The organism is Phyllobacterium bourgognense (genome assembly GCF_003337575.1).
Taxonomy (GTDB): domain Bacteria; phylum Pseudomonadota; class Alphaproteobacteria; order Rhizobiales; family Rhizobiaceae; genus Phyllobacterium; species Phyllobacterium bourgognense.
This window is the reverse complement of the sequence record NZ_QPJM01000001.1, coordinates 1-461,373: the sequence shown is the minus strand read 5'-3', so window position 1 is coordinate 461,373 and position 461,373 is coordinate 1. Positions and strand designations below refer to the sequence as shown.

Genomic DNA, 461,373 nt, shown 5'->3' with positions numbered 1-461,373 from the left:
CGTGAAGCGGCGAAGCGGGCGCTTGCGATCACGGCGCTTGGCAATGAATACACGCCGGTCGGGGAAATGATCGATGAGCGCAGTATCGTCAATGGCGTTGTTGGTCTGCACGCCACGGGTGGCTCGACCAATCATACGATGCATCTCGTCGCCATGGCCGCCGCTGCCGGCATCAAGCTGACCTGGCAGGACATTTCTGATCTTTCCGACGTCGTGCCGTTGCTGGCGCGCGTTTACCCCAATGGTCTTGCCGATGTGAACCATTTCCACGCTGCCGGTGGCATGGGTTACATCATACGCGAGTTGCTCGACGGCGGCCTCCTGCACGAGGACGTCAAGACCGTCTGGGGCGGTTCGGAAGGTTTGCGCGCCTATACGATCGAGCCGAAGCTCGGTGAAAACGGCACGGTCGTGCGCGAGCCGGTCGCTGCAGAAAGCGCCGACAAAAAAGTTCTATCGACCTGCAAGCAGCCATTCCAGGTGACGGGTGGTCTCAAGATGCTCAAGGGCAACCTCGGCACGGCGGTGATCAAGACCTCGGCCGTAAAGGCCGACCGGCACATCATCGAAGCGCCTGCTATCGTCTTTGACAGCCAGGCAGCGCTGCAGGATGCCTTCAAGGCCGGGAAACTCGACCGCGATTTCGTCGCGATCGTGCGGTTCCAGGGGCCTCGTGCCAATGGCATGCCCGAACTGCACAAGCTCACCCCTGCCCTAGGCGTGTTGCAGGATCGCGGCCATATGGTTGCCCTGGTCACGGACGGACGCATGTCCGGCGCATCCGGCAAGGTACCTGCGGCTATTCACGTGACGCCGGAAGCACTCGATGGCGGTATTATCGGCAAGATCCGGGATGGCGATGTGGTTCGGCTCGATGCCGAAATCGGCACGCTCGACGTGCTTGAAGATCCTGAGGTCCTCGCAGCGCGCCCGACGCCGGACGTTGATATCAGCCACAACAGCTACGGCATGGGACGCGAGCTCTTCGCAGCCTTCCGCAATGTTGTTGGAAAGGCGGAAAACGGCGCATCGGTGTTTGGCCTTTAGTCGCATTGCGCTCGTGTGTAGACACTCCTATATTGATGTCTACACACGAGGTTTGTCATGCCATTGAATATTCGCAATGAGGAAGTGAACCAGCTCGCGGCAAAGCTTGCGGCTCGCAAACATATTACCAAAACCGAGGCCGTGAAGCTCGCGCTGGAAAGGGAATTGCGGCTGACCGACAAGGAAGTCCCGCTTTTAGAGCGTATAAAAATGATACAGGATAAGATAGCAGCCTATCCTGACAGGGAGGGTGTTGTCATCGACAAGGCATTTTTTGACGAACTCAGCGGCGATTATTAATGTTTGTTGATGCATCGGTTATGGTGGCTATCCTGCTGAAAGAGCCGGAGGCGGAAACGTATGCGGGGCACCTTGAAGATACAGACTCCCAGCTCATCACATCGGTTATAGCGGTATGGGAAACCACTGCTGCGCTTTTCGGCAAGAAGGGCATCGCCATGTCGCAAGCTCAATCGCTGGTAACAGTATTTATCAATGAAACGAACATCGAGGTAGTTGCCATCTCAAATGACGACCTGTCATTCGCGTTACAAGCATTCGAGCGTTATGGGAAACACCAGTACCCAGCCAACAATCGCAATAGCGCGCTGAACCTTGCGGATTGCTTCCACTATGCCTCGGCAAAATCCCATCGAGCACCGATCCTGACCAAGGATGCCGGCTTTGCCCTCACCGATCTCGAAGCCATCGACCCTGTCAAAGATCAGTAAGTCGTGCGGCGCTCGTCGGAGGGTGAGCGGCCGAACTGTGCCCGGTAGCTCTGGGCAAAATAGGAATGCGACGTGAAGCCTGTTGCCAGCGCGACGTCCAGAATGGGGGAATGGGTTTGCCGTAGCAGTTCGCGCGCACGCTCGAGGCGCAGGCTCATATAGTAGCGCCCCGGCGTCATGTTGAGATGACGCAGGAACAATCGCTCCACCTGCCGCACCGACAGGCCAACGGCCTTGGCAAGACGCACAGCCGATTTCGGTTGTTCGAGATTGTCCGCCATGAGCTCGACGATCTTTCGCAGCTTTTCCGACTTGCCGGTGAGATCACGTTCGGGGCCGACACGCTGGCGGTCGGTCTGCGAGCGAATGCGTTCATGATGGAACTGGTTCGCCACTTCATTGGCAAGCGCCGGGCTGAAGTCCTGCTTGATGATTTCCAGCATCAAATCGATCGAAGTCGTACCTCCGGCGCAGGTATAGCGCTTTCGGTCGATTTCAAAGACATTGCCGGTGCACTCGATCTGCGGAAACCGCTCCTGAAACCCGGCACGATTTTCCCAGTGTATGGTGCAGCGATGCCCTTCCAGCTGGCCCGCCTCCGCCAGAATGTAACTGCCTACATTCAGTCCGCCGAGCACGGCGCCTCGGCGTCCCAGGGTGCGCAGGGTTGCGATGACCTTAGCCTTGTCGTCAAACTCAGTCGTCAACCCGGCGCAAATGAAGGTGATGTCGGCGCTGGGCAAATCCGCCAGCGCATATTGAACGTTGATTTCGAGCCCGTTTGAAGCGGTCACCGCTGCGCCATTGGCGGAAACGGTAGTCCAGGAATAGAACGCCTCCTCCGACATGCGGTTGGCCGTGCGCATGGTATCGATAGCCGCCGCGAGGCTGAACATCGGGAATCTGTCGACGAGCAGAAAGGCAAAGGTTCTGGTGATCTTAAGTGCTTCTGGCATTATGCTCTTCTAGGGTCTGTTGATATTCACGCCATGACGGCCTGCAAATGGCACTTTTCTGCGATCCGGTGCTCATGAACAAGAATGTTCACTGCGCTCCGGTTCTCAATAAGCGCCATTTTCGGCTCGCCCTGACCTGAATCTCAGCAGACCCTAACCGGATTCCCTGATTGAGCAAGCCGTCAGAAGCGCGGCGGCACTTCGCCGACCGAGCGATAGGCGGCGACGAGCGTATTGGCCATCAACATAGCGATGGTCATGGGCCCGACACCACCCGGGACAGGCGTAACAGCGCCAGCGACCGTTGACACGTCAGCGAAGTCCACATCACCGACGAGGCGGGTCTTTTCCTCACCTTTTTCGGGAGCTGGAATGCGGTTGATACCGACGTCGATAACCGTTGCGCCGGGCTTGACCCAATCGGCCTTGACCATTTGCGGTCTGCCGACGGCAGCAACCAGAATATCGGCTGTCCGGCAAAGGGCGGCGAGATCCTTGGTCTTGCTATGCGCAATGGTAACTGTGGCATTGTGGGCGAGCAAAAGGTTGAACATCGGCTTGCCGACGATATTGGAACGGCCAATGACCACTGCATTGAGGCCCGAGAGATCCCGTCCCAGGATGCGCTCGATCAACAGCATCGACCCGGCTGGGGTGCAGGGAACGAAAGCCGTCTCGATTTCGCCGGTGCCCAGCTTGCCGACATTGACGAAATGGAAGCCGTCAACGTCCTTGTCCGGCGAGATCGTCTGGATGATGCGGCCGGAATCGATGTGTTTCGGCAAAGGAAGCTGGACGAGGATGCCATGGATCAGCTGATCGGCATTGAGCTTTTCAACCAGCGCGACGAGCTCGTCCTCTGAAGTATCTTCCGGCAAAGTATATTGGACTGAGTGAAAGCCGCATTCTCGCGCCTTCCTGCCCTTTGACGCAACATAGACCTGACTGGCCGGATCTTCGCCAACGATAACAACGGCGATGCCGGGTGTGATCCCGCTGGTTTCGATCAGATCGGCGGCAGAAGCTTTGACCTTCGAAACCACGTCCTCGGCAATTTCCCTGCCATTGATCGTCACTGCCATGTGCTGCTCCTGGAAGTTCACGGTTTTGAGCGCCATTCTGTTGATTTTACGCGCCAACAATACCGCCATAACGGCGTTCACTGACGCAATAGCGAAAGCGGGTGCGGATCGCAATGCGGCAATATCCCGGCTGCGGGCTGTAATCGTTGCATTGCCATTGTGCGTGGTTCGACGGGGCTCACCATGAGGGAGATTTTTGGGCTGCAAGGTTCGTCATTGTCGTCCCTGCAATCAACCTAATTCCCTCATGGTGAGCCCCGTCGAACCACGCACAATGGCAATGCAAAATGAGCGTCTTGGCTAAGCCGATGAATGCAAGCATGATCGCGATAAAACGAATCCGGGAACTCCTATGCGCTATTCAGCCTTCAGCCTTTTGAAAAACGCCCTCAACGGCAACAAGGACTGGAGACCCGCCTGGCGCAAGCCCGATCCGAAACCAGCATATGACGTGGTGATCATCGGCGGCGGCCATGGTCTTGCCACCGCCTACTATCTGGCCAAGGAGCACGGCATGCGCAATATCGCTGTCGTGGAAAAGGGCTGGCTCGGATCCGGAAATATAGGCCGTAACACCACGGCCATTCGCTCCAACTATCTTCTTTCAGAGAACCAGCATTTCTATGAAGCGTCGATGAAACTATGGGAAACCATGTCCCACGACCTCAACTACAATGTGATGTTCTCGCAACGCGGCGTGGTGAATCTGGCCCACACGCTGCCGCAGCTCGATATCTATGCGCGACGCGGCAACCAGATGCGGCTCAACGGTATCGACTGCGAACTGATGAATCCGCAGCAAATCAAGAAACTTATCCCCGGGCTGGACATCGGCAGTAACGCGCGCTTTCCCATTCTTGGCGGGTTGATGCAGCGTAGTGCGGGGACTGCACGGCACGATGCGGTCGTATGGGGTTACGCGCGCGCCGCTGACCAGCTCGGCGTCGATATCATCGAGAATTGCGAGGTCACAAGCTTCCTGAAGGACGGCGACACCGTCACAGGCGTCATGACTACACGCGGGCCTATCAATGCCAAAAAGGTTGGCTGTGCTGTAGCCGGGCACACCAGTGAGCTCATGCGGCGCGCCGGTATCGACCGCCTGCCACTTGAATCGCATGTGCTGCAGGCGTTCGTCTCGGAAGCGCTGAAGCCTGTGGTCGATACAGTGGCGACTTTCGGCGGCGGTCACCTCTATTTCAGCCAGTCCGACAAGGGCGGCCTTGTTTTTGGCGGCGACATCGACGGCTATAATTCCTATGCGCAACGCGGCAACCTGCCGGTGGTTGAGGATGTGATGAGCGAATTCGTTGCGCTCATCCCGGCACTGGCGCGCGTCAAGCTGCTGCGCTCGTGGGGCGGGATCATGGACATGACCATGGATGGCTCGCCGATCATCACCACGGGTCCACTGCCGGGCATGTATCTCAACACCGGCTGGTGCTACGGCGGCTTCAAGGCGACGCCGATCTCAGGAAAATGCTTCGCCTGGACAATCGCCAAGGATGAGCCGCATCCGCTGTCTGCACCCTTTACACTGGACCGGTTTTATCGCGGCTACGTTATTGACGACAAAGGGCAAGGCCCGACGCCAAGATTGCATTAAGTAATGCGCAACGGCTGATGCCGATTATCTCTCCCCTTGTGGGAGAGAAAGGATTTTCTTGAATTTGGCCTCTTTGCTAAATTCTTAGAAAATCGAAGTGAGGGGTAATCCAGTGAAGCAAATCCCCCTCTCTTGCGATTTCTAGCACTTAGCTAGCGCTAAGATACTGAAATCGCTTTCTCCCCCACAAGGGGGGAGATAAAAACTCAGCCGGCGCGTAGACGCAGGACTTCGCGCAACGCCGCGATCTCGGCCAGCATTTCCTCGATGTTCGAATTGTCATGGTGGCGTGGCCCGACCAGCGCGTCAGCATGCTCGTATAGAAACTCGGCAATCGCGGCCTCGTCATCAGCAGAATGCGGTGAGTCCTCAAATTCAGCTGTGTCAGACGCCATGGCCCGCGTTTGCGCACGCCGTATTGCTGCGCCAAGTCGAGATTCAGAAGATACTGCGGAGGCAGAGCCAGCACGTTCGGGCGAAACGGTGCGCTTCGTACCGGATGGCGGCACCGGATCGACTGGCGGTTCATCCTCGGCATAAACAGGAGCGCGATTGCCAGCACGGAAGCTTTCGATCATGCCAAGCAACACGGCGATTCCGAGACCGGCCAAGAGCCCGCCGAGCAGGCCGCCAATTGCAACGAGTTTGCGCGAACCGCCTGTGCTTTCAAGTGCGGGTCGCGCCGGGGAAATGACGCGGATATTCGTTGTGTTCATGCCTTCGAGTTCGCCAGTCTCCTTTGCGCGCAACAGGAAGGCTTCATAGACTTCGCGCTTGGCGGTGACTTCCCGTTCGAGCTCGCGCAGCTTGACCATGTCCTCGTTGTTGTTGGCGGTACGCGCTTTCAGCTGCGCCAGCCGTGATGACAGGTCCTGTTCCTGCTGGGTGGCACGCTGTAGTTCGACCTGCACCGAAGACGCAATACGGCCAAGCTCGTTGCGGATTTCGTTGCGAACTCCAACAACCTGGGACTGGGCTTGAATAAGTTGCGGATGACGTGGCCCAAGCTTGGTGGCGAGGCCGTCCGCCTGTTGCTTCAGCGCACCATATTGCGAGCGAAGGGCGACTATGACACCGGAGCGGAATTCTTCCGGCAGTGTGTTGCCGAGCACGCCTTCGACGGAAGTATTGCGGATGGAGTCAGCCTGCGCCTTGAGCCGGATCGATTGGTTGCGCGCCTGAGTGAGTTCGTCATTCGTGCGCGTGATCTCATCATCGCTGATCAACCTGCCCTGTACGTCGACAAGGTCATTTTCCGCCTTGAATTTCTGCACGGCATTCTCTGCATCCTGGACGCCTGCGCGCAGATCATTGAGCCGTGCGGTCAGAGACTCCGTGGCCTGCCGGGCCGTGTCGGACTGGATATTGCCCTGCTCCTCACGGAAGACGTCGGACACTGTGTTGGCAATCAAGGCCGCCTTCTGCGGATCCCTTGATTTCACAGTTATATTGAAGATGAAATTCTTGGTGCTTCGCTCTACCTCAAGATGATCATAGAGATTGCGCAGGAGAACGGTTTCACGCGTTGTCTCATCCGGCGTGCTATCGGTGGAAAACAGGTCCTGTATCGATGCAAGAAGGCCTCGCTCCTTGAGGTCCCCATTGAATTCCGGATCCTTGGCGAGTCCCGTGCGATCGATCACCTTCGTCAACACACTGCTCGACTGAATGACGCGCAATTGGCTTTCGGCGATGGCCAGCGATGCATCGACTGGCAGCTGGCTCGACGAAATCTCCTTGTCGACGATCTTGAGATCGCGCGGATCGACAAGCACTTCAACAGTCGAGGCGTAGAGCTTCGGCAAGGTCATCGCATAGCCAACGCCAAGAAGCGTACCGATGATCGTTGTTGCGATAATCAGACCCTTGGAACGGCCAACGCGATTGATCACGATACGCGGGTCAACGAGCGGCCGCCATTCATCGCTTTGATATTCGACCGGCTGTACTTTGCGCGGAGCCTGCCGGCGCACCGGAACCAGTGCGATAGCAGGTTCAGGGTCCGGCTCTAGCTCCTTGTTTTCCGGACGGAAAACCGGTTCCGACTTTTCCTGGAACTGCTCTATCGGCTCGGGTTCGGATCTTGCAGTGACGATTGGAGTTTCCGCTTCGGCACGGACCGGCTCATCAATCAACAGCAAAGGTTCTTCGCGCTGTGGCGTAATTTGTTCGGCAGCATCGACGCGGCGGTTGAGCTCTGCCTTGATCGCGGCCATGTCGGCGCGCATGCGATTGACCGCATCCTGCTCGGCTTCTTCGGAACTGAGGTCCTCGGGAATATCACTCAATGATGGTTGCGAGATTTCGCTGCCGGCCGCCAAGCGCAAGGCGCGCATGCGGTGATAGTGATCGAGATTGTCTTCGCCGCGGATGGACGTGCTCAAGGGTTCGGGGTCGACATGAGTGTCTCCCGCCGATTCTGGCTGACTGGCAAACGAGAGAAGCGAGCGCCGCGGCCGCTTTGCCGTCTCGTTTTCGCGATTACTCATTCCCACTTCAACTCCACGATCGCCCAACCAACGCGATTCATTTGCGGCACCACACCCACAGTTAATTCAACCTAAAGTTCTATGGAAAATAAATCGTTAATTATCAGCACCCATATGTCTGCAAGCTAACCTTGCCCTGGATGTCATCTATACCACGTTTCAAAACGGCAAATACAAGCCGTTAAGTCTTTTGATGTAGAAATCCGGCGAAGTGACGCTTGAGGCAGTGCTTTCCCCGCAGCCTTGATTCAGGCATATCCGGCAGGACATGGAATTGGTTGCACGCCATCTGAAAGCCAATGCGGGGCTTATCCGCGACTATTTCTCCGTGATCAGTGGATCGGCGGGGCGGCTGGTCATTTCGCTCGCCTATTTCGTGGCGCTTGCCAATACACTTTCGATTGCGGAGTTCGGTCTGTTTGCGACGGCATCGGCAACCGGCGTCGTCCTGTCGCGCCTCGTTTCCTTCGGCTTCGTTTCGCCGCTTTACCGGATTTCCACCGTGAAGCCGCAATTGATCGGCGCCTATACGGGCGGCTTTCTCGTGGCGGTCGTCGTGTCGTTGCCGATCTTCATTCTTGCAGCCTATCTGATGCATCTGATTTTCTTCGGCGCCGATCTCGCGCTCGGTACCTTTGCGGTGATCGTTGCGGCGGAAGCATTGCTTTGGCGGTCGCTGGAAGTTGTGGTCATCGTCAATAACGGCATGAACCGCTTTGGCCGGGCAGCATTGCTGGTCATTATCGGTACAGCGTTACGGGCGGTGGCGGCAGTGTTGTTCGCGTTCTCAAGCGTGACCAACCTCGCAATATGGAGCTGGTGGTATGCGGGGGCGAACGGCGTTGCGCTTCTTATCGCTATCCTCTTCTTCTACCCGCACGTGCGACTGCGGCTTATTCCCAAGCTCTATCGTCGCAGGCTAGCGGATTCCTTTGCCGTCACAGGTGCCGAGGTACTCTTCTACGTCCAATCCGAAATGGACAAGCTGCTGGTGCTTGCAGTCGGCGGACCGCAGACGGCAGGTGTCTATGCCATCATCATGCGGCTCGTCGATTTGACCGCCCTTCCCGTCCGCTCATTCAATATGATGCTGGTGCAGAAGTTGATGCGAACGCCGGACATGCTGAAATCGCTCAAAATCCGAGGCGGGCTGGAGCTTGGCGTATTTTTGGTGTCGACACTCGGACTGGCGGCGCTTGCAATCTTCCTCACCATTTTCCCGCGAGCGCTTGGCGCGAATGTGGCCTCGGTTGTTTCACTGCTGCCATTGGTCCTGCTCGTACCGGGACTGCGCAATCTTATCGAATATCAGGCGGAAATCCTTTATGCGCGCGGCCAATCTGGCTTGCGTGCACTCAATCTCGCCTTGCTCGGCATCGCCAAGGCTGCACTGCTTTCGTGGATTCTTGTCGTGTTTCTCGATACCCACGATTGGATGATCTGGCTGAATGCCATGTTCGCCGTGCTTTATCTGCTATCGGCATATCTCACATATAGAGCTGTAAAAAAGCCGGCGCGGCGCGTGTGAGAATTTGCTACGCTAACAATTTCCGGATGCGGGCCGTATCGTCGCCTATAAAGGATTGCATGCCGATCGCGACCTGTTCCGGTGTCATCGCTTCAATGAAGGCAAGGAACTCCGCGTCCGTTGGCGCAGGTGCAAACCAGTAGACCCGGCAGAATTCAGCGGCGTCATGATAGTGCCCTTCGGCCATCAGGACTTCATCGGCATAGCGGCCATAGATCATGCATTCGGAAAACCGGCGCGAACGCCCGATAGCTGCGATCCAATGGCGGCCGGTGATCCTCTCGATGTGGGCGCACATGGTCAGCAACGCGTCTCGCCGCCAGGCTATCAAGGTGCCGATATAGTCGTGTCCTGCTGGGCTCACGGGAACGAGCCCGAGCACCTGGCCCGCGTGTTCAGACCAGATGAGTTGATCACCGGGCACAGGACGCAACAGGTCGCCATCGCGGCGGAACAGGCGCAAATCGCTGCCCCGCCAGACCGAGGCGCAATCGAAAGATTTCAGGAAAGCGACATCGGAATCGATGTAGAAGAAAGCGTCTTCATCCGCGTGTGCTGCAATGGCGATACGGCGAAACTGCTGCACGTGCCAGCCGCGCAATGGCATCGTCCTTGGCGACAGCCAAATGCGACGGCGACCGAAATTGCTCGGATCCGGAAACGGCCTGATCCAGCGGGGCAATAGATCGTTCTCGTCGATCACTACACGGCGCGGACCTTCCAGCTGCTTGAACAGCGCAACGTCGCGATGCTCGACCAAAATATAATGTCTGGTGTAGCCCGTGACGAACCGATCAATAGTTTCGCAGAGCAATCTGCAGCGCTCGAAATCGGGTGCATAACTCGCGGTAACAAGTGCCGTTTTCGTCATGCGCCCCTGCCGGCTTTGAATTTCGCCCGCATGACGCGTAGCAGAAAAAGCGGATTGCCCACAATGTATCTGTACCACAACCGGCCCGGTTCTTGAACAAGGCGATAAAGCCATTCAAAGCGCAGCTTCTGCACGATCAAGGGAGCCCTAGGCACAGCGCCCGCCATGAAATCAAACAGCGCGCCAACGCCAAAGGCCAAGGTGCAATGTTCGGCCGTCAAGTTGTTCGCCATGAACATCTCCTGTCGCGGTACACCCATGGCGACGAGCAGGATATGCGGATGATATTCTTTCAGGACACGCAGAATGTATGGCTGATGTTCGCTCTTGAAGAAGCCGTCACTGATCACGCGGATTTCATGCTGGGGCGCAAGTTGCCTGAAGCTCTCCGCAGCCTTTTCAACCACTTCACGGCGCGCGCCGATGAGGCCAACGCGCAGAGAGCTGGTCTCTGCCTCAAGGAGCGCGGGCGTAAAATCCGTACCGTTGAGATTGGCCGGAAAAGGTGTGCCATGCAGGAGTTTCGAGGCGATATCGACCCCGAAGCCATCGGGAAGAACGAGGAATTGATTCAAAGCCTGACGGAAATCAACATTCTCCTGCGTGAGATTGGCATTGTGGGCATTGAGCCAGGTGACCAAAGCGAAGCGCTGTTGCGCAATACGCTCCCGCATGACTTCTATGGCGTCCATCCAAGGTAACGCGACAACTTCTACGCCAAGAATCGTACGACGTGGAATATCCGTTTTGCCCAAACTCATGCGGCCGCACGCCCATTTACAATCCGGGCTTCAAGACGGTCCAGTCCCAATCTTATATGCTGGTCGAAGCGTACCAATTGCGCCGCGCGGAAGGCGTCTCCCTCACGCACCAAGTCCTCTCCTGCGCGCACGCGGGCCACCCTGGCGTTGACCGCCTTGGCAAAGGCGACGGGATCATCGGCGACAACGCAATTATCCGGAATATCCGCGATGCCGCGCACAGAAAGCGCGGTGGCGACGCTGGGCAAACCCAGTTCGAATGTTTCGATCGTCTTGAGCTGCACGCCGCTCCCGGCGCGGCTGATCAGCGGGATCACGGCACAGCCGCAGACAAAATCCGTAGCGTCCGCCACACGACCCGCGAAGGTAGCTTCGGGCCATGCAGCCTTGATATCTGCCGGGGTACTTCCGGCAACCGTCACGCCGATATCCTTGTCCAGATGCGGTACGACCTCACGCAGGAACCATTCAAGACCGATGCGGTTCGGCTGCCATGTCCAGGTTCCTATCAGGCCAAGGTCGCGTACTACTTTGCGGCCTTTGCTTTTTGCCGTATCGGCGCCGGTCACGAGAGGAAGTGCCGCGGCACGTCCGGTTCCGGATAAGCCCAACGCATCAATATCGTCATCGGCGAGCGTGAAGACGAACGACGCCCTGCCGCACAACCGCTTCTCAAGTCCCATCAGAAGCCGGGACTCCCGGCTGAACAGATATTTCTGTACGGAGCTGGTTGCCGCCTCGGCATTCTCGCGCGCGGAGCGATGTTCGACATTGTGCGCGATAAAGATTTGCGGCTTATCGTCGAAACAGTCCTCGAATGCTCCGGGCAATGGCACGCCGTTCAGCACGTAAGCGTCGAAGGGCTCCACCGAGGCGATTGCGGCACGAAAAGTCTCCTTGGTGACGACGCGCAGCTTGACCGACGAAACCGTGAGACCTGACATCATTGCCTTGCCGAACCAACGCAACTTTTGCGCAAAGTTCGCTGTGTCGTTACGCACATCCACTTCACCGAGGATGATCGTGTTATACGGATCAAGCGGCTTGCTTCCGGGCCAGACAAATCCGATCACGGTGACGCGAGCGCCGGCACGCACAAGGCCATCGATGATCGCTTTGTTGGCAATCTCATAGCCGGTCGTCGGCTTACCATCCGGTACTATCGATGTTACGAACAGCAAATGCATAACGAGACTTCCCAACTCCATCCTGACGGACATCTGATGCGATTTTCTGCGCTTCCGGTGCTCATGGACTTTAACGTCCATTGCGCTCCGGTCCTCGAAAACCACATCACCTGCCTCATCAGGCTGAAGTTTCGGAAGTCTCTTAGCGCCAACGCGCTTCATAACGGGTTTTTCTCCAGAACGTAATGAAATGTTGAATAACCGACTCTTATAAGTTGTAACCATGGATAACGGATAAATACTCCGGCGATGAATCTCGATCTCCCAGAAAATATCAGCGTCGTGGCACAGTCACCCGGCCTCAAGCCCGAAACGATCGATGTCGTGGTGACGTTGCCGACGTTCAAACGTCCGGAACATCTGTTGAAAACCTTGGCGTCGCTCAAAGCGCAAGTAACCACACGGCGCTTTGCCGTCATCGTCATGGAGAACGAGACCGAAAAACGTGAGGGCGCGGAAGCGGCGAAACCGCTGTTCGAGAGTGGCGAACTTCCGGGCCTGCTGATCATTGCGCATGATCGCGGCAATTGTAACGCCTACAATGCAGGATGGTTGACCGCGCTGAAGGCCTTTCCAAATTTCTCGTCACTGCTGGTTATCGACGACGATGAGATAGCCGATCCGACTTGGCTGGAAAACATGTGCACGACGCGAGAGAGCTATGGTGTCGACTTTGTCGGCGGGCCGCAACTTCCGGTCTTCGCCAAGCCGGAACATACGAAATGGTCGACACATCCGGTTTTCAGCCCCCATCATACCCGCACGGGTCGTGTGCCGATCATCTATTCATCCGGAAATCTGCTGGTCGGGCGCAATGTGCTCGAGGCCATGCCATTTCCGTTTCTCGATCTCGCATTCAACTTCATGGGCGGCGGTGATTCGGATTTGATCAGCCGCAGCGTCGTCAACGGTTTCACCATTGCCTGGTGCGCGGAAGCACCCGTTTACGAGACCATCCCGGCAAGGCGCGTCGAGGCGGACTGGATCCGGGCACGGGCACTGCGCAATGGCGTGATCTCCACCTTGATCGAAAAGCGCAAGCGTGGCGGCGAACCTTTTGGCGGAGCGAAGACAGTCCTGAAGAGTCTGGCACTTCTGGCGGTCTCGCCGCTGCGGGCCGTGATCAAGGTCATACAGACGGGATCTCTGTCCATCGGCGCCTATCAGATCTATGTTGGCGTTGGCCGCGTTCTAGCGGAATTCGGATATGCGAATGAGCAGTATCGACAACCTGAAAAGAACTGACGCGGAATCCGCGATCCCAATGCGACTGGTCGCCGGTCTTGTCGCGGCGATCATCCTTTGCGTGCTGTTGATTTCGTTCCGCCCGTTCCAACCGGCAAGTACGGCAATCGCGGGGAGCGGCGGGGATCTCGTCAATCAGCTCGGTTTCGGCGCCTTGGGCGGCATCTCCGTGCTTGCGATGATGGTGCTTGCGAACCCGCGTACGCTTGTTGCCCTCATCAGCCCGATGTGGATCGTCATGTTCGGCTTTCTTTTCCTGTCGACATTTGCCGCCACCGATCCCGGAGCCGCTCAACGCGCTGTGCTCTTCACTGTGATCGCCGCTTTATGCATGATCGCGGTGCTGGCGCTTCCGCGCGATGCCGATGGATTTTCACTGGCGCTGGTGATCGCAGCCTTTGCCGTGCTGACGCTCTCCTATGCCGGTCTGGTTCTCGTTCCGGACCTCGCGAAGCATACCGCCAACGAAATCGAAGCCGAACATGCGGGGCTTTGGCGCGGTATCTTCGCGCATAAGAATATTGCCGGACCGGTCATGGCGGCGTTCTCCTTTGCTGGCATATATCTGCTGCGTCGCGGCTGGCGCGGGACTGGCATTGTCCTGCTGATGCTCGCGCTCTGGTTTGTTGCGCATACCGGTTCGAAGACGGCGACGGCGCTGGTGCCAATCGTGATTTTCCTCGTCATGTTCCCCGGAATGTTCGGCTTTCGTATGATCGCTGCCGTGTTGATCGCCGCAGCTTTAATCGGATTCTTCTTCTTCACCATAGGAACACTCTTCTTCCCGGCAACGCACGATCTCCTCGTTCAGCTCGGCGCAGACACCACGTTTACCGGCCGCACATCCATCTGGCAGTTCGGACTGGAAAAACTCGCCGCAACACCGTGGCGCGGCTATGGTTTTGAAAGTTTCTGGGAAGCGCCGGTCGTGCGGCAGGCGGAAAATCCGAGCTACTACCTCGATTGGGACGTTCGCGGCATTGTGCACGCGCATAATGGCTATCTCGATATTGCGATCGCCATGGGTTATCCGGCCATGATATGCGCGCTCATCGTCTTGATTGTGCTGCCGCTTTTTGACTATGCGCGCTGCCTGAAAAAGCGGGAGAATGTGTTCATGGCCGACTTTTTCATGATGTGCCTGACATTTTCGCTGATGAACGCTTTTCTTGAGAGCTTCTTCTTCCGGCGTGCAGATCCCGTGTGGCTGCTCGTGGTGATGGCGTGTTTCGGTCTGCGCATGACCGCCCGCGTTCCCATCCTCGCGCGCATAAATTCGCACAGGACCAGTTGACCGGGCGCACTCGGCCGGATCAAAGTGCCGCGACATCAGCGGGAGAATGAAATGGATAATGTGGTTCTGGTCGGTTGCGGCAATATGGGCTTTGCCATGCTCAAGGGCTGGCTGGACGCAGGAATATTGAAGCCAGATCAGGTCACGGTGGTAGAGCCAACCGATGCGCTGCGTGAACGGGCGGCAACGCTCGGTGTTCATGCGCATGCCAACGCAAGCAGGCTCGAAGACAATCTGGCGCCGCGCATTATCCTCATCGCAGTCAAGCCGCAGGTGATGCGCGACGTGCTGCCCGCCTATGAGCGTTTCGCCGCCGGTTCGACGTTCGTCAGTGTCGCTGCGGGCGTCAAGGTTGGGTTGTTCGAAGAATTTCTGGGCGAAAAGACCGCGATTATCCGCACCATCCCGAATACGCCTGCAGCGATCGGCAAAGGCATGATCGTCACGTTCCGCAACTCGAACGTGAGCGACGAGGATGCCGCGTTTGTCGATACCTTGTTGAAGACCAGCGGAAAAGTTGCAGCCGTGGACGATGAAAAACTCATCGACGTGGCAACCGCGGTTTCGGGCTCGGGCCCCGCCTACGTTTTTCACTTCATCGAATGCCTGACCGAGGCGGCCGTCGTGGCTGGCCTCGAACGAAAGACGGCCGAGCTTCTGGCGATGCAAACCGTCTACGGCGCTGGCGTCCTCGCCGCTTCGAGCGAAGACACGCCAACGACGCTGCGCGAACAGGTGACGAGCCCGAAGGGTACCACTGCCGCCGCGCTCGACGTGTTGATGGGTCATGACAAACTCAAGCGGCTTATGATCCGGGCTGTATTCAAGGCACACCAGCGCGCCATAGAACTTGGCACCTATTGAGCTTCCGCAAGCTGGATCCTTGCGATAGCGTGCCGAAATGAGCGTGCATCCGTCTGATCCAGCCATCGAAGCAAAACCGCAACGTGCCTTTGGCTCGGCGCATCTCGCTGTAAAACCCGTCAATGGTCGTACGCGTATCGACACACTTTATCAGGAAGGCTGCGCCAAGATTCGGTTGCCCGAGATTGATGATCGTTCGCTTGAGGCGGTGATGATCAACACATCGGGCGGACTGACGGGGGGCGACGAGATGCGTTGGGGGTTCGACGTCGCGGATAACTGCCGGGCGCAGGTCACCACTCAGGCATGCGAGCGCATCTACAAGGCATCTGCCGATATCGCTGACGTGGCAAGCATCTTGAAGGTGGGGGAGCGGGCCTCGCTCGCATGGTTGCCGCAGGAGACGATTTTGTTTGAGGGCTCGGCACTGAAGCGAACCCTTACCGTCGATCTTGCCGAGACGAGCCGTGTCTTGATCGTGGAGCCCGTCGTGTTCGGTCGCAAGGCGATGGGTGAGGACGTGCAGACCTGTTTGTTCCGGGATCGCTGGCGCGTTCGCCGCGAAGGCAGACTGATCCATGCCGAAGATTTCACAATCGGACCCGACACAGCATCGATGCTGGGCCGTCCTGCCCTGTTTGGGGGGATGCGCACCATGGCCACTGTCCTGCTGCTCGATGCCAACGCCGAGCGTCATCTTGAACCGAGCCGAAAAATAGTTGGCACAAAAGGCGGTGTTTCCTTCTGGTCTGGCAAGCTTCTTGCGAGGCTTGTCGATGGCGACGCCTATTCATTGAGGAAGCGGCTGGTGCCATTGATAGAACTGCTCAATGAAAAGGCAGGCGTGCCTAAAGTCTGGTCAATCTAGACGCAAAACTGAGTATGACTAAAGGAAAAGCATGAACCTGACACCACGCGAGAAGGACAAACTTCTCATCTCTATGGCGGCGATGGTCGCCCGCCGCCGACTCGAACGCGGCGTCAAGCTCAACCATCCGGAAGCCATTGCATTGATTAGCGATTTCGTCGTCGAGGGCGCCCGCGATGGCCGTTCCGTCGCCGATCTGATGCAGGCAGGGGCACATGTCATCACCCGGGAACAGGTGATGGAAGGTATTCCAGAGATGATCCACGACATACAGGTCGAGGCGACATTTCCGGACGGGACGAAGCTCGTCACTGTGCACGAACCGATAAGGTAGGAAACCGCAGATGATCCCCGGTGCAATCATAACGGCTGAAGGCGAAATCGAACTGAATGCCGGTGCCAGCAACATCATGCTGAAGGTGGCAAATACCGGCGACCGTCCGGTGCAGGTCGGGTCGCACTATCATTTCTTCGAAGCCAACTCCGCACTGGTATTCGACCGCGATCAAGCACGCGGCATGCGTCTCGATATTGCTGCCGGAACGGCGGTCCGGTTCGAGCCTGGGCAGGAGCGTGATATTACGCTCGTGCCGCTCGGCGGGAACCGGACCGTTTACGGGTTTCAGCAGAAGATCATGGGAAAGCTTTGACCGCTCCGCTTGACCTCATTTCCACGACAACAAGCGACCGGAGAAACACCGATCGCTGGGCATATTCCAGATATGGGTCAGGTAGGTGCCTGTCAGCTTGGCTTCTTGGTCACCAGGGTCAGCAGGCCTTTGGAATCGAGGCTGGCAATGACCACCGCCGCGGACGTCAGCCCCTTTTCCTTCAGGGCCGCGGAGACTTGTGGCGACTTGTCGATCGACGTGCGCAGTTTCTGCATGTCTGCGTCGCTACGCTTGGCAAGCGCATCGTTGACCTGGGTCTTGGTTGCATCCGGCAGTTCATTGATATCCACGATATTGATGGTGGTAATGGCCGTGGCACCAGGCTTGGCTGGAGTCTCGCTCTTTGGAGCGGGCTGCTCGGCGCTTGGAGCCTGCGGCGCCGCGGACTGCGCGTAAGCAACAGAAGTCGCAAGCGGGAATCCCGCACAGAGCGCGAGGGCTATCATCTTTCGCATCGTTTTTCCTTTCACGAGATTGGCGAACGATCATCTACTGATGACGCGCGCACTTCACATGCGGAATTCGATCTCAAGCGGTCGCTGATCGGGTTTTTCCAAGGCAATATCGCGGCAGAAATGTGGCAGACGCCGCCCGTTGTCGTCCATTCCGTTATCCATACAAGAGGGAAGTTCCATGCCCGCTAAAATCACCCGCGCGGCCTATGCCCGTATGTTTGGGCCAACGACGGGCGACAAGGTGCGCCTTGCCGACACCGAACTCTTCATCGAGGTGGAGAAGGACTTCACTATCTATGGCGAAGAGGTGAAGTTCGGCGGCGGCAAGGTCATTCGCGATGGCATGGGTCAGAGCCAGATCGCCCGTGCGGATGGTGCCGTCGACACAGTCATTACCAATGCACTCATCGTCGATCACAGTGGTATTTATAAAGCCGATGTCGGTCTGAAGGATGGGCTGATTGCGGAAATCGGCAAAGCCGGCAACCCCGATACGCAACCCGGCGTGACGATCATCATTGGTCCTGGCACGGAAATCATCGCGGGCGAAGGCAAAATCCTCACTGCTGGCGGGATGGATGCCCATATCCATTTCATCTGCCCGCAGCAAATCGAGGAAGCGCTGATGTCAGGCGTTACCACAATGTTTGGCGGCGGCACAGGACCAGCCCATGGGACACTGGCGACCACCTGTACGCCAGGGCCCTGGCACATGGGCCGGATGATTCAGTCTTTCGACGCCATCCCCATGAACATCGGTCTTTCAGGCAAGGGCAATACATCGCTGCCGAAAGCGCTGGAGGAGATGATCCTTGGCGGGGCGTGCTCGCTGAAACTGCATGAGGACTGGGGTACGACACCGGCGGCAATCGACAATTGCCTCTCGGTTGCCGACCAGTACGATGTGCAAGTGATGATACACACCGACACGCTGAACGAGAGCGGCTTCGTCGAGGACACGGTGGCCGCCTTCAAAGGTCGCACAGTTCACGCTTTTCATACGGAAGGCGCTGGTGGTGGACACGCCCCCGACATCATCAAGATTTGCGGGCTTCCCAACGTCATTCCATCTTCGACCAATCCGACGCGGCCCTATACGAAAAATACCATCGCCGAACATCTCGATATGCTGATGGTGTGCCATCATCTCTCATCATCGATCCCGGAAGATGTGGCCTTTGCCGAAAGCCGTATCCGCAAGGAGACGATCGCCGCCGAAGATATTCTGCATGATATCGGCGCGTTTTCGATCATTTCCTCTGACAGCCAGGCCATGGGCCGTGTTGGGGAAGTGCTGATACGCACCTGGCAGACCGCTGATAAAATGAAGCGCCAGCGCGGGAGCCTGGCGCAGGAAACCGGCGACAACGACAATTTTCGCGTCAAGCGCTACATCGCGAAATACACGATCAACCCGGCGATTGCACAGGGTGTTTCCCGGCACGTTGGTTCAATCGAGGTCGGAAAGCGTGCCGATCTCGTTCTGTGGAACCCGGCCTTCTTCGGCGTCAAGCCTGACATGGTCCTGCTTGGCGGCTCGATTGTTGCCGCACCGATGGGCGATCCCAATGCTTCCATCCCGACGCCGCAGCCCGTACATTACCGCTATATGTTCGGCGGCTATGGCAAGAATGTCAGCAACTCGTCGGTCGTCTTTGCCAGCAAGGCTTCGGTCGAGGCAGGCTTGCGCCAGTCGCTCGGTGTCGACAAACAACTGATCGGCGTTGAAAACACGCGTAGCGGCATTTCCAAGGCGTCGATGATCCACAACGATGCCACGCCGCATGTGGAGGTCGATCCGGAGACCTATGAGGTTCGGGCGGATGGCGAGTTGTTGACGTGTGAGCCGGCAACGGTACTGCCGATGGCGCAGCGCTACTTTCTGTTCTGAGGGGAGGAACAAAGTGAAGGATCAATTCGGGCGGCTTGCGTACTATAACAAATGGGCCAATGGGCGGATTTACGCGGCAGCCGGTGCCCTTGACCACGAAGATTATTTCGCCGACAGACGTGCATTTTTCAAATCTGTACACGGCACGCTCAACCATATCCTGGCCATCGACAAATTATGGTTCGGTCGCTTCACGGGGGACCTTTATGCGATCCCTTCCATGGATGTGATTCTACACGATAACTTCAAAGACTTGCACGCGGCGCGCATCGCCCTGGACGATCACATCATCGACGTGGTCGACGCTATGGACGAGGCTTCGATCAAAGGCGTCTTTCGTTGGATCACCACCGAAGGCCAGCCATATACCTCGACCTTGGATCGTGCTTTGACGCAAATTTTCAACCACCAGACGCATCATCGCGGCCAGGTACATACGCTGCTTTCGCAACTGACCGGTGACGCACCGCCGATCGACTTCTTCCTGTGCATGAACGATGATTTTCATGAGAAAGGCCAAGCGTGATGAAGCGTGTCACCAGCCATAGCCACGCCGGGCGTTATCACGGCATGCCGTTCGATCGCGTTGTGCTGGCCCATGACGAGCGGCATTTGCGGCGCAAGGTACTGACACTACAGAAGGGCGAACAAATACTTGTCGATTTGCCGGAGGCTATCGCGTTCGAGCATGGCGACGTGCTTGTTCTTGAGGATGGGAGAATGGCCGAGATCATTGCGGCGGATGAAGCGCTCTACGAGGTCACGCCGCGGGATCGCCGGCATCTGTCGGAACTGGCCTGGCATCTTGGCAATCGTCATCTGCCGGCGCAACTGGAAGAAAGCCGCATCGTCATCCTGCGCGACCACGTGATCAAGGCGATGTTACAAGGTCTTGGCGCGAAGGTTACCGAGATCACTGCGCCGTTCCATCCATTGCACGGCGCATATCATAGCGGGAATGGGCATTCGCACGCGCATGATCATCAACACCACGATCATGCCCATGGCTGACCTTGCCCCAAATACCGCGCTTCTGCGCCTCATGACGTGGCTTTCCCCAGCTTTTCCTGTCGGGGCGTTTTCATACAGTCATGGCATCGAGCGGGCAGTGCATGATGGTTTGATCCACGACAAGGCATCACTGCAGGACTGGCTTGTTGAACTCATGAACCATGGCTCGGTCTGGAACGATGCGGTTCTGTTTGCGGCAAGCTGGAGGGATGCGGATACGGGTGGCAGCTGCCTCGAACAATCAGAGCTCGGGGAGGCGATGGCAGGTTCGAAAGAGCGGCACATGGAGACCATGCTGCAAGGCAATGCTTTCGTGCAGGCTATTGGACATTGGAGCGGCAGGGATTCTGGCGCTGCACAGATGCCCTATCCCGTCGCCGTCGCCATGGTTGCAGCCCGGAACAGGGTTGCATGTGAACCAGCGCTTGCCGCCTATCTTCATGCCGTCGTTTCCAACCTCATTCAAGGCGCCGTCCGGTTGGTGCCACTCGGACAGAGCCATGGCGTATCGTTGATGGCGGCAATGGAAACGCAAATCGTGGCGGTCACTGAGCGTGCCGCGAGTTCCAGCCTTGATGATCTGGGCTCGGCTGCCATCATGTCCGACATCATGGCCATGCAACATGAAACACAATATTCGAGGGTATTTCGCTCATGATTTCGCAAAACGGACCGCTTCGCATCGGGATTGGCGGGCCAGTTGGTTCCGGCAAGACCACTGTCACCGAAATGTTGTGCAAAGCGCTGCGTCACCGCTATTCCATCGCTGTCGTTACCAATGATATCTACACGAAGGAAGACGCGCTGATCCTCAACCGGCTGCAAGCCCTGCCCGAGGACCGGATCATGGGTGTAGAGACAGGCGGTTGTCCGCACACGGCCATCCGGGAAGACGCGACAATCAACCTGCAGGCTATCGCCGAGATGAACAAGCGCCATCCCGATCTCGATATCGTCTTTATCGAGTCCGGCGGGGATAATCTGGCCGCAACTTTCTCACCCGATCTCGCTGACTTGACCATTTATGTGATTTCGGTTTGCCAAGGCGAAAAAATACCGCGCAAAGGCGGGCCGGGCATCACCCGCTCGGATTTGCTGATCATCAACAAAAAGGACCTTGCGCCCCATGTCGGCGCTGATCTCGATGTGATGGATGCGGATACCAAGGTTCAGCGCGGAGCGAAACCCTATGTGTTCACCGACATGCTGCGCAGAAACGGCCTTGACGACGTGATCGCCTTTATCGAAGCGGCAGGCGGTCTACGCGAGGCGGCTTAGTGGTGCAGCTTCGGGCCGCTTGATCATGGTTTCAGCGAGAATCTCGTAAGAGCGGATTCTTGCTGGATGATCGAAAATCTGGCCTGTGACCATAATCTCGTCTGCCCCCGTGCGCACGATGAAATCCTGAACGCCGGCTTTGACGGTCTCCGGCGACCCGACGACCGAGCAAGATAGAGCCTGACGCAAAATCGCCTTCGCGTGGAGGTCGAGCGTTTCTTCATAGCCTCGCACTGGCGCTGGTAATGGTCCGGGATTGCCGGTACGCAGATTGACGAAGGCCTGCTGCTGCGATGTTTGCAGAAGCTTTGCCTCATCATCGGTTTCTGCGGCGAAGACGTTAAGTCCCAGCATCACATAAGGCTTGTCGAGATATTCGGATGGTTCGAACCGGGCGCGATAGATCTCGATCGCCCGCTCCATTTCAGCCGGTGCAAAATGCGATGCGAAGGCATAAGGCAAACCGAGCGCCGCCGCGAGCTGTGCGCCGAAAAGGCTGGAGCCCAATATCCAGACAGGCACTTTCGTTCCGGCGCCGGGAACAGCTATCACGCGCTGGCCAGGCTCGGGATCGCGGAAATACCCCATCAACTCGACCACATCCTGCGGGAAGCCGTTGATGTCCTGATCGAGATTGCGGCGCAATGCCTGGGCAGTGATCTGATCCGTGCCCGGCGCACGACCGACACCGAGATCGATACGGCCCGGATGCAAGGAAGCCAGCGTGCCGAAAGCTTCTGCCACCATCAGCGGTGAATGGTTCGGCAGCATGATACCACCGGCACCAAGCCGGATTTTCGACGTGCCAGCCGCGACATGCGCGATGACAACGGCTGTCGCCGCGCTGGCAATACCGCGCATGCTATGATGCTCGGCAAGCCAAAGGCGGTTATAGCCAAGTCGCTCCGCGTTTTGCGCAAGATCCAGCGAATTACGAAGGGACTGTGCGGCATCGCTGCCAGCAACAATCGGTGAAAGGTCAAGGACAGATAGCGGGGTCATTGCCTTCATATAAGCGAGCGGCGCAAACGCACAATAACAGAGCGCGATTTCATGATTCACAAAAATTGAAGCTTGATTGAATGGGAAGGACGCGATTCAAAGGTGGCGTGCGCGGGACGATTCCAGGCGCAGTTCCATACCGACCACGGCGCGCGTTTCCTGTGACAACTGCTCATCAGATTCACGGATTGCAGTTTCGATGAAATAGGCAATCATCTCGAAACCAGCATTATCCGCCACGGTGCACAATTTTGAGAGTTCTGTTTTTAATACTTCGAGTGTTTGTGCTCTCTTGTTCATGCTGTTCTCTCCATATCCCGTGAACCGCAATAGTGAGTTGTATCCCACTAAAATCTTCTCGCATTAGTGCAAGGACAAAAGCCATGCGACCAATGTGCTTATCAACAAATTCCCCGATACTTTCGAAGAAATTTCCAGCGATGGTTAAATTATGATTGTTGATTCCACCAAGACTGCGCAGATAACATTATTCTCGAAATACGCGAATTGAAAAGCCCTTTAATTACTACAAATATTCGTGAATAAATGGCGCTAATCCATAAATTTTTTCTAAAATTTTACTGATCGATTTACAAGTGAATGAATGCATTGATATATTTTATTCGATCATCGAATAATCTGCACTAAAAACCGGAAAGTTGCACTTTAGCTTTTCCGCATATTTCTTTCGATCCGGACTCTTCTGCCTTGTCGATGTGGCCAGAAGCGAGATCCGAAACGATTTCGACCGCTATGTCTTCCGGCAATCCGGTTTCCCGCATCCCCGCTTTCATCGCCGCTTCGCTGGCTTCATCGGTCCCGCATATATACGCTCTGGCCTCAAGCAGGGCAGCCCGTTCGAATTGTCGATTGCTGACCTCACTAACGTCCTCCGACGCTTGTGCCTGATTTTTGATATTGAACGCATTGGCCGGCAATATAGCGGCCGACGCAAAGAGCGCCGCTGCGAGAATGGGTATCGATGATTTGTAGAAGCGCATTTTCCTGCCCCTTCCAACCACATCTGGAGGCCAGCGTTTATCGCCATATAAGCCTCGTTCATGGATTATTAACGGATGGGGACTGGTTCCGTTCCTGATGCATAGTCAATTGGCCGTGATCGGAGCGTGACGCCTCGGCGATGAGATTGCTGCGTTGCACAAAATGCATTGCTGCTATGCAATATTGTCTGTATTAAATCAGGACAGTTGAGTTATTGTCAGATCAGGAATTTTCGACAGCGTCACCTCCTCCCGGCCCTGTCGAAACGGACGGCCTCTTCTCCTCCCAGAAGGCCTTCCATAACCAACGAAACCCACCGCACCTCCTCCCGCGGTGGGTTTTGTTGTTTTAGGCCCTGCTCTCTTCTCCAGAAATTGACCTGCCGTATAATGCAAAACGCCGCCCCGACGCTGTAGTCGGAGACGGCGTCGCATAGCAAAAATGTAGTTACTGCGCGACAGGCTTCGCTGCAGCCGCTGCGGCAGACTCACTCAGGCTGGGCTCCTTGGAGGGAGTTGCGCGCTGTGTCAGGGATTTGGGTGGCGGGACAAAATGCGTATCCTTGGCAGGTGAAGGCCCCGCGGGAGTGGTCGTCTTTGGTGTGGTTGTGCAACCCGTGACGATCATGAGAGACAGAGCGATCAGGGACAGTGCTATCCGCATTCGACTTTCCTTATGTTGCGCCAGAAGATGGCGCGGATCGTTGTATTCCAGGCAGTTCACGCTGGCATGAATCGGCCACTGTTGACCATCCAAAGATGGCGATTAAGCGTCCGTCGGCCGACAATCAACGAATGAGAATGGCCCGCAGATCGTTGACATTGGTGCCGGTAGGACCGGGGACGAATAAATCGTCGATCGCATCAAATGCTGTCCAGGCATCGTTTTTGTTGAGTAAGGATGATGCGTCATGCCCTTTGGCAAATAACCGGGCAATACTGGTGCTATCGGCAAATCCGCCGGCATTGTCTTCGGAACCGTCGATGCCATCGGTGTCTGCCGCAAAGGCGGTGATCCCGTCTGCTCCATCGATATCGATCGCAAGCGACAGGAGAAATTCGCTGTTGCGACCGCCCTTGCCCTTGCCCCGCACTGTTACAGTCGTCTCTCCGCCGGAAAGTATAACGACGGGCTTTTTGAACGGTTGATCCTTGGCAAGTACCTGTTTCGCCATTGCCGCATGGACGTGTGCGACTTCACGTGCTTCGCCCTCGATTGCATCGGAGAGTATGACTGCCTCGACGCCTAAATTGCGAGCGGTCTTCGCCGCTGCCTCAAGCGATACACCGGCTGAGGCAATCACATGATGCTCGTGGCCGGCAAAAACCGCGTCAGAGGGTTTTGGCGCATCAGCGTTTGCTGAGCGCAGATGCGCGAGCGCTGCTGCCGGCAGGTCGAGATTGTAACGCTCGACGATCTTCAAGGCATCCTCCCGCGTCGTTGCATCGGTCACGGTGGGGCCGGAAGCCACGAATGCAGGATTGTCGCCGGGAATGTCCGAGACGATCAGCGAATAGACACGCGCCGGGTAAGCTGCCGCAGCCAGACGCCCGCCCTTTATAGTCGACAGATGCTTGCGTACAGCATTCATCGCCGCAATTGGCGCGCCGGATGCAAGTAGCATCTTGTTGACGATGATTTCATCCTCAAGGGTCATGCCTAGCGGCGGAGACGGCAACAGCGCAGAACCACCGCCCGAGATCAACGCGACCACAAGATCATCTTCTTTCAGCCCCGAGACTATTTCAAGCAGGCGCTTTGAAGCCACCAGACCTGCGGCGTCCGGAACCGGGTGCGATGCTTCGATGATCTCGATATGTTTGCAAGGCGCACCGAATCCATAGCGTGTGACGACAAGACCTTCGAGCGGAGAATCTCCGTGTTTCGCTGCCCACGCTTTCTCGAAAGCGCTGGCCATTTGCGCCGAGCCTTTGCCCGCGCCAATGACGATGGTCCGTCCTTTTGGCTTCGGAGGGAGATGCGCCGTAATGGTCCGCTCCGGATCCGCCGCTTCGACTGCAGCCTGAAACAGCTTCGTGAAGAATTCCTTGTCCTGCATCGGTCTCAAACTTCCATATCAAAAACGAAAACACCGTCAGTGCCACCGGCGGTCGAAGCAACGATCCGCCGGGCGATTTCCTGGTGTTCCGGATGAACAAGATAGGCGTTACGCGCCGCCGCATCGGCAAAATCGAGGATAAAGCCTTCAGAAAATCCCTTGTCCATGCCCTCCTCAGGGCTGACATTTCCTCCGGACGTGATGGTCAGCGCAGCCGGCAGCTTTGCGCACAAAGTTTCAAGATCGCGGTAGATGGATTGGCGGTCCAACGACGGCACGTCGTCACGAAAACGCATAAACACACAATGACGGATCATAGAAGTAACTTTCCTTAAAAGGCGTGGCGCATCCTGACGAGATTCCCGGAAATTGCGAGTGCTATTTCGAGTTGTTTCATGATTATCATTTCAAATGAGCCGGCGACTATATAGCTGAGGATAGAAGCTGTTCCACGGACAGAGCCATGGCCAGCAGCCGTCTGTCCGCACCATGTTGAGCGACAAGCATCAGCCCGCCCGGCAAAGTCAGGCCCGGCATTGGCAGACTTATCGCCGTCAGATCGAACTGATTGGCAAGCTGCGTATTGCGCAGGAGCAGCGTTTCAACCTGCTTGTAAACGGCGTCGTCCCTCACCGAGGCGATCGTGGGCGCGGCGACAGGTGTCGTCGGCAAGGCGAACAGGTCAAAGTCGGAAATTCGTTGATCCATCTGCCGCACGAGCGCCCGTCGCTTCTGCATCAGCTTGATATAATCGGATTCGGAAACACCAAGACGACGCAACAGCGGACGCTGGACGCGCTGATCAACGTCGAGCGTCTCATCATGCAGCCATTCAGCGTGGATCCGGCTGGCTTCAATGCCGGCGATAGACCCGATCGACGTTGCCTGGGCCAACGCATCGATCAGATCATCAACCAAACAATCGATAATGATTGCCCCCGCTTTTGCGCAAACCTGCAGGCAGCGTTCGAAGGCATCGGCAATCGGCTTTTCCGTCTCCGCAAGCAGTTGCCCTCGCGGCACACCTATCCGCAGTCCATTCAGGGAAATCGGCTCGGGGACCGGGACCGTCTCCCCCGCCATAACAGCATCGGTGATCGCGCAATCGGTAACGGACCGCGCCAATGGCCCAATGGAATCGAGGCTTGGCGACAACGGGAACGCACCTTGCAGCGGTACACGCTTGGCTGTCGGTTTAAATCCAACGACTCCGTTCAGCGCTGCAGGAATACGCACGGACCCTCCAGTATCCGAGCCTATGGCGATTTCGCTGGTGTCCTCCACCACCGATATGCCAGCGCCAATGGACGATCCACCGGCGACGCGATCCGGATCGACGGCGTTCGGTGCTACTGGATAATGCGGGTTCAGCCCGACAGCGGTGAACGCAAATTCGGTCATGATCGTCTTGCCGATGATCACCGCCCCAGCAGCACGTAGTCTTTCAACAATGAGAGCGTCGGCAATTGCCGGATTGGCGGTACGCCGGATAGTCGAACCGGCCAGCGTAGGTTCGCCTGCGACGTCGAAGAGATCCTTGATCGACACGATCCGCCCGTCGAGCGGTCCGAAACCGGCCCCCTCGCGCCGGCGACGATCGGCAGCATCAGCCTCGCGCTGCGCCGTTTCGGGATAGAGTTTGACGAAGACGCGCTCATCTTTGTCGCGTGCCGTCAGTCGTGCCAGTCTTTCCTCAAGCCTGTCTCGAGCGGTCGTAACTGGCTGTGACATGGTTTATCCTGGAGAGATAGAAGGGTGTTGCTGGCCCTTATAGCTGCAAGTATCCGTTCATGAAAAGCCTCGCGTCGAAAGCTGGCGGCAAGCGATCAAATTGCCTCATACCGGTATGCACCAAAAGCAATGCTGCCGTGCAACATTTGCAATTTTAAATCGATACAAATCGAAGCATAGTTGTTTCCAGGGAGGGCAATAAAAGGGGTAAGACCAATGAGCCTTCGCAACCGTATTCATAAATATCGTCAGTACCGGCAGAATCTCCACGAACTGCGTTCGTGCACCGATCGCAATCTTGCTGATCTCGGCATCGCACGCACCGACATTCGCCGTATTGCCTGGATGGCCTGCATCTAATAGACAATCGTGCCGTTGAATTGATAGCGCCGCAGCCCAAAGCTGCCGGCGCTGTTCTCGTTTAAAGGTTCAGATTGCCGGAACGATCGCGGCTTGGCCAGTATTCGAAGAACGTGCTCTCATGCGTTTGAATAAGAATATCATTCCCGGGTGGTGGATTAGACCACGAATGCGGGCGAGTTCGTTGCAGGAGATGCTGATCCGCGCAAGCTAGATTTCGTGCTTCTGTTCGCCCGTCGCATCAGCCACGGAATGCGATGGAAAAAAAATACATCACATCGATATCCGCTACTTATGTTCACGCGTTGATACTTGGTGCAACTCCAGACAGCTAATATAAAATCCAAACCGGCGGACGTCGTGCCGCGAGGGCCCGATCCAAAGCTACCAATATTGCTTAGACCTTTTGGCTGCACCCGACTGCGCGAGTCGCCCTCTGGCCGGCGCCCTAGTTATCGGCGCCTTACGGTGGTTTCTTCGACGCTCGGGCGCCACAATAGACGCCAAGAATGCGCGACCGTGGGTTCAACACGAACAATAGTGGACTGGCCAAGGCCCGGACAACCCACCGTCTTTGCAGGCTAAATCACACTTGCTTATGTCACGACCGCGTCACGCGGCATTTATTAATCCTCTATTAATCAACACGGGTAGCGGGGGGCTTACTGTCAGGTTGAGGCAAATGAATAAAAGAACTTATTGGGCTAAGCGAAAACGCAAATAAATCCTGAAGAGAAATACTCTTCTCATCAAAGGGCGTAGGGAACTATTATGAGCGGAACAACACCTGATCATATTCATTATGCATCGAAGCTTGAAGGCGACTCAAAGTTCAAAAGCGGCATATTCATCTATGCCGAATCGGGAGTGGTATTTCAGGGCCTGGTTCAATCCCTGGAGAGAACATTTCCCGACATCGATGTTCACCTGTCCAGCAAATTCGTCGAATACGAAAAGTTTGATGAAGATGTTGGCCTCGTGCTTATTCACAGCGGCTTTGTCGCCGATGTAACCGAGTCCATCGCACGCTTCAAAAAGCGCTTTCCCAGCGCATCGATCACAATGATGATCGATGAAAACAGCGCCGGTTTACAAGAGTTGAACAGCCTGTTCGACAATCGGCAGGTCCAGGGACTTCTTCCTTTCAGTCTCAAACTCGATATCTGGCTGGCGGTGATCTGGCTGCTGCTGAATGGTGGTGAATATTATCCTTCGGCGATCATACGTTCAATCGAGAAGAACTCGGCCGGCGGTCACGCGAATGCTTTCGGCAACCAGGGAAAAAACAGTTCGGGTGTCGTCAAGCAGATCAAGACACTGACACTCCGCGAAACTCAGATCCTGGAGCTTCTGTCGGAAGGTCTGCAGAACAAGATCATTGCGGATCGGTTGTCGCTCTCCGAACACACCGTCAAGGTTCATGTGCACAATCTTATTCGCAAGCTTCGGGTTCACAATCGCACCCAAGCTGCAGCGGTATACCGGAACAGCATGGACCAGGAGGCGTACCAGCCCCCTTTTAAAGCGTACGGTACGGGGATGGGTCGCGTTGACGGCTCGCTTGAGATGGCCCGGGCCGTATAAATCAAAAAATGTCCCGCACTAATGACGTATTGATGCTGGTGGGCAAACTCAACTATACGTAGACGAACACCGAAAGCCTGTTCGTCTACCTTATTGCCCACCTGCTCAACACCAACAAGGAAGCTGCAACGTCATCTTCCTGACGTTGAACACGACAAGAACCCGCATCGATCTGCTGGAGCGCTCTGGCAAAGATTCGCTCGACAGGTCCGGAAACCAAAAGTGCCGTACTAACGATAACCAGCAGAATGACGCCGCGAGTAGCGCCTGCGCAACAAATACAACCATTGTATTTATTCTTTTGGCAACACAGGGAGCTTTGCATCGAGCTGACTGATGTGCATCTTCGATACGGACGACAAGCTGAACTATGGCAAAAGTCGAAGCGCGCTGGACGATGCCCAGAAAAAGCCAATTCAAGCTACAATCGACGCCTTCATCGCGTGAACAAATCGACCTAAAGCTCAAAAACAATCCAGGTCTGACGCTCCAGGCGCACTAGCGCCACAAGTAATATCTTGCAACCCACCGCTCACTTCCAAGCGCGGAAGGCCTTGTTTCGGAGCTATAACAATTATTACTACGGTTTCACTAGTACTGTTAATCAATTTTAATTATTGACGAAAGAGCAATATACTATAACTTATTTGTCAAAAGCGAATCAAAAAAACTGCAAAACAAAGAAGAACTATAAATACAAATGAAGTAGTTTTTCCGGATATCCATATTTGTACTGAGTTGACCCTATAGGTACTTCTTGATGGGGCATAGGGAGCGCAGGTTATATGGCATATAACCATGATCTTTGTAGTAATGCCTTGGTTTTTCCTGAACTACAAAGGCAAATAGAGAAATGAATTGGGTCGTTGGGGGGCCCGAATTATGCCGTATAGAGAAAAACCGCTGAACGAACAGCGGAGAAAAAACACAATGGGAACGGTCCGCCTTCTCCATGAGATGGCGTCTTATATCCCTGCGATTGCCGGGCTCACCGTCCAGTTCCCGGCATCGGCCAGAACTTTCCTGGCCACGCGTGGCAAAGAGTTTCTCCGTTGCACATCCCGATCCAAGGCAGAAGGCAGTTGCCGAGCATAGCGCCGGCCCTGCCCCAGGCCAAAGGAACGGGAAATGCAATCTCACGCAACATTTGCCAAGGGTACTCATGCGAAATCGCCTGCAGACATTCTGCCCCTCAAAGACAGTGCATTCGCGCATCGTGAATGCACTGTGGATAGAGTTTGGCGGAACCCCATGGAATATGCCGCCAGATTGGGAGCCCGAGCGTGCGTGGGCGCGACAGCTTGATCTGACACTGATTCCCAATCTCGGCCCGATGTCCGTCGCAATTCTCGATCAATGGCTTGCCGCCGACGACGATGACGAAAGCGATGAGGGTACAGAGCGGACGGGCGGCGCGGAGTAGCTCTCTTCCGGAAATTTTAGCAAGATACGAGAAAGAAAAACGCGCCCTGGGAAGGGCGCGCAATGCATGGCTTTCACCTGTCGTTTTCTGAACTTTATTTTGTAACTAATCCCCTACTAGACCAGTGCTACGCCGAAATTCTGAGTTTACTGTTTATAGAATATTTAGAATTCCGGCGTAGGTCCCCCACTGACTGCCCGCTTGCTCCCACACACGCTTGAATGCTTTTTTGTTTGTTTTCATGCGCTAAACTTGCGACCACGTGATGAGATTATGTTTCACAGCGTTACGCAAGCGTGACTCAAATGCCTTTTTCTCGTGTTTTTTCAAGATGTCACGTAATTAATATGGGTTAGGCGCAATCAGGACGAAATTATCGGTACGTTCAGACCCGAAGCTTGCTCCACTGCGTGGTTTCGTTGAATTGCCATCCGGCGAAATCAGGCCGCAGCTCTGTGACCGGGGTAGCGCTTTTGCGCTCCAGAAGAACGTCGAGCAGCATCGCGGCGTCTTCACGCTTGATATTGCGGATATGCGGTTTCAATCGTTCGGCCGCGCGATCCATCTCGGGCGCGACAACCTCAAATATCCGCCGCCAAGTCCGATCCTTGAAAAACACGGCATCCGCACGCGTGCGAATCAGAGCGTATTCCCCGGCATCGATTGTTCCGGCGGCAAGCGCCGCATCGAGCGTTGCGTCGATGGTTACCATGGCTTCGCTGAAGGCGACATAACCGAATTCGGCCGGCGCATGAACCTGCGCGACGGCGGCATCGTCTTCCAGGCCGCCAAAGGCATAACGTTCGAACACTTCGCCGATGCCGATCATCCCAAACGGATGGCACTCGGCAGCGCGCAAGGCGCCCATGCTGGCCGCGCCGTAGACAATGGCGCCTCGCGACAGCGCATAGAGAATTTCCTTGTGCCAGACAGCAGCAACGTCTTCGAACCGCCCGTCGACCAATGCGATGACGCCGAAGCCTTGATCTATCGCATGGGTGATATCACCGCATTTGGCGGGGCCGCGGCAGGTCAACCCATATTCAGGCAGCACGCGGTCTTCACCGCCTCGCACAGGTACAAATTCCGTTCCGGAAAGGCTTGGCCCCGCAAACAGGATCCTCATCGCCCTCTCCTATTGCCGAAGCATGACGTTGAGCGCGCGCCCGCCAAAGCGATGCTTGCGGATACCGGCCGGACTTTCCAGCTCGTTGACCAAAACACGGCAGACTGACATCCCGTAGTCCTCGCCGCCCATGGGAACGACAACGACGCTGCCAATACCGCGCCGGCGCAAAGGTTCGAGATAGGTTTCGAGGCTGGCTCGATCCGCAGGTTCTGGCTCGTCGAACCGCCAATGATCAGTTGGTTCGGCGTGGATGTAGACGCCGAGATCCGGCGCAAGGCGCTGTGCATATTCGGAGGGGTCGAAATCATCGCGCGCGCCGGAAATATTGGTGATTCGTGTCTGTGCGGCCTCGGTAATGGCTCGCATTGCCGCAACGCAGGGCGACAAATGACAGCCGTAACCAGCGGCGAGATCGAAATGCAGATAAGTGCCATGCTGTGTCGCCGGGCTGATCGTCGCCATGAAAACGGGCAGGCCGATGTCCGACGTCACATTGAACAGCCGCAAGACAAAGTTTGCAGCGGCGATCCGCTCGGCCAGCCAGTCAATGCCGCTATCGCCGAAAACCGCCGGATCGACACAATGTGCCTGCACACCGGCGTCGCGTTGAAAGCGCCATAACTCGGTCGCATCGCGTTCGACACGCTCGCACAATCCGTGAATGACTGCTTCCAGCAGGCAATTGCCCGAGGCGAGACCATCGGTCGACTGGCAATAGTGCCAGGATTGCCGCGCCGAGGTGAAATCGAGCGAGACGAGTTCGCGCGGCACAAAAACCGGCTTCTGTTTCAAAAGGTCGAAGCCTTCGAGCCAATAATCGTTCTCATCGGCTCCGGCCTCGTCCGCGCCGCGCATCAACAGCATGCGCCCATCAAATACATCGTGGCCGGCGTCGCGTAACTCGCGGCGGCAGGCGGCAAAGGAAGCAAGCGGAACATCTTCGGCAATGGCGATTTCGGCGGCTTCCATCACAGCGGAAGCGCGGGCATGGGCGGCGCTGATGCCTTTGCCCTGGCTGACGGCCAATGTCCGGCTGTTGGGGCGTACGGCCATCCACACGGGGATGCCGATCCGGTCGAGGCCGGTCACCTCGGCCATCCGGACGATGCCCAAACGCGGAAAGTGCGGCCGCAACCGGCTCACGGTTTCGTCCGCATCAATCAGTCTTGTCGATGACGGTTCTCCTGGGCGGAAAGCAGAACGAAGGTTCGCTTCGTCTGCCGCCAGCCGGTCAAGAACCGGAAGCTCGGCCAATGGTTTCATTGCCACTCCATCAGGCCGCAAAACACGCATTTATTTGCAAACTATCCAAATGCTGGATAGCCGCTTGCAACAGTATTTAGTTTAGTGCCGCGGGACCAGCGGAATGCGCCCGTTCCGACGGATTGCTGCGGTACCCACTGGCCACAACCGGACCGGCAGAATGCGCCCGTTCCGATGGATTGCTGCGATACACGCTGTCCACAACCGGACCAGCGGAATGCGCACGCTCCGATGGATTGCTGCGATACACGCTGTCCACAACCGGGCCAGCGGAATGCGCACGCTCTGACGGATTGCTGCGGTACACGCTGTCCACAACCGGACTGCTCGAGTGAGCACGATCAGATGTTTCATCCCGTGCGTTCACTGTTACGACGATATCTGCTTCTTTCGACGCAGGGCCAAAGAAATGCGCACGGTCCGACGGATCATTCCGCCTGCCCGCAGTCATTACCATACCGCTAGAATGAGCGCGACCAGTAGCGTCACTCCGGTTTCCATCGGCAGCAAAGATATTTCCGGGCCGATTGGCAATCGAATCAATGAATTCACTGCCAGCCAGTCCGGAAGAGGCGATTAAATCACGATCGAGAGGCTCGATCGTTTGAGTTTCAGAGTCGACGAGCCAAAGCGCGTTCGTCTCTGGATCATTCATGATGTAAAACGTTGCCATGCGAATAACCTTTCTATGAAGGAGAGCCCACATGGCGAACGTATGACGATTCTATTTTAGATCAAGAAAAGAATTGTCTCATCTTGTTTTCCGCTCGTATTTTAGTTTGTTTTTATTTTTTGTCAGGTCCGTTAGAGTGCATTTTAGTATCAGCCGCCGACCGACTGTCCGTAGCAACAGCAATATTTATTCCCTTAACTACCGACACCCCATTTTTTCGCGCCTCTTTGACGTCCTTAAAAAAATCGGAACCCTGGAGATCGGCATCCGTCAGTTGTTCGACACTCTTACTCTGTACATCAACCAACCACAGTTCGTCTTTTCCGGCTTCGCCGACAATGAAATACTTCGCCATGCAGATGGGTCCTTTGATGAGATTGGAACTGAGAACTATTGGAATCCTGCTTCGCGCAGAGACGCCTCATATTTTTGACGTTGTTCGGGAATTCTGAGAGACATATTTTTGATCCAATCCCCGACTCGGAAATCTGGATTGTCTTCCAACGATCGTTGTCTCCATTCACTCGCCTTTTCCCGCTCACCGAGCATGGCCCAACAGGCGGCCATGGGCCGGGCTGCAGCACGCGGGTTTTGCATCCGCTGGATGAAGGCAATCGCTTCTTCATAACGATCAAGATCGTGAAGCGTCCCAGCACCGACCCAGTAATAATAGTCCGGAGCCAGAGGGTTGAGCGCTATCGCCTGTTCAATTTTTTCGAGCGAAAGATCAAGGTATCCGTAATGATTGAGCGCGTCCGCGTAGTCTGCAAGGAGATCGGCATGCTGCGGATTAATTGACTCGCCCTGGTCGAAATATTCCAGGCTATCGTCGAATTTGCCGAGATACATACTGATGGTGCCAAGTTCGCGCAACGGCCGCTCATCATCCGGATCGGCCGGTGCAGCATGCCTAGCGATTTGTTCGCCCTCAAGCAGGATGTCTTTGTCCTTCCGCGCCAATACCAACCACTCTCGCTGCATTGTTCGCGCGATACCGCTCAGTGCAGGCACAAAGTCAGGAGCCGCCGTCAAGGCGTTCTTGAACGATTGCCGCGCCTGACGGAGTTTGGCAACGTCGAGTTTTTCAAATTCTCTCTTGCCTACAAGGTACCAGTAGTAAGCGTTCGGATCCTGGTAAAGCTTGTTGTAGCGGTCGAGTTCGGACTTCTCGATGACCGAAACGACGGAGAGGATGATGCGGATCGACAGCTGGCGGTATTGCTGCTCGGGCAGGACATAATCGAACTTCTGTTTTTCGGCCCAGACGATTTCCTGCGTAGCAACATCGACCAATTTCACCGACAGAAAACAGAAACCGTCGCGGCGTACGATCTTGCTGTCGACGGCATAGTTGACTCCGAATTGCGCATTCAGCCCTTCGAAACTGTCAATGGGAGATTCGGAGACGACCCTCTTCGATGTATAGGGCGCAACAACCGACAGTGTACGCAGGCGGCAAAGCCCGATGGTAATATCGTCTACGAGCGAGGCTGCAAGCTGCTCCATCGGATCCGCTGCATTGTGCGGCATATAAAGGACCATGACTCGCGGCAGGCCAGCCTTTTTGTTCTGCTCGAGCTGGGTCGTCGCCAGGATCGATTGCGGGGTCTGGATTTCGACGCCATTAGCAACGAGCGGAGGAGCCGGCTGCGGCAGGATCAGAGAGCGTGTCGTTGCCGGTGAAAGCTTGGGCAGCAGCTGCTGATAGAGCTCGATCGTCTCTTCTTCCGGATCGACATCGAGATCGTCACGGAGCTTCTTGGCGCATTCACGGAATGTGCGTTCCACCTTCGCGATCAAACCCAGTTGCGACGCGGTCTGCATCAAAGTGCGATAGCCGACCTCCTGATAGGGATCGATTTCGATCAGCTTGCGGGCGCATTGGCGCTTTTCGTCGATGCTGACGCCAACCGGCTGGTTGACCATCCTCAAGAGCGTCGTGATCAGATCATCGCGCAGCTTGACGCGCTGGACATCCAGCCATTCATCGAAATCGGAGTTCTGCGGTTCGTTATGTGCGAGCAGGTCGCCTGAATAAAGACCGGCAAGGCTAAGGACAGACTCTATGTCGCCCAACTGCGCAAACTCCAGATATTCAAGGAGATCGATGCTGAGCAGTTCTGCCCTCACCTGCGACAGGTTAAGATAGACATATGTGGCGTCACCCTGGACAAGGTTGAGGCCGTACTGTTCCTGAAATTTACGGATGCGCGCCAGGCTCTGGCGCAGATTCATGGAAGCGTGGGCCTGATCCGTATCGGACCAGAAAACCTGAGCAAGCTTTCCGCGGGAAACAGAATGGTTGGGACTCTCGAGAAGCAGATAGACTATTATGCGAAGAAAGTTCGCGGGTACGCGCGGGACGAGTTGCCCGCCCAGACTAACAGTTGCCTCTCCAAAAACCGCCAGCTTCATTCCGCCTAAACCCCGGATTTTATTTGATTTTCTGAATACGTAACCCTGTCAATCGATAAATGCCATTCTGCCTTGCCATTAACTCTACTATAGCTTCAAATAGTTCACTAGAGGGAGTATTAGCATAAAGTCTAATAACTATGAATTAAGGTATTCCTGATGGCAAGCGCAATCGCCTGATAAGACGCTGAAATTCGAGACTTTGGCGTCAATTTCCTTCTTCACCGCGGCCATGGTCGCGGTCTTTTTGCAGGGATCGGCTAGTAAATAATAAATTCGATTGAGTCACAGAAATACTACAGTGCAGAATATTCAAAAAACTATACACAAGAGAAATTCAAGTGGAGAAACATGAGAAAACGCCAGAACTGTCATTTAGCATTCATGACAGCCCTTATCCATTTTGAATGGATGGTCAGAATGCGCGCTTGATTTCGAATATCGCCTTGGCGATCGCGATGTCGGCTTCGGAGCCGGCACCCTCAGCTGTTGCCTGGACCAGTTGCTCACCAAGTTCGGACAACGCGAGGGAGACCTCATACCTGTCCCAACCGGCGGTCAACGCCTCATCCACCAGTTCCTCGAATGCCGCCCGGAGGGCGTTCCTGCATTCGTTGGTTCTGTTCGATTGATCATCGAATCTTTGTGGTTGTGATAGCATCATGCCACGATCTTACATTTGGTATGAGACCGTACAAGCCGCCAATTTGAGGTAGAAGACCTGCATTAGGGGTAGCTGGACTGACCGTAGGTGATCCTTGGGTCAGTGCACAACTGTGGTGTCGAACGGTTTCATTCCATGATGGTTCATGCTGTTGCGATAGATTGCTGTCGCCTGTGTGCGATTATGCGCCCGCAACTTGCGGATCAGATTGTGTACATGAACCTTGACCGTGTGGATCGAGAGTGTCAGGCGATCTGCAATGATTTTGTTCTGCAGGCCTTCCGATAAGAGCTGCAGAATCTCGTGTTCACGTAGCGTCAGTGTTTTGACAGGCCATGCCCGGTTGGAAGCATTATCTGACTGAGTATAAAGCTGCGGTACCTTACCAGACACGCTGGGTGACTTTTCCATCGAACGGATGATGGCGGAGGGATAATAATCGCCCCCGTTAAGTAATAGCCAGACTACCGCGAGCCAAACATCAAGTTTCAAGCTGAAGGGCAGAAGGCCCTGGATGGTCTTGCTGTCAAAAAGACCGGTGAGTTCCTGCGTGGAAGGACTATTCTCATCAATCATCAGCGTAACCGATGCGTTCGGGAAGCGCATCCTGCAACGTGCAATGCAATCGACCACGTCGGAAGCAAAGTCCGCATGAAGCAGCACAAGGCCTACATTGGGATCGGGTGTGCCCGTGTCCCCAACGTTATTCGAGAGGCTGACCTGAATATCCGGGAATGTTCTTTCGAGAGATTGCATCAACCCCTGGAAAACAACTCCGGCTTCGGCATGAATAAATATGCCGCCACGGAATTTCGATCCGCCGTCAACCGCGGATCCTTGCTGAATAAGGTCAGTTCCCATACGCGCAACTGTTACACTCATGTTCATACCCTACGCCACCTGGTGAAAGAAGTATTCCCCTTGTACTTGTCTTATTTCGAAAGGAGTTTCTGAAAGGCCACTTCAATTCTGTTTTATGCTGCAAATACTTGCGGATCAGCAAGGCTATGTAACCAAACGTGACGCGACCGTGACACAGAGTAACAACTGCGGCCTGACAGTACCCAATTTACCCAGAATAGCCCTTTATACGCGCGATTCCATTAGTCCAAAGGGACACAGCGGGGCTCATCCTTCAGGAGGAACTACTTCTCACTTCTCCTAAATGGTGCCGCGTGAATGGCAGCGGTATTCTCCATGAAAAGCATTCCGTACGGCCGTGACGAGGTGAACACATCTCGCACAAGGGATGCACAATCAGCTGGAGGTGTGTCTTGTTTGTTTGGATCACCAATTGTCTAGCAGCTATGGCAGTCAGTGCCTTGCTGATCGTTGTTTTGAAGAAGGTATCGCACGCGTGTTCTCTCGTCGATTATCCCGACAGGAGAAAACTGCATGATGGCGTCGTGCCGCTTTGTGGCGGTATCGCGATATTCGCCGCCTTCGCAATGGTCATGCTCGTTCAGGGGAACGAGCCACTGCTAGCCCTGAACTTTTGGGTCGGCCTCCTCATCACGATTATTGTGGGCGTGATCGACGATCGTCATGAACTCTCGGCAACGAAGCGTCTGGCCGCGCAATTTGTTGCAGCAATTATACTGGTCAATCCGCTGTCAGGGTCGACCATTGTGACCGGAATCGCACTTCCGCCTGCCCTTCTCGACATATCCTTCCTGCTCCTTACGGTCGTGGCCATTTTGTTCGTAGTAGGCCTGATCAATTCCTGGAACATGATCGATGGCATAGATGGTTTGGCAGGCGGGAGTGCGGCCGTGGCTCTTTTCTGGCTCGCGGTCGTGGCCGGATGGAAAGGCGCTGGCGAGCTGGTGTTGCCGATCGTCGTGCTGTTGGCCGCAGTCAGCGGTTTCCTTGCATTCAATATGCGCAGCCCCTGGGTCGCGCGTGCCAAGATATTTCTGGGAGATGCCGGCAGCACGACGCTAGGTGCGGCAATCGCCTATCTTGTGATCCGCTTGTCGACCCATACCCATATCGCGTTTTCCGTACTCCTGTGGATCGTCGCAATACCCGTGATCGATACGCTCAGCCTGATTGTCCGGCGGCTTTACGCGGGCCGCAGCCCGTTGGCGGCCGATCGCTCGCACCTTCATCATCTCTTGCTTGACAGGTCGATTTCGCCACGGACGACGACGAATATCATTCTTGCAGCGTCGGCGCTCTGCGGTGCGATAGGGTGTTTCGGCATCATCATCGAAGCTTCGAACTATCTGATGACGGTGGCCTTGCTGTTACCGCTGGCAGTGCATTCAGCCTTTGTGTTTCTCGCGAGCGAGGAGGGAACAGATTGGGTTCAGCAGTCTCGTTCAGTGGCGGTCGCCCAATTGAACCCGATCCCCCCGACTCCAATACGTGCAGAAATAGGCATGGCCCATACGCCTCAGCCCCCTAGTGCCAACAACAACACCGGCATGTTTTCAGACGCCGTTTAAGCCAGCGAAGTGTGGAGTAATCCCTTGTCAATATCCGTCCTGATCATGACCTTGAATGAAGAAGAGAGCTTGCCGGCATGTTTGGCATCGCTGACATGGTGCGACGATATCGTTGTGCTGGATTCCTATAGTACCGACAAAACCATCGAGATCGCCAAGGCCGCCGGCGCGCGCGTCTATCAACACAAGTATGAGACCGAAACAAAACAGCGCATGTATGGCCTGAAGGAAATCGAATTCAAGCACAAATGGGTCTACATGCCCGACGCAGACGAGATCACTCCCGAGGACCTGCGCGATGAAATGCTGGCGATCGCTGCCGATCCGGACAGACCCGAAGCAATGTTCAGCGCCCGCTACAAGAACATGTTCATGGGTCGCTGGATCAAGCATAGCAGCCTTTATCCCACGTGGATTACGCGCCTCGCCCGACCGGAACGTATTCAGTACGAGCGCGAATGTCATTCGCGTCCCGTCGGCGATGGTCCGACCGGGCGTCTGCAATCGCATTTCGTTCACTACAGCTTCAATAAGGGAATGACCGCCTGGTTCGACAAGCATAACCGCTATTCGGGTTTCGAAGCACGCGAGTCGCTGCAGATCCTTCGCAGCAAGAAGATTCCATGGACTTCTTTCTTCAGTGCCACACCAGAAGCCAGACGGCGTGCACTCAAGGAATTCTCGTACCGCCTGCCATTTCGTCCCGCGGCCAGATTCGCCTATATGTATTTTCTCCGCGGCGGTTTCCTCGACGGCTGGCAAGGCTATCATTACTGCCGTCTCATCGCGTCATATGAATACATGATCGTTATCAAGATGAGAGAGTTGCAGCGGCGAGAACTTGGCCTTTCCGTATGACGCGCGCCCAAACCCATCCCGGCTGGACCATCCGGCGCGCTCGCAAACGATCGCGCAAGTGGTTCTTCGCCGGTTGTGGTCTTGCTGCGATGCTGGCGATATCCGCCGCCCCCTTGGCGCTTTTCCTGGCCGATCCGCTGCTGACGATTCGTGATCCAATCGGCAAGGTCGACGTGATCGTCGTTCTTGGGGGAGATGGTCCCTCGCGAGCCAACCGAGCTGCAGGCTTGTGGCAAACGGGTGTCGCGCCAAGGGTCTTGGTCAGCGGCGACGGCGATTGTTACTGGATACGCGAAGCAATGGTCGACCAAGGGGTCGACAGAAGTGCCGTTTCCGTCGAGTGCCAGTCGGGAACGACTTGGGAGAATGCGCTTTTCACATCACCGATCCTCAAGCAGATGAATGTGCGCAGCGCCGTTCTCGTGACGAGCTGGTATCACTCGCGCCGAGCCATGGCGAGTTTTGAGGCCGCGTCCGCAGATATTCGCTGGATGTCGGTTCCAGTGGAGCCACGTCAGTCACTCGAGAAGATCGCATTTGGCCCCGATGGAATTCAGATCATGAAAGAGTATCCAAAGACGGTCTGGTATGCCATTCGCCATTTTCTCGGCTTGGAATCCACCCGCATCCCTGCCCCATTTCCTTCGCGGGAGGCGAGAACATGAACTGGCTTCTGACATGGCTAATGCTGGGAACGGTGCTCATGCTGCTCCTGTGGGGTATGCTGAAGCCAGAGCGCATCTATCAGTTTCCTTTTCTGGTGGGCGTGATCACCTTCGCTTTTATTCTGCCGCAAATTCCGGCACTGGCAGACGATCGTTTTCTTCCAGAAGGCGGATATGCGAAGACAATCGCTTTCACGATCCTTTGTCTTTCGATGTGCTGGTTGGGGTGGTCTTCAAACGCCAGGCCCTTTGCCTTTTTTCGCTGGGATTTCGATGAAAAACGCCTGCTGATCGCGGCTTTTTTTCTTTCTCTCACAGGCGCGTACTTCTACTTCAAGCTCAGCCGGTTGCCGGGTGAGATGATGGTTGGAGTGCAGATCAGTGGCGCGCCGGTCGCGTGGCTCTTTTTTGCGCGATTCATGAGTTATGGCATGGCCATCGCCGTCCTCTGTTTTGCCCGCCGCTATTCGTGGACCGCTGCGTTCATCATAGGCGTCGATCTGATGTTTTATTTCGACCGGATTGTCGTTACCGGAAAGCGCGCAGAAGCAGTCGAGCTAATCATCATTTTTGCGCTGGCATTCTGGTATTATAAGGGGTGGGTCATACCGCGAACCATCATGCTGGCGGGCGTTCTTATCGGTACGGTCCTGCTCAACAGCATGGGTGACTATCGCACGATTACGAGGGCCAATTCGGCACCCGTGTGGCAGGACATCGCTCAAATCAACGTCGCCGCCAATTTCGATGATTTGCTGAAAAATGGTGGTCCGGAAATGCGGAATGCCATCTGGCGCCTCCATCATACAGAAGAGACGATGGACTTCGATTATGGCAAGTTCCACTGGAACAGGCTGGTCTTCAATTATGTACCAGCACAGCTCGTCGGAGCGAAGTTCAAAGAGTCACTCATGATGACAATGCCTGTCGCCGCACGCGATTACGATCCGCTGACAGGTACGACTGAAACGGGTATGGCCGATGCGTTTCAGTCCTTCTGGTATTTTGGCGCCCTGAAGTTTCTTCTCCTCGCTTATCTGATGAGCCGCTTGTGGGCCTCGGCAAAGAGCGGAGAGATGTCGGCTCAACTCGTCTACATATTTTCGATTGTACCCGCCATTCATGCCATATCACACCAGACAGACTGGGTCCTGACGGTCTGGGTTCACATGCTGATATTCTTGCTACCAACATTGGCGTGGTGCCGGAGTCGTTCACCAGATCTCCATCCATATTATTCGAGCGGAATGTCGCTTCCTGCTAACTTTGGCGTGGCAACAGCCCGATAAGGAAAGTCATATCATGCGATCACGCTACAGCGATCCAACATTCGACAGCACGGCGCAACCCCTGCCACGCTTGGGCGGTGCCACGTTTGCATTTCGCTTCCGGCTGATGAGACTACTCTGGACGATCTGCTGGATATTGCTGGCAGCCTGGACGCCATCATTTTTATATCCCTGGAGAAGCTGGCTCCTCCGGCGGTTCGGCGCGCGCATTCATTCTACCGCAATCGTGCGCAGCAGCGTGAAGATATGGTGGCCTGGAAATCTCATCATGGGACGGCACGCCTCCATGGGACCGGGTGTTATCTGTTACAACGTCGCGGAAATCGCGCTTGAGGACTTCGCCATCGTGTCACAGCGTTCTCATCTGTGCACGGGCACCCACGACGTCAATGATCCAGGATTTCCGTTGAAGAGCAGGCCCATTTCAATTGGATCCAATGCCTGGATCGCAGCCGAAGCGTTTGTGGGACCCGGGGTTTTCGTTGGCGAGGGAGCCGTGCTCGGTGCCAGGGGAGTTGCCTTCAGCAAGCTCGATCCATGGACGATTTACGTCGGAAATCCGGCAAAAGCTGTCAAAGGGCGCAACCGGGATGCTGCAGCTCAATGATCCGCAGCAGCCACAAGTTTACTTGTACTAGTTAGAGGCTTTGGATTGTGGTTGGGACCATATCCCTGGATAGTCGATTCGGCGATTCGCGGCCATGTGTAGTTCTCGCGAACAAGCCGTTGACCATTCTGCCCCATGGTCGATGCCATTTCCGGATTGTCCAAGACACTTGCGAGTGCTGAAGCAACGTCGGCCGGGTTGAGAGAAACCACCACGCCGGCATTTGCCGTTCCAACTTCTGGAAAGTGACACGCATCGCTGATGACTGCTGGCAGGCCGCAGGCCAGAGCCTCGGTAATGGCGACGCTGAAACCTTCTTGGCGGCTCGGAAGACAAAAGCAGCTGGCATCGACCAAGGCGCACAGTTTGTCTCCGCCATAGATGGGGCCGATCAAATGAACCCGATCCGCGATATGCAGTCGATCGATCTGGGCTACGAAGCCTTCCCGGGCTCCGCCATCCGGGCCAGCGACAACAAGATCGACGTTTGGGTGAGACCCAGCGATCAGCTTGAAAGCATCCCCAAGAATGTCCAAGCCCTTCTTGGTATGAAGTCTGGACAGGAAGAGAATGACACGCTTTTCACGGGCAAGAGAAAGCCGCTTGTGAAAGAAACCTGCCCCTGGAAGATCAGCAAACTCTTCCAGGAATATGCCGTTCGGTATCGTGAGAGTCGGTGCCTTAAGGCGAAGTGGCTCAAGCAGCCGGGATTCGTCGTTGTTGAGCGTCACCAAGAATTTTGCCTGATCAAGCATCTTGCGATAGCCAAGAAGCAACGCGATACGCTTCTTCAATTGTTTTTGCTTCATGCTCCAGGCATCGAGCATACCATGTGGCTGAACGCAGTACGGGATGCGGTTCAATCTTGCCGTGTTTGCAGCCTTTCTGAGAATAGGCTCCCACACGCCGTGAATGTGGACGAACGACGCGCCCTTGAACACCTGGCGCAACTGGCGGGAACCTTCGACGCACAATATCTGTTCCAGCCGGTCCGGATCATCCAGCAAGTGCCAGTGAACAAGCGCAACGAATGGAACGTCTTGAGCCGATTTGAGTGCTCGCTTTTCAACTTCCGCGCCGCCATAGCTAATGATGTGAACGTCGTGGCCCAGTGCAGACTGGGCAGCTGCCAATCGCACACAGGCACTCTGCGGGCCTCCTTGGGCAGGATCGATCGAAGATATGACATGGACTATTTTCATGCGACACACACGGGCGCGCGCTGCTCAGTAAGGCCCGATAGTGCGGAAAGCAAACGTTTGCCGTAACGGTCAACAGTGAAGTCCGCGGCGCGTGCCACAGCGCTTTCCGACATTGCCGCGCGCATCCCGACATTGTCTGCCAACGTAGTGATCGCTTTGGCTATTGCCGTGCCGTCACGAATGGGGACAATGAAGCCATCGATCCCGTCGCGGACTACGCTGCCCGCATTTTCCGTGCAGACGACGGGGAGTCCGGCGGCTAGTGCTTCATAAACAGCAGTTGCCGATCCTTCGCAAATTGACGGTAGAAGAAAGACATCGGCCCACTCATATTCGGCAGCCATCTCCGCACGCGGGACGATCCCGCGAAGTTCAACATGCTTCGAAAGATGAGCCGTAACACGGTCAGAAAGGCTACTCGGACCTGCCATGCGAAAGATCGCCGATGGGCCGAGCAAACGCGCTGCTTCGGCAACGTAAGGAGAACCTTTTCGCAGTCCGACTTGCCCTACGGTCAATACCCTTAGCGGCCCACCGATGCGAATTATTTCCTGAGGAGGAAATTGGGGATCTATACCATATGGCACGACCACACATCGTTCAGCGTTGCCTCCGCGTGCAATGACATTGCGTCTGACGAATTCAGAAGGACATACGATAATGTCCGCGAGCTCCCATTCGGCTTTCTCGCGCTCAGCAAAAACTTTGGCATGTGCATTGTCAGTATGTGGTCCGGCCCAATCAGGAAAACTTCGCTGCTCGCTCCCGACCAGTTCTTCAACGACCTCACGCGGGGCAATCATCTGTTCGACTGCAGTCCACATGCCTTGTTGTTTTGCTGCAACCATTTGCTCCAGCGCATCGCCGGCAAAAGCGTAAAGGCCAGCTGCACCGTGAAAGCCGCTGGAAACCACCAAACGCGAAAATTCGGATCCGGCCCACACGGCGTGTTCTGTTTCCTCGACAACGTTCGCAAGGCGGAGCCTGCGGACCGCTGAGCGGAGTCCGAAACCTGGAAAGGTGGAGATCAATTCCGGTGCTACACCTTTTGGAACGCGCCCAACCAGGCGTTTAACTGACGAAGGAAGGAGGTTTTTTGGAAGACTATTGACAAGGCGCGGCCAACTCTTGGTGGCGCAGATGTCAGTGTAAAAATGCGCCAGCTGGTTTTCGGATGCAAAGATGCGGGGAACGGCGTAATGCATGCGAGCGCCCAGCTGGCTAACAACAACGGTACCAGTCATTCTGCAGGCTCATAAACAGAAGATTCTGATGGAAGCCCGGTCTGCCTATCAAATCTGAGCATCACGTCCGACCACGCAACTACGGCGTTCTCCCGGGAAAACAGAGTTTCCAGGACACGTCTTGCGTTTTGACCCATCTGGCAACGACGTTCGGAAGAATTTTTCATCTCCATGATGAAATCCGCGAGTTTTCTTCCCTCGCCAATTTCCACGGCCGCGCCGCAGTCTTCAGCAGCTACCACGCGTGCTACCTCGCCATTTGGATCGCCGATGAAGAGAGTTGGCCGGCCAGCCGCCAGGATTCCATAGAACTTGCTCGGGACGATGCAATGTTCGAGTCGGGGCAAAAGCGACACGATGTGAGCATCGGCCGTGCTCAAGCTTTCTGCGATATGTTCAGCCGGCTGAAGTGGCTTGAAAACGACGTTCTTCAAATCGCGATTCCGTACGATTTCTTCGACGTGGCTTCGCTGCTGACCGCCACCAATCATCAGAAACTGAATATCGTCATGCCCGCTCAGAAGCACAGCCGCTTCCAACAGCGTCGAAAAGTCGTGCGCTCGACCAAAGTTACCCGAGTAGCCGACCACAAACTTGTCCTGCAAACCCCAGCTCGCCCGCAGTGTGTTGGATGCCGGTTCCACGGGATAGATCTCGTCACCATCGGACCAATGGTGCATGACAAAAACCTGTTCCTCGGAGAAACCGCGGTCGGCGAGATAAGCGGCCATCCTCGCGGTCGGGCAAACGATCATCGCCGATTTGCGCATAGACCAATTGCGCATCGATCGGCTGATCGTGCCAGACAAGCTTTTATCCGACAGCATGCCAAGCTCCATGGCGACCTCGGGGAAAAGATCCATAATCCAGTTGACCATTCGGGCCCGCCGCCAGCGAATGGGCAAAGAAGTGGTGACGGAGAGCAAGGGTGGATCAGTACACACGATGCAGACGTCGCCGCTTTTGAGGTTCCACAAACACCAGAGGAATGCAGAGACGTGAAATGTGAGATAATCGATGGCCCGGCCGAGAACATTGCTCCGTCCGAACCGTGTAGCCCATAGACGGCTTACCTTAACCCCTGACACCATTTCTTCCGCCGGCAATGTCACGTCAGGTTGATCGTGCGGTGTGCGGCTAGCGATTGCCGCGACTTCAAAACCGCGGCGCGCCAATGCGAACGCCAACCCCGATACCATACGGCTGGTTGCTGACTGATCAGGTGAGAAATAGCGGTTTGCAAATACGATTTTCATTTGTGGATGCCTCAAGCCCGGGCCGTCTGTCAGACACAGATTCTTGGTCTTGATTGTCGCAGTTCGCAGTTGGCGAACAAGTTCAACAAAGGCACTACGATTTTCCGCGACCGATCACCCCGCCTACTCCTTCCGGAGAAGTTGCGGTTGGTTTCCACCCCTTTTAGACGCCCCATTGCGCCCGACATGCCTTGTATTCCCTCAGGTTGGGAGCCGATCTTATCCCTATTGCCGAAGTGTATCGCGCCGCGCGCCATCTATAGTGAAGTTGAAATGTTTCATTGTCTTCGGCTGCCGTTTGAATTGGGAAAAATGGTCACGAGGCTAAAGCAACAAGAAGCTCTCAAGAGCGAGACCGGGGAATAACGGATGGCCGCGAAAACTGCACTGATCATTGGCGTTACGGGACAGGACGGCGCCTACCTCAGCGAACTGCTTCTCAACAAGGGTTATATCGTTCATGGCCTGAAAAGGCGGTCATCGTCATTCAACACGGCGCGCATCGATCATCTCTATCAGGATCCACACGACGACGACGTTCGCTTCCGGCTGCATTTCGGCGATCTCACCGATGCAACCAACCTCTGCCGCGTTGTGCAGGAGGTTCAGCCCGACGAGATATACAACCTCGGCGCTCAAAGCCACGTGCAGGTCAGTTTCGAGACCCCGGAGTATACCGCCAATTCGGACGCTCTTGGCACGCTTCGCCTGCTCGAAGCCATGCGCATCATGAAAATCGAGAAGACTTGCCGCTTCTACCAGGCGTCAACATCTGAATTGTTCGGCAAGAGCATCGAAGCGCCTCAGAGTGAAAAGACGGCGTTTTATCCGCGTAGTCCTTATGCAGCTGCCAAACTCTATGCCTACTGGATTACTGTTAATTACCGGGAAGCATACGGGTTTCATGCATCGAACGGTATCCTGTTCAATCACGAGAGTCCGATGCGCGGTGAAACCTTCGTGACGCGCAAAATTACCCGCGCAGTTGCAGCAATTGAACGCGGCTTGCAGGACAAGTTGCGGCTCGGCAATCTCGACGCCAAGCGCGACTGGGGCCACGCTCGTGATTATGTCGAAGGTATGTGGCGCATCGTGCAGCATGAAACGCCTGATGACTTTGTTCTCGCAACCGGCGAAACCCATACCGTGCGTGAATTTGTCGAGAAAGCCTTCGGCCACGTCGGCAAAGAAATCGAATGGACTGGCACTGGCGTAGACGAAGTCGGCTACGACCGGAAATCCGGCAAAGAGCTGATAGAAATCGACCCGCGCTATTTCCGGCCGACCGAAGTTGAACTTTTGCTAGGAGATTCGACCAAAGCACGAAAGGCATTGGGTTGGACGCATACCGTTTCGTTTGACGAGCTGGTCGCGGAAATGGTCGCTTCCGATATGAGTAATATCATGCGTGAGGAAGGGCGGAACGACCTTTATGGCTGAGTCAGATAATCACCACTTCGATCTGCAAGGTAAACGCGTCTGGGTGGCAGGCCACTCGGGCATGGTCGGTTCAGCATTGACACGCCGCCTCCAGAGTGAAGGCTGCGAGCTGCTCGAAGTTACCCACGAGGAACTTGATCTGACGCGCCAGCTGGAAACCGAAGAATGGATGGCTAGCGCGCGTCCTGATGCCATTTTCATTGCAGCCGCCAAGGTTGGCGGAATTATCGCGAATTCAACCTATCCCGCTGAGTTTCTTTATGACAATACGATGATCGCCATGAATATCATACATTCGGCCCACAGGCTGGGTGTACAGAAATTGTTGTGGCTGGGATCGAGCTGTATTTTCCCCAAGTTTGCCGATCAGCCGATTCAGGAGAGCTCCTTGCTGACAGGCGCACTGGAGCCGACTAACGAAGCTTACGCAGTTGCAAAAATCGCGGGCCTCAAGCTTGCCGAAGCCTATGCGCGGGAATACGGGCAGAATTTCCTGACGGCGATGCCGACAAGTCTCTACGGGCCCAACGACAATTTCGATCCGCAGAATTCTCATGTCCTTCCGGCTCTCATCAGAAAGATGCATGAAGCCAAGGTATCAGGGAGCCCCACAGTCGTTGTCTGGGGCACCGGGACGCCAAAACGGGAATTCCTGCATGTCGACGATTTGGCCGACGCCTGCGTGTTCGTGATGGAGAAATATGTCGGTCCTGAATTTATCAACATCGGGTCGGGACACGAAATCTCGATCCACGACGCCGCAATCCTGATTGCAAAGATTGTCGACTACGACGGCTCCATCATCTTCGATGCATCGAGGCCCGATGGAACTCCGCGAAAGCTGGTCGATCCTACACGTCTGCAAAGCATGGGGTGGCGGCCGAGCATAGATCTCGAGACCGGACTAAGCGATCTATATATGCGGTGGCAACAGTCGATGCTCACGCCAAACAATATTGCGCCGACTGCTACGGCAGCGCGATAGGCTCTATGCCCAGGATAAAAAAAGCAGCCAGGTCAACACCTGGCTGCTTTTTTGCATAAGGATCCCTCGCGGAGCGGTCTAACCGGGCGGGTTGATACTGTTGGCTGCAACGTCCTTCGGAACCGCCAATTGGGCCCGCAGAATATCGCCCGCCTTGATCGGATCGTGTTCAGTCAACTCCGACTCCTGATACTCGCCATTTACGATGCGGGCAACGGAGAAAGTCAGCCTCACAGACTGATCGCGCGTGGTTGCCCGCTGCGCTGTGGCGCCAATCTCTGCCATTGTCTGGACAATGAAGGCCAGTCGCTTTTTCAAGCGAATGAGATCCAGCTCAATGTCCCGCAGTTGATTGGCGGCGTCATTTGCTCGTTGCTCCTTCAACGCGAGTAGCCGCTGCCCGATAGCGTTTTCATTTTGCCGGGCGCGTGCGAGAAACGAACCGAATTCAAGGGCATCGCGGCGCATGGCGGAAAGTTGCCTTTGGCTGTCTCTCAACGTCGACTGCGCCGTGAGCCCTTGCGATACAAGCTTCTCCGAGGATCCTACATTCTGTTCCAAAAGAGAAATTTCCTCGTTGCGAAGCTTGGTACTTTTTTCCAGCGTATCGATCTCTTCCCGATAATTCTGCTTCTGGTCCTGGAGAGCTTTTTCTTCGCTGTGCAAAGCTGCCAGGCGCAAATCAAAAACCCGACGCTCGGAGTCGACTACTTGTTGGCGAGCGGGCAAATCATCGGTGATGGTTTCCTTGTCCAGAACGTATTCAAACGGCTTTTCGTCGAGCTCCGCCTGGAGACGCGCACGTCTCACGTCTTGGGCAAACAGTTGCAGAGACGTCTCCGAATAGTCCTGACGCGCAGTAACCAGCTGGGTCCCTGCTGTGTCCATCTTGTCCGACGCCTCTTTCAGACCACCGCTAAGTGCGAAAAGTTCAAGCGCAATCATGCCAGGGCGAAACTCGTACTTGCCGGGCCTCTGGACATCGCCAATGACAAATACTGGCGCGTATTCCTTCATTGCCACCGAAACGGAAAGGCCCGGAATGTGTTGCAGCAGCTTCTGATTGATAGTGCTGCTGATCTCTGCAATGGTTTGATTTGCAACGGGGATATTGCCGAGAATGGGATATCCTATCGTCCCTTCCACGCTGACGGGAAAAGTCCCGGACAATCCTGTATCGCCATAAACAGTGATCAGGAGGACATCGCCCGATGCCACTTTGTATGGCTCTTCGCCCCATGCCGGCGACAACAAGAGGAGCGAGGAAAATGCACAAGCGGTCATCAGCTTGTTGATGCGGTGAGCAAATCCCGGGCGGTTATTTTTTTGTTTGATCAACATTGCCTCAAGCCTTTGCAGTGGAAGAGCGTTTTTTTGCGTAGTCGGCAAGCTCCTTGACGACACGTCCGGAGACGAGTTTGGCGGGAGCAAGTGGAGCGCTCAAGGCGACCGGACTCCGACTCTCGTGATCGCTGTTGAGAACGATACCGCTGACTTTCCGGCCGTCAGCGCGTAGTTTGGTAACGGCAGCCACGACGTCCTCCATTCTGGCGACGTCACGGCGAACGACCAACACCGTCGTGTCGGCAAGCGACGCCGCGCGTATAGCATCCGCGCTGTTGGAGATAGCGGGCGTATCAATAAGAACGATGTCGTACTGTCGCTTGAGCTCTGCGATCATTTTGCCGAATTGCTCATGGCCAAGCAGGAACTCTGCCGGAACCTGACAGGTCTGCGTCGCGACAAAGTCGATCGAGGATTCCGCATCGTGCTGTACCGCCGCTTCGAGCGTGTGTCGGCCACGGATCACCTCTTCCAGGTAGGGTCCGAACTGATCGCCGAATTCATGCGCAACCATCGGATTCCGGAAATTGGCGTCGACGACGACAGTGCGTATCCCCGTAGCCGATAGCGATCTTGCGAGGCCCGCTACGATCAGCGTCTTGCCCTCCTGGTCGCCAGCTGAAGTGATGGCAATTGCCCGCGCAGCCTTCGTCGATGCCGACAGTAATAGCTGCGCCTGAAGGTCGGCGATCGCACGGCCAAAGCCCGAATTACCATCGGTAACCATACGTGCGGCTTCTTTCCGCTCGCGGACCGACAATTGCGGTATCCGGCCGATGATGGGCAACCGTGCTGCTGTTTCGAGAGCCACGCTCGATCGGATCGATTTATCACGCAATTCCATGAGGAAAGCGCCGGCCATCCCGAAACAGATGCCGCCAATTCCACCCAACGCAAGCCATGATGAGAGACGCGGACTTACCTTCGACCTTGCCGGAACTGCACGCGAAATCATACGTGCTTCGGCCGTCGCGATACCGTCCTGCTCTATCGTTTGTTTGTAACGTGTGAGATAGCTTTCATAAATCGCGCGGTTTGCCGAAGCTTCGCGATCCAGCTGATCAGCCTGGACAGTGGCTTTGTTGGCAGTCGACATGCTGTCCTGCAGCTCTTTGAGATTTGCCTCAACCGACGCTTGCTGGAGGTGCGTGACATTTATCTCGTTCCGTAGACTATCCAGAATCTGTTGAACCTCTGCACCGATCTGGCCTTTCAGCGATTCAAGTTGCGAGTTAAGCTGTGGGAGCTGGACGCTTTGAGTTGCCCCGCTCTCTTTGATCTGCTGAATATTCCTCTCGATTCGGGATTGTTCCGTCCGTAGTGCCAAGATGGCCGGCGAATTGAGAATTTCGGACAAAGCCACGCCAGAGTTGTTCTTTGACGCCTCGATTGCGGTTGAGAGCCGGGCTTCAGCACCTGCGAGCTTTCCCCGCAACGTCGCGAGCTCCGCATTCAGTGCAGCAATCTGCTGCGACTGCAGCGTCATGCCATTTGCCTTCACGAGCCCCGATTGTTCACGAAAATCGGCGGCGGCGCGTTCAGAATGTTCGAGTGTTGCCCGCAGGCTGGTTAGCTTTCCGCCCAGCCAATCACTGACACGGCGCGTGGCCGTGGTCTGCAAATCGATTTGATAGTTAAGGTACGCTTCACCAAACGCATTCGCGACAGCAGCAGAATATTCCGGATTGTTCGCGCGGTAACTGATGTAAATCGTGTATGATCGACCGTCATTGAGAACGCTAAGATTCGACAGAAGTTCATCAATTCTTGCCCGATCGGACGGCATTTCTTCATCTGTCGCGACAAGATTTTTTTGCCCAGGCACAATGATTTTGCCATTGGAGTCAAAACCTTGACGATCCAGGTCGGCGAGTACCTTCTCGGCCATGGAGCGCGAACTGATAATGTCGAGTTCCGTCCTCAAAACCGGACTTTCCTGCGGAAGCGGTGAGACGACCGACTCATTTGGAAGTGCCTGCAGTTTGCGAACGTTGAGAGCCAAGATCGCTTCGGAACTGTACTTGGCTGGGGCGGTCATATAGCCCACTATCGCCAACCCCAAGCACAGAACAATGGCTGACAGAACTGTAAGCCATCTGTTCAACAGGAGCGAAAGAATACGCGATAGTGGCATTCCGCCCTGAGGAGGCAAAACTTCAGAAACGATCATGATCAATACCTCTGAAAATCAGATATCGGTTAGCGGGTAACCCGTTCAGAATCTGGATTCATGCGGAATCATGTCGCTGATTTTGTACGCAACTTCCGTCCGATTGGTCGCACCCAGTTTCTTCATGATATTGCGAATATGGACCTTTACCGTGCTTTCGCAGAGGTTCAGCTCGTAAGCGATAATCTTGTTTGCCTTGCCACGACGAAGACCTTCAGCAACGGCGGACTGCCGCGCAGTAAACGAAGTGGTGATGTGACGAAACTCATCGCTTCGACCGCCCAGGAGTTTACGCAAAGTCAGAACGCTACTTGCCGGCACGAACTTACCGCCGGCGATTGCCAGTTCAATTGCCTGCATGCAGATTTCAATACCAACCGTTGTGGGGATGTACCCACGAACGCCGAGTTCCAATGCCTTCAGAATAAAGGTCAGATCATCATTGTCGGCAACCACAACGACAGCCGCCGTCTGGAATGTCGCGACAAGTTCGCTGATTTCAGCGGTGAGGTTGGCATCGTCCAACGTGCGGTTGCCAGTGTTGATTAACACTGCGCGCAAATTGGATAGTTCTTTTTTAGAGGCTTGCCATTCTTCCAAGCTACCGAATGTAAATACTTTGAGGCCTATGTGATGGTTGATCAAAGCCTGCGCGAGACATTCGCGTTCCAAAGCGCGCTTGTCGACAATGGCCAAGTAATCTTCCGCGCTGTATTTCTGGAATTGGCGATTACCGTTGTATTTTTCGTTGGATTGTTGGCTGTTATTTACAATGATCTCACGATCATATGGCTCTTGTTCATTGTTGCCCAAGCGGGATGGATGAATATTCTCCATTGTATTAACCCCAATTTTTATCTTTTGTTGCGAGTTGATCTATTGAACGCACCTAAACACGTCCAGCCGCACTTCTTTTTCACGAATATTAATTTACGCTCTTTATTTGTTAGTGTCTTTAATCCTCTTATAATTCCTTCGATGGTGGAAAATTTGACGGTCTAGCCAGCTATAGCCCGATGCCATAAGCTGGATTAATTCGTCTGGGATGTTTATTAGTTCGTTGACCCCGCAATTGCCTCCAAACTAAACATATAAAGAAAGGCTTATACTTGAGATTGACGCTGCGTCGAGCAGCGAAATCACGCGAATGCAGTGATTCGCATCGCTTTAAACACGTGATTCGTTAGATTCTGAGATGTCGTCAAGGATAGTAGAACTGACCGGGTTTTTGGACGCAGAGCTGCTGCACCGACCGGGCGTTATCCTATAGTCAATGCCAATTTGCGATTTGTGAACGCTTCGGCGAAACGCTCTTCAGCGCGGCATTCCATACCCCGTAGGCGGGCCAAGCCTTTGAAAGTCAATTCATCGAACCAGTCTTTCGAGCGTTGCGTACCGAAGTGCTCGAGAAGTAGTTCGGTCTTCCGGTCCATGATTGTGGACGGCAACGGCATATACGTGTTGTGCTGCATGAGGTCTCCGTCCCATTTTGGAATTTCATATTCGAGCACAAGATGGTCGCGGAAGACATTGGTTGTCAGACGGTTTACTTCCCTGTGATCCTGGTGCGCGTCGTCGCGGGCATGGGTGAAAATCACGTCGGGCGAGACGCGTTCGCGTACAGCACTGAGCCACTGCTTGATCTCTCGCGATTGACTGGGAAAATAGCTGTCTTCGAACTCGGCGAGTTCGATATTCGTCACGGCAGCGCCTTGAAGGAAAGCAATAGCTGAAGCATTTGCTTCATCCGCACGGATACCGGGTGCGCTCAACACGCACCAGTGGATGTCGACCAGAACGCCATCGGCAATAAGGCGCAGGATTGTTCCCCCTGCGCCTATTTCGATATCATCTGAATGCGCTCCGAGACAAAGGACAGAAAGACGCTCTCCGCGTCTCGCCAATGGCAACTGCCTCATAGCGCCTTGACCAACCGGATGTTGGAGCCATCTTTCAGTGCGCCGTGGGCTGTCCAGGGCATCTCACCGCGCTCAACCATTTCCTGGAGGGCCTGCCAATCGCGCAGCGTATCCATTGAACGCCAGAAGCCTTCGTGCTTGTAGGCCATCAGCATGTCGTCTGCGATGAGCCGGCTGAAGGGTTCGAGTACGAGTTCCTCGGATTCGCGCATATAGTCGAATATCTCGCCACGGAATAGAAAGTAGCCGCCATTGATCCAGATGTCAGAACGGTCGGACGATCGGAATTCACGCACACGTCCGTCTTCGGCTATGTCCGCCAGATGATAGGTAAGCGGCGGGCGAACGGCGAGGAAGCATGCGATTTTTCCACTGGCTTCAAACTTTGCTATCATGTCGTCCAGATCGACATTGCTCAGACCGTCACTATAGTTGGCGAGAAATATCTTTTCGTTTCTGACTTGATCACGCACTGCCCAGAGGCGCTCGCCGATGTTGCGCCAGATGCCCGTGTCGATCAGGGAAATCCGCCAATCTTTTTGCGACTCACCCAGCACCTCGACGTTGCCATCACCCGTCACCACACAGTCGGAGAATGTCTGCGGGCGGCAATTGAGAAAAAAGTCCTTGACGACGTTGGCTTTGTAGCCAAGGCAAAGGATGAAATCATCATGTCCGTAGTCGGCATAGTACTGCATGACATGCCGCAGGATCGGTTGAGAGCCAAGCGGGATCATGGGTTTTGGAACGTTTTCCGAATATTCGCGAATGCGGGTGCCCATACCACCACAGAACAGAACAACCTTCATGACTTGAGCTCCTTCGGGTCGATGACGGCGACACCTGGAATGGGAACAACGAATTTTGCGCCCCATTCCTGGACATGCCGCATCTGGGCAACGATCTCGTCCTTGAGATTCCAGGGCAGGATCAGGATGTAGTCGGGTTTCACCAGATCGATGGCTTCAACGGGTTCGATCGGGATATGCATGCCTGGTGTATAGCGGCCGTGCTTGTAAGGATTCCGGTCCACGGTGAAATCGAGGAAATCGGTCCCGATACCGCAATAGTTGAGCAGCGTATTGCCTTTACCAGGTGCGCCATATCCGCAGATGGTCTTGCCGGCCTTTTTTGCTTCAATCAGGAACGATAGCAGCTCACGCTTTACCTGGCGGGCATTCTCTACGAACGAGGTATATATCTCGATCCTGTCGAGGCCTGCATCGATCTCATTCTTCACAACTCGGGCCACACTTGGCTGAGTCGGACGCTCACTAGCCGCATGCGCGAGGTGAACGCGCAACGAGCCACCATGCGTACCGAGTTCTTCTACATCGATGACTTTCAACTCGTGCCGTTCGGCCATGAGTTCGATTGTGAGGAGTGAGAAATAGGAAAAGTGCTCGTGATAGATCGTGTCGAACTGGTTTTCGGCGATCAGTTTCTCGATATGAGGAAACTCCAGGGTGATAACACCTTCGGGCTTCAACAGGATTTTCATGCCGGCGACGAAATCGTTGAGGTCCGGAACCTGCGCCAATACGTTATTGCCGGCGATGAGGTCTGCGCGCAGTCCTTCATTCACCAGCGCCTGAGCATATTTTTCACCGAAAAATTCAACGCGTGTCGGGATACCCTTCTCAATAGCGACCTTGGCAACATTGGCCGCCGGCTCGACGCCGAGCACGGGAATGTTCAACGGAAGGAAGTGCTGAAGCAGGTAACCGTCGTTGCTGGCGAGCTCGACGACAAGGCTATCGCTACCAAGCTGGAGTTGCTCAGCCATCTGATGGCAGTATTTCTTCGCATGCGCGACCCAGCTGGTGGAATAGGAAGAGAAATACGCGTACTCTTCAAAAATGGCCTGTGGGCTGACATATTCGCTTAATTGCACCAGCAGGCACTCTTCGCAAACGTAAGCGTGGAGCGGATAGTATGCTTCCATCGAATCGATCAGTTCGCGCGGAACAAAGCTCTCACAGGGAGGCGACATTCCGAGATCAATGAAAGAGTACTTCAAACCGGTGCCGCACAGGCGACAGGAATGTATTTTGTCGCTGGGGCGGTTCGCCAACAAAAGAGTACTGGTTTGAATGTTCATGCCTCGGCTCCTGGTCGCGTGTAGTCACCTGCCCCATAAGGTTCGTCGGGCAAGCGCCATCCTCAGGCTCCGAAGTTACGGCCTTCAGCACGCGCGGGCGATATGACAATGCGATCAGTGGGCTCATCCGAACGGTGGAACGTCCCCATACGGTGTCCGTCAAACGGAGTGCGGCTGCGGCTGTCCCGCGGGCATTCAATCCGCGTGGCATGAATATTGGCGATTGCTGGCCTACCCCTTATTGTGAGTTTCGCGCATGCGCAGAGTTTGACAAAACTACAGTGTTGGACTGGCTGAAATCAGGGGTGGATAGAATGAGATTTACCGAGACAGAACTGAACGGAGCATGGCTTATCGAGACGGTTCCGCTCTCGGATGCGCGTGGATCATTCGCTCGAACGTTTTGCGTAGACGAGTTCAGAGAACATGGCCTCGAAATAACGTTTGTTCAGCACAGCATGTCACATTCGGTAACCAAATATACGCTGCGAGGTATGCACTTTCAGACGGCACCGCACGCCGAGGTGAAGGTCGTTTCCTGCGTAAGGGGCGCCATCCTGGACGTGATAATCGATCTTCGTCCTCACTCGCCCAACTACCGGCGCTGGGCGGCCTACGAACTTTCCGACAGCAATTGCCGCCAGCTCTATATCCCAAAGGGATTCGCCCACGGTTTCCAGACGCTACGCGATAACGCGACTGTCTCCTATCTCATATCGGAGTTTTACAATCCGCAGGCCTCGACTGGCGTGAGGTGGAACGATCCAGCATTTGCAATCGACTGGCCAGCGAAACCGACCGTCCTGTCTGACAAAGATCAGGCTTGGCCGCTGCAGGACGCCTCACCCGCCTGATCTTGTTCCGGCGCTTCGGCAAGCAGGCCGTTTGCGAGCAGCAACTGCGCGGCCCGGGCGATATCGCGGAAGGACATGTGCGATTTCTGTGCGATATCGAGCAGAGTGTGATTGCCATCCGCCAGATTGAGCACCCAAAGGTATCCCATGGCGGTTTCCCCGGCAGACTTGTCGCCGCCTAATGCTGAATAAAGACCACGCCTGCCAAGCTGAGGTTCGCCTTTCGGGAAAAGATTGATCGGCGTCCAGTTCATCTCCAATATATCGATCGCATCCATGATCATCCAATAGGACGAGCCCAGATGCTCGGGTGAGATGAACTCCAGATTGTCGGCAGAGGTGTGATATTCTGAAAATGTTCCAAAGGCGCTCCGTTGGAACAGCCCAACCGGAAGATTGAATCCGGGCGAACAATACTGGCGTTCGTCGTAGCCATAAGGGCTGAAATCGCTAATCTTTCCCTGCCTGCCGTCCGAGTTCAGTACGTACTGCATCGCTTGATCGATCATGGAATTGCCACGGCGGCTCCGCTTGTAGTTGGGCCCGCCGCCGTCACCGACGCAAGAGACGATCAGTCCATGGTCGATCCGTGAGATCTTGTCTTCATTGCCGGCAAGCCACGTCAGCGCACCGATCGTTCCGGGCGCGAAAAGGAAGCGATAATTGTAGCGTGTTTTGCGTGTACGCAGCGCTTTGGCCAGACAGGCCAATAGTGCCAGGCCGGAACAATTATCATTGGCCAGTGATGGATGACAGATATGGGCGGAAAGCAGCACATCTCTTTCTGACTGACCCTTGTGGACATATTCGCCGTACGTCAAATGTCCGTCGCGCTTCTCGGAATCAATCAGAACTTCATACTCTCCCTCCTCCAGTTGCAGGAGCTCCTTGTGCGCCATACACAGGCCCCATTGCTCGCTGTAGTAAGACGTTCTGTAGGGAATAAGGTCTGGCTGTTCGGGCAAGGTATGGATATGGGATTTCAGTTCGCTGAGGGGCATCGTCTGTCGGACAGCCGCGCTATATCCCAGGACGTGCAGGTTATTGTCAGCGAAGTCGAGAACCTTGCGCCCAGATGGGCCTTTTATATAGGCGTCGCGGATATTCCATTCCTGCGGCACCGTCCAATCAAGCACCTGCGTTCCGGTCGGGATCTCGTATTGTGTCAGATCGATGTGCTGGCCGAGGACTTGCAGTGTTTCACGCACGCCGTCCCCGGTTATGCTCCGGCAGATCGGAAAAAGTCGGGCGGCGAGCGCGTAGATTCGGATCCCCACATCAACCTCGACGTCGCCCGTGGCCCTGATCGTATCAAACGATACCATAAAGCTGTTCATGGCAGACACGGGTGGTCATATGACGGCATCGGCCAAAGCCGGATGCCGAGATGACGACGGAATACGGCGTAGGCTCTGGTTCAATGTGCCTTCGTCCAGCGACTTCCGGATGTTGCTGATGCGTTGATAACGAGGGCCCTCGAACTCCTGGAGGGTCAATCCGGCACTCATGTAAGCTGCATGCAATTGTTCTGCACCGGCCTTTGCGTCCCAGACGGGCTTGAATGCAGGCAGAACCCGGGCGATCTTTTCGAAACTTACACGGTAGGAACGCGTGTCGGGGCCCGCATCATCTGCAAATTCAAGCCGGCAACCAGGCACGACCTGCGCCACGATCTCTGCAATTTCCCGAATGCGGTAATTATGCGCCGACTGACCGACATTAAATGCTTCGTTGTGTACCTTGTCCTTCGGAGCTTCCATAGCAGCGAGGAAAGCGCGCGAAATATCTTCGATGTGGACGATCGGACGCCAGGGCGACCCATCGGATTTCAGCAGGATGACACCTTCAGTGACCGCCCAAGCGACGAGATTATTCAGGACAATATCAAATCGCAGCATTGGAGACAGACCATAGGCGGTCGCAGGCCTTAAATAGACAGGTGTAAAATTATCGTCGGCGAGCTTTGCAATGTCTTTCTCGGCGAGCACTTTGGACGAGCCATAGGCCGTAACGGGATTGAGCTGTCCAGTCTCGTCTATCATCCCCTCGCCCGACTTGCCGTAGTTGCTACAGGACGAAGCAAAGAGAAATCGGGAAACACCAGCCTTCTTTGCCGTTTCAGCAAACTTCACACTGCCGCGATGGTTGATTTCATACGTGATATCCGGATTGAGGTTGCTGAGCGGATCATTAGACAATGCCGCAAGATGAATAATCGCGTCGAAGCCTTTGAGGTCGCTTACCGTCACGTCACGTACATCCTTGCAGACCGCGGGAATGTCGGCGATGGGACCTCCTGGGGCGTAGGAACAACTACGATAAAGCTCGGCGTCGTAGCCGTGAACCTCATGGCCAGCTTTCATCAGGAAAGGCGCCATGACCGTTCCAATATAACCGCGATGCCCTGTCACAAGTACTTTCATTGTGTGTCGTCCTTCTGCACATAGATGTTTTTCTGGTAAACGGTACTTGCGGGTGGGCGGAACGGCGAGAGAGGAGTTCGGAGGATCATCGCCGATGCGAACTACACTTTCGGCAAATGTGCTACGCCTTTTGTCCGATACGATCGCCTGAACGCTGACGCGCTCAGTCGGTATCGGTCAGCAGAAGGAGCCAGTCCGAAAAACCCGATGAATTTTGCGCCTGTGGAGCGTCGAATGCCAGGGTGTTTGCTTTGGAGCCACTTTTCGCGACCGCTTCACTGAATTGCCCGGATGAAGGATCAAACCAGCGAGCGTGTCGCGTTGTTGGCGCTAGCGCTGCTTTGTCGAGGGTGACACTGCTCCGGTCCGAGAGATAGATCACAGCAAGGTTGCCCGCTGCAGAGCGACTACCAATGGCATACCCAGCAAGTGGTGGTTGCGGCACGACGAGAAGTTTCCCCTGCTCTGGTTCGAGTGTCCACCAGGCGATAGCGTCGAAGAACGCCTTGAGGAGACTCATGCTTTCAGCACCGCGGCTGGAAAGGGCTTTCTGCCAGGTTACCGGGCGTGGGAAAAGAGCCGGACCCGCAAAGTGCCAGACCGGATTATTGCCAAACACCTGGCCGGCGGCTCCTGAAAGAATTGAGCCATACGCGATCTCCCGAATGGTTTGCTCGGTTGTGTTGTGCTCTCCTTCATACATGCCTTCGATGAAAAAGAACGGGCGCACTCGTCCCGAGAGATAACGTTTAAGGTTGGCAGTGCGAACATCGCCGTAGGTGTAAACCGTATCAAGGCCGAGCCATTCTTCTTCCCAACTGTGAAGGACATCCGTGTCGCGCCCCGCATGCACCGTTTGGAGGGCTTCAGGATTTGTCTCCTTGATTCCCTGTGCAAGAGCATCCACCAAGGTTTTTGTGGGCGGGTCCCAATCGCCCCCCTGGACCCAGATAATATTATCGAAGTGGCGGTAGCGCTGGCCGAGATAACGCCCGTATGATCTGAGTGCATCCGCACCCGCATCGTGCATCTCCTGATACCAGCCCTCGTCACCGCCATTGGTTCCAAGGTACGCTGGTGTCAAAAGAACCAGAAATCCCCGTTCTCGAGCGCGCTCCAGAATCCAGTCCGCATCAGCAAAATAGGCCTCGTTCGGCTTTGTGAAGTTTCCGCCGGAAGCAAAGGGAGCATGTTTGTAATAATTATTCGGAGCATTTCTGCTGAAGCGATGCTCGATCAGAGAGACCAATATCGTATTAAAACCCCGACTCTGACGATCGGCGAGATACATGTCCGCGTCCTCGCGCGACAAATCTCCAATCAACGACCACGCCGAGTCGCCTGTCAGGAGAAAGGGGCGACCTGATGTATCCTGGAGGTAGCGATGGTTTTCCGATATCTGCAGCGGAAAAACCGGCTGCTGTGCCTGGGCGGCGAATGAGCAACACATCGCCGATAGAAGAAACAGCCAGAAGAATCTTTTTTCGGCCCAGTCAGGCATTGCCCGCTAGTTCCAGCGCGCGTTCGGCGACCGGCGGTCTGTTAAAACGCCGGAATACGACTTGCGATGGCTTGCCTACGAGATAGTTGTCAACACCGTTCTCGAGAGCCTGCTTGTAGATACCAAGCGCACCATCGACGGCGTCGACCGTGCGCGCAACGTCTTCATCGCTGTGCGTATAGCTGACCACCAGGGACGGCATGAGAACACCGCGTTTGATGGTTTCCTGCAGGAACAGTGTCCGGAATGCTTGAGACGGCGTCTTGGCTTGATCCAGCGTCGCATAGGCGAGGCAGCAGGTTCGGCCGGTGACCCGGAAATATTCGCCAAGACCGTGACGGGCGATAACTTGATCTATACCGGTTCGCAGAGCTTCACCTTGATGGTACAGGTGTTCAATGACGGGCTCATCCTGATAGATGCGCATTGTTGCGATCGCTGCTGCCAAAGCATGCGTTTCTGCGCCGTGAGTTGTGGAAAGCAGGAATACGCGCGGACTACCCGTTTGTTCAAGTCCGCCAAGTTTCATATATTCGCGTTTGCCAGCAAGAGCAGAGACGGAGAATCCGTTGCCCAGTGCTTTGCCGAAGCAGGACAAATCAGGCTCAATGCGATAGAGCTGCTGAGCGCCACCTTTGTGCCAACGAAAGCCTGTGATCATTTCGTCCAGAATAAACAGGGCTCCGTTACTGTGGCAAAGGTCACGCGCTGCATGAAGGAAATTATTCTTCGGATCATCACCACGTGACGGCTCAAGGATTAGCGCCGCGATTTTCCCCGGGTACCTGTTGAATAGCGCACGTATGCTATCAAGGTCATCGTATTTGAAAGTAACGGTGAGTTTCTGCACGGCATCAGGGATCCCTGCGTTCATCTCGGTGTCACCGATAAACCAGTCGTCGGTGGAAAAAAATGGATGATCACCGCAGCGCGCGATCATATCCCGTCCCGTCACCGCTCTTGCCAACCGGACCGCGCCGGATGTTGCATCCGATCCATCTTTGCAAAACTTCACCATTTCGGCACTAGAGATGGTTTCGAGGAAGGTTTCTGCACAGTGCACTTCTATGTCGGCGGGTCGGGTAAAATTGCACCCGAGCTGCAACTGACGTGTCGCTGCATCCAGGACGGGAGCATATGCGTGGCCCAGTCCAACGGCACGGTTTCCCATTCCGTATTCTATGTATTGATTGCCATCGACATCCCATACGTGGCTACCCAAACCTTTGGCTATGAAGCCTGGCGATAGCTGCGGATATTGATCGTCGCCCTTGGCATAGGTATGTGCCCCTCCGGGAATTACATGGTGGGCAAGGGTGCGGAGGCGGCTTGATTCTTCGAAATTGTTAATCAACTGTGTCATCTGCCAAACCTTGTGGAAATCTTGGCCAGCACAGCTGGCGACAAAACTGCTGAGAGAACTATGGGCGTTTCAGGCCACATTTTCACTTCGGCAATTCAGTTACGAGAAAGAGCCAAAAGGCGTATGGGCGTACCGCTCTCTCATAACACGCAACCAGTTCTTGACTGGCCGTGGCACGTATGTGCGCAAGCCGGAACGAAGCCCCCGCGGGAAAGCCCAGTCGTTCAGATCAAGTGGAGCGGCTATAGCTGGTCTGGTAGCGACGACACTATCAATGACGTGGTAATACCGGGTGGCCATTCCCTCGAAAGTGAATGCATGTTCGGCTGCCTCTCTTGCCGCAAACGAAGCACTGGCGAGTTTGGCTGGATCGGCATTGAGCTTGGAAATTATCCGAGCTGCCTCGGCATAGTCACCTACCGGAAAGAGAAAGCCGCTTTTCTTATCAGCGACAATAGTATCCGTTACACCTTGTATATGCGAAGCGATTGGCACGCACCCTGAAGCCATCGCCTCGATAAGGGTCATCGGGTAGCCCTCGAATCGGGACGGCATGATCAGAACATCGTGTTCGAACAGGAGTTGTGGAATACGATCAGGTTGAATTGCCCCTAGAAAGGTTACCCTGTCTTTATGATGGGCCAGCTTTCTTTTCAGTTGCTCAAGGTCCGGCCCATTGCCAGCAACCGTCAGCTTCACCGATGCGGGCGAGTTATCCAGGATACCGGGTAGCCAGAATACACCCTTGGACGTGTCCTCAACGCGGCCAAGAGAGAGCATTCGAAGGCCGTGTGCCAAGCGAGAAACCCGTTTCAAGGTCGTGAATGGCTCGATATCGATGGCATTGGCGATTACAAACGTTCGCTCCTTGTCAAATTTGTATTTCTCTACCAGATCCCGGCGACAGCGCTCCGATACTCCAATGGTAGCGTGGACGTGATCCTTGATAGCTACAGCCGCCGCATAGGTTCCCGGAGTGATATTATGAACGATCATGATACGCATGACATCGGCAGGCAGGTAGCGCGCGATGTTCATCTGGATGCGGTCAGTCAGAACGTTGACGAATACGCCATCGAATCCGCTATTCTGTACAGCAGCAGCGACCAATCTCGCCTGTTCCTGTTCATCTGCTGCTTCTGGCGCTTCCACCATGGTACCAAAGGCCGCCTCGGACTGCCATTCCGCCAATAGAGGATCGCCGAACCCGAGCCAATGCACGTCTATCCCGTGCATTGCCAGACCTTTGCGCAATTGCTTGAACACGGTGTAGGTGCCACCGAGGTGCGGTCGAACGAAGTACGCGAACTTCATGGGCATTGACCCTCAAACTTTCCCGGCGCCCGCCGCCGAAACCCAATTGAACCATCATAGAGCCAGAGACCTACAGAGCAGAATGCGCCGTGAAGGGTAACAGGTGCAGCCTTTTGGAGGAGAACCCCAGTCGTTCGGTTGCTGCTGATACTCCAATGGCCATGTGTCGTTTGTCGGCAGATGGCAGCAAGATCAGAATGACGAAAGTGTATTGGTTCGCGTCTGCGGGGGTGTCCGATAGCATGAGTCGAGTCGTTGAAATGAAGCGTTGTCCTGTAGCAGATTCGAACAGGTCGATTGAGAGGCCTTGGATGAAAATCGCCTTGCTGGGTCAGTTCGGCAGCGGAAATACGGGCAATGACGGCTCACTTGAAGCCATGCTGGACTTTCTGCGTTCATCAAAGATCGACGCGGAGCTGCTCTGCATCTGTTCCAATCCGGAAGCTATTGCGAAAAAGTATAATATTGAGACAATAAGCATCCGTGTACTTGTCTCAAGAGGCCGCTGGTTCAATCGCATTAATCGAATACTCGGTGATATTCCTCGACAAGTGATCGGATTCTATACAATCTTCGCTCAACTCAATGGGCTGGATCTGATGATTATCCCAGGAACAGGGATACTGGACGATTTTCAGGAGACCGCATTTGGCTGGCCTTTCGTGATCCTCAGATGGTGTTTGGCCGCCAGATTGAACGGTATGCGCATTGCCTTTGTCAGCATCGGTGCCGGACCAATCCGACTGCCTCTGAGCCGCCTGTTCTTGAAAACCGGCGCGCGGATGGCACACTATCGTTCCTATCGCGACAAACTATCGCGAGATTTCATGAAGAGCATCGGTTTCGATGTTAGTCGTGATCCCGTGAGCGCTGATCTCGCTTTTGGTCTTCCTGCTGCGGCGGAATCCAGTCGTGACAACCCGGATACAGTATGCGTTGGGGTGGGCATAATGGCCTATTCCGGCTGGAAGAAAGCCGACGAAGACGGCGAGTCCATTTATCGCACATATCTGGACAAGATAGCCGAGTTCATTTCCTGGCTGCAGGAGCGCAGACTAAACGTAAGATTGTTGACGGGAGATATCGTCGATCGTCGGGCAATTGCCGACATCATGAATATGTTTCCCCGGAATGAAACCAATAGCGGCAGCATGCATATTGTGGCGGAGGAGATGACCTCCCTGCATGACGTGATGGCGCAAATTGCGCACACCGATATCGTTGTCGCTACGCGCTATCATAATGTCATCTGCGCGCTGCGAATGGGCCGCCCGGTGATCTCGCTGGCCTACTCGACAAAAAACGATGCGCTGCTCAATGCAACCGGCCTTGAAGAATATTGCCACTATGTCGAGACATTCGATGTCGAAGTTTTGAAATCCCAAGTCGAGAAAATGCTGGCCGAGCGTGCACGCCTTGTATTGGAAGTGAAAAAAGGCGTCGCTGCCTTCCAGACGCAACTGGCAGAGCAAGAAGCTTATATCCACTCAATCCTGGTCGATCCTGTTGAACAGCGCGGAGAAATCAAGGACGTGAGCCAGCTTCCCCAATCCTGAAACGCTTGGTTCCACGCGCCCACATATCAACAAGTCGCTGGAGGCGGCGCAGCGTGTCTGGCCTCTGGAGCAGATATCCGACAGGTGGCAGAAACGCTGTTACAGGACGCCAGCGGAAAGCCAGCTTCAACAGCTCTCCCACACCCTTTTCCCCACGAAGGAGGTGCGAGATCGCCGACCAGTAAGCACGCTCCGCCAAACCACGGCGCGCGAGACGGTGCAGATATTTGGCGTCGGGCATTTCGCCACCCTCGTGGGCAAAGAAGCATTCGGCAGCATCGGCAGTGTGCAATATGTGCAATATCTGACGGGCCCACAAATCGCTGGAGCGATTTGTCCCGTGCGTGCGAATGCCCGCCTGAATGCAATCGAGCTCCGCTACGCTGCCGTGCAGCGCCAAGCGCAGCCACACATCGTAGTCATCGCTGTGCGGAAGTTCCGTGCGATAATAACCCGTGCTTTTTTGCACGCTTGTCCTGATGACAATCGATGGTCCAGGTATCTGGAAAACCCCTAAACGACAGAAGCGTTCGATGAAGGAACGACTGCTGTCCAGCCGATACTGAGGTCGTGACTGCTGTCCCGCTATGCTGGGAATCGGGGAGTCGCCCTGGATATCCACATCACGACCATAGGTATAAGCAATGTCGGGATTTTCTTCCATGATGGTGATGGCACGATTGAGCGCGCCTGGTACCAGGAAATCATCGGAGCATAATATAAGGAAATAATTCGATTCCGCCCAGTCGATTCCCTCGTTAAACGACGCGTGCGGGCCAAGATTTGTTTCGTGCAGCCGCAACTCGACCCGCGGATCCATTGCTGCAAGCTCTCGCGCAACTTCGGAACTGTCATCGGTTGAGGCGTTGTCGACAATCAGGACGCGCAACTTCTCGACATCTTGCGATAGCACGCTGTCAACACATGCCCGCAAATAGCGGCCGTAATTATAGTTTGGTATGACCACATCAACGGACTTCACAGCATATATCCCCACGCTTTAGAGCGAGATTTAATCATTCGGCCGGCACTCCCTGCTTGCTCGGCAGAAGCCGCGGCAGAAACAGGCCGACGATTCGGATAAGCTCTTCGAGGAATGGATGCTTGGTGATGACCAGAGCCGTCACCCACCCGATAGCTGAAAATAGGCCAGCAGCAAGTGCCTGCAGAATGGAAAGATCGAACGCAAAACCATTCGCAGCAAGAACACCGAGCGGTCCCAAAATTCCCCCGAAGGTTACTACCGCACTTTTCGCAAGTATAGCGAACAACTCCTGCCAGTGGAATGGCGCATGCCGGCGAACATAGATGAGCGAAATAAGCATTTGGAACGGCAGGGCGATGAATTGGCTTAGCACCAGCGCATACAATCCAAAGAAGCTCGCAGTACAGATGACAATTATCGACATGCCCCGACCGATAAAATTTGCCCGGAACGCTTCCCGGTTCGCACCGAGAGCAACCAATACCGGGAACGTCAATATGTTGGGAAACCAGAAGATGGCCGCGACTGACAGGATTTGCACAAGCGGAACTGTGGCATCCCAAGCCTGGCCAAGCGCGACGTGCACGATCGGGTGGGCAAGAATAGCAACGACGAGAACAGCGGGCCAATAGAGTGCTGTGATATAACTGATGATTTTGAGATAGGCGTCCTTGACGCTTCGTTGCGCTCTCGCTTCGGCGGCAAATGCAGGAAACGCAACTGAAAAAATCGCCGACAGCAATATCTTGTCGGGGAGTCCGCAGACAACATTCGCTCGGTTAAAAAGGCCCACGGCAGTCAAAGGCATAATGCGCCCCAATACCAGCTGGGGCAGTGCCTCATATGTTCTGTCAAGAACGGTCGAAGCACCCTTGTAGCCACCGAAAATGAAGAACTCGTACCAGCCTTTCAGTCGTGGCCTGAACATCCAGAAAATCGGTCGTGCATGGAATGCAAGAACGATTCTGACCAATGCAGATGCAAGTGTTCCCCACGCAAAACTCATAAAGCCAAAGCCAAACCATGCAAACGCTATGGTAACCAAGGCGTTGACTATACTCCCGAGTGCGTTGATGCGTGTGAGGTTGCCAAACTCCATATCCCGGCGCAGCAATGCAGCGATGGTACTGACTGGTGCATCGATCACACCGGAAATTGCCAGAACACAGACGAATGCGCTAAGGCCCGCTTCGGAATAAAAACCCGCAAACCAGTGGGCCAAAAGAATAAGAAGCGAGCCGATTGCAACCGAAAAGCCGAATATAAGAGTAAAGCCAGTACGAACGTCTTCTTCCGAAACATCTTCGCGTTGAATGAGATACTCCGACGTCACGAACTCTCGGAAATTGAACGCAATGGTTCCTATCCCCAAGCCAATGACCGCAAGCCCGATCGCCGTGCTGTCTAACAGACGGGACAGAACGGCAATCATCGATATGCTGACAATCACCTGTGAATATTGTTCCAGGGCCGCCATAAAATATGCCCGGCGAACGTTCCCCACCTAGATACCTCGCGTGTATTGGTCAAAGTCTACCTAACCAACGCTTGATGAGTGCAAAAAACTTGGGTTTTGAAACTATTCTTCAAACGCACAGAATCGCACAGAACGTCGATTTCATCACGACGATAACTGTTGCTGTCACTTCCTTTAAGCTGACCAATGAGATGAATGGTAACATAGCCATTCGACGTAATCGCGGGAGACAACCGAGCATGCCCGAATCAATCCGAGGTAGCCAGCTTCATCCTTACATCGCTCAAATGTGGAACGCATCAACATACTCGTTGTTGAGCGAGGAGATATGATCCGCTTTTGGATGTGCCCGATGTCTCTGAAGCCAATTGTCAATTTTTCTTGTGAGCGTCTTTAGTTAGACGGCTGTACTGACTGCATCGGATCAGAGAACCCATGATCGAAGACGAACAAATCCGGATTGAACTCATGGCCACACAATTTTGGCTACGCGCTCTGTTCATGCATATGGCGACGGGGACGCCCCCCACTTCCATTTCCGTTCAGGAGTATCTGACGGAACTCAAAAATTCGGCGCCCCAGGATTATGGCAGCAGCCTTTCTCCTGCGGATTGGGACAAGGAACATCTCTTGCACTATCCTTGTTATGAGCGGGTCGGGCTTCAGATTATCGAAACCCTTCAAAGCCTGGAAAGGAAGCTCGCACCTTTTGCCGTGCATGGAGGGCACTGACAATTGGAACGTGTGGAGTGCCTCATCGCGGGCGGAGGTGTTATCGGGCTGGCAATCGCTCGCGCGTTTGCCCGTCGCGGCATCGAGACCCTGATTGTCGAAGAGGCCGAAACTATCGGAACGGGCACCAGTTCGCGCAACTCCGAGGTTATCCACGCCGGCATCTATTATCCGCAAAACAGCCTGAAAAGCAGGTTATGCATTGAGGGTCGAAATGCCCTTTATGCCTTTGCGGAAAGGCACGGAGTTCCGCATTCCCGCTGCGGCAAGCTGATCGTAGCTACAAACGAAACTCAAATTCCGATATTAAATACCATAGCGACAGGAGCGGAAGCATGCGGTGTTTCTGATCTACAGCATTTGTCGGAGCTGGAAGCCTGCAGACGCGAGCCGGAACTTACGTGTACGGCAGCATTATTTTCACCGTCGACGGGCATCATAGACAGCCACAGCCTGATGTTGGCGCTGCTCGGCGACGCGCAAGATCACGGCGCAGCAATTTCATTTCAGACCAGGATAGTTTCCGCTGAAACGAATGCCGATGGTTTGCGGGTAGAGACAATTGATGCCTCCAATGGACGCACGTTTGAGCTTCAGGCATCCACATTCATCAATGCGTGCGGCCTTCAGGCACCGGCCATCGCTTCATCCATTACCGGACTACCGCGAAAATTCATACCCGACAGGCGATTTGCCAAGGGCAACTATTTTTCAGCGACAGGCAGGACGCCGTTCAAGCACCTGATCTATCCAGTCCCGGAAGAAGGGGGGTTAGGCGTTCATCTCACGCTTGATCTGGACGGCCGGATGCGGTTCGGTCCCGACGTCGAATGGGTGGAATCGATCGAATACAGTGTCGATCCTAAACGGGCAGACCGATTCTACGACGAAATACGTAAATACTGGCCCAATCTCGTCGACGGTTCATTGCAGCCCGCTTATAGCGGCATCAGGCCAAAGCTGACTATCAGCGGCGAACCAACAACGGATTTCGTCATCGAAGGTCCTGCCACACACGATGTCAAAGGTTTGGTGAATCTTTTTGGTATTGAAAGTCCGGGCCTCACATCCTGTCTTGCGATCGCAAACCATGTATCGAACATGGTGTGACGTAACACTGCAAGCGAGATGGTGGGATAAAACGAAAACGGTGAGCCGCGGGGCCCACCGTCTCGTGAGAATGAGGCGACTGGAGATCACATCATCACACTCTGGCGTTGCAGTCCTTCTACAGCGCCAAATCGGATAAAATCCGGGGACAATGAGCCCCCGGATAGTTGATACCGGCGCTTAGAAGTTGCGCTGGAAGCGGATGATGCCGCCGAATGCGTCGTCGCTGCCGCCAAGGGCATCAGAAACGTCAGCACGTGCGCCGTCGAACTTGGTGTAGTTGATTTCTGGCGTAATCATGAAGCCAGGAACCAGCTCGTAAGCTACGTTAAGAGCGAGGGCATATGTGCCTTCTTCTTCGTAAGCAGCCTGTGCGTTGATGGTTGCCTTGTCGGTAGCCTTGACGGAGAACCCGCCCCAAGCTGCCCAATCGCCTTCCCATGTACCGAACCAGTTACGTTCGACCAAGCTTTCGTCGTAGTTGGACTGATAGCCACCCATGATGAATGCAGAGAACATTTCGTTGAACTTCACGTCCAAGCGCAGCTTGCCACCGAATTCTTCAACGTTGGAGTCGTAGCCGACAACACCGGAAACGCCACCCCAAGCCTGTTCGAACTTCGCACCAGCGAGAACGTGAGGCATGTAGTCTTCGATGACATAGTCGTCCTGACCCTGTTCAGCACCGATGATAGCGGAGAAACCGTTGCCACCCTTGAAAGTGTAGCTGACCTGGTTGCTCTGGCCGGACTGGTAGTTGATCACGTCGTCGTTGATGACGCCACCAGCATAATCTGTCCATGAACCGAAGAGTTCGTCAGCAGTACCGATGCGGAAACCACCGAGTTCGATCCATGCCTGCGGCAGCGAACCCTCGCTGGATTCACCATCGTCATACTGGAAACGGCCCTGGATGTAGGAACGCAGAGTGCCGAGTTCGGTTTCCGAACGAGCGTCGAAACGAACTTCTGCACGAGTACGCTTATGCCAGGTCTCGTCACCATTGGCACCAACGTTCCCACCGGTATAAACGTCGTCGCCAGCCTGGGCATCATAACGGACGTAGCCGCTGATCTTCAGGCAGGTTTCGGTCCCCGGAATATAGAAGAAGCCAGCGCCGTATGCATCGCAAACGCGAACGTATTCGACGGGCTCTGGTTCAGCAACAACGACTGCATCTGCAGCGCGTGCCCCCGAAACTGCAACCAGGGCTGCAGCGGAGCCGATAAGAAGGCTCTTAATGTTCATTGTTGATCTCTCCATATGTGTCTTGTTGACCCGGCGATCTAACTTAACTTTAGCGACGGGGTCAAAGAACTTATGGCCAGAACGGCCTATCTTATGCAACTTGGGGTTACAGTGTTGCCGTTTTATCACGAAAACGTGAGATCATTGTGAGTCCTTTCCCATAAGATATTGAAAATGAATCATTATTTGTGTGAATCTTTGTGATTCTTTAAAAGTCGCTTAATCGTGCCAACCTTTATCATTTTAGAATTTCGTAATAATTGTTCAATTCGGTTAAATCATAGAAGAAGAGCTGTTTTCTTACGCAGGATATGAAAGTGTAATTGCTTATATATTTGTTTGTACTTGACTCTTAAAACTAAGGTACAAGGAAATATACTTGCCATCGCGGCTGCAGCCCGAACGGCCCATGACGTCGGTCTACAACCCGACATATCCGATGCCGCACAAGATGCGACGCTGCGAAGGGACCAGACTGGGGACAGCGGAGCGCGTGCAAGCGCAACGAAAATGTGCCGCACCCGGTCACGAGGGTTAACATAATTTCTTTTTTACTGAGAGAAAGAGTGGTGCCCAGACGCGGATTCGAACCACGGACACGCGGATTTTCAATCCGCTGCTCTACCAACTGAGCTATCTGGGCACTTCGTGGCGTTTCCGTTATCCGGCAAGCCTTGTCGACGGGTTGGTTTTCCGTCAGAAGCGCGTGGGTTATAACACTAAAAATCGTGCTGTCCAGCATCAACTCGTGAATTTTTTGCCGTTTTTTTGCCTCTTGCAAAGGGCATGCATTGGTGCATTTGTTGAGGCTTATAGACGGGATTCGTATTGCATGGATGAAACGGGGGAGACAACCAAAGACCGGGTTTTTGGTTGGGGGATTATTGGCAGCGGCGAAATTGCCCGGCGATTTGCGTCGGACCTGATGCTCGTGCCGGACGCCGCGCTTGTTGCTAATCACTCTCGGAGTGCGACCAACGCAGAGGAGTTCCGCAGTGCTTTTAGCAGCCGCAGGGCTTATTCGGACCTCGATTCGTTTTTGAGCGACCCGTCCATCGACGCAGTCTATGTTGCGACGCCAAATTCCCTACATTTGGCCCAGTCACTGAAAGCAATGCGAGCCGGCAAGGCAATCCTCGCGGAAAAACCCCTTGCCCCCTCGCATACGGAGGCCTCTGTCATCCAGCGGGAAGCAGCCAGGGTCAATGTCTTTGCCATGGAAGCGATGTGGACGCGGTTCCTGCCTGCCATAGTTGCGGCCAAAGCAAATGTCGATGCGGGCGAGATCGGCACTATTCGCAAGATAACGGCCGAACTTGCCTATGCACACGAATATGATCCAAAGAGTCGCTATTTCAGCCGATCGCTTGGCGGTGGGGCCAGCCTCGACCTCGGTATCTATTGTGTATCTCTCGCTATGTACTTTCTAGGCCAGCCAGAGAAGGTTTCAGGCCTCTGGTACCCTGCGCCAAATGGCGTCGACATGAGTTCGGAAATAACGCTGCATTACAACGAGGCGGAAGCGCAGCTTACGAGCGGGTTCGACCGGGATGGTGCGAACCATTTCGTCATAGAAGGCACAAAAGGTATGCTTCGGTTGAATTCCCCCTTCCTGAAGGCGCAGCGGTTGACAGTCTATCAAGGCTTCGCGCAGCGCGCGCCCTTTGGCCCGCTGTCACGACCATCCGGGCTTGCCAGCAAAATACTCGATCGACTTCCACTACCCGGACGAAGGGTGGAAGACTATCCGTTCGAGGGCAATGGCTTACAATTCGAAGCGATGGCTATGATGGACGCGATGCGTAAAAACGAAAAAACGTCGACAGTCATGCCGCTTTCAGACAGCATCAACGCCCTGCGCGCAATCAACATCGTCTTGGCGCAACCGGCGACAACGCACATCATCAAGCTCTAAAAAGTGCTTCGCATCTTGTAGGGCTGGGGCAGCGAACCGGCATTGTTCAACGCGAGCGCCAACTCGGTGATGTGAAGCCCAACCTTGCCCGACGAAAACAGCGGCCTGCCCTGTTCAATGGCATCAGCCTGCGCGGCAATGCCCCCGGCAAAATCGATTTGCGATGGATAAGCCGGGAGCTTCGCACGTCTTGCGGAATTGTCATAAGCGAGTTTGCGTCCCGGCAATGGCTTCCAGTGCAGGAAGCGCTTGAGATGCACTTCCATAAGATCGACAACCTTGGTGCGTAGCGTCCGGCCTTCTGCGGCAGTTTCAAGATAGATTGCTGATCGGTGATCCCAAAGATCCTCCGCCGTCAGTGTTCCCCTATCACCGAGAATCATCAACGACCGGTCGCGCGGCGCAGCAAGACCGCAGGTGAGACGAGCGATGACACCGGAATGAAACTGCAGGCAACCAACGGAAAAATCGGGCGCCATGTTGATTGCTACGGTTCCCGGTCCCTTGTCCGGAAATGTGAGCGTCGAGAAAGCAGCCAGGCTTTCGACGGGCCCAAACAAAGAAACCAGCCAAGACAGCGCATAACCGGCGTGCTCGAGCGTGCAGCCTATTTCGAACTCATGCAGACCGGGCCACCGCGCGCCCGAAACGGAACGCCATCCCTGCCAATTGGCGCGGAAAACCGGACCGTCCTCCATCTGGGCATAGACCAGTCGCGGTTGACCGATGTCGTCCAGCGACATGGCGACGAGCTTGTATGCATCGCTCATGGCGTTGGCTGGGGCTGATGCCAGGATAAGATCAAGGCGTTCGGCGAGCGCTACCAGTTCTGCCGCTTCTTCGTAGCACATTGCAAGTGGCTTTTCGCAATAGACATGTTTGCCGGCCTCCAACGCCTGTTTCGAGAGCAAGTAATGATTTTCTGGTGCCGTCAGATTGACAACAATCCTGACCTCGTCGTCGGCGAGGATTGCTTCGAAGTCGGGATAGGTCGCGACCTTATAGTATTCGGCAAACTGTTTCAGGCGCGCTGGATCACGGTCATAGACGCCGCCCAGCACAAGTTGCGGATGGTTGACGAGCGTCGTCATATAATAATCGGCAACAAAGCCGGTGCCGATGATCGCAATCTTCATGGAGCGTTCCTGTCCTGACCAGGGCAGAAATTACAGGCATCAAATGAAAAGAACGTGAAGCGGCTCCAGCTATTCCTGCTCGTCGTCGCTGTCGTCCGCACTTTCCACGGCTGGTAACACATAGGCTCCAGTCAGCCAGCGATTGAGATCGATGTTGCGGCAGCGTGCCGAACAAAAGGGGTAATGTTCCCGTTGCGAAGGGCGCTTGCATTCCGGGCAAGGTCGCGTTGGCCGCAAGGGCGTCACGTTTGCCGTGCTTTTCTTGGTCTCAGTCAATGGATCAGTTCCGTTTAACGTCCCGAAGATTGCCAGTTGGCATAGACCGGATAACCTTCGCCATGCAGGAGGCTGGCAGTCTCGTAGAGCGGCAGTCCGACGACATTGCTATAGGAGCCAACCAGCTTGACGACAAAGCCGCCTGCAAGTCCCTGGATCGCATAGCCGCCGGCCTTGCCGCGCCATTCCCCAGAAGCAAGATAGCTCTCCAGCTCCTCTCGCGAAAGACGCTTAAAGCGCACGCGAGTTTCAATCAGATCTTGACGCTGCTTGCCTTGGGGTGTGATGAGACACAGCCCGGTATAGACGCGATGGGAACGGCCTGAGAGTAATCGGAGACACGCAGTCGCATCGTCGAGGATTTCCGCTTTTGGCAGAATCCGCCGGCCAACCGCGACAACCGTATCAGCGGCCATGATATAGGCATCGCTGAACTCCGGATCATTCCTCAGCTCGCCTGCGATTTTCTCTGCTTTCAGGCGGCTCAGACGACGAGCAAGCGAACGCGGATGTTCGGCCCGCAGCGGGGATTCGTCGACATCCGCAGGCAGCAACCGATCCGGCTCGATACCGATCTGACTCAGGAGCGCCAGACGGCGCGGCGAGCCGGATGCAAGAACGAATTTGTGCTGATCGCTCATTGACGTCGAATATCCTGCGTAGCGCGGAGCTGATTATTTGAAGCGATAGGTGATGCGACCCTTCGTCAAATCGTAAGGGGTCATTTCAACGAGAACTTTGTCGCCGGCGAGAACGCGGATGCGGTTCTTGCGCATGCGGCCAGCTGTGTGTGCGATGATTTCATGATCATTTTCGAGCTTTACCCGAAACATCGCGTTGGGCAACAGCTCCGTCACGAGACCAGGAAACTCCAATACTTCTTCTTTCGCCATGCGTAGTGCTATCTCCGATAAGGGAATTTGAGGTCATGCTCGACCGCAATTTTGCGCGGAACCTATAGTATTGCGCACCATTTGTGAACAAGGGAGTTCGATACAATTATAAGGGTTGCACAGGCGTTCAGCCTGTTCTGCCGAAACGCTCCAGAATATGTCGTTTCAGGTTTTCCCGAACATCCCGATAGGCGTCCATTATCTGATTGCGACGGCCCTGCACCAAGGTCGGATCGGGTGTCGGCCAATATTCCACATGTACAGACGTCGTTCTGGTCAATTCAAGTGCCATATGGTGGGCCTTGGGCGACAATGTAATGATCAAATCGAAATAATCATCTTCCAGCTCTTTGAAAGTGCGCGGCTGGACAGAGATTCGTTTTAATCCGACCTCTTCAAGAACGGCGTCGACAAAAGGGTCGGGCTCGCCTTTCTCAACACCTGCCGAGGCGATATAGATCCTCGATGGCAGGAGACTGCGGGCTAGAGCCTCCGCTATCGGCGATCGGATCGAATTCAGACCACAAATGAACAAGACTGCACTCGGCACCACCGCTTTTGCGGGTTCCTGGTCGTCAGGCAGCTTTTCCGTTCCGATAGTCACTGGTTCGTCTAACCCCGCCAATGCAGCACACATACCAACGTGAACAGGCGGCGGGCGGTGTCGAAATCCACCTCGATCTTGCCATTCAAACGATCCATCAATGCCTGCGAACCCTCGTTATGCAATCCGCGCCGACCCATATCGATAGCTTCGATCTTGCTTGGGCTGGAAGCGCGGATGGCCTCATAATAGCTTTCGCAGATCATGAAATAATCCTTCACGACCTTGCGCAACGGTGTCAGCGACAGGATATGCGTGACGACTTCATCACCATTTTCGCGGGCGATGGCGAATATCAACCGGGATTCCGCCAGCGATATCTTGAGCCGGTAGGGACCGTGCCCCTCATCCCCGACGGGCCGAAAACTGTTTTCTTCAATCAAATCGAAAATGGCGACAGCACGCTCGTGCTCGACATCCGGCGTAGAACGGCCGATCGTCTCGTCCAGCTCCACGTCAATCAGTCGCGCCATGTCCGTCGCTGTCATTATTTCCCTACAGGTTCAACCGGATTGCAACGGAATTGCCGTGGGCATCAAGGCCCTCTGCACGCGCAAGTTCGATCGCTGCCGGACCCAAGGCGCGCAACTGCTCCACACCCAATTTCAGGATGGAGGTCCGCTTCACATAGTCGAGCACCGAAAGGCCGGAAGAAAATCGCGCCGACCGTGCGGTGGGCAAAACGTGATTTGAGCCACCCACATAGTCGCCGATCACCTCCGGTGTGTAACGTCCAAGGAAGATCGCCCCGGCGTTGCGAACGCCTGCCAGCAGTATTTCGGGATCAGCAGTCGCGATCTCGAGATGCTCGGCAGCGATCCGGTTAACGAGCGGTAGCGCCGACAACAGGTCGGATACCAGAATAACGGCACCATAATCGCGCCAGCTGGCGCTTGCGGCTTCCGCTCGTGGCAATGTCAGTAGCTGGCGTTCTACGGCGGCGATAACTGCGTTGCCCAAGGCCTCGTCGTCCGTGATCAGGATCGACTGCGCGGCGCTGTCATGCTCGGCCTGCGCCAAAAGATCGGCCGCGATCCAGTCGGGATCATTGTCGCTGTCCGCCAGGATCAAAACTTCCGACGGACCCGCAATCATGTCGATGCCGACCTTGCCGAACACGCGGCGCTTGGCGGCTGCCACATAGGCATTGCCGGGACCTATGATCTTGGCGACCGGCTCAATTGTTTCCGTGCCATAAGCGAGCGCCGCAATGGCCTGTGCGCCGCCAACGCGGTAGATTTCCGAGACGCCGGCAAGCCGGGCTGCAACCAGCACGAGCGGATTGAGCTTGCCCTCTGGCGACGGCACGACCATGACGATACGCTCGACGCCAGCGACCTGAGCCGGAACAGCATTCATAAGCACGGAACTCGGATAGCTCGCCGTGCCGCCCGGGACATAAAGCCCTACCGACTCGACTGCCGTCCAACGCGAACCGAGTTCTACACCCAGCGCGTCCGTGTAACGATCGTCCTGTGGCATCTGCCGCGCGTGGTGCGAATGAATGCGATTGCGCGCCAATTTCAGCGCTTCCACCGTTTGTATAGGCGCGGACGCTACGGCTGCGTCGATCTCGGCCGAGGTGATCGCGATGCCGTGTTGCACAAGATCGATCCGGTCGAAGCGTTGCGAATAATCAATCAGTGCGGCATCGCCCTCGGTGCGAACGCGATGAATTATATCGGCAACAGCGCGGTCCACGTCCTCAGAAACCTCACGCTTGGTAGCCAGAAACGCAGAAAACCGCGATTCAAAATCTGGTTCGGACTGTCTCAGCACAAATGCCACGCTAATCACTCCTCAGACTTCGTGTTCCGGTTTGAACGCTGTTTCCCAAGCAGGACCGAGATCTGTCAACTGGGCCTCGATGGCTTCCACTTCCAGCCTCAGCGCCTTGTTGGCGGCGAAGGTCAACTCGACAATACCCGAAGGTGCGTCCGACACGATGAAATGGATTGCAAGAAGCGACAGGACATCGTCCTTGCGCTGGTGATCAATGCCGGTCGCCTTGACGCTATATACCCGATCAAAAAGCAATGCTGCGCGGCGACGTTCAAAGCTACGGCGGCGTTTGCCATCGGCAGCCTGTTCCCAGACAAACCGGTTAACGCCAAGAACAAGTTTCTTTTCAGCGGCCAGATATTCAATGTCGCTAACTTTCAACACAGAATCCTGCAGATGCGCGGACAGGATCTGCAGATCTTCCTCATCAAGCGCGATGAGTTTGAGAGTGTCCATGTCTTCCCTTTGCAAAATTGAGCGAGATCGCGATGCCGATCCGGCACCACGACATCTTTCCTGTTAGAGGAAAGTGTAGGGAAATGGAATTATGCGCTGCGTAGAATCTGTGTTGAAGCTACGAAAGTAGGATCAGTCACTGATACGTTCGACAACCGCGCCGCAGCGCGTCAGCTTTTCCTCGAGACGTTCAAAACCGCGATCGAGATGGTAGACGCGATTGACGACTGTCTCGCCCTCAGCGGCAAGTCCAGCAATGACCAGCGAAACCGAGGCCCGCAAATCGGTCGCCATCACGGGCGCGCCCTTCAGCCGTTCGACACCTTCGATCTTAGCCGTCTGGCCCGATAGTGAAATCTTGGCGCCAAGCCGCGCCAGCTCCTGCACGTGCATGAAGCGATTTTCGAAGATCGTCTCCGTAATGTGGGAGGTGCCTTTCGCCTTGGTCATCAAGCCCATGAACTGCGCTTGAAGATCCGTCGGGAACCCGGGGAACGGCTGAGTCGTCACGTCGACAGGCATGATGCCGTGGCCGTTACGGACAACACGCAAGCCTGAATTGGTTTCGGAGATTTCCGCTCCAGCCTGACCGAGCGTGGTCAAGGCCGCGCTGAGCAAACTGGCATCGGCGCCTTCGAGTATGACATCACCACCAGTCATGGCGACAGCCATGGCATAGGTGCCGGTCTCGATTCGATCTGGAATGACGCGAATGCGGGCTCCGGAAAGGCTCACGACACCTTCGATCGTGATTGTCGGCGTACCTGCACCGCTGACCTTCGCCCCCATGGCATTAAGACAGTCAGCCAAGTTGACAACTTCGGGTTCCTGTGCGGCGTTTTCGAGGACCGTCTCGCCCTTAGCCAGAGTCGCGGCCATCATCAATACATGGGTCGCGCCCACCGAAACTTTCGGGAACACGTAGCGGGTACCGACAAGGCCGCCCTTAGCACTGGCCTTGACATAACCATTCTCGATCTCGATATCGGCGCCGAGCGCGCGCAGGCCATCGATGAACTGATCCACAGGACGCGTGCCTATGGCACAGCCGCCTGGCAGCGAGACCGTAGCCACCCCCATCCGCGCAAGTAGCGGGCCAATAACCCAGAAGCTTGCACGCATCTTGGAAACCAGCTCATACGGCGCCATCGTATCGACGATATTGCGTGCGGTGAAATGGATGGTGCGTGAATAGGCACCGTCCTGACGTTCGCGACGTCCATTGACGGAATAATCGACACCATGATTGCCGAGAATACGGATTAGTTGTTCAACGTCGGCGAGATGAGGAACGTTTTCCAGCGTCAGTGTATCGTCCGTCAGGAGCGATGCGATCATCAACGGCAGGGCCGCATTCTTGGCACCCGAAATCGGAATGACGCCATTGAGCTTGTTACCGCCAACAATCTTGATGCGATCCATATTGTGTCACTTTCGCGGGAAAGTACCCGTCCTGTCGTTGAGACTCTTTGCAGAGCCGGTTGCTGTAAACCATCACACGAAATGGTTCAAGAAAGGCTTATGACCCTGTTTGGGCCATTCATGATTCCTCTTGGGAGGAATCGGAAGGCTTTTCGGTTGCGGCGACAATGCCCTCGTCGCGTTCATCGGCGCTACCCGCCCGACGCGAACGTGATTGCTGTTTTCGCCGTGCCAGATTCGCCCGCAATTGTTCGGACCGTCGCTTCTCGCGGTCAGTTTGTTGGGAATTCGGGTTTTTCGACGGCGAAGTCATGTCGTGTCACATATATTCCAAATGGGTTTCATGCCATTTTATACCCAACAAGTCATCGCTTTTGCCGCGTATACATAATTTGGCACAGAGATTACGATTGCTTGCTTGCGATTTAAGCAATGATATGGCAGAAGTCCGCCGCGTTCGCAAATCGGCTGCAACTCATGTAGAGCACTTCGTTACGAGGTGGTATACGGGAAACGAGGCCATGGTTGCGATCCGCACGCGATATGGAAACGCTGTTGTAGCTCAGTGGTAGAGCGCGTCATTGGTAATGACGAGGTCGGGAGTTCAATCCTCCCCAGCAGCACCATTCCAACCCATTGAATTCATTAGAACCTATTGACATCTAACAGGTTTTTCCCATTTTCTTGTTACAAAATTGGTAACAAAATGGGTGATTTGGTTATGGCTGCGAAGACACGGAACTGGCTGGAACGCAATGGCAGATATTATGCTCGCGTGGTCATCCCCCTTCCCCTGCGTCCATTCATGGGCGGCAAATCTCAGCTTACCGAACCGCTTGGTCCCGATCTACGCTCCGCTCGCAACCTCCACTCCGGCGCGGTTGCTCGTATCCGTGCTCAAATCGACATTGCCAAACAAAAAGCAAATGCCTCAGGTCTCCACGGTCAGAAGCGTTTTACACCTGAGCCTATTTCAATAAATGAAATTGCCCATCGCCATTATTTGAGACGACTAGAACTGGATAGAAAGCTGAGGTTATCAAACAATAACTGGGCCTCGATATCCATTGACGATCTAGTCGTCGCGCAGCTCCGTGACGGCATGGCGGGTAAGCTTGGCGACAACGCTTTGCTGGATGCTGTTGGTCCGGCGACGGCTCACTTCCAGCAGCTGGGCAACACGACTGCCAAGTTCGGAAGCCACGAGTGGCGTGAACTTGCCATGGCCTTGTGCGCGGCCGAATTCGAGGTTCTTTCACGCATCGTGGAACGTGATGAGGGCGTGTATTCCGGCGCACCGTCGCATCCGCTCTTTGAACCGATGGACGTGGAACAACTCACGAGCGATCCGGTATCAATTAGAGACCTTTTTCAGAGATACTTGAAGGAGTTGAAAGCGAATGGCCGAGGAACTGAAGCTGAGCAACGTTGGACGCCTATTGTCGAGGACTTCATTGCCTTTGCGAAAACAGATGATGCTCGACGCATTACCAGGAAACATGTGATTCAGTGGAAGGATGTAAAACTAAACTATCTAGCACCAAAGACAGTCAAAGACGTTTATCTTACCGCACTGAAGGCAACTTTTAACTGGGCTGTCGCCAACGATATTCTCGACACCAGCCCAGCAGACAAGGTTAAAATCAGGGTTAAGGAGAAGGTCCTTAACCGGCCGAAGGGCTTCACACGTGAGGAAGCTGCAAAAGTTCTAAGAGCAAGCTTGCGTTATGTTCCGGCTCCTTATGGGACGAAAATCAGAGAGGCATCACAAACCACTGCCGCAAAAAGATGGGCGCCAATACTCTGTGCGTTGACGGGCTCTCGCATTACAGAAATCACGCAATTGCGAAAATCCGATATCCAGACTGCGGGGGAAGTAACCTATATTAGAATTTCTCCGGACGCCGGCGCGGTAAAAAACAATAAGTTCCGAGACGTTCCCCTCCACCAACAGCTACTGGACCTTGGTTTCCTCGGCTTTGTTAGCGGATCTGCAGAAGGACCTCTTTTTTATCCTTCAGGTGCACGTAAGCCTGGCAGCAATCCGGCAGCGATCGTTTCCTCGCGGCTGGCGCAATGGCTTCAACGAAATCAATTGATTCCGGCCGGCGTAAGCCCCAACCACGGGTGGCGCCATTCATTTAAAACCTTTTGCAGGGAGGCGAATATAGACAGCGCGACAATAGATGCAATTTGCGGTCATGCTCCCAGATCTGTTGGTGAAAAATACGGAGACGTCACTTTAAAAACGATGAAAAACGCGATCGACAGTCTGCCAGCATATAGTTTTGATAAGGTATAGTCAGTCAGCGCTGACTTATCCGTAAGTAATCTACTAGTAATCCGTAATAATTTTGATACATTCTCTCGCGTTATCGAAAAAAAGAGATTATCAAAATGAAGAGCCTATCCAATCCGCCGCGCTCATCAATCTCTGTCTTCTTAGAAGAGACGGTTAATGCACTTCCTGACAATATCAGCCATCGAGATATTGCCGTCATGTCGGGCTTTCAGACCTCCGACATGATCTACATGTTCATCGATGGTCGCGCTAAAGTCCCTCTCGACCGGGTAACAGCACTAGCCCAGGCATTGGGCGTCGATGCAGGTCACCTTTTCATACTTGCGTTAGAGCAGATCTTCGAACCCGCAATGTTTGCTGAATTGCGAGAACTTTTTGCGCGACCCCAGAACATATCCTCAAATGAGTGGGATTGGATCCAGCTTATCAGGCAGGCCTCAACCCATACTGATCCGCCAGTTACTATGCCGGTGGCACGGCAGGTTAGAAAGGCATTCCTCCGAGAATGAGCAGCAATGGTCCGCACAAGCTAACCAACCATTTCTATAACAATCCTGGTAGGCGGAAACTATGAAATCAGAAGATAAACCAACGATCATGTTTGCTTATTCGCTAGGGAGACTCTCAACGGTCTGTTTCGTGATTGCGATGGCGCTGCCCCTGATGGCGATATCGTGGCCAATCACAATCGCAGGTGAATACTCTGCGCTGTTTTTAACTATCTCTACCGCCGGTTGGCTCATAGCGGGCGCGGTATTGCATTTTTTGGGACTACGTGTGTTGAGAGGTGCATGGGGATGACGCCATCTTCCATCGAATTTTGGATTCTCTCTTTGGGATTGCCCATAGGCGTTATTGTGGCTGCGTATCTTTTAGTCCTGCAGCATGAACACGCACGCAAAACACAACGTTAGCCTGCGCTGGATCTTCCTGATCTTGCACTCGGCGACGTGACCATTCGGACGACCGTGTGGTCGCGTCTCTTTCGCGATAGAACACTCTCCACTTTGTTGATAACATTTTTCCACGATGAAAAAAATCGACGATCAAATCCAGCTAAGTGCCACCGATTTGGTCGGCCATTTGAATTGCCATCACTTGACGGCCTTGGACGTTCTGGTCGCCAACGGCTCGCTTGCCAAACCAAAACGATATGACCCAATGCTCGAGATCCTGCGAGAGCGCGGCTTTTTACATGAGCAAGCGTTTGTGGAACATTTGTTGTCCACGGGTTTGACATCAGAGCCGATTGATTTTGTCGAAATTTCGGATGAAAGCGTCGCCGCCACTATAAGAGCCATGCAATCGGGGCGCGACGTCATTATACAAGGTGCGCTTCGCCACGGTCGATGGTCAGGCCGAACCGATGTGTTGCGCCGGGTGGAAATTCCAAGCGCTTTTGGCGGTTGGTCTTACGAGGTAATGGACACCAAACTTGCGCGAGAAACAAAAGGCGGCACGGTCCTGCAGCTTTGTCTCTATTCAGATTTGTTGGGCCATACTCAACAGCTCCAACCAGCAAATACCTATGTCGTGGCGCCTTGGTCTGATTTTATCCCCCAGGTATTCCGCATCGCAGACTATGCAGCCTATTTTCGCAAAGCGAAGGTAGCAGCTGAGATCGCTACGTCAGGCCTAGCAGGACACGAAACATATCCTGAACCTAACGACCACTGCGAAATCTGCCGTTGGTTTGAGAGGTGCGACAAGCGACGACGCCACGACGATCATTTGTCCTTTGTTGCCGGTATCTCACGCACCCAAATCGCGGAACTTCGAGAGAACGGGGTTACCACTTTGGCTGAACTGGGCGCTTTAGACACGCCATTACGCTGGAAACCCAAACGCGGGACGGCGCAGTCCTATGAAAAGATCCGAGCCCAGGCCCGTATCCAGGCAGACGCGAGAGAAAGTGGCGTGGTCAAACATGAACTATTGCCAGTCATACCGGGCTATGGGCTGTGCCTTCTTCCCAAGCCGAGCGAAGGAGACATTTTTTTCGATCTTGAAGGCGATCCCTTTATCGGAGAACACGGGCTCGAATATCTATTCGGCTATCACCATCGTGATAGCGATTGTCAGCCGCTTTATAAGGCCGATTGGTCCTTAAACCGCCAAGAAGAGAAGTCGGCATTTGAAGCATTTATTGATTTTGTTATCGAGCGGCTGAGGACGTATCCAGATCTGCATATTTACCATTTCGCCCCGTATGAACCCACCGCATTGAAACGACTAATGGGCCGTTACGCGACGCGAGAAGCCGAAATAGACAATCTTCTTCGTGGTCATCGATTTGTTGATCTTTACAGCGTGGTTCGAAACTCCGTGAGGGCGAGTGTTGAAAGCTACTCGATCAAACGGCTGGAGATCTTCTACGGCTACGAGAGATTGGTGCCCCTTAAGGAGGCCAATGTTGCACTGGCAAGCCTTGGGGCGGCTCTCGAACTGGGCGATGTGCCATCCATCAAAGATGACGTCAAAACCATAGTCCAAAACTACAACAAGGATGATTGCGTTTCGACCGAGGCGTTACGGTCGTGGTTAGAGCGCCTGCGCTTGCAATCGATAGAGATGGGCGCTGAAGTGCTTCGACCCAACGCGATCGCGGAAGAACCCAATGAAAAACTGACTGCGCGTCAAGCGCGAGTGAAACAGCTGGCTGATCGCATAGTCGAAAACATTCCAGTTGATTCAGCGGCGCGGACAGACGAGCAGCAGGCAGTGTGGATACTCGCCAACATTTTGGACTGGCATCGCCGCGAAGAAAAAGCGGTATATTGGGAGAAGTTTCGGCTACAAGCGCTCAGCTCTGAAGAACTTCTTGACGAACGTGCAGGACTGTCTGGGCTTACCTTCGCCGGAGAGGTCGCCGGCCAGGGCCGCACCCCTACACATCGATATCATTTCCCGCAGCAAGATACCGATATCCGTGCGGGAAAAGAGCTTCGGTCCATGGGAGGTGAGCCGTTTGGTAAAGTCGTTGATATCTCCACAGCTGACCGCACAATCGATATCAAAAAACAAGGAAAAACGGTCGACCTTCACCCAGCCGCTGTGTTTACCCATGAGATAATCACGGCCGACGAACAGGCCGCGTGTTTGTTACGGATCGGAGACTATGTTGCGGACCACGGTGTGAACGGTGAAGGCCCATATCTGGCGGCAAGAGACCTTTTGTTGAGGAGCCCTCCACAACTCGGGGGCCAGCCCATTAGCATCGTCGGCGAAGATACGTTGGAAGCTGCTATTCGCTTAGCGAAGTGCATGCAAAGCGGCGTATTACCCATTCAGGGCCCCCCGGGGACAGGCAAGTCATATACGGGCGCGAGGATGATCTGTCAGTTCGTTCAATTGGGAATGAAAGTTGGCATCGCTGCCAACAGCCATAAGGTGATCCGCAACTTGCTTGATAAAGTCATCGAAGCTGCTGACGAAGTTAACATTGACCTCCGTTGCATACACAAAGCAAAAGAAAAAGAGGAAGACACTGACAAACTCTTCTTTGCGAAAAATAATGGATCGTTGTTAGGAGCCCTGGCCACTGGTCAATGTCAGGTCGCGGGCGCGACAGGATTTTTATGGGCGAGAGAAGATGCGTTCGAATCGATTGATGTCCTTGTCGTTGACGAGGCTGCCCAAATCTCTCTGGCTAATGTGCTTGCGCTCTCCCAGGCAGCAAAGCGACTGATTCTTCTTGGAGATCCGCAGCAGCTCGATCAGCCTAGTCAAGGCACGCACCCTGATGGAACTGACGTGTCAGGATTGGCGCACATCCTGAATGGAAAGCAGACAATCGAACCAGATCAAGGTCTGTTCCTTGAACAAACTTGGCGAATGAATCCTGATATCTGCTCATATGACTCTGAGCTATTTTACGGAGGGAAACTTCATCCCGTTGATGGATGTCAAAATCAAACCATCCATTCTCAAGGACCCATAAAGGGATCAGGACTGCGCTATGTGCCTGTTCAACACACTGGTAACAAAAGTTTCTCGATAGAGGAAGCGGATGCTGTCCAGCAGCTGGTTCTCTCGATCCTAAGTTCCAATACGCGATGGATTGACAGAGGTGGCAATGACAATCCGATCACAATTCAGGACATCGTCATCATTACGCCCTACAATGCGCAGGTTTTCGAAATTCAGCAGCGGCTGCCTGCTGCTAGAGTTGGGACAGTTGACAAGTTTCAGGGTCAGGAAGCCCCCATTGCTATCTATTCTATGGCGACATCGAGCCACGCTGACGCTCCGAGAGGCATGGAATTTCTCTACAGCGCCAATCGTCTCAATGTGGCTATTTCTCGCGCTAAGTGCCTTGCTATACTTGTAGCTTCGCCCGCCATATTTGAGGCGGAATGCAAAACCCCGGGGCGCATGCAGTTGGCCAATGCATTTTGTAGATTTCAGGAATTGGCTAAGAGTCTACCGTAACCTGGTAAGACATTGCATTTACAGAGACTAACTGCCAGCGAGCAAGTGGCGTAGATGCAGTCAAGGTAGTCTGTCGGGCTATTTTTCCGTAAGCAATCGTGAACGATAAGCTATCTCCGTATTGAAACTCAACGCATGGAGACATGGCAGTCTGATGACAAGCCATTTATCTGATCGACACGTCCGCCCGAACCGGAGCCGAATTGGCCTGGCGATCTGATCGGCGAATACCCGCTCTACGGCGAAGCCGAAACGAAGAGGCTGGAGCTGGTCGCAGCTGCAGCCGTCTTTGCAGTCATGATGCACTTCCGCACAAGCTAACCCACGGCGCGTCTCACAAGGCTCCGTAACTCAGTCCAGATAACCGATGGCTTGAAGGTAATTTCCGTAAGCGCCGAAAGCCATGATAGCAAACCAGCCCAAAACACAGGCTGCCGCAATTCTGACCGCTCGTGAATCGGTCTTGAACACGAGCCGCAGCGCAAGGTAGAGATACGCCACATGCAGCACCAACATCTGATAGAACATCGCCGTTGGGCCAATGCCAACCCCACTAGACCCTACGGCAGCGGCGATATCATTGGCCGTGTAGGTCGGCTGTCGGCTAAGGTGCAAGAACAGAAAGGCTCGAATTGCCCACACGACGAAGAAGCCGAGGATGAGAACAGCCCATGCGATGGAGGCTGGAACCTCGTCCCCTGCAACCGCGGCTCGCTGTTCGCCGGCCAGTTGTTCGGCTCGCGTCCTTACGTAAGCATATTTGGCCTTGGTCTCGTCACCATCGAACAGCGCAAGCTGCTTCACCCATAAGGCTTCCTGGCGCGCGTTCCTGAATTCCTCATCAGATCGCTGGAAGTAATCCGCGCTGATCTCCCCGTTTCTAGCCATATCATCTACCCCTAAAAGTAGGCAGAATGTATCGCATTCCCATGGCCGGACAACCTAGCGATTCGGATGAGCCCATATCAAGCGAGCGCGCTGGTCGTGAGCCATCTTTCGGCGACGTTACTACTTTACCCATGCCCGCATTTAGCAATTCCAATACCGGATCGGATTCTGGGAGTGCCTGAGTTCAGTCTGAACGATACGCTTGCCGCGTTGCCCGACGTATTCCTCCCAGACCAGACGGCTTGCTTCCTCGCCAATGAAGCCAAATCGATGAGCTTCAGAATCGTCAGCGTAGGAAACATCAGGAAAATTCTCTTTGGTAGCAGCTAGCCACCTAGAAGCGCGAAAAGCGCCAACTACCACGCCCCTCACGACCGCCAGGACATATTCTGCATTTTCAGCCCGTGGTTTTGAAATGCGCCAACAAAAACGGACTGTGTTGTAGATCGCATGGCGATCGCTGCGGTCCTCGAGCTTATTGATGTTGATGAGAATCAAACTATGAGTTGGTTGCGGCATGTCAGGAAGGCTATATTTATCGATAAGCTCCAGGTGGTTCATCGGCCCCTTATCACTGCTCGCATGGCCGCCCTGGATATTGGTCAGACCTGCGTAAGCGTCAATAACAGCTGCCTCGACCTCAAAAATGGCTTCGTCCGGAATCTCGTGCCGATGAATGACGTGAATGACATCAAGGCCAACATTCTTAATGGCCAGAATCCGATCGTATTTGGGACTTAAGCGTTGTTCCTCGTCCCCCAGAGCGACGCGAATGCCTTCTGCATGCTCGAACACACGGTTGTTTCTGCCTTTTCCTACATAAAAGGTTTCGCCATTTCTTGGGTCGATCAGCCGGTAGACATAGTTTCCAAGCTTTCGACAAACTTCCTCGGGAAATCTCATTCTTTTAAATTCATTCATAGCAGAGAGATCCGATCATGGATGTAAAGGGAGGACTAGGCCGGGGCCCTGATTAGCGAGCGCGGAAGATCGCCACCACAGATCGGCGTGATGTGGCACTCCTATTCGTAGTCTCCCTCGCCGTCGTATTTCTGCTCTCGTCTACGCGCTGCCTTGAGCCGCGGCTTTCGAAGCTCGTCGTTCTGCAGCTCGCGTCGGAGTTTTACAGCCTTGCCCCCCAGGTTGGTTTTACGTTGCTGCCAGACAAAACAAGAAGTGTGATGAGCCCACCAATGATCGCAAAACAGCTATGAACGCCCACTTTATGACCACGAATAGGACTTTAAAGATAGGGCCGAAAAGCCCCACAACTATTTTCATTTGAGCCCCCACTTTCCACGGAAGCTGCCTGAACAGCCGAACCTTTGCAACTGGCTCTTCGATTGACCCTCCAGTTGATCTCATCGAACTTTCGGCTGGTCGCCGAGACAGCGTCCATACGATGAACCCAGCACGGTTTAGCCAGATGCAAATTGGCGCCCTTTAACAAAATCTAGCGAGCCGGGGCCGCACGCGCACCTTCCTTCTCAAACCCGAATGCCTCGTGAAAATGCCTCCTTGGTAAATTTATTGACTTTACTCCTATTGCTAACTTTGTTATACATATCACTATGTTCATCTGGAGAAGGATAACCAAGATGCAATTAGCCGATACGCAAATCAAGAAAATCCTCCAATTCATCAACGAGGCTCAAGCCAACTTGGATCGCCTACGTGAGATTTTTGCCGCCGAGATTGAAACAGGAGATTTGGACCCAATGAGTCCAAAAAACAAAGACGGAAAATTTCTTACCGAACGAGGAATCGAAGTCTGTTTCCGACTTTTCGACCGGGGCGAGAATCCCTACGGAGTGGCAAAATTGATGGGCATTTCATACACCGCTGCAGCAAATCGTCATACGAGCTGGGAAAAAATTGGTGGGAAGCATCGAAAGCAGCAACCGTTGAATTGAACCATGGCGGGCCCCTCCGCCGATGGCACTGTAAGGCAGCAAGCGTGCTGTTTCCCTCAAATAGCAAACTATGGAGATTAAAATGACGAAAGATATATCCAGTTTCACCCTGAAAGAACTGCAGAATTTGATTGCGAACCATCGCAGGCAGAGCGCTACGAACGATCCGCTATATCTTGCTGCTATAGAAGAACATGCAAAACGCATTGGCAATGGCTTGAGTTTTGGAAAAACTCTAGGCGCAATAGTTGCATCTGCGCGCGGAGGATGCTTTCTCGGATATAGGATGGTCGCTGACGAGAGCGGAGCGGATTGGAACCGCGTTCATTGGTCAATGGGAAAACATTTGGGTGAACTATTGGAATTCTCACACAGAAGAGGATGGCCACTATTGACGTCAATCGTGGTCAACCAGCGCTATATCAAAACAGGTGAAATGGAGCCGGAAAGCCTTGCTGGCTTTGTAGAGATCGCGCGTCGCCTTGGTTTTCAAGTAGTCGACGAAGTGGCTTTTTTGCGTGAGCAACAGTTGCGGGTCTTCGCTTGGGCACGAGATACAGATTTTGAAAACCTGAAATTTCCAGCCATTTAATGGGGCCTGTAGCTTTTTTACTTGAACGCGTCGTCGCGCATTCGATTTCATTCCGACCCGTCGGTTGCCAGCCTGACCTGCACCATGAACGGAAGGCCGCCGTGAGCACAAGACCATTGTTGATCATCAGTAGATGATGACCATGGTTTGCTAGTTTCAGTCCTACCTTCATCAACCCAAGAGAAAGTTCGCTCTCATATAGAGCTCATCACGCCGATATCGGATCGAAGTCCTAGATAACAACACGAGCTGTGATGGGGATGCCTTCTGCTGCCCGAGCAACCCGGCTCCCCAGTCCACCCATACCAAGCAACGACTTGTTCCCACCCCGGCACCAACAGGGAAAAAACGCCCAATCCACCCATACCAAGGGTCAAAGCTCAACGCGGGAGACTGAGCTGAACCCATTCCGCATTCACGAGGATGTAAAGCACGATCGCCAAAAGCAGCCCATTGAGCATTAGGAAGTAGAAGATCCAGCTTTGAATGGCCCTCGTCTCCTCAATTTGTTCGTGGGTGCGAGCGAGAATTGGATACAGCTGCCATACAGATTCTCTTGTAGCGGGAAGTTTCCCCTCGTCCACTTCTTCAGGCTCATCGTTGCCAGCAAGAATTGGCAGATCTATTTCCAAGTGAAGCTCTCCCTCGATAAAATCGGTGCTTATCTTGATGAATAGAACGCGCGGTTGCATTGGTCGACTTGACTGAAGGGAGAATCGATACACCCAAAAGTCGAGCGCGGATGCTATAGTGCCAAGGCGGAAATGGGACCCCTTATGAGGAGCGTCGGCGCGACCAGGCTTGGTTGCGCTACGTGACCGGCGATTATCATCAGGGCAATGCGAAGGACTATATCGAGCTGTCACGGCTGATTTCAGCTGACCAGGAGGAGCGGGCGCAGAACATTGCGCGGCTCAATGCGTTCCGTAAATAGCTAATTCGCTACATCGCCAAAACAAGAAAGGGCTCTTTATGGGCCCTTTTTGCATGATATAACGCCCTTGCAACGGGAGGGCGACAATGGACGAATGCGAAACGTTTCTGACAGATCGGATCACTACAGCACACGAAGAGGCTCTCTATCAGCCTCAGACGCGAGAGGGGTGGATGGCCATTTTCTATGAAATGAATCCACTGCAGCTTGGAGCTTATGCCCATTTGGCTGTGGAGCTTGACGCTCCCGCTCGCTTTGATAGGGATTTTTGGCGCAACGTGGCGGAAGCGCTTACCCACGTTTCCTTCCTCGCTATCGGCATCAATGAGCACAGACGGCAAGTGGCCTTAAAGTTGGCGGAGAAATCGTTAGACGTCGCACGGCAGATCGACAAGAATCATCCGGAAATGCTTGCATTGTATGACAAGGCGTGGGGAGCTTATATCGAAAGTGGCGAAGAATGGAGCGGAAGGCGATTGGAGCTTTTTAAACAGGGACTCATCAACGAGTGGGGCGCGAGCGTCAAATCGCGAAAAGCCTAATTCGCTCAATCGCTAAAAGAGGAAAGGGGCCCGAAGGCCCCTTTTTATGCTGCAAGCTGCGTTTTGAGGTGAAGATCCGCTCGAGCCCGGATCGCAGCGAGTGAGGTTCTCCAGAACGTGTTGCCGTGATCGTAGACCGATTTCAGGAGATTGTCCTCTGCATCGGCGTCCGCTTCTGGCAGCACAATCCCCGCATAATCGCTGAGTGTGACCAATCACCTGCATTGTCACAACGGTTATAGGTTTGAAGTCCTAGAAAGTTTCGTCATATGTGATGGGGATGCCTTCTGCTGCCCGAGCACTCCCTGCTCACCAGTCCACCCATACCCAGAAAACTTGTAGCGCCACGGCTGCATTTCTCAGAAGCCGACTTTGACTTCCTTAGCTTTCCTGGAGGCTGCAGCAGAAGGCCGCGTGTGCCATGGCTACCAACCGACCAGATCACCTTCTGGGCAAACCAAAGGGTCCTGTGTGGCTCAACTGGAGAAAAAACCCGCGACGCTGAGGTAAACGCTAGGCAGCTTTTTTCTGGTGCTGCTCTTTCAGGTATTCCATCTCTTTCTCGTAAGCCTTGAAATGCTCCTTCTCTCCATGACGGAAGTAGAAGAACAGAATGCAAAAGACGATTACCGAGGTGATAGAGGAAGCCTGACTGAATGCTTCAAAGTCCAGCCCAGCCAAGTTAGTGAAGACAACCATCACCGCCTGGCAGGCGAGCACGCCGGTTAAACCGGCAGCTATCGGCTCGTATTTCGGTTTAGGTGCAAACTTGTCCGCATGTTCTTGCGCAAGCTTGTCCATTTCTTTCCAGTCCATAATCAGTCTTCCCCGTTATTCCGGCTCTTTCGGGCCGCCACAGATTGCTCTGTATAGCGAATTCTGAAAAGGAAAAGCCCCGTGAGTAAGCGCCCAACACTTTATCCTCATCGAACAACTTGTGTTCACTCCCTAGGAGTATGTTCTCCACAGTGAGACCAAAGCATCTGAACCTGGTCCTGATAACCGGCGCTTCTCGATCTTAGAGGGTTCGAAGACCTCTCCGCTACTGCAATGAGTGCGGCCGCAAGAGCCAGGTGAACGAGATCGCCTTGGGTAAGAAATGCGGCGGCGATACCTACATCAACTCGGTCAGGACCAGGCCCCCGCTGCGCCGCGGGTCAACTGCAAGAACATGAAGGGCAACGTGTTCAGCACGGTCGACAAGGACCGGAAAGGCTAATCCTGTTTGCAGAATGCCAGATAGAGCGCTCGTATGGCGATGGTGCTGGCATTTATATCTCGGTTCCCGGGATTATCCTCAAGGAACTTCACCACAACATCCTGAACCTGCCCGACGGTAACACTCGGACGCAGGCAAGTAGGCTTTCCGTTGACAATGCGATAGCTCGCCCAGGCATCGGCAGCCGCGACGACATAGCCCGTGCATACGCCTCTTTCATCGAAATCCTTAGAACGGCACAGCTTTAGGAGTTTATTGCCGTCATAGAAACCGTCAGCCCTCGCCGGCAAAACACTCGCTGCAACCATGGCAGCAACCAATAGACACGCCTCATTCCCCATTCCACCCCTGGATATGTCTTTCGACACCATTATTCTGGCCAGGGGCAGAAGCCAAGAGAGCATTGCTACCTAGTGGCTGTTATCCTCACGGGCCTCACTTTTCCGGACAGAATGCTCCCTTAAAGGCGACAGCCACGATGACGGCAGCGGGCAGTTCATATTCTCGGTAGTGAGCTGCCAAATAACCTCTAACCACGGCTGCCATATCGTTTGCGTGAACGGCTTCATTTATGCAGGGCTTGAGCCCTTTCTGACGCCTAGCTTCTTCAAAACCATCATAAGCACCAAGGATGTAATAGACACAGGCTTCGTCGCTTCCGCGAGGTTCTCCACAAACCCGAGCCAGATCATTACCCCGATAATAGGGTGGCGTCGCCTTTGCCGGAAGAACACTCGCTGCAACCATGGCAGCAATTAGGAGAAAACGACTCATTCCCCACCCCTTTGTTATAGCTCTATATCGAGATCTGCTCTGGCCTGGCGCCGGCAAGCCCTGCTAAGGATCTATGCCAAGGAGCCACGGCATGTGCAGCTATCAGACCACGGAGACCCCGGCGAACCTCATGCTCAGTCCAGCCTGCATCCAGTGCCTCGAAGAAGACCGCGGTTACATCCCCGGTTTCGAACAACTCATCAAACCGAGCCTCCATGGCTTCTTCACAACAGAGCGCTCGATCCGGATGATCCAAGGGTAATTGAGGCGATGGAACTGACATCGGTTCCCCTTCAAGAAGTTGTCAAAAGCCTCCCCGGACAACCAAAAGGTAAACATACACGGTCCAAGACCACCCCGGCTAGCCCCAAAAAGTTGTCAAGGCGTCAACCATGGTCCTTACAGTGTCAATGCACTAACGGCACTAAACGGAATAAGTTGTCGGCACTTTACATGAAGTTGCCAAAACCACCCTTCAAATCACTTTTTAGGATTCTGACAACTTGGGTTCCGCAATCATCAAAAGACTCATAAACGCTCAAGGGCTCGAACCGTCACGATCGATGCTCCAGGTGAAGCTAAATAGATCGGATAGCTATCCTGAGCGAACCTCGAGACAATCAGCGTGGACGCAGACCGCGATGCAAAATCCGAAGGTGCACAAGGAAAAATATGTATCCTTGGAAAACACCCGAGAGAGATCCCCGATCAAGAACTACGTGTAGAAGGATAACGTGAGTGGCTCTCTCGCATCAAATTCGAGAGTAACTACTGGCCTAGATCCATAAGCGGATGAGCTGGCTGAACAGGCACGACAGAATGCTGTGCGGTTTTTGGACAGCGAGATTAGTGAGGTTTCGCTTTAGTTTCCTCTCCTTCTTGTTCGTTCCACTCCGGCCTTTGTGGTCAACCTACAGAGAACTACAAAGCAACTGTCGGCAGCTTGTATGGAACCTACTCGGCAATGAAAAGACCGCCTGAGCGGTCTTTAGTTGTCTTGGGAATCTTGGAGCTTTCGAACTTTGCCTTATCCGCTTCTCCTTCTCCTGCGTCGGTTCACTCGTGTATTTGGTGCGGGACAGATTCGATGAAATAAACCTCGTCATCGTCCCAGCCTTCAACCGCTTGGACATAACCTGTGAGATATCCTCCGCAATCGGCGTAGCTCTCCGCTTTCTGCGGATCTTTCTCTGCAGCGAATAGTGCCATTTGCTGAAGCGTTTTAATCCGCTTTTGAATTTCTGCTCTGCGGATTCCGTTTTCGACTGCTGCATCACTAAGAGCTTTGCGCGATCGATATGCTACTCGAAGCTTCGGGCTCAAGCGGTCAATCTTGACACTCGACATTACGCCGCCTCCGGTAATTCGACGCCACTCATAATGGCGTCAATTTGATGGCCGAATAGGGTGCGATGAATATGCAATGCACGCGCCACATTCTGGATTGATGCCCAATGATCATCTAGCATCTTGTTCAATCTCCGGTGTGCAACGTTCAGCAGCTTCTTTCTCGCCGATCTATTCGGCTCTGCTAGACTAAGTATCATGGCCACTTGCCCAAAATCGCGCTCGCAAACAGTCCTGTCGAAACTCGCGCTGTCTATTTCCCTCTCAACATATGGTCCCGCCAGAACGTGAATGACGTAGCCAATAATCGTCTCCCGGTCTTCCTTGGTCCGAATGCCGCGACGGGGCAAACCGCCGATAGGATTGACTATTGGATTGAGCCTATCTGACGAAATAGTCATGCAAACTGGTCCGAACCCCGTGCACATATTTTCAATCGCAATAGCGTTGTTATCAATAAAGGCAGGATCTATAGATACCCACTCGACCCTGAACCCTGTCAGGCGCGCCACAACCGCATGGCCTGCTTCATGATACTGAGGTTTCAAGATTTCCCTTCGTATCCAGTTAGAGGGCTCGTAATTGTCGTCGGTTTTCGTCCTTGCCGTGAAAACCAGCGGCGTGTTATTATACTTTGTCATTTAGTTTCCCTTTCTAGGATTGATGACACTCAGGATTCCGGTGGTGAGACACCGGCATTCAATAGCGGCGCGGCCTCGGTCGCGCCGTTTGCTTTTGGGCTATTACTCGTCGCCCACCTTCCATTCGGGCAGAGTGTAACGGACCTGCTTGTCAAGCCGGTCGCGTGCCATGGTTAGCCGGACGAAATCGGCTAACGCATCTTTTTTGGCTGCTGGATCAGTAAAATCGGCGCCTTCCATTTCTTCGATCCGTGCACCTAACTCATCTCGCTTATAAGCGTTGACGTGTTCCGCCATGGCACGGGCCGCTTCCAACAGCATTTCGATCGTGATCTCCGCACGGCCTAGTGAACCCTGTCGTCCGCGATACGTTTGAGGGATCACCTCGCCGCTCGCAGACACCGGGTCACCGTCCTCTGCAAACTCTGGAGCTACCATTCCGGCGATATCTAGCGGCAAAACAAAGCCGTCCCAGTTCTCATCGTTCGAGGCAAGCCACTGAGAAAAGGGCCTTCGAAAATCGCCGCTCGTTGTATCAGTGGCGAGCGCACGGCTCTTTTTCAGCCGTTCCCTGTATCTCCGTTGTTTCTCTGTGGGGGTGAGCGCCATACTAACGTCCTTATCTGGTAACGGTTACATGTATGCCGTTACTTTATGGCGAAATTAAGGCGTGACTTCGACGGGCTTTGCCCATTATCTGGCAAGCAAGGCCCTCTGCTCCCGCTAGTCCTGGTTTGAAAGGTGGCTTGTTTGGCCGGTTCACAACATCGATCACATCGCAAACAATTCGCTATCCCTTCATCATCCACGATTCCGGCGATGATTTTGGCGTCAGGCCAAAAGCCATAATCACGTGTGGGATGACCTTTGGAGCACGCTCATTGGCTTCCAATGCGTAAAGCCTTGGTGAGATAGATTCAGCAAAATGCGAAGGTTCGATCGCGCGCACACTGGACTGCGCGGCGCTGTCATTAAAGGGAAATGGTCGCAAACCGTCGACAATGCTAGGAGCAATTCGCGAGTTTCCAAGTCGATAAAGACCAGCTGCGACATGGCCAAAAATGCCTTCGTCCGAACGGAGGTCCTGCAACCAATCCAGGTAGAAGTCCACAACGCATTTGTAGGTTATTCCGGTATAGACCTTCGATACCGTTTCTATCTCACTTTCCTGGAGATGATGGCGAATGGGAGCCACCAGAGCGCAAACCCTTGGATCGCCCAAGCTGAGGAGGCCTCCGACGACTGCGGCGGGATTTCTAGGCGTGCCGTTGGTAATCATGTTCACGATGTCCCGCGGACGCGTCATAGGATCGCCGTCAATCAACTCCCCTAGACTTGCGTAATCTATAGTCGCCGTTGAGACTATTCCCAGATCTGTATCGAGCAGCATAAACGGATTGAATGCAACTGCCGTCGCCCCACCTAGAAAGCCAACCAATTCCACAACAGCTGCGTAAATTCTCTTCCGGTCATCGATCGGGGTCCTTTTCAAGAATCGATCATAGACAGATTTGAGATTGGATAAGTCTTCGGGCTTTCGGAATATTCCGTGACGTATGACCTCGCATAGGATCAGATCCTCAAACGCTTTCAGGTTGTTGAGTCGCGCACCAGCATCATGGTTGCGAATAATATCCATGAAGGCTTTCGGGTTCTCTCTGAAAAGCAAATCTGTCTCCTCATCCGTCAGCTATGAAACTACTGCAGTTGGGGCGAACTTGCACTCAGTATCCAGATCATCGACAACGCGATCGTGAAGACGACAGCGGCGCTCGACCACCCCGTCACCAAAATCCGGGACCTGCCAATCGTCCTCTGAAGAATCCGGTCGATCGGTCTAATGCGATAGTCGCGCATGTTTTTCCCACAATGTGTTGGGAGTAGCTAACGAGTGGCACCCCGTGGGTGCGAGGCGCCCTCATGTCCTGGCGGGAGAAGCCTAATAACTTGTTCCTGTAGGTGTGGTTGGAGCTTAACGAAGCATCCTATCCCTCAGCTCCCTCAGTGCTGCTTCAACCCTCTTGTTCAGGTCCTTGTAGGCCACACCTGTCCCAGCGATGCCGTCACCCACTCTTGGCTTTAGACTGAGAGTATGCCCTCGTTTCTTCAGATCGCGGCGCACCATATTCCGAACAGGCCTCACAATGCGTTTCCTGGCGTCGTCATATGCATTTAGTCCGAGGACGCCGGTATTGAGAAACTTCATACGTCGCAGGCGTTCGAAATGGGTCCAAACCGCTCGCGATGTCCCCGACATCATTCGAGACGTATCTTCAAACGTGGGAAGCATGAAGCGAAAAAAATCGCCTTGCATCTTAGTGAAGGAATACCTTTTCAGATCATCGAGCCGTTCGAGCCCTAGCTTTCCGATGTATTGCCCCCTCAGAGTTACCTCTATGCGGACTCGCCTGTCGGCCTCCGCAAGGACGGCCCTACTCCCATCACTTGGATTCTGCCGGTCGAGGATCTTGTCCATGATACGCCAACTGCAATCGCTACCGTCTTCGCCTAGATAAAAGGTTGCGTCTATGTGAGCGGGCAAATCACTATCGATACAGACCAGCGACTGATCCATCACGCAGGGGTCTTTCGGCCACGGCAAGACTGCCCGCGTGTTGCCATCTGAACGTCGTCCCCATGAGTATCTTGGACGGTCTCGTCTGTAGGAGATAATATCCCGGGTTGGCATAAAATGGCGGATCATGACTCCAACCAGTTTTGAGCGAAGCTGCTGGGACGGAGACTTCGGGGTGAAGTCGACACTTATCTCGATTGCCTGGACGACTGGATCGCCATTCAGCCCGAATTTTGCTTCGACGGCATCGACAGCTCGTTGGACGATTCGTAGATCAGCGTCTTGAATACGGACCTCAAACTCAGATGAAACGCGGCCGGCCCTTTCATTAAGCACCTCTATGTGGACATTTTGGCCAGTCGCGTCGTCTATCTCTTTCTTGATCCATTGAAACTGTGTGTCTCTTTTCACTCGTAGAATGACGTCGACCCAATCAATCACGGCTTTGCACTTAAAATCCGAGAGAGAAATCTCCGGTTCAAGGACTATCCGGTTCTTTAGGCGACGTTGGGCCTTGTCGATGGATTTCTGAACATAAGTGAGTTCAGTTGATTTCGTGGGATCCTTGATTGCCGTAAGTGGCACAGTGAATTTCATCGCCCATTGGCCTTGTCGGATGCTGCTGTCGATTCGCAACATGCCCATGCCGGCCAGACAATGAAACCAGCGACAGAGCTTCATCCACCTAAATTGTGTGAAAATCGCCATAGCGAGTCACTGAGTGATTCCCGTGCCGTGGGCGGTGTTCGACACTACCTCGCTCGTCAAAGCTCGCCACCGCGAATCCTCGAGCCAATGGCACTATCCACCGGCTGCGATTCTCGCTCAAACTCTCGAAAGAACCATCCAGGTATTTTTATGGAAACCCGCCCTAGTGAAGCCTTAACTCAGCGTGATTAGCCCGTGTTGATATGCATCCAACTGAGGCGAAATTTGCTAGACTGGAGAAAAACAAAAAAAGGGGGGTCAAAATGTTTGAGTTGACAGATGGGGCTATGCTGATCGTTATTGCGATCGCAACGGCTATTGGTGCCTATATCTTTTTTGGAATCTCAATCGTGCAACTTCCAGCCTTCTAGGGGTGGCCGTTTTCTATCGACGTCCATTTGCTCATAGCGAGGTTAACTGGCCCCATATGACCCACCGCCGAGCCGGCATTTGCATGACCGCGAGGATCGACTGCAGCAAGGTTAGTCATTTGCGTGACCTCGACTGCGGTTCGCTGTTCCTAATGTTCCCTCGATCCCGAGCGTGAGACCGAGGAAATCCCGCGATAGAGTCCGATGATTCCTAATCCGAACGGATTATCACCATATTTTTGCCGACCTGGTGTCTCATTTCGGACATTTTCGGACCACGTTGCATTTGCGCAACAATGGGGCATTTTACCCTAAATAATGCCCTTTTTAGCCCCGTTTGATCGCCTAATCTGCCGAATCGCACACTTCCGAAGCCTAAAATCCTCGAAATTCTCTAGTATAGGCGTTTCGATCTAATGGACCTCCCGAGTTAGAGCCTCTTGAAACGAGTTGCGCGCTATCACGGCTTCGTTACCTATACGTAATGGTAACGAATTGACCCGAGTTTGGACGCAAGTGCAGGGGTTTTTGGGAGGGCTTAATGAATAGAACAATATCTACAATCGCCGGCGGCGCTCTACTTCTTACGAGCGTCGCCTCCGGTGCGCAGGCGGGTGGGCTTGAGCGCGGTGGATACAGTTGGGATCTTCTATTTAACAACGGAACAGTTGCGACCGATGCAGGCGTCACTCATGTCATGCCGGAGCGCCGAATCAAGAATGCGCGCGATACCGATCCTAGCAATGGGCCAGGCTTCGGAAGCACGAGTGTAGACGAGACCCCTTCATACAATGTCCCTCGCTGGAGCGGCAAGGTCGGCATCACGCCAGAGTTCGATTGTTTGGCGAGCTATCAACAGCCGTGGGGCGTTCACACCAATCCAGGCTATGCCTGGCAAGGTAACGCCAGCAACATCGAAACCGAGATTACCAGCAACGATTATGGTTTGACCTGTTCCTACAAATGGCAGGTAGGTCCGGGCTTCCTTCGAGGCATAGCCGGCGTCTCGTATCAGGAGATCGAGGGCTTTAAGACCAGAATGGTCAATAGCCTCATTCCACTAAGCGGAGCGTTTCCGGGTTTTGATGGCACCGGAACACTCGATATTAAAGGCGATGGTTGGGGCTGGCGCGCTGGCGTTGCCTATGAGATTCCTGAATACGAAATGCGCTTCAGCCTTATCTACAATGCAGAGATTGACCTCGGCGAGGTCAACGGCACCGTGGACTTGACCGAAATCCCGAGAGCGCTTGCGTCTGCCAGAAATCCCTTTTTAGGAACAGTCACAGACGTATATGGCACAGCAACCCTGCCGCAGCAGCTTGAGTTCAAATGGCAGACAGGTATCGCTCCAGAATGGCTCGCCTTTGGCACGGTCAAGTGGACCGACTGGAGTGTCCTCGGTGTTATCCCCTTCTGCCCCACGGTTACAAAGTCGTTAGGCTCATGCAACCCTAGCTCTCCATTCCGCCTCACATCTCTCGATCTGATGTTCCAGGACGGTTGGTATGTTATGGCCGGCATTGGCCATCAGTTTACTCCAAAATGGAGTGGCGCTGCTCAAATCAGCTGGGATCGGGGCACATCAACTGGCTTGACCACACAGACCGACACCTACCTGCTTTCAGTCGGCGCTCAATACCAGCCGAACAAATCTTGGCAACTCCAGGCCGGCGCTGCGGTGGGCATGTTGTCCTCGGGCAGCTACGGTCCAACAGCTTGCGAGGGCAATCAAGCTTGCGGCGTAGACGCTGCCTATGAGTTTGGCGACGACTTCGTGTCGGCTCTGTCCGTCTCCGCGAAGCTGAAATTTTAAGTGGCTTCTGAGGCCAGGGTTTTCTTAACTGGAACCTTGGCCTCATAGAGGATTTTCCGGACGCTCCAGCGTGAGCAGTGATGTTTATGCGCTATGTCCTCGATGGACATCCCTCCCCTGCAGTCAGTAGCTACAGCCTCCCGATCAATGATGCCTGACACCGGCACTTCAAGATCACGCCGCATCAGTGATTTCTTGATTGCTGCATAGTTCCTGCTGCCAAATGCTATTCCAATATCGGTCAAGGACGTTCCGCGCAGCCTCACATACGCCTCGGCGATTGCGTCATCGCGAGCCTCTACTATGTGCGGTTTGCGAGACCTGTCGATGAGGTCGGCGCTCGATAGCTGATTGCACTCGGCAACAATTCCGATGATATCCTCAATGGAAGGGTCAAGTAGGCTATCTAGAGCAGCGTAGGCGTTGTTCATGCTTGAATTCCATGGTTCCAATCGTCATGCGATTTCTAGCCGGTTCGATCTTTTAAATCCACACGTGTTCAATGTCGGAAGCTGTCAGTAAATGACCGTTTGAAAATGCCGATAATCGGCTTCAGACTGCAACATGCTATGAGTTCAATTCAAGAATCCTACGGTAGGGATCATTTGGAGCTCACAGTCATCAAAGGCTACGTCAAACGACTCTTAGCGAACGCCCGCGTCGTCAGCTATTTGTTGGGACTCGCCCTGAATATGTGCCTGAGCTGCAGAGCGTCGTCGAGATAACTTCAAGCTGAGGGCTGGACAATTAAACAGCGAGTAGGCAGGCCGGTTCTTCGTCCGTCCGCTCAAGTGCCGCGATGGTCCACGTTGCATAACGCCCCATTATGGAACTAATATTTTCATGGCGGACCGTCGGCGCAAACGCGCACTACAGAACCGCAACGGCGCTCTGAACGCTCTATTGCAAGCTGATGATCGAGGTCGGCGCGAACGTTTGCATCTTTTTCACCCCCGTCACCATGTCCTGGCCGTAGATTGGGGTGCCGACCGCGCCCTTCAGCCAACACTCGCTTTTGCGCTTGATAAAGGTGAAGGCAATGCAGCGGTTGTCGGCAACACACGCCAAACGACACTGCTGCGGCGTGCCGTTCTTCTGCGCTGGCCGCCTGGAGAGATCGCCGCCGGGCAAATCCACATCTTTGAACAGAGCTAATTTTGGGTCGATCGTGCCCATCGAGAACTGTTGTGGGTCCGGATCGGCGCTGCTGAGAAACTTACCGGAGACCGCAACCGCGTTGCCGTCAGCGGTGCCTTCACTGGCTTTAAGGAAACAGTTCGGGCCTCGCGCTACACGCGGATTGGCGTTAAAGGTAAATGCCTTGCATTGTCCGTTCATCGCCAGACAGCTCCTGGCGCATTGCGCCGCATCGCTGGTGCGCACCGAGGAGATGTCATCGCCAAACAGATCAAGGCCAGTATAGACCGCCATGCGCGTCGGCCGTTTGGCATATTGTTCGATCGCCGAGAGTTTCGCCTCGGCTTGGCCGCTCAAGCCGTCCGGCGTGATCTGCGTCGGAACACTGGCTGGCGCCAATACCACCGGCATCGTTGGGCTCGATGCAGCCCCATCAGGTTCGAATTCGTGTTCGGCTGTTTTTACCGCGTCAGCGGGCGCTTGCGCTCCCGGCTTACGATTGATGTGAAAACGCGCAACCTCCTCTGACGTAAAGACGTGCATGTCCTTCGGCGGCGTTTTGAACATGACGGTAAGAACTTCAATAGGTGTATTGAAGCGGTTTAGGACATCAAGAATGTCGGAAATGGAATATTGCGCACTGACAAGGTTGCCATCGTCATTCGAGATCTGGTGCACGCCGAGCTCGCCATCGACCTGGCGCTCATTGCCGGCAAGAAAGATATAGGCACAGGCGGAATAGCAGCTGGAGCCCTTCGGGATAAACGTCGCAAGATTGCGCTGATGCACATCATCGGCGATGAGCAGCGCCATCGCCACTGTCCCGCCTGGGCTGTTTAACACGAAAAGTTTGGCGTTGGGTGCCGCTTGCAGCACACGGCGAAAATCAAGCGCTGCGCCAACGCCGATTTCGCCATTCAAGGCAATGACATCGGGACGGCCGTCATCAACTGAGAACGGCCCAAAGGTTCGCTCTGCCGCGAAACCAGCCGTAGTGAAGAGTGTCAAAAAGCAAAGAACCGACAACAGTCGGCGGACCCCAACGCATATACGCATCACGCACGCCCCCCGGCGCTATTTTTTCTTATTAGAGCACCAAACCGGGGAGTATTTCAAGTTGCTGGCACCCTAAGCCTTTGGGGTATTTGTCCTCGAAGGTTAACTAATTTGAACACTCTTATTAGGAATCCTGCCTTGCCGCGGGAGTAGTGTTGCAAATCGCTCCCGTTTACGAGAATGTCCAGCCAAACACGACTACCGTTGAACTAGAAGTATACGACTACAATCTCATCTTCGCATCGCGCACCCGACTCGTCTTGCTCTGCCAACTTGAGGCGGCGCTTTTAACCTCAGGTTGGGCAGAGCCACGCGTGATGTCGCGAGTTAGAGACAGGTGCATCACGATTATTACTTCTTGCTGAAAGAGGAAGAGTGAAATGCCACCTACCTCGATGTCTATAAGGCAAATCTGTAGATCAACTGAGGCCCTCATGACCCCCACGATGAACAATAAAGCTTATGGAATCGAATTGCATGCCCATCGTTTTGCCGCTTGGTCAGCGTGTCGGGCGGCGTTCCGTGGCAGGACGGGCTTAAATATTTGCTCTGGCAGTTTGATCCTTGAAAATTGCGGCGCAGCAAACTTTTTGAGTGCCAATTCTCTGCCGGACCCCACTGAGATCGACGCCTCTCACCGGGTCTGGTGCGAAAATGCGTGTGGTACTGCCGAACATTTGGGGTTGAATATCAGTCATGGCATCGCTGCGAAGCTAGTAAACGTCTACCTAAAGGCCCGCTTTGTTTGCGGCGGACAACACTTCCATCCAAAAGTGAGCGCACTGCATCCGCCGGTAGACGGTATCCTACTTTCGAGCCTCGTCGCGCGAGGGATAATTCAGCGTTCACGGACAGGCAATATTCCATCTTGGACAAAATTTGACCTGGACAATTATCAGAACGTTATCATGCGAATACGCGACCACTTGGGCAACAGTCCGATGTGGATGATAGAAGAGCACTGGGACCCGCGACTTGAAGTCAGGGCATAACACGTGCCTCGCCAGCAAAGAGAACAAGCGATACATGTTGGTTAGAAGCAATATCAATAATGTTCGGCGTGGGGCCCATGGCAATTGAGATTCAGGAAGTGCTTCGTCGTTCTGAGCAAGGAATCACAGAGCCCTACATTTGTCGTGGAACCGACACCAAGCTTTATTATGTGAAAGGTAAGGGTGCTGGCTATGACTCACTTGTTAAAGAGTGGGTGGCAGGTCAACTGGCTCGCCGCTTAGGGCTACCAATCCCTACGTTTCACGTGGTTGTAGTGCCACGGGAATTATATGAGATCGGGCGGAAAGAATCCCTGCGAGACCTGGGCCATGGTTCGCTGTTCGGCTCTGAACAGGTCATGAACGTAAACGAACTATCTGTTCTCAATTCTGACGCAATCCCGGCGGAGTTGAAGCGAGAGATCGTGGCTTTCGACTGGTGGGTAATGAATGGTGATCGCACTCTTACCGAGGCTGGCGGCAATCCCAACATTCTTTGGTCGGAGACTAACAGTCAGCCTTTTATTATTGATCACAACCTGGCATTTGACACAGGGGTAACGCTTCGTTCACTCCTGGAAAGCCATATTTTCGCCGGATCGCTGAAGGAAATCTGTGAGTCATCCGGCCTCCAAGCTCACTATAAGGCGAAGTTCCAGAACGCTTTGACCAATTGGCAGAACATCGTTAGTGACATCCCAGAGCGGTGGTATTATGAAGACGACGCCCTGAGCGTCCAGAGCCGTATTTCAATCGACTCAATCGAGGTTACCCTACAGCGATATCAAGCGCAGGCATTTTGGAAACAAACATGAAAAAGCATGCAATAAGCTATGCGATAATCCGTTTCCAACCACACGTTGAGACGGAAGAGTTCGCGAATATCGGGATCGTCTTAGTCGCGCCCCGACTAAGCTATCTCGATTTCAGACTCGAAACGCGACGCTTGAGCCGTTTAACCGGTTTCTTCGATAACCTAGAGCCTGCCACGATCCGCGGCGTTCTCAAAAACTACAACGCGGAGTTGAAGCGGATCAGAGATTTGGCAGGTCATACTGGCGACGGACAGGCTCGTTTCGAGTTCGATCTGACGGACAATGCCGACCATCTTTTTCATGCACTAACAAAAGATAGAGAAGGAATCATCCGGTTCAGCGAGGTTCGGTTTGCAATGAGCGAACGCCCTCGTGAAAAACTCGATGAACTTTTTGACCACTATGTCCGACGGAACTTTGCGAATTCAGTATACAAGGAAGGGCTTTTGGAGCGACATGTCAGGAGCGCTCTAAGACTTGGCGAGATTGGCCAGAACTTCAAGCGTATGTCGTTTACAGATGGCGTTTATTCGGCCAATTTTCCGTTTGTCGAGGTCATAAACGACAAACCGCTTAAGATACTGAAGCCCATATATCTCGGCCAAGACGAACCGACCCGCATTCTCGACCATGGTAACAAGTGGATGTTCACTATCAACCGTTTGAAGAAAATCTTGCCGCCGGACGTCGTGTTTGCAGTTGAGGGCCCTAACGGGTCTTCGCTGCGCGAAAGAGCGTTTCGTGAGACTTTGGAACAATTCAAAGCTAACGATATTAGAGTTGTGGACGCAAAAAACGATCGCGAACTATTAGCAGCGATGGATAGTTAACTGGGAATGGTAATCGAACGCCCATTGCAACCTCAAGATCGGCCTCTATTTCCAATACCTACTCGTGGTATGTGAGCCACGAACTGACCTGACGCTGGGCAGTGACACTGGAATAGCGTGATGCGAATTGGAGAGTGCTGCCTAAATAAGACAGCACTCTCTCGGCAAATCCGGATGCGGAAGTCGTTGATTTCATTGAGAGCTGAAACGGCCTTGGTGCTCGGAAAGTCACTTCCAGGCTGTTGCGGCACAAATCCGTCACACTTGACCAAATGCCGGTGTCTCTGCGCTGCGGCTGCCTCAGCACAACAGAAATAAAAGTCGGCGTCTATCCCCGTCATGAACGAGACCGGCGTCCTCCGTCGCAACGCCTGGAAAAGTGTGCCGTCGCCCTTGGCGAGGTGACGGGGGCGTCCTACGCGATAGAAGCACAATTTTCGGGAGGTGCTTCATGGCGACGATCCGCAAGCTCAGGGGCCGCTGGCAAGGACAAGTCAGACGCAAGGGCATGCAACCCCGCGCCAAAAGCTTTGACAGTAAGAGCGAGGCAGAAAAGTGGGCGCGCAATCTCGAGGCAGAGCTTGATCGTTGCGGATCCATGCCGGATACGCGGCTGGCTGAACAGATGACCGTTCATGATCTGCTGACGCGCTACCGGCGCGAAATCACCGCCGCAAAACGCAGCTCAAAACCAGAAGCAACGCGTATAGGCGGCATGTTGAAACGCGCCATCTGCTATCGCACGCTCGCGATTCTCAGCCCCAGCGACATCGCCCTCTATCGTGACGAGCGTTTGAAGCTTGTCACCGGTTCTACGGTGCTCAAAGAGCTCAATATTCTTGGCCATGCCATCGATATCGCGCGCAAAGAATGGGGCGTGCATTTACCGCAAAATCCGTGTCGCATGATACGGCGCCCTGCTCCAGCGCGAGCACGCGATCGTCGTCTGCAAGACGGCGAAGAACAGAAACTTCTGCACGCGGCTGACGCGGGTCGCAGTCCCTATATGCGTGCATTGATTATCATCGCGATCGAGACGGCGATGCGTCAGGGCGAACTGCTGTCGCTTTTATGGGACGACGTGGACCTTGAACGCAGGATCGTGCATCTGGACATGACCAAAAACGGTGAGAGCCGAGACGTGCCGCTGTCGAAACGAGCATTGGATGAGTTTCGTCGGCTGCGCGATGGATGCTTACAAGACAAAGTGTTTCCCACGACGAAAGGAGCGGTGTGCCAAGCCTGGGAGCATCTGCGCACACGCGCCGGGTCCCAAAACTTGCACTTCCATGACCTACGTCATGAGGCGGTGACGCGACTTCTCGAGCGCGGCTTCAACGTCATTGAGACGGCAACGATTTCCGGACACAAAGAGCTTCGCATGTTGCAGCGATATTCACATTTGAGAGCGGTCGATCTCGTTGATCGATTGGGTTAAGCGGCTTGGAATTTATTCCTAGTTATCCTTGGCTCCGCACCTGCCCCATCCTATTCATTACTCATCGGCCCTTACCCGGAGCCTGAGAATGACTCGTCAGAAATTGTCCCGCCGTCGCACGCTAGTAAGACTCACTATTATCGCACTCGCGCTCGCCAGCCAACTCGACCACGCGACAGCACAGCCCCCAGCGTTTGATCGCGTCGACGTCGAGATGGCTGTCAATGCGAAAGCACCGATAACGGTGCTTGATGCTGAGAACATGCGCTTTGCGGTTGAGCGCATCAACATGCCGCGCCAAGAACGCCAGGTAGGCTTTGTCTGCGGTCGCATCATCCCAGTTGATCGCCCACGCTTCGGCGACGCAATGAATTCCTATCAAGCGCTGTTGTTTTTAAGATATGGCCAACTATCCGCCGGACCAGTCGCCGCGTTCTTCAAGCCGCTTGAGGAGCTGCTGAACGACAAGATGTGCCAATAGCTGCTCGACATCGCCGTTGCGTATTCGATCTCAGCCCATTTGCCCATTGCCAGGGTGAGCTGTCGCTTGAAACGGTGATAGCTCACCTGGATTGTCACGTCGGGATCGGATCGAAGTCCTAGAATATTTCGTCATGTGCGATGGGGATGCGTTTTGCTGCCAGAGCAATTATTTGCCTCGAATCCACCCATACCCTTTCGGCTTGAGCACTATCCGGTTCTTCAGACGACGTTGTGACTTTTCGCTCGTCTTTCGAACATAAGTCAGTTCGGTTGATTTCGTAGGATCCTTGATAGCCGTCAGTGGCACAGTAAATTTCATCGCCCATTGGCATTGTCGAATGCTGCTGACGATTCGCAATGCCTACGCCGGCCAGGCAATGAAACCAGCGACAGAGCCTCATCCACCTAAATTCTGTGAAAATCGCCATAGCCAGTCACTGAGCGACTCGCGCGGCATGAATGGTCCCGGGCACCACCGGACACCTCGAAGCTCTCCAGCGTGAATCTTCGAGTCACTCAGAAGCTATCGAAGTGAGCATCTGCACTCGTAGCCCTGTAGAGGTGCACCAAATTTGGGGGTAGTCCAGATCTGAATTGGGAAACGAAATCGTTGTAGTCAGATCAGTCCCAGTTGAAGTTGCCGTGTTTGAAGCGTAGTTCCAACGTTTCGCATTTTGGACATCTGTAGTGACCATCTGTCAAAACGAGCTTACCCCAATTTTCTAAGGGTCTGCCATCGCCGGACCAGTTGGCCGGATCAGAGATCGCTAATACTTCGGCTGACGAACACTGTTCGCAGACGAGAGGGGCATTCTTATAATTTGCTGTCGTTATCGCCTCGCATTTGGCACATCTCACGGGCCACGCTGCGAAGGTCATGTGATTGAGCATCCCGCCGCCTAGGGTAAGGTGTGTCGAGTATCCGCAGTTGCTACAGTTCGCGCTTGCTGACGTTCCCATCCTTTACTCCTGCGTCCAGTAAATCTATTCGTTTAATCAACATCCTAAGCTCGCGAACGCACAACTGAAAATAACGCCGCGGCAATTCTATGATAAGCTGGCTGCACCAATTGGGCTAACAATCTACTGAACCTGTGGAATCCAAAGTGATATGCAGAGAATCTAACATCAGCAGGGTGTTAATCGTATCATGTCAATCGGTGTAAACCATCTGCCGCCGACAACGACAACGGAGATTTGCGATGCCCGGTTTTGATCCTCGCCTGATTTCGCCGCCAACCCGAGTCGAGTTCGACGAGGAGAATGGAACGTGGTTCGTGGAGGACGATGGCTGCTGTTACAGTTTCCATACAAGGGAGGAGGCTGAACGAATGCTACTAGACATCCAGCGCATACATTGGGAACAAGTGGCCGAAGCTAACGCTAAAGATCTGAATGATTTGTAGTCCATAAGGGTTCGCATAAGCGATTGCCTCCGGGCCGGCGTGCGATACTGCAGATTCTTTTGGGTTCAGACCAAGATACCCATATTGGCGATCTAATTCCCTTCGAAACTTGAGCAGCCCCGCGATGCATATTTGATCTCATTGCGAAGTAATCGGAATACAAAAATAAACCGCTGCATGGCCGTTTGCACGCGCCACTATTAACGTTCAGGGTTTTTCGACGCGAAGAATGATTCGAACACTTGCCGCAATCAGAATTATGCGCCAAACCACAGATGTCCTGATCAAACTAGAGACTCACTTGTATCAGATTTGATTTGGAAGGGGTGCGGGGGAAATGACTAAGCCGTTTTATGAATATCCGATTTTGAACTCACCCTATTTGAAGCCCTCTCGGCATCATGCATTGGGCGATGATGGCCAGCCACTCGAACATCCACCAATCTTAAGTCGGCGTCCGTCGCGCTATGTTACGCCGGTGCCGCGTGCGAGGCGGCGAAATGTCGAAGCCACGCGAGGGCAGAGCGTCCTCGAACTTGACGTGTCAGATAGCTCGGGAGCTGGATACAATCCAACTCCGATCATCAACGAGATACGCTCGCATCTTGACAGTTGGCGCAACCTTCCAAATCCGAACGACTGGGGAGTCACACCGGTCACTCAACATCTTCTGCAACATTGGAGACATTACGACTTTCAAGGCCCACGTCCCTTTTTCTGCCAGCTTGAGGCGGTTGAGACCGTAATTTGGCTCTCAGAGGTAGCTCGCGGACGCCGCCAATACGCACACATTTTTCGACATATTGAGGAAGCAAATCGTGATGCTAACCCAGATCTTTATCGGGTAGCGATGAAGCTTGCTACAGGTGCGGGCAAGACAACCGTGATGGCAATGCTCATAGCGTGGCAGGCAATCAATGCTGCCAGACAGCGTAACGTTGCGACGTTCTCCCGCGGATTTCTGCTAATTGCTCCAGGTATCACCATCCGCGACCGGCTGCGCGTTCTACTGCCTTCCGATACGGACAATTATTATCAAACGCGCGACCTTGTTCCCCCGGAAATGTTGAACGATCTGCGCAAGGCAAAAATTGTTATCTCCAATTATCACGCGTTCCAACGGCGGGAAAAGCTCGAAACTAACAAGACGGGTCGGGCAGTTCTCGCCGGCTGGAGGAACGCACCGCTCGCGACGAAGGAGACGGAAGGAGAGATGCTGCAGCGCGCCTGCGGCGAACTTCTCGCGTTGAAGAACATTATCGTTATCAATGACGAGGCGCATCATTGCTATCGGGAGCGGCCGGAGAGTGACGAAGAGTCCGAACTAAGAGGGGAAGATAAGGACGAAGCAAAAGAGAACAATGAGGCTGCCCGGCTTTGGATCTCCGGCATCGAGGCGCTCAAACGCAAGGTGAGTGTGCGTGCCGTCTATGACCTTTCCGCGACACCGTTCTTCTTACGGGGATCCGGTTATGAAGAAGGCACTTTGTTCCCTTGGGTCGTGTCGGATTTCTCCCTGGTAGACGCAATTGAATGCGGCATTGTCAAACTCCCGCGCGTTCCGGTTTCCGACGATGCTTTCAATTCTCCCATGCCAGTATTCAGAAACCTTTGGGACCATATTGGTAAGAAGATGCCCAAAAAGGGCGCCGGAAAGTCTGGCGACCTCGATCCTCTCAAGATGCCAGCTGAACTCCAAACAGCACTCTGGTCACTTTATAGCCACTATCAGAAGGAGTTTGAGAGCTGGAAGAGCGCGGGCATTGACGTGCCACCCGTGTTCATTGTCGTGTGCAACAACACTGCAAGTTCAAAATTAGTCTTTGAGTGGATTTCTGGTTGGACGCGCCAGGTGGAAGGCGAACCCCAGACCATCCATCGCGGGCATCTCGAGTTGTTTCGCAACTTTGATGAGCACGGCAATCACCTGCCACGGATGAACACCTTGCTGATTGACAGCCAGCAGATCGAAGCTGGCGGAAATCTCGGCGAAAATTTTCGCAAAATTGCGGCTGACGAGATTGAGCAATTCCGCTTGGAAAAGGCCGCGCGCGAAGGTGCAGCCGATGTGTCGAACATCTCGGAAGCAGAACTGCTGCGAGAGGTAATGAATACTGTGGGTCGCAAGGGTCGACTGGGCGAACAGATACGCTGCGTCATCTCAGTATCGATGCTGACTGAAGGGTGGGACACCAATACGGTAACGCATATCCTTGGTGTGCGCGCCTTTGGCACACAGCTTCTGTGCGAGCAGGTAATCGGCCGCGGGCTTCGGCGACAGGCATACGAATTCGGCGATCAATTGGATCCTGAAGGAAATCCGCTTTTTGGCGTCGAGTATGCCGACATCCTCGGTATCCCCTTCGACTTCGCTACAGAACCCGTCGCTGTCAATAAACCAACTCCGAAGCCGGTCACACGCGTGTTTGCCGTCAGAGAGAGGGAGCGTCTATCAATCCGGATCCCACGGGTAGCGGGCTACCGCCACGAAATTCCACCAGATCGTATCTCGGCACGTTTCGGCGAGGATTCGAGGTTGATTGTCGACCCCAAACTGGTCGGCCCTTGCACAGTAAGGCTTGAAGGGCTTGTCGGCGAAGGTCACGACATTTCGCCCGACGCGCTCGATGAAATGCGGCCAAACACCGTTGCAGTCTACCTGACGAAGAAGCTTGTAGAGCTCTATTTTCGAAACGGGGATGAGCCTCCCCCTTATCACCTCTACAACCAGATACAGCCGATCACTCGCCGCTGGCTGACAGAGTATCTCGTGCTAAAGGGTGGCACTAAGACCGGCATGCTGACCTATGCAGAAATTGCGGAGAAAGCAGTCGCGCTAATTTATGCCGGCATCGCGCACGAGTTCGGTGAAGGGGCGCAAATCAAGGCGATGCTCGACCCATATAATCCAGCCGGCGCTACGGACGATGTCAGCTTTATCACGTCGAAAGAGAACTTGTGGGCGACCGCGCCAGATAAATGTCACGTCAATTATGTCGTCTGCGACAGCGATTGGGAGGCTGAGTTTGCCCGCGTGGCCGAGCGGCATCCTGCCACGCTCGCTTATGTGAAGAATCAGGGTCTCGGATTTGAAGTGCCGTATCTGCGAAGCAACGGTGGTGAGACACGCCGCTATCTGCCGGACTTCATTGTCAAGCTGGATGATGGCCGCGGTGACCAGGACCCGCTTAACCTCGTAGTCGAGATTAAGGGGTTCCGTGGTCTCGATGCTCAGCTCAAGGCAGAAACGATGAAGGCTTTCTGGGTGCCGGGAGTTAATAACCTAAAGGCCTTTGGTCGATGGGCGTTCGTCGAGTTTCGTGATGCATTCGCCATCGAAGACGAATATCGCGGTTTAATAGAGGGGCTGATCAACGGTAGCCACGCAGCAAAATCATCGGAGCCAGTATAATGTCGGCAGCTACATTTAAGACCAATCCCTACTATCTTCATGAGCTGTTAAAGGATTGCAGTTCCGGCATTCTCCAACTTCCAGACTTCCAGCGGAGCTGGGTCTGGGATGAAGATCGCATTAAGAGCCTGATTTCATCGGTTTCGCGCGCCTTTCCCGTCGGCGCTTTGATGACGCTGGAAACAGGTGGTGAGGTAGATTTCAAGCCTCGTCCAATTGAAGGCGCACCAGATTCGGCCAAGTCTGCCAGGCCCAGGTCCTTGCTGCTCGATGGCCAACAACGAATGACTTCACTTTATCAAGTTTCGCTTCGAGATTCGGTCGTCGAAACCATTACGCCTAAGAAAAAAAAGGTGAAACGTTGGTTCTATATCGATATCGAGAAGGCACTAAACGAAGCCGTTGACCGTGAAGAAGCCATTATTGGCGTTCCTGAGGACAAAATAGTTCGCGAAAACTTCGGACGGGAGGTTGCAATTGACTTGTCCTCCCGCGATCGCGAGTTCGAGACGTTGCATTACCCTGTGTCAATGGTTTTCAATTGGGATGAGTGGCAGAAACAGTTCATTGAGTTTACGATGCAAAGAGGCGACTTCACTGAAAAATGGGAGACGATTAGGCAATTTAAAGAGAACGTCATCGACAACTTTGTTAAGTATCAGGTTCCGGTCATAACCCTGGACCTAGCTACGTCCAAAGAAGCAGTGTGCGTGGTGTTCGAGAAAGTCAACACCGGCGGCAAACCACTTGATGCGTTTGAGCTAGTTACGGCGATGTATGCGGCCGAAGGCTACCAGCTGCGCAAGGACTGGTATGGTGAAGGCAAGGGTGAGACTGGACGACACACCCGGCTTGCCTCGGCCGTGCGGCTTGCCGATGCTGAGAAGGGGATACTTGCGGAGGTGTCGAACACCGACTTTCTGCAAGTCATCTCGTTATTCCATACGCGAGACCGTAGGAGGTTAGCCGAAGCCGCTGGCAAACAGGGCAAGGAATTGCCCCAGATCACAGGAAATCGGCAAGCGCTCCTTGGCCTGCCATTGACAGCTTATAAGCAATATCAAGCCCAGGCCGAACGGGGCTTTCTCACAGCGGCGAAGTTTCTGCACATGCTGCACATATATAGAATCTTTGACCTACCCTACCAGTCGCAAATCATCCCATTGGCCGCCATCCTGGCGGACATCGGAGAAGCCTGGGAGCATGAAGCTGTCCGGGCGAAGCTGATCCAGTGGTATTGGAACGGCGTTTTTGGCGAACTATACGGTTCGGCGGTCGATACGCGGGTCGCTAAGGACTTCGTAGAAGTCCCCATTTGGATTAGAAGCGGGCCGCCGCCTTCTACGGTCAGTGAAACCATATTCCGCTCCGATCGCCTGAAATCGATGCGTATGCGTCTTTCAGCGGCCTATAAGGGCGTAAATGCCCTGCTGATGAAGGAAGGGGCAAGGGATTTTCGTTCCGGACAAGCGTTCAACCATACAGCTTTTTTTGGCGAGAACGTTGACATCCACCACATATTCCCACAGGCGTGGTGCCGCCAACAAGGGATCAACCCCGACATATTTGACTCGATCATAAACAAAACGCCTCTGTCCTATCGAACGAACCGAATTGTTGGCGGTGAAGCTCCATCGGCCTATTTGACTCGCCTTGAAAAGGGCACAACCTCGACGGGCGCGATCTCGTTCGAAAATCTTGATACTTATCTTGCTTCGCATCTCATAAACCCAGCCTTCCTGCGAGCCGATAACTTCGAAGCGTTTATGGCCGATCGTCAGGAGAAACTACTCGCTCTCATCGAGCGGGCAATGGGCAAGGAAGCCTATCGTGGCGACCTACCAGAAGAAGGGATCGAGGATGAGCGCGATGATGACGGCATCGAGGCCCAAATGACCATTGCGGCGGAGTAGACATTGACAGACTATCTTCCCTCTCATCGGGCCGCTGAATGGCCACATCGCTTGTTTTGGACATTGTTTGATCAACGCCATCCCGACGAGAAGGCTGTTCGGGGGAAGCATGGACAATGGTTTTGGCAACGTGGGCTTCTCCACCTCGAGATGGTCATCACCATGTATGTGTTACCCCAGCAAGATCTCGTTGGCGTGTTCTTCGGCCGCAACGAGAAACTCGGCGCGATCGAGGTCGATGAGCGCCTTGGTCCGCACTTCGCCATGCTGAAAGCGAAACTGAGATTGCGACCGGAACAGCGCTCAGAAGGGCCGCGTCTCGGTTCTATTTGGCGGGTGAATTGTTTTGCGGAAGACAACTGGCCAGCGATGGGCGACTGGCTCACTACGAGGGCCTCGCGTTCCGAGCGCGCCGTGGATGCGGTCCTGGGGGAACAAGACTGATGGCAAAATCGCCACGCGAAATAGATGCACTAACCCATGGCACCGCGCGGCGCATTAATGTGCCCACTGCCGAGATGGCATCGCTGTTCGAGCAGCAGGCAGAATTGCTGGGTGACACGGAGCGCGCTTTGAGCTTGCCCCGCCCGCGGCCGCTTGCAAAAGGAGCGAGCAGGGAACGCGACTGTGATCTTGATCCGCAGATCGTCTGGAACGGCGCGAAGATCAGGATCACAAAGGATCAGATGAGGAAGCTCGCCGAGACCGGCGAGCTCGAGCTCGGTGACGCCCAGCTCGTATGGCGCGGAAAGGACACACAGGACTGGTCGGATCTCGTGGTCAATGCGCCGGCGATCTACGTGCAGGAAAAGGTGCACCCGAAAGCGATCATCGACGATCTCAAGCGCCGTTCGGATGCGCGCCGTGAAACCCAGACCGACGCGCCAGATCTCTTCGCCGATTTCAACGGGCTGACTAATCCAGAAGCGCGCGCCGAATTCTACCAGCATTCGCAGCATTGGACGAACCGCTTCATTCTGGGCGACTCGCAGCAGGTGATGGCAAGCCTCGCCGAACGCGAAGCAATGCGCGGGAAGGTGCAATGTATCTACTTCGACCCGCCCTACGGCATAAAGTTCAATTCAAACTGGCAGGTCTCAACACAGTCGCGCGACGTAAAGGACGGTAAGAAGGAGGATGTCTCCCGAGAGCCGGAACAGGTGAAGGCCTTTCGCGACACCTGGAAGGATGGCATCCACTCCTATCTCACCTATCTGCGCGACCGGCTCATGGTCGCGCGCGAGCTTCTATCGGAGTCGGGCTCCATCTTCGTCCAGATTAGCGACGAGAATGTGCACCGGGTCAGGGCGTTAATGGACGAGATTTTTGGTGATGAGAACTTCGTCTCCTTGATACCTTTCAAGAAAACGACAGGTGCTGGTAGCCCATCAGGCGGGACAGATGTCTTAGCCTCTGTGGTCGACTATGTTATTTGGTATTCGAAGCGAAGAAGTGCGATCAAATACCGCCAACTCTATAGGCGCAAGACGGCGGGTGGCGAGGGCGGCGGACAATACACCAGCATCGAGGATGCCAGTGGCGCTCGGCGTCGAGCAACACGAAGTGACTTCGAGGCGCCTCCTATTGGATCTAGGGTGTTCCGTGGGGATCAACTTACGTCTCAGAGTTCGGGTGGCCCTCAATTTTTCGACTTCGAATTGAATGGGCGAACCTTCTCGCCAAAGGCAAGCGGGTGGAAAACAAGCCGATCTGGGATGGGTCGATTGCTAACCGCAAACCGAATAATCGCGATCGGAAACACTCCTTCTTATGTTCGATATATCGACGATTTTCCAGCCATCCCCTTCAATAACACTTGGGATGACACAGTCACTTCAGGATTCGGCGCAGAAAAGACATACGTTGTGCAAACGAACCCGCTAGTCATCCAACGCTGCATTCTGATGACCACTGATCCAGGTGATCTCGTGCTCGACCCGACCTGCGGCTCCGGCACGACAGCGACGGTAGCCGAGCAATGGGGCCGGCGTTGGATCACCGTTGATACATCACGCGTAGCGCTGGCACTCGCCCGCACGCGGCTAATGTCGGCTCGTTATCCATACTACTTGCTGGCTGACAGCACTGATGGCCGAGCGCACGAGCAGAAGGTCTCGGGAAAGATCCAACCGCAGACCCCCACCTCTGGTGACATTCGCCAGGGATTTGTCTATGAGCGCGCGCCTCACATAACGCTAAAATCGATCGCCAACAATGCCGAGATCGATGTGATCTGGGAGAAGTGGCAGGAGGTTCTGGAGCCGCTGCGACGCGAGCTGAACGAGGAGCTCGCAACGGGATTCGAGGAGTGGGAAATGCCGCGCGATTTCGACCAGTGGCTGGATAGCAAAGAAGGCGCCGCCAAGGCGGCTCTGGTCGGTGCCCATGTGCGTGAGCTCCACACTAGCTGGTGGAAGGGCCGCATTGCGCGGCAGAGGGAGATCGACGCCTCAATCGCTCGCGCGGCCGACGTAGAGATGCTCTACGATCGCCCTTACGAGGATAAGAACAAGGTGCGCGTAGCAGGTCCATTCACAGTCGAGAGCTTGTCGCCGCATCGGGTCGTCACCGCGCGTGACGAAACGCTCGGAATAGAGCTCTCAGCGGCGAATGGCACGATGCAGCCGGCCCCAAACAACGTGCCGGACCAGGACTTCGGCCAGATGGTGCTCGACCATCTGCGCTCCGCCGGCGTTCACCAACAGGAAAAGCGCGATACGATCCGCTTCAACTCCGTCGAGCCTTGGCCTGGCAACTGGTTGGCGGCCGAAGCCCGCTACACCGACGGCGACGGTCGCGAGAAGCGCGCTGGAATACTGATCGGTCCGGAATTCGGCACTCTAACGCGCAGCCAAATCACGGCGGCCGCTCGCGAGGCTTCTGATGCCCGGTTCGATGCTTTGATCGCCTGCGCCTTCAACTTCGAAGCCCAGGCAAGTGACCTTAATCGGTTGGGTCCGCTTGCGATTCTGAAAGCTCGCATGAATCCCGATCTTCAAATGGCGGAGGATCTAAAGAATACCGGTAAAGGCAACCTCTTCGTAGTGTTCGGCGAGCCGGACGTCGATCTGATCGAAACGTCCGACGGCGAACTGCAGGTGAAGGTCATGGGGGTCGACATCTTCGATCCGTCGACCGGTGAGATCCGCTCCGACGATGTGAAGGGTATCGCCGCTTGGTTCATCGATACCGACTATGACGAAGAGAGCTTCTTCGTTCGACACGCTTATTTCCTCGGCGCGAACGACCCTTACAAGTCGCTCAAAACAGCGCTTAAGGCCGAGATTGACGAAGGGGCATGGGAGACGCTTTATTCCGATACTTCGCGGCCGTTTCAAAAACCGTCAACAGGAAGAATTGCTGTCAAAGTGATCAACCATTTTGGGGATGAGGTGCTCAAGGTTTTTGGAGTGTAAATGTCGATCGATGTAGAGGTTCGAAAGGACAATGATCTAATCGAAGTGTTGAACAACCGGCCGATACGGGAATTGCCGGATGGTGGCTTTGGGATTGTCTATAAAAAAAGAGTCTATGCAGTTTACGCGAGCGCGAGGGTTTTCTTTATCGACATGTCAGAATCCGGATACGAAAAAGTCCATTGCCGCGTTGTGGATGTCGAACTTGCACTTGCGCGCCCTCCTATCATTGCAAACCTGCCAACAATGTCGATCGAGCGACTCGCTGACGTCTACCAAAATTGTCGGTCATTTATTCAGCGCGCTGGTCCTAATGATGATATGGAGGCGTCTCATTGCATCATTGAAGCGATCCGCCTTGAATGGATCGCCAGAGGCGCATTTTACGACTCGACATCCGACGCATTCGTTTGGCCATCTGGGCACGCCATCAATGGAAACGGCCAATTGACGACCAAGAATTGGCTAGAGGTCGGGCTTTTGGGATATGCAGGATACCGGGTCGGGGCGACATCTGATTTAACCAGCTCCGCTCGTCAACGCATTCTGGACAACGTATTGGCTCAACCGGTTCCAACCGTTTTTTCAATAAAATACCGTAACGAGTGGGGTGATACCGGGAGTTGCACACGTCTGTGGAAGATGGCTGAATCGATTGCTGCTTTCATGAGGAATGCACGACGGCGCAACGGAAGTTCTGAAGCAGTTCGTGATTGGCAAACTGACCTCAACTACCTCAAGGATCGCTACTATTTCAGTTCTGGTTGTGCCTTCGCTTGGCCGTCGATCGATGATTACGTAGCAGACCGTGGAACGTTATGACTACAATCCTGGCGGATAGCTTTACTGCTGCGCTATCAAAGCTCACCAATGATGAGCAGAAGCAAGTGAAGTTGACGGCGTTCGACATTCAGGCGAACCCAGACCAACCCGGCTTACAGTTTCACAGAATAGACAAGTCGAAGGATCTAAACTTTTGGTCCATTAGAGTTAGCCGCGACATTCGCATCATAGTTCATAAAGTGGGTGCTAGCATTATGCTTGCATATGTCGACCACCACGATGATGCTTATAAATGGGCGGAGCGACGACGGATCGAAACGCACCCGGCGACGGGCGCAATGCAGATCGTCGAAGTTCGGGAGCGCCTAGATAAAATCACGCAGAGCCCGAGAGAGGCCGGGCAGGCTAGTTTGCCGTTCGACACCGCGCCGCTCGATCGGACGATTCCCCCGCCGGCGATCTTCGCAAAACTTACTCCCGACAATCTGCTGTCCGTCGGTGTCCCACAAGACTGGTTGGGCGACGTTGCCAAGGCAACAGAAGACTCCTTTTTCGCCCTGGCTGTGCATTTGCCGCAGGAAGCAGCCGAGTCTTTGCTCGAGTATGCCGCGACAGGTATCTTGGTTCCGGCAGCCACCCCTGTAGCAGATCCGATGGCACATCCGGATACGATGCGCCGGTTCCGCGTGCTGGAAGGACATGACGAACTACGGGCAGCACTGGATGCGCCGTTTGAAAAGTGGGCGGTCTTTCTGCATCCGCTTCAGCGCGGAATTGTCGAGCGTGACTATTCAGGGCCGGCACGGGTGATGGGTTCAGCTGGCACAGGGAAGACAGTGGTAGCGCTCCACCGGGCTCTGCGTATATTGCGGCAAGATCGTCAAGCGCAAGTGCTCCTGACCACGTTCTCGGCCCCCCTTGCCCATGCACTCGAGCACAAGCTGGCGATCTTAAGCGGCGGGCACTCGGAAATCGAAGGTAAAGTTAATGTCTCCTCTTTCCGCGAAATAGCCGAAGAACTGTTTGCGCTCGCTACTGGGAGGAAGGCTCATATTGCCCGCCGCGAGATCGTTCGAAAAATGATCGAAAGGGCGGCACAAGATACCAACACTCGGGACTATTCCCTGCGTTTTTTGGTGTCGGAATGGGAAAACGTTATAGATGCGTGGCGTATCGCTGATTTAGAGGCTTATAGTCAGGTTCCGCGCATGGGACGCAAGAACCGTCTCGGAATGCGCCAACGAGAAGAGCTGTGGCAAGTCTTTGATCGCGTCCGCGGTGCACTCAAGCAAAAGGCGCTGTTCACTCCTGCGTCGTTGTTCGAGACCCTTACGGATACGTATGCATCAAGGGTTGAAAAGCCCTTCACTAATATTGTTGTCGACGAAGCGCAGGATCTGGGAGTGGCTGAACTGCGCTTTCTGGCAGCAATCGCACCCCACCATTCAGATGCACTTTTCTTTGCGGGCGATATAGGTCAGCGCATTTTCCAGCAGCCCTTTTCGTGGCGAGGACTGGGTATCGACGTTAGAGGCCGATCGTCCACGCTGAAGGTGAACTATCGCACCTCACAACAGATCCGCCAAATGGCAGACCGGCTCCTACCGCGGGCAATAAGGGACGTGGATGGCCTTGAAGATGACCGTCAAGGCACTATTTCCGTTTTTGAGGGCATCGAGCCGATTATACTGGTTGCCGACGATGAGGATCATGAGCGTGAAGTAGCTGCAGCCTTCATCAAGTCTGCGATAGTTGACGGCATTTCTCCCGCCGAGATTGCTATTTTCGTCCGTTCTGATGATCAGCTTGCGCGCGCCCGCGCCGTCGCTGACGAGGCAGGCTTAGCTCGCCGAACTGTCTCGACAGGCAGTCCCAAGGAGGACATTGCATTGGTGGGCATCATGCATCTGGCAAAGGGACTGGAATTTCGCGCTGTCGCCGTCATCGCATGCGACGAAGCCGTCCTACCCTTCGCCCCCCGCGTTGCCGATGTTGCTGATGAATTTGAGCTGGACGAGGTTATCGCGACCGAAAGGCAGCTACTTTACGTGGCCGCCACGCGTGCTAGGGATAGGCTCTTTATTTCCGGCGTAACGCCAGCCTCTGAGTTTATCGCTGACTTGCTCTGACTTGGCCGACAACGCAATGCGAGCCAGCCGACGATTGTCCGGGTCTATCGAAACGAGATTTGCGTTGCACGCTATGGCATTCCAACAAATTTAACTCGATTCAAAGGGAACCCCCGTTGTGCTGATTGACCACAAGAAATTGGAAGATCTGGCTTGGTCCATCTACTCCGACGGCGCCGCTAATCCTGTTGGCCTCGCAGTCGCCCACTCCGAGCTCGAATGTGAAATTGATCAGGATAAGTTTCTGGAGCGTGAATTCGAAAACCAAGGTGAGCACACAACAGCAATCTATTTTTGCAATGCGGCCGCCGAAGCGGAAACAACTCCGGTTCTCGTGATCCTTTTCTCCGGACACCATATGACAGGGCTTAGCCAGCAATTTTATGGCGCTTTTAAGGACGAAGAAACTGCGTATGCGGCGCTGAGAAAAGAGTTTTATCTTCAAGGTGATTAATCAGAATGCAGTGCTCTCACTAATGATAAGTTTTGGGTTTTTGGCCAGGCCCAAATTAAAACGGATGGTCAGCAGCACTCGTTTGGTAGCTCGCCGCATTTAACTATTCCACCGCACCGTTGAATAATTCTCCCACATCGCCGTCCGTAATCGGCGGAGCAAGCATGTCGCGGGACAAGTTGCGCTTGCGGTCAAGCAATGCGTCGAGCTTGACGTCGAAGGAAGAGTCCCCTAACGCCGGATGAACAGCTATTGGCACGTGGACCGTCACCGGTTTCGTCTGCCCAATCCGATAAACACGATCATTGCATTGGTCTTCCACTGCCGGATTCCACCACCTGCTGAGATGAATCACATGATTTGCGGCAGTAATTGTGAGCCCGATGCCTGCAGCCTTGGGTGACAGAATCAATAGATCGAAGCCTTTTGGTAAGGCTTGAAACCGGTCGACGACGTCTTGTCGCTTCGCTCCCGCAACATCTCCATTAATGATGTCGGGCTCGCGGTCCAACCCTAGCTCGGCGGCTATTATTGCCGTGAACGCGGACTGTATTGCGCGGTCTTCTATAAAAACCAGCGCTTTTTCACCCCGCATCTGAACTGCAGAAAGGATATCGATTGTCTTGCTGACACGTGCTGACTTTGCGATCCAAGCTTTGCGCGAGACGGGGTCGTAAACATCAACGCCTCGGTCTCCACTTGGATGCAACGATATACCACGAAAAGCGTGTATGGCTTTTAGCATCGCTCCCATTGTTCGTTCGCCACGCCTCGCCGCTGAAACAGCATTCGCGTATGCAGCGGCCTGTTCAGCTGGCATCGCAACCGGATAGGTGGTCGACGTCTTCGTGGGTAAGCCTTCTAAGATGTCCTGCTTCATTCGACGCAGCATCACCGGCGGGTGCTTCGCAGTTGGCTGGTCAAGTTTCGCCTTTAGCTCCTTTAGGGCAGCATTATCGGTGTTGTAGGTTCTGGAAAAATCACGGAGCCCACCTAAATACCCTGGTCCTACACGGTCCATGATGCACCAGAGGTCCTCAAGGCGATTTTCAATTGGCGTTCCCGTCATTCCCAAGACAAAATCGACATTCAACGTCTTGAGAGCATGCGTGTTTAGTGTGTCGGGTGCCTTAACCTTTTGCATTTCGTCAAAGACGCCTATTGAATATGGAACACGAGCGAAACACCGATGATAGGTCGCCAAAGTCTCATAGGTCGTCAGAATCCAGTCTGCGTCACGTAGAGTATCGACGTCCAATGCGTCTTCTGGCGACCATGCTTCATTCTTTTTCGTCCTAAGTCGCCCAAGGTTACTACCAAAGGCCTTTACACATTGGCCAAGACAGTCGTCTACGAGATGCAGCCCGGCTTCAGCTTCCCAGTTTCTCAACAGCGCAGTCGGGGCGACGATTATGATCGGGCCCTCGAATAAACGGCCCCTGCCGCCTGCGGCTTGTTGATTTCTCCGAAACCAGGCGAGAAAACTGAGCGCCTGAAAGGTCTTGCCCAACCCCATATCGTCAGCAAGAAGGACGCCGGGAGTTCCGGATAGCCAAGACTTAACAAGCCAAGCAAAGCCCTCTTCTTGATGGGGTTTGGGTTTATTGGAGCGCAACAGGTCGATTGGAAAATTCTCAAATAGGGATGCCCGGCGTGGCACTATCTGGGCAGTGAAGCCGACGCTGTCAATGTGATCATTGATCAGTAATATGTCGGTGTCGACCGGTGCGTTTGACTCGCCGTCATCCGTTTGCGGCTGACCATCAGCGCCGTCCGGGAAGGGTTGCCCTTCGTCAGCAAAGCCACGCAAACTTTCGAGTGCATCGATCGTCTCGAGCGTTCCTAACGCTTTATCCTGATACACCAGTGTATCGGCAAAATCGTGGGTTGCTTGTTCCACTGCGCTCTTCAGGTGGTCAACGTCGCTTGGCGTCAGGTCAAATTTATGATCGCCAATTGCAAGTTGAAATTTTTCTGGCAGCCAGGAAGTGCTTTGCTTAGTAAGCCAGTCGAGCGTAGGTTTTTCCCAACGGCCTAATCCGAGCACGCGGGCAGAATATTGGTGGGTCTCGACAAAGATTGAGCCTGCCTCGTCGGACAAATCTCCAAGTTCTCGATCCAAGAACGAACGTGGATTAGCGATAAAGCTGCGACGTTCCTCCGCAGGCGCGCGCTGAGCCGCTTTGACGACATCAAGTGCCCTTTGGAGTTCCGGTTCAATCACGACAAATGAATTGCGACCCAGCGCAAAGGCAGGACCAGTCCGTCCGGTCCTCTGGTTGAACTCCGCGACAAAGGCCTTCTGCAGCTCTGGGACCAGCAATGCATCGGTATCATTGTCCGGCAATTGATCCGAGAGGACCGGTCCAAGCTGCTCACCATCAATTACCTCCGGCGCATCAATCTCGTCTGCCTGAGATTGCCGCATAGAATGAGCCATTAACACCGGAGTGATTTTGGGTCCGCCGGCCGCCTCGCGCACATCAAGCGCGAATGCACCGGCTTGATAAATGCGCAAGCTCTGCAGTGTTCGGTCGGGTTTTACGCTTTCTCCCGTAACTCGCTCAAGTGCATTCTGCACATCCAGCCACGGCCCAATTCTCTCATCAGCGGATCGACCAAGTGTTTCATTGTATCCGCGGATGGCATTTAGCAAGTTATATACTGGCTGGGAGAGGCGACCTGTTTCGCCGTTGGCGATTAAGAATGGTCCGACAATATTGGGCGTGATGCGGCGCATGTTCCGGTCTTGCCAGACAAATCGAATAAGCCCTTCGGGGCTTTCCACTCTCCCCTCTACCGTCAACGTCAACGTCACCGCCGCTATCACTGGAACAGCAAGTGCATTGGCAATAGTCATCGGAAGCGAGACGATGCCGTCGGCAGTGACCGCGACGCCTTGGGGAACTAAGGACGCATCGCCATTGTCGACCAGACGCTTTAGATAACGAACGGCAGCACGGGCCGTTTCTTCGGGCGGATCCCAAGCATCGAATGGCACTGTTCGCTTTTTAAAGAAAGAAATGTCGTTGAGGCTGATCGTTGCACCAGTCTCTGTAGGTAGTATTGAGAAGGATCTTGTCATCAACGATACCTATAGTCGCGCTGCTGAAGCCGAACCCCGGTCATAGCGTAGAGACGTTCGGCTACCTTGCTTTGCCAACTATAAGTCTGCGAAGCCATGTGCATTTGACTAAGCTTGGTGCTTGTCTCAAAGTTGCCGGCCCCCTTATGAATTCGAATTTCATCCGATCCATATGACCTTCTGAAGAGTTTGGGTGCTGACCGTTCCGAAGCATCCGACCAAATATTGCACTTTCCGTTGTGACTCCAATCTGCAACAACACCATCGCCAATTCGCAACAAGAGAACAGCGTGCCCTGCTTCAACTTGGCGACCTTCAGCTTCGAGTCTTGCGAACTCGGCATTGGATCCAAAGACTGAGCGTGCCAAACGAGTTCCATCTGGGCCAAACGCGACCCACGCTTCATCGATAAGTCCTTTGTTGTAAACTCCTTCCCAGAACGCTCGTCGATAAGACCACATGCTGTCGTCGGCTATTCGATCAACGATATCAAGAAACTGCCGCAAGGACTGTTCAGTCAGCCAACGCTGCACGAGTTCTCTCAGCGGAGCTGGCACAAAAGCCCAATTGCCTGGTTTCAGGCGCGGATCGCCTAGCAGCATGAGAACGACTTTGAGGAATGCATCGCGAATTGCTTTCTCGATCTTTTCCTGGCTGAACGGTCGCAACAGAGCTTCGATTAGATTTGGTAGCAGATCGTTGTAGATCGGCCTCCCGCCCTCGGTCATGGCGTAGCGCTTGATGCGGTCAAGTCGAGTTAAATGGTCGTGTGCTCGGCTCGTGGCCAACCGGTCAAGCAATGCAGCTGTCACAGCCTTTGCATAGCCCGATTGGGCGTTCATCGCTCCGAGGCCAGCCTCTTTGAGAATATCTGGTGCAGGCTTGTCTTGCTCGATTACGGCATCAGCCAATAGCCGTGGACCAACGTCTAAATCGAATAACCGAAACTTCTTATGAAGCTCGCCCCATGGCCCCCCCCACTTGTTTGAAAGCTTTGCCAAAGTTGCAGCTGCATCGAGTCGCCCCGGCATTTCATTGGAATATGAAGTCATGAAGGAAGAAGCGAGTGTGCGAAAAGGCCGAGCACTGTCCGCTGAGACCAATTGAGATAAGACCCCATTCATCACGTCTTTTGTGTCCGCGAGAGCCGGGGTCGTTGTCCACAAACACCACGCTGCATCTTTGAGTTGGCGATTTCTAAGTGTAACGCCTGCTCTCACGTCATTCAGCAGTCTAAGTGCAATGCCGTCAAAATCCTTCGCAGGTCGATGTTCTGCGTTCCGACCCGACTCTTCCACTTTTTTTGCAAGACGCGCGAGTGGGGACGCAGGAGGCATTGACCGCTCAGAAGCAGCCAATCGCTGCACGAGACCAATACAGGCTTCGCGGAAGCTATTTGACATTTGCGTCATCAATGGCTTTGCGTAGATTTCGCAACTGCCCATCCATGCGGTCGGTCAGCGCCAGCACTTCCTTCAACCTTTTCCCATCATCCACTTCCATCACAAACCGAAGATCAATACGCCGATTGCTGTCGAACGCTGCGGAGTTTGTCTCGTCGATTACTGGCCTTGTCGACGAATATCCCGATACGGATATTATCTCACGACTGGCCCGATTTTTTAGATCGCGAAGTTGAGGTTGGGTCTGGGTCATTAAGCGATATGTATTGACCGCTCTTGCTGTAGACAGCTGCCAGTTATTACTGTCAACGCCCGTCTTATCAGTATGGCCTTCGATGAAAACCGTTTCTATCGACGCTGCAGTTGGATCGCGTTGACAGTTGGGTTGAGCCGACAAACAGGCTGTATAGGATGGCAAGACATCACGTAAGACAACAGCAATCTTCTGAACGTTACTTTCTGCAGCTCCCTTTAGATCGGCGCTACTCGTCGGAAACCGAACAGCATTTTCCGTCAATCGAAGCACGCCATTTACCGGATCGATCTCGACATCAAGACCTTCTTTAGCAAGTCGACTACGAATTTCTTCCAACAGGATGGATCTAATCTGATCCGACTTATCAATTTGTTGCAATTCGGAACGCACTTCATTTTTCAAGGCGTCAAGCTGAATCGCAACGATTTCCGCTTGTCGTCGTGCTTCCTCAAGTCGCTTAATCTGTTCAACCGAGACGTCGGTCTGCTGTTTGAAGTTTAGCGCGAACACCATCAGCATTATAATGAAGATAAACAATATCCCCACCATCATATCTGTCATTGAGATGAAATAGTTTTCGTCTTCCTCTGCATGGTGATCAAGAGCAGGACCGACGTCGTCAACCAGCGCCATCGATGTTACTCCGCCGCAACGCGGATCATGTTGTTGGCAAGGACTTCAACGCTATCTGCAATTGAGTCGGTGTTTTGTTCCAAGCCATCCAGAAGCGGTCGCAAACCATCCATTACTTTGGCAAGGTCGGCGTTCATTTCCTTGGCGTAGTTACCAAGCGTAGCCGCTTGCGCTTCTGTTGCCTCTCCCAACTCCTGAACAGCCCGTCCAAGGGCGACATCGATATTGTCGAAATGGGATTTGTAACTCTCCCAAACTCCCTTTAGTTCTTGCAGCTGTTCAGTAAGAGACGACGCCAGAGTGGCCGTGGCCGTATTCCCACGCTCCAGACTAGAGGCAGCTAGATCGATCGAAGCAGCCATCTGCTCAGATGCCTTCGACATCCGCTCTCCGGAACGGAGAAGAGGATCACCAGCAGCGCGAACGTCATCCGCAATCTTGCTAAATGAACTTGCAGCGGCGCGCGTCTGACTGGTAGCGTCGCCAATTGCACTCGCTTGCTCAGATAGCGCCACCTCACCCAACCGCATCGCACTAACAAATCGTTCTATGTCGGCAGCGATCTTTGCCAACGCACCTGACAACCCTGTTTCCAATGCTTTCGACGCCTCAGCGGAAGCTTGCGCTATACTGGCCACTGCCGCTTGCTGAGCATCTGCCACTTGGCTCCGCGTTTCATTGAGGTGCGAAGAATTCGTGATGGCGAAGGCACTTAGCCCGCCCATCAGGACGTCAATCTGTTCTTCCATACGCCCCATCACCCGCCCCATCGCGTCCTCGACCTTCGCAGATGCACCCGAAGCGGCTGTTCCTAAGTCAGCATCAAGTTTTACATTGGCTCGGTCGAAGGTTTGCCTGAGTGCGTCTGCAGCTTCCGCCATGCGGGTAGCGAACTCCTCGCCCGTGCCGTGCAAGCCCTTTTGCGTTGTCTCCAAAGTCTTTTGCATCTGAGCAAGCGTTTCACCCAGCTTTTTCAGTTCCGTTCCAGCACTTCCCTGAACAGAGGTTGAGAATCGATCCAAAAGCTCACCGACGCCATCTTCGCTTCGGCTCGCCATGTTTCGCATTGCTTCACTGATGCTCTGTGCCATAGGTTCAATAGCACCAGCAAACGCGCTACTAATTTGTGGCGACAGTTGCTCACCCATCCGGGTAAAAAATCGATCGCTATTAATCTCCTTGAGCTGCGCAGTTTGTTCTTTCGCGGTCTCATTCATTTCTGCAGCAATCGATTGGGGAGCTAGATAACGAAGTTGAGTCTCCGCTTGGTGGCAAAATTTCGTAAAGCTGGCTTCCATGCCGATTACCAAAATCTTGAAGACAAGGGCCAAAAAAATCGAGATACCCAAGCCAGCGATGGACGTAACGAACTTAAACGACGCCACCCCCAAAAGGTCTGTCATTGCTCTCATCATCTCTGGCGTGTCGTTATGTATGAGAGAAGCGGTCGTGGCATTACTTGCCTTGGAGAGGGCCAACACAATACCCGCAAAAGTTAACAGAAGGCCGATACCCACGAAGTATCCTGGGATACTGCCAATCATTTTAAGGCCAGTGAATCGCTCACGGACAAGGCTGTAACCTATAAAGCTATGCGGCCGAACGGTATTTCCAATCACGCCACCGCTTTCAATTTCCTGCTTGAGCAGCGTTTCGTCGAACTCGCGCCACGCGTGTCCGATTAGGGGATGTTTGACTAGAGCAGGATAGACGCTCGACTCATAGTCCTTCGCAAAAGTCGGCCTGTCGGCGTAAGCCGCGATAACTCGGCGAGCGCGCCAAAGCGATAGGCGTATCGCCAACGAGTGCATCAACGCAAATGCAATGAAAAGGCCAAAACCCACAGCGCATAATGTTCCAGCTAAGGCAAACGCAAAATCCTGTTTGCTTAGGTTTGCCAGTGCGGATTCAGGAATTGTATTCCCGTGCATAGCAGGCACAACGGCGCTTACGCGATGCAGGACTAGCCCAAGATCCAGTCCAGTAAAGCTGTCAAAGGCGATCAAGGTAGCAAATATGATGCCCCAGAACGCAATCGCGCGAATCCAACCTCGCCAAAATAGATTAGTCACCCCTAGCCCCCAACTTGTTTCCCGACTTTAGCCGGTTGTTGTTTATTGCAATAATGGTCGTGCCAACACTTACCCCAACTTACCCCAAATTACCTCTATTATCTTTTGACCAGGCGAATTGAAAGCCATACTAAAGAGGAACCGCAAATAATCGTGCTACGCTTATAGGCTACGGCTATTCAGAAAGTGTAGCTGATACGACAAAACGTCGGAATCGCAGTTAAGGCTTATGTATTATTGGGTAATGCAGCCACAGATTAGCTGAAAAACGGTTGGTGCGAATCAATATTGTGAATGTTTATAAGCTCATGGGCTTTTCGCAGAGCATTGTTTCTGAGAATGCCAGAAAGGCCCTAGGCTACATTTGTCTCCTGTTGGCCGCCAGCAATTGTATTTGAGCATATCGGGTTCGACCAAATAAATAGGGAATAGAGAAGTTCAATGCCGTGATCCGGAAGCCCTCGCGCGGGTCGAACGCCCTGACGATGCTGAAGAAATCGTTCCTCGACAGATTTTGCAGTTACTCCAACGTAAGCGCCATAATATCCTGAAAAATCGGTATATCCATCGCGTAGAACCACATACAAATTTGCCTTATCGGTTGGGCGGGCTAATGATCTACGGAGGCCGTTTCTCACGGCGGCTCGGGCTGATTTTAACCAAGGAATCGGTCGTAACCTGGCTACAAGGAATCGTTCCATGCCCATGCTGGCGTATTGATCGCTACGCACTTTAAGCTCTTCCAAGGCCATGGTTGCCAGCTCCAAGCGAGGAGGGTTGAGGTTTACCCATTCCGTTATGCTCGTTAAAAGGCAATCTCTAAACCAGGCGGAAAATGGACTTCCAACATCCCGTAGGCGATCGCTTGATATGTCATAAAATTGATCTTGTCTGTCAGTTGCCCCGTTCTCGATAGGATTGCGATCGATCCACGCCTCGTCAATTACCTATTACGGATGATGAAGCGAGGAAGCGCTTTAGCGCTGACTGCGAGCTGGTTGCTCCACAAAAGCATGCTCACTTCTTTGATACAAAAAACAAAACACGATGTAGAATTTATTAAACGAAATCAATAGTTTGTCAGCTTAAATCGGGAGTTCAATCCTCCCCAGCAGCACCATTCCCGCTTCTAGCAAGTTCAATACGAGCTGTGAGTGCTGCTAGTTCGTCGCGGCTAGGCAAAGCCGTAAACGCCCCCCGATGTTGTGCGGTCAGTGCAGCGGCACTTTGAGCGAGATTGATGGCGGTCTCCTGGCCCAAACCCATCGCGAGCATCGCTGCAAACACTCCGCAAAAAGTGTCGCCGCAACCAGTCGTGTCAATTGCACGAATTTTTGAGGCTGGGTAGTGGCCGATCGTTCCGTCGCTATCGGATGTAAGGCACCCGCCTGCTCCAAGAGTGATGATCGCAATGGACGCACCGAGCCGGCACAGGGCTGCGGCGGCGGCGGTTGGTTCCGAAAGTCCAGTAATCGTCTTCGCCTCGCCGCGATTTGCGATAACAATATTGCACAACGGCAAGAGCGGCCCGACGTCCCACCATAGCGGCGCAGGATTGAATAATGTTGTTGCGCCGCGGGCAGTTGCGGTCGCGAGAGCGGCCAGCGTACTGGCCTGTGTAAGATTACCTTGCAGCAGCACGATGTCACCGGTGGTCGTGTTGGCGGCAAAGTTTTCTGCCATTTCAACAGTCAATGCAGCCGCGCAACTCCCGGCACTCACTATGCTGTTCTCCCCGTCTGGCAGCACCATCAAGAGAGAGAAATCGCTCGAATAGGGAACGTGGTGCAGTTCGAGTTCAGATATGCCCTCGGAAGCCAATGCCGCTGCGATTTGTGCACCTTGAGCGTCGTGCCCAATGGCGGCATGGAAGATGACCTGCGCACCGGTACGCGCGGCGGTAACCGCCTGATTGAGGCCTTTACCTCCGGGTGCGCTACCGGCGCCGTCACCAAGCAGCGTTTCACCCTTTTCCGGCAAGCGAGGCACCTGGAGCGTCAAATCGAGCCCTGCATTCCCAAGAACGAGCACACGGCCCACGGCGTCAGCTCCGCGCTTTCTTGACAGCTTGCATGAAGACCTGAAGCCGATCCGGGTCGACCGGGTTCCACCAAGCGCCCTCGTGTTTGAGGTAACTTGCAACAATCACCGCGTCAGCAACAGTAAAAATGTCACCGACATTATCCGGTGTAACGCCGGAACCAACGGCAACCGGCAGCGACGTACCGGACGCAATGGTCTGCAGTTCATCCATCGTGGCGCTATCGCCCGTGCGCTGGCCCGTGGCGATGGCCACGTCGGCGTCGAAAAACTCATTGTCGCGCGCGAGTTCGGTGATGGTGCGGTCGCCAGTGATAGCATGAGCGCCATGCTTCACATGCACATCGGCAAAGATGCGGACGGATTTTGCGCGCAGCCACGCCCGATAGCGAGCTGCCTCGCCTGCCGGTCCGTCCATCAGACCTTCATTGGCGACATAGGCATTTGACCATTGGTTGACGCGAACGAACGCTGCACCCGCAGCCTTGGCCACTGCCAGCGCCTGAACCGCCCCGTTGGCGAGAACATTGACGCCGATGGGTAGGCCGCTATGGCGGCGAACAGCATCGGTCATGACTGCCATAGCAGCAGCGGTTTCCGGACCAAGGCGATCCGGCTTGGCAAAAGGGATATCGCCGTGGTTCTCGACAATCAGACCATCCACACCGCCGACCTTGTAACGCCCGGCTTCCGCCACGGCGAAAGCGACAACATCCTCCATCGGCTCTCCATCATAATTCGGAGAACCCGGCAGCGGCAGCGAATGAATCACGCCGATGACGGCCTTGCGCCGGCTGAAGATTTCCTGGATGGCGTTCGGCTTGGCGCGATAGATGGACTTGGGTTGAGAGGTCATGGTGATACTTTCTACATGCGGTTAAAGCGGGGACGTTCCGTCGTTGTTATGAACGGGCGAGACCAACCTGGAAGCTGTATCGATCCGCCCGATAGTGCAGGACGACATATTCGACGGGCTGCCTTGCCGAATTCCACGACGTGCGATGGCAAACCAGAACCGCGGCCGGTTGTTTTAGTCCGAGACTTTTAGCGGTAGTGGCGTCGGCAATGGACCCTTCGACGCGTTCATGGCCGCCTGTCAATGCGACGCCTGCAGCCTCCTTGAGCCAGCCGTAAAGTGACCCATTGTCCAGAGCTGTGATCGTAGGCAGTCCGGACCGTTCGAACGCCACAGGAGCGAGGTAGGTCAGCGATGTCGCCATGGGGCTTTCATCCGCCAGCAAGATGCGATCTATCTCGAGTACAGGAGAATTGACGACAATTTTCAACTCCGTTGCCACGGATTGAGTCGCCAGCGCTAGTCTCAGTGATCGTGTTCGATAACTGGGCTTCAGGCCTCTCACTGCCATGTCTTCGGAAAAAGATGAAAGGCGATTTAGCGGTCGTTCGATTCGTGGTTCAATGACAATCGAGCCGCGACCCGACTTGCGGCTTATCAATCCTTCCGCCTCCAGAAAGTCGAGCGCCGCACGCGAGGTCGTCCGACTTACGCCGAAACGGCGGTTGAGTTCCGCCTCACCCGGTAGCGCCTGGCCCGGCCTGAAGGTGCCGTCCTCAATTGCCCGTCGCAGTCGCTCTGCAATCTGCGACCACATTGGCGTCCGGCCTTCAACAATATCGGTTTCGTACCACATAACGCCAAACAACATGACGTCATGACATTTGTCAATGATCGACAGCGAATCATTCGAACGTGGCCAATTCCTGCTTGAACCGGTCAACCAGCCAGGTCGCTGCCGGTCCGAGAGGGCTATCTACCGGATAGAGCGCAAGCAAGGGATAGGAAGCATCCGGATAAGGTTCGAGATCGAGATGTACGAGCCTCCCTTCAGCGAGATCGTCCTTGACCATCCATTTTGCCAGACCACCCCAGCCCAGGCCCGCCAGCATCAATTCGTGCTTTGTTCCAACGTCGGTCAACCGCCACGTTTTATAGGCGAATACGCCGAAATCCCGGCCCTTCGTTTGTTCGCTCAAATCGGTGACAACGAGTTGCACATGGTCGCGTATGAAGGAGAGAGGCACCGGTCCCTCGTAAAGAGCGAGAGGGTGATCGGGCGCTGCAACTGGTGTCATCGCAGTTTCCCCGATCTTTACGGATACAAGCTCGTCATAGGCTAATAACGGCGGCCCCCCGATGCCGAAATCAGTCTGCTTTTTCAGCACGAGATCCCAGACCATGCCAAGTGCACCCACGTGCAGGCGCAAGCTCACGGTTGGGAACTGCAGTTGGAACGACTTGAGTACTGCCGTCAGAACAGGCGAAGGCAGCGTGACGTCGACGGCAACCGCTACTTCTGACTCGAGCCCCTGCCTCAATCCCTCGACCCGCGCGCGCAGGCTTTGCAAGACCGAAACCATGCGTCGCGCATCCTCGAGCATGGCTTTCCCACCTTCCGTCATCCGCGGTTCGCGGGTTCCACTTCGGTCAAAGAGTTGCAGCTCTAACTGCGCCTCCAAATTAGCGATCGTATAACTGACGACGGACTGCGAACGATTTAGCCGTCGCGCTGCTGCCGAAAAACTTCCTGTCTCGGCGACGGCAACGAATACTTGAAGCTGATCCAGTGTCGGGTTGGGTTGCACGGTCACAACATATCTATCAATTAGATGGATTAGATCGATATTTTCCCCGTTTTCTAAATGGATGTCGAGAACCAAATTACCTTCATCGATCGTTTCTTTTCGAGACGACCTCCCAAATGAAGGAACTTAGGCCATGTCTTCCATACTTCTCGTTACATCGAGCCCACGGGGCGCTGCTTCCCATTCCACACGCGTCGCAACGGAACTCGCCAATAAGCTGCAAGCGAAAACACCTGGGGCGAAGATCGTTACCCGCGACCTCGCGAGCAACCCGCTTCCCCATATTGATGCTGACTACGCTTCGGGTATCTACACACCCGTCGAGTCCCGTTCTGTCCAACAACAAAATGTTGTCGGCGTATCCGACGCAGTTGTAGACGAACTCTTCGCTGCTGATGCCGTCGTCATCTCTACTGGCATGATCAACTTCAACATCTCGTCGACACTCAAGGCCTGGATCGACCATATTGCCCGTGCTGGCAGGACGTTCAGCTATGGCGCCGAGGGCCCGAAAGGTCTTGTAACTGGTAAGAAAGTATATGTAGTGATCGCATCTGGTGGTGTTTATTCGAATGGTCCAGCCGCTGCCTTCGACCATGCGACCCCTTATCTGAAGACAGCACTCGGCTTTCTCGGCATGACCGATGTCGAGGTAATTCGCATCGAAGGTGTAGCAATGGGTCCAGAAGCTGAAGAGAAAGCTATTTCATCGGCCCTCGATCACACCAATGATCTGGCGCTCGCCGCCTAAGGGTTTGCGCCGGACGTGAAAGAGGCGGGCTTCGGCCCGCCTCTTTTCGTTTGTCAACTTGGTGGCGGCGATTAACCGTGCCTGTTCCTTTCGGCTTCATCAAGCCGTCTGAGCTGATCAAAAAGGCTTTCAGGAACTGTCTCGTCGACCTTATATATCCCTGCGGCACGAATTGCCGATCTGTAGGACGACTGGGATATTTGTCGTCGCAAAATTCTTGAAAGTTCTTTTTCGTTGGGCCGGTTAATGCCGTCCATCGTTGCTTAAACTCCAAATTCCTTCGTAGACTAAACCCATTCACTACGAACAAGGTTCCCTTTTCGGGCCTAGAGCCGTGTAAAGCAATGTGTCGCTGCGACGCAGTCTTTAGTCTTAGACAGTTTTCCGATCCGCACAGAAAGAAGATATCAAGGAAAGTAGCGTTTCAGCGCCTGGTATTGCGATGCTGAAGAGATTTTTCCCACCGAAGCGCAGATTCGACTATTTTGTCGAGATCATCAAGTTTGGGCTCCCAGCCAAGATTGGCGCGGGCCTTGCTGCTATCGGCGACGATGGAAGCCGCGTCACCGGGCCGGCGACCGGTCAAACGTGCGTCAATGGGTGAACCATGCACGCGCTCCACGCTCTCGATCACTTCCTTCACCGAATACCCGCGACCGTACCCGCAATTGGCGACCATGCTGCTGCCGCCTTCCCGCAACCGCTCAAGAGCCAGACGATGCGCCGCAACGAGGTCGCTGACGTGGATGTAATCGCGGACGCACGTGCCGTCAGGCGTCGGAAAATCATGACCGAAGATTTCCATATAACGCCTCTTTCCAAGGGCTGTCTCGCACGCAACCTTGATCAGGTGCGTTGCGCCTTTGGTCGATTGGCCGGTCCGGCCCTTTGGATCGGCGCCAGCAACGTTAAAATAACGTAGCGCGGTATAATGAAAATCGTGCGCGGCCGCAGTGTCGCGGAGCATCCATTCGGACATTAGCTTCGACACACCATAAGGGGATTGCGGCTGAGTCGGAACATCTTCGGTGACCGGAGTCATCCCGCCATCGCCATAGACCGCTGCTGTCGACGAAAAGATGAAATTCTTCACGTCGGATTTTACGACTGATTCGATCAGTGACCGAGTTTTTGATGTATTGTTCTCATAATAGGCAAGCGGATCGCGGACCGAATCCGGGACAACGACGGAACCCGCAAAATGAATGACCGCATCGACGTAATTGCGTTCGATCGTCTCGCGGACCAGGGTTTGGTCGCCGATATCCCCGACAACTAGCTTCGCCTCGCTTGGAATAGCCCAATCAAATCCTGTGGAGAGCCGATCAAGAACGACCACAGACTCACCAGCATCCAGCAACTCCCAGACCATATGGCTGCCGATATATCCGGCGCCTCCGGTCACCAACACTGTCATAGCCAAAGCCCCTTAATCTCCATTTATGCCGCCTTGCGCTCATCTTGCCGCATTTAAACAGGTGTGCAAAGCTCGTTACCAACGTAAATCGAGATACAGTAGCTTTTTAGGACGAATTGCAACAATGGTGTCTTCCCACGAAATACTGCCCGAGTTTGCAACGAACCGTATAAACCTGGCGTCGTCCGGGTTAGGTGCCCAAGCCATTTTTGCCACAGACGATTTTTTCGCTCCAGTAGACCGGATGCTTTTCGATGCGCCGGCTGTGTTCATTCCGGACAAATACGACGACCACGGCAAATGGATGGATGGTTGGGAGTCTCGTCGCAAGCGCGGTCCCGGCCATGATTTTGCTGTCATCAAGCTGGCTGCCCCCGGGGTCATCCATGGTTTTGATGTCGATACCAGCCATTTTACCGGCAATTATCCGCCCTCGTGTTCAATCGAAGCCTGCACCTCCGAGAATGAGCCCACCGACGCTACCGTTTGGTCCGAACTCTTGCCCCAAAGCCCACTCGGACCATCGAGCAACCATTTTTTTGTCTGCACAAACAGAGGCGTCTGGACACATCTCCGCCTGTGTATCTACCCTGATGGCGGCATTGCGCGCCTACGGGTTTATGGCGAACCATGGCGAGACTGGTCGCAAATTCCTGTTAACGAGGAAGTAGACCTGGCCTCCGCCTTAAATGGCGGACGTGTCGTTGCTTATTCCGATGCACATTACGGCGCGTTGCACCGGCTGTTATCTCCAGGCCGCGGCATCAACATGGGCGACGGATGGGAAACTCGCCGGCGCCGTGAGCCGGGCAATGATTGGATCATCGTTCAACTCGGCCATCCCGGTCAGATCAGCCGCGTTGTTGTCGATACGGCGCATTATAAGGGAAATTATCCAGATCGCTGTTCTATCCATGGGGCCGATCTTGGACTGGTATCCGGCGGACTCTCCCAGTCAATCGTCACATCCTCCATGTTCTGGCAGGAAATCTTGCCTCAGAAGAACCTTTCCATGGACGCCGTTCATGACTTCAGCTCAAGCGATCTAGTATCGGCAAGCCGTGTCAGCCACGTACGTCTCAACATATTCCCTGATGGCGGCGTCAGCCGTTTACGCATTTTCGGCACTATTTGACTGTTTGCATGCGCTTTATACAATTGGTGAAGAGAGTTTCGCTTTAACCGTGGCAAATTGCCCATAATCTCATCATGGATTTTGGCTGGCAAAAACGCTAGTAAGTTCATGATACAGGAGCAATTCATGGACTATCGTCGGTTTTTCGAAGACGCGATTGACCAGTTGCACGCTGAAAAGCGCTACCGGGTCTTTGCTAATCTGGAACGGATCGTTGGGAAATTTCCGCGTGCGCTTTGGCGTGACGCCGGCAATATCCGGGAAATTACGGTCTGGTGCTCCAATGATTATCTCGGCATGGGGCAGCATCCAGACGTCATCAAGGCAATGCATGATGCGTCGAGCCGCATGGGCTCTGGTGCAGGCGGCACGCGCAACATTTCCGGCAATAACCACCCACTGGTCGAACTTGAAATAGAGCTGGCTGATCTCCACCAAAAGGAGGCGGGTCTGGTTTTCACCTCCGGTTTCGTCTCCAATGAAGCCTCGATTTCGACCATTGCACGGCTTTTGCCAAATTGCCTCATTTTTTCCGACGAGCTGAACCACGCCTCGATGATCGAGGGTGTGCGCCGTTCAGGTGCAGAAAAGAAGATTTTTCGCCACAATGATCTCGCCCACCTCGAAGAGCTGTTGAAGGCCGCAGGCAAGGAACGCGCGAAGCTGATTGTGTTCGAATCGGTCTATTCGATGGATGGGGATATTGCTCCTATCGCTGCCATTGCCGACCTGGCAGACGAATATAATGCCATGACCTACATCGACGAAGTTCATGCAGTCGGCATGTATGGCAATCGGGGCGGAGGCATCACCGATCGCGAAGGTTTGTCACACCGTATTGATATTATCGAAGGTACGCTGGCCAAGGCTTTCGGCACGTTGGGCGGTTATATCGCCGGTTCCAAAAGCGTGATCGACGCCGTACGCTCCTACGCGCCTGGTTTCATCTTCACGACAGCACTCCCCCCGGTTATCGCAGCCGCAGCGACGCAATCTATCCGGCACCTCAAAGTATCTCAGGAAGAGCGGCGCAGGCATCAATGTCAGGCACAACTTACCAAAGATGTGCTGGCGCAGGCCAATCTTCCGGTTATGAAATCTGAGACACACATCATCCCGATCCATGTCGGCGATCCTGAATTGTGCAAGAAGGCCAGCGACCGGCTACTGGATATGCATGGCATCTACATCCAGCCGATCAACTATCCGACTGTACCACGCGGTACCGAGCGCTTGCGTATCACGCCGACGCCGTTCCACTCGAATGAACTCGTCGTTGAGTTGAAGGACGCATTGGTTGAAGTCTGGACGGCGCTAGGCATTCCTTTCTCAAAGGAGAGCGCTCCAGCCAGAGAGACGAGCGACCGTGTGGTAACGCTGGCTATCTCCAAGGCCGGCGGCTAACGCCAGATTCAGCGTTTAGAGATCCATTCTGCAAGACGGTCGGCGGCCTCTTCGACCTGATCGATCCGTCTGGCAAAGCAGAGGCGCAGAAACGCTGCGCCCCCATTGCCAAACGCTGTTCCTGGCGCAAGCCCAACTTTTGCCTGGTCGACGATATCGAACGCCGCACGGTAGGAATCGGTAATTCCGTCAATGCCGAACAGCAGATAGAACGCACCAGCCGGCGGCGCTAGGCGCACTCTGCCTGTTGCCGCAAGCTTCGCGCAAAGAATGTCCCGCGCCTGATGCGCTCGTTCCACCTGCATGCGGATAAAATCGTCGCCCTGCTCAAGCGCCACAACGCCGCCACGCTGCATAAATTGAGCGACGCCGGAGGTCGAATATTGAATGAGGTTCTCCATCGTTTTGCCCAGCGAGGGGTGTATAGTTAGCCAACCCATGCGCCAGCCGGTCATTGCCCAGTTCTTCGAAAAGCTATTGACGAAAATGATGCGCTCATCCGGGTCCATCACATCAAGGAAGGACGGGGCACGACGGGCGCCATAGTAGAAATGTGCGTAGATTTCGTCGGCGATGATCCACAAGCCATGGTGACGGGCAATAGCCAGGATTTCCTTTAGCGTTTCGATGTCCGCCGTCCAGCCCGTTGGATTGGATGGCGTGTTTATGAACAGCGCCTTGGTCCGTGGAGTGATCACATTGCGGATCTTCTGGGTATCGAGCGTCCAGCCATTGCCTGTGAAATCCTGTGTAACGAGGACCGGCGTAGCACCAGCGACACCAGCAGCTGCGGCAAAGTTCGGCCACGCCGGCGAAAGATAGACAACTTCGTCTCCCGCGCCTGCCGTCGCCTGAATGGCGAGCTGAATCGAATGCATGCCGGAGCCGGTGATATAAAAATGCTCAGCAGGAAGTGTTGCGTTGAAATGCCGTTTGTAATAGTCGGAAAGGGCTAGGCGCAGTTCGGGAATACCAGCCTGCCACGTATAGAATGTCTCACCATTGGCGAGACCATTACTGGCAGCGTTCCGGATAAAGTCGGGCGTTGGTAGGTCGCCCTCCCCGGCCCACAGCGGAATGACACCTTCTTGACGCCGGCCGTGATTCATTACGGCAACGATGCCGCTTTCGGGCGCAACCGCTGCCTCATGACGTAAATACTCGAAAAGACCCATTCCGCTACTCCGCTAATATCGTGAAAGGCGTAACGCAATGGGGTGCTGTTGGCACGCGTATATTTGTGATGTTTCCATCAGTTCGAGTGATGGCAGGCGACGTATCCCGGCGTTACGACTTCGATCTGTCTTTGGCGAGGAGATCGCGGATCTCGGTAAGAAGGAGGGTTTCCTTCGCAGGCGCAGGATCGGCCGCCGCTTCCTTCTTCTTGAAGCGGTTCATGGCCTTGACCACCATGAACAAAACCCAGGCTATGATCAGGAAGTTGATAAGAAGCGTGATGAAATTGCCATAAGCAATCGTAGCACCGGCTTCTCGGGCGGCCGCCAATGTTGGAGCGGGTGCGCCTGAAAGCTGGAGATAGAGGTTAGAAAAATCAATACCGCCGGTCATGAGACCAATAATCGGCATCATGAGATCAGCTACGATCGACTCGACAAGCCTGCCGAAAGCGCCACCGATGATCACGCCGATGGCGAGATCAACCATGTTTCCCTTCAACGCAAATTCTTTGAATTCCTTCAGCATGATATACCACTCTCCAGTATTGTGTGTTATTGCAGGCGAAACTGTCCCTAGCGATGCTGTGGTGCACCAAGAGACAGTAACAGAAGTTTTTAGAATATTAAGAGAGTGTTTGTTCTTTCTAACAGTATTAGGGGTCGCCTCAGCACACTATGCTAGTTCCGGCTGACCCAAAGTTTATTTGAATGGGAAGCGGCTAACGGAAGATGACGGAAGGTTTTGGCCCATGATGGCCTTGGCTGCATCACTGGTCGTAATAGTTTACTTTTCAATACAGTATTGGGTGATCAAGTCGGCTGATCAACAGACTGAAGCGAAGAGCAACAGCTCGCGCCCACTCCTTTATTCCTTGAGTCTGGCTGCGAGCGGCAGCTCCTGGATGTACTACGGATCCACCAGTTATGCCGCAAAGCACGGCATCGAGTTCGCAGGTCTTTATGTTGGCATCGTTCTTGTTTTCACCCTGGGCTTTCCGCTCCTGCGCAAGATCGTCCAGCTAGCAAAATCAGAAGGTATCAAATCGATATCGGACTTCATCGGCGCGCGATACGGCAAAAGTTTTACGGTCGCTGCACTGGTGACTGTCATTACCACCATCGGCCTCATCCCTTATATTTCGCTGCAGATGACTGCGATTCATTATTTGATCGATGTTTTGAGCGGCGTTTTTGATCCCAATGACACTCTCGATGAGCACAGGCTGCATCTGTTCATAGTCGCAGTAGAGATCGGCATCGGTCTATTCACAGTCTTCTACTGCGCCCGCTCGCCGCATTTCAAGGAGAGATATGAGGGGCTCATCCATGCCTTGGCTGTTGACAGCGTCATCAAATTTACCGGCTTCGTACTGGTCGGAATCGCCGCAGTTACATTTTTATTTGGTTCACCGACTGAAATTTTTACCCGGCTCATAGTGAATCAACCCAATATGCCTGCGCTCCAGCACGGTATGTCAGCCGGCAATTTCATCGGCCTGATATTGATCGGCGCGTCATCTGTCTTGTTGCTGCCCAACCAATTCTATCTAACGATCGTCCAGAATCGGGGCGCTTCCGAACTCAGCATGGCTCGATGGTTTGTTCCATTGTTCCTGCTGATCATCGGCATTTTCGTATTACCTATCTCTGCAATCGGATCGATGGTCCTTCCGGCACAAGTATCGGCAGATTTTTATTTTCTTTCACTGCCCTTAGCCGCGGGACGGCACTGGCTTGCCATTATAGCTTTTGCTGGGGGGATACCCGCCGCAACCACGATGATAATCGCCCCATCGATTTTACTCTCGGTCATGATTTCGAATGATCTTATCCTGCCGGTACTACTTAGGCGGGCAAATATCAACTCGCCGGAGATTGCAAAGGATTTCACCAAGACTATCCCCAATTTGAGACGAGCAGCTCTCATAGGAATTCTCATCGCGGCATTTGCCTATCAGTTTGTTGTCTCTGTTCATGTCGACTTCGCTGTTATGGCACTGATCTCGGCCATTGCCATGATGCAGCTCCTACCACCGCTACTTGGCGGGCTATTCTGGCGTCGAGGCACGGCAAGGGGCGCGATTTGGGGGATGCTCGCAGGCTTCGGCGTCTGGGCCTACACAATGGTGCTGCCAACCATGCTCGACACCGGATCATCAATTGTTGTAGACGGTCCGTTCGGCCTAGCCGCCCTCCGACCCCACGCCCTGTTCGGCTTAGAGGCCAGCAATTATATAAACTCCCTGTTCTGGAGCTTATCGGTCAACATCGCGCTCTTTATTGCTGGCTCGCTTTCCAGAAGCGCCACTCCGCTTGAACGCATCCAGGCCTCGGTATTTATTGCAGACAGCGCCTTGTCCATGAATGCTGTTGGAAGTCTCCAGCCGAGTGTGACCGTTAATCAGCTCAAAATGACAATATCGAAGTATATCGGCAACGAACAAACTGACCTCGCTTTCAATTCCTTTCATAAGCAGGAAAATATCGCGCTCGAGGGTAGTGATGCAGCAGATTTCAAGACGGTACACTTTGCTGAGCAGTTACTATCTGGCATTGTCGGTTCATCTTCGGCGCGTATGATACTTTCCTTGGCTATGGGCCCCACCGGCCCGGCCCAGCGTCGTGCTCAGATCTTGCTTGATCACGCGACCGACGCGCTAGCGCAGAACCGCCACCTTTTACAGACAGCACTAGACCAGATGGATCAGGGCATCAGTGTCTTCGATCGACAGTATCGGCTTAGTTGCTGGAATACACAGTTCCGCCTCATCCTTGATCTTCCTAAGGAGCTGCAACGGATGGGCACTCCTCTTAACCGCATACTCTCGTATCTATGCGAGCGTGATGATCTCGCGGACTTTACTGCTAAGACCTTCATTGAACAATTTACCGATATTACAACTCCTTGGCGCCTCAAGCTTAAAGGAACCGGCCAGACGATCGAGATCCGCTCCAACTCCATACCAGATGGCGGATTGGTGACAACGTTCACCGATGTGACAAATACAGTTAACGCCGATAATCTGTTGCGCCAGACCAATGAGTCTCTCGAGTTGCGTGTACGCGATCGTACAGCAGAGCTTACGCTGGCAAATCAACAATTAGGAAAAGCTCAACGACGAGCCGAAGAAGCCAATTTTGGTAAAACGCGGTTTCTTGCCGATGCTGGACATGACATTCTCCAACCATTGAACGCTGCCCGCCTCTACTCCTCTGCCTTGATGGAGCAGCTTGGAAATTCGCGCGAAAAGGAGCTCGCCAGCAACGTTGATTCGTCGCTTGAAGCGGTCGAGTCCATCATCAGCGCACTGCTCGACATTTCAAGATTGGATACGGGTGCGTTAAAGCCCGTCATTTCTGTCTTTCGTCTCGATGCGTTATTGCAACAAATTGGGCGGGATTTTGCACCCACGGCGCGAGAAAAAGGCCTGGATTTGCGGATAGTGGCAAGTTCGGCAGTCATTGCGACAGACCGCAACCTTTTGAGGCGGCTCATTCAAAACCTGGTGTCGAACGCCATCAAATATTGCCGGTCAGGAAAGATTTTGGTTGGAGTGCGACGGCGTGGCAAATCCATGGAGTTGCAAATTCTCGACACTGGTATTGGTATCCCCCCCGACAAGCTTGACCATATATTCCGCGAGTTTTCGAGGTTACCGGAAGGGATGAAAGAATCCGATGGCCTCGGTCTTGGGCTTTCCATTGTCGAGCGCATCGCAAAGATCCTTGACCTGTCGATCATTGTCACATCGAGAGTCGGCAAAGGATCGGTTTTTTCAGTTACTATGGTAGCCTCAAACGTGCCGGTTCTACCCACGATCGAAGCAACGCAGACGGTAAAACCTTTTAGCGTCTTGACCGGGCTTACAGTCCTGTGCGTCGACGACAATGAGCGATCGCTTGCCGGTATGCAGGAACTCCTGACGACTTGGGGCTGCCAGGTCTTGCCCTTCAAAAGCGGAAAGGCTTTGCTAGCCTATTGCGTCGAAAACCCTGTAGCAATCCCAGCCGTTATTTTGGCGGATTATAATCTGGACGAAGAAAACGGACTCGACGTCATTCAAAATATCCGCGAGCACTTGCAGCGACATCTCAAAGCAGCATTGATCACTGCTGACCGCTCGAATCACGTGCGGGAACGCGCGCTGCTAGAGGATATTTCGATTATCAATAAACCCGTGCGCCCTGCTATTCTGCGCGCACTGCTCTCGCATTTCAGTCAGGCAATTGCAGCCGAATAACCCACGGCGGATCAGTGAAATCCGGTCGTCGCGGGTTCAACTGGCAGCACCTCCTCTTTGAAGCGCGCTAACCGGATAACGGCCTGAGTGCGGCTTTCGACGCCGAGTTTATAAAGCACTGCGGACACATGCGCCTTGATAGTCGCCTCAGATACGTTGAGTTCATGCGCAATCTGTTTGTTCAACATACCATCTGCCATCATCGCAAGCACCCGACCTTGCTGCGGCGTCAGCTTTCGCATGCACAATATAAGTTCAACGATTTCCGGGTCGAGTTCCCCAACTTCGTCGCCCACCAACGGCGACCAGATTTGCCCATCAAGTATAGTTTTTACGGCTTCGTTTATGGTCTCGGGACTGGACGATTTGGAAATGAAGCCTGCAGCGCCGAGTGCCAGGGCGGCACGAATTGTGACCGCGTCGTCGGTGGCAGAAACAATTGCCACGGGAAACCATCGGTTGGAGCGCGCGCAAGCTGATAAGGCCTGTTAGCCCACCAATGCCATTCAATGATAGATCTAGAAGCACGAGATCGATGTCTGAAGCTCCTTGGACGAAGGCTTTCGCGCTTTCCAAGTCGCCTATTTCGATTATCTCCACGTCAGTCGTTTTTGACGATAGTGCGAGCCTCAGGGCGCCTCGGAACAGAGGATGATCGTCAACTATGACAAATGTATATTTCATTGTTCAAAAGTCCTTAATGTTACATAATTTAAATTTCTAATCCAAAAGCCGTAATGCTAACGACTAAAGCCAATTCGACTGATATATCAAGAGCATTTCAACGCGCGTCAAAGTTTTGAATGGATAAAGCTCGAATGTCGATTAAGCCAGTTTATTCAAATGCCTTGGCAAAACCTTATTCCCGAGCGATTATTCGTTGTGGGGATTATTCTCGAAGGCGGGATGAATGATTACAAATACTCTTTACCCTGAGAACCAACCGTATTTGGAACAGATGCTCCAAGTATCGGATTTGCATACCATTCATATTGAAGAATGCGGCAATCCTGCTGGAAAACCGGTGATAATGGTTCATGGTGGCCCGGGAGGTGGCATCAATCCGACGATGCGACGCCTGCATGATCCCGAGCGTTACCGCATCATCCTTTTCGATCAACGCGGTTGCGGGAAGTCGACGCCGCATGCGGAACTGAAAGAGAACACGACTTGGGATCTGGTCTCCGATATGGAGCGCATCCGCGAGCATCTAGGCGTCGACAAGTGGCAAGTTTTTGGCGGATCTTGGGGCTCCACCCTTGGACTCGCATATGCGCAGACCCATCCCGATCGTGTGCTCGCATTGATCCTGCGGGGGATTTTCATGATCCGACGCTTCGAGATCGAGTGGTTCTATTCGAATGGTGCAAGCATCATTTATCCAGATCGTTTTGAAGCATATCAGGAGCATATCCCTGAAGAAGAGCGCGGCGATATGATTGCCGCCTATTACAAGCGTTTGACCGACCCGGACCCTGCAATCCAACTGTCTGCTGCAAAATTGTGGGCACGCTGGGAAGGTTCCGCCTTGTCACTGTTGCCAGACCCGGCACGCGAAGAAGCGTTCGGAAACGACCATTTCGCCATCGCCTTCGCCCGCATTGAGTGCCATTACTTCCAAAACAAGGGATTCTTCGACACGGATGACCATATCTTGCGCAATGCACATTTGATCCGCGAAATACCTGGTGTGATAGTGCACGGCCGCTACGATATGTGCACGCCGTTGCTCAATGCCTGGCATTTGAAGAAGGTCTGGCCGGAAGCCGATCTGCGCATCGTCGAAGATGCCGGCCATGCAGTGAGCGAACCCGGCATCGTGCATGAATTAATTGCTGCAACCAAACGCTTTGCTGTTTGATCCAGCTCTCCGCAACCGGCTCAGTGGTGGCCGGTTGCATTCATGCAGCGATGTGCCTTCGCCGTGATTTGACTACCCAGAGATGCCCGAACGGATCGGTAAGCACTCCTGCGCGATCGCCGCTCTCCAGCGTTTCAATCTCATTGCGCAAGTTGCCCCCCTCTTCGATCGCGTGGTGCATGACACGATCGACATCATCCACATGAATATCGAGCATGACCGGCGTTGCTCCAATCGCGTGCACAGATCTTGGGCCGCCAAGCGAAGCATCCGCATCTCGTTTGGGATTGGCTCCAACAATCATCACCACCGAAGCGCCCATGCGCAATTCAGCAGCGATCAATTCGCCATTGTGCAGATAGGGTCGTCCTACTACCTGGGCTCCGACGACACTTTCGTAGAAATCCAAAGCCTTTTGCTGATCGCCATGGCGTACAAAAAGCCGTATCGATACCTCTCCAATCAGTCTTGGCACTATAATCATCTCACCGCTCCCAGAGAAGAATTTCAAGCGGTTAAAGTCTATCAAACTATCGAACAAATCAAGAACAAATAGCTCTTTCAGGCCGTGCCTCCTGCCAGTCTCCTGTCACTCCCAGATCAGGTCTTCTGCGGTGATTCCGGATTCGCAGGCTTGCTCTTATCCTCGAATTCCTTGGCAATTCCCATGAAGCGACGCATGAACCTCTCCATATAGCTCAACCCTCTTTCAAAGTCCTCGTTGGAAGGAAGGGCGTCTCGAACGACTGGTGGCAGTTTGCCCATGGCTGCGACAGTGTCCTCAAGTTTTGCGACTCTCGTCTTGAGATCCGCAATATCATCTTCATATGCCGCCCGCTCTTCAGCTGCCAACTTGCAGATCAGTTGATCCGACTTCTCTTGGCAGATCGACATTTCGCCAGTTTTGTTGTTCATGCGAACATAACCGTCATTGGTTCTCTCAAGCGTATAAGTCGTTGCTTCCTGTGCCATGGCGGCGAACGACCATAGAGAACCAGAGAGCGCGATGAGTAAAGTTCGTGTTCCCAACATGGCTGAACCTCCAACATTTACGTTTCGAGAAACTGACGAAATAATACGCCGAAAATCCGGAACAAGGCGATATTTCTGTTACAGGCGTTCAGTCTACCCTTTGCGCATCGGCGGTTTGCGTCTAGTAAAGACTCTCATGACTCAGCTGATTTACAAGATTGCTCCGCGTGCTCTTTGGCAAGCTGCAGAAGCGAGAGGCGTATTCGATGGCGCGCCGATCGACCACGCGGGTGGCTATATCCATTTTTCCACTGCGGCCCAAGCAGTCGAGACCGTCGCCAAGCATTTCGCTGGCCAGAATGATCTTGTGCTGATTGCAGTCGAGACGGAGAGACTGGGCACCGCTCTTAGATACGAGGTCTCGCGCGGAGGCGATCTCTTCCCGCATCTCTATGCACCATTGCCTCTCGACGCCGTCTCATGGATCAAGCCACTGCCTTTGGGTAGCGACGGCAAGCACAAGTTTCCGGAGTTGAGTGCATGAGTAGGTTGTTCGGGTTGATTGGCCGCAAAATGCTGTTTAGACTCGACCCGGAAGATGCGCACGGTCTCTCGATCAAAGCATTGAAGACGGGCGTTGTGCCAGCATGTTTACCCAACAACGATCCGGCGCTGCGTGTCGCTATTGCTGGCCTCAGTTTTCCTAATCCGCTCGGCATGGCCGCTGGCTATGACAAAAATGCCGAAGTACCCGATGCATTGCTGCGGCTCGGCTTCGGCTTTGCCGAAGTCGGAACGCTCACACCGCGGGCGCAATTTGGCAATCCGAAGCCGCGTGTTTTTCGTCTTGTTGAAGACAATGCGGTAATCAACCGACTTGGCTTCAACAATGAAGGTCATGATTCGGCATTTCGACGCCTGACCGAGCGACGCTCGCATGCTGGCATCGTCGGGATAAACATTGGCTCCAACAAAGACTCCACTGATCGTGTCGCGGACTATGTGGCAGGTATAAGGAAATTTCATTCTCTGGCGAGTTACTTTACCGTCAATATTTCCTCACCCAACACGCCAGGTTTGCGCGATCTGCAGGCTCGAGAAAGCCTTAGAGAATTGCTCGAAAAGGTACTCGACACACGCGACGCACAACCAGGCGTCAGGCGTCCTGTTTTTCTCAAGATCGCACCCGATCTGACCGAAGCCAGTCTTGACGATATTGCCGCCGAAATCGGCTCGCACTCATTGGACGGGTTGATAATTTCCAACACGACGCTGTCTCGCGCTGGTCTGAAAAGCAGCAAGAGTACACGCGAGACAGGCGGCCTCTCCGGAGAACCGTTATTCGAACGGTCGACGATTGTACTCGCCAAGATGCGCCAGCGCGTTGGTACCGATCTCCCGATCATCGGTGTTGGCGGCATCAAGAGTACAGCGACAGCCATTGCCAAGATTCGGGCTGGAGCTGATCTCGTCCAGCTTTATACCAGCATGATCTTTAATGGTCCCGGCTTGGCAAGAGAGATCGTCAACGGCATGTCAACAACCCTGAAGCGCGACAACGTTAGTACTATCGCCGCGCTACGCGATTGCGACGTTGACGATTGGGCCGCAAAAGCAATCCCTGTCTAGTTGGCAAACTGCATTCGTGCCCGGCTCGGAAGAATCGATAACAGGGAAATTCCGCGCAAACCAAGAAAAAGGTGCAGCGCTAACCATAGACCATGGTTCCCCAAGAACTTCGGCAGGATGAAATAGGCAGCGAAATAGCCGATCAGGGACAGGATCATCATGTTACGCATGTCGCGCGACCACGTCGCGCCAATAAAGACCCCGTCCATGTGGAAAGCCAGCAGACCTACAACCGGCGCCAAAGCTGCCCACGGTAAATAAAGCGACGCCATTTCCTGTACCTCGTCCGATTTAATCAGGAACGCAACAATCGCATCACCAAATACCAAAAAGAATAAAGCCATCGCTGTCGCCAGCAACAAGCCCCACAGGAACGATAGCTTTATGCCGCGGTCGAATGCCGGACGATAGTGCGCCCCTACCGCGCGGCCGGAAATCTGTTCTGCGGCAGTGGTTACTCCATCAATCAAATAGCCGGAAATCAGCAGGAAGTTCATCAAAACCGCATTCGTTGCCAACGTCACCGCGCCGGCTTCCGTTCCAGCGCGGGTGAAATAGGCATAGGCGATCAACAGGAAGAACGACCTCAGCATGATATCGCGGTTGACAGTAAACATGCGGCGAATCTCGTGTGGATCCAACACCCGCGCCCGGGACGGATTCGGTATCGCACGGAATTGCCGGTAGATTATGAGTAATCCAACCACGAGCGCAACTGTTTCACCGAGTAAGGTCCCCCAAGCAATACCGGCAACGCCCCAGCCCATGATAAGGCCGAACCAGATGGTCATCAGAACGTTGACGCCATTGAGCAGGAACTGAAGATACAGCCCTTGCATGGCCTTCCCTTGGCCGAGCAACAGACCCAGAACCACGAAATTGCCCAGCGCCATGGGCGATGACAACAGGCGGATCGAGACATAGGTCGACATGGCGTCCGTGACCGCTTTATCCGGGTTCATGAAACTGATGGTCGCTTGCAGGATTAGGGGCGTCGCCGCGATGAAGAGTATGCCCGCTACGGCGGCGATGCCGATGGCGCGCCAAAAGACCGCTTGCTGTTCCACATTGTCGTGCCGTCCCATTGCCTGCGCTACAAGCCCGGTCGTGCCCGCGCGCAAGAAATTCATCGTCGAAAACAGAAAATCAAAAACTAGTGCACCAATTGCAAGGCCGCCCAGCAGATGCGGGTCACCGAGCTGGCCAATCACCGCAGTGTCGACCAGTCCCAGCAACGGTGTCGTCAGCGATGCCAGCATTACCGGAATCGTAATTGCCAGCATCAACTTGTTGGTCACCTCGAACGGTCGAACAATTTTTGATCCTGGCTGAGGGGAAGTCTCGATTGTCATGGAGCACCGGAGATTGCAGCCACGCGGCTACTATTGCTCTATGCCATCGGATTGCCGTGGTTTCCAGTGCAATCGTCGCAATCAGTGCTAACTTGCCAGAACCAGTGCCCAATAGCGCTCGGCACCGCCATTTGTGGACTCTGCATAGGCCAAACCGAAACGGGTAAATTGCCGATCGAGCATGTTACGCCGATGTGGCGGCGACGCCATCCACCTGGCAAAAAGCTGGTCCATATCCATGTGTCCCATGGCGATATTCTCAGCGGCAAGACCATGGATTTCGTTGTCCCTTACACGGGAGGCAAAGCCACGACCCCAGCTAGTCGTGTGAGCCATGCGGCCAGCATTTGCCATGTAGGCCGCCTGTTGTAAGGCGGCACGTTCCAGCATGGGATCAGCGCTCAACCCGGCGAGGCCATTGGCGGAGCGGATCGCTTGCACGTTTGAATTAGCCGCAGCCGAAGCTCCCACAACTTTTCCTGGCGTTTTCATGGCAGTCTGGCAGGCAGATAGCGGCAGAACCGCAGCCGCGGTGAGGCCAAGAAAGTTGCGGCGCGACAGATAAAAATTCTTTTCGGACATGAGAGATTCCTGAAGGAGACTGTCCGCCGATATCCGGCAATTGTGGCTCCTTCGGGCCGAAGTTGGCTGTAGCGGAAATTTAGCGCCGATAACTCAGCAAGCGCAAAATGATGAAGCAGGGAATGACAACCACCGCGCCGAGCAGGAAATAAGCGGCAAAACGTTCGATAGCGCCAAAACCGAGATTCCAAATGCGACGAAGGAAGTTCTCGAAACCATAAAGAATGTCGATAGGAGACCAGTCGAAAGCATTCATGACGACCCCAACCACCAGCGAGACCACGATCAGTTTCACAAGGACCCGGCCGGGCGAGTCTCCCAGGAAGCGGTTCATTCTTTCCGACATTTGTTCTCCGGTATTCAAAAAGATGGAGTGGGTAAAGTGATTATTTGACGCGGGCAGGTCAGGGTCAACCTTACTACCCGCGTAACGAATCCCTCCGCGTCACACCGAACAGATTCGTAGCCGCAACATTCCTTCGTTGGAACGCAACAGCTGCTGACACCAGCACAATGTCGCCTCGTTGTCGAGTATGCCGGGTCAGTTGGCTCAAATTTGCGTTAGATCGAACGGATTCTCGTGTTCGGGAAAGCGCTCGCGTTGCACGACACAGTTTTCGAGGCCGTGTCTGCCAAATCGCACTCAGGGTGGTGCATAGAGGAGTCGGCGACGTGAGCACTTTGACCTGACTGTTTCGCCATCGAGATGCGGAATTCGGCGAAGCTAGACCAGGCCCATGCCATTCACATCATCTCTTTCGCGCCACGATATAGGGGCGGTTGTCATTGCCCCTGGTTGCATGGCTTTCAGTGGCAATAATGTCGAAGCCTGCCGCATATATAAGCTGGTTGAGATCTACCTTCCCAAAGACGCCTGTGTAGGCCAAACGCACGCATTGCGGGCAACAAGGCGATCCGGATAAGTGGGTTCATATCTCCGACGCATGGTGTTTTGGAAGTGAACAAGCCCTCCGGTGCAAGCAAGGTATGGATCCGGCGCAGCGTCCCAGGCAGATCGCGGACCAGATGGAGATAGTTGAATCCTATAACTGTGTCGAACTGCGCCTCTTCGGACGTCAACGTCTCTGCGGTGGCGGCGCGGAAGGCTAGCGTCGGGATAGATTTGTCAACACACTTCCCTTTTGCAATCGCGATCATGCCACTGGAAATATCCGTCGCAAGATAGCTTTGCACATCGCCTGAAAGCTGGAGCGCCGTTGTTCCTGTCCCGCAGGCCAGTTCCAATACCCGGTCGTTCGACGCTAATAGAGTGCGGGTCCGATCCAGCGTGCACTCATATCCAGCCTGATCTGCAATCGTTCCCTTGGCGTACCTCACTGAAGTCCGATCCCAGAAACGGCCGTCCCTCGCTGTGCTCATGGTGGGTTCGTCTCTTTTAAATGCGACAACGGGTCGACACAGGACGGCAACAAACCCGTCGTCTTTTAACCACTTCACTTCCCTTATGTACTCAGATTACCCCGATTTTTCCTGATAATACCGGATGCCTATCCATTAGCTCGACATGGAATCAGACCATCGAAGGCCGAAGTCGATATGCATTTCGATGACAATTTGGAGCACCCGATCGCGCTTCCGCTTTACTCGACTGTGCGGCACCAAGCTTCTTCAGAAGAGGCCGCTAAAATCAATAGGTGATTTCATCAGGGTGCTATAAAATCACCGTGGATACTTTCTGGTCTCCCGATACGGTAGAAGTCGCATTTTGTGATCGATATATTGGCAAATCAATGGAACAGAGACTAGCCGCAGTCCTGGCAGCCGATATGGCGGGCTATAGCCGGCTGATGGAGGCGGACGAAGCAGGCACAATCGCCCGCCTCAAAACGCACCGGATAGAATTAATCGATCCCGCCATTGCAAAGAACAAGGGCCGGATCATTAAGACGACGGGCGACGGCATGCTCGTGGAGTTCCAGAGCGTTACTGACGCAGTAAAGTGTGCCGTCGAGATCCAGCACCGTATGCAGCGGCGCAATTCGGACGTGCCTCAGGATCGGCGGATCGAATTCAGGATCGGCATTAATCTTGGCGACATTATCTTTGAGGACGATGACATTTTCGGCGACGGTGTGAATATTGCTTCCCGCATTGAACAACTTGCCGACGTGGGCGGTATCTGTGTCACCGGCGCAGTGGCAACGCAAATCGCTGATCGTCTCGAAGTCTCCCTCGAGGATCTGGGCGAGAAGACACTAAAAAACATAAGCCGTCCCGTTCGTCTGTTTCGTATCGGACTTGAGCGCTCTACGTTGCCCGCTCAGCCGGGAGACTTCGATGCAAACCGATCTATCTCAAAACCCTCGATAGTCGTTCTGCCCTTCAACAACATGAGCGGCGACCCCGATCAGGAGTTTTTCGCCGACGGTCTTACCGAAGACATCCTTACGGAATTGTCTCGCCGCCACGAGCTGTTCGTCATCTCACGCAATTCCAGTTTCGTGTACAAGAACCGAGCTGTAAATGTGCGCGAAGTCGCCGAGAAACTCGGAGCTCAATACCTGGTGGAGGGTAGCGTCCGGAAGATTGGCGATAGGGTGCGCGTAACGGTCCAGCTCATCGACGCAGCCAATGCCGCCCATATCTGGGCGGATAAATACGACCGCAGGCTGGACGACATATTTGCGATTCAGGATGAAATAACAGCGGCGATAGCAGCAACCTTACCGGGGCGTGTCGAGGCGGCCCAGCGCGACCAGCTTGGGCGGACGAAACCTGCAAACATGGCGGCATACGAGTGCGCGCTGGCCGCCAAGGTGCTGCATCACAGAGGCACAGTCGCCGACAACATGCAGGCGCAGTCTCTGATCGACCGGGCAGTTGCGCTCGACCCGGGTTATGCCCATGCCCATGCTTGGCGGGCGTGTATTCTTGGCCAGGCCTGGGTCCATGGCTGGTGCCAAGACAAGGACGCTGTCTGGAGCGAAATCGTTGCTGCTTTGGATCGGGCTTTGGCGCTGGATGACAACGACGCCGATGTGCATCGCATTTTGGCCGCGGTTAGTGTGAACAACAACGCGCTAACCACAGCGCGTTATCACCAGGAGCGTGCCCTCTCCCTTAATCCCAACTACGACCTTGTGGTGGTTCAGCAAGGGGAACTATTGACGTGGCTGGGGCGCCCCGAAGAGGGTATCGAATGGATCCGCAAGGCAATGCGGCTGAATCCACATCACCCCGAAAGATTTTGGAGTCATCTTGGAAAAGCACATTTCGCTGCGCATCAGTATGGCGAAGCGATTGAAGCATTCATGCATCTGTCCGTCATGGATCAGGTCCAACACGCATTCGCCGCGGCATGTTACGGCTGGCTTGGCGATGAGATCGCTGCTGCAGCTCATATGAAGAAGGTCAGAACGCTTCTCCCCGAATTCGCCGTAGAATCCTTCCTCGCCACTTTGCACTACGCTCAGCAATCAGACGTGGATCACCTTCGCGAGGGGATTGTCAAAGCGGGAGGGGACGATCGCCTTTCGCGAGCGAACGATTTCACGGCACAGTAACAGACAGAATGATCCGCAATATTTGGCGGCGTAATTTACGGATCACCGAATTCAGTTGGCCGGGGCAGCTCTCCCCCTGTAAACATCAACTAGGTTCCATGCAAAGATGATCGCTTTCGCCGGGTACCAATTCCATTGGCCAGACCAACTCAATGCTATCCTGCGGATAATTGCCCATGAAAGCCGGCATAGTTGAAAGCAATGCTTCAGCTAGCTTGATGCCGAGATCGCGGAGCGAAATCCGGAAACATGTGAGCGTGGGCGACAAGAAGCGGCTTTGCGTACTCTCGCGAAAACCAATAACCGCAACATCGCGACCCGGATGGATACCTGCTTCGTAGAAGCGCCGGTAAAGTCCGATCGCCATGTTTTCATTGACCAGAATGACTGCGGTCGGCATCCGCTTCTGCGACAGCATTGCGCTCGCAACCTGGTAGCCGCCTTCTTCGTTGCCGCTTGCCGGAAAGACGAGTCCAGGATCGAAGCCAATGCCATGGTCGCTCAAGGCGCGCTTGTAACCTTCCACGAAAATGTAGCCTAGATTGATGTCACTGGCTGGCACGCCGATTGCAATTTCCCGATGACCGAAATTCAGCAGGCGGGTTACTGCGGTTGCCGCCACGCCTTCAAAGTCAAGGTCGATCCAGGGATATTGCCCGCCGATATTGCTTCGGCCGAGCGTCACAAAGGGAATTTTCCGTTCGAGCAGGAGCGCTATTCGCGGGTCATTGCGCATTGTCGCGGAAATGATCAATCCGTCGACGAATCGACGTCCGACTATGCGGTTGAGATAAGCACCGGGGTCTTCATCGGTTCCGCACAACAGAGCCACGAGATCGAGTTGATGCCGCCTGAATACGGACTGCACTCCTTCGAACACCGGCATGAAGAAGCTGCCACCATTGTCGGCCGTTTCAATAGATGATTCGATCATGAAACCGATTGTGTTGGTGGTACCCTGTCTTAGGCTGCGGCCCGACTGGTTCGGGACATAGCCGAGCTCTTTCGCCGCGAGAAACACACGTTCGCGAGTCTCGGCATTGACATCGGACTTGCCATTCAGCGCCCGCGAAACCGTCCCGATGGAAATATTTAGATGGCGGGCAAGGTCCCGTATACTCACACTTTTTTCCTTCCTGAGCCGCTCGTTTGAGGGCCGCCCCTCATAAAACACCTAAATGAGGGATTGACAAACTTTAGTCTTCAAGTTGAAATCGTAAACGTTTACGGACGCCATTTGCAATCGTTTTTGCAGGTTTTTGATGGTTTCCGTTGGGAGGAGTGGAATATGCAACGTGCCGTTTTAGTCGGCTGCGGAGCCATGAGCAAAGCATGGTTCGAGGCCGCCCGCACCATCACCGATGTGGAGATCGTCGGCATAGTCGATCTCGATACCGGGCGCGCTGAAAACCGCGCCAGGGAATTCGGTTGGGAGAGCGCGACCATCGGCAGCAATCTCACTGAAGTTCTTGCCCAGACTTCTCCCAACATCCTTTTCGACATCGTCATACCGGCCGCCAGGCATGCAACAGTTGCCACTGCGCTCGAGGCTGGCTGCCATGTTCTTTCCGAAAAACCAATGGCGGAAACTCTAGAGGAAGCGCGCGAGCTCGTTCGCCGTGCGAGTGAGACTGGCCGAATTCATGCCATCGTACAAAATCGCCGGTATCTGGCACAAATACGCCGCATCCGCAGGCTCATTCGATCGGGCGCCATTGGCGACGTGACGAGCCTCCATTGCGAGTTTTTCCTTGCGCCGCATTTTGGCGGTTTCCGCGAAGAGATGCGCCACGTTCTGTTTCTCGACATGGCGATCCACACATTCGACGCCGCCCGTTATCTTGCTGGTGACGCCGCCAATGCCGTCTACGCCCACGAATGGGAGCCTGGCAGCTCCTGGTATAGCCAGGGGTCATCGGCAGCCGCAATTTTCGAGTTCACCAATGGCGCGGTTTTTACTTATCGCGGCAGCTGGTGCGCCGACGGTTTGCGCACAAGCTGGGAGAGTGCATGGCGTGTCATCGGCAGCAAGGGATCGATTGTATGGGACGGATACGATGACATACGGGCCGAGGCCGTCACCTCCGGCAGAGAAGGCCTGTTTTCCGAGGTGACCGCCGTCGATATCCCTCCCCTCGACGCGTCTGATCGTATCGGCGGTCACCTCGGAGTCATGCAGGATTTCATTGCAGCTACGCGCGGCGGTCCGCCACCGGAGACCGTCGGCACAGAAAATATCAAGAGCCTCGCCATGGTGTTCGGTGCGATCGACAGCGCCGAATCCGGACGACGCGTCGAAATCACGATCTGAAGGAGTTGGAAGTGAACAACCCGGCAAAAGCCATCCGTATCGGCACTATGATCAAGGGTAATGCGCCAGACCCTGCCGCCTATGTCAAAAGCATCTTGCCGCACGGCTTCGAAAGTGTTGAACCATTCTTCTGGCAGGTGATGAACAAGGATCTTCCAAGGCTTGCGGCGGAACTGAAAGAAGCGATCGGCGACGCGGACGTCACCATGTCGACACTTGGCATGTTCGGCAATCCGCTCGAGGATACAGAAATCGACCGTGAAACGTTGAAAGGTTGGGAAGCGCTCATCGACAACGCGCACCATTTCGGCGCGACGACGATTGCCGGATTTACGGGACGTGTTCGCGGTAAGCCAATCGAGGAAAGCCTGCCACAATACAGGAAAATCTGGACAGAACTGGCCAAGCGCGCTGCCGACAAAGGCCTGAAACTTGCCTTCGAAAACTGCGCGATGGATGGCAACTGGGCGAGCGGCGACTGGAACATTGCGCACAATCCCGACGCTTGGGAGATGATCTTCAACGAAGTTCCCGCCGATAATATCGGTCTCGAATGGGAACCTTGCCATCAGATGGTCTATCTGATCGACCCGCTGCCGCAAATTCGTAAGTGGGCACCAAAGATCTTCCATGTTCACGGCAAGGACGCGACGATCCGCTGGGAGGTCATCCGCGAGCACGGCGTCTTCGGCAAGGAGAAATTCGTATTCATGCGCTCGCCCGGTTTCGGCGACACCAACTGGGTCGACGTGATTTCCGAACTGCGGCTTGCCGGGTGGTCAGGCTCGATCGACATCGAAGGTTGGCACGATCCTGTTTATCGCAATGAACTGGAAATGACCGGGCAAGTGCATTCGCTCAACTATCTCAAGCAGAGCCGCGGCGGCTCATACGTCCCTAACCCCTAAACCCGACGCCGGTCCATCTTGCCGCAAAGAAGCAAGCAGACCGGACCAGCAACAAGAGGAGGAAAGCATGAAAGCAGTTATGAAATGGATCGCAGCCGCATCACTGTTTATGTCCGGTGCCGCTCAAGCCGAGCCGGTAACGCTGGATATCTGGACGATCGATCGCCCGGACCAGTACATGTACCTGTTGAAGGACGAGTTCGAGCAGTCCCATCCGGACATCAAGCTGAACATCAAGACGGTTCAGTTCCGCGACATGGTCAACGATCTGGCGCGGGCTACCGCGACCGGTGAATCGCCCGATGTGACGTATATCGACAATCCCGAAGTCGCACTCTTCGCCTCGCGCGGTCTGCTGCTGGATCTGGGACCCATGCTGGCGGAGTCGAAGGTCATCAAGAAGGAGGATATTTTCCCCGGACCGCTTTCCTCGGTCACTTGGGACGGCAAGATCTACGGCATACCACGCGGAGCTAACACTCTGGCGCTCTACTACAATGCGGATATGTTCAAGGCGACAGGCCTGGATCCGGACAACCCGCCCAAGACATGGGACGAACTATACGCCGCCGCCAAGAAGCTCAGCGATCCGGCCAAAAATATCTACGGTCTGGCGTTTTCGGCTGTCGCTACCGAAGAAGGCACCTTCCAGTTTCTGCCCTGGCTGCAAATGGCAGGCGGGGACTACAACAAGGTCGATACCGAGGGTGGCATCAAGGTTCTGGATTTCTGGGGCAAGCTGTTGGACGAGAAGCTCGCATCTCCCGATACCTTGATCCGCAGCCAGTTTGACTCGACTGGTACCTTCAATGCCGGCAATGCAGCGATGGCCATTTCTGGCCCATGGGAACTACCTCGCATGGGGCGGGAAGCAAAATTCGATTATCGCGCCGCGCTTTTGCCGATTCCCCAGGAAGGCGCCACGCGTGCCTCTGCGCTCGGCGAAGGCGACAACGTTATTCTCGCCAAAAGCGAGCATCCCAAAGAAGCTTTTATCCTGCTGGAGTTTCTCTATAGCAAGATGCCCGATGTCTGGAACCGTTTTGGCTTTGTGCCTGCCGCAAATGTGAAGTCGAATGATCCAAAAACACCAGCCATCTACGCCGTCTTCGAGGAAAGCATGAAATATGCCCGCAATCGCGGTCCTCATCCTGAGTGGCCCAAGATTTCGAAGGCGATTTACACCGCCATACAGTCATCGCTGACGCATCAGAGCGATGCGAAGACTGCGCTTGGTACTGCACAGAAGCAAATCGACGCTGTTTTGAACAAGTAGATTTCGACAATCGCTCCTTCGCGCGTGCGGAGGAGCGAGGATCGGAGATTTGAAGTGGCAAGCGGGAGGATACTGTGCAAGGCATCATCAGAACCATCCGGGACGGCAGCGGATTTGACATCTTGCTGCTTGGGCTTGCCCTGCTCTATCTCATCATTTTTTCGGCGTTTCCCATCATCTACAATATCATCATGTCCTTGCAGACGGTTGACATGTTCACGCTCACGTCATTCAACCGCCCGTTCGTCGGCTTGCAAAATTACTACGATATTTTCTCCCAGCCGGTTGCCGGTACAATCTTCTGGAACACAGTAAAATTTGTGGTTCTCTCTATTGTGTTCCAGCTTTCAATCGGCTTCGGGCTGGCACTTTTCTTCCAGCAGGACTTCCCAGGTGCCAGCTATTTGCGTGGCCTGTTCCTGGCCGGATGGATCATGCCCGCACTCGTCGTCGGCGCAATCTGGAAATGGCTCTTCGCCGGCGATTTTGGCGTTATCAACTATGCCCTGACATCCCTCGGGATTGCCGATGACCGCATCTTCTGGCTCTCGGACCCAAACGTAGCGCTCTATGCCGTTATCATCGCCAATATCTGGCTCGGCATTCCCTTCAACATGATCCTGCTCTCGGTCGGCCTCGCGAGCATACCGCGTGACGTCTACGAGGCCGCCGAACTTGATGGCGCAGGAGTATTCGAGCGTTTTCGATCTATAACCCTCCCTCTGATGCGTGCGCAGCTTGGCGCAGTAATATCACTCGGCGTTATCTTTACACTCCAACAGTTCGACTTGATCGCTGCGCTCACACAGGGCGGTCCCGCTGACAGCTCCAATGTCGCTCAATATTGGTCGTGGCAGTTCTCATTCCAGACGTATGAGATTTCTCTCGGCAGTGCCGTGTCCGTTCTCATGATCATCTTCGTCATAGTGGTAGCGGCAGTTTATGTCCGCTCTACGCGTCATGAACACAGCTATTGAGGCGGACCCTGATGAAACGCTACATTTTGCTCATCATCGGTCTGGCCATGACGGCAATCTATCTGTTCCCGCTTTACTGGATGTATTTGACCGCCCTGAAGAGCAGTACCGAGATCTTCCAGTATCCTCCGACATTCTGGCCGGCAGACACGCAATGGAATTTTCTGGAGGTATGGAAGAGCCGCGGCATGGGGAGGTACATCTGGAATTCGCTGCTCATCGCGGTAGGTGTTACGATCCTTGCTACGACGCTGGGAACTGGATGTGCCTACGTACTATCGCGGGTGCGGAATGTCTGGATTGAAATCGCCCTCTTCGCGATCCTGATGATGCAGGTTTTGCCGTCATCTTTGATGGTCACACCCATCTTCGTGATGTTCAACCAGATCGGTCTTTTGGCCAGTCCGCGCATCGCTGTTATCCTGGCGCAGACCGCGAAGGTCTTGCCGCTCTATATCGTTCTCTGCCGGGCAACGTTCGTACAGGTGCCGCGTGAACTCGAAGAAGCGGCGCTCGTCGACGGATCATCACGCATCGGCGCCTTCTTCCACATCATGCTGCCCTTGGCGCGCAATGGTATTCTCGTCACGTCGGTGCTGATCTTCCTGCAGTCCTTCGGCGAATATGTCTATGCGCGCTCGCTGATCGCCAAGAACGAATTGCAGACAGCAACGGTCGGATTGCAGACCTTCATGGGTCCGAATGCCAATGACTGGAACGGCATCATGACTTACGCGGCCATCTATGTGACGCCCATCCTGATCGTATTCATGCTGTTGCAACGGCGTATCGTCAGCGGACTTACCGCCGGCGCACTTAAATGAGGTGAATGATGCTCCAGATCGAAATCGACCACCTGAACAAGCATTATGGCGGGTTCCATGCGCTCAAGGACATCAACATTTCCATCAAACAGGGCTCGTTCGTCGCCCTCGTAGGTCCTTCCGGTTGCGGCAAATCCACTTTGCTGCGCACCCTCGCCGGCCTCGAGAAAACCAGCTCCGGCGATGTCCGGATTGCCGGACAGAGCGTCATTGGCAAACCGCCGCGTGAGCGCGATGTCGCCATGGTATTCCAGTCCTACGCGCTCTACCCGCACATGGATGTCGAGCATAATATGAACTATTCCATGCGCCTGAGGCGTCGTCCGAAGGAAGAAATCGCGGAGCGCACGCGAACCGCTGCAGAAACCCTCGGCCTTGGCAATCTTTTGGATCGCCTGCCCAAGGCGCTGTCGGGCGGTCAACGACAACGTGTTGCGATGGGTCGCGCCATTGTGCGCAATCCGAAAGTGTTCCTGTTCGATGAGCCTCTCTCCAATCTCGATGCGGCGCTTCGCGTCCATATGCGCGGCGAGATACGCAAGCTGCATGAGCGCCTGAACGCGACGTCGGTCTACGTCACGCACGATCAGGTCGAGGCGATGACCATGGCCGATCACGTCGTCGTTATGCGTGCCGGAGTTGTCGAGCAGCAAGGCAGTCCGCTTGATCTGTATGACCGGCCGGCGAACAGGTTTGTCGCCGGTTTCATCGGTTCACCGGCGATGAACTTCCTGCCTGCGGCCGCGGCTAGCAACGGTGCTCTGGTGCTCGATAACGATGGTACACAGCAAATTGGTTTGAACCGCGGCATGACTCATGGTCGTCAACTCTGGATTGGCATGCGGCCCGAACATCTTTCCCTGAAGCCCTGCGTGAACGACATGGCCATTGATGCGACCGTCACCGGCATCGAGTCGACGGGAAGCATGACCTTCGTGGTTTTGGAGGTCGCATCGCAGCCAGTTGTTCTCGCCCACGGCGGCAGGCCCGAAACTCGCAAAGGTGACCAGGTCCGCTTGCATATCTCCTTGGATGATCTGCATCTGTTCGATCGCGAAACAGAGCTGGCGGCATAGTGGTCCAGCAGTTTTTATCGACAGGCGATCCTTGTCCGTGATGCCCAGATCATGAAGGCACCGCCGTCAAGGCAAGCCACCTGAGCATATCCTCGTCTGTGGTGGTTCCGCAGCATGATTGCTTTTCTGAACGCAGCCACCGGCGGCAGGGGTACCCAATACCACTGGTATGCTCTGGCCCTACTTTTTTGTTGCTTTCGTTCGACGAATTCGTAGGCATTCATGGGTCTCGACCGGGAAAACCCATGAGCGTTAATCGCGACACGCATGTGCGTCTATTCACTCCTGCATCATCGGCGTTCCTTTGCTGGAGGCGGTTACACGGCGTCGGGCCTCCTCCCGGCCGGATCACGTCGTCAGGAAATCAGCGCGATGCGGGGTGAAGCAATCGACGAGGCGGCCTTTTTCCAGCGCCCTTACCCCATGTTGGAGGCCGGAAGGCACAATGAAGCTGTCGCCGACCCGCAAGGTCTCGGTGCGGCCATCGATCGTCACTTCGAAGGAACCTTCGGCAACGTAGCTCGACTGCACGTGCGGGTGGGAATGCAACCAACCCTCGCCGCCCTTTTCGAAGGCGAATTCCACCATCATCAATTCGTCCGTGTAGCAGGCGATGCGGCGTCGGTTGCCGTCGGGCGTTGTGTCCCACTCGCCCTCGGACGCACGCACGAAAATGTTTGTTCCCTCGGTCATGATCACCTCGCAAGCCAGCCGCCGTCGACGGGAATGACGGCGCCGTGCATATAGTTGGACGCGCGCGCAAGCAGGAATACCGCCGCGTCGCCGATGTCATCGGCCACACCCCAGCGGCCCGCCGGAATGCGCTCGAGAATGGACTTGCTCCGGTCCGGGTCGTTGCGCAAGGCCTCCGTGTTGTTGGTCTCGATATAGCCCGGCGCGATCGCGTTGACGTTGATGCCCTTTGCCGCCCATTCGTTGGCAAGCAGTCGTGTGATGCCGACGACGCCATGCTTCGAAGCTGTATACGACGGCACGCGGATGCCGCCCTGGAAGGAGAGGAGCGAGGCTATGTTGACTATGCGCCCCGCTCGTTCTGCCGCGATGCAGGCGCGGCCATAAGCTTGCGAAAGGAAGAACAGCGACTTCAGGTTCACCTTCATCACGTCGTCCCAGTCTTCTTCGGTGAAGTCGACGCTGTCGGCGCGGCGAATGATGCCGGCATTGTTAACGAGGCCGTCGAGCGGGCCGGCCGCCATCAGGTCGTTCAGCATGGCGACCGCGGCCGTCGTGTCGGCAAGGTCAACCCTTACCGCGAGGAAGCTCACGCCTTCGCCCTCGACCAGCTTCGCCGTCTGGTCCATCGTCGACCGGCCGATGCCGACCACCGCGCCGCCGGCCCGCGCGACGGCGACGGCCAGACCCTGCCCGATGCCCGTATTGGCGCCGGTGACGGCGATGCGCTTGCCCGCGAGGCTGAATGCGGAAAGATCTGTCACCGCATGTCCCCCATCGCGACGGGATCCACATCGGTGTAGTCAACATTGTCACCGGCCATCGCCCAGATGAAGGCATAGTTGGATGTACCGCAGCCCGAATGGATCGACCAAGCGGGGGAAAGCACCGCCTCCTCGTTGGCCATGATGATGTGGCGGGTCTCCGACGGTTCGCCCATGAAGTGGAAGACCCGCGCCGTCTCGGCGAGATCGAAGTAGAGATAGGCCTCCATGCGGCGGTCGTGGACATGGGCAGGCATGGTATTCCAGACCGAGCCCTTGGCGAGTTGCGTCATGCCGACCACGAGTTGGCAGGTTTCGATCGAGGTGGTGAATTGATAGATGGAACGCTCGTTGGAGGTCTCCTGACCGCCGAGGTCGAGGCGCTTGGCCATGTCGAGCGTGATGAGTCGCGTCGGGCACTTGCGGTGCGCCGGCGCGCACAGGAGGTAGAATTTCGCCGGTCTGTCGGCACTGGTGGAGGAAAAGGCCACCTCTTCGCCGAGCCCGACATAGAGCATGTCGCGGGTACCGAGCCGGTGTTGCTCGCCGCTCACCAGGACCGTGCCTTCGCCGCCGACATTGACAACGACGAGTTCGCGGCGCTCCAGGAAGGAGGACGTGCCGATTGACTTGATCGTCTCCAGCGTCAGCGGGTCGCGCCCGGGAACCGCGCCACCGACAATCATGCGGTCGTAATGGGTATAGGTGACGCTGATCCTGCCCGGCTCGAAGAGATTGCCAATGTGGAAGTGGTGTCGCAGCTCGTCCGTGCCCATGGCGGCGGCGGCGGAGGGATCTATCGCGAAACGGGAGGTGGATTCGATACTCATTTCAGCTTTGCCTTCGGTTGGGAAATGTCGGAGCGCGTCACTGCCGACGTGCCTTGATGGTAGCCCGCCTGTTGGCCGGAAAGGCGTTGACGGTAGCGATCCCGCGCAGCCTGAAGATGTGCACGCATCGCGGCGCGCGCTGCGTCCGCATCACCGGCAGAAATTGCCTTGAGGACGCGCAGATGCTCGCGCTGCAGGCCGTGCAGATATTCGTACGAGAGGACTTCGACCGAATACAATGGGGAATTGCGGTCGCATGGAATGGTCCGATCCCCGAGTGCATCCAGGATTTCGACATAGAACGGATTGTTGGTCGCAGCGGCAATTTCTCTATGGAAAGCGAAGTCCGCCTTGCCGGTCGGCTCGTCGTTTTTCAGCAGCCGCTCAAACTCGAAGAACGCCTCCTGGATGCGCGCCTCCTGAGAGGGGCTCCGGCGCTGAGCGGCTAGGCCGGCGCTCTCGATCTCGATGCCCATGCGCACTTCCAGTACGTTAACGGCTTGGCTGATCCGGTTGCCAATGTCAGCGGTGATGGCGCTGATCCTGCGGGTCGGATGATCGAGCACAAAGACGCCCGCGCCGTGCCGCGCCTCTATCAGGCCTTCGGCGGCAAGCACCGCCACTGCTTCCCGCACCACTGTGCGGCTCACACCGAAGATGCCGGTCATGCGTGCCTCGGTGGGAAGCTTCTCGCCGACCTGGAAATCCCCGCCGAGAATCTGGCCGCGCAGCGTCTGCACAACCGTCTCGAAGAGCTTCGGCCTCCGCTCGATCCTTACATCCGTCAGATTTCCCGTCATGTCCATTCCCTACTTGAAGACGCCCGGTAGCCAAAGCGACAGGGCCGGTATATACGTGACCAGCATCAGCACGACGATGCCCGCGCCATAGAATGGCCAGATCGAACGCATGGCCTCCCACACGGATATCTTGCCAACGGCGCAGGCGACAAACTGGACCCCTCCGACAGGCGGTGTATTGAGGCCAAGGCCGTAATTCAGGATCATGATCACGCCGAAATGGATCGGGTCGACGCCATAGGCACTGGCGACGGGCAGAAAGATCGGCGTGGTGATAATGATGGTCGGCCCCATGTCCATGAACGTGCCGAGGACCAGCATAACCACATTTAGAAGCAGCAGGATCATGATCGGGTTTTCGGAGAGCGTCTGCATCCAGGCGACGAGTGTCGCCGGAACCCGGAGGAACGCCATCAGCCAGGAGAAGGCCGCCGCGCAGCCGATGATGAGGAGCACCATGGCCGTGGTGCGCACGGCCCCCATGGTGGCGTGGACGAAGTCGCGCCATGTCAGTTGGCGGTAAACGAAGACCGTGATCGCGAGCGCGTAGATGACCGCAATGCAGGAGCTTTCGGTCGCCGTGAAGATGCCCGAGCGCACACCGCCGAAGATGATGGCGATCAAGAGCAGGCCGGGAACGGCGACGGCCAGCAAATGCAGGGCTACCATCACGCCGGGAAAGGGCTCGGTCGGGTAACCGCGGCTGCGGGCAACGATGTAGGCGGTTACCATGAGAACTGCGGCGAACAGCAATCCCGGAACGATGCCGGCAGTGAAGAGATCAGCGATGGAGATCTTGCCGCCGGCCGATATCGAATAGATGATCATGTTGTGCGAGGGCGGCAGGAGCAGCGCGATCAGCGCCGCCATCGAGGTAACGTTGACCGCATAGTCGGCGCCGTAGCCGCGCGCCTTCATCTGCGGGATCATCAGACCGCCGACAGCGGCCGCTTCTGCGACCGCCGAACCGGAAATGCCGCCGAACAGCGTGGAAGTCAGGATATTGACCTGGCCAAGCCCGCCGCGCAGGTGGCCGACGATCGCCGCCGCGAAGGCGACGATACGCCCTGCAATGCCGCCGCGCACCATCAGATCACCAGAATAGATGAAGAAGGGGATGGCGAGCATGGAGAAGACGCTCATACCAGAATTCATGCGCTGGAAGACGACGAGTGGCGGCAGGCCCATGTAGAGGACCGTCGCGAAGCTCGACACGCCTAGGCAGAATGCGATGGGCGTGCCGATCAGCATCAGCAGCGTGAAGGTGCCGAACAATATCCAGAGTTCCATCGCGTCAGTCCTTCTTGCCGTGGCTGCGGGCATCCGCGCGGACAAAGTTGGCGGCATCCCGTCGAATGTCCGTGATATTCTCAAGCTCAACTGCGATCTCGGTCGGCGCCATTTCATCAAGCGCCTCGTCTATGGGCGCGCCGAGCGCTCTGATGGCAATGCGCTCGATCGAGAACAGCGCGATCAGAAACCCGCCGCCGATGAGCGGCACATAGTCCCATGCACCTGATATACCGAGGGCCGGCAGCGTCGTGGCGAAAGTCAACCCGACCAGGTTGCCGCCGTACCACATCATGCCCAGCCCAAAGGAGAAGATGACGATGTCGGAGATCATGCGCAGCCACTTCTTGCCGGTTGGCGGCAGGAGGTAGAGCAGCACGTCGAAACCCATATGGTTGTTCTCCCGCACGCCGACGGCAGCGCCGAGGAAGATGAACCAGCTCATCAGGATAACGGCACCGGGTTCGGTCCAACTCGGGGAGTCGTTGAGAATGTAGCGGCAGAAGACCTGCCAGGCGACGATGGTCGTCATGGCGACGAGCCCGGCGCCGGCGGTGTAAAGGACCGCCGTGCTGAGCTTCGACAGCAGGGGCAGGCCCGATCTCAGTTCCGTGGACATAGGGTTTGGCGTCTCCTGGGCCTCCCGACTTGGCGGAAGTTCGGACCGGGGGTCCGCGCCAACGCCGCGAAGGACGGAGCCACCCCTGGTACCGGCGGACCGGACGCGGGGCGGCGATGTTTGCACTTACTGAACTGCCCGCACGTCATCGACGAGTTTCTTGAGAACTTCGTCGGGGATGTGCTTGTCGTAGACCGGCTTCATCGCGTCGATGAAGTCCTGTTTGTCCACCTCGTTGATTTCGGCACCGACCTTTTCCGCGGTCGCACGTGATTCTGCGGTCTTGGCAGTCCACAATTCGCGCTGCTTTGCAACGCTGTCCTTGGCCGCCTGCCGGAAGATTGCCTGGTCCTCGGGCGTTAGCTTGTCGAAGGCTGCCTTGTTCATCACGAACACTTCGGGAAGGATCGTATGCTCGTCCATCGAGTAATACTTGGCAACTTCATAGTGCTTGGCGGTGTCGTAGCTCGGAAAATTGTTCTCCGCTCCGTCGATTACTGTCGTCTCGATCGAGGAGTAGACTTCGCCGTAGGGCATCGGTGTGGCGTTCGCGCCGAGCGCGGTCGTCATGTCGACGAAGATGTCGGACTGGATCACGCGAAACTTAAGTCCCTTCATGTCCTCGACCTTCTTGATCGGCCTCTTCGAATTATAGAAGGAGCGCGCGCCGGCATCATAGAAGGCGAGCGCCACGAGGCCTACCGGCTCGAAGGCCGCCTTGATCTGGTCGCCGATCGGACCGTCCATGACTTTGTGCATATGGTCTTCCGAGCGGAAGATATAGGGCAGCGCCGGCACGATGGTTTCTTTCACCGTGCCGTTAAATGGCGCCATGGAGACGCGGTTCAGCTCGATGACGCCGGAACGGACCTGCTCAATCGTGTCCTTTTCTTCTCCAAGCTGGGCCGAGTGGTAGACCTCGACGGAATAGCGTCCGCCCGTACGTTCCTTGACGAGTTCGCCGAAGTATTTGACGCCCTCGACCGTTGGATAGCCATCCGGATGCGTATCGGACGACTTCAAAACCGTTTGTGCCGACGCTGTACCCAGCATGAGCATGGACGCGAGCGCGACCCCCTTCCAGAGTTCGGTGATATGCAACATTTTTCTCCTCCAGTTGGCGGGCGTTGCGCCCGCTGTTGCGGCTATGAATTCACAATTTGTATGACCTCGTTGCGAGGTCGCAGCCAGACGCATGAGCGAGTCCATCGGCCTCGCCTTCCGCAATTGGCGTTCGGCGATGAAACACGCAGGAACGGCGCGTGCCTTCGGGACTGTCGAGCATAAAGAGATTGTCGAGACGCGGATCGGTATGCCTGTGCCGGCTGATGGTCGGAAATCCTTCACGACTCGTGCTCCGCCGCACTGACGCGGGGTCGACGGACAGCAGCATATCCGGGGCAATAAGGATCATTTGTCAGCCGCTCCTCCTTCGGCTGGACTAATGGGTAGGGCTATTCAGAGATCATGTCAACATACAAAAAAACATCAGTTGTATGATGTCTTTTACCCGGCAAAGTTCCGAGGCAATCGTCGGCGTCAGAGTGAGGCAACGGTTGCGTCGACGACGCTTGTCTGATTCATATCTCTTGCTCGGGATGAGTTGAGTCGATTTGATTCGTTTTCGGTATTCCATCCGGCAATCCTGTCCCGTGCCAACTATGCCAGTTCACTGCAGGCAAGGAAGGACGAAGTGATGTCGAGCAACCCCAAGCATCCGGAAATCACCGAGATGAAGCCGAATATTACTGTAATTGGTGTCGGCGGCGGCGGCGGCAATGCCGTTAACAACATGATCCGCGAGGGGCTTCAGGGAACGGAATTCGTGGTCGCGAACACCGATGCCCAGGCACTGACCATGTCGAAGGCTGGCCGCTTGATACAGCTCGGTGTGAATGTAACGCAGGGCCTTGGAGCCGGGTCGCAAGCAGAAATCGGAAGAGCCGCGGCTGAGGAAAGCATCGATGAGATTATGGACCATCTCAACGGTACCCATATGTGTTTTGTAACCGCCGGTATGGGGGGTGGAACCGGGACAGGCGCTGCTCCCGTGATCGCACGGGCAGCACGCGATGCCGGCATATTGACGGTTGCTGTCGTGACGAAGCCATTCAACTTCGAAGGGACGCGCCGCATGAAGTTCGCAGAAGACGGGCTCAAACTGCTGCGGGACAGTGCCGATACGCTTATCGTAATACCAAACCAGAATCTTTTCCGTGTTGCTGATGCGTCGACCACGTTCGCTGACGCTTTCGCGACTGCGGACCGCGTCCTTTATTCCGGTGTTGCCTGCATAACAGATCTCATGATCCGCGAAGGACTAATCAATCTGGACTTTGCCGATGTTCGGGCGGTGATGCGCGACATGGGCCGCGCCATGATGGGTACCGGGCAGAGCTCAGGTACTGGTAGAGCGATAGCAGCGGCTGAAGCGGCCATTGCAAATCCGTTACTCGATGTCGCTTCGATGAAAGGAGCCAAGGGGGTCCTCGTTTCCATTTCTGGTGGCAGGGATATGACCCTGTTCGAAGTTGACGAGGCGGCCACGCGGATCCGCGAGGAAGTGGATGACGAAGCCAACATCATTCTGGGAGCCACGTTCGACAATGCTCTCGAAGGAACGTTCCGGGTTTCGGTTGTTGCTACTGGCATCGACCATGTTGATGGCGCAGACACAGTCGGCGCGTCGGGCAGCGGCAATGGGAACGTTTCGTTCTTGCCACGGCGCGCGCTCTAGCCGGTTTCCCGACCAGATTTGTAGTACTCGAATATTCGACACTGTCACGTAATTATGCATCTGCGTATTCGTATGCGGCGCCGAACTCGGCTCTTGCTGTGGATCGACATATGAGCAACCTGTCCATCACGACTGCGAACAAGCTTCGCGCCGCCTCGGACAAAACGCACCGCCCTTGCACTCCGCCGGCATCGCATGAATGAAGGAAGATCGAGTTCGGGGAATATTGGCTAAGCCCCTATCAGCAACGCAACCGCGAAAGAGCGGCGGCGGCGGTTCCACAAAACATCAGTAAATTCATTGAAGAATGGAGCGGGTGAAGGGAATCGAACCCTCGTATGCAGCTTGGGAAGCTGCCGTTCTACCATTGAACTACACCCGCATCTGCTTATCAATGTTCGTTGAAGCCCATTCTTGTCAAGCGTTCCCCGCGTATCATTTAAAGTGCTTTGACAATTTCAGGCCCTGTGCCTGGTAGTTGGAACCGAGGTCGGTTCCGTAAAGAGCGCGCGGGCGCTCCAGCATATGCTCATAGATCAGGCGTCCGACGATCTGACCATGTTCGAGAATGAACGGTACTTCATGGCTGCGCACCTCAAGGACTGCACGGCTGCCAGTTCCACCCGCAGCAGTATGGCCGAAACCCGGGTCGAAGAAACCGGCATAGTGGACTCGGAACTCTCCAACCAGCGGATCGAACGGGGTCATTTCTGCGGCATAGAGCGGCGGCACATGTACGGCCTCGCGCGAAACCAGAATATAGAACTCGTCGGGATCGAGCACCAGTTCGCGCGCCCCACGGTCATGGATCGGTTCCCAGAAATCAAGAAGGTCATGCACACCGCGTTTATCCACATCAACGACACCTGTATGATGTTTGCCGCGATAGCCGACAAGACCGTGCGCATCGCCAGTCAGATCGATTGACAGTGCAATACCCCCGCCGGAAATGTTGGGCGTTTCGGACGCGACCAAGATTTCCGCCGCATGCAAGGCCGTAAGTTCCACCTCTTCCAGCTGGGCGCGCCCGGTGCGAAAGCGGATTTGCGACAGGCGCGATCCGGTACGCGCCACGATCGGAAAGGTGCGCGGACTGACCTCAAGATAGAGCGGCCCGTGATAGCCTGCTGGCACTTTGTCAAATTCCTGCGCACCGTCGACGATGACGCGCGTGAAAATGTCGAGTCGACCGGTAGAACTTTTCGGGTTGGCGGAAGCAGAGACCTCTGGCGGGAGATGCAGGCTTTCCAGCAAGGGGACGATGTACACACAGCCCGTTTCAAGCACCGCACCTTCGGTCAGATCGATTTCATGCAGCTTGAGACGCTGGAGCTTATCGATAACGGCGGTTCCAGGCCCCGGCATAAAGCTGGCTCGGACGCGATAGGCTTTCGTACCAAGCCGCAGGTCAAGGCTAGCAGGCTGGATCTGATCATGATCGAAATCCCGCTCTGTCCTGAGCGCGCCCGCCTGATGCAGAGCCCTGATGCCGCTGTCCGCCAGAATACCTGCTTGATGTCTACTCATATCGATCGCCAAAACCTTACAGAAACATACAAAAGCTTTAGCGTCTCGCCCGGTTGACGCAAGCGCTTGAGAGGATTAAAGCAGTTTTATCCCGTGGTGATTTGGCCGGCCGGCTTGCAGCCACGTTAAATAATTTGCTAAAAGAGGCCCGGTTTCGTCCGGCCTTTTTGCGATTCACGCAAGGCCGGTTTTTTATTGGCCAGATTCTGGCAGATTGAGAAGACGATGACCGCGAACATCACCCGCAAGCTGCGCCCCGCAACCCAACTCGTCCATGCCGGAACGCTGCGTTCAGGCTTCGGAGAAACGTCCGAAGCGTTGTTCCTGACGCAAGGCTTTGTCTACCCCAGCGCCGAAGCCGCTGAAGCCCGTTTCAAAGGTGAGGAGCCGGGCTTCATCTATTCCCGCTATGCCAATCCGACAACGGACATGTTCGAGAAGCGCATGTGCGCATTGGAAGGCGCTGAAGATGCGCGTGCTACGGCGTCAGGCATGGCGGCTGTGGCAGCAGCCATCATCTGCCAGGTCAAGGCCGGCGACCACGTTCTGGCCGCAAGGGCGATGTTCGGCTCGTGTCGCTACATCATAGAAACGCTTCTGCCGCGCTATGGTGTTGATTTTACTTTGATAGATGGCTCGAAGATCGAGAATTGGCAAAACGCCATCCGTCCGAATACCAAGGTGCTGTTCCTGGAGAGCCCGACCAACCCCACACTGGAAGTCATCGATATTGCGGCGGTGGCACAGGTGGCCAATTCCGTCGGTGCCAAGCTCATCGTCGACAACGTCTTCGCGACGCCGCTCTTCCAGAAGCCGCTGGAACTCGGTGCCCATATCGTCGTCTATTCCACAACTAAACATATAGATGGACAAGGTCGTTGTCTTGGCGGCGTGATCCTTTCCGATAAGCAGTGGGTAGACGAAAATTTGCACGAATATTTCCGCCATACCGGCCCTGGTCTCAGCCCGTTCAACTCGTGGGTCATGCTGAAGGGTCTCGAAACGTTGACCGTGCGTGTGCGCCAGCAAACGCAAACCGCAGCAAAAATCGCCGATTTCCTTGCGGATCATCCGGCGATCTCTAAAGTAATTTATCCGGGACGTGCCGATCATCCACAGGCTGATATCATCGCCAAGCAGATGTCGGGCGGTTCAACCTTGATCGCCTTCGAAGTCAAGGGGGCCAAGAAGGCGACTTTCAATGTCGAGAATACCCTGGAGATCATCCAGATTTCCAACAATCTCGGCGATTCAAAGAGCCTGATCACCCATCCGACCACCACCACTCACAAGAATCTCACCGACGAGGCGCGCGCTGAGCTCGGTATTTCCGATGGTCTATTGCGGCTGTCAGTCGGGCTTGAAGATGCGGACGATCTGATCGAGGATCTCGATATCGCGTTGAAAGCGGCGGTGTAGAAGATTAGAGGACGTGCCGCGCGGAGACTGATTTCGGCGCGGCTCTCTTCCAGGCGATCGCCATGGCGTGGCGTACTGCTTCGGGATCGGCCCTGTCCAGAACGACATAAGTCGAACCGTTCTCGCCCCATCTACCCGGCACGGGCTCAAACATATCTTTCGACGTCTCACGAAAGAGGGATTGATCTTCCCGAGTGAGCAACAATACACCGCGCAGTTTCTCTGGGCGCAATGTTGCGAAGATTTTTCCATTCACCCTAAAATCGGTCGTGTTGAAATGACTTGCCTGAATAGTTTCAGGAAATGAAAGGGCCATTTCTGCGAATTCTTCGAGACTCATCAATAGAATTGCTTAGCTCCACCAAACGGCTTCATCTCTATATTAGCCAAAAATGCGCTGTTCACGAAGGATTTAAACCCAACTTTCTCTGGATGGTTGACGCGATGGCGCCGACCCGCGATATGAGGACAATAAACTGAGAGAAGGTATGTATAAAGCCATTACCCGCGATATAGAAGTAACCGTCGAACCGTTCTATCTGGAGGAGCAATCCAACCCGGAAGAGAACCGCTATGTTTGGGGATACCGCATTACCATCGCCAATGAGTCGGATTCTACTGTACAATTGCGTGCGCGCTACTGGAAAATCACCGATGGTAATGGCCACATGGAGGAAGTGCGCGGGCCGGGCGTCATCGGTGAACAACCTATTCTCAATCCCGGAGACTCCTTCCAATACTCCTCTGGTTGTCCGCTAACCACAACATCCGGCGTCATGGTCGGCCGCTATACAATGCAGACCGATAGTGGAGTACGCTTTGATGTCGAGATTCCAGCATTCTCACTTGACCTGCCCGACCAGTTACGCACATTGAACTGATGCAAGAAACAAATCGCACTCAATCGCCTTACATCAAGGCTTTGGCCTGCTCTGCCGTTGCCTTTGCTTTGGCCATAGGCGCACAGTTCCTGGGCTATACTCTGCCAAGTTTCACAACAAGAACGGAAGCTGTCAGCCAGCTGGTCGCGCTGGTGATGGTTCCCGGTCTCATCGTCGGCCTGCTGGCGAAGAAATCCACGAGAGAATGGCCGCTTTGGCTGATTGTCTGCGCATTCATCGCACTATTAATTGTGGTAACGATGGTTCACGAAGTAACCGCGCCAATGCGTGCCTGATTGCTCAATTCTTTGGCAAAAACTCTGCCGGATCGAATTCATATTCTGTCGAGCAAAATTCGCAGGTGACGCTAATCTTGCCATCCTCGATGCTGTCGGTAATCTCTTCAGCAGTGAAGCCAGACAGTACGCCGGCAATTTTCTCGCGTGAGCACGAGCAATCATCGTTCACCGGCACTGCGTCGAAAACACGGACGCCCCGCTCGTGGAACAAGCGGTATAGCAGGCGTTCGGCTCCCACTTGAGGATCGGTCAATTCCGAGCTTTCGATCGTCGCAACGAGTGCCTTGACTTCAGCCCAGTCATCGTCTTCGACAAGGTCGACTTCATCGTCGTCGTCGGATTCCGGCGCGTCACCCGCTGGTAGATCACGCTGACGCATGCGCAGTTCCGATTCAGGCAGGAACTGCACGATGAGCCCACCGGCGCGCCATTGCTCGACCGGTTTGCCGTCTTCGCCACGTTCGATCAGCTTTGCAACCGAAAGACGAAGGTCGGTAGGAATCTGCTCGGACTGGCGGAAATAGGTCTTGGCGATCTCTTCGAGGTTGGAGCCATCGAGCGCGACGATGCCCTGATACCGCTGGGTGTATTCGCCCTGATCGACGGTGAGTGCCAGTGTGCCGCCGCCCATCAACTCTACCGGAGAGAGCCGATTCTCAGCGATGGCTTCGGCCAAGCGCTCCTCGTCGTAGCGCGCGTAAGCGCGAACAGAATTCGGCGTGCGAAAGTCAACGACCAGCATGTCGACTGGGCCATCCGACTGCGATTGGAAGATGAATTTACCATCGAATTTCAACGATGTGCCGAGCAGTACGGTAAGGACGATCGCCTCCGCCAGAAGCTTCGCTACTGGCTCCGGATAGTCATGGCGGCTCAATATGTCGTCTAGTGTGGGTCCGAGCTGAACGGCACGCCCGCGCGCATCCAGTTCCTCGACCTGAAACGGAACCACGGCATCATCGCCAGCGAATACATATTCGTCAGTGCGAATGGAAGTATCAGGCATTAGGGCGGCCTCCTTCGAGGCACCAGGCAAGAATTGCCTTTTGTGCATGCAGACGGTTTTCCGCTTCGTCGAAGACGACGGAGTGCAGTCCATCGATGACGGAGTTGGTCACCTCCTCGCCGCGGTGTGCGGGAAGGCAATGCATGAACAAGGCATCAGGTGCGGCATGTTTGAGCAATGCGTCGTTGACCTGGTATGGCATGAACACGTTGTGACCGCGCGCACGGCCTTCCTGTCCCATCGATACCCAGGTATCGGTAACGATACAATCAACACCTTCGACGGCCGAAATTGGATCCGTCGTCAGTCTGATCCTGCCGCCAGCACGCTTGGCCCAATCGAGATATTTTCTATCCGGTTCGCTGCCTTCCGGCGTCGCGATGTTGAGATTGAAATCAAAACGCGCCGCCGCCTCGACGAGCGAGTGCAGCACATTGTTGCCGTCGCCTGTCCAGGCGAAAGTCCTGCCCTTCACCGCACCACGATGTTCTTCGAATGTCATGATATCGGCCATGATCTGGCACGGATGCGTGTCATCGGTCAGCGCATTGATCACGGGTACCGTGGCGTTTTCGGCCATCTCGGTCAGCCGTTCGTGCGTTGTTGTTCGCATCATGATGATGTCGACATAACGCGACAACACCTTTGCCGTGTCGGCAATGGTTTCGCTGCGGCCAAGCTGCATTTCCGATCCCGTTAGCATGATCGTCTCGCCGCCGAGCTGACGCATGCCCACATCGAAGGACACGCGCGTGCGGGTCGAAGGCTTGTCGAATATCATCGCCAGCACCTTGCCGGCAAAAGGTTTGTCGACATTGCCGGCCCTGAGGCGCGTTTTACGGGCGCGCGCGTCGTTGAGAATGTGCCGCAAATCACCAGACGAAAGCGCTGATATATCCGTAAAATGACGGAGGTCCTGTTTGATCATCATGAGACTCGTCTCTAAGCGCTTTTTAGTTTGGCTGTGACTGACAGACGCTCGGCTGCAGCTTCGATCCGCCCGAGGGCCTCGCGAGCATCCGCTTCGGTTGCAACCAGTGGTGGCAGAAGGCGGACGACGTTGTCGCCCGCACCGACGGTGAGCAAATGTTCGTCGCGCAGAGCTTGAACCATCGTGGTGTTTGGTACAGCACACTTCAGCCCAATCAGCAATCCGCGGCCGCGCACCTCGGAAATCGCTTCCGGATAGCGATCGGAAATTGAGGCCAGCCCCTGCTTCATGAACAGCGCAATCTGCTGCACATGCTCAAGGAAACCCTCTTCCAGAACGACGTCGAGAACTGCGTTGCCTACAGCCATGGCCAGCGGATTACCACCGTAGGTCGTGCCATGCACTCCGGCTGTCATACCCTTGGCGGCCTCGGCGGTCGCAAGACATGCACCGAGTGGAAAGCCACCACCAATACCTTTGGCGACGGCTAGGATGTCCGGCATGATGCCAGACCATTCGTGTGCGAAGAGCTTGCCCGTGCGGCCCATGCCTGTCTGAACCTCGTCAAGGATCAATAGCAAGCCGCGCTCGTCGCAGAGTTTGCGCAGCGCGCGCAGTTCCTCGTCCGGAACCGGACGCACACCGCCCTCGCCCTGAATCGGTTCAATCAATATGGCTGCGGTTTCGGGTCCAATTGCTGCCTTCAAAGCCTTTTCGTCGCCAAAAGCCACCTGATCAAAGCCTTCGACCTTTGGTCCAAAACCCTCAAGGTATTTCGGCTGACCACCAGCGGCAATCGTCGCCAGCGTACGGCCGTGGAAGGCGCCTTCAAACGTGATAATGCGGAACCGCTCAGGGTTACCGTTGACGTAGTGAAAGCGCCGCGCCGTCTTGATTGCGCATTCTAGCGCCTCTGCGCCGGAATTGGTGAAGAAGACCTTGTCGGCGAAGGTACTATCGACAAGGCGCTGGCCCAAGCGTTTCTGGCCCGGAATTTCATAGATGTTGGAGACATGCCACAACTTCTCAGCCTGGCTTTTCAAAGTCTCGACGAGGTGTGGATGCGCGTGGCCAAGCGAATTGACAGCGATACCGGCAGCGAAGTCAAGATAACGATCGCCGGCTTCGGTAATTAGCCACATGCCCTCGCCTCGCTCAAAGCGCAGATCCGCACGAGCATAAGTGTCGTAAAGCGGGTGCGCGTTTGCGTCCGTCATATCGTCAAGGGCCTCCAAAACCCAGTTGCCAACCTGCTGATTGCAAAGAAGAAATCGGCAGCGATGAAATCAAAAAGCCGCCCCACAATGCCATTTTTGGGGGCGGCCATACAATGGTAATATCGCCATTCGAACCTCGGTTGTCAAATGAACACTTTACAAGTCCTTCTCGGTGACCCGAGCTTTGGATGCATTTACGATTTCGTCCCTGCGACCTTAGCGAGCAGGCCCAAGCCGCTTAGCGGGTGTTTTTTTGCAACAGTTAGTGGCGCAAGTTGGGGAAAACCCCAAAAACCCTTACCCGTATGCCCGCCCGACTCTTGTCACAGAGTCATCCCATATTGTACGTTGGGAAACGAAATAGCTAGATTTCGTGCGGCGTCCTCGTCATCTGAATAGATATAGTATCAGGCCAATCTGGAGCAATCCAGATACGAGGAAGGATTCAGTCTAACCTCCGCACAAAACTGAGCCCCATATGGAGCTAGGAAACGATGAACTGGACAGATGAGCGCGTAGAGCAGCTAAAGAAACTTTGGGCCGAAGGTCTGAGTGCAAGCCAGATCGCAGCACAACTGGGTGGTGTCAGCCGCAATGCTGTCATCGGCAAAGTACATCGGCTGAAGTTGTCGGGTCGTGGCAAGACCACTTCAACCCAGACACGCAGCAAGAAAGTTAACACCAGTGCGTCCGGCAGTCATCGGAGCGCCGGCTCGCTCGGGCATATGTCGAGCAGGGTCGTGAACCGCAGTGTCGGCGCAACCGCATTGCAGACAGAATACAGCACCGATCTCGTGACGCACACTGTCACGAAAACTGTGACCGATGTCGTCGTACCCATTTCTCGGCGGCTCGAACTCGTGCAGTTGAGTGAACGGACTTGCAAATGGCCAGTCGGGGATCCTCTGCAGCCGGATTTCAACTTCTGCGGTAATGATGTCGGCGAATCCGGGCCCTACTGCACCTATCATTCGCGTTTGGCGTATCAGCCGGCTTCGGATCGCCGCCGCATCCGATAATTCCAGTGTAGAAACCCATTGAGGCGCCCAGCGGCGCCTTTTTTGTTACGAGCTGTGGCCTTTCAGTTGTCAAAAAACGACGGTGAACGACGAGCCTTCGCCGACTTTGGACCGGACGATCAGCCGTGCGCGATGTCGTGTAAGGATGTGTTTGACGATAGCAAGGCCAAGGCCAGTTCCCTTTTGAGCCCGGCTCGTCTCCAGGCTGACACGGTAGAACCGCTCAGTAAGCCGCGGTATATGCTCGTCTGGAATGCCCGGACCAAAATCCTGTATGGTGGCCTTGATAGCCCCATCCTCCCGTTTCAACTCGATGATAATCTTTTTGCCGGATTGGCCATATTTGCAGGCATTTTCCAGGAGGTTTTGGAAAACCTGCGTTAGTTCATCACGATCGCCGAGAACGTTGATGGGCCCAGTATCGATGTTGCGCTCAAACTCGACGCCAAGTTCGGCGGCGAGTGGACTAAGTGAGTCCGCCACATGGTTGAGCACAACCGCCAGATCGACCTGATCCTTGACCGCAATATGTGCCTTCATCTCGATGCGGGATAGCGACAGCAAGTCATCGATCAGCCGTGCCATGCGCTCGGCCTGTTTCTGCATGATCTGGAGGAAATTATCGCGCGCCGCTTCATCATTTCGTGCGGGGCCCCGCAAAGTCTCAATAAAACCGCTGAGCGAGGCGAGCGGTGTGCGTAGCTCATGACTGGCATTAGCGATGAAATCGGACCGCATGCGCTCCAGACGATGCGCCTCGGTTTGATCGCGGAATGATAGCAGATACTGTCGATCCGCTCCACCCGCCTGATCGAGCAGGAGTACGGTGGCGCGGTACCAGCGTTCTACCGGAACGCGCTCGAAATAGTCGACAGATCGTGCCATCGCATCGGCTACTACGGATTGGACGAGTGTTTGCATTTCAGGCGCACGGAAATGCATTAAGAGTGCACCGCCACGCGCCAATGGTGGAAAAGCACCATTGGCCGCTGGATTGACGTAAAGGATCGTCCCCTCATGATCAAAAATGATCAGTGGATCCGGCAATTGCGCTGCTAGTTGCTGGCCCGACAGGCTGAATATTGCCGGATCGTGAATATTTGTATCGGTGTGTCGGGCTGTGTTGCGGGGGAGAGCTGCTGAAAGCATGACGACGGCGAGGAAAACCAGCATCAGGATGCCAAAACTCAACCACCAGGACGCACCAGAACTCAGAACCAAGGCTGTAATGAACGCAGCAACTCCCAGCACAAACCGCGCCTGGATCAACCTTTCCACAGCTCTTCGCCACAAGGTCCGGCTTTCCAGCCTCCACATGCGCATGTGTTAAACTCCTGTACTACAGTCCTTTTTCGCCTCTGGACGAGGCAACGCTCTCCCAATAACATGGCTTTATGTCAATTGAGGATGAATGAGTTGGGTAAAGATTCAAAAAAGAGATCGGAACGCCCGGACCAAGGGAAATCCACACTCAAACTGAAGATTGACGGCAAGAAGCGCAGCTTCAATATTGACGATCCGAAATTACCGGTCTGGATCGAGGATGGCGCGCTGGAATCCGGTGATTTTCCCTATACAGAAAAGATGCCAAAAGACGAATACGCGGAGACCCTCGAGAAGCTGCAAATCGAGCTGGTGAAGCTGCAATACTGGCTGCAGGATACCGGCGGCCGGGTGATGGCGGTTTTCGAGGGACGGGACGCGGCGGGCAAGGGCGGCACGATCTTCAATTTGCGTCAATACATGAATCCGCGCTCCGCGCGCAACGTCGCCTTGCCCAAACCCAGCGAGACCGAGCGGGGCCAATGGTATTTCCAACGCTATGTCTCGCACTTTCCCACCACCGGCGAATTCGTAACCTTCGACCGTTCCTGGTATAATCGCGCGGGGGTCGAACCCGTGCTAGGATTTTGCACCCCCGAACAGCATGAGACATTTCTCGAAGAGGCACCCGGCCTTGAGCGCATGGTCGTGGCCGATGATATTCATTTTTTCAAATTCTGGCTTGATATCGGCCAGATCATGCAATTGAAGCGCTTCCACGATCGCAGGCATAGCCCTTTAAAGAACTGGAAATTCTCACCGATTGATATCATGGGTGCCGAAAAATGGGACGACTATACGAAGGCACGCGACCAGATGTTTGCTCGGACCCATACGCCTTACGCGCCGTGGACGATCGTGCGTTCCAACGACAAACGCCGCGCACGCCATGCAGTGATCCGCCGAATACTCTTGAGCCTACCCTACAAGGACCGAGATCTCGATTTGATCGGCAACGAGGACGCCTTGATTATCGGTTCGGGTCCAGGCTTTCTCTAACCGCGGCCGGTCGGTGAGGCGTCTTTTCCCATAGAAAGGGCTGTGTGTAGAGTTGCTTGACCGCACGCCAAGCCGCGACGGATACCAACATCCAATAGAACGGTACAACGCGCAGTATCGAACCTTTTATTTCTCTACCTACTGAGCTGCATTTTCCGAGCGCGTGGAATGACAGGTAACCCATGGTAATGTTCATGCAATCATAGACTAGAATACCGCGATCTGCGGCAGCAGCGTTGTCCAGAATAAGATTGAGCCCCGAATGCGCAATGAAAACAAGTATAAGCGGATATAGCAGCGAGGAGACAATCAAGCCTGCCATCAACGTGTGGTAGACTAAAAACCGGCGAAAACCGAGGTCGATCAAAAACTCCCTCGGGTGCCGCATCTCGAACAGCCAAGTCTGCATCCAGCCTTTCAGCCAGCGTGTCCGCTGCGGCAACCACACGTCGGTAGTTGTAGGCGCATCTTCAATCGTTGGCAGCGATAGCATCTCGGCACGAAATCCTCGACGAGCGAGCCGCGTACCAAGTTCAGCATCTTCGGTCACGTTGTATGGGTCCCAACCGCCAACTCCCTCCAGACAGCTTCGGCGAAAATGGTTGGAGCTTCCGCCGAGCGGCAGCACGAGACCGTTGCGGGCAAGCCAGGGCAAAAGGCCAGAGAAATGCACGGCATATTCGAATGCGAACAAACGGGCAAGCCACCCTTCGTGAGCGTTCGCAATAACCAAGGGAGCTTGCAGGCAACCTAGATTGCTCTCTTCCGTGCTGAAGCGCTGCCATGCCTCGAGAAGTTGATCGGGATGGGGTCTGTCTTCCGCGTCATAAACAACCACAAATTCCCCGCGCGTCAATTGAAGTCCATAGTTAAGGGCTTTCGGCTTTGTACGAGGCCCGATGCCGGGCACTGGAATGACCTTGAAACCATAAGGCAGTTTTTGTTCCTCGAACGCTGCAATGGTCGCGAAGTCGTCCGCTTCGCACAGGAAGGTCACTTCCAGCTTCGAGCGCGGCCAGTTGAGCTTTGTCATCGCCCGGACCAATTGCGGAACTACATCGGCCTCTTTGTAAAGCGCAATCATGATGCTGTAGACAGGAAGCTTATACGCTGGAACGGTTGGGAGGACTCGCGTTTCTCTTCGTACCATTGCCCTCATCGCCAATAGTCGCAAGAGAATGCATCCGGAAAAAAACATCGAGAAAAGCATGTGAAGAATGAACCACAAGCAAGAAGGTGCGAGCACAAGTCCGAATACAATCGACGCGGTCAAAAGCCCCAGAAGTATCCCTTGCCTGCCGGTCACAACGATTCTTGCCGAGAATCCCCGACTAGTGGTTTCGACAATGTTTACGGCATTGTCCGCTAACGCTTGTTCGTAATGCAGTCGCAGAAATTCCGAAAGGCGTGCGGGAGTCGTTATTCTCAATCGGTCAACGATATCCTGACTTTGGGGAAGATGAGTTTTGAGCACGGCAATATCTCGCAGCGTCGGTGCTATATAGATCAATGTCGTGTGGTCGGATGTGACCACCACTGCGTGCCTTATATGGCTCAGAGCCACAAAATCCGGCAGCATGGGGGCGACGACATGTACGTCCGTAGCTATTTCATCAAACAACAACCCTACTTCATTGGCTGTACATGCTGCGATCAGTGCGTCATCGGCATCCTCGGATGTGTAAAGTTCGTCGAGGAACGAAGTCGAATTGTAAAAAGATCGCCTGAACGCAGCAATGATCGGCGGCTTCGCCATTCCACCTGCGCAGAGACGAGACGCGAGCGAAACAGCTATTTCCCTCGTCATTGGAGGTACCTCTAATGACGGATGGAGGCAACTAAACGCCTTGGTGGCATCTGGAGATGGCAAATGTAGTCGCGCAACAATACCATTTTTAAACTTTCAATCAAAAGTTGAAATATGAAAACATCTGTGTACCATCAGTAGTATTTCTAAAAATATCTATGTATAATACATGATGTTTGACAAAATTAAAATAATATTGAAATTCCGTGATATTTGTTAGTTTGTCTGAACGGACTGCAGCCAACCTGTCAAGGCTGACGAGATCGTGTTACCCTCACCGCAAATCACACTGTCACGTTGAGTCCGAATGCATTTCCGCACACTCGTTATAACCATTCTATGCATCGTTTCGATAGCGCTGCCGCCAGCCCACGCCGCGTCGAATTTTCCGCACTATTGGGACGGACGGGAACATGTATCAAAGCCGAATCTTTCCACAATCGAACGTATTCGCTTCGTGACCACAGTCGATTATCCGCCCTTCAATTTTATCGATAGCACAGGACGCATTTCCGGCTTCAATATCGATCTAGTGCGGGCGATCTGCGATGAGCTCGCTCTTACTGCAATCTGTCAGATTGAAGCGCGCCCATGGAATGAATTGCAGCCAACACTTGAAAATGGCGAGGCGGAAGCAATTATCGCTGGCCTGAGACCGACAGCATCTTTGCGCCAGAAACTCGCCTTTACGACGCCTTATATGAGGCTGCCTGCGCGATTTGTGACGTTGAAGGAAACGCCACTTACTGAACCTCTTGCCGACACGCTCGCAAAAAAGGCAGTTGGCGTTGTAGCAGGGTCTGTGCATCAAGTTATTTTTGCTGATTATTTTCCAAAGGGCCATTGGGTCGGCTATCCCTCGCGCGATCTCATGCTCAAAGATCTGCAAGCAAAGAAAATAGACGCCGTATTCGGCGATGGGTCTGATCTATCCTTCTGGATCGGCAGCATTGAGTCGGTCAATTGCTGCGCCTTCAGCGGTGAACCCTATATCGCGCCGCAGTTTCTGGGTGATGGAATGACCATCGCGACCACCCGCAAGAATAGCGAACTTATCGATGCCTTTAATTTTGCGTTGAAGGCGATGGAAGAAAAAGGCACCACATCGGAACTTTACTTGCGTTATTTTCCGGTCGATTTTTATTGAGCTGGTTGAACCATCGATAATCAGCGCAGGCCGTCTTCGAATGGACACATGCAATTGACGGGAGCCACCTCGCGCCATAGTGTCCGCGCGCCTTACTGGACGGCAGGAACACAGGAAAAACGAATGACTTTGCGCCTTGATAATCAAATCGAACTGAGCCCCGAACTGATCGAGGCGGCAGCAGAGGCCAAAGCATGGCCCTTCGAAGAGGCGCGAAAGATCATTAAGCGCTATGAAAGGACTGGCTATCCCGAGACGATATTGTTCGAAACGGGTTATGGCCCGTCCGGTCTGCCGCATATCGGCACGTTCGGCGAAGTGGCGCGCACGTCCATGGTACGCCATGCCTTTCGTGTGTTGACCAAAGACCAGGTCAACACCAAGCTGCTTTGCTTTTCTGATGACATGGACGGCATGCGGAAGATTCCCGACAATGTGCCGGATCCGTCTTCTCTAGTGCCGCACCTGCATAAGCCACTGACGTCCGTCCCAAATCCCTTTGGTGGCGATTACAGCAGTTTTGCTGACCACAACAACGTCATGCTGTGCCGCTTTCTTGACACGTTCGGCTTCGACTACGAATTTGCCAGCGCAACGGAATACTACAAATCAGGCCGCTTCGATGAAGTATTGCTGCGGGCGGTCAAGCGCTACGATGACATCATGAACGTGATGTTGCCGACGCTCGGGGAGGAGCGCCAGGCGACTTATAGTCCCTTTTTGCCCATCTCGCCCACGAGCGGCAGGGTTCTCTACGTGCCGATGAAGAAGGTCGACTCCAAAAATGGCACGATAACTTTTGACGACGAAAACGGCACGGAGACTACCGTCCCTGTGACGGGTGGCAATGTCAAACTGCAATGGAAGCCTGACTTCGGCATGCGCTGGGCGGCTCTTGGCGTGGATTTCGAGATGTTCGGCAAGGATCATCAGACAAATGCAATCGTGTACGACCGCATTTGCGAGATTTTAGGAGGTCGCGCTCCCGAGCATTTCGTCTATGAACTGTTTCTCGATGATGTTGGCCAGAAGATATCCAAGTCGAAGGGCAATGGCATCAGTATCGACGAATGGCTCACCTATGCGCCCACGGAAAGTCTCGGTCTTTACATGTTCCAGAAGCCGAGAACGGCCAAGCGCCTCTATTTCGATGTCATTCCCAAGGCAGTCGATGAGTATTTCACGTATCTGTCCGCCTACGAACGCCAATCCTGGAAAGACCGGTTGAACAATCCCGTCTGGCACCTGCACAATGGTAATCCGCCGGTTGTGGAGATGCCAGTACCGTTCGCGCTTCTGTTGAATCTCGTGAGCGCCTCCAACGCCGAAAACCGGAGCGTTCTCTGGGGTTTCATTTCCCGCTACGCACCCGGTGTGACCCCGCAGAACAGTCCAGAACTTGACGCGCTCGTCGGCTACGCTATCCGTTACTTCAATGATTTCGTAAAGCCGACAAAGAAATTCCGGGCACCCGACGAAGTGGAACGTCTGGCACTCGAGGGGATGGACAAAACGCTCGCGACCCTGCCCGACGATGCCGACGGTAGCATGATTCAAAATGCCATGCTGGACGTAGCCCGCAGCATCGAACGCTATCAGGACCATGCAAAAAAAAGCCCGGAAGGTGGCCCAGGCGTGTCCGTATCGTTCTTTCAGATGCTCTATGAGGTGCTTATTGGCCAGGAGCGCGGACCACGTTTCGGATCGTTCGTGGCACTCTACGGGATCGCCGAGACGCGTGCATTGATTTCGAGGGCGCTTATGGCACAATCAACTTGAGCTGGTGCGGCTAGACTTTCTCGGGGGAAGAATGATCGATCATACGGGCATCATTGTAAGTGACTTCGAGCGAAGCAAGAAGTTCTATCGGGCAGCGCTCGCACCAATTGGATACGAATTGCTCCACGAAGTTCCCGCTTCGGTGACGGGAAGCGCGGATGTCGCGGGGTTTGGTGAGAATGGCAAGCCCGACTTCTGGGTAACCAATGGCGAGCCGAACAAGCCGCCGCTTCACATAGCTTTTCGCGTCAAAAGCCGCGGTATCGTCGATGCTTTTCACGCGGCTGCCATAGCGGCTGGCGGTCGTGACAACGGACAACCCGGACTGCGCCCGCATTACCATCCCAATTATTACGGCGCATTTGTGCGCGACCTTGATGGCCATAACATCGAGGCTGTTTGCCACGAAGCATAGCTATTCCGGGCGCGGTGGGAATGGGGCGTTTGGTACAGCCAATGGCGGCGGAGACGGTAGCGGCTCGGCAGGCGCCTCCGGCGCATCACTCACCGGCGGTATGGGTAAGTTGGCTGAGGCTGGCAATGCTGCGGGCGGCCTACCGAAGATGCCAAGCTTGGCTTCCTCGGCTTTCTTCATTCTGTCCGCCATTTGCGTTCCATCCTTCGCGCGGGCCCAGCCATTCTGCACCAGCCACTCGGCAAGATCCGCTTTGCCGAGCCTGCATTGTGTTGCGATGACATCGTCAGGCGGTTGTCCCGGTACGTTGCATTCGACAGCGCGAGAGCGTAGCCAATTGCGGAACGCGGTACGCGCAGCCATGCCACACGGCCATGCACTACCGCCGTCGACGTTGCAGGTTTCCTCTGGTTGAACTATCTGGATTCCATCCAGTGCGATTCGGTAACCAGCTGCTTCGATTGTGCCAGCTGCGGTCGCGACGGGGCGATAGAGAAGTGCTGGCTTGGCAGTATCGTCGACAGGCGTTGGAGGTGGTGCAAGCGCTGGCGGCGGCGCGGGAAGCAATTCCTGCCTCGTGCTCAAGGGCGGGCGAGGCTCCACCCGTTCGAGTGGTGCATTGTCAGTACCTGAGGGAGCCACCGCATCCGGATCGACCTGACGCGCTTGCGATGTAACCCTTCCCTGCGGCTGTGCAGTTTCAGATGTCTCTTCCGGCGCGGCGTCGGTCATTTCATCGGGCAGTTCGAAATTCTCTGGTGTGACATCGACACCTTGGCTTTGACTTGGCGTATCGACGGCACCGTTAAACGGCGCGACGAAGGCGTAGATCAGCCCCAAAACCACCAGAACGGTCAGGACATAAAGCGGTAGCTGGCGCATGTAAAATGCGTTCCTATTGGCTTGCCCATAGAATTCGTGCGATCCAATCGATGTGGACCGCATCGAAGGTGCGATTAGGATGCTCGGGGTTCATCGATTGCAATTCGATCGTCCGTGGCGTCTGCCGTGCAAGTATCTTGGCCATGACTTCCCCGTCCTTCGTACGCACTACCACACGGTCACCCCGTCGCACTGCCCCGCCGGGGGCAACGATGATCGTATCGCCATCGCGATAGAGCGGCAGCATGGAATCACCCGACACTTCCAGCGCGTAAACTGAGTCGGCAGGCCCTACCGGAAACTCGACGACATCCCACCCTTGACCCACGGGAAAGCCGCCATCGTCGAAAAAGCCTCCAGCGCCTGCCTGTGCGAACCCCAACAGCGGTACAGAACGTGTCTCACCACTATTTCCGTGGCTGGCCCTGCCCAGAACGAGCGTCATGAATTCGTCCAGAGAAGCTCCGGTAGCTTCCATGATCTTGGCCAGCGATTCGGTCGACGGCCACCGTGCACGACCGTCAACAGCGTAGCGCTTGGATTTGTTGAAGGTTGTTGGATCAAGCCCTGCACGCTTCGCCAATCCCGATACGGAAAGCGAGTGGCGTTCTGCCAGCGCATCTATGGCCGCCCATATGCGGTCATGTGAAAACATGATGATATCCAAATAAAGGAAAAAATACCTTCAATGTGCTTTTATAAAGAACGCTGACAAAAGTCGAGTGGAATTACGGAAAATTTTCTTATTTTTCACAGTTTTTTGATGCGTGGGTTAACACTTATGAACAGATGATCGTCGGTTTGCCGGCATCATCGCGACGCCGGCAATTGTCGTTGCATTGCAAAGCTGCTTCACATGATACCCGTTGCACCACGCGCAAAGCGGAGCACATAGTTTCTGCCCAATCAAGCAGCCTTCTTCGTTTCCTCGGCGGGATAAGGATTGAACCGCTCGTAGAAGGCCTCCCCCTTTTCGGCCATATCGAGCAGCAGCTTCGGTGCCTTGAACTGCGCACCGTATTTCCGCTGCAGCCCCTTGGCGATTTCGACGAATTTCGCTGCGCCCATGCCATCAATGTAGGACAGTGTTCCGCCTGTATAGGGTGCGAAACCGAAGGCGAGAATAGAGCCAACATCCGCTTCACGCGGATCGGTGACGATGCGTTCCTCCATGGCGCGGGCTGCCTCAAGGGCAATGGTGAAAAGGAAGCGCTGCTTCAGGACATCGATATCGATCTTGTCCGGATCCTGTTGCGGGTAAAGTGTCTTCAACTCGGGCCACAAATGCTTTTTGGCAGGCTTCGCCGGATAATCGTAGAAGCCCTTGCCGTTCTTGCGACCCCGGCGGCCATATTTGTCCACCAGCGTGTTCACAAGCTCAACATGCCGCGGATCGACGGCCTTTGGTCCAAGGTCCGCCAGTGTCGCCTTCAGGATCTTTTGCGACAGATCAATCGCCGTCTCATCGTTGAGGGCCAGCGGACCGACCGGCATGCCCGCCATGCGCGCGACATTCTCGATCATTGCAGGCGGAACGCCTTCAACCAGCATGTTATAGGCTTCCGACATGTAGCGCAGAACACAGCGGTTGACATAGAACCCACGGGTGTCGTTGACGACGATTGGCGTCTTCTTGATGGCACGCACATAATCGAGCGCAACAGCAAGCGCCTTGTCCGATGTTTTCTTACCGAGGATAACCTCGACAAGCATCATTTTGTCGACCGGCGAAAAGAAGTGGATGCCGATGAAGTTCTTCGGGCGTTGTGAAACTTTAGCCAGTCCGGTGATCGGCAGCGTTGATGTATTGGATGCGAAGATGGCTGCGGGTTTCAATACCGCTTCGGCCTTTTCCGTAACCGCACGCTTGACTTCACGATCTTCGAACACGGCCTCGATTACGAGGTCGGCTCCCTCAAGATCGGCATAATCCGACGATGTGGTAATCAGGCCAAGCAGCCTTTCCTTCTCCTCGGCAGTCGCCTTGCCTTTCTGGATCTCCTTGGTGATAAGATCGGCAGAATGTGCTTTGCCTTTTTCGGCTGCCTCCACACTCTGGTCTATGAGCACGACCGGAATGCCTGCCTTGGCGGTGACATACGCGATGCTCGCGCCCATGAAGCCTGCGCCGACCACGCCGACCTTCTTGAATTTGGTGGGTTTGATATCAGCTGGACGGCGGGCGCCCTTGTTCAGTTCCTGCAAGGATACGAACAGGGAGCGGATCATCATTCCGGCTTCTGTCGTCTGCAGTATCTTTGTGAAATAGCGCTGCTCGATCTTGAGTGCCGTGTCAAAAGGTACGAGTAGGCCCTCATAGACGGATTTCAGGATCGAGGCTGCGCCCGGATAATTGCCATAGGTCTCACGACGGAGAATTGCCGTAGCGGCTGGCCAGAGATTGGCTCCTGCCGGCGAATAAATCGCACCGCCGGGCAGCTTGAAGCCCTTCTCGTCCCACGGCTGGACTGGCTTGAGACCAGCCTTGATCATCTTCTTGGCCGAGTCAACCAGCTTCTTCGCCGGCACGATTTCGTGCACTAGTCCCATCGCTTTCGCGCGCGACGCCGTGAGGCTCGAGCCTGTCGTCATCATCTGCAAAGCGTCCTGCTGATTGGTAAGGCGTGGAACCCGTTGCGTACCGCCAGCACCGGGAAAGATGCCGACCTTGACTTCCGGCAAAGCCATCTTCACCGCCGGGTCGTCGGAAACGACGCGGCCATGACATGCCAATGACATCTCGAAAGCGCCGCCCATGCACGTGCCGTTGATTGCCGAAACCCAAGGTTTGCCGCTTGTTTCCAGCTTGCGGAAAAGGCCACCCATCTTGCCGGTGGTCTCGAACAGCAGCTCGACCGCCTTCTTCGGATTCTTTGCCTTTTCTTCCTGGAAAAGCTGGAACATGCGCTTGAGCATGGTCAGGTCGGCGCCACCGGAGAAGGTATCCTTGCCGGACGTGATAACAGCACCCTTGATTGCCTCGTCCTTCGCAACCCGATCGACGATCGCGTCAAGTTCATTCATCACCTCTTCGGTGAAGACATTCATAGACCTATCCGGCATGTCCCAGGTTACGAGTGCAATGCCGTCCGCGTCGACGTCGAATTTGAAGTTAGTGTAGCTCATCTTCCTTATCTCCTCAGACGCGTTCGATGATGGTTGCGGTGCCCATGCCCGCTCCGATGCACAACGTAACGAGCGCAACATTGAGATCACGGCGCTCCAGTTCGTCAAGAACAGTGCCGAGGATCATTGCACCTGTGGCGCCAAGCGGATGCCCCATGGCGATGGCACCACCATTGACATTGATCTTGTCGCGTGGAATTTCGAAGGCCTGCATGTAGCGGAGCACCACAGCAGCAAATGCCTCGTTCAGTTCGAAGAGATCGATGTCCGAAATCTTCATCTTGGCGCGCTTCAAAAGCTTTTCTGTTACATCTACCGGGCCAGTCAGCATCAACGCCGGGTCCGAACCGATATTGGCGAATGCGCGGATGCGGGCACGTGGCTTTGAGCCTATCGCCTTGGCTGCGCTTTTCGACCCAAGCAATACGCCGGCGGCGCCATCAACGATACCGGACGAATTGCCGGCATGATGGACGTGATTAATCGTCTCGACTTCGGGATGGGCCTGGATGCCGACAGCGTTGAAGCCACCCATTTCACCAGGCATCACGAAGGATGGATTGAGCGAAGCCAGTGCCTGCATGTCCGTGGTCGGCCGCATGTGCTCGTCATGATCAAGAATCGTCAGGCCGTTCTGGTCCTTGATCTCAAGAACCGAATTCTTGAAGTAGCCTTTCTTCCAAGCCTCACCGGCTCGCTTCTGGCTTTCAACTGCGTAAGCGTCAACATCGTCACGGCTGAAGCCATATTTCGTAGCGATCAGATCGGCTGAAACACCTTGCGGCATGAAATACCCCGGCAGGCCGACCGACGGATCCATGTACCAAGCGCCGCCCGACATCCCCATGCCGACCCGCGACATGGATTCAACACCGCCGGCGATAACGATGTCATCCGCACCCTGCACGATCTTGGCGGCGGCGAAATTCACTGCGTCAAGTCCAGATGCGCAGAAGCGCGAGATCTGCATGCCGGGCGCCTTGAAATCATAACCCGCCTCGAAAGCGGAGGACCGCGGAATAACGGCGCCAGCTTCACCTACCGGATCGACGCAGCCGTAGATGATGTCGTCGACCAAGCCCGTGTCGAGGCCGTTGCGATCGCGCAGCGCCTCAAGCACATGAGCGCCGAGGCGAACGGCAGGCACTTCGTGCAGGCTGCCGTCCTTCTTGCCCCTGCCACGCGGGGTACGGACGTGGTCATAGATATATGCCTCAGTCATTTCATTCTCCCTGTTCGAACCGGCAGCTCAAAGGCTGCGGGCGATCAAAAGCTTCATGATTTCGTTGGTGCCGCCATAGATCCGCTGGACGCGCGCGTCGCGGAACATGCGGGCAATAGGATATTCGTTCATATAGCCGTATCCGCCATGCAGCTGCAGGCATTCGTCGACCACCTTGTTCTGCAGGTCGCTCAGCCAGTACTTTGCCATTGAAGCCGTAACGGGATCGAGCCCGCCGTTCAGATGACGTTCGACGCAATGATTGTAGAAAACGCGGCCGATCGTGGCCTCTGTCTTGAGCTCGGCCAGCTTGAACTGAGTGTTCTGGAACTCGATGACGGCCTTGCCGAAGGCCTTGCGCTCCTTGACATAGTCCGACGTAACAGCGATGGCACGTTCTGCCATGGCAATAGCCGTTCCGCCAATCTGCAAGCGTTCTTGGGGCAACTGCTGCATCAGCTGGACAAAGCCCTGCCCCTCTTCCGTCCCAAGAAGATTGGATGTCGGCACGCGAACGTCATTGAAAAACAGTTCCGAGGTATCGTTTGACTTCAGCCCAACCTTGTCGAGATTGCGGCCACGTTCGAAACCTTCCTGCCCATCGGTTTCGACGATGATGAGTGACGTGCCCTTGGCGCCCTGCGCTGGGTCGGTCTTGGTTACGACGATGACCAAATTAGCGAGTTGGCCGTTGGTGATGAATGTCTTCGATCCATTGATGACGAAGTGGTTGCCATCCCTTTTCGCACTGGTCTTGACGCCCTGGAGATCGGAGCCCGCACCGGGCTCCGTCATAGCGATCGCGCCGATCAGCTCGCCGGTCGCCATTCTCGGCAACCATTTCTGCTTCTGTTCTTCCGAGCCATAGTGAAGGATATAGGGCGCAACGATAGAATTATGTAGGGCAATGCCAAAGCCATCTACACCCACATGGCTGATGGCTTCGAGAATGGCGCTTTCGTGCGCGTAGGTGCCGCCTGCCCCGCCATATTCTTCCGGCATTGAGGCACACAGAAGCCCGTTCTCGCCGGCAAGCTCCCAGACTGATCGGTCGAATATTTCCTGTTTCTCAAAACGGTCGTAGTGCGGCAGAACCTCGGCCTCGAGAAATTTCGTGGCCATCTCTTCCAGCATCACAACGTCGTCAGTCTTCCAGTCAGGTTTTGGAACACCCAATACTTCTTCCGGTCGCAGACCCATCACAAACCTCCCAAGATCAGTTGACGGAGCCGCGAGGCCGCGGCTCGAAATGAGCGTGCAGCAGCTTAGAATGCTTCCGCGGCAAGCGCCATCATCGTATCCGCTCCCGTCTGAATACGGGCAAGATGCGCCGATGTTTCCGGCATAACGCGCTCCATGAAGAACTTGCCCGTGACGAGCTTGGTCTCATGGAAGGCTTTGTTGCTGGCGCCTTCCGCAAGCTTGGCATGCGCTGCCTTGGCCATTCGTGCCCACATATAGCCGAGCGAAACCAAGCCGAAGAGATGCATGTAGTCGGTCGAAGCAGCACCTGCATTGTCTGGGTTCGCCATGCCGTTCTGCATCAGCCACATGGATGCCGCTTGCAAGTCGTTGAGGCCCTTCTTCAAATGCTTGGTGAAGAAGGACAGCTTCTCGTCGCCGCGATTTTCCTCGCAGAAATCACCGACTTCCTTGAAGAAAGCCATGACCGCACGGCCGCCATTTGCACCGAGCTTGCGGCCGACCAGATCCAATGCCTGGATGCCATTGGCACCCTCATAGATCATGGCGATGCGCGCGTCGCGTACGTACTGGCTCATGCCATGTTCTTCGATATAACCATGGCCGCCGAAGACCTGCTGCGCCATGCAGGCGTGCTCGAAGCCCTTGTCAGTCAAGACGCCTTTCAACACCGGAGTCATCAGGCCGAGAATGTCGTCCGCCAGTTGTCTTTCGACCTCATCGCCCGAGCGATGCGCAATGTCCGACTTCAATGCCGACCAGAGGATGAAGGCGCGGCCGGCTTCGTTGAAGGATTTGATCGTCAACAGAATACGACGAATGTCTGGATGGACGATGATCGGGTCGGCCTTCTTATTTGGTTCTTTCGGTTCCGTCAGCGCGCGGCCCTGGATACGGTCACGCGCATAGATGGCAGCGTTCTGGTAGGCAATCTCGCCGATGGATAAACCCTGCAGCGCAACACCCAGACGCGCCTCGTTCATCATTGTGAACATAGCGCGCAGACCCTTGTTCTCCCCGCCGATCAGGTAGCCGGTCGCTTCATCATAATTCATGACGCAGGTCGAGTTGCCGTGGATGCCCATCTTCTCTTCGATGGAGCCGCACGATACGCCATTGCGCGTCCCGGGATTGCCGTTCTCGTCCAGGTTGAACTTCGGTACGATGAAAAGCGAAATACCCTTGGTGCCTTCCGGCGCGCCTTCGATACGGGCGAGAACCAGGTGAATAATGTTCTCGGCCATATCGTGCTCGCCGGCCGAGATGAAAATCTTCTGACCGGAAATCCGGTATGAACCATTGGCGTTCGGCACAGCCTTGCTGCGCAACAGACCGAGATCGGTACCGCAATGCGGCTCCGTGAGGTTCATGGTGCCGGTCCAGGTACCATCGGTCATTTTGGGCAAATAGGTTTGTTTCTGCTCGTCGGTGCCGTGCGTGAGAATGGCCGCAATCGCGCCTTGCGTCAGGCCGGGATACATGACGAGCGCCATGTTCGCCGAAGCCATGTATTCACCCGCCGCCACATGCAGCGTGTATGGCAGACCCTGACCACCAAATTCCTGCGGCACAGCAAGGCCAACCCAGCCGCCCTCGCGATACTGATCAAACGCTTGTCTGTAACCCTTGGGTGTCGTTACCGAACCGTCGTCGTGACGCACGCAGCCTTCTTGGTCACCTATCTGGTTAACCGGGAACAGTGTGTTCTCGGCCAGCTTTGCGCCTTCACTGAGGATGGCTGCAACAATATCCGGCGATGCGTCGCCAAAACCTTGTAAATTGCCATAGCGTTCAAAACCCAGAACATCGTTCAAGATAAATAGCGTGTCTTCAACAGGCGCGCGGTAGCTCGGCATCAGGCTTCCTCCGAAACAAAGCAAAAACGGCACGCAAGTTATGGCGCCGTTGAGATAATACTCAATCTAACAAATTTTGACGTTTGCGTAAACGTCAAAATAGTGGCGAATTCGTTTTTTAACAATGCATTTAGACACAGCGCCCAGCACTTTGAAGGTTGCGACGCCTTCTGAGAGAAATCTCCGTTCTTGAAGTGAGCTGGCCAAATACTTTTTTAACCATTCCATCCAAGGTCTTAACCAGTTGTTTACCACGTTTCGCCAATGTCACGATGACGGTGAACCGTGTCTATGTGTGATTTGTTTTTCACGGCTTGTCGGATCGCATGGGGCGCAAGCCCTGGGCTCTCCGGTTTGGCCCCGACGCGCACAGCGTTACCGGCTGTTTCCAGTGAGTGATGATTTTTCACCCGCCACGGTGTGGCGTCAACTCGAGCAACAGACGTCCATGACGAACCAGAGGTCACTAATGGAACAGGTCAATGTGAATCGCGCACGCCGTGATGCGACGTCGCTCGACAGTCTCAACCGTACACTTGAGGATCTCGAGAGTCAGTTGCGCGGTGCAATGGAGCCAAAAAAGGAAGCTTTTCGGGAAAATGAGGATATTGCCGACCGGTTTGCTGCGCTCGCCTCGCGTGCTGGGCAATTGACCACGCCCCGTTACGTTGCAACATCCCAGCCACCTGTTTCACAAAAGTATGACCTCTCGGCAATTGCCGCTCAACTTAAACAGCTCCGTGAGGAGATGGAGGACGGGATCAAAGCGCCCGCCCATTCTGCGGAACCGCACAACGAAACTATTGGCAGACTGAGCCAGTCGACAGCTTCAAGCGATCGCCTGTCCAACAAGGCTTCTGCAAGCCAGCACGAGACGGTTCACCTTTCCACGCTGCGCGGGGACCTCGATGAATTGAAACGCACCGTAAATACGTTGGCCCGCGAAGAGTCGGTACAGAACCTTGGCAATCGGTGGGATACGATCGATGAACGCTTCGATGCCTTCGTTCAACGCAACCGCTCGACTGTCGCAAACGGTGCCTCGGTGCCTTCCAAACATATGCAGCAGCTCGATGAGCGGCTTGACGAGATCAGCCGCGCGATCGTTGCTACCTCGCAACCAGCCTCCAGCCAATCAATCGAAGCCCATGCTTTCGAACGGCTGGAAGCGCGCATTGCGGCGTTGGCGTTGCCCGACCGCATCTCGGATACGATCCTCCAGCGTATGGGCGAGCTTGCGCAACGCGTCGATCAGCTCACCGAGCAGAATAAAACACCCCTAGTCAATCTTGACATCCTGTCGGAACAGCTCGCAGGGGTCATGCGCCATCTGCAAAATACACCGGCGGCGATCAGCATCTCGGACTTCCGCGACCTTGAAGGCCGTGTTCTGCAGATCATCGACAAGCTCGAAGCTCAGCCGCAGCCAACAGCTGACCCTGCGTTCATCGAAAAGATCGATCAGCGCTTTGAAGAACTAACGCGCCGTCTCGACGACCACAACATGATGACCGAGAACAGCGACATTCGCTTGACCGACAATATCGAAGCCCGTTTCGAGGACATGGCACGTTACATCGCGCAAAACGTTCCTCAGACCGAGAATACGCACGATGCCATCCGTAGCCTTGAACTGCAGATTGCCGGTTTGGCCGAGCATCTGGCTCAGTCGAATGAACGATACGCAGAAATGTCCGAGATCCCGCCACGCCTCGACGCGATTGAAGAGTCGATGGCGGCAAACCGCGATCTCGTCGTAGAGGCTGCCCGCAACGCTGCGGCTGAGGCCATCCGCAACACTGCTAATTTCGGCAGCGACCATGATAGCATGATCGCCCGCGAACTTGCTGCAGACTTGAAGACTCTGGAAAAACTTTCCCGCAAATCCGAGGAACGCAACGGCAAGACATTCGAGGCGATCCACGATACGTTGCTCAAGATAGTTGACCGTCTTGCCTCGCTCGAAAGCGGGCCGGTTCCGGTCCACGGGCCCCTTCCAGCCCGGATTGAAGAAACAGTCATTCCCGAAGAGCCGGCGATGAAAGCTACGCTGGCTTACGATCCCCCCATAGATGTCGGGCCTGCTCTCGATACGGCGAGCTTCTTAACAAGCCAGGAACTGCCGTCGGAAGCGACGCGTGCTGATGTTGCTGGAGAGGAACCCCACGAAAAAAGATCTCTTTTCAGCAGCCTCGCCCGCGGCCTGAAGGGACGCGGCAAACAGGAAATGGTGTCACAGGACTTAGAAATCGATATCGTCGAGGAGGCAAAGAAGACGGATAAAGTCGATCTGGATCCGAACATCCTCAACCGTCCGCTTGAGCCTGGCTCCGGTATGCCAGATCTGAATTCTATCCTGAAGCGCGTTCGCGACGACCGCCGGGATATGCCGCTTGCCGGGGGTACATCGGAAGGCAAGGCCGATTTCATCGCCGCCGCTCGGCGCGCTGCTCAAGCAGCAGCCTCGGAAGTCGAGAGCCAGAAACGCACTCCTGTGTCGGACAGGACTGACGATGCCAAGGACAGCCTGCTTACACGCCAGCGCAGGCCAATTCTCTTGGCGATCGGCGCGATCATGATCGCAATTGCAGGTCTGCAACTGAAAAATGCATATCTGAACTATGCGGACAGAATTGATAAGGCATCCATTGCTCAGCCTACGCCACCCGAACAAGTCGGGGATGTTGCAGTCAAAGCACCACAACCTATAGAGCAGGTAAAGACTCCGGAACTTACAACACCGGCCGAAAACAGCGTACCGAAGGAACTCGCCGCCTCACAGCCCGCACCGGATAGTGTGGAAGCGGTTATCGCCACGCAACAAGCAACACCATCCACCATCGACGCCACGCCGGTGGCACCGGTCATCGATACTGCATCGACCACAGCTATTCCAGCCATTCCGACTGAGTCGGGACCCCAACCGCTGCGCGATGCGGCAGCAAACGGCGAAAGCAAGGCTCTTTTCGAAATCGGTAACAACTATATGGACGGGCGCGGTGTCAGCAAGGACTTCGCCAAAGCAGCCGAATGGTACAATCTTGCTGCAGAACGGGGCTTCGCGCCGGCGCAATACCGTATCGGTAACTTCTACGAGAAGGGCCTGGGCCTTACTCGCGATCTGGCGAAAGCCAAGACCTATTACCACCTTGCCGCCGAACAAGGCAACGCGAGCGCCATGCACAACCTCGCTGTCCTCTTTGCCGCCGGAACCGATGGTTCAGCCCCGGACAACGAAGCCGCCGCGCGTTGGTTTACCCAGGCAGCCGAACTCGGTGTCAAGGACAGCCAGTTCAATCTTGGCATTCTCTCAGCCAAGGGTGTGGGCCTGCCACAGACTCTGGAAGAGAGCTACAAATGGTTCGCCATTGCGGCCAATGCCGGTGACAAGGACGCTGCTCAGAAGCGAGACGACGTAGCCAAAATCATGTCTCCCGAGCAGCTTGAACGCGCGAAGGCTGCCACCGAGCTTTGGAAGCCGAAACAGCTGAATCCCGACGCCAACGCGCTTACCGTGCCCGCGGAATGGCAGGAAAGCCCAACGACGACCGGTTCGATCGACATGGAAAAGGCCATCCGCAACGTTCAACTCATCCTCAACAAGCACGGCTACGATGCCGGCGGTTCGGACGGTAAAATCGGCTCTAAAACACGCGACGCGATCATGGCGTTCCAGAAGGATAATGGGCTCAAGCCCACCGGCAATATCGACAAGGATCTGGTTCGCAATTTGCTCAGAAAGAACGGCTGAAGCAAAAGAGATAAATTCCCCTAGAAACCATTGGAACAATGCCATTGCGACACATGGCTTCGCGTATGAACCGCGATGCCTGGGGCCGCTCGGTCAAAATTTGACTTGGACCCGGCAAGCGGGCAAGAAACCTTAAAGAATTACTGTCATTGTGCTGGTACTACGGTGTCCTGACACCATAATGGGTTTGGGGTTCGCATTGGGTATTTACCTGCCTATCGCCGAGATTTCGGTCAATGTCTTCGTGCTCTTTTTTATGGGCGCGGCGGTAGGGTTTTTGTCGGGTATGTTTGGTGTAGGCGGCGGGTTCTTGATAACGCCGCTTCTCATCTTTTATAATATTCCACCGGCGGTTGCGGTCGCCACGGGCGCAAACCAGGTCATTGCTTCGTCGTTCAGCGGTGCTCTTACCCATTTCAAGCGCGGTACACTCGACGTCAAGCTAGGCTCGTTGCTGGTTGTAGGCGGCATCGCCGGTGCTGCCGTCGGTATTTATGTCTTTGTTCTGTTGCGCGAACTCGGCCAGCTCGATCTCATAGTGTCGCTTCTCTACGTCGTCTTTCTCAGCACTGTTGGCGGCCTGATGTTGTATGAGAGCCTTCAGGCCATGCGAAGGACGAGAGCTGGCCAGCTTTCCAATCTGAAGAAGCCGGGCCAGCATAATTGGGTACACCGCCTGCCTTTCAAGATGCGGTTCCGCGCCTCGAAGATCTATGTGAGCATCATCCCCGTTTTGGTGCTCGGTGGAGCCATAGGGTTTCTCTCGTCGATCATGGGCGTCGGCGGCGGCTTTATCATGGTTCCCGCGATGATTTACCTACTGAAGGTGCCGACAAACGTGGTTATTGGGACGTCCCTCTATCAGATCGTTTTCGTCACAGCCTTCACCACTGTCATGCAGGCAACGACCAATCAATCAGTCGATATCGTACTGGCGATGCTTTTGATGACGGGGGGAGTGATCGGCGCCCAATATGGCGCTCGCATCGGCCAGAAATTGCGCGGCGAACAATTGCGCGCGCTGTTGGCCATGCTGGTTCTGGCCGTTGGCCTGCGCCTTGCGATCGAACTCTTTGTCACACCCGATGACGTTTATTCGATTAGCATTGCGCTTGCCACGAGGGTAGCGCAATGAACGCGCCCGCCGCCGCTCTAATTCTGTTCATTGCACTCACGGCAGGCCAGTACGCTCGTGCACAGCAATTGCCTGGCAACAAGGAAACCGTTGAAATCGGCCTCTCGACCGATACGATCGCGATCACATCCGGCTTCCGAGGCACTGACCTGACGGTTTTCGGTGCGCTGGACAATGCTGATCCGCTGATCCAGCGGCAAGGTCGCTATGATATCGTTGTGATTCTGCAAGGTCCCGAGAGGGATTTTGTCGTGCGACGCAAGGACAGATTTTTTGGCATTTGGGTCAATGCGGAATCCGTATCATTCCAACACATTCCGGCATCCTATTCGCTCGCATCAACCCGCAATCTGCAGGATATAGCAACGCCGAAAATATTCGGCCAGCTTAGCCTAGGGGTCAACAATATCTTCTACGAGCCAATACCTGACGGATTCGGATCGAGCGAATCCCTGAAGGAGTTCACCAAGGAGGTACCGCGGCTGAAGCTCAAACAGCGTCTATACAATCAACGCCCTGGCGACGTGCAATTCCTGTCATCCACGTTGTTCCGTGCGACCCTCTCATTGCCCGCCAACGTGCCTGTGGGCAAACACATTGCTCGCGCATATCTGTTTCGCAATGGTGAATTCTTGCGTGAAAGCTCGACGAGCCTCAACATTGTCAAAGCGGGGCTGGAGTTCCGCATCTACCGCGCCGCCAATCAATACAGCCTGCTTTATGGTCTTTTTGCCGTGTTCCTTGCCGTCGTGACTGGTTGGATGGGACGGCTGGTATTCCGCAAAGATTAATCAGATGTCGGGCTTCGCGACGACAATAAGCCCTTGCAGGGGTTCGCCCCGGTCAAGGCGGATGGTTTCCCGCTGCAAACTTACCAGTGTCATGGAATTCTCGGCCAACACTCGCCGGACATAGTTTTCGCCATGGGTGTAACGTAGCGATGGCTGCAAAATCAATTCGACGTCGCTCGAATGGTTCTCAACGGAAAATGCGAACAACCCGTCCGGGGCCAAGGCCCTGGCGATATTGTTGAAGGCACGGTGAAGATCACCGACGTAGACAAAGACATCTGCCGCAATGACGAGATCGGCGCTTTGGGCAGGCGTATCGAGTTCGTTGACATCGCCCTTGATAAGAGTGTCATAGACCTGTTTTTCGACGGCCTTCTGCAGCATGGCTTCGGAGAGGTCAACGCCGGCCACTTCATCGGCATCGGCGCGGAAATAGGGGCCCATCAGGCCGGTCCCGCAGCCCAGATCGAGCACGGAGCGGAAACGCCGTTCCGGCGCGGCCACCTTGATGGCGTTCGCCAGCAATTCGGGGACGCGATACTCCAGTCTGTCCAAAAGCGCTGTTTCAAAGGTCGCGGCATAGGCGTCAAAGAGGGTTTCGACATAGGCTGTCGGCGGCGTTCCTGGTACGGCAGCGTGGCCGGTTGCAGCGAGCTTCAATCCAGCGCCAAAGCGATCGTCTGGATCGAGCTGCAGCAATTTGCGCCAAGCTTCGGCCGCTGCATCACGTTGCCCCGCCGCCTCATGCATCTCGCCAAGGCGAAAAAGGCCGGCAGTCCAATTGGGGGTTATTTCTAGCGCTTGCCGCATGAGATCTGCGGCCGCGAAATGGTCACCGGTTTCGAACAGCATGTCAGCATAGGAGGCACGGCGGTCGGCAATCAGATCGCCGGAAGATAGGAACGCGCGCTCCATCTTCTTCTAATTCGTAACCTGGACACGAATCGAGATGATATCGACCGACTTTCCCGCCTGGGTTATATCCGAATTGATCTTTATCGAGCCGCCCGCGGCCGGTTTCTTGTCCGCCGGAAACTGCATCTGCAACAGATATTCACTGCTCGCATCGGAAACATCGAAACGCTTGCGTCCGCAATCACCCAGATCCCCGAAGTCACAGCTCACCGCCATTTGCGTCCTCGCACCATCCTCGCTCTTGGCTACGATATCGAACATTGTGTTTTTGCCGGCAAGCTGTTCGAGAACGCCTTGGCCGACCTGGAAACTAACTTCATCGGCTTCAGCGGGTGATTGGATACGCAGATACTTCTCCACCTGGTCGCCACCGATTGTGGCCGTTGCCCGTCCGGCGACAGATACCTGCGTTGTGTCGGACGGATCAAAAATCGTAATCCAGTTACCTTCAGGCGACAACTCGCCTTCCTTCAATGGTTCATGGCTACCGCTTACGGCCGGATTGCTGGTGCTTGGCGGGATACTTGACGGCCTTAAATTGATGATTCCGGAAGCAACAAACCAGAGCAGACCGAGTGCTAGGGCCAAGATGGCGAGAATGATAACAAACTTGATCAGGCCGTTCGCTTTCTTGCGTTCCGTGTTTCGCTTTAGCCGTCGGCGCAAACGGTCCGGGCGATAATTCTCGACGGCAACAGGTCCATCCGATGTCAGCTCCGGAGCGTCAAGTTCAGGTTCCGCTCCAACATCAATCGTTGGTTCTATCCTTGTCGCGGATTGCGAAAGCACTGGTTCGCGCCTTTCAACAACAGGAGCCGATACCGGGAGCGTTATCGAACCGCTTGTCTGTACTTCTTTTTCGATCCTGGTGATTGAATCCTTTAATCGTTCGCGACGTTCGTCCCGTTGCTCATCGTCCAACGCCCCATTTGCCGCAAGCGAACGCTCATGCGCTCCCCAAGCGGATTCGTAAACCTTCTGCCGAATCGCAGGGTTCCCGACGTCGGCTTTGGCCAACGCTTTCCTGATCGCTTGCTCGATCGCTTCCAACTCGACGATTATCCCTTCGATACAGTTCGCATGACTGGCTAGGCTTAACGCATCTTGCTGCTTATTCAAGACTCTCGCGGCGCAATGATGGCCGTTTCGAATTATGAACGCTATTGTTCAACACCCTGCAGCATCGCTCGATGATAGATCGCTTACGTTTCGCTTGCCCCCGATGCATCCGCTCTGGTAGAACAACTTACGTTTACGCTAACGTCAAAATTTGGAGATGGACATGGCCTTGCCGGATATTTTGAAGTCGAAGTTGCGAATTCCGGTCGTTGGCGCTCCCTTGTTCATCGTTTCTCATCCGGCGTTGGTGCTAGCACAGTGCACGGCGGGAATTGTCGGCTCTTTTCCTGCTTTGAACGCCCGCCCGGCAGAACAACTTGATGAATGGCTCGCAGAAATTACGGAAGGCCTCCGCAACCATGACGAGAAAAGCCCGGCTCGTCCGGCTGCGCCCTTTGCCGTAAATCAAATTGTGCACCGTTCAAACAAGCGGCTCGAACATGATTTGACGATGTGTGTAAAATACAAAGTTCCCATCGTTATCTCGTCGTTGGGCGCCGTTCCGGAGGTGAACGAGGCAATACACTCGTATGGTGGTATTGTCCTTCATGACATCATCAACAACCGCCACGCTAATTCAGCTATTCGCAAAGGCGCGGATGGGTTGATAGCGGTAGCGGCAGGTGCGGGCGGCCATGCGGGACTGCTCTCGCCTTTCGCGCTTGTCCAGGAAATCCGTGAGTGGTTCGATGGGCCCTTGCTGCTGTCGGGTGCCATCGCGACGGGCCGCGCGATTCTGGCGGCGCAGGCCATGGGTGCCGACCTCGCCTATATCGGCTCGCCCTTCATCTCCACCACAGAAGCGCGCGCTGGAGATGACTACAAAAAGATGATTGTCGACTCCAATTCTTCCGATATCGTCTATTCAAATTACTTTACCGGGATCCATGGAAATTACCTGAAGCCATCGATAGCCAAGGCCGGAATGGACCCGGATCATTTGCCAGAGGCTGACCCGTCAAAAATGGACTTCGAAGCAGCAACGACCGGCGCCAAGGCCTGGAAAGATATCTGGGGCTGCGGTCAAGGCATTGCGGCCGTTAAAGAAATCGCTCCCGCAAGCAACCTCGTTGCCCGCCTTGAACAGGAATATCACGCGGCGAAGACGGCGCTTTGCGCCGCGTAATGGTACTCTCTGCACCGAGAAACGTCTGTCTCACATCGGTCTGTTGGCGATCTCGGCAACAGCGCGTTTTGCCATGACCTTGACCAGATTGGCGCGATAGTCGGCAGAGGCATGCATGTCGGAAAGGAGAGCGTCCGGCTCCACGGCGATGCTATCCAGCGCTGAGGGGCTGAAGTTTCCGGCGAGTGCTGTCTCGGCATCCTTGAGACGAAAAACGCCGCCCTCGCCTGCGCCTGTTACTGCAACACGGATATTGTCGCCCGATTTGGCAACGAAAACACCGGCCATTGCGTAGAGCGAAGCTGGATTTGGGAATTTTTTGTAAGCGGCTTTGTCAGGCGCAACGAATTCGACGGCCACAATAATCTCGTTTGGCTCAAGCGCTGTTTCGAAAAGGCCGACAAAGAAGTCCGACGCGGGCAAAGAGCGTTGGCTGGTGATTACCGTAGCATCAAGCGCCACTAGCGCCGAGGGGTAGTCGGCGGCCGGATCGTTGTTGGCGATCGACCCGCCAATCGTCCCCATGTTTCGCACCTGGGGATCGCCAATATGGCCAGCAAGACTAGTGATGGCTGGACAAATCTTTGCGAGTTCCTCATTGGTCGAGACATCGTAATGCGTCGTGACCGCGCCAATCCGCACCGTGCGCCCTTCGACCGTGATACCTTTCAGCGCTTCGATTTTCCTGAGATCTATAAGATCGCTCGGTGATGCCAGACGTTGCTTCATGGTTGGAATCAGGGTCATTCCACCAGCCAGGAATTTGCCGTCTTCGGCTTCAGCCATCAGTCTTGCAGCCTCTTCAACTGAGGCAGCGCGATGATACTGTGTCTCATACATGGTGCTTTTCCTTCACTTCGCCGCCTGAATGGCATTCCACACAGTTTGCGGTGTCGCCGGCATGGTCAGATTGTTGTTGCGGATCGCATCGGTGATTGCATTGATGACGGCCGGCGGCGAGCCGATTGCACCTGCTTCTCCGCAACCCTTGATTCCGAGCGGATTGGACGGGCACGGCGTTTCGGTCGTCATAACATCGAAGGACGGCAAATTCTGCGCGCGTGGCATGGTGTAGTCCATGAAGCTGGCAGTCAGCAATTGTCCGGTATCGTCATAGTGCGTGCCTTCCAGCAGTGCTTGGCCGATACCTTGGGCCAGTCCGCCATGAACCTGCCCTTCGACGATCATCGGGTTGATGACCTTGCCGAAATCGTCTGCGGCGACGAACTGGATGATCTCGGTCACGCCTGTTTCGGGATCGACTTCCACTTCGCAGATATGGCAGCCGCCAGGGAACGTGAAGTTGGATGGATCGTAGAACGCACCTTCCTTCAATCCCGGCTCCATGCCCGAAGGAAGATTGTGGGCGGTGTAGGCCGCAAGCGCCACCTGGAACCATGGCAGAGACTTGTCGGTGCCGGCGACCCTGACATCACCATCCTTGATCTCGATATCGGCTTCATCTGCTTCGAGTAGATGGGCTGCAATTTTTTTTGCCTTGGCCTCCACCTTGTCCAAAGCCTTGATGACGGCCGACATTCCGACCGCGCCGGAACGCGAACCATAGGTCCCCATCCCCATTTGCACCTTGTCAGTATCTCCATGAACGATGGAGATACTGTCGATCGGAACACCGAAACGCTCGGTAGCCAATTGGGCAAACGTCGTCTCGTGTCCTTGGCCATGCGAATGGGAGCCAGTCAGAATTTCAATCGTGCCAATCGCATTGACCCTGACCTCCGCGCTCTCCCACAATCCTACGCCCGCCCCAAGAGAGCCGACTGCTGCGGAAGGTGCAATGCCGCAGGCTTCGATGTAGCAGCTTAATCCGATGCCGCGCAGTTTGCCTCGCTTGGCGGCCTCTCCACGGCGCTTCTCGAAGCCGGCATAGTCGGCAGCCTTCAGCGCGGCATCCAGGGTAGCGTCAAAATCGCCCGCGTCATAGTTCATGATTACCGGCGTCTGGTGCGGGAAAACACGGATAAAGTTTTTCCGCCGAAGCTCTGCCGGGGAGACTTTCAATTCGCGCGCCGCGGTTTCCATAATGCGCTCAAGCACATAACTGGCTTCCGGCCGCCCGGCCCCGCGGTAGGCGTCGACTGGCGCCGTGTTGGTATAGACGGCTTTCACGTTGGCGTGGATTGCCGGAATATCATATTGGCCGGAGAGAAGCGTCGCATAGAGATAAGTCGGCACGGAGCTAGAGAATAGCGACATGTAAGCGCCAAGATTGGCAATTGTCTGCACCTTGAGACCAAGGATCCTGTTGTCCTTGTCAAAGGCAAGTTCCGCATGGGTGATATGGTCGCGACCATGCGCATCGGCCAGAAAACTTTCGGTCCGGTCGGCTACCCATTTTACCGGAACGCCGGTCTTTTTTGATGCCCAGAGGCAGATGAGTTCTTCAGGATAGATGAAGATCTTCGATCCGAAGCCGCCCCCGACGTCCGGGGCGATGACGCGTAGCTTGTTCTCCGGCGCGACATTATAAAATGCGCTCAGAACCAAGCGCGCGACATGCGGATTTTGAGACGTCGTCCAACACGTATAGTGATCTTCTCCAGCGTCGTAGACACCGAGCGTGGCACGCGGTTCGATCGCATTAGGAACAAGGCGGCCATTGACAATATCCATCTTGGTGACATGCGCAGCGCCTGCGAAAGCGCCATTCGTGGCCTTTTCATCCCCGATGTCCCAATCAAAAATCAGATTGCCCGGCGCTTCAGGATGAAGTTGCGGCGCACCTTCGTTGAGGGCTTCGGCAGTCTTTACAACGACCGGAAGCTCTTCATAGGATATGTCGACTGCCTCAGCCGCATCACGCGCCTGCCCTTTCGTATCGGCAACTACAATAACCACTGCATCCCCCACGTAGCGCACCGTATCGGTGGCAAGCGGAGACCAGGCGCCCATCTTCATGGGCGTTCCATCTTTGGAATGGATCATCCAGCCGCAGATGAGATTGCCGATCCCATCCGCTTTCAACTCCGCGCCGGTCAAAACGCCAATGACACCAGGCATCTTCTTGGCCGTTTCGACATCGATCCCGGTGATTCTCGCATGAGCATGGGGGCTGCGCACGAAGGCAGCATGCTTCATGCCCGGTACGGACATATCGTCGGTATAGCGGCCCTTGCCAGTGATAAATCTTTTGTCTTCCTTGCGGAGAACCCGTGCTCCAATACCTTCAACACCCATGGCTATGTCTCCCTGTCGCGAGCGCGTTTGCCTGGAAAAAGTTGATCTTCAAGGCACCGGCTGCGGAACTGAAATCAGATGATCAGGCAGCCTTGACGGCGCCCTTGCCCATTTTGTCCGATGCGTCGAGCACGGCCTTGACGATGTTGTGATAGCCGGTACAGCGGCAAATATTGCCTTCGAGTTCATCCCGCACTGTCGATTCATCGAGCCCGTTTGGGTGTCGCCGTATCATATCGACCGAAGTCATAATCATGCCAGGCGTGCAGAACCCGCATTGAAGCGCATGATTTTCCCGAAACGCAACCTGAAGCGGATGCAGTTCTCCACTGGAGCCAAGGCCCTCGATCGTCGTTATCGTCGAGCCGGAGGCCTGGGCCGCCAGCATTGTGCACGACTTGACCGCCCTGCCATCGACATGAACGACACATGCACCGCATTGCGAGGTGTCACACCCGACATGAGTCCCGGTTAACCCGAGAGTTTCACGCAGGAAGTGTACAAGCAGTGTGCGGTCTTCGGCCTCGCCTGTGACGGCACGCCCATTTACGAACAGTTCCACTTTGGCCATAGGTTCCTCCCAGAACGTTGACGCAGGTGCCTCTTCCGGGCGTCATGTGGTAAAGAGAAGATTAACCGCTCTTTCGCACTTGTCTATCGTCAAAATAGAAAAATTCTAATTTGGCGATCCTGTGAGGATCAGGGGTGATTGGCGACCGGCATTTTGACGGCACGCACGCATCTCTAGGCTTGCATTTGCAGCACAATGAAGGTATCAGGCGCGACATCCGCCGGCACATCAAGATGGCCGCTTTCAAGGATCGGGAAGTTCTTTTCCTGCCGCATTAGCTCAGTTGGTAGAGCACATCATTCGTAATGATGGGGTCAGGTGTTCGAGTCACCTATGCGGCACCACTTCACTAGCTATTCAGCTGCATTCGGTTTCACAGCTCCTGCAATCGGTAGCAGTACAGGTTTGAGCATGAACGCCGCTAGCAATCCAGTGATGGCAAAGCCTGCCGAGGTCAGGAAAAGCGGCGTGAACGCTGCAGCATAACTATCGGCAACCGCTTGTCGTGCCGCCTCCGGCAACGCACCCAGCATTTTCGGCGTCAATTGCTCAATGTTACTAACCCCAGGGATGGTGACGCCGACACGGGACAGGTTTGCTGCAACGATCGCGCCATAGATGGAAATGGCGATAGACGCTCCGCCCATGCGAGAAAGTGTCACCGCCCCTGTCGCTGCCCCGACGTCCCGGCTGTCTGCTGCGTTCTGCACGCCGATTACCGGAACCTGTTGTCCAAGTCCGATGCCGATGCCGTGCATGGCCATCAGGATGCCTATGAGAAACACCGGCGTTCCTGCCTGGACCTTAGTGAACAACATGAAGGCGAGGAAGCTCAAAGAAAGACTGGCTATGGATTGGGGTTTGTAACGACCCGTCGTCGAGATCAGCCTCCCTCCCAGCAGAGATCCACAAACGATACCTCCGGTCAAAAGGATGAAAAAAACGCCCGCCTGTGAGGGCGACAGACCCGTTGTAGTCTGGAGGAAAAGTGCGAAATAATTGACCATGCCGATAGCGATCGCACCGCTGGTGATCGAGATCACAAGTAGCAACGAGAAAGTCGGATTCCGGAAAAGCGTTGGCGGGACGATGGGCTCCACTGCGCGACGTTCAACGAACACCCAACTCGTGGCGCACACGATGCCGAATGCAATGATACCAACACTCTGGACCGATACTATCGAACCGAACAGCTCTGAGCTGTCTGCCACGAGGACGATGCTGCTTGTGGTCAGGGCCAGCAATATTGCGCCTGCATAGTCGATCTTTGGCTTTCGCTCAGGCTTGCGGTAGGGAAGCATCGTGAACAGGCCGGTCAGGACAATAATCCCGACCGGAATGTTGACCAGAAAAATCGATCGCCAGCCGAAAAGATCGCTCATTGTGCCGCCGAGTACCGGACCGATTGCGCCGGAAGCCATGAGGACAAGGCTTGAATAACTCTGGTACCGTGCCCGTTCTCGCGGTTCGAAAAGATCGGCATTGATGGAGAAGATCGATACCATGATACCGCCGCCGCCGAGGCCTTGCAGCACCCGTGCAGCGATCAGCGTATTCATCGACACGGCGAGACCGCACACGGCTGATCCGATGGTGAATATCGCAATGGCGGTCATCATCACATATTTGCGCCCGAAGAGATCGCCCAGCTTGCCGTAGATCGGCATGACAGCACTCGACGCAAGCAGATATGAGGATCCGATCCAGCCGAAGCGTTCCAGATGGCCGAACTCACCGACGATTGTTGGCAAAGCAGTCGAGACGATCTGGTTGTCGAGTGTCGCCATGAACATGGCCGAACTCAGGAAAAAGAAGATGATAAGCCGCAAACGGTGGTCCGTCACGAGCGGCGCGGGTGGTGCATGCATGTCCATTGAGCAGGATATCCGAACTTCACTAAAGAGATAAGTGTGCTGTTAGCATATAATTGTCAACAGCACTGTAATGCTATTTGCATATTTGGATGCCTTGAAGTATCAGTGCGTTCAGAAATATGACAGGTGCCATGACGACACGTAAACGTGAAGCCGACAATCAGAGCTACCATGAAGAGATCGTGCATATCGGTCAGGTAATGACCCGGATGCGCCTGTTGGTCGGCAGACGCCTGATTGGCCGCCTCGCAGTTCAAAACGTTGCGCCTGGCCTGGAACTCTCGCACCTCGACGTCCTTGACGCCGTGAGACGAGCGGAAACAGCCGGCGAAGTGACCGTTGGTGCGATCGCCGAAATTTTGCGCATCGATCCCTCCCGGGCTAGCCGCATCGTTGCGGAAATGGTCACACGAGGAGTCCTGCGCCGCAAAGCCTCCCAAGCTGATGCGCGACGTATCGTGGTTGTTATCACGGCTCTGGGGCGGAAGCTGGTCGCGGAAATCAAGGCCCAGAAGCTCGCTATCGTACAGAAGGTCGTCAAAGACTGGCCCCCCGCGGATGTAGAAGCGTTCGCAACGCTTTTTGACAGATTCATCAGCGGATACGAACAGACGTTCCTGCCTCGCAAGGATTGAATCAACTCCGTTGACCTAACCCTGGATTTCTTCACGATTTATTGAAGGCCTGGCGCAGTTTTTTTCTGCCTGAGGCAAGCTGTCGCCTTTAAATCTCCCAGCACCCTTGCTATATGCATGACTGTTATAAGCATCCTTACGAGTTTACATATCCCTCATGGACAATGCACCGACACTGAGCTTTCTGCTGCACGAGGTCGCACGCCTGTTGCGCAAGCGTTTCGAACAGCGCGCAAAGGATTTGGGCCTTACGCGGTCGCAATGGCAAACGCTGGCATATCTCTCCAAAAACGAGGGAATCCACCAGGCGGGGCTGGCCGAGCTTTTGGAGGTCGAGCCAATCACCCTGGTCCGTATCCTCGACAAGCTTGAGGAGCGCGGCCTGATCGAGCGCCGCAGGCATCCCACTGACCGCCGCATCCGGTTGCTGTTCTCCCGTGAAGAGGCAAGACCGCTCCTCGATGGCATTCGCCGTGTTGCAGATCTTACCCGCTCCGAAGCGCTCGCCGATGTCCCGGATGCAGATCGCGAACATCTCATTCGAACACTGACCCTTATGAAGACAAATTTGATCGACGCATGCCAGACGCCGGTCGAGGACAGAGAGAAAAATCATGGCTGACGGTTCACCTTCCCTGCGGATACCTGCCCATTCGGACAATGACCCAGTAATGGAAAAGCCCGATACGACCATCGAAACGGCGCCTGCCGTACCTGTGGCCAAGGAAACGACGCCCCCTGCGGCTCCCGCGCCGGCGCGCACACGGCGCAGCCTGAAGCGTCCGCTGCTGTTTGGGCTTTTACCGCTTCTTTTGATCGTTGGCGGCTATTTTTATGCGACTGGCGGTCAGGTCATGTCGACCGACAACGCCTATATCCAAGCCGACATGGTCGGTGTTTCCACCGATGTGTCCGGTATCGTGCAGTCGGTGGATGTCCGCGACAATCAGCAGGTCAAGCAGGGCGATGTGCTGTTCCGTCTAGATGCGTCTCCTTATGCCATCGCGCTTGCCGGAGCGAAGGCGCAACTCGGCGTCGTTCGCAATCAAATTCTCAATCTTGAAGCGAGTTACAAGCAATCGCTTGCAGAGATAACCCAGGCTGAAGCCGATATTCCTTTTTTCGAAAAGTCGTTGCAGCGCCAGCAGGACCTGAATGCAAGCTCCTTCGCGTCCCGCGCGACCTATGATCAGGCCAAGCACGATCTCGACGCGGCCCAGCAAAAGGTCGACGTCGCCAAGGCAGAAGCTGCGGCAACGCTAGCGCAGCTTGGCGGAAACGCAGATCAACCCGTTGAACAAAACCCTTCTTATCTGCAGCAGCAATCCGCTGTCGACAATGCCCAGCGCAATCTCGACCACACGGTTGTCCGTGCCCCGTTTGACGGCATCGTCACCAATGTCAGCTCTCTGCAGACCGGCGCATATCTTCAAGCGTCGCAGGCCGGTTTCAGTCTCGTCTCGACAACGCATATGTGGATCGCTGCGAGCCCGAAAGAGACCGAGCTCACCTATGTGCGCCCCGGCCAGACAGTCGCCATCAGCGTCGATACCTATCCGGACGTGACGTGGAAGGGCACAGTCTCCAGCATCAGCCCGGCTTCCGGCTCCAGCTTTTCGCTGCTGCCTGCCCAGAACACCACCGGCAACTGGGTGAAGGTCGTCCAGCGCATTCCCATGCTCGTCAGCATAGATGACATGGCGGGCAAGCCGCCACTGCGGGTGGGCATGAGTGTCACCGTAGGTGTCGATACAGGCCATGCCCGCGGCCTCCCATCTTTCATGACAGACGTCGTCGGTCTTTTCGGCAGCAAGGATCATGTCTAATATCATCGCAATTCCCGGCGCCGCGCCCGTTATCGCCAACCGCGGCGCGATAACCGCCTGCGTCATCCTTGCGGTGATCATGCAGGCGCTCGACACGACGATCGCCAATGTGGCGCTACCCTATATCCAGGGCAGCGTTTCGGCGAGCGCTGATCAGATCAACTGGGTCCTCACCTCCTATATCGTCGCCGCGGCCATCATGACGCCGCCGTCGGGCTTTCTTGCCGCTCGCTTCGGCCGCAAAAACGTCCTTCTGACCGCCATTGTCGGCTTTGTTGCCGCTTCGGTCCTGTGTGGCCTCGCCCAGTCCTTGCCGCAAATCGTCGTCTTCCGGCTGATGCAGGGCCTCTTCGGTGCATCGCTCGTGCCGTTGTCGCAGGGTATTCTGCTCGACATCTATTCGGTGGAAGATCGCGGCAGGGCCATGGCACTTTTCGGCGTATCGGTGATGGTCGGCCCAGTGCTCGGACCGGTTATCGGCGGCTGGCTCACCGACCATATCAGCTGGCGCTGGGTATTCTATATCAATGTGCCGATCGGCATGCTGGCGTTCTTCGGTATTGTAGCCTTCGTTTCCGAAACAACGAAAGAGGTGAGCGCAAAGCTCGACTGGTTCGGCTTCGGAACTCTGAGCCTTGCCATCGCAACACTGCAGCTCTTCCTTGACCGCGGCGAACAGCTCGACTGGTTTTCTTCCGCTGAAATCCAGATCGAAGCGTTAATCTGCGCCGGCGCCTTCTATCTCTTTCTTGTGCACACGTTCACCGCGAAGAAATCTTTCGTCAATCCTCGGCTCTTCCTCGACCGCAACTTTTCGGTCAGCATGTTCTTTATCTTCGTCATAGGCGTCACCTATCTTGCGTCGCTCGCCTTGATGACGCCCTATCTGCAGACGCTGATGGGCTATCCCGTCGTCACTGCCGGTATCGTCATGGGGCCACGCGGCGTCGGTACCATGGTCTGCATGTTTATAGTCGGCAGACTGATCGGCAAGGTCGATACACGGTTTTTGCTGTTCCTTGGCTTCAGCCTGACCGCATGGGCCATGTATGACATGACCGGCTGGACGCCCGACGTGTCGCAGTGGACCATCGTCTATGTGGGATTCATCCAGGGCGCCGGTCTCGGCTTCCTGTTCGTGCCGCTTACGACCATCGCCTTTGCCACCCTCCCCGCGTCGATGCGCGGCGAAGGCACCGGCCTCTACAATCTCTCGCGCAACATCGGATCGAGCGTTGGCATCGCTGTTGTTACCGCGCTCATCACCGAGAATGTGCAAAGCAATCATTCGTCGATCGCCGCCTATGTCACGCCGTTCAACCACGCATTCAACGCGCCGGCAGTGATGCAAAATCTCGATCCCATGAAGGCCGCGGGCCGCGCCGCGCTGGACGGGATGATAACAAACCAGGCGACGATCATCGCCTATATGGACGATTTCAAGCTGTTGATGATCATGTCGCTGGTATCGATCCCGCTGGTCATGCTGCTGCGCAAGCCCGCGTCGAACGCCGCTCCTGCGGATCACACGGCCGTGATGGAATAAGCTTGCACGTCATTTTACTTCCTTGACGTCGCCCAGGAGCGTCGGAATTAGCTCAGAGACCGTGGGGTGTATGGGAACAGCCCATTTCAATTGCGGATAGGTCGCATCCACATTCATGATATCGAGAAAACCGTGGATTGCCTCGTCGCCGCCCGTCCCGAGTATGGCGGCACCGAGTATCTTTTGCGTCTGTGCGTCCACTACGACTTTCATGAAGCCTTGCGTTTCGTCCTTTTCCACTGCGCGACCAACGCGGGTCATCGGCCTTTTGGAAATCAGCAATGGCCGCCCAGTCTTGCGTGCCTGCGCTTCGGTCAGGCCCACCCGCCCGAGCGGCGGATCGATATAGAGCGCATAGCCGAGGATGCGATCGGTCACTTTGCGGTTCTCTCCGTCAAGGAGATTTGCCGCAACGATCTCGAAATCATTATAGGCCGTGTGAGTGAAGGCACCGCGCCCGTTGCAATCGCCCAGCGCCCAGATGCCAGGAACGTTTGTCTCCAGCTGATCATCTACTTTGATATAGCCGCGCTCATCGAGCTCAATACCTGCCTTGTCGACACCGAGATCGTCAGTATTAGGCCGCCGTCCTATCGCCAGCAGCACATGCGAGCCGACAACGCTTGGTGAGCCGGCAGTGCAATCGACACCGACTTCCACGCCTTCGGCGTGCTGTTTGAACGATATACATTCCGCATTAAGGCGAACTGCAATTCCCTCGCCTTCGAGAATTTCCTTGATCGCTTGGGATACGTCCTCGTCCTCGCGTGAAATCAGCCTTGGACCCTTTTCAACAATGGTCACGTCCGCGCCAAACCGGCGATACATTTGCGCAAATTCGAGGCCTATATAGCTGCCGCCAACGACAACTAGGTGCTTGGGTACCTCATCGAGACCGAGAATGGATGTGTTCGTGAGAAATTCTACGTCTCCGATGCCGGGCATGTCCGGCACATTGGCGCGGCCACCAAGATTGAGGAAAATTCGGGGTGCGGTGAAGGCCGCGCCATCGATATCGATTTCACTTGCTCCGGTGAAGCGGGCATGACCCTGAACAACCGTGCAGCCACCCATGCCGCGCAAGAATCTCTCGACCCCGGTGCGGGCATTAAAGGACACGGTGTCGGCGCGCTGCTTGACCCGCTTCATATTGATTTGGACCGGCCCACCCGTCTCGATGCCAAAATCAGCACCACGCCGGGCAAGATGTGCAGCATAGGCACTCGCGACCAGCGTCTTCGTCGGCATACATCCTGTGTTGACGCAGGTCCCTCCGAATAGTTTGCGCTCGACCATAAGCACTTTCATGCCAGAGTCCGTGAGCCGGCCCGCCAGAGATGGTCCGGCCTGCCCTGCACCGACTATGATCGCGTCGAAAGCTTTGGTCATAGCTGTAGCATAGATCAGGGCGGATGCTGCGTCACCCGGCTCTTTCAAGGTTGGATGCAAGAATTGGGTAATTATTTGGAATGCCGGGTGAACACCGGGTTCAGTCGCCGTTCAGATCGACAGCGATATCCTCAGGAAAATCCACTGGGGTATCTGTCATGCTCGTTCAGCGTCTTGGTATCATTTTCGTGATTTTCGTCGCCTTCGCACTGTCCTTCGGCAGTTTCGTCAACCATGCGAAATCGAAACGCGTGGGGCATTACCAAAACAACCTCCTGCAGGTCACAAACTAGAGCGCAATAAGATCAGCGAGTTTTCTTCCAGACTTTTTCCGCCTCGTCGAGCCTCTCCAGCATGTCCTGCAACAATTTCGGAATCTTCCTGTCCGTTTCTGACGGACGAGCTGTCTTGACCACATGGCGGAAGTCCGAGCGAACGACCTGTTCTCGCAGTACGTCCGCTGCGCGAGGGCGGGAACCTGGATGTTTTGCAGCCATCACCATTCCAATCACTCCTGTGCACCGCCACAATCTGACCGCACATCTTCCGGACGTAACTTCCGTCCGGCGCATTTGTTTCAAATTCTATGGCTCTATAGTCAACAAATGCTGAATCGCACGGCGAGGCCCGACATCCATTAAAATTTACAGCCGGGGAACCTGTACCGGATCGCAGCGTTCTTCTCTAAACCTTAGAGGATATGCATATGTTGATCCGTATCGGTTACGAGATAGCAATTCGCTGTAACCAGCCGACCCCTATGACGACCTATCTCAACCTGGAATCGGAACGCATGTCGGACATCCAATGCGAGCGCGGTCCGACCGCTACCCCTGACACAAAGCTTGAAACGTTTCGCGATCTTTTCGGAAACAGTTGCATCCGTCTCCTGGCTCCTGCGGGCAACCTCTCGTTGAAGTATGACGCAGTCGTCAAGGATGACGGCCTCCCCGACCCGATAGATGAAGATGCAACCGAGGTGGGTGTCGACCGGTTGCCGACCGAGTGCTTGGCCTATCTGTCGGCGAGCCGCTATTGCGAGACCGACGAGTTGAGCAATCTGGCATGGAGCCTCTTCGGACACGTCAAACCCGGCTGGTCGCGCGTTCAGGCGATAACTGATTATGTCAACCAGCGACTGACCTTCAGCTATGGTTTTGCCAGATCAACGCGCACGGCGGCGCAAGCACATGAGGAGCGCGTCGGCGTTTGCCGTGATTTCGCGCATCTGGCTGTCGCTTTCTGCCGCTGTATGAATATTCCCGCACGCTATGTGAACGGCTATTTAGGCGATATCGGCGTTCCGGCTGATCCGGCGCCAATGGACTTCAACGCCTGGTTCGAGGTCTATCTCGGCGGTAGATGGCACACATTCGACGCCCGGCACAATCAGCGTCGCATCGGGCGGATTGTCGTGGCGCGCGGCCGGGATGCTGCCGATATCCCATTGATCCACACGTTCGGACCGCATGAATTGACAAACTTCAAAGTCTGGACCTTCGAGGAACACGATCCATCCTTTGCCAGTCAACGCTTCAAGAAAATATCGCTGGTAACCCCTTGGTTCAGTCAGCGCTGGTCGCGTTTGTCGCGGGCTGTCAGGGAAAGATCGGAAACAGAGCCGACTATCTAGCGGAAGATTTCTCGTTTGCCACATTTGAGGGCGGACTTCAGCATATTGCGCTGCGGTAAGCCGTTTCAGCTGCCGGTAAATTCTTTTCGATTTGCCACGCCACATTTGCGAAGCTATTTTCTCCGTTTCGCCGGGGTTCGTTTCGTCCAAGGGAAAGGAGCAGGTCCATGCCTTTCGATAATCCTTCAAAGCCGATCTACTCCCAGGATGACTGGAACGTCATGCAAGCTGCCTACAACAAGGCAGCTGCAACGCTTGTGGTGAAATCAAGCTCGGAGGATACCGCGAAAGTCATAGCGGAAACCGTGATGACCGCCTTCAACCGTGGCAATCGTGATGTCAATTCGCTGGCGGCTCTTGCAGTCATAATCGCGATTAACTCGCATCCGAGCGTCCGTGGCGGAGAGATCGATCAGCAGAAGCGCTTTGCGTAGGACAGATCGCTCTAGCCAGGTATCAGCAGCTGCTACAACTTTGACTTTCATCGATGATTCCGGCACATCAGTTCGCAGTGGAGATTGCAGGCGGGGGTCGGAAAATGAAATTCGTCGTGGCTGCTATACTCTTGTTCAGCAGCTTTGTTTTGGCCGGGTGCGGTTCCTACGCAACGTGGACGCCACGCAAGCCCGAACCAACCCAAATCAATCCGCCCGAATGCCAGCAAGGTATCGGCATTTGCCCTGGACGATGGGGCCGCGCAGGTCAAATGCGCCGGCACTAATCTTTTATCCGGCAAAACTTTGTCGAAATAGCGCGTTCAGATCGTCGATGACGTTCGGCGCAGCGTGGCGGTGCAAAAGGCCCGCATTGAGTCGATCTGACGCGGCTTCTTGAAAATCCATATAACCCTTATGGCGTGGGCGCACCCAGGCAGCCTCAAGCGTCTTGCGCGTTGCTGCGTAGAAGCTTGTCGTCGCCTTGTTAACAGTTTCGTCTTCCCAAGCGTCCGCGTGTGCCGGTTGACCTCCCGCTGACGCGTACGGTCCACGCTGTACGTCGCCGCTGGAAATCCAGTAAGCAAAATCGATAGCTGCGGTGCGGTTTGTTGAAAATGCCGATACACCGATGCCTGTGCCCCCTAGCGCCGAACCCGCAGGACCGCCATCACCCGCGGCGGGAATATCAGCAAAGGCGACGAGATTGGGCCTGAAACCATCGATGGCATAATTGACGTAGCCATAGATCAACGGCGCGCAGGCAATGTACGAACCGGCCTCGCTCATCTTCTCCAGCGCCGCAATGGGATCCATTTCGAAGCAGGCGGGATCAATCAATGCAACAATTTCACGCATCATTCCGAAAGTACGAATTCCACTTTCGAGATCAATCAGTTCCCCCGTGACCGCACAAGGCGAGCCAACATTGCCGCTTAACGTATAAAACGTCATCAGCGAGTGGGGAGGACGCAGCGGTAACAGGACCCTGCCCGCCTTGGCCAGACCCATTACCTCGTCCCAGCTTGCTGGCGAATCTTCGAGCAGGTCGGGCCGCCACGCACAAACGTGCGTCGCGGTATCGATCGGAAACGCCCATTGCCTCCCCTGCCAATGATAGCTTGGATAGGACTGCCCGACGCTTCCGGCGGAAAGCGCTTGCTGCTCTGTCTCACGCCCCGGCACATCGAGCGGCGCAAGACAATCTTCGGCTGTGATCTGGCCGACATGCGGATGATCGATGACGATCAGATCATATTTCCGCGCCAGTTCCTCGACAGGAAAGGACTCGAAATCTTGTAGTGAGCGCTTTTCCCATTCTATGTCTATGCCGGTCTGTTCTTTCCAAAGTTTTGAACAGGCAACCATCGGATCAAAGCCGCGCGGATGGCTCCATGTCATGCCTTTGAGTTTGATAGCGCTCACAGGCCGAACTCCTTACGGATCGCCTCGCTGTGTTCGCCGATACGTGGCGCGGCGCGATTACACTTCGCGCGCAGTCCGTTTACCCGAATGGGCGAACGTGTAGTGAGTATCGAAACATTGTCGTCGCGCTCCACTGTCTGCAACATGTCGAGAACCTTGAAGCCTTCACTTTCCAAAAGCTCCTCCCAGTTCAACACCTTGGCACACCAGATATCGGCCGGTTCGAGAATGGCGAGCCAATGGTCGGTGGTCTTGGTTTCGAGCCGGGCAGCGATAATGCGTTTGATCTCGTCGCGCGCCGTGAACCATGTAGCCGGGGTGTCGCGGTAGGGCGCCAGATCATCGAGCGAGAGTAAGTCTGCCAATTTCGGTAGCGGGGTCATCGCGAGCGCCAGATAGCTGTCCTTCGTGTGGTAGACGCCGTAGGGGGCGGAAAGATAGGCATGGGCACTGCGGAAATCCGAACGTTTTGGCAGGCGCCGGCCATCGTTCAAATGTGTGGTCAAAACTTCGAACTGGAAGTCGATGAGCGATTCCATCAGGCTTGTCTCGATGTGGCTGCCCTTGCCAGTGATGCCGCGCCTGACAAGACAGGCGAGAATGCCCTGCACGATCGCCGCGCCCGCCAGCATATCGCCTACCGCCAGTCCAAACGGCACTGGCCCTTGGCTCTCGTCGCCGTTCAACCACATCAGCCCGGAACGGGACTGCGCCAACAGATCCTGGCCCGGGCGAGAAACCCACGGACCTTCATCGCCATAGCCTGAAATGCTGGCATAGACGAGACGCGGGTTGATTGCCTTCACTGCCTCGTAGTCGAGACCAAGGCGCTGGATGACACCGGGGCGAAAATTCTGGATCAGCACATCGGCGTTGGCGAGCAATGATTTCAGGGCTGTAAGATCAGCCTCGTTCTTAATGTCAATCGCGAGGCTTTCCTTGGCGCGGTTGATCGCATGGAAAATGGTCGAGTCGCCACCGATTTCCGTATCGCTCAGATAAAGCCGGCGAGAGAGGTCACCTCCATCAGGCCGCTCGATTTTGATGACACGAGCGCCGAGATCCATCAGGCGCAGTGAAGCGTAAGGTCCGGACAGGAACTGGCTCATATCGACGACTAGCAGGCCAGCCAATGGTAGTTCATTCTCGGTAGTCATTATTTCTCGGTCTTTCCAACGAAATCGGCGGGCTTTTGGTATTTTACAGTCTGCAAATGTTCGCAATACAGAACGAGTTCACCCTCGTTCTTGTACACTTGATAGCTCGCACGGATCAGGCCCAACTCCTTGTAGCGCGGGCGCTTATCCAGATTGGTGCGGATCGTGTAGATCGTGTCATTGAGGAAGACCGGCTTGATGAAACGCAACTTGTCATAGCCATAGGAAAAAGCATTGACGCAATTGGTGGCCACGAGCCCTAGGCCCGCAGAAAACACGAAAGCGCCGGCAACAAGCCGTTTGCCGAAAATACCCTCGCTCTCGGCAAACATCTGGTCCTGCACATAGGGGTGAAGATCGGTAACCAGCATGTTGAATAGGTGGCTATCGCTTTCGGCTATTGTCCGGCGCAACGATCGTATCTTCTGCCCCACTGGCCAATCCTCGTAAAACCAGTTCTCGGCGTTCCACACGGGCAGCGCGGCATGGTCTCCCGGCATGTCTTTCGGATACGTGGAGGAGACGCCAACGGTCGGCGCAAAATCGGTCATGGCCGCAAGGCTATTGCCAGTGGACATTGCCTCTGCAATCTCATAAGTCATCCTCCCACATCTTCTCTTGTGAATAATCTTTTCACATATGGGTAAGAATGACAAGGGTGGAGGCGGTAAATCCTAACTATGGAGGATGCCCTCGCCCATCCAGGCGTTCGCGGTCGAAAAGACTCTGGAAGTAAATTGCGGCCCAATGGGTACAAGACCGGTCGATACGCCGCTACAGTTCACCTGATCGTTGTGATCAGATCCTTGTCCGGAAAGCAGGTAGGCGCCATGCCCTGTTTTGCCTGCCAATCACCAATTGAGCGACGGGTCTTGAAGCCAGGAAACCCATCCGCGCCGCCCGCATCATAGCCCTTGTTTTCCAAAACCCGCTGAAGTCCTGCGATGTCCGAACGATGAAGTCCGCCGATATCACCCCAACTGGCAGAAAAGCCCGTTGCGCCGTGCGCGATACGATCCCCCACATGGCTGATAAACAGCGCATAGAGATCGCTCATGTTGTATTCCTTGATCACATAAAAATTCTTCGTCACGATAAAAGCCGGGCCGTGCCGTCCCGCAGGCAACAGCAGAAAGCCTTCACGTTTGGTCTCGCTGGAAGGAAATGGCTTGCCGTTGACGCGGGTAATGCCGAGCTTTTCCCACGCCGTAAAAGGCTTGCCTTGGTCAGGACCTTCCAGCGCACAACTGACATTAGCCGGCACATTGACCTCGTAACCCCAGTCACGGCCCTTCTGCCAGCCATATTGCGCAAGGTAGTGCGCGATCGAACCAAGCGTGTCCGGTACGGAATTCCAGATGTCGCGTTTGCCGTCGCCATCGAAGTCTACGGCGTGTTCGAGATATGAACTCGGCATGAACTGAGGCTGGCCTAGGGCACCCGCCCAAGAACTTTTCATGCTACCGGCGCCGATATATCCTCTTTGAACGATCTCCAGTGCGGCGACAAGCTCTTCGCGGAACATATCCTTGCGCGTCGCCATGAATGCCTTGGTACCGAGCACGGTGAAGGCATTGTTAGGAATTTTGACGCTGCCATAGCCGCTTTCGCGGCCCCATATCGCTAGGACAATCTCGCCCGGCACGCCATATTTCGCCTCGACTGCCTTCAAGATGCGCGAATATTGGCCGGCCCGCGCGGTCCCGCCTGACGTAACCGCATTGATCGTCTTGTCATTGAAGTATTTGCCGGGCGAACCGAATTCGGATTGAGTTTGCTTCTTCGGTGTCTGCGGTTTTTCACCGGGCATTACCAGGTCCGGCAGATCAAAATTGAGCGAGACACCCGAGAACGCCTGATCGAAAACTGTCTTGGAAATGCCTTTTGACTTGGCTTCTGGCCAGAGATCATTAGCCAACCAGATTTCAAATTGTGATTCGACCTCGGCCTTCGATACGGCAAACGCTGAAGAACTCAGAAGCACTCCAATCAATACGATGGCAAATCTCACCAGGCCTGTGATCAAAACGTTCTCCCTACAGCGATGTTCGAGCCCGCAGCGCGGCGGTCAATGTTCCTTCGTCGAGATAGTCGAGCTCGCCGCCAACAGGGACGCCATGGGCGAGCCGAGTGACGCGAATATCAAGCCCTGAAAGCTGGTCCGTAATATAATGTGCTGTTGTTTGGCCCTCGACGGTAGCGTTGACCGCAAGGATTACCTCCTTGATCTCACCTTCCGCCACCCGCCCGACGAGCGACGCGATATTGAGATCGTCCGGCCCGATGCCATCCAGGGGCGACAGACGCCCGCCGAGCACGTGATAGGGCACATTCATTGAACCGGCACGCTCCAGTGCCCAGAGATCGGAGACGTCCTCGACGACGATCAGCGTGGCGCGTTCGCGGCGAGGATCGGTGCAGATCATGCACGGATCAGATGTATCGACATTGCCGCACGTCGAGCAGATACGGACCTTTTCAGCGGCATCCTGCATGGCAGAGCCAAGCGGTATCAGCAGTGCTTCTTTCTTCTTGATGAGATGCAGTGCGGCCCGGCGCGCCGAACGTGGCCCGAGGCCCGGCACTTTGGCCAGGAGCTGGATCAGACGCTCAATTTCGGGACCGGCGATTCGTTTCGACATAGCGTGGGTGTAGAGCAATTTAGCACTTTAGGGAATCAGGACGCACACCAACTGTAGCGAACACGTTGCTGAAAAGCACAACCCTGCGTGCTTTGCTACCAACCTTGTGGTTGCCGCCCACTAAAAGGGCAGCTTGAATCCAGGCGGGATTGGCAGACCAGCAGTCAGCGCCTGAGTCTTCTCCGCCATAATTGCCTCAACTTTCGACTTTGCCTCGTTATGCGCCGCGATAATCAGGTCTTCGATAACCTCGATATCGTCTTCCTTGAACAGCGACGGATCGATGGTCACGGCGGTCAACGCACCTTTGCCGGAGAGCTTTACAGTTACAAGGCCGCCCCCTGCTTGGCCTTCCGCTTCAAGAGCAGAAATCTCTTCCTGCATGGCCGCCATCTTGGCCTGCATTTCTTTGGCCTGTTTCATCATGCCCATAATGTCACGCATGGAAAACTCCTGTTGTTCAATCGTCTTCTTCGATGGGTGCCAGTGTATCACCACTGGTAGCCGCACCCTCGATGATTTCGTTGTCCGCTTGTCCGGCTGGCGCGGCGATGCGCACATTTATGATCTTCGCTCCCGGAAATCTCGACAGGATAGCCGCAACATCCGGATCTGACCTTGCATCGCTCAAAAGTGAATCGCGTTTCGCAGTTTCGGTCTCGTTGATCGTCGCAGTGCCCTGCTCGCGCGACAGCGAAACCATCCAGCGAATGCCGGTCCAGTCGCTCAACCTCTGCGACATATCCGTCAAAAGCGTCTTCGGTGCATTTTCCGTCAAATTGATTTCAAGCCGCCCGGGCCTGATGCTGACAAGCCGCACGCAATTCTTGACCATGATCTTGAACTGCATGTCACGCTGCTTTTCCGCCAGCGCGATTATATCCTCGATGCTGTTGACTGGCACCGTCGGAGCCTGCTCTTCAATTACCGGCGGAGGGATAGGCTCGGACCTCTCAGCAGGTTCGACCAGACGCATGGTCGCACCACCATTGGAGCTGATCGCACCGCGCGCCAAAGCGATCGCGTCGGTAGAACGTGCCACGGCTCCACCGCCATTTCCGGGACGCGGGCCATCACTGCGCGGAGCCTGAGCGGTAAGCGGTCCACCCTCGTCCAGCGATTTCAACGCCTCGTCCAGCGTCGGCAGGTCGGCAGCATGGGCAAGCCGGATCAGCAGCATTTCCGCCGCCTGCACGGGCCGACTGGAATCGTCGACTTCGGTTATGCCTTTGAGCAGCATCTGCCAGGTGCGCGACAGCACCCGGATGGAAAGCTTCTCTGAAAAATCCTTGCCTCGTGTCCGCTCATCTTCCGATAGGGAAATGTCATCGACCACGTCGGGCGTGAAGCGGATACGCGTCACCAGATGATTGAAATCAGCAAGATCGGTCAGCACAACGCTCGGGTCTGCACCCACATCATACTGCGCCCGAAATTCGCGCAAGGCAGATGCAACGTCGCCGCGCATCAGCATCTCAAACAAGTCGATGATGCGAGCCCGATCGGCAAGACCGAGCATTGAACGGACGGCCTCGGCATCAACGGTGCCCGCGCCGTGGGCAATGGCCTGATCGAAGATTGAGAGCGAATCGCGGACCGAACCTTCGCCCGCCCGGGCAATCATGCTGAGCGATGCATCGTCGGCCGTAATTATTTCGAGGCCGGCTATCTTCTTCAGATGCCCGATCAGGAGACTTGTCTCGATACGGCGAAGGTCAAAGCGCTGGCAACGCGACAAAACAGTAATCGGAACCTTGCGGATTTCCGTGGTGGCAAAGATGAATTTTACATGGGGCGGTGGTTCTTCGAGAGTCTTCAACAGGCCGTTGAAGGCCTGATTGGAGAGCATATGCACTTCGTCGATGATGTAGACCTTGTACCGCGCAGAAACGGGACGATAGCGCACCTGCTCGATGATCTCGCGGATATCGTCGATACCCGTGTGCGAAGCGGCATCCATCTCGATCACGTCGACATGGCGACCTTCCATGATCGCCTGGCAATGTTCGCCCGGCACCGAAAGATCGATCGTCGGCTTGTCGATGTCAGCTGTCTTATAGTTGAGAGCGCGCGCGAGAATACGTGCAGTCGTCGTCTTGCCGACTCCGCGGACGCCCGTCAGCATCCATGCCTGCGCAATGCGGCCGGTCTCGAACGCATTGGTCAATGTACGGACCATCGGCTCCTGGCCGATCAGATCGTCAAAATTCTGCGGGCGATATTTGCGGGCGAGCACGCGATAGGCGCTGTCTGCCATGGTGTTCATTCCGCTCCTGCTTTGGTCTACTCGCGTCGCGCAAGTTTGGACCGCCATACACCACAGCGTCAATGCCGATAACGGCTTTGACACAGGCAAGGTGACAAAGAAGAAAGGGTGGGAGGCTGGCACGGCGACCCGTGCCTGGCTCGTTGGGGCTGCTTCCTTCCGGACCTGACCCGGTTGGCGAGTGGCTCGTCCACCACCAACCTCCCGAGGCTCATATCGGCAATTCGCTCGCAAAAAGCAAGCGTACAGCCGAAAAAACTGCTATTTGTCACAAATCATGATGTTCGAACTCGATAGCAAGCTTGCAGCAGACACTTTTTCCATTGCGAGACTGGGTCTCTGCGACCTGCGCCTGATGAATGACCGCCGCTGGCCATGGCTGATCCTGGTTCCACAGCGCCCGAATATCTGCGAGATCCATGAAATGACCCCGCTCGATCAGACGATGCTCACCTTCGAGGCAGGAATCGCCGCACAGGCGCTGAAAACCGTGGTCAATTGCGAAAAAATCAACACAGCCGCCATCGGAAATATTGTCCGGCAGCTGCATCTGCATGTCATTGCGCGCAACAGCGGCGATCCTGCTTGGCCCGGACCAGTCTGGGGCTTTGGGAAGCGCGAGCCTTATGAGGAAAAAGAAGCAAAGGCCTTTGCGAACGCAATACTGAAGGCTATCTAATTGCTCAAGTACCTGCCTTCCCACGCTGGAGGCCTCGCGGAGTTTCATCCATGCCTTTTCGCCTCTTCGATGCTCCGGACATGGAGCCAAGCCATTTCGTCGGCTTTGCCGGAAACAGGATCAATCGTCATTCGGAAAAGCGCAATGACGATGTGGTCGCCGCTGCACTCGCCAGCGCCAACGCACGCATCCTGCTAACTGGCCACGGCCAGGTGCTGGTTATGGGCGGCGACGTGGGCAGTGCGCTATTCAGCTTGCAGGACGCAACAGAACTGTTACCTGCCTCTGACAAGATGATCTATCTTGGTATGCAGGACGATATTCCGATCCTTGCCTCCGCCAGCGGTTTCGATTTTGCAGCCTTGCCGGAAACGATCAAGGCTTTCGACTATCGTTCCGTCTATACGCAAGGCATTATTCCGCCAGACCAGCTTGGCGCTATGGCGCAGGCTGTATCATTGCTAACTTGGCACGAGAATCACAAGTTCTGCGGACGGTGCGGCACCGAAACCGCGATGCGCGATGGAGGCTACCGGCGCACCTGCCCCAATTGCGACGCACAGCATTTCCCCCGCACCGATCCGGTTGCGATTATGATGGTAGTACACGGAGACAAGTGTCTTCTGGCACGCGGCGCGCATTTCGGCCCGGGTATGTATTCCTGCCTTGCGGGATTCATCGAACCAGGCGAGACGATCGAAAACGCGGTGCGCCGCGAGACTTTCGAGGAAACGAACCTGCTGGTCGGGCGCGTGCTCTATCACGCCAGCCAACCCTGGCCCTTTCCCTATTCACTAATGATCGGCTGCCATGCGGAGGCACTCTCCGACGAGTTCACGCTGGACAGGGCCGAACTTGAGGACGGCCGCTGGTTCTCTCGAGAGGAAGTTGTCGCGATGCTTGATCGCAGCCACCCTGATGGGCTGATGACCCCGCCACCGGGCGCCATCGCTGCGCACCTCATTCGCAGTTGGGTTCAAAGCGGGGTTTAGATTTTACTCTTCCTCACCCTGCGCGCTGCGAAACGTCGTATCGGCCGGGTAAACACCGAGGATCCGCACTTCCTTGGAGAAGAATTCCAGCTCGTCCAGCGCATGCGCAACATTCTTGTCGTCTGGATGGCCCTCGATGTCGGCATAAAACTGGGTTGCGGTGAACTTGCCGTCGATCTGATAGCTCTCGAGCTTCGTCATGTTGACCATGTTGGTGGCAAAGCCGCCCATCGCCTTGTAAAGCGCAGCAGGAACATTTCGAACACGAAAGACGAAGGTCGTCATCATGAGTTCGTCGGACCTACGCGGCGCCCACCTCTTGGTCTTGGTCAAAACCACGAAGCGCGTCACATTGTTTTCTGTGTCCTCCACGTCCTCTTCAAGGATATCGAGGCCGTATAAACTGGATGCAAGCCGCGGCGCCAGTGCAGCCATCGTCTTGTCCTTGACCTCCGCAACGAGGCGCGCCGCTCCCGCCGTATCACCGGCAATCACCGGCTTCCAGCCGTTCTGACGAATATACTTTCGGCATTGGCCGAGTGCATGAATATGGCTGTGGACCGAGGTGATCTCGTTACGTTTCGTTCCCGGTAACACCATCAGCTGAAAATGGATCGGCAGGAAGTATTCGCCGACAATGTGCAGGCGAGATTCCGGTAGGAGATGATGGATGTCTGCGACGCGACCGGCGATCGTATTCTCGATAGGGATCATTGCGAGATCTGCCGCACCGCTTTCCACGGCGTTGAATGCATCCTCGAATGTCGGGCACGGCATCGGTTCCATATCCGGGAACATGTCGCGGCACGCCGTGTCGGAGTTCGCGCCAGGTTCACCCTGGAAAGAGATGCGGTTGGTCTTTGCCATGATGGATTGCCTTATATAGAGGTGAGAATGTCTCGTGCGCGTTCGAGGTCTTCGGGCGTATCGACGCCCAACGGCACCGAATCGACGATTTCCACATCGATGCGCATGCCGGCCTCCAGCGCGCGCAACTGTTCAAGCCGCTCGCGGCGCTCCAGCGGCGATGGGCCGAGGCCGACGAAACGTTCGAGAGCAGCGCGGCGATAGGCGTAAAGCCCGATATGATGGTACAGTGGGCCCTCGCCCCAAGGTGCAGTGGCGCGGGTAAAATACAGCGCACGCATTTGGGCCTTGCCCGTGGGCGAGCCAATGATCTTCACCACGTTCGGATTAGTCTTCTCGTCCTCGCGCCGGATTTCGACGCCAAGCGTGCCTATGTCGGCGGGACCGTTCTGCAGCGGCAACAGTGCGCGCTTTATAATCTCCGTCTCGATGGTCGGCAGGTCACCCTGAACATTGACCACCGCGTCGACATTCCCGTCGGGATCGAGGGCCAGCAATGCTTCATAAATGCGGTCGGAACCGGATTCGTGATCATTGCGCGTCATCACCGCCTCGAGCCCGTGCGCTTCGACCGCCGCTTTGACGTCGAGATTATCCGTTGCGACCACGGTGCGGCCGAGTCCCGCAGCCCTCGCCCGTTCCGCCACGTGCACGATCATTGGCTTGCCCGCGATATCCGCCAGTGGCTTGTCCGGCAGCCGGGTCGAAGCCATTCTCGCCGGGATAAGTGTCAGTATTTTCATCATTGCAAACACGCCTACGGTGTCAAAAAGTCTCAGGCAGAACCGCCCTTATATGTGTTGCAAGTCTTGAGTAAAAGACCTAGTTTCCGCGCGATCACGAGGGGACTCTTGTCGAAAAATGCAGCGATCTGCATTGACCAGATATTGAGAACCTAAGCAAGTGTGCTGAACACAAAGCTCCGGCACTGCACAGCAAGGGCCGCTATCGACTTTGTATTCAGTGTACTTGAACAGGACACAAGTGGAGCAATGATCGACGATGGAATCGAGCGCATTCAACAAATATGCCATGGCGTTTCTGGCAACCGTTTTCGTTGTCATGTCGGCAGGCATCCTGTCCGATGCTTTTTTCGATTCTCACGCACCTGAAAAGCCCGGTTATATCATTCAGGCAGCCGAGCCGGAAGCTGGCGGCGCAGGCGGTGAAGCCGCCCCTGCAGCTGCTGTGCCGATCGCAACGCTTCTCGCTTCTGCCGATGCGACACGCGGCGAAGCGGTTTTCAAGCGCTGCCAGGCTTGCCACACCGGCGAGAAGGATGGCCCGAACAAGGTTGGCCCCAATCTCTGGGATATTGTCGATCGTCCGATCGCGACCCATCCGGGCTTTGGCTATTCCGGTCCGATGAAGGATTTCTCCAAGGGCGGCCAGGAGAAGTGGACCTATGATCATCTGAACCACTTCCTGACTTCGCCGAAGGCCTATATCAAAGGCACGGCCATGGGCTTCGCCGGCGACAAGAAGGACAATGAGCGCGCCGATCTGATCGCTTATCTGCGCACGCTGTCCGATAGTCCAAAGCCGCTGCCAACTGCCGATGCAGCGGCTGCACCTGCAGGCGATGCGGCAAAACCCGCTGATGCAGCAGCCAAGCCGGCTGAAGGTGCTGCTCCCGCTGCGCCCGCAGGTGAAAAGCCAGCCGATGGGGCAGCACCTGCTGCTCCAGCTCCAGCTGCTCCAGCGCCTGCCAACTGATTTTACTGGACATTTTGCGAAAAGCCGGGCCCAGCGCCCGGCTTTTGCGTTCTTGGCGAGTGTTTTTTCGGTGAAGGCCTGTTCTCTGCCGCATTTTCTCTTAGACTACCGGCAAAGAGAACCTGTGGAGATTTGATTTGCGATTTCGCCCTTTCGTTGCCAGCCTCGCTCTCCTTGCCATCGCTACTGTCAGCACCGTCCAGATAGCTCAGGCTGCAGAATGGAGGACGGGGACGAGTGTTTTGGGGGAGCCGAAATACAATGGGGAATTTAAGCACTACGACTATGTGAATCCGGATGCGCCCAAGGGCGGGACACTTAATCAGACTGCCAACGGATCCTTCGACAGTCTCAACCCGTTTGTCGTCCAGGGCAATGCGGCGGCGGGTTTGCCCCCATCGAGCAATCCAATCGGCGGCGGGCTCCTTTACGACACGCTTCTCAGTCAGGCGCTGGATCAACCTGCGACCAACTATGCCCTTATCGCGGAGGCGGTTGCCTATCCTGATGATTATTCATGGGTAAAGTTTCGGCTGAATCCCGCGGCGAAATGGCATGATGGCGAGCCTATCACAGTCGATGACGTAATTTGGTCGTTTGACGTCCTGAAGAAGCAAAGTCCGCTCTACAACAAATATTATCATGATGTGACCAAGGCCGAAAAAACCGGTGACCGCGAGGTTACATTCACATTCGCCAGTAGCGGCAATCGCGAGTTGCCAAGCATTATGGGCGATTTTCCCATATTGCCAAAACACTGGTGGGAGGGAACCGACGCTTCCGGCAAAAAGCGCGATATTACCAAGCCTACGATGGAAATCCCGCTTGGATCGTCGGCCTACAAGATCGAGAGCGTCGTGCCCGGCAAAACGATTGTCTGGAGCAGGGTTGCAGATTATTGGGGCAGAGACCTTCCCGTAGAGATCGGCCGCAACAATTTCGACCGTGTTCGCTATGAGTATTTCCTTGATCAGAATGCTCAATGGGAAGCTTTCAAGAAAGGCGGCTTCGAAGACTATCGAGGTGAACCAAGCATTGGCCGATGGATGCGTGGCTATGATTTTCCTGCATTCAAACGGGGCGATGTCGTCAAGGCGATGTTCCCGCTGCGGTCTTCCGGCCGCATGCAGGGCTTTCTCATCAACGCAAGGCGCGACAAGTTTAAAGATCCGAAAGTACGCGAAGCTCTAAATTGGATCTATGACTTTGAAAGTATGAGCAAGAACCTGTTCTTTGGTCAGTACAAACGCATCAACAGCTATTTTGCGGGTTCGGAGCTGGCCTCAAGCGGTTTACCGAGCGGTAAGGAGCTTGAAATCCTGGAGACTGTGAAGGGCGAAGTGCCTGACGAAGTCTTCACCAAGGAATTCAAGCTCCCGGTCTACGACACTCCGCAATCGCAGCGGGACAATCTACGTCATGCGGTTCAGTTGCTCCGTGACGCCGGGTACGACCAAAAAAATGGAAAGCTCGTCAACACCAAGTCCGGACAACCTTTGACCATCGAATTTCTCGCGGATGATCCCTCGGACGAGCGCGTCGTTGGGCCGTTCATAGCAAACCTGCGCAAGCTTGGGATCGACGCCCAGATTCGCGTGGTCGACAGCGCGCAATATGTCGCCAGGATCAATGATTTTGATTTCGACATTATGGCGATCGCTGGAATGGCGCAGAGCCTTTCGCCAGGCAATGAGCAGCGCGACTTCTGGAGTTCGGCTGCGGCGGACACGCCGGGAAGCCGGAACTACATGGGCATCAAGAACCCGGCTGTCGACAAGCTGGTCGACCGCGTGATTTTCGCAAAGGATCGCGATGAGCTTGTCGCAGCCACGCACGCGCTCGACCGGGTGCTGCTCTGGAATTATTACGTGGTTCCGCAGTGGTACGATGACCGGATAAAAATCGCCTACTGGAACAAGTTCGGCATGCCGGAGAAGCAACCCGAATATACCGGAATCGACCCTTTCTCCTGGTGGATCGATACTGCCAAGGAACAGGCCCTGAAGGCGCGCGCCGAATGACGCGACCTACCCGCCGCGATGTTCTGAAAATATCAAGCGCGACGATCCTGACGGCAATGGCGCCGCGCCTTGCACTGTCGGAAGTCGCAACGGGTGTGCCGCTGCATGGGCTTTCAGCATTTGGCGAGTTGAAATATCCCAAGGATTTCACGCATTTCGACTACGCCAATCCCGATGCCCCAAAAGGCGGTACCTTCGCCTTCTCGCCATGGAGCTGGTTTTTCAACCAGTCGACGCAGACCTTCAATACGCTGAATAGCTTCTCGCCCAAGGGCGATGCGCCGCCGCGCATGGAGCTGTGTTTTGACACGTTGATGGAATCAGCGCTGGACGAGCCAGACTCGATATATGGACTGGTGGCAGAGACGGTCACCGTCTCCGCCGACCGCAATACATTCACCTTCAAACTCCGCTCCGAAGCCCGGTTCCACGATGGCTCGCCCCTCACAGCGCATGATGTGGTCTTCAGCTATCAGACGATACAGAAGAAGGGGCACCCTTCGCTTTTGTTACTGCTGACCGAGATGAAGGAGATCGTTGCCGTCGACGATCACACCCTGCGTATCAGCTTTACCGGCAAGCATTCCGACCGCGCCATTCTCGACATCGCCAGTACGATGCCGATCCTCTCCAAAACCTGGTATGCCACGCGCGATTTCGATGCCTCGACGCTCGAGCCGCCCCTTGCCTCGGGGCCTTACCGGGTCGGCAGCGTTTCGGTCGGCCAGCGTATCGAATACGAGCGCGTCGAGGATTACTGGGGACAAGACCTGCCGGTCATGCGAGGCCTCAACCATTTCGACCGGATCAGGATCGATTTCTACCGCGACCGCCAGCCGGAGTTCGAAGCTTTCAAGAAAGGCGATATCTTCTTCCGTCTGGAATCCACCGCCAAGACGTGGGCGACGGAATATGATTTTCCTGCAATCCAGCAAAAGCGCGTTATCAAGCGGGACTTTTCCGGTGAAAAACGCCCGCAAATGCAGGCCTGGGCCCTGAACCAGCGCCGCGAACATTTCCGCGACCCACGTGTTCGCGAAGCCATCGCCCTGTGTTTCGATTTCGAATGGACGCAAAAAAATCTGTTCTATGGCCGCTACGACCGTTCGCAATCGCTGTTCGAACAGTCGGATTTTCTCAGCTCCGGCAAGCCTTCGCCCGAAGAACTGGCGCTCATGGAGCCGTTCCGCGACAAGCTGCCCAAAGCCATCTTCGACGAAGCGCTATTGCAGGCTCCCTCAGATGGTTCAGGCCGCGACCGCAAGAACCTGCGCCGTGCTTCCGAGCTTCTGGCCGAGGCCGGGTTCAAGCGAGAGGGCAACCAGTTGGTCGATGCGGGAGGCAAACCGCTGAACGTTGAAATGCTTATTCAAGCCGAGGTTTTCACGCGAGTCTATTCGCCCTTCATCAACAATCTCAAGGCAATAGGCATCAATGCCTTTTTGCGCCTTGTTGATCCCTCACAATATCAACTGCGCCTGCAGGATTTTGATTTCGACATGATGGGCATCGCCTATATGCTCGATGCCACCCCAACGCGTGAATCTCTGGAGATCATGTTCGGCTCGAAAGCCGCCAGCGTACCCGGGTCGTGGAATTTTCCCGGCACCGCCGACCCGGTTGTCGATGCGCTTGTCGCGAAAGTCAGCGAGGCGCACTCCCGTGCGGAATTGATTTCAATCTTGCGTGTTCTTGATCGACTCTTGCGTATAAGACGCGACTGGATTCCAAATTGGTACGCAGCGAATCATCCGATCGCCTATTGGGACATGTTCGGCTTCAAGGAGCCGAAACCCGATTACGGTTTTCCGGTTGAGACGTTGTGGTGGCTCGACGAAGCAAAGGCGAAGGCAATTGGCAAGGTTTGATATTTTAGTGATGTTGAGAGGGAGCTCCTGATGGGAGCTTATATCCTTCGCCGTCTCGTTTTGATGGTTCCGACACTGTTCGGGGTTTTGCTTGTCTGCTTCGTCATCGTACAATTTGTCCCCGGCGGTCCGGTACAGCGCATTATCGGCCAGCTTACCGGCCAGGGCGGCAATGCCATGGACCGCATCGGCGGAGGAGGTGCGGATTTCGGTCAGAGCCAGGATCAGCTTGGCCTTGGTGAGGGCAACTCAAAATATCGCGGTGCACAGGGCCTTGATCCGGCATTCATCGCCAGCCTCGAAAAGCAGTTCGGCCTCGACAAGCCTCCCTTGGAGCGCTTCGGTCTTCTGATGTGGAATTATGTGCGCTTCGATTTCGGGAAGAGCTATTTCCGCGATATTAGCGTCATCGATCTGATCAAGGAAAAGCTCCCTGTCTCCATATCGCTCGGCCTGTGGATGACGCTGCTCTCCTATATGATCTCGATTCCGCTCGGCATACGCAAGGCGATCAAGGACGGCTCGACCTTCGATATCTGGACCAGCGGCGTCATCATCGTTGGCTATGCGATTCCAGGCTTTCTCTTCGGTATCATGCTGATCGTTTTCTTCGCAGGGGGCTCGTTCTTCGACTGGTTTCCGTTGCGCGGGCTGACCTCGAACAACTTCTCGCAGCTCTCGCTTTTTGGCAAGATTGTCGACTATGCATGGCATCTCGCACTGCCGCTGACCGCGATGCTGCTTTCCGCTTTTGCCACAACGACGCTGCTTACCAAGAACTCATTCCTAGACGAAATCCGCAAGCAATATGTTACGACGGCGCGCGCCAAGGGCCTCAGCGAGCGCAAGATCCTCTATGGCCACGTCTTCCGCAATGCCATGCTGATCGTCATTTCCGGTTTTCCAAGCGCCTTTATTTCGATCTTTTTCACGGGCCAGCTCCTGATCGAGGCGATCTTCTCGCTCGATGGCCTGGGATTGCTTGGTTATGAATCGATTATCAACCGCGACTATCCGGTGGTGATTGCCACGGTCTATATTTTCGCACTTGTCGGCGTTGTCGTCAGTCTCCTCTCCGATCTTCTCTATACATGGATAGATCCGCGGATCGATTTCGAGCGGAGGGACGTCTGATGACGAGCGAGGTTTTACGCGCGCCCGCTATCTCGGTTCGGCCTCCACGCCTGTCGCCACTCAATGCCCGCCGCTGGCAGAATTTCAAGGCCAACCGCCGCGGCTGGTGGGCACTGTGGATATTCCTGTTTCTCTTCATTGCCTCGCTGTTCGCCGAATTCATTGCCAACGACAAGCCAATCCTCGTTTCCTATAAAGGCGAAATCCTCTTTCCGGTTCTGGTCGATTACCCTGAGGAAAAGTTCGGCGGTTTCTATGCGGTCACTGACTATCGTGATCCCGTAATTCAGGACGAGATCAACGCCAATGGCTGGGCGATATGGCCGCCGGTGCGCTATTCCTATCGCACGGTCAACAATGAATTACCCGACACGGCACCCTCCAAGCCCTTTTGGCTATTCACGCCCGAAGAGCGCTGCTCCCGTTATCCGCAGGGGGTCAACGATCCGAATTGCACCTTTGGCAATTTGAACATTCTTGGCACTGACGATCAGGCACGCGATGTCTTCGCCCGCGCACTTTACGGCTTCCGCATCTCGGTGCTGTTTGGCCTCATTCTGACAGCCGCCTCGGCGGTTATCGGCGTTACCGCCGGCGCCCTACAAGGCTATTTCGGTGGCTGGCTCGATCTCATCGCCCAGCGCTTCATCGAGATCTGGTCCTCTGTTCCAACTCTTTATCTGCTTCTGATCATGGCCTCGATCCTGCCGCCGGGCTTCTGGATTCTACTTTGCATCATGCTGTTGTTTTCCTGGGTGAGTTTCGTTGGCATCGTTCGCGCGGAGTTCCTGCGCGCGCGCAATTTCGAATACGTCAACGCCGCCCGCGCGCTCGGTGTGCGCGATCGAACCATCATGTTCCGGCATCTGCTGCCCAACGCGATGGTGACAACGTTGACATTCCTGCCCTTCATTCTCAATGGATCGATCACAACGCTAACATCGCTTGATTTCCTTGGCTTCGGCCTGCCTCCGGGATCGCCATCGCTTGGCGAGTTGCTGGCGCAAGGCAAGAACAATCTTCAAGCGCCATGGCTCGGCCTCACCGGTTTCATCGTCATATCGCTGATGCTGTCGCTTCTGATTTTCGTCGGTGAAGCGACACGTGACGCATTCGATCCGCGCAAGGCTTTCAAATGAACGCTCTCCTTTCAGTACGCGATTTGTCAGTCGCCTTCACCCAGAACGGCAAGGAGTCTCTCGCCGTCGATCGTATCTCTTTCGATATCGCTCAGGGCGAAACGGTCGCGCTGGTTGGAGAATCCGGTTCCGGCAAGTCTGTAACTGCCCTGTCGATCCTGAAGCTGCTGCCCTATCCGCCTGCATCACATCCATCGGGCCAGATCCTGTTCAATGGCGAGGACCTCCTGGACAAGGATGAGACCGATTTGCGCCGGGTCCGCGGCAATGACATTACCATGATTTTCCAGGAGCCGATGACTTCGCTCAATCCGCTTCATCCGATTGAAAAGCAGATCAGCGAAGTGCTGAAATTACATCAGGGCATGGGCGACAAGGCGGCGCGTCAGCGCACTCTGGCACTGCTGGAGGAAGTTGGCATTCGCGAGCCGGAAAAGCGAATGAACGCTTATCCGCACCAGCTTTCCGGCGGGCAGCGCCAGCGCGTGATGATCGCCATGGCGCTTGCCAACAAGCCGAAACTGCTGATTGCCGACGAGCCGACCACTGCGCTCGACGTGACCGTGCAGGCGCAGATTCTGAAACTGCTTGCGGAGTTAAAAGCCGCACAGGGCATGTCGATGCTCTTCATTACCCATGACCTTGGCATTGTGCGCAAGATCGCCGACCGCGTCTGCGTGATGACGGGCGGCAAGATCGTCGAAACCGGTCCAACGAAGCAGATATTCGATAATCCCCAGCACGAATATACGAAGCATCTGCTCGCGGCAGAACCGAAGGGCAATCCGCCATCCGCGGACCTTTCGGCTGAACCGGTGATGCGCGGCGAGAACCTCAAGGTCTGGTTCCCGATCAAACAAGGCTTTCTGCGAAAAACCGTCGACTATGTGAAGGCGGTTGATGGCATCGACGTCACGATCCGAGCAGGGCAGACACTTGGTGTCGTCGGCGAATCCGGTTCGGGCAAGACGACGCTCGGTCTCGCCTTGTCGCGCATGATTTCGTCCGAGGGCGTAATTCGGTTCGGGACCAGGGACATCAACCAATATTCGTTCAAGCAGATGCGTCCGCTGCGCCGCGAATTGCAGATTGTCTTCCAGGATCCCTACGGCTCTCTCTCTCCACGCATGTCGGTTACCGACATTATTGCCGAAGGCTTGCAGGTGCACGAGCCGAAGCTTTCAGTGGGTGAACGGGATGCGCGCGTCGTCGCCGCGCTTAAAGAAGTCAATCTTGATCCGGAAAACCGTTTCCGCTACCCGCACGAGTTCTCCGGTGGCCAGCGTCAGCGCATCGCAATCGCACGCGCCATGGTGCTCAATCCGCGTTTCGTCATGCTCGACGAACCTACATCCGCGCTCGACATGAGCGTGCAAGCGCAGGTTGTCGACCTTTTGCGCTCTTTGCAGCAAAAGCATAATCTGGCTTACCTTTTCATCAGCCACGACTTGAAGGTGGTCAAGGCACTTGCCAATGACGTGCTGGTGATGCGCAATGGGAAGGCAGTGGAATATGGCCCTTCGGAGGAAATCTTCGCACGGCCGAAGAGCGATTATACAAAAGCCCTGATGGCTGCGGCCTTCAGGATAGAAACGGCCGAACAGGGAGCGGTGAGCGAATGACTGGGAATGCGGATGACACAATCTTGTTGGCGGTGACGGGCTGGGACCCGGATGTCTGGCAAACCGAATTTGCCAAGGCCGCACCGGCCCGCAAGCTTGTGCTTGATACCGACACGGCCAAAGAAAAGATTCGTTACGCCCTGGTGTGGAAGCAGCGGCCCGGCTCTCTCATGGGCTTGCCCAACCTCGAAGTCATCTTCTCGCTCGGCGCCGGTGTCGATCATATCTTCCACGATCACCAGATTCCGGATGTTCCCATTGTGCGCATCGTTTCGCCGGACCTCACCATGCGGATGAGCGAATATGTCGTCTGGCAGGTGCTAGACCATCACAGGCTCGGACTGCGCTATCGCCAGCAACAGACCCAGAAGGTCTGGCATGAGGATCGGCGCCAGCCGGCTGCACACGAGGTGACGGTTGGCATTCTAGGGCTTGGTGTGCTTGGACGCGATGCCGCGCAGAAATTGCGCAATCTAGGGTTTCGTGTCAGCGGGTGGAGCCGCCGCCTGCAGACCATCGAGGGCGTCACGAGCCACTTCGGAAAGGACGGGCTGAAGGATTTCCTCAAGGACGTGGACATCGTCGTCTGCCTGCTGCCATTGACGCCCGAGACTAAAGGCATCCTGTCGATGAGCATGTTCGCACAGATGAAGGCCGAGGGCCCGCTTGGTGCGCCGGTATTGATCAACGCCGGTCGCGGCGGCTTGCAGAACGAACCCGATATCCTTGCCGCGCTTGATCGAGGCATGCTGTCAGCTGTGACGCTCGACGTGTTCAAAACCGAGCCGCTACCGAAAGTTAGCCCGCTGTGGACACATCCGCAGGTTGTCATCACACCGCATGCGGCTGCAAGTTCCAGCCCTCAGGCATTGGTTCCGGAGATCGTGGCGCAACTTGAGTCTTATGAGCGTGGCGAGCCACTCAAAAATATCGTGGACAAGGCCGCGCAATATTAGATGCCGATTATCTCTCCCTTGAGGGAAATAAGAAAAACTAAAGCCGGCGCACCGCTGTCGGCTTTCCATAAAGATAGGCGATGCGTTCAATGGCCTCGCGCAACGGTTCGAGGGTAACACTCATCATATGGCCACTCGCATGCAGCACCATGGAATGGCTCGCCATCATCGCCGCGTGACCAGTCCAGAACAGGAAGTCGCCGCGCTGCAGATTGTGATAGTCCGTGTCCGGTTCGATCAGCTCGCCGATCGAAGCCGCCTGCATATCCGAATCGCGCAACACGCCCTGGCCGGTCATCAGCAGTGAAAGCTGGATCAGACCTGAACAATCAATGCCAAATCCCGAAACGCCGCCCCAAAGATAGGGCGTGTGCATAAGCGTTTCGGCCACAGCGACATGATCATCCGTCACCTCGTCTATGGGCACGAGATGTTTGGCGATGATCGCCTCGCCGCTTGGCAGCATGGCATAGAGCGTGCCGCGCCTCTCCTGCCCGCCGGTTACCGTAACCAGCGAGCCCATCGACAGCGCTTTGGTCCGCGGGAACTTCAGGTCAGAACCCGGGTACACAAAGGTCCGCGGTGCGATGACGATATGGGTCGGTTCATCCGTGCGCAGGTTTAGCGTCGTATCCACCACGTAGCCGACATAGCCATCGCGCTCGTTCTGGATCCAGCACCAGCCATTGTCATCTTCGAAGACGAGCACATCGTCGCCGTAGAGAAACTGTGTGGTGATACCAGCGTCGCCTCGTGGTTCGGAGCGCACGTCGACCACCGGATCGGCGATGCGCATCGGCATGCCGGCGGTGAATCGCTCCGCTTCAACCAGACCGCGTAAGCTTTCGTCAGCAAGATCGGGCCGGAATGCGTTCAGCCGCTTGTCGAGATTTACAGTTTCAGCTTTCAAAGCGGCAATCCTCTTGCTTTGGCGATAATCAGGTCGCCGAGCCGTTCAACATACAGCGCACCTTTTACCGTTCTCTTGACGAGAACATTGCGCTTGTCCTTCTCATCGCGGTGTCGATCGACCAAACCGTAAGAGCCCATTGTGTCGAGAGCACGAGTGATGACGGGTTTTGTGACGCCGAGCTTTGCGGCCATGCCCCGTATCGTGTGTGGCGGCGGTTCGAGATAGACCGTAAGAAGCACAGCCAGCTGCCGCATCGTGAGATCGTGGGCATCGTCGCGCACTTCCGACAGCGCAATTTCCTTCCACAATGTCAGTGCTTGAAGCGGTCTCAGCTCTATATTCATGAACGTTACCCGCGATCATTTCGGCTCCGTTCCATTCTAGCCGTTGCATCGAGGTACGCAAGGCAATCATTTGCTCGGGTAACGCTCTTTAAGAAGATGGTAAAGTGCGCGAATAGCCTGTGCCTCGCCTCCGATAGGAGCGTGCGGCTTCTCCACCGGGTTCCAGCCGAAAATATCGAAATGCGCCCAGACCTTCGCCTTGCCGACGAAGCGTTGCAGGAATAGCGCCGCAGTGATCGATCCGGCAAAACCATCGGACGTGACATTGTTGAGGTCGGCGACACGGGATGAGAGTCTGACGTCATAGGGTTGCCAAAGCGGCATGCGCCAGACTGGATCGGCAACCGCGTATGCGGAGGCCGCTACCTCCGAAGCAAATCCATCATCATCGGTGTAGAATGGCGGCAAATCCGGGCCAAGCGCAACACGTGCTGCGCCGGTCAGGGTAGCCATGTCGATGAGGATTTCCGGCTCGTCGTCATCGGCCAACGCAAGCGCATCCGCGAGGATCAAGCGTCCTTCTGCATCGGTATTTCCGATCTCGACGGTCAGGCCCTTGCGGCTGGTCAATATGTCTCCAGGGCGAAACGCATTGGCGGAAATCGAATTTTCGACCGCCGGTATCAGTACACGCAACCTGACAGGCAGCCTCGCATCCATGATCAGTCCAGCCAGCGCCAGCACGTTGGCCGCGCCGCCCATATCCTTTTTCATCAGGAGCATGCCGCTCGAAGGCTTTATATCCAAACCGCCTGTGTCGAAGCAAACGCCTTTGCCGACCAGTGTCACCTTTGGCGCATTTTTCTTGCCCCATGCAAGATCGATCAGGCGAGGTTCCTGGCTTCCTGCCCGTCCTACCGCGTGGATCATGGGGAAATTCTTCTTCAACAGATCATCGCCCTTGATCACGCTGAGCGTTGCCTTGTGTTCCTCGGCAACGTTCCGCACCGCTGCCTCCAGCGCTACAGGCCCCATATCGTTGGTCGGCGTGTTAATAAGATCCCGTGCTAGCGTGACGGCTTTGGCGAGCCGTCTCACATCCGTCTCATCGGCGCCCTTGGGTGTCGAAAGCGTGACTTCAGCATCATCTTTTTTCGTGTAGCGCGTAAATTTGTAACCTCCGATGAGAAACGCCAAAGCAGTGAGATCTGGCTCGCCGACCGGGCTCGCAATGTACCAGTCACCTTTTGGCAACGCACTGGCCAGCTTGCCGGCAACGAGCCGAACATCGTCCTTGCCAATGCCGAACAGAGCACCCGAAACGGCTCCATTTTCCCCTGGAATAACAAGAACACGAGCAGCTTGGCCATCAAACCCATTGGCTTGGGCCCATGCAAGGGCAGCACCATCGAGGCCGGCATCTTCCAATTCGCCTTTTTTCACGAACCAGACCGGCTTGCTGCCTGCCATTGTTCCAACTTTGATATCACTAGCCATAACGCTCTCTACTTTTGCACCCACCCCTCAGGTCATTAACCGTCCGTTAGGGTTAACAGAATATTTCTAAGCCAAGGAAATGGTTAACGCACAGGTGATTTGTGCTGCGGATGGGGCAAACTATGACAAGCGTAGGCATTATTCAATGTAATCGCCGCTTCATTTATGCCGTTGCAATTATTGCGTTGGCCGCTGGAATCTCCGGATGCACGACCACCGACAAGACCACGACAGGATCGATCACCCCGGCCAATGGCACAAGGGACACACTTCCAGCTGGCAATTTCGATCAGATGAACCAGGAGCAGCTGATGCAGGCGTCCTCCAGCCTCGGCAAGCGCTATGAAGCAAATCCCAAAGACAGATCTGCGGCGCTGAATTTTTCCACTGTCTTGCGCATGACCGGTCGCAGCGACCAGGCTCTTGCTGTGATGCGAAGCCTTGCTATCGCCTATCCGAAAGATCGCCAGGTCCTTGCCGCCTATGGCAAAGCGCTCGCCAGCACGGGTGAGTTCGATGCGGCTCTCGACGCTCTGCGCCGCGCCCAGACGCCGGAATACCCGGATTGGAAACTGCTCTCGGCGGAAGGTGCCATTCTCGATCAAATGGGTAAGACGGGAGAAGCTCGCGATCTTTACAGACAGGCACTGATCATCAATCCTGACGAAGCCTCGATCCTGTCCAACATGGGCATGTCCTACGTCCTCTCGGGTGAATTGGCCACTGCCGAACAGTATATGCGCCGGGCTGTGAGCGCTAAGGGTTCTGACAGTCGCGTGCGGCAGAACCTTGCGCTTGTCGTTGGGCTACAGGGGCGTTTTGACGAGGCCGAGAATATCGCCAAACAGGAACTCTCGCCCCAACAGGCACAGACCAATGTGCAATATTTGCGATCGATGTTATCGCAACAAAACTCCTGGAACATGCTGAAAGACAAGAAGAAGCCCAAAAGCTGACTAACTCCGCCAAGCAGCAAAAAGCCGCCCGTTGAGGCGGCTTTTTCATGAGACGAACTGCATTCTATTTCTTCGATGTCGCCGGTCCGAAAATTCCGCCTTGCGCCTGAATCTGGATAACAGCTGGTCCAAGGATAACGCAGAATAGGACGGGTAGCAGAAACAGGATCATCGGAACCGTCAGCTTTGGCGGCAGGGCAGCCGCTTTCTTTTCGGCTGCCATCAGGCGCATTTCCCGGCTCTCATCGGACAGAACGCGAAGAGCGCTACCTATCGATGTGCCGTAGCGTTCAGACTGGACCAGCGCTTGTACGACCGATTTGACGGTCTCAAGCCCTGTACGCGTTGCGAGATTATCATAGGCTTGGCGTCTTTCAGGCAGAAATGACAATTCGGCATTGGTAAGCACCAGTTCCTCTGCCAGTTCTCCGGACTGTACACCAATTTCTTCTGATACTTTCTTGAACGCGGCCTCGATCGACATGCCTGATTCGACGCAGATCAGCATCAGATCAAGCGCATCGGGCCAAGCCATCTGAATCGACTGTTTGCGCTTGCTCGCGACATTTCTCACGTAGAGATTTGGCAGATAAAAGCCGACATAAGCGCCTGCAAAGCATGCGACGACCCGGATAAGGGTTGATTTCTCGGCTAGGCCGCCGAGAACGAAAATGTAGAATACAGCGAGACCCAGTGTTACGAAGGGCAGACCGAAACGTGCCGCGAGGAAAAGGTTCAGCGCGTTCTGTCCGCGAAAGCCGGCCATGCGCAAGGCGGCGAGCGTTTTTTCATCGGCGAGTGCCCGTTGCAAATCCAGTTTTTCCACGAACTGGCGTATACCCTGCCGTTCCACTCTGCGCAGCGAAAGACCTGAATTTTTGCGTTTACTCTCGCTTTCAGAAGCCAGTCTGGCTCTTTCGCGGGATCTGATCTGGTCGCGTTCCAGCGCAACCGATTTCATCCGCGATTTGAGGCCTACCCCTGACAGCATTGGCATCAGAAACGTTACCAAGGTTGCGAAGATCGACACCCCGACCAGGATGGCGAACAGAAATGCCGGGTCCTTAATGACTTTAGCAAAGGCGTCTACCATGCATCTCTCGCTAGAATTTGAAATTGATCATCTTTTTCATCACCATGATGCCGATCGACATCCAGGCACCGGCGCAAGCAAGAAGGAAATTGCCAGAACTAGTGTTGAAAAGAATCATGATGTATTGCGGACTCGTCAGGTATACGAGAAAGGCAACGATAAAGGGCAACGCACCGATGATATAGGCGGATGCCTTTGCTTCCATTGACAGCGCCTGCACTTTGGCCGCCATTTTCTTCCGGTCACGCAAGACACGGGACAGATTGCCCAAGGCTTCGGAGAGGTTGCCGCCGGCCTGGGCCTGAATCTGAATGACGATGCCAAAGAAACTGGCTTCCGAGCAGGGCATGAATTCCGACATGCGCATTGCAGCTTCGGGGATGCTTACTCCGACCTGTTGCGTGTCGACTATGCGGCGGAACTCTCCGCGCACCGGTTCCTGGGCTTCCTGCGCGATGAGACGAATTCCATCGTTAAGCGGCAGACCGGAGCGAATAGCGCGCACGATCACGTCGATCGCGTTCGGAAATTCGTGCAGGAATGCCTTGATGCGTCTCTGGCGTCGAAAGTAGATAAACCAGCGCGGCAAGCCGAGTGCGCCTGCAAGAAACAGGCCCGGAGCAAGATAGATCGGTGATCCGAGCATTACTCCCAGTCCTGCAACGACCGCTCCAGTGATAAACGAATACATATAGAACTGTGGCAATGTTACTTTCATACCCGCCTGCTGCATAAGCATTTTCAACGGGGGAGACTTGATATTCTTGTCGCGCAGCTTCTGGCGCTGCTCAAGGTCCTTCAGCGTGTCGTGCACCGACTTGCGGCGTTTGACCGCCTCGGCCTGCTTGTCGCGAATCGTGAATTTGCCAAGGCTATCCGTTGCGGCGAGCTTGACCTCATTCAGCCTCTCATCGGCCTTTTTCTGCCATGCAATAGAGTCAAAAAATAAAACATAGGTCAAAGCGGCGACGGCGAGCACAACCAGCAGGATGAAACCAAGCTGTGCGAGATCAAACCCGAACATCTGTGTGCTCCGATCCCACCATCATGGTTTCGTCGTTTCCATGGAATCGAGTGCATTTGCGAGGCGCCGGTCTTCATTGTAGTAGCGCGCCCGCTCCCACATGTGCGGGCGGGCGATGCCTGTTGAGACGTGCTTCCCTGTAAGACGGCCGTTGGCATCTTCGCCGGTGATTTCATAGACGACAAGATCCTGCGTTATAACAACCTCGCCTTCCATGCCGATCACTTCGGTAATATGGGTAATCCGCCGCGAACCGTCCCGAAGGCGCGCTGCCTGAATAATAATGTCCACCGAACCCACGATAATTTCGCGCACCGTCTTTTGCGGCAAGGCGAAGCCGCCCATGGCAATCATGGATTCCATACGGCTAAGACATTCCCTGGGACTATTCGAGTGAATCGTACCCATGGATCCATCGTGGCCGGTATTCATGGCAGAAAGCAGATCGAAGACTTCAGGTCCGCGCACTTCGCCGACGATGATCCGCTCGGGACGCATACGAAGGCAGTTCTTGACGAGATCGCGCATGGTGATCTCGCCCTCACCTTCAAGGTTCGCCGGCCTTGTTTCAAGCCGCACCACATGCGGTTGCTGCAGCTGAAGTTCCGCTGAATCTTCGCAAGTGATGATGCGCTCGTCCTTGTCGATATAATTGGTCAGGCAGTTCAAAAGCGTCGTCTTGCCAGAGCCGGTACCCCCGGAGATGACGATATTGCAACGGACGCGGCCAATGATTTGCAAAAGCTCGGCACCGGCAGGAGAAATGGCGCCGAAACGGACGAGTTGGTCCAGCGTCAGCTTGTCCTTCTTGAATTTACGAATAGTCAGGACCGGTCCGTCGATCGCAAGCGGCGGTGCGATAACGTTGACACGCGAGCCATCGGGCAGACGTGCGTCGCAGATGGGACTGGACTCGTCGACGCGCCTTCCCACCTGGCTGACTATACGCTGGCAGATGTTGAGGAGCTGCTGGTTGTCGCGGAAACGGACGCCGGATTCCTGCACCTTGCCCAGCACTTCGATGTAGGTCTTGCGAGCGCCATTGACCATGATGTCGGCGATGTCATCGCGCGCCAATAAAGGCTCCAGCGGGCCATAGCCTAAGACGTCATTGCAGATATCGTCGAGCAGCTCTTCCTGCTCTGAGATCGACATGGCGAAATTCTTGATCGCGATGATGTCGTTGACAATATCCCGGATTTCTTCGCGCGCCACTTCCGGGTCCAGCTTCGACAATTGCGCAAGATCGATTGTGTCGATCAGTGCGGCGAAAACCTGCGACTTCGTATCGTAATAAGCCTCGTTTTTTTCGCGAAGCGGCGCGACTGGCTTCGGCGTCTCGATGGGAGAACGCTTGGGCTCCAATATATCCCGCGGAAGGCCTGTGGTCGCGGTCACCCCTCCCCCGAGAAGAGGCAGTGCCGTCTCCAGGGCCGGCGCCCGAAACTCCTGAACCTGGCTTCCACCGGCCCCGCCTGATTGGGGATTACCGCGTTTACCAAACATGATTTCTCTTTACTGTTTCTTGCGCTTCAACCGGGAAAAGACCGCGGACAATCCTGGTTTCTTCTTGGGCTTCAGTGTCATACGGCCAGTCAGGATATGCGCGATCTCGTTAATGCTTTGAACGATGGGATTGGCACCATCCGTTTCCGCCAACATCCGGCCATTATTCGCTGCACTGCCAAACAGCGCGGGCTCGAAAGGGATAGTGGCGAGCGGCAGAATTCCAAGCGGACTGCAGAAATCGAGCGGCGCAATTTCAGGGCGTTTGGGCACGCCGACCTGATTGAGGATCAGTCTTGGCGGGGCATCATTGGGGCGAAGTTGCTTCAGGGTATCAAGCAGGTTTTTTGTATTGCGCAGATTCGCCAATTCTGGTGATGCAACGATAACGACTTCATCGGCCCGGGCCAGCGTTGTGCGTGTCCAGCCGTTCCACGTGTGCGGAACATCGAGAACGACGTGAGGAACGGATCTTTGCGCAACGTCGATCAAATGCGCAAAGGAATCGTCGCGGAAATCAAAAACGCGATCAAGCGTCGATGGTGCGGCAAGCAGCGAGAGATGTTCTGCGCATTGTGCCAACAGACGATCGAGATAGACATCATCGATGCGTTCTGGAGAAAAGACTGCCTCGGCAATTCCCTGTGCGGGATCCTGATCGAAGTTGATGTTCGCCGTGCCATAAGGCAGATCCATATCGGCAATAACCACCTCGTTCTTGAAGAGTGACGAGATGGCCCAGGCGATGTTGTGCGCCATTGTGGAGGCGCCGACACCACCCTTCGCACCGATAAAGGCAATCGAGTGACCAAGCGGCTTTGCTTCCGGGTCGACGAACAGACCGCCGATGGCGCCGACGATTTCCGACAAATCGACCGGAGCAACCATATATTCCGATATGCCATTCCGGATCAGTTCGCGGTAGAGCCAGACGTCATTGAAATGTCCGATGATAACAACCTTTGTCGACGGATCGCACACCTCCGATAGAGCCGCGAGATTTTGCAGCATGTCGCGTGGCGCAGCCGACGTCTCAAGCAGAATGAGATTGGGCGTCGGCACAGTCTGAAACAATTCAACGGCCGTATCTACCCCGCCCATATGAACCTGAACGTGCGTTTTGGCCATGCGACGGTCTTCGCTGGCACGAGTTATCTGCTTCGCGACGCCATCGCTCTCGCAAAATGCCTGAATGGATATGCGGGGGATCGGCCGGTGCGCATGCAAGCTTACCCCCGGTGATCGCTCGCCACCTTCTCCAGGTTGGTTTTCTGTTTCGAGGGCCACTTGACTCATTTTAGCGTTCCGCTTTTCAAAGAGAATTGGTTGCTCAAGACCAGCTTAGTACTCAACTTCCTGTGCCGTGATTGGCTCGGGTGTAGGCGCATTTCTGTAGTCATCGATCACGACAATTCGCCGTTCAGCATCGATCGGAGACGTTGCGCGCGGTCCGAGCAAATCGGCCGGGTTGGCGAGTTGTGCCGCGAAATTGCTCTGATTGGCACAACCAAAATTGGAGTAGTGCCGATTTTGAGCCGTATCGAGGATATCCTTGGGCCATTGGCCGCACGTGTTGGTCGATGCGGTCATCGCCGAATAGGAAAGGCGAATAGGAGCGGATTCTTCCGGGCCAGTCTGGTAGCGTTCACTGGAGATGTTAAACGGCTTCACACCATTTTTTCGCAGGGTTGCGGCAACATCGCCCCGTAGCTTCGCCGCGGCACGTTCATTGGGCGAACCATCGGGAATGAGAATGTGAATGACGCCCGACCCGTTTGACCGGTAATTGGCTGCGGCATGCTCGATGATGCTGCGCTGGGTGATGGACAGCTTGGTATCGGCGTGGCCGACCGGTATATCGGCGACCTGCTCTTTCTCCGAAATAACGATCGGATGATTGGTGCGGTAGTCGTCGGGAATGCCTCCTGTCACATCGCGTTGCTGGGCGCAGCCTGCAAGCAGGGTTACGACCAAGAAGGCCAGGACCGGCTTCATGCGGAGTTTCTCGTTCGCGTTCGACATGATCCGTTCCTCGTTCATTTGTAGATGTACCCGACAGTGCCTTCGTACTGGCCTGCAGGCAGGCTGGCTTCCTTGGTGCCGTAAATACGGTTGACCTTGCCGAGGAAGATACCCGCAGCATCACTGGCAGGATTAAGATTGTCGTCAGGCCGAGCGAGTGCCGTGCGAGCGACCGGACGGACGAGGTAAGGTGTGATGATGACCACAAGTTCGCTCTCGTTCCTGATGAAATCTCGGCTGCGGAATAATGTGCCGAGAACCGGAATTTTCGCGAGGCCGGGAAAACCCGAAATTGTCTGGCGCACGTCGTCGCGCAACAACCCTGCAATCATCATTGATCCGCCCGACGGCAATTCAACCGTCGTGTCTGCAAGGCGCTTGCGAATGGAAAGAATGTTGGATCCCTGGTTTGCTCCGTCTGGAACGGTAATAGACCCCTCGATGGTCGGTTCCGAAACAGACGTCCTCACCTTCAAGCTGATGCGTCCTGGCGAAAGGACAACCGGAGTAAATTCCAGCCCGATGCCATATTCGATCGTCCTGTGGGTGCGTTCGACTCTGCCAGTGTCGGTCACCTCCTGGCCGGAGAAAATATTATACTCGCCACCAACTCTGAACGTAGCTTTCTCGCCGGAGATAGCCGTCAAGGACGGCTCCGCGAGCGTTTTCATCACTCCAGCTATTTCCATCGCGTTAAGATAGGCGGCGACCGATGTATTGCCGATCGTGCCGCTAATACTTCCGCCTGACTGGCTCAAGGGTTGGCCCAAGGCAGCGATGTTTTGAGACAAGCCAGAAAAACTGATCCCGTTACCTATACCGTTTACAACCAGATTGACGCCGAGCTGCTTCATCACTGTCCGGCTGACTTCGGCGACAGTCACCTTGAGCGTGACCTGATCCTCGCCGGCGATTTGAATGAGGTTAACAATCTTGCTTGTCTGTCGCGTCTCGTCCGGGTTGTTGATCGCTACATCCGAACCGCCACCGCCATTGCTGCCGCCTTGGCCTGACGCGGTTAACGCGTATTGTCCTGTCGTCGCCTCGCCGCCTGAAACGAGCAATGTGGCAAGATCGGTTGCGCGCTTCGCATCTAGCGGCGTCTGTACCGAACCCGTGAGAATGACGTTATCGTTCATCAGTTCGACTTTGATGTTCGAATCTGGAATGTATTTTTTCAAAGCGTCTTCAAGACCGGCGACGTCACGTTCGATTACAAGATCGAAGCTTGCCAACTGCTCGCCATTGGGTCCAAAAACGAAAATATTGGTTTGCCCGACCTGTTTGCCGAAGAGATAGATACGGCGTGCCGTGCGGGTTACCGCGTCGGCCACGGTGGGATTGGCCACGAGAATATCGTAGGCATCCACCGGGAGGTCGACGACCAGTGACTTATTCAGGCCGAGATTGATCCGCTTGTTCATGCCCTGGCCCTGATTGAGCCTTACAACGTTGCTTTCGGCACTCGCTGTACTTTGTAATGCAGGAACCGCGAGAGCGCAGCCAACAGCGATAGCTATCGCCATCCATGGATGCCGGAAACCGTATTTGATCATCTTTGTCTCGCTTCCCATTTTATTATTTCCGCCCCAGGATTTCGGTCACGGTCCCGGACTTGATCAACTTGACGTTGCCTGCCCTGCCGGGTGAGTTGACGAGATATTCGGCACCGGGTCCCGTCTGTTCCTGCGCGTCCTGTACGGAGCGCAGTACCAGCGACAGGCGAGCAGCCATCTGCTGGGCGACGGTCAGAATTTCGGCTTGTTCCGGCGTGAGTTCGAGCGTAGCGGTGGAACCGACCTTGGTCTTCTCACCCTTTTCGTCCTCCTGAATTGTCTGGTCGATCGCCAACACGCGAATGTTGCTCAGAATGGTTTCAGTCGCGTACTGCTTCTGCTCTCCCTCCATCTGCCGGATCATTATCACATCGACGTAGTCATCCGGCAGGATAAACCCGCCAGCGCTGGTCTCGGCTGCAATCTGCGTCGCAACGGCGCGCATGCCTGCCGGGAGCTGTGCGGACATGAAGCTCTGGCCCTTGCCGATCAATTTGGCTTCTCGGATCGGCTCTCCGGGGAAAATTTGCAGGCGGACTGTTGAACCTTTCAGTTCTTCTTCTGCATTGGGCCGTTCTGAACGCTTGATGTATCCATCGGCGACGGCCTCCTCCGGCCATTGCTGCCAACGCATCTGACCCTGCACTTCGACTCCGACGCCGAGATTTTCGGTGGCGACCAGAATGTCCTGCAACTTGATCTGAGGGCCGGCTTCGGCGACAACAGTCACATTGGGCTTCATATGCATGGCGATGTAGCCAGCCGCACCCGCAGCAGCCACCGCTACGACCAATATGACAAGACGCGCTTTTTGCATTGATGTGCCCCACTAGACTTTCGTCTTAGATACTTTGGTCGCACATTGACGTGTTAATCGTGTAATTAAGGTTAACGTTTTGCTTAAAAGTATGATTAACGGCGCTTAACGTTTACTATTTATGCTGCTGCTTGCCCGGAAGTTGCACTTCGGGATCAAATTTTCAAACCTTGTTCAACTATGAGCAAGGCGATCGATAACCCACACGCCAAGTGGTGACGACGGAAAGGTCAGAAGTCCGGCCAATCCGAGCGTTATTCCATAGGGCACGCCTTCGCCTTTTTGTGCGAGACGCCGCATGAACTCAAATCGCTCCGTATAAACCCGTGCAACAAACGAGCCGCGGTAGTGCAGGATTAACATCGTCAACAGTCCGCCGAACAGCGATAGCGTTATCAGGTACTGCACCAATTCCAGATTCCAGCCCAACCAGAGCGCCGTGGCGGCCATGAGCTTGGCGTCCCCGCCGCCCATCGTTCCGGTGGCAAACAAGACAAAAGTGGCTGCAAGCACCGTCACTGCGGCAAGAAAGTGCATTCCATAGGCGTCCCAGGTCATGCCGGTTAAAGGCGCAATGACCATGAAGGACACGATCAGAATGAGTGGAACTCTGTTCTGTATCGTCATGGACAACAGATCCGATGTGGCTGCAAACACCATGGCAAACGGAAATATGACGAGTATAGCTGCTTCAACCATGCTTAAGTTCCGTCGAAAAAGTTTGCGATTGCTGGCGGGTCATCTGTCGGCCGCTTCCGTCACATCTTCAGCGAGACTCGTATATAAGTCCTTCAACGATGTGCCGAGCGTACCCGCGCCGACGAGAATGCCTATGCTGATGATCGAGGCGATCAATGTGTATTCGATAGATGTCGCGGCAGATCTATCGCGCAGGAACCCGGCGCAGACGTCGAAGATAATCTTTACGGGTCGTCTCATCTCGCTCACGCTCATGCTTCTGGCGTCACTGAATACTCCTGGAAACTAGGTGCCGCTCATTGCATTCGGCTTAAGAAATACCGTTACGAAAATGTAAACTAGCATAAAACCTTAAACCACGTCTTCAGAATGTGAATATTACCGATCTGATTTGTTATAAATTCTAAATATACTTTAACTTCTTTGCTGAGTTTGTCGGCAAAGAGGTGGTGGAGTGGGCTATCTCGCATATACTTTAGGGATTTAAGCTTTCCTTCACCAATACCCGCCATGGTTAACCTGACAATTTTCGAAGGGCTATCCTATGGTTCACGTCAGAAACCGAAGCATCCGTTCTTATGCCCTCACAACCGTGTTGACCCTGGCTGCCGTTTTGTCGGTCGCCCCGGCAACGCAGGCCGACACCGGCATTCACATCGTGATGAACCAGGCAAGAATCCTCAAGCTTGCCCGTCCAGCCGATACGGTGGTCGTCGGAGATCCGGAAATCGCCGATGCGGTCGTCAAGGATTCGCGTACGGTCGTTCTGACAGGCAAGGGTTTTGGTATCACCAATATTGTCATCATCGATGCGGACGGCGCCGCTATCGTCGACGACCAGGTCATGGTCAGCCGCAGCGTCGCCAATACGACGCGCGTTTATCGTCGGGCCTATGTCCAGACGCTTTCGTGCACGCCTTATTGCGAAACCGCGCAGAAAACCGAGGCTGAGAAAGCGTCAGACTCGCAAATTGGCGGCGCTAACTGAACCCGCACGGAATAGGGTTGAGAAATAGTAAATCCATTGGAAGCAATTTGCCGTTGTCCCCAAACGAGATTCTAATATCTGACGTGTAAGAGTTCCTTCGGGCTAATTGCGCGGGGAAACTATGTTCGGCAAAATTCATAAACTCTTTGGCCTTCGACACACCGCCGAGGCGACTGATGTGCCGAAGGGCGCGCGCGGGTCTACCGCGGCGCGGTTCTTCGCCAACAAGCGCGGCACGGTCGCAATCGAATTCGCGCTTATAGCGTTGCCCTTCTTCCTGCTGGTCTTCGCTATTATCGAAGTAAGCCTGAGTTTTACAGCCCAGCAGGTGATGGCGAACACAACGGATGATATTGCACGCCAGTTGCGCACCGGTGAGATCAAGACCCTTAATCTGGCCCAGCTGAAGCAAAAGGTTTGCGCGGGCCTGTTGATGCCGGCGGCGAACTGTCCCGACCTGTTTGTGGATTTGCGCACCTACACCACCTTCGCCCTCGTTCCAAAAACCATCCCCCTCAAGGCAACAGGCGACGTCGATTCAACCGGATTCACGAGCGCACCGGGCGGGGCCGGTACAATCAACCAGCTGCGGGTCTTTTACCGCTGGCCGATTTTTACCGATCTTATGAAACCTCGCATCGCCAACATCGACGGAACAGGCAAGATACTGCTTTTCTCGACCGCAACGTGGAAAAACGAGCCCTATCTCTGAACCGGCACCGTCAAACGAGCATCCCTTTGCATTCTGAAAGTGTGACGCATGGAAGCCTACAACAAAAGAAAAAAGACCGCAGCCGAGTTGCTGAAACGGATGCGGAACTTTCTCCGTGATCGGCGCGGTGTCGCGGCGCTGGAATTCGCCCTGATCGCGCCTGTCATGATCGCTCTCTATATGGGCAGCGTGGAGGCAACTGCGGGACTTGATCTCAACAAAAATCTCGGCCGCGCCACCAGCATGGTCGCGGATCTGGTTACCCAGCAACAAACCATCACCAAGGCGAGTATCAAGGATATCATGGATATCGGAACGGCGACGATCCTGCCCTATGTGCGCGATACGCCGCAGATCACCATCACCGCCATCGACATATCGGCCACCAGCGTCGCGACAGTTGCGTGGTCAAGGCGAAAGGTCAATCTCACCTACACAAAACCGTACGTAACCGGAAGTGCAGTCGCTCTTGATGCAAATCTGCTAATCCCCAGTACGTCGGTGATCAGGGTCGAGATGTCGATAGCCTATGTGCCGCTCATGGCCTTCTACATGAAGAATGTGGTGACGACAGCAACCGGTACTTCGGCTGTCGGAATAACCATGCCCAAGACCTCATACGGGCGCGTTCGGCAGGGCGCTTCGGTTACCTGTTCGGACTGCTAGAGCAGACATTTGTCATTGCGCAAAGTTTCACTTATCTGTGGGGAGTAACCTACGGAGTAAGGCATGTCCCGCGCTTTCCTTTTTGTACTCGATTCCTTTGGTATCGGTGGGGCGCCGGATGCCAAGGCGTTCGGGGATGAAGGCTCAAATACATTCGGTCATATTGTCGAAGCCTGCGCGGCCGGGGCCGGCGATCGGGCCGGACTGCGTTCCGGTCCACTCCAACTGCCGAACCTGAAGGCGCTCGGTCTCTTCCACGCCGCCCATCTCGCATCAGATCTTCCGCTCCCTCCGGAGCCGCTCGTTCCGTCCGGACTATGGGGTGCAGCGGAAGAAGTATCCAAAGGCAAGGACACGCCGTCCGGCCATTGGGAGATCGCCGGCGTGCCGGTTACGTTCAACTGGGGTTATTTCCCGCAGGAAATCCCGACATTCCCCGACAGTCTCGTTGCAGATGCCATGCGCCGTGCGCACATTCCCGGCGTCCTCGGCAACAAACATGCGTCCGGCACGGATATCATCGATGAATATGGTGAGGAGCATATCCGCACCGGGAAGCCCATATTCTACACGTCGACCGATTCCGTCATCCAGATTGCCGCGCACGAGGTGCATTTCGGTTTGGACCGGCTCTACGAACTCTGCGCTGTTCTTCGCGAGCTTGTCGATCCGCTCAACATTGGCCGCGTGATCGCAAGGCCCTTTATCGGAGAAACCCGGGAAACCTTCACGCGTACCGGCAATCGCCGCGATTATTCTGTCCCGCCGCCGGAGCCGACATTGCTGGATCGGCTGACCGACGCAGGCCGTATGGTGATCGCCATCGGCAAGATCGGCGATATTTATGCGCATCGCGGCGTTGGCCAGGTGCGTAAGGCAAATGGCAATATGGCGCTCTTCGATGAAACGCTCATCGCCATGGACGACGCACAGGACGGCGATCTGGTCTTCACCAATTTCGTCGATTTCGACATGCTCTATGGCCATAGACGCGATGTGCCCGGGTACGCGGCAGCGCTGGAAGCGTTCGACCGGAGGCTGCCGGAGGCATTGGCCAAACTGCGTCCGGGCGATCTTATGATTTTCACTGCAGATCACGGCTGCGACCCGACCTACAGGGGAACGGATCATACGCGCGAACGTGTGCCTGTCCTCTGTTGCGGCCCAGACCTTCCCCACGCCTCATTCGGTATTCGCCCGACCTTTGCTGATATTGGAGAAACGGTCGCCGCCCATCTCGGTATCGCGCCGGGCTTGCATGGCAGGAGCTTCCTTAAGGGAACCGGAGACCTTTCTCCAAATGCCTGAGCTACCAGAGGTTGAGACTGTCAAACGCGGCTTGCAACCGGTCATGGAGGGTTCGACAATCCTTGCCGTCGATCAAAATCGGCCCGATCTGCGCTTTCCGTTCCCTGAACACTTTGCCAAGCGGCTGACGGGTCGTCATATCGAGGCGCTCGAACGCCGTGCCAAATATCTGATTGCTCACCTCGATAACGGTCTTGGCCTGATCAGCCATCTCGGCATGTCGGGCTCCTACCGCATTGAACACGACGACGGCAGCGATATGCCCAGTGACTTTCATCGTGACCGCTCGAAAAGCGTGGCACACGATCATGTCGTACTGCATCTGGACACGAAAGACGGCAAACGCCGCATCATCTATAACGACCCGCGACGCTTCGGTTTCATGCTGTTCTCCGAGCCTGGCAAGCTCAATGCGCATCCGCTGATCAAGGATCTCGGCACAGATCCGACGGGTAACAGTCTGGACGGTTCCCTTCTGGCGAAGTTGTTTGCAAACAAGGCCGCTCCATTGAAAGCGGCACTCCTCGATCAGAAGCTCATCGCCGGTCTCGGCAACATATATGTATGCGAAGCGCTATGGCGGGCTGAACTTTCGCCATCGCGCATGGCCGGGAGCATATCAGGCGACAACGGCACGGCCACGGACATGTCCAGACGTCTTGCCACTTCGATTCGCTCTGTCATCGGCGACGCGATCAAGGCGGGTGGATCGAGCCTCAAGGATTATCGGCAAGCCGACGGCGCTCTCGGCTACTTCCAGCACTCTTTTTCCGTCTATGACCGCGAAGGTCAGCCTTGCCCGCGCAAGGGCTGCCATGGCACGGTGACACGCATGGTTCAGAGCGGACGTTCAACGTTTTACTGTCCCGTCTGTCAGCATTGATTTGGAGGAAGTTCGGATGGCCTACGAAAATATCATCGTTGAGACACACGAAAAGGTCGGTTTGATCCGGCTCAATCGCCCAAAAGTACTTAACGCATTGAATTCGGCATTATTGGTCGAACTTGCCGAAGCGCTTGAGGCTTTTGACAAGGACAATAGCATCGGCGCCATCGTGCTCACCGGCTCGGAAAAGGCCTTTGCAGCGGGAGCTGATATCAAGGAGATGCAAACACTGGAGTTCGCCGATGCCTATCTCGGCGACTATTTCAGCGAATGGGAGCGGGTGACGCGGTTGCGCAAGCCACTGATCGCCGCTGTTTCCGGCTATGCGCTTGGCGGCGGCTGCGAGCTCGCCATGATGTGCGACTTCATTATTGCCGCCGATAGCGCTAAATTCGGCCAGCCGGAAATCACCCTGGGCGTCATGCCAGGCATGGGGGGGTCGCAGCGGCTTACCCGTTTTGTTGGCAAGTCGAAATCCATGGACATGTGCCTGACCGGGCGCATGATGGATGCCACCGAGGCGGAACGCAGCGGATTGGTCTCGCGTGTTGTGCCTGCCAGTGAATTGATCGACGAAGCCATGAAAGCCGCCGGGAAAATCGCATCTTTCTCCTTGCCCGTCGTCATGATGACCAAGGAGACCATTAACCGAGCTTATGAAACGACGCTCGCAGAGGGCTTGAGGTTCGAACGGCGCGTGTTCCATTCCATGTTCGCGCTCGATGATCAGCGCGAGGGAATGAATGCATTTGCGGAAAAGCGCGCGCCGGGTTTCAAAAACCGCTAAGAGCAAAATCGCGTCGATTCCACGTTGACGCAAAAGCAAACGTCATCTATAAGCCCGACAACGTTCGGTGGCCTCTTGGCCGCCCTATTATTTTGTGACGGCCGCTTTAACGCTGCCGATTAGCTGACAGAAAAGAGAGGCAACATGGCCAACACTCCTTCGGCCAAAAAAGCGGCGCGCAAGATCGAAGCCCGCACCGAAGTCAACAAGTCCCGCCGCTCCCGCGTGCGCACCTTCCTTCGCAAGTTCGAAGATGCGGTGGCAAGCGGTGATCAGGCAGCCGCTTCCATCGCCTTCAAGGCGGTTGAACCGGAAGTGATGCGCGCTGCATCGAAGGGTGTCTTCCACAAGAATACCGCTTCACGCAAAGTATCCCGTCTGTCGGCTCGCCTGAAGAGCATGTCGGCCTGATCATACCCCTCATTTTTATATATGAAGACCCGGCTGCTCGTTAGCCGGGTTTTTTGTTTTGGGCGATTCTGTGGGAATAAATTCGTTTCCCGAGGAAAAGATCGTGGCTTATCAAAACCATGACATATGTTGGTCACAAACTTGCTAGGACAAAAAGCGTCAACCATCAATTTGCCTTTGTTTTCAATGACTTATGGAAGGTAGTAGTTATAGCGTGAAGCAGGCGGGGAGAATCTCCCGCCACAGCCTCTGTCAAGCGATAATTTAATATTTTTTTTTGCCAACACGAGTCCGCACTGCAACAAAATGTAGAGCCCAAAAAAGGCTTTGAATCCGAACGATTTTTCCTCTTTGTCTCAAAGACTGTTAAAAAAAATGCAAAATCGTTAACCTTTAATTCATCAAAAAACCCTTGGGGCACACTTGCCCTTCCTGCAAAGGTTTTTGTAAGGTCCAGACATCGAAGGGGTGGGCAAAAACCCATTTAACAGGCTTAGTAAATATAGGGTCGGGCGCAGATATTATCGTTTGCGTGACGGGTAGATTTTGTCAGTACTCAAGTCTTGCGATTTGAGTTGTTTCAAAAAATGAGCGAGTCGACGACGCTGGCGAGAGCCGGGCGTAAGTCTTACTGCGCCTAAACTGAGAGGGATGCGAACGTGGTAGTTATAAATATTCTGGACGAGATTTATTCAGTCCGGCACTGCGTTATCGCCAACACCTCTACCCTTTAGCTTCTAGACTGTTCGGGCTGACCACTGGGGCGGTTGGCCGGAATTCATTTTGCAAAATACGGGCGTGACCCGAACGACAATATCAGGATGAGGCGATGACAATGACCAGCGGAATAATGGAGAACGGCTCAAAGGCAGCCATGGTCCCGCTCCATATGGAAGGGGATAATATGGATACGGCCGGCAGCCAGGGGGAGCTGATTTTTGAGCGCGTGAAGCTCAAGCTGAAAGCGAAACTCGGAAGCGAGGTTTATTCAAGCTGGTTCGGCCGCCTGAAACTGGATGAAACGTCAAAGAGCATCGTTCGCCTGTCGGTTCCGACTGCCTTTCTGCGTTCCTGGATCAACAATCATTACTGCGACATGATCACTGCCCTCTGGCGTGAAGAGGATGAGCAGACGCTCAAGGTCGAGATCGTTTTCCGCAGCGCCAGCCGCGCTACCCGCCCGGCTTGCGATACGGAAACCACGATGCGCACTGACAGCCGTGCCCTCACCCGCGAAAAGCCCGTTTTTCCGGTCGGCAACACCACGCAGGACAAGAAAGCACCAACGCATTTTGTCGACCGCGCCCAGAATTCCGTCTTCGGTTCGCCGCTCGACCCGCGCTATACATTCGACACCTTTGTCGATGGCACGCCCAACCGCGTTGCGCTTGCTGCTGCGCGCACGATTGCTGACGCAGGCGCCAGTGCCGTCCGCTTCAATCCGCTGTTCATTCACGCCTCTGTCGGTCTCGGCAAGACGCATCTCTTGCAAGCAATTGCCGCTGAAGCGTTGAAGCGTCCGGAGCGTGCCCGTGTCGTCTATCTCACCGCCGAATATTTCATGTGGCGCTTTGCAACCGCCATCCGCGACAACAACGCACTGTCGTTCAAGGAACAGCTCCGCGATATCGATCTGCTGATCATCGACGACATGCAGTTTCTGCAAGGCAAGTCGATCCAGCACGAGTTCTGCCATCTGATCAATACGCTGCTCGACAGCGCCAAGCAGGTCGTGGTCGCCGCCGACCGTCCGCCGTCCGAGCTTGAATCGCTGGATCCGCGCGTTCGTTCGCGTCTTCAGGGCGGTGTCGCGCTTGAAATGATCTCGCCGGACTATGCGATGCGTCTCGAAATCCTGAAGCGCCGCCTTGTCGCAGCCCAAATGGAAGACCATTCACTCGACATCTCGCCGGAAATTCTTGACCATGTTGCCCAGTCCGTCACCGGCAGCGGCCGCGAACTCGAAGGTGCGTTCAATCAGCTCCTTTTCCGTCAGACATTCGAGCCTAACCTCTCGGTTGATCGCGTTGATGAACTCCTGAGCCATCTGATGCGCGGCGGCGAGGCGAAACGCATCCGCATAGAGGAGATCCAGCGCATCGTTGCCCGGCACTACAACGTGTCAAAGCAGGACCTTTTATCGAACCGGCGCACGCGCACGATCGTCAAACCCCGTCAAATCGCTATGTATCTCGCCAAGACACTGACACCCCGCTCGCTGCCGGAAATTGGCCGCCGCTTCGGTGGCCGCGATCACACCACCGTTCTCCATGCGGTCCGCAAGATCGAGGATATCGTCGGCAAGGACCAGAAATTGTCGCAAGAGCTGGAGTTGCTCAAGCGTTTGATCAACGACCAGGCGCAATAGTTTATCAACAGAAAGGCTGCGGTATGGCACACTGTTGCCAGCCGCAGACTTGCTTTTTGCCGTAAATATCTGCCAATTTGCCTGACCTTGGGAAAATTGCGTTTCCCTCCCCAGAAAAGTGCGGCAAACCCGCGGTGCTTTGGCTGGAATTGAAGTCAGCGAGACCGGTTTATCATGCGTGTAACTCTTGAACGTTCCAATCTTCTGAAGTCGCTCAACCATGTGCATCGTGTAGTCGAACGGCGTAACACCATTCCGATCCTGTCGAATGTTCTGTTGAACGCCGACGGCGCCAGCCTCGCCCTCAAGGCCACCGACCTTGATCTCGAAGTGACGGAAGCGACGGCGGCGCAGGTGGACCAGGCTGGCGCGACAACAGTTCCAGCGCATCTTCTCTACGATATCGTTCGCAAGCTGCCTGATGGCGCGGAAGTCTTGCTTGCAACCAATACCGACGGCAATTCCATGGCGGTTACCTCGGGCCGGTCGAGTTTCCGCCTGCAGTGTCTGCCGCAATCGGACTTTCCCGAGCTCACAGCCGGCTCCTTCACCCACACATTCCGCATGCCGGCAACCGCGCTGAAAGGCTTGATCGACCGGACGCAATTCGCCATTTCCACCGAAGAGACGCGCTATTACCTTAACGGTATCTATTTGCATGCGATCGAGAGCGAGGGCGCGCTGAAGTTGCGGGCCGTTGCCACCGACGGCCACCGTCTTGCCCGTGCCGAGCTTGAAGCCCCGTCAGGTGCTGAAGGCATGCCCGGCATCATCATTCCACGCAAGACCGTCGCTGAACTGCAAAAACTTGTCGATGATCCGGATATCGTCGTGACCGTCGAACTCTCGGAGACCAAAATCCGCTTCACGATTGGCTCGGTCGTCCTCACCTCCAAGTTGATCGACGGCACCTTCCCTGATTACCAGCGCGTCATTCCCTCCGGAAATGACAAGAAACTGTCAATCGACCGCCAAAGCTTTGCGTCCGCCGTCGATCGCGTCTCGACGATTTCGAGCGAGCGCGGTCGCGCAGTCAAATTGACCATCGCCGACGGCCAACTCACACTCACCGTCAACAATCCTGATTCCGGCAGTGCCACGGACGAGCTTGCCGCGGACTACGACTCAGATCCGATCGAGATCGGCTTCAATGCAAAGTATCTGCTCGATATTACGGCCCAGCTGACGGGATCAGAGGCGATTTTCATGCTGGCCGATGCAGGTTCGCCGACGCTGGTGCGTGATACGGGCGATGAAAATGCGCTTTATGTGCTCATGCCAATGCGGGTATAGCACCGCTAAGCATACCTATGACCGATGATCCGAATACGGACGCGGGCAAACCGGCCCGCGTTTCGATCAGCCGGTTGAAGCTTGCCAACTTCCGTAATTATGAAAACCTGTCGCTGCGGCTGGCGCCGTCGCATGTGGTGCTGACCGGCGAGAACGGTGCCGGCAAGACCAATCTGCTCGAAGCGATCTCGTTCCTGTCGCCGGGCCGGGGTCTGCGCCGCGCAACCTATACCGACGTTACCCGCAACAATGCGGCCGACGGCTTTGCCATTCACGCCGCCATCGAAACAGCCGAGGGTACCGTCGAAGTCGGCACGGGGCTTGCCGGCAATGCGTCCGGGGACAACGCGCGGCGCGTCCGCATCAATGGCGTGACGGCGGCGGGCGCCGACGAACTCCTGGAATACTCCCGCATACTCTGGCTGGTTCCAGCCATGGACGGGCTGTTCACAGGCCCGGCCGCTGATCGCCGCCGCTTCCTTGACCGTATGGTCCTCGCCATCGACCCGGCGCACGGCAGGCGCGTCCTCGATTACGAGAAAGCAATGCGCAGCCGTAACCGCCTGCTTACGGAAGAGCGTGGCAGCGATGCCTGGCTCGATGCGATCGAGACGCCGATGGCCGAGCTTGGCATCGCTATTGCGGCAGCGCGAGCCGAGCTCATGCGCCTGATCAATGGCATGATCGAACGCTTGCCCGACAACACGCCCTTCCCCAAAGCGGATTGCCTGCTCGAAGGCGAACTCGAACAGCGTATCGGTATCGAAGCGGCAACCGATGTGGAAGAAACGTTTCGGCGTGCGCTGCATGACGGGCGTAGCCGTGATCGTGCCGCCGGGCGCACGCTCGATGGCCCGCATCGCTCCGACCTGCTCGTCCGTCATCGGCCAAAGGCGATGCCGGCCGAACTCTGTTCGACCGGCGAGCAGAAGGCATTGCTCATCGGCCTCATTCTCTCCCATGCGCGGTTGACGGGCGAACTTGCCGGCATGGCACCGATCCTTCTTCTGGACGAGATCGCCGCGCATCTGGATGAGGGCCGAAGGTCAGCGTTATTTGACATCATAGAAGAACTTGGCGGCCAGGCCTTCATGACCGGTACGGACAAGGCTCTGTTCAGAAGCCTGGAAGGACGCGCGCAGTTCTTTGATGTTTCGCACGGCGCGGTAGTACCGGGCTGAGAATATCAAAAGACGGTCAATACGATCATTCCGTTGGTTCATGAGTTGGCGGTGGTTGCACTTTCCGGGAGTCGTGACCGAGCACAAAGTGCGACAGGATCAATACCGGCTCAAGAATGACAATGCCGATCAGGATGCCCGCCAAGCGGTCAATACCTGGATCGACGACGGCATTGGAATAGCTGTCCGGCACCAGCACCACGAGAAAGGCTAGAACGAACTGTGTGCCGATGTAGCTGGTTGCCGCGTTGCCGTTTTCGATATGCCGCCCCACCAGCACGCCGAGGCATAAGGCCAGCGTCATGAGAACCGGAGAGTGATGACTTCCAAAAAGAATTGCGATGGCCAACAGGCCGCCGGCACTGCAGCCGACGAAGCGCAACAACAGCTTGGAGGTCACTGGATTGAGCGGGTCTGCGCCAAGGCTCGCCACCGGAATCATCATTACCGCCATGATTGTCACACTTGATTGCGCTAGCGAAGTGATGCCCAGCCACACCCATATCCATGGAATGAACGCAAGGGCGATCGCTGCCTCGACCGAATGCCTGACTGCGCCCGAATGCCAGAGGGACGAATGCCGTAGTGCAGTCTGAATGGCAGTCTCCCCGCCTTGCAGATTCAACCTGCGCCGAACGAGAAATGTCGAGGCGGCACTCACCAGAATGCAAGCGACGGTGCCCGCCACGATCTCGAGAAGGCGCGACTGTGCAAAGGGCAGCACGCTCTCCGTTGGATGTTTCATACCTTCGATGACGATCATGCAGAATGTGAGCCCGGTGAACAACCAGGCATAACTGCGCCTGCCAACCAGTGCGAAATAGAGGGTGACGCCGCCGAATACGGCGAGCGCGACGCTCATGACCGCCGGTGACTTGACGGCCATCGGTGCGACCAGCAGCGCCATACCGGCGCCAGCTGCAGTCCCGACCAAACGCAGACTCCCGCGCATCAGGCTCTGCGAGACATGCGAGCGCATGACCATGTAGCCGCTGAATGCTGCCCAGCCGACATTCTGGGCCCCAAGTGCATGGGCAAAGACGATCGCGAGCAAGACGGATACCACGCACTCGAACTCGTCGATCATGCGCGGTCCAGGATGATGTATCGAGCGCAACTCGCCAATGAGCGCCGGCCACAGACCGGGGATATCACGAAAAAGGCGCTGGACGTAAATCATGCCAGACTATTAGCAGAACCTTTGCGCTATTGCGCAATGACCTGTTGAAGCACTGGAACCATCACCACCGGGGGCGGATTCCATTTCCCTGTCAGCGCGTCCATTTCCGGCCCATAGAGCCGCATGGTCAGGTTGAACGGTCCCGCCGGTGCAGGCAGCCAGTTGGCCTCCTTATCCTTGCCAGGGCTCTTTTCCTGGAAGTGGATATCAAGCGAACCATCGGCATTGTACTCAAACGGCATCCAACTGCTCACGGCGAACCGATTGATGCTGTTGGCAACCTGGAAACCCTGAGGATCATAGAGCGTAATGGACCAGAACGCCTTGACTGGCGGCAGCGACGCCTTATCGAAATGAATTGTGTAACTGTTCACTCCATTCAGCGGGTTGCCCTTTTCGTCGCCGAGATTGAGCGGGTAGATGGCGTCTTCAGGAAGATTGGCGCCGAGCCCCACCTGCGCGACAATGGCACGCTTCAGATAGTAATTGCCGTAGACACCCATCGTGTCGGTATTCATCGACCAATTGTTCGCGACCCGGGCCAGGGTCGCCATCTTCCATTCCATCAGTTTGCTCGCCTCCGCCGGCACACCTTCGAGCGCCTTGGCGACGGCAGGATCGAGCTTGGCAATGTCGAAGCTCTGACCAGGCTCTATGCCGATCCGCCTCATCTGGGCGAGGATGGGCTGATCGGTCAGGTGGGGCGGATTGATTTTCAGAATCTCTGCGGCTCGTGCGAAAAATTCACCGGCCGACATTCCGTCCACGGTGGCCTTCGGCGATGTCTTCATGTCAACTGCCGGGTCGATCGTGACTTTGACCGGCTCCGGCGTTTTGCCCCATTGCGACAGCGGCGTTACCTTGTAGCCGGCCTGTATCTTGTTGACCGCATCATAGTCCGGTGGGCCGTCGGTCTTGGTGCGCCCGATTATCCAGACAATGGGTGTCGGCGCGTCTATACGCTGCGTTCCCTCGGGTAATTTTCCGCCCTCCCACTTTGGCGGAACGATGGCAAAATCGGCTTTGGCGGTGCCTGTCGTCCGCCAGCCGGGTGAGGCAAAGACGTCCGACCACATGTCGAGCATTGGCAGAAGATAAAACCGCCCGTTCGTGTCCGGAACCGAAACAATCATCGGCTCCTTGGTCATGTCGAGCCAGGCGACTGAGTAAAGCGTATCGAAATTGACGCGAACGACATCGCGCATGTCAGCCGTCGGGAATTCCGGCACGTTGGTGAATTCATTGGGCGGTCCGCGGCCCATCACTTTGCCAGCCTCGATATTGGTGGCCTGTTTGCGGGTGACGTCCATCGTCACCAACGGATAAAAATACACATAGGCGTCCAAGCCTATGGAGTGCGCTTCCTGCTCGGTGATGGCATCGGCGGCGCTATGCGGCACAGCCGACGCACTGAACAAAATCATACAGGTGATAAGTGTGAACAGTTTTGCCTTCATGATTGTACCCCCGTTTTAAAAAGGCCATTTTTTGCTTGATCGGCTGGCGAGTGCGAGCAACTTGGATTTCAATTGTTCATGGCTGCAGGCAAAGGCGATCAGCTAGGCACCGGGTCAGTTTTCAATATGTGGGCGGCGCGCGCTGAAGTCAGCGGACATTTGGTCCGGCAAGCATTGTCCGGCAGCGTACAGCGAAACAAGTACGTTACTGTAACACTGCCGCTGAAGTTGGGCTGCCTGACCTTGGAACAACGAGCGGCTTCGCAGAAATTTGCTCCATTTTGGTGAGACTTATCAAAAGGTTTCTCGCCTCTACGCTCGGCGCATCACAAATGGGCGAATCTGACACTAGTATAGTGGAGCGCGCTGCTATGTGGAATCAGGTTTACAATCCCTTCGACAATGCTGTTCTTTCTACGCTGGCAGCGGCGATACCAGTTGTGGTCTTGTTGGGGATGATCGCGTCCAACAAAGTCAAGGTGCATATAGCGGCATCGCGTTGAAGGGGCCACAGCCCGCTTCCGATCAGGTCCGGGTAATTGAAACGCCCCCATCCACTAAGGACGCCGTTCCCGTTACAAATGATGCGTCGTCCGATGCGAGATACAGTACCGAGCGTGCCAGTTCTTCCACCTTGGCAACCCGCTTCAAGGCATGCAAATTGGTGATGAACCCCTGCTTTTCCGAAGTATCGTTCATTTCACGATACATATCCGTATCGACTGCACCCGGCAGAATGGCATTAACCCGTATCCCCTGTGGACCGAATTCAGCAGCAAGCGCCTGCGTCAGCCCTATTAGCCCGGCTTTGCTCGCCGCATAGGCGGCAACTCCCGGAAAGGAAAAACTGTAGCCGACAAAGGTCGAGGTGAAGATAACCGAACCGCTCCCATGTTTGACCATTTCGCCGATCTGATGTTTCGCGCCGAGGAACGAGCCGGTGAGGTTGATCGCGATGGCATCGTTCCAACCAGCTTCGGATACACCTGTGCTTGGTCCGGCTTCACCCAGTGTGCCGGCGTTGTTGAAGGCAATATCAAGCTTGCCATACCGCTCGACGGCCAGCGCAACCAGTGCCTTTGCGTATTCTTCGGAGCGCACGTCCCCGGCCAGAGCGACGGCTTTCCCGCCATCGGCTTCGATTTCTGCGACCAGCGCATCGAGTTCTTCCCTGCGGCGCGCACCCACAACCAGGATGGCGCCTTCTTGCGCAAAAAGCTTCGCCGTGGCGCGGCCAATGCCAGCGCTGGCGCCGGTAACGATTGCAACTTTTCCAGATAGGCGTTCCATGTTCATTCTCCAATTGGTCGGGAGCGGTATTCCGTTGTTGCCATAGTATGGTGTTGCACGTCTGTTCGGATAAGTCAGTGAATACCCGAACTCGTATTCGAAAAAGCGAACAATCCCGATAAAGTGCTGACGTGCAAGCTGATCCGTTCCCGTGTTACGGTCACTCGAAGAATCACCCCCCAAGCCAAACTCCGGAGTTTCTATGCCTGATCTATCCGCGTTTCCCATCGCCAAACGCTGGCCGGCAAAGCATCCAGACCGCCTGCAGCTCTATTCCTTCCCGACGCCAAACGGTGTGAAGGTTTCGATTGCGCTTGAGGAAATTGGTCTTCCGTACGAAGCGCATGCAGTGGACATCGGCAAAAATGAGAGCTGGACGCCCGAATTTCTGTCGTTGAACCCGAATGGGAAGATCCCAGCGATTGTCGATCCGAATGGGCCAGGCGGCAGGCCGCTGGGACTGTTCGAGTCCGGCGCCATTCTGCTTTATCTCGCCGAGAAGACCGGCAAGCTCATGTCTGCGGATCCCGCTCTACGGTATGAGACCATTCAGTGGGTGTTCTTCCAGATGGCCGCGATCGGACCGATGTTCGGTCAGGTCGGCTTTTTCCATAAATTCGCCGGCCGCGACTATGAGGACAAGCGCCCGCTGGAGCGTTACCGGGACGAGTCGAAGCGGCTGCTCGGCGTCCTCGAAACGCGTCTCGATGGACGTGACTGGATCATGGGTGACTACAGTATCGCAGACATTTCGATGCTCGGCTGGGTCCGCAATCTCGTCGGCTTCTATGGCGCACGCGATATCGTAGAATTCGACAGCCTGAAGCGCGTGCCCGCATGGCTGGAGCGCGGTCTCGCGCGGCCGGCGGTACAGCGCGGCCTCGATATCCCCAAGCGGCCATAAAGAGCACGGCCGATCAAAGGTCTCGGAGCCCAACCGAAAATTCGTCATGGGGTGGCGAAAATGGTGGATTTCGAGCACCGAAGCGCAGCGTACGTTTGGTACGTGCGCATCGGAGCGCAGAAAAACGCCATTTGCAGCCCTCCAAGGCGGATTTTCGTTCGGGCTCTCAGTGGATGGAGATAATCCCGTCCACAGCCCGCCATTCGCGCGGCTCGATCAGGCGTTGGTGAACGATGCGAATTGAATGGAGTGGCCCCTCCAGGTCCTTTTGCCAAAAATCAAGAAAGCCTTTCAATTCCGGGAAGTTCGGCGCAAGATCGTATTCTTGCCATATGTAGAGCTGAAGAAATTTGGGGTGGTCAGGAAGACGATAATGTATTTCGGCCGTGGTCAGGCCATAGCCCTTCAACTGAAGTTCGAATGCTCTGCCGCTCATGATACCATCCTTATGGAACAACACATGCATTGCAATGAATCTTGCCAGATTCTGTAGTGCTTTCAAGGGGAAAAAGCCCCACGAACCAGGGAGTGAACGACGATGGCTGCAAAAGAAGTCAAATTCGGCTCTGAGGCTCGCGATCGAATGCTGCACGGCGTCGACATACTCGCCAATGCTGTCAAGGTTACGCTAGGCCCCAAGGGCCGCAACGTCGTCATAGAGAAATCATATGGTGCGCCGCGCATTACCAAAGACGGCGTAACGGTCGCCAAGGAAATCGAACTCGAGGACAAATTCGAGAATATGGGTGCGCAGATGCTGCGCGAGGTCGCATCGAGAACCAGCGATGTTGCAGGTGACGGCACGACGACGGCGACAGTGCTTGCCCAGGCGATCGTCCGCGAAGGCGCCAAGGCCGAAGCGGCCGGCATGAATCCGATGGATTTGAAGCGCGGCATCGACCTTGCAGTTGTTGCAATTGTCGAGGAACTGAAGCGCAACGCCCGCAAGATCTCGAACAATTCCGAAATCGCCCAGGTCGGCACCATTTCTGCCAATGGTGATACGGAGATCGGACAATATCTGGCCGATGCCATGGGAAAGGTCGGGCATGAAGGCGTCATCACGGTCGAGGAAGCCAAGACGGCTGACACCGAACTCGAAATCGTCGAGGGTATGCAGTTCGACCGAGGTTACCTCTCCCCGTACTTCGTCACCAATCAGGAGAAAATGCGGGTTGATTTTGAGGATCCCTATATTCTCATTCACGAAAAAAAGCTCTCCAATCTCCAGGCTATGCTGCCTATTCTTGAAGCGGTCATGCAATCCGGCAGATCATTGCTCATCATAGCCGAAGATATCGAGGGCGAAGCTCTGGCTACCCTCATCGTCAACAAGTTGCGCGGTGGTCTGAAGGTCGCCGCCGTCAAGGCTCCGGGATTTGGTGACCGCCGCAAGGCCATGCTTGAGGATATCGCAATCCTCACAGGAGGAACGGCGATCAGTGAGGATTTGGGGATCAAGCTTGAGGGCGTGACACTTGAAATGTTGGGCAGCACCAAAAAGGTTGTGATCGATAAAGAAACCACCACGATTGTAGGCGGTGCTGGCTCCAAGGTGGAGATCGAAGGGCGCGTCGCCCAGATCAAAGCGCAGATCGAAGACACGACGTCCGACTATGACCGCGAGAAACTGCAGGAGCGTCTGGCAAAGCTTGCCGGAGGTGTTGCGGTTATTCGCGTCGGCGGTTCCACGGAAGTCGAAGTCAGGGAGAGGAAAGATCGTGTCGATGACGCCCTGCATGCGACGCGAGCAGCGGTCGAAGAGGGCGTTCTTCCAGGCGGTGGTGTAGCCCTCTTGCGTGCAGCCAAGGCACTTGATGGGCTACAGGCTGCAAATGCCGATCAGCGCGTTGGCATCGAGATCGTACGCCGTGCCACCGAGACACCGGTTCGCCAGATCGCCGAGAATGCGGGCGCTGAGGGATCGCTCATCGTTGGCAAGCTTCGCGAGAATGCCGACTTCTCTTTCGGCTGGAATGCCCAGACTGGGGAATACGGCAATCTCTTCGACATGGGTGTCATCGACCCAGTCAAGGTGGTGCGAAGCGCGCTGCAAGGTGCTGCGTCCGTCGCCGGCCTGCTGGTGACGACGGAGGCCATGATTGCCGAACGCCCGAAGAAAGAGGCGGCGCCACTACCACCCAGCGCAGCCATGGACTACTGAGCTCAAGAAGCCGGTCCCAACAGCCGGCTCTTTGATCGCGCAGACTTAGGATCTGGAGCCTAGCACCGCCGCATAAAAACGCGCCGCGGCGGCAAATGGTCAACAAGGAGGATAGAATGCCAAAATTCGTGATCGAACGCGATATGCCAGGTGTCGGCAAGCTGACACAGCCGGAGCTCAAGGGCGCCTCGCAGACATCCTGCGCCGTGCTCCGCGATCTCGGGACAGATATCCAGTGGATCCACAGCTATGTCACGGATGACAAGATTTATTGTGTATATCAATCTACAAGCGAGGAACTGATCCGCGAGCACGCCAAAAAGGCTGGCTTCCCGGCGAACAGGATCTCGCAGGTACGCAACATTATCGAGCCGGCCACAGCCGAATAAAACGCAACTTTCCGGTTGCACTTTGCAAGTGATGTGGCATGATAAGGGCAACCAGGAGGTTGCCCTTATGTCTGATCGTATCGAAAAAAGCATAGACTTGAATGCGCCGGTCGAGCGGGTCTGGCGCGCCCTTACAGATCATACTGAGTTTGGTGAATGGTTTCGCGTCAAGCTGGAAGCGCCGTTCAAGCCCGGCGAAGTGGCCAAAGGCCGGATCACCTATCCCGGTTACGAGCATCTCAAGTGGGAGGTGACAGTGAAGACGATGGACGAGCCACGGCTCTTCTCTTTCACGTGGCATCCCTATGCGATAGAGCCCGGTTTCGACTACTCGGCCGAACCCCCGACGCTGGTCGAATTCAAGCTTGCGCCAAAGGGTAGAGGCACAAAGCTGACTATTGTGGAATCTGGCTTTGATAGTCTGCCGCCGCAGCGTCGGCCGGATGCCATGCGCATGAATGAAGGCGGCTGGGCAGAGCAGATAAAGAACATCAAAAAGCATGTCGGTTGAAACCGCGTCACTTTTTGCAGCCTTGGGCGACCGCACCCGCTTGTCACTGCTGACGAAGCTCAGTGACGGGCAATCCCGTTCGATCGCCGGACTGTCCGCTGGCACGGACCTCACCCGCCAGGCCGTCACTAAACATCTGCGCATTCTCGAAGAGGCGGGGCTCGTCATCAGCAGCAAGGTTGGGCGGGAAAGCCAGTTCGCTTTCCGGCCCGAGCCTATTGACGATATCCGAGCCTATCTCGACAGTGTCTCGCAACAATGGGACGATGCCCTTTCGCGTCTACGAACTTTTGTGGAAAGGTAAGCATTTACTTACCTAGCTTACACGATTACATATATGAATCATTAGTGTTGACTAATCAATTAGCATTTACTAATGTATCTTCATGATTGAAGTCACCGCCATCGACGCTGTCCTGCGCACGCTTGCTGACCCCACCCGACGAGCCATATTCGAGCGTGTCGTCAATTCCGACGAGATTACCGTCGTGGAGTTGACGCGGGGTAGTGGCGTGACACAGGGCGCGATCTCCCAACATCTCAAGTCGCTGAAGCAGGCCGGGTTGGTCGCCGAGCGCCCTGAGGGTCGCAACGTCTATTATCGCGCGGAGCCCGAAGGCCTTGCGCCACTGGCCGACTGGATGAGTCATTACGCCGTCTTCTGGCGCGAGCGCTTTGCAAATCTCAAAACACTCCTGAAGGAGATCGATCCATGAAAGACGCAGCATTGAAGCCCGATACACAAGACATCGTGGTTGAAGAGATATTGCCGCATGCGCCGGAGACAATCTGGAACGCTTTGACAAAAGGCGAACTGATCACGCGCTGGCTTGGTATGCCGACAAGCGGGTTCGAGCCCGTCGTGGGCAAGCGCTTCACATTCAAAACGACGCCGGCCGGCGCGTGGGACGGTTTCATCCAATGCGAGGTGTTGGAGGCGCTGCCGAACGAACGGCTCGTTTATTCCTGGCAAGGCGGACATGAGGGGAATATCGGCTATGGCTCGCGCTTGGAAACTGTGGTCACGTGGGTTCTTTCCAAGGCTGAAAATGGCACCCGCCTTCGCCTTGTTCATTCAGGCTTCGTGCTGCCGCGCAACGATACTGCGTTCAGGAATATGGGCGCAGGTTGGAAGAAGGTCGTTCCCGGCATCGGCGCCATCGCAGCGGAACACGCCTCGCTCAAAAAGCGCAATTGACGCAACGATCGATTGCATCAGACGTTGGAAAGGCATCTCAACAGGAGGTAGCTATGAAGAATCCAGTCGTTTCACGCGATGAGTGGCTTGCAGCCCGGCTTGCGCTGCTCGAGGACGAAAAACAGCTGACGCGCCGCAGTGACGAGATCGCACAGCGAAGGCAGGCGTTGCCATGGGTCAGGATCGACAAGGACTACCAATTCGATACAGACGAAGGCCGTGCGTCGCTTGCAGATCTATTCAAAGGGCGCTCGCAGTTGATCATCTATCACTTCATGTTCGGGCCCGACTACAAGGCGGGGTGTCCTTCTTGTTCGGCGATCGCCGACGGCTTCAACGGCTCCGTCGTTCACCTCGCCAATCACGATGTAACGCTTGCCGCCGTGTCGCGGGCGCCGCTTGCCAAATTGCAGGCGTTCAAACAGCGTATGGGTTGGACTTTCCCCTGGGCGTCTTCATTCGGCAGCGACTTCAACCCGGACTTCCACGTCACGTTCACCGAAGAGCAGCAGCGCAAAGGCACCATCGAATACAACTACGTGCGTGAGGAGCCCGCGCCAGCCGGTGACGACGGCTCCGAAGGGGAGGATATATTCGCAACCATGGCCGGCACAGATACGGCTACGTACGCACGCGAGAGGCCGGGCATAAGTGCCTTCGTGCTCGAAGACGGCGTCGTCTATCACACCTATTCCGCCTATGCGCGCGGGGTCGACGGCATCTGGGCCATGTATCAATGGCTCGACCGCGCACCCAAGGGACGAAACGAAAAAGGCGTCTGGTGGCGCCGCCACGACGAATACAACAACTGAGCAAAGTTTCGTGCTTGTGGCGGTAGCGCGGGCACGGCCGATCCCGGAATTCATCAAAGGAGATTAGAATGAGCGAAGCTTATACGGGCGGATGCGCTTGCGGCGCGATCCGTTATCAAATTTCCGCCGAACCGGTCGTCATGCTCGATTGCCAGTGCCGCCAATGCCAGCATGAAAGCGGCACCGGCCACGCCTCCCATCTGACATTCCCGCGGGCCAGGGTAAAGGTTGAAGGCGAAGCGACGTTCTGGGACGCGACTGGCGACGACGGAACTGTAAAAAGCCGCGCATTCTGCCCCACCTGCGGATCGCCGGTCTATATGATTTTTCCAGATATGCCGGACTATTTCGTCGTGCGTGCGGGCAGCCTTGATGATCCTGGCCGATACAAGCCACAGTTGGTTTCCTGGGCAGCCGCCGGGTATGCATGGGACCACCTCGACCCAGCCCTGCCGAAATTCGACAAGATGCCGCCGACCTAAGGGTTTGATTGTTGACCGGCGGCAACAGGCGTATAGTCGCTTAAGGCGGAGGGCGGATCATTTCGCGGCCTCCGGTGTGAGCCGGACCGCGTGGGAGGTTTGCCATGACCACTTACGTGATGTTGATCAACTGGACCGAGCTCGGCGTGAAGAATATACGCGATTCGCCGGCAAGGCTCGATGCAGCAAGAAAACTGCTCAGCGAGATGGGCGGTTCCTTAAAGGAATTCTACCTCACCATGGGCGAATACGACATGGTAGTGATCGGCGAGGCGTCCGATGATGCGGTCATGGCGCGGTTCGCTCTTTCCCTTGGCATGAAAGGCAATGTGCGCACCAAAACCCTGAAGGCCTTCCCCGAAGCAGCCTATCGCGAGATCATCGCCTCGCTCGGATAGATCGGCGATGCGCGTCAGTTATCTGGAGGCGATACGCGACGACCCGCCCGGCATGCGGGCGACGACGACGAGCTGCGTGATCTCGCCCCGCTTGAAGGCGGCGAGAAAGCGGCGGTAGTCCTTGATCGACACGCAGCCGTTGGAATCGCCGCGCGGGCCTAGCATATACGTATGTGCCAGAAGCCCGTCGCGCCCGAAGATCTTGCCCGGTTCGACAGGATTGAGCCTGATTGCCTCAACGCCGTGGAAAAGCTTCTCGCGCATCGTGAGATTGTATGTATGCGGCGGTGTGGCGCCGCGCATCCTCTTGTGGACATAGCGCGGATTGTCGAGCATCGGCCCGAGTCCCGAATGCGCTTCCAGACGCTCGCCATTCGGCAGGTAGACGGTTTTCGCCTCGATACTGTAGATCGCCGTGCGACCGCGCGAAGCAAAGAAAGGCGCAGGCCGGTAGCTCGGCGCATTGTCCTGAATGGCATTGTCCTGCGGCGCATAGGCCAGCATTTGCGGGGCAGCCCGCTTGAGGGCTTTCGTCGAAGGCAGTACCATATCGTCCGCCGCCCGGCGTGGCCTTATCCCCGGCAACGGCACCGCAGCCAGGTCATCCTCAGCGGCTGGTTCCTCCTCGGCGAGCACGAGGCTGAACGGCCCTTGCGGCGAGGTCCCGACCGGCGGCGGTGCGTCCTGCAAGGCAGCCACAGCAATTGCAGGCGCTGGAGCGGAAGGCGCAGCCACAGGGGGCGCCGCGTCAAAAGCGGTGTAGGTCTGGATCGAGGCGACCTGCACCGTATCGATACCGGAAGCGCGGGCGCCAAAGGCATCTTCGGCCAAAGGTCCGGCCCGCACCACATCAAAACGCGCACCGAATGACTCGGCGGCCAATGGATGATGAACGGCAGCTACCACCTTGGACTTCGGCTGCGCGATGACACTGATCTCTCCGGTCGGTAAAATCACCGAGCCTTCGTCCATCGTGCTGACCTGCCAGGCCGTGTGTTTCAGCTCCGGAACGCGCGGAAACTTCGAGGTTTTGGGTAAAGTGTCCAAAGAACTGACGAGCGCGATGGAAGGCGCCGAAAATGCCCGCTCTGCCCGACTGAAGGCGCCGCTACCCGCGGCATGCGAGCCGAAAGCGCCCTGCATGGTTGCCACCGCGGCAAGCGCGCCGAGCGAAGCCGCGGCACTGACACCCGCGAGCAAGCCAGCGGACAGCAACCGGCGGCCACGATAAAGGCCCTTCTCGCCAGAAGGCGCAAAGCCCCGGGCGGATCTGACTGCAAACCCCATGATACACGCAACCCACGCTTGGACATCAACGCGTCAGCCTGCGCAAAACCCTATTCCCGTGGCAAAACTGAGGCCACAAGACGTAAAACCTGGCTTCCGCCGTCATGCTGACTTTATGGACAATGAAGAATGTTGGTTACCAACCCGTTTATGCAACGACAAATGTTTGAATGAATTTTGGCATGGGAGCAGCCCACCACTCCCCCGTGGCGGGCCACCCCATTCAAGCCTCAACCTCGACGACGAGTTCAATCTCGATCGGCAGGCCAAGCGGCAGGCTTGCAACACCGAGTACGACGCGGCCGGAGAGCTTTTGCTCCCCGAAGACCTTCAGCAGCAACTCGGATGCTCCGTCCGCGACTTTCGGATGATCTCTGAAATCACCTTCGGTGGCGATGTAGACACCAAGCTTTGCGACGGCCTTGACCTTGTCGAGAGAACCAAGATGGTCTCTCACTGCCGACAGTGCGCTCAACGTGGCCACTTCCGCGGCCTTGCGGCCGTCCTCCGCGGTGAGTTCACCCCCAACGCGTCCGATGAACTGGGGCACGCGATCGATGACAGGCAACATGCCACTGAAGAAGACGAGGTTCCCGATCGTCACGGCCTCCACATAGGCGCCGAAGGGAGTGGGCGGTGGTGGAAGCGTGATGCCCAGTTCCTGCAGCCGCTGTTCTGCACCGGCTGCTGATGCTTTCGTGTGGTTTACCATTTGCCCAGATGTGCGCCGCCATCAACGTGCAGCACCTCCCCGGTTATATGCGGAGCTTCCGTCAGGAAGACGACCGCATCGACGATTTCCTTGACGGTGGAAATGCTCGCCATCGGCGACAAGGTCCGCAGGAAGTCCTTCGGGTTGTCCTTGTGTAACGGTGTGTCGACCACGCCGGGAGCGACCGTGTTAACCCGGATGCCATCGCTTGCATATTCCATTGCGATGTTCTTGGAGATTGCATCGATCCCGCCCTTGGTCATCATGGGGACCGAGGCGGAGAGGCCGGCGATCGGATGATCGATCAATGGCGTGGTGATGCTGACGATGCTGCCGCCGGACTTCTGCGCCAACATCTGCTTGACGACCCGTTGGGTCAGGTGGATGAACCCTTCGAGATTGGTCGAGGACAGCTTCCTGAAGTCGTCCATCGTATAGTCGATGAACGGCTTGGTGTAGAAGATGCCGGCATTGTTGACCAGAGCATCGATCAAGCCGAACCGGCTGATTGCGGTCTCTGCAACGCGCCTTGCCGTCTCGGGATCACCAATATCACCATCGACGACAGCAATCTGATCAGAAGCCCGAAAGGCATCTGACGACGTTACCTGGCGGGAAGTCGCGACGACGTTGTAGCCGCGTTCGGCAAAGGCTTTGACGATGCCTGCGCCGATACCCTGGGAGGCGCCCGTGACGATAACAGTTTTAGGTGTTGGCATTTTAATCTCCATCGGTTGCTAGCGCAGCAATTGCGCTTGTTGCCGATGAATATGGCCGGGACCCTATTGCGCGATTAGATGGAAATATCTGGAATCTATTTTCCATTTATGCAAAAATCTTGTTTATGACGGATTTGAACGATATCGCGGTTTTCGTGAAGGTTGCGCAGTTCGGGAGTTTCAGCCGCGCCGCTCGCTCGCTTGGGATGCCGGTATCGACCGTCAGCCGCAAAGTCTCCGCGCTCGAAGACCAGCTCGGGGTCACCTTGATCCAGCGCACGACCCGCAAGCTGACGCTGACGCTACAGGGCCGCGCCTACTACAGTCAGTGCAGCGAACCTCTCAGCCAGTTATTCGATGCCGAGCAGGTTCTGACCCAAACACAAAAACAGCCGGAAGGCCTGCTGAAAATCTCGGTGCCTGTGCTCATGGGGCAGGAACCATTTTATGCGTTTCTCTCCGCTTTCCTGAAAAGACACCCGCGCATCGAGGTCGATCTATTCATCACAAACCTCTTCGTCGATCTGATCGCGGAGAATGTCGACGTCGGCATTCGCTTCGGAGAGTTGCGCGATTCAACGATCGTCACGCAAAGGATCGGCAAAAGCGTCCGCTATGTCGTCGCGGCACCGGACTATCTCGAAGGCCGGACGGCTCCGGAAAAACCGGAGGATTTGAAGGACCATAGGTGCATCCTGCTCAACGGCCGCAACAATGAGGCGGAATGGCATCTGGTCAACGGACGCAAATCCCTGAAGCTGCATGTATCGGGACCGCTATCAAGCAGGGATTTCCAGTCGGTCGCTGCGTTCACCTATCGTGGCCACGGGATCGGCCTTTTGCCGTCGACCTATTGCGACGAACAGATCAAACGCGGCGAACTTATCCGCCTGCTGCCGGACTGGTCATCGCCGGAGATCTTCGTGCATGCCGTCTATCCTACCCGCCGCTATCTTCCGGCGAAACTGCTGGTCTTTCTCGACGAGCTAAAAGCATGGAAGAGCCCGCTATGGATTCCATTGCGCTGATAGCCATGTAATCTGGCCAGTAGCATACATCGAACTACTTAGAGAAACCGTCGACACAAAGTAAAAACGCGGGCATCTGAGCTCAAAGCTTGCCGTCTTGGACTATCTCGGCTACTTTTAATAACTGCTGCAAGTTAGTCGGGGACGGCTGTCAGCCGGGTTTCAGATGTCACATAATCTTATGGTCAATGGCAATGACTATGCCGTCGATGTGGATGACGACATTCCACTTCTATGGGTTCTTCGCGACACCATAGGTCTTACCGGCACGAAATTCGGCTGTGGCATTGCCATGTGCGGTGCCTGCACCGTGCATGTGGATGGCATGCCGGTGCGGTCGTGCGTCATGCCGGTCGCAGAGGCGGTAGGCAAGACTGTCACCACAATCGAAGCTATCGGCGATACAGCCGAAGGCGCGCGGATACAGAAGGCCTGGCTGGACATCGATGTCGTCCAGTGCGGTTACTGTCAGTCCGGACAGATTATGTCCGCGACTGCCCTCCTTGCTGCCAATCCATCGCCGACTGACGACGATATTGATGCGGTCATGGCTGGAAATATCTGTCGATGCGGCACCTATCCGCGCATTCGAGCAGCCATCAAGCAGGCGGCGAAGGCGGGGTGATGCGATGTCCATTCACAACAAAGTCAATGTTTCCGTTTCGCGCCGCCACTTTCTGATCGGCGTATCGCTCACTGGCGCCGGCCTCGTTTTCGGCTTGCGGCCGTCGATTTCTTCAGCTGCCGCAGCCGGGTTTGAACCAAACCCCTTCATTCGCATTCCTGCCGACGGCAAAATTGTTCTCATCATGCCAGCCGCGGAGATGGGGCAAGGCATCTATACGTCCATAGCGATGCTGCTCGCCGAAGAACTGGAAGTCTCCCTCGACCAGGTAGTGCTGGAGCATGCACCTGCTGATCCCACCCGTTACGCAAACCCGTTGCTGGGCGACCAGATCACCGGCGGTTCACTCTCCATTCGCGGCGTTTACGAGCAGATGCGCAAGGCCGGTGCCAGCGCCCGTATGGTGCTGATCAACACCGCAGCGCGTGGTTGGGACGTTGCGCCAGATACGTGCACGGCCGAGGCCGGAGAGGTCGTTCACGCCGCGAGCGGACGCAGCGCGGCCTATGGCAGCCTAATTCGGGCCGCTGCTGCTGAGACCGTTCCACAGGATGTGCCACTGAAGCCGGCATCGAGCTTCAAGGTTATCGGCCAGGCCATCCGGCGCCTTGATAGCCCGCAGAAAGTGAACGGTACTGCAAAATTCGGCATCGACGCCCGTCCGGAAGGCGTGTCCTACGCCGCAATCGCGATCTGTCCCCACTTCGGCGGCAAGCTGCGCAGCGTCGATGACAAGCCTGCAATGGCGGTCAAAGGTGTCAAGCAGGTGGTCCGCATCGAGGACGCGGTTGCGGTCGTGGCCGACAATACCGGTGCCGCCCGCAAGGGGCTTGCGGCGCTTTCCATCGAGTGGGATCCGGGTCCGAGCGGCGATCTCACCTCGGCCGAACTCGAGAAGCGCGTGGAGGATGCGACGAACGGCGGCAAGGCCCTGCCTCATATAAATGAAGGCGATGTCGTCAAGGCCGAGGCCGAACACGGGCCCGTTCATGAATTTGTCTACCGCATGCCGATCCTCACCCATTCGGCAATGGAGCCGATGAACTGCACCCTTCACGTGCGCAAGGACAGCTGCGACGTGTGGACCGGTACGCAGGTGGCGGGGCGTGCGCGGCAGGCTGTAGCCGACGTCACAGGTCTGCCGGTGGACAAGGTGATGGTTCACAACCAGCTTCTCGGTGGCGGTTTTGGCCGCAGGCTCGACGTCGATGGCGTCATTCTGGCGGCGAAGATCGCAAAACAGGTGGATGGCCCGGTGAAAGTGACCTGGAGCCGCGAGGAAGACATCCGCCACGACTGTTATCGCTACCTGAATTACAGCAAGGTCACCGCGACGCTCGGTCCGGACGGCATGCCCGTTTCATGGCGTCACCGCGTGATCGGCCCCGCCGTCATGGCACGCTGGCTGCCGGCCTTTACCAAAGATGGCATCGATCTCGACATCATGGGCGGTGCAGAGTCGTCCTACGCGATCCCGAACAAATTCACAGAGTTCGTGCGCCATGAAGCCCCGGACGGAATGTTGACGGGCAACTGGCGCGGTGTCGGCGCTACGCGCAACATCTTTCCGATCGAAGGCAGCATCGACGAACTGGCCAGCGCCGCCAAAATCGATCCGCTCGAGTACCGCAAGCGCCTGCTCCAGCACAAGCCGCGTCTCCTGGGTGCTCTTGATCTGGCCGCCGAAAAAGCCGGCTGGTCAAATGCCCTGCCCCAAGGCAAAGGACGGGGCATCGCCCTTTCGGAGGATTTCGGCAGCTTTGCCGCAATGATTTCTGAAGTCAGCGTCGGGGACGATGGAAAACCCAAGGTCGAGCGCATCGTCTGCGCAGTCGATTGTGGCCAGGTCGTCAATCCGGACACGGTAGACGCCCAGATATTGAGCGGCATCGTCTATGGCCTCAGCGCGGCACTCTACGGACGCCTGACCGTCCAGAACGGAGCTGTTGTCGAGAGCAACTTCGACGACTCCCCCGTGTTGCGCATCCATGAGACACCGAAGATCGAGGTATACATCGTGCCGAGTTCGGAAGCGCCAGGCGGTATAGGCGAGGTTGGCACGCCCGGCGTTGCTCCGTCGCTGTTCAACGCGATCTTTGCGGCCACCGGCAAGCGGCTGCGGTCGCTGCCGATCGACCAGCACGAATTCCAGAGGGTGTGACCATGGCCATGCGTTTTGCCGCCATTGCGATTGCATCCGTTCTCGCGACAGCCGGAACATTTGTCATTCTTGGACCCTTGCAGGGCAACGCCGAGACATCGGGTGCCGGGGCGCTGAAGGCCGTCTCCGATTTCGATGCGATAACGGACACCAGCGCGCGCTCGAAAGCCATCTTCGAAGAGGCAAGCCGCGTCCTGACGCATCCGCGCTGCATCAACTGTCATCCGGCAACCCGCAGCCCGACGCAGGGCGAAGACAAGCATCCGCACGTGCCGTTGATGATCGCCAGCAACAGCTCGGTGGGTCCGCTGGGTCTTGCATGCAGCGCCTGCCATGGCGCCGAAAATCGTCCGATCGTCGGAAGCCGCATGAAATCCATCCCGGGTAACGCCCACTGGCAACTGGCCCCGGCGAGCATGGCCTGGCAAGGGCTGACGGTCAGCGAAATATGCCAGCAGGTGAAGGACACGAGCCGCAACGGCAATCGCTCGCACGAAGATCTCATAAAACATATGGGCGAGGACCATTTGGTCGGCTGGGCGTGGCACCCGGGCGATGGAAGGTCCGCCCCGCCCGGATCGCAGGAGACATTTGCAGCGCTGATCGCCGCCTGGGTGAAGACCGGTGCCGACTGTCCCGATTGATCAACCGGGCCCGGCCAGACACACACACCAACAAAACTGTGATTTTGCCGAAACGCAGTTAGCGGTTACGCTGCCAGCGCATCACAGAAAAGCTCAGGAGTTAGACGATGAAGACAATCCTCGTACTTGCCGCTGCTTTCGGTCTTACCGTATCGGCCGCCTCGGCCGATTGTGCCGGACATACCGCCTCCGTCGACAAGGACATGACGACAGCCAGTGTCTCGAAAGACCAGACACCCATTCCGGCTGAGAACCAATCAGTCAAACAGGAAAAGCCCCAACAGGAAGCCGAATAGCTCGGGTTTTCAGAGACCGGTCGGGCGCGATTTGGCTGGATGCTAGATCGTACGAGTGATGTTGCGCGGCCCCCCGGCCGGCGGGAGATTCTACCCATCGTGGACTGCATGCATGCCGTAATGCTTGGTTTAAGGGTGCGCGCCCTGAAACCTCCTCCCTCTCCGTCATCCTCGGGCTCGACCCGAGGACCCACGACCAAGCAGCGAAGGCATCTCCACTCCCCAACCTGATCCAGTTGTTTCGCGATGGGTGTTCGTCAACAAACAACGATTTAACTGGAACGCCTCGGCAGCGCTGAAACCGCGGCGCTTCCTTGCCGTGGGTCCTCGGGTCAAGCCCGAGGATGACGGAGGGGTTGAAGCACTTCAGGGAGCGCACCCACCTCCCTCATGGTGGCCTCCTGAGCTTATCGAAGGGCGACCACGCGAGAGCTATTTCGCGGCCCTGAGTTCCGAGGCGCTCTTCAAGACCCTCCCGCCATCATCCTGCTCGATCATGTAGGCGGGCTCATCTTTGGAAGCCTTGCGCGTCACCTCGACACCCTTGATCCTCCGCGTCACGGATTTGGTGAATTCCTCGACGACCTTGCCAGCGCCCACGCCCTTGGCCCAGTTCCATTCAACACGCGCGCCTTTGTGGAAATGTGTCACGGGTGGTTCCGGTTTTGGTGGTGATTGCAGGGAAGTAACGGAAGGTAGAAAAGGGTTCGTTAAAGGATGATGGAACATGCTATTTAATGCCCATATCAGAAGGCTTCGAGGGGACAAATATGAACGAACCTTACGATCCAAACAAATCTGTATTTGTTGATGACTGGACTGATTCAAAGGCAATAGAGCGCTACAAGTTCCACGCCAAAGAAATCTATGATTCCAATCGCTATATGGAACGCGCTTCAATGCAAGCGTATCTTGATTACGCAAAGTGGATACTAGTTTCTCTACTCACAGTTCACGGCGGCGCCATCTATGCTATCAGCACACTTAGAGACAAGATTACTGATCCTTTCTCCGGACAACTTTTAATGTATGCCGCTATTGCGAACGTGGCGGGAATATCCTTAACTTTACTCACCGGGGGCATTGGGTGGTTGAATTTTCAGGCTAGCGAAGGCATTTACGCCGCCCGAGCAAACCCATCTACCATTTACAGAAATGATCAATTTAGCCCTCCGCAGATCGGAAGCGCCACTACGTTTATGCTATTTACATATTTTGCGGCGGCGATAACGGCGGCGTCCTCACTAGTCGCTTTCGTAGTCAGCGCCACGTTTGTTTTTATAGCCTTAGACCATACTGCTCTATGCAGGCCAACAGAGATACTTTGCATGATAGATGGATTCATGAAAGAACTTTGGGGAACAATAAACTTGCAGTATTAATTTTGATGTTTACGGATCAGTCGGAATAGGGGAGTGGATTGAAAGCGACATCATTTGATAAATGGATCAAAGTCCATCAGCCAAAATTTCAGAATTTGACGGGCGCTGTGGTTTCTATTGTCAAAAACCTGCTCAGTGATGCAAATATCGACTTTCTAGCCGTAAATGGCAGAACCAAATCTGAGACTGACTGTTCCGAGAAAGTAACCAGAAAACAGTATAAAGATCCTATTAAACAGCTTACGGACATCTCCGGCGTTAGAATAATCGTATATTTTGAAAATGACATCGATAAGGTATCAAAAATAATTGAGAATTCCTTCAAAGTGTTCAAAGAACATAGCTTAGACAAGGATAATCTACTTTCAGCAAATGAGTTCGGCTATCGCTCGGTTCATTATGTATGCGACATTGGGGAGGCGCGAAGCGCTTTGCCCGAATTTAGCGGTCTTAAAGATCTAAAATTTGAGTTCCAGATACGAACTGTTCTGCAACATGCATGGGCTGAATTAGCGCATGATCGAAATTATAAGTTTTCGGGTGAGCTCCCGCGAGCGATGGAGCGCAAGCTGTACCTCTTTGCAGGCATGTTAGAGTTGGCGGACAAAGGATTTAGTGAGCTTTCGCACGACATTGACGAGTACCAACGAAGCGTGTCGATGGCAGCTGAAGAGGGTAGTCTCGATATCGAAATCAACTCATTGAGTTTAGAACTCTTTGTCAGGCAATGGATCACCAAATCTGGACTTAAATTTGAAGATATCGAGGTTCGCGACGGCTATCAATCGTTGTTAGATGAACTGGATCAATTCGAAATTTATACGTTAGATGACCTGAATAACTTGGTCCCTGATAAATACATAGAGTACGCAAACCAGAAGAAGTTCGTGACCATATACGGCGTAGTTAGAGACTGGATGATCATCTCCGATCCTCAGAAGTTTTTGGATCGGGTAGAAGTTGATTGGGTATTTAGCGCCGATGATTTTCCCCTTCTTAAGCAGTACATCGACGACGCAATGCTTGATAAGCTTGAGACCGTAATTGGATTTGATTACGACGAAGACCATGCAAAAGAGTGGGATTCGTATGATGAAGGTGACGAGCCATCACAATCTGATTTACCGTGAGTTCCATTTAGTTTGCCATCACTTGCCACCTTTTACGGTGAGGGCGTCCCCGCCCCTTCACTCCCCTTGAACCTAACCCTCAAAATTACTCATCCCCATCCCTCCTTGCCAATTCCTCCCCCGATCCCTACATAAATCCTCGGAGGACGGCCTCCACGCTTCCCAAGCGTTTCCAGACAAATCCGGGACGGCCCGATCGAATATTAAAGGATGGTCGTCATGGCCTGGATTATTCTCATTTTGGCTGGTCTCTTCGAAATCGGCTGGGCCATCGGGCTCAAATATACCGATGGGTTTACCCGTATCACCCCCACTGTTCTCACCGCCGGCAGCATGGTCATCAGCGTCGTTCTGCTCGGCCTTGCATTGCGCGATCTGCCGGTCGGCAGCGCCTATGCGGTGTGGACCGGCATCGGTACGGTCGGCACGGCCCTGCTCGGCATGTATATCTTCGGCGAACCGGCAACGGTTGTGCGCCTCGTCTGCATCGGGCTGATCGTTGCGGGTATCGGCGGGCTGAAATTTTTGGCCTAGCACGACTTATCTCCCCCCTCTGTGGGGGAGAAAGCGATTTCAGCATCTTAGCTTCCTTAGCTAAGTGCTAGAAATCGCAAGAGAGGGGATTTGCAATAATTATACTACCCCCTCACTTGGCTTTTCTAAGGATTTAGCAAAGAGGCTAAATCCAAGAAAATCCTTTCTCTCCCACAGGGGGAGAGATAAAACAGCGTCATGACCGAACAGCAGATCACGCCCCTCACCTCTTCCGAAATCGAGCGCTATGCCCGCCATATCATCCTTGGCGAGGTGGGCGGGCCCGGCCAGCAAAAGCTGAAGCGCGCCCGCGTGCTTGTCGTTGGCGCCGGCGGGCTCGGTGCGCCGGTGCTGCAATATCTGGCGGCGTCGGGCGTCGGCACGCTCGGCATTGTCGATGACGACCGCGTGTCGCTGTCGAATTTGCAGCGGCAGATCATCCATTCCACCGCGCTTGTCGGCTCACCCAAGGTGGAGAGCGCGGCGCGCGCCATCGCCGCGATCAACCCGCATGTGACCGTCGAGGTGCATGAGCTGCGCATCGCGCCGGACAATGTGGCGGATCTCGTCAGCCGCTATCACATCGTCGTCGATGGCTCGGATAATTTCGATACGCGCTATATGCTGGCGGATACTTGCCTTGAACAGAAGCGGCCGCTGGTTTCGGCGGCGCTCGGGCGCTTCGACGGGTCGGTGACGACGCTGATGCCCTACGCGGCGAATGCGGCGGGTGAGCCGAATCCCTCCTACCGCGATCTCTTCCCCAATCCACCACCGCCGGGGCTTTTGCCCGCCTGCGCCGAGGCCGGTGTGCTCGGCGTCCTGCCCGGCGTCATCGGCACCCTGCAGGCGACGGAGGTGATCAAGCTCATCACCGGCATTGGCGAACCGCTCATCGGGCGATTGCTGCTCTATGATGCGCTGACCTCGCGCTTCGAGACAATAAAGTACAAAGCGCGCAAGGCCTGAGCGATGGCGCTCGCGCTTTCCGCCGAACAGCAGGCGATTGCCAATGGTGCACGCGGCGAAGGTGCCGCGATGGCCATGCGCATCGTCGCCGCCACCGCGCGGCTGATGGGTGCGCCATCGCTCATCCCCATCGCCTCGGCGCATATCGACGGCGCACTCTATCATGGCGATAGCGGCACGCTGTTTGCGGAAAAGCTGGCCCTCGGCGGCGCCAAGGTTGCGGTGCGCGCAACCCTCAATGTCGGCTCGCTCGATCTGACCGGCTGTTCGAAGAACCGCCTGCCACCCCATGAGCGCGGCATGGCGCGGCGCATGATGGATGCCTATCGCACCCTTGGCTGCGAGCCCAGCTGGACGTGCGCGCCCTATCAGGCCGGGCACCGCCCAGTGCTCGGCAGCGACGTTGCCTGGGGCGAGAGCAATGCCGTGGTTTTCTGCAATTCGGTGCTCGGCGCGCGCACCAACCGCTATGGCGATTTCCTCGATATCGCCTGCGCCATATCCGGCTTTGCGCCCTATTACGGCCTGCACCGCCCGGAAAACCGCCGCGCCATGGTGGCTTTCGATGTGTCCGGTCTGGATCCGGCATTTCTCGGTTCGGAGGTCGCCTGGCCGATCCTCGGCAGTCTTTACGGCCGCGAGATCGGCGATGCAGTCGGCGTGGTTGCTGGCGTCGCCGCCCATCCCGGCGAGGATGCGCTGAAGGCATTCGGCGCGGCTTCCGCTTCGGCTGGCGCCGTCGGGCTGTTCCATGTCGCGGGCGTCACCCCCGAAGCACCGGACCTTGCAACGGCCCTGCATCACCAGCCACCAGAGACCGTCATCAAGGTGACGGCGGAGATGATCGCGGATTCGCGCCGCCGCCTCTCCACTGCGCTCACCATGGACCGTATCGACGCCGTCGCCATCGGCAGCCCGCATCTGTCGATCCCCGAGTTCGACCGGCTGGAAGCGTTGATCGGCAAGCGTAAGCTCAAGGTTACGCTCTACGCCTGTACCGGGCGCCATGCGCTTGCCGCGCTGGAATCAAGTGGCCGCAGGGTCGCCCTGGAAGCTGCAGGCGTCGTCATTGTTGCGGATACCTGCGTCGTGGTCACGCCTATCCTGCCGGATATCGCAGGCGCGGTGCTGATGACCAATTCCGGCAAGTTCGCGCATTATGCACCGGGCAATACCGGCTATGGCGTCATTTATGGCTCGTTGGCCGAATGCGTGGAAAGCGCCGTTCTCGGCCGTCCTGTGTTCGAGGTCGCGGCATGAAGGCGGAAGTCCTCGTCGCGGGCCAACCGGCCGAAGCGCCCGCCCTTGTGCTCACGGCGCCGATCAGTTTCTGGGGCGGCGTCAATCCTAAGACCGGGCTGATTGCGGATGTGCGCCATCCGCAGCATGGCGTTTCGATCAGCGGCAAGGTGCTGTGCGTGCCCGGCACCATCGGCTCGTCCTCGGCTGCCGCCGTGCTGCTCGAGCTGGTCAGCGCAGGCCTCGCACCGGCAGCGCTCATCCTGCATGAACCCGATGCGATCCTGCTACTCGGCCTCATCGTTGCGCAGGAGATGGGCCACGTAACGCCGATGGCGCTGAGATTGGATCGCGCTGAATTTGCGGGATTTGCCGGTAAAAATCTGGCAGTTGGTGCCAACGGATCAATTACATGGGGCTAGGCTCTACGAGACCTTTTGAGAATTCAGCCTGACGAGTCCAGCTGGTGTGGTTTTCGAGAACCGGAGCGCAGCGGACTTATTCGTCCGTGAGCACCGGAAGCGCAGAAAACCGCATCAGATGGCCGTCAGGGTGGATTGTCACCGGTCTCGGGGTAGGACCCGGTCGGGCGGGCGATGCCCATCGATGAAGGCGCGGATGTTGATGATCACCTTCTCGCCCATATCGATGCGGCCTTCGAGCGTTGCCGAACCCATATGCGGCAGGATCACAACCTTGCCTTGCCTGGCAAGCTTACGCAGCTTGGAGTTGACCGCGGGCTCGTGCTCGAACACGTCCAGCGCCGCGCCCGAAAGTTTGCCGTGTTCCAGCTGCTCGATCAGCGCATGCTCATCGATGATCTGACCGCGCGCGGTGTTGACGATGAACGCCGTCGGCTGCATCAGCGCGATGCGCCGGGCGGAGAGGAGATGGAAGGTCGCGGGTGTAGAAGGACAATTGACCGAAATGATATCCATGCGCGCCAGCATTTGATCGAGGCTCTCCCAATAGGTCGCCTCAAGTTCGTCTTCGGTCTTCGGGCTCACCGGCTTGCGGTTATGATAATGAATCGACAGGCCAAACGCCTTGGCGCGGCGGGCGACAGCGGTGCCGATCCGGCCCATGCCGACAATGCCGAGGCGCTTGCCCCAGATGCGGCGGCCGAGCATCCACGTTGGTCCCCAACCTTCCCATTTACCATCGTCGAGCAGGATCGATGCCCCCTCGACCAGACGCCGCGGGACGGCCAGCATCAAGGCCATGGTCATGTCCGCCGTGTCTTCGGTCAGGACATTGGGTGTGTTGGTAACGGTAATGCCGTGTTTGGCGGCGGCCACGACATCGATATTGTCGGTGCCGTTGCCGAAATTGGCGATGAGCTTGAGATTGGGGCCGGCGGCGCTGATAATTTCTTCGGTGATATGGTCGGTAATGGTCGGCACAAGAACGTTGGCGTGGCTGACAGCCTCGATCAGTTCCGCCTTCGTCAGCCGCCGGTCATCGACGTTAAGCCGCGCCTCGAAGAGTTCGCGCATGCGCGTCTCGACAGAATCCGGCAATTTGCGGGTAATGACGACCAGAGGCTTTTTGCTCACCAATATTCCCCTCCCAATTCGCGACGCATTGAGACCTCTTTAACCAAGTCATTGCAAACTGCAATTGCTCGTGGCGTTCTGCACCTGTCTATCAAGGCGGCGTACAGAAGACAAAGAAAAATAGGGATCGTTCTCCATTCGGCCGCAATTTGGCGGTTGCAAACCCGGAACGATGAAGGACTGACTTGTTGAATATTCGAAATTTTCGCCTTTTTGCTTTTGCGGCTGCGATCGTTCTGGCAATTCCGCTGGGCGTGCCGACGCTGGCTCGAGCCGCCGCCGCAGCGCAGATAGGCCCGAGCGGCCTGCCGCTGCCGCGTTTCGTCAGCCTGAAGCCTGGGCGCGTCAATTTGCGCGTCGGGCCCGGCCGCGATTATGCGGTGACCTGGCTGTTTCTCAAATCCGGCCTCCCGGTCGAGATCGTGCAGGAATATGATAATTGGCGGCGTATCCGGGATTCGGAGGGCACGGAGGGCTGGGTCTATCAGTCGCTGCTATCTGGCAAGCGCACGGCAATGACCGCGCCTTGGCAGCGCGACAAGGATGGCGTGATGCTGAACGTCTATCGCAGTGCCGACGATAAGGCGAGCGTCGTCGCCAAAGTGCAGCCCGGCGTTCTCGGGAGCCTCAAGACTTGCAATGGTAATTTTTGCCGTGTCGTATTCAGCGGCGCCAGCGGCTGGATGCGCCAGTCGGACATCTGGGGCGCTTATCCGAACGAGAAATTCGACGACTGATTTTCAGGTTTCGTCGGCGTGCTGGCCGTTCGAATCCGATAGCGGCTAAAACGAAGGATGCATTCGGCGTAGTCTTCGCGGTAATGAAGTTCCTGTAACGTCACTCGCTGTCCACTCTTTCTGGGGTTTTACGTGACTTTTGCCGCCTCTCTCCAACTTGCCCTCTCGACGGCCACCTTCCTGCTTGCCGCAAGTTGCGCGAAATATTGGGCGCTTGGTCCGAGTACGCTGAAACTCGTACTGACAATTGCTTTGTATTCGGTAGGCAATCTGATCATGTTGCGCCTCGTGCGCGAGGTTGGAATGTCTTCGGCGTTCAGCCTTTCAGCTGTAATCCAGCTCATTGCAGTCAACGTGATTGCCCTGACATATTTTGGCGAGAAACTGACCATCATCCAATCGTTCGGAATGGTATTGGCTATTCTCGCCGTCATTCTGATAACCTTTGGGTCGGCTTCAGAATAGCTGCTGGCCCGTGCCGCATCGCCGTTCTCGCTGACAAGTTCTCCGGCCTGCCATGCTATGACCACAACCTGTTGCTTCAACTGCACGGGTTGCATAACGGCACAGACGATTCAAAGATGGGCACACCCCGAAGGAGAACGTAATGGCTACAATGCATGCTATGGTCGGGCGTGCTCGCCGCGTGGTTGACCAATCCCTTCTGAGTACCACGGCGCGATCGGTCCGGCGGGATCGACTTACATATCTGTCCCCGCGCAAGCTGAGGCGTCTTGAAGCCGCCTTGAATGAGATTAGACGGCGGCAAATACCGGGTGATGTGGCGGAGTTCGGCGTTGCCCTAGGCGGAAGCGCGATTGTTCTCGCCACGACGGCAACGAGCCAAGGGCGGCGCTTCCACGGCTTCGACGTTTTCAGCATGATCCCTCCTCCCACTTCGGAAAAGGACGACGTGAAATCGAAGGACCGCTACCAAAAGATCGCGAGCGGAAAGTCTTCGGGGCTCGGCGGCGACGAGTATTACGGATATCGCGACAATCTCTATGACGACGTCTGCCAGTCATTCAGGAAGTATGGCCTCGCTATCGACAATTCCAGCGTCGGTTTGCACAAAGGCTTGTTTGAGAACACGCTGCCCAACGCCAAAATGGAGCGGCTGGCCTTCGCCCATATCGATTGCGACTGGTACGATCCGGTCATGTATTGCCTCAATAAGGTCGCTGACCGGCTGAGCCCGAATGGCGTCGTTTTGATCGACGACTATCACGACTATGGTGGATGCCGCACCGCAACGGATGAATTCCTGCGCCAGCTCGGGGATTTCACCTTTGAAGACGGGGAAAACGTCATACTTCGCCGGACGGGCACACTCGCCTGACCATCCAATCCAGCCGGGACAGAATATTGCGTCGCACCAAAATTGTTGCAACGCGTCAAAATATACCTATGCTGCCCGGCAGGAGATTTCCCGAAACTGGGAGTATTCGACAAGCCCATGAGCGCCGTCACCGCATCAAAAACATTCCGCCCTGACATTGAAGGGCTACGTGCCCTGGCAGTTTCTGGAGTGATCGCCTTCCACTTCGGCTACACCGGCCTGCCCGGCGGTTTTGTCGGTGTGGACATCTTCTTCGTCATATCCGGTTATCTCATTACCCAGCATCTTCAGCAGGAAATCGCCAAGCACGGCACGGTCAACCTTTGGACGTTCTATGCGCGGCGGGCACGGCGTCTGCTTCCAGCCTCGCTGTTCGTCATCCTGGTTACCCTGGTCGCTGGATATTTTATCCTCGCGCCGTCCGAGCAGCAGCTTTACTCCAAGGGAGCACTGTTCGCTTCGACGTATATAATCAACCTGTGGCTCATCCGCTGGTCTCTCGACTATTTCGCTGTCGACGCCACGAATAACCCCTTCATTCATTTCTGGTCGCTATCGGTCGAGGAACAGTTCTACCTCGCCTGGCCTGCGCTGCTTCTACTGTTTACACGGATACGCCCGGGTAAACATGGCGTGTTCCTGCTGATGGCAGCCGTCGCCGCCGTTTCGTTTGCGCTTTGCGCGTGGCTGACCGCTGTTTCACAGCCCTGGGCCTTCTATTTTTCACCATTACGGGCTTGGGAATTTGCGCTCGGGGGCCTTGCCTCTATGGCGTTGTTGAACAATTGGGCCAAGCGATTTCCCTATTCGCCGGCGATGGGCTGGATTGGCCTTGCATTGATCGCCATAGCGTATTTGCGCGTATCCGAGCAGGGTCCTTTCCCCGGCTTTGTTGCATTGGTGCCTGCGATAGGAACTGTGATGGTGCTGCTCAGCGGCGTGCATCAGAGTACCTATGGACCGAGGGCCCTTCTCGCAATCAAGCCCGCCCAGTGGATTGGAAAGCTGTCTTATTCGCTCTACCTTTGGCATTGGCCGGTCATCGTTTATGCGGCGATGCTGGTACCTGATCTGACCAGCGTACAACGTATCCTGCTCATGCTGCTGACCCTTGCATTGTCGATTTTCAGCTATCGCTTCGTCGAAAATCCGATACGCCGGAATGCATGGCTTATGGTCAGCACGCGCCGGTCCCTCGCCTTCGCCGCGCTACTGACAATGACGGGCGTGACGGTTGGCTACGCGAGCGCCACACTCGCAAAACGCAATCTAAGTCCGCAGCAGGAAATGATCCTTGAAACGGCAGAACGGCCCTCCACCGTGCGGGCAACAGACAAGAGCTGCGTGCTGGATCTCGAAACGGTCAAACCGAAACCCTGCGTGTTCGGCTCGGCATCCTCGAATACAAAAGTCGTTCTTTTCGGTGATTCGCATGCCGATCATTGGTCGACACCGCTCGTCGATATTGCAAAGAAGGATAATATCCGTCTCGTCACTTACCTGAAATCATCGTGCCGGGCGACCCGCATCACGACGCGGGACTCGAAGCTGCGGAGAGATTACACGGAGTGTAATGACTGGCGAGAGCTTGCGATCAAAGAAATCATCGCGATGAAACCGCACACGGTCATTATCTCACAACTTTCCATAAGCCATCTGACGGATGAAATCGGCGATCCTTCCGAATATTCGGCACGCAAAAAAGAATGGGCGGACGGCATCAGATCAACGGTCGAGGTGCTTAGCAATGCCGGAATAAAGGTCGTTTTCCTGCGCGATGTGCCCACCCACACCTCCTATCTCGACAAATGCGTGGCGCGCGCTCTCTGGCAGGGAAGAGACCCGTCCGTGTGCGATACACCGCGCTCTGCGGCTGCCGATGACGGCGATGCCGAGACGGAAAAGGGGATCATTTCGGGCATCAAGAATGCACGATACATCGATATGACGGAGTTCTTCTGCAGCAATACAATCTGTCATGCCATGATCGATGGCAAGTTGACCTTCCGTGATCGTCATCACATCGCCACCCCTTACGCTGAATCTCTGGCTGCACCACTTGAACGCGCGATCTTCAAACAGACGATAGCAGGTTCTGTGAAATCCGAACCTGTCAGCGAGAAAAACCTGTAAACGAAATAGCTTGCCGGGGCGGCGGTGACTGCGCCGCGCCCGCAGCTTCACGGCCTGCCCCAAAATAGCCAATTAACCCTACGAATGATGCATCTCGTGCCGCCTGCGCGGAGAGATTGCATTTGAATGCGTTTATTCGTTATAAGCCATTGTTTTCAGCACTATATTTTTCGAAAACGAAGATGACAAATCCAGCTTGGACACCACACTCGCTTGTACGTATCGTAATAGCTGGCTAAGGGTCGGGAGCTGATGAGCGAGGAACCAGTATTGAAGACGCTTCTTCGATTGTTGAAGTCCGATAAGCCCGCACCGCGGTCCGCGAGACGCCGACTTTCAATCGATATCGCAGACTCCGCCGTTTACACGATCGGCGATGTGCACGGCTGTTACGATCAGCTGCTCGAACTGGAAGGCATGATCACCGAAGACGCGGCCAAGTTGCCAGGCAAAAAGCTCATTATCATGCTGGGAGACTACATCGATCGGGGGCCTGCCTCCGCGCAGGTTATCGAACACCTGCTTCACAAACCCCACGCCGATTTCCAGCGCATATGCCTGACCGGAAATCATGATATTGCCATGCTGGACTACCTGGAAGGGCGGCTGTCTCTGTCGGGCTGGTGGCACATGGGAGCCAACTCGACATTGCTTTCCTACGGCATTGACGTGGAACGTCTGAGACTGATTCACCGTACGCCCCAAATGCTGGATGACACCATCCGCGCCTCAATTCCTCATCGGCACAAACAGTTTCTGCGTCACTTGCCGATCATGATCGACGCCGGAAGCTTTCTGTTTGCACACGCCGGTATAAGACCCACCCTTTCGCTGAAGGATCAGAAAGATGACGACCTTGTTTCGATCCGCAGCGAATTCTTTGAAAACGCTCATCTGCTCCGGCAATGGGTCGTTCACGGTCACACGCCGATAGAAACCCCCCGCCAGGAAGGCAGGCGGTTTAACCTCGATACCGCGGCCTTCTCCACCGGGAAACTGAGCGCTTTGCGGCTCTGGCAGAAGAAGGGCCGCGTGTTCTCGACGTAAAACTCTATGTTTTGGTTGGGGCCATTCGTGGCGTATCGAGATAGTAGCTTGAGTATCGCTCCATGAAATGTTCGGTGCTTCCGTAAGAGCTGTACTTTGCAAGCCGCTTCATATCGACCTTGTTGAGGACCAGTCCGAGAATCTTCGGCGCGATTTCCGCCTCCGCTTGCAGCACGGACTTGACGAGTGCGCGAGGCGTGACGCCCCACTCTGCCACCATGACGAAACCATCGGCCATCGGAGCGAAGGCCTTGGCGTCAACGACCGGGCCAAGCGGTGGAAGATCGATGACAATGTATTCGAACACATTGCGCGCTTCATCCAGCAGTTTCTTCATACCCTGGCTCGAGAGAATCTCGCTGGTGTGACGCAAATTCCGATGAAGCACCGTTGGAATGATGGCAAGCTTCGTCTTGTTCTCGACCTTGACGGAGTTTTGCCACGGTTGGCCGTCCATGACCGCCTTTACAAGCCCTCGTTGTGTTGAAAGCGACAGGGCGCGTGACAGGCCTGGATTGCGCAGATCCCCATCGATGAGAAGCGTCTTTGCGCCCTTTGCGGCCAGCAGTCCGGCAAAATTGGCAGCAATCGTGGTTTTGCCTTCGTGCGGCAAAACGGAGACGACACCGATCACCTTGCTTTCCTTGCCCTGCAGCACAACGTCCGCAGCGATTTTGACGTTCCGCAATGTTTCGGCAAATTGCGACGATGGGTTATCGACAGCCAAGCGGATTATATTGGTACGGGCGGCGGGCGGGGCGGCTTGTCCCTCCAATGCCACAGGCGCTCTCTTGGCCTCCGTTATACCCTCGAGTTTTGGCACAAATCCAAGAAACTTGACGCCGAGAAGCGAGCGGACATCTTCACCAACCCGGAAAAAGCGCTCACGGTATTCACGCCATGCACCAATACCGGCGCCGGCAAAAAGGCCGAGTAGCAGAGAGGCTGCGAGGGCGAGTTTCTTCTTCGGGCTCGACGGGTCTTTCGGCGTCGATGCCACCGAAATCACGCGCGCCTTGGCGATCGGGAAGGACTGCTGCTGCGACGCTTCCTGGTAGCGGCCGAGATAGGTTTGATAGAGATTGGTCAGTGCCTGGGCATTCTGTTCGAGATCCCTCAGATGCACCAGCGCTTCGTTTGCAATGGAAGTTTTTCCGGTGGCGTTTTCCAAACCTTCCCGCAGGGATGTCTCGCGCGACTGCGCAGCCTCATACTGATTGCGGTAGCTCTCGGTTATTTGCTGGAGTTCCTGGAAAATTTGCCGGGAAACGTCCTGCTCCTCGGTGCGAAGACTGACGGCCTGCGGATGATCCTGGCCGAAACGGCTGACGATTTCCTGCTCGCGCTTGGTGATCGTCAGATAGCGCGCCCTCAGGGTTCCTATCACCGAGGTGCCGCTCTGGTCCGATACAACAGCCGCATTGTTGACAGCGCCCTCGGGACCTGAGGCCAAAATTGACTTGTATTGATTGTAAAGCGCCCGCGCCCGCGCGGTGTCTGCCTGGGCCAGGATCAGCTGGCTATTGATATCTGACAATTGCTGCTCGGAAACCAGCGCTCCCTTCGCCGCCGTAAGACCATTGGCAGCCCGGAAGCGCTCGGTCTCGAGGGCCGCTGCCTGCGAACTTTCCTTCAGTTCATTCAAGCGGCCCTGAAGCCAGACTGTCGCCCTTTGCGTCGCATCGAAGTTGGCGTCCAGCTGATCCGAGAGATAGACGTCCGCATAGGCCTTCGCAATTCTTCCGGCGAGTTCCGCGTCGTCTGACGTATAAGTGAGATCGATGACAAAGCTGCGCCCTTGCCTTTGGACATCAACGTTGGACTGCAAGAGCGATGCCGCATATTCGACCTTGAGATCCGCAGCGGATAGGCCATCCGTATTGGCCGGTCTGCTGCTACTGAAAAGCCCGACGATGGACCGCACTGTGGAAATGGCCGATGCGAAAATGGAGCGCGGCGGGTTCATAAACCCGTCGTTCTCGTCAAGCTTTTCCTTTCTCACGACCTTTTCCGCGAGCTCGGCCGACTTCAAGATCGCGATCTGGCTGAGAATTGTTGTGTCTGTCTGCATATTGGCAGGTGCAGGCGAAGGTTCATCAGCGAATTTTCCGAGATTGTCGTCAAGCAAAATGCTTGTCGCGGCCGTATAGCCTGGTTTGGCGGCAATGATGTAAACAAGGCCGAGTAACAGACCCACGCCAGCGGTTATGGCGACTGTCTTCGCCTGCCGCCGGGCGATGGTCATCAAGTGCTCGAGGTCAATGAAATTATCGGCGTGGGCTTGCCCTTCCGGGCTTCCCGCTAGCCGAACATTAAAAAGTTGATTGCCTTGATGCATGTTACCGCCGATTGTTTGCTTTCATATAAAATATTGACTGCCTGCCTGCCTTTAGGACGGGATCAAGCGCCTGAGACGTATTCCGATAGGCATAGAGAGATGGCGAAGCGCCGCAGGGTCCTTCAATACCACCTCGACGATCCCGCTGATCGATCTGCGTTTGATATGACCGACGAGAGAGAGGAAGGATTTCGCCTCCTCCAGGCTGCGCGTCCGTCGCGTTTGGGCAGCCCTGGCCTCAGGATCGAGTTCGAATTTTGCCAGGAATGTCTTGTCCGCTTCTAACATGGCGATGATGTGATGCGTTTCGAGAACGCGCGAAATAGAGCCGGGACGCACATGATAGGCATATCCGACTGATGGCTCCACGACGCATTTTCCTCCCTTCGCCAGAATGGATGCGAGGAAGATATAATCTTCTCCGATACGCAGGTTCTCTTCGTAACGCAGACCATGCACCTCGATGAACCGGCGCTCAAAAATCGGCTTCATGTAGCCGAAATTGAAGGTCGTCACGAAAACGAGGTTCGAAGCTATGAAATCCGCCAGTGTAATTTCGTTGATTTTCGCAAGGTAGTGGACGGGAAACATCGTCTCGCCCTTTGTCTCGCCGTCCTTTATCACTTCGATATTGTCCACGGCGGCGCTCGCCCCGGTACTCTCCGCACGTGCTATCATCGCCGCAATGCGGTCGGGAAACACCGTATCGTCGGAATCAAGTACCGCAATCCAGCGGCCTTTCGCGAGAGCAAGAGCGGCGTTGCGGGCGTGGCCGGGACCGCGATTGCTTTCCAGCGTCACAACGCGCACCCGCTCATCCGGAGACGAACTGGCGAGGGCGGCGGTGTTGTCGGTGGACCTGTCATCGACGACTATGACTTCCACGCTCGCTCCACGCTGTGCGAGCGCGCTTTCTATCGCACGCCAGATCGTATCCGCTGCGTTATAGGCGGCGATAATGAAGGTGACATCAGGCTGCACGGGATTTATCTCTCCTCGCTGACACCATAGCTGCCTCTCCATATTGCTCGATCTCGCGGATGCCTATCAGGCCGCTGACGACACCCATATGCATAATGCCGCGCAGGAACCATCGGTTGCGCCGGGTAGCAAAAAAGGCCGTCACAAGCGCCATAGACACGCTAAAAGCTGCCTTTGCACCCGCAAGCAATATCTGCGTGGCACGTTTCACGCCGGTTGATCCACCCTTGAGCATTCGCCCATGTGTCTGACCAACGCGGAAACGCCGTTTGCAAAGCCACGAAAATTGTGCCCGCGCCTGCGGCACCGGTTCGAAAACCCATGCTTGCGGTGCGTATGAAATCCTGCCGCCCGCTTGGTGGATCTCGGTGAAATATTGTGTGTCTTCACCGCCGCTTCGTCCCAGCGCCAGACTGAAACGCCGGTTCCCGATGGAGGTCGAGGAGCGGCGTAACAGGACGTTGCACGTATAGCCGGTGAGAATTTCGCCGCGTACCCATACGGGGAAGGTCGAGTGAAAATCACCTTTGCTCATCCAGCGTGGCGCATCGCTTGCGTAAGTTGCTCGTACGGGTCCGAGTACCGCGTCGGCATTCGTATCGCGTGCCGTGGTCAACAAGCGTTCTATCCAGTCCTCCGACGCCGTCTCATCATCGTCGATGAAGGCAACATAGTCGCCGGTGCTGGCGTCGAGGCAGGCATTGCGAGCCAATGATATGTTTGCTGCCGGGCTATGGATATAACGCACTTCAAACGGGAGTTCCGGCGCAATAGCTGCCACCCGTTCCTTGGCGCTGGGCTCGACATCATTATCGGCGACGATAACGCGTATGCGGCATTTTTCCGGCAGGTGCATTTGCCCGAGCGAAACCAGCGTCGCTCTCAGTTCCTCACGACGATACGTGCAGACACAGATGTCGATCCAGGTCTCGCCTGTACCGGGTTGATTGTTCGAGCCGGTCATCAGGGCGTATCCCCTCGTCGGCGCGAACCGAACAGTTGCAGCCAGAAACCCGTGGACCAAGCGAGATGCATGATCATCGCTGATACGGACGCCAACGGACCGTAAGGATTGCGTTCGCCGACGGCCAGCCACATGCCATAGCCCAGGCAGATTGTCATCCATAGTACAGCCGGCACCGCTGCCCACCAGTTGAGCGCAGCGAGAACAACGCCGGCGACCACGGGAAGGACCATCAATGGCAGCGCCTGACGCAGCTTCGGAATCATGCGATGCTTCAAAAGGTTTTTTGCCCTGCCTCTCCCATAGCCGAGATACTGCTTGAACAGCGCCGATGCCGATGAACGCGGATAGTAGACCATGAAGGTCTTGTCCGTCATCCAAATGCGTGCACCGGCAGCCTTCAGCCGGCAATCAAGCTCGGCGTCCTCGTTGTGGGTGAAGCCCTCGTCGTAACCGCCAACCTCTCGGAACATCGAAACACGCATCAGCGCATGATGGCCGTGATCGGTCCAGTGGCCCTTTGCGCCGAGACGATGCCTGGCGCCGCCATTACCGAGTTTGGAATTCTGCGCGAGGGCTGTCGCCTTTTGGAAGGTCCCGAACCCCTCGGTGGCCATGCCGACGACGACCGAATCGGCTCCCGTAGCTTGCGCTTCATTGAGCAGTTTTTCGCAATAATCGTCCGGATATTTTCCATGGGCATCGATGCGAATAAGATAGTCATGCCCGTCGCCATAGGCCGCCACAGCCAGGTTGATCGCGGCGCTCTGGATACGTTTCTCATTGTGCAGGAGAATGACACGTGGATCGCTCTGCATTATTTCCGTAACGATCTGCTGGGTTCCGTCACTGCTGCCGCCATCCGCAACGATGATCTTCAAGTCGAAACGCCGGGCTTCCGCGCCCAGTTTTTCAAGAAGCGCGCGGATGTGCTCGGCCTCGTTGAGGCAAGGCACCACAACAATGCATCGGCCGATAAAATCCGGTTTTGTAGCGCTTGGCATCGACGTCACTTCTCCTGTTTTCATTTTGCCGATCCGGCATTCCAGCTCGTCAAGCTGCGACCTGAAGTGCCGCGCCATGTTCGTTTGCATGCGTGAGCCGCCCAAGACGTTCCACCAGTGCGCGGCAATCGTTCTGGTCGAACACCCAGGCCGAGCGTTCCTGCGCTTCGACTTTTTCGCAGGCGCGTTGGTAGCGGTCGGTGTCCATTTTATCGAACAGTGCTGCAAGCGCCTCGACCGTCGGTTCGCCCAATGAGAAACCGATCCCGCGTTCTTGCAAAAACAGCGACGTTTCGGTGCCCTGCATCGCTATAGGCACAGAACCATAGCGACATCCTTCATAAAGCCTGTTCGGCAGAAGCCAGTTGGAATTTTGTCCGGCCTCGTAGAAATCGATAGCCCATGAAAAATGTACCTCGTCATAGATCTTCTGCAGATCTTCCGGATTTGCATAGGCGCCGTGGAATTGCATAAAGGGTTCATTGGCGACAAAGCGGTCGAAATCATCGAACTCCGAATAGGCGGGGCGACCTCTCAGAACGATCTCAACGCGGCCCTCCATCTTGCGAGAGAACGCAGCCAGGAGCTCAAGCGAAGTGCGGCAGCGCAAGGCACCAAACCAACCGATCTTCCAGGCCTCGTCCTTGGACTTGCCCGCGCGGTTTATGGCTTCCGTTTCCTGAGGGCCGAGTTCCAGAACCTTGTTCTCCACCACTTCGACCGGCAAGTTGATCTGGCCAAAGGGTGCGAAATATTGCCTGACGAATGCGGGCGAAGAGGTAATAAGAAGCTGTGCATTGTTGCTGAGCGTTCGTTCTACGAAGCGTAGCGCCTTACCTGTCATATCCCGGCGCAAAAGCAGCCGATGAATATCAAGGCATTCATAGACAATTGGCACGTCGCCGGGAAAAAACGCCTTCGCCCGATTGGCGAGCGCCAGCATTTCGAGGTTACGTCCGATGATCAAGTCCGGTTTGGCAACACCCTTGAGCCTCGAGCCGAGTGTCAACGCGGCGCGGGCAACAGCGGCGACGCGTTGGGTAAACCTGCCATCACTCGTCCTGCCGAGATCGATCGGAACGATTGTCGCAATCTCGCTGATCGGTTCGCGGCTTCGCGTGAAACCGGCAATAGTGACGATTGCGCCGCCGGCTTGCATCATGATCACGCGGCGCCGTACCGCGGGGTCGGACAGATCATGCACGAGGTACAAGACATGCAGCATGAGGTCATCCCACAATTGATCTGCACAGGGAACTTAGTATGGCTTTTACCGCAGTGCAACATTTTTGCTTCTCTGCAGCAAGTTCCATAATGAGCCCTGCGGCATTATCGTAATGAATTGGGCGTAGATATGTTGCCATCGAAATAAATTAATCCAGCGAACACGCGACTGATTCCGGAAACTGGCAAGCTTCACCCAGCGCAGTAAACGCAACGCGGGCGAATTCGGCGGAAACGGGCGCGCTGGGCATGCTGAAAGCTCCAAGCCAGGATTTCATCTTGTCGCTCGCCCAAAGGCTTAAAAATATCTTCTGCGGGTGGGTGGGCAGAGCCGCAGGATCGGTGACCGTGTGCACCAATTGACCATTCACATAGTAGCGCAGACGATCCTTTTCCCAAACGAAGGCATAATCATTGTACTTGCTGTCTGCGCCTTCAGGCACCCCGACCAGTTTCTCGTTTCCGCCCTTTCCGTTGACATAGGTATTCAACTGAACCCTGGAGGGGTCCTTTCCCAGGAACTCGAAGTCGATTTCGTCCCATGGTTGCTTTTGCTGGGGCCCGATATAGCTGAAAAAGCTGGTGTTGAAACCTGAACCCGCCGCGGCCTTGATGCGTGCCTCATAGGTGCCGTAGCTATAGCGCGCATTGGTCTGGATCTCGCCGCACACATAGTCGCGATCCTTGGTTTTTTGAGGCGCAAAGCCAAGTGTCAAGGTGTTGTCCTTGAGACTCACCTGCCCTTTGGACCACGTGCAATTCTGGTGAGCCCCATTGGACCAGCCGTCCGAAACGTACCAGCGCTTCTTGTCCAGGCTGGCAAAGTTTTCGACGAAGGATTTTCCTGGCTGCTTCTCTTGTGCAAATGCGAGAACCGGGGTCATACCAAGGCCAAGCGCTATGCTGACGAATGCTATCCGGGATGAAATCGAGGCGACCATCGATCTTCCTTTCTTTATGGGAAAAGGCGCGTCAGCAAGGAGCCGAAGTTAAACATAATCCTAAGAGCGCACAGTTTCTTTGCTGCACTGCATCATTATCACTACCTGCCGCGATCGGTGTCAACCACGTAAAAAACTGAAAAATGCGATGTTTTTCTAGTTCCAATTCAATGAGTTAGCTTGGCTCCGCCGATTTTGGCACGGGAACTTTTGCCTTTTTAAGGTCGCATTCGCTCCGTTGTCCGTAACTCTTCAATCAGACTTCGGTTCCGTTTGGCCAATGCCATTCGCGTTCTCAAACGTCGTTATAGCGTCGTCCATTTCTTGCATGAACGCCATCTGTTTTTCCAGGAAATCGATGCGCTGCGAAAACCTCGTGAGTGCCTGCGTCAGATTATCCACCTGCGCGGACACCTTTTCTGTTTCACCTTCGTTTTCCATGTTTTCAAAGGAAAATGCAGCATTTACCGAAGCGTCGTCATAGCGGCGGCGAAAGCCGTCGCGCTCACGTTCAGTCTCAGCGACGACATCCCTTATCGCCCGCTTGATGCTCAGGAAACGTGTGGCATCCGACAGACGATCTCTCTCGGGATTTCTTGTCCGGAAGCGGAATAGTGCCATCTCTCACCCCATTTCCCAAGACGCAAAGGCGCGCTCGACAACGTACCGGAACCGTAGACAAAACTTGTTACGCAATGGTTGTTTCCGCTTTCAATCCTGTCAAGCCAGATAACGAAAACCTCTTGTCTGACACAACATTCGCGTTTTTTTGAATTTTACAAATCCCGCCGATAGTGCCAGTTTCCCCGAAGGATGCGATAGAGCTCAAATCATCTCTGGACGACCAAAACGGAAATCCGTCCAAGAGAAAAACACAATGCTCGCATACGGACGTCACGATGAGAATTGCAAAATCCCTGCTTGTCGAGCCAGGCAAGAATTTTTGGTACGGAACGCTCGCCGTAGCGCTATCGGTCTTCGTTTTTGCCTATTCGACAAACTTTGGTTTCATATCCATTCTGGTTTTCTACGGGCTGTGGTTGCCTCTGATTCTGGTCGACTATCGAAGGGTAGTCGGTAACTACGCACGTTTCTATTGGGTGTTGCCTTTCGTCCTCTTGGCATGCATGTCGTTTTCGTGGTCGGCGGCGCCCCCTGTCACCCTGCGCGCCGGCATTCAATATTTGACGACGATAATCTGCGCCTTGATCGCTTCCCGCATCATAGACTCGCGGACCTTTGCCGGTGGCGTAAGCATGGGTGTCGCTCTGGTTTTGCTTTATTCGCTCGGCTTTGGCCAATACCAGTACGATGCGCTGGACGGCTCCTATAGTTTCGTCGGCGCATTCGCGTCCAAGAACCAGCTTGGCTTCTTTGCATCCCTGGGTGTCTATTTCGCCTTCGCCAGTTTCTTCGTCCTGCAAACCAGCAAATTGTGGCGCTGCATCGCAGTCGTATGCGGGCTCCTGTCTGCCTATTGCCTGGTTGCCTCCAGTTCGGCCACCTCTGTCATCGCAACGACTGCAATACTCACCAGCACACTGATCGTAGGCGTCGTATTGAAATTTTCGCCGAAGCACCGCCGGTCCTTTTTTCTGGTCGGCATTGCCGTAGCGTTGGTGCTCGTGGCCGTCGCCATAAATGCCGGCGCCATTGATCTGGTCCTCGGCGCTTTCGGCAAGAATTCCACTCTCACCGGACGTACCTATCTTTGGCAAGAAGGATTCAGAGCTTCTCGCGAGGCCCCGCTTATGGGCATTGGTTATCAGGCTTACTGGGTGCAAGGCTTTTCCGAGGCCGAGCGATTATGGGCGGAGTTCTATATCCCTGCACGTACCGGATTTCATTTCCACAATACCTATATCGAAGTGCTTGTCGAACTTGGCTATGTCGGCGTTGTTCTGATCAGCGTACTCCTGGGAGGTGTGGTGATCGGTTTCCTGCGGCGTCTGCTGATTGAGGGGTATACGCCGCAAGGACACCTCATGTTTGGCATTGCGCTGTTGTTATTGATCCGCTCGTTCTTCGAGATCGACTTCATCCAGCCTTACACGATCGGGTCGTTTCTTTTGTATTATTCCGCAGGATTGCTCGCCATTCCTCAGCGAACACCATTCAAAATGATGCAACCAACCCAATTACAGACATAACAATATCGTGATCGAACAAAAAACGGCACGAGATGGAATGGGCGGAACCCGATCTTCCGCCACTTCTTTATGCATTAGGGGAATTGATGCAGTGCAGCAAAAGACGCCTTTTGCGGCCCCGAAAAAGTTACCGCATTCGCGTCATGACCTGTATCAGACGCCTATTTTGCGCCGAACCATGCCTTAAAACGCAAACATGGCCAAATCCGCCACAGTACAGTCTAAATAGCGAATAATAGTCGGCAAAACGTCTACAAGTTAACAGACGTATAATATAGTCGAAGAGGTCAAAAATTAGGCAACTTATGGGCAATTTCTAGCCATCACTTAGTGTTTCAAGCCTGTTAATTTTTTGTGTTGCGATGCACCATATTTTTAATGCAACTTGGGTTATACCTTTGGATGTACCGTTTGATACCGTCGCATCAGCCATTCAATCACCCGACCGCCGGAGTTGTGCCATGAGCGATTCAGTCAAATCGACCGATTTGAGTTATTCCCAAGTTGATACGGATTTCGACCCTGCTTTGGGCGGATTCCTGAAGCGTGGATTCGATATTGCCGGGGCCTTGGCAGGCCTCATTGCCCTTAGTCCCCTGTTCCTGCTTATTGCACTCCTCGTGAGGTTGTCCGATGGCGGGTCGGTATTTTATGGCCATCGCCGTATCGGGCGGGGTGGCAGCATTTTCCATTGCCTTAAATTCCGGACGATGGTCGAGGATGGCGATGGCGTGCTTGCCAGCTATTTTGCCGCTAATCCGGACGCAAGAGCCGAATGGGAAGCCACCCGCAAGCTCAAGGACGATCCGCGTGTCACTCGCGTTGGCGCTGTGCTGAGAAAGCTGAGCCTCGATGAACTGCCACAGATCATCAATATTCTTCAGGGCCACATGAGCATTGTCGGACCCCGTCCCGTCGTGCACGACGAGCTGGAGAATTATGGCAACGCCGCTGTGTTCTACCTCAAATCACGCCCTGGCCTCACGGGGCTTTGGCAGGTGAGCGGGCGCAATGACGTTTCTTACGACAGCCGCGTGCAGTTCGACAGGCACTATGTCGAGAACTGGTCGTTGAAACTCGACTTGCATATCATCATCAAGACCGTGCCTGCGGTTTGCATGGCCAGAGGCAGTTACTGACCCCAATGACAATTGCGAAAACTTGGGTTGCGGGCATTTCTTATGGCCCGCGATTTTTAATGATTATAGATGACCGGATCCAGATTCGATCCGATGTCTTTGCACAGGAACAAATCCAATGAATTTGACGGTTTTTGGAATTGGCTATGTCGGTCTTGTACAGGCCGCCGTATTGGCTGAGGTGGGGCACAATGTCTTGTGCGTCGATATCGACGCTGACAAGGTGGAACGATTGAATCAGGGGTTCATCCCGATTTACGAGCCAGGTCTCGAGAGTCTCGTCAAGGAAAATCACGCAGCGGGGCGCATCACGTTCACGACGGACGTTGCAGCTGCCGTCAAACATGGCCAGATTCTGATGAGTGCAGTCGGCACACCGCCCAGCGAGGACGGTTCGGCCGACCTCAAATATGTGCTGGCCGTGGCAGAGGCAATCGGGCGAGAAATGGAAGCGCCAAAGATCGTTGTCAGCAAATCGACAGTGCCAGTAGGAACCTGTGATAAGATAAGGCTGAAAATCGCCGAAGTGCTCAAGGCGCGAGGACGCGAAGAACTGGACTTCGACGTCGTCTCAAATCCGGAGTTCCTCAAGGAAGGCTCGGCAGTCGTGGATTGCATGAAACCTGACCGAATCATCATTGGAACCAGCAGCGATAACACCGAAAAGGTGATGCGGGAGCTCTACGCTCCCTTCAGCCGCAACCATGATAAAATGATTGTCATGGATGTGCGCAGCGCCGAATTTACGAAATATGCGGCCAATTGCATCCTCGCCACCAAAATCAGCTTCATGAATGAAATGTCCGGTCTGGCGGAGCGGCTTGGTGCCGATATCGAGGAGGTCCGCAAGGGCATCGGTAGCGATCCACGCATTGGCTATGATTTTATCTATCCGGGAATAGGCTATGGCGGGTCCTGCTTTCCGAAAGACGTCCGCGCTATGATCCAGACGGCAGAAGGCATCAGTTTCGATGCCAAGATGCTGAAGGCGGTGGATGAGCGGAATAACGCCCAGAAGTCCATCCTGTTCGAGAAGGTCCACCGCTATTTCAAGGGTAATCTCAAGGGCAAGGTGTTTGCGCTTTGGGGCCTGGCCTTCAAACCCAACACCGATGACATGCGTGAGGCCCCTTCACGCACGCTGATGGAGGCTCTGTGGCAAGCCGGAGCCAGCGTGCAAGCGTTTGATCCGGAGGCAATGCAGGAATGCCAAAGCATTTACGGCCAGCGCGACGATCTGCTACTTTGCGGAACCAAGGAAGCAGCGTTGCGCGGTGCCGACGCCCTGCTTATTGTAACCGAATGGAAGAGCTTCCGGGCGCCATCCTTCGATCTGATGAAGGATGCCCTCACGACGCCAGTCGTCTTCGATGGCCGGAATATCTATGATCCCAAGGTCATCGCCCGGCATGGCCTGGAATATTACAGCATCGGCAGGCAGGCCGCATAGGCCGCCGAGCCAGGTGAAATACAGGATACAAGGAGCCACGCGATGAAAGTACTTTTTGCGGGCGGCAACGGCTACTATCCCCAGTTCAGCGGCGGCGTTCAATCCAGTACGCATCATCTGGTCGAACAATTGCGCAATCAGGGGCACGAGGCCTCGGTTCTGGCTGCCTTGTTTGGCCAGGGAATGTTCGGACTGAAGGCGCGCGCCAAGATGAAGATCCTGGGTCAGCGGGCGGCAGTCGACAGTTTTCCGGGCTATCCCGTGGTCAGGGCCTGGTTTCCCTGGGAGGCTGCGGGCTTCGCGGTCAAAAGGCTCAAGCCCGACGTGGCTGTCGTACAATGCCACAAATCGGTTCCGATAGGGAAAGCCCTGCAAGCTGAAGGGATACCTTTGGTCATTTATCTCAGAAACGTGGAATTCCACGAACTTGCCGGCGATCTGCGGGAACTGGATTCGGCACTCTACATCGCGAATTCCGAATTCACCGCGAGGACCTACAAGGAGAAGTTCGGGATCGATTCGACCATCATCCCTCCGACGATCGACCCTGTCCTCTACGGAACGCCGACGACCGGCGAATATGTGACGTTCATCAATCCCTACAATGAAAAGGGATTTGAACTGGCCGTCCAGATTGCCGGGCAGTGTCCCGACATCCCGTTTCTCTTTGTCGAAAGCTGGAAGCTTGCCGAAGATCACCGGGCCAGCATCGAAAAGACCATCGCACCTTTAAAGAACGTCAGACTTGAAAATCGCACAAGCGACATGAAAACGGTCTATGGGCGCACCAAGATCCTGCTCGCCCCCAGCAAATGGGAAGAGGCATGGGGCCGCGTCGCGTCAGAAGCGCATTGCAGCGGCATTCCTGTCGTAGGGTCGCGCCGTGGCGGACTGCCGGAGGCGATTGGCGAAGGCGGCCTGGTCCTGGATTACAACGCGCCGCTGCAAGACTGGGTCAGCGCAATCCGCACGCTCTGGACTGACAAGGGCGAGTATGACCGGCTTTCTTCCGCTGCAAAGAAATTCTCCGAGCGGCCTCAGATGGACCCGAAAACACAGTTTTCGACCTTTCTAAGCGTTCTTGACCAAGCTACCAGCCAGAGTATCAAACAAGTGGCGTGATAAGCGCCGCCAATAAATATATTGAAAGAATACTCGATAATGAGAGTTGGTTTTGTTGTCGACAAGTTCCCGTCATTGTCCGAGACGTTCATTTTGGATCAGGTAAATGGGTTTCTTGAGCGCGGTATCGAGGTGGGCGTTATCTGTAACGAGAACCTTCTGAAGCAAGGCAGCAGCGCTCGAACTGAGCATTGGCGAGCACTGTCTGAAAATACGGTTTGCTGGTGGGGTGCTATGGCACCGCTACGCCCGTCCTTGCGAAAGTTGCCAACAGCTCTCTGGGACAAGGTTTCGACGGCATTTGACATTGCCTTTTCGCGAAAGCTCCAAAATTTCGATGTCATAATCGCCCATTTCGGCAATAACGGCTTGCGTGTGGCTCGCGTGTTGAAGCGGAAGAAACTTGGCGCTCCCCTGGTGACCATATTCCATGGCCGCGATGTCGGTCGTCCCGTTCTCGACAACTCCCTCTGGCAATATAATGTGCTGTTCGATCAGGGAACGCTGCAACTGACGGTGAACGATTATTTCCGCAAGACCCTTGTGGACGCCGGGGCGCCAGAAGCAAACGTCAACGTGCATCATATGGGCGTCCGGATCAACGAGATCGAATATGCGTGGCGCTCTTGGGATCACAGCACCTTGAATCTCATTTCGGTCTGCCGCTTGACCGAAAAGAAGGGCATCGAGTTTGCCTTGCGCGCGCTGGGCCAGCTTTCGATTTCCAACCCGGACCTCGATTGGGCCTATACGATCATAGGCGGTGGCGAATTGCTCGACGATCTGAAGCACCTCGCCAAAGATTTGAATATTGCGCACAGGGTGACATTTCTCGGACCGCGCCCTCACAGCGAGGTCAAGCAGCGCTTGCGCGAGGCCCATCTGTTTCTGCTGCCGAGCGTGACGGCACAGGATGGAGATGTGGAAGGCATTCCGGTCTCCCTCATGGAGGCAATGTCTGCCGGGCTTACGGTGCTCAGCACATATCACTCCGGGATTCCCGAACTCATTGAGGATCAGACGACGGGATTTCTCGTTCCTGAAAAGGATGCCGAGGCTCTGGCGGGAAAACTCCTGTGGATCGCCGAACACCCGGCCGAATGCGAGCGCATCGCGTTGGCTGCAAGGAAAAAGATCGAAGCCGATTTCAACGCCGATGTTTTGAATGATGAATTCGCGCAGATGATCACCCGTCTCGCCGAAGCGAAGTTAAGCGCGTGAGTGCCGAACCGCTTCAGTTTGGACGCGTGGCCCTCCGCGGCGGCCTTTTGACCGTCATTGCGCAGGGCATCAAAATCGTTGTCCAATTCCTCTCCGTCATCGTTCTGGCGCGCCTGCTCATTCCGGAAGATTTCGGTCTCGTCGCCTCTGTCAGCCCGATCGTGGCATTCGTCGCGCTTTTCCAGAATCTCGGGCTTCAGCAAGCGGTCGTTCAGCGCAAGGAGATCAGTCAGCGACAGCTCAACCAGGTCTTCTGGATGAGCGCCTTTGCCGGTCTCGCGAGCACCGCCGTCGTCGTTGCGCTCTCTCCCGTCGTCGCATCGTATTACGGTGATGCGCGCATGGTCGGGATCACGATCGGCGCCGGCCTGCCGCTCTTCCTCGGAAGTCTGGCGGCAATGCCGCTTAGCCTGATGAACCGCCATCTGCAGTTCGGTCAGCTTGCGATCAACGATGTCGTCACCGCCATTGCAGGCTTTGCGACAGCAGCCGTGGCCGCTTATGCCGGCATGGGCTATTGGTCGCTGGTGCTTGGCCCGGCGGCATCGGCCGTGGTTGGATTGCTTGCAGCCTGGCGTGTGGCGCGATTCAGGCCGGACAAGCCGGTTTTGAAGATCGATCGCGACATCATGTCCTTCGGCGCCAACCTTACGGGCTTCAACCTCGTCAATTTCTTCTCCCGCAACCTCGACAATATTCTGATCGGCAAATTTTCGGGTGCGGTTGAGCTTGGCTATTACGACCGCGCTTACAAGCTTCTGCTGTTCCCTTTGCAGAACATCAATCAGCCGCTGACACGCCTTATGATCCCGTTGCTGAGCCGGATACAGGACGATAAAAAGCGATTTCGCGATATCTACATGCAGACCAACTGGGTACTCGCTGCGGTCACAGTACCCGCTATCGCAGCGCTGACCCTTACTTCGGAACAGGTTGTCGGTATTCTTTTCGGCGACAGATGGCTGCCCGTTGCACCGATTTTCGCCTGGCTTGGGATTGCCGGCCTCATTCAGCCCATTTCGAGCACCACAGGCTGGATCTTCATCTGCCAGGACAGGACGAAGACCATGTTCCGCTGGGGCATCTACTCTTCGATCACGACTGTGGTTGCTTTTATCGTGGGCCTGCATTGGGGTGCCGTCGGCGTCGCCGCGGCCTATGCCATCAGCGGCTATGTCCTGCGCGTTCCCGTTCTCGCGGTGCTGGTGCATCGCGTCGGCCCGGTGACCGCGATGGATGTACTTCTGGTGCAAGGCCTCTTTATCGTTTCGGCCCTGCTGGCCTGGCTCGCCTACTGGTGGCTACCCTTGTCGCTGATCGCCCGCTCGGATTTTCTCGCGGTTATTCTGGCTGTTGTGCTCAACTATGCGTTCGCGTTCGTCCTGATGCTTTTGCTGCCCCAGTCACGCAGCGCTCTGTCGGCTATCTGGTCCAAGGTTGCGAGCAACATTCGCTGACGGCGCGGCAAGGAGCGGCCTCAGCAACTCGGTCGCGGACATTGCCGATGCGTGCTCGTCCAGAACAGCCTTGAGGCTCGTCTTGCGGTAATCCTCCAGATTCTGGATAAAGGTATCGAGCTTTTCACCGGCTTCTTCTGCCGTCACAGTGTCGATGTCGAGCAGAACGTCGGACACACCTATACGCTTGGCGACTTCCCTGGTCTTGAACTCGTAGGCGATCGGCAGCACGGGCGTGCCGACGCACAGCGACATGATCATCATGTGCATGCGTGTGGCGACAACGAAATCGAACCCTTTTACGAGTGCCATCAGTTGCTCCGGCGTATGAAATGACGCGTCTACGCTGACATGGCTGGCAATCTCGGGATCGAGTTCGGCAACGATAGCGTTGGCTGCCTTGGAATCGTCATGGGCGTATTCCGGCACGCCCTGGCAAGTCGACAGGAAGGTGACCTCTTTACCCTGGTCCCGCACCAGCTTGGTGACGATATTGCGGATGGAATCAAGGTAGCGGCGCATGCCGTCCCCACCACCCTTGACGTAGTTCCAGTGACGGACAGAAATGGCGACGCGACCCGTTTTCGGTGTCTGGTCCGAGGCCAAAATCCCTGCAATCCGGTCCGTGTCAGCAAGCGCAAACACCGCATCGGCCACCACATGACATTTGTTGGGGTCTTCGACGAGATCGACGATATGGTCCCTTGACCTTGAATCGCGAAGAAGAATGAGCGGGCTCCGGTCAAAGACGGGTTTCAGTTCCTGGCGATTGTAGTCCTTGTTGAAGGGCCCCAGCGACTGCGTGAAGAAAACGGGATCCTTGCCAAGGATCGCATCGATGCGGAATTGATTGAGACGCCGCTCGAGGTTGTAGTTCTCGACGAGATAGGTTCCACCTGTCGTGATGACGAGGTCGGCGTCCCGGTAGATCTCGAGCGAGCGGCGGTCGCTGTCGCTGAACAACATCTTGTCGATGGACCCGCCCCTGCCGAAGCGGCGCAGCGCCTCGAGTACAATTCGATTGTAGAGCGGCTTGACGGCGTTCTTCAGGACGTTTTGATCGTAGCTGTATTTGAAGACCGACTCCGAGAGGAGTTTGTGAAATTCGAGATCCGGATACTCTTTCGAGGGGTAAAGTCGTGCCGCCACTTCCGGCTGGCTGTCGAAGACCTGAAAACGCAAATCCTCGCCCCAGACGTTCCTCAGGATATGCCTGATTGCTAGAAGAATTGCAGCGTCGCCCGTATTCAGGCAGACCGTGTTCTCGACAATGATTTTCATAAAACTAACCCTGGTATCTGATTGGCGGCATGGGGTTCTGCAGGCTGCAAGTCAATCACAGCTGCGTCCTTTGCGTGCGCAGTCGTCCAAATAAACCGAGCAAATCCGCTCGTATTGACCCTGATCTTTAGAGCAGATTAGTCCATAGCGTTTTATTGTGCAACGCACAATAAAAACTGATATTCGCGTCAGGCTCACTGCGGTTTGGCACTTGCCGGAAACAAATAGCGCAGCTCAGGTTTGATCTGGGGGGCAGGCGATCTGTTCCTGATGGCTCCATCGAGCTTGTCGGTCAGGATGCCCCTCGCGATCGGAAAAACCGCAGATGGATTGCGCAGACCATAGACAGCTGCTGCAACGAGCCCCTGCTGCGACTTGACGTCCAGAAACTGCCGGTGATGGAATTTGGAGCGAATATGGCGCTCATGCTCGCGGACTGCTTCCAGCCCCCCTCCCGACAGGATACCGCTATCCAGAAGCGTCTTGTCGGCATCGGCGAGTTGTTTCAGATCGTCCGTCCTGTGCCGCCCACTCAGCGAGTCCGCCCGCACGACGGCTCCATATCCACAATTGTTGATGATCTGAAAGCGGGCACCCAGCGCCAGCGCTCTCGTATAGAGATCGTAATCTTCGCCGAGCCGCAGCTTTTCATTGTAGCGCAGGCTGTGGCGATCGAGAAACTCGCGCCGGATGACAGGCTTCAGGAAGCCGAGCTCACCGCGCTGCTTGTTGCGTCTCGATATATTGCGGTTGACGAATGTCGGCAGGTCGAGAAACCAGGTTTCCGGAGAAAACTTGTCAATGGCGAGTGTGTTGAAGTGGCTGACCCAACGTTCATCGACGAAGACGATGTTGTCGGCGGCCATATCCCAGTCCCCGTTCGACAGCAAATGGGAAAAGCGTCCCGGGATAAAGAAATCGTCGGCATCGAGAATACTGATCAGAGCTGCCGAGGAACAGGAGATGGCGTGATTGCGTGCATGGGATGGACCCCTGTTGACGTCGAAACGAATGATGCGCAGGCGTCCGCTTGCGTCATCGGCCGCTCCGGCGGCTTCCGAAGTTCCATCGGTCGAGCCATCGTCGACGACGATAACTTCCGTCACGTATGTATCCGCCAAGGCGGAGGATATGGCGGCCGCGATGGTATCGGCTGCGTTTTTCGCAGCGATGATCACACACACACTATTGTCCGGATTATCTGTAATTGGCCCTGCCCTCGACTGTGCGGGTCTGTATTTGAGTGCACGAAGGCGTGAATAAACCGCGCACCATGTGTGATCCGCGGGCATTTGCCGACGCCGGACCGATGCAGCAAGGATACAAATATTTCGGTCTCCCGCAAGAGACAGACTTCAAACCGGCCGGATTGCTTTAAGGGCTGTCAAGATTCATGCTATGACGCGACGAAAATGGTGGTTTCGAGCAGCGTACTTTAAGGTACGTGAGCACCGGAGCACAGAAAAACGCCATTTGCAGACCGTCAGAGCGTGAATCTAATGCGTCTCTGTTGGTGTAATTGACTTAAACGGAGGCTGCTTGCTTGCGACAATGCCGGTTGCCTCATTGGTACCGGACTGCTTCCACTCGGACGTCCGCGGCTTTTCGCGCGCGACAAGGAAGAGCACAACGGCGAAATACCCTACCTGGATGACCACTGCGCAAATCAGCGTCTGGACGATCGTTGCCCACAAGGATTGCGTGAGAACGTAGGTTGTGATCGCAAATGCGATAAGGACGCCCAACATTCCAACTAAAAAATTTGGAAATCTCATGCTCAACTCCCGTTCGTTATACGGAGAAAAGCTGGCGTATCGTTTCTTATCATTTGATCTCCCCCCACAGACGCTGATGCGCGTACATGAATGTTTTTTTGACTGCCAATTTGTCTATACCAAACCCCTTGAGTTTAGATGAAAGCACCTCGGCTAATTTTAAGCCGGAATATAACAGTTTTCTTACTTTGTAACCACAATTTTTCTGCGCTTTTGCAGCCGGCGAGGTATTGCGGCCCGCGAATACAGCGTACAACGCACGCGGACGGCTGAAGCACGTCCTGTCTTCACTCAAAAATACGAATTTTCACGCTATGTTGCAGCGCAAATAAAAAAACTACACAATATCTCACGACGGTACAACCCCTCCAATTGTCTAGAAGAAGACAAAACTAATTACAATCGCTCAACTATATAAGCATATGTAATTATGTTTTTGGCACGAACAAGTGGAATTGCGATCACAAATTACATAATACTCCAGTAAAATACACTGCCCTTCCGGTGACTACGATCAAAGAACGCGGCCAGAATGCCGTTCAACTCGCATCCTCCAAACGGCGTTCTGTTGCAACGCACAATTTTTATGATATCTTTCGGACAATCATTCGCGTGCGTTCCAGGTGAGACTGGAACGGATATACGAGGGCGGCGGTATTACCTTCGACGAATGCCTTGTTTTCGACAAGCATTCCGTTGAAATTGGCCTTTTCGGAAGGGACATGTGATCGTGCGCAAGATCATTCCCGCCTCATATATGTCACACGATCCTGCTTATGAGGCTTGGGCCGGGTGGCTTTGCTGAGATTAGTGCGGAACAGCCACACCGATCCCGATCGATTTACAGGAGTAATTGTTGGAAATGACCCCGATTTCCCCGTCAAGCGTGTGCTCAGGCATGCCAAGCGGTTTCACCGCTGCAACGCGCTGGTTCTTTTATGGCTGCTTGCTGCTTCTCATGATGCTGTTTGCGCCCGCTGCCCATGCGGCAGATTACGCCTTGGGCCCGATGGACAAGGTAACTATACGCGTGGTCGAATGGCAGACCGCCGAAGGTGCTTTCCGCGAGTGGCCCACGATCACAGGTGATTACAGGGTTGGTCCCTCAGGCACCTTGTCCCTTCCCTTCGCGGGTGAAATAGCCGCGGGCGGCAAGACCACATCCGAGATTGCCAAGGAGATCGCTACGAACCTCCGGCAGAAACTCGGCCTTAGCGATCTACCGGAAGCTTCCGTCGAGATATCCGAGTTTCGGCCAATCTTCGTTTCAGGCGACGTGCAGACGCCAGGAAAATATGCATTCGAGCCTGAAATGACCGTTCTCAAAGCTGTCAGCCTTGCCGGCGGAATGCCGCGAACGGCCGGGCAGCGCTTCGAGCGGGATTATTTCAATGCGCGCGGGGATTACGATGTCATTGTAGCCGAGCACGACCGGGCGGTTGTCAAACTCGCAAGACTGCAAGCCGAATTGGCCAATGAGCAGGAAATCAAAGTCCCGGACAATTTGATCGAGAAATCGAACGCCAAGAGACTGATCGACGATGAAATGGCAATCATGCGGACGAGGAAGAATTCCCTCGATCTCCAGATCAGTGGGCTGAACGATCTAAAGACGCTCTATACGAACGAAATCAGTTCGCTCGAAAAGAAAATGGGCGTGCAGAACCGGCAGCTGGATTTGACCCGCAAACAACTTAACAGCATTGGCGGCCTGGCGGATCAGGGCCTTGTCGTGAACTCGCGCCTCCTTGGGTTGCAGACCTCGGTTGCGGACATGGAAGGTAAACTTCTGGATCTTGATACCGCCTCGTTGCGCGCCAAGCAGGAAATCAGCAAATCCACACAGAGTGAGACCGACCTTGATAACGAGCGCAAGGCAGAATTGGCAACCGAGATGCAGGCGACGCAGGCTGCACTCGATGAAAGCAATTTCAAGCTTCAGATGAACAAAAACCTGATGACCGAAGCGCTGGTCAGTGCGCCAGCTGCCTTGGGCAGGGGTAATGGCTCAGATCCTGTTGTCATGCAATACAGCATTGTCCGCAACTCCAACGGCAAAACCGAAGAGACGACCGCTGACGAAGGAACCATCCTGCTGCCCGGCGACGTGGTCAAGGTTAAAATCGACACCGAGCGTTCGTGAACGTCAGAGCGGTTTGCAACCCCTGCTAACCGCTCTAAGCCTTAAGTCTCGGCCTGATTGCGTAGTGTCTCGGCTTCCGCGTAGAAACGTTTTTCCCATTCCTTGTGGTTGTCGAGGCCTTCACGGATGAACGGCGTGAAGATTGCCAGATTCATCAGCGCCCAATTGATGAAACTCGCGGGAAATTTCAGCGGCTTCACAAAATCCACGAACAGAACGACGCGCGTCCTGTCCGTATGGTTCCAGGCTTCGTGTTCGTACGCATCATCGAAGATCAGCACTTTGCCCTCTTGCCAATGACATATCCTGTCTTTGACCCGGATGGCGAGCTTGTCGCCCGGCTCCGGCACGATCAAACCGAGATGAAGGCGCAATACTCCGTTGTAAGGGCCTCGATGAGCCGGCAGGTGCTTGCCAGGTTCGAAGATCGAAAACATGGCTGTCTTCAGGTTGGGAATCCTCTGCACCGCAGCCCATGTCTTGGGACAGGCTTGAATATTCTGTTTCGACTTCACGCCGAATCCGACAAGGAAGAAGGTCTTCCATTGCCTGTCCGTCGAGATTGTTTTGACGTCCGTCGAAATATCCTGAAATGCCGGCAGTTCACTTTGACGCAGAAGAACGCGGTCGAGTTCAAGCCGAATGTCCGGCCAAGCTCTTTCGATCTCGCTTGTCCAGGGAAAGACCGCATTGTCATAGATCGGAGGGTTGCCAAATCTGGCATATTTGAGATTGAGCTTCTCTGCCCAGGAGACGATGCCCATGAAGAAGCGTGCGGTCCTGCTCGGGCGAGCCATCGGCGCAATTCCGGCTGTCCCGAATTCCTGCTCGACTTCTTCAGCCCCCGCATCTTGAAGATTTGGTTCCTTCAACGTTCCTTCGGTCATAATCATTCCAATGTTGCTGGCTTTGCGGAACGAGGCGCAATCGCGGATGCGTGCGGTTCCGGTGACGGAACTGTATTTAGGCGACGAGAGACCTCTGCGCCAGATCGCTCACCAATTTTTGCTCTAGCGCGCCGGAAATGCCATGAACCCAAACGAAAATTCGTCAGGGAGTGGCGAAAATGGTGGTTTTCGAGCACCGAAGCGCAGCGTACATTTGGTACGTGAGCATCGGAGCGCATAAAAACGCCATTTGCAGCCCTCCATGGCGAATTTTCGTTCAGGCTCTGAGGCTATTCACGATGCCATCAATCAGGTCTTCCGTCGTTTTATACTCGTCAACATCAAGGACCTTGCAGCCGTGCTCGCCAACAAGTTCGGCGGTCTTTCGATCGAATAACAGCGTGCGTTCGAGAAATCTTGAGATCATTCCACGGTTCTGTTCGCTGGCATTGTGGAAACCGCTTGCTTCATAAATACGTGTGCGCAACGTGTCGGGACTGGCTGTCAGCCAGACAGCCCCGACTTCCTTCATGCGGTGTCCACTCGTGATAAAAGGCCAAAGTGCCGATCCCTCGAGCACCAGTTTGTCCATACCTTCATCGTGCACAGTAGCCCGGACGAGTTCCGCGACGAGTGGCGACATCTTGCGGTGATGCAGGATGACGGATTCCAGCAGTTCATTGGCCTTTAAACTCAGGTAGTGCTCGGCTACGTGTGCGGGAACTTTCTTGTTTGACTGTCGCCAGGGCCTTCCAGGGTGCCTGGCAAGGCTGTCCGTCGAAATACAGCGCCAGCCAATTTTGCTCGCCAATGCGCCTGCGACCCTTGATTTCCCGACATTGGACGAGCCGCCGATCAGGATAATTTTAAGCTGCGGATCAATCCGTGTGTTCAAGGGCATTATCCCCGATCGAAGGTGAGAAAGAATTTCAAAACTGTTTATCGCCGACTATTTGCGATGTTCCATTATTTGCAACCAAAATGCACCTTCAGGCAAAGAGCAACAGAAAACTGTTTTACAAAGCGCGAACGAGTAACAAAACGTTTGATTGTCGCCGCAGATCAATGACATTCGTGTCACATTTTCTTTCCATCCGGGCGCTTCGGTTTCCTGACCGCCTGAATCTTGACTTTTTATCGAGTAGTCTTTGTCTCATTCTGCCTGAACGGAAATCCTTCCATGTCCAACATCACGACCATAGTATCGACTATGACGGCAGCCTTCCTCGGCTCCTTCGTCGAAGTCGTCGAAGCCTTTACCATTATCCTGGCCGTCGGCGTTTCCCGCAGCTGGAAGCCCGCATTCATCGGCACGGGGCTCGCGCTGGTCGTGCTGGCCGCTCTGGTCCTGGTCCTCGGGCCGCTGCTCGGGCTGATCCCGATCGAGCTCCTGCAATTCGTCATCGGAACCCTGCTGATCCTGTTCGGAATGCGCTGGCTGCGCAAAGCCATACTCCGCGCTTCAGGCGTTATTGCACTTCACGACGAGGCAGAGGCCTTCGCCAGGGAGACCGATCAGCTCAAACGTCAGGATGCCGAACGACGCGCTGACTGGATCGCCGGAACCGCCGCGTTCAAGGCGGTACTGCTTGAGGGGATCGAAGTGGTTTTCATCGTCATCGCGGTTGGCGCAGGGCGCGGCATGCTTGGGTATGCTGCGCTTGGCGCGGCCATAGCCTGCCTCCTGGTGCTGATCATCGGTTTCGTCGTGCACAAGCCGTTGTCGCAGGTGCCGGAGAACACCTTGAAATTCGTTGTCGGACTTCTACTTACGGCATTCGGCGTCTTCTGGGTTGGTGAAGGCCTTGGCGCCGAATGGCCGGGCGCTGATCTGTCGCTGATCGCAATCCTTGCCATCCTCGCAATATTCTCGTTTGCCGCCGTGCGAAAGCTACGCGGCTATCACAGCTCCAACGTAAAGGCAGTCGCCTGATGAACATCTTACGCACTGCCATACGGGAACTGATCGGCATGTTCATCGATGACGGCGCTCTCGCACTCTGGTCACTTGCGTTGATTGGCGTCATTGCGGCCGCTGTAGAATATGGCGGATTGTCTGGTTTCGCCGGTGGTATCCTGCTATTGGCAGGCTGCATCCTCATCCTTGCAGAAAGCACATACCGTGCCGCAAGGAAAAAATCCCACGGATAATGCTGGAGTAAACCGGAATTGGCTAGCTTACTGACGTCCGGGCAGTCGCCCGACGCCTACCGGCGCGACATCGATGGCCTGCGAGCCATAGCGATTTTGCCGGTCGTACTCTATCACACCGGCATGTCCGGCTTTCAGGGCGGATTCGTTGGCGTCGACGTATTCTTCGTCATTTCCGGCTATCTGATGGCCTTGCGGATCATTGGAGGAATCGACCAGGGCGATTTCAGCCTCTGGCGGTTTTACGAAAGCCGCATTCGCCGCATCTTTCCGGCGCTTTTCGCAATGATCGCGGCGTCGGCGGTGATGGCATGGCTATTTTTCATGCCTGTCGAATTTGAGTATTTTGCGCGCAGCGTGAAAGCGGCGGCTCTTTTTGTCTCCAACATCCAGCTCAACAGGGAGAGCGGGTACTTCGATATCAGCGCCCAGCTGAAGCCGTTGTTGCATACATGGTCGCTCGCCATCGAAGAACAATTCTATATCGTCTTCCCCCTGCTGCTCCTTCTTTTGAGCAGGATCGGCCGGGAACGGATCAAACCGGCGCTCATCTTGCTGTTTGTCGGGTCGCTCGCCGCGAGCATATGGGCCGTTGAGCAAAGGCCTGTCGACGCGTTTTACCTGTCGCCGTACCGCGCTTGGGAGCTGCTTCTCGGCGCTTTGCTCGCATTGGGTGTCGTGCCCCGGCCGAAACAGCAGTTTATCGGCGAAATCCTGGCTGCCCTCGGACTTATTCTGATAGGCTTTGCGGTCTTCGTTTATGATGAGAGCACTTCGTTTCCCGGTCTTGCCGCGCTCGTCCCCTGCATTGGTGCCGCTCTGATCATTCAGGGACGAGCCGCGCGCGGTCCGGCGGGATTGTTTCTCACGTCCTCGCCGCTCGTGTTCACCGGGCTGATTTCCTATTCGCTCTATCTCTGGCACTGGCCGATTATCGTCTTCACGCGCTACCTGAACGGTCACGAGCTCACCTTCATCCAAAACGGCCTGCTCGTGGCCATTTCGTTTATCGTGGCTGTTTTTTCCTGGCACTTCATCGAGCGGCCGTTCCGCGGACATGCCGGCCCGGTTCCCCGCAAACCCGTCTTCGCCGCTGCGACAGCGGTCATCGTAGCGGTCGTGGCTTTCGGCAACTATGTCATCACCGAAGTGGGGCTTCCCGGCCGCCTTACTCCGGTTGCCCAGAAAATCTACAATGCCACCTATGACGAAAGCCGGTATTCCAGCTCCGAATGCTTGCAGGACACCAGCGGAAGAGGTCCCTCCCTTTCCGACATCCATTCGGGCAACCTTTGCCGCCTGGGAATTCCCGGGGCGGATAATGTGAATTTCCTCGTTTGGGGCGACTCGCACTCCGGATCGATGGCACCTGCCATCGATCTTGCAGCGACGAAGGCCGGTGCCAGCGGTATTTTGGCCGCGCGGGCCTCGTGTCCGCCACTGCCGGATGTGGAACTGAAAGACCAGAAAGATACGCTGCGTTGTGTCGACTACAATACGGCAGTGCGAGACCTCATCGTTCGCAAGCGCATACCGTTGGTCTTCATGGTTGCCTATTGGCCTAAATACGTCCTCCGCTCGGAGTTGCCTAACCAGGGACTTTATTTCGATCCCAAGATCCGCCCGCCGCTTGACGACGAATCGGCGCCCATTGCGACCGCTCTGGACCAGACCCTCGCCGATCTCAAACGACATGGCACGCAGGTGGTGCTGGTGATGGATGTGCCGGAAATGGGTCACTACATGCCGGAAGCGCTGGCCAAAGCGGCAACGAGAGGCACGTCCACCGATATCGCACCGTCATGGGCCTATACATCCGAGAGGCAAGCGGTCTCACGCGACATGCTTCGCGAATATGCGGCAAAATACGGGGCAATAACCGTCGATGCGCTTCAGGGAATCTGCGACAATGGCCGCTGCGACAGCATGCGAAACGGCCTGCCCCTGTACACGGATTCAGACCATATCACGGCCACGACCGCCCGGAGCTTGAGTTACCTCTATAACCCGGTGTTCAAGACATTGGCCGGTGCACTCGGAATCGCTGTCGACTAGGCTCAGGACTCATTGATCAGAGCGACAAGCCCACCCGAGGTTTCAGGATGACTTTTCCGAAGGCGTGGAATTACCTGTAGGCCACGCGGAAAGCGCTTGCTCGGCAACGGCCTCCAGCATGTCGCGGCTGAAGCCGGCCTTGGCCTGTACCGCCATGCCGTGCGTGACAGCCATCAGGAATGCCGCCAGGGCTTCAGGTTTTGCCGTCTCCGGCAAGTCGCCCTCGGCCTTCGCCCGATCGAAGCGCTCACGAAGCTGCGCCTGACCAGCGGCGCGAAAATCTATCAACGCCTGTCGCACAGGTTCCGCTTCATCCGATCCCGCTACAGCCCCGTTGATACCGAGACATCCCGTATGGCCGGGGTAACGCGTATTGAGGTCGGCTGCACCATACAGGATGTGCTTAGCAACCTGGCGTGCTGTGGGCATCTGAAGCGCCACTGGAATATAGCCCACATAGCGCTCGGAGTAACGATCCAGGACCCGGCGGAAGAGAGCTTCCTTGTTGCCGAATGCAGAATAGAGGGCGGGCCTCTCAACGCCTGCAGCCTCGGTCAGGTCAGCATAGGATGCACCCTCGTAGCCCTTGCGCCAGAAAACGCACAGCGCAGCGTCGAGCACCTTCTCCACGTCAAATTCGCGATGGCGTCCCATCAGAGCGACCCAGCCTTTTTCATAATGATCGTTATTAAAACACTTGACTGCCTCTGTCAAATTTCATACCAATCGTTATCGTAATGGTTGTTACGAAAACGATTGCTGGTCACCAGATCAGGCAGCGCCCTGATCGTCCACAGAAAGGATTTCACATGTCGAACACATTGAAGGGCAAGGTCGTGCTCATTACGGGCGGCTCGCGCGGGCTCGGCGCCGCCACGGCGGAAGCGTTTGCCGATCATGGAGCAGACGTTGCGATCAGCTACGCGGCCTCGGCCGGAAAAGCCGAAGCTGTCGTGGAGAAGCTCAGGGCAAAGGGTGTTCGCGCGATTGCGATCAAGGCGGACCAGGCCGACCTCACGGTCGCCAAGCCTCTGATCGACTCGGTGATTGCCGAATTCGGCAAGCTCGACATCCTCGTCAACAATGCCGGCATCGCGATCCAAGGTCACCTGGTCGACGATACCAAGCTAGACGGAGACAAATACAATCGCCAGTGGCAGGTAAACGTCATGGGCACGATCGCCATCACGCGCGCGGCGGCACCCAAACTGACCGACGGTGGCCGGATCATTTTCATCGGCTCTCTCCTCGGCTCCTACGTGCCCTTCCCGGGCGTTGCCGACTATACCGGAACAAAATGGGCGCTCGCGGGATACGCGAAGGGCATCGCACGCGACCTTGGACCCCGCAATATCACTGTGAACGTCGTACAACCGGGCATCATGCCTACGGACATGGCCTCGGACGTTGCCGGTGAGCTTCCGAACCGTGAAGCAATCCTGGATATGCATCCGATCCGTCGCATTGCGACCCTCGAAGAAGTGGCGGAAACCGTCTGCTTCCTCGCCGGACCTTCCGCGGGCTACATCAACGGTGAGACCGTAAATATCGCCGGTGGTCTCGGAATCTGAGCGTCGAACGCAATAATCCATTCCACTTTCGTACTCGACCGGGTCAGGACCTGTTGGTCCGGTCGAGACAGGATAGCGGTAGCGAGCAGGCTAAGAGCCTGTTTGGAAAGTCGCTGCGGCGAGTCAGATGGCGTGGTTTTCGAGAACCGGAGCGTAGCGTACATTAAGTACGTGAGCACCGGAAGCGCAGAAAACCGCGTCAGATGACCGCCGCAGTAGAGTTTCAAAACCGGCTCTAAGTTATGTCCTGAAGCTGAGCCTCGCCATTGTGCAGGAAGCAGGCTTTCGTGAAGAGCCCCAAATCGACAAGATTGGGCAGGCGAATGTCCCGAATATCCGGCAGAGGTCTGATTGCTGGATCAAACGACCGATCGATCTGCGAGATGAACCCCAGTACGACGCCGGTCTTTCTGGCGAAATCCCTAAGAGCGAGAACCTGGTCAGAGAGTGCTGGCTTGCTTCGTTGCTGGTCGAGTATTTGAAGATAGTCGATAACGGCAACTGTTCCTCGGTCTGAGGCCGACAAGTGGCGAATAATGTAGTCCGCGCTGATTTCATTCGACGTCACGATTTCCAGAGCGTCGCCAAGATCCTGATAACCTTCATCCAACGAGCGGATGTGTTTCCGTGCCTGCTGCTCTGTAAATTCCAGCGTGAAGAATATCGCCTTTCTGCCGTCTCGGGCAGCGTCGAGCAAAAGCTGAAGTCCAAGCGTGGTCTTCCCATGTCCGGGGCGACCCGCCACCAGCAGCAGATCGCCGTCATTGAGCCGGGATAATACGGTTTTCGACAATGATCCCGCTGCGATCCGGGATGAAAGCAGGCTCCACCTCGCAAACCCCTCCTCACGCGCAATTTGATCCAATGCTTCGTGCAGGGGAACACTATTTTTCCGGACCAGTAGTTTGGCGCGGCGTTTCAATTGGAAGATAGGGGCAGAAAGCTTCATCAAAGGACCTCCGTTCCGAGCCAGAAACGCAACCCCTCCTTATGCGTCGCTCGAACCGATGGTTCGATGATGATGTCACCCCGTATGTGCGATACTTCCCGAAAGGAGGGAGGAGGCGCGGGCAAAGCCTATGCTGCAAAGGTTAGCGGGCATCATGATTCGCGACAAGCACAAATGACAGCCTTGTGCCTCGCGACTCGGACAACGAGTCCCATGGCGCAACAGCCGATGCGTTGCCACCCGTGCCTATAAGAGCATGACCGAAAATCCGTCAGGGCGTGGCGAAAATGGGAATTTGCGAGCACCGAAGCGGAGCGTACGTTGGTTACGTGAGCATCGGAGCGCAGGAAAGCGCCATTTGCAGCCCGCCTTGGCGAATTTTCGGTCTAGATCAGCCGCGCTTCTTGCGCAGGCGGATGATGATGTCGACGTTGACGATTTCCATGCCTTCCGGAACCGGAGGCAAATTGCCGACCATGGTCGAGCCGCTGGGGATATCGATCACCTCATTTTCGCCTTCGACGAAAAAGTGATGATGGTCGGAAACGTTCGTGTCGAAATAGGTCTTTGCGCCCTCAACGGCGAGGATGCGGAGCATTCCGGCCTGGGTAAACTGATGCAGTGTATTGTACACCGTCGCCAGCGAAACCGGCACATTGGCACCAAGCGCCTCTTCGTGCAGTTCTTCGGCTGAAAGGTGCCTGTCACCCTTGGCAAAGATCAGGCTGGCGAGCGCGATACGCTGACGGGTCGGCCGCAATCCTGCAAAGCGCAAGCGCTCCTGCAAGGATACATCAGCGTCAATTTCATAAGAAATATGCATGGCCCGTCTGCCACTCCGTTAACTCATATCAGAAGTCCCACCACAGACACATTGTCCGTCGTGTTACATGATTGATATATGCTGTCTTGCGAAATCGATCAATAGGCAGCATTTAGACCATTTGTCTAAGGAAAAGTGTGGGCACAACTGGAAATCGCATGTCGCACTAAATTCGCAGAGGGCTTCGATCCGGCGAGGGTTCCATTTGAGCGTAGTTTGCTCTATGCAGCGTTTTCAGGCGGAAATACACTATGATAGGTTCCGCCCGCGCCGGAACATATCCAGGCGCAAGCCTTGAAGTTACCGATGGGAGAAAGAATGCCAGAACAGAAATCAAGCTACGGGTATGAAGAGCTCCTTGCCTGTGCCCGCGGAGAGATGTTCGGTCAGGGCAATGCCCAGTTGCCAGCGCCGCCCATGCTGATGTTCGATCGTATCACCGAGATTTCTGAAACCGGCGGCGAGAATGGCAAGGGCTATATCCGCGCTGAATTCGATATCAAGCCCGACCTTTGGTTCTTCCCCTGTCATTTCATTGGCGATCCTGTAATGCCCGGCTGCCTCGGCCTCGATGCCATGTGGCAATTGACCGGCTTTTACCTCGGCTGGCTCGGCGAGCCCGGCAAGGGCCGCGCCCTTTCCACCGGCGAAGTCAAGTTCACCGGCATGGTCACGCCGAAAAACAAACTTGTCGAATATGGCATCGACTTCAAACGCGTCATGCGCGGCCGTCTGGTGCTTGGAATCGCCGATGGCTGGTTAAAGGTCGATGGCGAGACTATCTATAAAGCAACTGACCTGCGGGTTGGCCTATTCAAGGAAAGCGCTGCCTGACAAATTTGGCAACGTATTACCTTTAAGGAGATCGCGATGCGGCGAGTGGTTGTGACGGGCATGGGTATCGTGTCCTCTATCGGCAACAATGTAGGGGAGGTGCTGGAATCGCTGCGCGCAGCGAAATCGGGCATCGTCTTTGCTGAGGAATATGCGAAGCACGGTTTCCGCAGCCAGGTCCATGGTGCACCCACACTCGATCCGTCAACGCTGGTAGACCGCCGCGCGATGCGCTTTCACGGTGGCGGCACGGCCTGGAACCATGTCGCCATGGATCAGGCCATCGCTGACGCCGGGCTCGATACGGATCTCATTTCCAATGAGCGCACCGGCATCATCATGGGTTCGGGCGGCTCCTCCACCCGCACGATCGTCGAGGCTGCCGAAAAGACCATCGAATCCGGCTCCAGCAAGAAGGTTGGCCCGTTTGCCGTGCCGAAAGCCATGTCTTCGACCGCCTCGGCGACGCTGGCTACTTGGTTCAAGATCAAGGGCGTCAATTATTCAATTTCGTCAGCCTGCGCGACATCCAACCATTGTGTCGGCAACGCTTATGAGATGATCCAGTACGGCAAGCAGGACATGATGTTCGCCGGCGGCTGCGAGGATCTCGACTGGACCTTGTCCGTGCTTTTCGACGGCATGGGCGCCATGTCCTCCAAATTCAACGACCGGCCGTCGGTAGCCTCACGTGCATATGACAAGAACCGCGATGGCTTTGTCATTTCGGGTGGCGCAGGCGTTCTCGTTCTCGAAGAACTCGAACATGCCAAGGCCCGTGGCGCCAAGATTTACGGCGAACTCGTCGGTTACGGCGTGACCTCGGATGGCGCCGATATGGTCGCACCGAGCGGCGAAGGCGCAGCGCGCTGCATGCGTATGGCGATCGCCAACGTCAAGGGTCCGGTCGACTACATCAACCCGCACGCGACCTCGACGCCTGTCGGCGATCTCAAGGAAATCGAGGCCATCCGCGAAGTCTTCGGTTCGGGCAACCAGTGCCCGCCTATTTCGGCGACCAAATCACTGACCGGCCATTCGCAGGGCGCCACCGGCGTACACGAGTCCATCTATTCACTTCTGATGATGAACCACGATTTCATCGCGGAAAGCGCCAATATCGAAGAACTCGATCCGGCATTCGAAGACATGCCCATTACGCGCCGGCGGATGGATAACATCAAACTGAATACGGTCCTGACCAATTCCTTCGGATTTGGCGGCACGAATGCTTCGCTGGTCTTCCAGCGTTACGAGGGGTAAAATATGGCGGATTTAATGAAGGGCAAACGCGGCCTTATCATGGGGGTCGCGAACAGCCATTCCATTGCCTGGGGAATAGCCAAGGAACTGGCGGACAATGGCGCCCAGCTTGCCTTCACCTACCAGGGCGAAGCCTTCGGCAAGCGTGTCGCACCCTTGGCTGAACAGCTTGGCTCGAAACTGCTGCTGCCTTGCGATGTCGAGGATATCGCTACCGTCGATGCAGTTTTCGAGACGCTGGAAAAAGAATGGGGTACGATCGATTTCGTCGTTCATGCCATCGGCTTCTCCGATAAGTCGCAGCTCAAGGGCCGCTATGCGGATGTGACGACGCGAGATAATTTCTCGAGAACCATGGTCATCTCCGCCTACTCCTTTACCGAGGTCGCCCAGCGCGCGGCGAAGCTCATGACAGACGGCGGGTCCATCCTGACGCTGACCTATGGCGGCTCCACCCGGGTTATGCCCAACTACAATGTGATGGGCGTGGCCAAGGCCGCTCTCGAAGCGATGGTCCGCTATCTCGCCGCCGACTACGGTCCGGAAGGAATTCGCGTCAATGCAATTTCTGCGGGTCCTGTGCGCACGTTGGCTGGCGCCGGCATCGGCGACGCACGCGCCATGTTCTCCTACCAGAAGCGTAACGCGCCGCTGCGCCGTACGGTCGATATAGAAGACGTCGGCCGGTCTGCCCTCTATCTCCTGTCGGACCTGTCGAGCGGCGTCACCGGTGAAATCCACTACGTGGATTCCGGCTACAACATCGTGTCGATGCCGACTCTGGAAGAGCTAAAAAAGTCCGACGACAGCAAGGAGTGATTCTGACAGGGTTCTCCCCGGAACCGGAACAAATCTTGTGCAAGTTTTTGCAAAAGTGGCGCAAGAACTTGCGAAACTGATGCAAGAAATGCCGAATCTGACATGCTTTTTGCTACCGCGGGTGGCATTTTAGTTGTGATAGGTAGAAATTACTTCTTAGCTTCGATGATCTTGTAACCGGCATTGTCTTCAAGCAGCTGCACCGATTTGAACAGTGCTTTCAGTCCCGCCTCATAGGGCATCTGCCGGTTGGCGACGACCAACAGCTTGCCACCAGGCTTGAGCCGTTTGGCGGCCACCGCAATGAAACCCTGCCCCATCGTCGGGTCGGCGCTGCGCCCCGCATGGAACGGCGGATTCATAACGATGGTATCGTAAATCTCTGTAATCGCTTCACTATTCACGTCATGCCAATGAAAGCTCACAGGGATTTCGCCCCCTGATATATTCATTTTGGCAGCTTCCAGCGCCTCGAAATCGGCTTCGTAAAGGGCGAGCGATTTAAGCTTTTCCGCGTGGTTCAAAACTTCGCTGGCAAGGTAACCCCAGCCCGCACCGAAGTCCGCCACGTGCCCGCTGATCCGCCCGGCGAAGTGCTTGACCAGCATGGCAGAACCCTTGTCGATGGCGGCATGCGAGAACATGCCGGGGGCCGTCGTGAAGCGATCTTCGAGCTTTGTCGGTTCGCCCGTAAGTCTCTCAATTTCCTCACTATTTACCATTTCCGGCCGCATGAACCAGAAGGCGACAGCATGATGCTTTGATAGCCTGTCGGCGACCGTAACGATGCTCTCCACCGTCTTTCGGAAGCTGTCGACGCCGAGCTTCTTGTCGCCGGAAACCACGATCTGGCCACCGGGTTTGACGTGCTTCAGTGCCTGCCCCAACCAATTCTCATTGCGTCCTTTGTGCTTGCCCAGCAAGATCAACGCGCCATCAAACTGCTCATTGCCAAGTAACCTTGGCACAGCATTAAAACGTGCCTTCTGCAATGCCAAATAGTCCGGTTTGAATGGTTGAAGACAGGTCAGGCTTGTCTTCCACTCATCACCTACATCGCGATCTACTTCAGCACCGAGAAACAACCATGCGGAGCCTTTGTCTGGCAAAGCCAGTATCTCATCTTCAAAAGGCAGGAAGAGCGTCTGCAGGGCGCCGTTGGCCATAGAGAATCCATCTATAGATATGTTGTGCCAAGAAAAAAGCGCGCCACAAGGGCGCGCTTTCATTATAGCCTATTCAGAAGATTACTCAGCGTCTTCCTGAGCCTTCTTTTCCTGAACGATTTCCTTGCCAGTTTCCTGGTCAACGACTTTCATCGACAGGCGAACCTTGCCGCGTTCGTCGAAGCCCATGAGCTTGACCCAGACCTTCTGGCCTTCCTTGACCACGTCTGAAGTCTTTGCAACACGATCCGAAGCAAGCTGCGAGATGTGAACCAGACCGTCGCGTGGGCCAAAGAAGTTTACGAACGCACCGAAGTCAGCAGTCTTTACAACTGTGCCTTCGTAGATCTCGCCTACTTCCGGCTCTGCGACGATGGAGTGGATCCACTTGCGTGCAGCCTCGATTTCCTTGGCCGAGGACGATGCGATCTTCACTGTACCATCATCTTCGATGTTGATCTTCGCGCCGGTCTTTTCGACGATTTCGCGAATGACCTTGCCACCGGAACCGATAACGTCACGGATCTTGTCGGTCGGAATGTTCATGACTTCAATGCGCGGTGCAAATTCACCAAGTTCCGAGCGGCCTTCGGTGATGGCCTTCGCCATCTCGCCGAGGATATGCAGACGGCCGTCCTTGGCCTGCGCCAAAGCAACCTTCATGATCTCTTCGGTGATGCCGTCGATCTTGATATCCATCTGCAGGGCAGTGATACCATTTTCCGAGCCGGCTACCTTGAAATCCATGTCGCCGAGATGATCTTCGTCGCCGAGGATATCGGAGAGAACAGCGAACTTCTCGCCTTCGAGGATCAGACCCATGGCGATACCGGCGACCGGACGGAGAAGCGGAACACCAGCATCCATAAGGGCAAGCGACGTGCCGCAAACCGTAGCCATCGAGGACGAACCATTGGATTCGGTGATCTCGGAGACCGTACGGAGCGTGTAGGGGAACTGTTCCTTGGCAGGCAGAACCGGATGGATAGCGCGCCAGGCAAGCTTTCCGTGACCGATTTCGCGGCGGCCGGGCGAACCCATGCGACCTGTTTCACCGACCGAATAGGGCGGGAAATTGTAGTGAAGCATGAAGGTTTCTTTGTACATGCCGGTCAGCGAGTCGACATACTGCTCGTCTTCACCGGTACCGAGTGTAGCAACGACGATAGCCTGCGTTTCACCGCGAGTGAACAGAGCCGAGCCGTGTGTGCGTGGCAGAAGGCCGACTTCCGAAACGATCGGACGGACCGTCGAAAGATCGCGGCCGTCGATACGGCTGCCGGTGTCGAGAATGTTCCAGCGAACGATCTTCGCCTGAACCGACTTGAACACAGTTGCGATTTCTTCTGCGGAAAACTCTGGTTCTTCAACGCCTTCCGGGAAGAAATGCGCCTTGACCTTGGCTTTCGCCGCATCGACCGCGTTGTAGCGGTCCTGCTTGTCAGTGATCTTGTAGGCATCGCGGAGATCAGCCTCAACAACCTTCAGAACGGCTGCTTCTGCGGCCGAAAGGTCGTCTGTCTGGAAATCGCGCGGCTCTTTTGCAGCGACTTCAGCGAGCTTGATGATCGCATCAATAACTGGCTGGAAAGCGCGATGACCGAACATTACGGCGCCGAGCATAACGTCTTCCGCCAATTCCTTGGCTTCCGATTCAACCATGAGAACCGCGTCGCCTGTACCGGCAACAACGAGATCGAGGCTCGATTCCGGCATTTCGTCAACGGTTGGGTTCAGTCTGTATTCGCCACCGATATAGCCGACGCGCGCGCCGCCGATCGGGCCCATGAAAGGCACGCCCGAAAGCGTCAGGGCCGCGGAGGCACCGATCATCGAAACGATGTCGGGGTTGTTCTCAAGATCGTGCTGGATAACGGTCAGAACGACCTGTGTATCGTTCTTGTAGCCATCAGCAAAAAGCGGGCGGATCGGGCGGTCGATCAAACGCGAAACCAATGTTTCGTTTTCGCTCGGACGGCCTTCACGTTTGAAGTAACCACCAGGAATTTTACCGGCGGCGTAGGTCTTTTCCTGATAGTTTACCGTCAGAGGGAAGAAGTCCTGACCAGCCTTCGGGGCCTTGGCCGAAACGACTGTCGCGAGTACGACCGTTTCGCCGTAGGTGGCGAGAACGGCGCCGTCAGCCTGACGGGCGATCTTGCCGGTTTCGAGAATGAGCGGACGTCCGCCCCATTCGATTTCAACTTTGTGTTGATTAAACATATCTTGTCCTTCAGTGGAGAAAGACGCGCTTCCCTCTGGATAGCAGCATCGATCTCCCGTTTCGATTTAGACCAATCACGGGCAAGACAATTTGCAACTCGTGACTCGAGTTGCCAGCAATCCTGCCCCATGACCTGTCTCATGGTAGAATTCATTCCCATCGAAGGTTCCCTGTCATTTCATCCGAAATGACCGCCTCCTATGGAGATGAAAGAAACCGGCGGAGCGTCAAACGCTACCGCCGGTTCATTCCGTATTAGCGGCGCAGGCCGAGCTTTTCGATCAGCGTCTGGTAACGGCCCTGATCAACTTTCTTGAGATAATCAAGAAGGCTGCGGCGCGTCGAGACAAGCTTGAGCAGACCACGGCGGGAATGGTTATCCTTCTTGTGGTCCTTGAAATGTTCGGTCAAATTGACAATGCGCTCTGTCAGAACGGCAACCTGGACTTCCGGAGAACCGGTATCGCCTGGCTTCGTTGCATATTCAGTGATCACTGCCTGCTTGCGTTCAGCGGTTATCGACATCGTATATCCTTTCATTTGAAGAGGAAAACAGGATGCCCACGGCCGGGATGTCGTCCAGCGGGGGCCGGTTAAAGCGATAGCAAATGCTGATCGCTGCGGGCCGTATAGTCGAAAATGTGACAAATTACCAGCCGCAAATGATTCTGCCCATTTCAGGCCGTGAACACGCGCTTCGGTTGGAACTGGCCTTTCTCAATAAAGCCGATGGCCAAAAGCTTGCCCTTGGCAGTCACACAGGCTTCTTCGGCTTCGACAGGTGCATCGCGTCCGCGCAGTATCACAGGATTGCCCATGCGAATGCGATGCGCCTGATCATCAGAGACTGCAACCTGCGGCAGGCTTTCCAAAGCTGCGCCCGTATCGATCAGGAACGCATCCATCACCGAGAAGCGCTCGGCCAGCCGCTCATAAGATCGATCCTCACCCTCTTCCTCCGTCGGGACAGGAGGGTGGGCAGCTTCCAACTCCGCGAGTGTGACGAAATCGGACTCCTCGAAGGGTGCAACCTCAATGCGGCGCAAGTCGGAAATGTGGCCATAGCAACCAAGATCACGGCCCATGTCACGTGCGACAGACCGCACGTAGGTGCCCTTGCCGCATTCGACTTCGAAGATCGCCGTCGATGCATCGGTCTGCTCGATCAGTTCCAGCCTGCCAATTTCCACTTCGCGAGAAGGTATCTCAACCTCTTCGCCGCCGCGGGCGAGATCGTAGGCCCGTTCGCCGGCGATTTTGATGGCCGAGAATTTGGGTGGCGTTTGTTGGATGATGCCGATGTATTTCGGCAGCAGTGCTTTGATGGCGGCTTCGTCGGGACGCATGTCCGAGGTCAAAGTCACCTCGCCCTCGAGATCGTCCGTGGAGCGTTCAGCACCCCAGGTCACTGTAAAACGATAGATCTTTGTTCCGTCCATGACATAGGGAACCGTCTTTGTCGCCTCACCCAGAGCAATCGGCAGCATGCCGGATGCCAGAGGGTCCAGCGTGCCCGCATGACCAGCTTTCTCGGCCTTGAACAACCATTTGATCTTGGAGACGGCCTCGGTGGATCCCATGCCTTTCGGTTTGTCGAAGATCAGCCAACCGGAAACCGGGCGGCCCTTTTTCTTGCGTTGCCGTGTCATCTCAATCGTTACCGTCGCCGTCGTGACCCGGCACGTCGCCCGGATTGGGATCACCACCGTCGTCATCCTCATCGTCGACGAGGTCGCGAGTGACTTCCGGCTTGCGCAAGAGAGCGTCAATCTTGGCGTAATTGTCGAAGCTTGTGTCGATACGGAACCGGAATTCCGGCATATATTTCATCTGCTTGAGATGAGATGCGGCCCGGCCGCGAATGAACTTGGCATTCTTGTTAAGGGCGCTGATGACGCCTTCGCTGTCGACGGCACCGACTGGTGACACAAAACATGTCGCTATCTTCAAATCTGGCGACATGCGGACTTCGGAAATGGCAATTACCGCATTTTCCAGCGTGTCGTCGCGGACATCGCCACGCGCAAGCACTTGCGAAACCGCATGGCGCACTTGCTCACTGACGCGCAGCTGGCGTTGAGAAGGGCCTGATCCTGTAGCAAAACGAGCCATTAATTATTGTATCCCAAAAATTCGCATCCCAATAAACAACGGATCGCCGGCTTTTCATTCCGGCGATCCTATCCTCAGTGATTTGGTCGCTGCTCCTTAGAGCGTGCGGGTCACGTGTTCGACGCGGAAAGCTTCGATCGTGTCGCCTGCGCGCATATCGTCGTAATTCTCGAACGCCATACCGCACTCCTGGCCGGCCGGGACTTCGGTAACTTCGTCCTTGAAGCGCTTGAGCGTCTTGAGCTTGCCTTCATGGATGACGACGTTATCGCGGATAAGACGGACGCCCGCACCACGTTCGACCTTGCCTTCCGTGACACGGCAGCCAGCGACCTTGCCAACCTTGGTGATGTTGAAGACTTCCAGAATTTCCGCATTGCCGATGAAGGTTTCGCGGCGCTCTGGCGAAAGAAGACCCGACATCGCTGCTTTCACATCATCAACGAGATCGTAGATGATGTTGTAGTAGCGTATTTCGATGCCTTCACGCTCGGCCAGATCACGGGCCTGTTTGTTGGCACGCACGTTGAAGCCGATGATTGCCGCGTTCGAGGCCTCGGCGAGGGCGATATCGCTCTCGGTGATGCCGCCAGCACCCGAGTGGATGATGCGCGCACGCACTTCGTCGGTTCCAAGCTTATCCAGGGCACCGGCAATGGCTTCGATCGAGCCTTGTACGTCGCCCTTGATGAGAAGCGGAAATTCCTTCAGCCCGGTTACTTGCAACTGGCTCATCATCTGTTCGAGCGAACCGCGGGAACCAGCCTGACGTGCCACAGCCTTTTCACGGGCAAGACGTGTACGGTATTCAGAAATCTCACGCGCCTTGGCTTCGCTTTCAACGACTGCAAAGCGATCACCGGCCTGCGGTGGTCCGCCTAGACCAAGAACCTCGACCGGCATTGCCGGTCCGGCATCCTTGAGATTTTCACCGCGGTCATTGACGAGCGCGCGAACGCGGCCCCACTCACTGCCTGCGACGATGATATCGCCCGGCCTGAGAGTGCCCTTCTGCACCAGTACGGTAGCAACCGAACCGCGGCCACGATCAAGCTTGGCTTCGATCACGACACCTTCGGCAGTCCGGGTAGGATCGGCTTTAAGGTCGAGAACTTCCGCCTGCAGCAGGATCGTTTCCAGTAGCTTGTCGAGGCCGGCACCGGTCTTGGCCGAAACTTCAACGTCCAGCGTTTCACCGCCCATGGATTCCACGAACACTTCATGCTGCAAAAGACCGTTGCGGACCTTCTGCGGATCAGCAGATGGCTTGTCGATCTTGTTGATCGCTACGATGATCGGAACACCGGCAGCCTTGGCATGGTTGATCGACTCGATCGTCTGCGGCATGACGCTGTCATCGGCAGCAACGACCAGAATGGCGATATCGGTTGCCTGTGCACCGCGGGCACGCATGGCTGTAAAGGCCGCGTGGCCCGGCGTATCGATGAACGTGATCTTCTGGCCGTTCTGCTCAACCTGATAGGCACCAATGTGCTGGGTAATGCCGCCAGCTTCACCGGAAACGACATTTGCCTTGCGGATCGCATCGAGCAGCGAGGTCTTGCCGTGGTCGACGTGACCCATGATGGTGACAACTGGCGGACGTGACACGAACGAAGCCGTGTCGTCCTGCACATTGAAGATACCTTCTTCAACGTCAGACTCGGCAACACGGCGGACCGTGTGGCCAAATTCTTCGGCAATCAACTGAGCCGTATCGGCGTCGATCAGATCGCCCGGCTTCATCATCTGGCCTTCCTTCATCAGGAATTTGATGACGTCGACGGAACGTTCGGCCATGCGCTGGGCGAGTTCCTGGATCGTGATCGTCTCTGGCAGGATGACTTCACGCGCGATCTTCTCACGGGTCTCCTGCTGCATGCCGCGTTTGAATTTTTCCTGGCGGCGGCGCATGGCAGATAGCGAACGGCTGCGACTTTCATCATTGAGCGCAGTGCCCAAGGTCAGCTTGCCGCGGCGGCGTTCATCTTCGCCCTTGACGACCTTTGGCGCCCGGACTTCCGGTTTGGCCGGAGCAGCACTGGTGCCACGGCGGGCGCCAGCAGGACCACGACGATCGTCGTCTTCTTCGGCAGCATTCGGTTTGCGCGCCGCTGCCTTCAATGTTGCGTCGTCGGCTGTCTTCAACTCGGCAGGCTGGCGCTTGCGGGATTCTTCTTCCGCACGCTGCTTGGCCTCGGCCTCTTTGCGTAGGCGCTCTTCTTCCTCGGCCTGGCGGCGGGCAGATGCTTCACGTTCCTGAGCACGCAGTGCGTCGTCCTCAGCACGGCGGGCAGCCTCGATCGCTGCCTTGGCGCGATCTTCCGCATCACGGGCCTTGGAACCTTCAAGCGCCTTGCGGCGCGCTTCGAGCTCGGCTGTGGACAGCGTGTTAAGCACCATACCGGAACGATCGTTCGGGCGCTGACCGGAAGGACGATAAGGCTGTTGGGCGGGGCGCTGCTGGGCAGGCGCAGCGGAACGCGCACTTGTCTGGGGCGCTGGTGCCGACGCGGCTGGAGCAGCCGGACGCGACGCCGGTGCAGCAGCACTTGGCTGCGGTGCAGCCGGCTGGGGCGCAGGGCGCGCGGGCGCGGCTGCAGGCGTGGGCGCTGGAGTCGCAGCAACAGGAGGCGCAACCTCCGGCTTCTGATCCGGGAGGCTGAACTTGCGCTTCTTTGTTTCAACGACAACAGACTTCGTACGCCCATGGCTGAAGTTCTGACGCACGGTGCTCTGTTCAACGCCAGGCCGCTTCAGGGTCAGGGTCTTCTTATTGACGCCTAGCGTCTTGTCGTCTGTCGATTTTGTATCGCTCATTCCGTTTCCGTTTCCTTCGCGACAGTCGCCGCTTTAGCGTCGGCCACATCCGTGGGGCCATCGCGAAAATGCTGTAGAAGCCAGGCTCGTTTTATGAACCCGGCAGCTGCCTTCCCCTTGAGTACGGCAGCATGTATCACATTTACCCCACCCAATGCCAAATCCATTTCACTGCTTTCGAACAATGAAAGGGCGGGTATTTCAGGTCCGCCCGCATAAACAACCGAACGGCGGGCCTGGTCAAGTTTGCGGACACCATCTTCGGCCGCTTCAAAGGCATGAAGCACGAGTGCAGCGGTGCCGTTGCGGATGGCAATATCCACTTTTGCGGCCCCTGTTACCACAACCCCAGCCTTCCGCGCCAACCCAAAACTGCCCAACGCCGATTTTGCGAGCATCTGGTCTACTGCCTGTCCCAAATTATCGGGAGCCGTGACACTGCTCTTCAATCCGCGCGGAAAAAGCTTTCGCTTGACCGCCTCATCGATATATCGCCGCTGGGCTTTAACCCAACAGCCCCGGCCGGGCAGATTGCGCTTCAGATCAGCCACAACCGTACCGTCTGGACCAGCGACAAACCGGATCATGTCATCGACAGAACCGCTTGTCCGCGTGACAATGCACGTTCTGTCGTTCATTTCCGGTTCCACGTCTGGATCGCTCGAAATCAGCCAGCGACCTCTTCTTCCGCCGTTGGTTCAGCTTCGGCAGCAGCAAGATCGTCTTCCGTGATCCATCCAGCTTTCAGACGTGCAGCAAGAACCATCTGTTCCGCGTCGGCACGGCTGACTTCGAACGACGACAGAATGCCTGGATAGTTGATTGTCTCACCATCCTTGCGTTCACGCCAGCCGGTCAGTTCGTCGACTGCGTAGCCAGCGAAGTCCTCGATCGTCTTGACGCCATCTTCACCGACAGCAACGAGAATAGCGTTGGTCATGCCTGGCAGGTCACGAAGCTCGTCCGCAACACCCAATTCCTTACGGCGGGCGTCGCGTTCTTCTTCAATACGGCCAAGATATTCCTGGGCGCGCTGCTGAATTTCCGTTGCCGTATCCTCATCGAAACCATCGATGGAGGAAATGTCATCGGCATCCACATACGCGATTTCCTCGACGCTGGCAAAACCTTCGGAGGCAAGGACCTGGCCGACCATCTCGTCGACATCAAGCGCTTCCATGAAGAGGTTCGAGCGTTCGACGAATTCCTTCTGGCGGCGCTCGGATTCTTCCTGCTCGGTGAGGATATCGATATCCCAGCCAGTCAACTGCGAAGCCAGACGCACATTTTGCCCACGACGACCGATTGCAAGTGATAGTTGGTCATCCGGGACCACAACTTCAATACGTTCGGCGTCTTCATCGAGAACAACTTTTGAAACTTCCGCCGGCTGCAGCGCATTGACGATGAACGAAGCGGGCTCAGGCGACCATGGAATAATATCGATCTTTTCGCCTTGGAGTTCACCGACAACCGCCTGAACGCGTGAACCGCGCATACCGACGCAGGCGCCGACCGGGTCGATCGAAGAATCACGGGAGATGACCGCGATCTTGGCGCGCGACCCCGGATCACGGGCTACCGACTTGATCTCGATGATGCCATCATAAATTTCCGGCACTTCCATGGTAAAAAGCTTTGCCATGAACTGCGGATGAGTGCGACTCAGGAAAATCTGCGGACCACGCTGTTCGCGGCGCACATCGTAAACATAAGCGCGAACACGATCGCCATAACGGAAAGTTTCGCGAGGAATCAGCTCGTCGCGGCGGACAATGGCTTCGCCACGCCCGAGGTCGACGATCACGTTGCCATATTCCACGCGCTTGACACTGCCATTGATGATTTCGCCAACGCGATCCTTATATTCGTCGTACTGGCGGTCACGCTCGGCTTCGCGCACCTTCTGAACGATGACCTGCTTGGCAGATTGCGCAGCGATACGGCCAAAATCCATCGGTGGCAGCTGGTCGGCAAGGAAATCGCCGGGCTGCGCGTCTGGATTGCGATCCCGCGCAGCTTCCATGCTGATCTGGGTGACAGGATCCTCGACGTCCTCGACCACCTCAAGCAGGCGCTGAAGCTTGATCTCACCGGTCTTGGCGTTGATATCAGCCCGGATATTGGTTTCCTGGCCATAACGCGAGCGCGCGGCTTTCTGAATGGCATCGGCCATCGCCGCAATCACGATCTCGCGGTCAATCGACTTCTCGCGCGCCACCGCATCGGCGATCTGCAGAAGTTCTAGCCTGTTTGCACTGACTGCCATGTTCTTCTCCTTGAAGTTCCCCTTGGGGTTCATCGCCGCATTGCTTCTGCGGGCGTATGAAATATCAATCCTGTTTTATCTCTTCCTGCCCGGCCGTCGAAGCTTCCGCCTCGTCTGCCTGGCCAGTGCTATCTTCCGGGATCCGGCCTTCGCGCAAATCCTTGTCGCGGCGCAGCGCATCACGAATGAGGTCGTCTGTCAGGACAAGCCGTGCATCCGAAATCAGCTCGAACGGGACCTCCACGACTGGTTTGTCGCCATAGCTTGCCTGGTCGCTCTCGACCGTGACACCTTCGACGGAAACCTCGGCTATGCGGCCGCGAAACTTTTTGCGTCCTTCGTGAACGGCCGATGTATCGATCTTGGCGATATGGCCGATCCATTTGGTAAAATCTGATTTGCGTACCAACGGCCGGTCAATACCCGGTGACGAGACTTCGAGATGATAGTTCCGGTCGATTGGATCCTCGACATCAAGCACCGGTGACAATGTTCGACTGACGAGTTCACAATCTTCCACGGTCATCGTACCGTCGTGGCGCTCCGCCATGATCTGCAGCGTCAAGCCATTGAGACCGGAAAGCCGGGCGCGTACCAACCGAAAGCCGATGGACTGCAGCACCGGTTCAATGATACCGGCAACGCGGGCGTCGATACCCGTTTCAGTAATGATCCGCTCGTCCGCACCCTCTATCGGGGTCGTTTCCTGTTTCGTATTAGCGTCGTCTGTCACGCAAAGATTTTCCCTGTTTCGGCCTTAAGAAACAAAAAAGAGCGGGACCGGTCTGGACCCACTCCTGTTCTATCGACCAAGAATATGACGCTTATATACCGAAATGGTGCGCGAGTTTCAAGCGCAGAGGTGATTTTCTGCTGAGTTGTTTACAGACGCTAATCTCGTCATGCGTTTTCGCATGGCTGCCCTGCATTGTTGGACCTAAATTTATCAACTCATTCATCCTATCTATGCTGCAGTGCAATATAGACTAAAGGATGAAAAAATGTCCAAAACTCAACAGCTTTCAAAGATCGGTAACTTCTTCCGCGCATTCGGAAGCGCTGTTGCTGTCGCCGAAGCTACTCGACTTGGCCACCAGCCCGTCGCGTCTGACCTGCGTGCGCTCGGTATCGATCCAGTACAGTTCAAATCCATCTACCGGCGCTAATCTCCGGCAGACGGCGTAGCCAGACCTTCTCAATCCTCGTTCGCCGCGAGGGCGGCAAGGACTTTACCCTTGCCTCGCGCCCGCAGGATAAGCGGGACGACAACTGCGCATACTGCAAGCAACAGCAATATCACCGAGATCGGCGAGCCGACAAAGACGGTGAAATCACCCTGACTGATCTGCAGTGCGCGGCGGAAATGTATCTCCGCCATGGGTCCGAGAATGAGACCCACAACAACCGGCGCAATCGGATAGCCAAAAAGCCGCAGGAAATAGCCGAGCAGGCCAAACAGCAGCAACATTCCTAACTCGAATGTCGAGGGATTGGCGCCAATGGTTCCGAGTGTCGCAAAGACCAGGATACCGGCATAGAGCCAATGCCTTGGGATCGATAGCAACCGGACCCATAATCCGACCAGCGGCAAATTCAGGACCAGCAACATGAAATTTGCTACGAGCAGGCTGGCGATCAAACCCCAGACCAGCTGCGGATTGGTTGCAAACAACAGCGGACCGGGCTGCAAACCGAACTGCTGAAATCCTGCCAGCATGATGGCTGCAGTGGCGCTGGTCGGAAGTCCAAGTGTCAGCAGGGGAACAAGTGTGCCTGCGGCCGATGCATTGTTGGCCGCCTCGGGACCGGCGACGCCTTCGATGGCGCCATGGCCGAATTCTTCTGGCTTTTTCGAAAGCTGCTTCTCCACCGAATAAGACAGAAATGTACCAATCTCGGCACCGCCCGCCGGCATCGCGCCGATCGGGAAACCGATGAATGTCCCTCGAAGCCAAGGTTTCCAGGAGCGTGACCAATCTTCCCTATTCATCCAGACCGACCCTTTGACGGGCTCAATTTTTCCTTCGCCCGTGCTTTTCGATGCAGCGACACTCAATGTTTCACCAATCGCAAACAAGGCAACGGCAAGCGTTGTAATCTCGACGCCATCGGTCAGATCGGGGATGCCGAAGCCCAGGCGCACCTGTCCCGACAGACCGTCGGCTCCTATCAAACCAAGCGCGAGGCCAATGAATAGTGCAGTCAATCCACGCAAGGTTGAATCGCCAAAAGCGGCCGATACGGTCATGAAGGCCAACATCATCAGGGCAAAATATTCTGGCGCGCCAAAGGAAAGCGCAAATTTGACGATAGTGGGAGCAATCAGCGCCAGCGCCATTGTCGCAATCAACCCCGCCACGAAGGAGCCGATCGCGGCGGTCGCCAGGGCGGGACCACCTCGCCCGGCACGTGCCATCTTGTTGCCTTCGAGCGCAGTGACGATCGATGCGCTCTCCCCTGGCGTGTTCAAAAGAATCGATGTGGTCGACCCGCCATACATGCCGCCATAGTAGATGCCGGCAAACATAATGAGCGAACCTGCAGGATCCAGCTTATAAGTAACCGGCAGCAACAAAGCGACCGTAAGCGCTGGTCCAATGCCGGGCAGAACGCCAACGGCAGTACCCAATGTTACGCCGATGAGTGCATAAAGTAGATTGAACGGCTGGAATGCGACGGCAAAACCATGTGCTAATAGGGCAAAACTATCCATAGCCAGTCCTTAAATGAGACGTTCAAGCGGTCCAGCCGGGAGGGACAACTCCAGTCCCTTGGCAAAAATGACCCAGATTATAAATGACAAAACAATACCGATGGGAACCGTCATCCAGAGCGGCCCCTTGCCGAATCCGCGCGCAGTAGCGGCGAAAAGCAGTCCTGTCGCAATGGCAAAGCCCGTTATATGCAAAAGCAGCATCTGGGCGACGAGACCACCCACGATCCAGACAACAGGCTGGATCCGCTGTTCCTCGCGTTCGGGAAAATCACCGCGCATGGCCTCGAACGCAGTCCAAATCGCAAGTATGAAAAGACCGCCGGCAATCGCATAAGGAAACACTGCCGGACCGATGCGTGTCGCGCTGCCGCCAACGGCGGTGGCCGTACTATAGGCGATGATCGCAGCAACAATTGCGATACCGGCGGCAATTGCCAGCGCCGCCCGATCAGGGCGGCGCGCTTCGGAACTCGGTGTCTCTTGGGTCATTTCACGAGGCCAATATCTTTCAGAATAGCTGCTGTTGCTTCGGTATCCTTTTTCAATTGAGCCTTGAACGCGTCACCGGCAAGATAAGTATCGGCCCAGCCCTTGGCTTTGAGCTGTTCCTGCCAGGTCTTTGACTTTACCAGTTTTTCGACGTCTGCACTGATCGCCGCTTCCTGTTCCGGTGTGATACCGGGAGGGGCTGCGATCATACGCCAATTCTGTATGGCGACATCCACACCACCTTCCTTGAAGGTCGGCGCATCAATGCCTTCAACCTTTGCATCGCTGGAAATACCAATGATGCGCAGCGCGCCGGACTTAATCTGCGATTCGAATTCGCCGTAACCGGAAATGCCAACCGTAACCTGACCGCCAAGGAGTGCAGCCAGAGCTTCACCACCACCGGAGAAGGCAACGTAATTGATCTTCGTTGGATCGACACCAACAGCCTTTGCAATCAGGCCAGCAGTGATCTGATCAGTGCCGCCGGCCGAGCCACCTGCCCAGGAAACCGCTCCAGGGTCAGCCTTCAGCTTTTCGACCAGTTCAGCCATCGTCTTGATCGGCGACGCCGCCGGTACAACGACAGCCTCGAACTCACCTGTCAGACGAGCGATCGGTGTAACCTGTTCCAGCGTTACTGGCGATGCGTTGGTCAAAATGGCGCCCACCATGACATAGCCGCCAACCATGAGCTGCGAAGGATCGCCCTTGGCCGAGTTGGCGAATTGCGCCAAGCCAATAGTACCGCCCGCACCGGGAACGTTCACAACCTGAACGCTGCCGGAAATCTTCTCGTCCTGCAGTGAACTCTGGATCGTGCGAGCAGTCTGATCCCAACCGCCGCCTGGCGCTGCTGGTGCCATGATTTTATAGTCGGCGGCAATGGCCTGGCCGGACAAAATGATCGTCCCGGCGGCCGCAAAAGCAAGCAATATCTTATGCATTCTGGAAGTCCTCCCATGACGGCCGTCGGCCGCCTGTTTTTTAAACACTGAAGAAAACGGGAAGATGCCGACGCGTGTTAAACCGGATGGCAGATACCAATCCTTGGTTCGACAACTTTGATATACGGACAGCCTCCCAGCGGTCTCCTCATCCTTAAAATGATACTAGGAAACTGTCAGGAAGCTGTCACGTGAAATGACGAATTAACCGCGATCGCATCGCAGATTGATATTAGGTCGCGACCTACAGGCGCAAAAAGGTCAGGTAAGCACCGATACGGCCTTCGCGATGGGCCTTCTGTTCGTAACGAGTGCCTGGCCACGCTTCATAAGGCGTATGCCAGTCGGCGGCAGTCTCCGCCTGCCACTCAAATTGCCCGTGCGCGTGGCAATGTTGCAGTGTCCAGTTTACATAAGTGTCGATGTCGGAAGCAAACCGGAAGCGACTTCCGGACTTCAGTACGCGAGCAAAACGGTCGAGATTCTTTTGACTGACAAAGCGGCGTTTCCAGTGCTTCTTCTTCGGCCAAGGATCGGGATAGAACAGATCAATTCCGTCCAAGGAGTTGTCTGGCAACCAGTCAAGGACCTGTGTTGCATCATCATCATAGAGCCGAATATTCAGTATTGGATCTTCATGGAGATCGACGACGAGTTTCGCCATGCTGTTGATGAACGGTTCCACGCCGATGAATCCGGATTGCGGACAACGCCGCGCCTCATGCAACAGGTGTTCGCCGCCGCCAAAGCCAATTTCCATTCGGACTGTTTCAACCTCCGCAGAAAACAAACTGCGGAGGTCGCCGGGTGCTCGCGCACCAATGTCAAGCTTGAGCAGTGGCAAGAGCTCATCGCGGATGGAGCGCTGCAAAGGACGCAGCGCTTTACCGCTTCTTCTACCGAAGAAAGCCTCAGTTGAACGCTCGCGCCGTGCCTCAGTCATGGGATTGCAATGGCCGCTCAAGCGGCCAGAGCAGACTTCAACTGCTTGGCCAGATCGGTCTTCTCCCAGGAGAAAGAGCCATCGCGACCGGGCTTGCGGCCAAAATGGCCATAGGCGGACGTCTTGGCATAGATCGGCTTGTTTAGATCGAGATGCTTGCGGATGCCAGATGGCGAAAGGTCCATGACCTTGCGCAGCGCGGCTTCCACCTGATCCTCATTCACGCTGCCAGTTCCGTGCAGATCAACATATACCGACAGCGGCTGGGCAACGCCAATCGCATAGGAGAGCTGGATCGTGCAGCGATCGGCAAACCCGGCGGCAACGACGTTCTTCGCAAGGTAGCGGGCAGCGTAAGCGGCGGAACGATCGACCTTGGTCGTATCCTTGCCTGAGAATGCACCACCCCCATGAGGCGCTGCACCACCATACGTGTCGACGATAATCTTGCGGCCCGTCAGACCAGCATCCCCATCGGGCCCGCCGATAACGAACTTGCCGGTAGGATTGATGTACCAGACACAATCGTCCGCGATCTTCAGATCGCCCATCGCTTCGCGGATATACGGCTCAACGACCTTGCGAACCTTCTTGGAATCCCAGCTCGCATCCATATGCTGCGTCGAAAGCACGATCTGCGTAGCTTCGGCTGCAACGCCGTCCACATATCGTACGGTAACCTGGCTCTTGGCATCCGGTCCGAGCTTGCCAGCTTCGCCCTCGCCCTTGTGGCGAGCACCAGCCAGAAGTTCTAAAATTTTGTGGGAATAATAGATCGGAGCTGGCATCAGGTCCGGTGTCTCGCGGCAGGCATAGCCGAACATGATCCCTTGATCACCAGCACCTTCTTCGCCCTGGCGGTCGGCCGCATTATCGACGCCCTGTGCAATATCAGCGGATTGCGGGTGCAGGAGCACTTCTATCTTTGCCGTCTTCCAGTTGAACCCATCCTGCTCATAACCGATATCGCGGATGGCGCGGCGCGCAGCGGCACGAAAGCGCGAGGGATTTATGATCGGATGTCCCTTGGCATCCTTCAGCACGACGCCGTCCTTGTCTTTCTTCAGCAGTGTGTCAGGCACACGCACTTCGCCGGCGATCACGACGCGGTTGGTGGTTGCCAGCGTTTCGCAAGCAATGCGCACAGTCCACGGGTCAACGCCTGTTTTCTTTGCCTCTTTGTAGATCATGTCTACGATTTCATCGGAAATGCGGTCACAGACCTTGTCTGGATGACCTTCAGATACGGACTCACTGGTAAAAAGATAAGAACTGCGTGTCACGGGGAACCCCTCTTGAAAGCGAACGAATGCTCAATCAGCAAAGTCTGAATTGGGCAGCGTAGTCTTTGCCAAGGTCGAAGGGATCAGTCAATTGCTTTCGTTTTCAAACAAATGGCAGTTTGAGAATTTTTTTCTAAAGCGTGAGAATGCGCTTTCATCTCTGAACACGCATTTCGGCTGATTATTCTTCTTCGTGACCCAATGTACGGACAAGATCGAGAATTTTCCGCCTTATCTTGGCATCGCCGATTTTGGCGAATGCACGAGCAAGCTGAATTCCCTCGGAACTATTAAGAAAGCCGACGACATATGTGGTCTCGCTCTCCTCTTCGAACCCCTTGGGCTTATCGGATTGGCCAGGCATGTCGTCAAAGAAAAATGTGACAGGAACATTGAGAATATTCCCGATAGCCTGCAAGCGGCTGGCGCCGACCCGGTTCATGCCCTTTTCGTATTTCTGTATCTGCTGAAATGTTATTCCAAGACTTTCACCAAGCTTTTCCTGGCTCAATCCAATCATGTTGCGCCGCAACCTAATGCGTGCACCCACGTGTACGTCTACTGGGTTTGGTCTCTTCTTATTAGTATCAGTCATAAAAATCTCATTCGTATGAAATGAAGCTTAAAACGAATTTTATCATCAATGTATCAACGGTCCAAATAAGGCTTTATTCGATAGGTCCACGTCCGAAATGTCAACCAACCCTCGCTCTATGGCGAGAAAAATAAGCCAGCGTTACAACCAGAACAATGCCAATTACAATCCAGAATTGAAAATGGAGCGCACCGGCACGAATTGGTAGTTCCACTTTCGTTGGAAGAGCGACATCGATCACGCCAACGGCGTCGAGTGCCAACGCATCGATGATTCGGCCGTACGGATCTACAACACCAGAGACTCCGTTGTTGGCAGCCCTTATAAGAGGCAATCCCTGCTCCACTGCGCGCAATTGAGCCTGCCGGAAATGCTGGTAAGGACCCGGAGTGTCTCCATACCAAGCATCGTTAGTGACGTTGACAATGGCATCTGCAGGCGGTCCTTCATAGGACATTTCGGCTGGAAAAATCGCCTCGTAGCATATGAGAGGCAAGGCGGTAAAATTGTCTCTCACGGTAAGCGAACGACGGGTTGCCGCAGCTGTGAACCCGCCGGGCAGTTCGATGACTTCGCTGATGCCGAACCGGCGTAAAATGTTCTCGAGTGGTACATACTCTCCAAAAGGGACGAGGTGGACCTTGTCTGCAGCGCCGGTAATTTCTGCCTCGGAGTCGATTGCATAGATCGAATTGTAGTAAAGCGACGCATCGCTGCCGCCGGGTTCTTCCATTCGAATAGCCCCTGCCAACAGAACCTGATCATCCGATAGAACGTCGGCAATGCTCTTCAGTGCTTCGGGCGTCTTCGTCAAAATATACGGAACCGCTGTTTCCGGCCAAACCACGAGCTGTGGCTTGGGCTTTCCATCCTTGGGCACCTCGCCGGTCATGGCGAGATATTTGTCGATTATGCCCCGCCGTGCGTCGGCATCCCATTTGAGATCCTGCGCGATCGATGGTTGGACGACACGCACTTGCAGCCCTTTGGCTTCGACCTTTGCATTGCTGAGCCGATATACGCCGAATCCCACGTGGGCGGATATCAGGACGAGGGCGAGAATGGTCCCGCTTCTGAGACCATGCCGACCCACCAGCAGCGCAGGCATGGAAAAAACGATCACAGCCAGCGTATTCATCCCCAGCAGCCCGACGATGACGGATGATTGCATCAGAACCGGTACCGGCATAGCCGCATAGCCTATGGCGTTCCATGGAAAGCCCGTCAGAACGAACGATCGCAGCCATTCTGCGATGCCAAAGCCAAAGGCAAGTGCGAATATCCGGCCAAGGCCATCACTCCACAACAGCCGTGCGAGCGCCGTTGCAAAGGCGTAAAAGATGGCAAGAACGGCCGGAAGCCCGAGAATCGCAAAAGGGATAGCCCAGGCGAAATTTGCAGCGTCGACAAGCAGGGCATTGCCGATCCACCAGAGCCCGAATACGAAATAGCCAAAGCCGAACCACCAGCCCACCATGGCGGCGGGTAAGAGACGGCGGATCGGCCCGGCGCCAGCATTGTCGACGGCCCCATCAATAAGCCAGACAAGAACCGGGAACGATATGAAACAAACGGCAAAGAAATCATAGGGCGGAAGCGCAAAGCTTGCGAGCGCGCCCATAAGGAACGCCAGCACGACCCGCCTCCAGCCCGACAGGAGAATAATTTTTCCGGGCAGCCGCTGGACTACCCCTGCCTCCTTTTCGGCTCGGGATATTGTGACATTCACGGACGCGACACGAGCAAAACGATCATTGGCCATGATCCGACGGCTGATCCGCAGGATCTTCTTGTTTGGCGAGGCGAGCTGGGCGGCGTTCCGCATGGCGTAGAGGCACGATACGCACCTTGCGAATGCGGCGGGGGTCAGCTTCCAACACGTGAAACTCATAGCCGGGGACCGCCTGCACCATCTCGCCGCGCACCGGAATACGGCCGAGGATCGAGAAGATCAGTCCGCCGACCGTGTCGACATCCTCACCGTGTTCACCAATGACGAAGCCAGTGCCGATCTTTTCGGAGACCTCATCGAGATCGGCGCGAGCATCGGCAATGAAAACACCTTCCGGGTCTTCAATGAGCATCACTTCGTCGTCGTCATGCTCGTCTTCGATATTGCCAACGACCATCTCGACGATGTCTTCCAGTGAAACCAGACCGTCGGTTCCGCCATACTCGTCAATGACAAGAGCAATCTGGATGCGTTGCGCCTGCATTCGGCCCATCAAATCGTTGGCTAGCATCGACGGCGGCACAAACAGGATCGGCCGCATCAAACTCAGGTCAGAAATGGTTTTGGTCAAGTCGACGTTGGACAGGTTGAACTTTGCCGCAGCAGGTATCTTGGACACCCGGGCAGCTGTCCTTCGCGGTTTGATCCTAGAAATATTGGTGATGTGATTGACCACATCACGAATATGAACCATGCCGCGCGGGTCATCGAGCGTCTCCGCGAAAACCGGCATACGCGAATGACCAGACTTTTCAAAAACCTCCAACAGGTCGCCAAGCGTAGTGGAAATCTCTACGGCCTCGATATCGGAACGCGGGATCATGACGTCTTCCACGCGCAACTCCCGCAGACGCAGGATATTATGCAGCATGGCACGTTCTTCAGGCGAAAACGCCGTGTCGCCGTGATGGCTCTCGGCCAGCGCAGCATCGAGGTCTTCCCGCAGGGACGTTCCTGGACGGGCGCGGAGAAATGGAAAAATTGCGGAAAGCAGCGAGCGCTTTTCTGGACTTTGCGCTCTGGTAGTACTTTGCCCTTCGGCATCACTCTCCTGCCCCGATATTCCCCTTGAGGGAACGGCGGCAGAATCGTTCTGGTGCGACGTGTCAGACATGGTCCTCAATCGAATTGATCGTCAATGACGGATAGCGCATATGGGTCCGGGATGGCAAGACGTTCAAGGGCTTTGCGTTCAAGTCCTTCCATCTCCTCCGCTTGCGTCTCGTTGAGATGATCATAGCCGAGCAAATGCAGAAATCCATGAACGATGAGATGGCTGAGATGGTGATTGAAAGGCTTGCCCTCGTCCAAAGCTTCGCGCGCCACTGTTTCGCGTGCAATGACAATGTCGCCGAGCATTGGCCCAGGCTTCTGACCAGGCTTTAGCGCAAAAGCTGGAAACGACAGGACGTTGGTGGGCTTGTCCTTGTCACGCCAGTCATTGTTGAGTTCCTTGATCGTAGCATCATCGGTGAAGACGAGGCTGAGCTCACTCGCGGGCTGTTCCCCTCGCTCAAGTGTTCGCCACGTAGCAGCGATGGCATTGGTCGCCAGATGGCGCAACATGGATTCATCGCCCCAGCCGTCCGTTTCAACCAGTATGTCAATATCGATCAAGACAGTATCGCCAAGTGTCAGGGCTTGGCGCCTTCCTTGTCATAGGCACGGACAATCGCGGCAACCAGCGGATGCCGTACAACATCTACATCAGTAAAGCGCACGGTGACGATCCCGCTGACCCCATCAAGAATTCTCAGCGCCTCTACCAATCCGGATTTCTGTCCCGGAGGCAAATCGATCTGGCTCGGATCACCGGTGATGATCATTCGGCCGTTTTCACCCAGCCGCGTCAGAAACATCTTCATCTGCATGGCAGTCGTGTTCTGCGCCTCGTCGAGAATGATCGCTGAATGGGCGAGCGTACGACCGCGCATGAATGCGAGCGGCGCTATTTCGATTACGCCTGCCGCAATCGCCCGCTCCACCTTGTCGGCGGGCATCATGTCGTAGAGCGCATCGTAGAGCGGTCGCAGGTAGGGATCGACCTTTTCCTTCATGTCACCCGGCAGGAAGCCTAGTCGTTCGCCCGCCTCAACGGCTGGACGCGAGAGAATGATGCGGTCGACGAGACCGCGCTCAAGCAGCATCGCTGCGTGCGCGACGGCAAGATAGGTTTTGCCAGTACCCGCTGGCCCGACACCGAAGACCATTTCCGAGCGATCCAGCGCTCGCATATAAGCATCCTGCGTCGGTGTGCGGGCAAAGATCGTCTTTTTGCGGGTCGCTATCTGGGCTGCAGCCATCTTGCTTTTGTTTTCCATCGTCGGGAGCGTCAACTGGTCATCGGCGGCAATTGCCATGCGCAATGCGCCATCGACATCGGACGCGGAGATGTCATGGCCTTTCTGCAAAAGCTCGTAGAGCTGATCGAGCGTCCTGCGTGCCTGTTCTGTTGCGCCAGGTTCACCCCGAATGGCGAGCTGATTACCTTTTGAGCGAACATCGACACCGAGCTTCTGCTCGATGCGGGCGAGATTTTCATCGAATTGGCCGAACAGCGCACTCGCCAGCCGATTATTATCAAATGTCAGTACGATATGCGCCAGATCTGAAGCTCCTGAGGGAGCGGGTTTCAGTTTTTCGGTGGCGTTCAAACGGCTCTCCTGAATAAGTGTTCAGCCTTTTATATAGTCCCATTGCTCGCCGAGTTCATCTCCCGAATGCCGATCAGACTGTTGGTACCGGTGTCGATGATTCGTACCTTGATAATGTCGCCGATTCTTGGCCCGTGTACATCGATAATTACGGGTTGTAACCAGGGAGATCTTCCGACCATCTGGCCAGGTACTCTGCCGGGCTTTTCTATCAGCACATCCATGCTCTTTCCAACAAGGCTGCGCTGGAACGCGTATTGTTGCTCACTGAGCAAAGCCTGTAGCCGCTGAAGTCTCTCATCCTTCACCGCTTCATCGATATGACCAGTCATATCAGCACCGGGCGTTCCGGGCCGTGGCGAGTATTTGAACGAATAGGCTGCAGCATAGGTAGCATCGCGCACGATCTGCATCGTCGCCTCGAAATCTTCTTCCGTCTCGCCCGGAAATCCCACGATGAAGTCGCCAGACAGGGCGATATCGGAACGGGCAGCGCGAATGCGCTCGATCAAACGCAAATAGTCGGCGCTTGTGTGCTTGCGGTTCATGGCTTTGAGGATCCGATCGGAACCGGACTGCACGGGCAAATGCAGGTAGGGCATCAGCATATCAAGATCGCGGTGCGCGTTGATCAGTGTATTATCCATATCGCGCGGATGACTGGTAACGTAACGAAGCCGCACGATTCCGGGGATTTCGGCCAAGCGGTAGAGTAGCTTGCCCAAACCCCATTCGCGTCCGTCTGGACCCTCGCCGTGCCAGGCATTGACGTTCTGACCGAGCAAGGTCAGTTCACGCACGCCGGCATCGGCAAGCTTTTCAGCTTCTTTCAGAATTTGTGCGACGGGACGGGAAACTTCCGAACCACGTGTGTATGGTACAACGCAAAACGTGCAGAATTTGTCGCAGCCTTCCTGCACCGTCAAAAACGCCGTTACACCACGGCTTCTTGTCTGCTCTTTGGCAGGCGCAGGCAGATGCTCGAACTTGTCTTCTATCGCATATTCGGTCTCGACTACGCGCTCACCGTGGCGAACACGGGCCAATGCCTGGGGCAGACGATGATACGTCTGAGGACCGACGACGAGATCCACCACCGGCGCCCGGCGGGTGATCTCATCACCTTCTGCCTGCGCAACACAACCAGCAACACCGACAGTCAGTTCTCGACCCTCTTTTGCCCGCGCATCCTTCATCTTGCGCAGGCGGCCGAGAGCTGAATAGAGCTTTTCCGAAGCCTTTTCACGAATATGGCAGGTGTTGATCAGCACGAGATCAGCATCATCAGCGGTATCGGTCGGACTATAGCCTTCGGCGGCGAGGCTGTCGGTCATCCGCTGGCTGTCATAGACATTCATCTGGCAGCCATAGGTCTTCACATAGACCTTGCGCGTGTTCGCGAGTGCCGGCGAATGCGGAGCGGTGCCGGAAGCTTCGCCCGGCTCAGTTTTGATGTTCATGTCGTCCATTTGCAGGCTTCTAAAGCTTTTTGGCGTCGTTGAGAATAGCTGAGTCGCTTTCGGCGTCCGGATTGACAAAATCACGTCCCATCACCGAAGAACGTACCATTGCGCGGACCCGCTCTTCCATCGTCCGTGCTAAAGCCTTGCGATCACTTTTTCTGTCGATGACAACTGGTTCGCCAAACCATACATCGACGTCGATAGCGCCATCTTTGAGAAGACCAATCAAACTTGGACCTAGCGGCACGTCACCCGGCCAGGCAACAAGTGGTCTATGCGACCGTCCCATCGGTATGCCGTGAACCCGCGTATAGGCGATAGCCACCGGCTGTACAGTCACCGTTTCTGCACCCGCATCGCGGATGGCCACCTGCGCGGCGCCAAAAAGTGACGTCTTGAACGGAAGGACGCGGTTGCCATCGGAGGTTGTTCCCTCGGCAAACAATACCATGGCGTCGCCTCCGGCGAGCCGGGTTGCGATTTCACTGGCCTGATGATGGGTTTTGCCACGCTTTTCCCGTTCGATAAAGACCGTGCGTTGCAGCTTGGCCAGCATGCCAAACAGCGGCCAGTTCGCCACTTCCGCCTTGGCGATAAAAGCCATCTCGTGCAGAGAGCCGAGAATGACGATATCCGTCCACGAGGAATGATTGGCCGTCAACAGAAGGGGCCGTCCCTTTGCCATCTCGCCATGGATATGAACTCGAAAACCAAGGAGACGCCGCACGATCCGATGAAACAAAATTGGCGTGGTGGTGCGCGGCCGCCACCCCGTTTTTACAAACAGGAACTGCAGGGGTACCAAGAGTATTATAACGAGAACAAACGCCGTCGCCGTCACCAGAAAACGCAACCACGCGATCATTCAGCGGCTCTTTTTCAAATCACGGCGCATCGTCAAGGCAGCCGAGCGTCCTGCCGCCGTTTCATAGTAGCCCGGCCGCTTTCCAACCTGCTTGAAACCAAGCCTGCGATAAAGTGCAAGTGCCGGTATGTTGAGCTCATCGACCTCGAGAAACAACATGGTTGCGCGCGCATTGTGAAGATAACGGAGCGCTGCATCCATCAAAGCGTGGCCAAGACCCTTACGCTGTGACTGGGGTGCAACGGCGATAGTCAGGATTTCCGCTTCGTCCAATACGAGACGTGCCAGAATGAACCCGCCGGGTTGCGCTTTTCGGTTTCCCTCCTCCCGAGCGATAAACCCGAAAACCTTGTCGTCGACGATAAGGGTATGAAACTCCTCATCGCTCCACGGCTGCCGAAATGTCTTCTCGTGGATCCTGGCAAGATGTAGCGCATCCTCGGCAAGAACCGGCTCAATTACAAAGGATTGCGATCGCATGGCGTCGAATGGAAAGCCGATCATTCGACGATCTTTCTTTTCAGAACAAAGCCCTGCTGCTGCTTGACATCAAGACCACGCAGATAAAGCGGCCTTGGCGCTTCGCCGTCGTCCCTCCGCGATGCGCCGAGCCGCGCGAAGGCTTCTATGCTTCCTGTCGCCGTGGTCGCGGCAATGTCGAGAGGACGATCAAGCTCTTTTCCGATTAGAATTGCACCCGAACCCGCGAGCACGTGTTCACTGCCTCGTTCTTCCAGTTGTTTCACAATCAAGGGCAATGTCGTCACCATCGGCTCCGATGTCGCTGATCCATCCTCACCAAAAAATTGGGCATAAAGCTCGTCACGCCGTGCATCGATGATCGAAAGGATTGGCCTATGCGAAAATTGCTTGGCAGCATCATAAGCGAGGGCCTGAAGCGTGCTGATGCCAACTGCCGGACATTTCAGCGCAAGCGCGAAACCCCGCGCTGTCGAGACGCCAACGCGGACGCCGGTGAATGAACCCGGTCCGATGCTGACAGCAATCTTGCCAATATCCGCAATGGAAATTCGGGCCGTAGCAGCCACTTGCTCGATCGCGGTCATCAATCGCTCTGCATGGCCTTTGCCGATATCTTCGCTGGACGCTGCCAGTATAGTCCCGCTTTCAACGTCGAGAACGGCGACGGAGCAGAGATTGGCAGCGGTATCGAGCGCAAGTAGTTTCATGCGCCTCGCCTAAACAAGAATCAGCCAGCACACAAGTAGCGGATGTGGCAGTCCGGATATAGAACTCACGTTCCGCGCAATCCCCACCCATCTCCCTTCTATGAAATTGGACAGCTTCCGGCAGTTACATCGAAACTTTTTGCTACCAGTTCCCGACCAGACAGGTCACGTAACGAGATCGTCCACTCCCCGGAGACGAGCTCGAAGTCCCTTTCGAAAACCCACCCGGCGTAACGGCGCAGGGAGGTCGCACTGTCAGGCCAGCTGCTTTTCAGCATCGATCTGCCGTCCTCCGTTTTGATCATCGGATGGAAAACCACGACCGTTATTGGGAGGACAGCTTCACCGATACCCGACGTTCTGTATAAAACCCCGAAACTCGTACCGATGCAGGCCCGGATTTTCGTGGTTCGCGTGACATCGACTGGACCTTCGACCAGCCGGTTCACACCCGTCGGCGTATCGGATGAAACTTCGGATCCGACTTCTTTCGGGCTCGTCAGCCCCCAGTCGACGATCTCTACTGCCGAGGTTTGTCTTTCTTCAGCCAGGCCAGTGTTCCACACCATCACAGCGGTGAGGAACACAAGGTATCTGACGTAATGAGCCATATGTCCGTTAACCTAGGTCTGCTTTGCCTTCAACTCGAGCCGACGGCGATGCAAGACCGGTTCCGTATAGCCATTCGGCTGTTCGCGACCTTTGAAAACGAGGTCGCATGCCGCTTGAAAGGCAATCGAACCGTCGAAATCAGCGGCCATCGGGTGATAAAGGGGATCGCCAGCGTTCTGCTTGTCGACGACCGCTGCCATTCGCTTCAGCGTATCGAGCACTTGCGCCTCGCTGGCCACGCCGTGATGCAGCCAATTAGCGATGTGCTGGGCGGAGATGCGAAGCGTCGCACGGTCTTCCATCAAGCCCACATTGTTGATGTCCGGCACCTTGGAACAGCCGACGCCTTGGTCGACCCAACGCACGACATACCCAAGGATCCCTTGCGCATTGTTGTCGAGTTCGCGCTGAATATCTTCCGGTGTCCAATTGGGGCGGGAGACGACCGGTACGGACAGAATATCGCTGAGCTTGGCGCGTCCACGCTTTTTCAAACTGGCTTGGACCTCGGCGACATTGACCTTGTGGTAGTGGGTGGCATGCAGTGTTGCCGCTGTCGGTGATGGTACCCATGCGGTATTGGCACCGGCTTTCGGATGCGCGATCTTCTGCTCGAGCATTGCTGCCATCAGGTCGGGCATGGCCCACATGCCCTTGCCGATCTGCGCACGACCTGAAAGTCCGCACTCAAGACCGACATCGACGTTCCAGTCCTCATACGCGCCAATCCAGGCGGCCTGTTTCATATCGCCCTTGCGGATCATGGGACCGGCTTCCATCGATGTGTGGATTTCATCGCCCGTACGGTCGAGGAAACCAGTGTTGATGAAGACGACGCGTTCCTTCGCGGCGCGTATCGATTCCTTCAGGTTGACCGTGGTGCGTCGCTCCTCATCCATGATTCCCATCTTCATGGTGTTCGGCTGCATGCCAAGCAGCCTCTCGACCCTGCCAAACAGCTCCGAAGCGAATGCTACCTCTTCCGGACCGTGCATTTTTGGCTTGACGACATACATGGATCCGGCGCGGGAATTCGTATGGCGGCCGCCTGGTCCTATGTCGTGGAGCGCAGCCAATGCGGTAATCGCCGCATCCATAATGCCTTCGGGAACCTCATTACCCTGGCTGTCGAGGATAGCAGGATTGGTCATCAGATGGCCGACATTGCGCACCAGCATCAGCGAGCGTCCAGGTACGGTCAGAGGCTTGCCGTCCTTGCCTGTATACTCCCGATCTGCATTGAGTTTACGCGTAACCGTCTTGCCGCCCTTCTCGAATGTATCTTCGAGATCGCCATTCATCAGACCGAGCCAGTTGCGGTAGATGACAACCTTGTCTTCCGCATCGACAGCCGCAACGGAATCCTCGCAATCCTGAATCGTGGTCAGAGCCGATTCCAATAAGACATCGGCAATATGTGCGGGATCTGTCTTGCCAATCGGATGATCGGCATCGATGACGATCTCGACATGCAGGCCATTCTTTTCGAGAAGAATTGCGGTTGGTGCGGTTGTGGAGCCGCGATAACCGGCAAACTGTGCTTCATCCTTTAGCGCAGCAAGCTTGCCATTGGCCTTCAGAATGAGCTTATGATTTTCGATACTCAGACCGGAAACATCGGCCCAATGTGCACCATCCAGCGGCGCGCTGTCGTCGAGAAACGCCTTGGCCCAGGCAATCACCTTCGACCCTCGAACCGGATTGAACGCCTTGCCCTTGTCAGCGCCGCCGTCATCCGGAATGGCATCCGTGCCATACAATGCATCATAGAGCGAGCCCCAGCGCGCATTGGCGGCGTTGAGCGCATAGCGGGCATTCATGACGGGAACGACAAGCTGCGGACCAGCGACAACAGCAATTTCAGGGTCGACATTGCTGGTTGAAACGGCGAAGGCTTCGCCTTCTGGCAATAGGTAGCCGATTCCCCGTAGGAAAGCCTCGTACTCTTCTTGGCTGTAGCCGCTGTCGCGCTTGGTCTTGAAAAAATCGTCCAGCTTCTGCTGAAATGCATCGCGTTTTTGCAGGAGTGCGTGGTTTTTTGGGGATAATTCTTCAATGATCTGCGCAAAGCCAAACCAGAACTGCGCCGCATCGACGCCGGTACCCGGGATAGCTTCATTGGCCACGAAGTCGTGGAGTTCCTTCGCTACCTTCAAGCCATTGATCTCGATGCGTTCAACCATAGTTCGTTCCTTGAATTTTCGTAGGCCTACCCTTGAACACGCAGAAGCATTGTCAGTCAATTCTTCAATAGCAGCAGAATTTCGGGCCAAGTTGGAAAGAATGTTTCAATGCGCAATGCGCGGCCTGCCGGAAGCCGTTGCTATCACTACCGCTTCGATGAACTTGCGCTGATCCTCGACTGTGGCGGCGCTGACGTCACGAGTGATGCTGATCTGCGCTTCATCGGTTCCAGCTTCCAGGGCCAACTGCGCGACTTGATGCTCCAGCGTTGTTTCCGCGAAGGCCATCGATTCTTCTTCAATCTGGAAATCCCTGACGATCTCCCCAGCCATGACGCGGAAGATGCCCTCGGCGGGCTGGCTGATATGGGCCTCAACCGAAACACGGACCTGACCAACGACAGCGCCCAGAGCGTTGGCGACGTCGGTGTCTACGGGGACTATGCATTCTGTGCCAAGCATGTCACCCACGGCCGGATAATAGACCGGCGCAGAGGCTCCTAGTCCAATCAATGGCCGGTCTATGTCCAGCTTTGCTCCGGCAATCCCGCTCTGGCCCGTAAGGGCCCGCTGAACCAGCGGACTAGCCACCGTTTCCGGTCCCTCAAGCCCATCCTCGGCAAAAACCGTCTCGAGGACCACTTCGGACGAGCGCCTGATCAACGCATCATAGGTACGGTGGGAAACTTCCTCGGGGGTATCGCACAGTGGACGACCCGCGCCATCCTTGCGCCGTGCATAGAGTATGGCACCGTAACGTGCCGCCTCTGCATTCCAGTTATTTTGCAGCCCAAGAACGTGGCAAGCGTCTGACGGCGTGAAACCCGACAGATGAACCAAACCCCGCGCCACAAGTCGGTTGACAGTGGTCGCCTGGGAGATGGAACTCAAAAGCCTGTCCAGCGGCTGCGGTTCGGTTGTGATGCGTCCATATAGTTCTGCTTCATTTTTGCTCAAACCAGATGCCATTTGGGCCGGAACACCGGTAAGAAGCGCAAAACGCCCATCTAATCGGCCGGCAGTGCCTGCCTTTGCTTGCCGCATCAGATGGTCGATGACCAATGAGCCGTGATTGGCGGCAAGCAGCGACAAGGGCACGAGCCGTCTCGGGCCAAGCTTGATACCTGGAACCATGGCATTATCGTCGAGGGAAACTTCCGAATCTCCCCCAAGACCAAAAGTGTGCATGGCGACCGCCTCAACCATCGTACGGAAACCACCTACTGTGGCGCCATTGGGATCGAGCCGAGGTCGACCTTTGTTGAGAACAGCGACATCTGTGGTCGTGCCCCCGATGTCGGAGACGATCGCATTATCGAGCCCTGTCATGTACCGCGCACCGACAAGACTGGCAGCTGGACCGGAAAGAATGGTCTCAATTGGCCGATGCCGGGCAAAGACAGCAGAGACAAGGGCGCCGTCGCCGCGCACCACCATGAGCGGGGCGTGGATGCCGCTCCCATCGAGAAAACCTTCCGTTGCCGCCACCAGGCGGTCGATCATCGCGATGAGCCGGGCATTGAGAACAGTGGTCAAAGCACGCCGGGGCCCGTTCAATTTGGCCGAAAGTTCATGGCTGCAGGTAACTGGCAAACCGGTTTCTCTTCGCACGAGATCGCGAACTGCGATTTCATGTTCAGGGTTGCGCACGGCAAAATAAGCGCAGACGGCAAAACCAGTTACCTCCCGCATCAACTGTGGCAGGGCCTCGCTCAAGGCACTCGTGTCGAATGGCTGTGCCCGGCCATAAACATCATGTCCGCCGGGGATGAAGATGACGGGATCAGATCCGAGGGCCGTGCCAAGATCGGCCTTTTCGAGATCAGCTTTGGAGAAGCCGACCATGACGAGTACGATCCGGCCGCCTTGCCCCTCTACAAGTGCATTGGTGGCCAGTGTCGTCGACATGGAAACAAGCCGTATTTCGGCAGGATTAACCGATGTCTCCGCAATGATGCGCTTGACAGCGCCGGAAATGCCCACGCTCAAATCATGCCGTGTGGTCAAGGATTTGGCTTTGGCAATGACGCCGCGCTGCTCGGACCAAAGCACCGCGTCGGTATAGGTACCGCCGGTATCCAGCCCGAGGAAGATAGCACTTTCAGTTGTGAATTCACTCATGATGCCCTGCACTATTTGAGGCAGGGTTATCGCATGAATGGTCGGAGAGCTAGCACCATTCCGACCATTCTCTGCCGCAACCTTTCAAGACAGGTGGTCGTGACCGCGCCGGAACCAATCAAATCATATGGCGTTTCCGCAAGGTCAGGGAATCGCCATGTCATCACAATCAGCAACGACGCACGCTGGATCGAAGAAAGTGATCTACGCTGCGATCCTTGGCAATCTGCTCATTGCTGCAACCAAGTTCATTGCGGCCTTTGTTACCGGGAGTTCGGCAATGCTTTCTGAAGGCGTCCATTCCCTGGTGGACACCGGCAATGGAGGGCTGTTGCTTTATGGGCTTCGCCGCGCTGCGAGGCCCGCAGACAAGACTCATCCGCTGGGCCATGGACGTGAACTCTATTTCTGGTGTTTCATCGTGGCACTGCTCGTCTTTGCGGTCGGTGCCGGCGTGTCCTTTTACGAAGGGATCATTCATATCCTGGATCCTGAACCTGTCGCCAACCCGATCGTGAACTACATTGTGCTAGGCTTTGCGACCGTTTTCGAGGGAGCATCATGGTCCGTCGCCCTGAAGGAATTTCGTGGAGCGAAAGGCGACCTTGGCTATGTCCGAGCCGTACGGCAGAGCAAGGATCCCAGTGTTTTCACAGTCCTGTTTGAGGACACGGCGGCATTGCTGGGGCTGGTCATAGCCTTTGTCGGTATCTCTGCTGCGCAAATCTTTGCCATGCCGGAGCTCGATGGCGTTGCTTCGATTGGTATTTCGTTTGTCCTTGCTACGACAGCGATTTTCCTGGCACGCGAAAGCAAAGGCCTCCTCATGGGCGAATCGGCATCACCTGAAACCGAACAGCAAATCCTGAACATCGCAAACAGCGATCCGGACGTTCAGAAGGCCAATGGTGTGTTGACTGTGCACATGAGCCCCAAACAAATCGTGGCCGGCCTCAGCGTCGAGTTCGAGGATCGCGTCCGGGCACCCGAAATCGAAGCCTGCGTGGAACGTCTCGAAGCCGCCATGAAAAAGGCCAATCCGGATGTTGTCACGTTATTCGTCAAACCGCAGACGACCAGTACGTGGAAGGCACGGCGTCAGAAGATCGACGCGGCTTAGGTCTTAGTCGTCGCCCTCTACAACCCGCAGGCGCAATTGACCCGTTGCCGAGGCAGCGGAACGTGTCGTTTCGGCATCTTTAAGAGGGTCGCCAACCGGCGCTTCGGCAAACTCCAGGGCTTCAATCTTTTGGCCGCGCTTGGTCACCTTGCTGGAAGAGACCAAAATGTCGTCGATATCCTTGTTCGCCTGACCGAAATGCGTTTGCAAGCGGCGCACCCGGTCATCCAGTCGCACCACATCCTCCATGAGCCTTATGACTTCGCCCTGAATGAGATGCGCCTGCTCACGCATGCGGACATCCTTGAGGACGGCTTGAATAACCTGGATTGAAAGCATCAGCAGTGAAGGCGAGACGATCACGATGCGCGAGCGATGCGCCTTCTGGACCACGGCCTCAAAATTCTCATGAATTTCCGCAAAAATCGATTCGGACGGCACAAAGAGAAACGCCGTATCCTGGGTCTCGCCGTTGATCAGGTATTTCTCCGCCACGTCACGGATGTGAATCTCGACGTCCCGGCGAAATTGAGCGGCTGCAATCTTCTTGGTATCCGGTGTTTCCGACTCGCGGATAGCATTCCATGCCTCCAGTGGAAACTTGGCGTCGATAACGAGGTTTGGCGCGCCATTCGGCATCCGCACCACGCAATCCGGCCTGCTGCCATTGGAGAGCGTCGCCTGGAACTCATACGCCCCTTGCGGCAGGCCATCGGCGATGATCGCCTCCATCCGGGCTTGGCCAAAGGCCCCGCGCGTCTGCTTGTTCGCAAGGATTGCCTGTAACTGCACCACTTGCCCGGCCAGCGCCTGGATGTTGTTTTGGGCAGTATCGATGACCGCCAGCCGTTCCTGCAATTTCGTCAGATTTTCGTGTGTGGACTGCGTCTGTTCCGTCATGGTCTGGCCGATGCGGCTGGTCATACCATCGAGCCGTTCGCGGATCGATTGATTCAGTTCGGCCTGTCTTGATCCGAACAGCTCGGCCATTGTCTGCATCCGGCCTTGCATCTCCGACTGGCTTTTCAGAATTTCGCCCATACGGGCTTCCGCATCGCGCGCCCGGTCTTCTGCCTGGATCTCGGCGACCATCCGCATCCGGGTCGAGCGTAACGCTGCAATGACAGCGCAGAATACTATAAGCGCTGTTGCGACACCCGTTATCAGCAAGGCCATACCGAGCGATACAGAGCTCGAGCCAAGTTGAAACAAAGTCTGATCCAGAGAAATTGACGTTTCCATAATGTGCAGACTAACCGATTCGGACGGCAAATGTGAGATCAAAACGAGAACATTTTTATAAACGACTTTCACGCCGGATTGACGGTTGAAAGCCGAGATATTAGGTGATGCTCATGTCTATAAAACCACTTGTCATTCTTCCCGATCCATTGCTGCGCCAGGTGTCAAAGCCTGTGGAGCGTTTCGACGCCGATTTGCGCAAGTTTTCGGCCGATATGCTCGACACCATGTATGACGCGCCCGGTATTGGGCTCGCGGCCATTCAAGTCGGTGAGCCGCTGCGGATGCTGGTTATCGACCTTGCCAAGGAAGACGAGCCCAAGGCCCCTCAGATATTCATCAATCCTCAGATATTGTCGTCGAGCGATGAACGTAACGTCTATGAGGAAGGCTGCCTTTCCATCCCGGACTACTACGCTGAAGTCGAGCGGCCGGCACAGGTGCGCGTTTCTTATGTCGACATCGATGGCAAACAGCACGAGGTCGCCGCGGAAGGGCTCCTCGCCACTTGCCTGCAGCACGAGATCGACCATCTGAACGGTGTGCTGTTCATCGACCACATTTCGCGATTGAAGCGTGAGATGGTCATGAAGAAATTCAAGAAACTTGCCAAGGACCGCCCGCCAAGCCGGTTGGCGGTGTGAGCAGATGAGCCTGCGTATTGTCTTCATGGGAACACCGGAATTCTCGGTACCCATCCTCAATGCCTTGATCGGCCAAGGTCACGAGATTGTCGCTGTTTACAGTCAGCCGCCACGTCCTGCAGGACGGCGCGGGCTGGAGCTGACGCCCTCCGCCGTGCAGCGAAATGCCGAACAGTTCGGCATCGAAGTGCGCACACCAAAAAGCTTGAAGTCCGAGGAAGAGCAGCAGGCGTTTCGGGATCTTCAAGCCGATGTTGCTGTGGTCGTGGCTTACGGGCTTATCTTGCCTGCCGCAATTCTCGAGGGCACGCGGCTTGGTTGCTACAATGGACACGCTTCGTTGCTGCCGCGTTGGCGCGGCGCGGCGCCGATTCAGCGCGCGATCATGGCCGGTGATGATGAGACCGGGATCATGATCATGAAAATGGACGAGGGACTCGACACTGGCCCTGTCGCCATGGCTGAAAAGGTGAAGATCACGGCTGATATGACCGCCGGCGAATTGCACGACCAGCTTAGTATGGCTGGCGCCGATCTGATGGTCCGCGCCATGGCGGCACTGGAGCGCGACAGTCTTACACTCACGCCGCAGTCCGAAGACGGCGTCACCTATGCCGCCAAGATCACCAAGGCCGAAACGCGCGTCGACTGGACGCAAGCTGCTATTGATGTTCATAACCGCATCCGCGGCCTTGCTCCGTTTCCTGGTGCGTGGTGCGAGATGGAAATCGGCGAGGAACTCGAACGGGTAAAACTGCTGCGTTCGATCCTGGCCACCGGAGTAGGTGATCCGGGAACGGTACTTGGCGACGATCTGCGCATTGCTTGCGGCGAAGGCGCGGTTCGCTTGCGCTCCTTGCAGCGCGCGGGCGGCAAGGTCATGGATGGCCTCGAGTTCCAACGAGGCGCCAAGATCGCACAGGGAACGCGCCTGCCATGAACGGCAAGACCTAAGTGCCTCGTTACAAGCTCACCATTGAATATGACGGCACGCCGTATGCCGGCTGGCAGCGGCAGGAGAACGGTCATACGGTTCAGGCTGCCATCGAACAGGCGATCTTCAAATTCTGCGGCGAAACAGTTGCCCTTGGTGCCGCTGGCCGTACGGACTCCGGTGTGCATGCGACGGCACAGATCGCGCATGTTGACTTGACGAAAGACTGGGCCAGTTCCAAGGTGCGCGAAGCGTTGAACGCCCATCTCGTCATCGCAGGGGAAACCGTCGGCATCATCAATGTCGAACTCGTCGGGCACAATTTCGATGCGCGGTTTTCGGCGACGGGCCGGCACTACCTTTACCGCATCGTCAACCGCAGGCCCCCAGCTCCGCTCGAGGCGCACCGCGCGTGGTGGGTAAAGAAACCGCTTGACGAAATCGCCATGCACGACGCCGCACAACGACTTATCGGCACGCATGATTTCACCACGTTTCGCGCAACCCAATGCCAATCAAAGAGCCCGGTCAAAACGCTCGATCATCTGAGCGTCGCTCGCAGCGGCGAAATCATCGAGATCAGGGCATCCGCGCGATCATTCCTGCACAACCAGATCCGCTCTTTTGTCGGAACACTCAATGAGGTCGGATGCGGGCGCTGGGATGCAGATGATGTCACCGCTGCGCTTGTCGCCCGCGATCGTAAGGCCTGCGGGCCCGTAGCCCCACCTTACGGTCTTTATCTTGTCGGTGTTGACTATCCCATCATTGCCGGTTCGGGCAGAGAAATCCCCAGCAGGTTCTGAAGCAGAATCATCAGGAACAGCGAGCCGACAATCATGACCACGAAAAACGTGGCCGTATAGGCATGGGATTTCTTCAGCGCGACATGCGTCAAACGGTAGGTCAGGTACATGACGCCTCCATAGAGGACAAGGCCAAAACCGGTGGCCAAAGCGGGCCAACCGGGCAGCAGTAGCCGTGCCAGCGTCGCTGGGACCATGAGCCATGCTCCGATCGCGGTTCCCCAATTGCTTGCTACGACATAGGGACTAAAACGCTTGTTAAGACCAAGCCGCTTGGCACTGAGGGCGAGAACCACCAGCGGTACCACCCACGATGCAAGATCGACGAACGCCACCCGGCCCATGATGGAAAAGCGGTTACCCGTTTCCGGCTGCAATGAGATCATGTCGTTGGCGAAGATAATCCAGCCGAGAATGAGCGGCGGCAGGGAAATCGTAATGGCATGGAACGACTGCCAGAAGCCATCCTCGGAGAAATCGAGTTGGTCAAGCCCGTCGGCATGACCATTCATCATCCGCCAGGCGCCCCACAGATATTGCTGAATCTCGTCAAAATCCGGCATTTCACTCGTAGTCATGCAAAAAAATCCGCGATGAACCGTTCGTAGATTTGCGTTAGTGTTTCAAGATCGGCAATCGCCACCCGCTCGTCAACCATATGCATCGTCTTACCGACAAGTCCGAACTCGACGACGGGGCAATAATCCTTGATGAAGCGGGCATCCGACGTCCCGCCTGATGTGGAAAGTTGCGGGCGCTTTCCTGTTGTCGCTTCGACCGCCGAGGTCAAGGTTCCGATCAGCTTTTCATCGTGCGTGAGAAAAACATGGCTCACGCGGTTACGCCAAGTCAGCTCGTAGTTCACCGGCGCCATTTTGCCCGGTCGCAGCTTGTGACGACCCGCTGCCTTATCGAGACGGTTGTGGATCTCGGCCATCAGTGTCTCGTCGGTCCAGGTGTCGTTGAAACGAATATTGAACGTTGCGGTAGCTTTCGCCGGGATCACATTGACCGCCGGGTTGCCGACGTCGATCGTTGTAAATTCGAGATTGGTGGCCTGGAAGTCTTTCGTTCCGTTGTCGAAGGCGGGATAGAGCAAGCTTTCAATCAGTGTCACCAGCCCTCGGATGGGGTTGTCCGCCAGGTGCGGATAGGCGACATGGCCTTGTACGCCATGAACGACGATGGTGCCTGACAGCCCGCCGCGGCGCCCGATCTTCATCATGTCGCCCATCTTTTCGGGATTGGTCGGTTCGCCAACAACTGCAGCATCCCAGCTTTCGCCTTTTGCCTTGGCCCAATCCAAAAGCTTGCCCGTCCCGTTGATGGACGGACCCTCTTCGTCCCCGGTAATCACAAAGGATATCGAACCGTTGAGTCCCCCGTGCTTCTCCAGATGGCGCCCTACAGCCGCGACAAAGCAGGCAATGCCACCCTTCATATCGACGGCGCCGCGACCATACATTTCGCCATTGTGGATGGCGGCCGAGAATGGCGGATAGGTCCAGGCCGCTGCGTCGCCGACGGGTACGACATCCGTGTGACCCGCGAACATCAGGTGAGGTCCATTGCCGGAGCGCCGCGCATAAAGGTTTTCGACATCCGGTGTACCATCTTCACCGAAAGTTGGTCTTTCCACGGAGAAACCCAACGGTGCCAACATGGCCTCAAGTACCGTCAACGCCCCCCCCTCCGCGGGTGTTATCGACGGACATGCGATGAGTTCAGCAAGGTTCTGGACGGGATCGATTGAGGATTTCATGGTCAAAGCGATACTGGAAAAGCACGATCCTGTCACGTACTGGATGGGGGTCCCTCCGTCTGATTTAATGACACCAGCGACTCAACCAAGGACCAGCAGCATGATCGGAATTGATAGCCGGATCGTCATAGCCGGCGCCGGGTCGATCGGATGCTACGTGGGCGGGCGTCTCGCTGTGGCAGGCAAGGCAGTGACCTTGTTGGTTCGGCCTCGAATGATTGAGGGACTTCAGCAGGAAGGCCTAAGAATCATTGACCCCGATGGATCGGAAAAACTGGTGGAGCCCGGGCAATTTTCCCTGACGAGTGATCCTGAAATCGCGTTCCGGCAAGCCGACATTATTCTCGTCACCGTCAAGAGCGGCGCAACCGAAGAGATGGCCAAGTCGATAAGGGAAAATGCGCCATCCGATATCGTTGTGGTCAGCCTGCAGAACGGCGTCGGAAACGCTGGTACTCTCCGCCAACATCTGCCTCCGGAAGCGACGGTTGTCTCCGGAATGGTTCCATTCAATGTCGTTCAGTCCGAGCCTGGCGTCAGCCCGCTTAATGTAAGGCGGACAATGCCAGGGACCATTCTCATCGACGACATCTTGGACGGCTTGGCAGAGGTTCTTTCGGTTCCAGGGCTCTCCGTCCAGATGCATTCGGACATGCAAGGTCTCCTTTGGGGCAAACTGCTGATAAATCTCAATAATGCTCTCAACGCCCTTTCAAATTTGCCGCTCGTTGAACAGTTGGCCGACCGAAATTGGCGGCTTCTGATAGCGGATCAGATACGCGAAGGTCTCAAACTTGTGAGAGCGCACGGTATCACGCCGGCAAAAGTGCAAGGGGCGTCGCCCTCAGTGCTTCCCTGGATTCTCCGATTGCCGAATTTTCTGTTTCGTATCGTCGCGGCGCGAATGCTCGCGATCAACCCGCACGCCCGCTCGTCCATGTGGGAAGATTTGTCCCGAGGCCGCGCCACCGAGATCGATTACCTGCAGGGGGTGATCATCCAATTGGCCGACGCGAAAAACGTCCCCGTGCCACTCACACGCAAAGTGCTTGCCTGTGTGAAACGGGCCGAGGGCAAGCCATTGCGAAGTCATTCCGTCGAAGACGTTCGCGGGTGACCATTCGGAAAAAAAGGGGGTCTGGCGACCCTCTTTCCTGAATTGGATCAATCGCGCAGCAGCTCATTAATCGAGGTCTTGGAACGAGTCTTTTCATCGACGCGCTTGACGATCACGGCGCAATAAAGACCTGGACCTGGTTCACCATTAGGGAATGGCTTGCCGGGCATCGAGCCGGCAACGACAACCGAATAGGGGGGGACTTCGCCATAGAAAATCTCACCGGTAGCGCGATCTATGATCTTGGTCGATTTACCGATAAATACGCCCATACCAAGAACTGAACCTTCGCGAACGATGCAGCCCTCGACCACCTCGGAACGGGCTCCGATGAAGCAATTGTCTTCAATGATCGTAGGTCCGGCCTGCATGGGTTCAAGAACACCGCCAATGCCGACGCCGCCTGATAAGTGAACGTTTTTGCCGATTTGTGCGCAGGAGCCAACGCCCGCCCATGTGTCGACCATGGTCCCCTCGTCGACGTAAGCGCCCAGGTTGACAAAAGATGGCATCAGGATCACGCCGGGGGCAATATAGGCGGAGCGGCGGACAATCGATCCGGGAACGGTGCGAAGACCCGCTTTGGCAAATTCAGTCGCACCCCAGCCGTCAAACTTGGACGGGACCTTATCCCACCAGGTCGCACCGCCCGGGCCGCCCTCGATAATGCCCATTGGGTTAAGCCGGAAGGAAAGCAGGACCGCCCTCTTCAGCCATTGATTGACTTTCCAGTCGCCGTTCGCCTGCTTCTCCGCAACGCGAACTTCTCCGCTATCGAGCAGCAAAAGAGAGGCCTCGACTGCTTCCCGGATTTCGCCGCGTGTTTCGGTGCTGATTGCATCGCGTTCTTCGAAGGCCTTGTCGATCGTCTTCTCGAGACTGGTCAGATCGGGCTTGGACATTTTCGGATCACTCCATTAAACGGGGCGGTTATGGCTAATGACAAGGGCTACTATGTTAAGTCTGCGAGAGCGTCAATTCGCAGCGTCACATTGTTGGATGACGAATCGATTTTTATGTCTCCAAGCGCCATAAGTGTCCGCAGAAGGAGAAAAACAATTGAACACTGATGAAAAACACAGCTGGACGCCGTTCTCGCACTCTTCCGAAGCTGTGCGCCGCGTCGAGAGCGCACCGGAAACGCCGCAGACCCAATCGCCCACCTATCGGCTGGCCTTTGCCGATCCAGATTTCATGACGAAGCGTGAACTTCGTGCAGTGCGGCTACAACTCGAGCTACTTAAACCGGAGATGGCGCTGGCCGAGCGCGGCATTCGATCAACCGTCGTGCTTTTCGGCGGGGCACGCATTCCTGAGCCGGGCGGTGCTGCCTGGGCTGCAAAAAACGAAATCCAGAAGAAAAACCTCGAAGCCAACTCTCACTACTACGCCGAGGCACGCAAGTTCGCGCAGCTTTGCTCGACCTATTCTTCAACGACCTACAATCGCGAATTCGTTGTCGTCACCGGAGGCGGTCCCGGGGTGATGGAGGCCGGTAATCGTGGCGCAGCGGACGTCGGTGCGCCAACGATTGGCCTCAATATTGTGCTGCCACACGAACAGGCGCCCAACGCCTACGTGACGCCGGAGCTTTGCTTCAACTTCCACTATTTTGCCATTCGCAAGATGCATTTCCTCATGCGTGCCAAAGCTATGGCGATCTTTCCCGGTGGCTTTGGGACGATGGATGAGACTTTCGAAGCGCTCACCCTCATTCAGACTGGCCGCATGGAACGCATTCCTTTTCTGCTGTTTGGCAAGCCATTTTGGGAAAAGGCAATCAACTTCGATTTCCTGGCGGAGCAGGGCGTCATTTCGCCGTCCGATCGCGAGCTGATTACATTCGTCGATACTGCCGAGGAGGCCTGGGACGTGATCAAGACCTTCTACGAACTGACCTAGAGCCCTCTACGCAGGCACATTCAGCGCCGTCTGACCTGGCAGGATGGCGCTGAGAAACGAGGCCAGGTTGTCCGTAACGTAGTCGACGTGATCGGTATGACCCGGATCGCGCTCCCAGATTTCCGAGAATGTCGGTTCGAAATTGTTGGGGACGATCAAGACCGTCGTCATCCCCAGAGCTTTCGGCACGATAAGATTGCGCGCGAGATCCTCGAACATCACGCTGCTTGCCGCGTCGATCTTGTGCAGCGCTAAAAAGCGGTCATAAGTCTCTTGAGCAGGCTTCGGCAGCAATTCCGCCGCGACAATATCGAAGATGTCATCAAACTCATCAAGAACGCCAAGCTGACGCGCGGCGCGCTCGGCGTGTCCGCGATTGCCGTTGGTGAAAATGAACTTGCGGCCGGGCAGTTGCCGGATGGCGGTGGCCAATGAGGGGTCCGGCACCAGCCAGGAATAATCGATATCATGGACTTTCCGTAAAAAGTCATCCGGATCGATCTCGTAGCGGTCCATCAATCCTTTGAGAGTCGTGCCATAATCCTTGTAGAACTGCTTCTGCATCTGCCGCGCGTCGGTGCGGGACAGCTTCAGAAGATCAGCAACATAGTCAGTCATTTTCACATCTATCTGCGAAAACAGATTTGAATGATGCGGATAGAGGGTATTGTCGAGATCGAAAACCCAATCGGTCACATGGGCAAAGTTCAAGGATTCTGGTTGATTTGTCATACGCGATCAAGGTTCCGCCGTTTCAGTGAGGCAAAAGCAAATTCAGAAAATTCTGTTTCGATCCCGAATCAATAGACGAAAAGAGTCTGAACTACGACCGTTTTTAAATTTTTCGCTAACGACCGCTTCACCTGTTATTCGTACTGAATAAAGCTGTCTCCGAGGTCCGATGTCCAGAATTCTCTTCAAATGTGCAATGGTTATGGTCGTTTCCGTTATGTGCTCCCTGCTCATTACCGGGGCGATCATGACGGCTAATGATATGCATGACGCACGGGGATATATGATCGCGACCATTTGCCCGTTGGTGATTTCTCCGGCCATTTCCTTCATCGTCTTTCGTCAGTCGGAAAAACTACGCCTGACCCTCGAAAAACTCCATCAGGTTATGCAGGAGCTTGAGATCACCAATGCGAAACTGTTCGAGAAGTCATCGCGCGATAGTATGACGGGCCTCCTCAATCGCGAAGCGTTTTTCAACCATATTGAGGATGTCCGTACCCAACGGGCAAGTTCTCTGTTGATCATAGACGCTGATCATTTCAAAAAAATCAATGATGTTCACGGCCATTACAATGGTGATGGCGCACTGATGGCGATCGCACAGAGTATCGCTGGTTGCCTTGGAAAAGAGGACAGTATCGGACGCATCGGAGGCGAGGAATTCGCTGTCTTTCTGGCAATGGATGATGAGGACAAGGTCAAATCCATCGCCGAAAACATTCGGGCGGCGGTCAACCGCATTGAGTTCCGCACTCCGGAAAACGAACGCGTCGCGCTGAGTGTCAGTATCGGGGGCATTGTTGGACTGGCAAATGGAACGATCGCCGATCATTTTCAGATCGCCGATCGCAGGTTGTATGAGGCCAAGCGCAACGGCCGCAATCGCGTGGTCATCGAGTCCAATATGAAGAATGCGGCCTGAGACGACCGTCTATAGCGGTTCGTTTCTGGCTATCTCAGACCGTTGCCGGATCCAATGGATCAACATCGTTCCAGCGCGCAATCAGTTTCGCCATGTCGGCTTTCTCAAACGCATCTCTCAACGCGGCAAAGGATGGCAACACGAAATATGCCCGTTGGAACTTGTCGATTTCATATGCCGTACGCATCACCGTTTCCAGATCAAACGGCACGTGATGGGCGTCCGGACTCGTCACGGCGAATTGCAGTTCACTGAACGACGACATAAGACCGGCACCAAACGCTTTGAGTGATGCTCCCCCCTCACGCATGAGGCCAAACTCGGCAGTGTACCAATAAAGCCGGCCTGCCAGTTGTTCCCCGCCCATGCGTGATGCTGCTCCGCCCTTTACGCCGTAGAGCTGCATGAAATCCGCAAATACCGGTTGGCTGAGAATAGGAACGTGACCGAAGAAATCATGAAACATGTCCGGCTCAACGATATAGTCGAGTTCCTTCTTGCTGCGCAGCCAGTTCGTCACCGGAAAGCGCCGGTTGGCGAGATGATCGAAAAACGGCTCATTCGGGATAAGGCCCGGAACGGCAACGATTTCCCAACCGGTCAACTTATGAAGCCGCTCGCTTACCTCGTGGAAATCCGGTATTCGGTCGAGAAGTCCTAAGGCATCCACGCCGTCGAGATAGCTGTGGTGGGCAAGCTTCGATGTCAATTTCGTCTGGCGATCACAAAGAGTACGCCAGACCTCCTGGTCTTCATCGGAATAGTCATATTTCTGTTCAACGGTGAAATCCGCCTGGCAGACCGCGTAGTTACCGCGAAGTCCCTGTTCGGCACACTCCCGCGCATAAGCCTCAACGCTGATAGTCATCGTTTCCTCCTCGATTGGTTTCCAGGAGGATACGATGGGGAAATGAGGGAATTTGACTTAATCAGCTGCGCTAAGCATCATTATGAGTGAATTAACAAATGATAGGGAGAATTTTGAGTGACTTCACCTCAATTCAGCGACTTCGAAATCAAGATGCTACAGATTCTCCAAAGCAATGGGCGCGTTGCGATAACTGACCTCGCCCAATTGATCGGCCTGTCCGCCACGCCCTGCGCCCGCCGCTTCGAGCAGTTGCAGGAAAGCGGGGTTATCAAAGGCTTTGCAGCCACCATTGACAGACGATCGATCGGACTGATGGTAGAAGTCTTCATACAGGTGCGCCTCAACACCCATAGTGACGATTCTCCCGAGCGCTTTATCGCAGAAATTCAGCGAATGGACGAGGTTTCGTCGTGCTGGACCATGACCGGCGAACATGACTTTCTCCTGCACGTCATGGTGCCCACCGTGGACGATCTCAATGCTTTCGTCATGCACAGGCTGATGCGATTGAAGGGCGTGCGCGATGTGCATACCCAACTCGTGCTGCAGAATATCAAAGGGCCCGGGAAAATCCCGCTCGATCATCTCAAGAAATGATTAGGGCCAGGAACCTAAGGAACGAGTAGCGTTCCCGCACCGCGTTCTGTGAAAAGTTCGAGCAGAACCGAATGAGGAGTCTTGCCATTAAGGATAACCACACCCTCGACACCGCGATTGATCGCATCGATACAGGTTTCGACCTTCGGGATCATGCCTCCTGATATGGTGCCGTCTTTGATCAGCGCGCGTGCCTGCGCGACGGAAAGTTCCTTGATAAGCTGCTTGTCCTTGTCGAGAACACCGGGAACATCCGTCAGGAACAGAAGGCGAGATGCCGCAAGTGCGCCGGCGATGGCGCCAGCAAACGTATCCGCATTGATATTATAAGTGTGGCCATCACGCCCGGGCGCAACGGGCGCAATGACGGGGATCATCTCGGAACGAGCGAGAAGATCGAGCAGCGTGCGGTCGACTTCCACCGGCTCGCCGACAAATCCGAGGTCGACGATCTTCTCGATGTTGGAATCGGGATCGATGATGGTCTTCTTCGCCTTTTCGGCAAAGACCATATTGCCATCCTTGCCGCACAGGCCGATTGCCCATTCGCCCTCGGCATTGATCAAAGCGACGATTTCCTTGTTGATCGAGCCCGCGAGCACCATCTCGACGATTTCCAGCGTCTTCGCGTCGGTTACGCGCAGGCCGCCTTCGAACTTGGACTCGATGCCCATGCGTGCCAGCATGGATGCGATCTGCGGTCCGCCGCCGTGGACAACGATGGGGTTTATACCGGACTGCTTGAGAAGCGCTATGTCACGGGCAAACGCCTTGCCTAGAGCCGCGTCACCCATGGCATGGCCACCATATTTTACGACGACGGTCTTGTTTTCATAGCGCTGCATATAGGGCAGAGCAGCGGAAAGCAGGCTTGCCTGAATTTCAGCAGTGTGGTCGGCGTCGGATGCGGAGGACATGCGCAAGCTCCAGCTTGGGAAGGACGGGGGTTCTTAACGCTAAAGACGCTTTCGGGCAAACATGATTTAGGCCAGGGGCAGACGTTTTTTTCATCCGCCATTGACAGCGCAACCTGTCGGCAGATTTAAATTGAGTGATAAAAGTTGGAAACGCCATTTATATGACGCCTGAAGGCATATCGGAGCTGATCTCGCGAGTTTCACTACGGGACCGCGCGGCCTTCGATGTGCTGTATGCCGCCACAAGCGCGAAACTTTTTGGTGTATGCCTGCGTGTCTTGGGTAATCGAACGGAAGCAGAAGACGCGCTACAGGACATCTACGTCAAGATTTGGAACAAAGCGGGCCGATTCGCCGTCGCGGACACCAGTCCTATTTCATGGATGGTGGCGATCGCCCGCAACCACTGCATTGACGTATTGCGGTCCCGCAAGCCTGCCGCAGTCGAATTGGATCAGGCTGCAGAGGTTTTTGAGCCGTCACCCAATCCCGAACAGGCCGCTGTCGCCAGTGGGGAAGCGCAACGGATCTATGATTGCCTTGGCCAGCTGGAGGCAGACAGAGCAGCGGCCGTCCGTGGCGCCTATCTGAATGGCGACAGTTACGAAATACTGGCCAGCCGCCATAATGTGCCGTTGAATACAATGAGGACCTGGCTGCGCCGCAGCCTGATCAAACTGAAGGAATGCCTGGAGGGATGAGCCCGACTGAACCCGATGACAACACGATACCGGAGGGCGATGATTTCATCGCCGCCGAATATGTGTTGGGTGTGCTCCCCGAGCAGGAGCGTCGGGAGGTTGCGCGCCGTATCGAAACGGACAAGCCGTTTGCGGAACTGGTTGCACGCTGGCAGACACAATTCGACCCTCTCAACGATGAGTACGACGCGGCGCAGGCTCCCCAACATCTGAAGAGCCGGATCGATCAACGCCTGTTTGCCATCGAGGTGGTCGCCAGTTCGTCGTTCTGGAACAATATTGCCTTTTGGCGCGGACTGGCCTTCGCCGCACTTGCTTTTGCTGTGATCGGCATTGGCCGTGATTTGATCGAGCGCCCTGCCCGGATCAGCGAGCAACTGGTCGCATCGATGGAGACACAAGGCAGCAACGTTCACACGCTGGCGATTTTTGATGACCAGACCAAGAAACTGAAAGTAACCGTCGTCAGCGGCGACATGCCGAAGGACCGTTCGCTCGAACTTTGGCTGATTGCCGGCAACGAAGCGCCCGTCTCGCTCGGCCTGATGGTTTCCCCGCAAGTGACAGAGTTCAACCTGCCGTCGTTATTACTCGCCAAATTGCGTGATGGTACGACACTGGCCTTGACTGTAGAGCCTGTTGGAGGTGCACCAGGCGGCGCGCCCACCGGCCCAATTGTCGCTGCGGGCATCGTGCGCAAAATTTAGAGCGTTAATTTTGACGACGCCTGAAACTTAAGCCTCCACCCTCCCGTATCTCCATCTGTCCTCACCTGAGGGGAAACAAACAATGGAGATGAACTATGTTGAAGAAATCATTGGGCCTGATCGCACTTTCGGCCATGCTGGTTGCCGGAACTGCGTATGCCAAGAACCCGACTGTTGGCAGTGCGGCCATGTACGAGAACAAGAATATCATTGAAAATGCAGTGAACTCCAAGGATCACACGACACTGGTTGCTGCGGTCAAAGCGGCCGGCCTCGTCGAAACGCTTCAGGGCAAGGGGCCCTTTACTGTGTTCGCCCCTACAAATGAGGCATTTGCCGAGCTTCCGAAAGGAACCGTCGACACGCTGCTAAAGCCTGAAAACAAGGAAAAGCTGGCGAAAATCCTGACCTGTCACGTCGTTGCTGCCGACGCTTCATCCAAGGCCATCATGAAGATGATCGATGATGACGAAGGCGCTCATCCGGTAAAGACGGTCGGTGGATGCGTATGGACCGCCAAATACAAGGGCAAGAAGCTTACCCTGACCGATGAAAACGGCACGGTGGCTACAGTCACCATCGCCAATGTCAAGCAATCGAACGGCGTCATCCATGTGATCGACAAGGTTCTTCTGCCAAAAATGTAATCAGAGACGCCTGGTTCATTTGCGCAGAGTGAACCAGGCTTTTGCCCCGCCGATCCGCCGGATCGCGTGGGGCTTTTTTATTTACGCTGTTCTTCGAGAAGCTGGGCAATTGCCGCCCGGAGTTCATCCAGCCCGCCACCTTTTTCAGACGATGTCGCCAGGATTTCCGGATAGGCTGCGGCACGCTTTCTGATAGCCTGCGCTGTCTCTTCAATCAAACGCGGCACACCAGCGGGTTTTATCTTGTCGATCTTCGTCAAGACGATTTGGTAGGACACAGCAGCTCGATCAAGCAAGTCCAACACCTCGGCGTCATTCTTCTTCACACCGTGGCGGGCATCAATCAGCAGGTAGACACGCTTGAGCGTCGTGCGTCCGCGTAAGTAATCGAAGACCAGCCGTGTCCAGGCATCGACCTGTTCTTTGGGCGCTTCAGCGAAACCATAGCCCGGCATATCCACGACCGCGAGGGGAGGAAGATCGCCGTCTTCGCCAGAATGGCCATCCGGAACGAAATAGTTGAGCTCTTGTGTCCGTCCAGGTGTATTCGACGTTCGCGCCAAACCCTTTTGGCCGATGATCGCATTGATCAGCGATGATTTGCCAACGTTGGAGCGTCCGGCGAACGCAATTTCGACCGGGCCCTCCGGCGGCAGAAACTTCATCGCAGGAACACCGCGAATGAAAACCCAGCCCTGCGCGAAGAGCATTCTGCCCTTTTCGACAAGTCTGTTTATGTTTTGCTGCGTTTCGCTCAATTTCTTCCATCCATTTGCCGCCGGCCATGATTGCATCAAGGTTTATGGGAGGCTTGTCAACCGCGCAAAAGAAAAGCCCCCGATCAAGCCGGGGGCCATCTGCTTGGCTTAGTGATTCACTACTATTCGGCGGGTTTCGGTTTCTTGCGGAAAAGCGCGGTGAGATTATCCCACAATTCAACCTTGACCCCCTGGCGCTTCATTATGATGCCCTGCTGGATAATCGACAGAGTATTGTTCCACGCCCAGTAGATTACCAATCCTGCCGGGAAAGTCGCCAACATGAATGTGAATATGAGCGGCATCCAGTTAAAGATCATTTGCTGGGTCGGATCCGGCGGTGTCGGGTTCATGCGCATCTGCAGGAACATCGTGACGCCCATGATCAAAGGCCAGACGCCGATCATCAGGAACGCTGGGACCGCCCACGGGATAAGGCCGAAGAGATTGAACAACGATGTCGGGTCGGGAGCAGCCAGATCCTGGATCCAGCCAAAGAACGGCGCGTGGCGCATTTCTATGGTCACGTAGAGAACCTTGTAGAGCGCAAAGAAAACCGGAATCTGAATCAGGACAGGCCAACAGCCGGCAATCGGATTGATCTTCTCCGTTTTGTATAATTCCATCATGGCTTGCTGCTGTTTGACCTTGTCATCCGCATATTTCTCACGGATTTCCGTCATCTTCGGCTGCACCAGCTTCATCCTCGCCATCGAGGCATAAGACTTGTTGGCAAGCGGGAAGAAGAAGGCTTTCAGGATCACAGTCACCGCCAGAATGGCGACGCCGAAGTTTCCGATAGCCTTGTAGAGCCAGTCGATAAGATAGAACATCGGTTCGGTGATGAAATAGAACCAGCCCCAGTCGATCAAGTTCTTGAAGAGCGGAATATGCAGGTCATTCATATAGGCATTGATTTTGCCGACCTCTTTCGCCCCTGCGAATATGAGGTTGTCGGTCGATGTAGTCTGGCCCGGCTGGACTGTCGCCGGATCAGAGAGATAGTCGCTTTGATAGCGCGGACGTCCGTCATCGAAATATGAAAAGCGTATCTTGAACGGCGTTGCCTGTGCTGGAACGAGCGCAGCAGCCCAATATTTATCTGTAATTCCAACCCATCCTCCGGTGATCGACCGGTCTGGCGCAACTTCCCGCTCTTCTTCGATCGCTGCAAACTTGTATTCGATCAGTTTGTCGTTGACCACGGCTATCGGACCCTCGTGCAGCACGTAAGTGCTTGCATGCAGAGGCTTCGAGAAGCGCGTCACACGTCCGTAAGAGGCCAGCGAAACAGGTGCTGAGGTCGTGTTGGTCACAGCGTCCTTTACTGTGAACATGTAGTTCTCGTCGACACTGATCGTCCGTTTGAAGACCAGACCCTTCTCATTGGTATAGGACAGCGTCACAGGTGTGGACGCCGTCAAATCATTGTTGCCCTCGCGAGTCCAAACGGTCGTCGGGCCTGGGACGGTCCCGGTCAGATCATTTCCCGTGAACCCGACCTCCACGAACTGGCCATCGGCCATCTGCGCAGGGCTCAGCAACTCGATATTGGGCGAATTATCGTCGACGGTCTCGTGATAATGCTTCAGCTGCAGATCATCGAGCCTCGCACCGGTCAGACTGATCGAGCCGCCCAGGCTGGGTGTATCGATCCTGATACGCTGTGTCTGACCAAGGGCGGCGGCACGCGTGAGACTACCTGCCTGGGTAGCATCTTGCGACTGGCCTGGAACATTGGCATCAGGAGCAGCTGGGGTCGACGACGGAAGATTATTTGTTGCATTGCCGTTGGTGGCAGTACCTGCCGGCGTGCTTGCCTGTCCGTCAACACGGGTTTGTCCTTGCCGCGTGGCCTCGATCTGGGCCTGTTCGCGCTGCGCTTCGATCTTGGGGTTCATGTAGAACACCTGCCAAAGCGTCAGGATCACAATGGACAAGGCAATGGTGATGAAGAAATTACGGTTGGTTTCCATTGTCAGTCCTTGGGTCGGGTTCGCCTTACCTGCTAGGCTTTCGTCGAACGCCGGGTCAATATTTTCCTGGAAACCCGTTTGGAGAGTTCCCGCGTCAAGTCAGCGAACGGCGCGTTCAGCGCATCGCGGCGAGCAACGATCACATAGTCGGTTCCAGCTTGCATGTCATCAGCAACATTGACGCGCACCGCCTCTCTGAGGCGCCGCTTGATGCGATTGCGGATAGCAGCATTCCCGTTCTTTTTGGTGACCGTGAAACCGACGCGCGGGGGTCCAACCTGGTCCTCTCGCTCTTTGACTTCGACAAGAAAGTAGACGCCGCGGCGCTTTTCTCCGTTTCGGACAGCCAAAAACTCCGCTCTCTTGCGAAGGCGGAGTGGTTTTTGCTCATTCATTCTATAGTGCCAACTCTGGCCAACCGCACAAGTCTGCGCGGAATGCCTTATGCCGACAACCGCTTGCGACCGCGAGCGCGACGCGCTGCAATAACCTTGCGGCCGCCTGCCGTTGCCATGCGGGCACGGAACCCGTGACGACGTGCGCGGACAAGCTTGGATGGCTGATAAGTACGCTTCATTTGTTAAATACCGCGGTGTGCGGCCCTTCTTGTGGTCTGTTCTTGACAGGAGCATATCAGGACCGCCGTTAGCATATGCGAATATGCCGTCGATATTCGTCGTGGGGGCGGTCAGCCCGGACGTGCGCGGCTTATAGAGGCAGGATGCTGATAAGTCAATTGATTGACAAGATTCAAAAATAGGCAAATCCACGCAACTGATTTATTGTGCTGGACAAGCATTTGACCTACATCGAATGCCGATGGAGCGTACATGACGGCAACGCAGCAAAAGCCAGAAAACACGAGTGTGCCTCTGCATGCCGGTCGGCGTTTGCCCGTTCTGAAACGTCTTTCCGGCAAGTTGCTGCGCCTCACCCTTTTGTTCGGCCTTCTCGCGGAAGTGATGATTTTCATCCCCATCATTGCAGATATGCGTGTACGCTGGCTTTCCGACCGGCTCAACACCGTTGCTGCGGCCAGCGTGGTGCTCGCTGCGAGCGATAGCGAGAATGTACCGCAATCAGTGCAGAATGACGTCCTTCTTGCGACAGGAACGAAGGCGATTGTTTTGCGCGAAAAAGGAGCCTCCCGGCTTCTTGCGGTATCGGAGATGCCTTCCAAAGTGGACAAGCACATCGACATCACTGTCACGGATCCGGTTACAATGATCCGCGATGCATTCGACACGCTCATCAACGGCGGACACCGGATTATCCGTGTCTATGGTCCGGTTGGAGATACCGGCAAGGTTATCGAACTCCTTACCTCCGACGCCCCGTTGCGCAATGCGATGTTGCGCTATGCCAGGAATGTCGCACTGATCTCGTTGTTTATTTCGCTCATTACGGCGGGCCTGGTTTTCCTGACGATCAGCCGCCTGCTCATCCGACCGATCCAGCGCATGAGTGACAACATGCTGGCCTTTGCCCAGGCACCGGACGATCCGCAACGTATTATCAAGCCGGAACCTCGCGAAGACGAACTCGGCATCGCCCAGCGCGAGCTCGCAGATATGCAGCACCAGTTGCAACGGACGTTGTCGGAGCAGAAGCACCTTGCCGATCTGGGCCTTGCGGTATCCAAGATCAATCATGACATGCGCAATATTCTGGCCTCGGCGCAGCTCATATCCGATCACCTCGCAAACACCAGCGATCCGGCGATCCAGCGTTTCGTGCCTAAATTGGTGCGTACCATTGATCGCGCGATCAATTATTCCCAGACCGTGCTCGCCTATGGCGGCACACAGGAAGCACCGCCGCAAAGACGGCGGGTCAAGCTGCGCACGATCATCAGCGACGTTGAGGAGATGCTTAGTCTCGACGCAAAATCGGAGATCGAATTCAAGAACCTGGTGCCGCCCGACTTTGAAATCGATGTCGACCCAGACCAATTCTTCCGCGTCATTTCCAATCTGTGCCGCAACTCGGTTCAAGCTATGGCCAGCGACACCCGAAGTGATCCGTCCGTGGTCAAGCGATTGACAATCACTGCAGGACAGATCGGCACGACCTCTATCATCGGCATTGACGATACCGGCCCCGGTCTGCCTCCCAAAGCGCGCGAAAATCTGTTCACCGCCTTCAAAGGGTCGGCGCGATCAGGTGGCACCGGTCTCGGTCTTGCTATTGTTCATGAACTGGTACGAGCTCACGGGGGAACGATTGAGTTACGCGGCGGCGATGGGGCGGGAACAAGTTTTGAAATTCGCATTCCGGACCAGCCGGTGTCCTTGGCCGAATGGCGTTCCCGCCGGGACTCAGCGTCCTGACATGAAACGCCGCAATGGCTGATTACCTCTATACCCACCTGCCGCATATCTTCTTTGTACTGTCGATCGTTCTCGGCGTCCCGGCGGCCGTTCACGCTACAATGACCAAGGAAGAGGTTCGCGCCGCCATCGGCTGGGTCGGCGTGATCATCCTTTCCCCGGTCATCGGTGCACTCATCTATGCCGTCGCAGGGATTAACCGCATCAGACGGTCGTCCATCTCCTCGCAACGCAAATTCCTGCACGAGATTGGCCAAGACGTCTTCATGCGTTTCGATGCCAAGGACAAACAGGTTCTGGCGCATTTCGAAAAGCGTTTTGTGGCAATGAAAACACTTGGAGACCGCGTAAGCCGATGCCGGCTTACGACCGCCAACAACATCGACATATTGCAAGGCGGCGATGAAGCCTATCACGCGATGCTGTCCGAGATTAACCAAGCTAAGCATAGCATTCTGATTGAAACGTACATCTTCGATCGCGACAAGCTTGGCCTGCACATCGCCGACGCGCTGATCGCAGCTGTCAAGCGTGGGGTCGAAGTGAGAATACTGATCGACGCTGTGGGTGCTCGATATTCCATTCCAAGCATCGTTGGCTATCTCGCCAAACACGGCGTGAAAGTCGACGTCTTCAACGGCAATATCATCATGGGCTTACGCTTGCCCTATGCCAATCTTCGTACCCATCGCAAGATAATGATTATCGACGGGCGTGTAGCGTTTACTGGCGGCATGAATATCAGGGCGGGTTTTTCCGCGGAAGTCATGGGCGAAGACAATGCGCGGGACACGCATTTCCGATTAACCGGGCCCATAGTGACGGATCTGTTTCATATTGCCTCCGAGGACTGGCGATTTGCAACGCATGAGACGCTTAAAGGGGAGCCTTGGCATATTGCCACGCCGGAAAAACAGCCGGGGGATCCTGTGTTCATTCGCGCCGTACCGTCGGGACCGGATCGCAGTGTCGAAGCCAATCACCGGATGCTTATGGGGGCCTTTTCCATCGCGCAGTCACGCATTCGCATCATGTCGCCCTATTTTCTGCCGGACCGCGAATTGATCAGCGCTCTGGTAACGGCGGCACGCCGCGGGGTCGAGGTCGACATTGTCGTGCCTTCAATCAACAACCTCAAACTGGTGGACCGCGCCATGACGGCACAGTTCGACCAGATCCTCAAGGGTCACTGCCGCATCTGGCGTGCGACCGGCAACTTCAACCACTCCAAGTTACTCGTAGTTGATGGACAGTGGTCCTATGTCGGATCGTCGAATCTTGATCCGCGATCGTTACGGCTGAATTTCGAAGTCGATCTCGAGGTAATGGATGCGGCATTTGCGTCCGAAGTGGAAGCGCTTGTCGAGAAGGCGATGACTTCAGCGAAACCGGTTCTGCTTCAAAACCTGCGCGCCAGGTCGTTCTGGGTACGCCTGATAGAGCGAATCATCTGGCTAGGCTCGCCCTATCTTTGATTTCTCCCGTCTCGGCCAATGCCGATTTCAGATCGACATAGGCCTTGATCGGCAGATGATCGGATGCAACACGGGCCAAGGGTGTGTCGTGAACCTCGATCGTCGTAACGAGGCTGTGCGGGTGGCCAAGAACCCGGTCCAGGGCCAGGACAGGAAACCGCGACGGAAAGCTTGGCACCGCATTTTTTGCCGGGTCGAAGACCGGGCGAAGAAAGTGCAATGACGAACCTTTGCCCACGCGCCATTCGTTCAAATCGCCCAATAGCAAAGTTGGACGCGATGGATCCGCCTTCACGGCATTCAAAATTGCTTCCGATTGTTGTTGCCGCGAGTGTCTGAGGAGGCCGAGATGTGCGGCAATGATGCGAAGTGGGCCCGCTTCCAGATCGATATCGACCATTAGTGCACCGCGCGGCTCAAGGCCAGGTAGTACAAGTTGCTGGACACGGCGAACGACGCCCTCGCGGAACAACAGCAGATTGCCGTGCCAGCCATGACCTTTTGGGTAAAGCGAAGTCACCGGAACCGGAACAAGGCTGTTCTCGCGATGGAGACGGGCAAGATCAAGCAAGCCTGTCCTTTCGCCAAAACGCTTGTCTGCCTCCTGGATGGCGATCACGTCCGCTCCGATTTCGCCAATCACGTGGGCAACGCGATCTGGATCGAATTTCTTGTCGATCCCGACACATTTGTGGACATTATAGGAAGCGATCAGCAGATCATTGCGCACGACGCGGGTGATGCCAGCCGGGCGTTTGTTACGGTTCCTGACCGCGGCGAAAATGCTGGCGGAGACGCTGGGTCTGGTATGCCGCATCGGCTTCTTACTGTCCATCACCTAGAGATATGTCGGGATGCCAAGAATGGCAAGCGAATGAGTAGATGGAGTTCAAGCCATCGCCAACCGTATACTCCTCTCTATAGAGATGACCTGTTAACCTTCGTCCACCTCGTCCCCGCATGGATCAGGGCGGGGTGGAACGACGGACTGATGTGTGTCATCGGCACTCCGCATATTTTTTGTTCTGGTTCCTCCCAAAAACCTTGACAGCGTACAACACGATAACCAAATTTTTCGCCGTCGGTCGCACTGGTGGGCCGACAGTCAGGGAGCGCCAAGCTTCTTGGCGCGCCTCATTTCTATGTTGCTCAAAGGAGGACTTAGCTATGAGAAGCAACGTCGATTTTTCCCCGTTCTACCGGTCGAGCGTCGGTTTCGACCGCATTTTCAACCTGCTTGAAAACTCTGCCCAGCCTCAGGGTTCGGACAAATGGCCACCTTATGACATCGTCAAACTCGGCGAAGACAAATACCGGGTTATCATCGCTGTGGCCGGTTTTGCGCAAGATGATCTGTCGATCACCCATGAGCCCAACATGCTTGTGGTCAAGGGCGACAAGTCGGGCGAAGAGGAGTTGCAGTATCTTCATCACGGATTGGCACTGCGGCCGTTCGTTCACCGCTTCGAACTTGCCGACCACGTGACAGTTATCGATGCACGTCTCGACAATGGATTACTAGTGATCGAACTCAAGAAAGAGATTCCGGAGGAAATGAAGCCACGTCGGATTGCGATCGGCGGTACCGGCGACACTATCGTTGGCGAAAGTTCCAGGCAGGTTGAGGATAGTCACGCGGCGTGATCGCTAGAGCCAAGTGGGGCCGCCTCTCGCCTCGGATCGTTGGGGCGGGAGACGGAGCATAGGAGGCACCGCAGTCCATGTGCGTTTTGTTGTTCTTGGGAGAGATGCAACATGCAAGCTACGAATTTTAACCCACCGGGCAAACGGCCCGCCCCGCCGGAGCTTTTGCAAAAGGTAAAGGCACAAGCTCCAAGTGATCCGCCCCCAGCGCAGTCGATTTCCGAAATTTTACGGAAGGCAAAAGGGGGATGCATGAGGCACCGGTTCAGGTCGACAAAAAGTTGATGAACCACTGGCGATGACCGTCCCCGTGATGGAGCAGGCCTCGGTCCTTGGTGGCCGAGGCTTGCGTGGCGCTGCCGGGCGTTGACTGATCGTGTTGTTGAATGAACGGCACAACAAGCAATAACAATGCTTGTTTAGAACCTATTTCCAACAAGATGCGCAAGTTGCGCACCGACTTCATAGTATCCTTCTCTAATTCCCCGCAAGCCCTGATCCTTTGGCGCGGTTACCGGTAGTGGCAAGTCAGCCTCGGTGATCTTGCCGACTATATGCTCAGCAAGAAGACGCCCGAATACTGTGCCCGGCGCAATGCCGCGGCCATTATAACCGCTGAAACTTATGATGTTCGGTGCGAGCGTATGGAAGCGCGGCAGACTGTCACTCGTCATGCCGATCTTGCCGTACCATCCAGCTTCAAATCTTACATCCTTGATCTGCGGAAAAAGCTTACGGATAGAGCGCGCGGCCCAGGCCTTGTGCACGGCCATGCCGGTGCCGCGCAATGAACCGACGCTGCCGAAAATCAGTCGCCCTGCCCGGTCCATGCGGAAGGAGCTCAATATTTCTCTCGTATCCCAGCCGCCTTGCCTTTCGGGAAGGACAGTTTTCCGCACTTCTTCCGGCAGCGGCGCTGTGGCGAAATTGAAATAGGGGAGATGCAGAAGTTCCGCCCGCAATTCCGGCCAAGGTGATGTCGTATAGGCGTTAGTGGCAACGACCACCCAATCAGCGGTAATCGTGCCTGAAGGTGCTCGCAAAGCCCAACGCTCACCCGAACGCTCCGTCGCCATTATCGGCGTCCCGGTATAAACAGCAGCGCCGGCCCCCAGAGCAGCTGCCGCGAGCCCGCGAACATAGCCCAGCGGCTGTATCGTGCCCGCCCGGTTATCGAGAAGCGACGCAGCAAACGCATTTGAACCCACCTTGGCGGCGGTTTCTTTTGCATCCAGCAGTCGAACCGCAGCGCCACGGGTGAGCCACTGTTCGGCGCGCTGCTCCAGCTGTCTCAGCCCATCTTGGCCAACCGCACAGTGCAGTGTGCCTTTGCGCTCGAGTTCGCAGTCAATCTTGTACTTATCGACAAGATTGAAAACCGATTGCGGCGCGTTTCCTAGCAGCTCCAGGAGGCGCTCACCATGAAGCTCTCCCAATACCCCCGGCAGATCATTTGGCATAACCCACATGCCCGCGTTAACGAGGCCGACATTTCTGCCTGAGCCGCCGAACCCAATCTCGACGGCATCAACGACCGCCACCTTCGTTCCTGCTTCGGCCAGATGCAACGCGGCGGAAAGTCCGGTGAAGCCCGCACCGATCACTGCGACGTCTACAGATATGTTGCCCTGCAGCCGTTCCGTCGTCGGCGCAGGCGGCGCGGTCTTTTCCCACAGGCCGTGGGAACGCTCATCATTCAGCATGGGATCACCGTCAGGTCGGCCAGAGATAACCGGCGCATTATCATGTCGTTATAGGATGTGATCTTGCCAACGGAAATGAAATTTCTTGAAGACATGATGCGGTTATCGAATGATTAGGGTCGCGTCGGTCGTTCGGTGACCTGATCGGCTATCCAGGTGAAGAAGCTTTGTGCCAAAACGTTCTCCTTCTTGTGGTCGGGCACCACAAGATAGTAGCTATTCTCGGTCTGGAGTGGCTGCTCGAACAGCACGAGCAAGCGCCCTAATGCGACTTCTTGCTCAATCAAATAACGGGGCAGCAACGCGAAGCCCAGACCGGCAAGCGCTGCCTCTATAACCATGGAGAAATGTTCGAAACGATGCCCCTTGTAGGGCGTGGCAATCTCTGCCTGCACTGTTTCGAACCAGGAGGCCCAAGCCTTGGGCCGTGTCGAGAGATGCAGTAACGGCGCGGAGCTTGCCAGTTCAGCCGGCGTGTTTACGGGGTTGGCTGTGCAAAGCTCCGGGCTCCCCACGGGTACAATCAGTTCACTGCAGAGATACGTGCATGTGGCATGCGCCCAGACCGGCTGTCCATAGTGGATGGCCAGATCAAAAGGCTCCTCCTCGAAATCGAAGGGTTGCGACCGCGATGCGACGCTGAGCGCCATTTCGGGATGGCGGCGCAAGAAATCGGGAAGCCTTGGCATCAACCAGCGGCTGCCGAAGGTAGGCAGCGTGGCGATATTCAGGGAGGATGCCGACTGTGACGCCGCCATGGCACGGAGCATCGTCTCTTCAGTCATACCGAGCAGGCGCCGTACTTCCGGAAGAAACTTCTGCCCGGCATCGGAAAGGACGACACGTTGGCGGATACGTTCGAACAACAGCACGCCGATCTGGCCTTCGAGTTCACTCATCTGCCGGCTGACAGCACTTTGCGTAAGATTGAGCTCTCTCGCCGCTTGGGTAAAACTGCCATGCCGCGCCGCACATTCGAATGTCTGCAGAATATCGATGTCCGGGATCAATCTGCGGCTTAACTTCATTCGTGTCTCGCATCAACCCAGTTTGAATCATCGCAATCCGCGGGCCATTATCTTATCTATAATCCAGTTTAAGCATGACGGCGATGAAATTTGCTGTCGCATCACTGCAACGGAACCATCATTGTGAAATCAACAAGTTTTGTCTCGACAGATGCTATCCGCGCATCTTTTTCTTCAGCCATGTCATCCATGTACCGGACGGAAGTTCCCGCCTATGGAACACTTCTGTCGCTTGTCGCGAAAGTGAACGCACAAACGCTTGGCGCATCGCCGGAACTAAGACACCGCCTGGAAAAAACCGACACGCTTGACCGGATTTCGGAAGAGCGGCACGGTGCTATCCGCGTCGGCACCGCCGCCGAACTCTCAATGTTACGCCGTGTGTTCGCCATCATGGGCATGTATCCGGTCGGTTATTACGATCTGAGTGAGGCCGGCGTTCCCGTCCATTCCACCGCCTTCCGGCCGTCAAGCGATGCGGCGTTGAAGATCAATCCATTTCGGGTTTTTACCTCATTGCTGCGGCTTGATCTCGTTGCGGATCGTGAGCTTCGCGATGAAGCCCGGAAGATCCTCGAAGCACGGCAGATTTTCACCGACGAGGCGATTTCTCTCATCGAGAAGGCCGAGGCTGATGGCGGCCTCAACGTGGACGATGCGGCGCTTTTCGTACAGGAAATCCTCGAGACTTTCCGTTGGCACGACCATGCGTGTGTCAATACTGACCTTTATTATCGCCTGCACGATGCCCACCGGCTGATCGCCGATGTCGTGTCTTTTAAGGGGCCGCACATCAATCATCTGACGCCGCGCACATTGAATATCGATGCCGTTCAGGACCTGATGCCTGCACACGGTATTTCGCCAAAGGCGGTGATCGAAGGCCCTCCTACCCGGGCCTGCCCCATTCTCTTGCGCCAGACCTCCTTCAAGGCACTTGAGGAAAATGTATCGTTCCGCAACACCCTAGGCCAATGGGAAGCGGGCTCGCATACGGCCCGCTTCGGCGAAATCGAGCAGCGCGGCATCGCGCTGACACCTAAAGGACGTGCGCTATACGACCAGCTCCTCGCCAGATCGCGTGAAGTAGTTCGCCCTGCCGCAGATGGCTCGAACGCCGAAGCCTACATTGCTGCGCTGGCTGGTGCGTTCAATGCCTTCCCGGATGATTGGGATGATATCCGCGTCAATGGGCTCGGTTATTTCCGCTATTCTGTCGTCGAGTGCTTTCCGCTGAACACGCTGTCGCCTCGCGAAGCCGCCAACATCGAAACCCTCATCGCGATGGGCGCCGTCCAGTTCGACCCGATCGTCTATGAGGATTTTCTGCCGGTGAGTGCCGCCGGAATTTTCCAATCCAATCTCGGCGACGACGCGAGCGAAAAATTCGCAGCTAGCCCCAGTCAGCGGGAATTCGAGGACCAGCTTGGCGTGCCGGTTCTCGATGAATTCGCGCATTATGAAAGTCTTGAAAAAGCATCTATCGATGCATGCCTGAGACACTTCAAACCCATCGCGCTCGCAAGCTAAGCAGCGCCTGTATTACAAATTCGAACCGCCTGATAAAAGCTGCCCCCCAAATCGGCAGGCAAACAGATAAAAAGGAAAGCAAGATGACCATTGCTCAAGAAGTGAAAACACTCCTTTCCAAGCTCGGTGTAGCTGAATCCGCCTATACCGGAGGCAATATGCCTTCTTTTAGTCCCGTAAGCGGAGAGAAAATCGCCGATGTCGTGGTTCATTCAGCAGATGATACGGCAAAGACCATCGAACAGGCTGATGCAGCGTTCCGCGAATGGCGGCTTGTTCCTGCCCCAAGGCGCGGCGAACTCGTGCGTCTGTTCGGTGAAGAGTTGCGCGCGCTGAAGAGTGAACTCGGCCGCCTCGTTTCGATCGAAGCTGGCAAGATCCCGTCCGAGGGCCTCGGCGAAGTCCAGGAAATGATCGACATTTGCGATTTTGCTGTCGGCTTGTCGCGCCAGCTCTACGGCCTGACCATCGCAACCGAACGTCCCGGACATCGCATGATGGAAACCTGGCACCCCCTTGGTGTCGTTGGGGTTATTTCCGCTTTCAATTTCCCGGTTGCCGTCTGGTCGTGGAACACGGCGCTTGCACTCGTCTGCGGGAATGCTGTTGTGTGGAAGCCATCGGAAAAAACACCTCTAACCGCGCTTGCATGCCAAGCTATCTTTGAGCGCGCCGCCAAGCGTTTTGGTGATGTTCCCGCCGGCCTTACCCAGGTGCTGATGGGCGACCGCACCGTTGGCGAGACACTCGTCGACCATCCGAAGGTCGCGCTCGTATCAGCAACAGGATCGACCCGCATGGGCCGTGAGGTCGGACCGCGTCTCGCCAAGCGTTTCGCCCGCTCGATTCTCGAGCTTGGTGGCAACAATGCCGGCATCGTCTGCCCCTCGGCCGATCTCGACATGGCACTGCGTGCAATTGCCTTCGGTGCAATGGGAACCGCCGGTCAGCGTTGCACGAGCCTTCGCCGTCTTTTCGTACATGAAAGCGTCTATGAAACGCTCGTGCCCCGCCTGAAAAAAGCCTATGAGAGTGTTTCCGTCGGCAGTCCGCTCGATACATCGGCGTTGGTCGGCCCACTTATCGACAAGGCAGCCTATGACAATATGCAAAAGGCGCTTAGGCAAGCAATCGATCATGGTGGCAAGGTAACGGGCGGTGCGCGCATCGATACCGGATACGCCAATGCCTATTATGTCCGTCCCGCTCTCGTCGAAATGCCGCAACAGGATGGGCCGGTTACCGAAGAAACCTTCGCGCCTATCCTCTACGTCATGAAATACAGCGATTTCGATAAAGCGATTGCCGATCACAACGCCGTCGGAGCGGGGCTTTCATCCTCGATTTTCACGCTCAATTTACAGGAAGCCGAACGTTTCCTCAGCGCTGATGGATCAGATTGCGGTATCGCCAACGTCAATATCGGCACATCCGGCGCTGAAATCGGCGGAGCCTTCGGCGGCGAGAAAGAAACGGGTGGCGGGCGCGAATCCGGATCGGACGCATGGAAGGCCTATATGCGCCGTGCCACGAATACGGTGAACTATTCGTCAGCCCTTCCATTGGCTCAGGGCGTATCCTTCGACATCGACTAATCAGATTTCAAAAGCCGTTCCCCGGAAACGGGGGACGGCACTGTGCACGTAATATCATGCCTGAAATTGTTCGCCGACAAATTCCCAGTTAACAAGCTTGCCGAGAACTGCCGCGACGTGTTCCGGGCGGCGGTTCTCGTAGTCGAGATAGTAGGCATGTTCCCAGACATCGATACCGAGCAGCGCTTTCTTGCCCTCTGCGAGCGGATCACCGGCATCCTGCATGCCAGCGATTGAGAGCTTGTCACCGTCCTTGACCAGCCATACCCATCCTGTGCCGAACACATTGTCGCCCTCGGCGGTCATCTTCTTCTTCAGTTCGTCAAACCCGCCAAAGTCCTTTTCGATGGCTTGGAGAAATGCGCCCTTGGGTGCGGCAGATCCGCCCTTGAACTGTTGCCAATAGAGATTGTGATTCCACGCCTGTGCGGCGTTGTTGAAGATCGCGGTATCTCCATCCTTTTTGGCACGCACGACCACCTCCTCAAGTGGGAGATCCGCATAAGGTGTCTTATCAACCAAGGTATTGAGCTTTTTGAAGTAACCGGCATGGTGTTTTCCATAGTGGAGGCCAACCGTCCTTGCTGAAATCACCGGCGCAAGCCCGCCTTCCGCGTAGGGTAGTTCGGGCTGTTTGAAGGGCGCGGCTGCGCGAGCCCGGATGGCTGGTGCGAACAGGATAGTCGCGGCTGCGGCTCCGGAAAGCGCCAACACATGGCGTCGGTTCATCTGCATGTCGATCTCCTTGGCTAGTCTACGGTGCAGTGCCATTAGATATCTCACAAATGGCATCTGGAGCCCTTAAAAATATTCGTGATGGCGCAGCGTTAAACGACCTGGTCAGTGCATGGTTCCTTGGCCAAGCCGACATTCGTTCTCAATCGACGAATTGCTGGATTGTTACTCCGCACAAATATCCCGCGCGACCCCACGCAGCCAAGATGCGCCGGGTCAGCGTGGTAGCGGACAATCTTCCTCGTCAATTTGCCGCCGGGGATTCTGGCTTTTCTTCTCGCCTATCGCTGTTGGGAGTCAGGCTCACACAACACGCATTCCTGGAGACGTGTCATGATGCATTCGCACCGCAAAGCCTCGCATGAGAAATCCCCTACTTCACGAAGGCTTTCGTCAGACCCATTGTCCGGTCTACGATCATGACCACTGCCAGTGTCATCAGAATCAGAAGAACCGAAACGCTTGCAACCAACGGGTCAGCCTGGCTCTCGACGTGATGGAATAGCTCGACCGGCAATGTCGTCATTCTCGGGCCGGTCAGGAACAGCGTGATGACCACTTCATCAAATGAAACTAGGAAACAGAGCGCGGTCGTGGCGACTATGCCCGGCGCCATCATAGGCAGGGTGACCTTCCCGAACACGGCCAGCGGCTTGGCTCCAAGCGACGAAGCCGCCTCTTCGCATGCAAGGTTGAGATTGCCAAGCGACACGGAGAGCACCCGCAACGCATAGGGAAGCGTGATCACCAGATGGCCGATCACAAGGCCTGTGAACGTCGCCAGCAAACCCATGGATGCAAAAATGATCAGTATGGCCAGCCCCAGAACGATTGTCGGCAACAGCAACGGGGCGGTGAAAAGATTGAACAGGAATTCCGACCCGGTGACCTTTAACCGGACGATCGCATACGAAGCAGGAATCGCGATGATCAACGACAGGACGGTAACAACGCTTGCAAGCCCGAGGCTTGTCAGAAACGCCGACATCATGACGTTGTTTCCGAGGAGGGCCTCATACCACCGGAATGACCACGAGCTTGGTGGAAAGGCGAGAATCTGATCGCCACTGAAAGAGATCGGAAACACAAGCAGGACCGGTGCCAGAAGAAACAGGAACAGGATGGTTACGGCGATACGCATAAACCAGGAGGTGGGATTGTCTTCCATTACCGTTACCCTTCAATCATGCGCAGCACGCGCGAGTAAACAGCCAATGCAGCTCCAAAAATGATGAGCACGAGCATTGACAGTGTCGCAGCCAGCGGCCAGTTCAATGTCACGATTGCCTGGTCGTAGATTTCCGTCGCCAGCAAGAACACCCGTCCGCCGCCCATCAGCTTTGGTGTAATGAAGGAGGAGATGGCCAGGACAAAGCAAAGAAGGCAGCCAAGGGCGATACCCGGCAACGTAAGAGGCAGGATCACACGCCAGAACGTCCTGAAAGGTGTCGCGCCGAGCGTTCGGGCCGCCTCTTCTACCTTGGGGTCGAGCCGGCCGAATCCGGCCATCAACGACAAGATCATATAGGGCATCAAGATCTCGGTCAGTCCAATGACGACCCCTGTGGTGTTGAACATCATGCGCGGCGGCTGAAAGCCCATCGATGCAATCACATTGGCAACAGGTCCTTGTTCGGCAAGGAGCGCGATCCAGCCATAGGTCCGCACGACGGCTGAGGTCAGAAGCGGTGAAATGACGAGAACCGTCAAGAACGTCCGCCACGCACCGGACGCGCGATGAAGATATAGCGCTATCGGATAGCTCACCAACAGGGTTGCGAGGGTAATCCCCAAACTGACCATGATCGAATTCAGGATCAGTTCGATATAGAAACTGTCCTGAAGCAGTTCCGTCCAGTTGGCGCCCGTGAACGCCTCTGCAATCCCGCCGCCAGGCAAGGCTTCGTTAAAGGACATCCGTGCCAGATTGAAAACCGGAAGAATAAATCCGATGGCGTTGACCAGGGCGATTGGCAACAGCAGGGCAACAGCGATACCGGCAGTGCTGGAGGGTTTCTGTGAGCCGACAGGAATGTCGAAGGTTGCCGTCGTCATTGATCCGCTCCGAAGACGAGCGTGTCCTCGACGCTCCAGGAGAGGACGGCTTTGTCCCTCTGGCGATGGCTGGCTTGAGACTTTTTGGTCGACTCTTCAACGATGAATTCGGAACCGTCGACATCAAAATGATACTGGATGACGTCGCCGACAAAGGTAATCCGCGAGAGCACAGCGGCCGTTTGGTTCGCCGTTTCACCTGGTTGCTCCGTGGACGCTGCGTTCCAATCGATATGAATTCGGTGCGGGCGCACCATCACCACAACGTCGTCCTGCCCGGCCGGTTTGGTCGACCTGATAGTCGATGAACCAATTCGTATAAAACCGTCTGCCATACGCCTGCCCTTGACGCGGTTCGTGCGACCGACAAAGGAAGCTACGAAGGGCGTTGCCGGCCGCTCGTAGATCTCGTGCGGCGTGCCAACTTGTTCAATCAGCCCGCCTTTCATGACCACGATGCGATCACACATACTCAAGGCTTCGACCTGATCATGCGTCACAAAAACTGTCGTAATGCCCAGCTGCTGCTGTATGTCCCGTATTTGCGTCCGCATTTCATCGCGCAGTTTCGCGTCGAGATTCGAGAGCGGCTCATCGAGCAGAAGTATCGACGGTTCAATGACGAGAGCGCGAGCCAAGGCAACGCGTTGCTGCTGGCCGCCGGAAAGTTCCCGTGGTTTTCGCTCGGCAAGATGGCCGAGCTGGACCATGGCGAGCGCCTTGGCCACCTTGCTGGCAATATCGGCACGCGACAGGCCGCGCATTTCCAGACCGAACGCGACATTCTTCGCTACGGTCATATGCGGAAACAGCGCATAACTTTGAAAGACCAGCCCCATGTCCCTGCCATGAGGTGCAATTTGGGTAACGTCGCGTCCCTCGACAGTGATCTTTCCAGCAGACGGAGAAATCAACCCGGCAATCATACGGAGAGTGGTGGTTTTGCCGCATCCAGAAGGGCCGAGCAGAGCGATCAGCTCCCCTTTGCGGACCTCGAGATTCAGATTTGAGATAACTTCGACAAGGCCATACTTCTTGTTGATACCTTCCAGGCTGAGATACGGATCGCCAATCGTTTCAACGCCATCGCGTTTGATGGTCTGATGCATCATGGTAGCCTCCAAATTTTCGCGGCTTGAACTTTAGCGGCTGAGCGGAATGATGCGACGACGCCATTGCTCGGTGATGCCATCACGAACCTTGGCCACTGCCAGCCAATCGATATCGATCATCTTGTCCATATCGTCCGCGGCCGTACGCTTCAAAGCATCGGGTGCGATGACAGTCTTGGAATTTGTGGGAGCGTAGAACATTTCGCTCGTGAAAGCTGCCTGGGCTTCAGGGCTGAGCGCGTAATCGATGAATTTCTTCGCAGCTTCGCCCGCCGGGGCGTTCTTGACGAGATTGATCGTATTGATCTGGAAGCCGCTTCCCTCTTTAGGCAAGGCAACGCCCAGTTTTCCACCAGAGGTTCCGGAATAGATCTGAGCACGCGCATTCCAGCCGATCCCCAAGGCGGCCTGTCCATTGGCGATTGGAGCGTAAACATCCGGCTTGGGATCCCAGGTCTGGACGCCCGGTGCCAGTTCGCCAATCTTGGCAATGCCTGCCGAAACGTCGGTCTTGTAGTCTTCGCCGCCGGCAAGCTTGTTCGAAATGATCGTAAACGTTGTTCCCTGAATATCCGGGGCGGCTTGTATGATCACCTTCCCTTCATACTGCTTGTCCCAAAGGGCGTCCCAGGAGGTCGGCGCTGTCTTCACCTGGTCAGTGTTATAGATGATCACCAGATTATCGAAGGTAACGCCGACGCCTGCAACACCTTCGGCGCGAGCGTTCGGGTAAAGATCCTTGACGTTTGCAGAAACACGTTCATCGACCTTGTCGAACAGCCCCTCATCCGTGCCCGCCTTCGCTACACTCACATCAAGGATCGCCACATCTATCTGCGGACTGCTCTTCTGCGCACGCAGGGTCCCGAGCATCTGCGCCGAGTTCGGCATGCCATAGAACTGCACGGTGATATCGGGATACTTTTTCATAAACGGCTCGATGACGGCCTTCGTATAGTGTTCTTGAAAGATACCGCTATAAGCCGTCAGCGTTACAGTCTCCGCCGAAGCGCCACTGATCGCAGCGATTGTGAGTGCTGAAACAGCAATTGAAAGTCTTGCAAACATCATCTCGTTCCCTGTTTTTATGAGTTGACTGTTATGGATCAGGCGACCTGGCGCTTCTGGCCCTCCACGATTTTCGTAGCTCCCGAAATGTCGGGAAGAAATTCGCCTTTACGCAAGCGTTCGAGCAATAAGATTTCGTTTTCCTGCATGCCGAGCGCTTTCTCCGCGGCAGCCCGTGCGTGGGATGGTGCTAGGACTACGACACCACTTTCATCGGCGATGATAGCATCGCCTGGCTTGATAACTTGACCACCGACCGTAACCGGGACGTTAATCGCCCCTTCCAGGCCCAGAATTTTGGTCGTTATCGGTGACGGCCCTCGGCACCACATGGGCATTTCCACCTTGCGTATCTCGGAGAAATCCGTCGCGGGACCATCGATGACCGCGCCGACAACGCCCGCCAGTTTCATTGCATGTGTCACAACGCCGCCCCAGCAGGCATGGCGATTATCACCGCACCGTTCTATTGCGACGAAATCGCCAGGACGGACAATCTTGGTCAAGTAATGCAGGATAGTCGAATCCGCGTGCGGAATCCGGATGGTGACGGCCGTTCCGGCTACACGTTTTTCCGGCAGGACAGCACGAATTTCCCGATCGACGAACCCCGAATGCAGGAAGTGTCCAATCGTGGCTGTTTCGACCCGTTCCATGAGCTTGATCAAATCGGCATCGATCTGACGTGGCATTTCATTGACTTCAAACATGGTCTGACCTCTCAAAGTGCGTGGTGGCGTGCAACTGGGACATCGCCGCGCACTTTTGTGACATAGCCGAGATCCAGTTTTGAACTGGTGGTTCCGACACCATCCGAGCATTGCGCCACGACGTGGCCCCATGGGTCGATGACCATGGAATGACCCCAGCACCATTTGCGTCCCTCGGCGTGGGAAAGCGTCTGCCCAACAGCAAGGAAATAGGTCTGCGTTTCGATGGCGCGGGCACGGGCAAGCACTTCCCAATGGTCCTTGCCGGTCATCAGCGTGAAGGCTGCAGGAAGAACGATGACTTCGGCACCCTCATCACGCAATTTGCGGAACAATTCGGGAAAGCGCACGTCATAGCAGATGGCACAGCCGACTTTCGTGTCGCCGACTTGGTAGGTCACAATGTCCTCGCCGCGGCTAATCGTATCTGACTCGCGGTAGACCGTGCCGCCTGGCGTATCCACATCGAACAGGTGAATCTTGCGGTATTTCGCCAGTTCCTTGCCGTCAGGACCAAACACAATCGTCGTGTTGTAATATTTGTTGCCATCCTGTTCGACGATGCTCCCGGCATGAATCGTAACACTGTGTTTCGCGGCCAGTCCCGACATCAGCCGATAGCCGTCGCCATCCGGAAACGTCTCGCCATTGGCGTAGATATTGTCCCGGCCCTCGCCAAGGAATGCATAGTATTCGGGCAACACGATGAGATCAGGGGCATCATTCTCAACGGCTTCGTTGACCAAACGTGCCGCGATTTCCAGATTTGCGGCCTTGCTGTCTTGCGAGTTCATTTGCACCAGACTGACTTTCACGCTCGTACCTCCATTTTCGATGAAGGGATCGTGCGCAAAATATCGTGGTGAGACAAACTCGAAATACTTGAGCGGTCCTATAGAATTTTCTTATGCATTCGTGATGGGCTGTTTGTGTCCCGCGAGCATGCGCTCAGGCGTCCGCCATACAGAGCGAGGCTTCAGCTGCCATCTGGGCAATGATCGACGGAAGGAGACTGTCCGGGTGATCGGCATAGACCGCATGAAATGTCAGCGGATGAAACGCTGGTGAAACGTCAAGAATCTCCAGTGCACCTGCATCGACATATTCGGCAAGAATGACGCGCGGCAAAGGCGCAACGCCAAGGCCATCTTTGGCAAGGCGCATGATGGTGGCAAGCGAGTTGGAGTTCGATATCGCCGGCGCTTCAAGCCCGGCTTCACGAAACTGCTGCAACAGCCCATGATGGGGAACACTGCCTTTTGAGAAGGCCAGCAGGGGGTAGCTCGCAAGATCGGCGAGTGTGAGTTTCTTGCCTGCCAAGCCGTATTTGGGGCTCGCGACCCAGACGCAACGATAGGTTCCAAGATCGATATTGACCAATCCATGATCAAGCGCCGGTCCCATGATCAACGCCAGGTCAATTTTTCGTTCAATGATTTCCCGCGCCATATTGAGGCTGGTGTCGACGTTGAGATCGATGGCAATCCCCGGATAGCGCTCTTGGACGCGCTCTACGAGGCGTGGCAGAAACGAGTGGACGATTGAGTCGATCGTGCCGATGCTGACTGAACCTTTCAGGCTGGTGGGATCGGCTATCGCCTCACGAAATTCTCCAACAGCTTTCACAATTTCTTCAGCTTTGGACACCGCCTGCTGACCAACAGGCGTCAATTTTACAGTGCGCATGTCGCGATCAAACAGCTGAACGCCAAGTTCGCGCTCCAGTGTGGCAATGCGGTTGGAGATCGAAGCCTGAGTTGTATTCAATTTCTCCGCAGCGGCACTGAAACTGCCGAGGCGGACGATCCAGAGGAATGTTTCGACGAAGCGCAGATTCATATAGCTCGATCCTTTTGGAGCTATCTTCATGCAAACGGAGCGCGATGCCAAATGGCCGAACTATGTCGAACTGGCGCGATGCAGAGAGCGCGCGCCGTTCCTGATAAATCACGTGCGGCCTATAGACCGCAGCTCCAACGGGACGCTCAGGCGCGCCCCAGAGTTTGCTCGACCTGTACTTTTAGCCTTGGATCGATCTTAAGAGCACGCGCGAGCCCGTCGAGATAATTTCTCTCAGCGGGTGTATCGGCCGCAATCGCCAGAACTGAAGCCATGTAAATCTGGAGTGCTACCTCCGGCGAAGTTGCTGCGTTCAGTATCTCGCGAAGATCCACAGGCGTCGTCAGCTGTTCGGCCAAGCCGCGGCGATCGGCGGAACTGATACCGAGCTGATCAAGGCGCCCGGCCAGGTTGCGCTGTTCATCTTCGTCGATGACGCCATCGGCCTGTGCCGCAGCCACCATTGCCTTGACGAACACACCGGAGAGGGCATCGGCACCACCAGGCGCCTGCGCTGGATGAAAACCATTGTCGGCCGGCGGCACCACTGCAGCCGCATCTGGCGACTTTACCCCCGATTCTCCTGCCTGCTGTGCCTGATATCGCTTGAACGTCTGGTAGGCGAGCACGCCGAGCACCGCCATGCCGCCATAGCGGACGAGATCGTTCGTTCCTGCCTTTTGTGGCATTTGGGCCTGCGGCTGGGGTGATCTCGTTGGAACGCTGCCAGTGCTCGCGCCGTTGCCGACCGCTGCACCTCCCAGGAGACTGCCCAGAATGTCGCCAAGCCCACCGTTGCCAGCAGGAACCGATCGGCCCATGGTTGCGCCGCCCGCACCCGCTGCTGGGCTACCGCCCAACAGGCTTCCCAAAATATCGCTAAGATTGCCCGGCCCGCCGGGCGCCGGCTGGCTAGGCGTATTTGTTCCTGAGCCCGCGCGGAGTCCACCTCCCTGCAGGGCAGCTTGAAGCATCTGCTCTAGCACTGATTGGCTGCTGGCCATTGAAACGTCCCTCCCGTTGATGTTGATCTGGCCGTTCAAGCCGTGAGATTGAGCGCCTTCGAAATCTCGTCCAGAGTGGCCTTTTCCGCGTCGCTCACCCGCACGCCGCCAAAACCCAGGAAACCACCTTCGCTGGCTGCATTCGCCACGCGTTCACTGATGCTATAAAGCCAAGCCATGAATCCGGCAGCGTCATCTGGAGCTTTCGCGCCAACGAGCGCAACGGCTTGGCTGAGCGTTTCCAGGATAGCCCCTTTCATTTCGGCAGCCTGCTTGCCCGCAAGCTTGCTTTTGATCAGTCCGCGCGCGGCTGTGCGACCCTCGGAAGTCTCGAAGTCGGATACCACCGACTTGATCAAGGTGTTTGAATTCGGATCGGTCTTGGCCGCGACCAGCGCGCTGCCACTGGCCAGCCCTTCTTGGGTCATGCCGATGAGGCCGCTTGGATCAGCCAGCGTAACGGCCATCCCCGCCATCATGACGCTGCCGAGCACTTCGCTCCATTCCTCTGCGGTGAAATCTGTCTTGGTCGCCATGGGAATTTTCCCTTTTCTGTCAATAAGGCCTTTATAGCCTAGCCAAGCACCTGTGAGACATCATTACGCCATGCGAGGTGGGAATCAACGCAAAGTTCGCCTTTTGGCCCAAGGCTGCATCGGTTCGGGACATTATACTTCCCACGCGTCAGGCGCATGACAGGATTGGAAGCTGTGACCTGCGCCCTTCCGAAACCGCACAGCTTCCTTGCGCACAACCAAAATTCGCCATTGAAGCCTTGGCTCGCATCGGTTAGAAACGCTTCGCGCATGTAAGGCCGATGCCTTGTATCAGCACCCGTAGCTCAGCTGGATAGAGTGCTGCCCTCCGAAGGCAGAGGTCACAGGTTCGAATCCTGTCGGGTGCGCCAAAATACCCATTAAATTCAGCCATATATACCGATTTCCAATCGAGACGACGTGCCGCTTATCCGCTGGCTTTGGAGCAAAACACATTTTATGGTTGGCTGGTTTTAAATATGCTCCGGCGAACAATGCCGTTTGGTCCCTCAAGAAAGTGGCGCTATGTCCCGGCTAAAACTTTTACGGATCGCTTTGATTGCCTTCGGTGTTGCATTCTGTCTGGTCTATCCGCTTGCGATTATCTGGCCTTCGGGTTGGGCTTGGCATGATGGCCCGCCCACCGCTTCGCACTATTTCATGATGATCGTGGGCATATACGCAACGCTTGGAATATTTCTGATCCGTGCATCGCGCGACCCCGTGGTACATCGGTCGCTAATAGAGTTCACGATTTGGTCGAGTGTCGTGCACGCACTGATCATGGCGGTCCAGTCCTTCAGCCCCGGTACGCATATGGGTCATATGATGGGCGACGTACCGGCCTTGCTGTTCGTGGCGGTGGTGCTTGGCTGGTTGACCTATTCTTCCGGCGCAAGGAACGACGGCTAGGGCCTCCACCGACTCCCTTCAAATACGAGATCAAAATACGAGATCAGGGCGAGCCTTTACTCCAAACCTCTCTAACCAATAAGGATGAAGGGACACTTGTCACTATCGCATGTACTATCTCCGGCTTCTGATGGGGGGTCCGATGCCGTACTCGCGTGCTGCCGCCGTAGCGGCGCTTGGTATGACACTTTTAAGCCCGCTGCCGACAATGGCCGCGGAGCCCATTGGCGAGGCCGTCCTCATCAAAACGGAAGTAACTGGCGGAGGTGGTCCCATAGCGGTGGATACGCCGGTCCATCGGGACGAAAGGATCAAGACCTCTCGGTCGGGCCTTGGTCAATTCCTGTTCCGCGATGGTACCAAGCTGGCGGTGGGCTGGGGTTCGTCTGTGACGATCGACAAGTTCGTCTATGATGACGCGGACTCCGTCAAGAAGTTGACGATCAAAGCTGCCAAGGGAACGTTTCGCTGGGTCAGCGGAAATTCAAAATCGTCGGCCTATAATATCTTGACCCCGGCTGGGACGATCGGTGTGCGTGGAACCGCGTTCGATTTCTATGTAGGCCCAGACGGAACGACAGCAGTCGTCCTTTTGAACGGTTCAGCGCGATTTTGCGGTGCGGGCGGCTGCAAGGAATTGAAGCGCCGCTGCGATTGCGTCGTTGCCAAGCCCAACGGTCAAATTACCGATACCCGCCGCGTTGACCGGAATATATTCAAGACGTTGGGCAGTACGAAGGCACTCCCCTTCCTGTCGGGCAATCAGAAGCTCTCAGGAGGATTGGGAATAACTGGCACAGGGTGCGGTCTTTCGATGGCAGCAGCGGAGCCCACGGATAACGGCTCGCTTCCAGCCAGGGCTCCCGGCCCCGCCCCGCAAAGTCCGCGAGCTCCTGATCCGCCTGCTCCTCAGAGTCCTCGGGCCTCTGATCCGCCTGCCGCAGCCCCCAATCCGCCTGCCGCCGCCCCCGATTCGCCCTCACCGCCGGCCACGCCAAGGACGCCTGACGTGCCATCCAAGCCGGACAAACCAGACAAGCCGGATCGGCCGCACAAGCATGACAAGCATCATCATCACGACAGGCACCATGATAAAGACCGTCATCATCACGACAGACATGATGATGATCGGCGCGGTAAAGATCGTCACGATCACGATGGAGGCCGCAATAACCGGAATGGCAATGGATCAGGCTGGAACAACAACTAGCCGGTCTGATCAAATGCCGAAGGATCGGTCCTTCGCTGCCGGCTGATCGACGAAGTGGTCGGCTCGCCGCGATATCCGACGATAGAATTCCGGCAGACCACTTGTGATTTCTACCGCCTGCAATTTTGCGATGCGCAAGAATCTACGACTGCTTGAAGACCGCAAACGCAAGGCTTCGATGAGTTGGGCGTGAATGGCCTGCAGTTGCATGAATTCGGCAGACCCGCCGAGCTTTTCGCCACCGACTACCGCGTAAAGCCTGGTCCGCATACTTTTCCCTTTCAAGGCCAGGGCGCCTGCTTCAAGCAAAGCATAGCCCGGCAGCATTTCGGCGGTGCTGTCTGAAACAAGAATGTCGAAGCTGACCTCCTTGCAGGAGGATTCGATGCGCGCGGCAATGTTGACTGCATCACCGATGGCGGAATAATTGAAGCGTGTTTCCGCACCCATGTTTCCGACGCATGCGAGCCCGGTATGGATACCAATACCTATTCCGACTTTCTGTTCGTCGCCAAAGCCAAACGCATTATCCTGATTGAGGCGCGCGAGTGTCTCACGCATGGCCAAGGCGGCATGGACCGCCTTGTTGGCATGGTTGGCTACGTCTACAGGAGCGTTCCAGAAGGCCATTATCGAGTCGCCGATAAACTTGTCGAGAGTCCCCTCGTTGGCAATGACGTGACGGCTAAGCGCATCAAGAAGCGTATTAAGGAACAACACGACTTCTGCCGGGGTCAGGCGTTCGCTGATTTCGGTGAAATTGCGAACGTCGACAAACATAACCGTGAGTTCCCGGTCGTCTCCCCCAAGGCGCAATGCATTGCGCGTATGCTCGATGCGATACAGCAGCGAAGGTGAAAGATAGTGGCCAAATGCGCGTCTGACCTCCCGGCGTTCGCGGTCGATCACCAGAAAGCGAAATGAAGTCGCTGCAAAATGGGTTATCGACCCGCTGACAATTGGCGCCAAGGGATCAAACAAGAGGCCCGCGTAGAAAAAGGCAAGCCACGACGCGACAAGCGCCATGACCGTGATCAGCAGCCCGCAAACCAGGGCGACAGCCGGACTAACGAACGTGGTCAATATCACCAGCAGACTTCCCATCGCTGCGATCGACAGGATTTCGAGCCCGTTTGCCCAATCCGGGCGCGAGAGAAAGCGTCCCGACAATATTTGCTCGACAGTTTGCGCGTGCAGCGACACGCCAGGCACGTTCTGTCCAAGGGCAGTGGTACGGATATCCTGAAGCCCTGCTGCGGATGTCCCGATAAACACGATACTGCCGTCGATAGCATTCTTTATCTCGGGAGTGGCGCCTCCCTGCGCCAGTACATCCTTGGCTGAAATATATCTCTCGGCGGTATCAGGGGTGATATAGAGCCATAGTTCACCTTCGGCAGTCACCGGAACTTCGAATTCGCCGATTTTGACCATGGTTATGGTGTTGGGCACATTTGTTGCGCCTGCCAGTACATAGGTGGAAGCGCCTTGGGCTACGCGCAGCGCTTCAAGTGCAAGGTTAGGGTAAAGCTGCTCGCCATCGCTCAGGAAAAGCGGAACCGCGCGAACGACCGCCGATGGGTCACCGGGATTGAGGCTGATATGCCCGATGCCGGCGGCATTCGCTTCAAGTTCCGGCCGCAGCGGTGTCGCGGCCTTGATGCGTGGAGGCGCGCCAGCAGGATTTTCACCTGTAAAGGCAAAGCCGGCCTTCACCTGTGGGCGATAATTGCCTTCATTGGACAAACCAAAGCCCAGGATGACAGGTTTCCCGGTAATCGCTTGAGCAAAAATCTCATCATTATCAGGCAGTTGACCGAGCAGCGAGGGATCAATTCCGGCAACGTCGCGCACGACCGTACGTGGCGATAGACGGTCCGGCTCGGCGAAAAGAACATCAAACGCGATCGCCGATGCTCCCATTTCACCGAGCCTGTCGACCAGGGTGGCGAGCCGGTCTCGCGGCCATGGCCACTGACCGAACTCCCGCAGCGAGGCTTCATCTATATCGACAACCTTGACGGGCAGGTTTTCGAACGTCCGTGGCGCGATGCGCTGATATTCGTCGAATGTGAGGTCGCGGGCCTGCTTGAGCAGCGGCGGGTCACTTGCCCGCAGGATCGTGAGCGCCGCTACGATCGCCAGGCCGATAAGTACGCCAACTTGCTGCGCGCGCGTCATGGATGCCGTATCAGACCCCTTCTATCGAAAGCCTGACGACTAGGAGGTCTCATCCGGAGGAGTAAGTCCGATCTGATGGCCTGCCGCCGCGCCAAGAAATGGCATGCTGCATTTTTCTTGGCTTCTATGCAATCGGGACATCATTGCCATCAAATTGCAAAGCGTGGCGCACCCGAATGTGATTTGACGAATGGGTTGCCGAAAGACACGATGTATCCTGCCCTCCCCTGGGTACAGAGGTTCGGCGCTTGACCCCAATCAGAAAGGTCATTCGTCGGGCCTCGCCGCTAGCCAGCCACGGACCCGAAACTGACGTCGGAGGGTTGGTGTCGCGCATGCAACCAAATAGAAATCACAGGCTGTGAACTCACCAAATGTTTCTTCCCGAAACATCTTGCGCGCGCTGGCACGCCAAGGGTATGATAGCCAATGAAAACCACTTCCGCTAAAATTTTACCTGCAATTGGCTCGGGCGAACGTCCTTGGCTCAAGATTCTCTCCAGCTACCGTAAACCACACAGAGGACGCAGCGCCTTCGAACTCGCTGTTACCGTCATTCCGTTCGCTTTTTTCTGGGCACTGACCTGGGCCGCCGTGCACTACGGATATTGGTGGGGTCTGGTGTTGATTATACCCGCAGCTGGCTTCCTGCTTCGGCTGTTCATGATCCAGCACGATTGCGGCCACGGCTCTTTTTTCGCGCATCGTCATACGGATGACTGGACCGGCAGGGTGATCGGCGTGTTGACACTGACCCCTTATGACTACTGGCGTCGTACCCACGCTTTGCATCACGCTTCGGCCGGTAATCTCGACGAGCGTGGCGATGGTGACATTACTACGCTTACGGTTGCCGAATATCGCGCCCTGTCGCGTTGGGGCCGGCTTGGGTATAGATTGTATCGGCATCCAGCCGTAATGTTCGGTATCGGACCCATCTGGCTCTTCATTTTCAAACAGCGACTACCTTTCGGCATGATGCGTTCCGGCATGGAGCCATGGGTTTCGACGATGGCGACCAATCTCGGAATAGCGGTTCTGGCGATATTTCTTATGTGGCTGGTTGGCGTCGGCCCGTTTCTCCTGATCCATCTGCCGATCGTCACTCTGGCCGGCGCCGCCGGTATCTGGCTGTTCTACGTGCAACACCAGTTCGAAGAAACCCACTGGTCATCGGGTCCCGAATGGCAATTTGCGGAGGCCGCACTTCATGGCTCGTCGCATTACGTGATGCCAGGCGTCCTGCGCTGGATGACCGGCAATATCGGCATTCATCACGTGCACCACTTGTCCTCAAGGGTTCCCTGTTACCGGCTTCCGGAAGTGCTGAAAGATTATCCGGAGCTCGGCGATGTAGGGCGCATCACCATCATGGAAAGTCTTCGCTGCGTTGACCTCGTCCTTTGGGATGAGAATCGCCGCAAGCTCATCTCGTTTCGAGAGGCCAAAAAGCTGGTTTGACGCGAGGGAAAAGCTGGGAACGATATTCTGGTCGTGCCGTTGACATCATGGAAAGTGTGATGGCCGTGTCAACCGGACGCGATGGCAAGGCGAACAGGAACGTTTTTCCGGTTTCCAGTCCTGGCCAACGAAACGGCAGACGAGCGCCTGTCCCATCCGGTCCACGCTTTCCTTCCAAAGATTAGAATCTGACGGAGATCGGTTTCAGCCATGCGTGGGCGGTTTCGCTGAGACAGAAGAATGTTGACGGCCGGTTCGGATGCTGAAATTCTAACTCCGGAAACGGTGGGCAAATGATTATCAAAGAAATGACACAGCAGGAAATCCGGGGGTTGCTCGAAAGAGCGACGATCGGCAGGTTGGCCTGTGCAAAGGACGATCGACCCTACATCGTGCCGCTGACTTTCGCCTATCATACCGTGTTTCTCTATTCGTTCACGACCGCCGGGCAGAAAGTCGACTTCATGCGCGCAAATCCGCATGTCTGCGTCGAATTTGATGAGATATCCGCGACGAACAATTGGCAAAGTGTCATTGTGACGGGCAAGTTCGAAGAACTTACGAAGGAACCAGATCATATCGACAGCAGAAACACAGCCCATGCGCTTTTGAACAAGAGAGCCGAATGGTGGCAGCCTGCTTATGTGAAGACCGTCATTCGAGACCATGAACGGGCCCTGGAGCCGGTTTACTTCCGTATTTCGATACTGGAAACCACCGGGCACAAGGCCGTCAAAAGCGAATAGACCGTGTAACCAGCAATATTGTTAATCGGTCAGGCAATAGACAGTTGCTCCTTGTTTGGCGATCCTGCCAGCCGCATGACCATCAGGCCCATAAGCGGGAATATACCGCCGATCCAACCGAGATATTCGAGGCCGACATGGGCAATGACCAGCCCGCCGATCATCGAACCGAGTGCAACGCCGAGATAAAGCGCCGAGTAGTTGAGCGACAAAGCCAATGGCGCGCTTTCCGGTGCGATGGCGAGAACCCGGCTCGCCTGTGCTGGCGGGAACATCCAGGCGATGACACCCCAGATCACCATGATTGCGATGAGAGCCGGACCGGCAATATTATCAGGCAATTGCATGATCCAGCTCACGGCCATCAGCACGATGGCGTTGAGCACCGATGCTGCAATGACAGTTTTCGTCGCTCCGAAACGATCCGAAAGCTGTCCTCCCAGGATATTTCCAAGCGCAGCACCAATCCCGAACGTCAGCAATACAACTGGCATCATCGAATGGCTGAGTCCGACGCCTTCGACGGCGATAGCCGCTATATAGGTGTAAACCGCGAATGCGCCGGTCATGTAAAGCAGCATCGTTACGAGCGCCGGCGCCAGCCCGGGATGACGAATGACGCCAAGACGTTGCGCTAGGCTCAATCGATCTGCATAGAGCCCCCGCGGTACCAGGAACCAGACGATCATGGTAGCCACCGCTCCTATCGAAGCGATGAAGAAATAGGTGCCGCGCCACCCTGCCAAGTCGCTGATGAAGGCGCCAAGCGGTGCGCCAAAGGCAACTGCCAGCGTCGTGCCACCGACAATTGCGGCAATGGCGCGGGCGCGGTGATGCGGTTCGGAAATGGCGACTGCCGTTGCCTGAGCCGTAGCTGCGTAAAGCCCCGCCATCACAGCAATCAATACACGTGCGGCCACAAGGAGGAAGTATGTCGGTGAAACGGCCGCAAGAATTGCTCCCGCCACAAATATGAGAGCGCTGCCTGTAAGAACATTACGCCTCTCCAATGCACCTGTGAGCGCAGCAGCGATGGGGGCGCCGATTGCATAAGCCAAGGCATAGGTCACGACGAGGTAACCGGCCTGCACCAAGGTTACGCCCGTGTCCCCGGCGATCTGCGGCAGGAGGCTGGCGACAACGAAACCCTCAATGCCGATCGCAAATGTGCCGAGAGCCAATCCGACGAGACGAATATCCATGGGATCACCTTAATGTTCAATGATCCTTGAACTAATGAACCCAGTCTCTCCGGGTGTCAAGAATAAAGTTCAACAAATATTGAACATTGAAATCTCTCCTGCCAATTGCTATTACAGATCCATGACTGATTATCTCCCGCATCCCGCCGTTGGGGACATCGCGCTTCCTGCCGTCTTGACCGCGCTCGGCGATGAAACGCGCCTTGCGATCATTGCCATTCTCGCCCGTAATGGCGAGCGGGCCATGACTTGCGGCCAGTTTCTGCAGTTCGGCTCGAAGACCGCTATCAGCTATCACGTAGCAAAGTTGCGTGAAGCCGGCATCATCCACGTACGTCCCGACGGTACCAAACGGCTACTGACACTTCGGCGCAGCGATCTTGAAAGCCGGTTTCCCGGTTTTCTCGACACAGTGATCGCCTCAACTACAGCAACATTGCAGTCAGAAGCGTATAACAGCCCTGGCATGCTGGAAGCGGCTCAATTCGCAGGAGAATAGAAATGGATATCAAACCATCCGGATCGGTCCCGTCGCGTCGCGCGTCGTACGAGTGGTTCTCCGGCACCGTCTGGATAGACCCGATTATCGATGCAGGCGCACCAGCACGACTGCAAGCAGCTGTCGTACGCTTTGAGCCTGGAGCCAGGACCGCGTGGCATACACATCCTCTCGGCCAGACATTGCACGTAACGTCCGGATTTGGTTTGGCGCAAGTCTGGGGCGGGCCGATACAAACGATCAAGGTCGGCGATACGGTTTGGATTCCGCCTGGCGAAAAACACTGGCACGGCGCTGGTCCCGAAAATTTCATGGTGCATATCGCCATGCAGGAAGCCTTGGACGGTAAAACCGTCGAATGGCTGGAAAAGGTCTCCGATACGCAATATTCCGGCCACGATTAATCTGCTAACATAGGGTATGCAGTGCATGTGAAAGGAACCCACCATGGCGTTCGAAGACATCAAGGCCCGGATCGCGCTTCTGGTCGAAGAGATGGTGAGGCGACCGACTGACGCCCATGAGATTCACGAGACACTGCGCGAGCACCTCAACGAGCTGAAGGCCATGGGCATGCCCCTGCCCGATGACCTTGTTGCGCTCGAAAAACGCCTGGAAACCGACTTCGACTCTTGATCATCTCACTATAGAAAGCGCTTGGGATGGTCTCTGAGCAGATCGCTCAGATCGTCGTGGTCTGTCCGTTGGCCTCTTGTGGTTCGGCCATCACGTAAGCCGATGTCCCTGAGCATATGATCGGAAAAATCCTCGGTATCGATACGAACAAGTTCACTCTCATCCTTCTCCTGCTTCCATGGATTTGCAATCCGGCTCCACCACGAAGCGTGGCTTGATACGTGCGATAGAGATGCTGATACAGGGTTCATAGCCTCAACTCCAAGGTGTCGGCAGCAATTTCTGCCTTGATATGTTGACCTGAAGATGCGCTCTTCCCCGCTTGTTTTCCAACAAAACGCCGAGTAGCATGCATAAGGACAGCTTATGCGAGATCGTTGATGAATCTGCCTCCCCTAGCCGCCATTCGCGTCTTTGAAGCTGCCGCGCGTCACGGCAGTTTTACCAATGCTGCAGAAGAACTCGGAATGACGCAGGCAGCAGTGAGTTATCAGATCAAACTTCTTGAGGAGCGGATAGGTGCGTCACTTTTTCTTCGCCGGCCGAGGCAGGTGATCCTGACAGAAGTCGGAGCGCGGCTTTCACCGGCAATCAGCGAGGCTTTTGACATGATAAGAGCGGCCATTGCCGCTACGCGTGAAAACGCCGACGGCATCCTTACGATCACGACCATTCCGACGTTTGCAGCAAACTGGCTTGTCCCCCGGCTCGGTTCGTTTCAATTGGCGCACCCATCTCTTGCAGTTCGTCTGCAGGCAACGCGAGAGGTGATAGACTTCGCCCGCCAGGACGCCGACATCGGCATACGCTCTGGCGGGGGGAACTGGCCCGGCATGATCGCTCACAAGATTTTTGGAGCCGATTTCACACCCATGCTCAGCCCCGTGCTGGCCGCAACGATTGGCGGGGTAAACACCCCGATGGATTTTCTCAAGCTGCCAATCGTCGATCCAAGCGACCCATGGTGGAAAATATGGTTTGCTGCGGTCGGAGTGGCAGATCCTGAACTGCGCGGTAATCCACGCGGCCGCTTTGGCGATCAGCATCTTGAAGGAAAGGCAGTCATTGCAGGCCAAGGAGTTGGCATTCTCACTCCGGCCTTTTTCGAAACGGAACTTAAATCAGGCCTGCTGATTCAGCCATTCGATATTGTCGGCAACGACGATCACTTTTATTGGCTGGTCTATCCGGAAGCGCGGCGCAATGTACCGAAGGTCCGGGCGTTTCGGGACTGGTTGTTGGAACAGTTGGTGGATCAATAAGAATCGGGCGGAACAACATATCCCGCCCGCCGAAACGCTTAAAAAACGGCGAGATAGCGCAACAATGAAATAATGCCGATCACCACGACGATGACCTGGGCGATCTGTTTTGCACGGGCGTCGAGAGGAAGCATCTGGACAAGGTAAAGAACAAGAAAAATCACGAGTACGGTGATCAAAAGGCTGATTAATAAAGACATTTCAAACTTCCTGGTTTCGGGATCAAGGCGAGAGTAGCCAAATACAACTCACAGTTGGGTGGTTTGGTTCCCCTGAGCAGAAGTTGAAACCTTGCATTTCCTGCAACCTTTCATTGTCTGCTTGGATATCTGCTGATAGGCTCCAGCGCACTCCCGCCTCACCAGGATTTCTCCAATGCGCTCCTTGTTTCACCTTGCCTATCATGTCACTGATCTCGACGATGCAAGGCAATTTTACGGTGGAGTTCTCGGGTGCGAAGAGGGCCGCAGCACCGGGACCTGGGTCGATTTCGACTTCTTCGGCCATCAGATTTCGCTGCATCTTGGCAAGCCTTTTGCAACAACCAATACTGGCAAGGTCGGCGACCACTTGGTGCCAATGCCGCATCTCGGGGTTGTCCTGCCGCTCGACGACTGGAATATCCTGGCCGACCGGCTGAAACAGGCGGACGTCGATTTCGTCATGCCGCCGGTTGTGCGATTCAAGGATGAGCCCGGCGAGCAGTGGACGATGTTCTTCCGCGACCCCTCAGGCAATCCGATCGAGGTCAAAGGTTTTGCCGATTTCGCCAGCGTCTACGCGAAATAGCGCCCGTTCATCGTGGAAGTACAGCAGTCCAACCTGAAAGCAGCGTTCTGGATGACCGGTTCGCTTACCGCCATCCTGCTCATGGCGATTTCTGGCCGCGAAGCCTCGAGGGAGCTCAACGTTTTCCAGATCATGGAAATGCGCTCGGTCATCGGACTTGCGATGCTCTATCCCTTGATACGCTCATCCGGTGGTTTCAGAGCCATGAAGACCGCGCGTATCTGGCAGCACCTCGGACGAAATACAGCGCACTACGCCGGGCAGTTTGCCTGGTTACAGGCCCTGTCGATGATCCCGCTCGCACAGGTCATCGCCATCGAATTCACCACGCCGGCGTGGACGGCGGTAATGGCTGTGGCCTTTCTCGGCGAGCGCTTGAACATCTGGCGGATTTTGACAATTGCACTGGGTATCATCGGCGTCATTATCATCGTCCGACCTGGCATAGGCACGGTGGAGGTGGGTCAACTCATCGTGCTCGGCGCTGCCCTCACCTTCGGCATATCGTTCACGATGGTCAAATCTCTGACCCGAACGGACAGCGTTGTGAAGATCATTTTCTGGATGCTGATCATCCAGTCGGCGATAGGCCTCCTGCCCGCCATCTATGTCTGGCACTGGCCCTCACTCCATATGATGCCGTGGGTAGTGATCATTGCCTTCACCGGTACGTTTTCGCATTTTTGCATGGCGAAGGCTTTGCAGTACGCCGATGCGACCGTAGTCATTCCCATGGACTTCCTGCGCGTGCCGCTGACGGCTGTGCTCGGCTGGCTGATCTATTCCGAACGGATCGATGTTTTCACCGCTCTTGGTGCGGCGCTTATCCTTTCGGGCAATCTCCTTAATCTCAAAAATCGCACCCCTGCGCCAATAGGGGCGTAATTTCCCGCAAATTCTTTCGTCTTACCCGTTACTATAGGCAATCGGACTTCCTACATAGCCATAGGAAGGACATAAATATGCGGGATGATAATCGTTCGACGGCGGACACATCTCAATATCTTGATTGATATATACAATATTATAGCAATCAGTGTCTTGCGCAGTGCAGCGACTCATCCGACACTGTGTCCATTCGGCATGCAATCCTCTGAGCGAGGGGCAGCCCCTTCAGCTCAGAGTCCACTGAATTTGCACGTGGCTGGAGGTAAACATGACTACGCAAGCGTCTGACGTATTTAGCCTCTTCTCTGAGATCTACAGCAGCGAGAAGCAGGAAGAGATGAGCCTGCAGGAATATCTCCTCGCTTGCCGCAATGATCCAAAGATGTTTGCCACCGCTTCCGAGCGAATGGTTGACGCTATTGGCGAGCCGACTTTGGTCGATACCAGCGATGATGAACGTCTAGGTCGGATCTTTCTCAACCGCACCATCAAGATCTATCCAGCCTTTGCCGACTTCTACGGCATGGAAGATACGATCGAACGGATCGTCGGTTATTTCCGCTATGCTGCCCAAGGTCTCGAGGAACGTAAGCAGATACTTTATCTGCTCGGCCCCGTCGGCGGTGGCAAGTCTTCGTTGGCCGAGCGGCTCAAGCAACTCATGGAACACCGGCCCATCTACACGCTGAAGGCCGGGAACCAGATCAGTCCCATCTTCGAATCTCCGCTGGGCCTTTTCCACCCGGAGCGAATGTCCGGGTTGCTCGAAGATAAATATGGAATTGCCCGTCGACGCCTCAACGGCCTGATCTCGCCGTGGGCCACAAAGCGGCTTGACGAGTTTGCCGGCGATATCTCTAAATTCAGCGTCGTCAAGATTATGCCATCGCGATTGCGCCAGATCGGCATTGCCAAGACGGAACCCGGCGACGACAACAATCAGGATGTCTCGTCACTGGTCGGCAAGGTCGATATTCGCCAACTCGAAAATTTCAGCCAGGCCGATCCTGACGCCTATTCCTTTAGTGGCGGCTTGAACCGGACGACGCAGGGCATGCTTGAATTTGTTGAAATGTTCAAAGCGCCGATCAAGGTGCTGCATCCTTTGCTGACAGCGACGCAGGAAGGTAATTACAACGGGACCGAGAATTTCGGTGCTTTCCCGTTCCAGGGTATCATTCTTGCACACTCGAACGAATCTGAATGGCTGCAATTCAAGAACAACAAGAACAACGAAGCATTCCTCGACCGCATGTCGGTGGTCAAGGTTCCCTATTGCCTGCGGGTCACCGAGGAAAAGCAGATCTACGAAAAACTGCTGCGTGAGAGCGAGCTCTTGAACAACCCATGTGCACCAGAAGTGCTGGAGATACTTAGCCGATTTACCGTCTCCACCCGCATGGCGGAGCATGAGAACTCGCCGCTCTATACCAAGATGCGCGTCTACGACGGCGAAAACCTCAGAGAGTCCGATCCGAAAGCCAAATCAGTGCAGGAATATCGCGATGCGGCCGGTGTCGATGAAGGCATGAATGGCATCAGCACGCGATTTGCCTTCAAGGTGCTTTCGGAAACCTTCAACTACGATACCAAGCAGGTGGCGGCCGATCCAGTGCATCTCATGTATGTGCTGGAGCAGGCAATCAAACGTGAGCAGTTCCCCCAGGAGATCGAGGCGAACTATCTCGATTTCATAAAGACTGAACTCGCCTCGCGTTATGCCGAGTTCATCGGCCACGAGATCCAGAAAGCCTATCTGGAATCCTATAGTGAATATGGTCAAAACCTGTTCGACCGCTATATCGCCTATGCCGACGCATGGATCGAAGATCAGGACTACAAGGATCCAGACACGGGGCAGATACTCAATCGGGGCATTCTCGACAGCGAGCTATCGCAGATCGAAAAGCCTGCGGGCATTGCCAATCCGAAGGACTTCCGCAATGAAGTTGTGAAGTTCACCCTGCGTGCCAAAGCCAAGAACAATGGCCGCAATCCATCGTGGACGAGCTACGAAAAGTTGCGCGAAGTCATCGAGAAGCGCATGTTCGGTCAAGTGGAGGATCTGCTGCCGGTTATCAGCTTCGGGTCGAAGAAGGACGGCGCAACCGAGAAGCAGCACACGGAATTCGTCCAGCGCATGGTCGAACGCGGTTATACGGAGCGGCAGGTTCGCCGTCTGGTCGATTGGTACATGCGGGTGAACAAGGCCGGCTGACGACCGCCGAAGAAAGGTGCGTGAATGCCGAACTTCATTGATCGTCGCCTGAACCCGAAAGACAAGAGCCTGAGCAATCGCCAGCGCTTTCTGAGGCGCGCGCGCGTGGAGCTGAAGCGGGTCATCAATGAGAAGATTTCGACCGAGAAGATAACGGATGTCGATGCCGGGCACGCAATTTCTTTGCCGGTGAGTGGCACCAGTGAACCCAGCTTCTCGCCGGACCGCGGCACCGGCCGCCGTGAATATGTCTTGCCGGGCAATCGGGAATTCGTGCTGGGCGATCGCTTGCCAAAGCCAGGTGTGGGGGGTGGTGCGGGTGCCGGCAAAGGCGGCGCGGCCGATCTCGAACTCGAAGACGATTTCCGTTTTGTACTGTCGCGTGAGGAGGTTCTCGATCTGTTTTTCGAGGATCTGGAACTCCCGGACATGGTCAAGTCGAGCCTCAAGGAAGCCATTGCATTCAAGCCTCGCCGCGCCGGTTTTACGACTGCCGGAGCCCCGACCAATATCAATGTCGGGCGATCCATGCGCAACAGCTTCGGCCGGCGCATTGCCCTGAGGCGACCAAAGCAGGCCGATCTGGACGCCATTGCAGATGAGGTGGCGCTCCTGGAGGCTGAAGCGAAACCAAGTCCGGCATCACTCGAGCACCTTGCCGAATTGCGCCGGGAACTTGAGGTCTTGCAACGGCGGCGCAAATTGGTGGCCTACATCGATCCCGTCGATATTCGCTTCAACCGCTTCGAGCCCATGCCCGTGCCGAACGCCAATGCGGTCATGTTCTGCCTGATGGATGTTTCCGGTTCCATGGGCGAGCGCGAAAAGGATCTCGCCAAGCGATTTTTCGTCCTGCTGCATCTGTTTCTCAAGCGGCGATACGAGCGAATCGATATCGTCTTCATCCGCCACACCCATCAGGCTCACGAAGTCGATGAGGAGACATTCTTCCACAGCACACAAAGCGGCGGAACGGTCGTATCCACAGCGTTGGAGGAAATGCGGCGCATCATCGAAGACCGTTATCCCAGCAGGGACTGGAACATTTACGCGGCCCAAGCCTCGGATGGAGATAATCTGACGGGCGATTCCGAAAATTGCGTCAATCTTCTGAACAACGAACTGATGAAGCTTTGCCAATATTATGCCTATGTTGAAATCCTCGACGAACGGGAAAGCGCCATATTCAGGTCTACCGACAATGGTACCTCACTTTGGCGCTCCTATCGCCTTGTCGGAACGAACTGGCGCAATTTCCAGATGACGCGCATAGCCAAGCCCGGCGACATATATCCGGTGTTCCATCAGCTTTTTGCCAAGCAACCAAAAACAGCGAAAAGTGGTTGAAGGGTAACGGCGAATGAACAAGCGCGCAGACACCTCGAACCTTCTGTTTCAGAGTTCCGAATGGAACTTCAACACGCTGTACCGCACTTATGACGCGATCAAGGAAATCGCGCTCGACGAGCTTGGTCTTGATGTCTATCCCAACCAGCTGGAGATCATTTCATCCGAGCAGATGCTTGATGCCTATTCCTCCAATGGCATGCCGCTGATCTACCGGCACTGGTCTTTCGGCAAGCATTTCGTCTATGAAGAGCACCATTACCGCAAGGGGCATCGTGGTCTTGCTTATGAATTGGTCATCAATTCCAATCCCTGCATTACCTATCTGATGGAAGAAAACACCATGTCGATGCAGACATTGGTGACTGCACACGCCGCCTTCGGCCACAACCATTTTTTCAAGAACAACTATCTGTTCAAGCAGTGGACGGATGCCGATGCCATTCTGAACTATATGGAGTTTGCCAAAGGCTATATCGCACGCTGCGAGGAAAAGTATGGCCTCGCTGCAGTGGAACCCATTATCGATGCCGCCCATGCACTCATGGAACAGGCGGTGTTCCGGTATAACCGGCCTCCGCGTAATTCGCCCATGAAAGAACGTGCGCGAGTCCGCGATCGGCTGGAATATGAAGAGCGCGCCTTCAGTGACCTATGGCGTACCCTGCCGCAGCGCAAGGCCGACGAGGATCCCAGCGAAATAGAGCGGGACCTATCCGAGCGCAAGAAGACACTCAACCTTCCGGAAGAAAACCTTCTCTATTTCATCGAGAAGAACAGCATCATCCTCGAACCATGGCAGCGGGAGATTCTCCGTATCGTTCGTGTCGTCGCGCAATATTTTTACCCGCAGCGCCAGACCAAGGTGATGAACGAGGGCTGTGCCACGTTCGTCCATTACACGATCATGAATATGATGTTCGACAAGGGGCAGCTTAGCGAAGGCAATCTTCTGGAAATGCTGCATAGCCACTCCAACGTCGTGTTTCAGCCAGGTTTCGATGATCCACGCTTTTCCGGTCTCAACCCTTATGCGCTCGGTTTTGCCATGATGCAGGATATCGAACGTATCTGCACAGAGCCCACCGCAGAGGACCGCGACTGGTTTCCAGAGTTTGCGGGCAATGGTGACTGGCGCGGGACACTGCTCGACGCCTGGGCTAATCACCGCGACGAATCGTTTATCCTGCAATATTTGAGCCCGGCGCTCATCCGCAAGTTTCGATTGTTTGCTCTTGAGGACGAGACCAAAGAAAATCACTACAAGGTCTCATCCATCCATAACGAGCGCGGTTATGAGCGTATCCGGAGCACATTGGCGCGGAGCTATGATATTGGCGTGAACCAGCCCAACATCCAGGTCGTCGATGTGGATTTTCGCGGCAATCGGCACCTCCACCTGCAACACACGGTGCGGGACGGTATTGTTCTCGACGAGCACGCGCGCACCGCCACCTTGCGGCACGTCCGCCGTCTTTGGGGTTATGATGTCAGCCTTGTCGGGGTCGAGGCAGGCTCGGAAAAAATCCTTTACGAAACCTCCTCCAGTAAACTCGCGGAATAGGTCTTTATCCTCGACTGCAACCCGTGGACACGGCGATGCATCCGGCGTATCTTCGCCGAGGATTTGACGAGGGCGCAGATGCTCTCCCGCCGACTTTCAGCTCGTGTCAACTCCGCCTTTCCCCCTGCCCCAGCCACCCTCGAGGAAGCCATGGCCTATAGTCTTAAGATTAACGGAACCGCTCACAGCGTGGACGTCGATGACGACACTCCACTGCTCTGGGTAATACGCGATGTGCTCGGCATGACCGGCACAAAGTTCGGCTGCGGCGCCGCACTCTGTGGTGCGTGCACTGTCCATATCGACGGCGTCGCAACTCGCTCCTGCATTACTACAGTCGACAGTGTCGGCGATAGCGCCATCACGACAATCGAAGCAATCGGAGAGACGCCGCAAGGAGCGGCACTGCAGAAAGCCTGGCTCGATCTCGAAGTCGTTCAATGCGGCTACTGTCAGTCCGGCCAGCTCATGTCGGCTGCCGCCCTATTGAAGGAAACTCCAAAGCCCACCGACGAGGACATTAATAGCGCCATGTCCGGCAATGTCTGTCGATGCGGCACCTATCAGCGCATTCGCGCCGCCATCAAGCAAGCAGCGGAGGCCTGAGCCATGGACACGCTTAATCTCAACGAACCAACCTCCGGACCCAGCACCTCGCGCCGCGCTTTCCTGAAAGGAGGCGGACTGCTTCTCGGCTTCGCCCTGCTCGATGGCACGACGACATCGGTCTTCGCGGCAAACGCAGCGCAGGTGACCGAAGATGACGTAAAGGCACCTTTCGCCCCGAATGGCTTCATTCGCATAGATCCCAAGGGCACGGTCACGCTGGTCATGCCCATGGTTGAAATGGGTCAGGGTACATATACCTCGCTTGCCATGTTGCTGGCCGAGGAACTGGAAGTCGATCTTGATCAGGTTCAGGTGCAGCATGCGCCGCCCAACGATGCGCTCTACGCCAATTCGATATTGCATATCCAGTCGACCGGCCTTTCATCATCGGTGCGAGCGTTCTGGACGCCCCTGCGTCAGGCCGGCGCTGTCGGCCGCACGCTTTTGATCGCTGCTGCGGCCAAAGAATGGAGCGTCGAACCTGCGACCTGCAAAGCCGCACATGGTGTGGTAACCGACGGGTCCGGTTCAAAACATCTGAGCTATGGCGAATTGGCCGAGGCAGCATCGAAGCTGCCCGTACCGGCGGCTGACAGCGTCAAGCTGAAGGATCCCAAGGATTTCACCCTGATCGGCACACCTGCCAAGCGAGTCGACGCGCCGATGAAGGTCGATGGCCGGGCCATCTATGGCATCGATACCAAATTGCCGGGAATGAAAGTCGCAGCAATTGCGATTTCCCCTGTGTTCGGCGGCAAGGTGAAGGCGGTCGATGAAAAGGCAGCCCTCGCCATGAAGGGCGTGCATCAGGTCGTCAAAATCGACGAGGCTGTAGCGGTGGTCGCAGATCATCTGGGTGCGGCCAAGAAAGGGCTGGAAGCCGCTGCCATCGAATGGGATGATGGCCCGCATGCCACGGTAAACAGTGCAGATATTATCAAGGAGCTCGAAGAAAAGTCGAAGCAGCCCGGCGCGGTTGCTCGCAATGAAGGCGATGCGGAAAAGGCACTTGGATCGGCTGCACAACGCATCGATGCCATTTATCAAGTGCCGTTCCTTGCCCATGCGACAATGGAACCGATGAACTGCACGGTGCATATGCAAAAGGACAGCTGCGATATCTGGGTCGGTACGCAGGTGCCAACATTGACCCAGATGGTGCTTGCCGGCGTTACCGGGTTCCCCAAGGAGGCAATCCGGATTCACAACCACCTCCTGGGTGGAGGTTTCGGTCGGCGTCTTGAGCCGGACGGCACAGTATTGGCCGTCAAGATAGCACAACAAGTGGATGGCCCGGTCAAGGTCGTCTGGAGCCGCGAAGAGGATATCCAACACGACATGTACCGGCCCTATTACTACGATCGGATGTCGGCCGGCCTGGGCGCCGATGGCAAGCCGATCGCTTGGACCCATCGTATCGCCGGTTCGTCCATTTTTGCGCGTTATATACCGCAGGCTTTCGTCAATGGCCTCGATCCTGACGCTGTGGAGGGGGCAGCCGAGCCGCCCTATGCCTTGCCGAATATCCATGTGGACTATGTCCAGGTTGAGCCGCCTGGTGTGCCTACCGCGTTCTGGCGGGGTGTTGGTCCAACCCACAATGTGTTCGTGGTCGAGAGTTTCATGGATGAACTCGCCCATGCTGCCAAACAGGATCCGGTTGCCTACCGCAAGGCGCTGCTCGCAAACAACCCGCGTGCGCTCGGCGTGCTGACTTTGGCTGCAGAGAAAGCCGGATGGGGCACGCCCTTGCCCGAGGGTCAGGGCCGCGGCGTTTCGGTAGCCTTCATTTTCGGCTCCTATGTCGCGCAGGTGGCCGAGGTGGAAGTTGGTCCTGACGGGGCCGTCAAGGTCAATCGCATTGTCTGCGGACTCGATTGTGGTATGTCGGTCAATCCCGATACAATCGAAGCGCAGATCGAGGGCGGCTCTATCTTCGGCCTGACCGCCGCCTTGCACGGTGCAATCACCATAAAAGACGGCCGCGTGGAGCAGAGTAATTTCGACAATTACCTTCCCATGCGGATCGATGAAGTGCCGGTTATCGAGACCCATCTCATCAAAAGCTTGGAGGCGCCTGGCGGTATTGGTGAGGTGCCAACCTCAATCGTCAGCGCGGCCGTGACGAACGCAATATTTGCCGCCACCGGCAAGCGTGTCCGCACACTGCCTGTCGACCCGGAAATGCTGAAATCATCCAGCTAAAACGACTGCACAAATGCATCGGGGGAAATCCTCCCGGTGCATTGACCAAGATGGTTCTCAGTCATAGGCCAATGCCCAGCCCGCACCCTTGAGCCAGCAGCGATCATCTGCGATGTCGTCGCTGCGATAGAGGCGCGCGACGCGATCCCAGCCGCCATTCGCAAACGCCCTTGCGAGTGCATCCTCCGACTCTTCGTCCCTCAGGCCGGCACACGGATAGATGGCGACACCTGACACCCAGCGCGCCGCGAAGTCTTCGCCTTCACGCGTGATAACGAACACGGCACCGCGCGGTCTGCTCCGCCGGCTCCGGCTGGCGTACCCATCATCGGTTGTCATAGGCAAAACCAGGCGCCCGCCATCTTTGAGCCGGTCCAGCCAAATATCGGCAGGGCGCGTCGCACCCGCGTTGACATAGATTATGTCCGCCGGTTCGAACGCGACTTTCGTACCGTCACCTTCAATCACCTCAACGTTTGGAAAAGCCGAAAGATTGGACTTGGCGCGTGCCGCAAGGTCAGTCTCCAACTCAATGCCCGTAACGTGCCCGGACGATCCCGCCAGGTGTGCCATGATTGCCGTGTAATAGCCGACGCCCGCGCCGACATGCACGATGTGTTCGCCTTCAACTGGATGCGCGCACCATAGCAAGTGCGCGTGCAATGACGGTTCACCATTGTTGATGTGCCGCTCCGGCGATATGCCGACCAGATCGTCCGTGTAGAGGTAAACTGGATCGGCGTTTGGCGTATCGACATAGCCAATACCGAAACGGCGCATCGGCCACGGGCCGGGTCCGAGAAAATCCTCGCGCGGAACTTCCGCAAAGGCATTTTCGATACGGTGATCCTCAACGCCAACGCTCGCCAATATCTGTTTGGCGAATGAGCGGCGAACGATCTTCAGTTCGTCAGGATCGGTCATCCATTGCATTCCGGTTGGACTACGACATTGCTATTGTAGCCATGTCGTTGCGGAAGGTTCAACTTCAATCGTTGGGTGGCAGCTCACCGTGCATGCTCGTCGAGCCCGCCGTGTCCGTCCCCAAATTCTCGGCTAAAAAATCAACGAAGCTCCGCACGCGCGCCGCAAGGTATTCATGCCCGACGAATACGGCATGGACGAGTTCAATGTCACCCGGGTTGTAGTCCTCAAGCAACGCGACCAGCCGCCCGGCCGCGATGTCGGCTCTGACATGAAAGAGGCCCAGTCTGGCGATACCAAGCCCCGCCACGCACATCTGCTGCGCGGTCGATCCATTGTTGGAAAGGAAATTTCCGGCGACCGCGATCGTATCGATCTCCCCGGTTTTGGGATCCCGAAACGGCCACTCATTCAGTATCCGCCGAAAGTTGAAGTTGAGGCAGTTGTGGCGCTCAAGATCACGGGGGTGCATCGGGGTGCCGTGCTCGGCCAGATAGGCCGGAGACGCGATGACCACCACCCGGCTCTCGAAGAGCTTGCGCGCCTTCAGGCTCGAACTTCGCATGGGTCCAACGCGAATGGCGACGTCGGCTCGTTCCTCGATCAGATCGACCACGCCATCGCTCAGGGAAACATCGAGCTCTACCTCCGGGTAGCGACGCAAAAACTTGGGAACGAGCGGCAAAATGCACATCATCCCGACCGGAACAGAAGAATTCACCCGCAACAGTCCGCGGGGCGCTGCCGAGGCACCTGAGGCAACAGCCCGTTCCGCCTCGTCAATCTCCGCGACAATGCGCAGCGCCCGCTGATGATAGATTTCGCCCTCCGCCGTTAATCTCAGCGTACGCGTCGAGCGTACGAGCAGACGGGTTCCAAGCCTCTCTTCGATACGGCTGATGATTTTGCTGACAGCAGACGGCGTAAGGCCAAGGCGCCGCCCCGCAGCAGAGAAGCTGTTGAGGTCGACCGCCTGAACGAAAACTTCCATTTCTCCAGCTCGATTGTCCATGTGCTGCACCTGTGAATTGGTTTCACAAGTATTGAGCATTATAGGGTGATTATCAAGGCAATGACGATGCGCCATATTCCCTGCAGCTTTCATCAATTCTCCGGCTGACTCCCAAGCAGCCGCTATTCAAAGGACAAGACAATGCCTCTCGCTCTTCTGGCGTTGACTATCAGCGCTTATGCCATCGGAACGACGGAATTCGTCATCGTTGGCCTTCTCCCCACGGTTGCCTCCGATCTCAATATTACGCTGCCACTCGCTGGTCTTATCGTCAGCGTCTATGCACTTGGCGTGACCTTCGGCGCACCCATTCTGACCGCCCTGACAGGCCGTATCGAGCGCAAGCCTCTGCTGCTAGGTCTGATGGCGCTTTTCATCATCGGCAATACCGCCGCGGCGCTCTCACCGAACTATGAGTTACTGCTCGTCGCCCGCGTGCTCAGCGCTTTTGCCCACGGCGTATTCTTCTCCGTGGGTGCCACAATCGCTGCTGATCTGGTGGCTCCGAACCGCCGCGCATCCGCCATCGCCATGATGTTCCTTGGCTTGACCGTCGCCATCGTTACGGGTGTGCCGCTCGGCACCTTCATAGGTCAGCAGCTCGGCTGGCGCGCGACATTCTGGGCCGTATCCGGACTTGGTGTCATTGCCTTGCTCGCCATCGCATTCCTGTTACCGTCAAAGATCGCCAAAGCAGAACCTGCGCGGCTTATCGATCAGGTTCGTGTTCTCGCCAGTGGCCGCCTGCTTCTCGCCTTTGCCATGACGGCGCTAGGCTATGGCGGCACGTTCGTCATGTTCACGTTCCTTGCGCCCGTCCTGCAGGAAATCACAGGCTATGCCGGCTCGACTGTCAGCCTGATCCTCGTCCTCTACGGTCTTTCCATCGCAGTGGGCAACATGGTTGGCGGACGCGTCGCCGATGGTAATCCGGTCGGTGCACTCGCGGTCATGTTCACGCTGCAAGCTGCAGTGCTGGCGATTTTCACGTTCACGATGGTCTCGCCCATATGGTCTTTGGTGACGCTCGCCGCTCTCGGTGCGCTCTCCTTCTCCAACGTCCCCGGCCTCCAGCTTTATGTCGTGCAACTTGCCAAGATCCACACACCCGAAACGGTCGACGTTGCCTCGGCACTGAACATCGCCGCCTTCAATCTCGGCATCGCCGGCGGCGCCTTCCTCGGTGGTCTCATAGTCGCTTCGCCGCTTGGGCTCGGCGCAACGCCCTGGGTTGGTTCGCTTCTGGTGGTTGGTGCGCTCGGCCTGACCCTCTGGAGCCAGATGCTCGACCGCCGTGCGACGACCGAAGCTCTCGCCACCTGCTAAAGCGAAGAGGCCGTCCGAAGGGGTGACAGCCCGAGATAATTTGCTAAGGTCGGCATGAGATTCGCGAAAGGTTTTCCATGCTGGCCGAAGTGGCATTGCCCATCAAGCTGACATTCAGGCTCTGGTTGCGCTTCTGGCCACAGCTCATCGCTGTCGTCCTGCTCGGGCTCACCGTATCGGATCTGCTGATGTGGGTGGCGGTCAAGGCCGCCTATATCAACCACTATGCCGGTCTTGGACTTTTGGCCCTCGTTGCGCTTACCCAACTCGTAACGACGGTTTCCATGATCCAGATCGTGCGGCCGGGATTGCCCTCCGTCAACGCCGCACAGACCCAGGCAGATGAACAAGCGGACAGACGCGAATTCGGCCTGTCCCGACTCACCACGATCATTGCCGTCGCGCTGCTTCCTTTCTTTGCCTATTACGCAGCATGGGGTTTCCTCGGCGACACGGTGCGCCAATATTCGCGCCTCGCACTTGAGTTGCGGCCATTCGAAGGCGGTGGTGGTAGCGTGCTCGATGTCCTGGATTCGAAATGGATACTTCTGTCGGTTGCCATTTCGTGGATCGTGCGCAGTTTCGCCAAGGCCATGAAGGAACGCACCAAGCGCTCGGTCTGGGATATCATCATGGTCGTGTGCGAGACCAACTGGATATTCATCGGTCTCTACATCATCAGCCGCTGGAAGGATGACTGGTTGCAGGCACTGGTCGAAGGGCGGCTGTGGTCGTGGTTCGAACAATTCTTCGCAGCACTCGCCCAGCCGGTTTCATCGGCCTTTGCCGCGGCCCTGGTCCCGGTCGAACAGGTTCCGGAGAACTTCAGTGCAGTAGCGATCAACCTGTTCTTCCACGCACTCCTGCCGGTGATCTGGCTGGTCATGGTCGCGCTTGTCTACGGCCATGACGTCCGCGACCAGAAAGAACTCATGCGCATTCACCATCGCGTCGAACGCTTTGGCGAGCGATATCAGGCCATCCCGAAATTCCTGCGCGACTTCATCGAGCATTTCATCCGCGGGTATCGCTCGAGATACTTGCCCATCGCGAATGGAGTCAGGCTCACGCTGAATTCCGGGCTGCTGCTGATCATTACATTGATCCTCGGCTATCGCTTTATCGAGTGGGCCGCGGCCTGGCTGTGGCTCGGCACTGCGCACCTGATTGGCCCGCATTCGATCGCCGTGTGGGAGGTCCTTGCCAACGGAGTAAGCTTCCTGTTTGGCAGTCCGCTACAGGATTCATCGACGGGAATTCTCGTAGAGCCCTTGCGCATCTGTTTCCTTGCCGCCGTCCTTGAAACAGCGTTTTCGATGACCCGAAAAACTACGGCTTAGCAAATCTGAGATAGAACGGCCGCTCGCTGTGCATTCCCAATGTCGCGACAAGTTCGTCTGCGACATCAGACGGCACAAGATAGTTCTCCTCGATCACTCTGCGCTCGCCCTTCTGCGCCCCGGAAAATGCTGTAGAACTGCACGTCTCGATGCCCGGTTGGGGCGAAGGCATGCCCGGCACGCTGGAAGGATACCAGGTGCGTCCCGCACGATCGGTCAGCTTGATAGCACACATAAGCCAGAGATTTTGAAGGTCGGGATCGCCTATCTCGACCACAAAACGTGCGATGATTGGCACTGAACCTGGGGGAAGGCGGCCGGGCCTTATGCCTTCCACCTTGCGCAATCCCTGAAATTGCCAGTCGCTGCCGCCATAGTGTTTGGTCTCTCCTGCGGCGACGTCAACCGGCAGCATATCGCGGTACCGGATGAGTTCATTGATGTCCCTATACGAGATCGATAGCAGTGAAATCGGAACGAGGAATAGCAAGGCCCACAGGCTGCGCTTGCGCCATCGCCGCTCCAAAGCGTTCTGTTTGTCCTCGATCAAGACCGACATTTCATGTTCCTGTTAGTGGCCGCAGCGGGTCGTAACTGTCGACGACCGGCGGCTGTCCGTCATTGAACGTCTTGAGATCATCGATCGAAATGCGCGCTTCGGAGTCCAATGCCGGCTCTACCTTGCCCGAAAGAAGCAGTGTAGCCCCGTTCACCTGGTCGGGCATTGTCTCAAAGATGAACCGAACTTTCTTGGGCAATCCCGGAGCAAGCAGGTGCGGCGGCATGCCCGGAGCCGGGCCTATCCGGCCGGACGGCGCAAACTTCAAACCTGTCGGCCCGAGCCAGGTCGCCGCTGCAACGCTTGTGCTACTCGTCGTGGCCGCAAGCTGTGCGGTGACAATCACCCAAAGACCCGAAGTCGTCAGCGTTTTCTTCTCGCCATACTGGGTAAAGTCCAGCTGGCGCGCGAAAACGACCTGATCCAGCGTCACATCGAATTCTCTGGTGTGAATCTGATCATGCATCTTGCCATAGACGGGAATTGGTGCCGTCAGCTCACCGAAGCGCGGCTTGGTCTGTTGCATGCCGTAAAGCACGGCGATCGCAACGATCAAGACGAGAATATTGGCGAGCCGGCGCATTAGCCTTCCTCCGAGAGTGGCAGACTTACGGTGCCTGCCGGAGCCTTGCTCCACCAGCCCGGCGTGCCAGTCAGGTTGTTGCGCAGCTTGAACTTCCATGCCTCGATACCAAGTTCGATGGAGCCGGTCGGGACAGCATCGGACGGCACCACCCAGACGTAAGTAATCTTCTCAGGCATTCCCGGTTGCAGATCGGGCAATGACGATCCATCCCGATCAAGATAGGCAAGAGGCTGCTCGGTGATTGCTTGCAATTTCCCAAGCGGATGAAACGTATTGGCATAGCCGCTGTCGGACTGGGTCGTGCGATTCATCAATTCGACTGCGAAAACGACGGCCTTCTGCCCTTCCTTCGGGGTCACACTGAAGATTTTCTGGTCGGTCACCCATGCTTTCAAGGGTTTGATCAGCCATTTCCCCGCATCAATCGACTGGCCGGCGGTGATTTGCGGCAGTTCGGGCTTGTCCGCTGCCTCGAATGCCCCAAGTGCAAATGCAGTTGCCAGTGCTGCAAATGAACCGAAGCCCGCCGTCAACCAGGCGATTGCTTTAGAGCGCAGGTTCAGGAAACGGGATCGCATCGGCCCGATCGTTCTCCTCGAGAGCAATAATGAGTCGCTGTCGTCACGCACCATGCAATGTTTGCAGGGCAAATTTCAAGTCTTGGATTTTAACGCGCGCCAAGTTGTGGAAGGTCGCCGCGAGTCCGTGAGCCTAGGCGGCTGTGGAAAATCGCATCACGTCCATCAGAACCGCGAGGCAACTTGGGGTAGATAAGCGTTAACCAGACTTACAACCTGTGCGTCTCGGCTTCGTGCTGTCTCGCCGCCCATGACGACTGCTACAAGCTGCCGTCCATTGTCGCTGATGGATGTGACGATGTTGAAGCCGGAAGCCCGCACATAACCCGTCTTGATGCCATCCGCGCCATTCAGCTGTGCCAGAACCCGGTTATGCCCGCGGATCAACTTACCGTTGTAGACGAAATCCCGGGTGACGAAATAATAGTATTCCTGGGGGTAGTGCTTGCGCAGCGACATACCGAGGAGCGCCATGTCACGCGCCGTTGTAATCTGCTGCGGATCTGGCAGACCGGAAGCGTTGTGGAAGTTCGTGCCTCGCATGCCAAGTTGACGCGCCTTCGCCGTCATCTGGGCTGCGAACTGCTCTTCCGTGCCGCCGAGATATTCGGCAAGGACGACAGCAACATCATTGGCGGATTTGACAACGATCGCCCTGATCGCGGTATCGACATCGATCGTCTGGCCCGGCTTCAAACCAAGTTTGCTTGGCGCCTGCGATGCGGCGCGAGCGGAGACCGGCAGGAGGGTCGTCTTGGTTATCCGACCTGATTTCAGTGCCTCGAAGGTGAGGTAGAGCGTCATCATCTTGGTCAGCGAGGCAGGTACCCGCGGTAGATCGGCGCTCGCCTGATAGAGAACTGCGCCCGTGCTGCCATCGACCACTATGGAAGCGGATTTTTCTGAAACCGGTGCAACCGTCGGGGTGACGGTGCTCAGCGTTGCAGCGGTGGTACAGCCGCTGGCTGTGCCAAGAATCACCCCTATCAACACCACAACTTTCGAAAATGAATAGAACGACATAAGAACTCGCGGCACGTTAAAATTCCGGACATAATGCTTATGCGAAAGAGCAGATGTCTAGCGCAGGAGAGGTTAATAATTCAGCTTAGCCCGGGCTTGTTAGCCGATTTGACTGCGCGCGCCAAGCGAAAGAGGCCAAAGCAAATTGTCGCGCACTTATGCCGTCAACACCACCTTGACGCTGCGCGAGCGGTCCAGAGCCACACGAAACGCCTCGGGCGCGTCGGCAAGTTTGAACTCGCTGGTTACCAGTCGCAGCACATCGATCTTGCCCTCGACGATCAACTCGACCGCTTCGAAGAACTCCTCGCCAAAGCGGAATGTCCCGATCAGATCGAGTTCCTTTGACATCACCGCATTTGCAGGGACGGGAATAGACCCGCCAGCAAGATTACCGACCTGAACCACCGTTCCGCCCCGCCTGACCGTGCGAATGGCCGAAGCCAGTCCCGCCGCTGTTCCGGAAATTTCGAAGGCGATATCGTAAGGCGTAGCGGCGGCGAACTCCGCCAGCTGTTCCTCGCCTTGCGACAGGTCAATCGTCTGGTCGGCGCCGAGCTCTTCCGCGAATTTCAAGGGGGCGGCGGCAACGTCGACCATGGCTACCGAGCCCGCACCCGCATGTTTCAGAGCCAGCATGGTCAAGAGACCAATGGGGCCCGAACCGAATATGATAGCCGAAGTTCCTTTGACATGGCCGGCGCGACGTACGGCGTGCAGACAAACCGCCAGTGGTTCGGCGAGCGCCGCAGCCTGATAGGGCAAGTCTGCTGGCACCTTGACGCATTGCGATGCAGTTGCATCGAACAGACTGGCGAATCCTCCCTGCATATGCGGCGTTTTCGAAGCCGAACCCATGAAGTAAATGTTCTCGCAAAGGTTTGCCCGACCTTCGTGGCAATAGGCGCAGTGTTCGCACCAGCGCGACGGATTGACCGCAACCCGCTCACCAACCGCCAGTCCGGTCACGTTGCTCCCGATCTCGACGACTTCACCCGCTACCTCGTGACCAAGTATCAACGGCGAGGTAACGACGAAATCGCCGGTTCTCGCATGACGGAAATAATGCATGTCGGAGCCGCATATGCCGGCAGCCCCGAAGCGGATCCGCACCATGTTCGGCGCGAGGTCACCGAGTTCGATATCGACGACACGAAGATCTTCAGCGCCGAAGAGAGTTGCAGCAATGCCCGTGGTACTCATTTGATCAGACCCAGTTGTGTTGGCAGCCAAAGGGTGATGGCCGGAATGAATGTGATCGCGATCAGTGCGATGAACAGTGGAACGAGCCAGGGCAAGATCGCCATTGTGGTGCGTTCGACGGAGAGCTTGGCAACACGCGACAAGACGAACAATACCATGCCAAGCGGCGGGTGCAGCAGGCCAATCATCAGGTTCAATGTCATGATCAAGCCGAAATGCACCGGATCGATGCCGAACTTCAATACGAGCGGCAACAGGATCGGCACAAGGATGGTGATGGCGGCGATCGTATCGAGGAAGCAGCCGACGAACAGCATCAGCAGATTAACGAGAATGAGGAACACCCATTTGTTCTCGGTAATCGACAGGATTGCCGTCGACAGGAGCTGGGCCGCCTGGCTGACGGTCAAAAGCCATGCGAAGACGGAGGCCGCCGTCACGATGAACAGTACCGAAGCGGTTGTCTCGATCGTGTCGAAACTCGCCTTGGCAAGAGTCTTTAGCGTCATCGTCCGGTAGCGGACCAAGCCGAGGAACAGCGACCACAAGACTGCCGCCACGGCCGCTTCCGTCGGCGTGAACCAGCCCATGGTCATGCCACCAATAAGGATGACCGGCGTCATCAGCGCCATAACGGCGGAGAAATCGAAATACCAGTCGGCGGCGAGGAGTAGCACCAGCGCGATACCGACCGACGCATTGACGGAAAGGCCGGTGAGCATCAGCAGGTAAATAACCACCGGAACGCACGCCACGACCACGATCTCGAGCGAGGCCTCCAGAAGCTGCTTTATCTCGAAGGGCGCATCGGACCCCCAGCGCTTCACATAGGCGAAAATCGCAACGGTAACCATCATCAGCGCGGTCATGACGATGCCGGGCAGGATGCCGGCCATGAACAGTGCGCCGATCGAGACGTTGGCCATCATCCCGTAGATGACGAATGGCAATGACGGCGGAAAGATCGGCCCGAGCGTGGCGGAAGCCGCGGTAACGCCGACAGCTGCTTCGACGGGATAGCCGTGATCCTTCATCGCCTTGATCTCGATGGTGCCGATACCTGCGGCGTCCGCGAGAGCAGTTCCCGACATGCCGGAGAAAATCACGGACCCGATGATATTGACCTGCGCCAGGCCACCCTTCATCCAGCCGACGAGGGAGACGGCGAAGGAATAGATACGCCCGGTGACACCCGCGGAATTCATGAGATTGCCCGCAAGGATGAAGAATGGCACGGCGAGAAGCGGGAAGCTTTCAACACCGGCAATCATTCGCTGCGCCACGATAATGTCCGGCGCAATACCGAAGAAGACGAGATAGAGCACCGAGGCGACCGCCATGGAGATAGCGACCGGCACGCCAACGAGCATGAGGATAAGGAAAGTTCCAACAAGCAATAACATTAATCAGTCCTCGATCTTCTGGAATTCTTCGGGACGTTCCAGGACGGAATAGCCGCGGCGAACGTTGCGGATGAAAACCTGAACGGCTCGGATCAGCATCAATATGAATGCGACGAGCACGCTGTAAAAAACGATGTTGCGCGGAAGATCGACTGTCACCATGCGTTCTTCCGCAACGATTTCGACGTATCGCCACATCAACCACACCGCATAGGCGAAGAAGCCGATGCGCACGATATCGACGAAGTTGGACAGTGTGCGAGCGACACCCGCCGGCAAGTAATGGTAGAGCACGTCCACCTGAATATGCCGCGAGACGCGGACGCACATCACCGAACCGAGAAACACAACGCCGATCAGACAGTTGATCGCGATTTCTTCGGTCCAGGCATAGCTGTCGTTCATGACGTATCGCGTAAAGAACTGAAGGAATACGCACCCCGTCATGAGCCAGAAGACGATCAGTGTCAGCCAATCTTCAATGGCATAATCCGACAGATCAGCCACCGGCGCAGCATCTTCAAAGGAATGCGCAAGCTCTTCGGCGGTTACCGGGGTATGAATTTCATTTGACATGTTCCGTCTCCGGTTGGCGTCAGCATGGATGCGGCCGGGCGAGAGTACCGCCCGGCCCCATTGGATCATTCCTTGATCGCGCGAATGGCTTCCCAATCGGATTTCTCGTAGCCGAAATCCTCGAATTTCACCTTCTCCACCACGTTCTTTTCGAAGTCGGCCTTGTCGACTTCAGTCACGTTGATACCCTTTTCCTTGAACGTCGCGACGAGCTTTTTTTCCTTCTCGGATATGATCTTCGTCGTGCGTTCGGCAGCTTCCTGCATCACGTCGCCGAAGATCTTCTTGTCTTCGTCGGACAGGCTGGCCCAGAGCTGCTTCGAGATCACCGTGTTCAGATGATCGACAATGTGACCGGTCAGGATGATGTTCTTCTGAACCTCGAAGAACTTCTTGGCTTCGATCGTCGTCAGCGGATTTTCCTGCGCCTCGACTGTGCCGTTCTGCAGCGCGAGATAGACTTCGGCGAAAGCAATCGGCGTTGTGTTGGCGCCGCAGGCACGCGGCATGGCGAGATAGGCAGGCACATCCGGCACACGGATCTTCAGACCCTGCATATCCGAGCACTTGGCGATCGGCTTGTTCGATGTGGTTTGCCTTGTGCCGTAATAGCTGACGGCTGCAATGTGATTGCCGCTCTTTGTCTCGTAACCAGCAGCCAGACGCTTGAACACATCACTCTTTGTGTAAGCGATCAGATGTTCCGGCCCGCGGAAGATATAGGGGAAATAGGTGACGCCGATCGGCTTGTAGTCCCGGGCAGCAAAGCTCGATCCGGAAATGATGATATCGACCGTGCCGAGCTTCAGCCCTTGATTGATATCGGCTTCCTTGCCCAACTGTGAAGCCGGGAATACATCGATCTTGTAGCGGCCGTTGGTCCGCTTGGCGATCTCTTCGGCCGCCCAGACAGACTCCGTATGGAACGGCTCCGACGTTTCGTAGACATGCGCCCATTTGAGCGCCGTTTGCGCTTGCGCCACCACGGCCGATAGCGCGAGAGCGGCAACCGCTCCCAGAATGGTCGTCAGTTTGATCTTCATATCGTAGTCCTCCCAGATTGAATTCAGATCTTGGTACTTCTGCTCCGGCCTCCCGCGGGATGGCCTTTTTCACTTTCCAATTCCTCATCGAAGCTCTTGGAAAATCTCAATTGCGATTGCAGCAGATGGTGCCGCATCGCCGACTTGGCATGCGCCGGATCGCCTGATGCGATAGCGTCGCGAATGGCCCGGTGTTCCTCGAATGCCTCGCGCCAGGAAGCGGGACTTTCGAAATAACTCGCCAGCTTCTCGAAATAGGGCGTCATCCTCTGGTCGAAGAGTTCTCCGACAAATCGATTGAGCGCGGCGTTTTCAATAATGCCGGCAATCGTCGTGTGAAAAGTCCGGTCGAGCGCAATGGATGTGCGCGGGTCATTGAAGGTGCTCGCCATCTTTGTCAGCACGTCATCCAGCGCATCGACATGAGCTGGCGTAATCGCCTTGGCCGCCTCTTCCGCAATCGCACATTCGATCAACGCACGGGCGCGCAGCAGTTCGAATGGTCCTTCCAGATTTTCGGCTTCGGCTTGTACAGATGCAGGCTTCTCGCGCTGCTGACGCGTGACATAAATACCGGAGCCCATGCGGATATGAACGAGCCCTTCGACTTCAAGCGCAATCAATGCTTCGCGGATGGTCGGGCGGGATACGCCAAGTTTTTCCGCAAGTTCACGCTCACCGGGCAGCCGCTCGCCGACGGCAAACTCGCCGCTCTCGATCAGCGTGCGTATCTGGTCTGCCACCTGCCGGTACAAGCGGCGCGGCTCGATCGCTGCAAACATTGGTCCTCCCCGCACGGCTCTCCCTTCCGCACTCGACTGGTAAACTGGCCTTACCAATATACAACTGATACATTGATATATATGACAGAGTCAAGGCAGACTTTAGTCCAAGAAATCTCGAAAAGGCACAAGGTAAATCGGGGTGCTGTATCCTATTGTTACGCTTTGTATTGGAAAGTGATTGCCCCACTCCCCTGCGAACAAGCTATGAGAGCTCAACTCTGCCTCGTCCATTCGGTGACAAATGCTGCCTGATACCCGATTGCCGCGCGCCTTCGCCTGCCTGAGCCTTGCTCTGCTCCTCGGCGCTTGCACGACAGCCGATCCGAAATTGCCCAATGCAGCGTCGATTCCGCTTCCCGAACCATCGCCACGGCTTGCAAATGCTGCAGACGCCAAGCCGCAACCGAAATCTTCGGCCAGGTCCGTCGATGGTCTGATCTCGAAATATTCCGTTGCCTATGCCGTACCGGAATCGCTGGTGCGCCGCGTCGTGCAACGTGAGAGCAGGTTCAATCCCGCAGCCCGCAACGGTCCGTATTGGGGCCTGATGCAAATGCTGCCCGCGACCGCACGTGGTATGGGGCATGATGGCAGCGCCAAGGATCTGCTCGATGCCGAGACCAATCTCAAATATGGCGTGCGATATCTGGCCGGGGCTTACAAGGTCGCCGGTTACAATCCGGACCAGGCTGTGCGACTTTACTCACGCGGCTATTATTTCCAGGCCAAGCGCAAGGGCATGCTGGACGTGTTGAAGCCAGCGTCGCCGGTCGAAACCGCTGCCACTGCCGAACCTGCTCCGGTTACCGGAAATGCCGCAGTGGCTGCGACCGCCCAGACTGCAACACAACCCTTCGCACCGGCAGTTGCTCCGGCCGCAGCGCAACTCGCATATGCGGGCGATCAAGTCGTTCTTCCCGCGATGGTCCCGTTGCCGTTCGAGCGTCCCGAAATGATCGACACCGTTATGCCGGCCACCAGCGGTGGAAGTGGTGCACAGGCCCGCGTCCCTGCCCCACTTTGAGCGTTTCAGCCGCGGCAATCGCCGCCGTCAGATAGTCTTTCGCTTCAGTCACAGCCTCACCTAAATCAAGGCCTTTAGCCAATCCGGCAGCTATCGCAGCGGCCAGAGTGCAGCCAGTGCCATGGTCATTCTTCGTGATGATGCGCGGGCTCGAAAAGCGCTGCATCGTGACACCGTCGAAAAGCAGGTCCGTGCTCATCTCGGATTTCGCGTGACCGCCCTTGACGAGCACCGCCGCCGCCCCCAGCGCCAGCAGTTTTTCCGCCTGCCGGGCCATCCCGGCCTCGTCCTTTGCTATAGGCTCACCTGTCAGCAATGCCGCTTCCGGCAGATTGGGTGTCAGCACCACGGCGCGTGGCAGAAGAAGCTGGCGCAATGCTTCAATAGCCTCTGGCTGCAACAGGCGGTCCCCCGAGGTGGCGACCATAACCGGGTCCAGTACCACCCTTCTGTTCCAGTTTTCTAGCGCGTCGGCGATCGCCTCGATCGTTTCGACCACGCCGACCATTCCGATCTTTATGGCCTTGACGTCGATATCCGACAGGACAGCATCGATCTGCGCGCGGACTATGCCAGCCGAAAGATTCTCGATGGCGGTCACTCCGCGCGTATTCTGCGCGGTGATCGCCGTCAGAACGCTGGTGCCATAAACGCCAAGCGCCGAGAACGTCTTCAAATCCGCCTGTATGCCCGCGCCCCCGCCGCTGTCGGAACCGGCAATCGTCAATGCAATGGCTGTCATGTCCGCTCCTTCAGAGCCGCATCGACCGCCGCCAGCAGTGCGGCAGTCGCACCTTGCGGATCGTCCTGCCGGAAGATCGCCGAAATCACCGCCACGCCATCGGCTCCGGCTGCAATCGCAGGCGGCGTACGCGCAAGATCGATGCCCGCGATCGCGCCGATCGGCAGGTCGGGCTTCACATTGCGGATGATCGGCGCCAGACGGCTGAACCCTTCAAAGCCGATAGGCTGCAGATTTTGCTTCGCCGGCGTCTCGAACAGGCCGCCAATGCAGGCATAGTCGATATCCGCCTCGATGGCCGCTCGGGCGTCTGCTTCGTTCTTGACCGTCAGGCCGATGATCGCGTCCGGTCCGAGCAGACGGCGCACATCTGCCACCAGCATGTCCTCGCGCCCGACATGTACGCCTTCGACGCCCGCAGCAAGCGCTACGTCGATGCGGTCATTGACCACCAATGGCACCCCCGTCCCGTTCAAAGCCGCGTGGATCGCTCTCGCCCGCTCCACCATAAGTCGCGTCGGCGAGTTCTTGTCACGGTACTGGATAATCGTCGCGCCACCGCGCGCGGAGCTAAGCGCAAGCTGGCCGAGATCTTTGTCGCCGCCGATAGCGTCGACATCGACAATGGCGTTGAGCCGGTAATCTACTTTTGGCATGGGTTCTCTCTTTGGGTTGAAATATTCAGTATAAGTCCACGGCGATGTCTTCGACCTTGGGGACGCTCTTGATCAGTCCTGCATCGTGCATGAAGACACCGAACCGTTCGTAGCGGCCGCGATCGAGCGCAGCGGGCCGCTTGGCAAAGCGCGGCAGCGTGTCGATCCAGGCCTGCTTGTTCAACGGATTGTCGAGGTCCGGATAAGCCTTGATGAAGAGCTGCCAGGATTCTTCCGGGTGGTTGGTCAGATAGATCGCCCCCTTCTCCACCGCGCCGAGAAAGCGCTTGAGCCGGTCGTCCTTGAGCAAATCCGGATGAGTGACGAAAATAAGCTCGTCATAGGGAGGCACGCCATGTTCCTCCGGGAAGAAGGCGAGCCCCTTATGCCCCTCCTGGGCCATCTGCGTCAGCTCGAAATTGCGATAGGCACCGACGGTCGCATCCACCTGCCCGGAAATCAGCGAGGTGGAGAGGGCAAAGTTGACATTGATCAACTCGACATCCTTGGTCGACAGGCCCTCCGCTTTCAGCATGGCGCCCAGCATCGCGTCTTCGAAGCCGGCGACAGAGAAGCCAACTTTCTTGCCCTTCAAATCCTTCAAGCTTTTGATTGGTCCGTCCGCCAGTGTCATCACCGTATTGAGCGGCGTTTCGACCAGCGTGCCGAACCGCACCAGCGGCAGGCCTTCAGCATGGTCGAAAAAAAGCGTGGGCTGATAGTGGATGGCGATGTCCGCCTGCTTCGCCGCAACAAGGCGTGGCGGCGCTGCCGGATCAGCCGGCGGGATCAGCTCGACATCGAGACCGGCCTCCGCGAAGTAGCCCTTCTCTTTGGCGATGACCAGCGGCGCATGGTCGGGATTGACAAACCACTCCAGCAGAACAGTCAGCTTGTCGGCGGCCATGGCCTGACAGGAAATGCCGGAGGCAGAAACGGCGAGACCGACCATGAAAATCAGGGGAAGAATGCGAAACATCGAAGATCCTTTTACATGCGATGAAATGGGGGAATTGTCATGTCTCCCGCGCCCATGGCGTCAGCCGTCTTGCCAGCGCGTCCACAAGGAAGCGCAGGACAATCGTCAGCGTGGCGAGGATGATGAGGGCGGCAAAGAGTGTATCCGTCTGCATGCGCGCATTGGCTTGCAGCATGACGAAGCCGAGACCGCGCGAAGAACCAACCCATTCACCGATGACGGCGCCCATAGGCGCGAAAACCGCCGCGACGCGCAAGCCGGAACCCAGTGCGGGCAAGGCGCTCGGCACGCGCACGAGGAACAGTGTCGCGAGGGGTGATGCCTGTGTCAGCGCCGCCGCGTCGAGCAGGTCCTGATTGGTGCGCTGCAGGCCGTCGGCGAAGGCGGAGGCCACCGGAAAGAATATGATGAGGCTCGCCATGACGACCTTGGAGGCAAGGCCAAAGCCAAACCACAGCACCAGCAGCGGTGCGATCGCAAAAACCGGCAACGCCTGCAGAACGAGCATCAGCGGCCAGACGATCCGCCGGAAACCGGGCACGGCGCATACGAGAAGCGCAGTAACGATGCCGGCCAGCGCCCCGAATATCAGCCCAAGGATGATCTCCACCAGCGTGATGGCCGCGTTGGTCAGCAGATAATGCTGCTCCTCGACCAGCGTAGCGATAACCGTCAATGGCCCCGGCAGGATGAAACGCGGCGGTGCCATCACCCAGACAATCATTTGCCAGCACAGGACCACCGCCAGCAAAGCTGCCGCTATCTGCAAAATCAAGCGCATGGCGCTGTTCACGCCACTACCGTTTTTGGCGGAGAAATTTCAAGGGAACGGGCACGGTCTGGACTCCATCATGATCGGAGATCCGGATATGTGCGAAGACAAGATTTGAGGTGTGCGAAGAAGGCTCAATTCCCGTTCCTACGCCGGCATAACCCGGATCAGGTTCAAGGGTCCAGCTCGACGCTATCTCAGCACTGTGCAGTGCCCCCCTCGGAATGAAGTCATGATGGAGCGGCGCAACGACAAAGTCAATTGCACCGCAGGGTTGTTCTTGGTCTAGTGTGTCAGGCGGACGTTTTCGTTATCGACGGCCTTGCAGGACGATTTTATTCTGTAAAAGAAGTCCGGCTGTATGACGTTATCAGCGCTACCACCGTCTTCCCACGCGTGCTTGTGATCAGCACCATCGCAGCTCAACAAGTCCAGAACGGGGGGTGTTGAACCTTTTGGCAACCGCACGTCATCTACAAAGAGATTGTTCACTGTGAGGGGATCATCAGTACGCAAAGTAGAGTTGTAGCCCGCATACGCCGAATTTGAACTTGCTTTACAGGTGACGGTATTACCCGTTGAAGTGTTCCGATAGCCAATATCGCAACCATCGGTTTTTACTTCCATTTTCAGATACAGCGTTTTGTAGTCACCAAGCTGGAAAGTTACTGGCGAATCTAGACCGGGTACGGTGGTGCCGGTACCTCGTCCCCCCTCTCCGCTATGGTCCTTTGCGGTATAGGCGATTGTTCCCACGACCGTTTCCTTGCCGTCCTTCACTCCAACGATGGAGATGCGTTTGAACCAGTAGCCAGTAACCTTGTCGATTGTGATCGTCGCCGTGGTCGGCTTTAGCGGCGCCAAAGCTGTCGCCGTGACACCGATCGGCACCGAGTTCTTGTTCAGCACGCGCATGAACGTCGTACCTGATAGGCCGTTGAGGGAGACCGTAACAAGCTGGTTGTCTGCCTTGAAATTAATGGTAACGGCATTTGCAGCTTGTTCGCCGAGGTTGGCTTTCAGGTAGGCACGTGCCCGTGCCTCCGCTTGAGCTGAATTCGTGCCAATATAGATCGAAGCGCCGGCCAATGCGGCCGAATCGGCAGCGTTCTGCAATTTTGACCGCTCATTGCTTGCAAGGCTGTAATCCACAGCGAGGCCGGTCATGCCGAGAAGCGGCACAAGCAGCAATCCGAATGTTACCGCTGTTGCTCCGCTACGGTCTTTGAGGAATTTTGTAAATTTTTTCATTGGCCCACTCCGTCGTTACATGGACCATTGAATCTCCGGCGTAAATTCGTGCTTAGTAAATTCATTCATATTTTCACGATCATGCTCCGGCAGCACGATTTCTGTGAAATCATTGTTGGAATGGTAAAAAACCAATGAAGATCGTTAACTTTAAGGCTGGATATCCGGCCTGACGAAACCCTGGCTCGCGACGAGAAGATTGCGTGTGTAGTCCTGCGTGACCTTGCGGTTGACAAGTTCCGATGCCGTCAGTCGCTCCACCTCGGCACCATTCTGCATGACCATCAGCCGATCGCACATGTGAGTTACAACGGCGAGATCGTGGCTTACCATAAGGAAAGTCAGTTTCCGGTCGCGCCTGATCTGCTCAAGCAGGTTCAGCACCTCCGCCTGCACCGAGGCATCTAGCGCCGATGTCGGCTCATCAAGCAGCAGGATCGACGGTTCAAGGATCAGCGCCCGGGCGATGGCGACGCGTTGACGTTGCCCGCCCGACAGCTGGTGCGAATAGCGGAAACGGAAGCTCGATCCCAATCCCACTTCATCGAGTGCGCGCAGGATGCGTTTTTCGATATCACTGAACCCATGGATCACCAGCGGTTCCAACAATAACCGATCAACGGTCTGGCGTGGGTGCAGCGAGCCGTAAGGGTCCTGGAATACCATCTGCACTTCGCGGTAAAACGTCTTGGTACGGGACGAACCCAGCGTTTTGCCGTTGACCGTGATCATCCCGGCGCTGACCGGCGCCAGACCTGCGACAGCGCGCAGCAATGTGGATTTTCCCGAACCGGATTCACCGACAAGACCGAAGGATTCCCCCGGCGCAACATCGAAGCTGACGCCGCGCAGGGCGAGAAAGCGATCGAATTTCACTTCCAGCTTTTCAATGACCAATGCTTTGGATTGGGATGGTGTCATGCCGCCCACTCCGGCTTGCGGTCAAGCACCGGCAGCGGATGCCGGTCGGCACCGATCTGCGGCATGCAATTGAGCAAGCCTTGCGTGTAGGGATGCTTGGCATTGTGCAAGTCGGTTGCAGCAATCTCCTCAACGATCCGCCCCGCATACATGACGATGACGCGGTCGCAGAACGATGAAACCAGCCGCAGATCATGCGAAATGAAGATCAGCCCCATGCCGCGATCCCGCACCAGATTGTCGAGGATCCTCAGCACGTCGAGTTGTACGGTCACGTCCAGCGCGGAAGTTGGCTCGTCGGCGATCAGCAGCTCCGGCCCGGTGATCAGCATCATGGCAATCATGGCGCGCTGACCCATGCCGCCGGAAACCTCATGCGGATGCAAATCGTAGACCCGTTCTGCATCACGGATTTGTGCGGCGGCAAGCATGTCGAGCGCCCGTCTGCGTGCCTCGGCCTTGCTGACCTTCTCATGCGTCCTGAGCGTTTCGACGATCTGCCGGCCGATACTCATGACAGGATTGAGCGAATATTTGGGGTCTTGCAGGATCATGGCAATGCGGTTGCCGCGAAGGCTTCGCCGCTGCTTCACCGAAGCCCCCAGCAAGTCGATGCCGTCGAAGTTGAGCTTCTGTGCAGTGATCTTCGCATGTGGCGGTGTCAGCCCCATGATGGCGCGGCCGGTCTGCGACTTGCCTGAACCGGACTCGCCGACAATGCCAAGCCGCTCGCGTCCAAGCGTGAAGGAAACGCCGCGCACCGCATCGACAGTGCCCGTACGGGTCGGAAACTGTACCCTCAGATCCTCGACGGTCAGCATGGTGCTCATTGGTTGCTGCCTCGCGGGTCGAGCGCATCGCGCAGGCCATCGCCTAGAAGATTAAAGCCGAGGCTGACGATGAGGATGGCAAAGCCCGGCGCTGCCGCAACCCACCATTGATCCATAATGAAGCGTCGTCCTGAGGCGATCATCGCGCCCCATTCCGGCAATGGCGGCTGTGCACCGAGGCCGAGGAAGCCAAGCCCGGCGGCGGTCAGGATGATTCCCGCCATGTCGAGCGTTACGCGCACGATCAGCGATGAGAGACACAACGGCATGATGTGACGCAGCACGATGCGAATCGGCGACGCACCCATCAGCCGCACCGCGGCGATGTAGTCGGAGTTACGCACGGTCAGCGTTTCAGCGCGTGCGATACGCGCATAGGGCGGCCAGGAGGTGATCGCAATGGCAATGACCGCGTTCTCGATGCCAGGTCCGAGGGCGGCGACGAAGGCAAGCGCAAGAATAAGCTTGGGAAACGCCAGGAATATATCGGTGATGCGCATCAGAATTGAATCGGTCCAGCCCCCGGCATAACCGGCGATGGTTCCAACCAGAAGCCCGATAGGTGCTGCTATGATGGCGACGAGGATAACCACATACAGCGTCAGCCGCGAGCCATAAATCAACCGCGAAAGGATATCGCGGCCCTGGTCATCGGTACCGAGCAGATACTCGCCGCCCGGCGGCAACAGGCGTGCATTGCGCAAATCGCCAACCACCGGCGAATGCGGCGCAAGCACATTCGCGAAGGCGGCGACGAGCAGAAGTGCGATGATGATGCCGAGACCGACAACAGCCAGCTTGTTGCTGGCGAAGCGGCTCCAGACCAGATAGGCCCGGCCCAGCCGCGCCTGCATGCGCGATTGCGGCCGGTCGCTCATCAGCCATTCGCGGCGGGAAAGGGGGCGTGTTGTCATCTCAAAACCCACAAAATTGGGTAGAGGGCGGCGAAAACGTCGATTTTTGAGCACCGGAGCGCAGTGTACTTTTGGGTACATGAGCACCGGAGCACAGAAAATTGACGTTTGCAGCCCGCTCTGGCAAATTTTTCATCGTGCGCGCGTCCGTGGGTCAAGCGCCCGGTACAGCAGATCGGACAAAAGGTTGATGGCGACGAACACCGTTCCGATGATGATCGTGCCGCCCAGTACCGCATTCATGTCGGCGTTCTGCAGCGAATTGGTGATGTAGAGCCCCAGACCCGGCCAGGAGAAAACTGTTTCGGTCAGCACCGAGCCCTCGAGCAATCCGGCATAGGACAGCGCGATCACCGTGACCAGCGGCACCGCGGCGTTGCGCAGGGCATGGCCCCAGATGATGCGCGTCTCGGAAAGGCCCTTGGCCCGTGCGGCAACGATATATTCCTGTTCCAGCTCATTGAGCATGAATGATCGCGTCATGCGGCTGATATAGGCCAGCGAAAAATAACCGAGCAGCGAGGCAGGCAGGATGATGAAGCTGAAAATGTTGCGAAACGCTTCCCAGTTCTGCTGCAGAACCGCATCGAGCAGATAGAAGCCGGTGATAGGCGTGAATGTGTATTCGTAGACGACGTCGATGCGGCCCGGACCCGAAGTCCAGCCGAGCTTGGCGTAGAACACGACAAGACCGATCATTCCGAGCCAGAATATCGGGACCGAATAACCGATGAGGCCGATGACGCGAACGATCTGGTCGATGATGCTGCCGCGTTTGACTGCCGCGAGAACCCCTAGCGGCACACCAAAAACCGCGCCGATGAGCGTGCCGAATGTCGCAAGCTCCATCGTGGCGGGGAAGACGCGCCTTATGTCCTGCATCACCGGGTTGGTCGTCAAAACCGAATTGCCGAAATTGCCCTCCAAAACGCCTTGCACATAGATGAAAAACTGCCGGTAAAGCGGCAGATTGAGACCGAGTTCTTCACGCACCCGCTCGACGACGTGGGCGGGCGCCCTGTCGCCAACGATGGCAAGAGCCGGATCGATCGGAATGACGCGTCCGATGAAGAACGTTACTGCGATCAACCCCAGGAACGTGATGATGCCGATCAGGACGAACCTGCCGGCGGCCCAAGCGAAGTTGGAAGCCCAGGCGCCCGTGCGCCTGGACTCCAGTTGCATGTCGGGGTTGGTCAACGGTACGAGCCCCGGATCACTTCGAGATATTGAAAACGTAGTTGGTGTCGAATGACGGTCCGAGCTTGAATCCCTTGAGGTTCGAACGATAGCCCGCGACTTCGATCTGCTGGAAAATCATGATGAATGGGCTGGTTGCGAGAACTTTTTTCTGCAGGTCCTGATACATCTGGGCTCGTTTGGCGCCATCGCGCTCAAGCAGAGCCGCCTTGGTTTCCTTGGTCAGTTCCGGCACATCCCAGGCATTGCGCCATGCGAGCGTCTTGTTGGTGCCCTCATCGGAATTGTTGGGGTTGTTGGTGAATGTATCCGCATTCGAATGCGGATCCCAATAATCCACGCCCCACTGGCCGATATACATATCATGGGTACGCGCACGGTACTTGGTCAGCGTCTGCTTACCATCGCCCGGAATGATCTCCATCTTCACGCCGCCCTGAGCGAATGTCTGCTGCACGGATTCGGCAATGCCCGTCACCGGCTGATTGTTGCGCACGTCCATGGTAACGGTGAAACCATCCTTCAGGCCTGCCTTTTCGAGCAGTTCCTTGGCTTTGGCGACATCGAGCTTGTAAGGGTTCTCGTCGAGTTCGCCGAGGACGCCCTTCGGCAGGAATGTCTGATGGATTTCGCCAATGCCCTTGATCAGCTTTTCGCCGATCGCGTCGTAATCGACGAGATATTTCAGCGCCTCGCTTACGCCGGGCTTGGCAAGGTCCGCGTTCTTTTGGTTAAGGCTGATGTAGTAGACGGTGCCTTTGGGCGCGTTGGTGGTCGCAATGTCGCTGTTCTTGACCACCTGCTCCAGATCATTGGGCTCAAGATTGCGGGCAATGTCGATATCGCCCTTTTCAAGCAGCAGGCGCTGGGCCGCGCTTTCCTTCACATGCCTATAAATGACACGCATCAGAGGCGCCTTTGTGCCCCAGTAGTTGTCATTGCGTTCCAGAACGATAATTTCGTTGGCACGCCAGTCTCGGATCTTCATCGGACCGGAACCCGCATAGGCGGTCTTCAGCCAGGCCCAGCCGAAATCATCATTGACGACATGCTCGGAAGTGAGCTTCTTGTCGACAACCGAAGCAACCGTCGCAGTCAGGCAGTTCAGGACGAAGCTCGGTGCATAAGGCTGATCGACCGTGAACACAAAGGTCGAAGGATCGGTTGCCTTGGCCTTTTCGGCGACATTGTCCGGCTTCAGGCCGAACTGGGTCAGGATGAACGCCGGGCTCTTGTCGAGCTTGACGGCGCGCTCGAAGGACCAGGCGACATCATCGGCCGTGACCGGATTGCCCGACGCGAATTTCAGGCCCTGTTTCAATTTGAAAGTATAGGTCAGGCCATCGTCGGAAACCGTCCAGCTTTCGGCAACGTCTGCAACGACCTTCGAAGGATCGTTGATATCGAGCCGAACGAGCTTGTCGTAAGTATTGCCGTTGATTTCACCAGTGGTGAGCTCGAAAGCTTCAGCGGGATCGAGCGTTATCACGTCATCGATGGCGAAGGCTTCGACCAGCGTATCGGCCGGCGTCTCGGCCCATGCTGGTACGCCGGAAAGCAACATCGTGGACAGCGCCGCGCTGCCGAGCAGAAGCCGGAATTTCGGGTTTATTTGGTTCATCAACATTGTTCTGGTTCCCTGTTTTATGAGCAATTTGACTTTTTTAATTTTCTTCGTGCCAGGCCGAGCGTAATACCCGCAGCCAGTTTTCGCGGCAGATTTTTGCCAGGTCATCTCCGGAGTATCCGGCGTCGCGCAGCGCCGCGACGAGATTTTGATTGCCGCTCGCATCGGCAATCTCGCCGGGGATTTTAGCACCATCGAAATCAGAACCAAGTGCCACGCAATCGATACCCATTCGGTTAACCATGTAGTCGATGTGGCGCACCATGTCGGTCAGCGGCGTATCGGCATTTTCACGTGCGTCGGGGCGCAGCATGGCCACCGCATAATTCAGCCCGACGAGCCCCCGGCTTTCTCGTATGGCATCAAGCTGCTTGTCGGTGAGATTGCGTGCGACAGGCGTCAACGCGTGCACATTGGAGTGACTGGCGACAAGCGGCTGATCGCTGATCCGCGCCACATCCCAGAAACCCTTTTCGGTGATATGCGCGAGATCGATGAGGATGCCGAGACGATTGCATGCCTTGACCAGTTCTTCGCCGATCGCGGTGAGTCCGGGTCCCGTATCCGGGCTCATCGGATAGGCGAAGGGCACACCGTGGGCGAAGATATTGTTGCGGCTCCACACTGGACCGAGCGAACGCAAGCCGGCGGCGTAGAACACATCGAGCGCGGCCAGATCGGCGCCAATCGCCTCGCAGCCCTCCATATGGAGCACCGCAGCGAACATATCGTTTTGCATGCACTCGGTAATCTCGGCCGTGCTGCGGCACAATTTCCAGCCGCCGAACCGCTGGAGCTTCAGCGCGATCGAGGCCATTTCCAGCGCAATGTCGAGGGAGGAAGAGCGCTCCAGCGGCACTGCGAGCGGCGTCGAATAATGGCCGTTGGCGTCTGGCGCTTTGAAGGCAAGATCCCCGGATGGAACGTAAATCGCGCAGAGCCCGCCGATCAGTCCGCCCTTTAGCGCCCTGATCTTGTCAATGTGACCGGAAGTGGTGCCTTCGATGAACTCCTGAACCGGATCGGCGCCGTCTCTCGAATGTTTCCACAACCGGTAAAGCACATCGTTGTGACCATCGAAGACAGGCTGCATTTCAATTCCCGATCAGATTGACTTGAAAAAAGGCCATATGTTCGCCGGGTAATCTTTTGTCGACCCCTCGGCGCCCATCGCCTTTTTCGACAAAAGATCATGATGCCCGCGAACAGGCAAGAGAGTTGTTGTACAAAAGTATAAAAAGCCGCTCAGGGGGGCCAACGCCCAACAGGCGTAACCTGCAGGTCGTAGTGCGCCTGCGTCGGTGACGAATGGATGTTGCAAGGAGAGGAGCCCATGCAACATGGCAAATATGGGCTGCTAAAGTGGGTAGCCATCTTGATGGCAGCGCCCATATGACCTATATTCTTCCAAAATTGGAGTATCCGGATGGCCGAACCTCAATTGTCTGTGCGCAGCGCCAGAGCACGCGACTTGGCACATCGCCTGGCGAGCCGTGAAAACAGATCAATCGCCGAAATTGTAGAGCGGGCTCTTGAGTCCTATGAAATCCGCGAAACCGGCCGGGAGCCAGCGTCGGCATTCTACAACCGCCTGTCAAAAGATGCCGGTACAGATATCGATCTGGAGGCTGTCATCCGGCAAGGGCGCCGCGGCCATCCGGGTCCTGAGCTTTGATATTTCTAGACACCAATGTTCTTTCCGAAACCTTACGCAAGGCGCCAAACGAGGCTGTGATCTCTTGGCTCGTCCGGCATGATTCAGAACTGGCTTTACCGACTGTAACGATCGCAGAGATTGCGTTTGGCATTCAGAAGATATTGCCCGATCAACGGGCCCTTCGCCTCGAGCGGGGTCTCTCGGACTGGCGTCGGCGTTTTGCTGACCGCATATTTGGTTTAACCGAAGAGGCAGCGATGGCTTATGGCGAGATCATGGGAACCGCCACACGGCAAGGATCAATAATGTCGGCTCCTGATGGTATGATTGCAGCCATTGTTCGGGTGAATGGCGGCCGTTTAGCCACCCGGAATGTTACCGATTTCAGCACAACTGGCCTGGACCTCATCTCTCCTTGGGAAAGATGAGGCAATAACCTCTTGAGGCTATCTCAAACTTATGATGCCATTTAAACGTCGAGATTGGCCACGCTCAGTGCATTGTCCTGAATGAATTCACGCCGAGGCTCGACATCGTCGCCCATCAATCTTGAGAACAGACTGTCGGCGTCGGTGGCATCATTCACCTTCACCTGCAGCAGTGAGCGCGCATTGGGATCCAGCGTCGTTTCCCAGAGCTGGTCTGCATTCATCTCGCCGAGACCCTTGTAGCGCTGCAATGAGAGGCCCTTGCGCCCGGCAGCAAATACAGCCTCCAGCAGGGCAATCGGTCCCGCAACGGAATCCGATTTGTCCTTGCGGCGCAGAACCGGCGGCTTCGAATAGATGTCGTGCAGACGCGCCGAATAACGGTCAAGCTGGCGTGCATCGGCCGAACCGATCAGCGCCATATCGAGCGTGACCGTTTCCTTGACGCCGCGTAGCGAACGCTCGAAAACATAGCCGTCGACACCGTCATCCGGCGTCGCCAGACGGCCGCTCCAGCCCTTTTCGGTTTCCTCTGCGATCAGATCGAGGCGCCCGGCAACCTCGGTCACCAGCGCCTGGGCTCTTGCCGCATCGGAAATGGCTTCCGGGTTGAGCGCACCGGCGATCGTCGCCTGTTCAACGACCGCTCGGTCATAACGGGTGTTCAAACCCTGCAGCAGATGACGAACGGCGAGCGCATCGGTGATGACGGAGCGCAGGTCGGGACCGGTGCGAACCTCACCGGAGTCGAGCTCCAGCGCGGCTTCTTCCAGCCCGGAATCGATCAGAAACTCCTCATAGGCGACTTCGTTCTTGATGTACTGCGAGGATTTTCCGCGCGAAACCTTATAGAGTGGCGGCTGCGCGATATAGATATGGCCGCGCTCGATCAGCTCCGGCATTTGGCGGAAGAAGAACGTCAACAGCAAGGTGCGAATATGCGCGCCGTCCACGTCAGCGTCGGTCATGATGATGATCTTGTGGTAGCGCAGCTTGTCCGGATTGAACTCATCCTTGCCGATACTGGTGCCGAGCGCCAAAATCAGCGTGCCGATCTGGTCGGATGACAACATGCGGTCAAGCTTGACGCGTTCGACATTGAGAATCTTGCCACGAAGCGGCAGGATGGCCTGGTTCTGGCGCGAGCGCCCGCCCTTGGCGGAGCCACCGGCGCTGTCACCCTCGACGATGAAGATTTCCGATTTGGCCGGGTCCTTTTCCTGACAATCGGCAAGCTTGCCCGGCAGCGAGCTGATGCTCAGCGAATTCTTGCGAGTGATGTCGCGCGCCTTGCGGGCAGCCTCGCGAGCGGAGGCAGCCTGGATGACCTTTTCGACGAGGACCTTGCCCTCAGCCGGATGTTCTTCGAGCCAAGTCGAAAGCGCCTCGTTGACGAGACTTTCCACAACCGCGCGCACTTCGGACGAAACAAGCTTGTCCTTGGTCTGCGAGGAAAACTTCGGGTCTGGAACCTTGACGGAAAGAACTGCGGTGAGACCCTCACGGCAGTCATCGCCCGTAAGCGTCACCTTGGCCTTCTTGGCCTGGCCGGTGTTTTCCGCATAGCCGGTCATCTGGCGTGTCAGGGCGCCGCGAAACCCGGCAAGGTGTGTGCCGCCGTCACGCTGCGGAATATTGTTGGTAAAACACAGCACATTCTCGTGGTAGCTGTCATTCCACCACATGGCGACTTCAACCACCGTATCGTCGCGCTCGCCGCGAATATAAATCGGCTCGTTGACGAGTTCCTTCTTGGTGCGGTCGAGATACTTGACGTATGCAGTCAGTCCACCCTCATAGAACAGCTCGAGATCGACCGGATCGGCATGGCGGCGATCGGAGAGCAGGATGCGCACACCCGAATTCAGGAAAGCGAGTTCGCGCAGCCGGTGCTCGAGTGTCTTGAAATCGAACTCGACCATGGTGAACGTCTCGGTCGACGGCAGGAAGGAAACTTCCGTTCCGGTCAATCCATCGGAATCACCCGTCTCCTTCAATGGCGCATCGGCGACGCCATGGGTGAAGCTCATCTCGTAGATTCTGCCCTGGCGGCGAATCTTCAGCCTCAGCCAGACAGACAGTGCATTGACGACGGAAACGCCAACGCCATGCAGACCCCCGGAGACCTTGTAGGAGTTCTGGTCGAACTTGCCGCCGGCATGCAGCTGCGTCATGATGACTTCGGCCGCGGAAACACCTTCCGAGTGCATATCGGTCGGGATACCGCGGCCGTTGTCGGTCACCGTGCAGGATCCATCGGGATTCAATGTCACGGTGACGCGCGTCGCGTGGCCCGCAAGCGCTTCGTCGATGGCATTGTCGACGACTTCGTAGACCATGTGGTGAAGGCCGGATCCGTCATCCGTATCACCGATATACATTCCAGGGCGTTTGCGTACAGCATCCAACCCCTTGAGGACTTTGATGGACTCCGCACCGTATTCCGGCGAGGATTCGACTGTCATCTCGGGTGTATCACTCATATAAAATTCAATCTTTCCTGACGCCTGAACTGGCGCGCCCGCCCTTATAGCATAGCTTGGGCGAATCATGGCCCCATTACAGCATTAGATATAGTGATTAATGCAGCTTTTTCCAATTCTGGAGGGCTTGATATCCACGGATGATGGCCAAATTGGTGCGACAGCGGATACGGGCTCGATGTGCGCCTCGTTCATCCCCTCGGGTCGGCGGCTCATCCTCTTAAATTTACAGATCGGGATGATGGATGGCAGAAGCGGTTTCAGCCAAAACCCTGAAAGTGCTATTCGATAATCTGGATATCCCCGATTGCCGGCCTTTCAATCGTCGCCGGTTTTTCGATGGGAGATTGCGCATCCAAAAAGTCTTTAACCTCGTCATAAGTCAGACTGCTGTCGCGATTGCTGTCCATTGCTGCGAAATGACCGGTGAAGTAGCCCAATCCTGCGTTTTCTGCAGACGTGACGGTTACACGACCTGTCGACGGGTCCGCCGCCCGTACAAAGAGTGATCGGATCCGCGCGTCCACGGCATCGCGCACTGCCTCGGGCGTAATCGGTGATTTGGTTTTGCTCGCCAGAGTAGGGTCCGGAAGTGGCCGACGCAGCAGCAAGTGTTCAGAGGGCCTGCGCAGAACACTATCCTTGGCGCTCGCCGGAACTCCGGTCGCAGTTGCGAGAACGAGAAGAACCATCAGGAATATCTGCCTCATTGTCCTGGCTCCGCAAGTTTTGCCTCTTGCCAGCGTGCCAGTTTGGCCGCAGGAGTTTGATCGTAGAATGATCCCAGTTCTGCTTTGAGCTGATCATAGCCGTCTGTATCGAATGGCGATACACCGTGACCGCCGCTATAAAGTCTCACGGGCACCTTGGCCGCTATCCCCGATCGACTGATATCAAGTTCAGATTTGTGAAAAGGCGTATTCAAATCATAGTAGCCGTGCTGAATCAAAACCTTCAATTGTGGATTGAGCTGCAGCCCAAAGGCGAGATCAGGAATGCTGTTTTCTATTCGATCGGGATCGCTGGGTAGCTTCTGATCAGGACTATAGGACCACCGGTCAAAACTCTCGCCGTTGAACCCCAAATAGGATGCGGCCTGCTGATAACCAATGAATTGTCTTTGATATTGTCGGACATACTCGTAAACGTCGCTTCCATCATCGACAGCCGGATCGATTGTATCCGGTGGTAAATAATCCCGGCCATCATTCAAGGAGAGCTTGCGTCTGTCGGGACCGTATCTTTCACCAAACAATGCCGTAAAGCGCCAGGCATTCATATTTGGATTCTCGATCCAGGGATTGTTCGCCGCCGTGTCGCCGAGCGTGAACACTTTGCCCAAACCGGTCAACTGATAGAGTCGATCAAGGAATGGCGGCGCCTCCTTGTTGTCCCGCAAGAATGCTTCCCAACCGGTTCTATCGCCCCATCCCAGTCCGGAGAAAGCCCCGTCATAATGTTTCTTGAATTCCGCGGCGAACGAGCGGACACCGATCAGAAACACGTCGGAAGTCGCTGCGTTTCGAGCAGTCGCCTTGCCGTGATGGTCGGCAATCATGGCATAGGTTGGCACGGCACCGTCACAGGCAAAGGTGGAATGCGTTAGGCAGTCATTCCTCCGGTTCATCAAAGGTGAGTTGAGAACCAACCCGTTCAGGATATTCTTGCCGTCTTTCCCCTCAGCGTAGTCGGTGGCACTCCTTTCCAGGAGCAGTCGCGCCATAATTGGCGTGCGAAAGCCGCCGTAGGAGACGCCGTAGATATATTTTGGCGAGTATTGGCGCTTGTTGGTATTGATATATTTGATGACAAAATCGCTGAGAATACTAGCATCACTGTCAACTCCCCAGAAGTCGACATTTTCGCTCGGAAAGATCGCCGAGGAGTAACCGGTTCCCACTGGGTCAACAAAAACAAGGTCCGATTTGTCGAGCAATGTATTGGGATTGTCGATCAGCGGCAGGGTTGTCGATGCCGACGTAAGCACATCGAGATCCACACTTTTTGGTCCAAGAAAATTGAGGTCAAGATCAGCCGAGGCACCTCCAGGTCCGCCGTTGAAAATGAACGTTATTGGACGCGTATCTTTCGGCAGATCATCACGGGCATAGGCTGTATAGAAAATCGCCGCATCATCCCGACTCCCAGCCCCGTTGACTGGACGCGAGGCAACCAAATGCCCCGCGGTCGCGGTAAACTCCATAGCAACGCCCTTCACCGTGATAACTTGAGTTTTGCTGGTTGGTGTTTGATCGACATACCGATAGTAGATTGAATCGCCAGCGCCATAGCTAAACACCGAACGTTCCAGAACGGGTAGCGGCTCAAACGTGCTCGCGTCAGACTCCTCCGAATCCGAACTCCCGCTGCACGATGCCAGAAAGACCGCCAGCAAAAGCCAGCACAGGCGAAAATGCATGGTGAAAAACCTCACAATATCGATTTGAATATGTTTCTGGTATGTTCTTTAAAAAATGATGCGCAAAATAGACTGTCGGACGTATTCAGGCTGGACCAGAACGCATTCGGCTCTTTGCGTCAACGTAGCAATTAGTAGGGTAAGGAGCCGCCAATTCCGGTTAATTGGTAGACTTTTTCCCCGCTTGTCCCCACATCCGTGGCGGAGGTGATGAATGGATACGATACCGATCGCTTTTGTCCCGCCGGCGCCAGTACCGCGTACTGGTCCTGTCGGCACATTGCAGCTTATTCGCACCATTTACCGCAATCCGTTGGAGCTGTGGGGGGAGCCTTCTTATAATGAACCCTGGGTTTCCATCGACTGGTCCTTCGCCCACACGATCATCGCCAATGATCCCGGGCTGATCCGCCATGTGCTCGTCGACAATGCGAAGAATTACAAGATGGCGGCGGTACGCCAGCGCATCCTTCGCCCCATCCTGCGCGATGGATTGCTGACGGCGGAAGGCGATGTCTGGAAACGGTCGCGCAAGGCGATGGCGCCGGTTTTCACGCCGCGCCACATCGATGGTTTCGCCGAAAGCATGAAGCGGACAGCCGATGTTTTCGCCGATCGCTACGACGGCTTGACCGGCACGACCGATGTATCGCGCGACATGACCATGCTGACCTATGACATTCTTGCGGACACTTTGTTTTCCGGAGAAATTGCTGGTGATCCGGACCAGTTTTCCCATGAGGTGGACCGGCTGTTCGAAACCATGGGCCGGGTCGATCCACTCGATCTTCTCGGAGCACCTGCATGGTTGCCGCGCTTCACCCAGATCCGCGGCCGCCGCGCGCTCGCCTTCTTCCGCCAGATCGTCGCCAACACGATGGAGATGCGCAAGGCCCGCATGGAAAAGGAAGGCGACAAGGTTCCGAACGATTTCCTCACCCTCCTGCTGAGAGCCGAAGGTCCCCAAGGGCTTTCGCGCGCCGAGATCGAGGACAATATCATCACCTTCATCGGCGCGGGCCACGAAACCACGGCGCGTGCATTGGGCTGGACGCTGTATTTGCTGGCAAAGGCGCCATGGGAACGCGATCTGATCGAGCAGGAGATCGATGCTTTCATGGGTCAGCGCGAGGTCCCGCCGCCGCATCAATGGCTGGACGCCTTGCCCTTCACCCGCTCCGCATTCGAGGAGGCCATGCGGCTTTATCCCCCCGCGCCGTCGATCAACCGCGAACCTATCGAGGACGATCAGTACAAGGATTTGAAGCTTCCAAAGGGCGCGGCGGTTCTGGTCATGCCATGGACTGTGCATCGCCACCGGCTTTATTGGGAAAATCCCGAAGCTTTCATGCCGTCGCGCTTTCATCCGGAAAATCGCGACAGGATCGACCGGTTTCAATATCTGCCCTTCGGGGCCGGACCCCGCGTCTGCATCGGCGCAAGCTTTGCGCTGCAGGAGGCAATCATCGCTTTGGCGACCCTGCTGCATCGCTATCGCTTCGATATGGCACCCGATATAAAGCCATGGCCCGTGCAGAAACTGACCACACAACCGGATGGCGGATTGCCGATGAGCGTGACGGCAAGACGGTGACCTGCAGAAGCGCAGTGCGTGGTTCGACGGGGCTCACCATGAGGGAAGTCGTGTTGTGCAAAAACGTCCGGCAAACGTCGCAAGCAAACACTCCCTGCAGTCAAAAATCTCATGGTGAGCCCCGTCGAACCACGCACCATAGATATGCAACGGAGAACTTGATTTCACCAGAAATTTAATGTACATTTATTTCCAGTGAAAGGAGCTCTCATGCGAACCACCGCGCAACATATTGAAGACACCCCGAGCAAGACCGCCGTTGTGTCCAAGGCGCTGCTGCGTTCCGCTGAATTGCTCGGCCTGACCGCCAGGGAACTGTCAACCGTCGTCGGCCTGTCCGAACCCAGCATTTCCCGGCTCAAGCGCAACGAAGGAACTGCCGGCCCGCTCACCGGCAAGAGCTACGAACTCGCGCTCCTGTTCATCCGCCTCTACCGCTCGCTCGACGCCATTGTCGGCGGCGACGATACCGTAGCGCGACAGTGGATGCGCACTGACAATACCATGCTCGGCGGCAAGCCGCTCAACCGGATCAAAACCATTGACGGTCTCGCCCATGTCCTTGCCTATCTGGACGCCCGACGCGCTCCGATCTGAATCGCGATCTCTGCACGGCGCATGCTGGCGTCTGGTTGAAGCGCAGCACCGCGTTTCCACCATGAAGCTGGTCGATACGCTCGATGAGCAGGCTCTGCTTGAAGACGAGCTGGAAGCCACCAAGCCACCGCTTCCGCCAGCGTGCGTCCATCTCGATTACCTGCTGGCGACGCCGTTTCGCTATGGCCGCTATCCCGGCAATTCGCGCTTTCGGCGCGAAGGTTATTCGCCCGGCGTCTTCTATGCCAGCGAGAACGTTGAAACCTCTGTGGCCGAAACTGCCTTCTACCGCCTGCTTTTCTTTGCCGAAAGTCCGGCGACACCCTGGCCGCGAAACGCCCTCGAATTCACCGCGTTCGAAGCACGCTATGCCACCACCAGCGCGATCGATCTAACCGCAGTACCCTTCATCGAGCAGGCGCCGCAGTGGACGCACCTCACCGACTATTCCGCTTGTCTCGATCTTGCCGACAAAGCGCATGAGGCGCGTATAGACCTCATCCGCTATCAATCCGTGCGCGATCCGCTTGGCGGGATCAATCTTGCGCTGCTGTCATGCGGCTGCTTTGCCATGCCGAACCCTGTTCGCATGACGACATGGCGGCTGCATTTCTCCGGGCACGGCGTCAACGCCATCTGCGACTATCCCGAACTCAGGCTTGGGTTCAGTCGGGAGATTTTTGCCAACGACCCCCGACTGGCGGAAAAGGCCAGATCATAATTTCATTTTTCGGCTTGACAGATTCATAACTGTAGAGCTATGGATTAATTCATAGCTCACGGGTTATCAATCATGGACACAACAGCCGACGGTATTTTCCGCACTCTCGCCGACCCGACACGCCGCGCGATTTTCGAACAGCTGATGCGGCACGGCGAGCAAAACGTGCGGGGATTGACCGAATATTCTGGCATCTCACAGCCTGCCGTATCCAAGCATCTCGGCGTGCTCAAGCTTGCCGGCCTGGTGCGGGATAGGCCCGACGGGCGCCAAACCCACTATAGCGCGGAACCGCAAGGTCTCGCGCCGCTGATCGACTGGATGGGCCTCTACGGCGCATTCTGGCGTGAGCGATTCGATCGTCTCGAAGATTTGTTAAACAGGATGGACCAATGACTCAACATGCTACAGCTACAGCCACACGCTCCCTCACCATCGAACGGGAAATGCCGCATGCGCCGGAAAAAGTCTGGCGCGCACTCACCCAAGGCCCGCTTATCGCTGATTGGCTTATGAGCAACGACTTCCAGCCCGTTGTTGGTCACAGGTTCAACTTCCGCGCCCCGCCCATGCCAAACTGGAACGGCGTCACCGATTGCGAAGTCCTGGTGGTAGAGCCGCAGCAGCGCCTTTCCTACAGCTGGAACGCCTCAGGCGATGAAGCCGCAAACGGCGTCAAGACCATCGTCACCTTCACGCTCACCCCGGTGAATGGCGGCACATTCCTGCGCATGGAGCAGTCCGGCTTTGGTCAAAACGAAGAAGCCAATTATCGCGGCGCGCAATATGGCTGGCAGAAATTCATCGGACAGCTCGAGCACGTGATCGCCCGCCTCGACTGAGCGACAAAAGAAACGCGACCATCTCACAACCGATGAGATGGTCGCGGACGTTTAAGACAGTCTGTCAGCGTGCCAGGCGATATGATCGGCCATGAATGTCGAGATAAAGAAATACGAGTGGTCGTAGCCGTCGCGCATGTTGAGTGTCAGCGGGATGTCGGCTTTGGCACAGGCCTCTTCCAGAAGCCAGGGCCGAAGCCCGTCATCAAGAAATCCGTCGGCCTTCCCTTGGTCGACCAGCAATTCGGGCACACGATAGCCGTCCTCGATTAATGCCACACTGTCATAGGCGCGCCATGCCGTTTCATCGTTGCCGAGATATTTCTCGAAGGCGGGACGCGACCAGCCCGCAACCATCGGCCGAGCAATAGGTGCAATGGCGGACACCGACCTGAAGCGTTCCGGATTCTTTAGAGCCAGGGTAATGGCGCCGTGACCGCCCATGGAGTGGCCAAAAATGCTCTGGCGCGTCACGTCGACTGGAAACTGCGCGGCAACCAGTTCGGGAAGTTCATAGGCGATATAGCTCGCCATACGATAATTCGTCGACCAAGGTTCCTGAGTGGCATCCAGATAGAAACCGGCACCGCTGCCAAACTGCCAGTTGTCCTTTTCGTCGGGAACATCCTCGCCGCGCGGGCTGGTGTCCGGGCAGATGATTGCAATGCCAAGCTCGGCGGCAACGCGGCGATATTCGCCCTTGTCCATGACATTCTGATGGGTGCAGGTCAGGCCTGAAAGGTACCAGAGCAGCGGCACCGGATGCTCCTTTGCCTGTGGCGGCAGGAAAACCGCGAAGGTCATGTCGCACTGGCAGGCATCGCTGCGATGGCGATAGACCCCTTGCATTCCCTCGAAACTCTTGGCGATAGATAGCGTTTCCATGAATATTCCCGTTTGAAGTTCTTATTGGCCCAGCGAAACGATGACGTTGACGGCGGCGGCAACGAGCACCGTATTGAACACGTATGAAACAATGGCGTGTAGCAGATTAATCTTGCGCATATCTGTACTGGTGATGGCAGTATCCGATGTCTGCGCCGTCATGCCGATAACGTATGAGAAATAGAGAAAATCATAACCGCCTGGCTCCTTGTCGCCCGGGAAGGCGAGCCCGCCGACATGCTTGCGGGGCGCTCGCTTTGCGCCCTCTGCCGTCTCGTCCGGCTGCCAGTAGAGATGGGCATAGTGGATGGCCGCCATCATGTGCACGGTGAACCAGCCGAGCGGCACCGCAGCCAGCGCCAGCGATAGATCAAGAGGATGCGGATCCTCACTGGAATTGATCAGCACGAACAGCGAACTGACGGCGACGACGACGGTGCCGAAAGTCACCGCAAAAATGATCCACACCGGTTCATCGGATTTGGCCGCGTTGCGCTGCAGGTATTCCGGCGTCAATTTCCGGACCTTGATCATGGAGAGAACCAGATAAATCACGAAGAACACATTGGCAGCCACGACATAGGCGATACGTGGCGCGAAGAACAGCGCCAGAGCGAGAGCGACGATGCCAAAAAAAGCGGCAAGATAGAAGGGATTATGCCGCTTCCACATCGTTTCTCACTCCGTGGTTAGCGCGGCGGGGCGCTGCATGTCGACATGGGGAATCCCGTCTTCGAGATATTCCTTCGAGATCGGCACGAAACCGAAGGATCCATAAAACCGCAGCAACTGGCTTTGCGCCGATAGTTTGATCGGGCTCTCGGGATAAAGCCGCTCGCACTGCGCGATGGCCTCGACCATCAGCCTGTCACCGAGCTTCTTGCCGCGGTGTTGAGGCGCAACGACAACCCGGCCTATCCGCGCAGCCGGATCGGTTTTTGCGGGCTTGCGGATTCGCACGCTCCCGACAAGATCGTTCCCGCAAAGCAGCCTCAAATGGAGCGCATCCACATCCTTGCCGTCTAGCTCGGGATAGGGGCATTTCTGCTCGACTACGAACACATCCACCCGCAATTTCAGCATGTCATAAAGGTCGCGCGGGCTAAGCTCGTCCAGCCCGCTCAAGACAACCTTGACGTTCTCGCCCATCAAAATGTCACGACGCTGCGGATCGACTTGCCCTCATGCATGAGGTCGAAGGCGGTATTGATCTCGTCGAGCGGCATGGTGTGGGTGATGAGCGAATCGATGTCGATCTTGCCCTCCATGTACCAGTCGACGATTTTCGGCACGTCCGTGCGGCCGCGCGCGCCGCCAAAAGCCGTGCCGCGCCAGTTGCGCCCGGTAACGAGCTGGAACGGCCGCGTCGAGATTTCCTTGCCAGCTTCCGCGACGCCGATAACAATGCTGGTGCCCCAGCCGCGATGGCAACATTCCAGCGCCTGGCGCATGACGTTGGTATTGCCGGTCGCATCGAAGGAGAAATCCGCGCCGCCGTCCGTCAGGTCCTGGATCGCCTGCACGACCTTGTCGTTGCCGACTTCGTTGGGATTGACGAAATCGGTCATGCCGAACTTTTTGGCCATCGCCACCTTGCCCGGATTGAGATCGACACCGATGATCTTGTCGGCGCCGACCATGCGGGCGCCCTGAATGACGTTGAGCCCGATACCGCCGAGACCGAAGACCACGACATTGGCACCCGGCCATACCTTGCCGGTATAGATGACAGCGCCGATGCCGGTGGTGACGCCGCAGCCGATGTAACAGATCTTGTCGAAAGGCGCGTCTTCACGCACTTTCGCCAGCGCAATCTCCGGTAGCACGGTGAAATTCGAGAAGGTCGAACAGCCCATATAATGGAACACCTCGCCGCCATCGCAGGAGAAACGGCTGGTGCCGTCGGGCATGACGCCCTGGCCCTGCGTCGCGCGGATCGAGGTGCAGAGGTTGGAGCGCTGCGACAGGCACGTCTTGCACTGGCGGCATTCGGGCGTATAGAGCGGGATGACGTGATCGCCGACCTTCAGCGAGGTGACACCCGCACCGATCTCGCGCACGATGCCTGCGCCCTCATGGCCGAGAATGGCCGGGAATTTTCCTTCGGAATCAAGACCGGAAAGCGTGTAGGCGTCGGTATGGCAGACACCGGTCGCCATGACCTCCACCAGCACCTCGCCGGGCTTGGGACCGCCGATCTCGATGGTTTCGATGGTCAGCGGTTTCTTGGCTTCCCAGGCAACGGCGGCGCGCGATTTCATGATTGTCTCCCTGATGCGTCTCGATCAATGCAACGTAGTGATTTGCTGGTTGCACTATCGGGATAGCACCAAGGGTCGTCAATCGGACCGGCGACATTTCTCGCCGGAAATGGCGCGCCTCCCATGGCACGCCTTCTGTCAGGGCCCGGTCCTACTCCACCACCTGCACTTTCGCCGCAGCTCTTGCTCTGGCGGCAGGCAGGGGCGAGCGGCCATCGAAGAAGGCCTGCGCTTCACTGAGGCTGGCATAGCCGTCGTGGTCGCGATCGATCTCGGCGAAATGATCGGCGACGAAGCCCCAGCCGGCATCGCTGGCAGCTTGTGCGGTGAGAAGGTGATTGGACTTCGCCGCCGCGTCGAATTTGGCCCGCAGTTCCTGATCGAGTTGCTTCTGGATCGAAGCCGCATCCTGCTTTTGCGTTTTGGCTCCAGGTTCCGGATCCCAGACGCGATCGCCGGCTTGGGTTGATCCGGCCATTGCGGTCAAGAGAAGCGCGATGATGATTGTACGTGACATGGTCATGGATCGCTCTCCTAATGCAGGGCAACGGCAGGGACAGGCGCACCCTGCACCGGCGCGGCAGTGACAAGATCGAGTGCTTTGACAATTGTCGGCCCCGTGCCGTAGGGCGGCGCATCGTAGAACTCGTCGAGCGTCCTCTTCAGCGGCTCGCGCGCCTTTTCCGAATAGTAGATCATGTGCCCGCCTTCAAAGTTCTTCACCGGAATGCGGTCAAGCAGGGTGGTTTTCTTCACGGGATCAATCTCGACACCTTTGAGATCCAGCTCCGTGCGATAAAAAGGTGTCGCCGTATCATAATAGCCATGTACGGTGAGAAGCTTGAGCGAAGGATTCATTCCAAGTGCAGCTACAATATCCGACAAGCCGTTTCTCAATTCTCCGCCTTTCCAACTTTCAAAGGCACCAGCAGATGGATGATACCAGCTATTCCAGGAGGCATTGATATAAGATGATGTCGCTTTATAGTTCGTATCGCGAGGAAGAAGCACAGTAATGGCATTGTAAAAAGCACGTTCTTCGAAAAAATCTATATTGTACCACGGCGTCTCCCTCGGTCCGGCAACGGGATCAAACTCATGACCACGCAGGAGATACATCCGGGCATCGTACGTGTTAAAAACAACGTCCGGTAGGAGATCCTTCGCGGCAGAACTCGACGATCCCGTATACTTCGAAATATCGACATTTTTCTTGGATGCACGGGCGGGCAAATAAGTGTCTGTCATGAAGCCGCGCAACTCCTGAGCATAGACGTCGAGCGTTGTCGTTGCCGGTATTGTGATTTTTTTGATAGCAATCGCAGTCATGGCAGTCGTTGGCAGCATGGCCGCATCGTTATCGCCCGCATAAAATCCAGGCGAATGGAAGACGACGCCAGTCAAAACCTTGGTTCTTGCGCCAGCCTGGCTGGCGTCAAAGCCTTTCTCGCCTGCCTCCTCCATGGCCCGCGCCAGCTTCGGTACACGGGTACCGCCTGCATAGGATTCGCCATAGAGATATTTTGGCGATTCCTGGCGTTGGTTGTAATTGACATAGCGCTGAATGAACCGATGCGACAGTTGCACATCGGCGGTGACATCCCAGAAGCTCTGATTGGTATTTGGAGCGATTGCTTGCGAGTAGCCTGTGCCTGGTATGATATCGACGAAGACAAGGTCTGTTTTATCCATGAGGGATTCCTTGTCATCGACCTGATTGAATTTTTCCGGCGGGTTGTCAGCCCATTCCGGCTTGACTTTCGGTGCATCGATGACAAGCCGCTTTGGCGCCCACGACGTAAGATGCAGATAGATCGATGACGCGCCTGGCCCGCCGTTGAAAAAGAAGGTGACGGGGCGATCCTCCTTCGGCAAATCGTCGCGCGTATAGGCGGTATAGAAGATCGAGGCCTGCGGGTCCTGTTTTTCCGGGCTCTTGGCAAAGGCGGTCAAATGACCGGCTGATGCTGTGTACCAGAAGGTCTTGCCGTTCAGCATCATCTTTTGGCGTTTGACCGATGGCTTCTCGTCCACGGCAGCAGTGAGCTGCGCGCCGGCCGAGCCATCATATTCCGTTTTGTCGACCAGTTGGAAGTCCGGCGGCGCATAAAGCTTATACGCTTCCTGGTCCATGCCGGCGCGGGTGTAGAGCGCCGCCACGGATTTGCGCGGCGCGAGCTTCGTCAATTCGCCCGCTGCCTCGATGATCTTGCCATCCTTGACGAAAGCCTCGACGATGCGAAGCGCCGGGCCGTCCGTTGTCAGGCCCGCTGCCTCGAGGATTTTCGCCGCCTCGGCAAATTGTCCGGTCTCGATCAAGGCACTGCTGCGGATGCGCACTGCTTCGAGTTTTGCTGTCTTGGTATCCTCAAGCGCATCGTTCTTCAGCTTGTCGAGCCGTGCAAGCTCTGTCTTGGCTACTTCGATCTTCCCGCCCGTACCCTCATATGTGGCCAGAGTATCCATCGCCAGCTTGATCTTGCCCGGCTTCTGCGGGTCTTTCGGGTCCCCCGTCAGGGCGGTGAGTTCGTTTGTGCGGGCCGACAGCTCCTTTTCGGCCAGTTTGATCGTGCCCAGCCTTTTCTCGTCATTCGCGCCGTTGGGGTCGCCCTTCAGCTCAAGCAACCGCTTTTCCAAATCCTCGCGATCGCCTTTGAGCCGCGCAATTTCGCCCGGATCACCGTCCTTGATGCCCGCAAGACCATCGCGCGTCTTCTCCAGATCAGCGATTTCCCGGCTCAGTATCTCGATCCGGCCGTTCGGCCCCTCGAGGCCGGCAAGTTCATCCCGCCGCTCTTTGAGCGTCGTGCTCGCCGTTTCGACTTCCCCGGTCTTGGCAGCCGCCGCGACGAGCAGCCCAGCCAGTTGTTCTTCACCCTGCTGGATTTTGGCGCTGAGCGCCGCGTCTGCCTGTTCGGTTTCGGTGAGCTTGGTTCCGGCGGCAGTTAAAGCAGCGGTCTTTTGGCCGATGTCTGCGTTGAGCCCATCGAGCTTCGCCTGTGCCGCGGCAGACTCGGCATCGAACGTACTCGTAGCTGTTGTGGAGGAATCGGAAGAACCGGAACCATTGCAGGCGCTGAGGCCGAGCGCTGCGAAAAGCAGCAAAACGCGAAAATTCATAAGTGCAAAATCCTGACTACAATTGCTTACAACCCTTTCAAAATTTGCTGCGCTGCACAATTCGCCTAAAGTTTAATCAGGCAAGAAAAAAGCTCTTACTCGTTGCATTTCATGAAGTGCACACAGTTGTTGATGACCAAGGATCTCGAAAAGCTGCTGGACTTGTGAGCAGGAACCCTGTCAAACCGCCACATTGTTGCAATGCGGATACAACGCCTTGAGAGACCTGCCTGCCCTTCCTGTCACCGAGATCCTGCCGTCGCTCGATGATGCGTTGAACGAAGGCAATGCCGCCGTGCTGGTCGCGCCGCCGGGTGCGGGCAAGACCACCCTCGTTCCGCTGCATCTTCTCGACGCTCCATGGCGGGACAACCGCACGATCATCCTGCTCGAACCGCGCCGCCTTGCCGCCCGCGCCGCCGCCAGCCGCATGGCAAGCCTCCTCGGTGAGGATGTCGGCGCAACGGTCGGTTACCGTATGCGGCTTGAGAATAAAGTCTCGGCGAAAACGCGCGTCCTCGTCGTCACCGAGGGCGTCTTTGCGCGGATGATCCTCGACGACCCCGATCTTAAAGAGGTTGCAGCCGTGCTCTTCGACGAGTTCCACGAGCGCAGCCTCGATGCGGATTTCGGCCTTGCACTGGCGCTCGATGTACAAGCAGCCCTTCGACCGGACCTGAAATTGCTGGTGATGTCGGCAACGCTCGATGGCGCGCGCGTTGCAAGACTCCTTAACGAAGCCCCGGTGCTGGAAAGCAAGGGGCGCTCATTCCCCATCGATATTCGCTACCGGCCACGCAGCCCCGACGAACGGATCGAAGATGCCATGGCCAAGGCCATCCGCGATACGCTCGCCGACGAGACCGGTAGCATCCTCGCCTTCCTGCCGGGCCAGCGCGAGATCGAGCGCACCGCCGAGGCGCTGCAAGGACGCGTCTCCCCCGACGTGCTGATCGCGCCGCTTTACGGTGCACTCGAAGGTCGCGATCAGGACGCGGCAATCAAACCCGCGCCGACCGGCAAGCGCAAAGTGGTGCTTGCTACCTCCATCGCCGAAACTTCGATTACCATCGATGGCGTCCGCGTTGTCATCGATAGCGGCTTGGCGCGTCTGCCGAAATTCGAACCCGCCACCGGATTGACTCGTCTGGAAACCGTGCGTGCTTCCCGTGCGGCAGTCGATCAGCGAGCCGGGCGCGCCGGGCGAACGGAGCCCGGCATCGCGCTGCGCCTCTGGCGAGCCGAACAGACCGCGGCGCTGGAAGCCTTCGGCCCGCCGGAAATTCTCGAAGCAGATCTTACCGGTCTGGTTCTCGATTGCGCGGCCTGGGGCGTTGCGGACCCAACCAGCCTCGCCTTTCTCGATGCGCCGCCGGCCCCTGCCATAAAGGAAGCCAAGCTGCTTCTGGAAAATCTCGGAGCGCTGGAAAGCAATCGCGTCACACCCATGGGCGACGCGATGCGGAAGTTGGCTTTGCCTGCGCGCCTTGCCCATATGGTGCTGACCGCGCGCGAACGCGGGCAGGCATACCGGGCGGCGGAGCTTGCCGTCCTCCTCACGGAACGCGGCCTCGGCGGTAACGATATCGATCTCGATGTGCGTCTTTCGCGCTTCCAGCGCGAGGGCGGCGACCGGGCTACGCGGGCGCGATCCTTGGCGAGGCGGCTGGCCGGGAATGGCGGCGCTGCGGCAGATCCGGACAGTGTCGGGCGCCTGCTCATCGGCGCCTATCCTGACCGCATCGCCAAGGCGCGTGGCAATGGCCAGTTCACCCTTGCCAATGGTCGTGGCGGCGAGGTTGACCCCGCCACATCGCTGGCGAAGTCGCCATGGCTGGTCGTGGCTGATCTCGCCGGGCGTGCGGGGCGCGCACGCATTCTTGCCGCTGCGGAAGTTACCGAAGGCGAAATCCGCGATGCCTTGGCAACCCGCATCGTCAGCGGCCGGCAGGTGACCTACGATCCGACCCGCAACGCCCTGCAGGCGCGTGACGCCACCCGCATCGGCGCGATTGCCCTTTCCGAAAAGACCTTGCCTGCACCTACAGGCGAGGAGGCTGATCTTGGCGTCATCGCCGCCGTTCGCGCGCATGGTCCGGGCATTCTGCCATGGTCGAAGGAAGCGACGATCCTGCGCCGCCGGCTCGCCTGGCTGCATCAGGGGCTCGGTTCGCCCTGGCCTGCCATGGATGACGATGCTCTCATCGCGTCGGTGGATGATTGGCTGTTGCCCTTCCTCAAGGGCACTGCACACTTGAGCCAGATCCCCGCCCATGCGCTGATCGAGGGGCTGCGCTCAGCTGTTCCTTACGATCTGCAACGCAAGATCGACACGCTCGCACCGACCCATTTCGAAGTGCCGACCGGCTCGAATATCCCGATCCGCTACGATGAAGGGGAACCGGTCCTGAGCGTGCGTGTGCAGGAGCTCTTCGGTCTTGGCATGCATCCCGCCATTGCCGGCGGTACCATCCCGCTCCTGCTTGAACTCCTGTCGCCCGCACATCGCCCGATCCAGATTACACGCGATCTTCCCGGCTTCTGGAGAGGTTCTTGGGCCGATGTGCGCAGCGACATGCGCGGCCGCTATCCGAGGCATGTCTGGCCGGAGGATCCGGCAAATGCATCGCCGACCGCAAGGGCAAAGCCACGCGGGACTTGAGCCTCGTGTTGCCGTTTCCGCCAATGCTGAACCTACTATTCAGCATTGGCGCTGTGCGTGGTTCGACAAGCTCACCATGAGGGAAATCTGTGGGCTGCAAGACAACCATCGGCGTCGCCGACCCTGGCTCCCTGCAACCACCACCTCCCTCATGGTGAGCTTGTCGAACCACGACATCTGGAATGCCGATCGTTGGCTAAGCAACGCAACTCCACAATTCCCTTTGCACTCCGTTTGTTCTAAAGCTCCCGCATGGTTCAGGATTTCGGCATACGCTCATCTTATCTGTCGCGGCGGCTACGGCTGACGACGCTCATTCGCCTGCGCTGGCTTGCCGTTGCCGGGCAGAGCATAGCGGTGCTTTTCGTTGCGCTCTACCTCAAATTTCCCTTCCCGGTCAGCATCTGTTTCGCGATGATCGCCTGTTCGGCGTGGCTGAACCTGTTGATGTCATTCCGCTATCCCATCAACCACCGGCTCGAGCCGCGCGCGGCGGTCACAGTCCTCGCCTTCGATATCCTGCAGGTGGCGGGTCTTCTCTATATGACCGGCGGACTGCAGAACCCCTTCGCGGTGCTGATGATCGTCCCGGTGATCATTTCGGCCACCTCGCTGCCGGCTTACGCCACGATCGCGCTCGGCCTTCTCGTCACCATCTGCGCCACGGTTCTTGCCAATGTCTACCTGCCGCTGCCCTGGTATGCCGGCGAGAGCATGCAACTTCCCTTCGTGCTCATTGCCGGCGTCTGGTGTTCGGTGGTCTCCGCCCTCGCCTTCACCGCCGTCTATGCCTATCGTGTCGCGGAAGAGGCGCGCCTCCTCGCCGATGCGCTGACTGCGACGGAGCTGATCCTGCAGCGCGAGCAACATCTCTCTGCGCTGGATGGACTTGCCGCCGCCGCCGCGCATGAGCTCGGCACTCCGCTTGCGACGATCGCCCTCGTCGCCAAGGAAATGGAGCGGAGCCTGAAACAGGATGACCGTTTTGCCGAAGACATCGAGCTTCTGCGTTCGCAGACCGACCGTTGCCGCGAGATTCTGAAGCGGCTGACCAGCCTGTCCTCAACCAGCGAAGAACACATGTCGCGGTTGAGGATCTCCTCGCTCATCGAGGAAGTCATCGAGCCCAACCGCAACTTTGGTATCAATATCGTGGTCAAGAAGCTGAGGGGCGAAGGTGTCGAGCCGATCATCCGGCGTAATCCCGGCATCATCTACGGGCTAGGCAATCTGGTCGAGAACGCGATTGATTTTGCCAGGGCGACAATCGAGGTGAGCTGGGGCTGGACCGACAGGACCGTGGAGATCATCGTCAGCGACGATGGCCAGGGTTTTGCCGCCGAAATTCTTGACCGGATCGGCGAGCCCTACACCACCGGCCGCGACCGCGAAATCAACGAACATGGTGGCGGGCTCGGGCTTGGGCTGTTCATCGCCAAGACGCTTTTGGAGCGTTCGGGCGCGACGATTACCTTCCGCAATCGCAACGATCCGGGCCAGGGTGCCGAGGTCATCGTGAGCTGGCCGCGCAATCAACTCGCTGCCGATTGATAATCTTTGACTTTTTGTTCATTGCGAACCATTAACAACGAATAATATAAAAAATGAGCAGGAAACCCTGATGGAAAACACGGATCAGGACGATATTGCAGCCATAGGCGGCGATCCGACACTTCTTCTTGTCGATGACGACAAGCCGTTCTTGCAGCGTCTTGCACGCGCCATGGAAACGCGAGGCTTCACCGTCGCCATTGCCGATTCGGTCGAAGCCGGACTTGCCAGCGTCAAGACCCACGCCCCGGCCTATGCGGTGGTCGACATGCGGCTCGGCGACGGCAACGGTCTCGACATTATCGAGGCTATCCGCGCCCGGCGCGAAGACACGCGTGCCGTTATCCTTACCGGGTACGGTAACATCGCGACCGCGGTCAATGCGGTCAAACTCGGCGCCATCGATTACCTGTCGAAGCCGGCCGATGCTGATGAAGTCTTTGCGGCATTGACGCGGCGTTCCGGTGAAAAGGTCGCCCCGCCCGAAAACCCAATGTCGGCAGACAGGGTTCGTTGGGAACATATCCAGCGCGTCTACGAGATGTGCGACCGCAATGTTTCCGAAACGGCCCGCCGCCTCAACATGCACCGCCGCACCTTGCAGCGTATTCTGGCCAAGCGCGCGCCGCGATAGAGCTCCAGGGTCTGTTGAGATTCAGGTCAGGGGGAGCCGAAAATGGTATTTTCGAGAACCGGAGCGCAGTGAACTTTTGGGTTCATGAGCGCCGGAAGCGCAGAAAATGCCATTTGCAGGCCGCCATGGCATGAATATCGATAGAGCCTACTCCATATCCGTTTCAGGCAGATCTATCCCCGACAGTTCCGCCAGCGTCATGCGCGCTGCACTCACACGGGCAAACCGCAGCGTCATCGCCTTGCGGGTTGCGGTTGCAAGCTTGTGCTCCGGCGCATCGCGGATGATCTCGGCGCCGTAGCCGTCCGAAAGAATGAACCCGCAATCATCGGGGAAAATGTCCGCCGGAACACCCGGATGCGTGGCGAAGAACAGCCGGTCGCAATGCGCGCGATAGATCGGCCATTTGCGATCCACCCTCCAGTCCTCGATCGAGGATTTGATCTCGACGATCCAGATTTCGCCGCTGCGGGTCAGAGCCACAAGGTCGGCGCGCCGACCGGACGCCAAAGGCAATTCCGGCATCACCGCAAGCCCGAGTTCGAGAAAAAGCCGCTGCACGCCGCGGCGCACCAGCATGGCGTTTTCCGATTGCCGCCCATCGATGAGCGGGCTTGTCTGACCCAGGCTGACTAGAGGCATGATCCGCAGAATATCGGCAAATTTGCAACCATGGCAAAAAAACTACACCGCCCGGTTGAGGATTGACAGGTTAACGAAAAACTTCGCTTTACGGTTAATCAGCCATTAACAATAATGGCGCTAGAGAGGCAACACAAGAAAACGCACATAGATTCGCTTTAACATTGGGGTGACCATGCAACTCAAGACTATCGTCCTCGCAGTTGGGCTGATGGCTACAACTGCCTTGACCGGCTGTTCTACGATCGGTTTCAGCTATTCCACTGCCTCCTACAATTCCGTCGTCGATGCCGGCTACGTGATTCCCGCTGTTCCCCGCTCCAAGATCCCGCCGCAATATTTGCGCCAGCAAGTCAACTACGATGGCAGCGAGGCCCCGGGGACGATCATCGTCGATACGGGTGCGAAATATCTCTATTATGTGCTCGGCGGCGGCAAGGCGATGCGTTACGGCATCGGTGTCGGCAAGCAGGGTTTTGAATGGCACGGTACCGCGCGCGTCGCGATGAAACGCGAATGGCCGACATGGACACCGCCGCGCGAGATGATCCAGCGCCAGCCCAAGCTTGCGGAATTCCGCGACGGCATGGACCCGGGCATCACCAACCCGCTTGGCGCCCGCGCGCTCTACCTGTTCAACAAGGGCGGTGACACCGGCTACCGCCTGCACGGCACCCCGGAATGGTGGTCGATCGGCAAGGCCATGTCTTCCGGCTGTATCCGCCTGATGAACCAGGACATCATGGATCTTTATAACCGCGCAGAAGTCGGCGCCAAGGTCATCGTCAGATAATTTGCTGGCTCAGCAACCCATTGAGAAGGCCGCTCTCGAGCGGCCTTTATTCGTTCCAGGGGTTGAATACCTGAACGCCGGTGGATTTGAAATCGGCGACGTTTCGGGTGACGACGATCATACCATGGACGAGCGCCGTCGCGGCAATAAATGCATCGCGCTCGGATTTCGGATTGGGCACGTGCAGACCCGCACAGCAAAGGGCGACTTCCGCGTCGAATACAAGAATTCTTTCGGCAAAATCCGGCAGAACGATCGTCTCCAGCCACGTGCGCAACATGGCCCCTTGCATGGCATCTCGCCTTTCCGTGAGCAATACGCCTATCTCAAGTTCCATAACGGTCATTGAAGACAGGAAGAAACTGGCTTGGACATGTGCCGATGCCCATTTTACGACGTTTGGGTCAGCTTTCTTTGGGCGGCGTAACTCTGAAATAACATTCGTATCCAGAATGAACATCAGGAAAAATCAGCAGGCTTCAATTTGAAGTCAACACGGGGAAACTCCACGTCAAAATCATACTCCGGCCCTCCCGGCTGAGCCAAAGCCTCCAAGAGGCTTTTTCCACGGCCTGTCAGCTTTCTGTACTCCTCGATACTCAAAAGCACGTGCGCAGGCCTGCCGCGATCGGTAATGAACACAGGTCCATCCTTCGCTTTTTTTTTGGCTTCGCTGGCATGCTGATTGAACTCTCTACTGGAGATTGTGGTAATACCCATGACGCCTCCTATAATTGTAGCTACGTTACTACGTTTGGGCGCTGCCATCAAGTTGCGCTTATTGCATCGTGTCTTCGAAATTCTGTCGTGTTGACCTGATACACGACCGGCCCATAGATTGACGCAGAAACATAGCAGAGACTGGAATGATATATGTTCAAGACCGTTGCCACCAAGCCGTTTGACGACCAGAAGCCCGGAACATCGGGCTTGCGCAAGAAGGTCCCGGAGTTCAGCCAAGAAAACTACGTCGAGAACTTCATCCAGTCGGTGTTCGATTCGCTTGAAGGCTTCAAGGGCGAGACCTTGGTGATCGGCGGCGACGGTCGCTACTACAATCGCGAAGTGGTGCAGATCGCCGTCAAGATGGCTGCGGCCAATGGCTTCGGGCGCGCCCTCGTCGGCAAGGGCGGCATCCTGTCGACGCCGGCAGCCTCCAATGTCATCCGCAAATACAAGGCTTTCGGCGGGCTTGTCCTTTCGGCCAGCCACAATCCCGGCGGCCCGACCGAGGATTTCGGCATCAAGTACAATATAGGCAATGGCGGACCTGCTCCCGAAAAGATCACCGAGGCGATCTTCGCCCGCTCCAAGACGATCACGCAATACTTGATCGCCGATGCGCCGGATATCGATATCGACACGATCGGCACGCAGAAGATCGGCGACATGGATGTCGAGATCATCGACCCCGTCGCCGATTATGCCGAGCTGATGGAACAGCTGTTCGACTTCGATGCGATCCGTGCCTTGATCAAGTCGGGCTTTACCCTGCGCTTCGATTCCATGCATGCGGTCACGGGGCCTTATGGCAAGGAAATCCTTGAGCATCGCCTCGGCGCGCCGGAAGGCACCTGCATCAATTTCGTGCCGCTCGAAGATTTCGGCGGGCATCATCCCGACCCCAACCTCGTCTATGCCAAGGATCTCTACGATCTTCTGATGTCTCCAAATGGTCCTGATTTCGGCGCGGCCTCCGATGGCGATGGCGACCGCAACCTCATCATCGGCAAAGGCATCTTCATCACGCCTTCCGATTCGCTCGCCATGCTTGCGGCCAATGCGCATCTCGCCCCCGGCTACAAGGCTGGCCTCAAGGGCATTGCCCGTTCCATGCCGACCAGCGGGGCAGCGGACCGTGTCGCGGAAAAGCTGAAGATCGGCATGTATGAAACCCCGACCGGCTGGAAATTCTTCGGCAATCTGCTCGATGCGGATATGGCGACGATCTGCGGCGAGGAAAGCTCCGGCACCGGCTCCAATCATGTGCGCGAGAAGGATGGCCTTTGGGCGGTGCTGCTCTGGCTCAATATCCTTGCCGTGCGCAAGGTCAGTGTCCAGGAGATCGCACACGAACATTGGGCGACCTACGGTCGCAACTATTATTCGCGCCACGATTATGAAGGCGTCGATACGGCCGGCGCCAACAAGCTGATGGACGATCTGCGCGCCAAGCTGCCAACGCTTCCCGGCACTTCGGTCCAGTGCCTCAAGATCACGCATGCCGATGACTTCGCCTATCACGATCCGGTCGACAAATCGGTGAGCAAGAACCAGGGCATCCGCGTCCTGTTCGAAGGCGGCTCGCGCGTCGTCTTCCGCCTGTCGGGCACCGGCACCTCCGGCGCTACGATCCGCGTCTACATCGAGCGCTACGAACCCGACCCGAAGCGCCACGATCTCGAAACGCAGGGCGCGCTCGCCGATCTCATCCGCTCCGCGCACGACCTTGCCGATATCAAAGGGCATACGGGGCGTGATGAGCCGAGTGTGATTACGTGATATGTTATACGAACACTGAAAGGGCCGCATCGCGGCCTTTTTTGTTGAGCGTTGGAAGTCGATAGCAGGGCTGGTCCTAAGGCCGCCTCTGTTTCGTCTATTGGGGCGCATTCCCCAATAGTTCGAACTCGGCGATGGTAACCGCGCCAGTTCCCAGCTCCAGCCGGTACTGCTTGTAGGTCGCCGGATTTTTCAGGACGAAGGGGCGGGTCTGGCGGGGCCAGAGGAATGTCTGATTCTCCCGCTTGTCCAGTTCGACCCAGGTGATGCCGTCATTGGAACCCTTGAAAGTCCAGCTCTTCGGGCTTTTGGTAACATCGCTTCCGTCGGTCAGCGTATAGATGCTGACCGGTGTCGCCGCCTTGCTCGCCTTCAGAGCGACGTTGATAGTCGGGGCGCCCGTATCGCTTGCCCATTCGGTGCCTGATGTCCGGTCAAAGATACGGACAGAATTTGCTGCAGGCGTAGAAGTCACATCATAATTGCCTTGCGGCAGCAGCGATTGCAGCGGCGAGGGTTTGACGCCTGGCTTAGTTATCGATGTCGGAACATCGTTTTCGCCGGTTCCCCATTGTGAAGGGTTGGGGCCCATATCGAATTCGAGAGTCCCTCCCTTGGCAATTTCCATATGAAGCAAATAGTTGCGGGTAACCGCCATACCATTGAGCCGCACCGCCTGCACATAGCGGTTGGCGGCATTGACATTGGGCGCTTTGATGTTGAGCCTGTTCGTCACCCCATCTGCATCGCGCAGACCAATTGTCATTTTCGGGAAGTATGGCGCACCAATGGCATATTCCGGTCGGCCCATGCTCACCGGATAGAAGCCCATGGCGGAGAGGACATACCAAGCCGACTGCTCGCCGTTGTCCTCATCACCGATATAGCCCTCGCCGTTGGACACGCCGCTTTTGTCGAAGCCGGTGAAATAGAGCTTGTCCATGACTTCACGCACAAGGTTTTGCGTGCCTGAAGGCGCTCCGGCGTAGTTGTACATATAGATGGAGTGGTGCACGGTCTGGTTGGAATGCTGATATTCGCCGAGAAGGGGGGCTTTGTTGTAGACCTCCAAGGCTTCCCTGACTTCGTGGATCATGCCGTAGCTACCGCCATCGCTGCCCGGTCTGGTTGCGAAAAACTTGTCGAGTTTGATTTTCAGCTTGTCGCGCCCGCCATAGAGATTGGCCAAGCCCTGGCCGTCCTGCGGTGCAAGGAAAGCATAGGACCAGGCATTGCCCTCGGTGTAGCCGTAACCCCAGGTCTGTGGCGACGAGGGTCCTGTGTCCCAGTTTCCATTCGTGTACTTCGTACGGAACCAGCCGTCTGCCCATGTCCCTGTAGAAGTGGAATCGAAAATATTGGGATAGCTGATCGCCCGGTTGGCAAGATAGGCGGCGTCGTCCGTCTTGCCGAGGGCTTTTGCAATCTCGGAAATGCCGAAGTCGTTGAGATAGGCTTCCAGAGACCAGGCGACGGCCTCGCCTCCTCCGGGCTTGTGACCGTAGAACGGCATTTGATCCATGCCCTTACGGCCCCGATCATTTTGATAGCTATAGGCGGTGGCATTGCGCAGCATGGATTTGTAGGCAGCATCGACATCGAAATTGCGTACGCCCTTCATGTAGGCATCGGCAAGGATAACGTCGAGGCTGGTCGCAACCATGGAATCGCGGTAGCCGGGATTGGACCATCTGGTCGTCCAGCCTCCATCTTTGTAGCCATTGACGAAACCATCGAGCATTTCGCCCGCTTCGTTCGGATTAAGCAGCGTATAAAGCGGCCAAGTGGTACGGTACGTATCCCAAAAGCCGTTACCGACCCAGATCTTGCCCTTCTTGATCTTGTCATCGTCCGTGTAGGGGCTGGAATATTTCGCCTCGTACCTGCCGTCCGCGCCCTTGACCTTTTCCCAGGCGGAGTTGGGGTAAAGGAAAGCGCGATACATATTGGAATAGAGAATAATCTTCTGGTCCTCGGTCGCACCGTCCACCTGAATCGTATTCAGCCTTTCATTCCAGGCGGCCTGCGCCAATTCCAGGACATCGTCGAAGTTCTTGGCGGCCGGGATTTCCTGATTGAGGTTTTCTTCGGCCTGCGCCTCGCTGATGAACGAGGTCGCCATGCGCATGCCTACCACCTTATTATCGGTGGGCGTGTCGAATTGTACCCAACCCTTGGCAACACTTGACGAAGTGTTCTTGAAGTTCGTTATCGGGCTGTCGAACCTGACAAAAAAGTATAATTTCGGCGTATGCACGTCGTGTTGGTGATGGGTTTCTCCTGAAATCGTGCCTTTCTCCTTGTCGATTTTCTGCAAACCATTGCCGACGAATTGGTCGAAAGCGATCGTGGTCTTTGTGAAAGCCGCTGGCGCGGTAAAGCGCACATAGGCGGCATGATGGGTCGGCGTGATTTCGGTTTTCATGCCGTTTTTAAAGGTCACACCATAATAGTGCGCCTTTGCGATTTCGTCCTTGCGTTCGAATGGTTCGCCGGCGCTCACCCTGGTTTCGTCCCCAACGGGCATGAATTTCAAAGCCTGGTGGTTGCCATTGTGCCCGCTGGCTTCATGCGTGACTGCGAAGCCTTGCATGGAGTTTGAGGTGACGTCGTAGAACCAATCCCGATTGGATTTGTTGACGGGCGTCCACATATTGAAGCCGAAAGGCATGGCAGTGGCAGGAAAAGTATTGCCGCGCGCAACGCCGTCACTGGCATAGTCGTGATTTATGGAACCACGTGTCGTATTGACATAATCCGCCAGCAATTGCGGTTCGAATTTGAGCTTTTCAACCGCCGCTTCCAGCGCGGAGATGCGCGTCTTGAAATCGTCGGTGGCACTCGCGCCAAGCTTGTTGGCGGCGTCGAGCGCCAGCTG

At 55.6% G+C, this 461,373-nt stretch carries 435 protein-coding genes, 5 tRNA genes, 1 other RNA gene, 5 pseudogenes and 2 riboswitches (1 of these 448 only partly in view); of the genes and pseudogenes, 199 read left to right on the top strand and 247 right to left on the bottom strand.

The window, feature by feature from the left end; all coding sequences use genetic code 11:
- The 3 genes in view from edd to C7476_RS02230 are tightly spaced (at most 57 nt apart) and all read left to right on the top strand, a layout consistent with a single transcriptional unit that may run on beyond the window.
- Positions 1-1,047, top strand: the 3' portion of a protein-coding gene (gene edd, locus C7476_RS02240; protein WP_114428263.1) for a phosphogluconate dehydratase. It extends 780 nt beyond the left edge of the window; only the last 1,047 of its 1,827 coding nucleotides appear in the window; the start codon falls outside the window, past its left edge; its stop codon occupies positions 1,045-1,047.
- A gap of 57 nt (positions 1,048-1,104) precedes the next feature.
- The gene (locus C7476_RS02235; RefSeq protein ID WP_114428262.1) at positions 1,105-1,347 is read left to right on the top strand and encodes a type II toxin-antitoxin system VapB family antitoxin; all 243 of its coding nucleotides are present in this window, start codon (positions 1,105-1,107) and stop codon (positions 1,345-1,347) included.
- Positions 1,347-1,778 (top strand): type II toxin-antitoxin system VapC family toxin, encoded by a 432-nt coding sequence (locus C7476_RS02230; protein ID WP_114428261.1) that lies wholly within the window; start codon positions 1,347-1,349, stop codon positions 1,776-1,778. Before C7476_RS02235 ends, C7476_RS02230 begins: the two co-directional genes overlap by 1 nt.
- On the opposite strand, the gene C7476_RS02225 is transcribed toward C7476_RS02230, so the two are convergent.
- Together C7476_RS02225 and folD are read right to left on the bottom strand one after the other, a co-directional pair.
- Complete coding sequence (locus tag C7476_RS02225) at positions 1,772-2,734, bottom strand: GlxA family transcriptional regulator (RefSeq protein WP_114428260.1); 963 nt, start codon at positions 2,732-2,734, stop codon at positions 1,772-1,774. The genes C7476_RS02230 and C7476_RS02225 overlap by 7 nt on opposite strands.
- A 182-nt stretch (positions 2,735-2,916) precedes the next feature.
- Positions 2,917-3,816 carry a bifunctional methylenetetrahydrofolate dehydrogenase/methenyltetrahydrofolate cyclohydrolase FolD gene (gene folD, locus C7476_RS02220; protein WP_114428541.1) on the bottom strand — a complete coding sequence of 300 codons (900 nt, stop codon included), beginning with the start codon at positions 3,814-3,816 and terminating at the stop codon, positions 2,917-2,919.
- Between the two features lie 352 nt (positions 3,817-4,168).
- On the opposite strand from folD, the gene C7476_RS02215 reads away from it, so the two are divergent.
- A complete protein-coding gene (locus C7476_RS02215) occupies positions 4,169-5,422 on the top strand; it encodes a sarcosine oxidase subunit beta family protein (RefSeq protein ID WP_114428259.1) in 1,254 nt (417 codons plus the stop codon).
- A gap of 584 nt (positions 5,423-6,006) precedes the next feature.
- Here the strand turns inward: C7476_RS02215 and C7476_RS02210 are convergent.
- Positions 6,007-7,911, bottom strand: a pseudogene (locus tag C7476_RS02210) (GumC family protein); the annotation flags it as partial.
- A 274-nt stretch (positions 7,912-8,185) separates the two neighbouring features.
- Between C7476_RS02210 and C7476_RS02205 the strand changes: the two are divergent.
- Positions 8,186-9,439, top strand: a complete 1,254-nt coding sequence (locus C7476_RS02205; RefSeq protein ID WP_114428540.1) for a lipopolysaccharide biosynthesis protein — start codon at positions 8,186-8,188, stop codon at positions 9,437-9,439.
- 7 nt (positions 9,440-9,446) lie between these two features.
- Here the strand turns inward: C7476_RS02205 and C7476_RS02200 are convergent, their stop codons facing one another.
- Genes C7476_RS02200 through C7476_RS02190 form a run of 3 tightly spaced genes read right to left on the bottom strand, consistent with a single transcriptional unit; the run spans position 9,447 to position 12,258 of the window.
- Positions 9,447-10,310, bottom strand: coding sequence for a DUF6492 family protein (locus C7476_RS02200; protein ID WP_114428257.1), 864 nt, complete (start codon positions 10,308-10,310; stop codon positions 9,447-9,449).
- Positions 10,307-11,071, bottom strand: a complete 765-nt coding sequence (locus tag C7476_RS02195; RefSeq protein WP_181872322.1) for a WecB/TagA/CpsF family glycosyltransferase — start codon at positions 11,069-11,071, stop codon at positions 10,307-10,309. The genes C7476_RS02200 and C7476_RS02195 overlap by 4 nt, the downstream gene beginning before the upstream one ends.
- A complete protein-coding gene (locus tag C7476_RS02190) occupies positions 11,068-12,258 on the bottom strand; it encodes a glycosyltransferase family 4 protein (protein ID WP_114428538.1) in 1,191 nt (396 codons plus the stop codon). Before C7476_RS02190 ends, C7476_RS02195 begins: the two co-directional genes overlap by 4 nt.
- 249 nt (positions 12,259-12,507) lie before the next feature.
- On the opposite strand from C7476_RS02190, the gene C7476_RS02185 reads away from it, so the two are divergent.
- Genes C7476_RS02185 through C7476_RS02160 form a run of 6 tightly spaced genes read left to right on the top strand, consistent with a single transcriptional unit; the run spans position 12,508 to position 17,179 of the window.
- Positions 12,508-13,503: a glycosyltransferase family 2 protein gene (locus tag C7476_RS02185; protein WP_114428256.1), complete on the top strand. Its 996-nt coding sequence runs from the start codon at positions 12,508-12,510 to the stop codon at positions 13,501-13,503.
- Entirely contained in the window at positions 13,472-14,797 is a 1,326-nt protein-coding gene (locus C7476_RS02180) for an O-antigen ligase family protein (protein ID WP_114428255.1), read from the top strand. Before C7476_RS02185 ends, C7476_RS02180 begins: the two co-directional genes overlap by 32 nt.
- Before the next feature lie 51 nt (positions 14,798-14,848).
- Positions 14,849-15,661, top strand: a complete 813-nt coding sequence (gene proC, locus C7476_RS02175) for a pyrroline-5-carboxylate reductase (protein WP_114428254.1) — start codon at positions 14,849-14,851, stop codon at positions 15,659-15,661.
- 37 nt (positions 15,662-15,698) lie between these two features.
- Positions 15,699-16,529: an urease accessory protein UreD gene (locus tag C7476_RS02170; RefSeq protein ID WP_114428253.1), complete on the top strand. Its 831-nt coding sequence runs from the start codon at positions 15,699-15,701 to the stop codon at positions 16,527-16,529.
- Between the two features lie 31 nt (positions 16,530-16,560).
- Positions 16,561-16,863 carry an urease subunit gamma gene (locus tag C7476_RS02165; RefSeq protein WP_106715462.1) on the top strand — a complete coding sequence of 101 codons (303 nt, stop codon included), beginning with the start codon at positions 16,561-16,563 and terminating at the stop codon, positions 16,861-16,863.
- Positions 16,864-16,873: 10 nt separating this feature from the next.
- On the top strand, positions 16,874-17,179 hold the full coding sequence (locus C7476_RS02160; RefSeq protein ID WP_114428252.1) for an urease subunit beta: 306 nt from the start codon (positions 16,874-16,876) through the stop codon (positions 17,177-17,179).
- Between the two features lie 92 nt (positions 17,180-17,271).
- Here the strand turns inward: C7476_RS02160 and C7476_RS02155 are convergent, their stop codons facing one another.
- Complete coding sequence (locus tag C7476_RS02155; RefSeq protein WP_114428251.1) at positions 17,272-17,655, bottom strand: hypothetical protein; 384 nt, start codon at positions 17,653-17,655, stop codon at positions 17,272-17,274.
- A 178-nt stretch (positions 17,656-17,833) separates the two neighbouring features.
- Between C7476_RS02155 and ureC the strand changes: the two genes are divergently transcribed.
- The 5 genes from ureC to ureG are packed head-to-tail and all read left to right on the top strand — an operon-like array spanning position 17,834 to position 21,835.
- Positions 17,834-19,546 carry an urease subunit alpha gene (gene ureC, locus C7476_RS02150; RefSeq protein ID WP_114428250.1) on the top strand — a complete coding sequence of 571 codons (1,713 nt, stop codon included), beginning with the start codon at positions 17,834-17,836 and terminating at the stop codon, positions 19,544-19,546.
- 13 nt (positions 19,547-19,559) lie between these two features.
- Positions 19,560-20,072 (top strand): DinB family protein, encoded by a 513-nt coding sequence (locus C7476_RS02145; RefSeq protein ID WP_181872321.1) that lies wholly within the window; start codon positions 19,560-19,562, stop codon positions 20,070-20,072.
- Positions 20,072-20,557, top strand: a complete 486-nt coding sequence (gene ureE, locus C7476_RS02140) for an urease accessory protein UreE (RefSeq protein ID WP_114428248.1) — start codon at positions 20,072-20,074, stop codon at positions 20,555-20,557. Before C7476_RS02145 ends, ureE begins: the two co-directional genes overlap by 1 nt.
- Positions 20,505-21,215 carry an urease accessory protein UreF gene (locus tag C7476_RS02135; protein ID WP_425373931.1) on the top strand — a complete coding sequence of 237 codons (711 nt, stop codon included), beginning with the start codon at positions 20,505-20,507 and terminating at the stop codon, positions 21,213-21,215. Before ureE ends, C7476_RS02135 begins: the two co-directional genes overlap by 53 nt.
- Complete coding sequence (ureG, locus tag C7476_RS02130; protein WP_114428246.1) at positions 21,212-21,835, top strand: urease accessory protein UreG; 624 nt, start codon at positions 21,212-21,214, stop codon at positions 21,833-21,835. The genes C7476_RS02135 and ureG overlap by 4 nt, the downstream gene beginning before the upstream one ends.
- On the opposite strand, the gene C7476_RS02125 is transcribed toward ureG, so the two are convergent.
- The 7 genes from C7476_RS02125 to C7476_RS02095 form a co-directional block, all read right to left on the bottom strand.
- Positions 21,818-22,837 carry an LLM class flavin-dependent oxidoreductase gene (locus C7476_RS02125; RefSeq protein WP_114428537.1) on the bottom strand — a complete coding sequence of 340 codons (1,020 nt, stop codon included), beginning with the start codon at positions 22,835-22,837 and terminating at the stop codon, positions 21,818-21,820. The genes ureG and C7476_RS02125 overlap by 18 nt on opposite strands.
- A 96-nt stretch (positions 22,838-22,933) precedes the next feature.
- Entirely contained in the window at positions 22,934-23,137 is a 204-nt protein-coding gene (locus C7476_RS02120; protein ID WP_114428245.1) for a hypothetical protein, read from the bottom strand.
- Between the two features lie 344 nt (positions 23,138-23,481).
- A complete protein-coding gene (locus C7476_RS02115; RefSeq protein ID WP_114428244.1) occupies positions 23,482-23,838 on the bottom strand; it encodes a hypothetical protein in 357 nt (118 codons plus the stop codon).
- Positions 23,839-24,286: 448 nt separating this feature from the next.
- Positions 24,287-24,502, bottom strand: a complete 216-nt coding sequence (locus C7476_RS02110; protein WP_114428243.1) for a hypothetical protein — start codon at positions 24,500-24,502, stop codon at positions 24,287-24,289.
- 124 nt (positions 24,503-24,626) lie between these two features.
- Complete coding sequence (locus C7476_RS02105) at positions 24,627-25,898, bottom strand: glycerate kinase type-2 family protein (protein WP_425373930.1); 1,272 nt, start codon at positions 25,896-25,898, stop codon at positions 24,627-24,629.
- 5 nt (positions 25,899-25,903) lie between these two features.
- On the bottom strand, positions 25,904-26,215 hold the full coding sequence (locus tag C7476_RS02100) for a Dabb family protein (protein WP_114428241.1): 312 nt from the start codon (positions 26,213-26,215) through the stop codon (positions 25,904-25,906).
- Between the two features lie 106 nt (positions 26,216-26,321).
- The gene (locus tag C7476_RS02095; RefSeq protein ID WP_114428240.1) at positions 26,322-27,629 is read right to left on the bottom strand and encodes an amidase; all 1,308 of its coding nucleotides are present in this window, start codon (positions 27,627-27,629) and stop codon (positions 26,322-26,324) included.
- A 216-nt stretch (positions 27,630-27,845) separates the two neighbouring features.
- Between C7476_RS02095 and C7476_RS02090 the strand changes: the two genes are divergently transcribed.
- From C7476_RS02090 to C7476_RS02075, 3 genes are all read left to right on the top strand, one after another.
- On the top strand, positions 27,846-27,989 hold the full coding sequence (locus tag C7476_RS02090) for a DUF1127 domain-containing protein (protein WP_112526153.1): 144 nt from the start codon (positions 27,846-27,848) through the stop codon (positions 27,987-27,989).
- A 771-nt stretch (positions 27,990-28,760) separates the two neighbouring features.
- Complete coding sequence (locus C7476_RS02085; RefSeq protein WP_114428239.1) at positions 28,761-29,573, top strand: helix-turn-helix transcriptional regulator; 813 nt, start codon at positions 28,761-28,763, stop codon at positions 29,571-29,573.
- A gap of 1,162 nt (positions 29,574-30,735) precedes the next feature.
- Positions 30,736-30,996 carry a hypothetical protein gene (locus tag C7476_RS02075; RefSeq protein WP_114428238.1) on the top strand — a complete coding sequence of 87 codons (261 nt, stop codon included), beginning with the start codon at positions 30,736-30,738 and terminating at the stop codon, positions 30,994-30,996.
- Between the two features lie 385 nt (positions 30,997-31,381).
- Here C7476_RS02075 and C7476_RS02070 read toward each other — a convergent pair whose 3' ends face one another.
- The 7 genes from C7476_RS02070 to C7476_RS02040 form a co-directional block, all read right to left on the bottom strand.
- Positions 31,382-32,122: a TfuA-like protein gene (locus C7476_RS02070; protein WP_114428237.1), complete on the bottom strand. Its 741-nt coding sequence runs from the start codon at positions 32,120-32,122 to the stop codon at positions 31,382-31,384.
- A 9-nt stretch (positions 32,123-32,131) separates the two neighbouring features.
- Positions 32,132-33,388: a YcaO-like family protein gene (locus tag C7476_RS02065; protein ID WP_181872320.1), complete on the bottom strand. Its 1,257-nt coding sequence runs from the start codon at positions 33,386-33,388 to the stop codon at positions 32,132-32,134.
- Positions 33,389-33,464: 76 nt separating this feature from the next.
- Positions 33,465-34,061 carry a hypothetical protein gene (locus tag C7476_RS02060; protein WP_114428235.1) on the bottom strand — a complete coding sequence of 199 codons (597 nt, stop codon included), beginning with the start codon at positions 34,059-34,061 and terminating at the stop codon, positions 33,465-33,467.
- Between the two features lie 112 nt (positions 34,062-34,173).
- Positions 34,174-34,416 (bottom strand): hypothetical protein, encoded by a 243-nt coding sequence (locus C7476_RS02055; protein WP_106715443.1) that lies wholly within the window; start codon positions 34,414-34,416, stop codon positions 34,174-34,176.
- 35 nt (positions 34,417-34,451) lie between these two features.
- A complete protein-coding gene (locus C7476_RS02050; protein ID WP_114428234.1) occupies positions 34,452-36,476 on the bottom strand; it encodes an AfsR/SARP family transcriptional regulator in 2,025 nt (674 codons plus the stop codon).
- A gap of 415 nt (positions 36,477-36,891) precedes the next feature.
- On the bottom strand, positions 36,892-37,140 hold the full coding sequence (locus C7476_RS02045) for a hypothetical protein (RefSeq protein WP_114428233.1): 249 nt from the start codon (positions 37,138-37,140) through the stop codon (positions 36,892-36,894).
- A 99-nt stretch (positions 37,141-37,239) separates the two neighbouring features.
- A complete protein-coding gene (locus C7476_RS02040) occupies positions 37,240-38,022 on the bottom strand; it encodes a helix-turn-helix domain-containing protein (protein ID WP_181872319.1) in 783 nt (260 codons plus the stop codon).
- 392 nt (positions 38,023-38,414) lie between these two features.
- Between C7476_RS02040 and C7476_RS02035 the strand changes: the two genes are divergently transcribed.
- The 5 genes from C7476_RS02035 to C7476_RS02015 are packed head-to-tail and all read left to right on the top strand — an operon-like array spanning position 38,415 to position 43,009.
- Positions 38,415-39,590 (top strand): MraY family glycosyltransferase, encoded by a 1,176-nt coding sequence (locus C7476_RS02035; RefSeq protein WP_147274601.1) that lies wholly within the window; start codon positions 38,415-38,417, stop codon positions 39,588-39,590.
- Positions 39,591-39,614: 24 nt separating this feature from the next.
- Positions 39,615-40,448, top strand: coding sequence for a glycosyltransferase family 2 protein (locus C7476_RS02030; RefSeq protein ID WP_114428230.1), 834 nt, complete (start codon positions 39,615-39,617; stop codon positions 40,446-40,448).
- Positions 40,445-41,113 (top strand): YdcF family protein, encoded by a 669-nt coding sequence (locus C7476_RS02025; protein WP_245426029.1) that lies wholly within the window; start codon positions 40,445-40,447, stop codon positions 41,111-41,113. The genes C7476_RS02030 and C7476_RS02025 overlap by 4 nt, the downstream gene beginning before the upstream one ends.
- Positions 41,110-42,402, top strand: a complete 1,293-nt coding sequence (locus C7476_RS02020) for a hypothetical protein (RefSeq protein WP_114428229.1) — start codon at positions 41,110-41,112, stop codon at positions 42,400-42,402. Before C7476_RS02025 ends, C7476_RS02020 begins: the two co-directional genes overlap by 4 nt.
- A gap of 13 nt (positions 42,403-42,415) precedes the next feature.
- Positions 42,416-43,009, top strand: coding sequence for an LbetaH domain-containing protein (locus tag C7476_RS02015; RefSeq protein WP_114428228.1), 594 nt, complete (start codon positions 42,416-42,418; stop codon positions 43,007-43,009).
- Here C7476_RS02015 and C7476_RS02010 read toward each other — a convergent pair.
- Genes C7476_RS02010 through C7476_RS02000 form a run of 3 tightly spaced genes read right to left on the bottom strand, consistent with a single transcriptional unit; the run spans position 43,003 to position 46,654 of the window.
- Entirely contained in the window at positions 43,003-44,211 is a 1,209-nt protein-coding gene (locus C7476_RS02010; protein WP_114428227.1) for a glycosyltransferase, read from the bottom strand. The genes C7476_RS02015 and C7476_RS02010 overlap by 7 nt on opposite strands.
- Entirely contained in the window at positions 44,208-45,455 is a 1,248-nt protein-coding gene (locus tag C7476_RS02005; protein WP_114428226.1) for a glycosyltransferase family 4 protein, read from the bottom strand. Before C7476_RS02005 ends, C7476_RS02010 begins: the two co-directional genes overlap by 4 nt.
- Positions 45,452-46,654, bottom strand: a complete 1,203-nt coding sequence (locus C7476_RS02000) for a glycosyltransferase family 4 protein (protein WP_245426084.1) — start codon at positions 46,652-46,654, stop codon at positions 45,452-45,454. Before C7476_RS02000 ends, C7476_RS02005 begins: the two co-directional genes overlap by 4 nt.
- Positions 46,655-47,080: 426 nt before the next feature.
- On the opposite strand from C7476_RS02000, the gene gmd reads away from it, so the two are divergent.
- Together gmd and C7476_RS01985 are read left to right on the top strand one after the other, a co-directional pair.
- On the top strand, positions 47,081-48,151 hold the full coding sequence (gene gmd / locus C7476_RS01990) for a GDP-mannose 4,6-dehydratase (RefSeq protein ID WP_114428224.1): 1,071 nt from the start codon (positions 47,081-47,083) through the stop codon (positions 48,149-48,151).
- Positions 48,144-49,136 (top strand): GDP-L-fucose synthase family protein, encoded by a 993-nt coding sequence (locus C7476_RS01985; protein WP_114428223.1) that lies wholly within the window; start codon positions 48,144-48,146, stop codon positions 49,134-49,136. Before gmd ends, C7476_RS01985 begins: the two co-directional genes overlap by 8 nt.
- 78 nt (positions 49,137-49,214) lie before the next feature.
- Here the strand turns inward: C7476_RS01985 and C7476_RS01980 are convergent, their stop codons facing one another.
- The 6 genes from C7476_RS01980 to C7476_RS01955 all read right to left on the bottom strand — a co-directional run bounded on the left by C7476_RS01980 (position 49,215) and on the right by C7476_RS01955 (position 56,670).
- The gene (locus C7476_RS01980) at positions 49,215-50,477 is read right to left on the bottom strand and encodes a polysaccharide biosynthesis/export family protein (protein WP_245426027.1); all 1,263 of its coding nucleotides are present in this window, start codon (positions 50,475-50,477) and stop codon (positions 49,215-49,217) included.
- Positions 50,478-50,481: 4 nt separating this feature from the next.
- On the bottom strand, positions 50,482-52,650 hold the full coding sequence (locus tag C7476_RS01975) for a GumC family protein (RefSeq protein ID WP_114428222.1): 2,169 nt from the start codon (positions 52,648-52,650) through the stop codon (positions 50,482-50,484).
- 45 nt (positions 52,651-52,695) lie between these two features.
- A complete protein-coding gene (locus tag C7476_RS01970; RefSeq protein WP_114428221.1) occupies positions 52,696-53,487 on the bottom strand; it encodes a response regulator transcription factor in 792 nt (263 codons plus the stop codon).
- Positions 53,488-53,909: 422 nt separating this feature from the next.
- Entirely contained in the window at positions 53,910-54,569 is a 660-nt protein-coding gene (locus tag C7476_RS01965) for a PIG-L deacetylase family protein (protein WP_114428220.1), read from the bottom strand.
- Positions 54,566-55,378, bottom strand: a complete 813-nt coding sequence (locus tag C7476_RS01960) for a sugar phosphate nucleotidyltransferase (protein WP_114428219.1) — start codon at positions 55,376-55,378, stop codon at positions 54,566-54,568. Before C7476_RS01960 ends, C7476_RS01965 begins: the two co-directional genes overlap by 4 nt.
- On the bottom strand, positions 55,375-56,670 hold the full coding sequence (locus C7476_RS01955) for a class I SAM-dependent methyltransferase (RefSeq protein WP_114428218.1): 1,296 nt from the start codon (positions 56,668-56,670) through the stop codon (positions 55,375-55,377). The genes C7476_RS01960 and C7476_RS01955 overlap by 4 nt, the downstream gene beginning before the upstream one ends.
- A gap of 314 nt (positions 56,671-56,984) precedes the next feature.
- On the opposite strand from C7476_RS01955, the gene rfbC reads away from it, so the two are divergent.
- Complete coding sequence (gene rfbC, locus C7476_RS01950) at positions 56,985-57,524, top strand: dTDP-4-dehydrorhamnose 3,5-epimerase (protein WP_114428217.1); 540 nt, start codon at positions 56,985-56,987, stop codon at positions 57,522-57,524.
- Here the strand turns inward: rfbC and C7476_RS01945 are convergent.
- The 5 genes from C7476_RS01945 to C7476_RS01925 form a co-directional block, all read right to left on the bottom strand.
- Positions 57,488-58,849 (bottom strand): DUF4910 domain-containing protein, encoded by a 1,362-nt coding sequence (locus tag C7476_RS01945; protein WP_114428216.1) that lies wholly within the window; start codon positions 58,847-58,849, stop codon positions 57,488-57,490. The genes rfbC and C7476_RS01945 overlap by 37 nt on opposite strands.
- A 27-nt stretch (positions 58,850-58,876) precedes the next feature.
- Complete coding sequence (locus C7476_RS01940) at positions 58,877-59,947, bottom strand: NAD-dependent epimerase/dehydratase family protein (protein ID WP_114428215.1); 1,071 nt, start codon at positions 59,945-59,947, stop codon at positions 58,877-58,879.
- 163 nt (positions 59,948-60,110) lie between these two features.
- Positions 60,111-61,448 (bottom strand): glycoside hydrolase family 140 protein, encoded by a 1,338-nt coding sequence (locus C7476_RS01935; RefSeq protein ID WP_114428214.1) that lies wholly within the window; start codon positions 61,446-61,448, stop codon positions 60,111-60,113.
- Positions 61,441-62,811 carry a glutamate-1-semialdehyde 2,1-aminomutase gene (locus tag C7476_RS01930; protein WP_114428213.1) on the bottom strand — a complete coding sequence of 457 codons (1,371 nt, stop codon included), beginning with the start codon at positions 62,809-62,811 and terminating at the stop codon, positions 61,441-61,443. The genes C7476_RS01935 and C7476_RS01930 overlap by 8 nt, the downstream gene beginning before the upstream one ends.
- Before the next feature lie 99 nt (positions 62,812-62,910).
- Entirely contained in the window at positions 62,911-64,131 is a 1,221-nt protein-coding gene (locus C7476_RS01925) for a glycosyltransferase family 4 protein (protein WP_245426025.1), read from the bottom strand.
- A gap of 191 nt (positions 64,132-64,322) precedes the next feature.
- Between C7476_RS01925 and C7476_RS01920 the strand changes: the two genes are divergently transcribed.
- On the top strand, positions 64,323-65,681 hold the full coding sequence (locus C7476_RS01920; RefSeq protein WP_210207779.1) for a polysaccharide pyruvyl transferase family protein: 1,359 nt from the start codon (positions 64,323-64,325) through the stop codon (positions 65,679-65,681).
- Here C7476_RS01920 and C7476_RS01915 read toward each other — a convergent pair.
- On the bottom strand, positions 65,650-66,663 hold the full coding sequence (locus tag C7476_RS01915; RefSeq protein WP_114428210.1) for a glycosyltransferase family 2 protein: 1,014 nt from the start codon (positions 66,661-66,663) through the stop codon (positions 65,650-65,652). The two genes, C7476_RS01920 and C7476_RS01915, sit on opposite strands and share 32 nt — an antisense overlap.
- A gap of 34 nt (positions 66,664-66,697) precedes the next feature.
- Positions 66,698-68,143, bottom strand: coding sequence for an oligosaccharide flippase family protein (locus tag C7476_RS01910; RefSeq protein WP_114428209.1), 1,446 nt, complete (start codon positions 68,141-68,143; stop codon positions 66,698-66,700).
- Positions 68,144-68,578: 435 nt separating this feature from the next.
- Here C7476_RS01910 and C7476_RS01900 point away from each other — a divergent pair, with 435 nt between their 5' ends.
- Together C7476_RS01900 and C7476_RS01895 are read left to right on the top strand one after the other, a co-directional pair.
- A complete protein-coding gene (locus C7476_RS01900) occupies positions 68,579-68,875 on the top strand; it encodes a hypothetical protein (RefSeq protein ID WP_112526220.1) in 297 nt (98 codons plus the stop codon).
- Positions 68,876-68,878: 3 nt separating this feature from the next.
- Positions 68,879-69,985 carry an NAD(P)/FAD-dependent oxidoreductase gene (locus C7476_RS01895; RefSeq protein ID WP_114428207.1) on the top strand — a complete coding sequence of 369 codons (1,107 nt, stop codon included), beginning with the start codon at positions 68,879-68,881 and terminating at the stop codon, positions 69,983-69,985.
- Positions 69,986-70,165: 180 nt separating this feature from the next.
- Here C7476_RS01895 and C7476_RS01890 read toward each other — a convergent pair whose 3' ends face one another.
- Together C7476_RS01890 and C7476_RS01885 are read right to left on the bottom strand one after the other, a co-directional pair.
- Complete coding sequence (locus C7476_RS01890; protein WP_114428206.1) at positions 70,166-71,233, bottom strand: porin; 1,068 nt, start codon at positions 71,231-71,233, stop codon at positions 70,166-70,168.
- Between the two features lie 567 nt (positions 71,234-71,800).
- Positions 71,801-71,876: transfer RNA gene (locus C7476_RS01885), tRNA-Phe, on the bottom strand.
- A 189-nt stretch (positions 71,877-72,065) separates the two neighbouring features.
- Here C7476_RS01885 and C7476_RS01880 point away from each other — a divergent pair.
- A complete protein-coding gene (locus C7476_RS01880) occupies positions 72,066-73,148 on the top strand; it encodes a Gfo/Idh/MocA family protein (protein ID WP_114428205.1) in 1,083 nt (360 codons plus the stop codon).
- Here the strand turns inward: C7476_RS01880 and C7476_RS01875 are convergent.
- From C7476_RS01875 to C7476_RS29200, 10 genes are all read right to left on the bottom strand, one after another.
- The gene (locus C7476_RS01875) at positions 73,145-74,284 is read right to left on the bottom strand and encodes a Gfo/Idh/MocA family protein (RefSeq protein WP_114428204.1); all 1,140 of its coding nucleotides are present in this window, start codon (positions 74,282-74,284) and stop codon (positions 73,145-73,147) included. The genes C7476_RS01880 and C7476_RS01875 overlap by 4 nt on opposite strands.
- Positions 74,285-74,353: 69 nt before the next feature.
- On the bottom strand, positions 74,354-74,560 hold the full coding sequence (yacG, locus tag C7476_RS01870; RefSeq protein ID WP_112526252.1) for a DNA gyrase inhibitor YacG: 207 nt from the start codon (positions 74,558-74,560) through the stop codon (positions 74,354-74,356).
- 14 nt (positions 74,561-74,574) lie between these two features.
- A complete protein-coding gene (locus tag C7476_RS01865) occupies positions 74,575-75,201 on the bottom strand; it encodes a Maf-like protein (RefSeq protein ID WP_114428203.1) in 627 nt (208 codons plus the stop codon).
- A gap of 33 nt (positions 75,202-75,234) precedes the next feature.
- Positions 75,235-75,453, bottom strand: a complete 219-nt coding sequence (gene infA, locus C7476_RS01860) for a translation initiation factor IF-1 (RefSeq protein WP_008122731.1) — start codon at positions 75,451-75,453, stop codon at positions 75,235-75,237.
- 127 nt (positions 75,454-75,580) lie between these two features.
- Complete coding sequence (locus C7476_RS01855; RefSeq protein ID WP_114428202.1) at positions 75,581-76,090, bottom strand: arsenate-mycothiol transferase ArsC; 510 nt, start codon at positions 76,088-76,090, stop codon at positions 75,581-75,583.
- Positions 76,066-76,545 (bottom strand): UPF0262 family protein, encoded by a 480-nt coding sequence (locus C7476_RS01850; RefSeq protein ID WP_114428201.1) that lies wholly within the window; start codon positions 76,543-76,545, stop codon positions 76,066-76,068. The genes C7476_RS01855 and C7476_RS01850 overlap by 25 nt, the downstream gene beginning before the upstream one ends.
- 7 nt (positions 76,546-76,552) lie before the next feature.
- The gene (hisD, locus tag C7476_RS01845) at positions 76,553-77,845 is read right to left on the bottom strand and encodes a histidinol dehydrogenase (RefSeq protein WP_114428200.1); all 1,293 of its coding nucleotides are present in this window, start codon (positions 77,843-77,845) and stop codon (positions 76,553-76,555) included.
- 12 nt (positions 77,846-77,857) lie between these two features.
- Positions 77,858-78,295 (bottom strand): DUF2948 family protein, encoded by a 438-nt coding sequence (locus tag C7476_RS01840; RefSeq protein WP_114428199.1) that lies wholly within the window; start codon positions 78,293-78,295, stop codon positions 77,858-77,860.
- 132 nt (positions 78,296-78,427) lie between these two features.
- Entirely contained in the window at positions 78,428-79,717 is a 1,290-nt protein-coding gene (gene murA, locus C7476_RS01835) for a UDP-N-acetylglucosamine 1-carboxyvinyltransferase (RefSeq protein WP_114428198.1), read from the bottom strand.
- Positions 79,718-79,835: 118 nt separating this feature from the next.
- Positions 79,836-80,030 carry a hypothetical protein gene (locus C7476_RS29200; protein WP_114428197.1) on the bottom strand — a complete coding sequence of 65 codons (195 nt, stop codon included), beginning with the start codon at positions 80,028-80,030 and terminating at the stop codon, positions 79,836-79,838.
- Positions 80,031-80,268: 238 nt separating this feature from the next.
- Here C7476_RS29200 and C7476_RS01825 point away from each other — a divergent pair.
- From C7476_RS01825 to C7476_RS01810, 5 genes are all read left to right on the top strand, one after another.
- Positions 80,269-80,343, top strand: a tRNA-Thr gene (locus C7476_RS01825).
- An 80-nt stretch (positions 80,344-80,423) separates the two neighbouring features.
- Positions 80,424-82,019 carry a tyrosine-type recombinase/integrase gene (locus C7476_RS01820; protein WP_114428196.1) on the top strand — a complete coding sequence of 532 codons (1,596 nt, stop codon included), beginning with the start codon at positions 80,424-80,426 and terminating at the stop codon, positions 82,017-82,019.
- A gap of 95 nt (positions 82,020-82,114) precedes the next feature.
- Positions 82,115-82,528 carry a hypothetical protein gene (locus C7476_RS01815; RefSeq protein WP_114428195.1) on the top strand — a complete coding sequence of 138 codons (414 nt, stop codon included), beginning with the start codon at positions 82,115-82,117 and terminating at the stop codon, positions 82,526-82,528.
- 61 nt (positions 82,529-82,589) lie between these two features.
- Entirely contained in the window at positions 82,590-82,820 is a 231-nt protein-coding gene (locus tag C7476_RS27795; protein WP_147274599.1) for a hypothetical protein, read from the top strand.
- Between the two features lie 228 nt (positions 82,821-83,048).
- Complete coding sequence (locus tag C7476_RS01810) at positions 83,049-86,450, top strand: TM0106 family RecB-like putative nuclease (protein WP_114428194.1); 3,402 nt, start codon at positions 83,049-83,051, stop codon at positions 86,448-86,450.
- Between the two features lie 351 nt (positions 86,451-86,801).
- Here C7476_RS01810 and C7476_RS01805 read toward each other — a convergent pair whose 3' ends face one another.
- Positions 86,802-87,338 (bottom strand): hypothetical protein, encoded by a 537-nt coding sequence (locus C7476_RS01805; RefSeq protein WP_114428193.1) that lies wholly within the window; start codon positions 87,336-87,338, stop codon positions 86,802-86,804.
- Positions 87,339-87,479: 141 nt separating this feature from the next.
- Positions 87,480-88,259 (bottom strand): LEM-3-like GIY-YIG domain-containing protein, encoded by a 780-nt coding sequence (locus C7476_RS01800; RefSeq protein ID WP_210207778.1) that lies wholly within the window; start codon positions 88,257-88,259, stop codon positions 87,480-87,482.
- Between the two features lie 677 nt (positions 88,260-88,936).
- Here C7476_RS01800 and C7476_RS01790 point away from each other — a divergent pair.
- Both C7476_RS01790 and C7476_RS01785 read left to right on the top strand, forming a co-directional pair.
- On the top strand, positions 88,937-89,251 hold the full coding sequence (locus tag C7476_RS01790) for a hypothetical protein (protein WP_114428190.1): 315 nt from the start codon (positions 88,937-88,939) through the stop codon (positions 89,249-89,251).
- Between the two features lie 82 nt (positions 89,252-89,333).
- Complete coding sequence (locus tag C7476_RS01785; RefSeq protein ID WP_114428189.1) at positions 89,334-89,843, top strand: hypothetical protein; 510 nt, start codon at positions 89,334-89,336, stop codon at positions 89,841-89,843.
- A 380-nt stretch (positions 89,844-90,223) separates the two neighbouring features.
- On the opposite strand, the gene C7476_RS01780 is transcribed toward C7476_RS01785, so the two are convergent.
- The gene (locus tag C7476_RS01780) at positions 90,224-90,475 is read right to left on the bottom strand and encodes a hypothetical protein (protein WP_147274598.1); all 252 of its coding nucleotides are present in this window, start codon (positions 90,473-90,475) and stop codon (positions 90,224-90,226) included.
- Positions 90,476-90,950: 475 nt separating this feature from the next.
- Between C7476_RS01780 and C7476_RS01775 the strand changes: the two genes are divergently transcribed.
- Positions 90,951-91,319 (top strand): hypothetical protein, encoded by a 369-nt coding sequence (locus tag C7476_RS01775; RefSeq protein ID WP_147274597.1) that lies wholly within the window; start codon positions 90,951-90,953, stop codon positions 91,317-91,319.
- Between the two features lie 44 nt (positions 91,320-91,363).
- On the opposite strand, the gene C7476_RS28025 is transcribed toward C7476_RS01775, so the two are convergent.
- The 4 genes from C7476_RS28025 to C7476_RS01760 form a co-directional block, all read right to left on the bottom strand.
- Positions 91,364-91,534: a hypothetical protein gene (locus tag C7476_RS28025; RefSeq protein ID WP_181872318.1), complete on the bottom strand. Its 171-nt coding sequence runs from the start codon at positions 91,532-91,534 to the stop codon at positions 91,364-91,366.
- Positions 91,535-91,832: 298 nt separating this feature from the next.
- Entirely contained in the window at positions 91,833-92,135 is a 303-nt protein-coding gene (locus tag C7476_RS01770; RefSeq protein ID WP_114428186.1) for a hypothetical protein, read from the bottom strand.
- A 399-nt stretch (positions 92,136-92,534) separates the two neighbouring features.
- The gene (locus C7476_RS01765; RefSeq protein WP_147274596.1) at positions 92,535-92,846 is read right to left on the bottom strand and encodes a Rap1a/Tai family immunity protein; all 312 of its coding nucleotides are present in this window, start codon (positions 92,844-92,846) and stop codon (positions 92,535-92,537) included.
- Positions 92,847-92,973: 127 nt separating this feature from the next.
- Positions 92,974-93,312: a Rap1a/Tai family immunity protein gene (locus C7476_RS01760; protein WP_114428184.1), complete on the bottom strand. Its 339-nt coding sequence runs from the start codon at positions 93,310-93,312 to the stop codon at positions 92,974-92,976.
- Positions 93,313-93,403: 91 nt separating this feature from the next.
- Here C7476_RS01760 and C7476_RS28020 point away from each other — a divergent pair, with 91 nt between their 5' ends.
- Positions 93,404-93,574 (top strand): hypothetical protein, encoded by a 171-nt coding sequence (locus C7476_RS28020; RefSeq protein ID WP_181872317.1) that lies wholly within the window; start codon positions 93,404-93,406, stop codon positions 93,572-93,574.
- A gap of 794 nt (positions 93,575-94,368) precedes the next feature.
- Here the strand turns inward: C7476_RS28020 and C7476_RS01750 are convergent.
- The 5 genes from C7476_RS01750 to C7476_RS01730 form a co-directional block, all read right to left on the bottom strand.
- Positions 94,369-94,659, bottom strand: a complete 291-nt coding sequence (locus tag C7476_RS01750) for a hypothetical protein (protein WP_114428182.1) — start codon at positions 94,657-94,659, stop codon at positions 94,369-94,371.
- Positions 94,659-95,300, bottom strand: a complete 642-nt coding sequence (locus tag C7476_RS01745) for a hypothetical protein (RefSeq protein ID WP_114428181.1) — start codon at positions 95,298-95,300, stop codon at positions 94,659-94,661. Before C7476_RS01745 ends, C7476_RS01750 begins: the two co-directional genes overlap by 1 nt.
- 102 nt (positions 95,301-95,402) lie before the next feature.
- On the bottom strand, positions 95,403-95,909 hold the full coding sequence (locus tag C7476_RS01740; RefSeq protein ID WP_114428180.1) for a hypothetical protein: 507 nt from the start codon (positions 95,907-95,909) through the stop codon (positions 95,403-95,405).
- Between the two features lie 181 nt (positions 95,910-96,090).
- Positions 96,091-96,969 (bottom strand): hypothetical protein, encoded by an 879-nt coding sequence (locus C7476_RS01735; protein ID WP_147274595.1) that lies wholly within the window; start codon positions 96,967-96,969, stop codon positions 96,091-96,093.
- A gap of 303 nt (positions 96,970-97,272) precedes the next feature.
- Complete coding sequence (locus C7476_RS01730; RefSeq protein ID WP_147274594.1) at positions 97,273-98,472, bottom strand: hypothetical protein; 1,200 nt, start codon at positions 98,470-98,472, stop codon at positions 97,273-97,275.
- Positions 98,473-99,495: 1,023 nt separating this feature from the next.
- Between C7476_RS01730 and C7476_RS01725 the strand changes: the two genes are divergently transcribed.
- Complete coding sequence (locus tag C7476_RS01725; RefSeq protein WP_114428177.1) at positions 99,496-100,770, top strand: OmpP1/FadL family transporter; 1,275 nt, start codon at positions 99,496-99,498, stop codon at positions 100,768-100,770.
- On the opposite strand, the gene C7476_RS01720 is transcribed toward C7476_RS01725, so the two are convergent.
- Positions 100,767-101,201 (bottom strand): helix-turn-helix domain-containing protein, encoded by a 435-nt coding sequence (locus C7476_RS01720; RefSeq protein ID WP_114428176.1) that lies wholly within the window; start codon positions 101,199-101,201, stop codon positions 100,767-100,769. The genes C7476_RS01725 and C7476_RS01720 overlap by 4 nt on opposite strands.
- A 105-nt stretch (positions 101,202-101,306) precedes the next feature.
- On the opposite strand from C7476_RS01720, the gene C7476_RS29315 reads away from it, so the two are divergent.
- Positions 101,307-101,495: a plasmid partitioning protein RepB C-terminal domain-containing protein gene (locus C7476_RS29315; RefSeq protein ID WP_425373929.1), complete on the top strand. Its 189-nt coding sequence runs from the start codon at positions 101,307-101,309 to the stop codon at positions 101,493-101,495.
- Between the two features lie 175 nt (positions 101,496-101,670).
- Here C7476_RS29315 and C7476_RS01710 read toward each other — a convergent pair whose 3' ends face one another.
- The gene (locus tag C7476_RS01710) at positions 101,671-102,720 is read right to left on the bottom strand and encodes a PAN domain-containing protein (RefSeq protein ID WP_245426018.1); all 1,050 of its coding nucleotides are present in this window, start codon (positions 102,718-102,720) and stop codon (positions 101,671-101,673) included.
- A gap of 689 nt (positions 102,721-103,409) precedes the next feature.
- Between C7476_RS01710 and C7476_RS01700 the strand changes: the two genes are divergently transcribed.
- The 12 genes from C7476_RS01700 to C7476_RS01640 all read left to right on the top strand — a co-directional run bounded on the left by C7476_RS01700 (position 103,410) and on the right by C7476_RS01640 (position 121,034).
- The gene (locus tag C7476_RS01700) at positions 103,410-103,955 is read left to right on the top strand and encodes a hypothetical protein (protein WP_147274593.1); all 546 of its coding nucleotides are present in this window, start codon (positions 103,410-103,412) and stop codon (positions 103,953-103,955) included.
- 77 nt (positions 103,956-104,032) lie between these two features.
- On the top strand, positions 104,033-104,770 hold the full coding sequence (locus tag C7476_RS01695) for a HipA family kinase (RefSeq protein ID WP_147274592.1): 738 nt from the start codon (positions 104,033-104,035) through the stop codon (positions 104,768-104,770).
- Positions 104,767-105,600, top strand: coding sequence for a DUF3037 domain-containing protein (locus C7476_RS01690; RefSeq protein ID WP_114428171.1), 834 nt, complete (start codon positions 104,767-104,769; stop codon positions 105,598-105,600). Before C7476_RS01695 ends, C7476_RS01690 begins: the two co-directional genes overlap by 4 nt.
- A gap of 451 nt (positions 105,601-106,051) precedes the next feature.
- Positions 106,052-107,038 carry a site-specific integrase gene (locus tag C7476_RS01685; RefSeq protein ID WP_114428170.1) on the top strand — a complete coding sequence of 329 codons (987 nt, stop codon included), beginning with the start codon at positions 106,052-106,054 and terminating at the stop codon, positions 107,036-107,038.
- An 88-nt stretch (positions 107,039-107,126) separates the two neighbouring features.
- The gene (locus C7476_RS01680; protein ID WP_114428169.1) at positions 107,127-107,519 is read left to right on the top strand and encodes a hypothetical protein; all 393 of its coding nucleotides are present in this window, start codon (positions 107,127-107,129) and stop codon (positions 107,517-107,519) included.
- Between the two features lie 1,745 nt (positions 107,520-109,264).
- Positions 109,265-112,339 (top strand): BPTD_3080 family restriction endonuclease, encoded by a 3,075-nt coding sequence (locus tag C7476_RS01670; protein ID WP_114428167.1) that lies wholly within the window; start codon positions 109,265-109,267, stop codon positions 112,337-112,339.
- Positions 112,339-114,252 carry a GmrSD restriction endonuclease domain-containing protein gene (locus tag C7476_RS01665; RefSeq protein WP_181872316.1) on the top strand — a complete coding sequence of 638 codons (1,914 nt, stop codon included), beginning with the start codon at positions 112,339-112,341 and terminating at the stop codon, positions 114,250-114,252. Before C7476_RS01670 ends, C7476_RS01665 begins: the two co-directional genes overlap by 1 nt.
- Positions 114,253-114,255: 3 nt before the next feature.
- Positions 114,256-114,696, top strand: coding sequence for a hypothetical protein (locus tag C7476_RS01660; protein ID WP_114428165.1), 441 nt, complete (start codon positions 114,256-114,258; stop codon positions 114,694-114,696).
- A complete protein-coding gene (locus C7476_RS01655; protein ID WP_114428164.1) occupies positions 114,696-117,668 on the top strand; it encodes a site-specific DNA-methyltransferase in 2,973 nt (990 codons plus the stop codon). The genes C7476_RS01660 and C7476_RS01655 overlap by 1 nt, the downstream gene beginning before the upstream one ends.
- On the top strand, positions 117,669-118,490 hold the full coding sequence (locus C7476_RS01650; RefSeq protein WP_114428163.1) for a hypothetical protein: 822 nt from the start codon (positions 117,669-117,671) through the stop codon (positions 118,488-118,490).
- Positions 118,487-120,580 carry a UvrD-helicase domain-containing protein gene (locus C7476_RS01645; protein ID WP_114428162.1) on the top strand — a complete coding sequence of 698 codons (2,094 nt, stop codon included), beginning with the start codon at positions 118,487-118,489 and terminating at the stop codon, positions 120,578-120,580. The genes C7476_RS01650 and C7476_RS01645 overlap by 4 nt, the downstream gene beginning before the upstream one ends.
- A 118-nt stretch (positions 120,581-120,698) precedes the next feature.
- Positions 120,699-121,034, top strand: a complete 336-nt coding sequence (locus tag C7476_RS01640) for a hypothetical protein (RefSeq protein ID WP_114428161.1) — start codon at positions 120,699-120,701, stop codon at positions 121,032-121,034.
- 103 nt (positions 121,035-121,137) lie between these two features.
- On the opposite strand, the gene C7476_RS01635 is transcribed toward C7476_RS01640, so the two are convergent.
- From C7476_RS01635 to C7476_RS01600, 8 genes are all read right to left on the bottom strand, one after another.
- Complete coding sequence (locus C7476_RS01635; RefSeq protein ID WP_114428160.1) at positions 121,138-124,119, bottom strand: DEAD/DEAH box helicase; 2,982 nt, start codon at positions 124,117-124,119, stop codon at positions 121,138-121,140.
- The gene (locus tag C7476_RS01630; protein WP_181872315.1) at positions 124,119-125,522 is read right to left on the bottom strand and encodes an EH signature domain-containing protein; all 1,404 of its coding nucleotides are present in this window, start codon (positions 125,520-125,522) and stop codon (positions 124,119-124,121) included. The genes C7476_RS01635 and C7476_RS01630 overlap by 1 nt, the downstream gene beginning before the upstream one ends.
- On the bottom strand, positions 125,512-126,411 hold the full coding sequence (locus C7476_RS01625) for an OmpA/MotB family protein (protein WP_114428158.1): 900 nt from the start codon (positions 126,409-126,411) through the stop codon (positions 125,512-125,514). Before C7476_RS01625 ends, C7476_RS01630 begins: the two co-directional genes overlap by 11 nt.
- A 5-nt stretch (positions 126,412-126,416) precedes the next feature.
- Positions 126,417-128,483 carry an anti-phage ZorAB system protein ZorA gene (zorA, locus tag C7476_RS01620; protein WP_114428157.1) on the bottom strand — a complete coding sequence of 689 codons (2,067 nt, stop codon included), beginning with the start codon at positions 128,481-128,483 and terminating at the stop codon, positions 126,417-126,419.
- Positions 128,484-129,581: 1,098 nt separating this feature from the next.
- Entirely contained in the window at positions 129,582-130,523 is a 942-nt protein-coding gene (locus tag C7476_RS01615) for a ribokinase (RefSeq protein ID WP_181872314.1), read from the bottom strand.
- Between the two features lie 4 nt (positions 130,524-130,527).
- On the bottom strand, positions 130,528-131,379 hold the full coding sequence (locus C7476_RS01610; RefSeq protein ID WP_114428155.1) for a BtpA/SgcQ family protein: 852 nt from the start codon (positions 131,377-131,379) through the stop codon (positions 130,528-130,530).
- A gap of 46 nt (positions 131,380-131,425) precedes the next feature.
- The gene (locus C7476_RS01605; protein ID WP_114428154.1) at positions 131,426-132,190 is read right to left on the bottom strand and encodes a GntR family transcriptional regulator; all 765 of its coding nucleotides are present in this window, start codon (positions 132,188-132,190) and stop codon (positions 131,426-131,428) included.
- A 34-nt stretch (positions 132,191-132,224) separates the two neighbouring features.
- On the bottom strand, positions 132,225-133,127 hold the full coding sequence (locus tag C7476_RS01600; RefSeq protein WP_114428533.1) for a LysR family transcriptional regulator: 903 nt from the start codon (positions 133,125-133,127) through the stop codon (positions 132,225-132,227).
- Between the two features lie 133 nt (positions 133,128-133,260).
- On the opposite strand from C7476_RS01600, the gene C7476_RS01595 reads away from it, so the two are divergent.
- Entirely contained in the window at positions 133,261-133,878 is a 618-nt protein-coding gene (locus C7476_RS01595; protein ID WP_114428153.1) for an FMN-dependent NADH-azoreductase, read from the top strand.
- 424 nt (positions 133,879-134,302) lie between these two features.
- Here C7476_RS01595 and galE read toward each other — a convergent pair whose 3' ends face one another.
- Positions 134,303-135,295 (bottom strand): UDP-glucose 4-epimerase GalE, encoded by a 993-nt coding sequence (galE, locus tag C7476_RS01590; protein ID WP_114428152.1) that lies wholly within the window; start codon positions 135,293-135,295, stop codon positions 134,303-134,305.
- A 124-nt stretch (positions 135,296-135,419) separates the two neighbouring features.
- On the opposite strand from galE, the gene alc reads away from it, so the two are divergent.
- Together alc and hemA are read left to right on the top strand one after the other, a co-directional pair.
- The gene (gene alc, locus C7476_RS01585) at positions 135,420-136,430 is read left to right on the top strand and encodes an allantoicase (protein WP_114428151.1); all 1,011 of its coding nucleotides are present in this window, start codon (positions 135,420-135,422) and stop codon (positions 136,428-136,430) included.
- Between the two features lie 126 nt (positions 136,431-136,556).
- A complete protein-coding gene (hemA, locus tag C7476_RS01580) occupies positions 136,557-137,834 on the top strand; it encodes a 5-aminolevulinate synthase (protein ID WP_114428150.1) in 1,278 nt (425 codons plus the stop codon).
- An 8-nt stretch (positions 137,835-137,842) separates the two neighbouring features.
- Here the strand turns inward: hemA and C7476_RS01575 are convergent, their stop codons facing one another.
- Positions 137,843-139,009 carry a pyridoxal phosphate-dependent aminotransferase gene (locus C7476_RS01575; protein ID WP_114428149.1) on the bottom strand — a complete coding sequence of 389 codons (1,167 nt, stop codon included), beginning with the start codon at positions 139,007-139,009 and terminating at the stop codon, positions 137,843-137,845.
- Between the two features lie 112 nt (positions 139,010-139,121).
- Positions 139,122-139,538, bottom strand: coding sequence for a large conductance mechanosensitive channel protein MscL (mscL, locus tag C7476_RS01570; RefSeq protein WP_114428148.1), 417 nt, complete (start codon positions 139,536-139,538; stop codon positions 139,122-139,124).
- 223 nt (positions 139,539-139,761) lie between these two features.
- Between mscL and C7476_RS01565 the strand changes: the two genes are divergently transcribed.
- Positions 139,762-143,253 carry a hybrid sensor histidine kinase/response regulator gene (locus C7476_RS01565; RefSeq protein WP_114428147.1) on the top strand — a complete coding sequence of 1,164 codons (3,492 nt, stop codon included), beginning with the start codon at positions 139,762-139,764 and terminating at the stop codon, positions 143,251-143,253.
- A gap of 11 nt (positions 143,254-143,264) precedes the next feature.
- Here C7476_RS01565 and C7476_RS01560 read toward each other — a convergent pair.
- Positions 143,265-143,937: pseudogene (locus C7476_RS01560) on the bottom strand (response regulator transcription factor).
- Positions 143,938-144,163: 226 nt separating this feature from the next.
- On the opposite strand from C7476_RS01560, the gene pip reads away from it, so the two are divergent.
- On the top strand, positions 144,164-145,114 hold the full coding sequence (gene pip / locus C7476_RS01555; protein ID WP_114428146.1) for a prolyl aminopeptidase: 951 nt from the start codon (positions 144,164-144,166) through the stop codon (positions 145,112-145,114).
- 40 nt (positions 145,115-145,154) lie between these two features.
- Here pip and C7476_RS01550 read toward each other — a convergent pair whose 3' ends face one another.
- Both C7476_RS01550 and C7476_RS01545 read right to left on the bottom strand, forming a co-directional pair.
- Positions 145,155-145,598: a VOC family protein gene (locus tag C7476_RS01550; protein ID WP_114428145.1), complete on the bottom strand. Its 444-nt coding sequence runs from the start codon at positions 145,596-145,598 to the stop codon at positions 145,155-145,157.
- Positions 145,599-145,714: 116 nt separating this feature from the next.
- Complete coding sequence (locus tag C7476_RS01545) at positions 145,715-146,146, bottom strand: hypothetical protein (protein ID WP_114428144.1); 432 nt, start codon at positions 146,144-146,146, stop codon at positions 145,715-145,717.
- 136 nt (positions 146,147-146,282) lie between these two features.
- Here C7476_RS01545 and C7476_RS01540 point away from each other — a divergent pair, with 136 nt between their 5' ends.
- Complete coding sequence (locus C7476_RS01540) at positions 146,283-146,630, top strand: DUF952 domain-containing protein (protein WP_114428143.1); 348 nt, start codon at positions 146,283-146,285, stop codon at positions 146,628-146,630.
- Entirely contained in the window at positions 146,627-147,715 is a 1,089-nt protein-coding gene (locus C7476_RS01535; protein WP_114428142.1) for a quinone-dependent dihydroorotate dehydrogenase, read from the top strand. Before C7476_RS01540 ends, C7476_RS01535 begins: the two co-directional genes overlap by 4 nt.
- Here the strand turns inward: C7476_RS01535 and C7476_RS01530 are convergent.
- The 4 genes and pseudogenes from C7476_RS01530 to C7476_RS01515 form a co-directional block, all read right to left on the bottom strand.
- Complete coding sequence (locus tag C7476_RS01530) at positions 147,712-149,067, bottom strand: MATE family efflux transporter (RefSeq protein ID WP_114428141.1); 1,356 nt, start codon at positions 149,065-149,067, stop codon at positions 147,712-147,714. The two genes, C7476_RS01535 and C7476_RS01530, sit on opposite strands and share 4 nt — an antisense overlap.
- A gap of 87 nt (positions 149,068-149,154) precedes the next feature.
- Entirely contained in the window at positions 149,155-149,649 is a 495-nt protein-coding gene (locus C7476_RS01525) for a CAP domain-containing protein (RefSeq protein ID WP_114428140.1), read from the bottom strand.
- Between the two features lie 79 nt (positions 149,650-149,728).
- Positions 149,729-149,995, bottom strand: a complete 267-nt coding sequence (locus C7476_RS01520) for a DUF6460 domain-containing protein (protein WP_114428139.1) — start codon at positions 149,993-149,995, stop codon at positions 149,729-149,731.
- A gap of 403 nt (positions 149,996-150,398) precedes the next feature.
- Positions 150,399-151,029: pseudogene (locus tag C7476_RS01515) on the bottom strand (class I SAM-dependent methyltransferase).
- Positions 151,030-151,400: 371 nt separating this feature from the next.
- Between C7476_RS01515 and C7476_RS01510 the strand changes: the two are divergent.
- Positions 151,401-153,173: an adenylate/guanylate cyclase domain-containing protein gene (locus C7476_RS01510; RefSeq protein WP_114428138.1), complete on the top strand. Its 1,773-nt coding sequence runs from the start codon at positions 151,401-151,403 to the stop codon at positions 153,171-153,173.
- 85 nt (positions 153,174-153,258) lie between these two features.
- Here C7476_RS01510 and C7476_RS01505 read toward each other — a convergent pair whose 3' ends face one another.
- Positions 153,259-154,296: a LacI family DNA-binding transcriptional regulator gene (locus C7476_RS01505; protein ID WP_114428137.1), complete on the bottom strand. Its 1,038-nt coding sequence runs from the start codon at positions 154,294-154,296 to the stop codon at positions 153,259-153,261.
- 165 nt (positions 154,297-154,461) lie between these two features.
- Here C7476_RS01505 and C7476_RS01500 point away from each other — a divergent pair, with 165 nt between their 5' ends.
- The 6 genes from C7476_RS01500 (at position 154,462) to C7476_RS01475 (ending at position 160,545) form a co-directional block, all read left to right on the top strand.
- Complete coding sequence (locus C7476_RS01500; RefSeq protein ID WP_114428136.1) at positions 154,462-155,484, top strand: Gfo/Idh/MocA family protein; 1,023 nt, start codon at positions 154,462-154,464, stop codon at positions 155,482-155,484.
- An 11-nt stretch (positions 155,485-155,495) separates the two neighbouring features.
- The gene (locus C7476_RS01495; protein WP_114428135.1) at positions 155,496-156,392 is read left to right on the top strand and encodes a sugar phosphate isomerase/epimerase family protein; all 897 of its coding nucleotides are present in this window, start codon (positions 155,496-155,498) and stop codon (positions 156,390-156,392) included.
- A gap of 67 nt (positions 156,393-156,459) precedes the next feature.
- Positions 156,460-157,668 carry an ABC transporter substrate-binding protein gene (locus C7476_RS01490; protein ID WP_114428134.1) on the top strand — a complete coding sequence of 403 codons (1,209 nt, stop codon included), beginning with the start codon at positions 156,460-156,462 and terminating at the stop codon, positions 157,666-157,668.
- Between the two features lie 74 nt (positions 157,669-157,742).
- On the top strand, positions 157,743-158,645 hold the full coding sequence (locus C7476_RS01485) for a carbohydrate ABC transporter permease (protein ID WP_114428133.1): 903 nt from the start codon (positions 157,743-157,745) through the stop codon (positions 158,643-158,645).
- A gap of 11 nt (positions 158,646-158,656) precedes the next feature.
- Complete coding sequence (locus C7476_RS01480; RefSeq protein ID WP_114428132.1) at positions 158,657-159,469, top strand: carbohydrate ABC transporter permease; 813 nt, start codon at positions 158,657-158,659, stop codon at positions 159,467-159,469.
- Positions 159,470-159,474: 5 nt separating this feature from the next.
- Positions 159,475-160,545 (top strand): ABC transporter ATP-binding protein, encoded by a 1,071-nt coding sequence (locus C7476_RS01475; protein ID WP_114428131.1) that lies wholly within the window; start codon positions 159,475-159,477, stop codon positions 160,543-160,545.
- Between the two features lie 348 nt (positions 160,546-160,893).
- On the opposite strand, the gene C7476_RS01470 is transcribed toward C7476_RS01475, so the two are convergent.
- The 7 genes from C7476_RS01470 to C7476_RS01440 form a co-directional block, all read right to left on the bottom strand.
- A complete protein-coding gene (locus C7476_RS01470; RefSeq protein ID WP_114428130.1) occupies positions 160,894-161,238 on the bottom strand; it encodes a cupin domain-containing protein in 345 nt (114 codons plus the stop codon).
- Positions 161,239-161,240: 2 nt separating this feature from the next.
- Positions 161,241-162,002, bottom strand: a complete 762-nt coding sequence (kduD, locus tag C7476_RS01465) for a 2-dehydro-3-deoxy-D-gluconate 5-dehydrogenase KduD (RefSeq protein WP_114428129.1) — start codon at positions 162,000-162,002, stop codon at positions 161,241-161,243.
- Complete coding sequence (kduI, locus tag C7476_RS01460) at positions 161,999-162,832, bottom strand: 5-dehydro-4-deoxy-D-glucuronate isomerase (RefSeq protein WP_114428128.1); 834 nt, start codon at positions 162,830-162,832, stop codon at positions 161,999-162,001. The genes kduD and kduI overlap by 4 nt, the downstream gene beginning before the upstream one ends.
- Positions 162,829-163,632: a FadR/GntR family transcriptional regulator gene (locus tag C7476_RS01455; RefSeq protein WP_114428532.1), complete on the bottom strand. Its 804-nt coding sequence runs from the start codon at positions 163,630-163,632 to the stop codon at positions 162,829-162,831. The genes kduI and C7476_RS01455 overlap by 4 nt, the downstream gene beginning before the upstream one ends.
- 9 nt (positions 163,633-163,641) lie before the next feature.
- On the bottom strand, positions 163,642-164,922 hold the full coding sequence (locus C7476_RS01450) for a TRAP transporter large permease (protein WP_114428127.1): 1,281 nt from the start codon (positions 164,920-164,922) through the stop codon (positions 163,642-163,644).
- Positions 164,923-164,926: 4 nt separating this feature from the next.
- On the bottom strand, positions 164,927-165,541 hold the full coding sequence (locus C7476_RS01445) for a TRAP transporter small permease (RefSeq protein ID WP_114428126.1): 615 nt from the start codon (positions 165,539-165,541) through the stop codon (positions 164,927-164,929).
- A 126-nt stretch (positions 165,542-165,667) separates the two neighbouring features.
- The gene (locus tag C7476_RS01440) at positions 165,668-166,600 is read right to left on the bottom strand and encodes a TRAP transporter substrate-binding protein (RefSeq protein ID WP_425373936.1); all 933 of its coding nucleotides are present in this window, start codon (positions 166,598-166,600) and stop codon (positions 165,668-165,670) included.
- A 136-nt stretch (positions 166,601-166,736) separates the two neighbouring features.
- Here C7476_RS01440 and C7476_RS28015 point away from each other — a divergent pair, with 136 nt between their 5' ends.
- Together C7476_RS28015 and ftsZ are read left to right on the top strand one after the other, a co-directional pair.
- Complete coding sequence (locus tag C7476_RS28015) at positions 166,737-166,910, top strand: hypothetical protein (protein ID WP_181872313.1); 174 nt, start codon at positions 166,737-166,739, stop codon at positions 166,908-166,910.
- A gap of 327 nt (positions 166,911-167,237) precedes the next feature.
- Positions 167,238-168,209: pseudogene (gene ftsZ, locus C7476_RS01430) on the top strand (cell division protein FtsZ); the annotation flags it as partial.
- A gap of 377 nt (positions 168,210-168,586) precedes the next feature.
- On the opposite strand, the gene C7476_RS01425 reads toward ftsZ, so the two are convergent.
- Both C7476_RS01425 and C7476_RS01420 read right to left on the bottom strand, forming a co-directional pair.
- Positions 168,587-168,660 (bottom strand) — tRNA-Gly (locus C7476_RS01425).
- 53 nt (positions 168,661-168,713) lie between these two features.
- Positions 168,714-169,805 carry a 2'-deoxycytidine 5'-triphosphate deaminase gene (locus tag C7476_RS01420; protein ID WP_114428122.1) on the bottom strand — a complete coding sequence of 364 codons (1,092 nt, stop codon included), beginning with the start codon at positions 169,803-169,805 and terminating at the stop codon, positions 168,714-168,716.
- 83 nt (positions 169,806-169,888) lie between these two features.
- Positions 169,889-169,968, top strand: a riboswitch (SAM riboswitch).
- A gap of 62 nt (positions 169,969-170,030) precedes the next feature.
- Between C7476_RS01420 and C7476_RS01415 the strand changes: the two genes are divergently transcribed.
- Positions 170,031-171,224, top strand: a complete 1,194-nt coding sequence (locus tag C7476_RS01415) for an O-succinylhomoserine sulfhydrylase (protein ID WP_114428531.1) — start codon at positions 170,031-170,033, stop codon at positions 171,222-171,224.
- 4 nt (positions 171,225-171,228) lie between these two features.
- On the opposite strand, the gene C7476_RS01410 is transcribed toward C7476_RS01415, so the two are convergent.
- Entirely contained in the window at positions 171,229-171,564 is a 336-nt protein-coding gene (locus C7476_RS01410; RefSeq protein ID WP_114428121.1) for an MmcQ/YjbR family DNA-binding protein, read from the bottom strand.
- A gap of 148 nt (positions 171,565-171,712) precedes the next feature.
- Between C7476_RS01410 and apaG the strand changes: the two genes are divergently transcribed.
- Entirely contained in the window at positions 171,713-172,105 is a 393-nt protein-coding gene (apaG, locus tag C7476_RS01405) for a Co2+/Mg2+ efflux protein ApaG (protein ID WP_114428120.1), read from the top strand.
- On the top strand, positions 172,105-172,401 hold the full coding sequence (locus C7476_RS01400; RefSeq protein ID WP_114428119.1) for a hypothetical protein: 297 nt from the start codon (positions 172,105-172,107) through the stop codon (positions 172,399-172,401). Before apaG ends, C7476_RS01400 begins: the two co-directional genes overlap by 1 nt.
- Positions 172,402-172,405: 4 nt before the next feature.
- On the opposite strand, the gene C7476_RS01395 is transcribed toward C7476_RS01400, so the two are convergent.
- From C7476_RS01395 to C7476_RS01385, 3 genes are read right to left on the bottom strand one after another with little or no spacing between them, the layout of a single operon-like run.
- Positions 172,406-173,410 carry an Hsp33 family molecular chaperone gene (locus tag C7476_RS01395; RefSeq protein WP_245426013.1) on the bottom strand — a complete coding sequence of 335 codons (1,005 nt, stop codon included), beginning with the start codon at positions 173,408-173,410 and terminating at the stop codon, positions 172,406-172,408.
- Positions 173,403-174,341 carry an ornithine carbamoyltransferase gene (argF, locus tag C7476_RS01390; protein WP_181872312.1) on the bottom strand — a complete coding sequence of 313 codons (939 nt, stop codon included), beginning with the start codon at positions 174,339-174,341 and terminating at the stop codon, positions 173,403-173,405. The genes C7476_RS01395 and argF overlap by 8 nt, the downstream gene beginning before the upstream one ends.
- An 11-nt stretch (positions 174,342-174,352) precedes the next feature.
- Positions 174,353-175,558, bottom strand: a complete 1,206-nt coding sequence (locus C7476_RS01385) for an aspartate aminotransferase family protein (protein WP_114428117.1) — start codon at positions 175,556-175,558, stop codon at positions 174,353-174,355.
- 494 nt (positions 175,559-176,052) lie between these two features.
- Here C7476_RS01385 and C7476_RS01380 point away from each other — a divergent pair, with 494 nt between their 5' ends.
- Positions 176,053-176,577, top strand: coding sequence for a GcrA family cell cycle regulator (locus tag C7476_RS01380; protein ID WP_114428116.1), 525 nt, complete (start codon positions 176,053-176,055; stop codon positions 176,575-176,577).
- 69 nt (positions 176,578-176,646) lie between these two features.
- Here C7476_RS01380 and C7476_RS01375 read toward each other — a convergent pair whose 3' ends face one another.
- Positions 176,647-177,900, bottom strand: coding sequence for an ATP-binding protein (locus C7476_RS01375; RefSeq protein WP_114428115.1), 1,254 nt, complete (start codon positions 177,898-177,900; stop codon positions 176,647-176,649).
- 153 nt (positions 177,901-178,053) lie between these two features.
- Here C7476_RS01375 and ppk2 point away from each other — a divergent pair, with 153 nt between their 5' ends.
- The gene (gene ppk2 / locus C7476_RS01370; RefSeq protein ID WP_425373935.1) at positions 178,054-178,899 is read left to right on the top strand and encodes a polyphosphate kinase 2; all 846 of its coding nucleotides are present in this window, start codon (positions 178,054-178,056) and stop codon (positions 178,897-178,899) included.
- Here the strand turns inward: ppk2 and C7476_RS01365 are convergent.
- Positions 178,871-180,769: a glycosyltransferase gene (locus C7476_RS01365; RefSeq protein ID WP_181872311.1), complete on the bottom strand. Its 1,899-nt coding sequence runs from the start codon at positions 180,767-180,769 to the stop codon at positions 178,871-178,873. The two genes, ppk2 and C7476_RS01365, sit on opposite strands and share 29 nt — an antisense overlap.
- Before the next feature lie 244 nt (positions 180,770-181,013).
- On the opposite strand from C7476_RS01365, the gene C7476_RS01360 reads away from it, so the two are divergent.
- The 3 genes from C7476_RS01360 (at position 181,014) to C7476_RS01350 (ending at position 184,047) form a co-directional block, all read left to right on the top strand.
- Positions 181,014-181,853 (top strand): transporter substrate-binding domain-containing protein, encoded by an 840-nt coding sequence (locus tag C7476_RS01360; RefSeq protein ID WP_114428112.1) that lies wholly within the window; start codon positions 181,014-181,016, stop codon positions 181,851-181,853.
- A 123-nt stretch (positions 181,854-181,976) separates the two neighbouring features.
- A complete protein-coding gene (locus C7476_RS01355) occupies positions 181,977-183,632 on the top strand; it encodes a lysine--tRNA ligase (RefSeq protein ID WP_114428111.1) in 1,656 nt (551 codons plus the stop codon).
- Between the two features lie 31 nt (positions 183,633-183,663).
- Entirely contained in the window at positions 183,664-184,047 is a 384-nt protein-coding gene (locus tag C7476_RS01350) for a VOC family protein (protein ID WP_114428110.1), read from the top strand.
- On the opposite strand, the gene C7476_RS01345 is transcribed toward C7476_RS01350, so the two are convergent.
- From C7476_RS01345 to C7476_RS29310, 7 genes are all read right to left on the bottom strand, one after another.
- Positions 184,048-184,929: a thermonuclease family protein gene (locus C7476_RS01345; protein ID WP_114428109.1), complete on the bottom strand. Its 882-nt coding sequence runs from the start codon at positions 184,927-184,929 to the stop codon at positions 184,048-184,050.
- 13 nt (positions 184,930-184,942) lie between these two features.
- A complete protein-coding gene (locus tag C7476_RS01340; RefSeq protein WP_114428529.1) occupies positions 184,943-185,584 on the bottom strand; it encodes a S24 family peptidase in 642 nt (213 codons plus the stop codon).
- Positions 185,585-185,835: 251 nt separating this feature from the next.
- Positions 185,836-188,055 carry a 3-hydroxyacyl-CoA dehydrogenase NAD-binding domain-containing protein gene (locus tag C7476_RS01335; protein ID WP_114428108.1) on the bottom strand — a complete coding sequence of 740 codons (2,220 nt, stop codon included), beginning with the start codon at positions 188,053-188,055 and terminating at the stop codon, positions 185,836-185,838.
- Between the two features lie 13 nt (positions 188,056-188,068).
- On the bottom strand, positions 188,069-189,277 hold the full coding sequence (locus C7476_RS01330) for an acetyl-CoA C-acetyltransferase (RefSeq protein WP_114428107.1): 1,209 nt from the start codon (positions 189,275-189,277) through the stop codon (positions 188,069-188,071).
- Positions 189,278-189,304: 27 nt separating this feature from the next.
- Positions 189,305-190,477 (bottom strand): acyl-CoA dehydrogenase family protein, encoded by a 1,173-nt coding sequence (locus C7476_RS01325; RefSeq protein ID WP_114428106.1) that lies wholly within the window; start codon positions 190,475-190,477, stop codon positions 189,305-189,307.
- 65 nt (positions 190,478-190,542) lie between these two features.
- Positions 190,543-192,336: an acyl-CoA dehydrogenase C-terminal domain-containing protein gene (locus C7476_RS01320; RefSeq protein ID WP_114428105.1), complete on the bottom strand. Its 1,794-nt coding sequence runs from the start codon at positions 192,334-192,336 to the stop codon at positions 190,543-190,545.
- Between the two features lie 829 nt (positions 192,337-193,165).
- Entirely contained in the window at positions 193,166-193,348 is a 183-nt protein-coding gene (locus C7476_RS29310) for a hypothetical protein (protein WP_425373928.1), read from the bottom strand.
- A 213-nt stretch (positions 193,349-193,561) separates the two neighbouring features.
- On the opposite strand from C7476_RS29310, the gene C7476_RS01315 reads away from it, so the two are divergent.
- The 3 genes from C7476_RS01315 (at position 193,562) to C7476_RS01305 (ending at position 198,013) form a co-directional block, all read left to right on the top strand.
- Positions 193,562-196,087: a peptidoglycan-binding protein gene (locus C7476_RS01315; protein WP_425373934.1), complete on the top strand. Its 2,526-nt coding sequence runs from the start codon at positions 193,562-193,564 to the stop codon at positions 196,085-196,087.
- Positions 196,088-196,286: 199 nt separating this feature from the next.
- Positions 196,287-197,222, top strand: coding sequence for a sulfite exporter TauE/SafE family protein (locus C7476_RS01310; RefSeq protein ID WP_114428527.1), 936 nt, complete (start codon positions 196,287-196,289; stop codon positions 197,220-197,222).
- On the top strand, positions 197,219-198,013 hold the full coding sequence (locus C7476_RS01305) for a TIGR02186 family protein (protein WP_114428104.1): 795 nt from the start codon (positions 197,219-197,221) through the stop codon (positions 198,011-198,013). Before C7476_RS01310 ends, C7476_RS01305 begins: the two co-directional genes overlap by 4 nt.
- Here C7476_RS01305 and C7476_RS01300 read toward each other — a convergent pair whose 3' ends face one another.
- Positions 198,014-198,928, bottom strand: coding sequence for a class I SAM-dependent methyltransferase (locus C7476_RS01300; RefSeq protein ID WP_114428103.1), 915 nt, complete (start codon positions 198,926-198,928; stop codon positions 198,014-198,016).
- Between the two features lie 6 nt (positions 198,929-198,934).
- Complete coding sequence (locus C7476_RS01295; RefSeq protein ID WP_147274591.1) at positions 198,935-200,047, bottom strand: hypothetical protein; 1,113 nt, start codon at positions 200,045-200,047, stop codon at positions 198,935-198,937.
- Between the two features lie 163 nt (positions 200,048-200,210).
- On the opposite strand from C7476_RS01295, the gene C7476_RS01290 reads away from it, so the two are divergent.
- Positions 200,211-201,173: an NAD(P)H-dependent flavin oxidoreductase gene (locus C7476_RS01290; RefSeq protein WP_114428101.1), complete on the top strand. Its 963-nt coding sequence runs from the start codon at positions 200,211-200,213 to the stop codon at positions 201,171-201,173.
- A 30-nt stretch (positions 201,174-201,203) separates the two neighbouring features.
- Here C7476_RS01290 and C7476_RS01285 read toward each other — a convergent pair whose 3' ends face one another.
- The 3 genes from C7476_RS01285 to C7476_RS01275 form a co-directional block, all read right to left on the bottom strand.
- Complete coding sequence (locus C7476_RS01285) at positions 201,204-202,013, bottom strand: FAD binding domain-containing protein (protein ID WP_114428100.1); 810 nt, start codon at positions 202,011-202,013, stop codon at positions 201,204-201,206.
- Positions 202,014-202,025: 12 nt separating this feature from the next.
- Positions 202,026-204,371 carry a xanthine dehydrogenase family protein molybdopterin-binding subunit gene (locus C7476_RS01280; protein WP_114428099.1) on the bottom strand — a complete coding sequence of 782 codons (2,346 nt, stop codon included), beginning with the start codon at positions 204,369-204,371 and terminating at the stop codon, positions 202,026-202,028.
- An 82-nt stretch (positions 204,372-204,453) separates the two neighbouring features.
- Positions 204,454-204,942, bottom strand: coding sequence for a (2Fe-2S)-binding protein (locus tag C7476_RS01275; protein ID WP_114428098.1), 489 nt, complete (start codon positions 204,940-204,942; stop codon positions 204,454-204,456).
- A 268-nt stretch (positions 204,943-205,210) separates the two neighbouring features.
- On the opposite strand from C7476_RS01275, the gene C7476_RS01270 reads away from it, so the two are divergent.
- A tRNA-Thr gene (locus C7476_RS01270) sits at positions 205,211-205,286 on the top strand.
- 9 nt (positions 205,287-205,295) lie between these two features.
- Here C7476_RS01270 and C7476_RS01265 read toward each other — a convergent pair.
- The gene (locus tag C7476_RS01265; protein WP_114428097.1) at positions 205,296-206,816 is read right to left on the bottom strand and encodes an MDR family MFS transporter; all 1,521 of its coding nucleotides are present in this window, start codon (positions 206,814-206,816) and stop codon (positions 205,296-205,298) included.
- 131 nt (positions 206,817-206,947) lie between these two features.
- On the opposite strand from C7476_RS01265, the gene C7476_RS01260 reads away from it, so the two are divergent.
- From C7476_RS01260 to C7476_RS01245, 4 genes are all read left to right on the top strand, one after another.
- Positions 206,948-207,451 (top strand): MarR family winged helix-turn-helix transcriptional regulator, encoded by a 504-nt coding sequence (locus tag C7476_RS01260; RefSeq protein ID WP_245426008.1) that lies wholly within the window; start codon positions 206,948-206,950, stop codon positions 207,449-207,451.
- Positions 207,452-207,608: 157 nt separating this feature from the next.
- Positions 207,609-208,073, top strand: a complete 465-nt coding sequence (locus tag C7476_RS01255; protein ID WP_114428095.1) for a MarR family winged helix-turn-helix transcriptional regulator — start codon at positions 207,609-207,611, stop codon at positions 208,071-208,073.
- Entirely contained in the window at positions 208,066-209,277 is a 1,212-nt protein-coding gene (locus C7476_RS01250; RefSeq protein WP_114428094.1) for an HlyD family secretion protein, read from the top strand. The genes C7476_RS01255 and C7476_RS01250 overlap by 8 nt, the downstream gene beginning before the upstream one ends.
- On the top strand, positions 209,270-210,823 hold the full coding sequence (locus tag C7476_RS01245) for a DHA2 family efflux MFS transporter permease subunit (RefSeq protein ID WP_114428093.1): 1,554 nt from the start codon (positions 209,270-209,272) through the stop codon (positions 210,821-210,823). Before C7476_RS01250 ends, C7476_RS01245 begins: the two co-directional genes overlap by 8 nt.
- Before the next feature lie 9 nt (positions 210,824-210,832).
- On the opposite strand, the gene C7476_RS01240 is transcribed toward C7476_RS01245, so the two are convergent.
- Entirely contained in the window at positions 210,833-212,212 is a 1,380-nt protein-coding gene (locus C7476_RS01240) for an FAD-containing oxidoreductase (RefSeq protein ID WP_114428092.1), read from the bottom strand.
- A 158-nt stretch (positions 212,213-212,370) separates the two neighbouring features.
- Here C7476_RS01240 and C7476_RS29055 point away from each other — a divergent pair, with 158 nt between their 5' ends.
- Positions 212,371-212,505: a hypothetical protein gene (locus tag C7476_RS29055; protein WP_281032663.1), complete on the top strand. Its 135-nt coding sequence runs from the start codon at positions 212,371-212,373 to the stop codon at positions 212,503-212,505.
- A gap of 12 nt (positions 212,506-212,517) precedes the next feature.
- On the opposite strand, the gene C7476_RS01235 is transcribed toward C7476_RS29055, so the two are convergent.
- Positions 212,518-212,715, bottom strand: coding sequence for a hypothetical protein (locus C7476_RS01235; protein ID WP_114428091.1), 198 nt, complete (start codon positions 212,713-212,715; stop codon positions 212,518-212,520).
- A gap of 203 nt (positions 212,716-212,918) precedes the next feature.
- Here C7476_RS01235 and C7476_RS01230 point away from each other — a divergent pair, with 203 nt between their 5' ends.
- A complete protein-coding gene (locus C7476_RS01230; protein ID WP_114428090.1) occupies positions 212,919-213,845 on the top strand; it encodes a transglutaminase-like domain-containing protein in 927 nt (308 codons plus the stop codon).
- 167 nt (positions 213,846-214,012) lie between these two features.
- The gene (locus C7476_RS01225; RefSeq protein WP_114428089.1) at positions 214,013-214,279 is read left to right on the top strand and encodes a hypothetical protein; all 267 of its coding nucleotides are present in this window, start codon (positions 214,013-214,015) and stop codon (positions 214,277-214,279) included.
- Between the two features lie 291 nt (positions 214,280-214,570).
- Here the strand turns inward: C7476_RS01225 and C7476_RS01220 are convergent, their stop codons facing one another.
- The 8 genes from C7476_RS01220 to ffs form a co-directional block, all read right to left on the bottom strand.
- Positions 214,571-215,704: an extracellular solute-binding protein gene (locus C7476_RS01220; protein WP_245426005.1), complete on the bottom strand. Its 1,134-nt coding sequence runs from the start codon at positions 215,702-215,704 to the stop codon at positions 214,571-214,573.
- A complete protein-coding gene (locus C7476_RS01215) occupies positions 215,701-216,861 on the bottom strand; it encodes a CaiB/BaiF CoA transferase family protein (RefSeq protein WP_114428088.1) in 1,161 nt (386 codons plus the stop codon). Before C7476_RS01215 ends, C7476_RS01220 begins: the two co-directional genes overlap by 4 nt.
- Positions 216,861-217,412, bottom strand: coding sequence for a MaoC family dehydratase (locus tag C7476_RS01210; RefSeq protein ID WP_114428525.1), 552 nt, complete (start codon positions 217,410-217,412; stop codon positions 216,861-216,863). The genes C7476_RS01215 and C7476_RS01210 overlap by 1 nt, the downstream gene beginning before the upstream one ends.
- Before the next feature lie 230 nt (positions 217,413-217,642).
- The gene (locus tag C7476_RS01205; RefSeq protein ID WP_114428087.1) at positions 217,643-218,887 is read right to left on the bottom strand and encodes a lytic murein transglycosylase; all 1,245 of its coding nucleotides are present in this window, start codon (positions 218,885-218,887) and stop codon (positions 217,643-217,645) included.
- A gap of 10 nt (positions 218,888-218,897) precedes the next feature.
- Positions 218,898-219,503, bottom strand: coding sequence for a recombination mediator RecR (recR, locus tag C7476_RS01200; protein ID WP_114428086.1), 606 nt, complete (start codon positions 219,501-219,503; stop codon positions 218,898-218,900).
- A gap of 120 nt (positions 219,504-219,623) precedes the next feature.
- Positions 219,624-219,947 carry a YbaB/EbfC family nucleoid-associated protein gene (locus C7476_RS01195; RefSeq protein ID WP_114428085.1) on the bottom strand — a complete coding sequence of 108 codons (324 nt, stop codon included), beginning with the start codon at positions 219,945-219,947 and terminating at the stop codon, positions 219,624-219,626.
- 16 nt (positions 219,948-219,963) lie between these two features.
- Positions 219,964-221,817, bottom strand: coding sequence for a DNA polymerase III subunit gamma/tau (locus C7476_RS01190; RefSeq protein ID WP_114428084.1), 1,854 nt, complete (start codon positions 221,815-221,817; stop codon positions 219,964-219,966).
- Positions 221,818-221,877: 60 nt separating this feature from the next.
- Positions 221,878-221,974: signal recognition particle sRNA small type (gene ffs, locus C7476_RS01185), an RNA gene on the bottom strand.
- Positions 221,975-222,043: 69 nt separating this feature from the next.
- Here ffs and C7476_RS01180 point away from each other — a divergent pair.
- A complete protein-coding gene (locus C7476_RS01180) occupies positions 222,044-222,448 on the top strand; it encodes an HIT domain-containing protein (RefSeq protein ID WP_114428524.1) in 405 nt (134 codons plus the stop codon).
- Between the two features lie 50 nt (positions 222,449-222,498).
- Positions 222,499-223,440 (top strand): NAD(+) diphosphatase, encoded by a 942-nt coding sequence (gene nudC / locus C7476_RS01175; RefSeq protein ID WP_114428083.1) that lies wholly within the window; start codon positions 222,499-222,501, stop codon positions 223,438-223,440.
- Between the two features lie 3 nt (positions 223,441-223,443).
- Here nudC and C7476_RS01170 read toward each other — a convergent pair whose 3' ends face one another.
- On the bottom strand, positions 223,444-224,307 hold the full coding sequence (locus C7476_RS01170) for a prephenate dehydratase (protein ID WP_181872310.1): 864 nt from the start codon (positions 224,305-224,307) through the stop codon (positions 223,444-223,446).
- Positions 224,308-224,318: 11 nt separating this feature from the next.
- Complete coding sequence (locus tag C7476_RS01165) at positions 224,319-225,050, bottom strand: 3-deoxy-manno-octulosonate cytidylyltransferase (RefSeq protein WP_425373933.1); 732 nt, start codon at positions 225,048-225,050, stop codon at positions 224,319-224,321.
- 259 nt (positions 225,051-225,309) lie between these two features.
- On the opposite strand from C7476_RS01165, the gene C7476_RS01160 reads away from it, so the two are divergent.
- From C7476_RS01160 to C7476_RS01130, 7 genes are all read left to right on the top strand, one after another.
- Positions 225,310-226,023 (top strand): c-type cytochrome, encoded by a 714-nt coding sequence (locus C7476_RS01160; protein WP_114428080.1) that lies wholly within the window; start codon positions 225,310-225,312, stop codon positions 226,021-226,023.
- 137 nt (positions 226,024-226,160) lie between these two features.
- On the top strand, positions 226,161-228,044 hold the full coding sequence (locus C7476_RS01155) for an extracellular solute-binding protein (RefSeq protein ID WP_114428079.1): 1,884 nt from the start codon (positions 226,161-226,163) through the stop codon (positions 228,042-228,044).
- The gene (locus C7476_RS01150) at positions 228,041-229,912 is read left to right on the top strand and encodes an extracellular solute-binding protein (protein WP_114428078.1); all 1,872 of its coding nucleotides are present in this window, start codon (positions 228,041-228,043) and stop codon (positions 229,910-229,912) included. Before C7476_RS01155 ends, C7476_RS01150 begins: the two co-directional genes overlap by 4 nt.
- Before the next feature lie 30 nt (positions 229,913-229,942).
- Entirely contained in the window at positions 229,943-231,046 is a 1,104-nt protein-coding gene (locus C7476_RS01145; RefSeq protein ID WP_114428077.1) for a microcin C ABC transporter permease YejB, read from the top strand.
- Positions 231,046-232,185, top strand: a complete 1,140-nt coding sequence (locus C7476_RS01140) for an ABC transporter permease (protein WP_114428076.1) — start codon at positions 231,046-231,048, stop codon at positions 232,183-232,185. The genes C7476_RS01145 and C7476_RS01140 overlap by 1 nt, the downstream gene beginning before the upstream one ends.
- The gene (locus C7476_RS01135; RefSeq protein WP_114428075.1) at positions 232,182-233,807 is read left to right on the top strand and encodes an ABC transporter ATP-binding protein; all 1,626 of its coding nucleotides are present in this window, start codon (positions 232,182-232,184) and stop codon (positions 233,805-233,807) included. Before C7476_RS01140 ends, C7476_RS01135 begins: the two co-directional genes overlap by 4 nt.
- Positions 233,804-234,763, top strand: coding sequence for a 2-hydroxyacid dehydrogenase (locus C7476_RS01130; RefSeq protein WP_114428074.1), 960 nt, complete (start codon positions 233,804-233,806; stop codon positions 234,761-234,763). Before C7476_RS01135 ends, C7476_RS01130 begins: the two co-directional genes overlap by 4 nt.
- A 37-nt stretch (positions 234,764-234,800) precedes the next feature.
- On the opposite strand, the gene C7476_RS01125 is transcribed toward C7476_RS01130, so the two are convergent.
- The 3 genes from C7476_RS01125 to C7476_RS01115 form a co-directional block, all read right to left on the bottom strand.
- Positions 234,801-235,673, bottom strand: coding sequence for a C40 family peptidase (locus C7476_RS01125; protein ID WP_114428073.1), 873 nt, complete (start codon positions 235,671-235,673; stop codon positions 234,801-234,803).
- Entirely contained in the window at positions 235,670-236,020 is a 351-nt protein-coding gene (locus C7476_RS01120; RefSeq protein ID WP_112526432.1) for a MarR family transcriptional regulator, read from the bottom strand. Before C7476_RS01120 ends, C7476_RS01125 begins: the two co-directional genes overlap by 4 nt.
- Before the next feature lie 66 nt (positions 236,021-236,086).
- Positions 236,087-237,457 carry a leucyl aminopeptidase family protein gene (locus C7476_RS01115; protein WP_114428072.1) on the bottom strand — a complete coding sequence of 457 codons (1,371 nt, stop codon included), beginning with the start codon at positions 237,455-237,457 and terminating at the stop codon, positions 236,087-236,089.
- Between the two features lie 122 nt (positions 237,458-237,579).
- Between C7476_RS01115 and C7476_RS01110 the strand changes: the two genes are divergently transcribed.
- The gene (locus tag C7476_RS01110; RefSeq protein WP_114428071.1) at positions 237,580-238,413 is read left to right on the top strand and encodes a tetratricopeptide repeat protein; all 834 of its coding nucleotides are present in this window, start codon (positions 237,580-237,582) and stop codon (positions 238,411-238,413) included.
- Positions 238,414-238,477: 64 nt separating this feature from the next.
- Here the strand turns inward: C7476_RS01110 and C7476_RS01105 are convergent, their stop codons facing one another.
- The 9 genes from C7476_RS01105 to C7476_RS01065 form a co-directional block, all read right to left on the bottom strand.
- Complete coding sequence (locus tag C7476_RS01105; RefSeq protein WP_114428070.1) at positions 238,478-239,506, bottom strand: type II secretion system F family protein; 1,029 nt, start codon at positions 239,504-239,506, stop codon at positions 238,478-238,480.
- 10 nt (positions 239,507-239,516) lie between these two features.
- The gene (locus C7476_RS01100; RefSeq protein WP_114428069.1) at positions 239,517-240,530 is read right to left on the bottom strand and encodes a type II secretion system F family protein; all 1,014 of its coding nucleotides are present in this window, start codon (positions 240,528-240,530) and stop codon (positions 239,517-239,519) included.
- 21 nt (positions 240,531-240,551) lie between these two features.
- Positions 240,552-242,036, bottom strand: a complete 1,485-nt coding sequence (locus C7476_RS01095; RefSeq protein WP_114428068.1) for a TadA family conjugal transfer-associated ATPase — start codon at positions 242,034-242,036, stop codon at positions 240,552-240,554.
- A gap of 9 nt (positions 242,037-242,045) precedes the next feature.
- On the bottom strand, positions 242,046-243,332 hold the full coding sequence (locus C7476_RS01090) for a CpaE/TadZ family protein (protein WP_114428067.1): 1,287 nt from the start codon (positions 243,330-243,332) through the stop codon (positions 242,046-242,048).
- 45 nt (positions 243,333-243,377) lie between these two features.
- The gene (locus C7476_RS01085; protein WP_114428523.1) at positions 243,378-244,058 is read right to left on the bottom strand and encodes a CpaD family pilus assembly protein; all 681 of its coding nucleotides are present in this window, start codon (positions 244,056-244,058) and stop codon (positions 243,378-243,380) included.
- 14 nt (positions 244,059-244,072) lie between these two features.
- Positions 244,073-245,632 carry a type II and III secretion system protein family protein gene (locus C7476_RS01080; protein WP_181872309.1) on the bottom strand — a complete coding sequence of 520 codons (1,560 nt, stop codon included), beginning with the start codon at positions 245,630-245,632 and terminating at the stop codon, positions 244,073-244,075.
- A gap of 4 nt (positions 245,633-245,636) precedes the next feature.
- Positions 245,637-246,431 (bottom strand): Flp pilus assembly protein CpaB, encoded by a 795-nt coding sequence (gene cpaB / locus C7476_RS01075; RefSeq protein ID WP_114428066.1) that lies wholly within the window; start codon positions 246,429-246,431, stop codon positions 245,637-245,639.
- A 174-nt stretch (positions 246,432-246,605) separates the two neighbouring features.
- Entirely contained in the window at positions 246,606-247,130 is a 525-nt protein-coding gene (locus tag C7476_RS01070) for an A24 family peptidase (RefSeq protein ID WP_114428065.1), read from the bottom strand.
- Between the two features lie 39 nt (positions 247,131-247,169).
- A complete protein-coding gene (locus tag C7476_RS01065; protein WP_114428521.1) occupies positions 247,170-247,370 on the bottom strand; it encodes a Flp family type IVb pilin in 201 nt (66 codons plus the stop codon).
- A gap of 304 nt (positions 247,371-247,674) precedes the next feature.
- On the opposite strand from C7476_RS01065, the gene C7476_RS01060 reads away from it, so the two are divergent.
- The 10 genes from C7476_RS01060 (at position 247,675) to recF (ending at position 257,730) form a co-directional block, all read left to right on the top strand.
- The gene (locus C7476_RS01060; protein WP_114428064.1) at positions 247,675-248,118 is read left to right on the top strand and encodes a pilus assembly protein N-terminal domain-containing protein; all 444 of its coding nucleotides are present in this window, start codon (positions 247,675-247,677) and stop codon (positions 248,116-248,118) included.
- A gap of 121 nt (positions 248,119-248,239) precedes the next feature.
- A complete protein-coding gene (locus tag C7476_RS01055; protein ID WP_114428063.1) occupies positions 248,240-248,830 on the top strand; it encodes a TadE/TadG family type IV pilus assembly protein in 591 nt (196 codons plus the stop codon).
- 99 nt (positions 248,831-248,929) lie between these two features.
- Positions 248,930-249,496 carry a TadE/TadG family type IV pilus assembly protein gene (locus tag C7476_RS01050; protein WP_210207776.1) on the top strand — a complete coding sequence of 189 codons (567 nt, stop codon included), beginning with the start codon at positions 248,930-248,932 and terminating at the stop codon, positions 249,494-249,496.
- A 63-nt stretch (positions 249,497-249,559) separates the two neighbouring features.
- The gene (locus tag C7476_RS01045; RefSeq protein WP_114428061.1) at positions 249,560-250,804 is read left to right on the top strand and encodes a phosphopentomutase; all 1,245 of its coding nucleotides are present in this window, start codon (positions 249,560-249,562) and stop codon (positions 250,802-250,804) included.
- Positions 250,797-251,687, top strand: a complete 891-nt coding sequence (gene mutM / locus C7476_RS01040) for a bifunctional DNA-formamidopyrimidine glycosylase/DNA-(apurinic or apyrimidinic site) lyase (RefSeq protein WP_114428060.1) — start codon at positions 250,797-250,799, stop codon at positions 251,685-251,687. The genes C7476_RS01045 and mutM overlap by 8 nt, the downstream gene beginning before the upstream one ends.
- Before the next feature lie 16 nt (positions 251,688-251,703).
- A complete protein-coding gene (locus tag C7476_RS01035) occupies positions 251,704-252,477 on the top strand; it encodes an enoyl-CoA hydratase (RefSeq protein ID WP_114428059.1) in 774 nt (257 codons plus the stop codon).
- Between the two features lie 144 nt (positions 252,478-252,621).
- Entirely contained in the window at positions 252,622-252,888 is a 267-nt protein-coding gene (gene rpsT / locus C7476_RS01030; RefSeq protein WP_112526460.1) for a 30S ribosomal protein S20, read from the top strand.
- An 829-nt stretch (positions 252,889-253,717) separates the two neighbouring features.
- Positions 253,718-255,256, top strand: coding sequence for a chromosomal replication initiator protein DnaA (dnaA, locus tag C7476_RS01025; protein ID WP_425373927.1), 1,539 nt, complete (start codon positions 253,718-253,720; stop codon positions 255,254-255,256).
- Positions 255,257-255,430: 174 nt separating this feature from the next.
- Complete coding sequence (dnaN, locus tag C7476_RS01020; protein WP_114428057.1) at positions 255,431-256,549, top strand: DNA polymerase III subunit beta; 1,119 nt, start codon at positions 255,431-255,433, stop codon at positions 256,547-256,549.
- Positions 256,550-256,566: 17 nt separating this feature from the next.
- Complete coding sequence (recF, locus tag C7476_RS01015) at positions 256,567-257,730, top strand: DNA replication/repair protein RecF (protein ID WP_114428056.1); 1,164 nt, start codon at positions 256,567-256,569, stop codon at positions 257,728-257,730.
- Between the two features lie 25 nt (positions 257,731-257,755).
- On the opposite strand, the gene C7476_RS01010 is transcribed toward recF, so the two are convergent.
- The gene (locus tag C7476_RS01010) at positions 257,756-258,817 is read right to left on the bottom strand and encodes an FUSC family protein (RefSeq protein WP_181872308.1); all 1,062 of its coding nucleotides are present in this window, start codon (positions 258,815-258,817) and stop codon (positions 257,756-257,758) included.
- A gap of 119 nt (positions 258,818-258,936) precedes the next feature.
- Complete coding sequence (locus tag C7476_RS01005; RefSeq protein ID WP_245426076.1) at positions 258,937-260,334, bottom strand: DUF1254 domain-containing protein; 1,398 nt, start codon at positions 260,332-260,334, stop codon at positions 258,937-258,939.
- 404 nt (positions 260,335-260,738) lie between these two features.
- Here C7476_RS01005 and C7476_RS29050 point away from each other — a divergent pair, with 404 nt between their 5' ends.
- A complete protein-coding gene (locus tag C7476_RS29050) occupies positions 260,739-260,870 on the top strand; it encodes a hypothetical protein (RefSeq protein WP_281032673.1) in 132 nt (43 codons plus the stop codon).
- 22 nt (positions 260,871-260,892) lie between these two features.
- Here the strand turns inward: C7476_RS29050 and C7476_RS00995 are convergent, their stop codons facing one another.
- On the bottom strand, positions 260,893-261,657 hold the full coding sequence (locus C7476_RS00995) for an SDR family oxidoreductase (RefSeq protein ID WP_114428052.1): 765 nt from the start codon (positions 261,655-261,657) through the stop codon (positions 260,893-260,895).
- Between the two features lie 202 nt (positions 261,658-261,859).
- Here C7476_RS00995 and C7476_RS00990 point away from each other — a divergent pair, with 202 nt between their 5' ends.
- Positions 261,860-262,561: a glutathione S-transferase family protein gene (locus C7476_RS00990; RefSeq protein WP_114428051.1), complete on the top strand. Its 702-nt coding sequence runs from the start codon at positions 261,860-261,862 to the stop codon at positions 262,559-262,561.
- A gap of 166 nt (positions 262,562-262,727) precedes the next feature.
- Here C7476_RS00990 and C7476_RS00985 read toward each other — a convergent pair whose 3' ends face one another.
- Entirely contained in the window at positions 262,728-262,997 is a 270-nt protein-coding gene (locus tag C7476_RS00985; protein WP_114428520.1) for an usg protein, read from the bottom strand.
- A gap of 102 nt (positions 262,998-263,099) precedes the next feature.
- On the opposite strand from C7476_RS00985, the gene groL reads away from it, so the two are divergent.
- The 9 genes from groL to C7476_RS00940 all read left to right on the top strand — a co-directional run bounded on the left by groL (position 263,100) and on the right by C7476_RS00940 (position 268,515).
- On the top strand, positions 263,100-264,725 hold the full coding sequence (gene groL, locus C7476_RS00980) for a chaperonin GroEL (RefSeq protein ID WP_114428050.1): 1,626 nt from the start codon (positions 263,100-263,102) through the stop codon (positions 264,723-264,725).
- Between the two features lie 116 nt (positions 264,726-264,841).
- Positions 264,842-265,114: a DUF4242 domain-containing protein gene (locus C7476_RS00975; RefSeq protein WP_114428049.1), complete on the top strand. Its 273-nt coding sequence runs from the start codon at positions 264,842-264,844 to the stop codon at positions 265,112-265,114.
- Between the two features lie 67 nt (positions 265,115-265,181).
- Complete coding sequence (locus C7476_RS00970) at positions 265,182-265,625, top strand: SRPBCC family protein (protein ID WP_114428519.1); 444 nt, start codon at positions 265,182-265,184, stop codon at positions 265,623-265,625.
- Entirely contained in the window at positions 265,615-265,929 is a 315-nt protein-coding gene (locus C7476_RS00965) for an ArsR/SmtB family transcription factor (RefSeq protein ID WP_181872307.1), read from the top strand. The genes C7476_RS00970 and C7476_RS00965 overlap by 11 nt, the downstream gene beginning before the upstream one ends.
- An 82-nt stretch (positions 265,930-266,011) precedes the next feature.
- Positions 266,012-266,341 carry an ArsR/SmtB family transcription factor gene (locus tag C7476_RS00960; protein WP_114428048.1) on the top strand — a complete coding sequence of 110 codons (330 nt, stop codon included), beginning with the start codon at positions 266,012-266,014 and terminating at the stop codon, positions 266,339-266,341.
- Positions 266,338-266,823: an SRPBCC family protein gene (locus tag C7476_RS00955; protein WP_114428047.1), complete on the top strand. Its 486-nt coding sequence runs from the start codon at positions 266,338-266,340 to the stop codon at positions 266,821-266,823. Before C7476_RS00960 ends, C7476_RS00955 begins: the two co-directional genes overlap by 4 nt.
- A 53-nt stretch (positions 266,824-266,876) precedes the next feature.
- Positions 266,877-267,635, top strand: a complete 759-nt coding sequence (locus C7476_RS00950; protein ID WP_114428046.1) for a DUF899 domain-containing protein — start codon at positions 266,877-266,879, stop codon at positions 267,633-267,635.
- 68 nt (positions 267,636-267,703) lie between these two features.
- Positions 267,704-268,117, top strand: coding sequence for a GFA family protein (locus tag C7476_RS00945; RefSeq protein WP_114428045.1), 414 nt, complete (start codon positions 267,704-267,706; stop codon positions 268,115-268,117).
- 104 nt (positions 268,118-268,221) lie between these two features.
- Entirely contained in the window at positions 268,222-268,515 is a 294-nt protein-coding gene (locus C7476_RS00940; RefSeq protein ID WP_114428044.1) for a GYD domain-containing protein, read from the top strand.
- Between the two features lie 18 nt (positions 268,516-268,533).
- Here the strand turns inward: C7476_RS00940 and C7476_RS00935 are convergent, their stop codons facing one another.
- The 3 genes from C7476_RS00935 to C7476_RS00925 form a co-directional block, all read right to left on the bottom strand.
- Positions 268,534-269,802: a DUF2778 domain-containing protein gene (locus tag C7476_RS00935; protein ID WP_114428043.1), complete on the bottom strand. Its 1,269-nt coding sequence runs from the start codon at positions 269,800-269,802 to the stop codon at positions 268,534-268,536.
- Positions 269,803-270,025: 223 nt separating this feature from the next.
- The gene (locus C7476_RS00930; RefSeq protein WP_114428042.1) at positions 270,026-270,514 is read right to left on the bottom strand and encodes a RidA family protein; all 489 of its coding nucleotides are present in this window, start codon (positions 270,512-270,514) and stop codon (positions 270,026-270,028) included.
- Entirely contained in the window at positions 270,508-271,233 is a 726-nt protein-coding gene (locus tag C7476_RS00925) for an SDR family NAD(P)-dependent oxidoreductase (RefSeq protein WP_114428041.1), read from the bottom strand. The genes C7476_RS00930 and C7476_RS00925 overlap by 7 nt, the downstream gene beginning before the upstream one ends.
- 125 nt (positions 271,234-271,358) lie before the next feature.
- Between C7476_RS00925 and C7476_RS00920 the strand changes: the two genes are divergently transcribed.
- From C7476_RS00920 to C7476_RS00900, 5 genes are all read left to right on the top strand, one after another.
- Positions 271,359-272,261, top strand: coding sequence for a LysR family transcriptional regulator (locus C7476_RS00920; protein WP_114428040.1), 903 nt, complete (start codon positions 271,359-271,361; stop codon positions 272,259-272,261).
- 166 nt (positions 272,262-272,427) lie between these two features.
- Entirely contained in the window at positions 272,428-272,886 is a 459-nt protein-coding gene (locus C7476_RS00915) for a (2Fe-2S)-binding protein (RefSeq protein ID WP_114428039.1), read from the top strand.
- 4 nt (positions 272,887-272,890) lie between these two features.
- Positions 272,891-275,047, top strand: a complete 2,157-nt coding sequence (locus tag C7476_RS00910) for a xanthine dehydrogenase family protein molybdopterin-binding subunit (RefSeq protein WP_114428038.1) — start codon at positions 272,891-272,893, stop codon at positions 275,045-275,047.
- 2 nt (positions 275,048-275,049) lie between these two features.
- Entirely contained in the window at positions 275,050-275,691 is a 642-nt protein-coding gene (locus C7476_RS00905; RefSeq protein ID WP_114428037.1) for an Isoquinoline 1-oxidoreductase subunit, read from the top strand.
- Positions 275,692-275,798: 107 nt separating this feature from the next.
- The gene (locus C7476_RS00900) at positions 275,799-275,987 is read left to right on the top strand and encodes a hypothetical protein (RefSeq protein ID WP_112526508.1); all 189 of its coding nucleotides are present in this window, start codon (positions 275,799-275,801) and stop codon (positions 275,985-275,987) included.
- A gap of 432 nt (positions 275,988-276,419) precedes the next feature.
- Here C7476_RS00900 and C7476_RS00895 read toward each other — a convergent pair whose 3' ends face one another.
- Positions 276,420-276,638 (bottom strand): hypervirulence associated TUDOR domain-containing protein, encoded by a 219-nt coding sequence (locus tag C7476_RS00895; protein WP_114428036.1) that lies wholly within the window; start codon positions 276,636-276,638, stop codon positions 276,420-276,422.
- 119 nt (positions 276,639-276,757) lie between these two features.
- Between C7476_RS00895 and C7476_RS00890 the strand changes: the two genes are divergently transcribed.
- The 6 genes from C7476_RS00890 to C7476_RS00865 all read left to right on the top strand — a co-directional run bounded on the left by C7476_RS00890 (position 276,758) and on the right by C7476_RS00865 (position 281,663).
- A complete protein-coding gene (locus C7476_RS00890) occupies positions 276,758-277,369 on the top strand; it encodes a hypothetical protein (protein WP_147274590.1) in 612 nt (203 codons plus the stop codon).
- Between the two features lie 38 nt (positions 277,370-277,407).
- Positions 277,408-278,499: a GTP pyrophosphokinase gene (locus C7476_RS00885; RefSeq protein ID WP_114428034.1), complete on the top strand. Its 1,092-nt coding sequence runs from the start codon at positions 277,408-277,410 to the stop codon at positions 278,497-278,499.
- Positions 278,500-278,718: 219 nt separating this feature from the next.
- Positions 278,719-279,033, top strand: a complete 315-nt coding sequence (gene sugE / locus C7476_RS00880) for a quaternary ammonium compound efflux SMR transporter SugE (protein ID WP_114428517.1) — start codon at positions 278,719-278,721, stop codon at positions 279,031-279,033.
- A 198-nt stretch (positions 279,034-279,231) separates the two neighbouring features.
- Entirely contained in the window at positions 279,232-280,002 is a 771-nt protein-coding gene (locus C7476_RS00875; RefSeq protein WP_114428033.1) for a molybdopterin-synthase adenylyltransferase MoeB, read from the top strand.
- A 3-nt stretch (positions 280,003-280,005) separates the two neighbouring features.
- Entirely contained in the window at positions 280,006-281,262 is a 1,257-nt protein-coding gene (locus tag C7476_RS00870; RefSeq protein WP_114428032.1) for an aconitase X, read from the top strand.
- Positions 281,259-281,663, top strand: coding sequence for an aconitase X swivel domain-containing protein (locus tag C7476_RS00865; protein ID WP_114428031.1), 405 nt, complete (start codon positions 281,259-281,261; stop codon positions 281,661-281,663). The genes C7476_RS00870 and C7476_RS00865 overlap by 4 nt, the downstream gene beginning before the upstream one ends.
- A 138-nt stretch (positions 281,664-281,801) precedes the next feature.
- Here the strand turns inward: C7476_RS00865 and C7476_RS00860 are convergent, their stop codons facing one another.
- Entirely contained in the window at positions 281,802-282,803 is a 1,002-nt protein-coding gene (locus tag C7476_RS00860) for a 2-hydroxyacid dehydrogenase (protein ID WP_114428030.1), read from the bottom strand.
- 182 nt (positions 282,804-282,985) lie between these two features.
- Between C7476_RS00860 and C7476_RS00855 the strand changes: the two genes are divergently transcribed.
- The 5 genes from C7476_RS00855 to C7476_RS00835 all read left to right on the top strand — a co-directional run bounded on the left by C7476_RS00855 (position 282,986) and on the right by C7476_RS00835 (position 288,053).
- Positions 282,986-283,534: an SH3 domain-containing protein gene (locus C7476_RS00855; RefSeq protein ID WP_114428516.1), complete on the top strand. Its 549-nt coding sequence runs from the start codon at positions 282,986-282,988 to the stop codon at positions 283,532-283,534.
- Positions 283,535-283,666: 132 nt separating this feature from the next.
- Positions 283,667-283,999, top strand: a complete 333-nt coding sequence (locus C7476_RS00850) for a hypothetical protein (RefSeq protein ID WP_114428029.1) — start codon at positions 283,667-283,669, stop codon at positions 283,997-283,999.
- Positions 284,000-284,141: 142 nt separating this feature from the next.
- A complete protein-coding gene (locus tag C7476_RS00845; protein ID WP_114428028.1) occupies positions 284,142-284,873 on the top strand; it encodes a TylF/MycF/NovP-related O-methyltransferase in 732 nt (243 codons plus the stop codon).
- A 117-nt stretch (positions 284,874-284,990) separates the two neighbouring features.
- The gene (locus C7476_RS00840; protein ID WP_114428027.1) at positions 284,991-287,006 is read left to right on the top strand and encodes an acyltransferase family protein; all 2,016 of its coding nucleotides are present in this window, start codon (positions 284,991-284,993) and stop codon (positions 287,004-287,006) included.
- A 252-nt stretch (positions 287,007-287,258) separates the two neighbouring features.
- On the top strand, positions 287,259-288,053 hold the full coding sequence (locus C7476_RS00835; RefSeq protein WP_114428026.1) for a metallophosphoesterase: 795 nt from the start codon (positions 287,259-287,261) through the stop codon (positions 288,051-288,053).
- A 4-nt stretch (positions 288,054-288,057) separates the two neighbouring features.
- On the opposite strand, the gene C7476_RS00830 is transcribed toward C7476_RS00835, so the two are convergent.
- The 7 genes from C7476_RS00830 to C7476_RS00800 form a co-directional block, all read right to left on the bottom strand.
- Complete coding sequence (locus C7476_RS00830; protein ID WP_114428025.1) at positions 288,058-290,391, bottom strand: polysaccharide biosynthesis tyrosine autokinase; 2,334 nt, start codon at positions 290,389-290,391, stop codon at positions 288,058-288,060.
- A 51-nt stretch (positions 290,392-290,442) separates the two neighbouring features.
- A complete protein-coding gene (locus C7476_RS00825) occupies positions 290,443-291,372 on the bottom strand; it encodes a glycosyltransferase family 2 protein (protein WP_114428024.1) in 930 nt (309 codons plus the stop codon).
- Positions 291,362-292,336, bottom strand: a complete 975-nt coding sequence (locus C7476_RS00820; protein WP_114428023.1) for a glycosyltransferase family 2 protein — start codon at positions 292,334-292,336, stop codon at positions 291,362-291,364. The genes C7476_RS00825 and C7476_RS00820 overlap by 11 nt, the downstream gene beginning before the upstream one ends.
- Positions 292,336-293,364 (bottom strand): glycosyltransferase family 2 protein, encoded by a 1,029-nt coding sequence (locus C7476_RS00815; RefSeq protein WP_281032662.1) that lies wholly within the window; start codon positions 293,362-293,364, stop codon positions 292,336-292,338. The genes C7476_RS00820 and C7476_RS00815 overlap by 1 nt, the downstream gene beginning before the upstream one ends.
- Before the next feature lie 25 nt (positions 293,365-293,389).
- Positions 293,390-294,565: a glycosyltransferase family protein gene (locus tag C7476_RS00810; RefSeq protein ID WP_114428021.1), complete on the bottom strand. Its 1,176-nt coding sequence runs from the start codon at positions 294,563-294,565 to the stop codon at positions 293,390-293,392.
- Between the two features lie 148 nt (positions 294,566-294,713).
- A complete protein-coding gene (gene exoK / locus C7476_RS00805) occupies positions 294,714-295,505 on the bottom strand; it encodes an endo-1,3-1,4-beta-glycanase ExoK (RefSeq protein WP_114428020.1) in 792 nt (263 codons plus the stop codon).
- Positions 295,506-295,757: 252 nt separating this feature from the next.
- Positions 295,758-296,126, bottom strand: coding sequence for a hypothetical protein (locus tag C7476_RS00800; protein ID WP_114428019.1), 369 nt, complete (start codon positions 296,124-296,126; stop codon positions 295,758-295,760).
- Positions 296,127-296,404: 278 nt separating this feature from the next.
- On the opposite strand from C7476_RS00800, the gene C7476_RS00795 reads away from it, so the two are divergent.
- From C7476_RS00795 to C7476_RS00770, 6 genes are all read left to right on the top strand, one after another.
- A complete protein-coding gene (locus C7476_RS00795; RefSeq protein WP_114428018.1) occupies positions 296,405-297,655 on the top strand; it encodes an O-antigen ligase family protein in 1,251 nt (416 codons plus the stop codon).
- A 461-nt stretch (positions 297,656-298,116) separates the two neighbouring features.
- The gene (locus C7476_RS00790; protein WP_114428017.1) at positions 298,117-298,794 is read left to right on the top strand and encodes a sugar transferase; all 678 of its coding nucleotides are present in this window, start codon (positions 298,117-298,119) and stop codon (positions 298,792-298,794) included.
- 118 nt (positions 298,795-298,912) lie between these two features.
- Positions 298,913-300,244: a UDP-glucose dehydrogenase family protein gene (locus C7476_RS00785; RefSeq protein ID WP_114428016.1), complete on the top strand. Its 1,332-nt coding sequence runs from the start codon at positions 298,913-298,915 to the stop codon at positions 300,242-300,244.
- A gap of 42 nt (positions 300,245-300,286) precedes the next feature.
- On the top strand, positions 300,287-301,366 hold the full coding sequence (locus C7476_RS00780; protein ID WP_114428015.1) for a glycosyltransferase: 1,080 nt from the start codon (positions 300,287-300,289) through the stop codon (positions 301,364-301,366).
- 39 nt (positions 301,367-301,405) lie between these two features.
- Positions 301,406-302,587, top strand: a complete 1,182-nt coding sequence (locus C7476_RS00775) for a glycosyltransferase (RefSeq protein WP_114428014.1) — start codon at positions 301,406-301,408, stop codon at positions 302,585-302,587.
- Positions 302,584-304,044 (top strand): lipopolysaccharide biosynthesis protein, encoded by a 1,461-nt coding sequence (locus tag C7476_RS00770; protein WP_114428013.1) that lies wholly within the window; start codon positions 302,584-302,586, stop codon positions 304,042-304,044. The genes C7476_RS00775 and C7476_RS00770 overlap by 4 nt, the downstream gene beginning before the upstream one ends.
- Here C7476_RS00770 and C7476_RS00765 read toward each other — a convergent pair.
- From C7476_RS00765 to C7476_RS00755, 3 genes are all read right to left on the bottom strand, one after another.
- Positions 303,991-305,325, bottom strand: coding sequence for a polysaccharide pyruvyl transferase family protein (locus C7476_RS00765; RefSeq protein ID WP_114428012.1), 1,335 nt, complete (start codon positions 305,323-305,325; stop codon positions 303,991-303,993). The two genes, C7476_RS00770 and C7476_RS00765, sit on opposite strands and share 54 nt — an antisense overlap.
- A gap of 194 nt (positions 305,326-305,519) precedes the next feature.
- Entirely contained in the window at positions 305,520-306,533 is a 1,014-nt protein-coding gene (locus tag C7476_RS00760) for a glycosyltransferase family 2 protein (protein ID WP_245426071.1), read from the bottom strand.
- A 288-nt stretch (positions 306,534-306,821) separates the two neighbouring features.
- Positions 306,822-307,100, bottom strand: a complete 279-nt coding sequence (locus C7476_RS00755) for an exopolysaccharide production repressor protein (RefSeq protein ID WP_114428010.1) — start codon at positions 307,098-307,100, stop codon at positions 306,822-306,824.
- A gap of 862 nt (positions 307,101-307,962) precedes the next feature.
- On the opposite strand from C7476_RS00755, the gene C7476_RS00745 reads away from it, so the two are divergent.
- Positions 307,963-309,243: a polysaccharide biosynthesis/export family protein gene (locus tag C7476_RS00745; RefSeq protein ID WP_245425997.1), complete on the top strand. Its 1,281-nt coding sequence runs from the start codon at positions 307,963-307,965 to the stop codon at positions 309,241-309,243.
- A 41-nt stretch (positions 309,244-309,284) separates the two neighbouring features.
- Here the strand turns inward: C7476_RS00745 and olsC are convergent, their stop codons facing one another.
- Both olsC and C7476_RS00730 read right to left on the bottom strand, forming a co-directional pair.
- Positions 309,285-310,130, bottom strand: a complete 846-nt coding sequence (olsC, locus tag C7476_RS00740; RefSeq protein ID WP_114428515.1) for an ornithine lipid ester-linked acyl 2-hydroxylase OlsC — start codon at positions 310,128-310,130, stop codon at positions 309,285-309,287.
- Positions 310,131-310,407: 277 nt separating this feature from the next.
- A complete protein-coding gene (locus C7476_RS00730) occupies positions 310,408-311,025 on the bottom strand; it encodes a hypothetical protein (protein ID WP_147274589.1) in 618 nt (205 codons plus the stop codon).
- 285 nt (positions 311,026-311,310) lie between these two features.
- Here C7476_RS00730 and C7476_RS00725 point away from each other — a divergent pair, with 285 nt between their 5' ends.
- The 3 genes from C7476_RS00725 to C7476_RS00715 are packed head-to-tail and all read left to right on the top strand — an operon-like array spanning position 311,311 to position 314,336.
- Positions 311,311-312,063 (top strand): COG4280 domain-containing protein, encoded by a 753-nt coding sequence (locus C7476_RS00725; protein ID WP_114428005.1) that lies wholly within the window; start codon positions 311,311-311,313, stop codon positions 312,061-312,063.
- Entirely contained in the window at positions 312,060-312,281 is a 222-nt protein-coding gene (locus C7476_RS00720) for a hypothetical protein (protein WP_114428004.1), read from the top strand. The genes C7476_RS00725 and C7476_RS00720 overlap by 4 nt, the downstream gene beginning before the upstream one ends.
- Before the next feature lie 18 nt (positions 312,282-312,299).
- Positions 312,300-314,336, top strand: a complete 2,037-nt coding sequence (locus C7476_RS00715; RefSeq protein ID WP_114428003.1) for an acyltransferase family protein — start codon at positions 312,300-312,302, stop codon at positions 314,334-314,336.
- A gap of 42 nt (positions 314,337-314,378) precedes the next feature.
- On the opposite strand, the gene C7476_RS00710 is transcribed toward C7476_RS00715, so the two are convergent.
- Positions 314,379-314,990: a TetR/AcrR family transcriptional regulator gene (locus tag C7476_RS00710; protein ID WP_114428002.1), complete on the bottom strand. Its 612-nt coding sequence runs from the start codon at positions 314,988-314,990 to the stop codon at positions 314,379-314,381.
- A 155-nt stretch (positions 314,991-315,145) separates the two neighbouring features.
- On the opposite strand from C7476_RS00710, the gene C7476_RS00705 reads away from it, so the two are divergent.
- Positions 315,146-315,907 carry an SDR family NAD(P)-dependent oxidoreductase gene (locus C7476_RS00705; RefSeq protein ID WP_114428514.1) on the top strand — a complete coding sequence of 254 codons (762 nt, stop codon included), beginning with the start codon at positions 315,146-315,148 and terminating at the stop codon, positions 315,905-315,907.
- Between the two features lie 235 nt (positions 315,908-316,142).
- Here the strand turns inward: C7476_RS00705 and C7476_RS00700 are convergent, their stop codons facing one another.
- Complete coding sequence (locus tag C7476_RS00700; protein ID WP_114428001.1) at positions 316,143-316,856, bottom strand: DNA helicase; 714 nt, start codon at positions 316,854-316,856, stop codon at positions 316,143-316,145.
- 391 nt (positions 316,857-317,247) lie between these two features.
- On the bottom strand, positions 317,248-317,679 hold the full coding sequence (gene irrA / locus C7476_RS00695; protein ID WP_112526576.1) for an iron response transcriptional regulator IrrA: 432 nt from the start codon (positions 317,677-317,679) through the stop codon (positions 317,248-317,250).
- 318 nt (positions 317,680-317,997) lie between these two features.
- Here irrA and fabA point away from each other — a divergent pair, with 318 nt between their 5' ends.
- Genes fabA through fabI form a run of 3 tightly spaced genes read left to right on the top strand, consistent with a single transcriptional unit; the run spans position 317,998 to position 320,595 of the window.
- On the top strand, positions 317,998-318,513 hold the full coding sequence (gene fabA / locus C7476_RS00690; protein ID WP_008122449.1) for a 3-hydroxyacyl-[acyl-carrier-protein] dehydratase FabA: 516 nt from the start codon (positions 317,998-318,000) through the stop codon (positions 318,511-318,513).
- A 36-nt stretch (positions 318,514-318,549) separates the two neighbouring features.
- Positions 318,550-319,776, top strand: a complete 1,227-nt coding sequence (gene fabB / locus C7476_RS00685; RefSeq protein ID WP_114428000.1) for a beta-ketoacyl-ACP synthase I — start codon at positions 318,550-318,552, stop codon at positions 319,774-319,776.
- A 3-nt stretch (positions 319,777-319,779) separates the two neighbouring features.
- A complete protein-coding gene (gene fabI / locus C7476_RS00680; RefSeq protein ID WP_114427999.1) occupies positions 319,780-320,595 on the top strand; it encodes an enoyl-ACP reductase FabI in 816 nt (271 codons plus the stop codon).
- A 149-nt stretch (positions 320,596-320,744) separates the two neighbouring features.
- Here the strand turns inward: fabI and C7476_RS00675 are convergent, their stop codons facing one another.
- The 9 genes from C7476_RS00675 to rimP all read right to left on the bottom strand — a co-directional run bounded on the left by C7476_RS00675 (position 320,745) and on the right by rimP (position 331,919).
- The gene (locus tag C7476_RS00675) at positions 320,745-321,761 is read right to left on the bottom strand and encodes a class I SAM-dependent methyltransferase (protein WP_114427998.1); all 1,017 of its coding nucleotides are present in this window, start codon (positions 321,759-321,761) and stop codon (positions 320,745-320,747) included.
- Positions 321,762-321,842: 81 nt separating this feature from the next.
- Positions 321,843-323,984: a polyribonucleotide nucleotidyltransferase gene (pnp, locus tag C7476_RS00670; protein WP_112526584.1), complete on the bottom strand. Its 2,142-nt coding sequence runs from the start codon at positions 323,982-323,984 to the stop codon at positions 321,843-321,845.
- 256 nt (positions 323,985-324,240) lie between these two features.
- The gene (rpsO, locus tag C7476_RS00665) at positions 324,241-324,525 is read right to left on the bottom strand and encodes a 30S ribosomal protein S15 (protein WP_425373926.1); all 285 of its coding nucleotides are present in this window, start codon (positions 324,523-324,525) and stop codon (positions 324,241-324,243) included.
- A 137-nt stretch (positions 324,526-324,662) separates the two neighbouring features.
- Positions 324,663-325,634: a tRNA pseudouridine(55) synthase TruB gene (truB, locus tag C7476_RS00660; RefSeq protein WP_114427997.1), complete on the bottom strand. Its 972-nt coding sequence runs from the start codon at positions 325,632-325,634 to the stop codon at positions 324,663-324,665.
- 1 nt (position 325,635) lies between these two features.
- On the bottom strand, positions 325,636-326,097 hold the full coding sequence (rbfA, locus tag C7476_RS00655; RefSeq protein WP_114427996.1) for a 30S ribosome-binding factor RbfA: 462 nt from the start codon (positions 326,095-326,097) through the stop codon (positions 325,636-325,638).
- A 96-nt stretch (positions 326,098-326,193) separates the two neighbouring features.
- A complete protein-coding gene (gene infB, locus C7476_RS00650; protein WP_114427995.1) occupies positions 326,194-328,917 on the bottom strand; it encodes a translation initiation factor IF-2 in 2,724 nt (907 codons plus the stop codon).
- Positions 328,914-329,567: an RNA-binding protein gene (locus C7476_RS00645; protein WP_114427994.1), complete on the bottom strand. Its 654-nt coding sequence runs from the start codon at positions 329,565-329,567 to the stop codon at positions 328,914-328,916. The genes infB and C7476_RS00645 overlap by 4 nt, the downstream gene beginning before the upstream one ends.
- A gap of 17 nt (positions 329,568-329,584) precedes the next feature.
- Entirely contained in the window at positions 329,585-331,186 is a 1,602-nt protein-coding gene (nusA, locus tag C7476_RS00640) for a transcription termination factor NusA (protein WP_114427993.1), read from the bottom strand.
- Between the two features lie 64 nt (positions 331,187-331,250).
- Positions 331,251-331,919: a ribosome maturation factor RimP gene (gene rimP, locus C7476_RS00635; RefSeq protein WP_114427992.1), complete on the bottom strand. Its 669-nt coding sequence runs from the start codon at positions 331,917-331,919 to the stop codon at positions 331,251-331,253.
- Positions 331,920-332,187: 268 nt separating this feature from the next.
- Between rimP and C7476_RS28010 the strand changes: the two genes are divergently transcribed.
- Positions 332,188-332,352, top strand: coding sequence for a hypothetical protein (locus C7476_RS28010; RefSeq protein WP_181872304.1), 165 nt, complete (start codon positions 332,188-332,190; stop codon positions 332,350-332,352).
- 29 nt (positions 332,353-332,381) lie between these two features.
- Here C7476_RS28010 and C7476_RS00630 read toward each other — a convergent pair whose 3' ends face one another.
- From C7476_RS00630 to C7476_RS00550, 17 genes are all read right to left on the bottom strand, one after another.
- The gene (locus C7476_RS00630; RefSeq protein ID WP_114427991.1) at positions 332,382-333,899 is read right to left on the bottom strand and encodes a tripartite tricarboxylate transporter permease; all 1,518 of its coding nucleotides are present in this window, start codon (positions 333,897-333,899) and stop codon (positions 332,382-332,384) included.
- Between the two features lie 9 nt (positions 333,900-333,908).
- Positions 333,909-334,391: a tripartite tricarboxylate transporter TctB family protein gene (locus tag C7476_RS00625; RefSeq protein ID WP_114427990.1), complete on the bottom strand. Its 483-nt coding sequence runs from the start codon at positions 334,389-334,391 to the stop codon at positions 333,909-333,911.
- Complete coding sequence (locus C7476_RS00620) at positions 334,388-335,338, bottom strand: Bug family tripartite tricarboxylate transporter substrate binding protein (RefSeq protein WP_114427989.1); 951 nt, start codon at positions 335,336-335,338, stop codon at positions 334,388-334,390. The genes C7476_RS00625 and C7476_RS00620 overlap by 4 nt, the downstream gene beginning before the upstream one ends.
- Before the next feature lie 244 nt (positions 335,339-335,582).
- Positions 335,583-336,281, bottom strand: a complete 699-nt coding sequence (trmB, locus tag C7476_RS00615; protein ID WP_114427988.1) for a tRNA (guanine(46)-N(7))-methyltransferase TrmB — start codon at positions 336,279-336,281, stop codon at positions 335,583-335,585.
- 17 nt (positions 336,282-336,298) lie between these two features.
- Positions 336,299-337,564 (bottom strand): methionine adenosyltransferase, encoded by a 1,266-nt coding sequence (gene metK, locus C7476_RS00610; RefSeq protein ID WP_114427987.1) that lies wholly within the window; start codon positions 337,562-337,564, stop codon positions 336,299-336,301.
- 181 nt (positions 337,565-337,745) lie between these two features.
- A complete protein-coding gene (locus C7476_RS00605; RefSeq protein WP_112526604.1) occupies positions 337,746-338,159 on the bottom strand; it encodes a helix-turn-helix domain-containing protein in 414 nt (137 codons plus the stop codon).
- A 100-nt stretch (positions 338,160-338,259) separates the two neighbouring features.
- Positions 338,260-339,984, bottom strand: a complete 1,725-nt coding sequence (gene lnt / locus C7476_RS00600) for an apolipoprotein N-acyltransferase (RefSeq protein ID WP_342633324.1) — start codon at positions 339,982-339,984, stop codon at positions 338,260-338,262.
- Positions 339,911-341,005, bottom strand: coding sequence for a hemolysin family protein (locus C7476_RS00595; protein WP_114427985.1), 1,095 nt, complete (start codon positions 341,003-341,005; stop codon positions 339,911-339,913). Before C7476_RS00595 ends, lnt begins: the two co-directional genes overlap by 74 nt.
- Before the next feature lie 5 nt (positions 341,006-341,010).
- Complete coding sequence (gene ybeY / locus C7476_RS00590) at positions 341,011-341,457, bottom strand: rRNA maturation RNase YbeY (RefSeq protein ID WP_114428512.1); 447 nt, start codon at positions 341,455-341,457, stop codon at positions 341,011-341,013.
- A gap of 68 nt (positions 341,458-341,525) precedes the next feature.
- Positions 341,526-342,545, bottom strand: coding sequence for a PhoH family protein (locus tag C7476_RS00585; protein WP_245425991.1), 1,020 nt, complete (start codon positions 342,543-342,545; stop codon positions 341,526-341,528).
- Between the two features lie 29 nt (positions 342,546-342,574).
- The gene (miaB, locus tag C7476_RS00580; RefSeq protein ID WP_425373925.1) at positions 342,575-344,014 is read right to left on the bottom strand and encodes a tRNA (N6-isopentenyl adenosine(37)-C2)-methylthiotransferase MiaB; all 1,440 of its coding nucleotides are present in this window, start codon (positions 344,012-344,014) and stop codon (positions 342,575-342,577) included.
- 10 nt (positions 344,015-344,024) lie between these two features.
- A complete protein-coding gene (gene olsA, locus C7476_RS00575) occupies positions 344,025-344,873 on the bottom strand; it encodes a lyso-ornithine lipid O-acyltransferase (protein ID WP_114427983.1) in 849 nt (282 codons plus the stop codon).
- Positions 344,874-345,377, bottom strand: coding sequence for a ribosomal protein S18-alanine N-acetyltransferase (gene rimI / locus C7476_RS00570; RefSeq protein WP_114427982.1), 504 nt, complete (start codon positions 345,375-345,377; stop codon positions 344,874-344,876). It lies immediately after the preceding gene.
- Positions 345,374-346,063: a tRNA (adenosine(37)-N6)-threonylcarbamoyltransferase complex dimerization subunit type 1 TsaB gene (gene tsaB, locus C7476_RS00565; protein ID WP_114427981.1), complete on the bottom strand. Its 690-nt coding sequence runs from the start codon at positions 346,061-346,063 to the stop codon at positions 345,374-345,376. The genes rimI and tsaB overlap by 4 nt, the downstream gene beginning before the upstream one ends.
- Positions 346,064-346,161: 98 nt before the next feature.
- Entirely contained in the window at positions 346,162-346,674 is a 513-nt protein-coding gene (locus C7476_RS00560; RefSeq protein ID WP_114427980.1) for a DUF3859 domain-containing protein, read from the bottom strand.
- A gap of 12 nt (positions 346,675-346,686) precedes the next feature.
- Positions 346,687-348,858, bottom strand: a complete 2,172-nt coding sequence (locus C7476_RS00555) for a malate synthase G (RefSeq protein ID WP_114427979.1) — start codon at positions 348,856-348,858, stop codon at positions 346,687-346,689.
- A 105-nt stretch (positions 348,859-348,963) separates the two neighbouring features.
- Complete coding sequence (locus tag C7476_RS00550; RefSeq protein ID WP_114427978.1) at positions 348,964-350,979, bottom strand: hydantoinase/oxoprolinase N-terminal domain-containing protein; 2,016 nt, start codon at positions 350,977-350,979, stop codon at positions 348,964-348,966.
- 157 nt (positions 350,980-351,136) lie between these two features.
- On the opposite strand from C7476_RS00550, the gene C7476_RS00545 reads away from it, so the two are divergent.
- The gene (locus tag C7476_RS00545) at positions 351,137-352,099 is read left to right on the top strand and encodes a cation diffusion facilitator family transporter (protein WP_114428510.1); all 963 of its coding nucleotides are present in this window, start codon (positions 351,137-351,139) and stop codon (positions 352,097-352,099) included.
- 3 nt (positions 352,100-352,102) lie between these two features.
- Here the strand turns inward: C7476_RS00545 and C7476_RS00540 are convergent, their stop codons facing one another.
- Positions 352,103-353,341, bottom strand: coding sequence for a DNA recombination protein RmuC (locus tag C7476_RS00540; RefSeq protein WP_114427977.1), 1,239 nt, complete (start codon positions 353,339-353,341; stop codon positions 352,103-352,105).
- A 113-nt stretch (positions 353,342-353,454) separates the two neighbouring features.
- Between C7476_RS00540 and def the strand changes: the two genes are divergently transcribed.
- Genes def through truA form a run of 3 tightly spaced genes read left to right on the top strand, consistent with a single transcriptional unit; the run spans position 353,455 to position 355,725 of the window.
- The gene (gene def / locus C7476_RS00535) at positions 353,455-353,985 is read left to right on the top strand and encodes a peptide deformylase (RefSeq protein ID WP_114428509.1); all 531 of its coding nucleotides are present in this window, start codon (positions 353,455-353,457) and stop codon (positions 353,983-353,985) included.
- A 10-nt stretch (positions 353,986-353,995) separates the two neighbouring features.
- Positions 353,996-354,925: a methionyl-tRNA formyltransferase gene (fmt, locus tag C7476_RS00530; protein WP_114428508.1), complete on the top strand. Its 930-nt coding sequence runs from the start codon at positions 353,996-353,998 to the stop codon at positions 354,923-354,925.
- 14 nt (positions 354,926-354,939) lie between these two features.
- Positions 354,940-355,725: a tRNA pseudouridine(38-40) synthase TruA gene (gene truA, locus C7476_RS00525; RefSeq protein ID WP_114427976.1), complete on the top strand. Its 786-nt coding sequence runs from the start codon at positions 354,940-354,942 to the stop codon at positions 355,723-355,725.
- Here the strand turns inward: truA and C7476_RS00520 are convergent.
- Positions 355,677-356,303 carry a hypothetical protein gene (locus tag C7476_RS00520; RefSeq protein ID WP_114427975.1) on the bottom strand — a complete coding sequence of 209 codons (627 nt, stop codon included), beginning with the start codon at positions 356,301-356,303 and terminating at the stop codon, positions 355,677-355,679. The two genes, truA and C7476_RS00520, sit on opposite strands and share 49 nt — an antisense overlap.
- The gene (dapE, locus tag C7476_RS00515; protein WP_114427974.1) at positions 356,300-357,487 is read right to left on the bottom strand and encodes a succinyl-diaminopimelate desuccinylase; all 1,188 of its coding nucleotides are present in this window, start codon (positions 357,485-357,487) and stop codon (positions 356,300-356,302) included. Before dapE ends, C7476_RS00520 begins: the two co-directional genes overlap by 4 nt.
- A 100-nt stretch (positions 357,488-357,587) precedes the next feature.
- Here dapE and C7476_RS00510 point away from each other — a divergent pair, with 100 nt between their 5' ends.
- On the top strand, positions 357,588-358,604 hold the full coding sequence (locus C7476_RS00510; protein WP_114428507.1) for a 2-dehydropantoate 2-reductase: 1,017 nt from the start codon (positions 357,588-357,590) through the stop codon (positions 358,602-358,604).
- Positions 358,605-358,651: 47 nt separating this feature from the next.
- On the opposite strand, the gene dapD is transcribed toward C7476_RS00510, so the two are convergent.
- Positions 358,652-359,506: a 2,3,4,5-tetrahydropyridine-2,6-dicarboxylate N-succinyltransferase gene (dapD, locus tag C7476_RS00505; RefSeq protein ID WP_114427973.1), complete on the bottom strand. Its 855-nt coding sequence runs from the start codon at positions 359,504-359,506 to the stop codon at positions 358,652-358,654.
- A 157-nt stretch (positions 359,507-359,663) separates the two neighbouring features.
- On the opposite strand from dapD, the gene C7476_RS00500 reads away from it, so the two are divergent.
- Complete coding sequence (locus tag C7476_RS00500) at positions 359,664-360,506, top strand: LOG family protein (RefSeq protein WP_114427972.1); 843 nt, start codon at positions 359,664-359,666, stop codon at positions 360,504-360,506.
- Between the two features lie 6 nt (positions 360,507-360,512).
- On the opposite strand, the gene C7476_RS00495 is transcribed toward C7476_RS00500, so the two are convergent.
- A complete protein-coding gene (locus C7476_RS00495; protein ID WP_114427971.1) occupies positions 360,513-361,238 on the bottom strand; it encodes a pyrimidine 5'-nucleotidase in 726 nt (241 codons plus the stop codon).
- A 169-nt stretch (positions 361,239-361,407) separates the two neighbouring features.
- On the opposite strand from C7476_RS00495, the gene C7476_RS00490 reads away from it, so the two are divergent.
- Positions 361,408-362,163, top strand: coding sequence for a GGDEF domain-containing protein (locus C7476_RS00490; protein ID WP_114427970.1), 756 nt, complete (start codon positions 361,408-361,410; stop codon positions 362,161-362,163).
- A gap of 34 nt (positions 362,164-362,197) precedes the next feature.
- On the opposite strand, the gene phhA is transcribed toward C7476_RS00490, so the two are convergent.
- Positions 362,198-363,031, bottom strand: a complete 834-nt coding sequence (gene phhA / locus C7476_RS00485; RefSeq protein WP_114427969.1) for a phenylalanine 4-monooxygenase — start codon at positions 363,029-363,031, stop codon at positions 362,198-362,200.
- A 117-nt stretch (positions 363,032-363,148) separates the two neighbouring features.
- On the opposite strand from phhA, the gene C7476_RS00480 reads away from it, so the two are divergent.
- Positions 363,149-363,631 carry an Lrp/AsnC family transcriptional regulator gene (locus C7476_RS00480; RefSeq protein ID WP_271895734.1) on the top strand — a complete coding sequence of 161 codons (483 nt, stop codon included), beginning with the start codon at positions 363,149-363,151 and terminating at the stop codon, positions 363,629-363,631.
- A gap of 14 nt (positions 363,632-363,645) precedes the next feature.
- Here the strand turns inward: C7476_RS00480 and argB are convergent, their stop codons facing one another.
- Entirely contained in the window at positions 363,646-364,548 is a 903-nt protein-coding gene (argB, locus tag C7476_RS00475) for an acetylglutamate kinase (RefSeq protein WP_114427968.1), read from the bottom strand.
- A gap of 161 nt (positions 364,549-364,709) precedes the next feature.
- Between argB and C7476_RS00470 the strand changes: the two genes are divergently transcribed.
- The 3 genes from C7476_RS00470 to C7476_RS00460 all read left to right on the top strand — a co-directional run bounded on the left by C7476_RS00470 (position 364,710) and on the right by C7476_RS00460 (position 366,603).
- Positions 364,710-365,249 carry a sigma-70 family RNA polymerase sigma factor gene (locus tag C7476_RS00470; RefSeq protein ID WP_114427967.1) on the top strand — a complete coding sequence of 180 codons (540 nt, stop codon included), beginning with the start codon at positions 364,710-364,712 and terminating at the stop codon, positions 365,247-365,249.
- The gene (locus tag C7476_RS00465) at positions 365,246-365,956 is read left to right on the top strand and encodes an anti-sigma factor (RefSeq protein ID WP_181872302.1); all 711 of its coding nucleotides are present in this window, start codon (positions 365,246-365,248) and stop codon (positions 365,954-365,956) included. The genes C7476_RS00470 and C7476_RS00465 overlap by 4 nt, the downstream gene beginning before the upstream one ends.
- A 95-nt stretch (positions 365,957-366,051) precedes the next feature.
- Positions 366,052-366,603: a fasciclin domain-containing protein gene (locus tag C7476_RS00460; RefSeq protein WP_114427965.1), complete on the top strand. Its 552-nt coding sequence runs from the start codon at positions 366,052-366,054 to the stop codon at positions 366,601-366,603.
- Positions 366,604-366,680: 77 nt separating this feature from the next.
- On the opposite strand, the gene yihA is transcribed toward C7476_RS00460, so the two are convergent.
- From yihA to rpmH, 4 genes are all read right to left on the bottom strand, one after another.
- Positions 366,681-367,313, bottom strand: a complete 633-nt coding sequence (yihA, locus tag C7476_RS00455; protein WP_245426068.1) for a ribosome biogenesis GTP-binding protein YihA/YsxC — start codon at positions 367,311-367,313, stop codon at positions 366,681-366,683.
- Between the two features lie 170 nt (positions 367,314-367,483).
- On the bottom strand, positions 367,484-369,337 hold the full coding sequence (yidC, locus tag C7476_RS00450) for a membrane protein insertase YidC (RefSeq protein WP_114427964.1): 1,854 nt from the start codon (positions 369,335-369,337) through the stop codon (positions 367,484-367,486).
- 32 nt (positions 369,338-369,369) lie between these two features.
- Positions 369,370-369,732: a ribonuclease P protein component gene (gene rnpA, locus C7476_RS00445; protein WP_114427963.1), complete on the bottom strand. Its 363-nt coding sequence runs from the start codon at positions 369,730-369,732 to the stop codon at positions 369,370-369,372.
- Between the two features lie 47 nt (positions 369,733-369,779).
- Entirely contained in the window at positions 369,780-369,914 is a 135-nt protein-coding gene (rpmH, locus tag C7476_RS00440) for a 50S ribosomal protein L34 (RefSeq protein ID WP_040853797.1), read from the bottom strand.
- Between the two features lie 253 nt (positions 369,915-370,167).
- Between rpmH and C7476_RS00435 the strand changes: the two genes are divergently transcribed.
- Both C7476_RS00435 and cls read left to right on the top strand, forming a co-directional pair.
- Positions 370,168-371,667 (top strand): sensor histidine kinase, encoded by a 1,500-nt coding sequence (locus C7476_RS00435; RefSeq protein WP_114427962.1) that lies wholly within the window; start codon positions 370,168-370,170, stop codon positions 371,665-371,667.
- 14 nt (positions 371,668-371,681) lie between these two features.
- Complete coding sequence (gene cls, locus C7476_RS00430) at positions 371,682-373,142, top strand: cardiolipin synthase (RefSeq protein ID WP_114427961.1); 1,461 nt, start codon at positions 371,682-371,684, stop codon at positions 373,140-373,142.
- Here the strand turns inward: cls and C7476_RS00425 are convergent.
- A complete protein-coding gene (locus C7476_RS00425) occupies positions 373,114-373,980 on the bottom strand; it encodes an endonuclease/exonuclease/phosphatase family protein (protein WP_425373924.1) in 867 nt (288 codons plus the stop codon). The two genes, cls and C7476_RS00425, sit on opposite strands and share 29 nt — an antisense overlap.
- A gap of 329 nt (positions 373,981-374,309) precedes the next feature.
- Here C7476_RS00425 and C7476_RS00420 point away from each other — a divergent pair, with 329 nt between their 5' ends.
- Positions 374,310-374,786, top strand: a complete 477-nt coding sequence (locus C7476_RS00420; protein ID WP_114427960.1) for an Hsp20 family protein — start codon at positions 374,310-374,312, stop codon at positions 374,784-374,786.
- A 419-nt stretch (positions 374,787-375,205) separates the two neighbouring features.
- Here the strand turns inward: C7476_RS00420 and C7476_RS00415 are convergent, their stop codons facing one another.
- Positions 375,206-376,489 carry an NAD(P)/FAD-dependent oxidoreductase gene (locus C7476_RS00415; protein WP_114427959.1) on the bottom strand — a complete coding sequence of 428 codons (1,284 nt, stop codon included), beginning with the start codon at positions 376,487-376,489 and terminating at the stop codon, positions 375,206-375,208.
- Between the two features lie 113 nt (positions 376,490-376,602).
- Positions 376,603-377,517, bottom strand: coding sequence for a LysR family transcriptional regulator (locus tag C7476_RS00410; protein WP_114427958.1), 915 nt, complete (start codon positions 377,515-377,517; stop codon positions 376,603-376,605).
- 123 nt (positions 377,518-377,640) lie between these two features.
- On the opposite strand from C7476_RS00410, the gene hglS reads away from it, so the two are divergent.
- Both hglS and amaB read left to right on the top strand, forming a co-directional pair.
- Positions 377,641-379,047, top strand: a complete 1,407-nt coding sequence (hglS, locus tag C7476_RS00405; protein ID WP_114428503.1) for a 2-oxoadipate dioxygenase/decarboxylase HglS — start codon at positions 377,641-377,643, stop codon at positions 379,045-379,047.
- 83 nt (positions 379,048-379,130) lie between these two features.
- Positions 379,131-380,642, top strand: a complete 1,512-nt coding sequence (amaB, locus tag C7476_RS00400) for an L-piperidine-6-carboxylate dehydrogenase (RefSeq protein WP_114427957.1) — start codon at positions 379,131-379,133, stop codon at positions 380,640-380,642.
- A 54-nt stretch (positions 380,643-380,696) separates the two neighbouring features.
- Here the strand turns inward: amaB and C7476_RS00395 are convergent, their stop codons facing one another.
- The 10 genes from C7476_RS00395 to C7476_RS00350 form a co-directional block, all read right to left on the bottom strand.
- A complete protein-coding gene (locus C7476_RS00395) occupies positions 380,697-381,377 on the bottom strand; it encodes a superoxide dismutase (RefSeq protein ID WP_114428502.1) in 681 nt (226 codons plus the stop codon).
- A gap of 373 nt (positions 381,378-381,750) precedes the next feature.
- Entirely contained in the window at positions 381,751-382,545 is a 795-nt protein-coding gene (locus tag C7476_RS00390) for an ABC transporter permease (RefSeq protein WP_114427956.1), read from the bottom strand.
- A gap of 5 nt (positions 382,546-382,550) precedes the next feature.
- Positions 382,551-383,432: an ABC transporter permease gene (locus tag C7476_RS00385; protein ID WP_114427955.1), complete on the bottom strand. Its 882-nt coding sequence runs from the start codon at positions 383,430-383,432 to the stop codon at positions 382,551-382,553.
- A complete protein-coding gene (locus C7476_RS00380) occupies positions 383,429-384,544 on the bottom strand; it encodes an ABC transporter ATP-binding protein (protein ID WP_114427954.1) in 1,116 nt (371 codons plus the stop codon). Before C7476_RS00380 ends, C7476_RS00385 begins: the two co-directional genes overlap by 4 nt.
- Positions 384,545-384,574: 30 nt before the next feature.
- On the bottom strand, positions 384,575-385,615 hold the full coding sequence (locus tag C7476_RS00375) for an ABC transporter substrate-binding protein (RefSeq protein WP_114427953.1): 1,041 nt from the start codon (positions 385,613-385,615) through the stop codon (positions 384,575-384,577).
- A gap of 35 nt (positions 385,616-385,650) precedes the next feature.
- On the bottom strand, positions 385,651-386,322 hold the full coding sequence (locus tag C7476_RS00370) for an RraA family protein (RefSeq protein WP_114427952.1): 672 nt from the start codon (positions 386,320-386,322) through the stop codon (positions 385,651-385,653).
- An 11-nt stretch (positions 386,323-386,333) separates the two neighbouring features.
- Positions 386,334-387,137 (bottom strand): carbon-nitrogen hydrolase family protein, encoded by an 804-nt coding sequence (locus C7476_RS00365; protein WP_114427951.1) that lies wholly within the window; start codon positions 387,135-387,137, stop codon positions 386,334-386,336.
- Positions 387,138-387,270: 133 nt separating this feature from the next.
- Complete coding sequence (locus tag C7476_RS00360; RefSeq protein WP_114427950.1) at positions 387,271-388,161, bottom strand: LysR family transcriptional regulator; 891 nt, start codon at positions 388,159-388,161, stop codon at positions 387,271-387,273.
- Positions 388,162-388,307: 146 nt separating this feature from the next.
- Positions 388,308-389,165, bottom strand: a complete 858-nt coding sequence (locus C7476_RS00355) for a tellurite resistance TerB family protein (RefSeq protein WP_114427949.1) — start codon at positions 389,163-389,165, stop codon at positions 388,308-388,310.
- A 35-nt stretch (positions 389,166-389,200) separates the two neighbouring features.
- On the bottom strand, positions 389,201-389,701 hold the full coding sequence (locus C7476_RS00350; RefSeq protein WP_114427948.1) for a hypothetical protein: 501 nt from the start codon (positions 389,699-389,701) through the stop codon (positions 389,201-389,203).
- A gap of 294 nt (positions 389,702-389,995) precedes the next feature.
- On the opposite strand from C7476_RS00350, the gene C7476_RS00345 reads away from it, so the two are divergent.
- The 3 genes from C7476_RS00345 to C7476_RS00335 all read left to right on the top strand — a co-directional run bounded on the left by C7476_RS00345 (position 389,996) and on the right by C7476_RS00335 (position 391,823).
- Positions 389,996-390,072, top strand: a tRNA-Arg gene (locus tag C7476_RS00345).
- A gap of 154 nt (positions 390,073-390,226) precedes the next feature.
- Positions 390,227-390,613, top strand: coding sequence for a DUF6632 domain-containing protein (locus C7476_RS00340; protein ID WP_114427947.1), 387 nt, complete (start codon positions 390,227-390,229; stop codon positions 390,611-390,613).
- Positions 390,614-390,755: 142 nt separating this feature from the next.
- Complete coding sequence (locus C7476_RS00335) at positions 390,756-391,823, top strand: FecR family protein (RefSeq protein ID WP_114428501.1); 1,068 nt, start codon at positions 390,756-390,758, stop codon at positions 391,821-391,823.
- A 9-nt stretch (positions 391,824-391,832) separates the two neighbouring features.
- Here the strand turns inward: C7476_RS00335 and C7476_RS00330 are convergent, their stop codons facing one another.
- Complete coding sequence (locus tag C7476_RS00330) at positions 391,833-394,004, bottom strand: CHASE2 domain-containing protein (RefSeq protein ID WP_114427946.1); 2,172 nt, start codon at positions 394,002-394,004, stop codon at positions 391,833-391,835.
- Between the two features lie 429 nt (positions 394,005-394,433).
- On the opposite strand from C7476_RS00330, the gene C7476_RS00325 reads away from it, so the two are divergent.
- Both C7476_RS00325 and C7476_RS00320 read left to right on the top strand, forming a co-directional pair.
- Positions 394,434-395,465, top strand: coding sequence for a fatty acid desaturase (locus C7476_RS00325; RefSeq protein WP_114427945.1), 1,032 nt, complete (start codon positions 394,434-394,436; stop codon positions 395,463-395,465).
- A 293-nt stretch (positions 395,466-395,758) separates the two neighbouring features.
- The gene (locus C7476_RS00320) at positions 395,759-396,211 is read left to right on the top strand and encodes a pyridoxamine 5'-phosphate oxidase family protein (RefSeq protein ID WP_114427944.1); all 453 of its coding nucleotides are present in this window, start codon (positions 395,759-395,761) and stop codon (positions 396,209-396,211) included.
- A 29-nt stretch (positions 396,212-396,240) separates the two neighbouring features.
- Here the strand turns inward: C7476_RS00320 and C7476_RS00315 are convergent, their stop codons facing one another.
- Entirely contained in the window at positions 396,241-397,413 is a 1,173-nt protein-coding gene (locus tag C7476_RS00315; RefSeq protein WP_114427943.1) for an MFS transporter, read from the bottom strand.
- A gap of 121 nt (positions 397,414-397,534) precedes the next feature.
- Between C7476_RS00315 and C7476_RS00310 the strand changes: the two genes are divergently transcribed.
- Genes C7476_RS00310 through C7476_RS00300 form a run of 3 tightly spaced genes read left to right on the top strand, consistent with a single transcriptional unit; the run spans position 397,535 to position 398,548 of the window.
- On the top strand, positions 397,535-397,912 hold the full coding sequence (locus C7476_RS00310) for an ArsR/SmtB family transcription factor (protein ID WP_114427942.1): 378 nt from the start codon (positions 397,535-397,537) through the stop codon (positions 397,910-397,912).
- Positions 397,913-397,914: 2 nt separating this feature from the next.
- Positions 397,915-398,316 carry a (R)-mandelonitrile lyase gene (locus C7476_RS00305; protein ID WP_114427941.1) on the top strand — a complete coding sequence of 134 codons (402 nt, stop codon included), beginning with the start codon at positions 397,915-397,917 and terminating at the stop codon, positions 398,314-398,316.
- Between the two features lie 43 nt (positions 398,317-398,359).
- Positions 398,360-398,548, top strand: a complete 189-nt coding sequence (locus C7476_RS00300) for a hypothetical protein (protein ID WP_112526856.1) — start codon at positions 398,360-398,362, stop codon at positions 398,546-398,548.
- 8 nt (positions 398,549-398,556) lie between these two features.
- On the opposite strand, the gene C7476_RS27790 is transcribed toward C7476_RS00300, so the two are convergent.
- Positions 398,557-398,799: a hypothetical protein gene (locus C7476_RS27790; RefSeq protein WP_147274588.1), complete on the bottom strand. Its 243-nt coding sequence runs from the start codon at positions 398,797-398,799 to the stop codon at positions 398,557-398,559.
- A gap of 129 nt (positions 398,800-398,928) precedes the next feature.
- On the opposite strand from C7476_RS27790, the gene C7476_RS00295 reads away from it, so the two are divergent.
- Positions 398,929-399,810: a LysR substrate-binding domain-containing protein gene (locus C7476_RS00295; RefSeq protein ID WP_114427940.1), complete on the top strand. Its 882-nt coding sequence runs from the start codon at positions 398,929-398,931 to the stop codon at positions 399,808-399,810.
- Positions 399,811-399,848: 38 nt separating this feature from the next.
- Here the strand turns inward: C7476_RS00295 and C7476_RS00290 are convergent, their stop codons facing one another.
- On the bottom strand, positions 399,849-400,010 hold the full coding sequence (locus C7476_RS00290; RefSeq protein ID WP_114427939.1) for a Thivi_2564 family membrane protein: 162 nt from the start codon (positions 400,008-400,010) through the stop codon (positions 399,849-399,851).
- 175 nt (positions 400,011-400,185) lie between these two features.
- Here C7476_RS00290 and C7476_RS00285 point away from each other — a divergent pair, with 175 nt between their 5' ends.
- The 7 genes from C7476_RS00285 (at position 400,186) to C7476_RS00255 (ending at position 409,430) form a co-directional block, all read left to right on the top strand.
- Positions 400,186-400,599, top strand: a complete 414-nt coding sequence (locus C7476_RS00285; RefSeq protein WP_114427938.1) for a VOC family protein — start codon at positions 400,186-400,188, stop codon at positions 400,597-400,599.
- A gap of 51 nt (positions 400,600-400,650) precedes the next feature.
- The gene (locus C7476_RS00280; RefSeq protein ID WP_114427937.1) at positions 400,651-401,484 is read left to right on the top strand and encodes a DMT family transporter; all 834 of its coding nucleotides are present in this window, start codon (positions 400,651-400,653) and stop codon (positions 401,482-401,484) included.
- Positions 401,485-401,755: 271 nt separating this feature from the next.
- Complete coding sequence (locus tag C7476_RS00275) at positions 401,756-403,705, top strand: PrkA family serine protein kinase (RefSeq protein ID WP_114427936.1); 1,950 nt, start codon at positions 401,756-401,758, stop codon at positions 403,703-403,705.
- A 24-nt stretch (positions 403,706-403,729) separates the two neighbouring features.
- Positions 403,730-405,052, top strand: coding sequence for a YeaH/YhbH family protein (locus tag C7476_RS00270; RefSeq protein ID WP_114427935.1), 1,323 nt, complete (start codon positions 403,730-403,732; stop codon positions 405,050-405,052).
- Between the two features lie 13 nt (positions 405,053-405,065).
- A complete protein-coding gene (locus tag C7476_RS00265) occupies positions 405,066-406,616 on the top strand; it encodes a SpoVR family protein (RefSeq protein ID WP_114427934.1) in 1,551 nt (516 codons plus the stop codon).
- A 150-nt stretch (positions 406,617-406,766) separates the two neighbouring features.
- Positions 406,767-407,222: a (2Fe-2S)-binding protein gene (locus tag C7476_RS00260; RefSeq protein WP_114427933.1), complete on the top strand. Its 456-nt coding sequence runs from the start codon at positions 406,767-406,769 to the stop codon at positions 407,220-407,222.
- Between the two features lie 3 nt (positions 407,223-407,225).
- A complete protein-coding gene (locus C7476_RS00255; protein ID WP_114427932.1) occupies positions 407,226-409,430 on the top strand; it encodes a xanthine dehydrogenase family protein molybdopterin-binding subunit in 2,205 nt (734 codons plus the stop codon).
- Positions 409,431-409,487: 57 nt separating this feature from the next.
- Here the strand turns inward: C7476_RS00255 and C7476_RS00250 are convergent, their stop codons facing one another.
- Positions 409,488-410,354 carry a protein-L-isoaspartate O-methyltransferase family protein gene (locus C7476_RS00250; RefSeq protein ID WP_245425985.1) on the bottom strand — a complete coding sequence of 289 codons (867 nt, stop codon included), beginning with the start codon at positions 410,352-410,354 and terminating at the stop codon, positions 409,488-409,490.
- A gap of 64 nt (positions 410,355-410,418) precedes the next feature.
- Complete coding sequence (locus C7476_RS00245) at positions 410,419-411,366, bottom strand: LysR substrate-binding domain-containing protein (RefSeq protein ID WP_114427930.1); 948 nt, start codon at positions 411,364-411,366, stop codon at positions 410,419-410,421.
- A gap of 141 nt (positions 411,367-411,507) precedes the next feature.
- Between C7476_RS00245 and C7476_RS00240 the strand changes: the two genes are divergently transcribed.
- Positions 411,508-412,692, top strand: coding sequence for an MFS transporter (locus C7476_RS00240; RefSeq protein WP_114427929.1), 1,185 nt, complete (start codon positions 411,508-411,510; stop codon positions 412,690-412,692).
- Positions 412,693-412,769: 77 nt separating this feature from the next.
- Positions 412,770-414,032, top strand: a complete 1,263-nt coding sequence (locus tag C7476_RS00235; protein WP_114427928.1) for a hypothetical protein — start codon at positions 412,770-412,772, stop codon at positions 414,030-414,032.
- Here the strand turns inward: C7476_RS00235 and C7476_RS00230 are convergent.
- The 9 genes from C7476_RS00230 to C7476_RS00190 form a co-directional block, all read right to left on the bottom strand.
- Positions 414,022-414,591, bottom strand: coding sequence for a hypothetical protein (locus tag C7476_RS00230; RefSeq protein ID WP_114427927.1), 570 nt, complete (start codon positions 414,589-414,591; stop codon positions 414,022-414,024). The two genes, C7476_RS00235 and C7476_RS00230, sit on opposite strands and share 11 nt — an antisense overlap.
- A gap of 1 nt (position 414,592) precedes the next feature.
- Complete coding sequence (locus C7476_RS00225; RefSeq protein ID WP_114427926.1) at positions 414,593-415,174, bottom strand: hypothetical protein; 582 nt, start codon at positions 415,172-415,174, stop codon at positions 414,593-414,595.
- Positions 415,174-415,755 (bottom strand): hypothetical protein, encoded by a 582-nt coding sequence (locus C7476_RS00220; protein WP_114427925.1) that lies wholly within the window; start codon positions 415,753-415,755, stop codon positions 415,174-415,176. The genes C7476_RS00225 and C7476_RS00220 overlap by 1 nt, the downstream gene beginning before the upstream one ends.
- 165 nt (positions 415,756-415,920) lie before the next feature.
- Entirely contained in the window at positions 415,921-416,778 is an 858-nt protein-coding gene (locus C7476_RS00215) for a D-alanyl-D-alanine carboxypeptidase family protein (RefSeq protein ID WP_114427924.1), read from the bottom strand.
- 156 nt (positions 416,779-416,934) lie between these two features.
- Positions 416,935-417,981, bottom strand: a complete 1,047-nt coding sequence (locus C7476_RS00210; RefSeq protein ID WP_114427923.1) for an L-idonate 5-dehydrogenase — start codon at positions 417,979-417,981, stop codon at positions 416,935-416,937.
- The gene (locus C7476_RS00205) at positions 417,978-419,384 is read right to left on the bottom strand and encodes a TRAP transporter large permease (RefSeq protein WP_114427922.1); all 1,407 of its coding nucleotides are present in this window, start codon (positions 419,382-419,384) and stop codon (positions 417,978-417,980) included. Before C7476_RS00205 ends, C7476_RS00210 begins: the two co-directional genes overlap by 4 nt.
- Positions 419,385-419,387: 3 nt before the next feature.
- On the bottom strand, positions 419,388-419,960 hold the full coding sequence (locus C7476_RS00200; RefSeq protein ID WP_114427921.1) for a TRAP transporter small permease: 573 nt from the start codon (positions 419,958-419,960) through the stop codon (positions 419,388-419,390).
- Positions 419,961-420,025: 65 nt separating this feature from the next.
- On the bottom strand, positions 420,026-421,003 hold the full coding sequence (locus C7476_RS00195; protein ID WP_114427920.1) for a sialic acid TRAP transporter substrate-binding protein SiaP: 978 nt from the start codon (positions 421,001-421,003) through the stop codon (positions 420,026-420,028).
- A 23-nt stretch (positions 421,004-421,026) separates the two neighbouring features.
- Positions 421,027-421,785 (bottom strand): FadR/GntR family transcriptional regulator, encoded by a 759-nt coding sequence (locus C7476_RS00190; RefSeq protein ID WP_114427919.1) that lies wholly within the window; start codon positions 421,783-421,785, stop codon positions 421,027-421,029.
- Between the two features lie 322 nt (positions 421,786-422,107).
- On the opposite strand from C7476_RS00190, the pseudogene C7476_RS28600 reads away from it, so the two are divergent.
- Positions 422,108-422,692 (top strand): annotated as a pseudogene (locus C7476_RS28600) (transglycosylase SLT domain-containing protein); the annotation flags it as partial.
- 61 nt (positions 422,693-422,753) lie between these two features.
- On the opposite strand, the gene thiD reads toward C7476_RS28600, so the two are convergent.
- The 11 genes from thiD to C7476_RS00130 all read right to left on the bottom strand — a co-directional run bounded on the left by thiD (position 422,754) and on the right by C7476_RS00130 (position 433,797).
- Positions 422,754-423,554, bottom strand: a complete 801-nt coding sequence (gene thiD, locus C7476_RS00180) for a bifunctional hydroxymethylpyrimidine kinase/phosphomethylpyrimidine kinase (RefSeq protein ID WP_114427917.1) — start codon at positions 423,552-423,554, stop codon at positions 422,754-422,756.
- Positions 423,551-424,210 carry a thiamine phosphate synthase gene (thiE, locus tag C7476_RS00175; RefSeq protein WP_114427916.1) on the bottom strand — a complete coding sequence of 220 codons (660 nt, stop codon included), beginning with the start codon at positions 424,208-424,210 and terminating at the stop codon, positions 423,551-423,553. Before thiE ends, thiD begins: the two co-directional genes overlap by 4 nt.
- 25 nt (positions 424,211-424,235) lie before the next feature.
- Positions 424,236-425,162, bottom strand: a complete 927-nt coding sequence (locus C7476_RS00170) for an ABC transporter substrate-binding protein (protein ID WP_114428500.1) — start codon at positions 425,160-425,162, stop codon at positions 424,236-424,238.
- 64 nt (positions 425,163-425,226) lie between these two features.
- Positions 425,227-425,970, bottom strand: a complete 744-nt coding sequence (locus tag C7476_RS00165) for an ABC transporter permease (RefSeq protein ID WP_114427915.1) — start codon at positions 425,968-425,970, stop codon at positions 425,227-425,229.
- A 118-nt stretch (positions 425,971-426,088) separates the two neighbouring features.
- Positions 426,089-426,191: riboswitch (TPP riboswitch) on the bottom strand.
- Between the two features lie 55 nt (positions 426,192-426,246).
- Positions 426,247-427,212 carry a TadE/TadG family type IV pilus assembly protein gene (locus C7476_RS00160; protein ID WP_114427914.1) on the bottom strand — a complete coding sequence of 322 codons (966 nt, stop codon included), beginning with the start codon at positions 427,210-427,212 and terminating at the stop codon, positions 426,247-426,249.
- Positions 427,213-427,362: 150 nt separating this feature from the next.
- Positions 427,363-428,133, bottom strand: a complete 771-nt coding sequence (locus C7476_RS00155; RefSeq protein ID WP_114427913.1) for an ABC transporter ATP-binding protein — start codon at positions 428,131-428,133, stop codon at positions 427,363-427,365.
- A complete protein-coding gene (locus C7476_RS00150; protein WP_114427912.1) occupies positions 428,130-428,963 on the bottom strand; it encodes an ABC transporter ATP-binding protein in 834 nt (277 codons plus the stop codon). Before C7476_RS00150 ends, C7476_RS00155 begins: the two co-directional genes overlap by 4 nt.
- The gene (gene nikC / locus C7476_RS00145; protein WP_114428499.1) at positions 428,960-429,877 is read right to left on the bottom strand and encodes a nickel transporter permease; all 918 of its coding nucleotides are present in this window, start codon (positions 429,875-429,877) and stop codon (positions 428,960-428,962) included. The genes C7476_RS00150 and nikC overlap by 4 nt, the downstream gene beginning before the upstream one ends.
- A gap of 132 nt (positions 429,878-430,009) precedes the next feature.
- Positions 430,010-431,062 carry an ABC transporter permease gene (locus C7476_RS00140; protein WP_114427911.1) on the bottom strand — a complete coding sequence of 351 codons (1,053 nt, stop codon included), beginning with the start codon at positions 431,060-431,062 and terminating at the stop codon, positions 430,010-430,012.
- A gap of 31 nt (positions 431,063-431,093) precedes the next feature.
- Positions 431,094-432,704, bottom strand: a complete 1,611-nt coding sequence (locus C7476_RS00135) for an ABC transporter substrate-binding protein (protein WP_181872301.1) — start codon at positions 432,702-432,704, stop codon at positions 431,094-431,096.
- A gap of 37 nt (positions 432,705-432,741) precedes the next feature.
- Complete coding sequence (locus C7476_RS00130; protein ID WP_114427910.1) at positions 432,742-433,797, bottom strand: dipeptidase; 1,056 nt, start codon at positions 433,795-433,797, stop codon at positions 432,742-432,744.
- A 333-nt stretch (positions 433,798-434,130) separates the two neighbouring features.
- On the opposite strand from C7476_RS00130, the gene C7476_RS00125 reads away from it, so the two are divergent.
- Positions 434,131-434,379, top strand: coding sequence for a plasmid stabilization protein (locus C7476_RS00125; RefSeq protein ID WP_114427909.1), 249 nt, complete (start codon positions 434,131-434,133; stop codon positions 434,377-434,379).
- Positions 434,376-434,789 (top strand): type II toxin-antitoxin system VapC family toxin, encoded by a 414-nt coding sequence (locus C7476_RS00120; RefSeq protein WP_114427908.1) that lies wholly within the window; start codon positions 434,376-434,378, stop codon positions 434,787-434,789. Before C7476_RS00125 ends, C7476_RS00120 begins: the two co-directional genes overlap by 4 nt.
- Positions 434,790-434,830: 41 nt before the next feature.
- Here the strand turns inward: C7476_RS00120 and gyrB are convergent, their stop codons facing one another.
- The 3 genes from gyrB to C7476_RS00105 all read right to left on the bottom strand — a co-directional run bounded on the left by gyrB (position 434,831) and on the right by C7476_RS00105 (position 439,571).
- Positions 434,831-437,272: a DNA topoisomerase (ATP-hydrolyzing) subunit B gene (gene gyrB, locus C7476_RS00115; RefSeq protein ID WP_114427907.1), complete on the bottom strand. Its 2,442-nt coding sequence runs from the start codon at positions 437,270-437,272 to the stop codon at positions 434,831-434,833.
- A gap of 281 nt (positions 437,273-437,553) precedes the next feature.
- Positions 437,554-437,982, bottom strand: a complete 429-nt coding sequence (locus C7476_RS00110; RefSeq protein ID WP_114427906.1) for a hypothetical protein — start codon at positions 437,980-437,982, stop codon at positions 437,554-437,556.
- Positions 437,979-439,571 carry a S10 family serine carboxypeptidase-like protein gene (locus tag C7476_RS00105; RefSeq protein WP_210207775.1) on the bottom strand — a complete coding sequence of 531 codons (1,593 nt, stop codon included), beginning with the start codon at positions 439,569-439,571 and terminating at the stop codon, positions 437,979-437,981. The genes C7476_RS00110 and C7476_RS00105 overlap by 4 nt, the downstream gene beginning before the upstream one ends.
- A gap of 334 nt (positions 439,572-439,905) precedes the next feature.
- On the opposite strand from C7476_RS00105, the gene C7476_RS00100 reads away from it, so the two are divergent.
- From C7476_RS00100 to C7476_RS00080, 5 genes are all read left to right on the top strand, one after another.
- The gene (locus C7476_RS00100) at positions 439,906-441,285 is read left to right on the top strand and encodes a cytochrome P450 (protein ID WP_114427904.1); all 1,380 of its coding nucleotides are present in this window, start codon (positions 439,906-439,908) and stop codon (positions 441,283-441,285) included.
- Between the two features lie 210 nt (positions 441,286-441,495).
- Positions 441,496-441,882 (top strand): MbcA/ParS/Xre antitoxin family protein, encoded by a 387-nt coding sequence (locus C7476_RS00095; RefSeq protein WP_114427903.1) that lies wholly within the window; start codon positions 441,496-441,498, stop codon positions 441,880-441,882.
- Entirely contained in the window at positions 441,842-442,603 is a 762-nt protein-coding gene (locus C7476_RS00090) for an RES family NAD+ phosphorylase (protein ID WP_114427902.1), read from the top strand. The genes C7476_RS00095 and C7476_RS00090 overlap by 41 nt, the downstream gene beginning before the upstream one ends.
- A gap of 72 nt (positions 442,604-442,675) precedes the next feature.
- A complete protein-coding gene (locus C7476_RS00085; protein ID WP_114427901.1) occupies positions 442,676-442,999 on the top strand; it encodes an ArsR/SmtB family transcription factor in 324 nt (107 codons plus the stop codon).
- On the top strand, positions 442,996-443,445 hold the full coding sequence (locus C7476_RS00080; protein ID WP_114427900.1) for an SRPBCC family protein: 450 nt from the start codon (positions 442,996-442,998) through the stop codon (positions 443,443-443,445). The genes C7476_RS00085 and C7476_RS00080 overlap by 4 nt, the downstream gene beginning before the upstream one ends.
- 51 nt (positions 443,446-443,496) lie before the next feature.
- Here C7476_RS00080 and fghA read toward each other — a convergent pair whose 3' ends face one another.
- From fghA to C7476_RS00050, 6 genes are all read right to left on the bottom strand, one after another.
- The gene (gene fghA, locus C7476_RS00075; protein WP_114427899.1) at positions 443,497-444,330 is read right to left on the bottom strand and encodes an S-formylglutathione hydrolase; all 834 of its coding nucleotides are present in this window, start codon (positions 444,328-444,330) and stop codon (positions 443,497-443,499) included.
- Between the two features lie 21 nt (positions 444,331-444,351).
- Entirely contained in the window at positions 444,352-445,002 is a 651-nt protein-coding gene (locus C7476_RS00070) for a DUF1345 domain-containing protein (RefSeq protein WP_114427898.1), read from the bottom strand.
- Between the two features lie 6 nt (positions 445,003-445,008).
- Positions 445,009-445,479 carry a GNAT family N-acetyltransferase gene (locus C7476_RS00065; RefSeq protein WP_114427897.1) on the bottom strand — a complete coding sequence of 157 codons (471 nt, stop codon included), beginning with the start codon at positions 445,477-445,479 and terminating at the stop codon, positions 445,009-445,011.
- Entirely contained in the window at positions 445,479-446,591 is a 1,113-nt protein-coding gene (locus C7476_RS00060) for an S-(hydroxymethyl)glutathione dehydrogenase/class III alcohol dehydrogenase (protein WP_114427896.1), read from the bottom strand. The genes C7476_RS00065 and C7476_RS00060 overlap by 1 nt, the downstream gene beginning before the upstream one ends.
- Before the next feature lie 151 nt (positions 446,592-446,742).
- Complete coding sequence (locus C7476_RS00055; RefSeq protein WP_114427895.1) at positions 446,743-447,114, bottom strand: hypothetical protein; 372 nt, start codon at positions 447,112-447,114, stop codon at positions 446,743-446,745.
- Positions 447,115-447,125: 11 nt separating this feature from the next.
- Positions 447,126-449,711 carry a S10 family serine carboxypeptidase-like protein gene (locus tag C7476_RS00050; RefSeq protein WP_114427894.1) on the bottom strand — a complete coding sequence of 862 codons (2,586 nt, stop codon included), beginning with the start codon at positions 449,709-449,711 and terminating at the stop codon, positions 447,126-447,128.
- Between the two features lie 217 nt (positions 449,712-449,928).
- On the opposite strand from C7476_RS00050, the gene hrpB reads away from it, so the two are divergent.
- From hrpB to C7476_RS00035, 3 genes are all read left to right on the top strand, one after another.
- Positions 449,929-452,373, top strand: a complete 2,445-nt coding sequence (gene hrpB, locus C7476_RS00045; protein WP_114428497.1) for an ATP-dependent helicase HrpB — start codon at positions 449,929-449,931, stop codon at positions 452,371-452,373.
- A gap of 252 nt (positions 452,374-452,625) precedes the next feature.
- Positions 452,626-453,924, top strand: a complete 1,299-nt coding sequence (locus tag C7476_RS00040; protein WP_114427893.1) for an ActS/PrrB/RegB family redox-sensitive histidine kinase — start codon at positions 452,626-452,628, stop codon at positions 453,922-453,924.
- A gap of 70 nt (positions 453,925-453,994) precedes the next feature.
- Complete coding sequence (locus tag C7476_RS00035) at positions 453,995-454,558, top strand: ActR/PrrA/RegA family redox response regulator transcription factor (protein ID WP_112525471.1); 564 nt, start codon at positions 453,995-453,997, stop codon at positions 454,556-454,558.
- A 147-nt stretch (positions 454,559-454,705) separates the two neighbouring features.
- Here the strand turns inward: C7476_RS00035 and C7476_RS00030 are convergent, their stop codons facing one another.
- Positions 454,706-455,200, bottom strand: a complete 495-nt coding sequence (locus C7476_RS00030) for an MmcB family DNA repair protein (protein ID WP_114427892.1) — start codon at positions 455,198-455,200, stop codon at positions 454,706-454,708.
- Positions 455,201-455,375: 175 nt separating this feature from the next.
- On the opposite strand from C7476_RS00030, the gene C7476_RS00025 reads away from it, so the two are divergent.
- Complete coding sequence (locus tag C7476_RS00025; protein ID WP_114427891.1) at positions 455,376-455,993, top strand: L,D-transpeptidase; 618 nt, start codon at positions 455,376-455,378, stop codon at positions 455,991-455,993.
- Between the two features lie 46 nt (positions 455,994-456,039).
- Here C7476_RS00025 and C7476_RS00020 read toward each other — a convergent pair whose 3' ends face one another.
- On the bottom strand, positions 456,040-456,453 hold the full coding sequence (locus C7476_RS00020) for a type II toxin-antitoxin system VapC family toxin (RefSeq protein WP_114427890.1): 414 nt from the start codon (positions 456,451-456,453) through the stop codon (positions 456,040-456,042).
- Positions 456,453-456,713, bottom strand: a complete 261-nt coding sequence (locus tag C7476_RS00015) for a type II toxin-antitoxin system Phd/YefM family antitoxin (RefSeq protein WP_114427889.1) — start codon at positions 456,711-456,713, stop codon at positions 456,453-456,455. The genes C7476_RS00020 and C7476_RS00015 overlap by 1 nt, the downstream gene beginning before the upstream one ends.
- Positions 456,714-456,866: 153 nt before the next feature.
- Between C7476_RS00015 and C7476_RS00010 the strand changes: the two genes are divergently transcribed.
- The gene (locus tag C7476_RS00010; RefSeq protein WP_114427888.1) at positions 456,867-458,495 is read left to right on the top strand and encodes an alpha-D-glucose phosphate-specific phosphoglucomutase; all 1,629 of its coding nucleotides are present in this window, start codon (positions 456,867-456,869) and stop codon (positions 458,493-458,495) included.
- A gap of 97 nt (positions 458,496-458,592) precedes the next feature.
- Here the strand turns inward: C7476_RS00010 and C7476_RS00005 are convergent.
- On the bottom strand, positions 458,593-461,373 hold a 2,781-nt coding region (locus C7476_RS00005; RefSeq protein WP_147274587.1), incomplete at its 5' end, for a GH92 family glycosyl hydrolase.

What these genes read in the sequence shown, in the direction of transcription:
- C7476_RS02235 (WP_114428262.1), top strand. Translation starts at nt 1,105, where the DNA reads ATGCCATTGAATATTCGCAATGAGGAAGTGAACCAGCTCGCGGCAAAG.
- C7476_RS02230 (WP_114428261.1), top strand. Translation starts at nt 1,347, where the DNA reads ATGTTTGTTGATGCATCGGTTATGGTGGCTATCCTGCTGAAAGAGCCG.
- C7476_RS02225 (WP_114428260.1), bottom strand. Translation starts at nt 2,734, where the DNA reads ATGCCAGAAGCACTTAAGATCACCAGAACCTTTGCCTTTCTGCTCGTC.
- folD (WP_114428541.1), bottom strand. Translation starts at nt 3,816, where the DNA reads ATGGCAGTGACGATCAATGGCAGGGAAATTGCCGAGGACGTGGTTTCG.
- C7476_RS02215 (WP_114428259.1), top strand. Translation starts at nt 4,169, where the DNA reads ATGCGCTATTCAGCCTTCAGCCTTTTGAAAAACGCCCTCAACGGCAAC.
- C7476_RS02200 (WP_114428257.1), bottom strand. Translation starts at nt 10,310, where the DNA reads ATGACGAAAACGGCACTTGTTACCGCGAGTTATGCACCCGATTTCGAG.
- C7476_RS02195 (WP_181872322.1), bottom strand. Translation starts at nt 11,071, where the DNA reads ATGAGTTTGGGCAAAACGGATATTCCACGTCGTACGATTCTTGGCGTA.
- C7476_RS02190 (WP_114428538.1), bottom strand. Translation starts at nt 12,258, where the DNA reads ATGCATTTGCTGTTCGTAACATCGATAGTACCGGATGGTAAGCCGACG.
- C7476_RS02185 (WP_114428256.1), top strand. Translation starts at nt 12,508, where the DNA reads ATGAATCTCGATCTCCCAGAAAATATCAGCGTCGTGGCACAGTCACCC.
- C7476_RS02180 (WP_114428255.1), top strand. Translation starts at nt 13,472, where the DNA reads ATGAGCAGTATCGACAACCTGAAAAGAACTGACGCGGAATCCGCGATC.
- proC (WP_114428254.1), top strand. Translation starts at nt 14,849, where the DNA reads ATGGATAATGTGGTTCTGGTCGGTTGCGGCAATATGGGCTTTGCCATG.
- C7476_RS02170 (WP_114428253.1), top strand. Translation starts at nt 15,699, where the DNA reads ATGAGCGTGCATCCGTCTGATCCAGCCATCGAAGCAAAACCGCAACGT.
- C7476_RS02165 (WP_106715462.1), top strand. Translation starts at nt 16,561, where the DNA reads ATGAACCTGACACCACGCGAGAAGGACAAACTTCTCATCTCTATGGCG.
- C7476_RS02160 (WP_114428252.1), top strand. Translation starts at nt 16,874, where the DNA reads ATGATCCCCGGTGCAATCATAACGGCTGAAGGCGAAATCGAACTGAAT.
- C7476_RS02155 (WP_114428251.1), bottom strand. Translation starts at nt 17,655, where the DNA reads ATGCGAAAGATGATAGCCCTCGCGCTCTGTGCGGGATTCCCGCTTGCG.
- ureC (WP_114428250.1), top strand. Translation starts at nt 17,834, where the DNA reads ATGCCCGCTAAAATCACCCGCGCGGCCTATGCCCGTATGTTTGGGCCA.
- ureE (WP_114428248.1), top strand. Translation starts at nt 20,072, where the DNA reads ATGAAGCGTGTCACCAGCCATAGCCACGCCGGGCGTTATCACGGCATG.
- C7476_RS02135 (WP_425373931.1), top strand. Translation starts at nt 20,505, where the DNA reads ATGGGCATTCGCACGCGCATGATCATCAACACCACGATCATGCCCATG.
- ureG (WP_114428246.1), top strand. Translation starts at nt 21,212, where the DNA reads ATGATTTCGCAAAACGGACCGCTTCGCATCGGGATTGGCGGGCCAGTT.
- C7476_RS02125 (WP_114428537.1), bottom strand. Translation starts at nt 22,837, where the DNA reads ATGACCCCGCTATCTGTCCTTGACCTTTCACCGATTGTTGCTGGCAGC.
- C7476_RS02120 (WP_114428245.1), bottom strand. Translation starts at nt 23,137, where the DNA reads ATGAACAAGAGAGCACAAACACTCGAAGTATTAAAAACAGAACTCTCA.
- C7476_RS02115 (WP_114428244.1), bottom strand. Translation starts at nt 23,838, where the DNA reads ATGCGCTTCTACAAATCATCGATACCCATTCTCGCAGCGGCGCTCTTT.
- C7476_RS02110 (WP_114428243.1), bottom strand. Translation starts at nt 24,502, where the DNA reads ATGCGGATAGCACTGTCCCTGATCGCTCTGTCTCTCATGATCGTCACG.
- C7476_RS02105 (WP_425373930.1), bottom strand. Translation starts at nt 25,898, where the DNA reads ATGCAGGACAAGGAATTCTTCACGAAGCTGTTTCAGGCTGCAGTCGAA.
- C7476_RS02100 (WP_114428241.1), bottom strand. Translation starts at nt 26,215, where the DNA reads ATGATCCGTCATTGTGTGTTTATGCGTTTTCGTGACGACGTGCCGTCG.
- C7476_RS02095 (WP_114428240.1), bottom strand. Translation starts at nt 27,629, where the DNA reads ATGTCACAGCCAGTTACGACCGCTCGAGACAGGCTTGAGGAAAGACTG.
- C7476_RS02090 (WP_112526153.1), top strand. Translation starts at nt 27,846, where the DNA reads ATGAGCCTTCGCAACCGTATTCATAAATATCGTCAGTACCGGCAGAAT.
- C7476_RS02085 (WP_114428239.1), top strand. Translation starts at nt 28,761, where the DNA reads ATGAGCGGAACAACACCTGATCATATTCATTATGCATCGAAGCTTGAA.
- C7476_RS02075 (WP_114428238.1), top strand. Translation starts at nt 30,736, where the DNA reads ATGCGAAATCGCCTGCAGACATTCTGCCCCTCAAAGACAGTGCATTCG.
- C7476_RS02070 (WP_114428237.1), bottom strand. Translation starts at nt 32,122, where the DNA reads ATGAGGATCCTGTTTGCGGGGCCAAGCCTTTCCGGAACGGAATTTGTA.
- C7476_RS02065 (WP_181872320.1), bottom strand. Translation starts at nt 33,388, where the DNA reads ATGAAACCATTGGCCGAGCTTCCGGTTCTTGACCGGCTGGCGGCAGAC.
- C7476_RS02060 (WP_114428235.1), bottom strand. Translation starts at nt 34,061, where the DNA reads ATGGCAACGTTTTACATCATGAATGATCCAGAGACGAACGCGCTTTGG.
- C7476_RS02055 (WP_106715443.1), bottom strand. Translation starts at nt 34,416, where the DNA reads ATGGCGAAGTATTTCATTGTCGGCGAAGCCGGAAAAGACGAACTGTGG.
- C7476_RS02050 (WP_114428234.1), bottom strand. Translation starts at nt 36,476, where the DNA reads ATGAAGCTGGCGGTTTTTGGAGAGGCAACTGTTAGTCTGGGCGGGCAA.
- C7476_RS02045 (WP_114428233.1), bottom strand. Translation starts at nt 37,140, where the DNA reads ATGATGCTATCACAACCACAAAGATTCGATGATCAATCGAACAGAACC.
- C7476_RS02040 (WP_181872319.1), bottom strand. Translation starts at nt 38,022, where the DNA reads ATGAGTGTAACAGTTGCGCGTATGGGAACTGACCTTATTCAGCAAGGA.
- C7476_RS02025 (WP_245426029.1), top strand. Translation starts at nt 40,445, where the DNA reads ATGACGCGCGCCCAAACCCATCCCGGCTGGACCATCCGGCGCGCTCGC.
- C7476_RS02020 (WP_114428229.1), top strand. Translation starts at nt 41,110, where the DNA reads ATGAACTGGCTTCTGACATGGCTAATGCTGGGAACGGTGCTCATGCTG.
- C7476_RS02015 (WP_114428228.1), top strand. Translation starts at nt 42,416, where the DNA reads ATGCGATCACGCTACAGCGATCCAACATTCGACAGCACGGCGCAACCC.
- C7476_RS02010 (WP_114428227.1), bottom strand. Translation starts at nt 44,211, where the DNA reads ATGAAAATAGTCCATGTCATATCTTCGATCGATCCTGCCCAAGGAGGC.
- C7476_RS02005 (WP_114428226.1), bottom strand. Translation starts at nt 45,455, where the DNA reads ATGACTGGTACCGTTGTTGTTAGCCAGCTGGGCGCTCGCATGCATTAC.
- C7476_RS02000 (WP_245426084.1), bottom strand. Translation starts at nt 46,654, where the DNA reads ATGGTATCGGGGTTGGCGTTCGCATTGGCGCGCCGCGGTTTTGAAGTC.
- gmd (WP_114428224.1), top strand. Translation starts at nt 47,081, where the DNA reads ATGGCCGCGAAAACTGCACTGATCATTGGCGTTACGGGACAGGACGGC.
- C7476_RS01985 (WP_114428223.1), top strand. Translation starts at nt 48,144, where the DNA reads ATGGCTGAGTCAGATAATCACCACTTCGATCTGCAAGGTAAACGCGTC.
- C7476_RS01980 (WP_245426027.1), bottom strand. Translation starts at nt 50,477, where the DNA reads ATGTTGATCAAACAAAAAAATAACCGCCCGGGATTTGCTCACCGCATC.
- C7476_RS01975 (WP_114428222.1), bottom strand. Translation starts at nt 52,650, where the DNA reads ATGATCGTTTCTGAAGTTTTGCCTCCTCAGGGCGGAATGCCACTATCG.
- C7476_RS01970 (WP_114428221.1), bottom strand. Translation starts at nt 53,487, where the DNA reads ATGGAGAATATTCATCCATCCCGCTTGGGCAACAATGAACAAGAGCCA.
- C7476_RS01965 (WP_114428220.1), bottom strand. Translation starts at nt 54,569, where the DNA reads ATGAGGCAGTTGCCATTGGCGAGACGCGGAGAGCGTCTTTCTGTCCTT.
- C7476_RS01960 (WP_114428219.1), bottom strand. Translation starts at nt 55,378, where the DNA reads ATGAAGGTTGTTCTGTTCTGTGGTGGTATGGGCACCCGCATTCGCGAA.
- C7476_RS01955 (WP_114428218.1), bottom strand. Translation starts at nt 56,670, where the DNA reads ATGAACATTCAAACCAGTACTCTTTTGTTGGCGAACCGCCCCAGCGAC.
- rfbC (WP_114428217.1), top strand. Translation starts at nt 56,985, where the DNA reads ATGAGATTTACCGAGACAGAACTGAACGGAGCATGGCTTATCGAGACG.
- C7476_RS01945 (WP_114428216.1), bottom strand. Translation starts at nt 58,849, where the DNA reads ATGGTATCGTTTGATACGATCAGGGCCACGGGCGACGTCGAGGTTGAT.
- C7476_RS01940 (WP_114428215.1), bottom strand. Translation starts at nt 59,947, where the DNA reads ATGAAAGTACTTGTGACAGGGCATCGCGGTTATATTGGAACGGTCATG.
- C7476_RS01935 (WP_114428214.1), bottom strand. Translation starts at nt 61,448, where the DNA reads ATGCCTGACTGGGCCGAAAAAAGATTCTTCTGGCTGTTTCTTCTATCG.
- C7476_RS01930 (WP_114428213.1), bottom strand. Translation starts at nt 62,811, where the DNA reads ATGACACAGTTGATTAACAATTTCGAAGAATCAAGCCGCCTCCGCACC.
- C7476_RS01925 (WP_245426025.1), bottom strand. Translation starts at nt 64,131, where the DNA reads ATGCCCATGAAGTTCGCGTACTTCGTTCGACCGCACCTCGGTGGCACC.
- C7476_RS01920 (WP_210207779.1), top strand. Translation starts at nt 64,323, where the DNA reads ATGACGAAAGTGTATTGGTTCGCGTCTGCGGGGGTGTCCGATAGCATG.
- C7476_RS01910 (WP_114428209.1), bottom strand. Translation starts at nt 68,143, where the DNA reads ATGGCGGCCCTGGAACAATATTCACAGGTGATTGTCAGCATATCGATG.
- C7476_RS01900 (WP_112526220.1), top strand. Translation starts at nt 68,579, where the DNA reads ATGATCGAAGACGAACAAATCCGGATTGAACTCATGGCCACACAATTT.
- C7476_RS01890 (WP_114428206.1), bottom strand. Translation starts at nt 71,233, where the DNA reads ATGAACATTAAGAGCCTTCTTATCGGCTCCGCTGCAGCCCTGGTTGCA.
- C7476_RS01880 (WP_114428205.1), top strand. Translation starts at nt 72,066, where the DNA reads ATGGATGAAACGGGGGAGACAACCAAAGACCGGGTTTTTGGTTGGGGG.
- C7476_RS01875 (WP_114428204.1), bottom strand. Translation starts at nt 74,284, where the DNA reads ATGAAGATTGCGATCATCGGCACCGGCTTTGTTGCCGATTATTATATG.
- C7476_RS01865 (WP_114428203.1), bottom strand. Translation starts at nt 75,201, where the DNA reads ATGAGCGATCAGCACAAATTCGTTCTTGCATCCGGCTCGCCGCGCCGT.
- infA (WP_008122731.1), bottom strand. Translation starts at nt 75,453, where the DNA reads ATGGCGAAAGAAGAAGTATTGGAGTTTCCTGGTCTCGTGACGGAGCTG.
- C7476_RS01855 (WP_114428202.1), bottom strand. Translation starts at nt 76,090, where the DNA reads ATGTGTGCTGCATTGGCGGGGTTAGACGAACCAGTGACTATCGGAACG.
- C7476_RS01850 (WP_114428201.1), bottom strand. Translation starts at nt 76,545, where the DNA reads ATGACAGCGACGGACATGGCGCGACTGATTGACGTGGAGCTGGACGAG.
- C7476_RS01840 (WP_114428199.1), bottom strand. Translation starts at nt 78,295, where the DNA reads ATGGACACTCTCAAACTCATCGCGCTTGATGAGGAAGATCTGCAGATC.
- murA (WP_114428198.1), bottom strand. Translation starts at nt 79,717, where the DNA reads ATGGATCGCATCAAGATTGTTGGCGGTAACAAGCTCAATGGCGTCATT.
- C7476_RS29200 (WP_114428197.1), bottom strand. Translation starts at nt 80,030, where the DNA reads ATGACTTCGCCGTCGAAAAACCCGAATTCCCAACAAACTGACCGCGAG.
- C7476_RS01820 (WP_114428196.1), top strand. Translation starts at nt 80,424, where the DNA reads ATGGGTGATTTGGTTATGGCTGCGAAGACACGGAACTGGCTGGAACGC.
- C7476_RS01815 (WP_114428195.1), top strand. Translation starts at nt 82,115, where the DNA reads ATGAAGAGCCTATCCAATCCGCCGCGCTCATCAATCTCTGTCTTCTTA.
- C7476_RS27795 (WP_147274599.1), top strand. Translation starts at nt 82,590, where the DNA reads ATGAAATCAGAAGATAAACCAACGATCATGTTTGCTTATTCGCTAGGG.
- C7476_RS01810 (WP_114428194.1), top strand. Translation starts at nt 83,049, where the DNA reads ATGAAAAAAATCGACGATCAAATCCAGCTAAGTGCCACCGATTTGGTC.
- C7476_RS01805 (WP_114428193.1), bottom strand. Translation starts at nt 87,338, where the DNA reads ATGGCTAGAAACGGGGAGATCAGCGCGGATTACTTCCAGCGATCTGAT.
- C7476_RS01800 (WP_210207778.1), bottom strand. Translation starts at nt 88,259, where the DNA reads ATGAATGAATTTAAAAGAATGAGATTTCCCGAGGAAGTTTGTCGAAAG.
- C7476_RS01790 (WP_114428190.1), top strand. Translation starts at nt 88,937, where the DNA reads ATGCAATTAGCCGATACGCAAATCAAGAAAATCCTCCAATTCATCAAC.
- C7476_RS01785 (WP_114428189.1), top strand. Translation starts at nt 89,334, where the DNA reads ATGACGAAAGATATATCCAGTTTCACCCTGAAAGAACTGCAGAATTTG.
- C7476_RS01775 (WP_147274597.1), top strand. Translation starts at nt 90,951, where the DNA reads ATGGCCATTTTCTATGAAATGAATCCACTGCAGCTTGGAGCTTATGCC.
- C7476_RS01770 (WP_114428186.1), bottom strand. Translation starts at nt 92,135, where the DNA reads ATGGACTGGAAAGAAATGGACAAGCTTGCGCAAGAACATGCGGACAAG.
- C7476_RS01765 (WP_147274596.1), bottom strand. Translation starts at nt 92,846, where the DNA reads ATGGTTGCAGCGAGTGTTTTGCCGGCGAGGGCTGACGGTTTCTATGAC.
- C7476_RS01760 (WP_114428184.1), bottom strand. Translation starts at nt 93,312, where the DNA reads ATGAGTCGTTTTCTCCTAATTGCTGCCATGGTTGCAGCGAGTGTTCTT.
- C7476_RS28020 (WP_181872317.1), top strand. Translation starts at nt 93,404, where the DNA reads ATGTGCAGCTATCAGACCACGGAGACCCCGGCGAACCTCATGCTCAGT.
- C7476_RS01750 (WP_114428182.1), bottom strand. Translation starts at nt 94,659, where the DNA reads ATGTCGAGTGTCAAGATTGACCGCTTGAGCCCGAAGCTTCGAGTAGCA.
- C7476_RS01745 (WP_114428181.1), bottom strand. Translation starts at nt 95,300, where the DNA reads ATGACAAAGTATAATAACACGCCGCTGGTTTTCACGGCAAGGACGAAA.
- C7476_RS01740 (WP_114428180.1), bottom strand. Translation starts at nt 95,909, where the DNA reads ATGGCGCTCACCCCCACAGAGAAACAACGGAGATACAGGGAACGGCTG.
- C7476_RS01730 (WP_147274594.1), bottom strand. Translation starts at nt 98,472, where the DNA reads ATGAAATTCACTGTGCCACTTACGGCAATCAAGGATCCCACGAAATCA.
- C7476_RS01725 (WP_114428177.1), top strand. Translation starts at nt 99,496, where the DNA reads ATGAATAGAACAATATCTACAATCGCCGGCGGCGCTCTACTTCTTACG.
- C7476_RS01720 (WP_114428176.1), bottom strand. Translation starts at nt 101,201, where the DNA reads ATGAACAACGCCTACGCTGCTCTAGATAGCCTACTTGACCCTTCCATT.
- C7476_RS29315 (WP_425373929.1), top strand. Translation starts at nt 101,307, where the DNA reads ATGCCGATAATCGGCTTCAGACTGCAACATGCTATGAGTTCAATTCAA.
- C7476_RS01710 (WP_245426018.1), bottom strand. Translation starts at nt 102,720, where the DNA reads ATGGCGCTGCTCATCGCCGATGATGTGCATCAGCGCAATCTTGCGACG.
- C7476_RS01700 (WP_147274593.1), top strand. Translation starts at nt 103,410, where the DNA reads ATGAACAATAAAGCTTATGGAATCGAATTGCATGCCCATCGTTTTGCC.
- C7476_RS01695 (WP_147274592.1), top strand. Translation starts at nt 104,033, where the DNA reads ATGGCAATTGAGATTCAGGAAGTGCTTCGTCGTTCTGAGCAAGGAATC.
- C7476_RS01690 (WP_114428171.1), top strand. Translation starts at nt 104,767, where the DNA reads ATGAAAAAGCATGCAATAAGCTATGCGATAATCCGTTTCCAACCACAC.
- C7476_RS01685 (WP_114428170.1), top strand. Translation starts at nt 106,052, where the DNA reads ATGGCGACGATCCGCAAGCTCAGGGGCCGCTGGCAAGGACAAGTCAGA.
- C7476_RS01680 (WP_114428169.1), top strand. Translation starts at nt 107,127, where the DNA reads ATGACTCGTCAGAAATTGTCCCGCCGTCGCACGCTAGTAAGACTCACT.
- C7476_RS01670 (WP_114428167.1), top strand. Translation starts at nt 109,265, where the DNA reads ATGACTAAGCCGTTTTATGAATATCCGATTTTGAACTCACCCTATTTG.
- C7476_RS01665 (WP_181872316.1), top strand. Translation starts at nt 112,339, where the DNA reads ATGTCGGCAGCTACATTTAAGACCAATCCCTACTATCTTCATGAGCTG.
- C7476_RS01655 (WP_114428164.1), top strand. Translation starts at nt 114,696, where the DNA reads ATGGCAAAATCGCCACGCGAAATAGATGCACTAACCCATGGCACCGCG.
- C7476_RS01650 (WP_114428163.1), top strand. Translation starts at nt 117,669, where the DNA reads ATGTCGATCGATGTAGAGGTTCGAAAGGACAATGATCTAATCGAAGTG.
- C7476_RS01645 (WP_114428162.1), top strand. Translation starts at nt 118,487, where the DNA reads ATGACTACAATCCTGGCGGATAGCTTTACTGCTGCGCTATCAAAGCTC.
- C7476_RS01635 (WP_114428160.1), bottom strand. Translation starts at nt 124,119, where the DNA reads ATGACAAGATCCTTCTCAATACTACCTACAGAGACTGGTGCAACGATC.
- C7476_RS01630 (WP_181872315.1), bottom strand. Translation starts at nt 125,522, where the DNA reads ATGTCAAATAGCTTCCGCGAAGCCTGTATTGGTCTCGTGCAGCGATTG.
- C7476_RS01625 (WP_114428158.1), bottom strand. Translation starts at nt 126,411, where the DNA reads ATGGCGCTGGTTGACGACGTCGGTCCTGCTCTTGATCACCATGCAGAG.
- C7476_RS01610 (WP_114428155.1), bottom strand. Translation starts at nt 131,379, where the DNA reads ATGACCTCTCAACCCAAGTCCATCTATCGCGCCAAGCCGAACGCCATC.
- C7476_RS01605 (WP_114428154.1), bottom strand. Translation starts at nt 132,190, where the DNA reads ATGTTGTTTGGCGTTATGTGGTACGAAACCGATATTGTTGAAGGCCGG.
- C7476_RS01595 (WP_114428153.1), top strand. Translation starts at nt 133,261, where the DNA reads ATGTCTTCCATACTTCTCGTTACATCGAGCCCACGGGGCGCTGCTTCC.
- galE (WP_114428152.1), bottom strand. Translation starts at nt 135,295, where the DNA reads ATGACAGTGTTGGTGACCGGAGGCGCCGGATATATCGGCAGCCATATG.
- alc (WP_114428151.1), top strand. Translation starts at nt 135,420, where the DNA reads ATGGTGTCTTCCCACGAAATACTGCCCGAGTTTGCAACGAACCGTATA.
- hemA (WP_114428150.1), top strand. Translation starts at nt 136,557, where the DNA reads ATGGACTATCGTCGGTTTTTCGAAGACGCGATTGACCAGTTGCACGCT.
- C7476_RS01575 (WP_114428149.1), bottom strand. Translation starts at nt 139,009, where the DNA reads ATGGGTCTTTTCGAGTATTTACGTCATGAGGCAGCGGTTGCGCCCGAA.
- mscL (WP_114428148.1), bottom strand. Translation starts at nt 139,538, where the DNA reads ATGCTGAAGGAATTCAAAGAATTTGCGTTGAAGGGAAACATGGTTGAT.
- C7476_RS01565 (WP_114428147.1), top strand. Translation starts at nt 139,762, where the DNA reads ATGATGGCCTTGGCTGCATCACTGGTCGTAATAGTTTACTTTTCAATA.
- pip (WP_114428146.1), top strand. Translation starts at nt 144,164, where the DNA reads ATGATTACAAATACTCTTTACCCTGAGAACCAACCGTATTTGGAACAG.
- C7476_RS01550 (WP_114428145.1), bottom strand. Translation starts at nt 145,598, where the DNA reads ATGATTATAGTGCCAAGACTGATTGGAGAGGTATCGATACGGCTTTTT.
- C7476_RS01545 (WP_114428144.1), bottom strand. Translation starts at nt 146,146, where the DNA reads ATGTTGGGAACACGAACTTTACTCATCGCGCTCTCTGGTTCTCTATGG.
- C7476_RS01540 (WP_114428143.1), top strand. Translation starts at nt 146,283, where the DNA reads ATGACTCAGCTGATTTACAAGATTGCTCCGCGTGCTCTTTGGCAAGCT.
- C7476_RS01535 (WP_114428142.1), top strand. Translation starts at nt 146,627, where the DNA reads ATGAGTAGGTTGTTCGGGTTGATTGGCCGCAAAATGCTGTTTAGACTC.
- C7476_RS01530 (WP_114428141.1), bottom strand. Translation starts at nt 149,067, where the DNA reads ATGACAATCGAGACTTCCCCTCAGCCAGGATCAAAAATTGTTCGACCG.
- C7476_RS01525 (WP_114428140.1), bottom strand. Translation starts at nt 149,649, where the DNA reads ATGTCCGAAAAGAATTTTTATCTGTCGCGCCGCAACTTTCTTGGCCTC.
- C7476_RS01520 (WP_114428139.1), bottom strand. Translation starts at nt 149,995, where the DNA reads ATGTCGGAAAGAATGAACCGCTTCCTGGGAGACTCGCCCGGCCGGGTC.
- C7476_RS01510 (WP_114428138.1), top strand. Translation starts at nt 151,401, where the DNA reads ATGGAACAGAGACTAGCCGCAGTCCTGGCAGCCGATATGGCGGGCTAT.
- C7476_RS01500 (WP_114428136.1), top strand. Translation starts at nt 154,462, where the DNA reads ATGCAACGTGCCGTTTTAGTCGGCTGCGGAGCCATGAGCAAAGCATGG.
- C7476_RS01490 (WP_114428134.1), top strand. Translation starts at nt 156,460, where the DNA reads ATGAAAGCAGTTATGAAATGGATCGCAGCCGCATCACTGTTTATGTCC.
- C7476_RS01480 (WP_114428132.1), top strand. Translation starts at nt 158,657, where the DNA reads ATGAAACGCTACATTTTGCTCATCATCGGTCTGGCCATGACGGCAATC.
- C7476_RS01475 (WP_114428131.1), top strand. Translation starts at nt 159,475, where the DNA reads ATGATGCTCCAGATCGAAATCGACCACCTGAACAAGCATTATGGCGGG.
- C7476_RS01470 (WP_114428130.1), bottom strand. Translation starts at nt 161,238, where the DNA reads ATGACCGAGGGAACAAACATTTTCGTGCGTGCGTCCGAGGGCGAGTGG.
- kduI (WP_114428128.1), bottom strand. Translation starts at nt 162,832, where the DNA reads ATGAGTATCGAATCCACCTCCCGTTTCGCGATAGATCCCTCCGCCGCC.
- C7476_RS01455 (WP_114428532.1), bottom strand. Translation starts at nt 163,632, where the DNA reads ATGACGGGAAATCTGACGGATGTAAGGATCGAGCGGAGGCCGAAGCTC.
- C7476_RS01450 (WP_114428127.1), bottom strand. Translation starts at nt 164,922, where the DNA reads ATGGAACTCTGGATATTGTTCGGCACCTTCACGCTGCTGATGCTGATC.
- C7476_RS01445 (WP_114428126.1), bottom strand. Translation starts at nt 165,541, where the DNA reads ATGTCCACGGAACTGAGATCGGGCCTGCCCCTGCTGTCGAAGCTCAGC.
- C7476_RS01440 (WP_425373936.1), bottom strand. Translation starts at nt 166,600, where the DNA reads ATGCTCATGCTGGGTACAGCGTCGGCACAAACGGTTTTGAAGTCGTCC.
- C7476_RS28015 (WP_181872313.1), top strand. Translation starts at nt 166,737, where the DNA reads ATGAGCGAGTCCATCGGCCTCGCCTTCCGCAATTGGCGTTCGGCGATG.
- C7476_RS01420 (WP_114428122.1), bottom strand. Translation starts at nt 169,805, where the DNA reads ATGAGTAGACATCAAGCAGGTATTCTGGCGGACAGCGGCATCAGGGCT.
- C7476_RS01415 (WP_114428531.1), top strand. Translation starts at nt 170,031, where the DNA reads ATGACCGCGAACATCACCCGCAAGCTGCGCCCCGCAACCCAACTCGTC.
- C7476_RS01410 (WP_114428121.1), bottom strand. Translation starts at nt 171,564, where the DNA reads ATGAGTCTCGAAGAATTCGCAGAAATGGCCCTTTCATTTCCTGAAACT.
- apaG (WP_114428120.1), top strand. Translation starts at nt 171,713, where the DNA reads ATGTATAAAGCCATTACCCGCGATATAGAAGTAACCGTCGAACCGTTC.
- C7476_RS01400 (WP_114428119.1), top strand. Translation starts at nt 172,105, where the DNA reads ATGCAAGAAACAAATCGCACTCAATCGCCTTACATCAAGGCTTTGGCC.
- C7476_RS01395 (WP_245426013.1), bottom strand. Translation starts at nt 173,410, where the DNA reads ATGCCTGATACTTCCATTCGCACTGACGAATATGTATTCGCTGGCGAT.
- argF (WP_181872312.1), bottom strand. Translation starts at nt 174,341, where the DNA reads ATGATGATCAAACAGGACCTCCGTCATTTTACGGATATATCAGCGCTT.
- C7476_RS01385 (WP_114428117.1), bottom strand. Translation starts at nt 175,558, where the DNA reads ATGACGGACGCAAACGCGCACCCGCTTTACGACACTTATGCTCGTGCG.
- C7476_RS01380 (WP_114428116.1), top strand. Translation starts at nt 176,053, where the DNA reads ATGAACTGGACAGATGAGCGCGTAGAGCAGCTAAAGAAACTTTGGGCC.
- C7476_RS01375 (WP_114428115.1), bottom strand. Translation starts at nt 177,900, where the DNA reads ATGCGCATGTGGAGGCTGGAAAGCCGGACCTTGTGGCGAAGAGCTGTG.
- C7476_RS01360 (WP_114428112.1), top strand. Translation starts at nt 181,014, where the DNA reads ATGCATTTCCGCACACTCGTTATAACCATTCTATGCATCGTTTCGATA.
- C7476_RS01355 (WP_114428111.1), top strand. Translation starts at nt 181,977, where the DNA reads ATGACTTTGCGCCTTGATAATCAAATCGAACTGAGCCCCGAACTGATC.
- C7476_RS01350 (WP_114428110.1), top strand. Translation starts at nt 183,664, where the DNA reads ATGATCGATCATACGGGCATCATTGTAAGTGACTTCGAGCGAAGCAAG.
- C7476_RS01345 (WP_114428109.1), bottom strand. Translation starts at nt 184,929, where the DNA reads ATGCGCCAGCTACCGCTTTATGTCCTGACCGTTCTGGTGGTTTTGGGG.
- C7476_RS01340 (WP_114428529.1), bottom strand. Translation starts at nt 185,584, where the DNA reads ATGTTTTCACATGACCGCATATGGGCGGCCATAGATGCGCTGGCAGAA.
- C7476_RS01335 (WP_114428108.1), bottom strand. Translation starts at nt 188,055, where the DNA reads ATGAGCTACACTAACTTCAAATTCGACGTCGACGCGGACGGCATTGCA.
- C7476_RS01330 (WP_114428107.1), bottom strand. Translation starts at nt 189,277, where the DNA reads ATGACTGAGGCATATATCTATGACCACGTCCGTACCCCGCGTGGCAGG.
- C7476_RS01325 (WP_114428106.1), bottom strand. Translation starts at nt 190,477, where the DNA reads ATGGGTCTGCGACCGGAAGAAGTATTGGGTGTTCCAAAACCTGACTGG.
- C7476_RS01320 (WP_114428105.1), bottom strand. Translation starts at nt 192,336, where the DNA reads ATGCCGAGCTACCGCGCGCCTGTTGAAGACACGCTATTTATCTTGAAC.
- C7476_RS01315 (WP_425373934.1), top strand. Translation starts at nt 193,562, where the DNA reads ATGGGCGAGCTTGCGCAACGCGTCGATCAGCTCACCGAGCAGAATAAA.
- C7476_RS01305 (WP_114428104.1), top strand. Translation starts at nt 197,219, where the DNA reads ATGAACGCGCCCGCCGCCGCTCTAATTCTGTTCATTGCACTCACGGCA.
- C7476_RS01300 (WP_114428103.1), bottom strand. Translation starts at nt 198,928, where the DNA reads ATGGAGCGCGCGTTCCTATCTTCCGGCGATCTGATTGCCGACCGCCGT.
- C7476_RS01290 (WP_114428101.1), top strand. Translation starts at nt 200,211, where the DNA reads ATGGCCTTGCCGGATATTTTGAAGTCGAAGTTGCGAATTCCGGTCGTT.
- C7476_RS01285 (WP_114428100.1), bottom strand. Translation starts at nt 202,013, where the DNA reads ATGTATGAGACACAGTATCATCGCGCTGCCTCAGTTGAAGAGGCTGCA.
- C7476_RS01280 (WP_114428099.1), bottom strand. Translation starts at nt 204,371, where the DNA reads ATGGGTGTTGAAGGTATTGGAGCACGGGTTCTCCGCAAGGAAGACAAA.
- C7476_RS01275 (WP_114428098.1), bottom strand. Translation starts at nt 204,942, where the DNA reads ATGGCCAAAGTGGAACTGTTCGTAAATGGGCGTGCCGTCACAGGCGAG.
- C7476_RS01265 (WP_114428097.1), bottom strand. Translation starts at nt 206,816, where the DNA reads ATGGACATGCATGCACCACCCGCGCCGCTCGTGACGGACCACCGTTTG.
- C7476_RS01260 (WP_245426008.1), top strand. Translation starts at nt 206,948, where the DNA reads ATGACGACACGTAAACGTGAAGCCGACAATCAGAGCTACCATGAAGAG.
- C7476_RS01255 (WP_114428095.1), top strand. Translation starts at nt 207,609, where the DNA reads ATGGACAATGCACCGACACTGAGCTTTCTGCTGCACGAGGTCGCACGC.
- C7476_RS01250 (WP_114428094.1), top strand. Translation starts at nt 208,066, where the DNA reads ATGGCTGACGGTTCACCTTCCCTGCGGATACCTGCCCATTCGGACAAT.
- C7476_RS01245 (WP_114428093.1), top strand. Translation starts at nt 209,270, where the DNA reads ATGTCTAATATCATCGCAATTCCCGGCGCCGCGCCCGTTATCGCCAAC.
- C7476_RS01240 (WP_114428092.1), bottom strand. Translation starts at nt 212,212, where the DNA reads ATGACCAAAGCTTTCGACGCGATCATAGTCGGTGCAGGGCAGGCCGGA.
- C7476_RS29055 (WP_281032663.1), top strand. Translation starts at nt 212,371, where the DNA reads ATGCTCGTTCAGCGTCTTGGTATCATTTTCGTGATTTTCGTCGCCTTC.
- C7476_RS01235 (WP_114428091.1), bottom strand. Translation starts at nt 212,715, where the DNA reads ATGGTGATGGCTGCAAAACATCCAGGTTCCCGCCCTCGCGCAGCGGAC.
- C7476_RS01230 (WP_114428090.1), top strand. Translation starts at nt 212,919, where the DNA reads ATGTTGATCCGTATCGGTTACGAGATAGCAATTCGCTGTAACCAGCCG.
- C7476_RS01225 (WP_114428089.1), top strand. Translation starts at nt 214,013, where the DNA reads ATGCCTTTCGATAATCCTTCAAAGCCGATCTACTCCCAGGATGACTGG.
- C7476_RS01215 (WP_114428088.1), bottom strand. Translation starts at nt 216,861, where the DNA reads ATGACTACCGAGAATGAACTACCATTGGCTGGCCTGCTAGTCGTCGAT.
- C7476_RS01210 (WP_114428525.1), bottom strand. Translation starts at nt 217,412, where the DNA reads ATGACCGATTTTGCGCCGACCGTTGGCGTCTCCTCCACGTATCCGAAA.
- recR (WP_114428086.1), bottom strand. Translation starts at nt 219,503, where the DNA reads ATGTCGAAACGAATCGCCGGTCCCGAAATTGAGCGTCTGATCCAGCTC.
- C7476_RS01195 (WP_114428085.1), bottom strand. Translation starts at nt 219,947, where the DNA reads ATGCGTGACATTATGGGCATGATGAAACAGGCCAAAGAAATGCAGGCC.
- C7476_RS01190 (WP_114428084.1), bottom strand. Translation starts at nt 221,817, where the DNA reads ATGGCGGTCCAAACTTGCGCGACGCGAGTAGACCAAAGCAGGAGCGGA.
- nudC (WP_114428083.1), top strand. Translation starts at nt 222,499, where the DNA reads ATGCCTTTTCGCCTCTTCGATGCTCCGGACATGGAGCCAAGCCATTTC.
- C7476_RS01170 (WP_181872310.1), bottom strand. Translation starts at nt 224,307, where the DNA reads ATGGCAAAGACCAACCGCATCTCTTTCCAGGGTGAACCTGGCGCGAAC.
- C7476_RS01165 (WP_425373933.1), bottom strand. Translation starts at nt 225,050, where the DNA reads ATGAAAATACTGACACTTATCCCGGCGAGAATGGCTTCGACCCGGCTG.
- C7476_RS01160 (WP_114428080.1), top strand. Translation starts at nt 225,310, where the DNA reads ATGGAATCGAGCGCATTCAACAAATATGCCATGGCGTTTCTGGCAACC.
- C7476_RS01150 (WP_114428078.1), top strand. Translation starts at nt 228,041, where the DNA reads ATGACGCGACCTACCCGCCGCGATGTTCTGAAAATATCAAGCGCGACG.
- C7476_RS01145 (WP_114428077.1), top strand. Translation starts at nt 229,943, where the DNA reads ATGGGAGCTTATATCCTTCGCCGTCTCGTTTTGATGGTTCCGACACTG.
- C7476_RS01140 (WP_114428076.1), top strand. Translation starts at nt 231,046, where the DNA reads ATGACGAGCGAGGTTTTACGCGCGCCCGCTATCTCGGTTCGGCCTCCA.
- C7476_RS01135 (WP_114428075.1), top strand. Translation starts at nt 232,182, where the DNA reads ATGAACGCTCTCCTTTCAGTACGCGATTTGTCAGTCGCCTTCACCCAG.
- C7476_RS01130 (WP_114428074.1), top strand. Translation starts at nt 233,804, where the DNA reads ATGACTGGGAATGCGGATGACACAATCTTGTTGGCGGTGACGGGCTGG.
- C7476_RS01120 (WP_112526432.1), bottom strand. Translation starts at nt 236,020, where the DNA reads ATGAATATAGAGCTGAGACCGCTTCAAGCACTGACATTGTGGAAGGAA.
- C7476_RS01115 (WP_114428072.1), bottom strand. Translation starts at nt 237,457, where the DNA reads ATGGCTAGTGATATCAAAGTTGGAACAATGGCAGGCAGCAAGCCGGTC.
- C7476_RS01110 (WP_114428071.1), top strand. Translation starts at nt 237,580, where the DNA reads ATGACAAGCGTAGGCATTATTCAATGTAATCGCCGCTTCATTTATGCC.
- C7476_RS01105 (WP_114428070.1), bottom strand. Translation starts at nt 239,506, where the DNA reads ATGGTAGACGCCTTTGCTAAAGTCATTAAGGACCCGGCATTTCTGTTC.
- C7476_RS01100 (WP_114428069.1), bottom strand. Translation starts at nt 240,530, where the DNA reads ATGTTCGGGTTTGATCTCGCACAGCTTGGTTTCATCCTGCTGGTTGTG.
- C7476_RS01095 (WP_114428068.1), bottom strand. Translation starts at nt 242,036, where the DNA reads ATGTTTGGTAAACGCGGTAATCCCCAATCAGGCGGGGCCGGTGGAAGC.
- C7476_RS01090 (WP_114428067.1), bottom strand. Translation starts at nt 243,332, where the DNA reads ATGAGTCAAGTGGCCCTCGAAACAGAAAACCAACCTGGAGAAGGTGGC.
- C7476_RS01085 (WP_114428523.1), bottom strand. Translation starts at nt 244,058, where the DNA reads ATGTCGAACGCGAACGAGAAACTCCGCATGAAGCCGGTCCTGGCCTTC.
- C7476_RS01080 (WP_181872309.1), bottom strand. Translation starts at nt 245,632, where the DNA reads ATGGGAAGCGAGACAAAGATGATCAAATACGGTTTCCGGCATCCATGG.
- cpaB (WP_114428066.1), bottom strand. Translation starts at nt 246,431, where the DNA reads ATGCAAAAAGCGCGTCTTGTCATATTGGTCGTAGCGGTGGCTGCTGCG.
- C7476_RS01070 (WP_114428065.1), bottom strand. Translation starts at nt 247,130, where the DNA reads ATGGTTGAAGCAGCTATACTCGTCATATTTCCGTTTGCCATGGTGTTT.
- C7476_RS01065 (WP_114428521.1), bottom strand. Translation starts at nt 247,370, where the DNA reads ATGAGACGACCCGTAAAGATTATCTTCGACGTCTGCGCCGGGTTCCTG.
- C7476_RS01060 (WP_114428064.1), top strand. Translation starts at nt 247,675, where the DNA reads ATGGTTCACGTCAGAAACCGAAGCATCCGTTCTTATGCCCTCACAACC.
- C7476_RS01055 (WP_114428063.1), top strand. Translation starts at nt 248,240, where the DNA reads ATGTTCGGCAAAATTCATAAACTCTTTGGCCTTCGACACACCGCCGAG.
- C7476_RS01050 (WP_210207776.1), top strand. Translation starts at nt 248,930, where the DNA reads ATGCGGAACTTTCTCCGTGATCGGCGCGGTGTCGCGGCGCTGGAATTC.
- C7476_RS01045 (WP_114428061.1), top strand. Translation starts at nt 249,560, where the DNA reads ATGTCCCGCGCTTTCCTTTTTGTACTCGATTCCTTTGGTATCGGTGGG.
- mutM (WP_114428060.1), top strand. Translation starts at nt 250,797, where the DNA reads ATGCCTGAGCTACCAGAGGTTGAGACTGTCAAACGCGGCTTGCAACCG.
- C7476_RS01035 (WP_114428059.1), top strand. Translation starts at nt 251,704, where the DNA reads ATGGCCTACGAAAATATCATCGTTGAGACACACGAAAAGGTCGGTTTG.
- rpsT (WP_112526460.1), top strand. Translation starts at nt 252,622, where the DNA reads ATGGCCAACACTCCTTCGGCCAAAAAAGCGGCGCGCAAGATCGAAGCC.
- dnaA (WP_425373927.1), top strand. Translation starts at nt 253,718, where the DNA reads ATGACAATGACCAGCGGAATAATGGAGAACGGCTCAAAGGCAGCCATG.
- dnaN (WP_114428057.1), top strand. Translation starts at nt 255,431, where the DNA reads ATGCGTGTAACTCTTGAACGTTCCAATCTTCTGAAGTCGCTCAACCAT.
- recF (WP_114428056.1), top strand. Translation starts at nt 256,567, where the DNA reads ATGACCGATGATCCGAATACGGACGCGGGCAAACCGGCCCGCGTTTCG.
- C7476_RS01010 (WP_181872308.1), bottom strand. Translation starts at nt 258,817, where the DNA reads ATGATCGACGAGTTCGAGTGCGTGGTATCCGTCTTGCTCGCGATCGTC.
- C7476_RS01005 (WP_245426076.1), bottom strand. Translation starts at nt 260,334, where the DNA reads ATGATTTTGTTCAGTGCGTCGGCTGTGCCGCATAGCGCCGCCGATGCC.
- C7476_RS29050 (WP_281032673.1), top strand. Translation starts at nt 260,739, where the DNA reads ATGTGGAATCAGGTTTACAATCCCTTCGACAATGCTGTTCTTTCTACG.
- C7476_RS00995 (WP_114428052.1), bottom strand. Translation starts at nt 261,657, where the DNA reads ATGGAACGCCTATCTGGAAAAGTTGCAATCGTTACCGGCGCCAGCGCT.
- C7476_RS00990 (WP_114428051.1), top strand. Translation starts at nt 261,860, where the DNA reads ATGCCTGATCTATCCGCGTTTCCCATCGCCAAACGCTGGCCGGCAAAG.
- C7476_RS00985 (WP_114428520.1), bottom strand. Translation starts at nt 262,997, where the DNA reads ATGAGCGGCAGAGCATTCGAACTTCAGTTGAAGGGCTATGGCCTGACC.
- groL (WP_114428050.1), top strand. Translation starts at nt 263,100, where the DNA reads ATGGCTGCAAAAGAAGTCAAATTCGGCTCTGAGGCTCGCGATCGAATG.
- C7476_RS00975 (WP_114428049.1), top strand. Translation starts at nt 264,842, where the DNA reads ATGCCAAAATTCGTGATCGAACGCGATATGCCAGGTGTCGGCAAGCTG.
- C7476_RS00970 (WP_114428519.1), top strand. Translation starts at nt 265,182, where the DNA reads ATGTCTGATCGTATCGAAAAAAGCATAGACTTGAATGCGCCGGTCGAG.
- C7476_RS00965 (WP_181872307.1), top strand. Translation starts at nt 265,615, where the DNA reads ATGTCGGTTGAAACCGCGTCACTTTTTGCAGCCTTGGGCGACCGCACC.
- C7476_RS00960 (WP_114428048.1), top strand. Translation starts at nt 266,012, where the DNA reads ATGATTGAAGTCACCGCCATCGACGCTGTCCTGCGCACGCTTGCTGAC.
- C7476_RS00955 (WP_114428047.1), top strand. Translation starts at nt 266,338, where the DNA reads ATGAAAGACGCAGCATTGAAGCCCGATACACAAGACATCGTGGTTGAA.
- C7476_RS00950 (WP_114428046.1), top strand. Translation starts at nt 266,877, where the DNA reads ATGAAGAATCCAGTCGTTTCACGCGATGAGTGGCTTGCAGCCCGGCTT.
- C7476_RS00945 (WP_114428045.1), top strand. Translation starts at nt 267,704, where the DNA reads ATGAGCGAAGCTTATACGGGCGGATGCGCTTGCGGCGCGATCCGTTAT.
- C7476_RS00940 (WP_114428044.1), top strand. Translation starts at nt 268,222, where the DNA reads ATGACCACTTACGTGATGTTGATCAACTGGACCGAGCTCGGCGTGAAG.
- C7476_RS00935 (WP_114428043.1), bottom strand. Translation starts at nt 269,802, where the DNA reads ATGGGGTTTGCAGTCAGATCCGCCCGGGGCTTTGCGCCTTCTGGCGAG.
- C7476_RS00930 (WP_114428042.1), bottom strand. Translation starts at nt 270,514, where the DNA reads ATGGTAAACCACACGAAAGCATCAGCAGCCGGTGCAGAACAGCGGCTG.
- C7476_RS00925 (WP_114428041.1), bottom strand. Translation starts at nt 271,233, where the DNA reads ATGCCAACACCTAAAACTGTTATCGTCACGGGCGCCTCCCAGGGTATC.
- C7476_RS00920 (WP_114428040.1), top strand. Translation starts at nt 271,359, where the DNA reads ATGACGGATTTGAACGATATCGCGGTTTTCGTGAAGGTTGCGCAGTTC.
- C7476_RS00915 (WP_114428039.1), top strand. Translation starts at nt 272,428, where the DNA reads ATGTCACATAATCTTATGGTCAATGGCAATGACTATGCCGTCGATGTG.
- C7476_RS00910 (WP_114428038.1), top strand. Translation starts at nt 272,891, where the DNA reads ATGTCCATTCACAACAAAGTCAATGTTTCCGTTTCGCGCCGCCACTTT.
- C7476_RS00905 (WP_114428037.1), top strand. Translation starts at nt 275,050, where the DNA reads ATGGCCATGCGTTTTGCCGCCATTGCGATTGCATCCGTTCTCGCGACA.
- C7476_RS00900 (WP_112526508.1), top strand. Translation starts at nt 275,799, where the DNA reads ATGAAGACAATCCTCGTACTTGCCGCTGCTTTCGGTCTTACCGTATCG.
- C7476_RS00890 (WP_147274590.1), top strand. Translation starts at nt 276,758, where the DNA reads ATGAACGAACCTTACGATCCAAACAAATCTGTATTTGTTGATGACTGG.
- sugE (WP_114428517.1), top strand. Translation starts at nt 278,719, where the DNA reads ATGGCCTGGATTATTCTCATTTTGGCTGGTCTCTTCGAAATCGGCTGG.
- C7476_RS00875 (WP_114428033.1), top strand. Translation starts at nt 279,232, where the DNA reads ATGACCGAACAGCAGATCACGCCCCTCACCTCTTCCGAAATCGAGCGC.
- C7476_RS00870 (WP_114428032.1), top strand. Translation starts at nt 280,006, where the DNA reads ATGGCGCTCGCGCTTTCCGCCGAACAGCAGGCGATTGCCAATGGTGCA.
- C7476_RS00865 (WP_114428031.1), top strand. Translation starts at nt 281,259, where the DNA reads ATGAAGGCGGAAGTCCTCGTCGCGGGCCAACCGGCCGAAGCGCCCGCC.
- C7476_RS00845 (WP_114428028.1), top strand. Translation starts at nt 284,142, where the DNA reads ATGGCTACAATGCATGCTATGGTCGGGCGTGCTCGCCGCGTGGTTGAC.
- C7476_RS00840 (WP_114428027.1), top strand. Translation starts at nt 284,991, where the DNA reads ATGAGCGCCGTCACCGCATCAAAAACATTCCGCCCTGACATTGAAGGG.
- C7476_RS00835 (WP_114428026.1), top strand. Translation starts at nt 287,259, where the DNA reads ATGAGCGAGGAACCAGTATTGAAGACGCTTCTTCGATTGTTGAAGTCC.
- C7476_RS00830 (WP_114428025.1), bottom strand. Translation starts at nt 290,391, where the DNA reads ATGCATCAAGGCAATCAACTTTTTAATGTTCGGCTAGCGGGAAGCCCG.
- C7476_RS00820 (WP_114428023.1), bottom strand. Translation starts at nt 292,336, where the DNA reads ATGACCGGCTCGAACAATCAACCCGGTACAGGCGAGACCTGGATCGAC.
- C7476_RS00815 (WP_281032662.1), bottom strand. Translation starts at nt 293,364, where the DNA reads ATGAAAACAGGAGAAGTGACGTCGATGCCAAGCGCTACAAAACCGGAT.
- C7476_RS00810 (WP_114428021.1), bottom strand. Translation starts at nt 294,565, where the DNA reads ATGCTGCATGTCTTGTACCTCGTGCATGATCTGTCCGACCCCGCGGTA.
- exoK (WP_114428020.1), bottom strand. Translation starts at nt 295,505, where the DNA reads ATGGTCGCCTCGATTTCATCCCGGATAGCATTCGTCAGCATAGCGCTT.
- C7476_RS00800 (WP_114428019.1), bottom strand. Translation starts at nt 296,126, where the DNA reads ATGGCACTATTCCGCTTCCGGACAAGAAATCCCGAGAGAGATCGTCTG.
- C7476_RS00795 (WP_114428018.1), top strand. Translation starts at nt 296,405, where the DNA reads ATGAGAATTGCAAAATCCCTGCTTGTCGAGCCAGGCAAGAATTTTTGG.
- C7476_RS00790 (WP_114428017.1), top strand. Translation starts at nt 298,117, where the DNA reads ATGAGCGATTCAGTCAAATCGACCGATTTGAGTTATTCCCAAGTTGAT.
- C7476_RS00785 (WP_114428016.1), top strand. Translation starts at nt 298,913, where the DNA reads ATGAATTTGACGGTTTTTGGAATTGGCTATGTCGGTCTTGTACAGGCC.
- C7476_RS00780 (WP_114428015.1), top strand. Translation starts at nt 300,287, where the DNA reads ATGAAAGTACTTTTTGCGGGCGGCAACGGCTACTATCCCCAGTTCAGC.
- C7476_RS00775 (WP_114428014.1), top strand. Translation starts at nt 301,406, where the DNA reads ATGAGAGTTGGTTTTGTTGTCGACAAGTTCCCGTCATTGTCCGAGACG.
- C7476_RS00765 (WP_114428012.1), bottom strand. Translation starts at nt 305,325, where the DNA reads ATGAAAATCATTGTCGAGAACACGGTCTGCCTGAATACGGGCGACGCT.
- C7476_RS00755 (WP_114428010.1), bottom strand. Translation starts at nt 307,100, where the DNA reads ATGAGATTTCCAAATTTTTTAGTTGGAATGTTGGGCGTCCTTATCGCA.
- C7476_RS00745 (WP_245425997.1), top strand. Translation starts at nt 307,963, where the DNA reads ATGACCCCGATTTCCCCGTCAAGCGTGTGCTCAGGCATGCCAAGCGGT.
- olsC (WP_114428515.1), bottom strand. Translation starts at nt 310,130, where the DNA reads ATGACCGAAGGAACGTTGAAGGAACCAAATCTTCAAGATGCGGGGGCT.
- C7476_RS00725 (WP_114428005.1), top strand. Translation starts at nt 311,311, where the DNA reads ATGTCCAACATCACGACCATAGTATCGACTATGACGGCAGCCTTCCTC.
- C7476_RS00710 (WP_114428002.1), bottom strand. Translation starts at nt 314,990, where the DNA reads ATGGGACGCCATCGCGAATTTGACGTGGAGAAGGTGCTCGACGCTGCG.
- C7476_RS00705 (WP_114428514.1), top strand. Translation starts at nt 315,146, where the DNA reads ATGTCGAACACATTGAAGGGCAAGGTCGTGCTCATTACGGGCGGCTCG.
- C7476_RS00700 (WP_114428001.1), bottom strand. Translation starts at nt 316,856, where the DNA reads ATGAAGCTTTCTGCCCCTATCTTCCAATTGAAACGCCGCGCCAAACTA.
- irrA (WP_112526576.1), bottom strand. Translation starts at nt 317,679, where the DNA reads ATGCATATTTCTTATGAAATTGACGCTGATGTATCCTTGCAGGAGCGC.
- fabA (WP_008122449.1), top strand. Translation starts at nt 317,998, where the DNA reads ATGCCAGAACAGAAATCAAGCTACGGGTATGAAGAGCTCCTTGCCTGT.
- fabB (WP_114428000.1), top strand. Translation starts at nt 318,550, where the DNA reads ATGCGGCGAGTGGTTGTGACGGGCATGGGTATCGTGTCCTCTATCGGC.
- fabI (WP_114427999.1), top strand. Translation starts at nt 319,780, where the DNA reads ATGGCGGATTTAATGAAGGGCAAACGCGGCCTTATCATGGGGGTCGCG.
- C7476_RS00675 (WP_114427998.1), bottom strand. Translation starts at nt 321,761, where the DNA reads ATGGCCAACGGCGCCCTGCAGACGCTCTTCCTGCCTTTTGAAGATGAG.
- pnp (WP_112526584.1), bottom strand. Translation starts at nt 323,984, where the DNA reads ATGTTTAATCAACACAAAGTTGAAATCGAATGGGGCGGACGTCCGCTC.
- rpsO (WP_425373926.1), bottom strand. Translation starts at nt 324,525, where the DNA reads ATGAAAGGATATACGATGTCGATAACCGCTGAACGCAAGCAGGCAGTG.
- truB (WP_114427997.1), bottom strand. Translation starts at nt 325,634, where the DNA reads ATGACACGGCAACGCAAGAAAAAGGGCCGCCCGGTTTCCGGTTGGCTG.
- rbfA (WP_114427996.1), bottom strand. Translation starts at nt 326,097, where the DNA reads ATGGCTCGTTTTGCTACAGGATCAGGCCCTTCTCAACGCCAGCTGCGC.
- infB (WP_114427995.1), bottom strand. Translation starts at nt 328,917, where the DNA reads ATGAGCGATACAAAATCGACAGACGACAAGACGCTAGGCGTCAATAAG.
- nusA (WP_114427993.1), bottom strand. Translation starts at nt 331,186, where the DNA reads ATGGCAGTCAGTGCAAACAGGCTAGAACTTCTGCAGATCGCCGATGCG.
- C7476_RS28010 (WP_181872304.1), top strand. Translation starts at nt 332,188, where the DNA reads ATGTCCAAAACTCAACAGCTTTCAAAGATCGGTAACTTCTTCCGCGCA.
- C7476_RS00630 (WP_114427991.1), bottom strand. Translation starts at nt 333,899, where the DNA reads ATGGATAGTTTTGCCCTATTAGCACATGGTTTTGCCGTCGCATTCCAG.
- C7476_RS00625 (WP_114427990.1), bottom strand. Translation starts at nt 334,391, where the DNA reads ATGACCCAAGAGACACCGAGTTCCGAAGCGCGCCGCCCTGATCGGGCG.
- C7476_RS00620 (WP_114427989.1), bottom strand. Translation starts at nt 335,338, where the DNA reads ATGCATAAGATATTGCTTGCTTTTGCGGCCGCCGGGACGATCATTTTG.
- trmB (WP_114427988.1), bottom strand. Translation starts at nt 336,281, where the DNA reads ATGACTGAGGCACGGCGCGAGCGTTCAACTGAGGCTTTCTTCGGTAGA.
- C7476_RS00605 (WP_112526604.1), bottom strand. Translation starts at nt 338,159, where the DNA reads ATGACTGATACTAATAAGAAGAGACCAAACCCAGTAGACGTACACGTG.
- lnt (WP_342633324.1), bottom strand. Translation starts at nt 339,984, where the DNA reads ATGCGGAACGCCGCCCAGCTCGCCTCGCCAAACAAGAAGATCCTGCGG.
- C7476_RS00595 (WP_114427985.1), bottom strand. Translation starts at nt 341,005, where the DNA reads ATGTCTGACACGTCGCACCAGAACGATTCTGCCGCCGTTCCCTCAAGG.
- ybeY (WP_114428512.1), bottom strand. Translation starts at nt 341,457, where the DNA reads ATGTTGCGCCATCTGGCGACCAATGCCATCGCTGCTACGTGGCGAACA.
- miaB (WP_425373925.1), bottom strand. Translation starts at nt 344,014, where the DNA reads ATGGACGACATGAACATCAAAACTGAGCCGGGCGAAGCTTCCGGCACC.
- olsA (WP_114427983.1), bottom strand. Translation starts at nt 344,873, where the DNA reads ATGATCGCGTGGTTGCGTTTTCTGGTGACGGCGACGGCGTTTGTTCTC.
- rimI (WP_114427982.1), bottom strand. Translation starts at nt 345,377, where the DNA reads ATGATCGGCTTTCCATTCGACGCCATGCGATCGCAATCCTTTGTAATT.
- tsaB (WP_114427981.1), bottom strand. Translation starts at nt 346,063, where the DNA reads ATGAAACTACTTGCGCTCGATACCGCTGCCAATCTCTGCTCCGTCGCC.
- C7476_RS00560 (WP_114427980.1), bottom strand. Translation starts at nt 346,674, where the DNA reads ATGGCTCATTACGTCAGATACCTTGTGTTCCTCACCGCTGTGATGGTG.
- C7476_RS00555 (WP_114427979.1), bottom strand. Translation starts at nt 348,858, where the DNA reads ATGGTTGAACGCATCGAGATCAATGGCTTGAAGGTAGCGAAGGAACTC.
- C7476_RS00550 (WP_114427978.1), bottom strand. Translation starts at nt 350,979, where the DNA reads ATGAGTGAATTCACAACTGAAAGTGCTATCTTCCTCGGGCTGGATACC.
- C7476_RS00545 (WP_114428510.1), top strand. Translation starts at nt 351,137, where the DNA reads ATGTCATCACAATCAGCAACGACGCACGCTGGATCGAAGAAAGTGATC.
- C7476_RS00540 (WP_114427977.1), bottom strand. Translation starts at nt 353,341, where the DNA reads ATGGAAACGTCAATTTCTCTGGATCAGACTTTGTTTCAACTTGGCTCG.
- def (WP_114428509.1), top strand. Translation starts at nt 353,455, where the DNA reads ATGTCTATAAAACCACTTGTCATTCTTCCCGATCCATTGCTGCGCCAG.
- C7476_RS00520 (WP_114427975.1), bottom strand. Translation starts at nt 356,303, where the DNA reads ATGACTACGAGTGAAATGCCGGATTTTGACGAGATTCAGCAATATCTG.
- dapE (WP_114427974.1), bottom strand. Translation starts at nt 357,487, where the DNA reads ATGAAATCCTCAATCGATCCCGTCCAGAACCTTGCTGAACTCATCGCA.
- C7476_RS00510 (WP_114428507.1), top strand. Translation starts at nt 357,588, where the DNA reads ATGATCGGAATTGATAGCCGGATCGTCATAGCCGGCGCCGGGTCGATC.
- dapD (WP_114427973.1), bottom strand. Translation starts at nt 359,506, where the DNA reads ATGTCCAAGCCCGATCTGACCAGTCTCGAGAAGACGATCGACAAGGCC.
- C7476_RS00495 (WP_114427971.1), bottom strand. Translation starts at nt 361,238, where the DNA reads ATGACAAATCAACCAGAATCCTTGAACTTTGCCCATGTGACCGATTGG.
- C7476_RS00490 (WP_114427970.1), top strand. Translation starts at nt 361,408, where the DNA reads ATGTCCAGAATTCTCTTCAAATGTGCAATGGTTATGGTCGTTTCCGTT.
- phhA (WP_114427969.1), bottom strand. Translation starts at nt 363,031, where the DNA reads ATGACTATCAGCGTTGAGGCTTATGCGCGGGAGTGTGCCGAACAGGGA.
- argB (WP_114427968.1), bottom strand. Translation starts at nt 364,548, where the DNA reads ATGTCCTCCGCATCCGACGCCGACCACACTGCTGAAATTCAGGCAAGC.
- C7476_RS00470 (WP_114427967.1), top strand. Translation starts at nt 364,710, where the DNA reads ATGACGCCTGAAGGCATATCGGAGCTGATCTCGCGAGTTTCACTACGG.
- C7476_RS00465 (WP_181872302.1), top strand. Translation starts at nt 365,246, where the DNA reads ATGAGCCCGACTGAACCCGATGACAACACGATACCGGAGGGCGATGAT.
- C7476_RS00460 (WP_114427965.1), top strand. Translation starts at nt 366,052, where the DNA reads ATGTTGAAGAAATCATTGGGCCTGATCGCACTTTCGGCCATGCTGGTT.
- yihA (WP_245426068.1), bottom strand. Translation starts at nt 367,313, where the DNA reads ATGCTCTTCGCGCAGGGCTGGGTTTTCATTCGCGGTGTTCCTGCGATG.
- yidC (WP_114427964.1), bottom strand. Translation starts at nt 369,337, where the DNA reads ATGGAAACCAACCGTAATTTCTTCATCACCATTGCCTTGTCCATTGTG.
- rnpA (WP_114427963.1), bottom strand. Translation starts at nt 369,732, where the DNA reads ATGAATGAGCAAAAACCACTCCGCCTTCGCAAGAGAGCGGAGTTTTTG.
- rpmH (WP_040853797.1), bottom strand. Translation starts at nt 369,914, where the DNA reads ATGAAGCGTACTTATCAGCCATCCAAGCTTGTCCGCGCACGTCGTCAC.
- C7476_RS00435 (WP_114427962.1), top strand. Translation starts at nt 370,168, where the DNA reads ATGACGGCAACGCAGCAAAAGCCAGAAAACACGAGTGTGCCTCTGCAT.
- cls (WP_114427961.1), top strand. Translation starts at nt 371,682, where the DNA reads ATGGCTGATTACCTCTATACCCACCTGCCGCATATCTTCTTTGTACTG.
- C7476_RS00420 (WP_114427960.1), top strand. Translation starts at nt 374,310, where the DNA reads ATGAGAAGCAACGTCGATTTTTCCCCGTTCTACCGGTCGAGCGTCGGT.
- C7476_RS00415 (WP_114427959.1), bottom strand. Translation starts at nt 376,489, where the DNA reads ATGCTGAATGATGAGCGTTCCCACGGCCTGTGGGAAAAGACCGCGCCG.
- C7476_RS00410 (WP_114427958.1), bottom strand. Translation starts at nt 377,517, where the DNA reads ATGAAGTTAAGCCGCAGATTGATCCCGGACATCGATATTCTGCAGACA.
- amaB (WP_114427957.1), top strand. Translation starts at nt 379,131, where the DNA reads ATGACCATTGCTCAAGAAGTGAAAACACTCCTTTCCAAGCTCGGTGTA.
- C7476_RS00395 (WP_114428502.1), bottom strand. Translation starts at nt 381,377, where the DNA reads ATGCAGATGAACCGACGCCATGTGTTGGCGCTTTCCGGAGCCGCAGCC.
- C7476_RS00390 (WP_114427956.1), bottom strand. Translation starts at nt 382,545, where the DNA reads ATGGAAGACAATCCCACCTCCTGGTTTATGCGTATCGCCGTAACCATC.
- C7476_RS00385 (WP_114427955.1), bottom strand. Translation starts at nt 383,432, where the DNA reads ATGACGACGGCAACCTTCGACATTCCTGTCGGCTCACAGAAACCCTCC.
- C7476_RS00380 (WP_114427954.1), bottom strand. Translation starts at nt 384,544, where the DNA reads ATGATGCATCAGACCATCAAACGCGATGGCGTTGAAACGATTGGCGAT.
- C7476_RS00375 (WP_114427953.1), bottom strand. Translation starts at nt 385,615, where the DNA reads ATGATGTTTGCAAGACTTTCAATTGCTGTTTCAGCACTCACAATCGCT.
- C7476_RS00370 (WP_114427952.1), bottom strand. Translation starts at nt 386,322, where the DNA reads ATGTTTGAAGTCAATGAAATGCCACGTCAGATCGATGCCGATTTGATC.
- C7476_RS00360 (WP_114427950.1), bottom strand. Translation starts at nt 388,161, where the DNA reads ATGAATCTGCGCTTCGTCGAAACATTCCTCTGGATCGTCCGCCTCGGC.
- C7476_RS00355 (WP_114427949.1), bottom strand. Translation starts at nt 389,165, where the DNA reads ATGGCCAGCAGCCAATCAGTGCTAGAGCAGATGCTTCAAGCTGCCCTG.
- C7476_RS00350 (WP_114427948.1), bottom strand. Translation starts at nt 389,701, where the DNA reads ATGGCGACCAAGACAGATTTCACCGCAGAGGAATGGAGCGAAGTGCTC.
- C7476_RS00340 (WP_114427947.1), top strand. Translation starts at nt 390,227, where the DNA reads ATGTCCCGGCTAAAACTTTTACGGATCGCTTTGATTGCCTTCGGTGTT.
- C7476_RS00335 (WP_114428501.1), top strand. Translation starts at nt 390,756, where the DNA reads ATGCCGTACTCGCGTGCTGCCGCCGTAGCGGCGCTTGGTATGACACTT.
- C7476_RS00330 (WP_114427946.1), bottom strand. Translation starts at nt 394,004, where the DNA reads ATGACGCGCGCGCAGCAAGTTGGCGTACTTATCGGCCTGGCGATCGTA.
- C7476_RS00325 (WP_114427945.1), top strand. Translation starts at nt 394,434, where the DNA reads ATGAAAACCACTTCCGCTAAAATTTTACCTGCAATTGGCTCGGGCGAA.
- C7476_RS00320 (WP_114427944.1), top strand. Translation starts at nt 395,759, where the DNA reads ATGATTATCAAAGAAATGACACAGCAGGAAATCCGGGGGTTGCTCGAA.
- C7476_RS00315 (WP_114427943.1), bottom strand. Translation starts at nt 397,413, where the DNA reads ATGGATATTCGTCTCGTCGGATTGGCTCTCGGCACATTTGCGATCGGC.
- C7476_RS00310 (WP_114427942.1), top strand. Translation starts at nt 397,535, where the DNA reads ATGACTGATTATCTCCCGCATCCCGCCGTTGGGGACATCGCGCTTCCT.
- C7476_RS00305 (WP_114427941.1), top strand. Translation starts at nt 397,915, where the DNA reads ATGGATATCAAACCATCCGGATCGGTCCCGTCGCGTCGCGCGTCGTAC.
- C7476_RS00300 (WP_112526856.1), top strand. Translation starts at nt 398,360, where the DNA reads ATGGCGTTCGAAGACATCAAGGCCCGGATCGCGCTTCTGGTCGAAGAG.
- C7476_RS27790 (WP_147274588.1), bottom strand. Translation starts at nt 398,799, where the DNA reads ATGAACCCTGTATCAGCATCTCTATCGCACGTATCAAGCCACGCTTCG.
- C7476_RS00295 (WP_114427940.1), top strand. Translation starts at nt 398,929, where the DNA reads ATGAATCTGCCTCCCCTAGCCGCCATTCGCGTCTTTGAAGCTGCCGCG.
- C7476_RS00290 (WP_114427939.1), bottom strand. Translation starts at nt 400,010, where the DNA reads ATGTCTTTATTAATCAGCCTTTTGATCACCGTACTCGTGATTTTTCTT.
- C7476_RS00285 (WP_114427938.1), top strand. Translation starts at nt 400,186, where the DNA reads ATGCGCTCCTTGTTTCACCTTGCCTATCATGTCACTGATCTCGACGAT.
- C7476_RS00280 (WP_114427937.1), top strand. Translation starts at nt 400,651, where the DNA reads ATGACCGGTTCGCTTACCGCCATCCTGCTCATGGCGATTTCTGGCCGC.
- C7476_RS00275 (WP_114427936.1), top strand. Translation starts at nt 401,756, where the DNA reads ATGACTACGCAAGCGTCTGACGTATTTAGCCTCTTCTCTGAGATCTAC.
- C7476_RS00270 (WP_114427935.1), top strand. Translation starts at nt 403,730, where the DNA reads ATGCCGAACTTCATTGATCGTCGCCTGAACCCGAAAGACAAGAGCCTG.
- C7476_RS00265 (WP_114427934.1), top strand. Translation starts at nt 405,066, where the DNA reads ATGAACAAGCGCGCAGACACCTCGAACCTTCTGTTTCAGAGTTCCGAA.
- C7476_RS00260 (WP_114427933.1), top strand. Translation starts at nt 406,767, where the DNA reads ATGGCCTATAGTCTTAAGATTAACGGAACCGCTCACAGCGTGGACGTC.
- C7476_RS00255 (WP_114427932.1), top strand. Translation starts at nt 407,226, where the DNA reads ATGGACACGCTTAATCTCAACGAACCAACCTCCGGACCCAGCACCTCG.
- C7476_RS00250 (WP_245425985.1), bottom strand. Translation starts at nt 410,354, where the DNA reads ATGACCGATCCTGACGAACTGAAGATCGTTCGCCGCTCATTCGCCAAA.
- C7476_RS00245 (WP_114427930.1), bottom strand. Translation starts at nt 411,366, where the DNA reads ATGGACAATCGAGCTGGAGAAATGGAAGTTTTCGTTCAGGCGGTCGAC.
- C7476_RS00240 (WP_114427929.1), top strand. Translation starts at nt 411,508, where the DNA reads ATGCCTCTCGCTCTTCTGGCGTTGACTATCAGCGCTTATGCCATCGGA.
- C7476_RS00235 (WP_114427928.1), top strand. Translation starts at nt 412,770, where the DNA reads ATGCTGGCCGAAGTGGCATTGCCCATCAAGCTGACATTCAGGCTCTGG.
- C7476_RS00230 (WP_114427927.1), bottom strand. Translation starts at nt 414,591, where the DNA reads ATGTCGGTCTTGATCGAGGACAAACAGAACGCTTTGGAGCGGCGATGG.
- C7476_RS00225 (WP_114427926.1), bottom strand. Translation starts at nt 415,174, where the DNA reads ATGCGCCGGCTCGCCAATATTCTCGTCTTGATCGTTGCGATCGCCGTG.
- C7476_RS00220 (WP_114427925.1), bottom strand. Translation starts at nt 415,755, where the DNA reads ATGCGATCCCGTTTCCTGAACCTGCGCTCTAAAGCAATCGCCTGGTTG.
- C7476_RS00215 (WP_114427924.1), bottom strand. Translation starts at nt 416,778, where the DNA reads ATGTCGTTCTATTCATTTTCGAAAGTTGTGGTGTTGATAGGGGTGATT.
- C7476_RS00210 (WP_114427923.1), bottom strand. Translation starts at nt 417,981, where the DNA reads ATGAGTACCACGGGCATTGCTGCAACTCTCTTCGGCGCTGAAGATCTT.
- C7476_RS00205 (WP_114427922.1), bottom strand. Translation starts at nt 419,384, where the DNA reads ATGTTATTGCTTGTTGGAACTTTCCTTATCCTCATGCTCGTTGGCGTG.
- C7476_RS00200 (WP_114427921.1), bottom strand. Translation starts at nt 419,960, where the DNA reads ATGTCAAATGAAATTCATACCCCGGTAACCGCCGAAGAGCTTGCGCAT.
- C7476_RS00195 (WP_114427920.1), bottom strand. Translation starts at nt 421,003, where the DNA reads ATGAAGATCAAACTGACGACCATTCTGGGAGCGGTTGCCGCTCTCGCG.
- C7476_RS00190 (WP_114427919.1), bottom strand. Translation starts at nt 421,785, where the DNA reads ATGTTTGCAGCGATCGAGCCGCGCCGCTTGTACCGGCAGGTGGCAGAC.
- thiD (WP_114427917.1), bottom strand. Translation starts at nt 423,554, where the DNA reads ATGACAGCCATTGCATTGACGATTGCCGGTTCCGACAGCGGCGGGGGC.
- thiE (WP_114427916.1), bottom strand. Translation starts at nt 424,210, where the DNA reads ATGCCAAAAGTAGATTACCGGCTCAACGCCATTGTCGATGTCGACGCT.
- C7476_RS00170 (WP_114428500.1), bottom strand. Translation starts at nt 425,162, where the DNA reads ATGGTCGGTCTCGCCGTTTCTGCCTCCGGCATTTCCTGTCAGGCCATG.
- C7476_RS00165 (WP_114427915.1), bottom strand. Translation starts at nt 425,970, where the DNA reads ATGCGCTTGATTTTGCAGATAGCGGCAGCTTTGCTGGCGGTGGTCCTG.
- C7476_RS00160 (WP_114427914.1), bottom strand. Translation starts at nt 427,212, where the DNA reads ATGAAAAAATTTACAAAATTCCTCAAAGACCGTAGCGGAGCAACAGCG.
- C7476_RS00155 (WP_114427913.1), bottom strand. Translation starts at nt 428,133, where the DNA reads ATGACACCATCCCAATCCAAAGCATTGGTCATTGAAAAGCTGGAAGTG.
- C7476_RS00150 (WP_114427912.1), bottom strand. Translation starts at nt 428,963, where the DNA reads ATGAGCACCATGCTGACCGTCGAGGATCTGAGGGTACAGTTTCCGACC.
- nikC (WP_114428499.1), bottom strand. Translation starts at nt 429,877, where the DNA reads ATGACAACACGCCCCCTTTCCCGCCGCGAATGGCTGATGAGCGACCGG.
- C7476_RS00140 (WP_114427911.1), bottom strand. Translation starts at nt 431,062, where the DNA reads ATGCAACTGGAGTCCAGGCGCACGGGCGCCTGGGCTTCCAACTTCGCT.
- C7476_RS00135 (WP_181872301.1), bottom strand. Translation starts at nt 432,704, where the DNA reads ATGTTGATGAACCAAATAAACCCGAAATTCCGGCTTCTGCTCGGCAGC.
- C7476_RS00130 (WP_114427910.1), bottom strand. Translation starts at nt 433,797, where the DNA reads ATGCAGCCTGTCTTCGATGGTCACAACGATGTGCTTTACCGGTTGTGG.
- C7476_RS00125 (WP_114427909.1), top strand. Translation starts at nt 434,131, where the DNA reads ATGGCCGAACCTCAATTGTCTGTGCGCAGCGCCAGAGCACGCGACTTG.
- gyrB (WP_114427907.1), bottom strand. Translation starts at nt 437,272, where the DNA reads ATGAGTGATACACCCGAGATGACAGTCGAATCCTCGCCGGAATACGGT.
- C7476_RS00110 (WP_114427906.1), bottom strand. Translation starts at nt 437,982, where the DNA reads ATGAGGCAGATATTCCTGATGGTTCTTCTCGTTCTCGCAACTGCGACC.
- C7476_RS00100 (WP_114427904.1), top strand. Translation starts at nt 439,906, where the DNA reads ATGGATACGATACCGATCGCTTTTGTCCCGCCGGCGCCAGTACCGCGT.
- C7476_RS00095 (WP_114427903.1), top strand. Translation starts at nt 441,496, where the DNA reads ATGCGAACCACCGCGCAACATATTGAAGACACCCCGAGCAAGACCGCC.
- C7476_RS00090 (WP_114427902.1), top strand. Translation starts at nt 441,842, where the DNA reads ATGTCCTTGCCTATCTGGACGCCCGACGCGCTCCGATCTGAATCGCGA.
- C7476_RS00085 (WP_114427901.1), top strand. Translation starts at nt 442,676, where the DNA reads ATGGACACAACAGCCGACGGTATTTTCCGCACTCTCGCCGACCCGACA.
- C7476_RS00080 (WP_114427900.1), top strand. Translation starts at nt 442,996, where the DNA reads ATGACTCAACATGCTACAGCTACAGCCACACGCTCCCTCACCATCGAA.
- fghA (WP_114427899.1), bottom strand. Translation starts at nt 444,330, where the DNA reads ATGGAAACGCTATCTATCGCCAAGAGTTTCGAGGGAATGCAAGGGGTC.
- C7476_RS00070 (WP_114427898.1), bottom strand. Translation starts at nt 445,002, where the DNA reads ATGTGGAAGCGGCATAATCCCTTCTATCTTGCCGCTTTTTTTGGCATC.
- C7476_RS00065 (WP_114427897.1), bottom strand. Translation starts at nt 445,479, where the DNA reads ATGGGCGAGAACGTCAAGGTTGTCTTGAGCGGGCTGGACGAGCTTAGC.
- C7476_RS00060 (WP_114427896.1), bottom strand. Translation starts at nt 446,591, where the DNA reads ATGAAATCGCGCGCCGCCGTTGCCTGGGAAGCCAAGAAACCGCTGACC.
- C7476_RS00055 (WP_114427895.1), bottom strand. Translation starts at nt 447,114, where the DNA reads ATGACCATGTCACGTACAATCATCATCGCGCTTCTCTTGACCGCAATG.
- C7476_RS00050 (WP_114427894.1), bottom strand. Translation starts at nt 449,711, where the DNA reads ATGAATTTTCGCGTTTTGCTGCTTTTCGCAGCGCTCGGCCTCAGCGCC.
- C7476_RS00040 (WP_114427893.1), top strand. Translation starts at nt 452,626, where the DNA reads ATGGTTCAGGATTTCGGCATACGCTCATCTTATCTGTCGCGGCGGCTA.
- C7476_RS00035 (WP_112525471.1), top strand. Translation starts at nt 453,995, where the DNA reads ATGGAAAACACGGATCAGGACGATATTGCAGCCATAGGCGGCGATCCG.
- C7476_RS00030 (WP_114427892.1), bottom strand. Translation starts at nt 455,200, where the DNA reads ATGCCTCTAGTCAGCCTGGGTCAGACAAGCCCGCTCATCGATGGGCGG.
- C7476_RS00025 (WP_114427891.1), top strand. Translation starts at nt 455,376, where the DNA reads ATGCAACTCAAGACTATCGTCCTCGCAGTTGGGCTGATGGCTACAACT.
- C7476_RS00020 (WP_114427890.1), bottom strand. Translation starts at nt 456,453, where the DNA reads ATGTTCATTCTGGATACGAATGTTATTTCAGAGTTACGCCGCCCAAAG.
- C7476_RS00015 (WP_114427889.1), bottom strand. Translation starts at nt 456,713, where the DNA reads ATGGGTATTACCACAATCTCCAGTAGAGAGTTCAATCAGCATGCCAGC.
- C7476_RS00010 (WP_114427888.1), top strand. Translation starts at nt 456,867, where the DNA reads ATGTTCAAGACCGTTGCCACCAAGCCGTTTGACGACCAGAAGCCCGGA.